Annotated in this window: 362 protein-coding genes and 1 pseudogene (2 of these 363 running past the window's edge); 220 read left to right on the top strand and 143 right to left on the bottom strand. The window is 67.8% G+C overall.

Features of this window, described 5'->3' with window-relative positions; genetic code table 11:
- From ABMY26_RS02970 to ABMY26_RS02925, 10 genes are all read left to right on the top strand, one after another.
- Nucleotides 1-57, top strand: the 3' end of a protein-coding gene (locus ABMY26_RS02970) for an oxaloacetate decarboxylase (RefSeq protein ID WP_045582923.1). The gene continues 846 nt to the left of window position 1, outside the view; only the last 57 of its 903 coding nucleotides appear in the window; its start codon lies beyond the left edge, outside the window; the stop codon is at nt 55-57.
- Nucleotides 54-1799 (top strand): hydantoinase B/oxoprolinase family protein, encoded by a 1746-nt coding sequence (locus ABMY26_RS02965; RefSeq protein WP_372394980.1) that lies wholly within the window; start codon nt 54-56, stop codon nt 1797-1799. Before ABMY26_RS02970 ends, ABMY26_RS02965 begins: the two co-directional genes overlap by 4 nt.
- A gap of 19 nt (nt 1800-1818) precedes the next feature.
- Nucleotides 1819-3915 carry a hydantoinase/oxoprolinase family protein gene (locus tag ABMY26_RS02960; RefSeq protein ID WP_372394979.1) on the top strand — a complete coding sequence of 699 codons (2097 nt, stop codon included), beginning with the start codon at nt 1819-1821 and terminating at the stop codon, nt 3913-3915.
- Nucleotides 3912-4541: a cysteine hydrolase family protein gene (locus ABMY26_RS02955; RefSeq protein WP_372394978.1), complete on the top strand. Its 630-nt coding sequence runs from the start codon at nt 3912-3914 to the stop codon at nt 4539-4541. The genes ABMY26_RS02960 and ABMY26_RS02955 overlap by 4 nt, the downstream gene beginning before the upstream one ends.
- Nucleotides 4538-5962 (top strand): FAD-dependent oxidoreductase, encoded by a 1425-nt coding sequence (locus tag ABMY26_RS02950; RefSeq protein ID WP_372394977.1) that lies wholly within the window; start codon nt 4538-4540, stop codon nt 5960-5962. Before ABMY26_RS02955 ends, ABMY26_RS02950 begins: the two co-directional genes overlap by 4 nt.
- The gene (gene leuC / locus ABMY26_RS02945) at nt 5959-7401 is read left to right on the top strand and encodes a 3-isopropylmalate dehydratase large subunit (protein WP_372394976.1); all 1443 of its coding nucleotides are present in this window, start codon (nt 5959-5961) and stop codon (nt 7399-7401) included. The genes ABMY26_RS02950 and leuC overlap by 4 nt, the downstream gene beginning before the upstream one ends.
- 1 nt (nt 7402) lies before the next feature.
- The gene (gene leuD, locus ABMY26_RS02940; RefSeq protein ID WP_372394975.1) at nt 7403-7999 is read left to right on the top strand and encodes a 3-isopropylmalate dehydratase small subunit; all 597 of its coding nucleotides are present in this window, start codon (nt 7403-7405) and stop codon (nt 7997-7999) included.
- Nucleotides 8000-8125: 126 nt separating this feature from the next.
- Complete coding sequence (locus ABMY26_RS02935; RefSeq protein WP_372394974.1) at nt 8126-8551, top strand: CopD family protein; 426 nt, start codon at nt 8126-8128, stop codon at nt 8549-8551.
- An 82-nt stretch (nt 8552-8633) separates the two neighbouring features.
- Nucleotides 8634-9113 carry a VOC family protein gene (locus ABMY26_RS02930; protein WP_372394973.1) on the top strand — a complete coding sequence of 160 codons (480 nt, stop codon included), beginning with the start codon at nt 8634-8636 and terminating at the stop codon, nt 9111-9113.
- A gap of 169 nt (nt 9114-9282) precedes the next feature.
- Nucleotides 9283-10536 (top strand): hypothetical protein, encoded by a 1254-nt coding sequence (locus tag ABMY26_RS02925; RefSeq protein WP_372394972.1) that lies wholly within the window; start codon nt 9283-9285, stop codon nt 10534-10536.
- A gap of 156 nt (nt 10537-10692) precedes the next feature.
- On the opposite strand, the gene ABMY26_RS02920 is transcribed toward ABMY26_RS02925, so the two are convergent.
- The 8 genes from ABMY26_RS02920 to ABMY26_RS02885 all read right to left on the bottom strand — a co-directional run bounded on the left by ABMY26_RS02920 (nt 10693) and on the right by ABMY26_RS02885 (nt 19473).
- Nucleotides 10693-11724, bottom strand: coding sequence for an ABC transporter ATP-binding protein (locus ABMY26_RS02920; protein WP_372394971.1), 1032 nt, complete (start codon nt 11722-11724; stop codon nt 10693-10695).
- The gene (locus tag ABMY26_RS02915) at nt 11721-12725 is read right to left on the bottom strand and encodes an ABC transporter ATP-binding protein (protein WP_372394970.1); all 1005 of its coding nucleotides are present in this window, start codon (nt 12723-12725) and stop codon (nt 11721-11723) included. The genes ABMY26_RS02920 and ABMY26_RS02915 overlap by 4 nt, the downstream gene beginning before the upstream one ends.
- A gap of 35 nt (nt 12726-12760) precedes the next feature.
- Nucleotides 12761-13819 (bottom strand): D-TA family PLP-dependent enzyme, encoded by a 1059-nt coding sequence (locus tag ABMY26_RS02910; protein ID WP_372394969.1) that lies wholly within the window; start codon nt 13817-13819, stop codon nt 12761-12763.
- Nucleotides 13820-13901: 82 nt separating this feature from the next.
- Nucleotides 13902-14288: a RidA family protein gene (locus ABMY26_RS02905; protein WP_045582934.1), complete on the bottom strand. Its 387-nt coding sequence runs from the start codon at nt 14286-14288 to the stop codon at nt 13902-13904.
- Between the two features lie 47 nt (nt 14289-14335).
- Nucleotides 14336-15943, bottom strand: coding sequence for an amidohydrolase family protein (locus tag ABMY26_RS02900; protein WP_372394968.1), 1608 nt, complete (start codon nt 15941-15943; stop codon nt 14336-14338).
- Nucleotide 15944: 1 nt separating this feature from the next.
- Nucleotides 15945-16865 (bottom strand): ABC transporter permease, encoded by a 921-nt coding sequence (locus tag ABMY26_RS02895; protein WP_372394967.1) that lies wholly within the window; start codon nt 16863-16865, stop codon nt 15945-15947.
- A gap of 15 nt (nt 16866-16880) precedes the next feature.
- Nucleotides 16881-17822, bottom strand: a complete 942-nt coding sequence (locus ABMY26_RS02890) for an ABC transporter permease (RefSeq protein ID WP_372394966.1) — start codon at nt 17820-17822, stop codon at nt 16881-16883.
- Nucleotides 17823-17898: 76 nt separating this feature from the next.
- Nucleotides 17899-19473, bottom strand: coding sequence for an ABC transporter substrate-binding protein (locus tag ABMY26_RS02885; protein WP_372394965.1), 1575 nt, complete (start codon nt 19471-19473; stop codon nt 17899-17901).
- Nucleotides 19474-19619: 146 nt separating this feature from the next.
- Between ABMY26_RS02885 and ABMY26_RS02880 the strand changes: the two genes are divergently transcribed.
- The 3 genes from ABMY26_RS02880 to ABMY26_RS02870 all read left to right on the top strand — a co-directional run bounded on the left by ABMY26_RS02880 (nt 19620) and on the right by ABMY26_RS02870 (nt 21512).
- Nucleotides 19620-20420 (top strand): IclR family transcriptional regulator, encoded by an 801-nt coding sequence (locus ABMY26_RS02880; protein WP_372394964.1) that lies wholly within the window; start codon nt 19620-19622, stop codon nt 20418-20420.
- A 302-nt stretch (nt 20421-20722) separates the two neighbouring features.
- Nucleotides 20723-20920, top strand: a complete 198-nt coding sequence (locus ABMY26_RS02875; RefSeq protein WP_372394963.1) for a hypothetical protein — start codon at nt 20723-20725, stop codon at nt 20918-20920.
- Nucleotides 20921-21125: 205 nt separating this feature from the next.
- Nucleotides 21126-21512 carry a nuclear transport factor 2 family protein gene (locus ABMY26_RS02870; RefSeq protein WP_372394962.1) on the top strand — a complete coding sequence of 129 codons (387 nt, stop codon included), beginning with the start codon at nt 21126-21128 and terminating at the stop codon, nt 21510-21512.
- 82 nt (nt 21513-21594) lie between these two features.
- Here the strand turns inward: ABMY26_RS02870 and ABMY26_RS02865 are convergent, their stop codons facing one another.
- Nucleotides 21595-22059, bottom strand: a complete 465-nt coding sequence (locus tag ABMY26_RS02865) for an Lrp/AsnC family transcriptional regulator (RefSeq protein ID WP_372394961.1) — start codon at nt 22057-22059, stop codon at nt 21595-21597.
- A gap of 156 nt (nt 22060-22215) precedes the next feature.
- On the opposite strand from ABMY26_RS02865, the gene ABMY26_RS02860 reads away from it, so the two are divergent.
- Nucleotides 22216-23232 (top strand): 1-aminocyclopropane-1-carboxylate deaminase, encoded by a 1017-nt coding sequence (locus ABMY26_RS02860; RefSeq protein ID WP_372394960.1) that lies wholly within the window; start codon nt 22216-22218, stop codon nt 23230-23232.
- A gap of 46 nt (nt 23233-23278) precedes the next feature.
- Here ABMY26_RS02860 and ABMY26_RS02855 read toward each other — a convergent pair whose 3' ends face one another.
- The 8 genes from ABMY26_RS02855 to ABMY26_RS02820 form a co-directional block, all read right to left on the bottom strand.
- The gene (locus tag ABMY26_RS02855; protein WP_372394959.1) at nt 23279-24436 is read right to left on the bottom strand and encodes a M20 family metallopeptidase; all 1158 of its coding nucleotides are present in this window, start codon (nt 24434-24436) and stop codon (nt 23279-23281) included.
- Entirely contained in the window at nt 24433-25854 is a 1422-nt protein-coding gene (locus ABMY26_RS02850; protein WP_372394958.1) for a M20 family metallopeptidase, read from the bottom strand. Before ABMY26_RS02850 ends, ABMY26_RS02855 begins: the two co-directional genes overlap by 4 nt.
- Before the next feature lie 50 nt (nt 25855-25904).
- On the bottom strand, nt 25905-26858 hold the full coding sequence (locus ABMY26_RS02845; protein WP_372394957.1) for an ABC transporter ATP-binding protein: 954 nt from the start codon (nt 26856-26858) through the stop codon (nt 25905-25907).
- Nucleotides 26855-27841, bottom strand: a complete 987-nt coding sequence (locus ABMY26_RS02840) for an ABC transporter ATP-binding protein (RefSeq protein ID WP_372394956.1) — start codon at nt 27839-27841, stop codon at nt 26855-26857. The genes ABMY26_RS02845 and ABMY26_RS02840 overlap by 4 nt, the downstream gene beginning before the upstream one ends.
- Nucleotides 27842-27845: 4 nt before the next feature.
- Nucleotides 27846-28757 (bottom strand): ABC transporter permease, encoded by a 912-nt coding sequence (locus tag ABMY26_RS02835; RefSeq protein ID WP_372394955.1) that lies wholly within the window; start codon nt 28755-28757, stop codon nt 27846-27848.
- Entirely contained in the window at nt 28754-29671 is a 918-nt protein-coding gene (locus ABMY26_RS02830; protein ID WP_372394954.1) for an ABC transporter permease, read from the bottom strand. The genes ABMY26_RS02835 and ABMY26_RS02830 overlap by 4 nt, the downstream gene beginning before the upstream one ends.
- A gap of 72 nt (nt 29672-29743) precedes the next feature.
- Nucleotides 29744-31273: an ABC transporter substrate-binding protein gene (locus tag ABMY26_RS02825; RefSeq protein ID WP_372394953.1), complete on the bottom strand. Its 1530-nt coding sequence runs from the start codon at nt 31271-31273 to the stop codon at nt 29744-29746.
- A 397-nt stretch (nt 31274-31670) separates the two neighbouring features.
- On the bottom strand, nt 31671-32447 hold the full coding sequence (locus ABMY26_RS02820) for a molybdate ABC transporter substrate-binding protein (RefSeq protein ID WP_372394952.1): 777 nt from the start codon (nt 32445-32447) through the stop codon (nt 31671-31673).
- Nucleotides 32448-32826: 379 nt separating this feature from the next.
- On the opposite strand from ABMY26_RS02820, the gene ABMY26_RS02815 reads away from it, so the two are divergent.
- The 12 genes from ABMY26_RS02815 (at nt 32827) to ABMY26_RS02760 (ending at nt 45068) form a co-directional block, all read left to right on the top strand.
- The gene (locus ABMY26_RS02815) at nt 32827-33438 is read left to right on the top strand and encodes a flavin reductase family protein (protein WP_372394951.1); all 612 of its coding nucleotides are present in this window, start codon (nt 32827-32829) and stop codon (nt 33436-33438) included.
- Nucleotides 33439-33486: 48 nt separating this feature from the next.
- On the top strand, nt 33487-34998 hold the full coding sequence (locus tag ABMY26_RS02810; protein ID WP_372394950.1) for an aldehyde dehydrogenase: 1512 nt from the start codon (nt 33487-33489) through the stop codon (nt 34996-34998).
- Nucleotides 34999-35044: 46 nt separating this feature from the next.
- A complete protein-coding gene (locus ABMY26_RS02805; RefSeq protein ID WP_372394949.1) occupies nt 35045-36160 on the top strand; it encodes an LLM class flavin-dependent oxidoreductase in 1116 nt (371 codons plus the stop codon).
- Between the two features lie 2 nt (nt 36161-36162).
- A complete protein-coding gene (locus tag ABMY26_RS02800) occupies nt 36163-36990 on the top strand; it encodes an alpha/beta fold hydrolase (RefSeq protein WP_372394948.1) in 828 nt (275 codons plus the stop codon).
- Nucleotides 36983-37381: a carboxymuconolactone decarboxylase family protein gene (locus ABMY26_RS02795; RefSeq protein WP_372394947.1), complete on the top strand. Its 399-nt coding sequence runs from the start codon at nt 36983-36985 to the stop codon at nt 37379-37381. The genes ABMY26_RS02800 and ABMY26_RS02795 overlap by 8 nt, the downstream gene beginning before the upstream one ends.
- Nucleotides 37378-37692 carry an NIPSNAP family protein gene (locus tag ABMY26_RS02790; RefSeq protein WP_372394946.1) on the top strand — a complete coding sequence of 105 codons (315 nt, stop codon included), beginning with the start codon at nt 37378-37380 and terminating at the stop codon, nt 37690-37692. Before ABMY26_RS02795 ends, ABMY26_RS02790 begins: the two co-directional genes overlap by 4 nt.
- 220 nt (nt 37693-37912) lie before the next feature.
- On the top strand, nt 37913-39040 hold the full coding sequence (locus ABMY26_RS02785; RefSeq protein WP_372395118.1) for a glycine betaine/L-proline ABC transporter ATP-binding protein: 1128 nt from the start codon (nt 37913-37915) through the stop codon (nt 39038-39040).
- Entirely contained in the window at nt 39033-39995 is a 963-nt protein-coding gene (locus ABMY26_RS02780) for an ABC transporter permease (RefSeq protein ID WP_372394945.1), read from the top strand. Before ABMY26_RS02785 ends, ABMY26_RS02780 begins: the two co-directional genes overlap by 8 nt.
- A gap of 59 nt (nt 39996-40054) precedes the next feature.
- A complete protein-coding gene (proX, locus tag ABMY26_RS02775) occupies nt 40055-41095 on the top strand; it encodes a glycine betaine/L-proline ABC transporter substrate-binding protein ProX (RefSeq protein ID WP_372394944.1) in 1041 nt (346 codons plus the stop codon).
- Nucleotides 41096-41190: 95 nt separating this feature from the next.
- Entirely contained in the window at nt 41191-41784 is a 594-nt protein-coding gene (locus tag ABMY26_RS02770; protein ID WP_372395117.1) for an amino acid synthesis family protein, read from the top strand.
- Nucleotides 41785-41930: 146 nt separating this feature from the next.
- Nucleotides 41931-43175, top strand: a complete 1245-nt coding sequence (locus tag ABMY26_RS02765) for an MFS transporter (protein ID WP_372394943.1) — start codon at nt 41931-41933, stop codon at nt 43173-43175.
- Nucleotides 43176-43274: 99 nt separating this feature from the next.
- Nucleotides 43275-45068 carry a helix-turn-helix domain-containing protein gene (locus tag ABMY26_RS02760; RefSeq protein WP_372394942.1) on the top strand — a complete coding sequence of 598 codons (1794 nt, stop codon included), beginning with the start codon at nt 43275-43277 and terminating at the stop codon, nt 45066-45068.
- 50 nt (nt 45069-45118) lie between these two features.
- On the opposite strand, the gene ehuB is transcribed toward ABMY26_RS02760, so the two are convergent.
- The 10 genes from ehuB to ABMY26_RS02710 all read right to left on the bottom strand — a co-directional run bounded on the left by ehuB (nt 45119) and on the right by ABMY26_RS02710 (nt 54848).
- Entirely contained in the window at nt 45119-45973 is an 855-nt protein-coding gene (gene ehuB, locus ABMY26_RS02755; RefSeq protein ID WP_372394941.1) for an ectoine/hydroxyectoine ABC transporter substrate-binding protein EhuB, read from the bottom strand.
- Nucleotides 45974-46125: 152 nt separating this feature from the next.
- Nucleotides 46126-47136: a N(2)-acetyl-L-2,4-diaminobutanoate deacetylase DoeB gene (gene doeB, locus ABMY26_RS02750; RefSeq protein WP_372394940.1), complete on the bottom strand. Its 1011-nt coding sequence runs from the start codon at nt 47134-47136 to the stop codon at nt 46126-46128.
- A 5-nt stretch (nt 47137-47141) separates the two neighbouring features.
- Nucleotides 47142-48341, bottom strand: coding sequence for an ectoine hydrolase DoeA (doeA, locus tag ABMY26_RS02745; protein ID WP_372394939.1), 1200 nt, complete (start codon nt 48339-48341; stop codon nt 47142-47144).
- A 32-nt stretch (nt 48342-48373) separates the two neighbouring features.
- Complete coding sequence (gene eutC, locus ABMY26_RS02740; protein ID WP_372394938.1) at nt 48374-49378, bottom strand: ectoine utilization protein EutC; 1005 nt, start codon at nt 49376-49378, stop codon at nt 48374-48376.
- Nucleotides 49366-50364, bottom strand: coding sequence for a hydroxyectoine utilization dehydratase EutB (gene eutB, locus ABMY26_RS02735; RefSeq protein ID WP_372394937.1), 999 nt, complete (start codon nt 50362-50364; stop codon nt 49366-49368). The genes eutC and eutB overlap by 13 nt, the downstream gene beginning before the upstream one ends.
- Nucleotides 50365-50366: 2 nt before the next feature.
- The gene (gene eutA, locus ABMY26_RS02730) at nt 50367-51146 is read right to left on the bottom strand and encodes an ectoine utilization protein EutA (protein WP_372394936.1); all 780 of its coding nucleotides are present in this window, start codon (nt 51144-51146) and stop codon (nt 50367-50369) included.
- A 19-nt stretch (nt 51147-51165) separates the two neighbouring features.
- Nucleotides 51166-51822 carry an ectoine/hydroxyectoine ABC transporter permease subunit EhuD gene (ehuD, locus tag ABMY26_RS02725; RefSeq protein WP_372394935.1) on the bottom strand — a complete coding sequence of 219 codons (657 nt, stop codon included), beginning with the start codon at nt 51820-51822 and terminating at the stop codon, nt 51166-51168.
- 41 nt (nt 51823-51863) lie between these two features.
- On the bottom strand, nt 51864-52523 hold the full coding sequence (ehuC, locus tag ABMY26_RS02720) for an ectoine/hydroxyectoine ABC transporter permease subunit EhuC (protein ID WP_372394934.1): 660 nt from the start codon (nt 52521-52523) through the stop codon (nt 51864-51866).
- Between the two features lie 36 nt (nt 52524-52559).
- Nucleotides 52560-53345, bottom strand: a complete 786-nt coding sequence (gene ehuA, locus ABMY26_RS02715) for an ectoine/hydroxyectoine ABC transporter ATP-binding protein EhuA (RefSeq protein WP_372394933.1) — start codon at nt 53343-53345, stop codon at nt 52560-52562.
- A 117-nt stretch (nt 53346-53462) separates the two neighbouring features.
- The gene (locus ABMY26_RS02710) at nt 53463-54848 is read right to left on the bottom strand and encodes a PLP-dependent aminotransferase family protein (protein ID WP_372394932.1); all 1386 of its coding nucleotides are present in this window, start codon (nt 54846-54848) and stop codon (nt 53463-53465) included.
- 98 nt (nt 54849-54946) lie between these two features.
- Here ABMY26_RS02710 and ABMY26_RS02705 point away from each other — a divergent pair, with 98 nt between their 5' ends.
- The 3 genes from ABMY26_RS02705 (at nt 54947) to ABMY26_RS02695 (ending at nt 58523) form a co-directional block, all read left to right on the top strand.
- Nucleotides 54947-55456, top strand: a complete 510-nt coding sequence (locus ABMY26_RS02705; protein WP_372394931.1) for an Lrp/AsnC family transcriptional regulator — start codon at nt 54947-54949, stop codon at nt 55454-55456.
- A 161-nt stretch (nt 55457-55617) separates the two neighbouring features.
- Nucleotides 55618-57111, top strand: coding sequence for an NAD-dependent succinate-semialdehyde dehydrogenase (locus ABMY26_RS02700; protein ID WP_372394930.1), 1494 nt, complete (start codon nt 55618-55620; stop codon nt 57109-57111).
- 32 nt (nt 57112-57143) lie between these two features.
- Entirely contained in the window at nt 57144-58523 is a 1380-nt protein-coding gene (locus ABMY26_RS02695) for an aspartate aminotransferase family protein (RefSeq protein ID WP_372394929.1), read from the top strand.
- A 13-nt stretch (nt 58524-58536) separates the two neighbouring features.
- Here ABMY26_RS02695 and ABMY26_RS02690 read toward each other — a convergent pair whose 3' ends face one another.
- On the bottom strand, nt 58537-59241 hold the full coding sequence (locus ABMY26_RS02690; RefSeq protein ID WP_372394928.1) for a hypothetical protein: 705 nt from the start codon (nt 59239-59241) through the stop codon (nt 58537-58539).
- Between the two features lie 410 nt (nt 59242-59651).
- Between ABMY26_RS02690 and ABMY26_RS02685 the strand changes: the two genes are divergently transcribed.
- From ABMY26_RS02685 to ABMY26_RS02675, 3 genes are all read left to right on the top strand, one after another.
- Nucleotides 59652-60569, top strand: coding sequence for a DUF6502 family protein (locus ABMY26_RS02685; protein WP_372394927.1), 918 nt, complete (start codon nt 59652-59654; stop codon nt 60567-60569).
- Nucleotides 60566-61969 carry a hypothetical protein gene (locus tag ABMY26_RS02680; protein ID WP_372394926.1) on the top strand — a complete coding sequence of 468 codons (1404 nt, stop codon included), beginning with the start codon at nt 60566-60568 and terminating at the stop codon, nt 61967-61969. The genes ABMY26_RS02685 and ABMY26_RS02680 overlap by 4 nt, the downstream gene beginning before the upstream one ends.
- A 510-nt stretch (nt 61970-62479) precedes the next feature.
- Nucleotides 62480-64582: a methyl-accepting chemotaxis protein gene (locus ABMY26_RS02675; protein ID WP_372394925.1), complete on the top strand. Its 2103-nt coding sequence runs from the start codon at nt 62480-62482 to the stop codon at nt 64580-64582.
- Here ABMY26_RS02675 and ABMY26_RS02670 read toward each other — a convergent pair.
- A complete protein-coding gene (locus tag ABMY26_RS02670; protein WP_372394924.1) occupies nt 64560-65777 on the bottom strand; it encodes an ROK family protein in 1218 nt (405 codons plus the stop codon). The genes ABMY26_RS02675 and ABMY26_RS02670 overlap by 23 nt on opposite strands.
- A 290-nt stretch (nt 65778-66067) precedes the next feature.
- On the opposite strand from ABMY26_RS02670, the gene ABMY26_RS02665 reads away from it, so the two are divergent.
- The 10 genes from ABMY26_RS02665 (at nt 66068) to ABMY26_RS02620 (ending at nt 76839) form a co-directional block, all read left to right on the top strand.
- On the top strand, nt 66068-67576 hold the full coding sequence (locus ABMY26_RS02665) for a sugar ABC transporter ATP-binding protein (protein ID WP_372394923.1): 1509 nt from the start codon (nt 66068-66070) through the stop codon (nt 67574-67576).
- On the top strand, nt 67548-68582 hold the full coding sequence (locus ABMY26_RS02660) for an ABC transporter permease (protein WP_372394922.1): 1035 nt from the start codon (nt 67548-67550) through the stop codon (nt 68580-68582). Before ABMY26_RS02665 ends, ABMY26_RS02660 begins: the two co-directional genes overlap by 29 nt.
- Nucleotides 68583-68621: 39 nt before the next feature.
- Nucleotides 68622-69617, top strand: coding sequence for a substrate-binding domain-containing protein (locus ABMY26_RS02655; protein WP_372394921.1), 996 nt, complete (start codon nt 68622-68624; stop codon nt 69615-69617).
- A gap of 161 nt (nt 69618-69778) precedes the next feature.
- Nucleotides 69779-70834 (top strand): sugar phosphate isomerase/epimerase family protein, encoded by a 1056-nt coding sequence (locus ABMY26_RS02650; RefSeq protein ID WP_372394920.1) that lies wholly within the window; start codon nt 69779-69781, stop codon nt 70832-70834.
- A gap of 14 nt (nt 70835-70848) precedes the next feature.
- A complete protein-coding gene (locus ABMY26_RS02645; RefSeq protein ID WP_372394919.1) occupies nt 70849-72033 on the top strand; it encodes a Gfo/Idh/MocA family protein in 1185 nt (394 codons plus the stop codon).
- A gap of 364 nt (nt 72034-72397) precedes the next feature.
- Nucleotides 72398-73234 (top strand): alpha/beta fold hydrolase, encoded by an 837-nt coding sequence (locus ABMY26_RS02640; RefSeq protein WP_372395116.1) that lies wholly within the window; start codon nt 72398-72400, stop codon nt 73232-73234.
- 153 nt (nt 73235-73387) lie between these two features.
- A complete protein-coding gene (locus ABMY26_RS02635) occupies nt 73388-74074 on the top strand; it encodes a hydrolase (RefSeq protein WP_372394918.1) in 687 nt (228 codons plus the stop codon).
- Between the two features lie 85 nt (nt 74075-74159).
- Nucleotides 74160-74432, top strand: coding sequence for a XapX domain-containing protein (locus ABMY26_RS02630; protein ID WP_372394917.1), 273 nt, complete (start codon nt 74160-74162; stop codon nt 74430-74432).
- Between the two features lie 68 nt (nt 74433-74500).
- Entirely contained in the window at nt 74501-76381 is a 1881-nt protein-coding gene (locus ABMY26_RS02625; protein WP_372394916.1) for an amidohydrolase, read from the top strand.
- A 20-nt stretch (nt 76382-76401) separates the two neighbouring features.
- Nucleotides 76402-76839: a DoxX family protein gene (locus ABMY26_RS02620; protein WP_372394915.1), complete on the top strand. Its 438-nt coding sequence runs from the start codon at nt 76402-76404 to the stop codon at nt 76837-76839.
- Nucleotides 76840-76971: 132 nt separating this feature from the next.
- On the opposite strand, the gene ptsP is transcribed toward ABMY26_RS02620, so the two are convergent.
- Nucleotides 76972-79536, bottom strand: a complete 2565-nt coding sequence (ptsP, locus tag ABMY26_RS02615; protein WP_372394914.1) for a phosphoenolpyruvate--protein phosphotransferase — start codon at nt 79534-79536, stop codon at nt 76972-76974.
- 346 nt (nt 79537-79882) lie between these two features.
- Between ptsP and ptsG the strand changes: the two genes are divergently transcribed.
- Nucleotides 79883-81691 (top strand): PTS glucose transporter subunit IIBC, encoded by a 1809-nt coding sequence (ptsG, locus tag ABMY26_RS02610; protein ID WP_372394913.1) that lies wholly within the window; start codon nt 79883-79885, stop codon nt 81689-81691.
- 118 nt (nt 81692-81809) lie between these two features.
- Nucleotides 81810-82979, top strand: a complete 1170-nt coding sequence (gene nagA / locus ABMY26_RS02605; RefSeq protein ID WP_372394912.1) for an N-acetylglucosamine-6-phosphate deacetylase — start codon at nt 81810-81812, stop codon at nt 82977-82979.
- 36 nt (nt 82980-83015) lie between these two features.
- Here the strand turns inward: nagA and ABMY26_RS02600 are convergent, their stop codons facing one another.
- Nucleotides 83016-83684, bottom strand: coding sequence for an HAD family hydrolase (locus tag ABMY26_RS02600; protein ID WP_372394911.1), 669 nt, complete (start codon nt 83682-83684; stop codon nt 83016-83018).
- A gap of 108 nt (nt 83685-83792) precedes the next feature.
- A complete protein-coding gene (locus ABMY26_RS02595) occupies nt 83793-84527 on the bottom strand; it encodes a GntR family transcriptional regulator (RefSeq protein ID WP_372394910.1) in 735 nt (244 codons plus the stop codon).
- Between the two features lie 287 nt (nt 84528-84814).
- On the opposite strand from ABMY26_RS02595, the gene ABMY26_RS02590 reads away from it, so the two are divergent.
- The 5 genes from ABMY26_RS02590 to ABMY26_RS02570 all read left to right on the top strand — a co-directional run bounded on the left by ABMY26_RS02590 (nt 84815) and on the right by ABMY26_RS02570 (nt 89921).
- Complete coding sequence (locus ABMY26_RS02590; RefSeq protein ID WP_372394909.1) at nt 84815-85879, top strand: ABC transporter ATP-binding protein; 1065 nt, start codon at nt 84815-84817, stop codon at nt 85877-85879.
- A gap of 69 nt (nt 85880-85948) precedes the next feature.
- Nucleotides 85949-87253, top strand: coding sequence for a PotD/PotF family extracellular solute-binding protein (locus ABMY26_RS02585; protein WP_372394908.1), 1305 nt, complete (start codon nt 85949-85951; stop codon nt 87251-87253).
- A gap of 188 nt (nt 87254-87441) precedes the next feature.
- Complete coding sequence (locus ABMY26_RS02580; RefSeq protein ID WP_372394907.1) at nt 87442-88362, top strand: ABC transporter permease; 921 nt, start codon at nt 87442-87444, stop codon at nt 88360-88362.
- Between the two features lie 3 nt (nt 88363-88365).
- Nucleotides 88366-89196, top strand: a complete 831-nt coding sequence (locus tag ABMY26_RS02575) for an ABC transporter permease (RefSeq protein ID WP_372394906.1) — start codon at nt 88366-88368, stop codon at nt 89194-89196.
- A gap of 26 nt (nt 89197-89222) precedes the next feature.
- Nucleotides 89223-89921 (top strand): aspartate/glutamate racemase family protein, encoded by a 699-nt coding sequence (locus ABMY26_RS02570; protein WP_372394905.1) that lies wholly within the window; start codon nt 89223-89225, stop codon nt 89919-89921.
- A 15-nt stretch (nt 89922-89936) separates the two neighbouring features.
- On the opposite strand, the gene ABMY26_RS02565 is transcribed toward ABMY26_RS02570, so the two are convergent.
- The gene (locus ABMY26_RS02565; RefSeq protein ID WP_372394904.1) at nt 89937-91481 is read right to left on the bottom strand and encodes an FAD/NAD(P)-binding protein; all 1545 of its coding nucleotides are present in this window, start codon (nt 91479-91481) and stop codon (nt 89937-89939) included.
- 255 nt (nt 91482-91736) lie between these two features.
- On the opposite strand from ABMY26_RS02565, the gene ABMY26_RS02560 reads away from it, so the two are divergent.
- On the top strand, nt 91737-92066 hold the full coding sequence (locus tag ABMY26_RS02560; protein WP_372394903.1) for a hypothetical protein: 330 nt from the start codon (nt 91737-91739) through the stop codon (nt 92064-92066).
- Between the two features lie 21 nt (nt 92067-92087).
- On the top strand, nt 92088-93401 hold the full coding sequence (locus ABMY26_RS02555) for an amidase (protein ID WP_372394902.1): 1314 nt from the start codon (nt 92088-92090) through the stop codon (nt 93399-93401).
- A 17-nt stretch (nt 93402-93418) separates the two neighbouring features.
- On the opposite strand, the gene ABMY26_RS02550 is transcribed toward ABMY26_RS02555, so the two are convergent.
- The 6 genes from ABMY26_RS02550 to ABMY26_RS02525 all read right to left on the bottom strand — a co-directional run bounded on the left by ABMY26_RS02550 (nt 93419) and on the right by ABMY26_RS02525 (nt 100627).
- On the bottom strand, nt 93419-94759 hold the full coding sequence (locus ABMY26_RS02550; protein ID WP_372394901.1) for a sigma-54-dependent transcriptional regulator: 1341 nt from the start codon (nt 94757-94759) through the stop codon (nt 93419-93421).
- Nucleotides 94732-96594 (bottom strand): ATP-binding protein, encoded by a 1863-nt coding sequence (locus tag ABMY26_RS02545; RefSeq protein ID WP_372394900.1) that lies wholly within the window; start codon nt 96592-96594, stop codon nt 94732-94734. Before ABMY26_RS02545 ends, ABMY26_RS02550 begins: the two co-directional genes overlap by 28 nt.
- Nucleotides 96595-96657: 63 nt before the next feature.
- A complete protein-coding gene (locus ABMY26_RS02540) occupies nt 96658-97935 on the bottom strand; it encodes a dicarboxylate/amino acid:cation symporter (protein ID WP_372394899.1) in 1278 nt (425 codons plus the stop codon).
- A gap of 117 nt (nt 97936-98052) precedes the next feature.
- Nucleotides 98053-99468 (bottom strand): aspartate ammonia-lyase, encoded by a 1416-nt coding sequence (gene aspA, locus ABMY26_RS02535; RefSeq protein ID WP_372394898.1) that lies wholly within the window; start codon nt 99466-99468, stop codon nt 98053-98055.
- Nucleotides 99469-99677: 209 nt separating this feature from the next.
- Complete coding sequence (locus ABMY26_RS02530; RefSeq protein ID WP_372394897.1) at nt 99678-100031, bottom strand: DUF1428 domain-containing protein; 354 nt, start codon at nt 100029-100031, stop codon at nt 99678-99680.
- A 26-nt stretch (nt 100032-100057) separates the two neighbouring features.
- Nucleotides 100058-100627 carry a dihydrofolate reductase family protein gene (locus tag ABMY26_RS02525; protein WP_372394896.1) on the bottom strand — a complete coding sequence of 190 codons (570 nt, stop codon included), beginning with the start codon at nt 100625-100627 and terminating at the stop codon, nt 100058-100060.
- A 116-nt stretch (nt 100628-100743) separates the two neighbouring features.
- On the opposite strand from ABMY26_RS02525, the gene ABMY26_RS02520 reads away from it, so the two are divergent.
- Entirely contained in the window at nt 100744-101247 is a 504-nt protein-coding gene (locus ABMY26_RS02520; RefSeq protein WP_372394895.1) for a winged helix-turn-helix transcriptional regulator, read from the top strand.
- A 72-nt stretch (nt 101248-101319) separates the two neighbouring features.
- Here the strand turns inward: ABMY26_RS02520 and ABMY26_RS02515 are convergent, their stop codons facing one another.
- From ABMY26_RS02515 to ABMY26_RS02505, 3 genes are all read right to left on the bottom strand, one after another.
- A complete protein-coding gene (locus ABMY26_RS02515; protein ID WP_372394894.1) occupies nt 101320-103656 on the bottom strand; it encodes an Orn/Lys/Arg decarboxylase N-terminal domain-containing protein in 2337 nt (778 codons plus the stop codon).
- 72 nt (nt 103657-103728) lie between these two features.
- The gene (locus ABMY26_RS02510) at nt 103729-104349 is read right to left on the bottom strand and encodes an N-acetyltransferase family protein (protein ID WP_372395115.1); all 621 of its coding nucleotides are present in this window, start codon (nt 104347-104349) and stop codon (nt 103729-103731) included.
- Nucleotides 104350-104456: 107 nt separating this feature from the next.
- Entirely contained in the window at nt 104457-105155 is a 699-nt protein-coding gene (locus tag ABMY26_RS02505; protein ID WP_372394893.1) for an MOSC domain-containing protein, read from the bottom strand.
- Between the two features lie 477 nt (nt 105156-105632).
- Between ABMY26_RS02505 and ABMY26_RS02500 the strand changes: the two genes are divergently transcribed.
- The 18 genes from ABMY26_RS02500 to cybH all read left to right on the top strand — a co-directional run bounded on the left by ABMY26_RS02500 (nt 105633) and on the right by cybH (nt 123493).
- Nucleotides 105633-106085, top strand: coding sequence for a MarR family winged helix-turn-helix transcriptional regulator (locus ABMY26_RS02500; protein ID WP_372394892.1), 453 nt, complete (start codon nt 105633-105635; stop codon nt 106083-106085).
- Nucleotides 106086-106209: 124 nt separating this feature from the next.
- Nucleotides 106210-107094 (top strand): efflux RND transporter periplasmic adaptor subunit, encoded by an 885-nt coding sequence (locus ABMY26_RS02495; protein WP_372395114.1) that lies wholly within the window; start codon nt 106210-106212, stop codon nt 107092-107094.
- A gap of 12 nt (nt 107095-107106) precedes the next feature.
- A complete protein-coding gene (locus ABMY26_RS02490; RefSeq protein WP_372394891.1) occupies nt 107107-109224 on the top strand; it encodes an FUSC family protein in 2118 nt (705 codons plus the stop codon).
- Nucleotides 109221-109427 (top strand): DUF1656 domain-containing protein, encoded by a 207-nt coding sequence (locus ABMY26_RS02485; protein ID WP_372394890.1) that lies wholly within the window; start codon nt 109221-109223, stop codon nt 109425-109427. The genes ABMY26_RS02490 and ABMY26_RS02485 overlap by 4 nt, the downstream gene beginning before the upstream one ends.
- A gap of 87 nt (nt 109428-109514) precedes the next feature.
- Nucleotides 109515-110870, top strand: a complete 1356-nt coding sequence (locus tag ABMY26_RS02480; protein WP_372394889.1) for an ATP-binding protein — start codon at nt 109515-109517, stop codon at nt 110868-110870.
- Nucleotides 110871-110899: 29 nt separating this feature from the next.
- Nucleotides 110900-111889, top strand: coding sequence for a HupU protein (locus tag ABMY26_RS02475; RefSeq protein ID WP_372395113.1), 990 nt, complete (start codon nt 110900-110902; stop codon nt 111887-111889).
- A gap of 4 nt (nt 111890-111893) precedes the next feature.
- Nucleotides 111894-113372, top strand: coding sequence for a nickel-dependent hydrogenase large subunit (locus ABMY26_RS02470; protein ID WP_372394888.1), 1479 nt, complete (start codon nt 111894-111896; stop codon nt 113370-113372).
- Between the two features lie 378 nt (nt 113373-113750).
- A complete protein-coding gene (locus ABMY26_RS02465) occupies nt 113751-114539 on the top strand; it encodes a HyaD/HybD family hydrogenase maturation endopeptidase (RefSeq protein ID WP_372394887.1) in 789 nt (262 codons plus the stop codon).
- Nucleotides 114540-114551: 12 nt separating this feature from the next.
- Nucleotides 114552-114863 (top strand): HypC/HybG/HupF family hydrogenase formation chaperone, encoded by a 312-nt coding sequence (locus ABMY26_RS02460; protein ID WP_372394886.1) that lies wholly within the window; start codon nt 114552-114554, stop codon nt 114861-114863.
- 4 nt (nt 114864-114867) lie between these two features.
- On the top strand, nt 114868-115296 hold the full coding sequence (locus ABMY26_RS02455; protein WP_372394885.1) for a hydrogenase: 429 nt from the start codon (nt 114868-114870) through the stop codon (nt 115294-115296).
- Complete coding sequence (locus tag ABMY26_RS02450) at nt 115293-116162, top strand: hydrogenase expression/formation protein (protein WP_372394884.1); 870 nt, start codon at nt 115293-115295, stop codon at nt 116160-116162. The genes ABMY26_RS02455 and ABMY26_RS02450 overlap by 4 nt, the downstream gene beginning before the upstream one ends.
- Nucleotides 116159-117031, top strand: coding sequence for a [NiFe]-hydrogenase assembly chaperone HybE (gene hybE / locus ABMY26_RS02445; protein ID WP_372394883.1), 873 nt, complete (start codon nt 116159-116161; stop codon nt 117029-117031). The genes ABMY26_RS02450 and hybE overlap by 4 nt, the downstream gene beginning before the upstream one ends.
- On the top strand, nt 117024-117365 hold the full coding sequence (gene hypA / locus ABMY26_RS02440) for a hydrogenase maturation nickel metallochaperone HypA (protein ID WP_372394882.1): 342 nt from the start codon (nt 117024-117026) through the stop codon (nt 117363-117365). The genes hybE and hypA overlap by 8 nt, the downstream gene beginning before the upstream one ends.
- A 16-nt stretch (nt 117366-117381) precedes the next feature.
- Nucleotides 117382-118869, top strand: a complete 1488-nt coding sequence (locus tag ABMY26_RS02435; protein ID WP_372394881.1) for a sigma-54-dependent transcriptional regulator — start codon at nt 117382-117384, stop codon at nt 118867-118869.
- Between the two features lie 180 nt (nt 118870-119049).
- On the top strand, nt 119050-119595 hold the full coding sequence (locus ABMY26_RS02430) for a HupE/UreJ family protein (RefSeq protein ID WP_372394880.1): 546 nt from the start codon (nt 119050-119052) through the stop codon (nt 119593-119595).
- A 188-nt stretch (nt 119596-119783) separates the two neighbouring features.
- Entirely contained in the window at nt 119784-120857 is a 1074-nt protein-coding gene (locus ABMY26_RS02425) for a hydrogenase small subunit (protein WP_144428274.1), read from the top strand.
- A gap of 2 nt (nt 120858-120859) precedes the next feature.
- Nucleotides 120860-122674, top strand: a complete 1815-nt coding sequence (locus ABMY26_RS02420) for a nickel-dependent hydrogenase large subunit (protein WP_372394879.1) — start codon at nt 120860-120862, stop codon at nt 122672-122674.
- Between the two features lie 24 nt (nt 122675-122698).
- Nucleotides 122699-123493: a Ni/Fe-hydrogenase, b-type cytochrome subunit gene (cybH, locus tag ABMY26_RS02415; RefSeq protein ID WP_372394878.1), complete on the top strand. Its 795-nt coding sequence runs from the start codon at nt 122699-122701 to the stop codon at nt 123491-123493.
- A gap of 154 nt (nt 123494-123647) precedes the next feature.
- On the opposite strand, the gene hypF is transcribed toward cybH, so the two are convergent.
- Entirely contained in the window at nt 123648-125900 is a 2253-nt protein-coding gene (hypF, locus tag ABMY26_RS02410) for a carbamoyltransferase HypF (RefSeq protein WP_372394877.1), read from the bottom strand.
- A 251-nt stretch (nt 125901-126151) separates the two neighbouring features.
- Between hypF and ABMY26_RS02405 the strand changes: the two genes are divergently transcribed.
- From ABMY26_RS02405 to ABMY26_RS02390, 4 genes are all read left to right on the top strand, one after another.
- Nucleotides 126152-127540 carry an SDR family oxidoreductase gene (locus ABMY26_RS02405; RefSeq protein WP_372394876.1) on the top strand — a complete coding sequence of 463 codons (1389 nt, stop codon included), beginning with the start codon at nt 126152-126154 and terminating at the stop codon, nt 127538-127540.
- Nucleotides 127541-127731: 191 nt separating this feature from the next.
- Nucleotides 127732-128715 carry a C4-dicarboxylate TRAP transporter substrate-binding protein gene (locus ABMY26_RS02400; RefSeq protein ID WP_372394875.1) on the top strand — a complete coding sequence of 328 codons (984 nt, stop codon included), beginning with the start codon at nt 127732-127734 and terminating at the stop codon, nt 128713-128715.
- A gap of 114 nt (nt 128716-128829) precedes the next feature.
- Nucleotides 128830-129336, top strand: a complete 507-nt coding sequence (locus ABMY26_RS02395) for a TRAP transporter small permease (protein WP_372394874.1) — start codon at nt 128830-128832, stop codon at nt 129334-129336.
- A complete protein-coding gene (locus tag ABMY26_RS02390; protein ID WP_372394873.1) occupies nt 129333-130610 on the top strand; it encodes a TRAP transporter large permease in 1278 nt (425 codons plus the stop codon). The genes ABMY26_RS02395 and ABMY26_RS02390 overlap by 4 nt, the downstream gene beginning before the upstream one ends.
- A 357-nt stretch (nt 130611-130967) precedes the next feature.
- Here the strand turns inward: ABMY26_RS02390 and mog are convergent, their stop codons facing one another.
- The 5 genes from mog to ABMY26_RS02365 all read right to left on the bottom strand — a co-directional run bounded on the left by mog (nt 130968) and on the right by ABMY26_RS02365 (nt 136177).
- On the bottom strand, nt 130968-131522 hold the full coding sequence (gene mog, locus ABMY26_RS02385) for a molybdopterin adenylyltransferase (RefSeq protein ID WP_372394872.1): 555 nt from the start codon (nt 131520-131522) through the stop codon (nt 130968-130970).
- A gap of 18 nt (nt 131523-131540) precedes the next feature.
- Nucleotides 131541-133457 carry a nitric oxide reductase activation protein NorD gene (locus tag ABMY26_RS02380; protein ID WP_372394871.1) on the bottom strand — a complete coding sequence of 639 codons (1917 nt, stop codon included), beginning with the start codon at nt 133455-133457 and terminating at the stop codon, nt 131541-131543.
- 22 nt (nt 133458-133479) lie between these two features.
- Nucleotides 133480-134286 (bottom strand): CbbQ/NirQ/NorQ/GpvN family protein, encoded by an 807-nt coding sequence (locus ABMY26_RS02375; RefSeq protein WP_372394870.1) that lies wholly within the window; start codon nt 134284-134286, stop codon nt 133480-133482.
- A 75-nt stretch (nt 134287-134361) separates the two neighbouring features.
- On the bottom strand, nt 134362-135711 hold the full coding sequence (locus tag ABMY26_RS02370; RefSeq protein ID WP_372394869.1) for a cbb3-type cytochrome c oxidase subunit I: 1350 nt from the start codon (nt 135709-135711) through the stop codon (nt 134362-134364).
- Between the two features lie 13 nt (nt 135712-135724).
- Entirely contained in the window at nt 135725-136177 is a 453-nt protein-coding gene (locus ABMY26_RS02365; protein WP_372394868.1) for a cytochrome c, read from the bottom strand.
- Nucleotides 136178-136320: 143 nt separating this feature from the next.
- On the opposite strand from ABMY26_RS02365, the gene ABMY26_RS02360 reads away from it, so the two are divergent.
- The 6 genes from ABMY26_RS02360 to ABMY26_RS02335 all read left to right on the top strand — a co-directional run bounded on the left by ABMY26_RS02360 (nt 136321) and on the right by ABMY26_RS02335 (nt 140225).
- Nucleotides 136321-136953 carry a cytochrome c oxidase subunit 3 family protein gene (locus ABMY26_RS02360; protein WP_372394867.1) on the top strand — a complete coding sequence of 211 codons (633 nt, stop codon included), beginning with the start codon at nt 136321-136323 and terminating at the stop codon, nt 136951-136953.
- An 11-nt stretch (nt 136954-136964) separates the two neighbouring features.
- A complete protein-coding gene (locus tag ABMY26_RS02355) occupies nt 136965-137279 on the top strand; it encodes a cytochrome C oxidase subunit IV family protein (RefSeq protein ID WP_372394866.1) in 315 nt (104 codons plus the stop codon).
- Between the two features lie 19 nt (nt 137280-137298).
- On the top strand, nt 137299-137454 hold the full coding sequence (locus ABMY26_RS02350; RefSeq protein ID WP_372394865.1) for a hypothetical protein: 156 nt from the start codon (nt 137299-137301) through the stop codon (nt 137452-137454).
- Between the two features lie 169 nt (nt 137455-137623).
- A complete protein-coding gene (locus tag ABMY26_RS02345) occupies nt 137624-138151 on the top strand; it encodes an AAA family ATPase (RefSeq protein WP_372394864.1) in 528 nt (175 codons plus the stop codon).
- 254 nt (nt 138152-138405) lie between these two features.
- Complete coding sequence (locus ABMY26_RS02340) at nt 138406-139578, top strand: amino acid aminotransferase (RefSeq protein WP_372394863.1); 1173 nt, start codon at nt 138406-138408, stop codon at nt 139576-139578.
- Between the two features lie 17 nt (nt 139579-139595).
- Nucleotides 139596-140225 (top strand): YitT family protein, encoded by a 630-nt coding sequence (locus tag ABMY26_RS02335; protein WP_372394862.1) that lies wholly within the window; start codon nt 139596-139598, stop codon nt 140223-140225.
- A 25-nt stretch (nt 140226-140250) separates the two neighbouring features.
- On the opposite strand, the gene ABMY26_RS02330 is transcribed toward ABMY26_RS02335, so the two are convergent.
- Nucleotides 140251-140724, bottom strand: a complete 474-nt coding sequence (locus ABMY26_RS02330; protein WP_372394861.1) for a YchJ family protein — start codon at nt 140722-140724, stop codon at nt 140251-140253.
- A 231-nt stretch (nt 140725-140955) separates the two neighbouring features.
- Between ABMY26_RS02330 and ABMY26_RS02325 the strand changes: the two genes are divergently transcribed.
- Nucleotides 140956-142347, top strand: coding sequence for an HD-GYP domain-containing protein (locus ABMY26_RS02325; protein ID WP_372394860.1), 1392 nt, complete (start codon nt 140956-140958; stop codon nt 142345-142347).
- Here the strand turns inward: ABMY26_RS02325 and ABMY26_RS02320 are convergent.
- A complete protein-coding gene (locus ABMY26_RS02320) occupies nt 142329-142991 on the bottom strand; it encodes a TetR/AcrR family transcriptional regulator (RefSeq protein WP_372394859.1) in 663 nt (220 codons plus the stop codon). The genes ABMY26_RS02325 and ABMY26_RS02320 overlap by 19 nt on opposite strands.
- 126 nt (nt 142992-143117) lie before the next feature.
- Between ABMY26_RS02320 and ABMY26_RS02315 the strand changes: the two genes are divergently transcribed.
- Both ABMY26_RS02315 and ABMY26_RS02310 read left to right on the top strand, forming a co-directional pair.
- Entirely contained in the window at nt 143118-144200 is a 1083-nt protein-coding gene (locus ABMY26_RS02315) for an efflux RND transporter periplasmic adaptor subunit (protein WP_372394858.1), read from the top strand.
- Nucleotides 144197-147319: an efflux RND transporter permease subunit gene (locus tag ABMY26_RS02310; RefSeq protein WP_372394857.1), complete on the top strand. Its 3123-nt coding sequence runs from the start codon at nt 144197-144199 to the stop codon at nt 147317-147319. Before ABMY26_RS02315 ends, ABMY26_RS02310 begins: the two co-directional genes overlap by 4 nt.
- 216 nt (nt 147320-147535) lie before the next feature.
- On the opposite strand, the gene ABMY26_RS02305 is transcribed toward ABMY26_RS02310, so the two are convergent.
- From ABMY26_RS02305 to ABMY26_RS02290, 4 genes are all read right to left on the bottom strand, one after another.
- Entirely contained in the window at nt 147536-149026 is a 1491-nt protein-coding gene (locus tag ABMY26_RS02305) for a sodium:proton antiporter (protein ID WP_372394856.1), read from the bottom strand.
- Nucleotides 149027-149138: 112 nt separating this feature from the next.
- On the bottom strand, nt 149139-149531 hold the full coding sequence (locus ABMY26_RS02300) for a DUF1850 domain-containing protein (protein WP_372394855.1): 393 nt from the start codon (nt 149529-149531) through the stop codon (nt 149139-149141).
- A gap of 2 nt (nt 149532-149533) precedes the next feature.
- The gene (locus ABMY26_RS02295) at nt 149534-151630 is read right to left on the bottom strand and encodes a TRAP transporter permease (RefSeq protein WP_372394854.1); all 2097 of its coding nucleotides are present in this window, start codon (nt 151628-151630) and stop codon (nt 149534-149536) included.
- Nucleotides 151631-151661: 31 nt separating this feature from the next.
- Nucleotides 151662-152624, bottom strand: a complete 963-nt coding sequence (locus ABMY26_RS02290) for a TAXI family TRAP transporter solute-binding subunit (RefSeq protein ID WP_372394853.1) — start codon at nt 152622-152624, stop codon at nt 151662-151664.
- A 346-nt stretch (nt 152625-152970) separates the two neighbouring features.
- On the opposite strand from ABMY26_RS02290, the gene ABMY26_RS02285 reads away from it, so the two are divergent.
- From ABMY26_RS02285 to ABMY26_RS02250, 8 genes are all read left to right on the top strand, one after another.
- Entirely contained in the window at nt 152971-153483 is a 513-nt protein-coding gene (locus tag ABMY26_RS02285; RefSeq protein ID WP_372394852.1) for a (2Fe-2S)-binding protein, read from the top strand.
- 69 nt (nt 153484-153552) lie between these two features.
- On the top strand, nt 153553-155949 hold the full coding sequence (locus ABMY26_RS02280) for a xanthine dehydrogenase family protein molybdopterin-binding subunit (RefSeq protein ID WP_372394851.1): 2397 nt from the start codon (nt 153553-153555) through the stop codon (nt 155947-155949).
- Between the two features lie 27 nt (nt 155950-155976).
- Nucleotides 155977-156765, top strand: coding sequence for a xanthine dehydrogenase family protein subunit M (locus tag ABMY26_RS02275; protein WP_372394850.1), 789 nt, complete (start codon nt 155977-155979; stop codon nt 156763-156765).
- A gap of 73 nt (nt 156766-156838) precedes the next feature.
- Nucleotides 156839-157762, top strand: coding sequence for an AAA family ATPase (locus ABMY26_RS02270; protein ID WP_372394849.1), 924 nt, complete (start codon nt 156839-156841; stop codon nt 157760-157762).
- A 7-nt stretch (nt 157763-157769) separates the two neighbouring features.
- Entirely contained in the window at nt 157770-158987 is a 1218-nt protein-coding gene (locus ABMY26_RS02265; RefSeq protein WP_372394848.1) for a VWA domain-containing protein, read from the top strand.
- Nucleotides 158984-159313, top strand: a complete 330-nt coding sequence (locus ABMY26_RS02260) for an XdhC family protein (RefSeq protein ID WP_162492059.1) — start codon at nt 158984-158986, stop codon at nt 159311-159313. The genes ABMY26_RS02265 and ABMY26_RS02260 overlap by 4 nt, the downstream gene beginning before the upstream one ends.
- A complete protein-coding gene (locus ABMY26_RS02255; RefSeq protein WP_372394847.1) occupies nt 159310-160026 on the top strand; it encodes an XdhC family protein in 717 nt (238 codons plus the stop codon). Before ABMY26_RS02260 ends, ABMY26_RS02255 begins: the two co-directional genes overlap by 4 nt.
- A gap of 115 nt (nt 160027-160141) precedes the next feature.
- Nucleotides 160142-161797 carry an NTP transferase domain-containing protein gene (locus tag ABMY26_RS02250; protein ID WP_372394846.1) on the top strand — a complete coding sequence of 552 codons (1656 nt, stop codon included), beginning with the start codon at nt 160142-160144 and terminating at the stop codon, nt 161795-161797.
- Here ABMY26_RS02250 and ABMY26_RS02245 read toward each other — a convergent pair.
- Nucleotides 161754-162467, bottom strand: coding sequence for a type 1 glutamine amidotransferase (locus ABMY26_RS02245; RefSeq protein WP_372394845.1), 714 nt, complete (start codon nt 162465-162467; stop codon nt 161754-161756). The genes ABMY26_RS02250 and ABMY26_RS02245 overlap by 44 nt on opposite strands.
- Nucleotides 162468-162649: 182 nt before the next feature.
- On the opposite strand from ABMY26_RS02245, the gene ABMY26_RS02240 reads away from it, so the two are divergent.
- From ABMY26_RS02240 to ABMY26_RS02225, 4 genes are all read left to right on the top strand, one after another.
- Nucleotides 162650-164164: a bifunctional UDP-sugar hydrolase/5'-nucleotidase gene (locus ABMY26_RS02240; protein ID WP_372394844.1), complete on the top strand. Its 1515-nt coding sequence runs from the start codon at nt 162650-162652 to the stop codon at nt 164162-164164.
- 108 nt (nt 164165-164272) lie between these two features.
- Nucleotides 164273-165316 (top strand): hypothetical protein, encoded by a 1044-nt coding sequence (locus tag ABMY26_RS02235; protein ID WP_372394843.1) that lies wholly within the window; start codon nt 164273-164275, stop codon nt 165314-165316.
- A 5-nt stretch (nt 165317-165321) separates the two neighbouring features.
- Nucleotides 165322-166356 (top strand): hypothetical protein, encoded by a 1035-nt coding sequence (locus tag ABMY26_RS02230; RefSeq protein WP_372394842.1) that lies wholly within the window; start codon nt 165322-165324, stop codon nt 166354-166356.
- 53 nt (nt 166357-166409) lie between these two features.
- Nucleotides 166410-167132, top strand: coding sequence for a protein tyrosine phosphatase (locus ABMY26_RS02225; RefSeq protein WP_372394841.1), 723 nt, complete (start codon nt 166410-166412; stop codon nt 167130-167132).
- A gap of 21 nt (nt 167133-167153) precedes the next feature.
- Here ABMY26_RS02225 and ABMY26_RS02220 read toward each other — a convergent pair whose 3' ends face one another.
- The 6 genes from ABMY26_RS02220 to ABMY26_RS02195 form a co-directional block, all read right to left on the bottom strand.
- Entirely contained in the window at nt 167154-167810 is a 657-nt protein-coding gene (locus ABMY26_RS02220) for a YitT family protein (protein WP_372394840.1), read from the bottom strand.
- Nucleotides 167811-167969: 159 nt separating this feature from the next.
- Nucleotides 167970-168947 (bottom strand): pyridoxal-phosphate dependent enzyme, encoded by a 978-nt coding sequence (locus ABMY26_RS02215; RefSeq protein WP_372394839.1) that lies wholly within the window; start codon nt 168945-168947, stop codon nt 167970-167972.
- Nucleotides 168948-169329: 382 nt separating this feature from the next.
- Nucleotides 169330-170706, bottom strand: a complete 1377-nt coding sequence (locus ABMY26_RS02210) for a diguanylate cyclase (RefSeq protein WP_372394838.1) — start codon at nt 170704-170706, stop codon at nt 169330-169332.
- An 80-nt stretch (nt 170707-170786) separates the two neighbouring features.
- Nucleotides 170787-172391, bottom strand: coding sequence for an ABC transporter substrate-binding protein (locus ABMY26_RS02205; protein ID WP_372394837.1), 1605 nt, complete (start codon nt 172389-172391; stop codon nt 170787-170789).
- A gap of 24 nt (nt 172392-172415) precedes the next feature.
- On the bottom strand, nt 172416-175016 hold the full coding sequence (locus ABMY26_RS02200; protein ID WP_372394836.1) for an ATP-binding protein: 2601 nt from the start codon (nt 175014-175016) through the stop codon (nt 172416-172418).
- A gap of 298 nt (nt 175017-175314) precedes the next feature.
- Nucleotides 175315-176295 (bottom strand): choline ABC transporter substrate-binding protein, encoded by a 981-nt coding sequence (locus ABMY26_RS02195; RefSeq protein ID WP_372395112.1) that lies wholly within the window; start codon nt 176293-176295, stop codon nt 175315-175317.
- A gap of 151 nt (nt 176296-176446) precedes the next feature.
- Between ABMY26_RS02195 and betI the strand changes: the two genes are divergently transcribed.
- The gene (gene betI / locus ABMY26_RS02190) at nt 176447-177022 is read left to right on the top strand and encodes a transcriptional regulator BetI (RefSeq protein WP_045583048.1); all 576 of its coding nucleotides are present in this window, start codon (nt 176447-176449) and stop codon (nt 177020-177022) included.
- Between the two features lie 2 nt (nt 177023-177024).
- Here the strand turns inward: betI and ABMY26_RS02185 are convergent, their stop codons facing one another.
- Together ABMY26_RS02185 and ABMY26_RS02180 are read right to left on the bottom strand one after the other, a co-directional pair.
- The gene (locus ABMY26_RS02185; protein ID WP_372394835.1) at nt 177025-177921 is read right to left on the bottom strand and encodes an ABC transporter permease; all 897 of its coding nucleotides are present in this window, start codon (nt 177919-177921) and stop codon (nt 177025-177027) included.
- Nucleotides 177914-179104 (bottom strand): glycine betaine/L-proline ABC transporter ATP-binding protein, encoded by a 1191-nt coding sequence (locus ABMY26_RS02180; RefSeq protein WP_372395111.1) that lies wholly within the window; start codon nt 179102-179104, stop codon nt 177914-177916. The genes ABMY26_RS02185 and ABMY26_RS02180 overlap by 8 nt, the downstream gene beginning before the upstream one ends.
- Nucleotides 179105-179804: 700 nt before the next feature.
- Between ABMY26_RS02180 and ABMY26_RS02175 the strand changes: the two genes are divergently transcribed.
- From ABMY26_RS02175 to ABMY26_RS02140, 8 genes are all read left to right on the top strand, one after another.
- The gene (locus tag ABMY26_RS02175; RefSeq protein ID WP_372394834.1) at nt 179805-181169 is read left to right on the top strand and encodes a methyl-accepting chemotaxis protein; all 1365 of its coding nucleotides are present in this window, start codon (nt 179805-179807) and stop codon (nt 181167-181169) included.
- A 133-nt stretch (nt 181170-181302) separates the two neighbouring features.
- A complete protein-coding gene (locus ABMY26_RS02170; RefSeq protein WP_372394833.1) occupies nt 181303-182373 on the top strand; it encodes an AbrB family transcriptional regulator in 1071 nt (356 codons plus the stop codon).
- A gap of 98 nt (nt 182374-182471) precedes the next feature.
- On the top strand, nt 182472-183632 hold the full coding sequence (locus ABMY26_RS02165; protein ID WP_372394832.1) for a PLP-dependent aspartate aminotransferase family protein: 1161 nt from the start codon (nt 182472-182474) through the stop codon (nt 183630-183632).
- A 157-nt stretch (nt 183633-183789) separates the two neighbouring features.
- Nucleotides 183790-185064 carry an imelysin family protein gene (locus ABMY26_RS02160; RefSeq protein WP_372394831.1) on the top strand — a complete coding sequence of 425 codons (1275 nt, stop codon included), beginning with the start codon at nt 183790-183792 and terminating at the stop codon, nt 185062-185064.
- 132 nt (nt 185065-185196) lie between these two features.
- Nucleotides 185197-186681, top strand: a complete 1485-nt coding sequence (locus tag ABMY26_RS02155; RefSeq protein ID WP_372394830.1) for a multicopper oxidase family protein — start codon at nt 185197-185199, stop codon at nt 186679-186681.
- Nucleotides 186674-187969, top strand: a complete 1296-nt coding sequence (locus ABMY26_RS02150) for a di-heme oxidoredictase family protein (protein ID WP_372394829.1) — start codon at nt 186674-186676, stop codon at nt 187967-187969. The genes ABMY26_RS02155 and ABMY26_RS02150 overlap by 8 nt, the downstream gene beginning before the upstream one ends.
- 51 nt (nt 187970-188020) lie before the next feature.
- Nucleotides 188021-189136, top strand: coding sequence for an imelysin family protein (locus ABMY26_RS02145; protein WP_372394828.1), 1116 nt, complete (start codon nt 188021-188023; stop codon nt 189134-189136).
- Nucleotides 189137-189139: 3 nt separating this feature from the next.
- Complete coding sequence (locus tag ABMY26_RS02140) at nt 189140-190303, top strand: DUF1513 domain-containing protein (RefSeq protein ID WP_372394827.1); 1164 nt, start codon at nt 189140-189142, stop codon at nt 190301-190303.
- A 24-nt stretch (nt 190304-190327) separates the two neighbouring features.
- On the opposite strand, the gene fghA is transcribed toward ABMY26_RS02140, so the two are convergent.
- A complete protein-coding gene (fghA, locus tag ABMY26_RS02135; protein WP_372394826.1) occupies nt 190328-191179 on the bottom strand; it encodes an S-formylglutathione hydrolase in 852 nt (283 codons plus the stop codon).
- A gap of 67 nt (nt 191180-191246) precedes the next feature.
- Nucleotides 191247-192365 carry an S-(hydroxymethyl)glutathione dehydrogenase/class III alcohol dehydrogenase gene (locus ABMY26_RS02130; protein WP_372394825.1) on the bottom strand — a complete coding sequence of 373 codons (1119 nt, stop codon included), beginning with the start codon at nt 192363-192365 and terminating at the stop codon, nt 191247-191249.
- Nucleotides 192366-192502: 137 nt separating this feature from the next.
- Between ABMY26_RS02130 and ABMY26_RS02125 the strand changes: the two genes are divergently transcribed.
- Both ABMY26_RS02125 and ABMY26_RS02120 read left to right on the top strand, forming a co-directional pair.
- Complete coding sequence (locus tag ABMY26_RS02125; RefSeq protein WP_045583059.1) at nt 192503-193399, top strand: LysR family transcriptional regulator; 897 nt, start codon at nt 192503-192505, stop codon at nt 193397-193399.
- 86 nt (nt 193400-193485) lie between these two features.
- The gene (locus tag ABMY26_RS02120; RefSeq protein ID WP_372394824.1) at nt 193486-194034 is read left to right on the top strand and encodes a hypothetical protein; all 549 of its coding nucleotides are present in this window, start codon (nt 193486-193488) and stop codon (nt 194032-194034) included.
- Between the two features lie 28 nt (nt 194035-194062).
- Here ABMY26_RS02120 and ABMY26_RS02115 read toward each other — a convergent pair whose 3' ends face one another.
- From ABMY26_RS02115 to ABMY26_RS02105, 3 genes are read right to left on the bottom strand one after another with little or no spacing between them, the layout of a single operon-like run.
- Entirely contained in the window at nt 194063-194668 is a 606-nt protein-coding gene (locus tag ABMY26_RS02115; RefSeq protein WP_372394823.1) for a membrane integrity-associated transporter subunit PqiC, read from the bottom strand.
- Nucleotides 194669-194694: 26 nt separating this feature from the next.
- Complete coding sequence (locus tag ABMY26_RS02110; protein WP_372394822.1) at nt 194695-196311, bottom strand: intermembrane transport protein PqiB; 1617 nt, start codon at nt 196309-196311, stop codon at nt 194695-194697.
- 58 nt (nt 196312-196369) lie between these two features.
- Nucleotides 196370-197611, bottom strand: a complete 1242-nt coding sequence (locus ABMY26_RS02105) for a paraquat-inducible protein A (RefSeq protein WP_372394821.1) — start codon at nt 197609-197611, stop codon at nt 196370-196372.
- Between the two features lie 182 nt (nt 197612-197793).
- Here ABMY26_RS02105 and ABMY26_RS02100 point away from each other — a divergent pair, with 182 nt between their 5' ends.
- From ABMY26_RS02100 to ABMY26_RS02045, 12 genes are all read left to right on the top strand, one after another.
- On the top strand, nt 197794-198696 hold the full coding sequence (locus ABMY26_RS02100; RefSeq protein WP_372394820.1) for a UTRA domain-containing protein: 903 nt from the start codon (nt 197794-197796) through the stop codon (nt 198694-198696).
- A gap of 65 nt (nt 198697-198761) precedes the next feature.
- Nucleotides 198762-199592, top strand: coding sequence for a transporter substrate-binding domain-containing protein (locus ABMY26_RS02095; RefSeq protein WP_045583384.1), 831 nt, complete (start codon nt 198762-198764; stop codon nt 199590-199592).
- Nucleotides 199593-199665: 73 nt separating this feature from the next.
- Nucleotides 199666-200313, top strand: coding sequence for an amino acid ABC transporter permease (locus ABMY26_RS02090; protein ID WP_045583063.1), 648 nt, complete (start codon nt 199666-199668; stop codon nt 200311-200313).
- A 4-nt stretch (nt 200314-200317) separates the two neighbouring features.
- Nucleotides 200318-201022 carry an amino acid ABC transporter permease gene (locus tag ABMY26_RS02085; RefSeq protein ID WP_372394819.1) on the top strand — a complete coding sequence of 235 codons (705 nt, stop codon included), beginning with the start codon at nt 200318-200320 and terminating at the stop codon, nt 201020-201022.
- Nucleotides 201022-201849 carry an amino acid ABC transporter ATP-binding protein gene (locus ABMY26_RS02080; RefSeq protein ID WP_372394818.1) on the top strand — a complete coding sequence of 276 codons (828 nt, stop codon included), beginning with the start codon at nt 201022-201024 and terminating at the stop codon, nt 201847-201849. Before ABMY26_RS02085 ends, ABMY26_RS02080 begins: the two co-directional genes overlap by 1 nt.
- Before the next feature lie 120 nt (nt 201850-201969).
- Complete coding sequence (locus tag ABMY26_RS02075) at nt 201970-202770, top strand: class I SAM-dependent methyltransferase (RefSeq protein ID WP_372394817.1); 801 nt, start codon at nt 201970-201972, stop codon at nt 202768-202770.
- A 183-nt stretch (nt 202771-202953) separates the two neighbouring features.
- Nucleotides 202954-203628: an energy-coupling factor ABC transporter ATP-binding protein gene (locus ABMY26_RS02070; RefSeq protein WP_372394816.1), complete on the top strand. Its 675-nt coding sequence runs from the start codon at nt 202954-202956 to the stop codon at nt 203626-203628.
- Nucleotides 203628-204269 (top strand): energy-coupling factor transporter transmembrane protein EcfT, encoded by a 642-nt coding sequence (locus ABMY26_RS02065; protein ID WP_372394815.1) that lies wholly within the window; start codon nt 203628-203630, stop codon nt 204267-204269. Before ABMY26_RS02070 ends, ABMY26_RS02065 begins: the two co-directional genes overlap by 1 nt.
- 27 nt (nt 204270-204296) lie before the next feature.
- Nucleotides 204297-204845 carry a biotin transporter BioY gene (locus ABMY26_RS02060; protein ID WP_372394814.1) on the top strand — a complete coding sequence of 183 codons (549 nt, stop codon included), beginning with the start codon at nt 204297-204299 and terminating at the stop codon, nt 204843-204845.
- A 7-nt stretch (nt 204846-204852) separates the two neighbouring features.
- Complete coding sequence (locus tag ABMY26_RS02055) at nt 204853-206319, top strand: class I adenylate-forming enzyme family protein (protein WP_372394813.1); 1467 nt, start codon at nt 204853-204855, stop codon at nt 206317-206319.
- Complete coding sequence (locus tag ABMY26_RS02050) at nt 206316-207488, top strand: acetyl-CoA C-acyltransferase (RefSeq protein ID WP_372394812.1); 1173 nt, start codon at nt 206316-206318, stop codon at nt 207486-207488. Before ABMY26_RS02055 ends, ABMY26_RS02050 begins: the two co-directional genes overlap by 4 nt.
- Nucleotides 207485-208720, top strand: coding sequence for an MFS transporter (locus ABMY26_RS02045; RefSeq protein ID WP_372394811.1), 1236 nt, complete (start codon nt 207485-207487; stop codon nt 208718-208720). Before ABMY26_RS02050 ends, ABMY26_RS02045 begins: the two co-directional genes overlap by 4 nt.
- Before the next feature lie 64 nt (nt 208721-208784).
- On the opposite strand, the gene purT is transcribed toward ABMY26_RS02045, so the two are convergent.
- Nucleotides 208785-209954 carry a formate-dependent phosphoribosylglycinamide formyltransferase gene (purT, locus tag ABMY26_RS02040; RefSeq protein ID WP_372394810.1) on the bottom strand — a complete coding sequence of 390 codons (1170 nt, stop codon included), beginning with the start codon at nt 209952-209954 and terminating at the stop codon, nt 208785-208787.
- Between the two features lie 291 nt (nt 209955-210245).
- Between purT and ABMY26_RS02035 the strand changes: the two genes are divergently transcribed.
- Nucleotides 210246-210590 carry a hypothetical protein gene (locus ABMY26_RS02035; RefSeq protein WP_372394809.1) on the top strand — a complete coding sequence of 115 codons (345 nt, stop codon included), beginning with the start codon at nt 210246-210248 and terminating at the stop codon, nt 210588-210590.
- A 7-nt stretch (nt 210591-210597) separates the two neighbouring features.
- On the opposite strand, the gene ABMY26_RS02030 is transcribed toward ABMY26_RS02035, so the two are convergent.
- The 5 genes from ABMY26_RS02030 to ABMY26_RS02010 form a co-directional block, all read right to left on the bottom strand.
- On the bottom strand, nt 210598-210873 hold the full coding sequence (locus tag ABMY26_RS02030) for a DUF5985 family protein (protein ID WP_372394808.1): 276 nt from the start codon (nt 210871-210873) through the stop codon (nt 210598-210600).
- The gene (locus ABMY26_RS02025; protein WP_372394807.1) at nt 210873-211142 is read right to left on the bottom strand and encodes a DUF5985 family protein; all 270 of its coding nucleotides are present in this window, start codon (nt 211140-211142) and stop codon (nt 210873-210875) included. The genes ABMY26_RS02030 and ABMY26_RS02025 overlap by 1 nt, the downstream gene beginning before the upstream one ends.
- 85 nt (nt 211143-211227) lie before the next feature.
- Nucleotides 211228-211602 carry a hypothetical protein gene (locus ABMY26_RS02020; protein ID WP_372394806.1) on the bottom strand — a complete coding sequence of 125 codons (375 nt, stop codon included), beginning with the start codon at nt 211600-211602 and terminating at the stop codon, nt 211228-211230.
- Nucleotides 211603-211668: 66 nt separating this feature from the next.
- Entirely contained in the window at nt 211669-213804 is a 2136-nt protein-coding gene (locus ABMY26_RS02015) for a response regulator (RefSeq protein WP_372394805.1), read from the bottom strand.
- Between the two features lie 227 nt (nt 213805-214031).
- Nucleotides 214032-219926, bottom strand: coding sequence for a HAMP domain-containing protein (locus ABMY26_RS02010; RefSeq protein WP_372394804.1), 5895 nt, complete (start codon nt 219924-219926; stop codon nt 214032-214034).
- 964 nt (nt 219927-220890) lie between these two features.
- Between ABMY26_RS02010 and msrP the strand changes: the two genes are divergently transcribed.
- Together msrP and ABMY26_RS02000 are read left to right on the top strand one after the other, a co-directional pair.
- A complete protein-coding gene (msrP, locus tag ABMY26_RS02005) occupies nt 220891-221838 on the top strand; it encodes a protein-methionine-sulfoxide reductase catalytic subunit MsrP (protein WP_372394803.1) in 948 nt (315 codons plus the stop codon).
- A 2-nt stretch (nt 221839-221840) separates the two neighbouring features.
- Nucleotides 221841-222575 carry a sulfite oxidase heme-binding subunit YedZ gene (locus tag ABMY26_RS02000; protein WP_372394802.1) on the top strand — a complete coding sequence of 245 codons (735 nt, stop codon included), beginning with the start codon at nt 221841-221843 and terminating at the stop codon, nt 222573-222575.
- Here the strand turns inward: ABMY26_RS02000 and ABMY26_RS01995 are convergent.
- The 4 genes from ABMY26_RS01995 to ABMY26_RS01980 form a co-directional block, all read right to left on the bottom strand.
- Complete coding sequence (locus ABMY26_RS01995) at nt 222487-223200, bottom strand: dienelactone hydrolase family protein (protein ID WP_372394800.1); 714 nt, start codon at nt 223198-223200, stop codon at nt 222487-222489. The genes ABMY26_RS02000 and ABMY26_RS01995 overlap by 89 nt on opposite strands.
- 128 nt (nt 223201-223328) lie before the next feature.
- Nucleotides 223329-224006, bottom strand: coding sequence for a GntR family transcriptional regulator (locus ABMY26_RS01990; RefSeq protein ID WP_372394798.1), 678 nt, complete (start codon nt 224004-224006; stop codon nt 223329-223331).
- 111 nt (nt 224007-224117) lie between these two features.
- Nucleotides 224118-224846, bottom strand: a complete 729-nt coding sequence (locus tag ABMY26_RS01985; RefSeq protein WP_045583079.1) for an amino acid ABC transporter ATP-binding protein — start codon at nt 224844-224846, stop codon at nt 224118-224120.
- 65 nt (nt 224847-224911) lie between these two features.
- Entirely contained in the window at nt 224912-227878 is a 2967-nt protein-coding gene (locus ABMY26_RS01980) for an FAD-dependent oxidoreductase (protein WP_372394797.1), read from the bottom strand.
- Between the two features lie 151 nt (nt 227879-228029).
- Here ABMY26_RS01980 and dapA point away from each other — a divergent pair, with 151 nt between their 5' ends.
- From dapA to ABMY26_RS01945, 7 genes and pseudogenes are all read left to right on the top strand, one after another.
- Entirely contained in the window at nt 228030-228950 is a 921-nt protein-coding gene (gene dapA, locus ABMY26_RS01975; protein ID WP_372394796.1) for a 4-hydroxy-tetrahydrodipicolinate synthase, read from the top strand.
- 47 nt (nt 228951-228997) lie between these two features.
- Nucleotides 228998-229840, top strand: a complete 843-nt coding sequence (locus ABMY26_RS01970; protein WP_372394795.1) for an ABC transporter substrate-binding protein — start codon at nt 228998-229000, stop codon at nt 229838-229840.
- Nucleotides 229841-229917: 77 nt separating this feature from the next.
- Nucleotides 229918-230613, top strand: coding sequence for an amino acid ABC transporter permease (locus ABMY26_RS01965; RefSeq protein WP_372394794.1), 696 nt, complete (start codon nt 229918-229920; stop codon nt 230611-230613).
- Between the two features lie 10 nt (nt 230614-230623).
- Nucleotides 230624-231307, top strand: coding sequence for a GntR family transcriptional regulator (locus ABMY26_RS01960; RefSeq protein WP_372394793.1), 684 nt, complete (start codon nt 230624-230626; stop codon nt 231305-231307).
- Nucleotides 231308-231352: 45 nt separating this feature from the next.
- Nucleotides 231353-232777, top strand: coding sequence for a dihydropyrimidinase (gene hydA, locus ABMY26_RS01955; RefSeq protein WP_372394791.1), 1425 nt, complete (start codon nt 231353-231355; stop codon nt 232775-232777).
- Nucleotides 232778-232883: 106 nt separating this feature from the next.
- Entirely contained in the window at nt 232884-233300 is a 417-nt protein-coding gene (locus ABMY26_RS01950) for a DUF3830 family protein (RefSeq protein ID WP_372394790.1), read from the top strand.
- Nucleotides 233301-233318: 18 nt separating this feature from the next.
- Nucleotides 233319-233525, top strand: a pseudogene (locus ABMY26_RS01945) (ATP-binding protein); the annotation flags it as partial.
- Nucleotides 233526-233693: 168 nt separating this feature from the next.
- Here ABMY26_RS01945 and ABMY26_RS01940 read toward each other — a convergent pair.
- From ABMY26_RS01940 to ABMY26_RS01915, 6 genes are all read right to left on the bottom strand, one after another.
- Complete coding sequence (locus tag ABMY26_RS01940; protein ID WP_372394789.1) at nt 233694-234737, bottom strand: histidine kinase dimerization/phosphoacceptor domain -containing protein; 1044 nt, start codon at nt 234735-234737, stop codon at nt 233694-233696.
- A gap of 177 nt (nt 234738-234914) precedes the next feature.
- Nucleotides 234915-236828, bottom strand: coding sequence for a 1-deoxy-D-xylulose-5-phosphate synthase (gene dxs / locus ABMY26_RS01935; RefSeq protein ID WP_372394788.1), 1914 nt, complete (start codon nt 236826-236828; stop codon nt 234915-234917).
- A 25-nt stretch (nt 236829-236853) separates the two neighbouring features.
- The gene (locus ABMY26_RS01930) at nt 236854-237756 is read right to left on the bottom strand and encodes a polyprenyl synthetase family protein (RefSeq protein WP_372394787.1); all 903 of its coding nucleotides are present in this window, start codon (nt 237754-237756) and stop codon (nt 236854-236856) included.
- Between the two features lies 1 nt (nt 237757).
- Nucleotides 237758-238057 carry an exodeoxyribonuclease VII small subunit gene (locus ABMY26_RS01925; RefSeq protein WP_372394786.1) on the bottom strand — a complete coding sequence of 100 codons (300 nt, stop codon included), beginning with the start codon at nt 238055-238057 and terminating at the stop codon, nt 237758-237760.
- A gap of 137 nt (nt 238058-238194) precedes the next feature.
- Complete coding sequence (locus ABMY26_RS01920; RefSeq protein ID WP_372394785.1) at nt 238195-239124, bottom strand: histone deacetylase family protein; 930 nt, start codon at nt 239122-239124, stop codon at nt 238195-238197.
- A gap of 354 nt (nt 239125-239478) precedes the next feature.
- On the bottom strand, nt 239479-239706 hold the full coding sequence (locus tag ABMY26_RS01915) for a sulfurtransferase TusA family protein (protein WP_372394784.1): 228 nt from the start codon (nt 239704-239706) through the stop codon (nt 239479-239481).
- A gap of 330 nt (nt 239707-240036) precedes the next feature.
- On the opposite strand from ABMY26_RS01915, the gene ABMY26_RS01910 reads away from it, so the two are divergent.
- On the top strand, nt 240037-240417 hold the full coding sequence (locus ABMY26_RS01910; protein WP_372394783.1) for an ArsR/SmtB family transcription factor: 381 nt from the start codon (nt 240037-240039) through the stop codon (nt 240415-240417).
- A gap of 31 nt (nt 240418-240448) precedes the next feature.
- On the opposite strand, the gene ABMY26_RS01905 is transcribed toward ABMY26_RS01910, so the two are convergent.
- Nucleotides 240449-240835 (bottom strand): DUF423 domain-containing protein, encoded by a 387-nt coding sequence (locus ABMY26_RS01905; protein WP_372394782.1) that lies wholly within the window; start codon nt 240833-240835, stop codon nt 240449-240451.
- Nucleotides 240836-240927: 92 nt separating this feature from the next.
- On the opposite strand from ABMY26_RS01905, the gene ABMY26_RS01900 reads away from it, so the two are divergent.
- Complete coding sequence (locus tag ABMY26_RS01900) at nt 240928-241701, top strand: glycosyltransferase family 2 protein (RefSeq protein WP_372394781.1); 774 nt, start codon at nt 240928-240930, stop codon at nt 241699-241701.
- On the opposite strand, the gene ABMY26_RS01895 is transcribed toward ABMY26_RS01900, so the two are convergent.
- The 11 genes from ABMY26_RS01895 to ABMY26_RS01845 all read right to left on the bottom strand — a co-directional run bounded on the left by ABMY26_RS01895 (nt 241692) and on the right by ABMY26_RS01845 (nt 253359).
- Nucleotides 241692-241916, bottom strand: coding sequence for a hypothetical protein (locus ABMY26_RS01895; protein ID WP_372394780.1), 225 nt, complete (start codon nt 241914-241916; stop codon nt 241692-241694). The genes ABMY26_RS01900 and ABMY26_RS01895 overlap by 10 nt on opposite strands.
- A 53-nt stretch (nt 241917-241969) precedes the next feature.
- Nucleotides 241970-243349, bottom strand: coding sequence for an amidase (locus ABMY26_RS01890; protein ID WP_372394779.1), 1380 nt, complete (start codon nt 243347-243349; stop codon nt 241970-241972).
- Nucleotides 243350-243433: 84 nt separating this feature from the next.
- Nucleotides 243434-244207, bottom strand: a complete 774-nt coding sequence (locus ABMY26_RS01885) for an HNH endonuclease (protein WP_372394778.1) — start codon at nt 244205-244207, stop codon at nt 243434-243436.
- A 120-nt stretch (nt 244208-244327) separates the two neighbouring features.
- A complete protein-coding gene (locus ABMY26_RS01880; RefSeq protein WP_372394777.1) occupies nt 244328-245272 on the bottom strand; it encodes an SDR family oxidoreductase in 945 nt (314 codons plus the stop codon).
- A 452-nt stretch (nt 245273-245724) separates the two neighbouring features.
- The gene (locus ABMY26_RS01875; protein WP_372394776.1) at nt 245725-246894 is read right to left on the bottom strand and encodes a phosphoserine transaminase; all 1170 of its coding nucleotides are present in this window, start codon (nt 246892-246894) and stop codon (nt 245725-245727) included.
- Between the two features lie 315 nt (nt 246895-247209).
- Entirely contained in the window at nt 247210-247584 is a 375-nt protein-coding gene (locus ABMY26_RS01870; RefSeq protein WP_372394775.1) for a hypothetical protein, read from the bottom strand.
- Nucleotides 247585-247804: 220 nt separating this feature from the next.
- Nucleotides 247805-248149 carry a hypothetical protein gene (locus ABMY26_RS01865; protein WP_372394774.1) on the bottom strand — a complete coding sequence of 115 codons (345 nt, stop codon included), beginning with the start codon at nt 248147-248149 and terminating at the stop codon, nt 247805-247807.
- Between the two features lie 121 nt (nt 248150-248270).
- Nucleotides 248271-249890: an EAL domain-containing protein gene (locus ABMY26_RS01860; protein ID WP_372394773.1), complete on the bottom strand. Its 1620-nt coding sequence runs from the start codon at nt 249888-249890 to the stop codon at nt 248271-248273.
- A 208-nt stretch (nt 249891-250098) separates the two neighbouring features.
- Nucleotides 250099-250521 carry a hypothetical protein gene (locus ABMY26_RS01855; protein ID WP_372394772.1) on the bottom strand — a complete coding sequence of 141 codons (423 nt, stop codon included), beginning with the start codon at nt 250519-250521 and terminating at the stop codon, nt 250099-250101.
- A gap of 133 nt (nt 250522-250654) precedes the next feature.
- Nucleotides 250655-252712: an EAL domain-containing protein gene (locus tag ABMY26_RS01850; protein WP_372394771.1), complete on the bottom strand. Its 2058-nt coding sequence runs from the start codon at nt 252710-252712 to the stop codon at nt 250655-250657.
- A 458-nt stretch (nt 252713-253170) separates the two neighbouring features.
- On the bottom strand, nt 253171-253359 hold the full coding sequence (locus ABMY26_RS01845) for a zinc-finger domain-containing protein (protein ID WP_045583102.1): 189 nt from the start codon (nt 253357-253359) through the stop codon (nt 253171-253173).
- Nucleotides 253360-253540: 181 nt separating this feature from the next.
- On the opposite strand from ABMY26_RS01845, the gene ABMY26_RS01840 reads away from it, so the two are divergent.
- The 3 genes from ABMY26_RS01840 to ABMY26_RS01830 all read left to right on the top strand — a co-directional run bounded on the left by ABMY26_RS01840 (nt 253541) and on the right by ABMY26_RS01830 (nt 256019).
- The gene (locus tag ABMY26_RS01840; RefSeq protein ID WP_372394770.1) at nt 253541-254539 is read left to right on the top strand and encodes an ABC transporter ATP-binding protein; all 999 of its coding nucleotides are present in this window, start codon (nt 253541-253543) and stop codon (nt 254537-254539) included.
- A gap of 64 nt (nt 254540-254603) precedes the next feature.
- Nucleotides 254604-255521, top strand: a complete 918-nt coding sequence (locus ABMY26_RS01835; protein WP_372394769.1) for a lysophospholipase — start codon at nt 254604-254606, stop codon at nt 255519-255521.
- Between the two features lie 276 nt (nt 255522-255797).
- Nucleotides 255798-256019 carry a hypothetical protein gene (locus tag ABMY26_RS01830; RefSeq protein ID WP_372394768.1) on the top strand — a complete coding sequence of 74 codons (222 nt, stop codon included), beginning with the start codon at nt 255798-255800 and terminating at the stop codon, nt 256017-256019.
- A gap of 80 nt (nt 256020-256099) precedes the next feature.
- On the opposite strand, the gene ABMY26_RS01825 is transcribed toward ABMY26_RS01830, so the two are convergent.
- Nucleotides 256100-259420: a maltotransferase domain-containing protein gene (locus tag ABMY26_RS01825; RefSeq protein ID WP_372394767.1), complete on the bottom strand. Its 3321-nt coding sequence runs from the start codon at nt 259418-259420 to the stop codon at nt 256100-256102.
- A 227-nt stretch (nt 259421-259647) separates the two neighbouring features.
- Between ABMY26_RS01825 and ABMY26_RS01820 the strand changes: the two genes are divergently transcribed.
- The 4 genes from ABMY26_RS01820 to ABMY26_RS01805 all read left to right on the top strand — a co-directional run bounded on the left by ABMY26_RS01820 (nt 259648) and on the right by ABMY26_RS01805 (nt 265944).
- A complete protein-coding gene (locus tag ABMY26_RS01820; protein WP_372394766.1) occupies nt 259648-260493 on the top strand; it encodes a polyphosphate kinase 2 family protein in 846 nt (281 codons plus the stop codon).
- Between the two features lie 132 nt (nt 260494-260625).
- Entirely contained in the window at nt 260626-261480 is an 855-nt protein-coding gene (locus tag ABMY26_RS01815) for an alpha/beta hydrolase (protein ID WP_372394765.1), read from the top strand.
- A 30-nt stretch (nt 261481-261510) separates the two neighbouring features.
- Complete coding sequence (locus ABMY26_RS01810) at nt 261511-262695, top strand: efflux RND transporter periplasmic adaptor subunit (protein WP_372394764.1); 1185 nt, start codon at nt 261511-261513, stop codon at nt 262693-262695.
- Between the two features lie 24 nt (nt 262696-262719).
- Complete coding sequence (locus tag ABMY26_RS01805) at nt 262720-265944, top strand: efflux RND transporter permease subunit (RefSeq protein ID WP_372394763.1); 3225 nt, start codon at nt 262720-262722, stop codon at nt 265942-265944.
- A 98-nt stretch (nt 265945-266042) separates the two neighbouring features.
- Here ABMY26_RS01805 and ABMY26_RS01800 read toward each other — a convergent pair whose 3' ends face one another.
- From ABMY26_RS01800 to ABMY26_RS01790, 3 genes are all read right to left on the bottom strand, one after another.
- Entirely contained in the window at nt 266043-266741 is a 699-nt protein-coding gene (locus tag ABMY26_RS01800; RefSeq protein WP_372394762.1) for a hypothetical protein, read from the bottom strand.
- A 164-nt stretch (nt 266742-266905) separates the two neighbouring features.
- Nucleotides 266906-267064, bottom strand: coding sequence for a hypothetical protein (locus ABMY26_RS01795; protein WP_372394761.1), 159 nt, complete (start codon nt 267062-267064; stop codon nt 266906-266908).
- A 184-nt stretch (nt 267065-267248) separates the two neighbouring features.
- On the bottom strand, nt 267249-267848 hold the full coding sequence (locus ABMY26_RS01790; protein WP_372394760.1) for a TetR/AcrR family transcriptional regulator: 600 nt from the start codon (nt 267846-267848) through the stop codon (nt 267249-267251).
- Nucleotides 267849-267934: 86 nt separating this feature from the next.
- On the opposite strand from ABMY26_RS01790, the gene ABMY26_RS01785 reads away from it, so the two are divergent.
- From ABMY26_RS01785 to ABMY26_RS01775, 3 genes are all read left to right on the top strand, one after another.
- Nucleotides 267935-268744 (top strand): crotonase/enoyl-CoA hydratase family protein, encoded by an 810-nt coding sequence (locus tag ABMY26_RS01785; protein WP_372394759.1) that lies wholly within the window; start codon nt 267935-267937, stop codon nt 268742-268744.
- A 416-nt stretch (nt 268745-269160) separates the two neighbouring features.
- Complete coding sequence (locus ABMY26_RS01780; RefSeq protein ID WP_372394758.1) at nt 269161-270183, top strand: hypothetical protein; 1023 nt, start codon at nt 269161-269163, stop codon at nt 270181-270183.
- Nucleotides 270184-270197: 14 nt separating this feature from the next.
- A complete protein-coding gene (locus ABMY26_RS01775) occupies nt 270198-271196 on the top strand; it encodes a serine protease (RefSeq protein WP_372394757.1) in 999 nt (332 codons plus the stop codon).
- A gap of 406 nt (nt 271197-271602) precedes the next feature.
- Here ABMY26_RS01775 and ABMY26_RS01770 read toward each other — a convergent pair whose 3' ends face one another.
- The 3 genes from ABMY26_RS01770 to rraA all read right to left on the bottom strand — a co-directional run bounded on the left by ABMY26_RS01770 (nt 271603) and on the right by rraA (nt 277143).
- The gene (locus ABMY26_RS01770) at nt 271603-273471 is read right to left on the bottom strand and encodes a right-handed parallel beta-helix repeat-containing protein (RefSeq protein ID WP_372394756.1); all 1869 of its coding nucleotides are present in this window, start codon (nt 273469-273471) and stop codon (nt 271603-271605) included.
- A 335-nt stretch (nt 273472-273806) separates the two neighbouring features.
- Complete coding sequence (acnB, locus tag ABMY26_RS01765; RefSeq protein ID WP_372394755.1) at nt 273807-276398, bottom strand: bifunctional aconitate hydratase 2/2-methylisocitrate dehydratase; 2592 nt, start codon at nt 276396-276398, stop codon at nt 273807-273809.
- A 202-nt stretch (nt 276399-276600) separates the two neighbouring features.
- Entirely contained in the window at nt 276601-277143 is a 543-nt protein-coding gene (gene rraA / locus ABMY26_RS01760) for a ribonuclease E activity regulator RraA (protein WP_372394754.1), read from the bottom strand.
- A gap of 204 nt (nt 277144-277347) precedes the next feature.
- Between rraA and ABMY26_RS01755 the strand changes: the two genes are divergently transcribed.
- Nucleotides 277348-277728, top strand: a complete 381-nt coding sequence (locus ABMY26_RS01755) for a hypothetical protein (RefSeq protein ID WP_372394753.1) — start codon at nt 277348-277350, stop codon at nt 277726-277728.
- 86 nt (nt 277729-277814) lie between these two features.
- Here the strand turns inward: ABMY26_RS01755 and ABMY26_RS01750 are convergent, their stop codons facing one another.
- Nucleotides 277815-278675 (bottom strand): MurR/RpiR family transcriptional regulator, encoded by an 861-nt coding sequence (locus ABMY26_RS01750; RefSeq protein WP_372394752.1) that lies wholly within the window; start codon nt 278673-278675, stop codon nt 277815-277817.
- Between the two features lie 398 nt (nt 278676-279073).
- Between ABMY26_RS01750 and pflB the strand changes: the two genes are divergently transcribed.
- The 3 genes from pflB to ABMY26_RS01735 all read left to right on the top strand — a co-directional run bounded on the left by pflB (nt 279074) and on the right by ABMY26_RS01735 (nt 285016).
- Nucleotides 279074-281344 carry a formate C-acetyltransferase gene (pflB, locus tag ABMY26_RS01745; protein ID WP_372395110.1) on the top strand — a complete coding sequence of 757 codons (2271 nt, stop codon included), beginning with the start codon at nt 279074-279076 and terminating at the stop codon, nt 281342-281344.
- A gap of 213 nt (nt 281345-281557) precedes the next feature.
- Complete coding sequence (gene pflA / locus ABMY26_RS01740) at nt 281558-282319, top strand: pyruvate formate-lyase-activating protein (protein ID WP_372394751.1); 762 nt, start codon at nt 281558-281560, stop codon at nt 282317-282319.
- Between the two features lie 165 nt (nt 282320-282484).
- Nucleotides 282485-285016 (top strand): esterase-like activity of phytase family protein, encoded by a 2532-nt coding sequence (locus tag ABMY26_RS01735; protein ID WP_372394750.1) that lies wholly within the window; start codon nt 282485-282487, stop codon nt 285014-285016.
- 51 nt (nt 285017-285067) lie between these two features.
- On the opposite strand, the gene ABMY26_RS01730 is transcribed toward ABMY26_RS01735, so the two are convergent.
- The 5 genes from ABMY26_RS01730 to nifJ all read right to left on the bottom strand — a co-directional run bounded on the left by ABMY26_RS01730 (nt 285068) and on the right by nifJ (nt 293569).
- Nucleotides 285068-286594, bottom strand: a complete 1527-nt coding sequence (locus ABMY26_RS01730; protein ID WP_372394749.1) for an FAD-binding oxidoreductase — start codon at nt 286592-286594, stop codon at nt 285068-285070.
- 147 nt (nt 286595-286741) lie between these two features.
- Nucleotides 286742-287806, bottom strand: coding sequence for a LacI family DNA-binding transcriptional regulator (locus tag ABMY26_RS01725; protein WP_372394748.1), 1065 nt, complete (start codon nt 287804-287806; stop codon nt 286742-286744).
- 60 nt (nt 287807-287866) lie between these two features.
- Nucleotides 287867-288163, bottom strand: a complete 297-nt coding sequence (locus ABMY26_RS01720) for a hypothetical protein (protein ID WP_372394747.1) — start codon at nt 288161-288163, stop codon at nt 287867-287869.
- Between the two features lie 74 nt (nt 288164-288237).
- Nucleotides 288238-289767 carry a tagaturonate reductase gene (locus ABMY26_RS01715; protein WP_372394746.1) on the bottom strand — a complete coding sequence of 510 codons (1530 nt, stop codon included), beginning with the start codon at nt 289765-289767 and terminating at the stop codon, nt 288238-288240.
- Between the two features lie 283 nt (nt 289768-290050).
- Entirely contained in the window at nt 290051-293569 is a 3519-nt protein-coding gene (gene nifJ, locus ABMY26_RS01710) for a pyruvate:ferredoxin (flavodoxin) oxidoreductase (RefSeq protein ID WP_372395109.1), read from the bottom strand.
- 909 nt (nt 293570-294478) lie between these two features.
- Between nifJ and ABMY26_RS01705 the strand changes: the two genes are divergently transcribed.
- On the top strand, nt 294479-295777 hold the full coding sequence (locus ABMY26_RS01705) for an MFS transporter (RefSeq protein WP_372394745.1): 1299 nt from the start codon (nt 294479-294481) through the stop codon (nt 295775-295777).
- 527 nt (nt 295778-296304) lie between these two features.
- Nucleotides 296305-296787, top strand: coding sequence for a MarR family transcriptional regulator (locus tag ABMY26_RS01700; protein ID WP_372394744.1), 483 nt, complete (start codon nt 296305-296307; stop codon nt 296785-296787).
- Between the two features lie 64 nt (nt 296788-296851).
- On the opposite strand, the gene ABMY26_RS01695 is transcribed toward ABMY26_RS01700, so the two are convergent.
- Nucleotides 296852-315223, bottom strand: coding sequence for a beta strand repeat-containing protein (locus ABMY26_RS01695; RefSeq protein WP_372394743.1), 18372 nt, complete (start codon nt 315221-315223; stop codon nt 296852-296854).
- A 339-nt stretch (nt 315224-315562) separates the two neighbouring features.
- Here ABMY26_RS01695 and ABMY26_RS01690 point away from each other — a divergent pair, with 339 nt between their 5' ends.
- Together ABMY26_RS01690 and ABMY26_RS01685 are read left to right on the top strand one after the other, a co-directional pair.
- Nucleotides 315563-319666: a peptidase domain-containing ABC transporter gene (locus ABMY26_RS01690; protein WP_372394742.1), complete on the top strand. Its 4104-nt coding sequence runs from the start codon at nt 315563-315565 to the stop codon at nt 319664-319666.
- A 49-nt stretch (nt 319667-319715) separates the two neighbouring features.
- Nucleotides 319716-321062, top strand: coding sequence for an HlyD family type I secretion periplasmic adaptor subunit (locus ABMY26_RS01685; RefSeq protein ID WP_372394741.1), 1347 nt, complete (start codon nt 319716-319718; stop codon nt 321060-321062).
- A 110-nt stretch (nt 321063-321172) separates the two neighbouring features.
- On the opposite strand, the gene ABMY26_RS01680 is transcribed toward ABMY26_RS01685, so the two are convergent.
- Nucleotides 321173-321421, bottom strand: coding sequence for a hypothetical protein (locus ABMY26_RS01680; RefSeq protein ID WP_372394740.1), 249 nt, complete (start codon nt 321419-321421; stop codon nt 321173-321175).
- A 364-nt stretch (nt 321422-321785) separates the two neighbouring features.
- Between ABMY26_RS01680 and ABMY26_RS01675 the strand changes: the two genes are divergently transcribed.
- Entirely contained in the window at nt 321786-323351 is a 1566-nt protein-coding gene (locus ABMY26_RS01675; protein WP_372395108.1) for a hypothetical protein, read from the top strand.
- A gap of 61 nt (nt 323352-323412) precedes the next feature.
- Here ABMY26_RS01675 and fba read toward each other — a convergent pair whose 3' ends face one another.
- From fba to ABMY26_RS01640, 7 genes are all read right to left on the bottom strand, one after another.
- Complete coding sequence (gene fba / locus ABMY26_RS01670; RefSeq protein ID WP_372394739.1) at nt 323413-324528, bottom strand: class II fructose-bisphosphate aldolase; 1116 nt, start codon at nt 324526-324528, stop codon at nt 323413-323415.
- Between the two features lie 41 nt (nt 324529-324569).
- Nucleotides 324570-326603, bottom strand: a complete 2034-nt coding sequence (tkt, locus tag ABMY26_RS01665) for a transketolase (protein ID WP_372394738.1) — start codon at nt 326601-326603, stop codon at nt 324570-324572.
- A 177-nt stretch (nt 326604-326780) separates the two neighbouring features.
- Nucleotides 326781-327656, bottom strand: a complete 876-nt coding sequence (locus tag ABMY26_RS01660; protein ID WP_372394737.1) for a phosphoribulokinase — start codon at nt 327654-327656, stop codon at nt 326781-326783.
- A 13-nt stretch (nt 327657-327669) separates the two neighbouring features.
- Nucleotides 327670-328782 (bottom strand): class 1 fructose-bisphosphatase, encoded by a 1113-nt coding sequence (locus ABMY26_RS01655; RefSeq protein WP_372394736.1) that lies wholly within the window; start codon nt 328780-328782, stop codon nt 327670-327672.
- A gap of 46 nt (nt 328783-328828) precedes the next feature.
- The gene (cbbX, locus tag ABMY26_RS01650; RefSeq protein ID WP_372394735.1) at nt 328829-329749 is read right to left on the bottom strand and encodes a CbbX protein; all 921 of its coding nucleotides are present in this window, start codon (nt 329747-329749) and stop codon (nt 328829-328831) included.
- Nucleotides 329739-330194, bottom strand: a complete 456-nt coding sequence (locus tag ABMY26_RS01645; RefSeq protein WP_245636895.1) for a ribulose bisphosphate carboxylase small subunit — start codon at nt 330192-330194, stop codon at nt 329739-329741. Before ABMY26_RS01645 ends, cbbX begins: the two co-directional genes overlap by 11 nt.
- 13 nt (nt 330195-330207) lie before the next feature.
- Nucleotides 330208-331689 carry a form I ribulose bisphosphate carboxylase large subunit gene (locus tag ABMY26_RS01640; protein WP_045583128.1) on the bottom strand — a complete coding sequence of 494 codons (1482 nt, stop codon included), beginning with the start codon at nt 331687-331689 and terminating at the stop codon, nt 330208-330210.
- Nucleotides 331690-331823: 134 nt separating this feature from the next.
- Here ABMY26_RS01640 and ABMY26_RS01635 point away from each other — a divergent pair, with 134 nt between their 5' ends.
- Nucleotides 331824-332789, top strand: coding sequence for a LysR family transcriptional regulator (locus ABMY26_RS01635; RefSeq protein ID WP_372394734.1), 966 nt, complete (start codon nt 331824-331826; stop codon nt 332787-332789).
- A gap of 61 nt (nt 332790-332850) precedes the next feature.
- Here the strand turns inward: ABMY26_RS01635 and kduD are convergent, their stop codons facing one another.
- The 4 genes from kduD to ABMY26_RS01615 all read right to left on the bottom strand — a co-directional run bounded on the left by kduD (nt 332851) and on the right by ABMY26_RS01615 (nt 336863).
- The gene (kduD, locus tag ABMY26_RS01630; RefSeq protein WP_372394733.1) at nt 332851-333609 is read right to left on the bottom strand and encodes a 2-dehydro-3-deoxy-D-gluconate 5-dehydrogenase KduD; all 759 of its coding nucleotides are present in this window, start codon (nt 333607-333609) and stop codon (nt 332851-332853) included.
- A gap of 16 nt (nt 333610-333625) precedes the next feature.
- Nucleotides 333626-334462 (bottom strand): 5-dehydro-4-deoxy-D-glucuronate isomerase, encoded by an 837-nt coding sequence (kduI, locus tag ABMY26_RS01625; RefSeq protein WP_372394732.1) that lies wholly within the window; start codon nt 334460-334462, stop codon nt 333626-333628.
- A 119-nt stretch (nt 334463-334581) separates the two neighbouring features.
- Complete coding sequence (kdgT, locus tag ABMY26_RS01620) at nt 334582-335604, bottom strand: 2-keto-3-deoxygluconate transporter (RefSeq protein ID WP_372394731.1); 1023 nt, start codon at nt 335602-335604, stop codon at nt 334582-334584.
- A gap of 239 nt (nt 335605-335843) precedes the next feature.
- The gene (locus ABMY26_RS01615; protein ID WP_372394730.1) at nt 335844-336863 is read right to left on the bottom strand and encodes an NAD(P)-dependent alcohol dehydrogenase; all 1020 of its coding nucleotides are present in this window, start codon (nt 336861-336863) and stop codon (nt 335844-335846) included.
- Between the two features lie 127 nt (nt 336864-336990).
- On the opposite strand from ABMY26_RS01615, the gene ABMY26_RS01610 reads away from it, so the two are divergent.
- Nucleotides 336991-337860: a LysR substrate-binding domain-containing protein gene (locus ABMY26_RS01610; protein ID WP_372394729.1), complete on the top strand. Its 870-nt coding sequence runs from the start codon at nt 336991-336993 to the stop codon at nt 337858-337860.
- A gap of 37 nt (nt 337861-337897) precedes the next feature.
- On the opposite strand, the gene ABMY26_RS01605 is transcribed toward ABMY26_RS01610, so the two are convergent.
- From ABMY26_RS01605 to ABMY26_RS01580, 6 genes are all read right to left on the bottom strand, one after another.
- Nucleotides 337898-338737, bottom strand: coding sequence for an oxaloacetate decarboxylase (locus ABMY26_RS01605; RefSeq protein WP_372394728.1), 840 nt, complete (start codon nt 338735-338737; stop codon nt 337898-337900).
- A gap of 140 nt (nt 338738-338877) precedes the next feature.
- Nucleotides 338878-339747, bottom strand: coding sequence for a tellurite resistance TerB family protein (locus ABMY26_RS01600; RefSeq protein WP_372394727.1), 870 nt, complete (start codon nt 339745-339747; stop codon nt 338878-338880).
- Between the two features lie 175 nt (nt 339748-339922).
- Complete coding sequence (locus ABMY26_RS01595) at nt 339923-341125, bottom strand: ABC transporter substrate-binding protein (protein WP_372394726.1); 1203 nt, start codon at nt 341123-341125, stop codon at nt 339923-339925.
- Between the two features lie 117 nt (nt 341126-341242).
- Nucleotides 341243-342037, bottom strand: coding sequence for a 3-hydroxybutyrate dehydrogenase (locus ABMY26_RS01590; protein WP_372394725.1), 795 nt, complete (start codon nt 342035-342037; stop codon nt 341243-341245).
- 32 nt (nt 342038-342069) lie between these two features.
- Nucleotides 342070-343008, bottom strand: coding sequence for a 3-keto-5-aminohexanoate cleavage protein (locus ABMY26_RS01585; RefSeq protein ID WP_045583136.1), 939 nt, complete (start codon nt 343006-343008; stop codon nt 342070-342072).
- A 74-nt stretch (nt 343009-343082) separates the two neighbouring features.
- Nucleotides 343083-343994: a 3-hydroxyacyl-CoA dehydrogenase family protein gene (locus ABMY26_RS01580; protein WP_372394724.1), complete on the bottom strand. Its 912-nt coding sequence runs from the start codon at nt 343992-343994 to the stop codon at nt 343083-343085.
- A gap of 328 nt (nt 343995-344322) precedes the next feature.
- Between ABMY26_RS01580 and ABMY26_RS01575 the strand changes: the two genes are divergently transcribed.
- The gene (locus tag ABMY26_RS01575; RefSeq protein ID WP_372394723.1) at nt 344323-345774 is read left to right on the top strand and encodes a sigma-54 interaction domain-containing protein; all 1452 of its coding nucleotides are present in this window, start codon (nt 344323-344325) and stop codon (nt 345772-345774) included.
- Between the two features lie 16 nt (nt 345775-345790).
- On the opposite strand, the gene ABMY26_RS01570 is transcribed toward ABMY26_RS01575, so the two are convergent.
- The 3 genes from ABMY26_RS01570 to ABMY26_RS01560 all read right to left on the bottom strand — a co-directional run bounded on the left by ABMY26_RS01570 (nt 345791) and on the right by ABMY26_RS01560 (nt 350041).
- A complete protein-coding gene (locus ABMY26_RS01570) occupies nt 345791-348205 on the bottom strand; it encodes a TonB-dependent siderophore receptor (RefSeq protein ID WP_372394722.1) in 2415 nt (804 codons plus the stop codon).
- Between the two features lie 181 nt (nt 348206-348386).
- Entirely contained in the window at nt 348387-349406 is a 1020-nt protein-coding gene (locus tag ABMY26_RS01565; RefSeq protein ID WP_372394721.1) for a FecR family protein, read from the bottom strand.
- 107 nt (nt 349407-349513) lie between these two features.
- Nucleotides 349514-350041: an RNA polymerase sigma factor gene (locus tag ABMY26_RS01560; protein WP_372394720.1), complete on the bottom strand. Its 528-nt coding sequence runs from the start codon at nt 350039-350041 to the stop codon at nt 349514-349516.
- A gap of 438 nt (nt 350042-350479) precedes the next feature.
- Here ABMY26_RS01560 and ABMY26_RS01555 point away from each other — a divergent pair, with 438 nt between their 5' ends.
- Genes ABMY26_RS01555 through ABMY26_RS01535 form a run of 5 tightly spaced genes read left to right on the top strand, consistent with a single transcriptional unit; the run spans nt 350480 to nt 355817 of the window.
- Nucleotides 350480-352771 (top strand): TonB-dependent receptor, encoded by a 2292-nt coding sequence (locus tag ABMY26_RS01555; protein WP_372394719.1) that lies wholly within the window; start codon nt 350480-350482, stop codon nt 352769-352771.
- A gap of 28 nt (nt 352772-352799) precedes the next feature.
- On the top strand, nt 352800-353546 hold the full coding sequence (locus ABMY26_RS01550) for a DUF4198 domain-containing protein (protein WP_372394718.1): 747 nt from the start codon (nt 352800-352802) through the stop codon (nt 353544-353546).
- A complete protein-coding gene (locus ABMY26_RS01545) occupies nt 353543-353833 on the top strand; it encodes a DUF3649 domain-containing protein (RefSeq protein ID WP_372394717.1) in 291 nt (96 codons plus the stop codon). Before ABMY26_RS01550 ends, ABMY26_RS01545 begins: the two co-directional genes overlap by 4 nt.
- A gap of 26 nt (nt 353834-353859) precedes the next feature.
- Complete coding sequence (locus tag ABMY26_RS01540) at nt 353860-355524, top strand: PepSY-associated TM helix domain-containing protein (RefSeq protein WP_372394716.1); 1665 nt, start codon at nt 353860-353862, stop codon at nt 355522-355524.
- Entirely contained in the window at nt 355521-355817 is a 297-nt protein-coding gene (locus ABMY26_RS01535) for a DUF3325 family protein (RefSeq protein ID WP_372394715.1), read from the top strand. The genes ABMY26_RS01540 and ABMY26_RS01535 overlap by 4 nt, the downstream gene beginning before the upstream one ends.
- Nucleotides 355818-355933: 116 nt before the next feature.
- Here the strand turns inward: ABMY26_RS01535 and ABMY26_RS01530 are convergent, their stop codons facing one another.
- Together ABMY26_RS01530 and ABMY26_RS01525 are read right to left on the bottom strand one after the other, a co-directional pair.
- Complete coding sequence (locus tag ABMY26_RS01530; protein WP_372394714.1) at nt 355934-357934, bottom strand: sensor histidine kinase; 2001 nt, start codon at nt 357932-357934, stop codon at nt 355934-355936.
- Nucleotides 357935-357939: 5 nt separating this feature from the next.
- On the bottom strand, nt 357940-358632 hold the full coding sequence (locus tag ABMY26_RS01525) for a response regulator transcription factor (protein WP_245636892.1): 693 nt from the start codon (nt 358630-358632) through the stop codon (nt 357940-357942).
- A 345-nt stretch (nt 358633-358977) separates the two neighbouring features.
- Between ABMY26_RS01525 and ABMY26_RS01520 the strand changes: the two genes are divergently transcribed.
- The 3 genes from ABMY26_RS01520 (at nt 358978) to ABMY26_RS01510 (ending at nt 362560) form a co-directional block, all read left to right on the top strand.
- The gene (locus ABMY26_RS01520; RefSeq protein ID WP_372394713.1) at nt 358978-359403 is read left to right on the top strand and encodes a DUF2946 family protein; all 426 of its coding nucleotides are present in this window, start codon (nt 358978-358980) and stop codon (nt 359401-359403) included.
- 140 nt (nt 359404-359543) lie between these two features.
- Nucleotides 359544-361733, top strand: coding sequence for a TonB-dependent receptor (locus tag ABMY26_RS01515; RefSeq protein WP_372394712.1), 2190 nt, complete (start codon nt 359544-359546; stop codon nt 361731-361733).
- A 77-nt stretch (nt 361734-361810) separates the two neighbouring features.
- A complete protein-coding gene (locus ABMY26_RS01510; RefSeq protein WP_372394711.1) occupies nt 361811-362560 on the top strand; it encodes a sulfite exporter TauE/SafE family protein in 750 nt (249 codons plus the stop codon).
- A 5-nt stretch (nt 362561-362565) separates the two neighbouring features.
- Here the strand turns inward: ABMY26_RS01510 and ABMY26_RS01505 are convergent, their stop codons facing one another.
- A complete protein-coding gene (locus ABMY26_RS01505; RefSeq protein ID WP_372394710.1) occupies nt 362566-363477 on the bottom strand; it encodes a LysR substrate-binding domain-containing protein in 912 nt (303 codons plus the stop codon).
- 177 nt (nt 363478-363654) lie between these two features.
- Between ABMY26_RS01505 and ABMY26_RS01500 the strand changes: the two genes are divergently transcribed.
- The 3 genes from ABMY26_RS01500 to ABMY26_RS01490 all read left to right on the top strand — a co-directional run bounded on the left by ABMY26_RS01500 (nt 363655) and on the right by ABMY26_RS01490 (nt 366540).
- Nucleotides 363655-364119 (top strand): DUF2946 family protein, encoded by a 465-nt coding sequence (locus ABMY26_RS01500; RefSeq protein ID WP_372394709.1) that lies wholly within the window; start codon nt 363655-363657, stop codon nt 364117-364119.
- 64 nt (nt 364120-364183) lie between these two features.
- Nucleotides 364184-364717 carry a YcnI family protein gene (locus ABMY26_RS01495; protein WP_372394708.1) on the top strand — a complete coding sequence of 178 codons (534 nt, stop codon included), beginning with the start codon at nt 364184-364186 and terminating at the stop codon, nt 364715-364717.
- Nucleotides 364718-364815: 98 nt separating this feature from the next.
- Nucleotides 364816-366540 carry a copper resistance CopC/CopD family protein gene (locus ABMY26_RS01490; RefSeq protein WP_372394707.1) on the top strand — a complete coding sequence of 575 codons (1725 nt, stop codon included), beginning with the start codon at nt 364816-364818 and terminating at the stop codon, nt 366538-366540.
- Nucleotides 366541-366566: 26 nt separating this feature from the next.
- Here the strand turns inward: ABMY26_RS01490 and ABMY26_RS01485 are convergent, their stop codons facing one another.
- The 4 genes from ABMY26_RS01485 to ABMY26_RS01470 all read right to left on the bottom strand — a co-directional run bounded on the left by ABMY26_RS01485 (nt 366567) and on the right by ABMY26_RS01470 (nt 372578).
- Nucleotides 366567-368690, bottom strand: coding sequence for a Hint domain-containing protein (locus tag ABMY26_RS01485; protein ID WP_372394706.1), 2124 nt, complete (start codon nt 368688-368690; stop codon nt 366567-366569).
- A 317-nt stretch (nt 368691-369007) separates the two neighbouring features.
- Nucleotides 369008-370972 (bottom strand): sensor histidine kinase, encoded by a 1965-nt coding sequence (locus ABMY26_RS01480; protein ID WP_372394705.1) that lies wholly within the window; start codon nt 370970-370972, stop codon nt 369008-369010.
- Nucleotides 370973-370992: 20 nt separating this feature from the next.
- Nucleotides 370993-371688, bottom strand: coding sequence for a response regulator (locus ABMY26_RS01475; protein ID WP_372394704.1), 696 nt, complete (start codon nt 371686-371688; stop codon nt 370993-370995).
- Between the two features lie 236 nt (nt 371689-371924).
- Nucleotides 371925-372578, bottom strand: a complete 654-nt coding sequence (locus ABMY26_RS01470) for a DedA family protein (protein WP_372394703.1) — start codon at nt 372576-372578, stop codon at nt 371925-371927.
- A gap of 396 nt (nt 372579-372974) precedes the next feature.
- On the opposite strand from ABMY26_RS01470, the gene ABMY26_RS01465 reads away from it, so the two are divergent.
- The 30 genes from ABMY26_RS01465 to ABMY26_RS01320 all read left to right on the top strand — a co-directional run bounded on the left by ABMY26_RS01465 (nt 372975) and on the right by ABMY26_RS01320 (nt 415013).
- Entirely contained in the window at nt 372975-373715 is a 741-nt protein-coding gene (locus ABMY26_RS01465) for a TlyA family RNA methyltransferase (protein WP_372394702.1), read from the top strand.
- A 353-nt stretch (nt 373716-374068) separates the two neighbouring features.
- Complete coding sequence (locus ABMY26_RS01460; RefSeq protein ID WP_372394701.1) at nt 374069-376297, top strand: TonB-dependent receptor plug domain-containing protein; 2229 nt, start codon at nt 374069-374071, stop codon at nt 376295-376297.
- A gap of 233 nt (nt 376298-376530) precedes the next feature.
- Nucleotides 376531-378216 carry a hypothetical protein gene (locus ABMY26_RS01455; protein ID WP_372394700.1) on the top strand — a complete coding sequence of 562 codons (1686 nt, stop codon included), beginning with the start codon at nt 376531-376533 and terminating at the stop codon, nt 378214-378216.
- A gap of 20 nt (nt 378217-378236) precedes the next feature.
- Complete coding sequence (locus ABMY26_RS01450) at nt 378237-379901, top strand: hypothetical protein (RefSeq protein WP_372394699.1); 1665 nt, start codon at nt 378237-378239, stop codon at nt 379899-379901.
- 56 nt (nt 379902-379957) lie between these two features.
- Nucleotides 379958-380917: a hypothetical protein gene (locus ABMY26_RS01445; RefSeq protein ID WP_144428261.1), complete on the top strand. Its 960-nt coding sequence runs from the start codon at nt 379958-379960 to the stop codon at nt 380915-380917.
- A 30-nt stretch (nt 380918-380947) separates the two neighbouring features.
- On the top strand, nt 380948-381283 hold the full coding sequence (locus ABMY26_RS01440) for a DMT family protein (RefSeq protein ID WP_372394698.1): 336 nt from the start codon (nt 380948-380950) through the stop codon (nt 381281-381283).
- 459 nt (nt 381284-381742) lie between these two features.
- Nucleotides 381743-382843 (top strand): efflux RND transporter periplasmic adaptor subunit, encoded by a 1101-nt coding sequence (locus ABMY26_RS01435; protein WP_372394697.1) that lies wholly within the window; start codon nt 381743-381745, stop codon nt 382841-382843.
- Between the two features lie 85 nt (nt 382844-382928).
- A complete protein-coding gene (locus ABMY26_RS01430; protein WP_372394696.1) occupies nt 382929-386102 on the top strand; it encodes an efflux RND transporter permease subunit in 3174 nt (1057 codons plus the stop codon).
- A gap of 163 nt (nt 386103-386265) precedes the next feature.
- Complete coding sequence (locus ABMY26_RS01425; protein ID WP_372394695.1) at nt 386266-387105, top strand: hypothetical protein; 840 nt, start codon at nt 386266-386268, stop codon at nt 387103-387105.
- A gap of 89 nt (nt 387106-387194) precedes the next feature.
- Nucleotides 387195-388217, top strand: coding sequence for a TAXI family TRAP transporter solute-binding subunit (locus ABMY26_RS01420; protein WP_372394694.1), 1023 nt, complete (start codon nt 387195-387197; stop codon nt 388215-388217).
- Between the two features lie 114 nt (nt 388218-388331).
- On the top strand, nt 388332-388745 hold the full coding sequence (locus ABMY26_RS01415) for a hypothetical protein (RefSeq protein WP_372394693.1): 414 nt from the start codon (nt 388332-388334) through the stop codon (nt 388743-388745).
- A gap of 97 nt (nt 388746-388842) precedes the next feature.
- On the top strand, nt 388843-389154 hold the full coding sequence (locus ABMY26_RS01410; protein WP_372394692.1) for a hypothetical protein: 312 nt from the start codon (nt 388843-388845) through the stop codon (nt 389152-389154).
- A gap of 1105 nt (nt 389155-390259) precedes the next feature.
- Nucleotides 390260-390853, top strand: coding sequence for a hypothetical protein (locus ABMY26_RS01405; protein ID WP_372394691.1), 594 nt, complete (start codon nt 390260-390262; stop codon nt 390851-390853).
- Nucleotides 390853-391458 (top strand): hypothetical protein, encoded by a 606-nt coding sequence (locus ABMY26_RS01400; RefSeq protein ID WP_372394690.1) that lies wholly within the window; start codon nt 390853-390855, stop codon nt 391456-391458. Before ABMY26_RS01405 ends, ABMY26_RS01400 begins: the two co-directional genes overlap by 1 nt.
- Before the next feature lie 117 nt (nt 391459-391575).
- Nucleotides 391576-392919: a type VI secretion system baseplate subunit TssK gene (gene tssK / locus ABMY26_RS01395; protein ID WP_372394689.1), complete on the top strand. Its 1344-nt coding sequence runs from the start codon at nt 391576-391578 to the stop codon at nt 392917-392919.
- A 30-nt stretch (nt 392920-392949) separates the two neighbouring features.
- Complete coding sequence (locus ABMY26_RS01390; protein WP_372394688.1) at nt 392950-393963, top strand: DotU family type IV/VI secretion system protein; 1014 nt, start codon at nt 392950-392952, stop codon at nt 393961-393963.
- Nucleotides 393951-398144 carry a type VI secretion system protein gene (locus ABMY26_RS01385; protein WP_372394687.1) on the top strand — a complete coding sequence of 1398 codons (4194 nt, stop codon included), beginning with the start codon at nt 393951-393953 and terminating at the stop codon, nt 398142-398144. The genes ABMY26_RS01390 and ABMY26_RS01385 overlap by 13 nt, the downstream gene beginning before the upstream one ends.
- Before the next feature lie 73 nt (nt 398145-398217).
- Nucleotides 398218-400875 (top strand): type VI secretion system ATPase TssH, encoded by a 2658-nt coding sequence (tssH, locus tag ABMY26_RS01380; protein ID WP_372394686.1) that lies wholly within the window; start codon nt 398218-398220, stop codon nt 400873-400875.
- Nucleotides 400876-401333: 458 nt separating this feature from the next.
- Entirely contained in the window at nt 401334-401873 is a 540-nt protein-coding gene (gene tssB / locus ABMY26_RS01375) for a type VI secretion system contractile sheath small subunit (protein ID WP_372394685.1), read from the top strand.
- Between the two features lie 47 nt (nt 401874-401920).
- Entirely contained in the window at nt 401921-403420 is a 1500-nt protein-coding gene (gene tssC / locus ABMY26_RS01370; protein ID WP_372394684.1) for a type VI secretion system contractile sheath large subunit, read from the top strand.
- 98 nt (nt 403421-403518) lie between these two features.
- Complete coding sequence (locus ABMY26_RS01365; RefSeq protein WP_372394683.1) at nt 403519-404013, top strand: Hcp family type VI secretion system effector; 495 nt, start codon at nt 403519-403521, stop codon at nt 404011-404013.
- Between the two features lie 6 nt (nt 404014-404019).
- Nucleotides 404020-404523: a type VI secretion system baseplate subunit TssE gene (gene tssE / locus ABMY26_RS01360; RefSeq protein ID WP_372394682.1), complete on the top strand. Its 504-nt coding sequence runs from the start codon at nt 404020-404022 to the stop codon at nt 404521-404523.
- Nucleotides 404513-406357: a type VI secretion system baseplate subunit TssF gene (gene tssF, locus ABMY26_RS01355; protein ID WP_372394681.1), complete on the top strand. Its 1845-nt coding sequence runs from the start codon at nt 404513-404515 to the stop codon at nt 406355-406357. The genes tssE and tssF overlap by 11 nt, the downstream gene beginning before the upstream one ends.
- Nucleotides 406354-407487, top strand: coding sequence for a type VI secretion system baseplate subunit TssG (gene tssG / locus ABMY26_RS01350; RefSeq protein WP_372394680.1), 1134 nt, complete (start codon nt 406354-406356; stop codon nt 407485-407487). Before tssF ends, tssG begins: the two co-directional genes overlap by 4 nt.
- A gap of 28 nt (nt 407488-407515) precedes the next feature.
- Complete coding sequence (locus tag ABMY26_RS01345; protein WP_372394679.1) at nt 407516-408619, top strand: type VI secretion system Vgr family protein; 1104 nt, start codon at nt 407516-407518, stop codon at nt 408617-408619.
- Between the two features lie 33 nt (nt 408620-408652).
- The gene (locus tag ABMY26_RS01340) at nt 408653-410113 is read left to right on the top strand and encodes a phage baseplate assembly protein V (RefSeq protein WP_372394678.1); all 1461 of its coding nucleotides are present in this window, start codon (nt 408653-408655) and stop codon (nt 410111-410113) included.
- Between the two features lie 17 nt (nt 410114-410130).
- Complete coding sequence (locus ABMY26_RS01335) at nt 410131-412845, top strand: DUF2169 domain-containing protein (protein WP_372394677.1); 2715 nt, start codon at nt 410131-410133, stop codon at nt 412843-412845.
- A gap of 5 nt (nt 412846-412850) precedes the next feature.
- Nucleotides 412851-413960 carry a pentapeptide repeat-containing protein gene (locus ABMY26_RS01330; RefSeq protein ID WP_372394676.1) on the top strand — a complete coding sequence of 370 codons (1110 nt, stop codon included), beginning with the start codon at nt 412851-412853 and terminating at the stop codon, nt 413958-413960.
- Between the two features lie 5 nt (nt 413961-413965).
- Complete coding sequence (locus tag ABMY26_RS01325; protein WP_372394675.1) at nt 413966-414604, top strand: DUF3540 domain-containing protein; 639 nt, start codon at nt 413966-413968, stop codon at nt 414602-414604.
- Nucleotides 414605-414617: 13 nt separating this feature from the next.
- Nucleotides 414618-415013, top strand: coding sequence for a DUF4150 domain-containing protein (locus ABMY26_RS01320; RefSeq protein WP_045583208.1), 396 nt, complete (start codon nt 414618-414620; stop codon nt 415011-415013).
- On the opposite strand, the gene ABMY26_RS01315 is transcribed toward ABMY26_RS01320, so the two are convergent.
- Complete coding sequence (locus ABMY26_RS01315) at nt 414949-417516, bottom strand: methyltransferase domain-containing protein (RefSeq protein ID WP_372394674.1); 2568 nt, start codon at nt 417514-417516, stop codon at nt 414949-414951. The two genes, ABMY26_RS01320 and ABMY26_RS01315, sit on opposite strands and share 65 nt — an antisense overlap.
- Between ABMY26_RS01315 and ABMY26_RS01310 the strand changes: the two genes are divergently transcribed.
- The 7 genes from ABMY26_RS01310 (at nt 417515) to ABMY26_RS01280 (ending at nt 426628) form a co-directional block, all read left to right on the top strand.
- Nucleotides 417515-418726, top strand: coding sequence for a nucleotide disphospho-sugar-binding domain-containing protein (locus ABMY26_RS01310; RefSeq protein ID WP_372394673.1), 1212 nt, complete (start codon nt 417515-417517; stop codon nt 418724-418726). The genes ABMY26_RS01315 and ABMY26_RS01310 overlap by 2 nt on opposite strands.
- Nucleotides 418723-420648, top strand: coding sequence for a tetratricopeptide repeat protein (locus ABMY26_RS01305; protein WP_372394672.1), 1926 nt, complete (start codon nt 418723-418725; stop codon nt 420646-420648). Before ABMY26_RS01310 ends, ABMY26_RS01305 begins: the two co-directional genes overlap by 4 nt.
- On the top strand, nt 420645-421598 hold the full coding sequence (locus ABMY26_RS01300) for a hypothetical protein (protein ID WP_372394671.1): 954 nt from the start codon (nt 420645-420647) through the stop codon (nt 421596-421598). The genes ABMY26_RS01305 and ABMY26_RS01300 overlap by 4 nt, the downstream gene beginning before the upstream one ends.
- A gap of 73 nt (nt 421599-421671) precedes the next feature.
- Nucleotides 421672-422829, top strand: a complete 1158-nt coding sequence (gene tssA, locus ABMY26_RS01295) for a type VI secretion system protein TssA (protein ID WP_372394670.1) — start codon at nt 421672-421674, stop codon at nt 422827-422829.
- On the top strand, nt 422826-424346 hold the full coding sequence (locus tag ABMY26_RS01290) for a transglycosylase SLT domain-containing protein (protein ID WP_372394669.1): 1521 nt from the start codon (nt 422826-422828) through the stop codon (nt 424344-424346). Before tssA ends, ABMY26_RS01290 begins: the two co-directional genes overlap by 4 nt.
- On the top strand, nt 424334-424795 hold the full coding sequence (locus ABMY26_RS01285; protein ID WP_372394668.1) for a hypothetical protein: 462 nt from the start codon (nt 424334-424336) through the stop codon (nt 424793-424795). Before ABMY26_RS01290 ends, ABMY26_RS01285 begins: the two co-directional genes overlap by 13 nt.
- Before the next feature lie 108 nt (nt 424796-424903).
- Nucleotides 424904-426628 (top strand): uracil-xanthine permease family protein, encoded by a 1725-nt coding sequence (locus ABMY26_RS01280; protein WP_372394667.1) that lies wholly within the window; start codon nt 424904-424906, stop codon nt 426626-426628.
- A gap of 73 nt (nt 426629-426701) precedes the next feature.
- Here the strand turns inward: ABMY26_RS01280 and ABMY26_RS01275 are convergent, their stop codons facing one another.
- Both ABMY26_RS01275 and ABMY26_RS01270 read right to left on the bottom strand, forming a co-directional pair.
- A complete protein-coding gene (locus tag ABMY26_RS01275; RefSeq protein WP_372394666.1) occupies nt 426702-427808 on the bottom strand; it encodes a M14 family metallopeptidase in 1107 nt (368 codons plus the stop codon).
- Nucleotides 427809-427831: 23 nt separating this feature from the next.
- Nucleotides 427832-428656 (bottom strand): GNAT family N-acetyltransferase, encoded by an 825-nt coding sequence (locus ABMY26_RS01270; protein ID WP_372394665.1) that lies wholly within the window; start codon nt 428654-428656, stop codon nt 427832-427834.
- A 291-nt stretch (nt 428657-428947) separates the two neighbouring features.
- Between ABMY26_RS01270 and ABMY26_RS01265 the strand changes: the two genes are divergently transcribed.
- From ABMY26_RS01265 to ABMY26_RS01175, 19 genes are all read left to right on the top strand, one after another.
- The gene (locus tag ABMY26_RS01265; protein WP_372394664.1) at nt 428948-434905 is read left to right on the top strand and encodes a hypothetical protein; all 5958 of its coding nucleotides are present in this window, start codon (nt 428948-428950) and stop codon (nt 434903-434905) included.
- A 198-nt stretch (nt 434906-435103) separates the two neighbouring features.
- Entirely contained in the window at nt 435104-436465 is a 1362-nt protein-coding gene (locus ABMY26_RS01260) for a TolC family protein (protein WP_372394663.1), read from the top strand.
- The gene (locus ABMY26_RS01255) at nt 436462-438144 is read left to right on the top strand and encodes an ATP-binding cassette domain-containing protein (protein ID WP_372394662.1); all 1683 of its coding nucleotides are present in this window, start codon (nt 436462-436464) and stop codon (nt 438142-438144) included. The genes ABMY26_RS01260 and ABMY26_RS01255 overlap by 4 nt, the downstream gene beginning before the upstream one ends.
- A complete protein-coding gene (locus ABMY26_RS01250; protein WP_372394661.1) occupies nt 438141-439535 on the top strand; it encodes an HlyD family type I secretion periplasmic adaptor subunit in 1395 nt (464 codons plus the stop codon). Before ABMY26_RS01255 ends, ABMY26_RS01250 begins: the two co-directional genes overlap by 4 nt.
- A 46-nt stretch (nt 439536-439581) precedes the next feature.
- Nucleotides 439582-442677, top strand: coding sequence for an ABC transporter substrate-binding protein (locus ABMY26_RS01245; RefSeq protein WP_372394660.1), 3096 nt, complete (start codon nt 439582-439584; stop codon nt 442675-442677).
- A 14-nt stretch (nt 442678-442691) separates the two neighbouring features.
- A complete protein-coding gene (locus tag ABMY26_RS01240; protein WP_372394659.1) occupies nt 442692-443099 on the top strand; it encodes a hypothetical protein in 408 nt (135 codons plus the stop codon).
- A 2-nt stretch (nt 443100-443101) separates the two neighbouring features.
- On the top strand, nt 443102-443569 hold the full coding sequence (locus tag ABMY26_RS01235; RefSeq protein ID WP_372394658.1) for a hypothetical protein: 468 nt from the start codon (nt 443102-443104) through the stop codon (nt 443567-443569).
- Complete coding sequence (locus tag ABMY26_RS01230; protein WP_372394657.1) at nt 443566-444318, top strand: DotU family type IV/VI secretion system protein; 753 nt, start codon at nt 443566-443568, stop codon at nt 444316-444318. Before ABMY26_RS01235 ends, ABMY26_RS01230 begins: the two co-directional genes overlap by 4 nt.
- On the top strand, nt 444306-447629 hold the full coding sequence (locus ABMY26_RS01225; RefSeq protein ID WP_372394656.1) for a type VI secretion protein IcmF/TssM N-terminal domain-containing protein: 3324 nt from the start codon (nt 444306-444308) through the stop codon (nt 447627-447629). The genes ABMY26_RS01230 and ABMY26_RS01225 overlap by 13 nt, the downstream gene beginning before the upstream one ends.
- 390 nt (nt 447630-448019) lie before the next feature.
- Nucleotides 448020-448523, top strand: coding sequence for a YcjF family protein (locus ABMY26_RS01220; RefSeq protein ID WP_372394655.1), 504 nt, complete (start codon nt 448020-448022; stop codon nt 448521-448523).
- Between the two features lie 42 nt (nt 448524-448565).
- Nucleotides 448566-448736 (top strand): hypothetical protein, encoded by a 171-nt coding sequence (locus ABMY26_RS01215; protein ID WP_372394654.1) that lies wholly within the window; start codon nt 448566-448568, stop codon nt 448734-448736.
- A complete protein-coding gene (locus ABMY26_RS01210) occupies nt 448733-449509 on the top strand; it encodes a substrate-binding periplasmic protein (RefSeq protein WP_372394653.1) in 777 nt (258 codons plus the stop codon). Before ABMY26_RS01215 ends, ABMY26_RS01210 begins: the two co-directional genes overlap by 4 nt.
- Before the next feature lie 7 nt (nt 449510-449516).
- On the top strand, nt 449517-451262 hold the full coding sequence (locus tag ABMY26_RS01205) for an ATP-binding cassette domain-containing protein (protein ID WP_372394652.1): 1746 nt from the start codon (nt 449517-449519) through the stop codon (nt 451260-451262).
- A 1-nt stretch (nt 451263) separates the two neighbouring features.
- Entirely contained in the window at nt 451264-452571 is a 1308-nt protein-coding gene (locus tag ABMY26_RS01200; RefSeq protein WP_372394651.1) for an SPFH domain-containing protein, read from the top strand.
- A gap of 7 nt (nt 452572-452578) precedes the next feature.
- Nucleotides 452579-454252 (top strand): ATP-binding cassette domain-containing protein, encoded by a 1674-nt coding sequence (locus ABMY26_RS01195; RefSeq protein WP_372394650.1) that lies wholly within the window; start codon nt 452579-452581, stop codon nt 454250-454252.
- A gap of 58 nt (nt 454253-454310) precedes the next feature.
- A complete protein-coding gene (locus ABMY26_RS01190; RefSeq protein WP_372394649.1) occupies nt 454311-455465 on the top strand; it encodes an SDR family oxidoreductase in 1155 nt (384 codons plus the stop codon).
- Nucleotides 455466-455489: 24 nt separating this feature from the next.
- Complete coding sequence (locus ABMY26_RS01185) at nt 455490-455903, top strand: SET domain-containing protein (protein WP_372394648.1); 414 nt, start codon at nt 455490-455492, stop codon at nt 455901-455903.
- On the top strand, nt 455900-456646 hold the full coding sequence (locus tag ABMY26_RS01180; protein WP_372394647.1) for a hypothetical protein: 747 nt from the start codon (nt 455900-455902) through the stop codon (nt 456644-456646). Before ABMY26_RS01185 ends, ABMY26_RS01180 begins: the two co-directional genes overlap by 4 nt.
- A gap of 74 nt (nt 456647-456720) precedes the next feature.
- Nucleotides 456721-457905: a porin gene (locus ABMY26_RS01175; protein WP_372394646.1), complete on the top strand. Its 1185-nt coding sequence runs from the start codon at nt 456721-456723 to the stop codon at nt 457903-457905.
- A 51-nt stretch (nt 457906-457956) separates the two neighbouring features.
- Here the strand turns inward: ABMY26_RS01175 and ABMY26_RS01170 are convergent, their stop codons facing one another.
- Nucleotides 457957-458736, bottom strand: coding sequence for an enoyl-CoA hydratase/isomerase family protein (locus ABMY26_RS01170; RefSeq protein ID WP_372394645.1), 780 nt, complete (start codon nt 458734-458736; stop codon nt 457957-457959).
- A 12-nt stretch (nt 458737-458748) separates the two neighbouring features.
- Nucleotides 458749-459978 carry an ABC transporter substrate-binding protein gene (locus ABMY26_RS01165; RefSeq protein ID WP_372394644.1) on the bottom strand — a complete coding sequence of 410 codons (1230 nt, stop codon included), beginning with the start codon at nt 459976-459978 and terminating at the stop codon, nt 458749-458751.
- A 591-nt stretch (nt 459979-460569) separates the two neighbouring features.
- Between ABMY26_RS01165 and ABMY26_RS01160 the strand changes: the two genes are divergently transcribed.
- On the top strand, nt 460570-461373 hold the 5' portion of the coding sequence (locus ABMY26_RS01160) for a class I adenylate-forming enzyme family protein (protein WP_372394643.1). Its footprint extends 750 nt past the window's final position; the window shows 804 of its 1554 coding nt (coding positions 1-804); it begins with the start codon at nt 460570-460572; the stop codon falls past the right edge of the window.

Below are 461373 nucleotides of genomic sequence, written 5' to 3'. Positions count from 1 at the left end.
GCGCTCGGCGAAACCTACAAGGACTTTGCACCCGCCAAGCGGGAGGACGCAGCATGACCACCAAGACCACCCCGATCGATCCCGTCACGCTCGCCGTCCTGAAGGGCCGGCTGGAGCAGATCGCCGACGAGATGGACGCGACGCTCTACCGCTCCGCCTTCAATCCGATCATCGCCGAGGCGCGCGACGCCTGCCACGGGCTGTATCATGCCGAGACCGGCGCCACGCTGGTCCAGGGGACCAACGGCCTGCCGATCTTCGTCGGCGCCATGGCCTTCGCGGTCAAGGCGGTGATCGACAAGGTGGCGCGCGAGGGCGACCTGCACGCCGACGACATCTTCCTGTTCAACGACCCCTATGACGGCGGCACCCACCTGAACGACTTCCGGCTGGTGCGGCCGATCTTCCGGCAGGGGACGCTGTTCTGCTGGATGGCGTCGGTCGGCCACTGGCTCGACATCGGCGGCAACGTGCCGGGCAACTTCAACGCGCGGGCCACCGACAGCTTCCAGGAGGGCGTGCGCATCCCGCCGGTGAAGCTGGTCCGGGCGGGCGTGATGAACACAGACCTGTTGGCGATCCTCGCCGCCAATTCCCGCGTGCCGGTATCGAACTACGGCGACCTGAACGGCCAGCTGAACGCGCTGGATCTCGGCGTGCGCCGGCTGACCGAGCTGCTGGACGAGCATGGCGAGGCGACCGTCTCCGCCGCCTTCGACGCCTTCACCGCGCGGGCCGACGCGCTGATGCGGGCCGCGGTGGCCAAGCTGCCGGACGGCACCTACAGCTTCGAGGATTATCTCGACAACGACGGCATCACCGCCGACCGGCTGCTCATCGCGCTCGACCTCACCATCGAGGGCGAGCGGATGGTCCTGGACTTCTCGCGCTCCTCGGCGCCCTGCGCCGGGCCGCTCAACATCGCCTATTCCACCGCGGTCGCCTGCTGCTATGTCGCGCTGAAGCATGTCTTCACCGACGTCCCGGCCAATGCCGGCTGCCTCAATCCGATCACCTTCGTCATTCCCGAGACGACGCTGCTGGCGGTGAAGCCGCCAAAGCCGGTCGGCGGCTATACCGAGACCATCCTGCGCGTCATCGGCGTGGTGTTCGGCGCGCTGGCGCTGGCCGACCCGGCGCGCGCCACCGCCGCCCCATTCGGGACCATCAACGCGCTGTCGCTGGCCGGCCACCGTGCCGACGGCTCGCGCTGGGTGATGTTCTCCTTCTTCGGCGGCGGGCTGGGCGGCAATCCGGAGAGCGACGGGCTGAACCACGCCAACAACCCGATCTCCACCGCCACCATTCCGCCGGTGGAGATCCTGGAGGCGGCCTATCCGGTGATGTTCACCCAATGGGCGCTGCGTCCCGATTCCGCCGGGGCCGGCCTGCACCGCGGCGGCGTCGGTGCCGTCTACGAGATCGAGGCGCTGACCGACGCCGACGTGTTCCTGCTGGGCGAGCGCGGCGTCTTCGCCCCCTTCGGCGTGGCCGGCGGCACGCCCGCCGCGCTGAACCGCTTCACCTGGCAGAGCGACGAGGGCGAGAAGTCGCCGCCGCTCGCCTCCAAGATCACCGACGTCAGGATCCGCGACGGCCAGCGTGTCCGGCTGGAGACGCCGGGCGGCGGCGGCTGGGGCGACCCGAGGCGGCGCGAGGCGGAGGCGGTGGCCCGCGACGTGCGGCTCGGCTATCTCGGCATCGGCGCGGCGCGCAGCGCCTATGGCGTGGCGCTGACCGACGACGGCGCGCTCGACCTCGCCGCCACCGCGCTTCTCCGCGAATCCCCCGCTGCCTGACGACTCCGGAACCAAGATCATGAGCATGGCCACACCCAAGGGCTTCGTCGGCGGCACCATCGTCGGCGTCGATGTCGGCGGCACCTTCACCGACCTGTTCCATTACGACGAGGCGCGCGGCAGCTTCCGCACCGCCAAGGTTCCCTCCAACCGCGGCGACGAGGCGGTCGGGTTCCTGGCCGGCCTGCAGAGCTTCGGCCCGGTTGCCGACCTCGGTTCCATCGTCCACGGCACCACCGTCGGCACCAATGCGCTGCTGGAGCGCAAGGGCGCCCGGGTCGGGTTGATCACCACGGCGGGATTCCGCGACGTGCTGGAGATGCGCCGCCGCGACCGCCGTCACACCTGGGGCCTGTGGGGCGATTTCGTCCCCGTGGTCGACCGCGACATGCGGCTGGAGGTGGCGGAGCGTACGCTGGCCGACGGCACGGTCCGCACCGCCGTCGACCTGGAGGCGGTGCGTGCCTGCGCCCGCCGGCTGGTCACGATGGGGGCGGAGGCGCTCGCCATCGTCTTCATCAACGCCTATGCCAACCCAGCCAACGAGCTGGCGGCGCTGGAGGCGGCGCGCGAGGTCTGGCCGAACGCCAACCTCGAATGCTCGTCCCGCATCCTGCCGGAAATCCGCGAGTTCGAGCGCACCTCGACCACCGCGCTGAACGCCTATCTCCAGCCGGTGGTCGGCAGCTACCTCGCCAAGCTCGACGACGCGCTGGCCGGGGAGGGGTTCGGCGGACGCTTCCACATCGTGCAGTCGAACGGCGGCGTCATGTCGACCGACACCGCAAGGCGGCTGCCGGTACGCACCGCCCTGTCTGGGCCGGCGGCCGGCGTCATCGCCGCGGCGGCGATCTCCAAGGCGGCGGGCTTCCCCAACGTCATCACCGGCGACCTCGGCGGCACCAGCTTCGACGTGTCGCTGGTGGTGGAGGGGCAGACCATGCTGGCCGCCCAGACCACCATCGATTTCGGCCTGGTCGTCCGCACGCCGATGATCGAGATCACCACCATCGGCGCCGGCGGCGGCTCCATCGCCGGGGTCGATCCCGGCGGCATGCTGCAGGTCGGGCCGGAAAGTGCCGGGTCGCGCCCCGGTCCGGTCTGCTACGCCCAGGGCAACACCCGCCCGACCCTGACCGACGCCAACGTCCTGCTCGGCCGCATCAACGCAGAGCGCCCGATCGGCGGCAAGCTCGCCCGGCTCGACGTCGATGCCGCCCGGCAGGCCATCGCCACCCATGTCGCCGAGCCGCTCGGCCTCGACGTCATGACGGCGGCGGAAGCCGTGGTGCGCATCGCCAACAGCAAGATGGCCGGCGCCATCCGCCTCGTCTCCATCGAGCGCGGGCACGATCCGGCCAAGTTCGCCGCCGTGCCGTTCGGCGGCGGCGGCGCCCTGCATGTCGGCGCGCTGATCAAGGATGTCGGGCTGAAGGCGGCGCTAGTGCCGCGCTTCCCCGGCGTCACCTCGGCGCTCGGCTGCGTCATCGCCGACATCCGCCACGATCAGGTGCAGACGGTCAACCTGCCGCTGGCCGGCATCGACGCTGCCGCGCTCGACCGCCGCATGGTGGAGGAGGCGACAGCCGCCCGCGCGGTGGTTGAGTCTGCCGGCCTCAGCGTCGAGCGCATCGACCTCGTCTTCGAGCTCGACATGCATTACATCGGCCAGACCCACACGGTTGCCGTCGCTCTGCCGGTCTCGGTGGAGAACGGCACCACCGGTCCAACCACCGGTATTGACGAGGCGACCATCCGCGCCGCCTTCGAGCGTGCCTATCAGGCATCCTTCAGCCGGCTGCTGCCGGGCGTCGGTGCCAAGATCGTCAATCTGCGCACCGCAGCCATCGGCCGCCGCCCGCATTTCGACCTCGCGACGCTGGCGCCGCGGGACGGGACGAGCGTGGAGGGCGCCTATGCCGGCTCGCGCCCGGTGTGGTTCGACGGCGCGTGGCACGAGACGGCGATCTACAACCGCCTCGACCTGCCGGTCGGCGCGGTGATCCAGGGGCCGGCGATCCTCGAACAGCCGGACGCCACCACCGTCATCGACCCCGACCTCAGCGCCCGGGTGGACGGCTTCGGCAATGTCGTCGTCGAAAGGACCGGCCGATGAACGCCGCCGCCATCCCGGCCGAGCGCACCGCGCTGCTGGTCTGCGACCTGCAGAACGACTTCCTGCATCCCGACGGCGCCTATGGCCGGGCCGGGCAGACGGCACCGGAGATCCTGGAACTGCCGGACCGGGTGAAGCCGCTGGCCGACCTGCTGCGGTCGCGCGGCGGCTGGGTGATCTCCACCAACTTCACGCTGGTTCCGGGCCGCGGCGGCGAGCCGATGATCTCGCCCCACCTGAAGACCCTGCGGCCCTTCCTGGCCAAGGGCGACTTCCTGCCCGGCGCCTGGGGGCATCGCACGGTGGACACCCTCCAGCCGGTCGATGTCGAGGTGGAGAAGATCGCCTATTCCGCCTTCTACATGTCGCGGCTGGAATGGGTGCTGGCGAAATGCGGGGTGGAACGGCTGCTGGTCTGCGGCATCGTCACCAATGGCGGCGTGGCGTCGACCGTGCGCGACGCCCATGTCCGCGACTTCGACACCATCCTGCTGGAGGACGGCTGCGCCGCCTTCACCCCGCAGGTGCATGAGGTCTCGGTCGCGGCCCTGCGCCCGGTCTGCCGCGTCACCACCATCGCCACAATGCTGGCGGAGGTTGCCGGGTCGAAGGAAGGCGCCTCATGAGCCGCATCCTGCCCGCCGACGGCGTCGAGTTCGAGTTCACCGTGCCGGTCATCGTCATCGGCGGCGGGGCAGCCGGGATGATCGCCGCCCTTGCCGCCCACGAGCAGGGCGCCGGAGTGCTGGTGCTGGAGCGCGACGCGCTGCCCCAGGGCTCGACCGCCCTGTCGGCCGGGTTGATTCCGGCGCCGGGCACCCGCTGGCAGCGCGCGACCGGCATCGAGGACAGCCCGGAGCTGTTCGCCGCCGACATCCTGGGCAAGGCCAAAGGCGAGCCCGACCCGGCCGCTGCAACCCGCGTCGCCCGCGCGGTCGGGCCGGCGCTGGAGTGGCTGGCCGACCGCTACGGGCTGCCCTTCTCGCTGGTGGACAATTTCACCTATCCCGGCCACGGCGCCCGGCGCATGCACGGGCTGCCCAGCCGGTCGGGCTCCGAACTGATCGACCGTCTGCGCGGCGCCGTCGAGGCCGCCGGCATCGACGTGCTGTGCGAGGCGCATGTCACGGCGCTCTACGCCGACGCCGCGTCCCGCGTGCATGGCGTGGAGATCGCCCGCCCCGACGGCAGCAGCGAGCGCGTCGGCTGTTCGGCGCTGGTCCTGGCCTGCAACGGCTATGGCGGCAACAGGGAATTGGTCGGGCGCCATGTGCCGGAACTGGCCGACGCGCTCTATTTCGGCCACCCCGGCAACCAGGGCGACGCGCTGCTGTGGGGCGAGGCGCTGGGCGCCGCCAGCCGGCACCTGTCGGGGCACCAGGGCCATGGCTCGGTCGCGCATCCGGCCGGCATCCTCGTCACCTGGGCGACGATCACCGAGGGCGGCGTGCAGGTGAACGCAGAGGGCCGGCGCTTTTCCAACGAGGCGCAGGGCTATTCGGAACAGGCGGCCATCGTGCTGCGCCAGCCGGACAGCATCGCCTGGACGGTCTTTGACGACCGCATCGCCGCCATCGCCCGCCAGTTCGAGGATTTCCGGCAGGCCGAGGCGATGGGCGCGGTGCTGACCGCCGACGATCCCGCCGGCCTCGCCCGTCTTATGAAGATCGACCCGGCGGCGCTGGCCGCGACGCTGGCCGGGGTCGACCGGTTGAAGCGGGAGGGCGCCACCGACGGTTTCGGCCGCGACTTCGCCGGAGCGCCGCCGCTGGCCGCGCCCTACCGCGCGGTGCGCGTCACCGGCGCGCTGTTCCACACCCAGGGCGGTCTGGTGGTGGACGACGATGCCCGCGTGCTCGACCGGCAGGGCAGGCCGCTGCCCAACCTCCATGCCGCCGGGGGTGCGGCCTGCGGCGTGTCGGGATCGAAGGCGTCCGGCTATCTGTCCGGCAACGGATTGCTGACCGCGGTGGCGCTCGGCCGCATCGCCGGGCAAGCGGCGGCAAGCGCGGCGGCAAGCGCCGTCAGGGAGGAGAACGACCGATGACCAGCCAGCCACGCAGCCTGTTCGAGAAGGTGTGGGACGCCCATCTGGTGGCGACCCGGCCCGACGGCCAGTCCCTGCTCGCCATCGACCGCCATTTCCTGCACGAAGGCTCCTTCCACGCCTTCGGCATGATCGACCATGCCGGCCGCAAGGTGCGCCGGCCGGAGCTGACCTTCGCCGTCGCCGACCATTACGTGCCCTCGCACAGCCGGTCCAGGCCGATTGCCGATCCGGAGATCGCCAACATGGTGACGATGCTGGAGGCGAATGCCGGACGCCACGGGCTGCGCCATTTCGGCCTGCACGACCCGGCCCAGGGCATCGTCCATGTGCTGGCGCCCGAACAGGGTCTGACCCTGCCGGGTCTGACCGTCGTCTGCGGCGACAGCCACACCTCGACCCACGGCGCCTTCGGCGCGCTGGCCTTCGGCATCGGCGCCACCGAGGTCTCGCATGTGCTGGCGACCCAGACCCTGTGGCAGCGCCGGCCCAAGACCATGCGCATCACCGTCGACGGGGTGCTGGGGCCGCATGTGACGGCCAAGGATCTGATCCTGGCGGTGATCGCCGCCATCGGAGCCGATGGGGCCGCCGGCCACGTCATCGAATATGCCGGCAGCGCCGTCCGCGCCCTGTCGATGGAAGGCCGGCTGACCATCGGCAACATGTCGATCGAGGCTGGTGCCCGTGCCGGCATGATCGCCCCCGACGACACCACCATCTCGTGGATCGAGGGCCGTCCCTTCGCCCCGAAAGGCGCGCTGTTCGACCGCGCGGTCGATCACTGGCGCAGCCTGCCGAGCGACCCCGACGCCGTCTTCGACCGCGAGGTGACGCTGGACGCCGCCGACATCGCCCCCGCCGTGACCTGGGGCACCAGCCCGGAGACCGCGGTTCCGGTCAGCGCCGCGGTTCCCGACCCCGGCACGGAGCCCGACCCGGTGCGCGCCGGCCAGATGCGCAAGATGCTGGACTATATGGGCCTCGCCCCCGGCATGAGGCTGGAGGAGGTCGCGATCGACCGCGTCTTCATCGGCTCCTGCACCAACGCCCGGCTGGAGGATCTTCGCGCCGCCGCCGCGGTGCTGCGCGGCCGGCGCGCGGTGGTGCCGGGGCTGGTGGTTCCCGGCTCGGTCCCCGTCCGCCGGCAGGCCGAGGCCGAGGGGCTCGACCGGGTCTTCATCGACGCCGGTCTGGAATGGGGCGAGCCCGGCTGCTCGATGTGCGTCGGCATCAACGGCGATCTGGTTCCGGCGGGGGAGCGCTGCGCCTCCACCACCAACCGCAACTTCCCCGGCCGCCAGGGGCCCGACGCCCGCACCCACCTGATGAGCCCGGCCATGGCCGCCGCCGCCGCCGCGACCGGCCGGATCACCGATGTCCGCAAGCTGGCCGATGTCCGCAAGCTCGCCGATGTCCGCAAGCCGGGAGCCGCCTGAGATGGAGCCCTTCGTCACCCTGACCGCCCCGGCGCTGCCGCTGGACATCGCCAACATCGACACCGACCAGCTGCTGCCGGCCCGTTTCCTGAAGAAGCCGCGCAGCGCCGGCTATGGCAATTTCCTGTTCCGGGACGAGCGCAAGCCGGGCTTCCCGCTGGACGATCCGGCCTATGCCGGCGCCCGGGTGATGGTAACGGACCGCAATTTCGGTTGCGGCTCCTCGCGCGAGGGGGCGGTCTATGCCCTGGTTGATGGCGGTTTCCGTTGCGTCGTCGCCCCCAGCTTCGGCGACATCTTCGCCGCCAACGCCGCCAAGAACGGCCTGCTGACCGTCGTCCTGCCGGAGGAGACGGTCGCCGCGCTCCGCCGCCGGCTGCAACGGACGCCGGGCGCCGCCGTCACCGTCGATCTGCCGGCGCAGACCCTGACCGACCCCGACGGCCTCGCCCTGACCTTCGCCATCGACCCGTTCAAGAAGGAATGCCTGATCGCCGGCCTGGACGACGTGGCGCTGACCCTGCGCCAGCAGGACGCCATCGACGCCTACGACCGGGCGGATGCCGAAGCGCGGCCCTGGGTGGTGCCGGCCGGCTGACGGAGCCGGTTGGAAGGGGGCGGCCGAAAGACGCTTGCATCCGCCGCCGCCTTCGGTGCCTCTCTCCCGACGCGCCCGTCCCATCGCCGGGGCGGGGCACCGGTCATGTCGGGGTGAGAGGCAATCGTGGATTACATCTGGCTCATCGGGCTTCATGTTGCGGCGGTGACGGTCTGGATCGGCGGGATGCTCGTCGCCGCCGTCCTGATCAGCGCCTTGGATGCCGAGACCGCGGCCGACGGGGCGCCGTCCCGCATCCTGCGCGCGGTGAGCCGCTGGGACCGCCGCGTCACCTCGCCCGCCATGGGGCTCGCCTGGATTCTCGGCCTGACGCTGGTGTTCCAGGGTGGCTGGGGGGCTGAGCCGTGGCTGGCGACCAAGATCGCCGTCGTCGTCGCCCTGTCCGCCCTCCACGGCAGGCTTGCCCGCGCCTTGCGGCAGCTTCCCGAACCGGGCCGCCCTCCGGTTTCCGGCCTGCTGCGCTTTTCCCCCCTCGCGGTCATCGCCGGAATGATCGCCATCGTCACGCTGGTGGTGGTAAAACCCTATTGAGCGGCACGCGGGCATAGGCCGGGCAACGGCCCGCAGGGGCCGGCCCCGGGCCGGATTGGGTTTCAGCGCGAAAGGACACGCCATGGCCGTCGCCAAGACCACGATCTGCCTCTGGTTCGACAAGGACGCCGAAGCCGCCGCCCGCTTCTACGCCGGGATCTTCCCTGACAGCGCGGTGACCGCCGTCCACCATGCCCCCAGCGACTACCCGTCCGGCAAGGCGGGCGACGTGCTGACGGTCGAGTTCACCGTCACCGGCATCCCCTGCCTCGGCCTGAACGGCGGCCCGGCCTTCACCCACAGCGAGGCCTTCTCGTTCCAGATCGCCACCGACGACCAGGAAGAGACCGACCGCTATTGGACCGCCATCGTCGGCAACGGCGGCCAGGAGAGCGCCTGCGGCTGGTGCAAGGACCGCTGGGGCATTTCCTGGCAGATCACGCCGCGCGTGCTGACGGATGCGCTTGCGGCGGGCGGGGAGGAGGCCAAGCGGGCGTTCGAGGCGATGATGGGGATGACGAAGATCGACGTGGCGGCGATTGAGGCGGCGCGGCGGGGGTGAGGGCCTTTATGGGGACGCGGTTGGACTGTGTTGGCTTATGGACCAGTGCAGACACTCAGGTAGGCAAATTGATTATAACCAGCTTGGTGATGGAAGCGATCAGTTCTTGATTTGCGCGAAGAGTGTAGGGTCGTTATAACATTAATCTATTAACAATGGTGAGGATCGCATGGTCGATCATCCGCATGAAATTGCAATTTTGCTGTTATCTTGTATGTACAGGAACAGGCATGCAAATCGTCGCCATTTGTCCTTCTTTTTTAATGAGCCGGGATTGCCAGTCTTTATCGGAGGCCGCGCCGTTGAGGTGAACTTTGAAGCCGCGCATCTGCTGCGGGCGGCGCTATATCTGCGGAAACACGGAGCGTCGCACCTTCGTTCGCTTTCGATAGATGCCATTGAAAACCGTCTGGTGAATTTCGTGAAGGAACAATATCATTTGTTGCTTGGCGAGAATATTCCAAACATATTTGACTGTTCCTACAGTGAGCATCTATCGCAGGATCAGATCAGAGCGTTTTCTGGCTCATTGTCTAATTCTGAATTTTTCATAGAGCCGCGGCTGACGGCCCTCTTCCCCCTCGTTACGGTAAAAGTTTTAAAGAAATTCGACGCAGCTTCCTTTTTTCTGGGCGCGCCGGAAGATCTCCTCTCTCAAGTTGGCGATGTCAACCTTACTCTGACCCCCAATAGCTTCCCGCCAGTGGAGGAATGGTCTGGCCGAAGAGAGGCGCCGACGGCATGGCTGGGTGTACGAGCCCCGACGCTCGATGCTGCCCGTCAAATCCGTGCCGCAGTTCTGGGAGCGGTAGCGCTCCTTCCGCATCATATGGAGCGGTACATGTTCAGCGGTCGGAAGATGTTCGGCGGCCATGTGATTTTTGAGCAGGCATATTCTCTATCCTTTGGAGAACCTCACACTCCACCGCTGATGACGGACCTTGTGATCAATGCCGACGATCAATCTTGGCTGGCCGAATTAGCCAGAAAAATTGCCTCGCCCGCAACAGTTGATCGCAAACATCTGCGTGCATTGGAATACTACTACCGTTCATGGAATCAAGATGCAATTGAACGCTTCCCAACTCTGTTCGCCGCCATTGATGCCATCTTCGGCGACCAAAATCTGGCCACACAGGCTGTGGTAGACGCTGTAGGCCCGCAAATGGGGCCGGAATATACCAAGGATCGCATCCGACTGATGCTGGGGCTGCGCGGGAGCGTAGTTCACGGCGGCGCGCCAAATGTTTACGAATCCAGCAAATATGAAAAATATTACGTCGAATACCATGTCGATGCTGTTCGTGATCTCGAGCTAATTGTCGCGCGCTGCCTTCAAAAATTAATATTTCCTGAGCTTTTGACAGAGCGGCGTCACACGCACGCTGATCTCATTCGACGCAGAACAGGGCGGGAGAGTTGAACGCACAACGCCCATTCCCCCGCGCGTGATCAATGATATTGATGAAAAACAGCGCCTATTCTTCCATTAATGCTGGAAAATCCTCATTTTTCTTCTAACATATTGTAACATTCTTATCATCAGTACAGGTATTCGCTTCTGCTGCAAAACTGGTACTCACCCCACCCCCACATCATCCCGAATGCACGCCACCGAATGCCCCGGCGCCACCTCCCGCAGCGCCCGCGCTTCCGGTTCAGCACAGGCCGGCAGGGCGAAGGGGCAGCGGGTGCGGAAGACGCAGCCGGACGGCGGGTTCATCGGGCTCGGTACGTCGCCGTCCAGCAGCATGCGGGACTTCGGCGCGTCGGGGTCCGGGTCGGGAGCCGCCGACAGCAGCGCCATGGTGTAGGGATGGCGCGGGCGCTCGTAGAGAGAGTCGCTCGGCGCGATCTCCATCAGCCGGCCGAGATACATCACCGCCACCCGGTCGCTGATGTAGCGCACCACCGCCAGATCATGGGCGATGAACAGCACCGCCAGCCCCAGCTCGCGCTGCAAATCGCCCAGCAAATTCACCACCTGGGCCTGCACCGAGACGTCGAGCGCCGACACCGGCTCGTCGGCGACGATGAAGTCGGGTTCCACCGCGAGCGCGCGGGCGATGCCGATGCGCTGGCGCTGGCCGCCGGAGAATTCGTGCGGGAATCGGTCCATCGCGTCGGCGCTCAACCCGACCTTCTCCAGCAAGGCCGCCACGCGGTCGCGGCGGTCGGCGCGGCTGCCGATGCCATGGATCACCAGCGCCTCGCCGATGACCTCGCGCACGCGCTGGCGCGGGTCGAGGCTTGCATAGGGATCCTGGAAGACGATCTGCATGCGGCGGCGCTGCGCCCGCATCTCCGCCGTCGCCAGCCCGGTGATCTCCTGCCCGTCGAAGCGGATGGAACCGCCGGTCGGCTCGATCAGCCGCAGGATGCTGCGCCCCGCCGTGGTCTTGCCCGACCCGGACTCGCCGACCAGCCCCAGCACCTCGCCGCGCTTCAGGTCGAAGGACAGGTCGTCCACCGCCTTGACCCAGCCGACCGGTCGTTGCAGCAGCCCGCCGCGCACCGGAAAGCGCTTTTCCAGGTTGCGGACGCTCAGCAGGGGCTGTTCGGCAGAAACATCTGCGGTCGACACAGCGGCGGTCGAAACTTCGGCGGTCATTGCACGTCTCTCCAGCGGCGGCAGCGGGCGGAATGGTCGGGGCCGACCGGCTCCAGCAGGGGTTCGGTTGCGGTGCAGGCCGGCTCGGCCAGCGGGCAGCGCGGGGCGAAGGTACAGCCGGCCGGGCGGTTCACCGGGCTCGGCACGCTGCCGGGGATGGCGTGCAGCCGGCCGCCGTCGCCCCGGCGCTGGCCCAGATGCGGCATGCAGGCCAAAAGCCCGCGGGTGTAGGGGTGCCTGGGCGATTTCAGCAGGGAGCGCACGTCGCCCTCCTCGACGATGCGGCCGGCATACATCACCACCACCCGGTGCGCCACCTCCGCCACCACGCCCAGATTGTGGGTGATGAACAGGATCGAGGTGCCGGTCTCCTCCTGGAGGCGCCGCATCAAATCGAGGATCTGCGCCTGGATGGTCACGTCCAGCGCCGTCGTCGGCTCGTCGGCGATCAGCAGGGTGGGGCGGCAGGCCAGCGCCATGGCGATCATCACGCGCTGGCGCATGCCGCCCGACATCTGGTGCGGGTATTCGTCCAGCCGCCGGTCCGCCGCCGGGATGCCGACCTTCTTCAGCATGGCGAGCGCCTCGGCCCGCGCCTCCTTGCGGTCGAGGCCCTGGTGGTAGCGCAGCGCCTCGCCGATCTGGTCGCCGACGGTGTAGACCGGGTTCAGCGAGGTCATCGGCTCCTGGAAGATCATGCCGATCTCGTTGCCGCGGACGCTGCGCATGGCGCGCTCGCTGAGGCGGGCGAGGTCGCGCACCTGGCCGTCGCGGCCGCGGAACAGGATCTCGCCCCCGGCGATGATGCCGGGCGGCGACGGGATCAGCCGCATCGCCGACAGGCTGGTCACCGACTTGCCGCTGCCGGATTCGCCGACGACGGCCAGCGTCTCGTTGCGGCGGACGGCGAAGGAAACGCCGTCCACCGCCTTCGACACGCCAGGATCGGCGGTGAAGTGGGTTTGCAGGTTGCGGATGTCGAGCGTGATGTCAGCGTCCATGGCGGAAATCCGGAACTTTGATCGGCGGGTTCGGGTCAGCGCGTGCAGCCGCGGGCCGGCACCGGCCAGTCGCCGACGACCTCGCCGTTGCGGGAGACCGCCATGCGGTCGTGCAGGTTGGTCACCACGCAGACATGGTTGGGCAGGATGCGCACGCGGTCGCCGATGGCGGGCCTTGCCTCGCACTTGCTCAGATCGACCACCGCATGCTCCTCGTTGACGCGGACGATCACCGCGTCGGGGTAATCGAGGATCAGGCCGTAGCCGTCGCCGACCGACGGGGCGACGCGGTCGCTCGACAGCGTCTTGCTGCCGCAGTCCAGGACGGCGCGGTCGGATGTCGGGCGGCTGACCACGGTGGCGAGGACATGCACGGCGCATTCGTCCAGCGTCGCCACGCCGGCGCCGACGGTGGCGCGGTCATGATAGATGTAGGTGCCGACGCGCAGCTCGGTCACGCCGGGAAGCTCGTGGGTGTCCCAGCAGCCGGGGGTGCCGCCGACCGACACCGTCTCCACCGCGATGCCGGCGCCGTCCAGCAGGGCGCGCGTCTCGGCGACGAAGGGCACGGTGCGGGGGCCGCGCGGATAGGTCATCAGGCCGCGGAAGCGGGTCAGCCCGTTGCCGGCGGCGCGGCGGGCCAGCGCCAGAACCTCGTCCGGGGCCTGCACGCCGCAACGGCCGTCGCCGCTGTCGAACTCGACCAGGATGCCGATTTCGACCCCGGCCTCGGCGGCGGCGGCCGCCACCGTGTCGAGCGCCACCGCGTTGTCGAGCGCGACGCTGAGCCTGGTCTTGCCGGCCAGCTCGGCCAGCGGCTTGACCTTGGCGGCGCCGACGATGGGGTAGGTCAGCAGGATGTCGGTGCAGCCGGCCTCGGCCATCACCAGCGCCTCGCCGATCTTCTGGCAGGTGATGCCGACGGCACCCAGCTCGATCTGGCGGAGCGCGAATTGGGGAAGCTTGTGGGTCTTGATGTGCGGGCGCAGCGCCAACCCGTGCCGGTCGCAATAGGCCTGCATCTTGGCAAGGTTATGCTCGACCCGGTCGAGGTCGATGACGGGAACGGGGGTGTCGAGGTCGTCGACGCGCATTGGACTGCTCCGGAACGCGGAATGAAGGGAATGGGCCGATCCCGGCCGTCAACGGGACGGGATCGGCCGGAGGCACGCGATCTTACCCGGCGGACGGCAGGACGGCGATGCAGTCGATCTCGACCTGGATGTTGTTCAGCTCGCAGCCGATGGTGGTGCGGGCCGGCGGCTCGGTCGGGAAGAACTCCGAATAGAGCGCGTTGTATTCCTGGAAGCGGCCGAGGTCGCTGAGGTAGCTGTTCACCTTCACCACATGGGCGAGGTCGGTGCCGGCGGCCTTCAGGATGATCTCCAGGTTGCGCAGGGTCTGGCGAACCTCGCCGGCGAAATCCTCGGGCAGCGCGCCGGTTTCCGGATGGTGCGGCCCCTGGCCCGACACATAGACGAAGCCGTTCGCGACGATGGCATGGCTGTACTGGCCGGCGGGCTTCGCACCCTTTTCGGCGAAGATCGGCTTGCGGTTGGTCATCGGGTCCTCATTGGTATGGAAAGTGAGTATGGAAATGGTTTGACCTGTCAGGCGCGGGCCAGCGCCTTGCCCGGCCGTGCGCCGGTGTGCCCGCCGTCGCGCAGAACGAACTGCCCGGCGACCAGCACGTCGGTGATGCCGTGCGGCGGCTGCGTCGGGTCCTGGAAGGTCGCGCGGTCCACCACGTCGGCGGTGAACAGGGCGAGGTCGGCCGCCATGCCCGGCCGGACCAGCCCGTGGTCGGACAGGCCGAAGCGCTGCGCCGGGACGGCGGTCATGTGGCGCACCGCATCCTCAAGCCCCAGCTGCCCCTCGCCTTTGATGGCGCGGGCGAGATAGCGCGGGAAGCTGCCGAAGGCGCGCGGATGCGGCTTGCCGGTCTCGCGCGGCAGCCCGTCGGAACCCAGCATGTGCAGCGGGTGCGACAGCGCGGTTTCCAGATCGGCCTCGGCCAGTTGGAACATGACGATGTTGGTCCGGCCGCGGTCGGCGCGGATCAGCCGGACCAGCGTGTCGAAGGGCGGCTCCGCCGCCACCTCGGCGATCTCGGCCAGCGACAGCCCTTCCAGCTTGCGCAGGTCCGGCTCGCCGACGCCGCCGATGCGGACATTCTCCCAGCCGATCAGGCGGATCTTGGATTCCCAGCCGGCGTCAAGTGGCGCCTCGCCCTCTTCGACCGCGCGGCGCAGCGCCGCCAGCCCGTCCGCATCGGCGATGCGGGCCAGCAGCGCGTCGACCCCGCCGTCCAGCGCCGAGGGCGGCAGCAGCTGCAGGATCGTGCTGGAGCCGGCCGGGTAGGGGTACATGTCGAAACTGACGTCGGTGCCGTCCTTGCGCGCGATCTCCAGCCGTTCCACCGCCCGCGGAAGGCTGCCCCAATAGGGCCGTCCGGCGGCCTGCAGGTGGGAGAGCAGGCCGCTCGCCCCGCCGGCCTTCAGCAGCTCCAGGAATTCGTCGACCGAGGCGATCAACCCGCCCTCGTAGGAGCGGACATGGGCGGTCAACAGCGCGCCATGCGCCGCCACCACTTCCGCCAGCCGCACCAGCTCGGCGCGGTCGGCCCAGGCGCTGGGTGGGTAGACGAGGCCGAGCGACAGGCCGTGCGCGCCCTGGCGCAGCTGGTCCGCCAGCAGGGCCGCCATCGCCTCGCGCTCTTCCGCCGTGGCGGCGCGGTTCTGCCAGCCCATGACGGCGAGGCGCAGCGCGGCATGGCCGACCAGCGAGACGAGGTTGATGGCGGTGCCGCGCCCGTCGAGCGCCGCGCGGTAGGCGGTGAAATCGGCGAAGGTTTCCTCCGAGGCGACGGTGCCCAGCAGGTTGCCGAAATGCTCGCGGAGCGGGCCGGCGCTGGCCGGGCTCTGCGGGTAGAGGCCGAAGGAGCAGTTGCCGACCACGACGGTGGTCACGCCCTGCGCCACCTTCTCCGGCCGGCCGGGCTGGCGCAGCTGGATCAGGTCGTCGTGGCAATGGGCGTCGATGAAGCCGGGGGCGAGGAAGCGGCCTCGCGCCTCCAGCAGGTCGGCGCCGGGCGCCTCCAGCCTCGGGCCGACGGCGGCGACGCGGCCATGCTCGACCAGCACGTCGGCGGGGAACCAGGGGGCGCCGGTGCCGTCGATGACGCGGGCACCCCGGATGAGGATGGCAGAGGCACTCATCTCACTTCGCCTTCTGGAGCCGGGGGTCGAGCGCGTCGCGCAGCCCGTCGCCGACGATCTGCAACGACAGCACGGTCAGGACGATGGCGCAGCCGGGGAACAGGATCAGCCAGTCGGCCTGCTGGAAATACTGCTGGGCGCCGGCAATCATGTTGCCCCAGGTCGGGGTGGTCGGCGGCACGCCGACGCCGAGGAAGGACAGGGCCGCCTCCGTCAGGATGGCGTAGGCGAAGATGAAGGTCGCCTGCACCAGGATCGGCGACATCAGGTTGGGCAGGATGTGCAGGAAGACGATGCGCGGGGTGGAGGCGCCGAGCGCCGTCGCCGCCTCGATGAAGGGCATCTCGCGCACCACCAGGCAGGCGGCGCGCACCACGCGGGCGACGCGCGGGGTGTAGACGATGCCGAGCGCCAGCACGACGTTGTAGAGCGACGGCCCGAGCGCCGCCATGAAGGCGATGGCGAGCAGGATGTCGGGAAAGGCCATCAGCGCGTCGGTCAGCCGCATCAGCACGCCGTCCAGCGGCCGGATGTAGCCGGCGGCCAGCCCCAGCAGCGTGCCGAGCAGCGTCGCCACCACCACCACCAGCAGCCCGACCAGCAGCGACAGCCGGGCGCCCAGCATCACGCGGGACAGCACGTCGCGGCCATATTCGTCGGTGCCGAACCAATGGGCGGCCGACGGCGGCTTCAGCCGGCCGAGGATGTCCATCTTCATCGGGCTGAAGGGGGTGATCCAGGGCGCCAGCAGCGCCACCGCCAGGATGGCGACCATGACCAGGAAGGACAGCACCACCAGCCGCCGCCGGAACAGCTGGCGCATCAGCAGGGCGAAGGGCGACCGGCTGCGCTGGGGCCCATTGGGGGATGGGGCGGAGGAGGGAAGGGGAACGGCGCCGGGATCGGCGGGAACGCTTGCCATGGAAACCCTCCCTCGTCAGTAACGGACCCGCGGATCGACCACGGCATAGAGCAGGTCGACCGTCAGGTTGATCAGCACATAGATGGCGGACACCACCAGCAGGGCGCCCTGGATGACCGGATAGTCGCGGCGCAGCACGGCCGAGACGATCAGGTTGCCGACGCCGGGCAGGCCGAACACGGTCTCCGTCACGATGGCGCCGGCGATCATCACCGCGGTGGTCAGGCCGATCACCGTCAGGATCGGGATCATCGCGTTGCGCAGCGCATGCTTCAGCACCACGACCAGCGGCGGCAGCCCCTTGGCCCGCGCGGTGCGGACATAGTCATGGCTCAGCACGTCGAGCATGCTGGTGCGGGTGAAGCGCAGGATCAGCGCCGAATTGGGAATGCCGAGCGCGATTGCCGGCAGCACCAGATGGCGCATCCGCTCCATCAGGTCGGCATCGGGCGGGCCATATCCTGCGACCGGGAACCAGGAATGGTCGACCGCCAGATACTTGATCAGCGTCAGCCCGATCCAGAAGCTGGGCACGCTGGCCGCCAGCATGGCAAGCCCGACGGCCGTCTGGTCGATCAGGCCGCCGCGCTTGGCTGCAGACAGGATGCCGACCGGCACGCCGATCAGCATGGCGATGCCGACCGACATCATCGTCAGCAGCGCCGTCAGCTCCGACCGTTCGGCCAGCGCCTGGGCAACGGGCCGGTTGAGGAAGATTGATTCCCCGAGGTCGAAGCGGACGATCTGCCCGAGATAGAGCAGGAATTGCGTCAGCAGCGGCTCGTCGAGCCCGAGCCGGCCGCGCAGGGCCGCGACATCCTCCGGCGTGGCGGAGGAGCCCAGCATGACGGCGGCGGGGTCGCCCGGCACCACGCGGGCGATCACGAAGACCACCATGGCGACGAGCAGCATGACGATCATCATGCCGGCGAACCGGCGGACGATGTAGACGAGCATGATTGCGGTCCTGGGATGGATCCCCTCTCCCCGGGGGGGAGAGGGGGTATTCAGGAGAGGAAGCTTTCAGCCGCCCTCAGCTCTTCAGGTCGGTGTTCCAGAAGAACGGCCACGGGGTCGGCGTGTAGCCGGTCAGCTTGTCGCTGCTGGCGGCGAGGTTGTAGAACTCGCCGACCTTGACGCTGGGCACCTCGCTGTAGAACAGCGTCTGCAGCGTCACCCATTTCGTCTTGCGGGCCGCCGGGTCCATCTCGCGGTTGAAGGCGGCCAGCGCCTCGCGCTTGGCCGGGCTGTCCCACCAGCCGGGATAGCTGGGGTTCAGCACCGTGATCAGCGACGGCTCGGGCACGAAGGTGTGGTAGGTGAAGAAGGCGTCCCAACCCTTGTCGTCGCCGCGGCGCTGCAGCAGCGTCGCCCAGTCCAGCACCTGGAGATCGACCTTGAAGCCGGCGAGTTCGAGCTGGGCCTGCGCGACCATGCTCATCTTGTACAGGAACTCGTACTGCACCGAGGTCATGATGCGGATCGGCTCGCCCTTGTAGCCGGCGGCCTTCAGCAGCTCCGCAGCCTTGCCGGCCGCATGGTCGCTGTAGGGCTTGGCGCTGGCCGCGTCGTAATAGGGCGTGCCCTGGGCGTAGATCGACCCCTCCGCCTGGACGAAGGCGGGATCGCCGAGGCCGGCCAGCAGCATGTCGTTCGGCTCCAGCGCCGCCAGGACCGCCTGACGCACCTTCGGGTTCGCCATGACGCCGGTCTTGGTGTTCATGATCATCAGCGGGAAGCCGAAGGGCTTGACGATCACCGGCTTGACGCCGGCGGCGTCCTTGATGCGCGGCAGGGTTTCCGCCGGCAGGCTGTCGGCGAACTGGTACTGGCCGGCCAGGACGCCCGAAACGCGGGTGGCGGCGTTCGGCACCGGAACGAAGCGCACCTCGCCGATGGTGGCCTTGCGGCTGCCGGCATAGCCGCTGGGCGTGCCGGCGGGCGAGGCGTAGCCGTCGTGGCGCACCAGCCGGATATACTGGTCGGGCTTGTGCTCCAGCAGCTTGTAGGGGCCGGTGCCGACCAGTGACTTCAGGGCGCCCGGCCCGTCGATCACCGATTTCGGCACGATGGCCGCAGCGCCGTTGTTCATCGCCAGGAGCGCGGTCAGCGGCGCGAAGGGTTCCTTCAGCGCGATGACGACGGCGTCGGCGCCCTTGGCCGCGATGCTCTCCACCAGCGGGGCGACGGTCTTGCCGCGCGGCGAGGCCTTGGTCCAATGGTCGAGCGAGGCGACGACGTCGTCGGCCGTGACGGTGCTGCCGTCATGGAAGGTGACGCCGCTGCGCAGCGGGATGGTGTAGGTCTTGCCGTCCGCCGACACCTGCGGCAGGGCCGATGCGACCAGCGGGGCCAGCTTCCAGTCGCCGTCGAAGGTGAACAGCGTCTCGAACATGTGCTGGGTGATGATGCTGACCAGATCGGACGTGGTGCCGACCGGGTCCAGCGTCGGCGGCTCGCCGATGGTGGCGACGGTGACGACCGACGCGCCGCCCTGCTGGGCCTGCGCAGGGGTGGTCCAGGTCCCCAGGACACCGGAGGAAAGTCCACCAACGGCAAGCGTCGTGCCGAGGGCGGTGTTGAACAGACGTCGCGTAATCCCTGTCATTTCCGTCTCCCGAACCGTTTGTCCGAAATATCGGACGTCGGTCTTGTATTCCAGACAAGCGAACGGTATATCGGACAATGAGCGCTGGCAAGCCGAAAAACCGCGTGCTAATCGGTGTTGCAGAGCAAAAGAGGGGCGCGGATCAGATGAAGGGCGGCGGAGTGGCGGAAAAGCAGGTGGCGGAAAAGCAGGTTGAGGAGAAGCCGACGGGCCGCGCCCGCGGCATCGACCGCGTCATCGCTTTGATGGAGCATCTGCACAGCCGCCGCGCGCCGACGCGGATCGCGGACATCGCGCGCGACACCGGAACCCCGCGCTCCACCATGTACGAACTGGTCAACACGCTGGTTGAGGCGCGCTGGCTGGAACTGCGTGACGGCGACGGCACGGTCTATTTCGGGCCGGCCATGCATTATTATGGCAGCGACTACCTCGACAGCGTCGACCTTATCCGCAAGGCGCGGATCGAGGTCGCCCACATCGCCGAGGCGGTGGGGGAGACGGCGCAGTTCTGCACGCTGGACGGCGACAAATATCTGGTCGTGCTGAACGAGCCGGGCCGGCGCATGTTCCGCATCAGCTCGGAGATCGGGATCAAGGTGCCGATCCCCTGGACGGCATCGGGCCGGTTGCTGGTCGACCATCTGAACCGGGACGAGATCCTGCGCTTCATTCCGCCCGAGGATTTCATCCTGCCCGACGGCCGCCGTATCGCCGAGGACGAGTTCATGCAGGACATCGGCCGGGCGCGCAGCCAGGGCTATGTCCGCACCACCGCCCTGGTCGACCGCTTCACCACCTGCCTTGCCGCCCCGGTCCGCGATCCGGCCGGGCGCTGCATCGCCACGATCTGCTTCGTCGTGCCGGCAGACACCACCGAAGAGGCGCAGGAGATGATGATCGACACGCTGAAGGCCAGCGCTGAACGGCTGTCGCCGGGGCGTTGACGGGTGCTGCCTCCGCCATTGCCGTTTGACGGGGGCGCACCCATATGTTTTATACTGTTGAAGCAGCAGCCAGTAATAGCGCTGCGAAGTCCCCAAAAATCCCCCTGTAGCGCTGCGAAATCTCCGAAGTCTAAAAGATACCGATGCTGACTTGTCTTTCGCAGCGCTATGCTGCAATGCGAAAGAACGCAGTCTGCAATGTGATGTCTGTGCTTTTTCCGGGCCGTGATTGTGACAAACTCTTCCCAACGGAGCGAGGCGATGGTCCTCGGAACTCCCAACCACTCCAAAGGAAGACAGTCATGACCGCGCAAGAAATCGAATCCCGCGTTTTCGCCGCCAAGTTCGCCGTCGTCCGCGTCATCGTCGCCGTTGCCTTGTTCGCCGCGATCGCCGCCACCTCCAACGCGAACGCCATCCTGGCCGCCGACGAAGTCCGTGCCGCCGTCGCCGTCGAGATGGTGCGCTCCCTTCCGGTCATGGTTGCCGACGCTCACTGAGGACGGGGAACGGAGCCCGCCGGGCAGGCGGACTCCGTTGCGACATGGCACGGCGTGACGGTCCGGGTTTCAACAGTCCGACTCCTGCGGCCAACCGGCGCACACCCCGATGCAGATCTGGCCCACAGATGAATACTAGTATATCAATCTGTGAGCCCGCCACCTTCCTGGCGGGCATGGACTGCAATTGACCGGGAGGGTCGCCATGCTCACGAACAATTCCGCCGAATCCGGCACCATCGCTTCGGCCGTCGCCGCCCTGCGCGACGCCATGCTGGCCGGCGACGGCGCGGCGCTGGACGCGATGACGATGGACGAGTTGACCTACGGTCACTCCAACAGCCGCCTGGAAGACAAGGCGGCCTTCGTCAGTGGCCTAGACGGCAAGAACGCCTTCAAGGCAATCGACCTGAGCGACCATTCGCTCCAACTGGTCGGCGACGTCGCCATCGCGCGCCACACCTTCGATTGCGTCAACAACCTGCCGGACGGCAAGACCAGCACCGCGCATATCCGCGTGCTTCAGGTGTGGAAGTCGGTGGACGGCGCCTGGAAGCTGCTCGCCCGCCAGGCTTCTCCGCTGCCGGTCTGACCGCTGTTCAACCGGTTCCATCCGCCCGGCTCCATCCACTGGGCCGGCGATGGGGCCGGTTTTCAATTCTGTGCGGCCGCCCTCAGAAATCCAGCAGGGCGTTGTCGATCACTTCCTTCATCACGAAGAAGGTGCGCGTCTGCCGCACGCCGGGCAGCGCGATCAACTGTTCGCCGTGCAGGCCGTTGAAGTCGGCGATGTCGCTGACGCGAATTTTCAAAAAGAAGTCGAAGTCGCCGGCGACCAGATGGCAGTCCAGCACGAAGGGCAGCTTGCGGATCGCCTTTTCAAACTCGCCGAAGCTCTCCGACGTCGAGCGGTCCAGCACGACCCCGACGATCACCAGTGTTCCGCGGTCCACCTTGGCCGGCGCGATCTCCGCCCGCACCGACCGGATGTAGCCCTCCTCGAACAGGCGTTGGGTGCGCCGGTGGCAGGTCGCCGGGCTGACATGGACCGCCTTGGCGACATCGGCATTGCTCATACGGCCATCCCTTTGAAGATATTGAAGAATCTTGCGGTCCACCGCATCCAGCTCATAGGCCATGAAAGAACCTTCCATATCTTGTCGAAAAATAGCCTATTCATCCCGCAAATCCGCATCAAGACGTCTTCGAGATGAAATTCGACGGCCAACTATGAGAGCACCTTTCAAATCTGGGATGATACGGTCGCATCATCCTACCAGTTGGAGCCCGACACGATGCGCCTCGACCGTTTCGAACGTTACCCGCTGACCTTCGGCCCGACCCCCATCGAGTATCTGCCGCGCCTGACCGCGGCGCTGGGCGGCAAGGTCGAGATCTACGCCAAGCGCGACGACTGCAACTCCGGCCTCGCCATGGGCGGCAACAAGCTGCGCAAGCTCGAATACATCGTGCCGGACGCCATTGCATCGGGGGCCGACACGTTGGTCTCCATCGGCGGCGTGCAGTCGAACCACACCCGCATGGTGGCGGCGACCGCGGCGAAGATCGGCATGAAGTGCGTCGTGGTCCAGGAAAGCTGGGTTCCGCACGAGGACGCCGTCTATGACCGCGTCGGCAACATCCTGCTGACCCGCCTGATGGGCGCCGACAGCCGCATCGTCCCCGACGGCTTCGACATCGGCATCCGCAAGAGCTGGGAAGAGGCGATTCAGTCGGTCGTGGACGCCGGCGGCAAACCCTACGGTATCCCGGCCGGTGCGTCGGTCCACAAGTACGGCGGCCTCGGCTACGTCAACTTCGCCGAGGAGGTGCGCAAGCAGGAATCCGACCTCGGCTTCAAATTCGACTATATCGTCGTCTGCGTGGTGACCGGCTCGACCCAGGCCGGCATGATCGTCGGCTTCGCCGCCGACGACCGCGCCGACCGCGTGATCGGCATCGACGCGTCCGGCACCGCGGAACAGACCCGCAGCCAGGTCCGCCAGATCGTCGACAACACCGCCGAACTGGTCGAGCTTGGCCGCAAGGTGCGCGACGACGAGATCGTCATCCTGGAAGACTACGCCTATCCCGCCTATGGCGTGCCGAGCGCCGAGACCAACGAGGCCATCCGGCTTGCGGCCCGCACCGAGGCGATGATCACCGACCCGGTCTATGAGGGCAAGTCGATGCAGGGCATGATCGATCTCGTGAAGAAGGGCTGGTTCCCCGAAGGCTCGAAGGTGCTCTACGCCCATCTCGGCGGCGCTCCGGCGATCAACGGCTACAGCTACACCTACCGCAACGGCTGAGCCTGTCCGGTTTCCTCCCCCGTCCGCTGGCGGGGGAGGGCGCCCTTCACAGACCGGCCACCGTCACCGCCAGTGCCTGCGCCCGCGGCACCAGCGTGTCGAGCCGGCACCATTCGCGCTCCGTATGCGCGGCTCCGCCGACCGGCCCCAGCCCGCACAGCGAGGGCACGCCAAGCGCTCCGGTGAAGCCGGAATCGGCGCAGCCGCCGGTGAATTCCCCGTCCACGGCGAACCCGACCGCCGCCGCCGCCGTCCGGTAGCGGGCGAACAGATCCTCAGCCATCCGCTCCTCCAGCGGCATGAACAGGTGGCCGCGCCGGTAACTGGCGCTGGTGCCCGGCACGTCCTCCTTCGCCAGGATCGCTGCGACCCGGTCGAGGATCCCGTCCAGCTGGTCCACCGACAGGAAGCGGATGTCGAGCGCCGCCTCGGCATGATCGGCCACGGTGTTGGAGGTGCGCCCGCCGCGGATAACGCCGACATTGGTGGTGATGCCGGCGGCATAGTCGGTCAGCGCGTGCAGTGCCGTGATCTTGGCGGCGAGCGCGCCGATGGCGCTGGCGCCGTCGGCATGGTTGACGCCGGAATGGGCGGCCCGGCCGGTCACGGCGATGTCCAGTGTCAGCCCGCCCTTGCGCGCGATGACGACATTGCCCGACGCGCGCCCCGGCTCGGCATTGAAGGCGGCACGCGCGCCCGTCGCCACCTCCTCGATCACCGTGCGGCCGGAGGGCGACCCGATCTCCTCGTCCGCCGTGAACAGCCCGATCAGCGGGAAATCGGTGCCGCCGGCCGCCTTCAGCGCCCGCAGGACGAAGACGTCGACGACCAGACCGCCCTTCATGTCGGCCACGCCCGGCCCGAAGCCGGTATCGCCGTCGCGGCTGAAGGGACGCCCCGCCACCGTGCCCTTGGGATAGACGGTGTCGCGGTGCCCCATCAGCAGCACCGGCGCCCCGCCGCTCCGCCCCGGAATCTCCGCCTTCAGCACGCCGCCGTAGGTCGCGTTCGGCAGGCGCGTCACCGCGATGCCGTCGGCCTCCAGCAGGGCCGCCATCGCCTCGCCGACCGCATCGATGCCGGCGGCGTCGCGGCTGCCGGAGTCGATGTCCACGATCTGCTGAAGGAAATCCTCCATCTCCGTCCGGCGGGTGGCGAGCCAGTCGCTGGCGCGCCGGGCAAGCGGGGTCATGGAAGCGGTCATCGCGCACGTGCCTCCCTGATCGACGGGCCGGTTTCGCCCAGATCCCAGAACAGCCCGGCCATGATGCGCAGCGCCTCCTCCGCCACACTGCCCAGCATGTGCTCGTTGGGGGCGTGCTGCGAGCAGGCTGGGTAGGAGTGCGGAACCCAGATCGTCGGCAGCTCCAGCGCGTCGGAGAACACGTCGTTGGGGATCGAGCCGCCCAGGTTCGGCAGCAGCGCCGGCTTCTTGCCGGTCGTCCGCGCCAGCGAGTCCAGCGTCCAGCCGACCCAGGGGTCGGTCGGGTCGAGGCGGGTCGCGGCGAAGGTCTCCATCCTGCCGGTCGACAGCTGCACCTGTCCAAAGCCGTTGGCGTCGAAATGGGCGCGGATCGCCGCCAGCGCCGCCTGCGGATCGGTGCCGACGACGAAGCGCAGTTGCAGCGTCGCCCTGGCCGATGGCGGCACCGCGTTCACCGGCGCCCGCGGGTTGCCGGTCTCGAAGGCCAGCACCTCCAGCGCGTTCCAACCGAAGACGCGCTCCTCCGGGGTCAGCCCCGGCTCGCCCCAGTCGCGGTCGATCTCCGGATCGTTCGGCCCGCCGCCGACCGTGAGGTCGGCGATGGCGGTCTTGACCGCGGGCGGGATCGGCGGCGGCTTCAGCGCGTCGAGTTTGATCCGGCCATGCTGGTCGATCAGCGAGGCGATGGCGTTCGCCAGGATGGTGCCGGGGTTGGCCAGCAGCCCGCCCCAGTTCCCCGAATGGTGCCCGCCCTCGCGCAGGGTGATGCTCAGGTCGAAGTTCAGCGCCCCGCGCGAGCCGAGGAACACGGTTGGCCGTCCGGCGATCACCCGCGGCCCGTCCGATGCGATCAGCACATCGGCGGCCAGCAGGTCGCGGTTGGCCTCCGCCATCGCGCGCAGCCCCGGCGACCCGGCCTCCTCGCCCATCTCGATCAGGATCTTGGCGTTGAAGCCCAGCCGGCCGCCGCGCTCGGCCATCACCTGGGCCAGCGCCGCGATGTTGACCGAATGCTGGCCCTTGTTGTCGGCGATGCCGCGGCCGTACCAGCGGTCGCCGTCCACCGTGACGGTCCACGGATCCATGCCGTCGCGCCATTTCCCCTCATGGCCCAGCACCACGTCGCCGTGGCCGTAGACCAGCACGGTCGGCAGGTCCGGATCCTCCCGCCGTTCGGCGACCAGGAACGGGCCGCGGCCGGAAACCGGGTTCTCGACGATGGTGGAGCCGAAGCCCAGCGCCTGAAGCGTCGGCAGCATCTCGTCGGTCAGGTAGGCGCGCAGTTCGGCGCCGCGGTCGGCGGACTGGCTTTCCGTCTTGATGGCGACCCGGCGCGACAGGTCGGCCAGGAAGGCGCCGGAGGCGTAATGGTCTGCCGCGCGGGCAATGGCGCCCGCACGCGATGGCTGGTTGGTCATGATCGGGCTCGGGAGAAGTGGGATCGGAGGCAGTGAAGTCAGAGGCGGGATCAGGAGGCGAAATGGCATGCGGCGAACCCGTCGGCGACCGGGACCGGTCCCGGCGGCGTGACGCGGCACCGGTCGGCGGCGCGTGGGCAGCGCGGGTGGAAGCTGCAGCCCGGCGGCGGGGCGATGGGGTTGGGGAAGGCGCCGGTGATGCCGGCGTCCGGCATGCCCAGCGACGGATCGGGGGTCAGCACGCAGTCGAGCAGCGCCCTGGAATAGGGATGGCTTGCCCCTTCGAACAGCGCCTCGCGGCTGCGTTCCTCGACGATGCGGCCGAGATACATCACCGCCACCCGGTCGGCCAGATGCTCGACCACCGCAAGGTTGTGGCTGATGAAGAAGTAGGTCAGGCGGAATTCGCGCCTCAACTCCATCAGCAGGTTCAGGATCTGCGCCTGCACCGATACGTCGAGCGCCGAGGTCGGCTCGTCGCAGATCAGCACGTCCGGCTTCATCACCAGCGCGCGGGCGATGGCGACGCGCTGGCGTTGGCCGCCCGACATCTGGCCGGGATAGGCATCGATCACCCGCCGCGGCAATCCCACGGCGTCCAGCATCTCGGCGACCCGCTTCTGCCGGTCCGCCGGGGTGCCAATCCTGTGGGCGACCAGCGGCAGGGCGATCAGGTCGGCCACCGACTTGCGCGGGTTCAGCGACGAATAGGGATCCTGGAACACCGGCTGGATGCGCCGGGCCACCTCGCGCCGGTCGGTATCGGCGATGGGCACGCCGTCGATCCGGATCTCGCCGGAGGTCGGCTTGGTCAGGCCCAGCAGCATTTTCGCCAGGGTCGATTTCCCAGACCCGCTTTCGCCGACCAGTGCATGCACTTCGCCACGGGCGACGGTCAGCGACACGCCGCCGACCGCGGTCAGCGTCGCCTTCGGCCGGAACATCCCCTGCGAGATCGCATAGGTCTTGGTGACGTCCTTGAGTTCGAGCACCGGGATGGTCATTGCGGCCTCCCGCCGGCAAGGGTCGGTTCGAGGATGCAGGCCATGCGGTGTCCCGGCAGGATCGTCCGGTCGGGAACCTCCTCGGCGCAGCGTCCCGCCGCATGGTCGCAGCGGTTGCGGAACATGCAGCCCGTCAGAGTGCCGACCAGGTTGGGAACCTGCCCCGGAATGGTGCCGAGCGGTTCGCCGGGCCTGGTGCGGCCGGGCACCGGGATGGAGCGCAGCAGCCCCTGGGTGTAGGGATGGCTCGGCGCGCCGAACACCGCCTCCACCGGGCCGGCCTCGACAAAACGGCCGGCATACATCACGGCGACCTTGGTGGCGACGCGGGCGACCACGCCTAGATCGTGGGTGACCAGGATCAGCGCCATGCCGAACTCCTGCTGAAGATCGCGCAGCAGCTTCAGGATCTGTGCCTGGATCGTCACGTCCAGCGCCGTCGTCGGCTCGTCGGCGACGATCAGGTCGGGCTCGCACATCAGCGCCATGGCGATCATCACGCGCTGGCGCAGCCCACCGGACAGCTGGTGCGGATATTGCCCCAACCGCGAAGCCGCAGCGGTGATGCCGACGCGCTCCAGCAGATGCACCGCCCGCTCGCGCGCCGTCCGGCGGTCGACCCTGCGGTGCCGGCGCAGCGCCTCGGCCAGTTGGTCGCCGATGGTGTAGGCCGGGTTCAGCGAGGTCATCGGTTCCTGGAAGATCATCGCCATGCGGTCGCCGCGCAGATTCTCCTTCTCGCGCTCGCCGGCCGCCATCAGGTCGATGCCATCGAAACGCATGGTGTCGGCGCGGCGCACCGCGCGGGAGGGGAGCAGATCCATCAGCGCCAGCGAGGTCAGCGACTTGCCGGATCCGCTCTCGCCGACGATGGCCAGCGTCTCGCCGCGCTCCAGCGTGAAGGAGATGCCGTTGACCGCATGCAGCAGGCCGGCCTCGGTAGGGATGTCGATGGTGAGGTTCTCGACGTCGAGCAGGGGCATCGCGTCAGCTCCGGTTTTCGGGGGCGGTGACGTCGCGCAGCCCGTCGCCGAGCAGGTTGATCGCCAGCACCAGCGCCACCAGCGCCACACCGGGGATGGTGATGACCCAGGGGCTGAAGAACATGTACTGCTTGCCCTCCGCGATCATCAGGCCCCAGGAGGGCAGGGGCGGCTGCACGCCGAGCCCGAGGAAGGACAGGGCCGCCTCCAGCAGGATGGCATGAGCCATCTCCAGCGTGGCGACGACGATCAGCGGGTTGAGGATGTTCGGCAGCACCTCCGACATCACGATCAGCCGGGTGGAGCAGCCGATGGAGCGCGCCGCCGCGACGAAGTCGGCCCCTGCGATCTGCTGGGTCGCCGACCGCGCCACCACGGCGAAGCGGTCCCACAGCAGGAGGCCCAGCACGATGATGACGGTGTTCAGCGAGGAACCGACCAGCGCCGCCGCGGCCAGCGCCACCAGCACCACCGGCAGGGCCAGCCGGACATTGATGATGTAGCCGATCACCAGATCGACCCGGCCGCCGAAGAAGCCGGCGGCGACGCCCAGCGCGGTGCCGATGGTGCCCGACACCAGGACGGTCGCCACGCCGATCAGCAGCGAGATGCGCCCGCCATAGAGCAGCCGGGCGAAATAGTCGCGCCCCAGCTTGTCGGTGCCGAGCCAGTGTTCCCAACTGCCCTTGGCGTGCCAGACCGGCGGCAGCAGGCGCCGGGAGATGTCCTGCGCATAGGGGTCGTGGGGGGTCAGCAGCGGCGCGGCCAGCGAGCAGACCAGGATGACGGCCAGCACGACGACGCCGGCCATGAATCCGGGGTGGCGCAGGCCCCGCCTCGTGAAGCGGGCCAGTGGCGAGCGGCGCACCGGAACGCTGTCGAGGGATGAGACGCCGGAGGCGGAGAGACTGGTCATGCGACGCGGATCCTCGGGTCGAGCCAGGCGTTGAGAAGGTCGGCGAGGAGGGTCAGGGCGATGTAGATCGCGGCCAGCAGCATCACGATGGCCTGGACCACCGGGAAATCCTTGCGCCCGATGGCCTCCCAGGCGAGATGGCCAAGCCCTTGCATCGAGAACACCGCCTCGACCACGATGGAGCCGCCGAGCATGAAGCCGAACTGCACCGCCGCCAGTGCCACCACCGGCACCACCGCGTTGCGCAGCGCATGCTTGAACAGAACGGTCGGCCAGCGCAGGCCCTTGGCGCGGGCGGTGCGGATGTAATCCGACGCCAGCACGTCCAGCATGCCGTTGCGGGTCAGCCGCATCACCGCCGGCACCGCGTACCAGCCGAGCGCCACCGACGGCAGCACGAAATGCGCCCAGGTCGCGCTGCCCGATACCGGCAGCCAGCGCAGGTTGACGGCGAACAGGATGATGAGCGACAGGCCGAGCCAGAAGGTCGGGATCGCCTGTCCCAGCGCGCAGAAGATCAGCGCGGTGCGGTCGATCCAGCTGCCGCGCTTCACCGCCGCCAGCACGCCCAGCGGGATGGCGATGGCGAGAGCCACGCCGAGCGCGATGGCGCCCAGCGTCAGCGTCACCGGCATGCGTTCGATCACCAGCGCGGCGACAGTCTCGCGGAAATAGAAGGAACGGCCGAAATCGAAATGCGCGGCATCGGCCAGCCAGTGCGCATATTGGACGACCAGCGGCTTGTCCAGGCCGAACTGGACGCGGACCTGGGCGACCTGTTCCGGCGAAGCCTCCGGTCCGGCGATGGCGAGCGCCAGGTCGCCGGACAGATGCAGGAGAAGGAAGGCCACGACCGACACGGTGAACACGACCGACAGCGCCACGGCCAATCGGCGAAGCAGGAAAACGAGCATGGCAGCCTCCTTGAAGGAGGTGTGGGGATGCGGCGGGCCGGGCCGGAACGGAGGAGCCGGCCCGCCGCGGCGTCATTTCCAGTGCGCGGCGTAGAAGCGGGGAAGCTCGTCCGACTGGGCCGCGAAAGCGAGGTCGGACGAGAAGGCGTAGTTGGTCGAATAGGAGAACATCGGCAGCAGATAGGCCTTCTCGGCGATGCGCGACAGCGCCTCGGCGTAGGTCTTCTTCCGCGCCTCCAGGTCGATGGTGGTGTCGGCCTTGTCCAGCAGCGCCTTGACCTCGGGGTCACGGCTCATGTCGTCCTCGTTGCCCTTGAACCACACGCCGGTGAAGGCCGACGCGTCGGCGACCGAGAAGGAGCCCCAGGTCTGGAAATAGATCGGCACCTTGCCGGCGCGGCTCAGCTCGCGCAGTGCCGCATACTTCATGAATTGCAGGTTGGCACGGATGCCGACCGCGCGCAGATAGCCGATCACCGCCTCGGCATAGTCGCGCTCGCGGTAGGCGTAGAGGTCGATGTCGAAGCCGTTGGGATAGCCGGCCTCCTTCAGCAGCGCCTTGGCCTTGGCCGGATCGTAGCCGTAGCGCGGCACGCCGTCGTCGGTGCAGCCGACCTGATCGATGAAGCAGGCGGAGTTCATCACGCGGGCGCCGCCGCGCACCAGATTGTCGACCATCGCCTTGCGGTCGATGGCGTAGGAGATCGCCTGCCGGACCTTCGGATTCTTCATCGGCGTGTCGGCGCTGGTGCGCCCGGCGGAATCGAACTGCAGGAAGCCGACGCGCATCGTTTCCGCCGCCAGCACGCTGACGTTCGGCACCGCTTCAAGCTGCGCGGCCTGGTCGTTGGGCACCCGCCAGATCCAGTCGACGCCGCCGGTCATCAGTTCCGCCATGCGGGTCTCGCCGTCGGGGATGACGCGGAACTCCAGCTTGCCGATGGGCGGATCACCGATCGGGCTGCCTTTCCAGTAGCCCTTGGCCTTCTCCATCTTCACCGACTTGCCGTTCTCCACCGAAACGATCCGGTAGGGACCGGTGCCGATTGGCGCCTTGGCGAATCCGTCGAGCCCGACCTTCTTGAAATAGGCCGCCGGATAGATCGGCGTCGGTCCCGACAGATATTCCAGTGCCGCCGGGAACGGCCCCTTCAGTTTGATGCGGACCTTGTAATCGTCGATCTTCTCGGTGCCGGCCATCCAGTCGACATTCTGCTTGGTCACCACCTTCGATTCCGGCGTCAGCACGTAATTGAAGGTGAAGACCACGTCGTCTGCGGTGAAGGGCGACCCGTCATGGAAGGTGACGCCCTTGCGCAGTTCCAGTTCCAGCGTGGTCGGATCGACCCAGGTCCAGGAGGTGGCGAGATAGGGTTCGTAGGCACCGCTCTTGGGATTGCGGTGGATCAGCGTCTCCCAGACGTGATGGGCGACGATGACACCTTCGCGCACATTGTTGTGATAGGGGCTGATGTTCTCCGGTTCGCTGTCGGAGGCATAGACGAGCGTGTCGTTCGCTTTGCCGGCGAAAGCCATGCCGGGGACTCCGACCGCCAGCGCCGCCGCGATCATCATCGATTTACCGTACGCAAATGGCGCCATGTCCGAAGCTCCGTCCAAGGGGTTCCGTTTGCACAAAAATCGGTCAGCAGGTGATACAGACACGATATTGTGCAGCATGGCATGCCGCAATTATAATAGTTGGAAGTTTGCGTTGCTATAAAGGCAATGATGGCCGGATATGCCGGATTCCGCCTGATTATTCGTTTTCAAGATTGCTTACTATACCATCAAAAATGAGGGCGGTCGTGTACCGAAAGCCCTCGCGGGCGAACCGGCACCTGTGGGGACAAGGTGCGTGGACGTCGAAAATGAAAGAGGGGGTGGCCGGACCCCAGGGTCGATCCCCGCATTCCTGCCACCCCCGGTTCACATCGCCCCGCTTATGGACCCTGGTGCCCAAGGTAGGCCCCGAAGGGCTGCCGGGCCGCGGCGAGGCTTATGGATTGGAGAAGCCGTAGCGTTTCAGCGCGGCTTGGCCGGCCGGCGAGAGGATGTAATCGGCGAATGCCTCGCCGCGCGCGGAGGCCGGGCCGTTGAGCACGGTCAGCCCATACTCCGCCTCGACGGCCAACGGCTCCGGCAGTGCCACGAGCCTCAGCGCCGGCACCTCGCGGATCGCCAACTGCGCGTTGGTGCGATAGGTCAGGAACAGATCGGCGTGCCGGCCTTCCATGAGCCATCCATATGGATTGCGGTCCTTCGGCGGTATCGGGATCGCAGGCGTTCCGCCGGCCAGCCGCAAGGCCTTGCCGTCGAGGATGCGGTGGCTGCCCGGCTGGAGACGCTCGGCCTTGCGGAACATCGCCCAGGCGTAATCTCCCGAAGGATCGGCCTTCGGCGTCGAGGTCCCGACCCGGATCGCCGGATCGAGCATGCGCTCGAGCAGGGTGTCCGGCGTCACCTCCAGGTCGGGCTGCACGAGGGCGCACAATCGGTTGCGCGCGAAGACCCGGACCGGGCCGGACCTGCCCCCGTTGTTGAGCATGGCCGGATGCTCCATGTTGGCCGAGGCGAACAGGCCGCCCGGCCCGTCGCGTTCGAGACGCTCGCGGAGCAGCCCCGACGGACCGAAGGAGCATTCGACCGGAACGCCGCTGGACAAGGCGTAATCCGTGGCCGCCTCGACGAACGGGGCCTTGAGGCTGCCGGCGGCGAACACCCTGACCGGCTCCTGCCCGCCATATCCGCCACCGACCAATCTTTCGAACGGCATGCCGGCGATTCCAGGGGAGGGGATGGTCCTGTGTGGTATCTGAGGGCTCCTTCGAATTGGCACGGGGGGAGGCCTGGCCATCCTCCCGGATTCGCCGAAGGCAATGGAGGAGCCGGATCGACACGCCATCGTGATCTTCTCTATATTCGGGCGAACATAAGGATGCAAGTTTCGCCAAGCTTCGGGCGAGGTCGACCGGACAGGCGCCGCGGCCGAACGACGGCGCCGTCGCGGTCCTCCAGCGGCACAGGTCAATGACCAGTGCCGCTGGTATTACGCCGTTTCGATGGGACAAAACGTCGCATCCTCCGCCGTGCCGGAGGAAGATGGCCGGGCCCGACCGGCGTAGCCTCGTCTTCGTAACGGAAGGGAGGTTGACGTGTCATTCTCTGTGAATGAACCATCGCCCATCAATCAAAGAGACCTTAGAAACGCCTTCGGCACGTTTCTGACCGGCGTCACAGTCGTCACCGTTCTTGACGAAGATGGAAATCCCCGCGGCATCACGGCGAATTCCTTCACATCCGTTTCACTCGATCCTCCCTTGCTCCTCGTCTGCATCGGTAGCCGGTCGTTCAGCTTTCCGGCTTTTTGCAGCGCTCCTGCCTTCGCTGTGAATCTGTTGCACGAGGGGCAGGCCGACATATCCGCCCTTTTCGCATCCCGCTCGCCCGACAAATTCCAGTCGACCGCAGTCGAGGCCAAACACACGGGTGCACCGGTGCTGTCCGATTGCCTCACATGGTTCGATTGCACGGTGCATGACCGGGTCATGGCCGGCGACCATCTGGTCCTCATCGGCCGGGTGCAGGCCTTCGCCACCAGCCCGGCGGTTCCGCTCGGCTTCTGCCGCGGCCGGTATGCGGCAGTGCGCGACCCGGCCGCCGCCGCCGGACCGGCGCCCTACGACCCCACCGGCGACGGGGAACGGCTGGCGATGATCGACGGCCGCGCATCCCCCAGACCCGGAGCCTTCGCCGAAAACGGCTGAGGCCTCCACGCGATCCTTCCACGCCCCCTTACAGAACGCGAGACCGCGATGCACACCACCTGCAGGTCGCTCGAAGGCAGCCGCCGCGCCCTCCATATCGGCGGACGGTTCGTGGAACCGAAAAGCGGCCGCTACATCCCAAGCTATGATCCCACCACCGCCGAGCCCTGGTACGAGCTGGCCGACGCCGGCCCCGAGGACGTCGACGACGCGGTCGCCGCGGCGCGGGCGGCCTTCGTCGATCCGGCGTGGCGGCGGATGACGCAGAGCGACCGCGGCAAGCTGGTCCGCCGTCTGGCCGAGCTGATCCTCGTCAACGCCGAGGAACTGGCGCTGATGGAAACCCGCGACAACGGCAAGCTGATCAAGGAGATGCGCGCCCAGATGCGCGCCATGCCCGACAGCTACACCTACTTCGCCGGGATGGCCGACAAGCTGCAGGGCGACACCATCCCGGTCAACAAGCTGGACATGCTGAACTTCAACCTGCGCGAGCCGCTGGGCGTTGTCGGCATGATCACGCCGTGGAACTCGCCGCTGATGCTGCTGACCGGCACGTTGGCGCCTTGCCTCGCCATCGGCAACACGGTGGTCATCAAGCCGTCGGAATACGCCACCGCCTCCACCCTGGCGCTGGCCGAACTGGTCGCCGAGGCTGGCTTCCCGGCCGGCGTCGTCAATGTGGTGAGCGGTGCCGGCGCCACCGCGGGGGAGGCGCTGACCCGCCATCCCGGCATCGCCAAGATCGTCTTCACCGGCAGCACCCAGACGGGCAGCCGGATCGCCGCCAACGCCGCCGGCAACCTCGTGCCCTGCCAGATGGAGTTGGGCGGCAAGTCGCCCCATGTCGTGTTCGGCGATGTCGACATCGAGCGGGCGGTGAACGGCGTGGTCGCCGGGGTCTTCGCCGCCGCCGGGCAGACCTGCGTCGCCGGGTCGCGCTGCTTCGTCGAAGCCTCCATCTACGACCGCTTCGTCGAGGCGCTGGTGGCGCGCACCGGGCGCATCGCCGTCGGCCATCCGATGGAGGAGGGCACCGACATCGGCCCGCTCGCCCTGTCGGCACAGCTTGCCAAGGTCGAGGAGTACGTCGCCTCCGGACAGCGAGACGGAGCCCGGCTGGCGGCCGGCGGCCGGCGGCCCCAGGCGGCCGGGCTCGACCGGGGCTGGTACTTCGAGCCCACCGTGCTGGCCGATGCCCGCAACGACATGGGCTTCATGCGCGACGAGATCTTCGGCCCGGTCGTCGGCGTGGTGCCCTTCGCCTCGGAAGACGAGATGATCGCCATGGCGAACGACACGCGCTATGGCCTCGCGTCGGGCATCTGGACCGGCGATATCGACCGCGCGATGCGCTTCGCCACCCGGATCGACGCCGGCACGGTCTGGATCAACACCTACCGTGCCGCCGCCTACATGTCGTCGAACGGCGGCTTCAAGCAGAGCGGCTACGGCCGGCGCGGCGGCTTCGACGTGATGCGCGAGTTCTCGCGGTCGAAGAACGTCGTCATCGATTATTCCGGCGCCATGCAGGACCCCTTCGTCATCCGGTTGCGCTGACCCGCCCCGACCGGGCTTCTCCTCCCCCGAGCCAAAGGACAAGGACATGAAGTTCGCCGTCGCGCTTTCCATGGAGCGCTTTTCACCGGACACGCCGATGAGCGACGTCACCGGCACCATGCTGGAGCTGGTGAAGATGGCCGACCAGGGCGGCTTCGAGACCCTGTGGACCGCCGAGCACCACACCATCGAGTGCACGATCTCCCCCAATCCCTTCACCATCCTGACCTGGCTCGCCCAGCACACCGAGCGCATCCGGCTCGGCACCGCCACCATCGTCGCCCCCTACTGGAGCCCGATCCGGCTGGCCGGGGAAGCGGCGCTGTGCGACCACCTGACCGGCGGCCGGCTGGAGTTCGGCATCGCCCGCGGCGCCTACCAGTACGAGTTCGACCGCATGGCCGGCGGCATGCCCCAGCAGGAGGGCGTCGCCTACATGAAGGAGCTGGTGCCGGCGGTGCAGAAGCTGTGGGCCGGCGACTATGCCCATGACGGCCATTACTGGAAGTTCCCGCTGGCGACCTCCGTTCCCAAGCCGCTGCAGGCGCCGCACCCGCGCATCTGGGTGGCCGCGCGCGATCCCGGCACCTTCGACTGGGCCGTCGGCATCGGCGCCAGCATCCTGTCGACGCCGCTGGCGGCGCCGGCCGCCGAGATCGCCGTGCTGGGCGAGAAGTTCCGCAAGGCGGTGGCCGACCATCCGGAAGTGCCGCGCCCGCGCTTCATGATGCAGCGCCGCACCTGCTGCTACGACCGGCCGGAGGAGGCCGAACTGGCGGTGCGGCACAGCATCGACTACGGCCGCAGTTTCGAGAACCTGTTCCAGAACATCGGGACGGTGACCAACGGCTTCCCGACCGCCGTGCCCTACGAAAGCGTCGCCGGCCGCGAGAACTACAAGCCGGAGAATGTCTTGAAGAACCTGATGTTCGGCACGCCGGACGAGGTGATCGGGAAGCTTCTGGATTACGAGGCGGCGGGCGTGGACCAGTTCTCGCTCGGCCTGTCCTTCAACCTGCCCGTCGAGTTGCAGCGCAAGACGCTCGACCTGTTCACCCGCGAGGTGCTGCCGGTCTTCGCCGCCCGCGAACGCGACCGCCAGCGCGAGGAGGAGCGTCGCGTCGCTGCCGCTCCGCTGCGCATGACCGCGGCGGGACGCTGACCATGGCGGACACTCGTCATTTCACGGTAGGGCCGGTGACGCTGAACTACCGGCTCGACGGCCGGGGGCCTGAACCGCTGGTCTGTGTCCACGGTGTCGGCTCCTACCTGGAGGCTTGGAGCGGCGTGGTGGAGCGGCTTGCCGACCGTTTCACCATCCTGACCTTCGACCTGCGCGGCCATGGCCGGTCCAGCCGGATCAAGGGTCGTTACGAGATCGACGACATGGTCGGCGAGACGCTGGCGCTGGCCGGCCATGTCGGCTTCGACCGCTTCAACCTCGCGGGATTCTCGCTTGGCGGCCTGATCGCCCAACGCCTGACCCTGGTCCATCCGGAACGCGTGAAGCGTCTCGTGCTGCTGTCCACCGTCGCCGGCCGCAACCCGGAGGAACGCCGGCGGGTGCTGGACCGGCTGGCGGCGCTGCAGGCCGGCGAACCGGGCTCGCACTATGACGCCTCGCTGTCGCGCTGGCTGACCGAGGGATTCCAGGAGTGCAACCCGGAGCTGATCCGGAACCTGCGGCAGCGCAACGCGGAGAACGATCCAGACTGCTACGCCGCGGCCTACCGCATCCTGGCGGAGACGGATTTCGGCGGATTCCTCGACCAGATCCGCTGTCCGACCCTGATCGCCACCGGGGAGGAGGACATCGGCTCCAACCCGCGGATGGCGCACACCATGCACGAGCGCATTCCCGGTTCGGAACTGTGCATCCTGCCCGGCCTGCGCCATTCGATCCTGATCGAGGCCCCGGACGCGGTGGCGGGCCTGATGGGCCGTTTCCTGACCGCCACCGACCAACCGAAGGAGATGCCGAGCCATGGATGATGCCCTGCAACGGGCCGGCGAGCGGGTGCGGCGCGACGTGCTCGGCGACGCCTATGTCGACCGCGCGATGGCTGCGGCGGACGAGTTCTCCCGCCCCTTCCAACGGATGGTCAACGAATATTGCTGGGGGCAATGCTGGGCCGACGACGCGCTCGACCGCCGCCAGCGCAGCCTGTTGAACCTCGGCATGATCGCGGCGCTGGGCCGCATGCACGAGTTCGAGCTGCACCTGCGCGGTGCCATCCGCAACGGCCTCAGCGATGCCGAATTGCAGGCGGCATTGATGCAGATCGCGGTCTATTGCGGGATTCCTGCGGGGGTCGAGTGCTTCCGCATTGCCCGCAAGGTCCGCCAGGAGATCGCCGAAGACGGCACGGGAGGCACGCCATGATCGTCGAGGAACGCATCTACCGCATCCGCTCCGGCAGGCTGCGCGACTATCTGGCGCTGGTGCAGAACGAGGGGCTGGCGATCCAGCAGCCGATCCTCGGCACCCTGATCGGCTATTTCGTCAGCGAGATCGGCCCGCTCAACCATGTCGTGCATATGTGGGGCTATGCCGATTTCGAGGACCGGACCGTTCGCCGCCAGCGGCTGTCGGAGGATCCGCGCTGGCAGGCCTTCATTCCCAAGCTGACGGCGCTGATCGAGACTGCGGAAAACCGCATCCTGTTGCCGACCGCCTTTTCGCCCCTGAAGTGAGACAGGCCTTGCTGCGTTCCGCAGGAGGTTGAAACTTGCAATTCCTCCGTTTCGGCGGAAGACAGGAAGACATCCGAGCCTTCCTAATGACAAGAAGTAAAAATCTTTAGAGACAGGGAAAGCCCACCGAACACAACGATGGGAGAGGGTTGTGACCGAACGACTGAGGGTAGAGAATCTCTATAAAGTCTTCTCGAAATCTCCCGAACCGGCCCTGCGGATGCTCAAGGCCGGCGTCAAGAAAACCGAAGTGCTGGCAAAAACCGGAATCGTTGTAGGGTTGAGTGACGTTTCACTGTCGGTTCCGACCGGCGGCATCTACATGGTGATGGGGTTGTCCGGGTCCGGGAAATCGACCCTGGCGCGCTGCATCAACCGTCTGAACGAGCCGAGCGCCGGCCGGATCCTGCTGGACGGCCGCGACATCGTCGCCGCCGGCGAGGCGGAACTCCGCGAGATTCGCCGCAAGCGAATCTCCATGGTGTTCCAGCATTTCGCCTTGCTGCCGAACCGTACCGTCGCCGAGAACACCGAATTCGGCCTGAAACTCCAGGGGGTATCCCCGCAGGTCCGGCGCCGCCGGGCGGAAGAGGTGCTGTCGATCGTCGGGCTGGCCCGCTGGGGCAACCATTATCCCCACGAGTTGAGCGGCGGCATGCGCCAGCGGGTCGGGCTTGCCCGCGCGCTTGCCACCGACGCCGACGTGCTGATCATGGACGAGGCCTTCAGCGCGCTCGACCCGCTGATCCGCACCGAGATGCAGGACGAGCTGCTGCGCCTTCAGCGCACGCTGAAGAAGACCATCCTGTTCATCACCCACGACTTCCAGGAAGCGCTGAAGCTTGGCACCCGGATCGCCATCATGGCCGACGGCGAACTGGTCCGCGAAGGCACGCCCCAGTCGATCGTTCTCGACCCCGGCAGCGACTATGTCGCCGCCTTCACCCGCGAGGTCGACCGTTCGCGCCTGTTCGACGCGCGGTCGGCGATGATCCCGGTGGCCCCGGTTCAGCTGGCAGGCGGCCTGTGCCTCGCCGAGACCGGCGACGGTGCCGGCCTGGTGCTGGACGATGGCGGCCATGTCGTCGGGGTAATGGAGGCCGACGCGCTGCGTGACCTGCGCGACGGGATTCCGTTCGCGGACTCCGGCTCCGGCGCCCTGCGCAAGGACTTCGTCACGGTGCGCGAGCGGGACAGCCTTCTCGACGCCGCCCGAGCCCACCGGGCCGGCCGGCCGATGGCGGTGGTCGACGACGAGGGCCGGCTGATCGGCACGCTCGCCGCCGACAGCATCCTGGCGGGCATTGCCGCCGCCCCTCCGCAAACCGCAGGAGGACTGCATGCTTGATGCCGACGACCTGAACGTCTTCCCGGTCGAAAGCTGGATCCAGGACGGCGTCGCGTGGGTCGCGCTGAACCTGCGCCCGCTGTTCCTCGCCATCAAATGGCCGATCGAGTATGTCCTGACCCTCAACATCTACCTCCTGCAGGAAATCCCCTTCCTCGCCTTCCTGGTGCTGGCGGTGCTGCTGGCCTGGCGGCTGGCCAGCCTGGGAGTGGCCTGTTTCACCGCCATCGCCCTGGTCGTTATCGCGGCGCTGGGGCTGTGGTCGGAAGCGATGACGACCCTGTCGCTGATCACCACCGCCATCGTCATCTGTGCGGCGGTTGGCATCCCGATCGGCATCGCCTGCGCCCGCAGCGACCGGATATGGGGCGTGGTCCGCCCAGTCCTCGACATCATGCAGACCACGCCGACCTTCGTGTATCTGGTGCCGGTGGTGATGCTGTTCGGCGTCGGAACCGTGCCGGGCGAGGTCGCCGTGGTGACGGCGGCGGCCCCGCCGTTGATCCGCTTCACCAACCTCGGCATCCGCATGGTCGAGACCGAGATGGTCGAGGCCGGCCTTGCCTTCGGCGCCACCAAGCGGCAGCTCCTGTGGGAGGTCCAGCTTCCGCTGGCGGTGCCGACCATCCTCGGCGGCCTGAACCAGACGGTGCTGACCGCGATGGTCATGTCGGTCGTCGTCGCCATGATCGGGGCGGAAGGGCTGGGGCTGGTGGTGCTCCAGGGCCTCGGGCGGCTCGACGTCGGCCGGGCCGCGGTGGGCGGCATCGCCATCGTCCTGCTGGCGATGATGCTCGACCGCATCACCCAGAAGCTGGCCCAGCCCGGCGGCCCCGGCGGGCGCCCGCTGCTCCGCAGCCTGCGCGCCCTCGTCGGCTTCGGCCGGCCGGCGGAGGACAAGCCCGTCGCAAATCCTGCCATTTCCGGTCGGGCCGTGGCCAACCCCGACCAGTGATCCCCGCCCGCGCGCCGATCCGCAAGAGTCCCGTCCCGACCCCGCTCGAGGAGACCGCCATGCCCCTTTTCACTGCCAAATCCGTCCTCAAGTCCCTGTCCGTCGCCGCCCTTCTCGCCGCGGCCTGCGTCCAGCCGTCGCTGGCGGCCGACCAGCCCGGCAAGGGCAAGACCATCCGCTACGCCCAATCCGATAGCCTGGGCGCCAACTACGTAACCGCGCAGATCGTCTCCGCCGCCTTCAAGGAGCTGGGCTATTCGGTCAAGCTCAGCACGCTCAGCACGACCCTGTTCTTCCAGGCGGCGGCGCAGGGCGACCTCGACATTGCCACCGACATCAACTTTCCCCAGCGCGAGCCCGCCTTCCGCAAGGTGGAGCAGCAGGCGATGATCGTCGGCGGCGGCCTGATCAAGGAGGGCGGCGTCAACGGCTACCTGATCGACAAGAAGACCGCCGACGCCCACCGCATCACCTCGCTGGAGCAGATGAAGGATCCGAAGATCGCGGCGCTGTTCGGCAAGGGCGGCAAGGCGGATCTGGTCAACTGCGATCCCGGCTGGAGCTGCGGCGACGTGGTGGACTACCAGCTCGACAAGTTCGGCCTGAAGGACACCGTGACCTCAGTCCGCGGCAAGTACGAGCCGCTGATGGTCGAGGCGGTCGCCCGCGTCCGCCGCGGCGACCCTGCCTTCTTCTATGCCTGGAGCCCGTCCTGGGTCACCAACACGCTGGTCCCCGGCAAGGACGTGGTGTGGCTGCCCACCCCGTTCGACGCCCTGCCGCCGTCGGTGCCCAACAAGGGCACGGCACTCGTCAAGGGCGTGTCGGGCTGCGCCGGCGATGCCGATCCCTGCCGGATGGCCATGGCCTCCTGGAACTGGAGCACCGTCGCCAACCGCGATTTCGTCGCCGCCAACCCTTCGGTGAAGGCGTTGATCGAGTCCATCGGCTTCCCGTTGCAAACCTGGGCCGGCTGGGAACGCGCCATCAGCGAGAAGGGCGCCAGCGAGAGCCACATCCGTACGCTCGCCCAGGACTGGCTCTCCGCCAACAAGCCGACCTTCGAGCAGTGGATCGCCAGCGCCAGGGCGGCAAGCTGAGGCGCCACCCCAGCCCACCCCCGAAGCCACCGGCCGGCCCCTCCAATGGTCCGGCCGGCGCCGGGACCGGAACCAAGAGAATCGGACAGGACATGATGGACATCGGACTGCGCAAGATCTCCACCTTCATCGAGGAAACCATTGTCGAGGGCGGCAAGCCGGCCGAACGGCCGATCACCTCGGTCGTGGTCGCCGCCGTGCTGCGCAACCCCTGGGCCGGCCGGGGCTTCGTCGAGAATCTGCGGCCGGAGATCCTGCGCGTGGCGCCGGTCCTGGGGGCCGAGATGACGCGGCGCCTCGTCGCCCTGATGCCGGCCGGGCGCATCCAGGCCTATGGCAAGGCCGCCTCCGCCGGCGTCAACGGCGAGATCGAACACGCCTCGGCCCTGATCCACACGCTGCGCTTCGGCAACATGTTCCGCGAGGCGGCGCAGGGGACCTCCTTCCTCAGCTTCACCAACACCCGCAACGCTCCGGGCGCGCTGCTCGCCCTGCCGATGATCCACAAGACGGAAACCGGCAAGCGGGCGCATTTCCTGACCGCCAACTTCCAGGTTCCCGACGCTCCGGGGCCCGACGAGTTGCTGGTCGCCATCGGCGCGTCGGACGGCAGCCGCGCCCACCCGCGCATCGGCGACCGTTTCCTTGACATGGAGGAGATGGAGGCCGAAAAGGCCGGCGCCCGCTGACGTTTCCGGCAGCCGGCGCCGCCATCCTCCGGACCGGGCCGCCCCCGGCATGAAACCAATGGCTCTTCCGATATGCCGCTGCAATGTTCGTCCCACAGGCCGGCCCGCGACGGGCTGCCGCCGGCCGGCCGGGGACACGGCTGTTGATGCCGCCGCTGCTGCCGGTCATGTCGGCCGCCGTCCTGATGCAGGCGGGCAACGGGCTGCTCCAGGCCCTTCTGCCGCTGCGCATGCAGGCCCAGGGTCTGTCGGCGGCCGACATCGGCATGGTCGCGTCCGGCTACGGCGTCGGCTTCGCCGCCGGCTGCCTGATCGCCCCCAGGGTGGTCCGCAAGCTCGGCTTCGTCCGCGCCTATGCCGGGCTGGCCGCCCTGATGGCGATCCTGGCCCTGGCCCTGCCGCTCGCCGACGGCCGGATCGGCTGGATCCTGCTGCGGGCGGCGACCGGCGTCGGCTTCGCCGGGCTGTTCACCGTCATCGAGGGTTGGATCGGCTCGGGATCGCAGGACGGCAACCGCGGCCGGATCCTGGCGGTCTACATGGTCACCACCAAGCTGGCGCTGATGGCCGGCCCCCTCCTGATCGACCCCGGCGGCGACCAGCCGTTCCGGCTGCTGATCCTGCTGATCCTGCTGTCGGTGCTGCCGGTCGCCGTCGCCCGGCCGGCTCTTCCGGCCCTGCCGACGGCCGTCACGCTCGATTTGCGGCAGCTGTTCCGGGTGGCGCCGTCCGCCCTGGTCGGCTGCTTTGCGGTCGGCGTCGTGACCGGCACGATGATGGCGTTCGCCCCGCTCTACGGCCTGCGCGCCGGCCTGTCGGAATCGGCCGCCGCGGCCCTGCTCGTCGCGCTCCAGGGCGGCAGCCTTCTCGCCCAATGGCCGCTCGGCCTGCTGTCGGACCGGCGGGACCGGCGCGTCGTGATCGCGGCGGTGGCGGCGGCCGGCGCCATCCTGTCGGCCGGATTGGCGCTTTTGCCGGCCGGAAGCCCGGCATGGGTCGTATGGGTGGGCTTCGCGCTGTGGGGCAGCCAGCTCCTGTGCCTCTACGCCCTGTGCGTCGCCCACGCCTGCGACGTGGTGCCGCCCGGCCGCATCGTGCCGACGGTCAGCGGCCTGCTGATCGTCTGGGCCGCCGGAGCGATGGTCGGCCCCGTCCCCGGCGCCCTGCTGATGGAGGCGTTCGGCCCGCCCGGCCTGTTCGTCTATGCCGCCGCCGGCTGTGTCGCACTGGCCGGCTTCGTCCTGATCCGCCGCATGCTGCGGGAGCGGGAGCACCGGCCGGGACGGCCGCCCTTCCGCCCGCTGCCGCCCGACAGCATGACCGGTGCGGCGATTTCCGATCCCGGTGCCGCCACCGACCTGCCGGGCACTGAGCCGCCGGAACGCCGCTGACGTTCCGGCTTTTTCCGAGCGCCGTTGTCGGGTTAGAGTCATGTGGGTTCAAGATCGGGCCTGAATTCGCTTTGGACCTGCCCCACCGGCGGAGGAATCTTGGTCGAGACGTCGCGTATCCAGTCGCTGCGGGTGGTGGCAAGCCTGATCAATTCAGGCGGGGATTTGGCGACGGTGCTCCAGCGCCTGGTCCTGGCCGCCTGCCGGCATGCCAACTGGTCGATGGGATCGATCATGGCGGTGGACGTCGAGCACGGCCATGCCCTGGTCGTCGTCCGCCACGATCCGACGCTGATCCAGCGCCCGCTGTCCGACCGCTGGGAACTGGCGACCAGCCCGTCGCTGGTCGCCCTGCGGCGGAACGAGCCGGTGTTCATCCGCGACGCCCGGGTGTCGGAGGAGTTCCCCGGCTATCGCCGGGAGGCGTTCGAGCGCGACTACCACAGCGTGCTGGTCGTGCCGATGAACTGCACCGACGACGACGGCCGGCCGCTGGTGCTCAGCGTCGTGTCCCGCGCCATCGTCGAGGTGAACGAGGAGGATCTGACCTTCATCGGCATGATCGTCCAGCTCGGCGAGATCGCGGTGGAACGCCAGCGCCGGCTGCGCGAGGAAACCCTGGCCGCCGAGCGGCTGCAACGGGCGCTGGAGGTCCATACCTCGCTGCTGCGCCAGGCGCTGGAGGATGGGGCGATGGCCACGCTCCTGCCGCGCATCCGCGACCTGCTGCCCTATTCCATCGTCATCGTCGACTTCACTGCCAACCTCGTCACCGCCGACCGCGCGCCCTGCGGCAGCGGCATCGCCGACGCCGACTGGCAGGCCGCGGTCGCGGCCAGCCTCGGCCCCGCCATCATGAAGGCGGCGCGCGATGCCGTCGACCACCCCGTAGCCACCGTGCCGACCCTGTTCTGGGAGGTCGGCGGCAAGCGCATCCGCACCGCGCCGCGCATCGACCCGCTGACCGCCGATGGCGAGACGGTCGGCGCGCTGATGATCTTTCCGGGCGCCCAGCCCTACGGCCAGGCCGACCAGCTCCTGCTCGACGGCATCAAGCACGCGCTCAGCATCCAGATGCTGCGCAACGTCATCCGCTTCCGCTACGAGAACCGGACGCTCACCGACCTGTTCCTGGAACTGGTGGAACGTCGCTGGCGGGATCATCGCGACATCGGCCAGCGCGCCCTGCGGCTCGGCCTCAACCTCGACCTGCCGTCCCAGATGATCGTCGTCGGTCTGCCCGACCGCAGCCCGAGGGCGGTCAGCGCGGCGGCAGACCTCCATCTTCCGGTCCAGCGGCTGCTGCCGCTGCACGGCGTCGCCGGCACGCTCGTCGCCGTTCCGGCCGGGCTCGTCTGCCTCATTCCCGTGGTCGAGGAGCGCAGCCAGGGGCCGGTCAAGCGGCTGATGGCGCAGATCGTGCGCGACATCGCCGGCATCCTGCAGGCCGAACCCTTCGTCCTCCTTACGGGCCGCTGCGCGTCGCCCCCGGACTATGCGGAGGCGTGGGAGCGCTCCTGGCGGATGATCCGCATCGCCGACCAGTTCGGCCGCTCCGGCGTGCTGGACGCTCATCAGTTCGGCCCGTTGCCCATGCTGCTGGCCGCGGCCAGCACCGACGAGGTGCGCGGCTATGTCGCCGACAGCATCGGCGGCCTGATCGAGTACGACCGCCGGCACGGGACGCCCTACATGGAGACGCTCGCCGCCTATCTGAAGGCCGGATGCCGGACCAAGGCCTGTTCCGACCTGCTCGGCGTGCATGTCACCACGCTGCGCTATCGGCTGACGCGCATCGCCGAGCTGTTCGGCATCGACGTGGAAAGCCCCGACCGGCGCTTTTCCGTCGAACTCGCCGTTCACCTCAGCGGGATCATCGACCGGAGCGCCTGATCGCCGCGGCGGCCCGGAGACGGGCCGGGCCGTCGCGGCGGTCGGGCCGCTCAGTTGGAAGCGGCGCAGAGCGTCTCGCGCGAGGTCTGCTTCGCCGCCTCCGCGGAAAAGCCGTAGGGCTCGATGATCTTCGCGAACTCGCCGGATGCCTTCATCTCCGCCAGAACCTTGTCGAAGGCGTCGCGCAGCGCGGTGTCCTGCTTGCGGAAGGCGGCGCCGTCGCAATAGACCGGGGCGCCCTTGACCGGGGCGACCACCTCGACGTTCGGATCCTTGGCCTTGGCCACCAGATCGTTGATCGACAGCACCGGCAGCGAATAGACGTCGATGCGGCCGTCCTGGAGCATCTTCAGGCCGCTCTGCGGATCGGGAACCACGATGACGCGGTCGCGCGGCACGCCGGCCTGCAGGGCCAGCTTCTCCTCGGTGCCGCCGCCGGGAGCGCCGATCCTGGCCTTCTGGTTCCTGGCGATGTCCTCGTAGGAGGTCAGGTTCAGCGGGTTGCCCTTCTTCAGGGCGAAGGCTTCGGCGTCGCAGAGGATCGGTTCCGAGTAGGCGACGGCCTTGCAGCGCTCCGGCTTCATGAACAGGCCGGCGGTGACGGCGTCGAAGCGGCGGGCCTGCAGGCCGGGAATCATCGCGCCATATTCGGAGATCGAGGCGACGACGTCATCGACCCCCAGCTTCTTCATCACCGCGCGGGCGACGTCGGGGGCGGCGCCCGACACGGTGCCGTCGGGCTTGACGGCGGTGTAGGGCGGCTCGTTGGCGATGCCGATGCGGGCGAAGCCCTGCTCGCGCAGCGTCTCCAGCGTGTCGGCGGCGAACGCCGGTGCGGCGAGGGTGATCAGTGCCGCGGCGGTGGCGGCGATGCAGGCCTTGCGGGCGATGGCGGAGTGTTTCATGTCGGCCGTCCCTTTTCGTGTTTCGGTGAATGCCCGGCCGGCGCTCCCGTCGGTACGCCGGCCCCTGTTCGGTCGGTGTCGATTCCGTTCTTCGGTATGCCCGCCCTCTGCCGGGGCGGGTTCCAGGCGGTGGTCGCGGTCGGCTCCCGATCTCAGTCCCCGACCGTTCCGACCACCGCGATGCAGTCGCCGGCCTTGACGAGGCCGGGGAAATGGCGGGCGGCCAGGATGCCGTCCAGCGCCGCCCGGTATTCGGCGGGCGCCAGCCCGGTGCGACCGATGGGGTGGATGCGGGCCAGCAGGTCGCCCGCCCGAACCGGCTGGCCCAAATCGACGCAGGCCTCGATCAGGCCGCTGTCCTCGGCGAAGCGGAAGCAGTCGGCCGACGGCATGTCGAGCCAGCGGCTCGGTGCCTCCGCCACCGCTTCGCCGTCCGCCAGGATGCCGGCATGGCGCAGGACGTTGCGGACGCCGCGCTTGGCGATGGCGATGGTTTCCGCCCGGCCGGTGCCGCCGCCACCCAGCTCGGTGGTGACGAAGATCTTGCCCTGCTCCTCCGCCGCGGTGTCGTACATGCCGACCGCGTCGATCTCCAGCATGCGCATGGAATAGGGCGCGGCGAAGGCCGCCACCGCGGCGAAGCAGCGGGCCTCCTGGTCCTTGTCGGGCAGGATGTGGGCGGCGGCGAAGGGCACGAAATCCAGCGTCCTGCCGCCGGAATGGATGTCCATCACCAGATCGGCCATCGGCAGAAGCACGCGGTTGAAGTAATCCGCGATCTTCTGCGTCACCGTGCCGTCCGGGCGCCCCGGAAAGCTGCGGTTCAGGTTGCCCCTGTCGATGGGCGAGGTGCGGGTGCCAGCCTGGAAGGCCGGATAATTCATCGCCGGGACGATGATGACCCGGCCGGCGACCCGGTCAGCGGTCAGCGACTGGGCGAGGTCGAACAGCGCGACCGCGCCCTCATACTCGTCGCCATGGTTGGCCCCGGTCAGCAGCGCGGTCGGGCCGGAGCCGTTGCGCACCACGGTGACAGGAGTCATCACCGAGCCCCAGGCGGAATCGTCCCGGCTGTAGGGCAGCCGCAGGAAGCCGTGCTGCACGCCGTCGCGCTCGAAATCGACGGTCGGCGCGACGGGGGAGGGGGCAAGCGTGGCCGGCATCGTCGTCAGCCCTTCACGAACAGCTTGCGCGGCACGTCGGCGAGGCATTCGACGCCGCTGTCGGTGATGGCGATGCTCTCGGTGATCTCCAGCCCCATGTCCTCCAGCCACAGGCCGGTCATGAAATGGAAGGTCATGCCGGGTTCCAGCACCGTGCGGTCGCCGGGGCGCAGGCTCATGGTGCGCTCGCCCCAGTCCGGCGGATAGCTGAGGCCGATCGGGTAGCCGGTGCGATTGTCCTTGGTGATGCCGTACTTCTTCAGGACGGCGAAGAAGGCGTTGGCGATGTCCTCGCACAGGTTGCCCGGCTTCGCGGCTGCCAGCCCGGCCTCCATCCCCTCCAGCGTCGCCTTCTCGGCGTCGAGGAAGGCCTGGGTCGGCTTGCCGAGGAAGACGGTGCGCGACAGCGGGCAGTGGTAGCGCTTGTAGCAGCCTGCGATCTCGAAGAAGGTCCCCTCGCCGAGCTTCATCGGCCGGTCGTCCCAGGTCAGGTGCGGGGCCGAGGCGTCGGCGCCCGACGGCAGCAGCGGGACGATGGCCGGGTAGTCGCCGCCGAATCCCTCCGCTCCGCCCGCGCCGGCCACGCCGCGGATGCCGGCGTCGTAGATCTCGGCGACGAGGTCGCATTTGCGCATTCCCGGCTCGACCCGGTCGACGATGCGGGCATGCATCGCCTCGACGATGCGCGCCGCCTTGCGCATGTAGTCGAGCTCCTGGGCACTCTTCACCGCGCGCTGCCAGTTGACCAGCGCCGTCGCGTTCCTGAAGCGGGCGTTGGGCAGATGGGTGGTCAGAGACTGGAAGGCGGCGGCGGTGAACCAGTAATTGTCCATCTCGACGCCGATGGCGAGCGCCCCCCAGCCGCGGTCCTCCAGGATCTTCGACAGCAGGTCCATCGGGTGGCGCTCGGTGGACTGCACGTAATGGTCGGGATAGCCGATGATGTCGTCATGGGCGAGATAGGCGGTGCGCTTGGCACCGTTGGCGTCCTGGCCGCGGCCGTACCAGAGCGGGTCGCCTTGCGGCGGCACGATCACGCATTGGTGGACGTAGAAGGACCAGCCGTCATAGCCGGTCAGCCAGGCCATGTTCGACGGGTCGGTGACGATCAGCAGCTCGATGCCGGCCTTGTCCATGGCCGCACGGGTCTTGTCCAGCCGAGCCGCGTATTCGGCCCGGCTGAAGTTCAGCGTCGGTTCCAGCATGTTCGGGTCTCTCGATTGAGAAGAGGCGTTGGTCAGGCGTCGAAGGTTGTGCCGGCGCCGGCCGCCAGGGCCCGGCTGCGCGCCAGCGTGGCGATTGCGGTGTCCTGGACGCCGGTTCCGGTGAGGTCGCAGACGGTTATGGCATCGGGTGCGGTGCGGCCCGCGGCCTGCCCGGCGATGACCGCGCCCAACTCGGGAAAGTCGCGGTCGGCGGCGACCGCCCCGGCTGAGATCGCGTGGTGCAGTTCGCCCAGCCGGCGGGTCTGCTTCAGGCTGTCGGCGACGTAGAGGATGGCCCGGTCGAAGACGGCAGGGTCGAGTTCGTTCTTGTGCTCGGCATCCGATCCCATGGCGGTGACGTGCTGGCCCGGCTCCAGCCAGTCCGCCATCAGGATCGGCCGTTCGGCCGGGGTGGTGGTGACGACGATATCGGCTCCGGCGACCGCCGCCCGCCCGTCCGCGACGGCACGCACCGGGATGCCGAGGCGGTCCGACAGCCGGGCGGCGGTGGCGGCGGCGCGCTCCGGCTGGCGCGCCCACAGGCGGGCTTCGCGGATCGGGCGGACCAGGGTCAGCGCCTCCAACTGCAGGGCCGCCTGGACGCCGGCGCCGAAGATGGCGGCGACGGCGCTGTCGGGGCGCGACAGATGCCTGGCGGCGACCGCCCCGGCGGCCGCGGTCCGCACATCGGTGAGATATCCGTTGTCGAGCAGCAGGCATTCCACCAGCCCGGTCCGGCTGCTCAGCAGCACCATCAGCCCGTTGACGCTGGGCAAACCGAGCGCCGGATTGCCGAAGAAGCCGGGGCTGATCTTGATGGCGAAGCCGTCCAGTCCCGGGACATAGGCAGTCTTGACGTCGACCTCTCCCCCGCTGCCGCCGGCATGCTCCGGGATGTCGAGCCGCAGGATCGCCGGCATCGCCACCGGACGGGTGGCCAGAGCCAGGAAGGCGTCCTCGACGCAAGTCGTCGCGTCGCGGTCGAGCGGCAGGATGCGCCGCAGTTCCGCTTCGGTCAGGATGGTCATGCGGGGCATGGGACGTCTCCGGCAATGATGCGGCGGTGCAGGTCCATGGCGATGTTGCGGCCGGACAGCAGGGCGACGGCCGGGCCGCGCGGGACGGTCTTGCCGGCGAGCAGCACGGCGATGCCGACGGCGCCCGCCCCCTCGACGATCTCCTGCTCGGCTGCATAGGCGTGGGCGATGCCGGCGGCGATCTCGGCCTCGGTCAGCAGCACCACCTCGTCGAGCAGTTCGGCGGCGAGGCGGTGGGTGTGGCGGTTGTCCAGCCCGATGCCGCCGCCGAGCGAATCCGCCAGCGTCTCCAGCTCCTCGACCAGGATCGGGTGCCCGGCCTTCAGGCTGGCATGCATGGCGGCTCCCCGCTCCATCGAGACGCCGACGACCCTCGCCATGGGCCGCAGCGCCTTGACAGCCAGCGCGACGCCACCGGCCAGCCCGCCGCCGGACAGCGGCACCAGCACCAGCTCGACATCCGGCACCGCCTCGACGATCTCCAGCCCCATCGTGCCCTGTCCGGCGATGACGTCGGCATGGTCGAAGGGGGGGACGGTGGCGAATCCCTCCTCGCGGACCAGCCGGTCGACTTCCTGCTGGGCATCGTCCTGGGACCGGCCGACGATGCGGATCTCGGCACCCAGCGCGCGGATCGCCTCGACCTTGTTGGCGGGCACCAGTGCCGACATGCAGACGACGCAGCGGATGCCGGCCTCGGCGGCGGCATGGGCGAGCGCCCGGCCATGGTTGCCGGTGGAGGCCGCCGCGACCCCCGTCGCCAGCGCCCCGCGCGGCAGGGCGAACAGCGCGTTGGTGGCGCCGCGCAGCTTGAAGCTGCCGGTGGTCTGGCGGGTCTCCAGCTTCAGGAAGACCGGGACGCCGCAGCGCGCAGTCAGGGCGGGCGAGGCGACGGTCGGCGTCGCCACGATCCGTCCGGCCAGCCGCGCACGGGCGCGGAAGACGTCCTCAAGTCCGATACTGGAGCTGGGGCCGGGACCGGTCATGCTCACGCCTCCCCCGGCAGCGGCAGGGTCATCAGCAGCCCGCCGTCCGGCCGGGGCCGGTCGTCGCCGCACAGGCGCAGCGCGGTCCAGGCGGTGGCCTGATTGCTGGTGACCACCGGACGGCCGATGATGGCCTCGATCTCCGCGGCGACGGCGGCCGAGCGCAGCGCGGTACAGGAGATGAACAGCGCGTCCGCGTCGGCTGGCATGGCCTCGACCGCGGCGCGCACCAGACTGGCTGGCACGATGCGCGCCATTTCCCGGTCGTCGTCCAGGCCGAAGCAGGTGAAGCGCGCGATGTCGAAGCCGTGCCCGGCGAAATAGGTTGCCATCGGCCGGCTGGTTTCCTCGGTGTAGGGGGTGAGCACGGCGATGCGCCGGGCACCGAGCGCCGTCAGGCCGCGCCGGGCGGCGGCGGGCGGGGTGATGACCGGAACCCCCGGCTTGACCGCCGCAATGGCGGCCTCAATCGCAGCATCGCCCATGACGACGCTGGCCGAGGTGCAGGAATAGCAGATGGCGTCCAACGGCTCGTCGGGCAGGATCAGCGCGGCACCCTCGGCAAGGCGGGGCTGCATGCGGCGCAGATTCTCCGGCGTCGTCGGGTTGGCGTAGGCAATGCGCGCGGTGTAGACGCCGATCCGCTCGCCGGAGACCATGCGGCGGAAGTCGGGTTCCGTGGTGTGGTCGGTCGCCAGCACGACCAGACCGATGCGCTTTTCGACCGGACGGGCATCGAAGGCCAGCGGCGCGGCGGAGCGCAGGATGGAAATGGGGGACATGGCTCGGGAAACTCCGGGATCAGCGGGCCGGCCGGAAACGGCGTTCCAGCATGTGGAGGGCAGGCACCGCGATCAGGCTGATGCAGAGGAACAGGACGCCGACCATCGTCATCGGCTCCAGATAGCGGTAGTTGGTGTTGGCGACGCTGCGGGCCTGGCTCATCAGCTCGATCACCGTGATGGCGGAGAGCAGCGGCGTCTCCTTGAACATCGCGACGAAGTAGTTCGCCAGCGCCGGGATCATCGGCGGGATCGCCTGCGGCAGGATGACATGCCGCCAGGTCTGGTAGGGCGTGAGGTTGCAGGCCTTCGCCGCCTCCCACTGGCCGCGTGGCGTGTTGTCGATGCCGGCGCGGAAGACCTCCGCCGTGTAGGTGGCGTAATGCAGGCCGAGCCCGATCACCCCGGCGGCCAGCGGCGACAGCAGAACGCCGAGCTCCGGCAGCACGTAGAACAGGAAATAGAGCTGCACCAGCAGGGGCGTGCCGCGGATGAACTCCACGACGAAGCCGGTGGTCCGCGCCACCGCCCGGCGTTTCGACCGGCGCAGCAGGGCGAAGCCCAGCCCGGCGGCCCCCGCCAGGATGGAGCCGAGCAGCGTGGCCAGCAACGTGATGCGCAGCCCGTCCAGTAACGTCGGCATGATCTCCCGGACGAACTCCCAGTCCCATTCCATGGCCGGTTTCCCCAGATGTGCCCGGATGTTCCGGGACAGGCTCAGATGCGAAGGCCGTCGAGGCCGCGGGACATGCGGCGCTCCAGCGCCTTCATGCCGAACGAGATCAGGCTGGCGAACACGAAATAGACGACCAGCACGGTCAGGAAGGGCAGGGCGGTGCTGCCGGTCTGCGACCGCACGACCTGCGCCTGGAAGGTGAGGTCGCTGAGCGAGATCAGCGAGACGACCGAGGTCGCCTTCAGCAGTTCGATGGCGTTGTTGCAGAAGGTCGGCACCATCACCACCATCGCCTGCGGCAGCAGGACGTGGCGCAGGCTCTGCCAGCGCGTCAGATTCAGCGCGACGCAGGCCTCGTGCTGTTCCCGCCCGATGGATTGCACCGCTGCCCGCACCACCTCCGCGCCATAGGCGCCGACATTCAGCCCGAGCGCCAGGACGCCGGCCTGCAGCGGCGTCAGCGTCACCCCGATCAGCGGCAGGACGAAATAGGCCCAGAACAGCTGGACGAAGATCGACGTGCCGCGGAAGAATTCGATGTAGGCGATGGAGACGGCGCGCACGCTGCCGAGGCGCGACAGCCGGCCCAGCCCGGCGGCGAATGCCACCGGCAGGGCCAGCGCGCAGCCCAGAACGGTCAATTCCGCCGTCACCAGCGCGCCGTTCAGCATTAAGCCCAGATAGCCGGCCCAATCAGCCATGGCGCCGAGATCTCCTGCGTTTGGAACAGTTGCGGATCAGATGCGCTGGCCGGCGGCGATGATCTTCTTCAGGAAGGCCTGGGTCCGCTCGTGGGCCGGGTTGGTGAACAGGATCTCGGGCGGTCCCTCCTCCACGATGCTGCCGCGGTCGAAGAACAGGACGCGGTCGGCGAAATCGCGGGCGAAGCTCATCTCGTGGGTCACCAGCAGCATGGTCATGTCGGTGGTGGAGCCCAGCATCCGCATGACGTTCAGCACCTCTTCCACCAGTTCGGGGTCGAGCGCCGAGGTCACCTCGTCGAACAGCATGATCCGGGGTTGCAGGGCCAGGGCGCGGGCGATGGCGACCCGCTGCTTCTGCCCGCCCGACAGCTGCGCCGGCATCGCGCGGGCCTTGTCGGCGAGCCCGACGAGGTCCAGCAGTTCCATCGCCCGGCGCTCGGCCTCGGCGGCCTTGACGCCCTTGGTCAGCATCGGCGCCAGCGTGACGTTGTCGAGCACGCATTTGTGCGGGAACAGGTTGAACAGCTGGAACACCATGCCGATCTTGGTCCGCATCCGGTGCAGGTGCGCCTCGTCGGCGGGGACCAGCCGGCCCTCGCGCTCCATATGGAACAGGTTCTCGCCGTCGATGCGGATATGGCCGCCCTCGATGGTCTCCAGCGTCATCAGCGTGCGCAGGATCGTCGTCTTGCCGGAGCCGGACGGCCCGATCAGCGCCAGCTTCTCGCCCGGCCGCACCGAAAAGCACAGATCCTTCAGCACGGTGTGCGAGCCGTAGCTCTTGGTGACGCGGTCGATGTCGATGATGGTTTCGGTCACACCGGTCTTCCCTTGTCATGGTTGGCGACCGCCGATGTGTCCAAACGATGCGGAACCTCTCAAATCATGTCAATCTGGAAAATAAAATCATGACAATATAGGCAATGTCGGAGCCGATCACATGGCGAGCAGCACCGGCTCCGGATCGCTGTTCAGCAGATTGACGATCACCCCCAGCCCGGCATGCAGTTCCGCCTCGGTGGTGGAGCCGATGGAGACGCGCAGCGCGTCGGGCCGCGTGCCGGGGCCGATGGCGAAGGCCGATCCCGGCGCCAGCGCCACGCCCTGGAGGCGGGCGTGCGACACGAAGGTCGCCTCCGGCCGCCCCTCGCCCAGCGGCAACCACAGATGCAGCCCCTCCGGATGGCTGCGGTGGGGGATCCCCTTCAGGATCAGGGCGGCCAACTCGTGCCGGCGGCGCAGGGCCTTGCGCTGCCATTCGACCATCTCCATCGCGAAGCCGCTCTCGACCCAGCGGGTGGCGATCTCGGCGACGATGGGCGTCGCGATCCAGTTGGTCACCAGATGCCGGTTGGCGACGGCGGCGAGCAGCCGGTCGGGCACCACCAGATAGCCGGTGCGCAGTCCCGGCATCACCGACTTGGTGAAGCTGGTGACGTAGAGCGTCCGTTCCGGTGCCAGCGCCGCCAGCGGCGGGCGCCGCTCGGTCAGCAGGGGGCCGAGCGGGTCGTTCTCCACGATCGACAAATTGTGGCGCCGGGCGACGCCGGCAATGTCGGCGCGTCGGGCGTCGCCCATGTATGTGGCGGTGGCGTTGATCGGATTGGGCATGACGAACAGGGCCTTGACTGTCCCATCCCGGCAGGCGGCGTCGAGCGAATCCGGCCGGATCCCCTCCTCGTCGATGGCGACGCCGCGCAGCTTGATGCCGAGATAGGAAGCCAGCGGGATCAGCGTGTGGTGCCCGACCTCCTCCGTCACCACGGTCGATCCCGGCGGGGCGGCGGCCATCAGGGCAATGGTCATGCCGGCGGTGGCGCCGTTGGTCAGGGTGACGTTGGCGGCCGTGGCCTCGACCCCGCACCGGCGCAGCCACGACACCGCCGTCGCCCGGTGGCGGGCGAACAGGGTGTTGGGGCGGAAGGACAGCACCACGGCCGGCGGCAGGCTGGCCGACAGCTCGGCCAGCGCCTGGCGCATCGCCTCGACATGCAGCGGTTCGCACACCGGCTTCAGGATCGACAGGTCGATCACCTCGTCGGTGCGCTGGGGGATGTAGGGCGGGTCGACCTCCGTCTGCGCGGCGCGGACAAAGGTGCCGCGACCGGTCTCGCCGCTGATCAGGCCGCGGCGGATCAGCTCCTCATAGGCGCGGCTGACGGTCTGGACGGAAATGCCCAATTGGTCGGCAAGCTGCCGGTGGGTCGGCAACTGCTCGCCGACCGCCAGACGGCCTTCCGTGATCGCGCGCTGCACCTGATCGGCCAGCGAGAGATAGACCGGCCTGCTCAAGGCGGATGCATCGGGGTGCCACTTTGTCATGCAACATTTCTGCTCAAAATCATCACATTTGACAATGGCGAAAAGCGCGGACATCGTCGGTCGCCACCGCAACGGACAACCAGCCCCATGGCCGCCCCATGCCCGACCTGAAGCTCGACCCCATCGACCTGCGAATCCTGGCGGAAATCCAGCGGGACGGCCGCATCACCAAGCTGGCGCTGGCAGAGCGGGTCGGGCTGTCGCCGACCCCCTGCTGGGTCCGCCTGCGCCGGCTGGAGACGGCCGGGATCGTCGTCGGCTACCATGCGCGGCTGGCGCTGCGGCAGGTGACGCCCTTCGCCATGGCGCTGGTCGAGGTGACGCTGGGCTCCCACCGCCAGGGCGATTTCGACCGGTTCGAGCGCGCGGTGCGGGCCGAGCCCGGAATCGTCTCCTGCTGGTCGGTCGGCGGCGGCGTCGATTACATCCTGCGCGTGGTGGCTCAGGACGTGGACGCCTACCAGCGCATCATCGACCGGCTGCTGGACGGGGATGCCGGGATCGACCGCTATTTCACCTACATCGTGACGCGGACGGTGAAGGACGACCCGGCCATGCCGCTGGAGGCGCTGCTGGGCGAGCAGGCCGGGCCGATCCCGCCGCGATAGAGACTTTCTCTCCGACCCCGCCCCGGCAAAGAGACACTCTCCAACAGGCGCCCCCGCTTCGGACACACTCTCCACCGCACCCCCGCTAGGATCCGGGACAGCGGCGCACCGGCGCCGATTTCCGCTTTCCGCAGCCCCCGCCTTTTGCAGGAGGTGCCCCCATGACCGCGCAGGTCTCCCGCCTGGACCGTCACGACGCCGTCGGCCGCCTGTCCGACCGCCGCCTGTTGCGCGAACTCGCCTATGTCGGCGGTCGTTGGACCGCGGCGCCGGATGGCGCCACCTTCACGGTGAGCGATCCGGCGAGTGGCCGAACCGTCGCCCGGGTCGCCGCGCTGGAGGCTGCCCAGGCGACCGCCGCGATCTCTGCCGCCGCCGCGGCCTTTCCGGCCTGGAGCGCCCGGCTGCCGCAGGATCGCGCCGCCCGCCTGCGCGACTGGTTCGACCGCATCGCCGCCGCCAGGGAGGATCTCGCCCTGCTGATGACGTTGGAGCAGGGCAAGCCGCTCGCCGAATCCCGGGGCGAGATCGACTATGCCGCCTCCTTCATCGAATGGTACGCGGAAGAGGCCAAGCGCGTGGGGGTCGAGAGCGTCGCCAGCCATCTGCCGGACGCCGAGATGCTGTTGCGGCGCGAGCCGCTGGGCGTCGTCGGGGTGGCAACGCCGTGGAACTTCCCGTCGGCGATGCTGACCCGCAAGGCGGCGGCGGCGCTGGCCGCCGGCTGTACGGTGGTGGCGCACGCCTCCTCCGCGACGCCGCTGTCGGCGCTGGCGCTGGCCGAACTGGCGGAACGGGCCGGCATCCCCGCCGGCGTCCTCAACATCCTGACCGGCGAGCCGGAGCCGCTGGTCGGCGCGCTGTGCGACGACGCCCGCGTCCGTGCCATGAGCTTCACCGGCTCGACCGAGATCGGCCGCCGCATCGCCGCCCGCTGCGCCCCGACCATGAAGCGGCTGGTGATGGAACTGGGCGGCCATGCGCCGCTGCTGGTCTTCGCCGACGCCGACCTGGACCGGGCGGTTGACATCGCCATCGATGCGAAATTCGCGACCTCCGGCCAGGATTGTCTCGCCGCCAACCGCATCTATGTGCAGCGCCCGCTGTACGAGGCCTTCTGCGCTGCCTTCACCGCCCGTACCGCGGCACTGCGCGTGGGGCCGGGGCTGGAGCCGGACGTGCAGGTCGGCCCGCTGATGCACGAAGCCGCCGTCGCCAAATGCGCAGGCCATGTCCGCGACGCGGTGGAGCGCGGCGCCCACTGCCTGGCCGGCGGCGCCGTCCATCCCGCCGGCCCGCTGTTCTACCGCCCCACCGTGCTGGCCGACGTCGCGCCGGACTCGCTGATCCTGCGCGAGGAAACCTTCGGCCCGGTCGCCGCCCTGCTGCCCTTCGACGATGAGGCGGAGGTGGTGGCCCGTGCCAACGACACCGACTACGGCCTCGTCGCCTATCTGGTGACGCGTGACGTTGGCCGCATCCTGCGCCTGTCGCGGGCGCTCCAATACGGGATGGTGGCGGTCAACCGGGTGAAGATCACCGGCGCACCGATTCCCTTCGGCGGGGTCAAGCAGTCCGGCCTGGGCCGCGAGGGCTCGCGCCACGGGCTGGAGGCCTTCACCGACCTGAAATACGTCTGCCTCGACGCCGCCTGAACCGATCGTTCCCTTTGCCGGAAAGACCCGCCATGACCGACCTGACCAACGAGCTGACCGCCTGGGACCGCGACCATTTCTTCCACCCGTCGACCCACATGGCGGCGCATGCCCGTGGCGACACGCCGACCCGCGTCATCACCGGCGGCGAGGGCGTCTACATCACCGACCGCGACGGCAAGCGCAGCCTGGACGCCTTCGCCGGCCTCTACTGCGTCAATGTCGGCTATGGGCGGCGCGAGATCGCCGACGCCATCGCCGAGCAGGCCGGCAAGCTCGCCTACTACCATGCCTATGTCGGGCACGGCAGCGAGCCGTCGATTACGCTCGCCAGGATGATCATCGACCGTGCCCCCGCCGGCATGTCGCGCGTCTATTTCGGCCTGTCGGGATCGGACGCCAACGAGACCAACATCAAGCTGGTCTGGTACTACAACAACATCCTTGGCCGGCCGGAGAAGAAGAAGATCATCTCGCGCTGGCGCGGCTACCATGGCTCCGGCGTGATGACCGGCAGCCTGACCGGGCTGGAGCTGTTCCACAAGGCCTTCGACCTGCCGCGCCCGCCGGTTTTGCACACCGAGGCGCCCTATTACTTCCGCCGGCCCGACCGCTCAATGACGGAGGAGCAATTCTCCCAGCACTGCGCCGACCGGCTGGAGGAGATGATCCTTGCGGAGGGTCCGGACACCGTCGCCGCCTTCATCGGCGAACCGGTCCTGGGCACCGGCGGCATCGTGCCCCCTCCCGCCGGCTATTGGGAGAAAATCCAGGCGGTGCTTGCCAAGTACGACATATTGCTGATCGCGGACGAGGTTGTGACCGGGTTCGGCCGGCTCGGCAGCCCATTCGGCTCCGACCATTACGGCATCAGGCCGGACCTGATCACCATCGCCAAGGGCCTGACCTCCGCCTATGCGCCGCTGTCGGGCGTGATCGTGGGCGAACGGGTGTGGAAGGTGCTGGAGGCGGGATCGGACCAACTCGGCCCCATCGGCCATGGCTGGACCTATTCGGCGCATCCGCTCTGTGCGGCGGCCGGCGTGGCGAACCTGGAACTGATCGACACGCTCGATCTGGTGACCAACGCGCGCGAAACCGGGGGCTATTTCCGGACCGCGCTGGCCGACGCGCTGGGGAGCCACCCGCTGGTCGGCGAGGTGCGCGGCGAGGGCATGCTGGCGGCGGTGGAGTTCGTCGCCGACCGGGACGATCGCCGCTTCTTCCCTGCCGACGCCAAGGTCGGGCCGCGCCTGTCCGCCGCGCTGCTGGAGCAGGGCGTCATCGCCCGCGCCATGCCGCAGGGCGACATCCTGGGTTTCGCCCCGCCGCTCTGCCTCACTCGGGAGGAGGCCGACATCGTGGTTTCCGCGACGGCCAAGGCGGTGACGGCGGTTGCCGCCACGCTTTGAACCTATCCAGGTCCTAAAAAAGGTCGGCGGCGGGCGTCAGGCCCGCCGTGACCTGCCGGCCGCGATGCCAGTTGGCGGCGGCCTGTGTGGCGGCACGCATCGCGGCGACGCCGATCAGCGACGCGGCGACGAACTGGGCGGGCTGAAGGGTGCCGCGCAACAGCAGCGCCGCGGCCAGCCCGACGACCAGAACCTGATAGACGGTTTCGCAGAAGCGCAGGCCGGCCAGGAAGGAGTCGGCGCAACCGAAGCTGCCGGCCCCGCCCTGCCGGCCGAAGGCGGAACCGTCGGCCGGGGAGGCGGGCGCTCCGGTGGCGCCGACCGCGATCATCGCCGCCGCCGCGGCGACGCCGGCCAGCGCCAAGGCTCCCGGAAGCGGGTGCACCATAACCAGCACCGCGATGTGGACCGGCGCCCACGCCGCGTCCGGCATCCATATCCGCTCGAACCAGGCCGATGCTCCGCCGGCCGGCACCAGCCGAGCCAGTTCCCGCGTCCGGGCGAAATCGAGCAGGGCATGCAGGGCGAACAGTCCCAGCGCGATGGCGACCAGAAGCAGCAGGCCGCCGTCGCCGGCATCGGTCCACAAGGCGTCCTGCAGCGGCAGGCCGTACAGCGCGCTTCCGGCCACCAGAAGATTCGCCAGAGCCCCGAACAGGCAGCTGCGGATCAGGGCGGAGCGGTTCGCAGCCGCGTGTCGGGCGGTGGACGACGCCATGGCGGACGCTCGCATTCGGAAGGGAAGGACCGAGGAGGTGAACCGCATTGCCGAATCCGGTGCCTCGTCGGGGGCGTCCCGGCCGAAGGGATTGTCGTTGGAGGTCAGGCTCATGCCGTAGTACGGCCGGATGGCCGCTCCTCAACCTGGGGTCCACAGGAGATCATGGATGTCCAGGGGCGGCTGCCCGCCCCGAAACCGTCCATGTCCGGCATGATGCGTGGGAAAAATTCCCACATCAAGTGAAAAGGTGATTCCCTTTCGGCCGACCCGCGCTATGGTGATGCCAGCCAAGGGGCCCGCTCCACAGCCATGGCGTCCCGTTCCCGCAGCCCCGGAGTGTCTGGCGCGTGCCGACCCGCAGCCCCGATCCTGACCATCCGAAAGGGACCGCTGCGTCCGGGGCCGGCATGGTCGGCCCCCCCGGGCAACCCGCCGTACCGCCGCCTGCGGTGCTGACGGCGGTACGGCGGGTGCTGGTTCCGCTGGTGCGGACGCTGATCGGATTCGGTATCTCCTGGCCGATGCTGGCGAACCTGCTGAAGTCGGTGTATGTCGAGGTGGCGGAGCGAGCCTTCGCGCTGCCTGGAAAGCAGATGACCGACAGCCGCATCACCCTGCTGACCGGCGTCCACCGCAAGGATGTCAGCCAGTTCCGCAACGCTCCCGCCAAGGCGGACGGGGCGGCGGCGGAAGAGGCGGCGGCCGCCGCGCCGTCGCTGGGTTCGCAGGTGTTGAGCCGCTGGATGGCGCATCCCGACTACCGCGACGCGGACGGGTGCCCCCGTGCTCTGCCCCGCAGCAGCGGGACCGGAGGGGAAGCCAGCTTCGAAACGCTGGTCACCGGCATCAGCAAGGACATCCGTCCCCGCGCCCTGCTGGATGAACTGCTGCATGCCGGGCTGGTGGCGGAGCGGGCGGACGGGCTGCTCCGCCTCGTCGAGGCGGCGCATGTGCCGCGCGGCGACCTTGACAAGCTCGCCTATTACTATGGCCGCAATCTCGCCGACCACCTTGCGGCATCCGGCCATAATCTGGCCGGCGGCCTGCCGCCCTTCCTGGAACGGGCGCTGGCCTATGACGGGTTGAGCCCCGAGTCCATCGCCGTGCTGCGCGGCGAGGCCGACCGGATGGGCATGGCCATGCTGGTCGAGCTCAATCGGATGGCGGCGGACCTCGCCGACGGAGATGCCGGCCGCGACGACGCGTGCCACCGCTTCACCGCCGGCCTGTACCTCTATGACGAGAGGGAGGCACTGGCCGTTCCCGCTGGTCCCGCGGATCCCGACCGCGGCCCCGCCACCGGAGGGGGGGCGGCCGCATCGTGACCCGCCATTCAGCCCGTTTCCTTCTGTTCACGCTGATGCTGGTCGCCACCGGCTGCGCTCCGACCTGGAATGCCGGGCCGGACGACAGGGCGGCCGACCGCGGAATCGGCGGTACCGGCATCGCCGTCACCGACCGGGGGATCGGCGGCACCGGCATCGTCGGCACCGTCACCGCCTTCGGCAGCGTCTGGGTGAACGGGCTGCGGGTCGATCTGCCGGCGACCACGCCGGTGCGGATCGAGGGCAGGCCGGCGGCGCCCGCCGACATCCGGATCGGGCATACCGTGGCCATGACCGCCGATGCCGGCGGACCGACTGGCTTGACGGCGCGGACCCTGGACGTGCGCTTCGCGGTGGCCGGCCCGGTGGAGCGGGTGGACGCCGGCACGTCCGCCGAGGATGCCCCTGCGGGCGGCGTGGTGATGGGCCAGCGCATCGACGCCGCCGATGCGGAGGGGCGCACGGCGTTCAGCCCCGGACGCTGGGTCGCCGTCTCCGGCCTGCGCCGTCCCGATGGCGCGATCGACGCCAGCCGTGTCGATGCCTGGGATCCCGCCGCGGGCTGGGTGCTGCGCGGACGGCTCGACGCCGTCACCCCCACGACCCTGACCGTGGCCGGGCTGACGCTGGCGCGTGGCCATACGCTGGGCGGCGTGCTGCCGGCGGTGGGCAGCCTGGTGCGGGTCGCCGGCTCCGCCGCATCGGGAGGATCGGCGCTGGTCCTGGCGCCGGATCCGTTCAACCCGTTCGGAACGACGGTCAACGCCCTGTCGGTGGAAATCTATGTCGACGAAACCGGGCAGACCGCCACGCCTGACGGACCGCGCATCGACCGATCGGCCGGCACGACGGCTCCGGCCCGGGTAGTGATCGACAGCGTGGTGACGTCCGGCGGCGACATCGGCCGAAGCCGGGCCTTCGGCGCTCCCCGGATGGGCAACCGGTCGGTTCCCGGAGCCGATGCCGCTGCGCGTGCCGCCGGTCTGGCGCGCGAGGGCATGCGCTCGGACGGCCCGCCGGGCATGGACGCACCTGGCATGGAAGCTCCGAACGAGGGCATGCGCGCCCCGCGCGGTTTCGGCATCCCCGGTCCGGGCGCCGGATGGGGGACTCCACCCGACGGCGACGGCCGCGACGGCACGGCCCCGGAAGGCGATGTCGCGGGCGGCAAGCTGTCCGGCCTTGCGCGCGCCGCCAATGCGCTGTCCGCAGCATCGCCGTCTGACCGGTCCGGCCCCGCGTTCGGAGGGCTGGCGAATGGACCGCGCACCGGGCCGGGCATTGGTGCAGGCGGCTTCGGCCGCGGCGGTGGTTTCCATGGCGGACATCCGGGGCGGGCTGGCAGAGGACCAAGTGGCGGACCGGGTGGCGGCCGCGGAAATTCCGGGCGGGGCGGCTGAGCGGGGCGGTGCGAAGCCATACCCCGTTACAGGACAGGATACTGAGTTGGCCCGGTATCCGCCTGTGCGTCCGGTCGCGGCTGGAAGCAAAGACTTCCGCAGATCATTACGGCGCAACCGCCAACTTTCCGCAGGATTTCTTTGTTCAGACAGTTCTGGCGAAGATCTTTTCGCCATGCCCTCGATCTGCTGCGGCATTTTGATCCATGCCTTCGAAACACTCTGCCTGGTCGGCAGGAATTAAGCTAGAATACTAATATATCAACAGTGAAAGAGAATGCCGGGGCAGGCAGGATTCATCCTGTCGCCAGGGCCTGCCGCCAGGGCCTGCCGATAGAACGCGTCAACAGGGGTATGCCGGAACGGCGTTTCGGCTTCGTGGAAAATCCCAGCCCAGGCAACGGGCCGGTCCTGGACCGGTCCGGACGAGCCCGGCCGCCCAAGTGAACGCTCCCCTGCGGCTCCCCTCAAGCTCCGGCCCCAACCTCTTCGCATACACGGGAATCGACCATGATCACGCTCCTTTCGCGGCTGTCGATCCGCGCCACCCTTGGACTGGTCGTCGCAGCGCTGGGGTTGCTGCTGATCGCAACCAGCACCCACACATTGATCGACGTGGTGGACCGTACGCGCAACGCCCAACGGGTGGCCGCGCTCAGCGAGACCAGCCGCGACCTGCTCCGCACATTGCTGGCGATCCGGCTGGAGCGGGGGTTGGTGGGGCCGGCGCTGGGGGCGGATGAGGCGGCCGGGGACGGCGACCTGCGCCAGATCGCCGCCAACCGCGAGGTGGCGGAAACCGGCTATGCCGCCATCGCCGCCAAGCTCGACGGGCTTACCCTGCCGGGCCTGCCGGCGGCGGCCGGGGCGTTGCGCGCCGCCCATGACCGGCTGTCCGCCCTCCGCCAGCAGGCGGACACCGCGATCCGCCAGCGCAAGGCGTTGCGCGACCCGGCGGCCGCCGTGGCCTGGGCGACGGTACCGGTCGCCTATCTGGACGCGCTGACCGCCGCCACCGACCTGCTCGACGGCTCGCTGAAGCTGGCGGATCCGATGGTCGATCACCTGCTGGCGATCAAGCGTGCCGCCTGGAACACCCGGCTGAATGCCGGCGGCATGTCCCTGCGCATCCAGACCGCGGTCGCCACCGGACAGGCCTGGACGCCGGCCGACTCGCTGGCGGTGTCCGAGGCGTCGGGCCGCATGGTGCAGGCCTGGGCGCTGGTGAGCGAATCCGTTGCCCTTCCCGACACGCCCGGCACCATCCGCGAGGCGGTGGAGAAGGCGAAGGTCAATTTCGAAGGTCCGCTGGTCGAGCAGCGCAAGGCGGTGCTGGCAGCGCTGGCCGAGGGGCGCCCCTCCCCGATGGAGATCGGAACATTGCGCCGGCAGGATACGACGAGCCAGGGCTACATCGTCGATGCCGCGCAGGCTGCGGTGGATCTGATGGTGGACCGGTCCGAGGCGCAGGCGGCGCGTGCGGCGCGCGATGCCGTCATCGCCGGGCTGCTGGTGGCCGCCGCCGTCGTACTGACCGTCGCCGGGCTGCTCGTCGCCAAATACCGGGTGAGCGGACCCATCCACGCCATGACCGAGGCGATGCGCCGTCTGGCGGAACGCGACATGGCGGTGGCGATTCCCGGCCTGGGCCGCGGCGACGAGATCGGCGGCATGGCCGCGGCGGTCACCGTCTTCCGCGACAGCATGATCACCGCCGACCGGCTCGCCGCCGAACAGGAACGGGAGCGGGCCGCCAAGGAGCGGCGCGCGGCACAGCTGGAAACGCTGATGCATGATTTCGACGCCAAGGCGATGAACATCGTCGAGACCGTCGCGTCCGCCGCCACGCAGATGCAGGGCACCGCCGACGCGATGTCCGGCACCGCCGCCCAGGCGGGCGCGCAGGCGACCGCCGTCGCCGCGGCCTCCGAACAGGCGTCGGCCAACGTGCAGACCGTCGCCTCGGCGACGGAGGAGCTGTCGGCCTCCATCCTGGAGATCGGCCGTCAGGTCGCGGCCTCCACCCGCATCTCGGGCGAGGCGGTGGCCCAGGCCGAGCGGACCGATGCCACCATGCGCATCCTGGTGGAGGCCGCCGACCAGATCGGTCAGGTGGTGGAGATGATCAACAGCATCGCCGGCCAGACCAACCTGCTGGCGCTGAACGCCACCATCGAGGCGGCGCGCGCCGGGGAGGCCGGCAAGGGCTTCGCCGTCGTCGCCGGCGAGGTGAAGGCGCTGGCCAGCCAGACCGCCCGCGCCACCGACGAGATCCAGGCGAAGGTGCGGGAGATCCAGCAGGCGACCGGCGGCGCCCAGGAGGCCATCCAGGGCATCGGCCAGACCATCGACCGGATCAGCGGCATCACCGGCGCCATCGCCGCCGCCATCGAGGAGCAGGGCGCCGCGACCCGCGACATCGCCAGCAACGTGACCGAGGCGGCCCGCGGCACCAGCGCGGTGTCCTCCACCATCGTCGGTGTCAACCATGCGGTGCAGGAGACCGGCTCCGCCGCGACCGAGGTGCTCGACGCAGCCAGCAGCCTGGCGCGCGAGGCGGAAACCCTGCGCGGCGAGGTGGCGTCCTTCATCACCGCGGTGCGGGCGGCCTGACGCCGGCGCCCGCCAGCATGGTTTCCTGCACCGCCATCACCGCCGCCCCGATCACGCCGGCACTTTCCATCTCCGGCACGAACTGGATGTCGAGATGGCGGGTGGAAAGCGCGAGCGACCGCTGGTAGACGCTCTGGCGGATCGAGGCCAGCAGCAGGGGGCCGATCAGGGCGACGCCGCCGCCGATGAAGATGTGCGACGGATTGAAGAAATTCACCACCGCCGCCAGCATCCGGCCGACCAGCCCGCCCGCCTGCTGGACGATGGCGTTGGCCGCGGCGTCGCCGGCCCGGCTGGCGGTGCCGAGATCGACCGGGGTTAGGCGGCCGTTGCGGTCGAGCAGCTCCTTCAGGCGCGGGCTCTCGCCGGCACGGGCGGCCTCCTCCGCCATGCGGGCGATGGCCGGGCCGGCCGCCATCGCCTCGACGCAGCCGGCATTGCCGCAATGGCAGATCGGGCCGACCGGATCGACGCAGATATGGCCGACGTCGCCCGCCGACCCGTCCCGCCCGCGATAGACCGAGCCGTGGCAGATGATGCCACAGCCGATGCCGGTGCCGATCCGGATCACCAGGAAATTCTGCAATTGGCCGCGCAGGCGCCAATGGGTGCCGAGCGCCATGATGTTCACGTCGTTGTCGACGAAGACGGGTGCCGGATAATCCTGCGCCAGGCAGTCGCGGATCGAGAAGCTCTCCCACCCCGGCAGCAACGGCGGATTGACCAGCATGCCGCTGTCGAAGGCGACCGGCCCCGGCACGCCGACGCCGATTCCCAGCAACCGGGCGGCATCGATGCCGCAGCGCTCCCGCGCGTCGCGCAGCAGAGCCCGCACGCGGGCGAACACCGCGGCCGGACCGTCGCGGACGTCGGCCGGTTCCGACCGGTGATCCAGCACGGTCATGTCGGGGGCGAGCAAGGCCACGTCGATGCTGGTGGCGCCGATGTCGATGCCGGCCAGCACCCCCATCCGGTGGCTGAGACGCAGCACCTCCGGCCGCCGCCCGCCGGACGAGGGTTGCACCCCGCCTTCCTCGATCAGCTCGCGCCCGATCAGGCTGGATATCGCGAGGTTCGCCTTGCTCTTGGAGAAATCGACCGAGGCCGCCAGCTCGCCGCGCGACAGGCCGCCCGACCAGAACAGCCGCTCCAGCAGGGCGCGTTCGCCGTCCGACAGGCGTTGCCAGTCAACCATTGTCCAATGCCATCGTCCAATGGCCTTTCGCTGATTCCGGGGGCGCCCCTTCCTATCACGGCCTGCCCACTTTTGCCAAATTATGTTCGAAGTCGACCATTGTCCGGTCAAAGGGGCAGGCATAAGATCAGCGTAACGGACGAAGCGGCGGTCGCGATTTCCAGACGGACACCCCGGACTGGGATCCCGGACGACACGCTCCGCAGTGGGAGAAACGTCATGGACGGTGTGTTTCACGCGTCCGCCGCGGGATTGCGGCCGGCGGGGCGGCCGCTCCGGGATGCGGCGCCATGAGCCTGCATATCGCCTTCGACGGCATCACCAAGGAATTCGGCGCCGTGCGCGTGCTGCACGGCGTCGGCTTCGAGCTGCATCCGGGCCGGGTGCATGGGCTGCTGGGCGAGAACGGCGCCGGCAAATCGACGCTGATGAAGATCCTCGGCGGCTATCACGCGCCGACCGCCGGCACGTTGCGCATCGACGGCGAGGCGGTGCGCTTCAAGAGCTCGCGCGAGGCGGAAGCGCGCGGGATCGTGCTGATCCACCAGGAACTGAGCCTCGCCGACGATCTGACCGTCACCCAGAACATGTTCCTGGGCCACGAGATCAGGCGCGGCTGGCTGCTGGACGAGCGCGCGATGCGCGAACGCGCCGCCCAGGCGCTGCGGCAGGTCGGTTTCGACGGCGATCCCGACGCCAAGGTCCGCGAACTGATCGTCGCCGAGAAGCAGTTGGTCGAGATCGCCAAGGCGCAGCTGCGCAACGCCCGCCTGCTGATCATGGACGAGCCGACCGCCAGCCTGACGCCGTCCGAATGCGACCGGCTGTTCGGCCTGATCGGACGGCTCAAGCAGGATGGCGTGACCATCGTCTACATCTCGCACAAGCTGGACGAGGTGGAACGCATCACCGACGAGGTGATCGTGATGCGCGACGGCCGCTTCGTCGCCCGCGCCCCCACGTCCGAGACGCCGCGCCAGCGCATGGCGACGCTGATGGTCGGCCGCGAGCTGACCGACATGTTCCCGGACAAGCGCATCGTGCCCACCACAGGCCAACCCAACACCGGCCGGCCGCTGATGGCGGTGCGCGGCCTGACCGTGCCCGGCTGGGCCGAGGATGTCGGCTTCGAGCTCCATCCCGGCGAGATCCTGGGCTTCGCCGGGCTGGTCGGCGCCGGCCGCACCGAACTGTTCGAGGGCATCCTCGGTCTGCGCCCGCGCAGTTCCGGCACCATCGAGATCGAGGGCAGGGCGGTGGAGCTGCGCAACCCGCGCGAGGCGATGCGCAGCGGCCTGACCTATCTCAGCGAGGACCGCAAGGGCAAGGGGCTGCATGTCGGCATGAGCCTGCGCGACAACCTGACCCTGATGACGCTGCGCCACCATGCCCATCCGCTGCTGTCGCCCGCCTCGGAGGACAAGGCGCTGGAGCATGCGGTTGCCTCCTTCGGCATCCGCGGCGACCCCGGGGGCATCGCGTCCTCGCTGTCCGGCGGCAACCAGCAGAAGCTGGCCATCGCCAAGTTCCTGGAGCCGAGCCCTCGCGTCTTCGTGCTGGACGAGCCGACCCGCGGCGTCGATGTCGGCGCCAAGCGGGACATCTATTTCCTGATCGCGCGGCTGGCCGCCGAAGGGCGCGGCGTGATCGTGATCTCGTCGGAGCTGATCGAACTGATCGGGCTCTGTCACCGGGTGATCGTGATGCGCGGACGCCGGGTGGCCGCGACCGTGCCCGCCGACCGGCTCAGCGAAGAGGAGTTGATTGCCCATGCCATCGGCACCCACACCCGTCACTGAGACACCGGCCAGCGAGGCCGCGCCGGATCGCGCGGCTCCGCGCAAGCCCGCACGGCGCTTCGACCCGCACCGTTTCGGGCCGGTCATCGGGCTCGTGCTGCTGTTGATCGTCGGCACGGCGCTGAATCCCGATTTCGCGACCTGGGACAACCTGATGAACGTGCTGACCCGCACGGCCTTCATCGGGATCATCTCCATCGGCATGTGCTTCGTCATCATCTCCGGCGGGATCGACCTGTCGGTCGGGTCGATGGCGGCGCTGATCGCCGGCGGCATGATCCTGCTGATGAATGCGCTGGCGGGAGCGGTCGGCTCGCCGCTCGCGGTGGTGGCGCTGGGCATGCTGTTTGCGGTGGCGCTGGGCGGCGGCTTCGGCATGGCGCATGGCTACCTGATCACCCGCGGGCGGATCGAACCGTTCATCGTCACGCTGGGCACGCTCGGCATCTTCCGCGCCGTGCTGACGTGGCTGGCCGACGGCGGCGCCATCACGCTGGACAACGACCTGTCGGAGGTCTACGGCCCGGTCTATTACGGCAGCCTGCTCGGCATTCCGGTCCCGGTCTGGGTGTTCCTGGCGGTTGCGGTCGCCGGGGCGGTGCTGCTGAACCGGACGGCCTTCGGCCGCTATGTCCAGGCCATCGGCTCCAACGAGCAGGTGGCGCGCTTCGCCGCCGTCGACGTCGACCGGGTGAAGCTGCTGACCTACGGGTTGCTGGGGGCCTGCGTCGGCATCGCCACGGTGCTGTACGTGCCACGGCTGGGCTCCGCCTCGCCCACCACCGGCCTGTTGTGGGAGCTGGAGGCGATTGCCGCGGTGATCGTCGGCGGCACCTCCTTCAAGGGCGGCGAGGGCCGGATCGCCGGCACGGTGATCGGTGCCGTGCTGCTGTCGGTCATCGCCAACATCCTGAACCTGACCAGCATCATCAGCGTGTACCTGAACGCGGCGGTGCAGGGCTGCGTCATCATCGCCGTCGCCTTCCTGCAGCGCCGGCGGCCTTGAGACCATAAGCGCCTTAAAAACAAACGGAGGAGAAACGTCATGTCCAAAGTTGCGCGTTACACCCGTCGTGTTGTGCTTCAGCGGGCCGCGCTCGGCGCCGGTCTGGCGATGGCGGCGGCCGCAGGCTTCGGCGGCGTCGCCCTGGCGGCGGAAACGGTGAAGCTGGGCGTCAGCATCCCGGCCGCCACCCATGGCTTCACCGGCGGAATCGTCTGGTGGGCCAACCAGGCGAAGGCGGAGCTGGAGAAGGCCCATCCCACCCTGAAGATCACGGTCAAGACCGCCGGCGGCGCGCCGGAACAGGCCAACCAGCTCCAGGATCTGGTGACGGTGACCAAGATCGACTCGCTGGTCATCTTCCCCTTCGAATCCGCGGCGCTGACCCAGCCGGTGCTGCAGGCCAAGAAGAAGGGCGTCTACGTCACCGTGGTCGACCGCGGCCTGACCGATCCCAGCGCCCAGGATGCCTACATCGCCGGCGACAACACCGCCTTCGGCCGCATCCCGGCCGAATACATCGCCAAGAAATACAACGGCAAGGCCAACATCGTCGCGCTGCGCGGCATCCCGACCACGCTCGACAACGAGCGCTGGGAGGCCTTCACAGGCGTCATGAAGCAGCATCCCGACATCAAGATCCTGGATGCCAAATACGCCAACTGGAACCGTGACGACGCCTTCAAGGTGACGCAGGACTTCCTGACCCGCTTCAAGGACATCGACGTCATCTGGGCGGCGGACGACGACATGGCCTTCGGCGTGCTGAAGGCGATCGAGCAGGCCAAGCGCACCGACATCAAGGAGGTGTTCGGCGGCGCCGGGTCGAAGACGATGGTGAAGACCATCCTCGACGGCTCCAACCCGCTGATCCGGGCCGACGTGTCCTATTCGCCCAAATTCATCTACGACGCGATCAAGATGACGGCGGAAGCGCGGTTGAAGGGCGACAAGCTGCCGGCGACCTACATCATCCCGTCGGCGCTGATCACCAAGGAGAACGCCAAGGAGTTCCACTTCCCGGATTCGCCGTACTGAGCCCTGGCGAAGTCAGACCCCCACCTATCCTCCCCCGCTGGGCGGGGGAGGGACTGCCGCCACTGTCCCGAACAAGCACCAGTTTCCTCCCCCGCCCAGCGGGGGAGGGTTAGGGTGGGGGACGGTGGCCGGCACGTCCCGACAACCGGGGAGCCAAACCCATGAAGACCATCAAAGGCCCCGCGATCTTCCTCGCCCAGTTCGCGGGCGACGCCGCCCCGTTCAATTCCCTCGACAGCATCGCCCGCTGGGCTGCCGGCCTGGGCTTCAAGGGCGTGCAGATCCCGAGCTGGGACCGCCGCCTCTTCGACCTGCAAAAGGCCGCGACCAGCCGGACCTATTGCGACGAGGTCAAGGGCACGCTTGCCGATGCGGGCGTCGAGCTGACCGAGCTGTCGACCCACCTGCAGGGCCAGCTGGTCGCCGCCCACCCGGCCTACGACGCCCTCTATGACGGCTTCGCCCCGGCGGCGGTCCATGGCCGCCCCGACGCGCGGCAGGCCTGGGCGGTCGAGCAGCTGCACCTTGCGGCCAAGGCGTCCGCCAACCTCGGCCTGACGGCGCACGCGACCTTCTCCGGCGCGCTGGCCTGGCCCTACCTCTATCCCTGGCCGCAGCGCCCGCCGGGCCTTATCGAGACCGCGTTCGACGAGCTCGCCCGGCGCTGGCGCCCGATCCTCGATGCCTTCGACGAGGCCGGCTGCGACCTCTGCTACGAGATCCATCCCGGCGAGGACCTGTTCGACGGCACCACCTTCCAGATGTTCCTCGACCGGGTCGGCGGGCACAAGCGCTGCAACATCCTGTACGACCCCAGCCACTTCGTGCTGCAGCAGCTGGACTATCTCGGCTACATCGACGTCTTCCACGACCGCATCCGCATGTTCCACGCCAAGGACGCGGAGTTCAACCCGAGCCCCTGGCAGGGCGTCTATTCCGGCTATGCGCCGTGGAAGGACCGGGCCGGGCGGTTCCGCTCGCTGGGGGATGGGCAGGTCGATTTCCGCGGCATCTTCTCCAGGCTGACCCAATACGGTTTCGACGGCTGGGCGGTGCTGGAGTGGGAGTGCTGTATCAAGCATCCGGAGCAGGGGGCCGCCGAAGGCGCCCGCTTCATCCAGGACCACATCATCCGCGTCACCGACCGCGCCTTCGACGATTTCGCCGATGCCGGGACCGACGAGGCGGCCAACCGCCGGATCCTCGGTTTGGCGTGACGGAAAGGGGCATCATGAGTCCGGATCAAACACCCGCGTCATCCAGACGCCTGCGGCTCGGCATGGTCGGCGGCGGGCAGGGGGCCTTCATCGGCGCCGTCCACCGCATCGCCGCGCGGATCGACGACCGTTACGAGCTGGTTGCCGGCGCCCTCTCCTCCGACCCGGAGCGAGCGCGGGCAAGCGGCGCGGAGCTGTTCCTGGCGCCGGACCGCTGCTACGACGACTTCCATGCCATGGCGTCTGCGGAGGCGGCGAGGCCGGACGGCATCGACGTGGTGTCCATCGTCACGCCGAACCACCTGCATTTCCCGGCGGCCAAGGCCTTTCTCGAGGCCGGGATCCACGTCATCTGCGACAAGCCGCTGGTCCACACGGTGGAGGAGGCGGAGGAACTGGCGGCGCTGGTGCAGCGGCGTGATCTCGTCTTCGTGCTGACCCACAATTACAGCGGCTACCCTATGGTCCGGCAGGCCCGCGCCATGGTGGCTTCGGGCGCGCTCGGCCGGGTGAGGGTGGTCCAGGTGGAATATGCGCAGGACTGGCTGGCGACCGATGTGGAATCCGGCGGCCAGAAGCAGGCGGCATGGCGCACCGACCCGGCCCGCAGCGGTGCCGCCGGCTGCGTCGGCGACATCGGCACCCATGCCTTCCATCTTGCCGAATTCGTGTCCGGGCTGCGCTGCACCGCGCTTGCCGCCGACCTGGCGGCCTTCGTGCCTGGCCGGCGGCTGGACGACAACGCCCACATCATGATGCGGTTCGAAGGCGGTGCGCGGGGCATGCTGTGGGCGAGCCAGGTCAGTCCCGGCACCACCAACGGCCTGCGCCTACGGGTCTTCGGCGAGGCGGGCGGGCTGGAGTGGCAGCAGGAACAGCCCAACGAGCTGCGCTTCACCCCGCTGGGGGAGCCGTCGCGCACCCTGCTGCGCGCCGGGGCGGGCAGCCTGCCGGCGGCGAGCGCCATTTCGCGTACCCCGGCCGGTCATCCGGAAGGCTATCTGGAAGGCTTCGCCCAGATCTACCGCGACGCTGCCGACCGCATCGCCGCCCGGCTGGAGGGCCGCCCGGCGGCCGACGATGTGCCGTTGCCGACGGTGGAGGACGGGGTGCGCGGCATGCGCTTCATCCATGCCGCGGTGAAGTCCAGCCGCGACGATGCCGCCTGGGTGACGTTGCCGGCCGCTGCGGCGCCGTAAGCAGCCCATCCCATTTGCCGAAGACCGGTTGCCGGCCCTCTTCCGAGGGGGCCGGCTTTTCGCGTTCCGGACGGCGGGATGCGCAGAACCGGCAAAAGCGGTTCCGAAGAGGCAATCCCCCCGTCGGTCTTTTTCTTACCCTGCGTTCATCGAAAGACATCCCGCGCCGGCCCCTCCGACCGGCGCGGCACCCGACGGACTTTGCATGACCATCCAGGATTTCCATCCGTCGCGCCGGACGGTCCTTTCCGGCAGCGCCGCCCTTGCAGTTGCCGGCGGTGGTCTGCTGGGCACGCTCGCCGGCTCCGCCGCCGCGGCAGGAACGAAGACCGACTCCAACGACCCGACCAAAGGAACCAGACCCATGCTCCAGGGCAGTTACGTCACCACAAAGGACGGTGTGCAGATCCACGTCAAGCAATGGGGTCCGCAGACGGGCCAGCCGGTCGTCTTCAGCCATGGCTGGCCGCTCACCGCCGATGCCTTCGAAGACCAGATGATGTTCCTGGCCCAGCATGGCTACCGCGCCATCGCCCATGACCGCCGCGGCCATGGCCGCTCGTCGCAGCCGGGCTTCGGCAACGACCTGGACCATTACGCCGACGATCTGGCCGCCGTCACCGAGGCTCTGGACCTGAAGAACGCCGTTCATGTCGGCCATTCCACCGGCGGCGGCGAGGTTGCGCGCTACATCGGCCGCCATGGCGTGTCGCGCGTCGCCAAGGCGGCGCTGATCGGCGCCATCACCCCGATCATGGTGAAGACCGACTGGAACCCGGACGGCGTGCCGCTGGAGGTGTTCGACGGCATCCGAGCCGGCGTCAAGGCTGACCGGTCCCAGTTCTTCAAGGATCTGACCATCCCCTTCTACGGCTACAACCGTCCGGGCGCCAAGGTGTCGCAAGGCGTGATCGACAGCTTCTGGCTGCAGGGGATGATGGGCGGCCTGCTGGCCGAGTACGAGTGCGTCAAGGCCTTCTCCGAGACCGATCAGCGCGAAGACCTGAAGAAGATGATCGTGCCGACGCTGGTCCTGCACGGCGACGACGATCAGATCGTCCCGCTCGCCACCACCGGCAAGGCCGCCGCCGCCCTGCTGCCGAAGGGCACGCTGAAGGTCGTCGCCGGCGCTCCGCACGGCCTGTGCACCACGCACAAGGACATCGTGAACGAGGAATTGCTGGCCTTCATCCGGGCCTGACCCGCTGGCAGTCAACTGTATTTATCTATGCAACAATCATGTTCTGATTAGCGGAATTGTCCCGTCTTGCAGTCGGTGCGACAGTCCTGTCAGACGGCGCCGACGACATGACGGCCGCTCCCTTCCTTCAGAACCCACGCACAGGAAACGACCATGACCTTCCATGCCAAGTCGCTCATCAATGCCGATGACACCGTCTTCCTCTTCATCGACCATCAGCCGCAGATGTCGTTCGGCGTGGTCAGCATCGACCGCCAGCAGCTGAAGAACAACACCATCGCGCTGGCCAAGGCCGCCAAGCTGTTCGGTGCCACCACCATCCTGACCGCGGTGGAGACCGAGAGCTTCTCCGGCTACATCTGGCCGGAACTGATGGACGTCCTGAAGCAGGATCCGATCGAGCGCACCTCGATGAACAGCTGGGATTCGGAAGAGCTGGTGGCCGCGATCAAGGCGACCGGCAAGAAGAAGCTGGTCATCGCCGCCCTGTGGACCGAGGCCTGCCTGCTGTTCCCGACGCTGTGCGCCATCGAGGAGGGCTTCGAGGTCTACATCGTCACCGATGCGTCGGGCGGCACCTCGCAGGAATCGCATGACGCCGCCGTCCGCCGCATGGAGCAGGCCGGCGCCCATTCCATGACCTCCGTCACCGTCCTGCTGGAACTGCAGCGCGATTGGGCCAAGCGCGGCACCTACAACGGCGTCATGGACATCGTGCGCGAGCATTTCGGCGCCTACGGCATGGGCGTCGACTATGCCTACACCATGGTCCACAAGGCGCCGCAGCGTGGCGAGTTCCCGCACAAGGTGATCGGCGTCGCCAGCCACGAGCACGCCTGACCGCGAACCCGGCGCCCGGTCCGTACCGGGCGCCGGATTCCCTGTCCAATCCATAAGCCCACTTGCCCAGGAGTCCGGAACCGTGATGCCCTATCTTCTCTCGGCCGGCGCCGGCATCCTGGTCGGCGTCATCTATGCCCTGATCGGCGTCCGCTCGCCGGCGCCGCCGACCATCGCCCTGATCGGGCTGCTCGGCATGCTGGTCGGCGAACAGGTCGTGCCGGTCGTCAAGCGGCTGATCGCCGGTGAGCCGGTCGTCGCCTTCATCCAGACCGATTGCGCCCGCCATGTGCTGGGGCCGCAGGCCGGCGCCGAAGCCCCGCCCGCCGACGCTGCGGCCAAGGGCGAGAAGGTATGATCCCGGCGGCTTCCCCGCCCGCAGCCCCGCTGCCGTCCACCCTCGCGTCACGAACCGGAAATGCCGCCATGCCCGATACCGCCAACGCAGCCGACGTGATCCTCGTCAATGCCAAGATCGCCACGCTGGACCGCGCCAACCCGCAGGCCGGCGCCGTCGCCATCCGCGACGGGCGCTTCCTCGCAGTGGGCACCGAAAGCGAGGTGCGGGCCGCCGCCGATCCGAACGCACAGGTCATCGACGCCAAGGGCCGCTGCGTCATTCCCGGCCTGATCGACAGCCACATGCACATCATCCGCGGTGGCTTGAACTACAACATGGAGCTGCGCTGGGACGGCGTGCCGAGCCTTGTCGACGCCATGGCGATGCTGAAGCGGCAGGCCGCCATCACGCCGCCGCCGCAATGGGTCCGTGTCGTCGGCGGCTTCACCGAGCACCAGTTCGCCGAAAAGCGCCTGCCGACCATCGAGGAGCTGAACGCCGCCGCCCCCGACACGCCGGTCTTCATCCTGCACCTCTACGACCGCGCCCTGCTGAACGCCGCCGCCCTGCGTGCCGTCGGCTATACCAAGGATACGCCGAACCCGCCGGGCGGCGAGATCGTGCGCGACGCGGCCGGCACCCCGACCGGCCTGCTGCTGGCCCAGCCCAACGCGACCATCCTCTATTCGACGCTGGCCAAGGGGCCGAAGCTGCCGCCCGAGTACCAGCTGAACTCGACCCGCCATTTCATGCGCGAGATGAACCGGCTGGGCGTGACCGGGGTGATCGATGCCGGCGGCGGCTTCCAGAACTATCCCGACGACTACGCCATCGTCGAGAAGCTGCACGCCGACGGCGAGCTGACCCTGCGCATCAGCTACAACCTCTTCACCCAGAAGCCGAAGGAGGAGCTGGCCGACTTCGCCGGCTGGGCCTCCAAGGTGAAGCCGGGCGACGGCGACGACAGCTACCGCCACAACGGCGCCGGCGAGATGCTGGTCTATTCGGCCGCCGACTTCGAGGATTTCCGCGTCGCCCGCCCCGACATGCCGCCCAACATGGAAGGCGACCTGGAGCCGGTGATCCGCCTGCTGGCCGAGAACCGCTGGCCCTGGCGGCTGCACGCCACCTACGACCAGACCATCGACCGCGCGCTCGACGTCTTCGAGAAGGTCAACCGTGACATTCCGTTCGACGGGCTGCACTGGTTCTTCGACCATGCCGAGACGATCAGCGACCGCAACATCGACCGCATCGCCGCGCTCGGCGGCGGCATCGCCGTCCAGCACCGCATGGCCTACCAGGGTGAGTATTTCGTCGAGCGCTATGGCGCCAAGGCGGCGGAGCGGACGCCGCCCATCGCGAAGATGATGGCGGCCGGACTGCCGGTCGGCGCCGGGACCGACGCGACCCGCGTCGCCAGCTACAACCCCTGGGTCTCGCTGTCCTGGCTGGTCACCGGCAAGACGGTGGGCGGGCTCGGCCTCTATCCCCGGGCCAACCTGATGGACCGCGAAACCGCGCTCAGGCTGTGGACGGAGGCCAACACCTGGTTCTCCAACGAGCAGGGCAAGAAGGGCCAGATCAAGGCCGGCCAGCTCGCCGACCTCGCCGTGCTGTCGGACGATTATTTCTCGGTTCCCGAGGACCGGATCGCCCATCTCGGCTCGGTGCTGACCATGCTGGGCGGCAAGGTGGTGCATGGCGAGGGCGATTACGGCCCGCTGGCTCCGGACCTGCCGAAGCCGATGCCCGACTGGTCGCCGGTGCGGAGTTTCGGCGGCTACTACAAGGCGGCGGAGAACAACGCGGGCGACCAGCGAAAGGCGCTGGCGTCGGCCTGCGGCTGCGCCTCCGGCTGCGGCGTCCATGGCCACGACCATGCCGCCGCCTATGCCGCCGACGTGCCGGCCGCCGACGTGCAGTCCTTCTGGGGCGCGCTCGGCTGCGGCTGCTGGGCGGTTTGAGAGCGGGGAGGGCCGGTAGCATGACCTTGCGCGATCTCGACCGGCCGGCGGACGGCCTGCTGGACCGCATCCTCGATTGGGACGGGACATGGCTGCTGGCCCGCCTGGCGCTGGTCGGCGCCTATCTGCTCGGCGGGCTGGTCAAGCTTGCCGACTGGCCGGGGGCGGTTGCGGAGCAGGCGCATTTCGGGATGCACCCGCCCGAGCTGTGGGCGGCGCTGACCATAGCGGTGGAACTGGTGGGGCCGCTGCTGATCCTGCTGGACCGCGCGCTGTGGCTGGGGGCCGGGGCGCTCGGCGTGTTCACCGTGCTGGCGGCGCTGGTCGCCAACGATTTCTGGACCATGGCCGGCCAGGAGCGCTTCATGGCGACCAATGCCTTCTTCGAGCATCTCGGGCTGGTCGGCGGCTTCGTGCTCGCCGCGATGCTGTCGCGGATGCGCCGCCGGGCGCGGTAGCTGGGCCTGCGTGGCTGACCCGTTTCTTGCCATCTCCGGAAGGCTCCGACCACAGGTCGGAGCCTTCCGGATTCAGGTGCCGGGCGGCCCCGGTGATATGCCGTTGCGCCTTGCTTGGCAAAAATCTTTGCTTCAGACCACTGGCCATGCCTCCGCCACCAGCCGCCGCACCTCGTCCGCGCTGTCGGTGGCGAGCGCCGCCTCGGCGACGCGGCGGCAGTCCTCCAGGCGCAGGCCGCGGATCTGGGCCTTCAGGTCGGCGATCACCGCCGGGGTTGCCGACAGCTCGGTCACGCCCAGCCCGATCAGCAGCGGCGCCGCCATCGGGTCGGAGGCAGCGCCGCCGCACACCGCCACCGTCCGGCCATGGACGGCGGCCCCGGTCACCGCCTGACGGATCAGCCGCAGCACGCCCGGATGCAGCGCGTCGAGTTGGGAGGCCACATACGGGTTGCCGCGGTCCATCGCCAGCACATACTGGGTCAGGTCGTTGGTGCCGATCGACAGGAAGTCGGCCACCGCGCCGATGCGGTCGGCGATCAGCGCCGCAGCCGGCACCTCGATCATCGCACCGAGTTCGATCGGCTCCGCCCGGCCGAGCGCCGCCCGCTCCTCGTCCACCATCGTCCGCACCGCCTGGAGTTCGGACGGCGAGGCGATCATCGGCACCATGATCCGGCAGATACCGGCCGGCTTTACCCGCAGGACGGCGCGGATCTGCGCACGCAGCAGCTCCGGCTCGCGCAGGCCCACCCGGACGCCGCGCAGGCCCAGCACCGGGTTCTCCTCCTTGGGCAGCGGCAGATAGGGCAGGGGCTTGTCGCCGCCGACGTCCAGCGTGCGGATGACCAGCGGCCGGCCTTCCAGCGCGTCGGCGATCTGCTGGTACTGGCGGTACTGTTCGTCCTCGCTGGGTGCGGACTGGCGCTCCAGGAACAGGAACTCGGTGCGCAGCAGGCCGCAGCCCTCCGCTCCCTCGATCACCGCGCCGGGGGCGTCGCTGACCCGGCCCAGATTGGCGAAGATCTCGATCCGGGTGCCATCGGCCATGCGGCACTCCTCGCCGGCCAGCCGGCGGTTCTCCTCGCGCCGGACGGCACGGGCGGCCACCGCCGTCCGGGTCGCCGCCAGCATGTCCTCGGGCGGGGAAACATGCAGTTCGCCGCGGTTGCCGTCGATCACCACGGCGGCGCCGTCGGGCACCCGCTCCGCCTGCCGGCCGAGCGCCACCACGGTCGGCACGCCCAGGGCCGCCGCCAGGATGACGGCATGCGAGGTCGGCCCGCCATGCGCCATGCCGATGCCGGCCAGCCGCCCGGCGGGGACGCCCGCCAGCTCCGACGGCAGGATCTCGTCGGCCAGCACGATGCTGCCGGCCGGCAGGTCGGCCAGCCCGACGCTCGGCGGCTTGCCCGACAGCGCGGCCAGAACCTGCCGTTCCAGGTCGCGCAGGTCGGCGGCGCGCTCGGCCATCCGCGGGTCGGCGAGCGCGGCCAGCGCGTCGGCCTGAAGCTGGGCCGTGCGTTGCCATGCCCAGTCCGCGCTCTTGCCCGTGGCGATGTCGGCCAGGGCGCCGTCCAGCAGTTCCGGATCGTCGAGAAGTTCGCGGTGGGCCTGGAAGATGGCGGCATGTTCCGGCATCCGGCGGGCCGACTCGGCCAGGCCGGCGGTCACGGTTTCGAGCGCCCGGCGCAGCCGCGGTTCCTCCACCGCCGGGCCTTCGCCCTCCTCCGCCACCCGCATCCTGCTGCTGAAGCGGCGGACGACGGTGCCGACCGCCTGTCCGGGAACGGCGATGGTGCCCTTCAACAGCACCTCCTCGCCCTCGGCGAAGGGCGGTCCGGCATCTTCCTCAGCGGCAGGCGGCACTGGTGCGGCGAGGGGAGCGGCCGCCGGTGCCGGCGTCTGCGCTCCCTCCACCAGCGGGTCGCCGAGACCGCTGTCGATCAGGCCGGCGATGGTGTCGACCACGCCCTCCGCACCGGCTCCGCCGGCCCGCACGGTCAGCCGGTCGCCCAGCGTGGTGCCGAGTCCCATCAGGGCCACGACGCTCTTGGCGTTGGCGCTGCGGTCGCGGCACAGGATGGTGACGGTCCCGGGATGGGCCTTGGCGGCGGCGACCAGTGCCGCCGCCGGGCGGGCATGCAGGCCGTGGGCGATCCGCAGGGTAGCCGTGCGTTCGGCGGCCCCACCGGGGGCTGCCGCCGCGGCGGGAGCAGCCGTGCCGGCAGCACTCTCCGGCCCGCCATGCACGGTCATTGCGGCCTCGCCCGCCGCGATCTCGCGGTTCACGGTACGGCCGTCGACGGTGAAGCCGTCATTGACCACCACCATCATGCTGACGAGGCTCTGCGCCCGGCTGCCGACCAGATCCATGTCGAAGCCGATCAGCAGGTCGCCGGTCTTCACCGGTTGCCCATCCCGGACATGGGCAGTGAAGCCCTCGCCGTTCAGCCCGACGGTGTCGATGCCCAGATGCAGCAGCACTTCCGCCCCGCCGGCGGCGCGCAGCGTGCAGGCGTGGCGCGCGCGATGGACCGACAGCACGACGCCGTCGCAGGGGCTGCGCAATTCGTTCACGGTCGGGTCGATTGCCATGCCGGCGCCGACCAGCCCCTGGGCGAAGGCTGGATCGGGCACCTCTTCCAGCGGCATGGCCCATCCGGCCAGCGGTGCGGCAAGCGTGATCGCGGTCATCAGTGTGGTCCTCTTTCGTGACGCTTCGACCCTGGCGGGCGCTTTCACAGCGGAACGGCAGCCATAGTGTCACAGCTCCCGCGTCATGGCGTATGTGCGCAGACGCCGCATGGCATCGGGCACAAGCCCGGATATAGATTGTCGCAAGCACCTGTCCGGAAAAGGCGGGAGCCTGCGGCCAATCGGCACCCCGGGCCTAAAATCCCCCGGCGCATCCGGGATAAGCCACAAGCCTTGCCGTTCCGGCTTTGCCGTCTAAGTCCTGAAACCTATCCTTGGTGTCGGTTGTGTTTGCGTCAACCGGGGGCTTTGGTTCCGCCGCCGGAAAAATCGCCGGAGATTCGCCATGGCATTGAACCCCTTTGCGTTTTTACAGAAGATCGGCAAGTCGCTGATGCTTCCGGTTGCGGTTCTTCCCGTCGCCGGCCTGTTGCTCGGCATCGGCGCGGCGAATTTCGAGTGGATGCCGCCGCTCCTGTCGATGCTGATGAAGAATTCCGGCGACGTCATCTTCGGAAACCTGCCGCTGATCTTCGCCATCGGCGTCGCGCTCGGCTATACCGAGAATGACGGCGTATCGGCAATCGCCGCCACCATCGGCTACATCGTGATGCTGGCGACGCTGGGCGTGATGGCCGGGGTCTGGGGCATGGAGCCCAAGACCGTCATGGGCATCAAGGCGATGGAGACCGGCGTCTTCGGCGGCATCCTGGCCGGCGGGCTGGCCGCGGCGATGTTCAACCGCTTCTACAAGATCGAACTTCCGGCCTATCTCGGCTTCTTCGCCGGAAAACGCTTCGTGCCCATCATCACCGCCCTGGCCGCCATCGTGCTGGGTGTCGTGCTGTCGGTGATCTGGCCGCCGATCCAGGGCGGCATCGACAGCTTCTCGCACTGGGCGGCGGTGAACGACCCGAGGCTGGCGGCGACCATCTACGGCTTCGTCGAGCGGCTGCTGATCCCCTTCGGCCTGCATCACATCTGGAACGTGCCCTTCTTCTTCGAGATCGGGTCCTTCCAAAACACCGCCGGCCAAGTGGTGCATGGCGACATCAACCGCTATTTCGCGGGCGACCCGACGGCCGGCATCCTGTCCGGCGCTTTCCTGTTCAAGATGTTCGGCCTGCCGGCCGCGGCGATCGCCATGTGGCACGCCGCCAAGCCGGAGAACCGGGTGCGGGTCGGCGGCATCATGATCTCGGCCGCGCTGACCTCCTTCCTGACCGGCATCACCGAGCCGATCGAGTTCTCCTTCCTGTTCCTTGCGCCGGTGCTTTACCTGATCCATGCGGTTCTGGCGGCGACCTCCCAGTTCATCATGAACTCGCTGGGCGCCCATATGGGCTTCACCTTCTCGCAGGGCGGCATCGACTTCGTGCTGTTCAACGTTCTCAGCCCCTATTCCCAGAAATGGTGGCTGGTGCTGATCCTGGGGCCGGCCTATGCGGCGATCTATTATGTCGTGTTCCGCTACACCATCCAGGCGCTGAACCTGAAGACCCCCGGGCGCGAGGATATGAGCGACGAGACCGCGGATACCGCCACCGGCGGTGCCGCCGGCAGCGGGCGGGCGCGCAATCTGGTGCTTGCCTTCGGCGGGCGGGGCAACATCGCCAACCTGGATGCCTGCATCACCCGTCTGCGCGTGGTGGTGCGCGACCCGGCCCGCGTCGACGAGGCCAAGCTGCGCGGCATGGGCGCGTCCGGCGTGCTTCGGGTGCGCGACAGCGTACAGGCGGTGTTCGGTACCCTGTCTGAGAATTTGAAGACCGAGATGCAGGAGTATCTGCGCTCCACCGGCGCCGATGCCGACGATGCCCCCGCTTCCGCCCAGCCCGCACCTCAGGCAGTTGCGGCACCGGCGGCAGCCAAGGCCGAGGCGGCTCCGCTCCCGGTCGAGCGCGCAACCCGCATCGCCGAGGCACTGGGCGGGGCCGGCAACATCAGGACCCTTGCCGCCTTCGCCACCACGCGCTTGCGGGTGGAACTGGCCGACTCCGGCAAGGCGAATGCCGAGGCGTTGAAGCGGGCCGGCGTCCGCGCGGTGATGGGGCTTGGGGCCGGCGGCCTCGACCTGATCGTCGGCAACGATGCCGAAGCCCTGGCCGGCGCGCTGACCGGCCTGCTGTCCGGCGGACGGCGCGCGGCGGAATAGGGCGGGCGCCATCCTGCGGCGTTGCGGGGGGCCTGCGGCAGGGTCTATGAACTGCCGCAGGCCCCCGGCCGGCTTCCGGCCGGCGGTCCACCCTTGCCCAAGCGACGAAGACCGCCCGATGCGACAACTCCTGACCGGCGCCCGGATCTTTACCGGGGAGACCATCCTCGACGGCCATGGACTGCTGGTCGGGGATGGCCGCATCCTCGACATCCTGGCGCCCGGCCGCGGTACTCCGGCGGTTGACCGCAGCGTGGCGCTGGAGCCCGGCGACCTGCTGGCGCCCGGTTTCCTCGACATCCAGGTGAATGGCGGCGGCGGTTTCCTGTTCAACGCGCAGTCCACCGCCGACGCCGCGCTCGCCATCGCCGCCGCCCACCGCCGGTTCGGCACCACCGGCCTGCTGCCGACCGTCATCACCGACACCCCCGACTGCCACCGCGCGGCCGCCGCGGCCGCGGTGGACGCCGTGGCCCGCCCGGGCGGCGGCGTGCTGGGCATCCATTTCGAAGGCCCCTTCATCAGCCCGCAGCGGGCCGGCGCCCATGACCCGCGCTTCGTCCGTGCTCCCGACGACGCGGATCTGGAGGTCCTCTGCGGTTTGCCGGCGCGGATGCCGGGCGGGCGGGTGCTGCTGACATTGGCGCCGGAATGCGTGGAGGATGCGGCGCTGTCGCGATTGATGGCGGCCGGCGTGATCCTGTCGGTCGGCCATACCATGGCCAACGCCGAGCGGGTGGTGCAGGCCTTCGATCTCGGGGTGCGCGGCGTCACCCACCTCTTCAACGCCATGCCCGGGATCGCCAACCGCCAGCCCGGCCCGGCCGGCGCGGCGCTTTCCGATGGGCGGCCCTGGTGCGGGCTGATCGTCGACGGGCACCATGTCCATCCGCTGACGATGCGTGCGGCGCTGGCCGCCCGGCCGCGCGGCCGGACGATGCTGGTGACCGACGCCATGCCGCCGACCGGCACCGACGCCGCGAGTTTCGAGCTGAACGGCCGGACCATCCACCGCCGCGACGGCCGGCTGGTGCTGGGCGACGGCACGCTTGCCGGCGCGGACCTCGACATGGCGACGGCGGTGCGCAACGCCGGCAGCCTGATCGGCCTGCCGCTGGAGGAGTGCCTGCGCATGGCCTCCCTCTACCCGGCGGAGTTCCTGGGCATGGCGGGAGAGCGCGGCAGGATCGCGCCGGGCTGGCGTGCCGATCTGGTGCTGCTGCGCCCGGACCTGACCGTCCGCGGGACCTGGGTGGACGGCGATTGGCGGGCGGCGGACGCCGGATGAGCGGGACGGCCCGCCGTATCGATCACCTCGTATCGATCACCTGCCCGTCGCCACGATCTCCAACCCGTCCTCATCCACCCGGACCCGCACAGCCGACAGATCGGGCAGGCACAGGTTCCCTGCAAGCTCGTCCGGCCGCAGCGTGGTGGTCAGCGCGATCACCCAGGCGCCGGCGGCGTGTCCCGCCTCCAGGCCCGGCGGCGCGTCCTCGAACACCAGCGTCTCGCCCGGGTCGAAGCCAAGCTTGACGGCGGCGCTGCGGTAGCCCTCGGGATCGGGCTTGCCCTGGCTGACGTCGTCGGCGCCGATCAGCAGGTCGGGCAGGGGCAGCCCGGCTTGCCGGATGCGCGTTTCCGCCATCCCGTGCGGGGCGGAGGTCACCACCGCCCAGCGGTTCCGCGGCAGAGCCGCCAGCAATTCCCGCGCGCCGGGAACGGCGACGACGCCATCGGCGTCGTTGATGTAGCGGTCCTCGACCATCCGCACCTGTTCCTCGATGTCGAGGCCGGCGGGGGCGAAGCGGCGTACGGTCTCGATGGTGCGGCGGCCATGGGCGACGGCGAGGATGGCGTCGGGATCGATGCCGTGATGGGCGGCCCAGGCACGCCACGCCCGTTCGACAGGGCCCTTGGTGTCGATGAGGGTGCCGTCCATGTCGAACAGGATGGCCCGGACGCGGAACGGGATATCGGAAGCGGGCTTCATCGGATGCCTTCGTCGGTGGATTCCAGCGAATTGCTGCGGCCACTTTAGAGGGCAGGGCTTTTGCCTGGAACCCCCGGCGGCGCATCCCTGTCCAGTGGCCTGCCCACCTCAGGACGGTTCGTCGGCGAAGATCGCCTTCAGGTCGATGCGCGTGTCGGGCTTCGCGTCCAAATCCAATTGGCGTTCGACCTCGTCGAGATGCTCGATCATCAGTGCCAGCGCCTCGCCGGGCGCGTTGCCGACCAGGGCCGCGATCAGCCGGCGGTGATCCTCGGCCGAGCAGGTGTGCGACGAGCGTCGTTCGAACGCCGCGATGGCGAGGCTGGAACGGTCGATCAGGTCGGTCAGGATGCCGGTCAGTGTCGTGTTGCCGGCGAATTCCGCCAACAGCAGGTGGAACTGGCCGGACAACCGGATCATCGCCTTGCGGTCGGCCGCCCGTTCCGCCGCATCCTCCAGCGCGCCATGGCCGCGCAGCCTTTCCAGCATCTCCGGCGGCAGCGGGCGGGGCATCCGCTCCAGCCGCTCCATGATCGCGCGCTCGATCACCCGTCGGGCCTCGAACACCTCGCGCGCTTCCCGCGGCGTCGGCTTGGCGACGAAGGCGCCGCGGTTGGGGATCAGCGTCACCACCCGGCGCTGCGCCAGCAGAAGCAGTACCTTGCGCACCCGCTCGCGGCTGACGCCGAAGGCTTCGGCCAGGCTCTCCTCGGTCAGCTTGGTGCCGGGCGGCAGACGGCGGTCGGCGATGGCCTCGCCGATGCTGCGGACGATGCGGGCTTCGGCGCTGCTGCGCCCGCTGGAGGGGCGGCGGACCGGCTTGGCGGGGGCGGCGAGGGTCATTGCTGCAATCGGTTCGGCTGGAAGGCGGCGGGATGCCGATCCGGAATTGTGCACAAAATGGGCCAGCAGCGGAACTGCAATCGACCGATGGCAGCTCCGCCGGCCACACCGGCCGCTTCGTCACTAGACTGCCTAAGAAGGCATCACTGCGCCGAAACTCTGATCATCTTGTGATCCGTTGCCCGGCAGAAGGGCGGAAAACCGCCGTGAATCCGCTGGCACGCGACATGCAGAAAACCAAGCGGTCACAAACGACCGGCCAGATTGTGCACAATATCGGAGGGACCATGACGGCGGGATCGACCATCGCGGACGCGGCCGGCACCGGATCGGCCGGCGGCGGAACGACGGGCGCCGGATCGCCGGTCGAACTGGTGAAGCTGCGCAAGGCCTACGGCACGACCGTTGCCGTGGACGGCATCGACCTGCGGATCGCCTCCGGCTCCTACTGCTGCCTGCTGGGACCGAGCGGCTGCGGCAAGACCTCGACCCTGCGCATGATCGCCGGGCACGAGGACATCACCGACGGCGACCTGCTGATCGGCGACAAGGTGGTCAACGACGACCCGCCGGCGAGGCGCGGCACCGCGATGATGTTCCAGAGCTACGCCCTGTTCCCGCATCTGGACTGCACCGACAATGTCGCCTTCAGCCTGAAGATGAAGGGCGTGGCGAAGGAGGAGCGCCGCCGCCGGGCGCGCGAGATGCTCGATCTCGTCGACATGGCCAAATATGCCGACCGGCTGCCGTCGCAGCTGTCGGGCGGCCAGCAGCAGCGCGTGGCGTTGGCCCGCGCGCTGATCACCCGGCCGGGCGTGCTGCTGCTGGATGAACCGCTGTCGGCGCTCGATCCCTTCCTGCGTGTGCGCATGCGCGAGGAGCTGAAGCGGCTGCACCGCGACATCGGCATCACCTTCATCCATGTCACCCATAGCCAGACCGAGGCGATGGCGCTGGCCGACCTCGCGGTAGTGATGAACCAGGGGCGGATCGAGCAGGCAGGGCCGCCGCGCGAGCTGTTCAACCGCCCGCGCACCGCCTTCGTCGCCCGCTTCATCGGCGGACACAACGTCATCGAGGCGGGAGCGGCGGGAGCGGCTGGCCGCTGCGCCGTCCGCACCGACCGCATCCTGTTGGGCGGCGCCGACCTGCCCGCCGAGATCCAGGTGGAGGGCACTGTGCGGATGTTGGAGTATCACGGCGCTTCCGTCCATCTCAGCCTCGACATTCCGGGCGCCGACGATTTCGCCGTCGTGCTGGACGAGGCCCGCTATTTCGACGCGCCCGTCTCCGTCGGCGACCGCGTGCGCGCCGGCTGGAGCAGCCGGGACATCCATCCGCTCGCGTCCTGACCCTTTTCAACCGCCTGTCACCAAACGTCTTTCAAAAAAACACCTGACGAACAGACTGGAGGCTCACCCATGACCGACACCCGTTCCGGTTCGAAAACCCTTCCCGGCGTCAGCCGCCGCACCCTGCTGAAGGGCACCGCCGCCGTGGCGGGCGCTGCCGTCGGCTCCGGCGCGATCACCGGCTTCCCGACCATCTGGGCGCAGAACATCAAGAATGTCACGCTGCGCCAGTTCGGCACCGGCGTGTCGAACCTGAACGCCGTCGCCGACAAGGTGAAGGAGGATTTGGGCTTCACGCTGCAGATGACCGCGCTCGATTCCGACGCGGTGACGCAGCGCGCGGTGACGCAGCCGAAATCCTACGACATCGCCGACATCGAATACTGGATTTGCAAGAAGGTCTTCCCGGCCGGCGTGATGCAGCCGATGGAGGTCAAGAAGATCAAGAATTTCGACAAGATCGTCCCGATCTTCGTCACCGGCAAGCTGACGCCGGACAGCACCATCGCCCAGGGCACCGCGCCCCACACCGTCGGATTCGTCGAAGGCAAGGACAGCACCAAGTTCGCCAGGTCGCCAAGCGACTGGATGACGCTGATCCCGACCATCTACAACGCCGACACGCTGGGCATCCGCCCCGATCTGGTCGGCCGTCCGATCTCCAGCTGGAAGGATCTGCTCGACCCGGCCTTCAAGGGCAAGGCGTCGCTGCTGAACATCCCGTCGATCGGCATCATGGACGCCGCAATGGTCTGCGAGGCGATGGGCGAGGTCAAGTACGGCGACAAGGGCAACATGACCAAGGAGGAGATCGACAAGACCCTCAAGATCATGACCGACGCCAAGAAGTCCGGCCAGTTCCGCGCCTTCTGGAAGACCTTCGACGAGAGCGTCAACCTGATGTCGTCGGGCGAGGTCATCATCCAGTCGATGTGGTCTCCCGCCGTCGCCGCGGTGCGCGCCAAGGGCATCCAGTGCGTCTACCAGCCGCTGAAGGAGGGCTATCGCGCCTGGGGCGGCGGACTCGGCATCGCCAAGCATCTGAGCGGGCTGGAGCTGGACGCCGCCTACGAATACATCAACTGGTACCTGTCGGGCTGGGTCGGCGCCTACCTGAACCGCCAGGGCTATTATTCGGCGGTGCTCGACACCGCCAAGCAGCACATGACGCCGGAGGAATGGGCGTTCTGGATGGAGGGCCAGCCGGCCAAGACCGACATCCTCAGCCCGGAGGGCAAGGTGATGGAGAAGGCCGGCGCCGTGCGCGACGGCGGCTCCTTCGCCGACCGCATGGGCCGCGTCGCCTGCTGGAACGCGGTGATGGACGAGGACCGCTACATGGTCCGCAAGTGGAACGAGTTCATCGCGGCCTAAGGTCGTCGCTCAATGCCCCCTCCCTGACCCTCCCCCGCTGGGCGGGGGAGGGAACTCCGCCGCAGCGTATTAACTCCCTCCCTTGCGAAGCGGGGGAGGGAAGGGGCCCGCGGCGCCAGCCGTGGGAAGGGTGGGGGCAAGCGCGGCGACCACCTCCCAACACCATTCCAACCCCCAGGATCCCGCCGATGACCGTGACCGCCGAAACGTCCCGACCGTCCGCCACGGCCACCGGCGTCACGGTCCGCCGCCGTTCCCGCTTGGCTCCGCGCCTCGCCCCCTATCTCCAGGCCGCTCCCCTGACCGTCGCGCTGCTGCTGTTCCTGCTGGTGCCGATCCTGACCATCGTCGCGGTCAGCTTCTGGGACTACGACAGCGTGCGCATCTACCCTGATTTCGTGCTGACCAACTACATCGAGTTGCTGACCTCGCCTGTCACCTGGAAGACCTACCTGAACACGCTGAAATACGCCGTTCTGACCTGGGCGATCACGCTCGGCATCGGCTTCACGGTCGCTTATTTCCTGGCCTTCCACATCCGCTCCACCACCTGGCAGATGGTGCTGTTCCTGGTCTGCACCATTCCGTTCTGGACCTCCAACATCATCCGCATGATCTCCTGGATCCCGTTCCTCGGGCGCAACGGGCTGCTGAATTCCGGCCTGATCTCCGCCGGGATCATCGATGAACCGCTGGAGTTCCTGCTGTTCTCCGATTTCTCGGTCGTGCTGGCCTTCGTGCATCTCTATGCGCTGTTCATGGTGGTGCCGATCTTCAATTCGATGATGCGCATCGACCGCGCGCTGGTCGAGGCGGCGCGCGACGGCGGCGCCAGCGCGGCGCAGACGCTGTGGAACGTCATCCTGCCGCTGACCAAGCCCGGCATCGCCATCGGCTCGATCTTCGTCGTCACGCTGGTGATGGGCGACTTCATCACAGTGCGGCTGATGAGCGGCGGGCAGAGCGCCTCCATCGGCCTGATGATCGCCAACGAGATCTCGCTTCTGCAATACCCGGCCGCCGCCGCCAATGCCGTGGTGCTGCTGGCCGTCGTCCTGATCATGGTGGTGGCGATGCTGCGCGTCGTCGACATCCGCAAGGAGCTGTGAGAGATGAACACCTCCCGCCGCGGCCTGTCCTTCTACCTGCTGGCCGCCTTCTTCGTGCTGTTCGTGCTGTTCCTCTACGGCCCGACGGCCACGATCCTGGTTCTGTCCTTCCAGGGGCCGGAGGGCGGCTTGACCTTCCCGATGAACGGCGTCTCGCTGCACTGGTTCCGCAACCTGTTCGAGCAGCAGGCGGTCGGCGATTTCGGCGGGTCCTTCCGCCGGTCGATCGCGCTGGGGCTGATGGTGATGGTGTTGACCGTGCTGTTCTCGGTGCTGGCCGGCTTCGCCTTCCGCCGCCGCTTCCGCGGCAGCGGCGCCCTGTTCTACTTGGCCATTGCCAGCCTGATCGTGCCGTCGATCCTGGTCAGCCTGGGAATCGGCCTGTTCTTCAACATCCTCGGGCTGGAACCCACCTGGTACGGCTCGGCGCTCGGTGCGCATCTGACCTGGACGCTGCCCTTCGGCCTGCTGATCGTCTTCGCCATCTTCAACCGCTTCAACCCGGCCTATGAGGAGGCGGCACGCGATCTGGGCGCGACACCGTGGCAGACGGTGCGCCATGTCGTGCTGCCGATCCTGCTGCCCAGCCTGATCGGCGTCGGGCTGTTCGGCTTTACCCTGTCCTACGACGAGTTCGCCCGCACGTTGATGACCGCCGGCAGCTTCAACACGCTGCCGCTGGAGATCTACGGCATGACCACCAACGTCACGACACCGGTGCTCTATGCGCTGGGCTCGCTGACGACGGTCTTCTCCTTCACGGTGATCGGTCTGTTCCTGCTCGGCCTGATCGCGCTGCGCCGCCGCCGCCTGCGCCGTGCGCGGAACGGCTGAAGCGGCCATAGAGGACTTTCATCATCATGCGCATCCTGGTCGTCAACCCCAACAGCACCGCCTCGATGACGGTGCGCATCGGCGCCGCCGCCCGCAGCGTCGCCGCCCCCGGCACCGAGATCCTGGCGGTCAACCCGCCATCCGGCCCTGCCAGCATCGAAGGCTATTACGACGAGGCGCTGGCCGTCCCCGGCCTGCTGGCGGAGATCGAACGGCATGAGGGCATGATCGCCGGCACCGTCATCGCCTGCTTCGACGACGTCGGGCTGGACGCCGCCCGCAGCCTCGCCACCGCCCCCGTCATCGGCATCTGCGAGGCGGCGATGCAGACCGCCAGCCTGCTGGGCGGCCGATTCAGCGTGGTGACGACGCTGGCCCGCTCGGTCCCGGCGCTGGAGCGGCTCGCCCAGCGCTACGGCATGGCCGGCCGCTGCACCATCCGGGCGGCGGGCGTCCCGGTGCTGGCGCTGGAGGATCCGGCATCCGGCGCCGTCGACCGCGTGCGCGCCGAGATCCGCCGCGCCATGGAGCAGGACGGGGCGGAGAGCATCGTGCTCGGCTGTGCCGGCATGGCCGACCTCGCCCGTTCGCTCGGCGAAGAGATGGGCCTGCCGGTGGTGGATGGCGTCACCGCCGCGGTGAAGCTGGCGGAGGGGCTGGCGGCGCTGGGCCTGCGGACCAGCAAGGCCGGCGGCTATGCGCCGCCGCTGCCCAAGGCGCGCTGACCTCCCGCCGCGTTCCTATGCGCGCGGCGGTTCCGGGAACTCTAGCGTCGGCACCGCCGGGTGGACGCCATGTGCGGGCAGCGTCCCTCCCGCCAGGTCGGACAGGATCCGCCGGGCCGCGTCGGCGCATCGGCTGCGGAGCTCAGGCACGGCGGTCATCTCCCAGAAGGGCGCCTTCGCGACCGGGCCGAAGGCCAGCAGATGCGGGGCCGGCGTACCGTCGGCGGCGATCACCGCCCCGCTCTCCGTCACGTCCAGCCCCAGGCGCAGCGGATCCGGCCGGGCCAGCCCGCGGTCGAGCAGCGACCTCACCAGCGGGTGGCGGATGCGGGTATAGTCGCAGTTGGTGCCGGTCGCGTTGATCAGCGCCCCGGCGGTCAGCACCCTCGTCGCCCCGCCGCCGCGTTCGGCGATGCGCAGCTCCAGCCCGCCGCCGGTCAGCGCCGCATCGGTCAGGCGCCCCGTCAGGATGTCCAGTTGGCCGCCGGATCGGGCGGCGGCGATCCGGTCGGCCACCTGCGGCGCCATCCGGTGGCGGTGTACCTCCCAGAAGGGTCGGGCATGGCGCAGGAAGCGCCGCCGTTCCTCCATCGGCAGATGGGCCCAGATGCGGTGATGGTGCGGCCGCAGCGCATCGAAGGCCGAGCGCCAGTCGTACCCTGCCGCCATCGCTCGTCGCGCATCCGCCTTCAACGCGATCATCACGTCCAGCACGGTGCGCGGCATCACGTCCGGGTGCAGGAAGGACGTATAGGGTCGCGTCTCCTCATGGCGCAGCGGCAGCAGCCCGCGGCGCGACACCGCGGTGATCGGACCGCGATGCCCCTGGTCGAGCAGCGACAGCACCGTATCCACCATGGTCAGGCCGGTGCCGAGGATCGCCACCGCGGCGTCACGGTCGATGCGGCCGATGGCGGCGGCATCCCAGGGATCGCCGATGAAGCGGTCGGACCCGAAGGCCTCGCCGGCGGTCGGCGAGGCAAGGCAGGGCGGGGAGGGCGGAAAATTGCCGATACACAGCGCCGCTGCGTCGGCGCTGACGATGCGCCCGTCGCCCAGCCGCACATGCACGACCCGTCGTCCGCCGGCGCCGCTGTCGGTGCGGACGTCCACCGCCTCGCCGCGGATCAGGTTGAGCCGGGCATGGGCCGGCGCCTCGGCCTGTGCTTGCGCCAGCACGTCCTGGATATAGGTGCCGTACAGCGCCCGCGACACGAAGGCATGGCCGCTCGGCGGCACCGGTTGTTTCGCCGTCGGTCCCTCGGCCCGGCTCCACAGCCAGCGCAGGAAATGGCGCGGGTCGTCGGGATAGGCGCTCATGTTGTAGGCGCGGACGTTCAGCACATGCGCGCCGTTGGGGGTGGAGTAGGCGACGCCGGTGCCCGGCCGGTGCCCGTATTCGATCAGGTGGACGACCAGCGGCGCCGGTGCATTGCGCAGCAGGTGGGCTGCCAGCAGGCTGCCGGTGAAGCCGGCGCCGACGATGGCGATCTGGCGTTCCGGTGCGAAGGAACTCGGCGGCGTCTCGCTGGGCGGCGGGAAGTGAGGCGTTGCAGGCATCGGTGTCCGTCCTTCCGTCTGTCATTCCGGAAAAGGCCGGCCGTTGGCGGTCGTTCCCCCGGCTCCGGGGGCCCCCGAAGGCTGCCTCGTCCTGGAGGGAGGTCCGGGAATTCGCGTCGGCCGTGTGTCTGCTCGGTCCGCTTCGTTATCTTCTGCATATCACAGGGCGCCAACACGCGCCATCGGCCGAACGGCAAATACCCTTACGAAAGTAGAGATCAGTTCAATTTCACATATAAATATGATTATTATTATATGAAGCACAAAGATAACATGAAATTCATCGCCGACTGCCTCTGTCCGGTGGCTGAGCTGGATTGGATTTTCAGCACGCGCTTACCGGCCAAGCTTCTCCGTGATAGGAAGGGAAGCCGTTTCCTTGACCGCAAAGCCCCCAGCATGGTGCACCAGCCAGCCGTTCCGACCTGTTCCACGACGAAGATGGACGCCTCTTTTCCGGATCGTCGGGCTGCGGCACGGCGAACTGAACAGTGGAACAGGTCGGGATTTATGTTTCATCCGGTTTCAAATGTTCCATTCGCCGTCAGAAATGCCGGCCTCGCCGAACCGCACCCCGCCGCTTGAACGATCCGTCAGGAGCCTGCCATGTCCGTTCCGTCCACCCCCCCGACCTCGTCCGCCCGGCTGGAAGCGGCGCTCGGCCGGATCGCCGATCCGGACCGCCAGGGCTCGCTGGTCTTCACCGAGATCTATGCGGAGGACGCGCGTGCCGCCGCCGCCGCCAGCGACCGCCGCGCCGCCGCCGGTCGCCCGCTGGGACCGCTCGACGGCCGGATCGTTTCGGTCAAGGCGCTGTTCGACGTCGCGGGCGACACCACCGCGGCCGGCTCCGCCATCCTGCGCGACCGGCCTGCCGCCCGGTATGATGCCCGCGCTGTCGCCCGGCTGCGCGCCGCCGGCGCCGTCATCGTCGGCCGCACCCACATGACGGAATTCGCGTTCTCCGCCGTCGGCCTCAATCCGCATCTCGGCAATCCCGGCAACCCGCGCGACCGCTCGCGGGTGCCCGGCGGCTCGTCGTCCGGCGCGGTGATCTCGGTGGTCGACGGCATGGCGGAGATCGCGGTCGGCAGCGACACCGGCGGCTCGCTGCGCATCCCGGCGGCGTTGTCCGGCGCGGTCGGCTTCAAGCCGTCGTCGGGCCGGCTGCCGGCCGAGGGCGCCTTCCCGCTGTCGCCGACCCTGGACGTCATCGGCCCGGTCGCCGCCACCGTTGCCGACGCCGCCCTGATCGATGCGGTGCTGGCCGACACGGTGCCGGGCGAAGGGAGCCTGACGCCGGCACCGCTGGCCGGGCAGAGCTTCCTGGTGCCGCGCGGCCGGCTGTTCGACGGTGTCGAGCCGGCGGTGTCCGACGCCTTCGAAGCCGCGCTGGACCGGCTGCGCGTTGCCGGCGCCCATGTCGCCGATGGCTCGATCGAGGCGGAACTGGACGCGCTGGCCGGCCTCGACCGCATCGGCGTCTTCACCGCCATCGAACTGGCGGGCACCCTGGCCGACCTCGGCATCGCGTCGCTCGATGGCATCGACCCCAAGACGCGCGCCCGCATCGAGGCTGGCGGCAAGACCCCCGCCGCCGACTATGTCCGCATGCAGCGCCGCCGCGCCGGGCTGATCGGTCTGATGGACGAGCGGTTGAGCCGCCAGCCGTTCCTGCTGCTGCCGACGGTGCCGCTGACCGCCCCCGCCATTGCCGACACGGCGGAGGATGCCGCCTTCCACCGGGTCAATATGGCCCTGCTGCGCAACACCCGTGTCGCCAACCTGTTCGACCTGCCGGCCATTTCGCTGCCGGTCCCGGCAGCCGGGCTGCCGGTCGGTCTGATGGCGATTGGCCGCCGCGGCAGCGACCGCAGCCTGCTCGGCATCGCCGCCGGGATGGAGGCTGCCTTGGCGTGATGGGCCGGCGGCTGCCCTCAGGACAGCCCGTGTTTCCGGATCTTGTCGTGCAGGGTCGTCTTGGCGATCTGCAGTTCTCCGGCGGCGCGGGCGAGGCTGTGGCCGGTGCGGCGCAGGGTATCGGCGATCAGCGCGCGCTCGAAGGCCTCGACCGCGTCGGCCAGCGGCCGGGCGGTGCCGGTCTGGGCGGTGCCGAAGGGCGGAAAGCCCTGTTCGATCCCCAGCACGCAGCGGTCGGCGACATTGTGCAGTTCCCGCACGTTGCCGGGCCAATCATGGGCCATCAGCCGGCGCATCCGTTCGGCATCGGGCGGCGGCACCGGGCGGCCATGGCGGGCGGCGGCCTGCAGGATGAACCGCTCGAACAGCAGGGGGATGTCCTCCCGCCGCTCGCGCAGGGGCGGCAGGGGCAGGTCGGCGACGTTCAGCCGGTAATAGAGATCGGCGCGGAACTGCCCGCGGTCGGCCAGGGCGCGCAGATCGACCTTGGTCGCGGCGATCACCCGGCAATCGACATGGACCGGCGTGTTGGAGCCCAACCGTTCCAGCGTCCGCTCCTGCAGCACGCGCAGGAACTTGATCTGCACCGGCATCGGCATGCTCTCGATCTCGTCGAGGAACAGGGTGCCGCCGTTGGCGTGCTCCACCTTGCCGATCCGCCGCTTGCCGGCCCCGGTGAAGGCGCCGGCCTCATGCCCGAAGATCTCGCTGTCGATCAGGCTGTCCGGCAGGCCGCCGCAGTTGATGGCGACGAAGTTGCCGGTTCGGCGCGGGCTGGCGTCATGCAGGCAGCGCGCGGCCAGCTCCTTGCCGGAGCCGGTCTCGCCATGGATCAGCACGTCGGCGGCGGAGTTGGCCAGCCCGGCGATCAGCCGGCGCACCCGCTCCATCTGCGGCGAGCCGCCGACCAGCTTTGCTTCGATGCTGTCGCGGTCCTGCAGCCGGGCGCGCAGGTCGCGCACCTCAAGCGTCAGCCGCCGCTTCTCCAGCGCGCGGCGCACCACCTCGACCAGATAGTCGGGGGAGAAGGGCTTCTCGATGAAGTCATGGGCGCCCAGCTTCATCGCTTGCACCGCCATCGACACGTCGCCATGGCCGGTCATCAGCACGACCGGCAAATCCGCATCGGCGGCGAGCAGGGCGGACAGCAGCTCCATCCCGTCCATGCCGGGCAGGCGGATATCGGTGACGACGATGCCGGGAAACCCGTCCGCCACCAGCCGCCGCGCCGCCTCGGCACTGTCCACCGCCTCCGTGGGGATGTCCTCCAGCTCCAGCGCCTGCTGGCAGCCGAGGCGCACGTTGGGATCGTCCTCGACGATCAGGACCTTCAGGGCGGTGGCGGCAGTGTCGGACATGCGAAGTCTCCGGCCTGGACGGCGGACGGGTCGGTTGGAAGGTTGGCGGCAGGAAGATCGATCGTGAAGACCGCTCCGCCATCCACACCGTTCGCCCCGGTCAGGGTGCCGCCGAAGTCACGCACGATCCCGGCGGAAATGGCAAGCCCCAAGCCGAGCCCGCCGTTTCCCTCCCTGGCCCCCTCCTTGGTGGTGAAGAAGGGCTCGAACAGGCGGGGCAGCACCTCCTCGGGCAGCCCGGGGCCGTTGTCGGCCACCTGGATGCGCACCCGGTCCTCCTCCCGCCGCGCCGTCACGGCCAGCCTGCCGCCCGCCTGCCCCTCCAGCGCATCCAGCCCATTGGCGGCCAGATTGACCAGCACCTGTTCCAGCCGGTTGGGATCGCACAGGACCGCGACATCCTCCGGCACATCGACCTGCACGGCCACGCCGGACCGCCGCAGCCGTTGGTCCAGCAGGAACAGCGCGGTGTCGACCGGCCGGCGCACCGCGACCGGGCGGGGCGCACCCGACGATTTGCGGGCGAACGACTTCAACTGGCCGGTCAGCGCCCCCATGCCGTCGACCAGTTGGGCGATGCGCTCCAGATTGCCTTGCGCCTCCTCCAGCTTGCCGCGCTGGAGGAACTTGACCGTGTTGCCGGACAGCGTTCGCAGGGCCGCCAGCGGCTGGTTCAGCTCATGCGCCAATCCGGCGGAGAGTTGGCCGATCACCGCCAGCTTGCCGGCATGGACCAACTCGTCCTGGGCGGCGCGCAGGGTGCGGGTGCGTTCCTCGACCTTGCGTTCCAGGTCGCGCAGATGACCGCGGCGCTGCACCCACAGCAGCAGCAGGATGCCGAGGAAGGCACTGCCCACCGCGGCGAGCGCCGCCTGGGTCCAGGCCATGCCGGCGATCTGGGCAGCCGGCGACAGCACCGTCATCGTCCACCCTGTGCCGTGCAGCGGTGCGGTCTGCGCCAGGAAACGGCCGGATACCGGAAAGACCGTCGTTTCCGTCTCCCCGTCCGCCGGGCGGGCAAGCCGGACCAGCTCCGCATCGGCGGCAATCCGGCCGAGCGGCCCCAGCCCCAGCGGCGGCAGCGGACGGGCGTTGTATTGCAGGGTCCGTTCGAAATGCCGGCGAGCCGGCTCGTCCATCGGTCGCAGCGTGGTGAATTTCCAGGAGGGGACCGAGGCGAGGATGACCACGCCGTTCTCGTCAGTGACCAGGACCGGCGCCTCCACCGTCGACCAGGATTGCTCCAACTGCTCCAGGCTGACCTTCACCACCGCGACGCCGACGATGGCGCCATCCTCCGCCAGCGGCGAGGACAGGTAATAGCCGGCCTCCCCGCGCGTGGTGCCGACGCCGAAGAAGCGCCCTTGCCGGCCTTCGGCCGCCTCGACGAAATAGGGACGGTAGGACAGATCCTCGCCGATGAAGCTGTCGGGGCGGTTCCAGTTGCTGGATGCCACCACCCGGCCTTGCCGCGTCAGCACATAGATCGTCAGGGTGCCTGCCCGTTCGTTCAGCCGCTCAAGATAGCGGTTCAGCCCCCAGGCCAGCGGCGCCCGCCCGGTCACGAGATCGAGCACGTCGCGCTCCAGCCCGAGCGTCGCCGGGAAATAGGCGTATTTATCGATCTCGCGTTCCAGACTCCCGGCATAGAGGTCGAGCCGGTGGCGCCCGGTGTCCTGCAAGGCGGTCAGCCCCATCTCCTCGCTGATCCGGAAGCCGGCCAGCCCGGCGAGCAGTGCCAGCCCGGCCAGGGCCGGTAGGAGGAGACCGATGGTGCGGAGGCGGCGGGCGATCGGCATGAGGAAGGCGGCCAGGGAGGAGGACCGCCGCATCATAGCAGGATCCCTGCTCCCATTGCCCGCCCGTCTTCGCGGCCGGTCCGCCAAGCCGCCTGTCCGCTACTCCGCCGCGGCGGGAGCGGGCAGGGCGGCGCCGGCCTCCTCCTCGTCTTCCTCCGACCCGATGGCGCCCTCCCATTTGGCGACGACGGTGGTGGCGATGGCATTGCCCAGCACGTTGGTCGCGGTGCGGCCCATGTCGAGGAAATGGTCGATGCCCATGATCAGCAGCACGCCGGCCTCCGGCAGGTGGAACATCGGCAGCACCGCGGCCACCACCACGAGCGACGACCGAGGCACGCCGGCGATGCCCTTGCTCGACACCATCAGCACCAGCAGCATGACGATCTGCTGTTCCAGCGTCAGCGGGATGCCGTAGGCCTGGGCGATGAACAGCGACGCGAAGGTCGTGTAGATCATCGAGCCGTCGAGGTTGAAGGAATAGCCGAGCGGGAGGACGAAGCCGATCACCCGCTCCTTCACGCCGAAGCCCTTCAGCTCCTCCATCACCCGCGGATAGGCGGATTCGCTGGACGCGGTGGAGAAGCCCAGCAACATCGGCTGGCGCACCGCCTTGACCAGACGGAAGACGTCACCCTTCAGCACCAGGAAGCCGGCGAAGATCAGCGTCGCCCACAACACCGCCAGCGTCAGGTAGAAGCTGCCCATGAACTTGCCGTAGACCAGCAGCACGCCCAGCCCCTGGGTGGTCACCACGTTGGCGACGGCCGCGAAGACGCCGATCGGGGCGAAGCGCATCACATAGTCTGTGACCTTCAGCATCACCGGCACGACCTCTTCGATCGAACGGGCGAGCAGGCCGGCCTTGGTGTCGCGCAACTGGCCGATGGCCAAACCGACGAAGATAGAGAAGATCAGGATCTGCAGGATCTCGTTGTTCGCCATCGCCTCGAAGAAGTTGCGCGGGAAGACGTGGGTCAGGAAATCCTTCAGGTTCAGGGCCGAGGTCTTCAGGCCCGCGCTTGCGCCGGCATCGGGCAGCGGCACGCCGACATTGGCGCCCGGCTGCAGCAGATTGGCGAAGATCAGCCCGATGACCAGCGACGCAAAGGAGGCCATCAGGAACCAGCCGACCGCCTTGCCGCCGATGCGGCCGACGGTGCGGGCGTCGCCCATGCCGGCCATGCCGGCGACCAGGGTCGAGAAGATCAAAGGCGCGATGATCATCTTGATCAGGCGCAGGAAGATGTCCGTCACCATCGCGAAATAGCCGGCGATGTCCTTGGCGGCGGCCGGATCGAACAGGCTGTTGCAGACATAGCCGGTGACGATGCCCAGCAGCATGGCGACGATGATCAGCGTCGTCTGTTTGTTCATGGTTCTACTACCTTCACCTGTCCCGCCCGCCTCATGCGCCGGCCGGGTTGCGGTCGATGGAGAACCGGCCCGGCTCGGGCCCTTGCGGGCCATGAGCGGGGCCGGGCTGCGGAACGGTCAGCCGGCGGGGGTCGGCAGCCGCGGGCGGGTCAGCACCTCCGGCCGCAGAATCTCGGCCAGGGCGGCGGCGGTCATCAGGCCGCGGGCCTCCACCAGTTCGGCCACGCCCTTTCCGGTGCGATGGGCCTCGGCGGCCACCTCGCTGGCGTTGGCATAGCCGATGAAGGGATTGAGTGCGGTGACGATGCCGATGGAGTTGCGCACGCCGGCCTCCAGATGCTCCCGGTTGGCGGTGATGCCGTCGACGCAGAGGTCGGCCAGCACGACGCAGCCCTGGCGCAGGTGGGTGATGCTCTTGAACAGGCTGTGCGCGATGACCGGTTCGAAGGCGTTCAGCTGGAGCTGGCCGGCCTCGGCGGCGAAGGTGACGGTCATGTCGTTGCCGATCACCTCGAAGGCGATCTGGTTGACCACCTCGGGGATGACCGGGTTGACCTTGCCCGGCATGATCGACGAGCCGGCCTGACGCGCCGGCAGGTTGATCTCGCCGAAGCCGGCGCGCGGGCCGCTGGACAGCAGGCGCAGATCGTTGCAGGTCTTGGACAGCTTCACCGCCACCCGCTTCAGCACGCCCGACAGTTGGACGAAGCTGCCGCAATCCTGTGTCGCCTCCACGAGGTTGGGGGCGGTGACGACCGGCACGCCGCTGATCTCGGCCAGACGACGGCAGACCAGCGAGGCATAGTCTGGATGGGCGTTGATGCCGGTGCCGATGGCGGTGGCGCCCAGGTTGATCTCGCGGATCAGCAGGGCGGCCTCCTTCAGCCGCTCCTCATCCTCGGCCAGCATGACGGCGTAGGTCGAGAATTCCTGCCCCAGCGTCATCGGCACGGCGTCCTGTAGCTGGGTGCGGCCCATCTTCAGGATGTCGCCGAACTCATCGGCCTTGCGCTGGAAGGCGGCGCGCAGATGGCCCATCGCCTCGACCAGCCGGAAGATGCCGGTGTAGGTCGCCAGCTTCAGCGCCGTCGGATAGACGTCGTTGGTCGACTGGCTCATGTTGACATGTTCGTTCGGGTGCAGGTGCGCGTAGGCGCCGCGCCCATGCCCCAGGATCTCGAGCGCCCGGTTGGCGATCACCTCGTTCGCGTTCATGTTGGTCGAGGTGCCGGCCCCGCCCTGGATCACGTCGACGACGAACTGGTCGTGCAGGCTGCCCGCGCGGATTTCGCGGCAGGCCGCCACGATGGCGTCGGCGTGCCCGGCGCCCAGCAGGCCGAGTTCATGGTTGGCGCGCGCGGCGGCCATCTTGATTTCAGCCAGCGCCCGGACCAGATCGGGGTAATGGGAGATCGGCGTGCCGGTGATCGGGAAATTCTCGACAGCGCGCAGGGTGTGGACCCCGTAATAGGCCGTGGCCGGAACCTCGCGGTCGCCCAGCAGGTCGTGTTCGGTGCGCGTTGCAGCAGGCATTGGACGTTTCGCTCCCCTTTTGAGTCCGCCCCGTCTGCGCGGGACGCGTCCAATGAAGAGCAACGGCCATGCCAGCTTCGGCCGGCATTGCGCCGACAATCAAACAGCTGATCCGATTACGCTTTATCGTTGGTCAGAGCCGCGGGCGTTCGGATTTCCGAACGCGTTCCCTGGGGGCGTTCGGAAATCCGGATGGCCTCCCGCGGGAATCAGAGCTCCAGGAATGGACGGAAGCCGCCATAGATCATGCGCTTGCCGTCGAACGGCATCTGCGTCATGTCCTTTGGCATGCGGGGATCGGCCATGACCTTCGCGTTGATCGCGTCGCGGTCTTCGCGCGACCTGTAGAGGATCCAGGAGAACACGACGATCTCATCCTCCGTGGCCTGCACCGCACGGGGGAAGGAGGTCAACTCCCCATAGGGCACATCGTCGCCGACACATTCGACGAAGGCGAGCGCGCCATGCTCCATCCAGATCTCTCCCGCCTCGCGTGCCATCTCCTTGTAGGCGTCGAGCTTCTGCTTCGGGACTGCCAGGATGAATCCATCGACATAGGACATGGTTGTTTCCTCTCCTTGCCAGGCGATCAGCGGCGGCGATAGCGCAGGATGACCGCACCGGTATCGAGCGGCCTCGTCTCGACCAACGTCAGTTCGAGCCGAGGAAGTCCGTCATCGAACAGCCGCTTGCCGGTACCGAGCAGTCCGGGCGTCACCATCAGCCGGTATTCGTCAACCAGATCGAGCGCGATCATGCTGTTGGCAATCCCGGCTCCGCCGAACAGATAGAGGTCGCCCGCGATTCTGTCCTTCAGTCCGGCGACGGCTCCCGCGATGTCATCCTTCACCAATGTCGCGTTCCAGCCGGGATCCCCGGAGAGAGTGCGTGAAAAGACGGTCTTTGGAAGCCGGTTCATCGTGCCGCTATAGGCGATGCCGGCCGCCACGCTGTCAGGATCGGTGTCGGCCGCGCTCCAGAACTCTTTGTTGAAGAGGAAATTCCTACGGCCGTAAAGCAGGTGCCCAGCATGTTGCATTGCGTAGCCTGACCAATGCTGTTCCAGATCGTCTGTCCAGACCGGCGGAATGAACTCTCCATCCGCACCCTCGATGTAGCCGTCAAGGCTGATGAACATGGACAGGACCAGTTTTGTCATTCCACACCTCCCCATTCTTCCGACCGACCGGAACGGCGGTCCGATTGCGCTTTGCAACCAGTTGCCATTGAGCCAGACCGATCCTATTTTGCAAGTGGTTTTTCGAGGGGGTCGCGATGGAGGAAAGGCACCGTTCGGGCTGTCCGATCAATCTGACGCTGGAAGTGCTGGGCGACCGCTGGAGCCTGATCGTCATCCGCGACATCATGTTCGGGAATCGGCGGCATTTCCGCGAGCTGCTGAGCCATTCGCATGAGCGGATCGCCTCGAACATCCTGGCCGACCGGCTGAAACGCCTGATGGAAGCCGGGTTGCTGACGAAGCGTGACGACCCGGCCCATCGGCAGAAGGCGATCTACAGCCTGACCGAGGCGGCGATCCAATTGGTGCCGCTGCTTGCCCATATGGGAGCCTGGGGCCGCCGGCATCGGCCGGTGACCCCGGAACTCGCCATCCGCGCCCAGCTGCTGGAAGAGGGCGGCCCGCCGATGTGGGGGGCCTTCATGGATGAACTGCGCAGCTTGCATCTGGGAGCGCCGGCCAACGGTCCCTCGGTGCTCACCGGGCTTCAGGCAGCGTACGAAAAAGTCGCTGCCGAACAGAATATCCAAATACCGTAACCACTCCACAATACATCCGGGGAAGTCGATCCCTTTCCCAAGACGTATTGCGGATATGGATCTGCTATTATCCTATTCCCGAACCACATAGGTGAAGTAACGGACCACCCCGTTGGCGTCGGTTTCACGGTAAAGCCCCTGGATTTCGTTGTCGAATCCGGGGAAGCGGTTGGCGCTGTCCTGGAACACTTTCAGATAGTCGATCATCGGCTTTGCCCGCGCGTCCAGCCTTTCGCCGGGGACGATGGTGGCGATGCCTGGCGGGTAGACCACCCAAAGCGTGGTGGCGATCCGGCCGGCAATCTCATCGATCGGCAGGTAATCGACGTCGTTCCGCACCAGATGGCGTGTCGCCTCGCGCGGCGGCATCGCCATGGTCGGCAGATGGTCCGGCCGGAAGATGGCGCGCTGCAAGGCGCTGGTGTTCTTCTCGCGGTAGAAGGCATGCATCTCCGCGCACAGATCGCGCAGGCGCCGGCCCAGGTAATGGCCGCGTCGCTTGGCGACGAATTCGGGAATGACCTCCTCCAGCGGGGCGTTGTCGTCGTGCAGCCGCTTGAAGGCGACCAGACCGCTCAGCAAGGTGCCGGCCTTGCTCGATTCCACGCCCGGTGTCAGCAGGAACAGCAGCGAATTCAGGTCGTTCTTTTCCGGGACGATCCGGTTTTCGCGCAGATACTGAGCCACCACCGGAGCCGGGATGCCATGGTTGCCATAGGCGCCGCTGTGACGGTCGAAGCCTGGGGTCAGCAGCGTCAGCTTGTTGGGATCGGTCATGGCATAGCCCGGCTCCACATGCTGGAAGCCGTGCCAGTCTGCGCCTGGGGCGAATTCCCAATGGCGGACATCGGTCGCCAACTCGTCGGTCGGCACTTCCTCCCACGCAGTCTCCGCACCGTTGCGGATGACGCGGTCGGGGACGAAGGGGTCGAAGAACCAGCGCTTGGCCGGGTCGGTCTCGCGTTCCTCGAACTCGCGGCGGATGGCCCGGATCTTCTTGCGCAGCTCGATGCCCAACCGGATGGTGTCATCCCACAGCACCTCGCCCGACCGGCCCTTCATCATCTGCGCGCCAACGTCCAGCGAGGCGAACAGCGGATAGAAGGGCGAGGTCGAGGCATGCAGCAGGAAGGTTTCGTTGAAGCGGCGATGCTCGACCCGGCGGCGCTGGCCCTTGATGTGGTTGTCCTTCACATGAATCTGCGAAGCCTGGGAGAAGCTGGCCAGCTGCTTGTGGGTCGACTGGGTGGCGATGATGCCGGGATGGCCGTCATGCAGCCCCTCCAGCCCCATGGCAAAATGGCCCTTGAACAGCGGATGGAACTTAAGGAATCCGGCCCAGGCCTCGTCGAACAGGATATAATCGCAGAGCTTGCCGATCCTCTCCAGCATCATCTGCGCGTTGTAGATGGTACCGTCATAACTGCATTGCTGGATCACCGCCGCGCGGAAGGGGCGTTCGCGCTTCCAGGCATCAGGATCCTTGACCAGCGGGTTGCGGCGGATGCGCTCGCGGATCACCTCCTCGTCCAGCGCCTGCGGGTCGATGGGGCCGATCAGCCCGTGGGCGTTGCGCTCCGTCTCCAGGAAGATCGGGATGCCGCCGCCAAGGAACAGGCTGCCATGGTGGGCCGCCTTGTGGTTGTTGCGGTCGAACAGGACGAGGTCGTCCTCGGCCACCAGCGCCGACAGCACGATCTTGTTGGAAGCGGACGTGCCGTTCAGCACGAAATAAGTACGCTCCGCCCCGAAGATGCGGGCAGCCTCCTTCTGCGCCTGCAGCGCCGGCCCTTCATGGACCAGCAGGTCGCCCATCTCCAGCACCGAATTGTCGATGTCGTCGCGGAACACGGCCTCGCCCAGATGCTCGACGAAGATGCGGCCGATCGGGCTGCGGCTGTAAAAGATGCCGCCATTGTGGCCGGGACAGGTCCAAAGCTGGTTGCCTTCCTCGGCATAATCGACCAGCGCGCCGAAGAAGGGAGTCTTCAGCGTATCGGCATATTGTTTCAGCCGGCTGACCAGGTTCTTGGCGATGAACTCAGGGGTTTCCTCTGCCAGGAAGATGTAGCCGTCCACCTGGTTGAGAACATCCACCGGGATGTTCTCCAGCCGCTGGCGGCGGACCAGCAGGATGATCGGCATCTCCAGCCCGCGCTGGCGGGCGAAGGCGATCAGCGAGGCCTGCTTGCCGTCGGCCCCGCGCTTGCCCCAGTCGACGATCATGCAGCCGATGGCGGCGTCGGTGCGGATCGCCAGTTCGGCATCCTCGACCCGGCGAGCACGCACGACTTCGAAGCCCATCCGCTCGACTTCCGAAAGGATCTGCTGAAGCCGCATACCCTCCAGTTCGTCCACCTCGAAGGCGGGGGCGCAGACCAGGAAGTTGAAGCGGCGGAAAAAATCCATGCGAAGGGTCTCCGGTAGAGGCGGAAGGAGGTTCAAAGGGAAAGACGGAAGCCCGGCGATGGGCAAGGATGACTATTCTGCCAGCGGCTGGGCGGCGCGGTGGTCGTGCGGAGGCTCGCGGTCGGCCGCCCCCAGGGCACGCTGGAGGAAGACGCTGTCGGTCCAACGGCCGAACTTGAACCCGACACTGCGCAGCACTCCGGCTTGCACGAAGCCGAAGGATTCATGCAGGCGAAGCGATGGTCCGTTGGCGCTGTCGACCACTGCGATCATTTGGCGGCAGCCGGCGGCGGTGCAGGCATCGATCAGCGCTGGCAGCAGAAGTCGGCCGATGCCGTGGCCGAGATGGTCCTTGTGGACGTAGATCGAATGTTCGGCGGTGTAGCGATATGCCGGCCTCTTGCGGAAGGGGGCGGCAAAGGCGTAGCCGACCACCTGCCCACCGAGATCGGCGACCAGATGCGGCAATCGCCGCTTCAGCATCGCCTTGCGGCGGCGCTTCAACTCTTCGGGATGGGGAGGCTCGATGTCGAACGGGCCGAGTCCCCGTTGGATATGGTGGCTGTAGATGTCCAGCATCGTCGGCACGTCCTCCTCCACAGAGGAGCGGATGCGCACCGACGAACTGCAGGGCGAGAAGGAGAGGGCCTCACCGGCCGGGGCCGAGAGCGGGTTGGCGTTCGATACGGACATGTCGTACACGGGAACTTCCCTTATTGCAGCGTCGGCACGACCCCGCGCCCGCGCGCAACGCTACAGCAGCTGCGTGACAGACGTATGACGTCCATTCGCGCCGTCGCCTACTCGCCCAGCCGGGCCGTCCAATCCTCCACCTTGCCGCTTTCGACACGCCGCCTGGCCAACTCCCGCCAGCCCATGGCCAGCGGTTCCAGCACCGATATCCCGATCAGCGTTCGGATATCGTGTGTATCCTGATAGAAGGCGCGCAGGATGCGGGCCAGAGTCCAGTCGGGCAGGGGACAGTCGAGAAGCGTGATGTTGTCGCCCATGGCCACCATGCCAGGTTCGAGCACCCGGTAATACCAGCCGGTGCGGCCGGTGGCCTGGACCCGCCGGGCCATGTCCTTCACGCCGAATCGGTGGTTCAGCTTCCAACAAGGCTGCCGGGCCTGGCTGACCTGAAGCGTGGCCGTCCCGATCCGGAAGATGTCGCCGACGCAGACCGACTCCTCGGTCAGTCCCAGCGTAGCCAGATTCTCACCGAAGGCTCCCGGTGCATCCAGCAGTTCGGTCGATGCGGTTGGGAAGGGCAGGTCGCTGCGCCATGCCGGGTAATGGTCGAAGGGATAGTGGTGAACCGCCTTGTCCGGCCCTCCGTGATGGCGCCGGTCGCCCTGCTCGTCACCCGTCAGCCCGGTCGGTCCGACCGATACCGGGCGTTCCACCGGCTGCTTGTCTATGGCGCTGACCGTGTCCGGAAGCCTGAAAGGCACAGCCTTGCCGACGAGTACCGCTTCAAGTGTCGTGGAATTGGTCATGACCGCATGCCCCTCGATTGGTGATGCATTGCCGGAGATCGAAATGGTAGGCATAGGTCAAATCCGGTCGTGATCATCGCAGGCGCTTCCGGTTGTCATTGCCGGAGGTGTCTTTATCATAACAGCTCAGCATGTGCTTGATTGTCAGGCTTCAGCAGTCTTCCGACGTGCTCCCGACCGACAGACATCCATCCGACATCCATCCAAAGGCCGGGTCCTTCGGGCACACTGCGCGTGTACGATGACCGCATTACTTATCGATCCATTGACCAATGTTTCCACCGGATAGACGTGTCAGTGGCTTGGTGCTGAGTTAGGACACGCACTATGCGGCAGATATAAAACGCATAACTATAATTATGGAAAAATATGACCCTGCCATATGACACTGATTCAATTCAGTTATGCAGATAGCCTGCGCCCCCTATGCGTCTTTGGCTTCTTGCCAAATTTCAATAGGAAACCTATTAAATAGGAATGCTACATGATAAGTTTCTGAACATTCCTCCCAACTTCGGCCTTCACTTGTTCCGCGCCTCCCATCTCTGGCGGCGAGCAGCGAACAAGGTATTGGCAGATAGTGGATTTTCCACATCGGCCATCGCGCCGCTGATGCTGTTGGCCGAACTCGGCGATGGGATGCGACAGCGGGAACTCGCCGACGAGATGGCGGTCGAGGGGCCCTCGCTCGTGCGGTTGCTCGATGGTTTGGAAGCAGCAGGCCTGCTGGAACGACGGGAGAACCCTGGCGACCGCCGGGCGAAAACCCTGCACATGACCGATGCCGGCCGTCACCTGTTGGCACAGGTGAACAAGGCGCTGAACGACATCCGGCGGCGGCTGATGGCCGATGTGACAGAGGCCGACGTGGAAGCCTGCCATCGCGTCCTCGCCATGATCGAGGCCAATGCCAAGCGTGAACAGACCTGACCGCGATGCAGTCCGGACAGCGCCGCGTGTGGATGTGCGGCGCCGCTGTTCGGACCGATGCGGTGACTGAGGAACCAAGACTGTGAAACTCCTGCCTTCCTTCCGGGCGGTCGCCCGGATCGCCATGACCTTGCTGGTGACCGCGGCGGCGGTCGGCGGCGGCCTGTGGTTGTGGGACTATTACATGAATGAGCCTTGGACCCGAGACGGCCGGGTGCGGGCCGACATCGTCCAGGTGTCGCCCGACGTTGCCGGACTGGTGACCGATGTCCGCATCGCCGACAACCAGTCGGTCCGAAAAGGTGACGTGCTGTTCGCCGTCGATCCCGGGCGCTACCGGCTGGCGGTGGAGCAGGCCGAGGCCAACCTGGACAGCGCCAAGGCCGAGTTGTCCTATCGCGGTGCCGAGGCGCATCGGTACGAGCAACTTGGCAACAACGTCGTTTCCATGGCCCAGCGGCAGGAGGTGATGTCGGCGCTGGCCAAGGCGGTGGCCGCCACCCGGCAGGCTGAAGCGGCTCTCGACCTCGCCCGTTTCAATTTGGAGCGGACCGAGGTGAAGGCGACCGTCGACGGCTATGTCACCAACCTGCAACTGAAGGCCGGCAACTATGTCGCCGCCGGTCAGGCGGTGGTGGCGCTGATCGACCGTCATTCCTTCTATGTCATGGGCTATTTCGAGGAGACGAAGCTGCCGCGCATCCAGGTCGGCGCTCCCGTCTCGGTGCGGATCATGGGCTCGGCTGCCGAACTGCGCGGCCATGTCGATAGCATCACCCGCGCCATCGTCGACCGCGACCGGGCGGAGGGAACCGGGCTGGTCGCCAACGTCAATCCCACCTTTAACTGGGTGCGCCTCGCCCAGCGCATTCCCGTCCGCATCGCGCTGGACGACGTGCCGGACCCGCTCCAACTCGTCGCCGGCCGCACGGCCACCGTCACTGTGGTGGGTGCACCCGACCGGTCGCCCAAGGTGGCCGCGCTGCCGGGCCGGCCGGACGCGCGGTGAGTGTGTTTTCAAATGCCGAAAGCTCCCACATTCGATGAACTGCTCTTCTCGCTGAAGTCCTTCGCAGCCTCCATGCTGGCGCTCTACATCGCGTTCGGCATGGGATTGCCGCGGCCTTTCTGGGCTATGCTGACGGCCTATGTCGTGTCGAGCCCGCTGTCGGGGACGGTGCGGTCGAAAGCGGTCTTCCGCGTCGTAGGCACGGTGATCGGCTGCATCGTCTCCCTTGTATTGACGGTCGAACTGATCAACGCGCCCGAACTTCTGACTTTGGCGGTGGCTCTTTGGGTTGGCGGTTGCCTGTTCATCTCGCTGCTGGACCGAACACCGCGCAGCTACACTTTCATGCTCGCCGGCTACACCGCCGGCCTGATCGTCTTCCCCGGTGTCGCAAATCCGGAGGCGATCTTCGACACTGGACTGGCGCGGGTGGAGGAAATCATCCTGGGCATCGTCTGTGCCACGGTGGTGCACAGCGTCGTGCTGCCGCGCGGGCTGGGGCCGGTGCTGCTCACCCGCTTGGATGCGGCGCTCCGCGATGCGGAACGCTGGACCCTGGACGCACTGGACGGGGCAGGCGCCGATGCCCGTTTGCGCGACCGCCACAAGATGGCGACGGACTTGACCGAACTGCGGGTGATGACCACCCACCTGCCCTATGACACCTCCGATCTGCGCTGGATGACGCGACCGATGCGAGCTTTGCAGGACCGCATGGCCTATCTCCTGCCAGTGCTGACGGCGGTGCAGGACCGGTTGAACGCGCTGGGCCGTCCCGACGGTACGATGTCGCCCCATTCCGGTTCCGATGGACGGCTTTCCGACGGCCTGGCGACGGTGTTGGAGGAGGTACGGAACTGGATCGTTGCCGGAGCCGCTGCCCAATCCACCGAGGCCGGGCGACTGATCGACCGGCTCGACCGGCTCGCGGCGGACGAGGGGCCGGACTTGGCCGACGGTTGGAGGGGCGCGACCCGCTTCAGCCTTATCCATCGCCTGCGCGCATTGGTCGAAATTCATCGCGACTGCCGGGAGCTTCGAGCGCACGTCGCATCGGGAAACCGTTCCCTGCCCGACCGTCTCGATCCGCTGGCGCGCAAGCGATCTCGTGGCGTGTTCCATGTCGATCGCGGCATGGCATTGTGGTCAGCGGCGGCGGCGGTGCTGGGGATCACGATTGTCGGCGGTTTCTGGATCCTGACCGGCTGGTCGTCCGGCTCGGCGGCGGCGATGATGGTGGCGGTCTTCACCTGCTTCTTTGCCTCCTTTGACGATCCAGTCCCGGGCATACGGCTGTTCCTGGTCTATACGTTGGCCTCCCTGCCGCTGTCGGCCTTCTATCTGCTGGTGGTGCTGCCCTCTTTCGACAGCTTTCCGATGCTGGTGCTGTGTTTGGCGCCGACACTGTTGACGCTGGGCGTGTTTGTGGCCCGTCCGGCGGTCATGGGCAAGGCGATGGCGCTGATCTTCGGCGTCGGTGGCTCGCTCAGCCTGCTCGACACCGGCAATGGCGATTTCGCGTCCTTCCTGAACAGCAGCACCGGGCAGATCGTCGGCATCGTCACCGCGATGCTGGTCACCCGGATGTGCCGGTCGGTCGGCGCGGCCTGGAGTGCCCGGCGCCTGCTGCATGCGGGGTGGCGCGAGATCGCCGATCTTGCGGCGGTGAGTGCAAAGGATCGCAGTGTGCCGTCGGCCGATGGCTTCGAAAGCCGGATGCTGGATCGTGTCGGCCTGCTGTCCGTCCGGTTGGCGCAGGCGACCGGGTCGGTGGATGTCGACGCCATCGACGCGGTGCGGGACCTGCGTGTCGGGCTGAACGTGGTGGAACTGCAACGGGTCCGCCCGACCCTTGGCCAGGAGGCCGGGCCGGCGCTGGAGCGGATACTGCGGGGCGTTGCCGGACATTTCCGCGCCTTGTCGGCCAAGCGGCCCGATCCTGCACCAGCGGAGCTTCTTGAGAGCATGGACGATCTGCTTTCGGCCATCGGCGCCGCCCTACCCTGCCCTGAGCGCGACCGCGCGGCGGTGGCGCTGGCATCGCTGCGGCGCAGCCTGTTCCCGGATGCCGTCCTCGGGAACCTGCGGCCTCCGAACGAAATGGTTCCACTTCAAAGAGTGCGTGCATGATGGTTGACATCGATATCTATGGGCTGTTCCTTCCGCCGCTATTGATCATGGCCATACTGGCCTGGGCGCTGTCGGCGCTATTGCGGCGGGGCTTGCGGGCAACAGGAGCCTATGGCTTGTTCTGGCACCCGCCGCTGTTCGACTTTGCGCTTTATTTCCTGGTGTTGAGCGGACTTGCCGCGCTCTGGTCGCAGATGAGCTGATCCAAAGGGGCATCGTGGCGGGCCGCTTGTGGCCACGGCCAGAAATCCTCCACGTAGACTGTGGCCCGGCATGCTAGGCTGCGCACCATGACCGCCCCCCTGTCGCAGCCCTTTTCCATCCCCGGCATGCTGACCGATGCCGACGCCGAGAGCGCTTGGATCGAGGTGATCCGGAAGATGGACGAGACCTACGCCAATCTCGTGGCGCAGCAGGTCGAGCTTGAGCGCAAGAACGCGGAGCTCGAGGAGGCGCAGGCCTTCATTGCCAGCGTGTTGGAGTCGATGACCGACGTGTTGATCGCCTGCGACCGCGATGGCAGGATCGAGCAGACCAACCCGGCGGCCGAACGCGCGCTGGCCTGCACGGGGCGGGATCTTACCGGCCGGCCGCTGCGTGATTTTCTCGATCAGGCCTCGCACGCCGCCTTCGCCCGGCTGTGCAGCGCTGCCCTTCGCCGGGAGGGAGGGAGCGATGTGGAGTTGTCGCTGCGCGGGCCGACCGGTCCCTTCCCCGTCGCGGTGAACAGCACGGTACGCTACGACCAGCGCGGCCATGCCATCGGGCTGGTGCTGGTCGGTCGGCCGATCGGCGAACTGCGGCGCGCCTACCGCGACCTCGCCGCCGCGCATGAGGGGCTGAAGCAGACCCAGCAGCAGCTCGTGCATTCGGAGAAGATGGCGTCGCTCGGCCGGCTGGTCGCCGGGGTGGCGCACGAGTTGAACAACCCGATTTCCTTCGTTTACGGCAACGCCCACGCCATGCGCCGGTATGTCGACCGGATGACCGCCTATCTCGACCGCGTCCATGATGGGGCCAGCGCTGCCGACCTGGCGGTTTCGCGCAAGGATCTGCGCATTGACCGTGCCCGGGCCGACGTGACGGCGACGCTGGACGGCATGCTGGAGGGAACCGAGCGGGTGCGTGATATCGTGGCGGAACTGCGCCGCTTTTCATCGGAACAAAAACACGCCTCGGAGCGCTTCGACATGACGGCGCTTCTGCGTTCCGCCGTGACCTGGGTCGCGAGGGCGCAGATGCCGGATCTGACCGTGGTCTTCGATCTGCCCGAGGCGCTGGAGATTGCCGGCCATCCCGGGCATCTGCATCAGGTCGCGATGAACCTCGTCCAGAATGCCATCGACGCAATGGCCGGTGCGCCAAGCAAAAGGCTGGAATTGCATGGCCGGGAGGAGGATGGACGGATCGTCGTCACCATCCGCGACAGCGGACACGGTATTCCCGATGCGATCCTGGGCCGGATCTTCGACCCGTTCTTCACGACCAAGCCGGTCGGCAAGGGGACCGGGCTCGGTCTTTCGATCAGCTATCAGCTGGTGCATGATCATGGTGGCGCCCTTACTGCGGTCAACCATCCCGGCGGCGGCGCCTTGTTCACGCTGATCCTGCCGGCCGCCGGCTGCAGAGAGGGAGCCGCGCAATGAATTTTGCGGGAAGAGAACGCCCATTGTCGGTGCTCTGGCTGCAATCGGGCGGCTGCGGCGGCTGCACCATGTCTCTGCTCTGCGCCGAATCTCCCGATCTGGCGACATTGTTCGAGACGACCGGCATCCGGCTGCTGTGGCATCCGAGCCTGTCGGAGGAAACCGGCGCGGAGGTGGTGGAGCTGTTCGAACGCGTCCTGTCGGGGGACGAGCCCCTCGACGTGCTGTGCGTCGAAGGATCGCTGCTGCGCGGCCCTGACGGCACCGGTCGCTTCCATCTGCTGGCCGGCACCGGACGCCCGACCATCGATTGGGTGCGCGACCTGGCCGCTGTCGCCCGCACAGTGGTGGCGGTCGGTACTTGCGCGGCCTATGGCGGCATCACGGCGGCGGGCGAGAACATTGCCGATGCCTGTGGCCTGCAATATGAGGGAACGCAGAGCGGTGGCGCCCTGGACGGCGATTTCCGCAGCCGTGGCGGCCTGCCGGTGGTCAACGTCGCCGGCTGTCCGACCCATCCGAACTGGGTGACCGAGACATTGATGCTGCTGGCCGAGGAAGCGCTGGCGGAGGATGGATTGGACGCCCTCCGGCGCCCGCGTTTCTATGCCGACCATCTGGTCCATCATGGCTGCCCGCGCAACGAGTATTATGAATACAAGGCGAGTGCGGAAAAGCCGTCGGACCTCGGCTGCCTGATGGAGCATATGGGCTGCCTCGGCACCCAGGCGCATGCAGACTGCAATACCCGCCTGTGGAACGGCGAGGGATCCTGCACCCGTGGCGGCTATGCCTGCATCAACTGCACTGCACCGGGCTTTGAGGAACCGGGGCATCCATTCCAGCAGACGCCGAAATTCGCAGGCATCCCCATCGGCCTGCCGACAGACATGCCCAAGGCATGGTTCGTCGCCCTGGCTTCGCTTGCCAAGGCGGCGACACCGGAGCGGGTGCGCCGCAATGCCGCCGCCGACCGGATCGTCGTGCCGCCCTCCGTCCGTCCCACCCGGAAAGGCTGAAGCAGTGAGCGGGGACAAGCAGGAAAGCCGAGGGCGGCGCCGCCTGATCGTCGGCCCCTTCAACCGGGTGGAAGGCGATCTCGAAATCCGGCTCGAGGTGAGCGGCGGAGCCGTTTCGGCAGCCTATGTCAACGCGCCGTTATTCCGCGGCTTCGAGCGGATTCTGGAGGGGCGTGACCCGCTCGATGCACTGGTGGTGGCGCCACGCATCTGCGGTATCTGTTCGGTTTCGCAGAGCCATGCGGCGGCATTGGCTCTGGCGGGTGTTATGGGGGTGGAATCCCCGCGCAACGGGGTGCTGGCGACCAATCTGATGACGGCGACCGAGAATGTCGCCGATCATCTGACCCACTTCCACCTGTTCTTCATGCCTGATTTCGCCCGCCCGGCCTATGCCGGCCGTCCCTGGTTCTGCAGGACGGAGGAGCGTTTCAAGGCAGTGCAGGGAGCTGCGGTGCGCGGTGCCGGGGCAGCGCGGGCCGAACTGTTCCATGTGCTGGGCATCCTTGGCGGCAAGTGGCCGCACACGCTGACCATCCAGCCTGGTGGCGTCACCCGTGCGGTGGATGCCCGTGACCGGGTGCGGCTGCTCGCCACCGTCGGCTCCTTCCGCCGCTTCCTGGAGAACAGCCTGTTCGGTGCGCCCCTGGAGCGCGTGCTGACACTTGCCGCACCGGAGGATCTGGAACGTTGGCGCCTATACGGCCCTGACGGCGATTTCCGCCTTTTCCTGGAGATTGCCGAGGACCTTGGCCTCGCCGATCTCGGCCGCGCCTATGGCCGCTTTCTCACCCACGGCGCCTATCCGGACGCAGAGGGCGGGCACCTCTACCGCCGCGGCACCATTGCCGGTGGAACCGCCGCTCCTTTCGATGCGGCGCAGGTGGCGGAGCATCACCGGTTCAGCCGCATGGCCGGGCAGGACCGTCCACACCCACCCTTCGCCGGTTCGACGGTGCCGGATGGAACGGACGAGGACGGCTACAGCTGGTGCAAGGCGCCGCGACTGGCTGGCCTGCCCTACGAGACCGGCGCCATTGCCCGGCAACTGGTGGACGGCCATCCGCTGGTCCGCGCGCTGGTGGCACAGGACGGCGGATCGGTGCGCAGCCGGGTCATCGCCCGCCTGCTGGAACTTGCCCGCACGACCTGTGCCATGGAAGGCTGGCTGCGTGCCATCGATATCGCCGGCCCCTGGTGCATGGTGGCCGAGATGCCCGACAGTGCCCAGGCCGCCGGCCTGACCGAAGCGGCGCGTGGCGCGCTCGGCCACTGGGTGCGGGTGGAGCATGGCCGCATCGCCGGCTATCAGATCATCGCCCCTACCACCTGGAACTTCTCACCCCGCGATCTGGCTGGGACTCCGGGTCCGCTGGAACAGGCACTGGTCGGCGCGCCGGTGCTGGACGATGAGCGCACACCGTTGTCGGTGCAACACATCGTGCGATCCTTCGATCCATGCATGGTCTGCACGGTGCATTGAAGCGGTTTGAAAGTTTCCTGCCTTCCGCGCACTCCTGAAGGCCCCGCCTGGATACTTCTTCTTGGATCCGTGGGCGGCTCCGATCAGACGGAGCAGGGGATTAGGAAACGATGAACGCCGCGCAGGACATGACGCCGACGAACATCAGGAGAGAAACCATCCGTGCCATTCGAACCTCCATCGGACGGGATCATCCGTCCTGATGAGAGAGATCTAAACCCGCGCCGGATTGGGATAAACGCATAGTTCCTGGTTTCACCGTTCGTCGACAGCGAACAATTGCGGGCTTCGTTCCGTTCGTGTCGGTGGATACGGAGCAGGGGCGGCAAGGAATGATCCAAACTGGCAACCTACTTGCCAGTTTGGATTGGCTTTGTAATGTTCATATCCACAATCGCTGCCACACCGAACAGCTGGAGTGACGCAGATGGCGGGATGACAGGGGTTTGCAATGGCAAGGGAACTGGCACGAAACTTGTAGTGCAAATGGACAGGCGGCGGCGTGCCGCATCGGTGTTACCTGCGGGGACAAAACAAGAAATGTCTGATGACAGCCGCATCCTGGTGTTGGGCATCGGCAATATCCTGTGGGCCGATGAGGGATTCGGTGTCCGTACGGTGGAGCGTCTGGCGGCCGATTGGCGGTTTCCCGACACTGTCACGCTGATGGATGGCGGTACCCAGGGCCTGTACCTGCTGCCGCATCTGGAGACGGCGGACGCGTTGATCGTGATCGATGCCATCGATTACGGGCTCGCTCCGGGCACCCGTCGGGTTTTCCGCGGAGACGATGTGCCGGCATTTCTCGGCGCAAAGAAGATGAGCCTGCACCAGACCGGCTTTCAGGAGGTGCTTGCCAGCGCCATGTTCCTCGGCCGTTGCCCGCAACGACTTATCCTGGTCGGCGTCCAACCGGAATGCCTGGAGGATTACGGCGGCGGACTGACGGATACGGTCGCGGCGCAGGTCGCTCCAACCATCGACATCATCCTCGGCCTGTTGCGCGACGAATTCGGAGTGGAGGGCACCGCCCGCGCCGGTACTGCCGACACCGCGGCCCCTGCCATCGCCCGCGATGCCTACGAGGCCGGTCGGCCAAGCGCCGAAGAAGCCTGCCGTATTGGTGATCCCCGCATATTGGCGGCGCTCTCCGCCGACCAGGCCTGAGGACGCCGCCCCATGTGCATAGGAGTTCCCTTGCGCCTGACCGCTGTCGACGGCTCCGTCGGACGGACAGAAGATGGATCGGCCATCGACCTGTCGCTGGTATCCGATGCCCGGCCCGGCGATTGGGTGCTGGGTTTCCTGGGCGCCGCCCGCCGGCTGCTGGAGCCGGAGGAGGCGGCACAGATCCGAGACGCCCTGGCGGCGATGGCGGCGGCGCTGGATGGAGAGCGTCTCGATACGGCCTTTGCCGACCTGACCGGCCGCGAACCCACCCTTCCCCCCCACCTGGAGGCGGCCCGCGCGGCCGGCCTGACGGAGGCCTGACGCCGTGACCGATCTTGCCATTTCCGAGGCGCAGCCCCGGGCCAAGCCGCGCCTGCCGCTGCCGCCGCTGGTCGATCTGCTGACAGAGGTGCATGGCTATGCAAGGCTTGATAGCGTCGACGACCAACCCTGGCGGCACGACGACTCCAACAGCTGGGTGGTCTTTCTGCCCGGCCACGGCAAGGGAAATGCGGAGACCGTCGATGTCGCCGTGATCCTGCCGGAGCTGGTCCGCGCCCTGCAGCCCCGCCTGTCTGCGGCTGTGGCCGGCGAGGCGGCGGAACGCGCGCTGCTGACCCGCACCGGGATGATGAGCCTGCCGGCCCTGGTTTTCCTGCGCGGCGATGCGCTGTTGGGCAGCATTCCGCGCGTGCGCGACTGGGACGATTATCTGCAGCGGATCGCCGCGATCCTGGATGGGGGTGAGGCATGAGTTCCTTGATCGGCATGACCCGCCCGCCGGTCGGCTTCGGTCCCGGCAGCCAGGCGGAAGAGGGCGACGACGAACTGGATTACCTGCCGATGCCCTCGGGCATGCGTGTCTACGAACCGCACCTGCCGGAGATCCCCGATCCCGACCGCGCCGCCGTCGCAGGCGGTGTGCTGAGCCAAATCCATCGGGCCTTGGTCCGTTGGCGGCCGGGCGAGGAACTCCGCATCGCCGTCGATGGGCTCGATGCCCGGACGCTTGCCCTGGTGGGAGAGGCGCTGGGCGAGGGCGAAGTGGCTGTGAAGGTGGATCGGGCCGGAGGCCGTCTGGAAATCCAGGAAGCGGCACTGGCCGGTGTCTGGCGCGTCCGCGCCTTCGGCGACGGTGAGCCCCGCGAAAGCTTGCTGGTCGGTGCCTTCCCCCGCGTAGCGTTGAACCGGGCCTTCATTCCCATGGGTCCGATCGAGGCCGGGGCACCGCCGGACGGGTTGATGAACGGCTTGCCGATCCTGACGGAACTGCTGGACCGCAGCGCCGGCTGGCGGCGTGGCGAAGCCCCGCATGCGGTGAATTTCAGCCTGCTGCCTCACACGCCGGAGGATCTGGTCTTCGTCGAAGGGCGGCTTGGCCAAGGTGCAACCACGATCCTGTCGCGCGGTTACGGCAATTGCCGCGTCACCGCCAGCGCGACGCCGAATGTCTGGTGGGTGCGTTACTATAACTCGGTCGACACGCTGATCCTCGACACCGTCGAGATCGTCGATGTGCCGGCGGTGGTCTGTGCCGCAGCGGAGGACATCGCCGACAGCGCCGAGCGGCTGGCGGAAATCCTGGATGCGCTGAAGATCGAACGGGAGGAAATCCAGTGAACGCCCTGCCCGCCCGCTTCGAAGGCTCCTATCTCGGCGACGCCAGGCGCATCGGCGCCACGACGCGGATGGAATGCAAGATCTGCTGGCATGTCTACGACCCGGCCGAGGGGTGCGAGCACTGGCAGGTACCGGCCGGCATGCCCTTTGCTGCGTTGCCGGATCATTGGCGTTGCCCCGTCTGCGACGGTGCCCGCGACCAGTTCATGGCGCTCGACGTCGCACCGTCTGCAATGGAATGGTTGGAAGGTGGTGACATGGTCCCGGCGCCGGCCCTCGCGCCGGCCCCCGCACCGCCGACCGAAGCCATCGCGCGGCTGGAAGCGGCTTTCCGAGAAATCCACACCGCCCAGATGCGCGGTATGCCGATTGTCAACGATGCGCTGGCGGTCAAGGCGGTCGGCTTCCGCCGCCATGGCGATCGCTGGCTGGGCGCCCTGGTGACGCCCTGGTTCCTGAACCTTGTTTTGTTGCCCGGCGAGGTCGACGAGTGGTCGGGGCTTGTTCCTGGAGACAAGGAACTGATCGAGTTCCCTTCCGGCCGCTACGAATATGTCCACGCCAACCGCAAGGGGGTTGGGGGGTACAAGGCATGCTCGCTCTTCTCGCCGATGTTCGAGTTCGCGTCCATGTTGCAGGCGACGGAAACGGCGGCGGCTGCGCTGGTTTCCCTCTTCGACCCGGCAATTCGCGAGGATGGTACCCAGACCGCCGAGATCCGCCGTCGTCGCGAGGCGGAACTGGCCCCACCGCCTGGGGCCGCACCCGAAGCGGAGCCGGTTGCGGCCGCCCGTCCCAGCCGCCGGATGGTGCTGGGTATGACGGAGCCGGGAATTGGGAATAGGGGCGGAGACGCCGGCGATGCATGAGATGGCACTGTGCGAAAGCCTGCTCCAGGCGATGGAGGAGGCCGGTCGCGCCAACGATTTCCGGCGCGTGCGCAGGGTGCGGCTCGAGATCGGCGGCTTCGCCGGTGTGGAGATCGAGGCACTCCGTTTCGGCTTCGATGTGGTCACGCGCGGCTCACTGGCCGATGGGGCCGAACTGGTGGTGCTGGAGGTGCCGGGCCGCGGCTGGTGCTTCGATTGCAACGACACGGTGGCGCTGGCCGACCGGCTCGCCCCCTGCCCGTCCTGCGGCGGCAACCGGCTGCATCCCAACGGCGGGACCGAGTTGACGATCAAGGATCTCGAAGTCGAATGAGGAAGGACGACGTGCGATGACCGACCCCGCCCGCCCCGGCATACTGGTGGTGGATGACGAGCCGCGCTCCGTCGAGGTCATCGCCCGCCTGCTGGACGAGGAGTTCGAGGTCTTTACCGCCCTATCGGCGGAAGACGGCCTGCGCCTGCTGGAAGCCGAATGGATCCAGGTCGTCTTCTCCGACCAGCGGATGCCGGAGGTCAGCGGGGTGACGTTTCTGACCCAGGTGCGCGAGCGCTGGCCGGAGGTGGTGCGAATCGTCATCACCGGCTACATCGATCCCGAGGACATCATCGGCGCCATCAACACCGCCGGTATCCACCAGTTCATTACCAAGCCCTGGCACCCCGATCATCTGCTGTTGACTGCCCGCAACGCGGTCAAGCTGTACCAATTGCAGCGCGAGCATGACCGGCTGTCCAACGAGCTGAAACTGCTGCCTCCGGTCGCCGAAAGCCGGGTGGCGACGAGGCGAGAGCGGGTGCGCCAGACCTACCGCTTCGATGGTCTGATCCGCGCCCCCGGCAGCCCGGTGGAGGAGATCTGCCGTCAGGCGGAGCGGGTGGCCGGCTTCAACGTGCCGGTGCTGGTGCTGGGCGAAACCGGTACCGGTAAGGAGCTGCTGGCACGCGCCATCCATTACGGCAGCCCGCGGGGCGACGAACCCTTCTATTGCGAGAATTGCGGCGCCATCCCCGACGAGCTGTTGGAAAGCGAACTGTTCGGCCACAAGAAGGGAGCCTTCACCGGCGCGCACAGCAACCGGCTCGGCCTGCTGGAGCAGGCGGACGGCGGCACCATCTTCCTGGATGAGATCGGTGACATCAGCCCGGCCTTCCAGGTGCGGCTGCTGCGCTTCCTCCAGGAAGGCGAGATCCGGCCGGTCGGCTCCAACGAGACGAGGCGGGTCGATGTGCGCGTCGTGGCCGCCACCCACCGCGACCTGACGGCCGAGGTGAAGGCCGGGCGCTTCCGTGAGGATCTCTATTACCGGCTCAGCACGATGACGCTGATCATGCCGCCGCTGCGCGACCGTCCGGCCGACATACCGGTGCTGGCCCGCCACATCCTGGAACGGCTGTCCGCCGCCCATGGCAAGAGGATGTCGGGCTTCGCCGCCGACACGTTGGCCTGCCTGGAGGCCTATGGCTGGCCCGGCAACGTGCGCGAATTGCAGAACGAGATCATGCGCATGCTGGTGCTGTCCGAAGGAGAGACGCTGGAAGCGGAGCTTCTGTCCGACCATGTCCTGCGTGGCGCGGCTCTGAACGCTCGTCCGGCCTCGCCTGACGACGGCCCGTTGCCACCGCTTGCCCTCATCGGCCAGGGCGGCCCGCTGAAGTCCCGTATCGAGCGGATCGAGGCTGGAATCCTGATGGAAACGCTGGTCCGCTGCCGCTGGAACAAGAGCAAGGCCGCCGACGAATTGGGTCTGTCCCGCATGGGGCTGCGCGCCAAGCTGGAACGATACGGAATAGAACGCGGCCCAGCCCAGCGGCATTGACGATTCCACCGCCCCCTTTCGTCCCAGGAGAGGGGGGACGCCGAAGGCGCACAAGCCCCGACGCATCGATCCTTGAGCCATACATCGCCCTCCCCATGCCAATCGCGGCCGCTCTTTCCCCGGGCGAAAGAGGGCTGTTCGCGCATCATGACCCACAAGAACCCAGAGGAGCCGTTCGTCATGTCGATATCCTATCGCCTCGCCGTCATCGCTGCGGCAGCCGCCGCATTTGCCGCCGCTCCGGCGCTCGCCCATCCCGGCCATCTCGCCGGGGCCGGTTTCCTCGATGGCGCCGCGCATCCGCTGGGCGGGCTCGACCACCTGATTGCCATGGTCACCGTCGGCGTCTATGGCGCGACCATCGGCGGACGGGCCGCTCTCGCCGTACCGGGTGCGTTCATGGCCGCCATGGCAGCCGGCGGGCTGTTCGCGATGCTGGGCGGCGAGTTGCCGCTCGTGGAGCCGACGATCTATGCCTCGATCGTCGTGCTGGCACTGCTCTGCATCATGCCGATGAGCCGCAATGGTTCGGTCGGTATGGCCTTCGCCGCCGGCTTCGGCCTGTTCCACGGCTTCGCCCATGGGGCGGAAATGCCGGCGGACGCAGCCGCGCTCGGCTATGCCGCCGGCTTCCTCGTCAGCACTGCCGCACTGCACGCGGCCGGCATCGCGCTGGGGCTGGCGATCCGTAAGCTGATCGGTCGGCCGGAAGAAGCGGTGCAGTAAGCGGCAACCGCCTTTCCACCCCGGCCGGCCGTTTTGGCCGGGGACTTGCCAGCGGCAAGAAGGCTGCCGGCTCTGTGACCGTTGGATTGCCGAATGTTCGTACTACGGCACGATTGTTGCCTATGACCGTCGGAGAAGCGCACCGGCCGCTCGCACGCCGGTGCTGCCCGACGGGAGAAAACAAACCGATGGCAACGCTGGAAACCTTTTACGAGGTGATGCGGCGGCAAGGGATTACGCGCCGTTCGTTCCTGAAATACTGTTCGCTCACCGCTGCGGCGCTCGGCTTGGGGCCGGAACTGGTGCCGCAGATCGTCCATGCGATGGAAACCAAGCCGCGCACGCCGGTTCTGTGGCTGCACGGGCTGGAATGCACCTGCTGTTCGGAGTCCTTCATCCGTTCGGCGCATCCGCTGGTCAAGGATGTGGTGCTGTCGATGATCTCGCTGGATTACGACGACACGCTGATGGCTTCGGCCGGCCACCACGCCGAGGCGATCCTCGACGAGGTGATGGAGAAGTACAAGGGCAACTACATCCTTGCGGTGGAAGGCAATCCCCCGCTGAACGACGACGGCATGGCCTGCATCGTCGGCGGCAAGCCCTTCGTCGACCAGCTCCGCAAGGTATCCCGCGACGCCAAGGCGATCATCTCCTGGGGCTCCTGCGCGTCCTTCGGCTGCGTCCAGGCGGCGCGCCCGAATCCGACCCGGGCAACCCCGGTGCATGAGGTCATCACCGACAAGCCGATCATCAAGGTTCCCGGCTGCCCGCCGATCGCCGAGGTGATGACCGGCGTCATCACCTACATGCTGACCTTCGACCGCATCCCCGAGCTGGATCGCCAGGGTCGGCCGAAGATGTTCTACAGCCAGCGCATCCACGACAAATGCTATCGCCGGCCGCATTTCGACGCCGGCCAGTTCGTCGAATCCTTCGACGACGAGGGCGCACGCAAGGGCTATTGCCTCTACAAGGTCGGCTGCAAGGGACCGACCACCTACAACGCCTGCTCCACCGTTCGCTGGAACGAGGGAACGAGCTTTCCCATCCAGTCCGGACACGGCTGCATCGGCTGTTCCGAGGACGGCTTCTGGGACAAGGGATCCTGGTATGCCCGCCAGTCCGACATCCTCCAGTTCGGGATCGAGGCCAACGCCGACGAGATCGGCACCACCGCCGCCATCGGTGTCGGCAGCATCATCGCCGCCCACGCGGCGGTCAGCGCCCTGAAGCGCGCACAGCACAAGGGAGACGTCTGACCATGGGCATCGTCCAGACCCCGAACGGTTTCTCGCTCGACAATGGCGGCAAGCGCATCGTCGTCGATCCGGTGACCCGCATCGAAGGGCACATGCGTTGTGAGGTGAATGTCGACGCCAACAACGTCATTCGCAACGCGGTGTCCACCGGCACCATGTGGCGGGGCCTCGAGGTCATCCTGAAGGGGCGCGACCCGCGCGATGCCTGGGCCTTCGTCGAGCGCATCTGCGGCGTGTGCACCGGCTGCCACGCGCTGACCTCGGTCCGCGCGGTGGAGGATGCGCTTCAGATCCGCATCCCCAAGAACGCCCATCTGATCCGTGAGATCATGGCGAAGACGCTGCAGGTCCATGATCACATCGTCCATTTCTACCATCTGCACGCTCTCGACTGGGTCAATCCGGTCAATGCGCTCAAGGCCGACCCGCAAGCGACCTCGGCGCTGCAACAGGCGGTGTCGCCGCGCCACGCCAAGTCCAGTCCCGGCTATTTCCGCGACGTCCAGACCCGCCTGAAGAAGTTCGTGGAGAGCGGCCAGCTCGGCATCTTCAAGAACGGCTATTGGGACAACCCGGCCTACAAGCTGTCGCCGGAAGCCGACCTGATGGCGGTGACCCATTACCTGGAGGCGCTGGACCTTCAGAAGGACATCGTCAAGATCCACACCATCCTGGGCGGCAAGAACCCGCACCCGAACTACATGGTCGGCGGCGTCCCCTGCGCCATCAACATGGACGGCACCGGATCGTCGGGCGCACCGCTGAACATGGAGCGGCTGAACTTCATCCGCGCCCGCATCCAGGAGGCCACGGCCTTCGTCGACAACGTCTATCTGCCCGACGTGCTCGCCATTGCCAGTTTCTACAAGGACTGGCTCCATGGCGGCGGGCTGGCGGCGACCAACGTCATGGACTACGGCGACTACGAGAAGGTGCCGTACGACCATTCGACCTGCCAGCTGCCGGGCGGCGTCATCCTGAACGGCAACTGGAACGAAGTCCACCCCATCGACCCGCGCGACCCGGCGCAGGTGCAGGAGTTCGTCGCCCACAGCTGGTACCATTACGACGATGAGAGCAAGGGCCTGCACCCGTGGGACGGCGTGACCCAGGCCAAGTTCGAGCTCGGCCCCAACGCCAAGGGCACCCGCACCGACATCAAGGAGCTGGACGAGGCCGCCAAATACTCCTGGATCAAGGCGCCTCGCTGGCGCGGTCATGCAGTGGAGGTCGGTCCCCTGCCCCGCTACATCCTGGCCTATGCCCAGGGCGTCGGTTACGTGAAGGACCAGATCACCGAATCGCTGGGCGCCTTCAACAGGCTGGCCGGCACCAGCCTCACGCCGCAGCAGGCGCTGCCGACCACGATCGGCCGCACGCTGGCCCGCGCGCTGGAATGCCAATATTGCTGCACGATGATGCTGGACGACTGGAACGCCCTGATCGCCAACATCAAGGCCGGCGACAGCGCCACCGCGAATGTCGAGAAGTGGGATCCGAAGACATGGCCGAAGGAGGCCAAGGGCGTCGGCACCGTCGCCGCCCCGCGCGGCGGCCTTGGCCATTGGATCAAGATCAAGGACGGCAAGATCGACAATTACCAGTGCGTCGTCCCGACCACCTGGAATGGCAGCCCGCGCGATCCCAAGGGGAACATCGGGGCGTTCGAGGCCTCGCTGCTGAATACCCCGATGGAACGCCCGGAGGAGCCGGTGGAGATCCTGCGCACCCTGCACAGCTTCGACCCGTGCCTTGCCTGCTCCACCCACGTCATGGCGCCGGACGGCGCCGAACTGGCCCGCGTCACCGTGCGCTGACCGGCAACCGAGGAGGATTACATCATGGCTCCTCTCGACACTGCGAAGCCGGTGGCGGCACCGGACGAGGAAGGGGCGGCTGCGCCGGCAGCCGGCCGCTTTCTGAAGGCAATCTATGTGTACGAGGTGCCGGTACGGGTCTGGCATTGGGTCAACGCGCTTGCCATCACCGTGCTGTCGGTCACCGGCTACCTGATCGCCAACCCGCTGCCCAGCATGCCCGGCGAGGCGAGCGCCAATTTCCTGATGGGCTATATCCGTTTCGTCCACTTCGCGGCGGCCTACATCTTCGCCATCGGCTTCATCGGCCGCTTCTACTGGGCCTTCGCCGGCAATCACCATGCCAAACAGCTGTTCCGCTTTCCCTTCTGGAACGGTCCTTGGTGGAAGGAACTGTTCACGGAGGCACGCTGGTACCTGTTCCTGGAACGCAAACCCAAGCTCTATGTCGGCCATAACCCGCTGGCTCAGTTCGCGATGTTCTGGGCCATCGCGGTCGGCAGCGTCTTCATGATCGTCACCGGCTTCGCACTCTACAGCGAAGGGGCGGGGCAAGGCAGTTGGCAGGATCGGCTGTTCGGCTGGGTCATCCCGCTGTTCGGCCAGAGCATGGACGTCCACACTTGGCACCATCTTGGCATGTGGGCGATCCTGCTGTTCGTGATCGTCCATGTCTATGCCGCGGTGCGCGAGGACATCATGTCGCGCCAGTCGATCATCTCCACCATGATCAGCGGCGTCCGTACCTTCAAGGACGCCGAGGCCCCGGCCGACGAGGAGCATGAAAAGCCAGCTAAGCGGGTAAAGGTGGCGGGCTAATCGGGTCGCGTAAAATCGGAATCGCTTTGAAGCGTGAATCCGATCGCCAAACAAAGGACTACAGCATCGTGCGTTTCGTACTACACGCACGATGCTGCAGCGCTTTTTTCCAGCCCCTCTTGCTGCTCGTACGAGCGATAAAACGAGCGTGCCGCTAAAGCAGCGTGAAGGAAGCCACCCAGGCTTGGCCGAGGCTGAGCCCGCCATCGTTGGCGGGTGCCAGCCTCGGCAGCAGTGCCTTTACCCCTGCTGCGCGGAAGCCGGCGACCAATTCCTCCGCCAACACTGCATTCATCAGGCAACCGCCGGACAGCACCACCTGCGAAAGGTCGCGTGCCTGCAATGCAGGCAGTGTCCAATCGACCAGCGCGGCGGCCAAGGTGCCATGGAACAACTCGGCCCCATCCACCGCATCGTTAACGGACAACAACCGTTCCAGCAGAGGCGTCAGGTTGAGCACTCTGCCTTCGATCCGCCACGCGCCTTCCGCCACCCGTGGCCGGCGGACGAGCGATTCCAACACCATCGGCGCTTCGCCCTCGAAACCGGCAACGGCGCGGACGCCTAGCAGTCCACAGGCGGCATCGAACCAGCGTCCGCAGGAACTGGTAAGCGGTGCGTTGATGCTGCGTTCGATCATGCGCCGGACCCCGTCGGCCGGGCCGTGGCCGGCAAAGCGCGGAACGATCTCATCGGCGCGGCCCATGCGGGCCAACGCCGCGGCGGCCATCCGCCAGGGCTGGCGCGCTGCGACATCGCCGCCGGGCTGGGCGAGATGGCCGAGATGACCGATGCGCTCCGCTGCAAATCCGTCGACCACCAGCATCTCCCCGCCCCAGGACTGGCCCTCCTCCCCCAATCCGAAGCCGTCGAGCGCAAGGCCGAGTACCGGCCCATCGAGCCGGTGTTCGGCCATCACCGCGGCGACATGGGCATGGTGGTGCTGGACCGCGATGGTCGGGAGGCCGCTCCGCTCTGCGAATCGGGTGGTCTGGAAATCGGGATGTTTGTCATGGGCGACGGCGACCGGCTCGACCCCCAATATGTACAGCAGATGGGCGACCGTCTCCTCCAGGAAACCCAGCGTCGCCGCATTGTCGAGGTCGCCTATGTGTTGCGATAGGAAGGCCTCGTCACCGCGGGTGATACAGACCGTCGCCTTCAGATGGCCGCCGAGTGCCAGGACAGACGGCACCGGCCGTGCGAGCCGGATCGGCTCCGGCACATGGCCACGCCCTCGGCGCAGGAAGGCCGGGGCGCCGGCCAGCTTGCGGACAACGCTGTCGTCGGCGCGGATGACGATGTCGCGGTCATGGTCGACGATCAGGTCGGCGATGCCGGCCAGCCGCTCATGAGCCTCTTCGTTGGCGATGGCCAGCGGCTCGCCGCCAGGATTGGCGGAGGTCATGACCAGGGTCAGGTCCTGCGACTTGCAAAGCCAGTCGGAGCCGTCCGGCCGCCCTGCCGCCTCGTGGAACAACAGGTAATGCAGGGGCGTATAGGGCAGCATGACGCCGAGCCAGGCGAGGCCAGGGGCGATGTCGGGGGCGATGCCGGCGGTTGGGCATGAAGACTCCTCCCGCCGCAGCAGGACGATTGGCCGCGCGACGGTTTCCAACAGCGCCTGCTCCTCGGCATCCATCCGGACATGCCTCCTCGCCGAGGCAGCATTGGCGACCATCAGGGCGAAGGGCTTGCCATTGCGCTGCTTGACCCTGCGCAGCCGTTCCACCGCATCGGCCCGCGTTGCGTCGCAGGCCAGATGGAAGCCGCCGAGCCCCTTGATGGCGACGATCCTGCCGCCCCGAAGTGCCGCCAATATGGCTTCCGGCTGATGAGACAAGCGCGGGCCACAGGTTGGGCAGGCTGTCGGCTGGGCATGGAAGCGACGGTCGGCTGGGTCACGGTATTCCTTCAGACAGTCCGGGCAAAGCGGGAATCCGGCCAGAGCCGTCTGCGGTCGGTCGTATGGCAACTGGCGCGTGATGGTGTAGCGCGGGCCGCAATGGGTACAGTTCAGGAAGGCATAGCGATAACGGCGGTCGGCCGGATCGAACAGTTCGGCGAGGCATGCCGGGCACACTGTAGCGTCCGGCCCGATGCCGGTGGCGATGGTCCCCGCGAATTCGCTGGGACGAATTACGAAATCGGTTTCGTCCAGGATCGGGCGAGCGGAAGCGCATTCGACGGAATCGATGTGAGCGAGCGGCGGTGCTTCCCCGGCCAGGGCAGCACGGAAGGCGTCGATTGCGACACCCTGCACTTCGATCAGCACGCCCTGCGGGTCGTTCAACACCCAGCCCGTCAGCCCGAAACGCTGGGCAAGAGCGTATATATGCGGACGGAATCCCACACCCTGCACTCGTCCGCGCACGCGGATTCGCAACCGAAGTTTTCTGTCAATCATTGGCCTGCCTGGGCGATCTTCGGCCGAGCCGAACCGTCTCCATCCTATCCTTATCCCGGATGGGGAGAAGGGGTTTCGCAGCGGATCCTGCACGGTGTCGGTTGAAGGAAAGGCATTCACGGAACCGGAACGGAGATGCCGTCATCAGCGCAAGAAAACACGGGAAGACCGACAAGCCGACCGATGCCGACGTAAAGAACAATCCTCAGATTGGGGGGCAAGGGAGGCTCTTGCCGCTGGAATGACGCCGGATGACCTGGATCTGGCCCAGGGCGAAAGGACCTTCGAGGTGCGATATCGAGAACCAAATCATCGACAAGGGGGAGTCGACAAGCCCTTCCGCGACGGACCGCCGTTGCGGCCTCATCAGGCCTGACCCAATAGCACCCCTCGATCATGGGCTTTTTCAAGATTGGGCGGCGCCCGACCGGGTGCCGCCCTTTTTCTGCCTGATCCACCAATTCGAACGCAGCGGAACCGCGGGTGACGGAAGTCGTTGGAGCAAAGGAGGTGTCTGCCGCTTCCTCGCCAGCCATATCGAACAGGATCCCGCCATGCCATCGTCCAGCGACTTTCCCTCACTTCCCGTCATCTGCATCACGGGTGCTTCGGCTGGGGTCGGCCGCGCTACGGCGTTGGCATTTGCCGCCGACCGTCACGCCTCCATCGGCCTGATCGCACGTTCCGCCGATGCACTGGATGAAGTGAAACGCGAGGTGGAGCGACTGGGCGGACGGGCGCTGGTCCTACCGCTCGACGTCGTCGATGCCGGGGCATTGGAAGACGCCGCCGACCGGGTAGAGGAGGTGTTCGGCCCCATCGACGTCTGGATCAATGCCGCGATGGTCACCGTCTTCGGCCCGGTGCGGTCGGTGACGCCGGAGGAACTGAAGCGCGTGACCGAAGTGACCTATCTGGGCTCCGCCTACGCCATCCAGACGGCTTTGCGCCGGATGCGGAAACGCGACCGTGGCACGATCCTGCAGGTCGGCTCGGCCTTGGCCTACCGGTCTATTCCACTGCAGTCTGCCTATTGCGGGGCGAAGCATGCGGTTCAAGGCTTCATCGACAGCCTGCGGTCGGAACTTCTCCATGAGGGCAGCCGCATCCGACTGACCGCAGTGCATCTTCCGGCGGTCAACACACCGCAGTTCGAATGGGCACGCAGTCACATGCGGTATCGTGCCCGGCCGATGGGCACGGTCTTCCAACCGGAGGACATCGCCCGCGCCATCCTCCATGCCGCCGAAAACCCGCGTCGCGAATATTGGCTGGGAGGGCCGGCGATGCTGGCGATCCTCGGCAACCTCCTGGCTCCGGGCTTCATCGACCGTCATCTCTCTGCCACAGCGATTGATGGACAGTTGACGGACGAGTGCGAGAAGCCCGGACGCCCCGACAACCTTTACCATCCCGTCGATGGGTTGCACCGCGCTCGCGGCCGCTTCGGCATGCCGCACAACAATCTGCACCTGAGCGCGTCGGGCGGGAGTGCGCGAGCTATCGCCATGGTTGCAGGAGTGCTTCTGGCCGGCGGGCTCGGCTACGCGATGAGAAACCTGGCCCTCCAGGCGCGCACTGGGGAACGGCGTGAGACGGCCTCTGCCGATCCCCGGAGACGGCAGGCAAACATTCCGTAAGAAACACTATTGCCAACAGAAATCATGCATACTACCATACCAGTGTTTGAACAATCTGGTTCTCGGCCATTCGCCTGCCTGCCGGCACTCCCCTATCCGGGGCTGTGCCGGTCTGGTGGCAGGCCGAACATGCACCAGTAAAAATGCCGGCTGGCGTTTGCCGGCAGTCCATATCGCTGGGAGGAAGAGGCATGTCTGTCATGGCGAACGCCGTGCGCGCGGCGCTGTTCGGTGCGTTGGTTTCCCTGGTTCCGGTCGGCGCGTCCGCAGCCGACTACACGTTGAGCGTCAATACGGCGCTGACACAGCAGGATCCGCTCTACAAGGGACTTGAGGAGTTCAAGGCCAATGTGGAGAAGCGGTCGGCTGGCAAGATGAGCGTCCGCTTGTTTCCCGCCTCGCAGTTGGGCAAGGACGAGGATCTGCTGGAACAGGCCCGCGCCGGGGCGCCCGTCGCGGTGGTGGTGGATGGTGGCCGGCTGGCCGTGTTCGTGAAAGAGTTCGGCGTGCTTGGCGCGCCTTACATCGCCCAGGGCTACCAGGGCATCCGCAAGGTCGTGACCTCGCCGATGTTCGAGGAATGGGCGCAGAAGCTGCGCAAGGCCTCGGGCCATCAGGTTCTGTCCTTCAACTGGTGGCAGGGTGAGCGGCACATGCTGACCAACAAGCCGGTGACGACGCCGGCCGACCTTGCCGGCGTGCGCGTCCGCACGCCCGGTGCACCGGTCTGGATGGAGACGATCCGCGCCATGGGCGCCACCCCCACTCCCCTGCCCTGGTCGGAGGTCTATACCGCCATGCAGCAGCAGGTGATCGACGGGGCGGAAGCGCAGGACCCTGCCATCTACGGGGCGCGCCTGTACGAGGTGGCGAAATATCTGACCAAGACCGGCCATATCAACCTGATCACCGGCATCGTCACCAGTGCCGCCTGGTTCGACGGCCTGCCAAAGGACATGCAGGCACTGCTGCGCGAAGAGGCTCTGAAGGCTGGAGACAAAGCGTCGAAGGGAACCGAGGATTCGCTCGCCGACTTCGAAAAGCAGATGAAGGACAAGGGTATGCAGGTCGTCGACATCGACGTGACTCCCTTCCGCACCGCGACGGCGCCGGTCTATGAGAAGCTGGGCTATGGCGAGTTGCAGAAGCAGGTCGAAACGCTTCTGAAGCAGTGACCGCCGGCCGCGCACCGTGACCGGGGCGGGCGCCCTACGATGGCGCCGGCCCCCTCCCGCAACCGACGCCCGCATCCATCGTCCCCAGCGGGCCGGACCGGAGCACCCCTTGCGATGAAATCCCTCTACGTCAAGGCGGAGGCGGTGTTGGCGACGACGTTGCTCGCCGTCATCGTCCTGCTGGTCTTCACCGCCGGCATCACCCGCTGGTTCGGCTACCCCCTGGTCTGGTCGGTGGACGTCGCCCAATTGCTGTTCGCCTGGGCCAGCTTCCTGGGCGCCGATCTGGCGCTGCGCAAGCACGCCCATATCGGCATCGACTATCTCGTCAAGCGGCTGCCGGCCCGTCCGCGCGCAGTCCTGGACATCGTGCTGGCCTTGGTGGTTCTGGCCTTCCTGCTGACGATGACGGTCAAGGGCTACCAACTGACCATGCTGAACCTGGAGCGCCAGTTCGGCGACAGCGGCATCAGCTATGCCTTCGTTACAGCGGCGGTGCCGGCCGGCTGTCTGCTGCTGTCCGTCACCCTGCTTGGCCAAACCCTGGCCGCCATCAGCCGGCTGCGCAGCACCCCGCGCCCGATCTTCACCGCCCCCGCCGCCGAAGAGGTGATGCCGTGATCCTGCTCGCCGCCACCTTTTTCGTCCTGATGGCGCTCGGCACCCCGATCGCATTCGCCATCGGCATCGCCGGCTTCACCTTCTTCCTGACCAACGGAATCATCCCGATGTCCATCGGGGTGCAGCAGGTCGCCACTGCATCCCAGAGCTTCCCACTGCTGGCCGTTCCCTTCTTCGTGCTTGCCGGGCACATGATGAACCGGACCGGCATCACCCAGCGGCTGATCGGCTGTTCCAATGTGTTGGTGTCGTGGATGTCCGGCGGACTGGCGCAGGTCTGCATCGTGCTCTCCACGCTGATGGGCGGCGTGTCCGGCTCCGCCGTCGCCGATGCGGCGATGGAGGCGCGCATCCTCGGGCCCGACCTGATCCGCAGCGGCTATTCCAAGGGCTTCACGTCGGCCGTCATCGCGGTCGGCTCGCTTATCACCGCGACCATCCCGCCCAGCCTCGGGCTGATTCTGTACGGCTTCGTCGGCAACGTGTCGATCGGGCGGTTGTTCCTTGCCGGCATCGTCCCCGGTTTCCTGATGATGGCCGTACTGATGGTCACCGTCTGGTGGATCGCGCGCCGCCGCGGCTATCGTGCCGGCTCCACCCAACGGCCGACGGCCAAGGCGGTATGGGTGGCGGTGGTCGACGCCAAGTGGGCGCTGCTGTTTCCGGTCGCCCTGCTGGTGGCCATCCGCGGCGGCCTGTTCACCCCATCGGAGGTCGGTGCCTTCGCCGTGATCTATGCCGGCGTGATCGGTTTCTTCGTTCACAAGGAACTGACCCTGCGCGACATGACCGAAGCGCTGGTAGAGGCCATCACCGACACCGGGCTGATCATGTTGATCATCCTGTTTTCCGGCATGGTGGGCTACGCCATCGTGTTCGAACAGGCGCCGCAAAGCATCGCCGCCGCCATGACCGACCTTACGCGTGAGCCGGTGCTGGTCGTAGGGCTGATCCTGATCTTCCTGTTCATCGCCGGCCTGTTCATCGAAAGCACCGTTCTGGTGCTGCTGCTGACGCCGATCTTCCTGCCGATCGTCACCCCGCTGGGTATTGATCCGGTGCATTTCGGCATCCTGATGATGACCATCGTCACGCTGGGGTCGATGACCCCGCCGGTCGGTGTAGCGATGTACACGGTGTGCAGCCTGCTCGACTGCCCGATCGAGGAATACATCGTCGAATCCCTGCCTTTCGTCCTGGCTGTGATCGGGCTGGTCTTGGTGCTGCTGTTCTGGCCGGGGCTGGTCCTGTTCATGCCCAACGCGCTGATGTGAGGCCGCGCCGGTAAATGTCACAACGGCATGGCTGGAGCCGCACCTTGTGGCACCGGCCATGCTGCCTATATTGAGCGTCATGCATCAACTACTGAAAGGAGGTGATCTCGTGTCTCATTGTCCGTCTCACTCGTCGTCGAGCGCCAAGGCCGGGGTTTCTTTCTTCGCGGAAGGGGTTTTGGTCCGCTGAGGACTGCGCCGTGGTGTCGACGACACACGGATAGGCAATGGAGGGGCTGCTGGAAACGGCAGCCCCTCTTTGTTAGTGTGGCGATGGATGTACCGGAGATGCGGGCCGGAGCATGCAAGACCGGAATCGATCAGAAGCGCCGGTCTGCTCGTTGAACGAAGGCTCGGTCAGGATTTCGGGCGAAAAGCGGCACATACCGCTGAATCGGTTTCAATCCGTCCGGCGCCGATCAGATCGAGGCAATAGGGGATCGCCGGGAAGACCGCCATCAGGCAATCATGGATGGCGGATGGCTTGCCCGGCAGATTGACGATGAGGCTGCAGCCGCGGATCCCGGCGGTCTGGCGCGACAGGATCGCCGTCGGCACGACGCGCAGGCTGACCGACCGCATCAGTTCGCCGAATCCCGGCATCATCTTGTCGCAGACCTGCTCCGTCGCTTCCGGCGTTACGTCACGGGGGGCCGGGCCGGTACCGCCGGTGGTAACCACCAGGGAGCAGCCGGCCACGTCGCATAGTTCGGTCAGGGTTGCGGCGATCAGCTCCAACTCGTCCGGGATCACCCGCGCTTCCGCCACCCAGGGCGAGGCGACGATGCGGGTCAACTCTTCGCGGATTGCCGGACCGCCCTTGTCCTCGTAGACGCCACGGCTGGCGCGGTCGGAGATGGTAACGATACCGATCTTCACCGGAGCGGCCGTTTCGGTGGCGGGTTGGATCATGGTAGAAGGTCCTTTCGGTCAGGCAGCGCAGGCGACCTGCCGGTACAATGCCGGCAAGGCCTTGGTCAGGTGGGACACCTGCGGGAATATGGCATAGGCGCCGCGTCCGAACAGATAGGGCACGTAATCGCGGGCCTCTCCATCGACGGTGATGGCGAAGACCGCCAGTCCACCGCGCCGCGCCTCGCGGATCGCCTGCCTCGTGTCCTCGATGCCGTAACGACCCTCGTAATGGTCGACGTCATTCGGCTTGCCGTCGGTCAGCAGCACCAGCAACCGATGGCGGTTCGGCCGGCCGGCGAGTTGAGCCGCCGCATGGCGGATCGCGGCTCCCATGCGGGTGTAATACCCAGGCTTCAGCGCGCCAATGCGGCGGGTGACCCTTTCACCTAGCGGCTCGTCGAACCCCTTCAGCGTCTGCACCCGCACCCAATCCCGGCGTCGCGAGGTGAAAGCATAGAGCGCGTGATCGTCTCCGCAGGCGGTCAACCCATGGCTCAGGGCCAACAAGGCCTCTTTTTCCACATCCAGCACGCGCCTGCCGTCGATCCATCCGTCTGTCGACAGCGACCCATCGACCAGAACCGCCACCGCCAGATCGCGGGCGGCGTTGCGCGACTGCTGGTGCACACGGTCGCTGCCAACGCCGCCCGCCTGGAAATCAGCCCGGCTGCGCACCAGCGCTGCCAGATCCAGCTCGTCACCATCGGCCTGACCGGTGAACAGTATGCGCCGCGGCCGCAGCGCCTCGAACTGGCGGCGGACCTGCCGGATGCGCCGCATGGCCGCGGCGTCCGGCTGCCAGACGTCGCCATCGGCCGGGGCCGTTTCGGCGACCACCCGGCAATGATGGGGAAGATGCGCCTGCCGGCGATGGTCCCACTCGGGATAGGTCAGGGCGGCCGTCAGCGGTGTCGCATCGACGGATGGCGGCGCCAGGTCGAGGTCGAGCTTCAGCGTGGTGGAGGCCCGGCGGCGGTGCGCGCCGACCGCGATCTCTTCCAGATCGTCGGCGGCCTTCCGGGCATTTTCCGCATCGTCGTCATCGACCGCGCGCGGGATGTTCAGTGCCTCGGCAAGGCTCAGCATCTTCTCGAAGCGGTTCAGGATCAGCGGATCGTTGCGCTGGATCTGGTCGGTCTGCCGCCGGGTCGCGGCACGTCGGCGGCGGTCGCCTTCGGCCGCCTGCCCGCCCTCGCCGGGGCTGTCGGCAGCGGCGGCGGACTCCCGGCCGGCCGACAGCGTCACCAGCCCCCACAGCGGCACCGGCAGCAGCCTTGCATAGCCATGGGGTGCCGTGAAGTCCGACAGCGGTACGGTCGGGGCCAGCATCCGCACCGCATCGCCGTGCGCGGCGCCCGATCCCAGCAGGGTCATGGCGGCACGCTCGACGGCGGCCTCGACCGGCGGCAGGCGGCGGGACGGGCGGAGGGCAGCGGCGGCCCGTGCCAGCTCCTCGTACGGACGGGCGAGGCCGGGCCAACCGGTCAGCACCCGCGCGGTGGTTGCGGCGGCGCTGCGAAGAGCGGAAACATCGGCCTGCAAGGGATCTGTGGGGAGCGGCACGACCATGGCATGCGCGAAATAGGCGGCCAGCCATTCGTACAAACATTCGTTCAGCGCCCGGTCGGGAAACAGGTCGATCGCCGCCGGCAACTGGAGCACGTCGCCATCCAGCGCCGCCCGCTCCACCCGCTCGGCGCCCAGCCCGATGCGGTCGAGCAACGGCAACCGGTGTCCGGACACCGCCGCGCTTCCCGCTGCCAGCCGGACCCCGCGGTCGCCGCCGAGCGCCCGGAAGAACACCGCCAGCCGCGGCCGCACCGCCTCCAGCGTCACCGCGGCGGCGGGATGTTGCGGGTAGCTCGACCGCCCGCCGATCAGGCGATGCCACAGGCGGCCGACGGTCTCTTCCGGCTCGAAGAACTCCAGCATGACGATGCCCTCGCGCCTTCCATTATCCCAGCGTGACCTCGGCCACACGCAGCAGGCCGGCACGGATGTCCGGGTCGTCGGTCAGCGGTTCGATCAGCGCGGCGCGGATGGCGCGTTCCGGCTTCATGCCGGAGCGGATCAGCGTGGCGCAGTAGATCAGCAGACGGGTCGATACGCCCTCCTCCAGATCCTGCCCCTTCAGCGCACGCAGCGCGTTGGCGAGGCGGACCAGCGGGGCGACTCGGTTCGCAGGCAGGCCGCTTTCGGTCGCGACGATGGGAATCTCGCGGTCGGGATCGGGGAAATCGAACTCGACGGCCAGGAAGCGCTGGCGGGTGCTGGGCTTCAGCGCCTTCACCACATTCTGGTAGCCGGGATTGTAGGACACGACCAGCATGAAGTCCGGCGGGGCCTCCAGCGTCTCGCCGGTGCGGTCGAGCGGCAGGATGCGGCGGTCGTCGGTCAACGGATGCAGCACCACGGTGACGTCCTTGCGCGCCTCCACCACCTCATCCAGATAGCAGATGGCGCCCTCGCGCACTGCGCGGGTCAGCGGCCCGTCGGCCCATACCGTGTCGCCCCCCTTCAACAGATAGCGGCCGGTCAGATCGGCAGCGGTCAGATCGTCATGGCAGGAGACGGTATAGAGCGGCCGGCCCAGCTTCACCGCCATGTGCGTGACGAAACGGGTCTTGCCGCAGCCGGTCGGCCCCTTCAGCAGCAACGGCAAGCGGTGCTGGAAGGCATGTTCGAACAATGCGCACTCGTCGGCGACCGGCTGGTAGAACGGCGGGGGCGGAGGAAGGATGGAAGCGGCGCTGTCGGGCATCGCGGCGAAACTCCGGAAAAGGACGGCCCCGGTGCCGATCGGACATCCGGTGGACAGCAGGGGCCGGAGGGGACGTCACTCGGCCGGCTGGTAGCTGGTCGGGATCGAGGCTGGCCGTTCCTCGCGTGCCGGGCCGAAGATGGCGTAGAGGTAGAGCAGCACGCCTGCCGCCACGGCGACGCCGGCGCCGAGCCGCATCCAGTAGAACAGCGCGATCTGCGCCTGGACCTCCATGTAGTCCATGCCCATGACCCGCTGCAGATGGGTCTGCACCACGCCGGCGACCGTCAGCGCGAAGGTCATGAAGGCCATGCCGCCGCTCATCAGCCAGAAGCTCCACATGTTGAGGATCTGGTTGTAGGGCTGCCGGCCGCGCAGGTAGGGCATGGCGTAGGTGATGATGGCGAGGTTGATCATGGCGTAGGCGCCGTAGAAGGCGAGATGCCCGTGCGCCGCCGTTACCTGGGTGCCGTGGGTGTAGTAGTTGATCGGGGCCAGCGTGTGCAGGAAGCCCCACAGACCGGCGCCGAAGAAGGCGAAGACCGCGCAGCCCAGCGACCACAGCATCGCCGCCTTGTTCGGGTGCCGCCGGCCGCTCTTCCACACCATCATGAAGGCGAAGACGACCATGGTGAAGAAGGGCGCGACCTCCAGCGTGGAGAACAGCGAGCCGATCCACTGCCAGTAGCCGGGAGTGCCGATCCAGTAATAATGATGGCCGGTGCCAAGGATGCCGCTGAACAGCGCCAGCCCGACGATGGCGTACAGCCATTTCTCCACGACCTCACGGTCGACGCCGGTCATCTTGATCATCAGGAAGGCAAGGATGGAGGCCAGCACCAGTTCCCACACGCCTTCGACCCACAGATGGACGACGTACCACCAGTACATCTTGTCCAGCGACAGGTTGGACGGGTTGTAGAAGGAGAACAGGAAGAAGACCGCGATGCCCCACATGCCCACCAGCAGGATGTTGGTGATGACCGTGCGACGGCCCTTCAGCACCGTCAGCGTGACGTTGTAGAGGAACATCAGCGCGACAACGACGATCGCGGCCTTGATCCACAGGGGCTGCTCCAGGAACTCCCTCCCCTCATGGATGCGGAAGAGGTAGCCGACGACGGCGGCCAGCGCGCCGAAGACGAACAGGCCGAGCTGGATCAGCGCCAGCTTCGGGCTGTGCAACTCGGTCTCCGCCTCCTCCGGAATCAGGTAATAGGCGGCGCCGAAGAAGCCGATCAGCAGCCAGACGATCAGCGCGTTAGTGTGGATCATCCGGAGGATGTTGAAGGGCAACAATTCCGACAGCGTGTTGGGCAGCACATAGACGACGCCGGCCAGAAGGCCCACCAGGATCTGCACCCCGAACAACCCCATGGCCGCGGCAAAGTAATAGATGGCGACTTTTTGCGATTCGTACTTCATGACGGAAATCTCCTCAACCCGACAGCTTGGGAGGCCAGTTCTGGGTATTGATCCGGCTGGTCCATTCCAGGAAGGCGGCGAGATCCTCGACCTCGCCGTCGGTCAGGTGGAACTGCGGCATCTGGCGCCGGCCCTCGATCCCGGACGGCTGCGCCGCCATCCAGGTCTTGAGCGCCAGCACCGCACCCTCCGGGTCCTTGTCGCCGCCGTAGCGCAGCCAGACATTGCCCAGCTCGGGGGCGAAATAGGCGCCCTCGCCCAGCAGCGTATGGCAGTTGATGCAGGCGTTCTTCTCCCACACATGCTTGCCGCGGGCGACGGCATCGGTCAGTGTCTTCTTGTCGGTGCTGTTGCCGACGATGTAATTGTGGCTGAGTGCTGTCAACGCGATGAAGGTCGCGAAGAAGAACAGCGACCCACCATAGAAGATGTTGCGCGCGGCCGCTTTGGTGAAGCGTTCGGTCATCGCTCGGGATCCCTGGAAGTCTCGATGTCTCGTCGAGTGGGGTCGGTTCGAAAGGCGTCGGTTGCGCGAAGCCGGAGGCCTGGCCTCGCAGCATCGTCCGCCACGGGTCGGACGAATAATTGACTGTGGCGGGAGGGCATTCCTTGACCGCGGTCAAGCCGCCCTGCCTGCGCTCGTCCTACCGTGGCGGTCGGCAACGAAGGGGAGCGGAGATGGCCGACACGGAGGCGAGCGGCCTTGCCGCACTGCCCGGCAATCTGATGATGTGGATCCTGATCTTCAGCGAACTGGCGGTGTTCGGGGTGGCCTTCCTCGGCTTCTCGGTCGCACGGGTGATGGACCCGGCCATATTCGCAGCCGGGCAGGCCCATCTGAGCGGTACGCTGGGAGCGCTGAACACCATGGTGCTCGTGACCAGCGGCTATCTGGCCGCCCGCGGCGTCGCCGCCGGACGGCGCGGCGCGGCGACGCAGGCACGCCGGGCAATGCTGATGGCCGCGGCGGTGGGATCGGTCTTCCTGGCGGTCAAGGCGGTCGAATATTCGGCGACGCTGGGTGCCGGACTGACCATCGACAGCGACGTCTTCTTCACCCTCTATTTCCTGCTGACCGGCTTCCACGCCCTGCATGTGGTTCTGGGGATCGTGATCCTGCTGCTGGTCGGTTGCTCGGGCCCCGACACGCTGGTGGAGAACCTGGAGGCCGGCGCCGCCTTCTGGCACATGGTCGATCTGGTCTGGGTGATCCTCTATCCGCTCGTCTATCTGATCCGATGAGGAGACCGGCCATGGAAATCGTCAGGCATATGACGGGGAGGATCGACAGGCTGACCCTGTCCTGGCTGATTTTGCTCGGCCTGACCGCCGTCACGCTGCTGTTCGCCCGCCATGGCGATTCCGACGGCGGGATCGGCGTTGCCGGTGCTGCCCTGCTGCTGGCGCTCGCGGTGGCGAAAGGGCGGGAAATCCTCCTGCATTACCTGGAATTGCAGCATGCCGGTCCGGGCTGGCCATCGGCGATGACGGGCTGGCTGATGCTGCTCAGCGGCTCACTCCTGCTCGTCACCGCCGCCGGCTCCCTGGGCTGGGTCGGCCCGCACTGAGACCTGGAGGACGACAGCCATGACCGATGCCAAACTGGGCCTGATCCTGACCAGCGTTGCCGTCATCACCGTCGCAGTGGCTCTGCACCGCCAGCATGCGTTGGGACGCAACGGTCTGGTCATGGCGATCGCCGCGACCGCCGCCGTTTTCGCCGCGATGTTCTTTACGCAATGACGACCGTCCAAGCGTCCCGGCATCGTCGTGGAGGCTCCCGGCCCCCGATACCCGCGGCGATGCGGGGGCCGGCTGCCGGGGGAGAGAGGCGCCGCCCGCTGGACCGGGTGACGGAAATGCGTAGTATCGGCTGGCTTAACGGAAAGGCAGCAAGCGGGCGGGGCGGGAAATGCAGCTTCAGGATCTCGGCCGGCGAATCTGCATCCTGGGGCCGTCCAACAGCGGCAAATCCACGCTTGCAGCGGCGATCGCGCGGAAACGCGGCCTGGAGGCCGTGCACCTGGATCAGATGTACCACCGGCCCGGCACCGACTGGGAGCCGCGCCCCGCGGATGAATTCGTCGGCTTGCACGACACCGCCATCGCCGGCGATTGTTGGGTCATGGACGGAAACTATTCGCGCTGCGTGCCGCAGCGTCTGGCGCGGGCAACGGGACTGATCCTGTTGGACATCTCCATGCCGGCCAGCCTCTTGCGGTATTTCCGCCGGACAGTGTTCGAGCGGGACAGGCTCGGTGCGCTGGAAGGAGGGCGCGACAGCATCAAGTGGAACATGATCCACCACATCGCCGTGGCCACTCCCAAGAGCCGGAAGCGTTATGCCGCTCTGTTCGACCGGGTCGACCTGCCGAAGATCCGTTTGCCGTCCATCCGCGCGATAAAGGACTGCTATCGCCTGTGGGATCTGGAAAGATGACCTGCTGTCGCTTCCGGCCACTCGCCGGCATGGCAAATCGTCTCCGGCTTGGACATCGGCCGTTCCGACGCCTGGGCAGGTGTCGCAGGCTATTCTGCCAAGCGCCGCACACGCTTTTGCCAAAGGCACGGCGCCCCTGAGAACTTCGCGATTGTCCGGAAAGCCGCGAAGGTGGAGGATCGCACGCGTCGGCATTCCCGGCCGATGCCTCCTTTCGAACGCCTTCCCCTACTCCAAGGACCGGACGACCCGACATGTTCAACGCGCTCTCCCGCCAGCCCGACGACGCTCTGCTCGCCCTTATCGGGCTTTTCAGGCAGGATCCGCGTCCGGGAAAGGTCGACCTCGGCGTCGGGGTCTATCGTGACGAGGAAGGGCGGACGCCGGTATTCCGTGCGGTCAAGGCGGCCGAACGCCGTCTGCTCGACGGCCAGGACAGCAAGGCCTATCTGGGGTTGGAAGGCGATTCCCTGTATCTGGAACGGCTGTGGTCGCTGGTCGGCGGCGGGGCCGGAACCCGGGTCCATGCCGCCGGCGTGCAGACCCCCGGTGGATCGGGTGCGCTGCGGCTGGCGGCAGATCTCGTGCTGCGCGGCGGAGCCCGGCGCGTGCTGGTCGGCCAGCCGACCTGGCCCAACCATGTCGGCATCTTTGCCGCCGCCGGGCTGGAGGTGGTCGGCCATCCCTTCTTCAACACCGCGAGCCAGACCGTGCTGTTCGACCGCATGGTCGAGGCGTTCGAGGCGGCCCGGCCCGGCGACGTCGCCCTGCTGCATGGCAGCTGCCACAACCCGACCGGCGCGCCGCTGTCGCCCGATCAATGGAAGACTCTGGCGGAGATCATCGGAAGGCGCGGCATTCTGCCGCTGGTCGACCTTGCCTACCAGGGATTCGGCCGCGGCCTGGATGAGGATGCGGAGGGGCTGCGCCACCTGATCGGCGCCGTCCCGGAGACGCTGGTCGCCGTGTCGTCGTCCAAATCCTTCGGCCTCTACCGCGAGCGCACCGGCGCCATCTTCGCAGTCGCCGCGGCGCCGGCCGCCGCCGACCTCGCGAAGTCGAACCTGATGGCGCTGGCCCGCACCAGCTATTCCATGCCGCCCGACCATGGTGCCGCCGTGGTCCGCACCATCCTGAGCGACCCCGACCTGACCGCAGACTGGACGGCGGAACTGGACGGCATGCGCGCCCGCATCACCGGACTCCGCCGCAAGCTCGCCGCCGGCCTGGCCGACGCCTTCCCGGCGCTGACCGCCGTGGCGGAACAGGAGGGCATGTTCTCCCTGCTGCCGCTGACCGAGGCGGAGGTGCTGCGCCTGCGTGCCGACCACGCCATCTACATGCCGACCTCCGGCCGCATCAACATCGCCGGCCTGAAGACGGCCGAAGTGGACGAGGTGGTGGCGAGATTCGCCGCCCTGCGCTGAGCCGGGAGTTCACGACGATGACCGCGACCATCCAGGCCCCGCCTGCTTCGGTGGAGCGCCACCAGCTGTATGAAGACGCGCTTGCCATGCTGATGGGCACGCTGTTCATCGCGCTGGGCATGCTGATCTATTCCAAGACGGTGCTGCTGACCGGCAGCACCGCCGGGCTGGCACTGCTGCTGAGCTATGTCACCAAGGTCCAGTTCGGCATCATCTTCTTCGTCATCAACCTGCCCTTCTACTGGCTGGCCTGGAAGCGGCTGGGATGGAAGTTCACCGCGCGCACCTTCATCGCCGTGGCGCTCGTGACGCTGTTCTCGCGCATGACAGACCAATGGGTGAGCTTCGCCCATCTCGACCCGGTCTATGCCACGGTGGTGGGTGGCGGCCTGTGCGGCACCGGGTTGCTGATGCTGTTCCGCCACCGCACCGGTCTGGGCGGTGTCAACATCCTGGCAATCTATCTACAGGAGCGCTACGGCATCCGCGCAGGCTATTTCCAACTCGGGGTCGATCTGGCGATCCTTGCCGGGGCATTCTTCGTGCTGACCCCGGACCGGCTGCTGCTTTCGGTGGTGGGAGCGATCATCGTCAACATGACGCTTGCTATCAACCACAGGCCAGGGCGCTATCTGGGCATGAGTTGACGGCAGGGCGGCCGCGGGCGTCGGATCAGCGCCCGCAGCAGGTCTTGTGCTTGCGCCCCGAACCGCAGGGACAGGGATCGTTGCGGCCGACCTTGACCACGCGGCGTGGCGGATCCTTTGGGTTCAGCACGCTGTCGACATACAGCCACCGCCCGTCGATCCGGCGGAAGCTGGACCGTTCATGCAATGGAAGTTCTTCCCCATCGCGCCTAAAGGTCAGGAAGAACTCGACTGTGGCACTGTCCTCCTCCTCCGCCGCCTTCATGATGGTCAAAGGTCCCCAATCGCACTCATCCGCCATCCGTTCGGCGTCGATGCGGCTGAAGGCGTCGCGGGTTTCCGGCGCGCAGGTCCGCTCGATATGGTCGATGTCACGGCGCACGAAAGCGGTGTAGCGGGAGCGCATCAGCGCTTCGGCGGTCGGTGCGGACAACCCCGCCAGGATGGGGCCGCAGCATTGGTCGAACGCGCGGTCGGAACCGCAGGGGCAGACGGACATCGTGAAACAAATCCTCTAACGATCATCGGAAGCGAACTGTTCGCACAGTGTCGCCGAAAGGCCCACCGTGATCTGAATGCCAATATTCAGATCAGGTACAGATAGCGTCTGCATTATACCAAAGTCCATTCCGGATGAGTCCCGGGTGTGGTTCGGGTGGCGGGCGGTATGATTGACGACAGGTGGGCGCAACGTCTAGATCCGCTTAGCAGAGCCGGGGATGTATCGCCGGTGAACGGGCAGATCGAGGACAAGATGTTGGGAGAGGGTCGGAGCCGCCGTTTCAGCCTGCTGTTGAGAAGGTTGGCGAGTCGCAATGCGGATGTGGCGATGATGCGGTTGCCCACTGCCCGCGCCATCCTGTTGCGTCTGGCCGCCGTCGCGCTGTTCATGGCGCTGGCAGTGGGTGGCGTCGCCTTCCTGGTCGAGGTGGAAATTGCCGACAGGCGGGTATCGGAACTCGCGAAGGAGGAATCCGCTGCCTTCCTTGCGGAAACCCGTGCGGCGCTTTCCGCCGGAGTCGACCATCCGGAGTTGGAGGCATCGTTGCGCCGATTCATGACCAGCCGCGGCGAATTGCGCCTGAACCATGGTGACGGCCGGTTCATCGTCGCCGAACTCTATTCGCCCGACCGGAAGAAGACTGCCGAATATGTCGCGCCCGGCGCGGAGTGGGCGGAAAGACGGTTGTCGGACACCCGGCATGGCTTTCCTGACGGCAATGAGTTCCTGTACGATCGGTTCACGCTGGATGGACATGTCTTCATCCAGACGATGGAAATCCTGTTCGATGCCGATGGGAAACTGCTCGGTTATTTCGAAAGCGTCTTCCAACTCTCTTCCCGTCGGTCGCGCGAGATCCTGCGGGATACGGTCACTGTCGTCGGCGTCTCCTCTCTCTCCGTACTCGGCACGGCGCTTGTCCTGCTACCCATCTTCGGTGCATTCAATCGGGGTGTCATAGGCTTGTCACGCGGATTGCTGGATGCCAATATCGGCATGCTGACGGCGCTTGGCAGTGCAATAGCTAAACGGGACAGCGATACCAACGCCCATAATTACCGTGTGACGGTGCTGGCAATCCGCCTGGCCGAGGCGCTGGGGTTGGACGATGCTGCGATCCGGCGCTTGGTGAAGGGCGCTTTCCTGCACGATGTCGGCAAAATCGCCATTCCCGACCGCATTCTGCTGAAGCCCGGCAAACTCGATGCCGAGGAATTCGCAGTTATGAAGACCCATGTCGTTCACGGACTCGATATCGTCGGTTCGTCCGAATGGCTGGTCGACGGAGCGGATGTGGTCGGCGGCCATCATGAGAAATTCGACGGATCGGGCTATCCGGCCGGGCTGAAGGGCGAGGCGATCCCGATCGCCGCCCGCATCTTCGCCGTGGCTGACGTGTTCGACGCACTGACCTCCCGCCGCCCTTACAAGGAGCCGATGTCCTTCGTAGCCGCAATGGACATCCTGCAAGCCGGGGCGGGCAATCATTTCGACCCTGCGGTCATGACCCGATTCACCATGATCGCCGCCGGATTGCATGACCGGCTGGTCGAACTCGGCGACGATGGGGTGCAGGACGAGCTTCGGCGGCTGGTCATCCGCTATTTCAAGCTCGCCTGACCGGTATCGGCGGCCGGCAGGATTCCATGCAGGAACAGGTCCACGGCCTTGTCGACGAAGATGTGGCGCTCCTCCTCCGTCGGTTCGGGGCAGAGTCCCAGCACCAGCGCGCAATAAGGGCCGCCCTGTAATGCGGCGAGGAATTGGCGGGCGGCAAAGACCGGATCGTCGGTGGAAATGACACCGCGGTCGGCCAACCGGGTGAACAGCGAGGCGAAATGGGCGATGCCCTGCTCCGGCCCTGCTCGGTAATAGAGCTGGGCCGCAACCGGCATCCGCATGGCTTCGCCCGCAACCGACTGGTGGACGCGGATCGCCGCTTCCGACCACAGCAGATCGACAAAACGGCGGCCGACCTGGATCAGGATATCGCGCAGCGGTAGCCCGTCGAACATCTCGGGTGTGAAGCGGATGCCCCGTCTCTCGCATTCAGCGGAGATCACCGCGGTGTAAAGCTCCTCCTTCGACGGGAAGCGGGTGTAGAGCGTGGTTTTGGATACCCGCGCCCGCTGCGCCACCAGATCCATCGAGGTGGCGGCATAGCCGAGTTCCAGAAACACCTCCCGCGCCGCGGCGATGATCTGCTCGGCTTTGGTATCCTGCGGAGCGGCCGGCTGTGGCGAATTCTGTTCGGATGACTGCACTGAACTGTACCGTTCACTCTTGACGTTGGACCGGAGCGATAGTAGGACAATATCAGTACGATACAGTTCAGTCCAGTGAGGAGACGTGGTATGGCCCGGTTCCGCGAAAGACGGTTTGCGCCCAGCATGACGGCGACGGTCGCCATGCTGGCGACAGCCGGCTTGCTCGTCGGCTGCAACGAGACGCAGTCGGCAGCCTCCGCACCGCAACAGGAAGTCCGGCCGGTTCGCGTTGCCACTGTGGCGCTTGAATCGCATTTGGACAGCGTGCGCTATCCGGCGGTGATCCGTCCGCGGGTGGAGGCCGATGTCGGCTTCCGTGTCGGCGGCAAGGTGACTTCAAGGCTGGTCGAGGTCGGCAGTCGCGTTGAACCCGGCATGCCGCTCGCCCGGCTCGATCCCACCGACCTTGACTTGCAGATCCGCGCCTCCCAGGCGCAATTGGCGTCCGCCCAGGCCGATGCGGCCAACGCGCGCAGCGATTTCCAGCGCTATGCCAGCCTGCGCCAGGGGGAATGGACCACAAGACAGGAATATGATCGCCGCAAGACCACGCTCGACAAGGCCGACTCCAAAGTGCACGAGGTGGAGGCACAATTGCGCGTCTTGAACAACTCCGCCCAATACGCCACGCTGCTGGCGGAAGAAGCCGGCGTCGTCACCGCGACGCTGATCGAACCGGGACAGGTGGTGGCGCAGGGCCAGACGGCATTGCGCATCGCCCGGCTTGGCACCATGGAGGCGGTGGCCAACATTCCCGAACAGCGGGTGGCCGCCCTGTCCGGCCAGACATTGTCGGTGGAGTTGTGGTCCGACCCCGGCCGCAGCATAGCCGGCACCTTGCGCGAGCTGTCGCCCAGCGCCGATGCCGACACCCGCACCTTCCAGGCCAAGATCGCGCTGTCCGATCCGCCGCCGACAGTCCAGTTGGGCATGACGGCGACCGTCACGGCGGCGGCCGGTCATGGGTCCTCCGTTGTCCGCCTGCCCTTGGGTGCATTGACCCAACATGAACAGGCTCCGGCTGTCTGGGTGCTGTCGGCCCCCGACAACCGACTGGAACTGCGCCCCGTAACGGTTGCCGCCTATGCGGGCGATCTGGCGCTGATCGGTGGTGGGCTGAAGGACGGTGAGCGCGTCGTCACCGCCGGAGTTCACAAGCTCGACGCCGGCCAGAAGGTCCGCGTCTGGACGGAGCCGGCGCGATGAACCATTCCCGCATGAACCTATCGGCCTGGGCGCTGGCGCACCGCACGCTCGTCCTGTTCATGATGCTCGCCAGCATCCTGGCCGGCGCGCTCGCGTACAAGACCTTGGGACGTGCGGAGGATCCATCCTTCACCTTCAAGGTGATGGTGGTTCGGACACAATGGCCCGGCGCCACCGCGCGCGAGGTCGAGCAGTTCGTCACCGACCGAATTGAGAAGAAGCTGGAGGAGGTGCCTTATTACGACGTCGCCCGCAGCTACTCCAAGCCGGGCGAGTCGGTGGTCTTCGTGCAGCTGAAGGACTACACCCCGCCGAAGATGGTGGCGGACCTGTGGTATCAGGTTCGCAAGAAAATCGGCGACATCCGTTATACTCTGCCAGACGGCGTGCTCGGTCCCTTTTTCAATGACGAGTTCGGTGACGTCTATTCCGCCATCTACGGTTTCATGGGCGAGGATTTCACTCCGGCGCAGCTGAAGAAGGTGGCGGAACAGGCGCGCGCGCGCCTGCTGAAACTACCGGGCGTCGAGAAGATCGACCTGATCGCCCCGCAGGAGGAGCGCGTCTATGTCGAGATCTCCAGCCAGCGGCTCGCCAGCTTCGGACTGCCGGTCGATTCGGTGATCCAGGCGCTGCAGCGCGAGAACGCCGTCGCTGCCGCCGGCGACATCGACACCGGGTCGCAGCGCGTCTATGTCCGCGTCGACCTCGGCCTCGACACCGCCGCCGCGGTGCGTGCGATCCCGGTGGAAAGCGGCGGCCGGCTGCTGACCATCGGCGACGTGGCCGAGGTCAAGCGGGGCTATGTCGAGCCGCGACGCTACACCCTGCGCTACAACGGCCGCGATGCCATCGGGCTTGGCATCGTGATGGCCAAGGGCGGCAACGTGCTGAAGCTCGGCGAGCAGCTCGGCGCCGCGATGGAGAAGGTCCGGGCGGAGTTGCCGGTTGGGCTGGAAGTGGCGCAGATCGCCGATCAGCCGACGGTCGTCGAACATTCGGTCGGCGAATTCATGGAATCTCTGGCCGAGGCGCTGGGCATCGTCATCCTGGTCAGCCTCGTCAGCCTGGGCTGGCGCACCGGCATCGTCGTGGCGCTGGCCGTGCCGCTGGTGCTGGCGATGACGCTGGTGGCGATGCAGATCCTGCACATCGACCTCCAGCGCATCTCGCTGGGCGCCCTGATCATCGCGCTCGGCCTGCTGGTGGACGACGCCATCATCGCGGTGGAGATGATGGTGGTGAAGATGGAACAGGGATGGGACCGGCTGAAGGCCGGCGCCTTCGCCTACACCTCCACTGCCTTCCCGATGCTGAGCGGTACCGTCGTCACCGCCGCCGGTTTCGTGCCGGTCGGTTTCGCCGCCTCGGCGGCCGGCGAATACACCAACTCGATCTTCTGGGTGGTGGCGCTGTCGCTGCTGCTGTCCTGGGTCGTCGCGGTGATCTTCACGCCCTATCTGGGCTGGCTGCTGTTGCCCAAGCCCAAGCATGTGGTGCCCGACGGGCACGAACTGGACATCTACGACACCAGGGCCTACCGCATCCTGCGCGGGATGATCGAGGCCTGCGTCCGGGCGCGCTGGGCCACCATCGGGGCCACGGCGGCGACCTTCGTCATCGCGCTGGTCGGCTTCGGCCATGTGCAGCAGCAATTCTTTCCGTCGGCCAGCCGGCCGGAACTGCTGATCGACATCCGGCTCGCCGAAGGATCTTCCTTCGAGGCGACGGCAGCCGAGGTGAAGCGGATGGAAGCGGCGCTGGCCAAGGATCCCGACGTGGATTACTGGGTCGCCTACACCGGCGGTGGCTCGCCGCGCTTCTACCTGCCGCTCGACCAGCAGCTTGAGACCGCCAACTTCGCCCAGTTCATGGTGATGACCAAGGGGTTGGAGGAGCGTGAGCATTTCATGCAGCGGCTGGAACCGACTCTGGAATCCGACTTCCCCGCCGCCCGCGTCCGCATCAGCCGGCTGGAGAACGGCCCGCCGGTCGGCTATCCGGTGCAGTTCCGTGTCACCGGCGAGGATCCGGCGACCATTCGCAAGATCGCCTATCAGGTGCGCGACACCATGCGTGCCCATTCCAACACCGCCAATGTTCATCTCGACTGGGACGAGATGTCCAAGCGGGTGCGGCTGGAGGTCGACACCGCCAAGGCCCGCGCGCTCGGCGTGTCGAAGCAGGACCTGTCCAATGCCCTGCAACTGCTGCTGAACGGTATGACGGTGACCCAGTATCGTGAAGGCACGGAGTTGATCGGCGTGCTGATGCGCACCACCCCCGACGAGCGGATGGACCTGTCGCGCCTGGGCGAGTTGAACATCCGCACCAGCCGCGGCACCACCGTCCCGTTGAGCCAGGTCGCCGGCGTCCGCTACGAGCTGGAGGAACCGGTGCTGTGGCGCCGGGCGCGCGAGACGACGATGACGGTCAAGGGCGACGTGACCGGCGGCCTGCAGGCCCCGGTGGTCAGCACCCAGCTGAACGGCCAGCTCGACACGCTCCGCGCCACCCTGCCCGTCGGCTACGCCATCACCATGGGCGGAGCCATCGAGGAAAGCGCCAAGGGCCAGGACTCCATCAACGCCATGATGCCGGTGATGCTGTTGATCATGGTCACCACGCTGATGCTGCAGTTGCAGAGCTTCTCGCGCGTGTTCATGGTGCTGCTGACCGCGCCGCTCGGGCTGATCGGCGTCACCGCCTCGCTGCTGCTGTTCAACCTGCCCTTCGGCTTCGTCGCCATGCTGGGCGTCATCGCGCTGGCCGGCATCATCATGCGCAACTCGGTGATCCTGGTGGATCAGATCGAGCAGGACATCCGCGGCGGCCGGTCCCGTTGGGACAGCATCGTTGAGGCGACGGTGCGCCGTGCCCGTCCCATCGCCCTGACAGCCGCCGCCGCCATCCTCGCCATGATCCCGCTGACGCAGAGCGTCTTCTGGGGGCCGATGGCGGTCGCCATCATGGGCGGTCTGGCCGGTGCGACGGTGCTGACGATCTTCTTCCTGCCTGCCCTCTACGCCGCCTGGTTCCGCGTCCCCCGTCCGGAAACGGAGGCGGTGGAGGAAGGCGGGATGGTGGAGGCCCTGCCGAAGCCGGCACTGGGAGATTGATGCCGGCCCTACTGCCGTCACCCTTGACCGTGGTCAAGGGTGACGGCGACGGCCCGTGCGAGTGTGCAGCCACAATCGATCTTCCGATTGCATCATCACCGCTGATGATATCTCCCGTACTGTACCCTTGCGCCCGGCGGATTTCGGTCCCCGGGCGCTATTTTTTTCGGAAAGGAGGGTAGAATCCCGTCCGGCCGGCGCTGCCGATGCACGTGGTCAGATGAAAAAGACCAGCGTTGTCAGCCCCAACAGTGGCACCAGGATGCCGCAGGACCACGCCATATAGCCGAAGAAGCTGGGCATGGCGACGCCGCGCTCTTCCGCGATGGCCTTGACCATGAAGTTGGGCGCATTGCCGATGTAGGTGTTGGCTCCCATGAACACCGCACCGGCAGAAATCGCAGTCAGCGTCAGCGCCATGTCGCTCATCAGGGTGTGCGCGTCGCCGCCGGCGGTGTTGAAGAAGATCAGATAGGTCGGGGCGTTGTCGAGGAAGCTGGACAGGATTCCGGTCGCCCAGAAATACGCAACCGGGTTGGGCGTTCCGTTGTCGTTCACTGCGGCGATGATGGCCCCAAGCGCACCGTCGGTGCCGGCCTTCAGGATGGCGATGGCCGGGATGATGGTCAGGAAGATCGCGGCGAACAGCTTCGCCACCTCCAGGATGGGACCCCAGCTGAAGCCGTTCATCCGCCGGCTCCTGGCGCTGGTCAGTGCCAGCGACAGGCCGGTGATGCCGAGCAGCAGCAGGTTCGAGACGATCGTCTCCAGCGGCACGGTGACATGGTACAGCGTGACACCGGTCCCCGGATGCCAGACGCCGCTCAGCAGCACCGCACCGACGATGGCGAGCAGCAGAAGAAGATTGACCGATCCTTCAATGCGGATCGGCTCGCGTTCGTGGACGCCTTCGATCAGCGGATGCTTGCCGGGATCGCGGGTGTGCAGGAACAGGTCCAGGCCGAAATAGATCACCAGCAGCAGGGCCGACAGGAAGGCCATCGGCGCCAGCAGATGAACCGTCGGCCAGAAGAAATCGACCCCTTTCAAAAACCCCAGGAACAGCGGTGGGTCGCCCAGCGGCGTCAGCGATCCACCGACATTCGAAACCAGGAAGATGAAGAACACGACGGTGTGGACCTTATGTCGGCGATGCTCGTTCGCGCGCAGCAGCGGGCGGATCAGCAGCATCGAGGCACCGGTTGTGCCCATCAGGCTGGCCAGCACCGTCCCCAGCGCCAGCCCCACCGTGTTCGCCAAAGGCGTCCCCACCAGCGACCCGACCAGCCGCACGCCCCCCGCCACCGTGAACAACGCCGTCAGCAGCACGATGAAGGGGATGTATTCCAGAAGCACCGTGTGCAGCAACTCATAGGTTGCCAGATCGGCGCCGTATGCCGCAGCGAAGGGAACCAGGAAAACCAGCGCCCAGAAGGCAGAGATCTTGCCGAAATGATGGTGCCAGACCATCGGCGCCACCAGTGGAAACAGGGCGATCGACAGCAGGATGCCGACGAAGGGCACCACCCAGAGGACACTCATCGACCGCCCGTCTAGATGCGGCGTGCCGCCATGTGCGATGTCGCCCGCCACTTCAGCAGCTAGGGCACCTTGCGAAGCCAGCATGACGACGCCGACGGCAAGCGCCGTGCCGATGACGGCAGGAAACAGGGGCATGGGGCGGCTGGGCATGGGGGAATTGATCATCGGTCCGGATGGTAGGCTGACGAAAGGAACGGGAGTATGCGGACTGACGCAGCGTAAGCCAAGCCGGAAGGGACGTTGACCAAACGAACTTTCGTAGGCGGGCGGCAAACTCTCACCGGCAGGCCCGCATCGCTACCGCTTGGTCCCGCACTCCCGTCCAGCCCGACAGCGGGCGGCATTCCGCGCCTGCGCACAGCCGGTGCTCACCGGTGAAGCCCGAGGCCGCCAGGGTGATGCCGTCCTCGGGAAGCGATCCGGACAGCGGAAGCGCAGGCGTCCAGACCAGCCAGCCGTCCGCCGACAGCTTCGCATCCGGTCCGGGTTCCATGCCTGCGCCGGTGCCGCGGATGCGAGCCTCCACCGGCCGCAGCCGACCGGCCTCGATGAACCAATGCTCGCGCCACTCGGTCTTCTCTATCGAGTGGGTCCATGACAAAATGAAATCCGTTCCCGGCAGCGACGCCAGCAGCGCGCCACCGAGAGCGAACAGGCAGAGGCCGCCCACCCTTACAGCGCCGCGGCGGCGGTGGTGAGGCTCCGGCGGCGGCGATGCTGCCAAAGCAGGAACAGGACGGTCAGGACGAAGCCCGCCTCGTCGGTGACCGGCAACGCCACGACGAACAGGAAGGCTGTCGCTGCGGCATAGATCCGGGCGAACAGCGGCAGCGGAGTCCAGAAGAAGCCGATGGTCGCCGCCCCCCACAGGGCGATGGCGATGCAGGCCTTGAAGACGATGTAGACGACAGCAGTCCAATCTTCGGTCTGCAACACCAGTGCCGGATCGTAAACCGCCATGAAGGGAACGACGTAGCCGGCCATGGCGATGCGCGTGGCGATGAAGCCGATCCTCATGTGGCCCACCCGCGCGATGGAAGAGGCGGCGAGCGCGGCAAGCGCCACCGGCGGCGTCAGGTCGGCCATGATGCCGAAATAGAAGACGAACATATGGCTGACGATCAGAGGCACGCCCATGGTCAGCAATGCCGGTGCCGCAATAGACGCGGTGATGATGTAGTTGGCGGTGGTCGGCAGACCGGTGCCCAATACGATGCAGGTCACCATCGTCAGCAGCAGCGCAGCCAGCAGGTTGCCGCCCGACAGGTTGACGATGGTGGTCGCGAAGCTGGAGGCGAGGCCCGTCAGCGTCATCATGCCGATCAGCACACCCACCAGGGCGCAGGCGACGCCCACTCCCACCGCATTCTTGGCACCGTCGGCGGTGCTGTTCACCACGAGGGCCAGCGTTTCCCGTCCACCCTTGAACAGCAGGCAGGGAACGATGAGCAACCCGACTATGGCGAAGGCCAAATGCTCGGTCCGCAGCCCCATGCGCCACAGTGCCGCAGCGATCAGGCCCAGCAGGATCCAGAAGCCGGCACGCAGCATCGTCGGGCCGATGGCGGTGACGACGGTGATTCCCAGGATCAGGGCGGCGGTTGCGGCGATGCCGATCACGCCTGCGAACAGCGGCGTGAAGCCGGAGAACAGCAGGTAGACCAGTGCCGCCAGCGGAAGGATCAGGTACCAGCCTTCTTTCAGGGCATGAAGGGCGCTGGGACATTCCTCCCGCGGCAGGCCGACGAGGTTGTGCCTGCCTGCCTCCAGATGGACCATCCAGAAGGCGCTGCCGAAATAGAGGATAGCGGGAATGGCAGCGGCCAGCGCCACCTCGCTATAGGGCACGCCGATGGTTTCCGCCATGATGAAGGCGGCGGCACCCATCACCGGAGGCATCAACTGGCCGCCCATGCTGGCCGTCGCCTCCACTGCACCGGCGAAGGCAGGCCGGTAGCCGAAGCGCATCATCAGCGGGATGGTGAATTGGCCGGTGGTCAGCACATTGGCGACGCCCGACCCGTTGATGGTCCCCATGAAGCCGGACGAGAAGACCGCGACTTTCGCCGGCCCGCCCTTGGAGTGGCCGACGAGGCCGAGTGAGACGTCGTTGAACAGGCGGATCATGCCGGCCCGTTCCAGGAAGGCACCGAAAAGGATGAACAGAAAGATGTAGGTTGCCGACACGAAGGTCGGCGTACCGTAGATGCCTTCGGTGGACAGGAACAGCGTGTCGATCACCTGATCGAAGCCGTAACCGCGATGGGCCAGCCCAAAGGGCAACTCGCGCCCGAACAGGGCATAGGGAACGAAGATGCCGCACAGGATCGGCAGTGCCAGCCCCATGATGCGGCGCGCTGCCTCGAACACCAGTGCCACGGCGACGCCGCCGACCATGATGTCGGTCATACTGGGATCGCCGGCCCGTTGGATAAGGTCGATCTCGAACACGTAATGGTACAGGCCGATGGCAAAGCCTGTCAGCCCGAGGATCCAGTCGTACCGGGGCACACACCGGCGTTCGGAGGCCTTCCTCGCGCCGAACAGGGTAAAGGTCATCAGCATCAGGAAGCCGACATGGACCGACCGGACCACGACGGTGGACAGCGGGTTGAAGGCAGCCGTCCAGATCTGGAAAATGGAAAAGGCCACGGCGATGGCAAACACCGCCCGCCCGTCGAAGCCTTCGAAGGCGGTGACATGGGCGGGATTCTCACGGTCGATGGCTTGACGGATTTGGGCATCCGCCTTGTCTTTATGTGGATTCACGTCTGCGTTCCCCGTGGCCTGCATCCGCCCGTTACATCAGCCCCTTTTCCTTGTAGTATTTAATGGCGCCGGGATGCAGCGGGACCGGCGACTGGGTGGCGCTTTTGTCGAGCTTGATCTGCTTGGCGGCGACATGGGCGGCGGCCAGCGCATCGAGATTCTCGAACAGGGTCTTGGTCATGGCGTAGGCGGCATCGTCGGACACGCCGGAATGGCTGACCAACAGGTTGCGCACCGCGGCGGTCGGCACCGCCTCCGTCTGGCCGGGATAGGTGTTGGCGGGAATCGTCTCGACGATGTAGGCGGCGTCGCCGACCTTCTGCACGAGGTCCGCGGGGATGCTGACGACGGTCACCTCCTGGGAAGCGGACAGGTCCTTGATCGCCGCCACGCCCAGCCCGGCGGAAATCAGCGTCGCGTCGAGCTGCCGGTTCTTGATCAAATCCACCGATTCGCCGAAGGGCAGATATTCGGTCTTGGCGAAATCCTTGTAGGCGAGGCCGGCGGCGCCGAAGATTGCCCGCGCGTTCAGCTCCGTTCCCGACTTGGGCGCGCCGACCGACACGCGCTTGCCCTTCAGGTCGGCCAGCGTCTTGATGCCCGAGTCCTTGCTGGCGACGACCTGGATGTAGTTGGGATAGATGGCGGCGATGGTGCGCAGCTTCTCCAGCTTCTGCTTGAAGCCGACCTCCTCGTTGCCCTTCCAGGCGTCGCTCAACGAATCGCCGAGCGTGAAGCCGATCTCGCCGCGGCCGGCCTGGAGCAGGTTCAGGTTCTCCACCGATGCCTTGGTCGCCTGCGCCGTCACCTTTGCTCCCGGCAGAGCCTTGCCGTACACGTTGGAAAGCGCCACGCCCAGCGGGTAGTAGACGCCGCTGGTCCCGCCCGTCAGCACGGTGATGAAGGTTTCCGCCTTGGCCGGAATGGTGGCGAGACCGAGGCCGATGGCCGTGTACAACACCAAGGCGTGGCGTTTCATCATCTGGCGATTCATAGCGGCCCTCCCCATCATCGTTTCCGCGCCCGGGCTTTTGCCCAACGGCATGTTTCGTGTACCCACGTCGCGTGGGCAGCCCCAACCAACTGTAACGCGTCACAAAATTGCGCGCCAGTACGTACAATCCGATATAGATACCATTGGTTTCCCCTTCTTTTGGCCGAGGAACGCAGGACCTTCTTGACCTTCGTGGGCGGACACCCCCTATCCTTGTGGCGCAAGACCGCCGACCGAAGCGGACACCACCCCGCCCCCGACCTTCGGCGCGTCAGGCGAATGAGGAAAGCCGGAACGGCAAGCCGATCGACTGCAAGCCAGACTTCAGCCAGCGGGAGGTAATTCGATGTCCTGTACCGTTTCGATGACCGTCAACGGCAAGACGGTCTCGCGCGAGGTGGAGGAGCGCACCTTGCTCGTCGCCTTCCTTCGCGAGCATCTGGGCCTGACGGGCACACATGTCGGCTGCGACACCAGCCAGTGCGGCGCCTGCGTCGTCCATGTCGACGGGCGTTCGGTGAAATCCTGCACCACGCTGGCCGTCCAGGCCAACGGCGCGACCGTCACCACCATTGAGGGGCTGGCGGCGGCGGACGGCACGCTGCATCCGATGCAGGCAGCCTTCCGCGAGCATCACGGGTTGCAATGCGGCTTCTGCACGCCGGGCATGGTGATGAGCGCGGTCGATCTGGTCCGCGAGACCCCCAACCCGACCGAAGCCGAGATCCGCGAAGGGCTGGAGGGTAACATCTGCCGTTGCACCGGCTATCACAACATCGTCAAGGCGGTGATGGCCGGGGCCGAAGCGATGGCCGGAACGATTGTTACGACGCAGCCGACTGCGGCAGCGGCTGAATAACGGCGCTCCTGCGCCAAGAAAAATTAGGCAATTCCGCATCTTACGCGTTCCTGTGGGAGGAAACACGAGATGGCGAACCCCAATGGCATCGGCGCCTCGGTGCGCCGGCGCGAAGACCAGCGCTTTCTGACCGGCCGTGGCAACTACACCGACGATTTCAAGCGCCTGAACATGACCCATGCGGTCCATGTTCGCTCCTCCTATGCCCACGCCCGCATCCTTGGCATCGACGTCACGGATGCGTTGGCGATGCCGGGGGTGGTTGCCGTGCTGACCGGGGCAGACATGGAGGCCGACAAGGTCGGCAGCCTACCCTGCGGCTGGCAGATCCATTCCAAGGACGGCTCGCCGATGAAGGAGCCGCCGCATTATCCGCTGGCGCGCGACCGGGTGCGCTATGTCGGCGACGCAGTTGCGGTGGTCATCGCCGAGACCCGCGAGCAGGCGCGCGACGCCGCCGAGATGGTGGTGGTCGATTACGAGGAACTGCCGGCCGCTGGCTCGTCCACCCGCGCCATCGACGGCGGGGCTCCGCTGGTGCATGACGATGCGCCGGGCAACGTCTGCTACGACTGGCATCTGGGCGACAAGGCGGCGGTCGATGCGGCCTTCGCCCAGGCGGCCCATGTCGCCAGGATCGACCTGATCAACCAGCGGCTGGTTCCCAACGCGATGGAGCCGCGGGCGGCGCTGGGCGAATACGACCAGTCGGACGGCGAATACACCCTGACCACCACCAGCCAGAACCCGCACGTCACCCGCCTGCTGATGGGCGCCTTCGTTCTGGGCATTCCCGAACACAAGCTGCGCGTGGTGGCCCCTGACGTCGGCGGCGGATTCGGGTCGAAGATCTTCCATTACGGCGAGGAGGCCGTCGTCACCTGGGCGGCGCGCAAGGTAGGCCGGCCGGTTAAATGGACAGCCGACCGCTCGGAAAGCTTCCTAACCGACGCCCATGGGCGCGACCATGTCAGCCATGCCGAACTGGCGATGGATGCGGACGGCAACTTCCTGGCGCTGCGCGTCTCCACCCTGGCCAATCTCGGCGCCTACCTGTCGACCTTCGCGCCGTCGATTCCGACCTACCTGTACGCCACCCTGCTGGCCGGCCAATACAAGACCCCGGCGATCTATGCCGAGGTGAAGGCGGTCTTCACCAACACCGCCCCCGTCGACGCCTATCGTGGTGCCGGCCGGCCAGAGGCCTGCTACCTGATCGAGCGGCTGGTGGACGTCGCCGCCGGCGTGGTCGGCATGGATCGGACCGAGATCCGCCGCCGCAATTTCGTGCCGAAGGAGGCGATGCCCTACCAGACCCCCGTCGCCCTGCAATACGACACCGGCGACTTCGCCAAGAATCTCGACATCGCCCTGCCACTGGTCGATTACCCCGGCTTCGAGCAGCGCCGCGCCGAATCCAAGGCGCGCGGCAAGCTGCGCGGCATCGGTTTCGCCACCTACATCGAGGCCTGCGGCATCGCGCCGAGCAACGTCGCGGGCGCGCTCGGAGCTCGCGCAGGACTTTATGAATGTGCAGAAGTCCGTTTCCATCCAACGGGTTCGGTGACGGTCTTCACCGGCTCCCATAGCCATGGCCAGGGCCATGAGACCACCTTCGCCCAGATCGTGGCCGAGCGATTCGGCATCCCGATCGAGAATGTTGAGATCGTCCACGGCGACACCAACAAGATTCCCTTCGGCATGGGCACCTACGGCTCGCGCTCACTGGCGGTCGGCGGCTCGGCGCTGGTAAAGGCGATGGACAAGGTGGAGCGCAAGGCGCGGAAGATTGCCGCCCACATGCTTGAGGCGGCGGAAACCGATATCGAGGTGAAGGACGGCCGATTCACGGTCGCCGGCACCGACAAGAGCCTGGGCATCGGCGATATCGCGCTGCAAGCCTATGTCCCGCACAATTTCCCGCTGGACGAGCTGGAGCCGGGCCTGGACGAGCAGGCCTTCTACGATCCCAAGAACTTCACCTATCCCAACGGCTGCCATGTCTGTGAGCTGGAGATCGATCCCGACACCGGTGTCACTACCATCGTCAGCTTCGCGGCGGTGGACGATTTCGGCAACGTCATCAACCCGCTGATCGTCGAGGGGCAGGTGCATGGCGGCCTCGTCCAGGGCATCGGACAGGCGCTGTACGAGAACTGCGTCTATGACGAGGAGTCGGGCCAGCTCGTCACCGGCTCCTACATGGACTATTGCATGCCGCGGGCGGACGATGTCCCATCCTTTACGGTGCGCTATCACGAGGATCAGCCCTGCACCCACAACCCCTTGGGCGTGAAGGGCTGCGGCGAGGCCGGGACCATCGGCGCAGCCGCGGCGGTGATGAACGCGGTGGTGGACGCGCTGGCGGATTATGGCATCGCCCACATGGACATGCCGGCGACGCCGGAAAAGGTCTGGCGGGTGATCCGGGATGCCACACCCGCCCCCGCCATGGCGGCGGAATAGACGGCCGAAGAAGAAGGAGGCTAGAGAATGTACGCGTTCACGTACCAACGGCCGACATCGCTGACCGACGCGGCGGCCGCGATCCAGGCGGAGGATGCCAAGCTGCTCGGCGGCGGCCAGACGCTGCTGCCGACGCTGAAACAGCGCCTCGCCCGACCGACCGAGCTGATCGACCTCGGCGCCATTGCGGAGCTGAAGGGCATCCGTGAAGTCGACGGCGGGCTCGAGATCGGCGCCTTCACCCGCCATGCCGAGGTTGCCCATTCCGACCTCGTCAAGCGGGCGATCCCGGCGCTGGCCAGCCTTGCCGAGGGCATCGGCGACCGGCAGGTCCGCAACATGGGCACGCTCGGCGGCTCCATCGCCAATGCCGACCCGTCGGCCGACTATCCGTCGGCGGTTGTGGCGCTGAAATCGGTGGTGACCACCGACCGTCGCAGCATTTCCGGCGACGATTTCTTCACCGGCATGTTCGAAACCGCGCTGGAGCCGGGCGAGATCGTCAAGTCCGTGCGCTTTTCCCGTCCCGACACGGCGGCCTACGCCAAGTTCCGCAACCCGGCCAGCCGCTACGCCATCGTCGGCGTCTTCGTCGCCCGGTTCGGGGCGGAGGTGCGGGTGGCGGTGACCGGGGCCGCCGGTTCGGTCTTCCGGGCGGATACGTTCGAGGCGGCGCTTGCCGCCGACTTCCGGGCGGAGGCGCTGAACGGCCTGTCGGTGGAGGCCGACGGTCTGAACGCCGACATCCACGCCAGCGCCGACTACCGCGCCCATCTCGTCACCGTGATGGCCAAGCGGGCGGTGCAGGCGGCATGATCAGGTTCCCACTTCCGCTCGCGTTCAGACGGGGGCGGAAGTGGGCATTCGTCGTCCACTTCCAGAGCGCTCGATGACCACAGCCCTTCCCGCCTCCGTCGATGAAACGCTGGCGCTCCTCACCCGCGGCAACTATGTCGCCGACCGCTCGCTGGCGACCGCGCTGTTCCTCGCGCTGAAGCTGAAGCGCCCGCTGTTCCTGGAGGGAGAGGCTGGAGTCGGCAAGACGGAGATCGCCAAGGTCCTGTCGGCGACGCTCGGCCGCAAGCTGCTGCGGCTGCAATGCTATGAAGGATTGGATGCGTCGTCCGCCGTCTATGAGTGGAACTATGCCCGCCAGATGATGGAAATCCGGTTGGCCGAGGCATCGGGCGGCCAGGATCGGGAGTCGTTGGCTTCCGACCTGTTTTCCGAACGCTTCCTGGTCAAGCGCCCGCTGCTGCAGGCGTTGGAGCCGGACCTTGCCGGCCCGCCGGTGCTGCTGATCGACGAGTTGGACCGCACCGACGAACCGTTCGAGGCTTATCTGCTCGAGATCCTGTCCGACTATCAGGTCTCGATCCCGGAATTCGGCACCGTCCATGCGCCGGAGCCGCCCATCGTCATCCTCACCTCCAACCGCACGCGCGAAATCCATGACGCGCTGAAACGCCGCTGCTTCTATCACTGGGTCGATTACCCCGGGGCCGCGCGGGAGCGGGAGATCGTGGCGGTGAAGGCGCCGCAGGCCGATGCGCGGCTGGCGGCGCAGGTGGTGGGGTTCGTTCAGACCCTGCGTGGCATGGACCTCTACAAGGCGCCGGGCGTGGCGGAAACGCTGGATTGGGCGCAGGCCCTGGTGGAGCTGAACCAGCTCGAACTGGAACCCTCCGTCATCAACGACACCCTGGGTACGCTGCTGAAATACCAGGACGACATCGGCCGCATCCAGGGCAGCGAGGCGGCGCGCATCCTGACCCAGGTCAAGACCGAGTTGGCCGCCACCACCGCGCGGTGACGCCGCCATGGAAGACGCCGCGCCGGATGGGCGCCTCACCCTCAACCTGATGCATTTCGCCCGCGCGCTGCGCGCCGCTGGCCTGCCGGTCGGGCCGGGCAAGGTGCTGCAGGCGGTCGAAGCGGTCGAGGCGGTGGGGCTGTCAAACCGCACCGACTTCTATTGGGCGCTTCACGCCATCTTCGTGAATCGCCACGACCAGAGCGAGCTGTTCGATCAGGCGTTCCATGTCTTCTGGCGCAATCCGGACATCCTGAAGCGGATGATGTCCCTGATGCTGCCGAAAGTGCGCACCGACGCCCCGCCCGACCGGCCGGAGATGGCCCAGCGCCTCTCCGAGGCTCTGCATGGCGTCGGCACGGAACACGAGGAGCCGGAAAGGACCGAGATCGAACTCGACGCCGCCTTCACCGTGTCGGCGGCAGAGCGCCTGCAGGACAAGGATTTCGAGAAGATGACGGGCGAGGAGATGGTGCAGGCAAAGCGCCTGCTCTCACGCCTCGCGCTGCCGTTGGCGGAGATCACCACGCGGCGCTACCGGCCTGACCCGATGGGACCGCGTGTCGATCCGCGCGCCACCCTGCGGCGGATGCTGCGCAGCGGCGGCGAGTTGTCCGACCTTGCACGCAAGCGCCGCCGGACCCGGCCGCCGCCGCTGGTGGTGCTGTGCGACATCTCCGGCTCGATGACCCGCTATTCGCGGATGCTGCTGCATTTCATGCATGCGGTGACCAACGACCGCGACCGGGTCCATAGCTTCGTCTTCGGTACCCGGCTGACCAACATCACCCGCCATCTGCGGCACAAGGACGTCGACATGGCGCTGGATGCGGTGTCGGGGGCGGTCGCCGACTGGTCGGGCGGCACGCGGATCGGCACTGCATTGCACGCCTTCAACCGGACCTGGGCGCGCCGGGTGCTGGGCCAAGGAGCCTTGGTCCTTCTCATTACCGACGGGCTTGACAGGGATGCAGGGGAAGGGCTTGCGGCAGAGGCCGAACGGCTGCACAAAAGCTGTAGGCGGCTCGTCTGGCTGAATCCATTGCTGCGCTGGGAAGGCTTCGCGCCGAAATCCTCGGGCATCCGGGCGTTGCTGCCGCATGTGGACGATTTTCTTGCGGCCCACAGCCTGAACAGCCTCGCGGATCTGGCCGGAGCCCTGTCGGCCGGCGGTCCGCGTCGTAGCCCGGGCTTGCGCCGTTGGCTGAAGGAGGCGGCGGAATGAGCGACACCCTGATGGCGGACAACATCGTGGAGCAGGCGGCGTCATGGCGCGCAGCCGGCCGCAGGGTTGCCCTGGCGACCGTCGTGTCGACCTGGGGGTCGTCACCGCGGCCGGTCGGCAGCCAGATGGCGGTCGACGACCGCGGCTCCATGGCCGGTTCGGTGTCCGGTGGCTGCATCGAGAGCGCCGTCGCGCATGAGGCGGGCAAGACGATGGAGGATGGCGAACCGCGCCTGCTGTCCTTCGGCATCACCAATGAAATGGCCTGGGAAGTCGGGCTGGCCTGCGGCGGGCAGGTACAGGTCTATGTCGAGGCCGTGGAATGAAACGCGAGATTCTTGACCGCCTGCTGGCGGCGAAGGCCGCCGCCCTGCCGGCCGCCCTGGTGACCGACTTGAACAGCGGTCTACAGACCATCGTTTGTGAAGATACGGTCCATGGCAGCTTCGGGCTCGAACCCGACCTGCTTGACGAGGTGCGGCGGCGCATCCGGCAGGATCGGTCCGGCCTGTTGACCGATCCGCAGGACGAGGATGGGTTCCGTCTGTTCGTGCATGTCCACAATCCGGCGATGCGTCTGCTGATCGTCGGCGCGGTGCACATCGCCCAGGCGCTGGCCCCGCTGGCGGCGCTGACCGGCTACGACGTGACGGTGGTCGACCCGCGCGGCGCCTTTGCGACCGAGGCTCGCTTCCCCGGCGTGAAGCTGAACGGGTTGTGGCCGGACGAGGCTTTGACCGAGTTGAAGCCCGACGTCCGAACCGCCGTGGTCACCCTGACCCACGACCCCAAACTGGACGATCCGGCGCTGATTGCAGCACTGCGTTCGCCGGCCTTCTATGTCGGCGCGCTGGGCAGCAAGCGCACCCACGCGCTGCGGCTCGATCGTCTGCGCGACGAAGGTCTGAGCGAAGCCGAGGTCAAGCGCATCCGCGGCCCCGTCGGACTGTCCATCGGTGCCGTTACCCCGGCTGAGATCGCCCTGTCGATCATGGGGCAGATCACCTGCGTGCGGCGGGGGGAGAATCATCCCTGCTGAGGGGCAGCAGGGGACATTCGAAACCGTCCCCTGTCCTTCTCAACCTTCTGCCCATTGCCCGGCTCCGGTCAGAGTGCCATATCCGTGGGCAACTCTTGTCTCCACCGGAGCCCATATGTTCTTCGGCCCGCTTTCCTTGCCAGACGCCGAGGGCGCCATATTGGCGCATTCGCTGCGTCTGGGCTCTGTGTCGTTCAAGAAGGGCCGGCGGCTGTCGGCGTCCGATGTGGCGGCTCTGCGGGAGGCCGGCATCGCCGAGGTAGTTGCCGCCAAGCTGAACGCCGCCGACATCGGCGAGGACGCCGCCGCCTCCCGGATCGCCACGGCGGTGGCAGGCGAAGCGGTGCAGGTCGCCGCCGCCTTCACCGGCAGGGTCAACCTGTTCGCCGGGGCGCGTGGGCTGTTGCGGCTGGACCCGGCGCGAATCGATGCGATCAATGCCATCGACGAGAGCGTCACCATCGCCACCTTGCCCGACTTCGCACCCGTCGAGCCCGGGCAGATGCTGGCGACGGTCAAGATCATCCCTTTCGCCGCCCCGGCCGCCGCGGTCGAGCGGGTCGAGGGGCTGGCCGCCAATGGTGGGCCGCCGCTTTCCGTCCTGCCCTACCAGCCGCTGTCGGTTGCACTGATCCAGACCCGGCTGCCGGGGGTGAAGGACAGCGTGCTCGACAAGACGGTGGTCATCACACGGGAGCGGGTGGAAGCGTTGGGCGGCAGGCTGGTCCATGAGTCGCGTTGCGACCATGATGAAAGTGCGCTTGCCGAGCGGATCGCCGCCATGCCGCCGACCGACCTGCTGCTGATCGCCGGCGCCTCGGCCATCACAGACCGGCGCGACGTGCTGCCCGCCGCCATCGGGCGGGCCGGCGGAACAGTGGAGCATTTCGGCATGCCGGTGGACCCAGGCAACCTGCTGCTGCTGGCCCAGCGGGGTGGCAAGCCGGTTCTTGGACTGCCTGGCTGTGCGCGCTCCCCCAAGCTGAACGGCTTCGACTGGGTGTTGCAGCGCATCGCCGCCGGCGTTGCGCCGGGCCGGGCGGAGGTGATGCGAATGGGGGTCGGCGGGCTGTTGGCGGAGATCCCGACCCGCCCGTCGCCCCGAGCCGGGGCGGCGGCCGAACCACACCCGCGGGCGCCGCGCGTTACAGCCTTGGTTCTCGCCGCAGGCCGGTCCAGCCGCATGGGCAGCACCAACAAGCTGCTGGCGGAGGTCAATGGTGCTCCGCTGGTCGCACGCGCGGTCGATGCCGCCCTTGCGTCCCAGGCGGCCAACGTCATCGTCGTGACCGGCCACCAGGGTGAAAACGTGGCGCGGGCGCTGGCTGACCGTCCGGTCACCTTCGTCCATAATCCAGCCTTCGGCGAAGGACTGAGCAGTTCACTGCGCGCCGGATTGGCAGCGGTGCCGAGCGAATCGGATGCGGTGGTGGTGTGCTTGGGCGACATGCCGCGGGTGGCATCCGCCGTGATCGACCGGCTGATCGCCGCCTACGCACCTCTGGAGGGCCGGGCAATCTGCGTGCCGACGACCCATGGCAAACAGGGAAACCCGGTGTTGTGGGACCGGGCCTACTTCGCCGAAATGGCTGCGCTTGCCGGGGACACCGGCGCCAAGCGGCTGATCGGCCAACATGCCGACCGGCTGTGCGACGTGCCGGTGGACGATGCCGGCATCCTCTACGACGTCGACACGCCCGATCTGCTGGCACGCTTCGCCGCAACCGTCAGCGAGCCAGATCCAGCCAACGCCGGGTCATGGCACGGGTGAACTCCTCCGCCACCGGCAGGTGGGTGGCGATGGACTCCTCCAGCCCTTTCAGCATTCCGCCATTGCTCTCCCGCGCCTCATCGCGGATTCGCGAGGCCCAGCCACGCAGGATGTCGCCCGTCGCTTCCGGGTGGAACTGGAAGGCATAGGTGGCCCGGCCCAGCCGGAAGGCCTGGCGCTCGCATGCCTCGCTGTAGGCCAGCGGCACGGCGCCGTCGGGGAACTCGAAGGTATCGTAATGCCATTGCGCCAGATTGAGAGCCGGTCCGAAGCCGCCGAAAAGCGGGTCGTCCTGTGCGCTGTCGGTCAGGCTGACTGGGTGGATACCCAATTCCGGCGTGGTGTGGCGGTAGACCTTGGCGCCATAGGCACGGGCGGCGAGCTGCGCGCCGAGGCAGATGCCCATCACCGGACGGTCGGCGTCGGTGAAGTCGCGGATCGTCTCCATCACCCGGCCGAAATGGGGTCCCTTCACGTCGTCCCAAGCGTCCTGCGGGCCGCCGAGTACCACCAGCCCGGCATAGCCGTCCTTTCCGGGGCCGTCCCTGTCGGGAATCGCCTCACCCTCGTTGGCGGCAATGGTGACGAGGGTGGCGCCGTTGTCGGTCAGCGCCTCGCCCACCAGACCGATCGGAGCGGTGCGACTGTTCTGAACGACCAGGATACGCATGGGTCTGCTCGGCTCGCGTCGTTGGCACATATGTCATCAAGTTGTGAGACCGTCACGGGCGGAGTTCAAGCCGCAGCGGCACCGGATCGCAGGCCCCGACACGCAAAGCCGCTATGCGCGGTGCCGACGAGCTGGTCTACAGTGCTGCCCATCGCCCCAGACCGCGCCGGAGGTCCGTCCGCATGCTGTCCCGCATCCATTCACTCACCGCCCTGCTTCTCGCCGTCCTCCTTGGCGCATCCCTGCCCGCCTGGGCGCAGAACGGGTCGCTGACCTTCCTGCATGTCAACGACGTGTATGAGATCGCGCCGGTGAAGGGACAGGGCGGCTTCGGGCCGCTGATGACCCTGCTGAGGCGGGAGCGTGCTGCGGCGCCCGACGCCGTCACCACGGTCGGCGGCGATTTCCTGTCGCCGTCGCTGCTGTCGGGAACGACGCGGGGCGAACAGATGATCGCGCTGTTCAACGCCATCGGCGTCGATGCCGTGACCTTCGGCAACCATGAGTTCGACTTCGGTCCCGAGCTGTTGAAACAGCGAATGGCCGAATCGAGGTTTCCATGGATCGGCAGCAACGTGCATGCGGCCGACGGCTCCGCTTTCGGCACCACGGTGCCAAGTTTGATCCGGACCATCGACGGTATCACCGTAGGCTTCATCGGACTGATAACCCCGGACACCGCCCGCCTGTCCAGCGCCGGGCCGGGCTTGAGCTTCCTCCCCGTGCTGGAAACCGCCGCATCGGCAGTTAAGGATCTGCGGGCCAAGGGGGCAGCGGTCGTCGTGGCGCTGACCCACCTGACCATCGGCGAGGACCGGGAACTGGCTGCCAAGGTGAAGGGCATCGACCTGATCCTGGGCGGCCATGACCACGATCCGATCAGCTTCTACGAGGGCTCCACCCTGATTTTGAAGGCCGGGCACGATGCGCAGTATCTCGGCGTCGTCAAGCTTCAGGTCGAAACCAAGGATGGCGGAAAAGGGCCGGCGACCATCACGGTACCGACCGAATGGCGCTTCGTCACCACCGCCGGCGTCGCCCCGGATGCGGAGGTGGAGGCGGTGGTCGACGGCTATACGAAGCGACTCGACAACGACCTTGCCGCCGTGATCGGCACGACGACGACCGAACTGGACAGCCGCAAGGACGTGGTGCGCAGCCGCGAGGCCAGCATGGGCAACCTTATCGCCGATGCGATGCGCGATGCACTGAAGGCCGATGTCGCCATCACCAACGGCGGCGGCATCCGTGCCGACGCGCTGCACCCCGCCGGCTCCATCCTGACCCGGCGCGACATATTTGCCGAACTTCCCTTCGGCAATGTCGGCGTGCTGGTGGAGATGTCGGGGCTGGACCTGATGTCCACCCTGGAGCATGGCGTCAGCAAGGTGGAGGAGAAGGCAGGCCGCTTCCCTCAGGTTTCCGGCCTCGTCATGACTTACGATCCCAAGGCGCCGGCCGGCCGCCGCGTCACCTCGGTGACGGTGGGCGGCAAGCCCATCGACCCGCAGGCGACCTATCGCGTCGCCACCAATGATTACATGCTGAAGGGTGGCGATGGCTATGCCGCCTTTCCGCGGGCCAAAGTCGTCGTCGACGCGTCAGGCGCGGTATTGCTGGCGACCATCGTGATGAATTATGTCGAATCCAAGAAGACGGTCGGGCCCACCGTCGAAGGACGCATCGTGGCAAAATAACGCAGGCATGGCGACATTATCGGGCCATGCGGCGACACTCCGTTGCGCTAAGCCGGCATTTGCCTTTAGGGTAGCCCGTCTGCCATATCTCCGCGCCGGATCCGCTGCATGTCCGACACCCAGTCCAACCGCTCCAACGACTTCGCCCAGACCTTCAACACCGCCCATGGCGAGGCAGGTCTGACGCGGGTGTCCATTGCCCATATCCTGCAACGCATCCAGGCCGACCCGAATTTCCTGTTCGCGGAGGAGTTCCGGCAGGGTGCCGGTCAGTGCCCCTTCCATATGGGCGCGGCCGAGGGCACGGCGGAGGCAGCGCTGCCCATCCCGCAGGACGATGCCGACAAGGTGGCAGTCAACAGCCTGCTGGCCCTGCTCTTCAACCGGTTGCGCGACCATATCGCCGAAAAATCGCCCTTCGACGACGAGGGCCGGCCGCTGCTGCCGATCCCGCCGCGCTCACCCCATGGATTGGACCCGGCCGACCGCGCCGCCATGGCGGCGGCCCCTGTGGACGCCTTCTGTTCGGTCCTGCGCGATGCCACCTGCCATCTGCTGGACGGGCTGATCACCGGATGGGCCATCGACCTCGTGCATGAGGAGGAGCATTTCCGTTCGCAGGGCGAGGGTGCCATCTCGCTGGATGCTGCAGCGACCTTTGTGCTGCGCACGGTGCTGGAACATTCGCCGCTCTATCAGCGCGCCGGCTACGACATGCTGTCGATCACCAAGACCGGCAGCCATACCGCCATTCATATCTGCTGGGCTCTGGTCGAAGCGGCCCCCATCCTGGTGCCGGGCCGCGACGCCGCGTTCTACGACGATCTGGTCCGCCGCAGCCTGAAGCAGATCGTGCCGCTGTCGATGTCCAGCCTCGGCATGCTGGTCCACTACATGGAGGAAAGCGGGATCGAGCCGGCCGACGGGCTGGCGGTCCACCGGCTGCCCAAGGACCAGACCGCCTTCATACTCGACGGCAACGGGCTGATCCGGCTGAACGCCGCTCCCATCGTCACCTTCGCCAAGCCGGGCGAGCGCTATTACACCGGCTGTCCGGCCTTCTACACCACGAACCTGATCAAGCTTTATCTGGATATCGTGGCCGGGCTGGCGCTGGAATACTCCGTCTACGACCGTTTGCAGGAGGGCTGATCGCCATGGCCCGGACCAATGACTTCGCCCTCGCCTATGCCTCGGCGCATGAGGAGGCGGGGATGACCCGGATCAACCTTGCGCCCATCCTGCACCGCATCGCCGAAGACCCGAACTACTTCTTCAGCGACGAGTTGCTTGGACTCGCCGGCCACTGTCCGGCCCATGCCGACACCCGCAAGGAGGATTTCGAGAAGGTCGCGATCAACACGTTGCTGGGCGTCCTCTATGTCGACCTTCGGGACCACATCATCGCCCGTATGCCGCTGGACGAGTCCGGCCAACTTCGGCTGTCTACCCCGCCGGAATCGCCGCACGGTCTGGACTTCGCCGACCCGGACGGCATGGCCGCCGCCGATCCCGACCGCATGGTCGGCTTCCTGCGCGATTCGGTCTGCCATCTGCTGGACGCCGTAATCAAGGATTGGGCAATCAAGGTGATGGTGGAAGAGGAGCGCTGCCGGGAGGAGGGGACCATCACCGAGCTTGCCGCCGCCGGCTATGTCCTCGGTCGCGAGTTGCAGAAGTCGGTTCTGCACGGTCCGTCGGGCTACGACATGCTGTCGATCACCAAGACCGGCAGCCATACCGCGCTCCATGTCTGCTGGAATCTGGTGGAAGCGGCGCCTCTCCTGCGCCCCGGCCTGGACGCCGCCGCCTATGACGACCTCGTCCGCCGCAGCCTGAAGCAGGTGCTGCCGCTGGCGATGGGCAGTCTCGGCATGCTGTGCCAGTTCATGGCCGCGGGCAGGATCGAGGCCGACGACCATCAGGCCATCCACCCCCTGCGCTCCGACCAGTCGGCCTTCCTCTACGATCCCGACAAGGATCTGATCGTCCTGAACACCGACCTGATCGAACCGACGGCGATGGCGGGCGAGCGGCATTACACAGGCTGTCCGGCCTTCTACGCCAATGGCCTGATCAACCTGTACATGGAAATCGTCCTGACCCTGGCGGCACAGCACGGCATGTATGTCCGGCTTCAAGGCCGGGTTCCGGGGCCGGCTTCGCGGCCCGGCGGCATGACAGGTTCTTGACGGAACGACGACCGTGCCTATGTTGGCGTTCCGTCAGAGTCGAAAGGTCTAAGTTGGCGAAGAAGAGCTATTTGCGGTCGGTCACCACCACGGCGCTGGCCGACGCCATCAAGCGCGGCCGCAACCGTATGGCGACGCCGTGGCAGCGTGCGCTGGGCCATCTGGAAAGCATGTTCATCGACCATGCCTGCTTCCGGTTGATCTATTCCAACACCTACCGTATCTCACCCAATATGTTCCGGGCGAGCCAGCCCTCGCCATCGCACATCGCCGCGGCGGGCCGCAACGGCGTTAAGACGGTCCTGAACCTGCGGGGATCGCGCGACTGCGCCTCCTACATCCTTGAGGCGGAGGCCTGCCGCGCCCACGGGCTGGAACTGGTCGACTTCCCCGTGAACTCCCGCGACATGCCGAAGAAGGAAACGCTTCTGAAAGCGCGTGAGATGTTCCGGACAATGACCTATCCGGCACTGATGCATTGCAAGTCAGGCGCGGATCGCGCCGGCTTCATGTCGACGCTGTACCTGTTCGCGCATGAAGGCCAACCGCTCGATCGGGCAATGCAACAGCTGTCCTGGAAATACGGTCACTTCAAGCAGGCGAAGACTGGCATTCTCGACTATTTCTTCGAGTTGTACGCCGCCTACAACCAGAAGCGCCCCATCCCGTTCTGGGACTGGGTCGAGCACATCTATGATCCGGTGGAGGCCAAGGCCAGCTTCCGGTCGCGCGAATGGGCCGACGCCGTGGTCGACCGGGTGCTGGGCCGCGAGTAGCGCGACCCAGCGACCCCGATATCACCGGGCGACGTACCAGTCCGTCCGGTGATTGAAGGCGACGAACGCATTGAGCACCACCGCACCCAGGATGGAGGCCAGCAGCGCCGGCCCCTCCAGCACGAAGGCCGCGGCCGAGAAAACCGCCAAGTCGAACAATGCCTGCAGCCATCCGGCGCGGAAACCGGTCTTCTCCTGCAGGTAAAAAGCGAGGATGCCGACCCCGCCACCACTCGCGCCGTGGCGGAACAGTCCGATCACGCCGATCCCGACACAGAATCCCGCCAGCACCGCTGCGACATAAGGGTTGATGGCGTTGAAGCTCATCATCGAAGGCAACAGGCTGGAGAGCAGGGAAATACCGGTAACGGCGATCAGCGACTTGATGGTAAAGCCGACGCCGATCCGAGCCAGCGCAAGAAAATAGAAAGGCAGGTTCACCAGAAAAAACAAGAGTCCGAAATTGAGGCCCGTTGCGTAAGAAATCACAAAGGCAAGCCCTGCCGCCTGACCGGTTACCAACCCTGCGGCATGCAGTATGGCAATACCGAACGACGTCATCACGATCCCAAACAATTGACCTTGCAGATTATCGAAGAAGCTATGCGCTGCACGCGGGCGATCGTAAGTTACCGGTACAGGGGATGACGAAATGGTCTGTGTTGAATTGTTCGTCATGCCAATCACCCTTCGGTGTCGCCAGAGTTTTTACATGCAGCCTCCAATATAGGTCATTTTTACTGACCTATCCATACTTCGATTGGGCAAAGGAACAGCTATGCGTTCAGCCCAGCCAGAGAGCTCTTCGATGGCTCTTTGGTGTCGGGGTCTGGATCGTTACGCGGCCAAAGTCCTTGCCAGGGTATCCCCGTCCACGTTGCGGCCGGACAGGACGGCTACCGTCCGGCCGGCGCGCCCAAGGCGGCCGCTCAGCACGGCGGCGACTCCAGCGGCACCGGCACCCTCCACCACCACGCCGAAAGAGCCGTGCAAGGCACGCATCGCCGCGGCGATTTCCGCCTCCTCCACCTCCACGATGCGGTCGACCAGGGTGTCGACGATGAGCTGGGGCAGTTTGCCGAGGGCATGGACATTGATGCCGTCGGCGAGCGTCGGGCCGCCGCGCCGGGCCAGCCGGACGCCGATCACGCGGACCAGTGGGCGCTGGGCCTTGACCGCCGCCGCGACACCGGCCAGCAGTCCGCCGCCGCCGACCGGAACCACCACCGTTTCCACATCCGGCCTGTCAGCCAACAGTTCCAGTCCGACGGTCCCCTGGCCGGCGATGACATCGGGATCGTCATAGGGGTGGAGAAAGGTCAGCCGCCGCTCCGCTGCCAGCTCCAGTGCCCTGCCCTTTGCCTCGCCCACCGTGGCGCCATGGAGCACCACTTCGGCTCCGAGTTCGGCGGTGCGCTCCACCTTGCAGCGGGGGGCCGTTTCCGGCATCACGATGGTCGCCCTCACCCCCAGTCGGGAGGCGTGCAAAGCCACGCCCTGCGCATGGTTCCCCGCGGACATCGCCACCACCCCGGCGGCCCGTTCCGGCGCCGTCAGGCGCAGAAGGCGGTTCAGTGCGCCACGCTCCTTGAATGCGCCGGTCGCCTGGAACACTTCGGCCTTCAACCACAGCTCACGACCCAACGTCGGCGCATGGAGCAGCGGGGTACGAACGATCTGGCCGGACAGCCTGCGGGCGGCGTCGGTCATTGCCGACAGTGGCAGCCACGCGGGCAGACGGTCCTCAAAATCGGGAGCGTGACCTTGTGTACAGACGGACAGGGTGCGCGCGGCATCGGCATGCGCGGTGAACATCGCGATGATCCTCGACGAACGAATTTTCGGGTAAAGCGGGCGTGTCCCGGACCGCCTCAGCGGACCGGGTGGATAATTCGCGCCGAGCCACACATTCGCTCGCCGAGACGGGCGCCATCGTTTGGCGCCAGAATGGCGGTCAGATGGTTGGACTTGTCATGAACCGGATTGAGGGCTCCGGGGGCCACAGGGTGCAGCGACACGCCACACACTCCACACGACCAATGAATACGAACACGGCAAGTTTCCGACGCTCTCAGAGCGCCGGGCCGGTAATTCGCATTCGCATGGTGGCGGTGGTGTTCATGGGATCTGCATACCCGTTGCAGCGGCGGCGGTCAAGCCGTCATCGTCCAAAATGTCGCAGAGCGTTGCTTTGCCATCAGTTCGGTTCCACCCGATTCCGTCCGCCGGCCTTGGCACGGTACAGTGCCTGGTCGGCTCGACCCAGAACGGTTTCTACCGTATCCTCCAGCGGCCGGATTTCGGTCAGGCCGAAGCTGGCGGTCAGCTGGAAATGTCGGCCGTCGCTCAGCGGTATTGCCAGAGCCGCCAATCCGCCGCGCAACCGCTCCGCAATTGCGATGCCTTCGTTGCGTGAGGTTTCCGGAAGAAGAACGGCGAACTCCTCCCCGCCGATCCGACCGATCTGGTCGGTTACGCGAAGATGGCCACGAATCTCATCCACCGTTTTGCGGATGGCGTCGTCACCGGCGGCATGCCCCAGCCCATCGTTGATCCGCTTGAAATGGTCGATGTCGAGCATGATCAGGCAGGCGGGGCCGGCACCCTGTCTGGAGTTCCGCACTTCCTGCCCGGTCAGCAACTGTTCCAGCAGATCGAGGATATGGCGGCGATTGTGAACGCCGCTCAGCGGGTCAGTGGTTGCCAGACGGTGCAGTTCGCGCTCCATCCGGCGGCGCTCGGTGATGTCGGCGGCAATACCGATCAACCCGGCCTCTCCACCATCGAAGGTCGTCAGAGGCTGTTTCACCACCAGCAACTCGCGAGTATCGCCTCCCGGCCCGACCACACTGGCTTCGAAGGAAAAGGCATCGGTTCCGGTCGCTTGTTCAACAGGCCCGGTTTCCACCCGCCGGGCCTTGCCGATTGCCCGCTCGGTCTGTTCCTCGTCGTCGGAGAACAGTTCGCGGAAGGCGCGGTTGCACAGGGCGTAGCGGCCGGAAGCGTCCTTGTACCAGACTGGGCTCGGCATCAATTCCACCAGATTCTCGATGAAACGGCGCTGTTCGTCTGCGAGCGCCGTCTGGCATTCGAGTTCGGCGGTACGTTCTGCGACCCGGCGCTCCAGAGACTGGTTCAGCGTCTCGATGGTGACAAGGTCGCGCCAGCCGCGCACCGCGCTGATCACGCTGGTGAACAGCTTCTGGGCGGTCAGTTCCGCCTTGCTCTTATAGTCGTTGATGTCATAGGTGACGATGATCTCGCGCTCCGGTGCCTGTCCAGGCTGACCGGTGCGAAGGATGATGCGGATATGGCGGTTGCCCAGGTCGCGGCGGATGTGATGGACCAACCGCAGTCCGGCATCATGGGTTTCCATCACCACATCCAGCAGTACCACCGGCAGGTCCGACCGTTCGGCCAGGATTGCCCTCGCCTCCACTGCGGAAAATGCACTGACGATGGCGAAGCGGCGCCCCTCGAACTCGAAATCGTTCAGCAACAGGCGGGTCATCGCGTGGACCTGCTCATCGTCATCGACCACCAGCACCGGCCAGGGTTCGACCTGCGGCGCCATGATGCGGTCATTGTCGGCGGCGGCGAACAGGCTTTCGTCCGCGAACAGTTCCTCGTCTCGGTTGGACATGGCGGCGACGCTCACTCGCTCTCGATGTCGACGCCCGTGAACACCTGGAGGAAGGGATCGATCCGGTAATTCCGGACTTCCTTGCGCAGGGCGACGGACACGATGGAATGGGCGATGGGGTACCAGGGTATTTCCTGATGAAAGATGCGTTGCGCCGCCTGGTAATGGGCAATGCGTTCTTCCTGAACGCTGGTGCGCTTGGCCTGCAGCACCTGGTCTTCGAAGGCGGAGTTGCACCACTTGGCGAAGTTGCCGCCGCCAGGGCGGGCGGCATCGCAGCCCAGCAACAAGAACATGAAATTGTCCGGATCGCCGTTATCGCCGGTCCAGCCATAGATCGCCATGTCATGTTCGCCCAGCGCCAGGCGGCGGCGGTATTCCCTCCACTCGTCGGTAACCAGATTAACCTTGATGCCGACGCGCTCCAGATTGGCCTGGATCAATTCCGCCGCGCGCTTGCCGTTGGGCATGTAGGCACGAGCGACCGGCGGATACCACAGATCGAGCGCGAAGCCATCCGCATGTCCCGCCTCGGCGAGCAGTCTGCGGGCTTCGTTCTGGTCGAAGGGATAATCCTCGATGCTGTCGTCGTAGGACCACATGATCGGCGGAATCGGGGTCTTGGCCGGCCGGCCACCGCCCTGATAGACCGCGTCGAGCAGCATCTGTTTGTCGACCGCCAGCGTAATGGCACGGCGCACCCGCACATCGTTCAGGGGAGCCTTGCGCGTGTTGAAAGCCATGTATGCGAGGTTCAGTCCCTCGCGCCGTTGAACAACCAGATTTGGGTCCCTGTCGATCTTCGCCAATTCGGCCGGGTTTGGAAAAACCATCAGGTGGCATTCGCCTGACCGCAATTTGTTCAACCGCACCGCGGCGTTGGGATGGATGGAGAAGATCAGGTTGTCTAGCGGCTGACGCCCGTTCCAATACCCTTCGAAAGCCTTGTAGCGGATCGCCACGTCTTTCTGGAAGGAAACCAGTTGGAACGGTCCGGTGCCGATCGGCTCCTCGTCGAACAGGTCCGGCGTGCCGGCTTTCATCAGGGCTGCGGCATATTCCGCCGACTGGATCGAGGAGAAGGGCATGGCGAGGTTGGCCAGGAACGGCGCCTCTGGCCGGTTCAGCGTAATGCGGACGGTATGGTCATCGATCCTGTCCACCGCCTTCAGCAGCGCAGCCATCGACATGTCCTTGAAATAGTCGTAAGTTCCCCTGCCAACCTTGTGAAACGGGTGGCCATCCTTCCATTGCCGTTCGATGGAGAACAGGACGTCGTCCGCATTGAACAGCCGGGTCGGCGTGAAACGGTCGTTGGCATGGAAGCCCACGTCGTGGCGCAGCCTGAACTCGTAGGTCAGGCCGTCTTCCGACACCGTGTAGGAGTCGGCCAGACCAGGCACCACACGAGTGGTGCCGCGCACGAATTCCATCAGATTGTTGTAGAGCGGCAATGCCGCATTCATGCTGGTGCCGGTGGTGGTGACCTGCGGATTGAAGCTCTCCGGATTCGCCTCTGAACAAAATACCAGGGACTTGTCCGCTATTGCCGGCCCGGCTGCCGTCAACCCCAAAAGAAGAGTGGAAACGGCCAAACCTCTTGTAAAGGGTTTCATCCGAAACATCCGGGACACCCGCATTCAATGCTCCAGCGAAGACTGTGCCTCAACCAATGATCTCATGTTATCAGTAGCAAAACGACGTGGGAAGCGAATGGTGAAACGGACACCGTAGCCAACGGCACTGTCGACCGACACCCGGCCACCCAACACATTCGCTATTAGATTGTAGACAATATGCAGACCGAGCCCAGTGTTCCCTGCCCCACGCCGGGTGGTGAAGAAAGGATCGAACACACGCCCCAGATGGATCGGCGCGATACCCTTGCCATCGTCGGCATAGACCAGTTCCACCATGTCGGGCATGATCGACGCCGCGGTGATGGACAGATGGCCCTGTTGACCCTGGTCATAGGCATGGGCGATGGAATTCATCACCAGATTGCTCAGGATCTGCGCCAGTACACCGGGATGGCCGTCGATCTCGACAGATTCGGGGCATTCCACCCGCAGGGTGTGACCGGCCCGCCGCCATGACGGGCTGAGGCTGGTCGCCAGATCCTCCAGATAGGGCTTCAGCATGAAGCATCGTGCCTCCCCGCTGGTCTGGTCGGCTGCGATCTGCTTGAAACTCTGCACCAATTCACCCGCTTGCCGCAGATTCAGCACCATCAGCCGGGTCAACTCCTCTGCCGTGCTGTGGAAATCAGTGAAATCGCCGCGGCGCAGGCTCCCGTCGTGGGCGAGCCGTACGATTGCTTCCAGCCTGTCCTGCAGATGGGTCGCGCCCATCAAAGCATTGCCGAGCGGGGTATTGATCTCATGCGCCACACCGGCGACGAGCGCTCCAAGCGAGGCCATCTTCTCGGACTGAATCAGGTCGGCCTGGGTGCGGCGCAGATCCTCCAGAGCATGATCGGCACGTTCCTTCGCTAGGCGCGCTGCCTGCTCGCGCAGGCCGATCTCACGGATGAAGAAGTCGGCAGCCCGGGCCATCGCCCCGAACTCATCCCGGCGGCGGGTGCCGTCGATGCGGCCGGCCAGCGGATCGTCTGCCAACCGGGTCATCTGTTCCTGCAGGCGCAGCACCGGCCGGCTGATCGAACGTGCGACGACCAGGGCCGCGCCACCGCCCAGCAGCAGACCGATGGTCGCGCCCACGATCAGGATGCGGGTCAACAATTCGCCAATGCCGGCGGCCTCGTCGCGGAAGGTCTCGTCCAACTGCCTTGCGGTCTCCACAAGGGCACCGGCGTCGCGATCCATGGCGACCAGCAACTGGTTCAATCGGCGCAGCCCCGCCGCAGTGCGCCCCAGGCTGTCACGCCAGTTGCGGATAGCCGACAGCACCTCATCCTGCAAAAGCGGCGACATGGGCAGGCTGCGGACGGTCGCCAGCAGGATGCCGGCATCGTCGACGATGCGATCCGCCTCATCCGCGTTGCGCACCGCGACCGCTTCGGCCGCCCGGCGGCCCAGCCGCAAGGCGACGACAGCGACGTTCTGGGTTTCCTGCTCCGCATCGTTGGCCTGGATGGCGTAGGCGATCAGCTGTACCACCTCGTCCTGCACCGCGGCGTAGCCGGTGGACTTCACCATCAGAATTCGGGCGGTCAATGCCTCGATGGCCGCCGCCGCCTCGGTACCGGCACGCTGGGCCTCCTCCAGCGCCCGTTGCGCCTCGGCGGATCGCTCCTGCGCCTCGCGCAGACGATCGAGCGGTGGACGCAACGACGGCAGGAGCGAGGATAGGTAGGTCAAGTCGGGCTGGCGGTCCAACGTGCCGGTCAGGACCAGCGCCCGCACCGCAGGCAGGGTCCGAATCACTTGCTCTGCGAGCATGCGCTCGGCCAGCGTACCGCCATCCGCGGCATTGGCCACGTCATCGACCGCAAGCTCGAAGCCCGCCAGCGCCGCGTCCCGCCCGGCCTGCGCTTCGCGCAGCGCGATGACCGAAGCTTGCAGCGCGGCGACTGCGAAGGCATAGCGGACGGCGGACTCCTGCGCCGGATAGCGGTCGGCAAGCGGATCGGTCCGGCGCAGGGCGTCCCGAAGCCGAGCGGTGGTGGCGAACAATTTGTCGGTTGCGATGCGGAAATCGGCAGGGGTCGACGGTTGAGCGGTGCCGAAGGCCAAGCCGGCGACATGTTGCGCTTCCATCCGCTGCAGGGACAGCATCGCCTCGCGCAGGTCATGGGCGCCGTCCACCACGTCGCGGCTGTCACGCAGGCGCCGGTCGGCCTCGGTCAGCGATCCCAACAGGTCGACATTTGCGGCATGCTGCCGTTCGCGGGCACGGTCGGTCAGGGCCATCAGCGAGGCAGCATAGCGTCCCATGTCGTCAACCGCCGCGTCGTTGGCTTCGGTCACCGCAATGAAGGCATGCATCTGGCCGACATAGCGCTCCAGAACCTTGGTGGCGCGCTCCACTTCCTGCCGGCGAGCGCTGGTGGACCCGACCTTGTCCAGTCGACGGAGTTCGGCGCCGGCTGCGTCAGACAGTGCCACGAACCGGGCGGCACGGTCGGAGCGCTCGGCGGGAGCGACCTGAAGATAATCGATGCGAGCAGCAGTCGCAGCCAGCACGTCGCGGTGGACCGAGCCGGCCAACACAGCCGCTTCATACACCCGCTCGCCGCGGCCCAAAAGCAGCCCGCCAGCGATGGCGATCACCGCCGCCACGGCGACCGGCACGCCCCCCACCACCGCAATGCGCGAGCGAATCCTCATGGCGCCGCCACTGCAAGCGCATGTGCGAACTCTTCCCGTGCAACGCGCCGGAATCGAAAAAAGGATGATGGGCGATCCGCCACGAGCGCTCCGAACTCAGCACCATCTGGTGCCATATCAGAGCAACGGGCTGGGGCAAAGGGATAAAGAACAGCACGCACAAGGGGCAGTGCCTTTGTGCGGCATCCGCGGTTGCCGCCTCCTTCCGCATCATCGAGCGACGGATGGCGGCAACCCATAGCCGGAGTTTTTACGACTTCGCCGGAACCCCGAGCTTCGACCGGACGGCGGCCAGACCGTCCTTCCCGTCCAAGGTGGTGACACCGGACAACCAACGTTCCAGAGCCTCGGGGTTCTTCTTCAGCCAGGCCTTGGCAGCGGCATCGGGCTTCTTGTTGCCGTTCATGATGTCATCCATGACGGCGTTTTCCATGTCCAGCGTGAAGCTCAGGTTGGAGAGCAGCTTGCCGACGTTCGGGCATTCCACGGCATAGCCCTTGCGGACGTTGGTGGCCACGGTGGCGCCCCCCAGATTGGGACCGAACCAGTCGTCGCCTCCTTCCAGATAGGTTAGCTCGAAGCTCTTGTTCATCGGATGCGGCTCCCAACCCAGGAAGACCATCCACCCCTTGGAGCGCGCCGCCCGCTTGACCTCGGCCAGCATGCCGGCTTCGCTGGATTCAACCAGTTTGAAATCCTTCAAACCGAAGGCATCCGCCTTCAGCATCTTGTCTATGATCAGGTTGCCATCGTTGCCAGCCTCGATTCCATAGATCTTGCCGCCCAGCTTGTCCTTGAACTTCACGATGTCGGCGAAGGTCTTCAACCCGGCGTCGGCTGCATATTTCGGCACCGCCAGCGTGTATTTCGCACCTTCCAGGTTGACGCGCGCCACCTCGACCGAGCCGTCTTCCAACACCGGCTTCAAAAAGGGCTCCATCGTCGGCATCCAGTTGCCGAGGAAGACATCCAGCGACTTGGTCTTTAGGCCCGTATAGACCAGCGGGACCGAGGACATGATGGTGGTCGGCTTGTAGCCCAGCGCGTCCAGCGTGACGGAGGCAAGGGCAGTCGTCGCCGCGATGTCGGTCCAGCCCACGTCGCCGAAACGTACGGACTTGCAGGAAGCCGGATCGGCGGCAGCCGCGCCGCTGATCGCCAGCGACAGGATTGCCGCAACCCCCGCCAGAACACCTGCTACCCTCTTGGCCGGAGCCTTCCATTCCGTCATATCGTCAACTCCACTTCTTCTGTTTTCGTTTCTTCTGTTCTGTCGTTTTCGCAATCGACGGAACGGGGAAAATGGCGCATCTGTTGCCACGCAAGCCAAGGCTCCGGTTCGGAACGGAGCCGGCGGAGAAGGACAGGAGACCGCACACCCCATGCCCAAAGTCGGAATGGAACCGATCCGCCGCCGCCAGCTGATCGATGCCACCATCACCTCGATGGGCGAGCATGGGTTGGCCGACACCACGGTCCAGACGATCAGCCGCGGCGCGGGCGTGTCGCCCGGCATCATCCATCATTATTTCGGCGGCAAGGACGAACTGCTGGCAGCAACCATGCGCAGCATGCTGCAACAGTTGCGCGACGATGCGACACAACGGCTTGCAACAGCCACCTCTCCTCGTGCCCGGCTGGAGGCAATCGTCGATTGCAACTTTGCCCCCGGTCAGTTCGAGCCTCGGGTGGTCGCCGCCTGGCTGGGCTTCTGGGCGCAGGCGCCGCACAATCCGGCGCTGGCGCGGTTGCAGCGGATCAATGCCCGGCGCCTGCATTCCAACCTGCTGCACGCGCTGCGCCCGCTGCTGCCGGCGGACCGTGCGGAGCGGGTGGCCGTCGGGCTGGCTGCGATGATCGACGGGCTGTGGCTGCGCTTCGCCCTGACCGGTGCCATAGATGGCAGCGCCGCGCGCGCCGTGGCGCTGGGCTACCTCGATTCCGAACTCGACGCCTAGGATCACCGCCACCACCTGCGCCGCTTCGCCCGGCCTGCGGGGGGGCGGCCGAAGCTCTGGGTGATGCGGTCGAGCATGACGGCGAGCAGAACGACGCTCAACCCGCTCTGCACGCCGAGACCGATGTCCAGCCGCTGGATGCCCTGGAGCACCACATTGCCGAGGCCGCCGGCACCGATCATCGAGGCGACGACGATCATGGACAGCGCCATCATCATGGTCTGGTTGACTCCGGCCATGATCGACGGCAGGGCGTTGGGCAACTGCACCTTGAACAGCAGCTGATGGTCTCGGCAGCCGAAGGCACGGCCGGCCTCCAACAGTTCCACCGGCACCTGCCGGATGCCCAGCGCGGTCAAACGCACCGCCGGGGGCATGGCAAAGACAACCGTGGCGATAATGCCCGGCACCCGGCCCAGCCCGAAGAACATCACGGCCGGGATCAGGTAGACGAAGGCCGGCATCGTCTGCATCAGGTCGAGCAGCGTCTTGCCCATCCCATTGGCCATATTGCTGCGCGCCATCCAGATGCCCAGCGGCACGCCGCCGGCCAGACTGAGCACGGTGGAGGCGAGTACGAGGCCGAGCGTCGAGACCGTCGGTTCCCACAATCCCATGACGAAGATCGCACCAAGCGCAAGCAGCGTGAACAGGGCGAAGCCACGGCCAACCCGCCAGAGCGCGATCCCCGCCAGGATCAGCGCCAGCAACCAGGGTGGTGCCCCCAGCAGCACCCCGTCCAGCGCGCCGCCCACTCCATCCACCACTCCGGCGATTGCGTCCAGTGCCGGCTGCCCATGGTCGAGGATCGCCGTTACCAGCCATTCGGAGCCACGGGCGATGCCGCCGCCGATGGTCTCGCTCACGCGCTCCACGTCGAGAAAAGCCGCCTCAGCCATGTCGAACCCCGAGGCCGACGCCATCGCGGCGGTCGAGCGCCGCCAGCAAAGTCGTGCGCGAGATCACGCCGACCAGGCGGCCATCCGCTTCTACCACCGGCAATGGACAGGGAGCCGCAGCAACCCGACCCAGTAGCGTGTTCAGCGGTGCGTCCGCAGCCACCGGCTCAAGTCCGAACAGTGCGGATGCGCCGCCGCCGGCCAGGACCCCGCGGAAATGACCGGCGGAGTCTGTGCGGTAGCGGAAACGCGCCGGTTCTCCTTCATCCCCCCGGCTTGCGTCGCCCGGTGGGCGGGCTATGTCGCGGGCACGCAGCAGGCGTGACGCATCGACGCCACGGAAGAAGGCACGGACATATTCGTCGGCCGGCGCACGCAGGATCTCGGCTGGAGTGCCGATCTGGGCGATCCGCCCCTCTTCCATCACTGCGATGCGGTCGGCAAGGCGCATCGCCTCCTCCGCATCGTGGGAGATGAAGACGATGGTACGCGCATCCTCGCGCTGCAGCCGTAAAAGCTCGTCCTGCATGTCGCAACGGATCAGCGGGTCCAGTGCAGAGAAGGCCTCGTCCATCAGCATGATGGTTGGATTCTTGGCGAGCGCGCGGGCCAGCCCGACGCGTTGCTGCATGCCGCCGGAAAGTTCGTTCGGGTAGCGGTCGGCATAGGCTCTCAGCCCCACCCGTTCCAGGGCCGCCAGTGCCGCTTTGCGCCGTTGCAATCGCGGCATTCCGGCGACCTCCAGCCCGAAGGCCGCGTTCTCCAGCGCGCTACGGTTGGGCAGCAGGGCGAAGGACTGGAAAACCATGCTCATGTCCCGCCGCAGGACCGAAACCAACTCGGCCTGCGTCAGTCTGGTCAGGTCGCGACCATCCAGCCTGATCTCCCCCTCCGACGGTTCGACCAGCCGGTTGAGCAACCGCAGGATGGTCGATTTTCCGGAGCCTGACAAACCCATGATGACGAAGATTTCACCGGCCCGGATCTCGAATCCGGCATCGACCACTCCGACGCTGACGTTCAGCCTTTGCAGCACCTCAGCCTTCGTGGCGCCACGGCGAAGCATTTCCAGTGCCGGACCAGGGTCATCGGCGAACACTTTGCGTAGGCCGCGAACAGCCAAACGCACCTCTCCCGTTCCCGTCGAAGACGAGGTGGTGGGCGGAGGCGGGATCACGGTCATGGCTAGATTTCCAGAAGGCAAAGGCTCGGAGAACGATAATAGGGCCGTAGATTGCCCCGGGGCGAGAGCGCGGTCGATAGCGGCGTTCATGAAATTTGCATTTTGATGACGCCGAGGCGCAATTGGCCGGGCAGGCAAAGGGCTTTATTTTATATTGATCGTTCAATGAAAAAAAATGACAGGTATGACGGCGAATCCGCGGGTTCATACTGCCGAACATCACTTGACAACTGGATCGATTCGAACGGTTGCCATATCTATGCCGTCCCCCATGGGAAACCACGACCCCATTCCCGCACAGGCTCTCTCAATCAGCGAGCTGCCCCGACAAGGCTTGCAGAGAACATTTGATTATACGCGAAGTGAGCAATCAGGATAATGTCAATAATATTTTTATGGTTTCTTGATTCTAATATTTCCATTTGGTTAAAGCCACCTCTGACGAAAGTCAGAGAGATAGGCCAAAGCCGTAACTAAAATATTCTTTTACGAACGTTCTGAACTTTCAGATCATCCGTAACAAAATATTTATCTAAAAGATTACACTGTATTCACACCGCTCTATCGTGTTTAATCATTTTAACGCATACTGTAGTATGTCAGCAACGTAGATCGCGGAAATGGTATCAAACGTCGGTTTAAAAAGCCGCCAGCTGTGACGGCTGCACGCAGGGATTTAGAAAATAAAGGATATCCGATTATGAGTGTCGATCTGTCCAATAGGCATGCGAATCGCCTGGCTGCCTTTTCGATCACCGACGATGATCTGCGCCTGCTGCAGAACAACCGGGACTTCGCGGAACGACGCCTTCCCGGGCTTTTGCAGCAATGGCACCGTCACTTCTCCGCTTGGCCGGAAATCCAGTCGGCTTTGACCTTGCCTGAAGTCCATGCCGCCCGTGTCGATCATTGGACGCGCGCCGCATCCGGCCGGATCGACTCTGCGTTCGGCGACTCGGCTCGCCGGCTGGCGTCGCTGTTCTACGAGAATGGCGTACCGGCCTATGCGGTTTCGATCTGCCATTACATCGTCAGTTCCAACATTGCCCGTGAACTGGGCCTGACCGGCGGCAGCGACGATGGCATGCTGGCCGGGCTGTTCGGTGCCGCCGACCGCCGCGCCCGGGCCGCACAATTGGAAGCGCTGACCAAGGTGGCGTGGTTCGACATGGAACTGCTGCTGGAAACCTACAAGGAAGCGGAGGAACGCAGCAAGCGCGCCACGCTGGACGAACTTGCCGGGAACTTCGAGCACAGCGTGCAGAGCATCGTCGAGGGCACGGTCGCCGCCTCCAACCAGATGCAGGCTCACGCCCAGCGCATGTCCGAGATTGCCGGCGCCACCAGCCGCCGCTCGTCCGATGTGGCGTCGGAGACGGAAGTCGCTTCGGCAAGCATGCAGACGGTCGCCAGCGCCACGGAGCAGCTTTCGGCCTCCATCGCCGACATCAGCCGCCACGTCAACGAATCCTCCCGCATCTCGACCTCGGCGGTTGAGGAGGCCGAACGGACCAAGGATACGGTCAGCGGCCTGGAAGCGGCGGCACAGCGCATCGGCGAGGTGGTAAGCCTCATCAACAACATCGCCAGCCAGACCAACCTGTTGGCCTTGAACGCCACCATCGAGGCGGCGCGCGCCGGCGAGGCAGGCAAGGGATTTGCCGTCGTCGCCAACGAAGTGAAGCATCTCGCCAACCAGACCGCCAAGGCGACGGAGGACATTTCCGTCCAGATCACCGGAATGCAGAATGCCGCAGGCAGTGCCGCCGAGGCGATCCACGGGGTCGGCCGTACCATCACCCATATCAACGAGATCGTCACCACCGTCGCCGCCACGGTGGAGGAGCAGGCCGCTGCCACCCAGGAAATCACCCGCAACGTTCAGGAGGTCGCGATCGGCGCCCGCCGGGTCACCACTTCGATCGGACAGGTGACGCAATCCTCGTCGGAAACCGGCGACATCGCACATGACGTGCTGTCGGCCGCCGGTCTGCTGCATCGGCAGGCTGACGAACTGCATCGCGGCGTCGGTGACTTCCTGGCCCGCATCCGCTCCGCCCGCTGAGCCCGCAAGGCCACCCTCCCGCATCGCGATGCATGGCTGCCTCCTCCGGCCGCGCCGGTTCCGCGGCTGGACTGCAGGGGCCCGCGGCGGGCAGCATGCCAAGGGTGCGAATCATTTGTGCAGGTATGAGTCCGTGGCGGATCTTTGGAAAGGAGCGGGGCGTTACCAGCTGAAATCCGCGATGCAGTGGGCGGGGCTGCTTATCCTGTCGGCGGCGGCAACGCTGGCGCTGAATGAGATCGGCCTTCCGGCCGCTTGGTTGATCGGCCCGATGATCGCAGCCATCGCGCTGGGGGTCGGCGGTGCCTCGGTCCGAGTGCCGGCGTCGGGCTTCACGGTGGCCCAGGCCATCATCGGTTGCCTCGTGGCGCATGCGGTCACCCCATCGATCCTGTTTTCCATAGCCCATAACTGGCCGTTGATGCTGGGTACGGTCGGGCTGACGGTGCTGGTCAGCGGCATCGTCGGCTGGCTGTTCGTCCGCTATGGCAGCCTGCCAGGCACCACCGCCGCTTGGGGCGTATCGCCGGGCGCCGCCTCGGCCATGGTGGCCATGGCCGGGGATTATGGTGCCGACGCCCGGCTGGTGGCGGTGATGCAATATCTGCGCGTTGTCCTGGTTGTGCTGAGCGCTTCGCTTATGACACATGTACTGACTTCCGGGTCACCGGGAGCCATCTTGCCGGCGGCACCGGTCGAGGCATTGGATCCCCGAGGGATAGCCGCCACTCTGCTGGTCGCAGCAGTAGGAGGCTGGATCGGACACCGCTTCCATATCCCGTCGGGCGCTTTGCTGGTACCGATGGTGTTGGGCGCCCTCGTCCAATCCGGAGCGGGAGTGGCACTGCAGCTTCCGCAGCCGCTGCTGACCATCACCTACACCGTGATAGGTTGGAGCATCGGCCTGCGCTTCACCCGCGAGGTACTCGGCCACGCCCTGCGCGCGGTGCCGCAGATGCTGCTGTCGACCGGGTTGATGATCGCCCTGTGCGGCCTTTCGGCCTGGATGCTGGTCACCCTGCTTCCGACCGACCCGCTGACCGCCTTCCTCGCCACCAGCCCGGGCGGACTCGATTCGGTTGTGGTGATCGCGCTCGGCACCGGCGTAGACCTTCCGCTGGTCCTGGCATTGCAGACCTTGCGACTGTTCGTGGTGGTGCTGTCCGGTCCACCGCTGGCCCGCCTGATTGCCCGATACGCCTGAGCCTCCCCAAAATGGACCGGCGACCAGGCCGCGCCGTTGCGCCGGCCCCGCCCACGGCTCTACTGTTCTCTCTCCTCTTCCCCCGGAGTGCCCCGGCAATGACCGACCAACCCCATCGCCCCGAAACCGTCGCCGCCGGAGCCCTGGGATTCGAGGATGCCGCCAGCGGCGCGGTCATTCCGCCGATCCATCCATCGACCACCTATGTCCGCGATCCCGACAATGGCTATAGCCGGGGGCGGGTCTACGCGCGCGCCGACAATCCGACCTTCGACATTCCGGCCCGCACCATCACAGAGCTGGAGAAGGGCGTCGACACGCTGCTGTTCGCATCCGGCATGGCGGCAGCAACGGCAGTGTTCCAGGCGCTGGACCCGGGTGACCATGTGGTGGTGCCGGACGTGATGTATTGGGCCTTTCGCAATTGGGTGCATGGGCCTGCCACACGCTGGGGCTTGCGGGTCGAAGGGGTTGACACAAGCAACACCGATGCAGTGCGCGCTGCGCTGCGGCCGGGCGAAACCCGGCTGGTGTGGGTGGAGACGCCCGCCAATCCGCTGTGGACCGTCACCGACATCGCAGCGGTAGCGGAACTGGCGCATGAGGCCGGCGCATATCTCGCGGTGGACAGCACGGTGGCGACACCGGTGCTCACCCGGCCGCTCGAACTTGGCGCCGACATCGTCATGCATTCGGCGACCAAGTACCTCAACGGCCATTCGGATGTCGTCGCCGGCACGCTGACCGCCGCCCGCATGGACGAATTCTGGCACAGAATCAAGGCGGTGCAGGCCCAGCAAGGTGGTATTCTCGGCAGTTTCGAGGCATGGTTGCTCCAACGCGGCCTGCGCACCCTGTTCGCGCGCGTCCGTTGGCAAAGCGCCGCCGCCATGTCGCTTGCGGAGCGTTTGTCCACCCATCCGCAGGTGGCCGAAGTGCTCTATCCCGGCCTGCCCGGCTTCCATGGCCACGGTATCGCCGCCCGGCAGATGACCGGCGGCTTCGGTGGCATGCTGTCGATCCGGGTGAAGGGAAATGGAAGTGCCCAAGCCACCCAGGCGGCCATCGACACCGCTGCCCGCGTCGGCATCTGGCGCCGCGCTACGTCTCTGGGCGGCGTGGAAAGCCTGATCGAGCATCGCTCCAGCATCGAAGGTCCATCTTCTCCGGTGCCGGGCGATCTGTTGCGCCTGTCGGTTGGATTGGAGTCTCCGGACGACCTGTTCGAGGATCTGGATCAGGCTCTGCGCCGGGGCTGACCTGCACCCCGGCCTCCTCCTTTTCGTCCACCGTTAGCGGAATCCGAGTATCCCCAGCGCGGATAGGGCTTGACAGTGAGAATGATTCGCGACGTTATTCGCTGAGAATCAGTCGCACATTTGTCAATACCGACCACCGACGTTCGAGGAGACCTCCATGTCGAAGCGCGCTGCCGGCCTCGCCGCCGTAGCCGTCGTTGCCCTTCTGCCCTTCGCCGCCAACGCGGCGGCGCCGGCTTACAAGGACGTGGCGAAGAACTACGCCGACATCGCCCATGCCGCCTATGAGGACGCCACCAACGGCGCAAAGGCGCTGAAGAAGGCGGTGGACGCCCTGGTCGCCAACCCGACCGAGGAAAACCTGGCGAAGGCGCGCGACGTCTGGAAGACCGCCCGCGTTCCCTACATGCAGACGGAAGCCTTCCGTTTCGGCAATCCGATCGTCGACGAGTGGGAAGGCAAGGTCAACGCATGGCCGCTGGACGAGGGCCTGATCGACTATGTCGACGAGGGCTACGCCGGCGGCGAAAGCAACCCCTATGCCAAGGCGAACGTCATCGCCAATCCGAAGATCACGGCCGGCGGCAAGACGATCAACGCCACCAAGATCAACAAGGCTCTGCTTGCCGGCAAGTTGCACGAGGCCGGCAAGGTGGAGGCGAACGTCGCCACCGGCTATCATGCGGTCGAATTCCTGCTGTGGGGCCAGGATCTGCACGGCACCGGTCCGGGCGCAGGCGAGCGCAAGGCGACCGACTATGCCAAGGGCAAGGACTGCACCAACGGCCACTGCGACCGCCGCGCCCAGTATCTGACCGTCGCCACCCAGATGCTGATCGACGATCTGGCCGAGATGACCGCAGACTGGGCGCCGAAGGGCAAGGCCCGGGCCTCCATCGCCAAGGCGCCTGAGAGCGAGGGCGTCGCCCGCATGCTGACCGGTTTGGGCTCCCTCAGCTACGGTGAACTGGCCGGCGAGCGCATGAAGCTCGGCCTGATGCTGCACGATCCGGAAGAGGAGCATGACTGCTTCTCCGACAACACGCACAACTCGCATTATTACGACGAAGTCGGCATGGTGAACGTCTACAACGGCAGCTACAAGCGTACCGACGGCAAGACCGTTTCTGGCGCTTCGCTGTCGCAGTTGGTTGCCGCCAAGTCCACCGACGCCGATGCCGCGGTCAAGGCCGCCATGGCCGACACCATGAAGGCGATGCAGGCGATCAAGGACACCGCCGACAGCGGCAAGATGGCCTACGATCAGATGATTGCCGCCGACAACGACGAAGGCAACAAGCTGGTCGCCACCGCCGTCGACCGTCTCGTCGACCAGAAGAAGGCGCTGGAAGGCGCCGTCAACGCTCTCGGCGTCTCCATCACCGTCGAGGGTTCCGACAGCCTTGACGACCCGTCGAAGGTCGGCAAGTAAACAGCGTCTTCCGGCTCCGGTCCCGCGCCCGCCCGCGCATGACCGCTCCCTTCCTTCCCTTCCGGACCGATCCGGCGTGGGGAATGCGGGGCCGGAGCCGTTCTTTTGCCTTTCGCTTTTTGGACCGCCGTAATGCCGCACCGCCTCGCCGACCCGCTGTCCCGCCGTGCCATCCTGCGCGCCGGGGGTGTCGCCTTCGCGGCTACGGCGCTCGGCGGCACCGGCCTCACGGCACCGGCCGCCGGTGCGCTGAAAGCTGGCCTTGCCGGTCCTGCCCCGGTCACCGCCAGCGGCGATCTGGTCGAGGTGGAACTGGTCGCCCGCCAGCGCATGCAACGGATCCTGCCGGAGCCGGCCGCACCGTCGCCGCTGATCACCTATGCCGACAGCTTCCCCGGTCCCATCGTCCGCATGCGCAAGGGCCAGCGGCTGCGCGCCACCCTGGTGAACGAGTTGGAGGAGCACACCTCCGTCCACTGGCACGGCATCCGCCTGCCGAACCTGGAAGACGGCGTGCCCTACCTGACCCAACCGCCGACCAGGCCCGGCGAACGCCATGTCTATGAATTCACCCCACCCGACGCCGGCTCCTTTTTCTTTCATCCCCACTGCAATACGGTGGAACTGCTGGGCCGCGGGCTGGCCGGCATCCTGATCGTCGAGGAACCGGATGCCCCGAAATTCGACGCCGACGTGGTCTGCCTGGTCAAGGACTGGCAGATCGACAAGAGCGGCAGCTTCGGTGCCTTCACCACCGACCGCGGTGCCTCGCGCGCCGGCACCTTCGGCAGCGTTTCCACCGTCAACGGCGCCATCGATCCGGTCATCGAAGTGCCAGCCAACGGCGACATCCGTGCCCGCCTCTACAACATCGACAGCACCCGCGTCGTCGATCTGCGGATCGAGGGGGCGGAGGCGTGGATCGTCGCGGTCGACGGCAACCCCCTGCCGCCGCGGCCGCTGGACGGCTGGCCGATGGGGCCGGCGATGCGTATCGACGTGCTGTTCCGCGCCCCGGCCAAGGCTGGACAGAGCCTGCGCCTGACCAACGTCTATTCGGCCGAACCCAAGCCGCTCGCCACCTTCCGCGCCGTCGGCCCGGCCCGGCCAAACAAGCGCTTCAAGCCGCGCGCCCTGCCGGCCGCCGGCATCCCGGAGCCCGATCTGAAGAACGCGCCGGTCATTCCGATGGCCTTCTCCGCCACCGCAGTGGCCCAGGGCTTCGACGCTGCGACGGCGGCCGGCCTGCCCTATGCCGACTCGCTGTGCCTGTCGGAAAAGACCTTCTGGGCGATCAACCAGCAGAGCTGGCCGGAGGGCGGACACGAGCGCCTGCCGCCGCCGCTGGTCACGCTGGAGAAGGGCCGCAGCTATGTCTTCGAATTGGCCAACCTGACGCCGCACCTGCACCCGATCCATATCCACGGATACACCTTCAAGGTGCTGTCGTCCGACGGACGCAAGGTGGTGCCGCACCATGCCGATACCGTGTTGCTGGAACCCAAGGAGCGCCTGCGCGTCGCAATCAAGGCCGACAATCCCGGTGACTGGATGTTCCACTGCCACATCATCGAACATCAGGACACTGGTATGATGGGATACATCCGCGTTGCTTGAGTACCGCCTTCCGAAGCTCCGCCGTGCCGCTCTTGCCGTCGGCCTGCTGCTGTCCCTCGCCCCAGCGGCCCCCGCAGCACATGCCGCCGAAAGCCTCGACAACCGCATCGGCGAGGCGCTGTTCCGCCGCATGTGGGTTGCCGCCCCCACCGCCACCCAGGCGGCCGACGGTCTCGGCCCACTCTACAACGCACGCTCCTGTGCAACCTGCCATCCGCGCGGCGGCGGTGGCCGGCCGCCCGACCCGGCGGTGGAGGGCGATCAGGGCGTCGGCTACGTCATCAAGCTGAACGACGACCCTGTCTATGGCCGTCAGATCCAGTCGAACGCCGTCCTGGGGCAGGTGATCGAAGGTCGTCCGCGTGTCACCTACCGCGAGGAGAAGATCCGCTTTCCCGACGGCGCCACCGTCCGGCTGCGCCGCCCGATGCCGGTGGTGACCGACCTGGGCTATGGTCCGCTGGCAGAAGCGACGGTGATGTCCGCCCGCGTGTCTCCTCGGGTCCATGGCATGGGGTTGCTCGACCGCATCCCGGCCGACGCGATCGAGGCCGAGGCGGCGCGGCAGGCGGCTGCCGGCGGCCCGGTGGTCGGGCGGGTGAACCGCGTGACGGTTGCCGGCAAGCCCGAAGTCGGCCGTTTCGGCTGGAAGGCCATGCATCCGACCTTGGACCATCAGGATGCGGAAGCCTTCAGCCTCGACATAGGCATGTCGACACCGGCCTTCCCTGATCCCTGGGGCGACTGCACCCCTGCACAAACTGCCTGCCGCACGGCGCCGCACGGCGATTCGAAGCAGTTCGAAGGGTTGGAGATTCCCAGCACGGTCATCGGCCTGATCGACGGCTATCTGCGCGACCTGCAGCCCGACGGCAGCCTGGAGGCTTCGAAGGACAAAGCCGGCACCGCGCTTTTCATCGACACCGGCTGTGCCGCCTGTCACCGCCCGTCCTGGCGGACGGCCGTGGATCCGGCCCATCCGAGCCTGTCCGACCGCGACATTTTTCCGCACAGCGACATGCTTCTGCACGACCTCGGGCCGGGGCTGGCCGACGCCCTGCCGATGGGCGAGGCCCGCGGCCAGGACTGGCGCACCACGCCGCTGTGGGGCCTGAACCGGCTGGCTGCGAAGGACGGTCAACTGTCCCTGCTGCATGATGGCCGCGCCCGCAGCGTGACCGAGGCGATCCTCTGGCATGGCGGCGAGGCCGAGGAGGCCAAGGGCCGCTTCATGAACCTGCCTGCCGAGGTGCGGAAACGGCTGGTGCGCTACGTACTGGGTTTGTAAAGGAAGAGCGGGATTTTCCTTTGCGGAAAACGACAGAAGGAATGTGATGGTATGCGACGCCGCATAGTGCTTGGACTGATGTCGGCCGCTGCCGCCGTGGCGGCGCTGCTGCCGCGGACGCCGGCCTTCGCCGCCCGCCAGTCAGACAGGGACAGCGCCTTTCTCGTCGGCATGGTCCGCAGCCACGCCCTGCCCCGCTTCGACGCGCTGGCGGATGCCGCCACCGCCTATGCCGATACGCTCGACCGCTTTGCCTCCGGTCCGACAACGGCGGGGTTGGATGAGGCGCGGGCCGCACATGTCAAGGTCACCGACGCCTGGGCCAGGGTCCAGCATCTCCGGCCGGGGCCGCTGACGCTGAACCTGCGCGCCGATCGCATGTCCTTCTGGCCGGAGCGGCCGGGTGTTGTCCAGCGGCAGATCGCGCAGATCCTGCGCGACCAGGACCAGCGGCTGCTGCAGCCTGGCGCGCTCGCCCGCCAGAGCGCTGCGGTCCAGGGTCTGACCGTGCTGGAGCGTCTGCTGTTCGATGAGAATGTCACCGCGGACAGCTTCACCGGCAGCGACGCCAAGCATTTCCGCGCCCAGCTCGCCGCCGCTGCCGCCCACAATATCGCCGCCATCGCCACCGACTCGCGCGATGGCTGGAAGGAGTTGGAGGCGCCGCTGGCCGCCGGCCAACCCACCATGCTCGGCCCGACCGCATCCGAAGCGGTCAACACGCTGTTCTCTTCCGCCATCACCGCGATGCAGGTCATCATCGACCAGAAGTTGATGGCCCCGCTCGGTACCGGCATCGAGGACGCCAAGCCGACGGTGGTGGAGTCGCTGCGCAGCGGTCGCGCGCTCCGCAACATTGCGCTGAACCTGGAGGGGCTACGCGCCCTGCTGATGGGCGAGCATGGCGGTCCGGGGTTCGTCACGCTGCTGCCGGCCAACGACGACGGCGCCACCGCCAAGCAGGCCATCGATGAGAGCTTCGCCGCCGCCATCAGCGCCATCGAGGCGGTGCCCGGCCCTCTGAACAAGGCAATTTCCGATCCCGCCGCCCGCAAAAAGACCGACGGAGCGCTGCGCCTGATCAAGGCAGCACGGGTGGAGATGCTGGGGACGCTCGCTCCTCTGCTCGACATCACGCTGGGCTTCAACGAACTGGATGGAGACTGAGCCATGACGGGGAACGGGGCGATGGGCCGTCGGAACCTCCTCGGCGTGCTGGCCGGCAAAGCGCTTGGGGCCCGCTTGCTGGCGGGCGGGCGCCTGCTGGGCGGCGGGCTGCTCGCCGTCCTGTCGGGCAAGGCCCATGCCGCCGGTGCCGGCACGATCTACCTGAACGCCTATGCCACGGCCGGTGCCGAGCCGAGCTTCGGCGTTGCAGCGCTGGATGGAACCGGCAAGCTGCTGTTTACCACCGCAACCCCCGGCCGCGCCCACGGCATCGTGCCGCGTCCCGGCATCGCCGAGGCGGCCGTCTTCGCCCGCCGGCCGGGACGCTGGTTTCAGACCCTGTCGCTGATCGATGGTACTCCGGGGCCGGTGGTGCGCGCGCCCGACGACCGCCGCTTCACCGGACATGGCGACTATTCCGCCGACGGCCTCATCCTCTATGTCGCCGAGGACGACGTCCCGCGCGAAGTGGGCGCCATCGGCATCTATGACGTCACCGACGGCTACCGCCGCATCGGCGCCATCCCGACCCACGGGCTCGGTCCGCATGAACTGATCCTGATGCACGATGGCACGACGCTGGCGGTCGCCAACGGCGGGGTCATCACCCATCCGGACACCGGCCGGGCCAAGTTGAATCTCGACAGCATGGATTCGTCGCTGACCTATGTGGAGGCGGCGACCGGCACGCTGCTCGACAAGGTCCGCCTGCCGGAGGAGCATGCCAATCTTGGCATCCGTCACATCGCCCAGCTGGAGGACGGTGGCATCGCCTTCGGCGTGCAGGACGAGCGGCCGATCGGCATGCTGCAGCCCCTGACCGGCGCGCATCGGCCCGGCAGCGGCGCCGTCCGCCTGTTCGACACCCCGGAGGATGTGCTGTCGCGCATGCAGGGCTATATCGGCAGCGTCGCGTCGGACGGTATGACGGTCGCCGCCAGTTCGCCGATGGGCGGGGTGATCGGGCTGTGGGACGCGGCGAGCGGCACTTGGCTCGGCTCCACCACGCTTGCCGACGGCTGCGGATTGGCGCCGAACGGCGACGGCTATCTGGCGACCAGCGGGCTGGGCGTGATCGAACCGGTGTCGAACAGCGCCGCCGCCGGACCGGAGCGCCGGGCGCCGGCCTTCCGTTGGGATAACCACCTTACGCGGCGGGTGGCCTGACCCGGTGTTGCCCGGCGTGGAGATTCAGGCCAGCAGCGCCGCCGCATGGTGGCGCAGATGGTCCTCGATGAAGGTGCTGATGAAGAAGTAGCTGTGGTCGTAGCCCGGCTGGATCCGCAGCGTCAGCGGATGACCCGCCAACTCGGCTGCAGCGGCCAGTGCCTGCGGCTTCAACTGGGTCTCCAGGAACCCGTCGCGATCCCCCTGGTCGATCAGGATCGGCAGCCGTTCGGCGGCCGTCGCGATCAGGGCGCAGGCATCCCATTCCAGCCAGCGCTCGCGGTCCGAGCCGAGATAGCGCCCGAACGCCTTCTCCCCCCACGGCACCGCGGCCGGGTTGACGATGGGCGAGAAGGCCGACACCGCCTTGAAGAAGCCCGGATGTTTCAGCGCGCAGACCAGCGCGCCATGCCCGCCCATCGAATGGCCGGCGATCGACCGGCTGCCGGTCACCGGAAAGCCGGCCTCGACCAGCGCCGGCAGTTCCCGCGTCACGTAATCGTGCATGCGGTAGTTGCGCGCCCAGGGCTCTTCGGTCGCATCGACGTAGAATCCGGCACCCTGGCCGAAGTCCCATGCCCCGTCGGGATCTCCCGGCACCCCGTCGCCGCGCGGGCTGGTGTCGGGGGCGACGATGGCCAACCCCAGTTCGGCGGCGACGCGGAAGGCGCCGGCCTTCTGGGTAAAGTTCTCGTCGGTGCAGGTCAGGCCGGACAGCCAGTAGAGGACGGGCACCGAAGCGCCGGCCTCCACCTGCGGCGGCAGGAAGATCGCGAAGGTCATCGCGCAGTCCACCGCCGCGGATTGATGCCGCACCCGCTTCAGCCAGCCGCCGAAGACGCGGGTTTCCGACAGGATGGTGAGGGAGTCGGTCATGGAGGCGCCTTTGTGAAAACGAATGCCGGGAAGAGGCCCTCTCCCAGGTCGGGAGAGGGTTGTTCCATCAATTGTTGTACAGAATGACCGAGCGGATGCTCTTGCCCTCATGCATCAGGTCGAAGGCGTGGTTGATGTCCTCCAGGCCCATGGTGTGGGTGATGAAGGTGTCCAGTTCGAACTCGCCGCGCAGATAACGCTCCACATACTCCGGCAGCTCCGAGCGGCCCTTGACGCCACCGAAGGCGGAGCCGCGCCAGACGCGCCCGGTGACCAGCTGGAACGGCCGGGTGGAGATCTCCTCGCCGGCGCCGGCGACGCCGATGATCACCGACTCGCCCCAGCCCTTGTGGCAGCATTCCAACGCGGCACGCATGATCTTCACGTTGCCGATGCACTCGAAGCTGTAATCGACGCCGCCATCGGTCATCTCGACCAGAACTTCCTGAATCGGACGGTCGTAGTCCATCGGATTGATGACATCGGTGGCGCCCAGCTGTTTGGCGATCTCGAACTTCGACGGATTGATGTCGATGCCGATGATGCGGCTGGCCTTGGCCATGGTGGCGCCGATGATGGCCGACAGGCCGATGCCGCCGAGGCCGAAGATCGCGACGGTCGAACCGGGCTCGACCTTCGCGGTGTTCATCACCGCGCCCATGCCGGTGGTGACGCCGCAGCCCAGCAGGCAGACCTTCTCCAGCGGGGCGGCCTTGTTGATCTTGGCAAGCGCGATCTCGGGCAGCACCGTGTATTCGGAGAAGGTCGAGGTCCCCATATAGTGGGCGATTTCCTTGCCCTTCAGCGAGAAGCGGCTGGTGCCGTCCGGCATCAGGCCCTTGCCCTGGGTGGCGCGGATCGCCTGACACAGATTGGTCTTGCCGGACAGGCAGAATTTGCACTTGCCGCATTCCGGCGTGTACAGCGGGATCACATGGTCGCCAACCGCCACCGAGGTGACGCCGGGACCGACCTCGACCACCACGCCGCCACCTTCATGGCCGAGGATGCAGGGAAACACGCCTTCCGAATCCTTGCCGGACAGGGTGTAGGCGTCGGTATGGCAGACGCCGGTGGCGGCGATGCGAACCATCACCTCGCCAGCCTTGGGCGCCGCGACCTCGACCTCTTCGATCTCGAGCGGACGGTTGGCTTCCCAAGCGACGGCGGCGCGTGACAGGACCATGTGGGCTATCCTTCCCAGAAAGCGAATTGGCATTTGGTTGCCGCAGTGTAGACCGCTGCCGGTCATTGCCAGAACGGCAAATTCGAGAATAGATTTTTGCTGTATGGGGATAATCGGCAAGGAAGGTTGGAGGTGCCATGAGCGGATGGGACGGCATCGACGAGTTCGTGGCGGTGGCGGAAGCCGGCAGCTTTTCTCGAGCGGCAGAGCGGCTGCGGGTTTCGTCCTCCCATGTCAGCCGCTGCGTCGCGCGGCTGGAGGATCGATTGCAGGCCCCGCTGTTCTACCGGACGACCCGAAAGGTCAGCCTGACGGAGAGCGGCCGTACCTTTCTCGCCCGTTGCCAGCGGCTGGCGGAGCAGCGTGACGATGCCTTCCTGGCCGTGGGCGCCCTTCAGGGCGGCGACAGCGAGGTGAAGGGCCTGCTGCGGATGACCTGCGCCACCGCCTATGGCGAGCAGTTCGTCATGCCGCTGATCAACAGCCTGATGGAGCGCAATCCGCAACTGAGCATCGAGGTGGAACTGACCAACCGCCGCCTCGATCTGGTGCAGGAGGGCTACGATCTGGCGATCCGGTTGGGCCGTCTCAGCGAGTCCAGTCTGGTCGCGACCCGCATCGCCCCGCGGGTGATGCATCTGTGCGCCGCCCCCACCTATCTGGAGCGGCATGGTGCACCGGGCAACCTTGCGGACCTGGGCACCCATCAATGCCTGATCGGGACCGCCGACCATTGGCTGTTCGACGACAGTGGCCAGGACTGGCTGTTCCGCCCACGTGGCCGCTGGCGCTGCAACAGCGGCTTTTCCGTTCTGGACGCGGCGCTGCGCGGCTTCGGGCTTTGCCAGTTGCCGGATTATTACGTGCGGGGACCGGTTGCCGAAGGTCGGCTGGTCTCCCTGCTCGACCGCCACCGCCCCCCCAACACCGCGGTATGGGCGGTCTATCCGCAGAAGCGGCATGCCCCGCCCAAGGTCCATGCGGCGATCCGGCATCTGAAGGACGGCCTGGCGCGGAGAACGGAATATCGCTGAGCCAGCGATGTTTGCAAATGCGAATTACTTGCAATTGGGGCGAGGCGGTCATAGGCTGCTTCAGTTCATCGCAAGTGGAGTTCGCCATGACGACCATGTCGTCCCATCGCCGGGCCACACCGTGCCGCGAGCGGTTCCAGGACCTGCGTACGGCGGAGGCGCTTGTCGTCTCCGTCCTGCGGCTGTGGGCGGAGCCCCTGCGGGAGCCCGACCGTCCGCATCCGCACTGGCAGGATGGAATGACCGCAGCCGGCCTGTCCAACGACGCAGCGGTTGCGTTCGATACGTTGATGCGGATCGTGCTGGCTGCCACCACCCGTCCACTCGACCTGCACCGGCCGCCCTGCCCCGCGCTGGGTACCGACGAATCCATGCTGCTCGACATGTTGCGGCTGGTCCAACAAGACCGTCATGGCGAGGCCGGGCTGTTGATGAACGACTGGCTGCCGCTGGCTGGAGTGCGGATGGCGATGGCGCCGCTCTGCGTCCTGGCGTCGGCATTGACCCGCGCCGGCCTGCAGATGCCCGACCCTTCCGACGTGCCTCTCACAAACAAAGCGATTGACGGGATCAATGCGAAGCGGATGGATCGTGTGCAGCCGGCGGCCGACCGCGGCGCCACCCTGCTGCATTGACGCCGGGCCGTCGCGATGCTGATTGCGGCTACCGCCGTACCCCCGCAGCGATGCGATCGGTAAAGGCGGCGACCGCCTGGCTCATCGCCCGGACCAGGCTATCGGGCTCGGCATTGACGCCTGGGATCTCCACGGTTTCGCGGGATGGGCCGATCCTGCGGCCAGCCGCCCCGCCGCCTGCCATGTCACTGCCCGTCGACAGGCTCCATTGCGCATCCAGCACCACGCGGCCGGCCCTGTCGGCGTCGAACCGCAGGACGGTGACGGCCAGTACCGCGGTCCCCTCCGCCAGGGCAGACCCTGCCACCGGCAGAACGGTCATTCCAGGCAGCCGCGCCGCCAGATCGGCGGCCAGGGTGGAGCGCAATCCGTCGGCCAACGGTTCGGCCCAGCGATCGAACTCCAGAGCCTCGACCCTGTTGCCGTCGATGCGGCGCACGATCTGCGGCCGGTCTATCAGCATCGGCAAATCCAGCGATCCGAGCGCCAGCATCTGCGGTGTCGTCCGGGTTGCCTGCACTGCTCCGGACGGTGGAACCATCGCCAATGTGTAGAGCCGGCTGTCCGGCGTCGATTGGCAAGCCGCCAGCAACAGAAGCGGCACCGCCAGTGCCGCCCCTCGCCATCCACGCATCCGCCCCATTGCGTTCCCTCTTGTCGTCACGGTGTCTTGCCCCGAAGCAGTGCTTCCGGGTGGCGTTCCAGATAATCTGCCAGCACACGGAAGGAGCGCGCGGCGTCATTCAGCTGCCGCAGTACGCCAGCCAAGTCGGCTTGTCCGCCACCACCGCCAAGCAGGCCATTGGCGCTGTTCAGCGTGCCTTGGGCAGCGGTGGCCACGCCGCGCAGGCTCTTGACCAGCTCCGGCAATTGACGTCCGGTATCGCGCATCAGCACATCGGCGCTGCCCAGCGCCTTGGCGAGCGCCGCCAGCGAACGCGCTAGGTCCGGCGAACCGGCAACGCCGGTTACGGACTGCAAAGTACCGCGCAGATCGGCGACCAGCCCGTCCAGCGGCAGCGCCGCCACCTTGTCCATCACGGCGCCGGCCGACCGGGTGATCGAATCGATATCGCTGGAGGCGACGGTCGGCAACTCCGACCGCTCGGTGCCCGGCGCTGTCGGCGGATGGCCCGGTTCGTAGTCGAAGGACACCAGCTTCTGCCCGGTCAGCAGGTTGCCCGACGCGAGCCGGCCCCGCATGCCCTTCTCCACCTGCACGGCGATCAGCGTGCGCACCGCCGGCTCGTCCATCGGCTTGCCGTCGATCACGGCATAGGTCCGGGCCACCAGATCGGGTTCGATGTCGATCTCCACCGGAATGTGCAATTCCTGCCGGGCCTCGTCATACTCCAGCCGCACCGCCGAGACATGGCCGACTGTCAGGCCGCGCATCAGCACCGGCGCTCCCGCCTGCAGCCCCTGGACCGATCCGGCGAATTCCAGCCGGTAGCGCACCCGCAGCCGGTCGCGGGCCGCCGCGGCGGTAGCCTGATCCTCGTAAAGCGTGAAGCTGGCCCAGTCCTTCGCCGGCGCCCCGGCTTGAGGGTCGGGCGGGGTTTCCAGCACCACGCCACCGAGCGCGAGAGTCTTCAGGGATTCCGTCTGGAACTTGAAGCCGTCCGCTCCGGCAGAGACCTGGATGCCCGACGAGCGCCAGAAACGGCTTCCCTCATGCACGAGCCCCTCGTAGGGCGCGCGGACGAAGATCGATACCGAGACCATCCGGTCCTGTGGCGACAGGCTGTAACCCATCACCTCGCCGACCTGGACGCCGCGGAAATAGACCGGCGAACCCTGGGCCAGCGAGCCAAGCTGGTCCGTCTTGAGATTGAAGCTGCGGCCGGGCACGTCGGCGCGGATCACCGGCGGCTCGTCGAGAGCGTCGAATTCCCGTCGGTCGCCGCCCCCGCCGGGCTCCATCTCGACATAGGTGCCCGACACCACCGTACTCAGCCCCGACACTCCGCCAAGTCCAAGACGCGGCGCGACCACCCAGAAGCGGGTCCCGTCCTTGAGGTGGGGGGAGGCGGTGCGGTCCATCCGCGCGGTCGCGACCACTTGCGACAGGTCGTCGGACAGCCTGACCGCTTCGATGACGCCCAGTTCGACGTTCTTGTGCTTGATCCGGGTCCGCCCCGCCTCCAAGCCGTCACCGGATTGGAAGGTGATCACGATCTGCGGCCCGCGTTCCTCCAGCCAGCGCCAGCCGAGCCAAGCGGCGATCAGCGCCGCGACCAGCGGCAGCAGCCATAGGAAGGACAGGCGCCGACGCATGGAAACATCCACTTCGGGCGGGTGAGGCGGCGGGGCCGGCGAAGGCTGTTGACCGGCGTCAGTCATGCCGCCGCTCCTCGGCCCGGTCCCACATCACACGGGGGTCGAAGACATGACTGGCCAGCATGGTCAGGATGACCACTGCGGCAAAGGCGATCGCGCCGGTATCGGCACGCACGGAGGCGACGGCGCCGAACTGCACCAGCGCCGTGAGGATGGCGATCATGAATACGTCCACGTTGGACCAACGCCCGATGGCATCGATGAAACGGTAGAGACGGGTCCGTCCCTGCAGCCTGACGGCCGATCCGCGCCATGCCGTGACGACGAACCATGCCAGTCCGCCCAGCTTCAACATCGGAACGGCGACGCTGGCGACAAAGACCAGTAGCGCCAGCGGCCACATGCCGGACGCGGCCAACTCCCCGACACCGCCCAGGATCGTGCTGGGATCGCCCTGGCCGAAATTGACGACGGTCATCACCGGCAACAGGTTGGCCGGCACATACAGGATGGCGCTCGTTGCCACGAGCGCGGTCGTTCGTCCCAGGCTGTCGGGCTCACGTGCATGCAGACGGCTGCTGCAGCGGGTACAACGGTGCGGATCGGCACCGCCATCACAGGAGTGGATGCGTCCGCATACCGAACAGGCGATCCAGCGATGGGGGGGAGGCGCCGGATCGGACGGCACATGGTCGATCGCCGACCACAATGCCCGGCGGTCGAGCCCCTGGTCCATCACCGTGATCGCCAGCACGTAGCCGCCCAGCGCCAACCCACCGGCCAGCACCTCGGCATTGGCAAACCCATACAGCTTGGAATAACCGACCAGTAGCCCGAGAAGGAAAACATCAAGCATTGCCCATGGGCGCAGGACCTCGGTCAGGGCGAACAGCCGGGCGGTCGCCCTCGACGAAGCGGCGGACCGCCCGGTGTGCAGGCGCAGCATCACGGCGATGACCCCCGAGACGCGTGCCACCGGCGCCCCCAGCACCAGCAGGCCGACCAAAAGCGCCAGCGGCCACATACCCTGAGCGGCCAGCGCCTCGATTCCGGTCGTCACCAGCCCTGCCCTGTCGTTGCCCTGGATATGCACAGCCATCAGCGGTTTAACGGCGATCAGCCCCAGCAGCAGCAGCGCCGTCAACGCCATCGGCAACGCATGCTGCGGACCGCCCGCCACATGCCGGTACAACAACGCGCCACATCGGGTACAGCCGGCACGACCGCCAGGCGGCAAGGAACGGACCTGATGCAGCCGTCCGCAATCCGGACAGGCAACCAGATCGTCACGGACCACTCCCTGCACTCCACTCAACCCAACCTTGCCCGACACTGTCGACATGCAAGCACTCGAACCGATTCCATCAGAAAAACCCGCACTCCAATTGGCTTTTTTGAGCTGCAACGCAAGCCCTGGCAAAGGGAATAGGCGAAAATCTGCTGCGATGCAGCAAGGAAAGGCATTGGCAGGGACCAAGCGTGGAATTCACGATTGACCGTCGGATTATGTACATACATTATCTTCGAAACGTCATATTGCAGCGCGGCGCGGAGAGCGGGGTGCAGGGGTTGGCACGGCAAGGCGTGACCGGACAGGACGGATTTGGCGGGCCGGCACGCAAGCCGGAGAGCCTTGCGCTCGACGGCCTCGCGCTCGATGGAAAGGGCCCGCTGTTCGACCAGATCAAGCGCGCCGTCGCCGGCCAGATCCTGCGCGGGCGCTGGCAAAGCGGTGAGCGCCTGCCCAACGAAGCGGAGTTGTCGGCGCTCTACGGCGTTTCCCGCCAGACCGTCAACAAGGCCATCGCGCTGCTGGCGCGCGAAGGCTTCCTGGTCCGCCGCCGCCGGGCCGGCACCTTCGTCGCCACCGGCCGCCGCGACCGCTTCGCCCTTCCCATCGAGGACATCGGCGACGTTGTCGCGCGCGAAGGGCGTGTGTATGAATTCCGCATCCGGGAACGCAAGAACCTTCGCAACGGCGAGGGTATCCGCTGGCCGGACCTGCCGGACGGTACGCCGATACTGGCACTGGAATGCCTGCATTTCAGTGATGGCACACCGATCCAGCACGAGCGCCGTCTGCTCAATCTCGATGCGGTGCCGGAGGTCGCTGAGGAGTCGTTCGAAAGTACGGCGCCCAGCCGTTGGCTGGTCGACAGGGTGCCCTGGTCATCGGCCGAGCATACAGTGCGCGCTGTAAACGCGACTGGAGACATGGCGGCACTGCTGGGTGTGGAGGCCGGTACGGCCTGCCTGTCCATCCGTCGGCAGACCGTGCATCTCAATCGGCCGATCACGCTGGTTCATTTCCTCTCGGTCGGCGACCGCTTCAGCCTGAGCGGCTCGTCGATCACCGACAGTGCGACCGAGTTGAATTTGTAAACACAAAAGGCCCGGCCTCATCCGCCGGCCGCAACAGGGGTATGTTCACGATGGAGAGCAAGGTCATGGTTCGCACGATGTTCAAGGCGGCACTGCTGGGCGCCACGCTGCTGGTCGCCGGTGCAACCGCCGGCACGGCGATGGCCGACACGTTGGCCGACGTCAAGAAGGCAGGCGTCATCACGGTCGCAACCGAAATGCAGTTCCCACCCTTCGATTTCCTTGAGAACAACGAATACAAAGGCGTCGACCGCGACCTGATCGACGAGGTGGCGAAGGAACTGGGCGTCAAGCCCAAGTATATCGACCTGCCCTGGACCAGCGTCCTGCCGGGCCTGGAGGCCAAGAAGTTCGATCTGGTCATCGCGCCCGTCACCATAACCAAGGAGCGTATGAAGCGCTACTCCTTCACCGTTCCGATTTCCGAGGCGACTGCCGCGATCATGAAGCGCGCCGACGACAAGAGCATCAACAAGCCGGAAGACATCGCCGGCAAGAAGGTCGGTGGCGGAAAGGGCACTTCCCAGCTGGCGCAGGTCAAGGAGTTCGGCCAGACCCTGCCGACCCCGCCGGATGTGCGCGAGTATGTCGACAGCAACCAGTCCTACGCCGACCTCGCCGCCGGCCGCGTCGATGCGTCGGTCAACTCGCTGCCGAATCTCGCTTTCGCCGCTGCGCAGCGCAAGGAGACATTCGCCGTCGTCCTGCCGCCCTTCGGCAAGCCCTCCTACTTCTCTTGGGTCGGCCGGCCGAGCGACGATGACAAGAGCCTGATCGAAGCGGTCAACGCCGCCCTGGTGAAGATCCAGAAGGACGGCCGGATGGCCAGCATTCAAAAGAAGTGGTTCGGCGTCTCGCAGGAGCTGCCGACCACGGTTCCGGAACCGCAGCTCTAAGAAAGTCGCATCCTTCCCTCTCTTCCATTGAGAGAGGGAAGGAGTCCCGGCCCTGCCGACAAAGGCCCATTCGATGAAGTTCAGCGTCATCATCGACGCCTTTCCCCATCTGCTGGGGGCGGCCGTCACGACCGTCTGGGTCTCGCTGCTCGGCGTTCTGCTGGGGCAGGTCATCGGCGTGCTCGTCTGCGTGGCGCGTCAATCCGGCGGACGGGCGGCGGACATGGCCGGCGGGGTCTATGTCAGTTTCTTCCGCGGTGTGCCGCTGCTGATCCAGCTTTTGCTGATCTACTACATGTTGCCGCTTGTCGGCATCGACGTGCCTCCGCTCGTGGCCTCCATCGCAGCGCTGGGCCTCGCCTCCGGCGCCTATGTGTCGGAGATCTACCGGGGGGCGCTCAATGCGGTGCCCCACGGCCAGTCGGAGGCGGCATTGGCACTCGGCTTCCCCGGCGCAGCGATCTGGATCCGAATCCTGCTGCCACAGGCCTTCCGGATTTCCGTGCCGGCCCTGGTCAACGAGTTGATCCTGCTGCTGAAGGCGTCCTCGCTGATCTCGGTCGTCGGGGTGGCGGAGTTGACGCGGACGAGCCAGACCATTTCGGCCAGCAATTTCCGCCCACTCGAAATCTATCTTGCGGCGGGCGTCATCTACCTGGCGATCAACGGCGCGCTGGCCCTGTTCGGCACGCTGGTCGAACGCCGGTTGCAACAGGGCTGATGCGATGCTCGATCTTTCCCTGCTGGTCCAGTACGGCCCGGCGCTGCTGCGCGGCTTCGGCGTCACCATCCTGTGCTGGGGGGCCGGCTGCGCCATCGGCATCGTGTTGGGCTTTGCCTTGATGCTGCTGCGACAACTGCCGTTCAAGCCGCTACGCTGGATCATCCGTGCCTATGTCGAGGTGATCCGCGGCACGCCATTCCTGATTCAGCTGTTCCTGCTCTACAGCGGCGGTCCGTCCATCGGCCTGCGTCTGGAGGCGACCGCTGCCGGCATCCTTGGGCTGGGCATCTACGGCAGTGCCTATTTCGCCGAGATCTTCCGCGCCGGCTATCAATCCGTGCCGAAGGGACAGGTGGAGGCCGCGCTCAGCCTCGGCATGTCCTATGGCGCAATCCTGCGCAGGGTGATCGTACCGGCGATGCTGGTTTCCACCGTGCCGGCCATCGTCAACATGATGGCGATCCTGACCAAGGAGACGGTGGTTCTGTCGATCATCACCGTGCCGGAATTGATGTACGAGATGCAGACCATGGCGGCGGAGACCTTCGCCACCTTCGAGACCATCCTGGGGATGGCGCTGTTCTACTGGCTGCTGGTGGAGGTGGTGTCGCGCCTGGGCCGCCGGTTGGAGGCCCGCGTCACCCGTTTCCTGACCCATGCGTCGCCGCAGGGGTCCCCGACCCAGACCGCAACCGCGAGGGCGTGATGATCGCCGTTTCCGAAACCACCACCCTGCCCCGCGCTTCCTCCGGCGCGGACACCGCGCCGATGGTCTCGATCCGCGGCGTCGGCAAGAGCTTCGGCACCAACGAGGTGTTGCGCGACATCGACCTGACTGTCAACAGGTCGGAGGTCGTCTGCCTGATCGGCCCCAGCGGATCGGGCAAGAGCACGCTGCTGCGCTGTATCAACTTTCTGGAAGTGTATGACCGCGGCGAGATTCGCATCGAAGGCAAGCTGGTCGGCTACAGTGAAGACACTCCGCGCCGCCGCCTGTCCAACCGCGACCTGCGGACTTTGCGCCGCAACGTCGGCATGGTGTTCCAGCAGTTCAACCTGTGGCCCCACATGACCGCGCTGGAGAATGTGGCCGAGGCGCTGGTGCAGGTCCGCGGCATGGACAAGGTCGCAGCCGCGGACCGTGCCCGCCAGATGCTCGACCGAGTCGGTTTGTCCGCCAAGGCCGACAGCTACCCCGCCCGCCTGTCCGGCGGCCAGCAGCAGCGGGTCGCCATCGCCCGCGTCATCGCGATGGAACCCCATCTGATGTTGTTCGACGAACCGACCTCCGCGCTCGACCCCGAATTGGTGGGCGAGGTGTTGCAGGTCATGCGCGATCTGGCGGCCGACGGCATGACCATGGTGGTGGTGACTCACGAAATGGGCTTCGCCGCCAATGTCGCCGACAAGGTGGCCTTCCTCGATCATGGCCGAATCGCCGCCTTCGGCACACCGCGCGACGTGTTCCACGAATGCGCAGAACCGCGGGTGCGGCAGTTCCTCCAAACCTACCATGAGAGGAACAGTTTCTGATTTCATACTCTGCCCGGAAATGCACAGGCCCCACCCCTGTCGAAAGATCGGTTTGGGAAACTGGCTGGACTGATGGCTTAATCAAGAAATCAGTATTTGCACCGGACGGACGCAGGCGGAATGGCACAACAATATTATGGAAAAGGCAGTTTTAGCGCCGCACTGTACGATTTTGTCGACGGAGCGCTATGCCCGGAAAGTGAGAAGACATTCTATCGGACACTTGCAATCGGTACTGGAACACCGATTTTGGATATCGGCGCCGGCACAGGGCGGCTGACATTTCCGCTGGCCGAAGCTGGGCACGATGTCGTTGGCATCGACATCTCGGAAGATATGCTGGCCGTTGCTCGCCATAAATTGGACAGTGCCAGTGAAAATGTGAAGAAACGCGTGTCTTTCATGCAGGCAGATATCCGGAAGCTTGATCTGGGCCGCCGTTTCGATCTTGCGATTGCGCCCTATCGGCTTTTTAATTTTCTTCTGGGCGATGATGATCGAAACCAATTCCTGGAGGGATTGCACGGGCATCTATCCGAATGTGGCCGAGCTGTCATCGATTCATGGGGAGCGCGGGACGATACCAGCAATATGCGCCAAACGAGTCCCAACCCCAAAATGGTCGTCAATCTGGAAGGGTCGCCTTTCAATGTGGCACGTACATTCAAAAGCATAACCATCGACCACCAAAAAAGAATTTCAATATTTAAAGTAACTTACGAGATTATGGATAAAGAAAATGAAGTTCTTAAGAGCAAAGATGAATTACTCGAATTGAGATGGTGTCTTCCGGACGAGATGAGAGCTCTGCTTCTACGACATGGTTTTCGTGTGATGGCGGAATTGGGCGGTTTCGACGCGAGTCCCGCCACTGCCCCAGGCGACCGGCTATGGGTCATCGGTCGTGCAGATCGCCGATGATCTGCTTCCTTTCCGCTGATGCCGTCGCGGCGCTGATCGGGTGGTTGTCGACCGGAACTCTCTGCACCAGTCTGTGCCTGAACCGGAAGCGAGCCCGCTTCCCCCTGGCACCCCGCCTGTAAACCGGTTAAGTACCTTTCGCATACGCAATAGAACTGCAACGCGAAAGCCAAGCGTCCGTCGATGATCGAACTCCGGTCCGTCTCCCACGCCTATGGCGACCGTCCCGTGCTGCACGACCTGTCCCTGCGGCTGACGGAGCGACGCATCGCCATCCTCGGCGGCAACGGCTCGGGGAAGAGCACGCTGGCGCGACTGTTGAACGGCCTGATCGTGCCGAACGCCGGCAGTGTCAGCGTGGACGGGCTGGATACCCGGACCGATGGACGCGCGGTACGCCAGCGGGTCGGCTTCGTCTTCCAGAATCCCGATACCCAGATCGTCTATCCGACGGTGGAGGAGGACCTTGCCTTCGGCCTGAAGGCTCGCAAGCTGCCCAAGGCCGAGATCGCCCGACGGGTGTCGGCGGCACTGGAGCGCTACGGCCTCGACCGTTACCGTCACCAGCCGGCGCACCAGATGAGCGGCGGCGAGAAGCAATTGCTGGCCATCGCCGGGGTGCTGGTGCTGGAACCGGCCTATGTGATCTTCGACGAACCCACGACCCTGCTCGACCTGCGCAACCGCCGCAAGGTGGTCGAACTGCTGCGGGGCTTGCCGCAAACCGTCATCGTCGTCACCCACGATCTCGACATGGTGACGGATTTCGACCGGGTGCTGGTGCTGGAGGACGGCCGCATCGTTGCCGACGGTCCGCCTGCCTTGGCCGTGCCGGCCTATGTCGAGCGTCTCGGCTGATGCTGGGGCTTTATCTTCACCGGGACTCGGTGATCCATCGGCTGCCCGCGGGGGCGAAACTGGGCGGTCTGCTGTTGGCGACGGCCCTGGTGCTGGCGCTTCCGGGCGTTTGGGGAGCAATGGCCGCCGCCCTGCTCGGTGCCGGGGTTCTGATCGCTGCGAGGCTGCCGGCGGGACGGGTGCTGCGCGAGTTGCGGGCGCCGATCGTTATGCTGACGCTGCTGTTCGGCTTCCAAGCCCTGCTCGCCGGTGGCGGCTGGGAGGACATGGTGGCTGCCGTCGCCCGCTTCGCCGCGCTGATCCTGCTGGCGACGCTGGTCACGCTGACCACCCGCGTGATGGACATGGTCGATCTCTTCGAATGGCTGTTCGGCCTGATGCGCCCGCTGGGCGTCAATCCGGCCAAGATGGCGCTGATGCTGGCGCTGACCATCCGCTTTATCCCGATGCTGGGCGAGCAGGTGCGCGAGGTGCGGATGGCCCAGCGCGCCCGTGGCGTCGAGCGCAACATAGCCGCCCTGTTCGTTCCGCTGCTGGTCAAGATTCTCACCATGGCCGATGATCTGACCGCCGCGCTTGAAGCGCGCGGCTATGACCCGGCCGATCAGGACTGCCAAAGCGCCAGGAATATTCAACGATAACGTCACCCTCCGAAGGAAGCGTCCATCATGCTGTCGACCCGCGACCTTGTTCTCTGTGCGCTGTTCGCCGCCCTGCTCGGCGGCCTTGGCATGGCGCCGCCGATACCCCTGGGCTTCCTCCCGGTGCCCATCACAGCGCAGACCTTGGGGGTGATGCTGGCGGGCACCATCCTTGGCGCCAAGCGCGGCGGTTTGGCCGCATTGCTGTTCGTGCTGCTGGTCGCGGCCGGGTTGCCGCTGCTGGCTGGCGGGCGTGGTGGCATCGGCGTGCTGATGGGACCGACCGGCGGCTTCGTGCTTGCCTTTCCGCTGGCCGCCCTCATCACCGGTTGGCTGGCGGAACGCTTCGCCACCAATGCCAATCCTGTCCGCCTGTTTGCGGTCAGCGTTCTCGGCGGGATCCTGGTCGTCTATGCCTGCGGCATCCCCTGGCTGTGGCTGATTGCCGGCCTGCCGATCGAGAAGGCAGTCTATGGTTCACTGGCCTTCGTACCGGGCGATCTGATCAAGGCTGGAATCGCAGCCGTCGCTGCCGCTGCCGTCCGCCGTGCCGGCATCCTGCCGATCCATGCCTGATCGACCCGTGACCGGAGAATTCATCGGGCTGGACAACCTTACGCGCGCCTTTGCAAAGGTGGCCGAAGACGATCCCGGACATCCGGCGCTGATCATCGACGGTGCGGCGCTGTCCTACGGCAGGTTGCTGGAGCAGATGCGACGGGTCGGCTCCGGAGTGTCCGCACTGCGGTCCGATGGGAAGCCCCCGCGCGTCGCCCTGAGCCTCGGCAATCGGCCGGAGTTGCCGGCCCTGTTCCTCGGCACCGTCGCGGCCGGGGGCGTGGTCGGGTTGTTCGACCCGAAATGGAGCGCCGGGCAGGCCGCCGCAGCGCTCGAAACGCTCCGTCCCGACCTGCATCTGACCGCCGAAACCGCCGCCACCTGGATTGCGGCGCAACCGTCGGGCTGGAGCATTCCCACGGTGGACCCGAAGACACCGTTCCTGGTCGGCTTCACCTCCGGCACCACCGGCCGACCAAAGGCTTTCATCCGCAACCAGGGCTCATGGCTGGCCACGCTGGAAGCAAGCCGTGTGGAGTTCGGCATCGGCGCCGGCGATACCGTGCTGGTGCCCGGGCCGCTGGTCCACGGCCTGGGTCTCTATGGTCTTGTGGAAGGGCTGTCGACCGGTGCCACGGTGTGGGTGCAGTCCAAATTCGATGCCGTCGGTGCCGCGTCCCGCCTGCAAGAGAGCGACATCACCACGCTGGTCCTGGTTCCGACCATGCTGGTCGGCATCCTGGATGCCGCGGAACGTGATGGTCGACGCTTCCCTCTCCTGCGCCGGGTGGTCTGTTCCGGCGCAAAGCTCGCACCCGCGGTGTATGAGCGGCTGACCGTACTCTGCCCGGAGGCCACGGTTCTGGAATATTACGGCGCATCGGAATTGAGCTTCGTAAGCCTGCGCTCGTCGCGCGAAGGCGCCCCTGCCGACAGCGTCGGTCGCCCTTTCCACGGCGTGGAACTCAGCCTGCGCGACGATGACGGCAATCCGGTCGAGCAGGGCCGGCCCGGCACCGTCTGGGTTCGCAGTGGTATGCTGAGCGATGGCTATCTCGGGACTGCCGACAGCGCTGGCTTCCGTGAGAGTGACGGATGGGGCACGGTCGGCGATTACGGCTGGATCGATGCGGAAGGTTGGCTGCGGCTGGTCGGCCGGGCCGGCGACATGGTTATCACCGGCGGCCTGAACGTCTATCCGGCAGAGGTCGAAGCATCGCTGCGGGCTCATCCGGCAGTGGCCGAGGCGGTGGTCTTCGCCCTACCCGACCCCTATTGGGGCGATACCGTGTCGGCTGTGGTGTGGTGGCGGGGGGCGCAACGTGCGTCGCTGGCGGATCTGCGCAGTTGGTGCCATCAGCGGCTGGAAGGTTACAAGGCACCGCGACGGGTCTTCGCAGCGGCGGACATGCCGCTGACCGGCAGCGGCAAGATCGCGCGGGCGGATGTGCGTGACCGAGCGATTGCGGGTAGGCTGGAGACACTGGAATGACCGGCCGCCCGATCATCGTCGCAGCACGCCGCACTGCGGTCGGCCGCATCGGCGGCTCCCTGCGCGACCTGCCCGTCCAGGACCTCACCGCGCCCGTCATCCAAGCCGTGCTCGCCGACGCCGGGATCGATCCGGGCGAGGTGGATGACGTCGTCCTCGGCAACGCGGTCGGCCCCGGCGGCAACGTCGCGCGACTGTCGGCGCTGGCGGCCGGGCTGCCGATGTCGGTGCCCGGCGTCACAGTGGACCGTCAGTGCGGGTCGGGCCTGGAGGCCATCAACCTCGCAGCCCGGTTGATCCAGGCCGGCGCCGGCAACGTATTCCTGGCCGGCGGAGTGGAGAGCACGAGCACCGCGCCATGGCGGGTCGCCAAGCCGGCGAACCTCTACCGCAGCCCGGTCTTCTACGACCGCGCCCGCTTTGCCCCGGACAGTATCGGTGACCCGTCGATGATCGAGGCAGCGGAGGCTGTCGCCACCGCATACGGCATCGACCGGGCCCGCCAGGACCGCTATGCCCTGGACAGCCACCGCAAGGCGGTCGCCTCCCGCCTCACTGGCCGTTTCGACCGGGAAATCGTTCCGCTCACCTTGCCGGACGGCCAGATCGTCGACCACGACGAATGCCCGCGCGCCGACACCAGCCTGGACCGTCTGGCGATGCTGCGCCCCATCGTCAGGTTGGACGGGACGGTTACTGCGGGCAACGCCTGCCCGTTCAACGACGGTGCCGCCGTGGTCGCGGTGGTATCGGAAAGGAAATTCCAAGCGCTGGGCCTGACCCGCGGCTTGATGGTGGTGGATTCGGCTGCGGCAGGGGTCGACCCCAACCTGCTCGGCACCGGCCCGATTCCAGCAGTACGCAAGCTGCTGGCCCGCAATTCCGGGCTGACGGTCGCTGGTATCGACCTCATCGAATTCAACGAGGCGTTCGCCGCCCAGGTGCTGGCCTGCCTCGACGCGCTGGAGATCGAAGAATCCCGGGTCTGTGTCGGCGGCGGCGCCCTTGCCCTCGGCCATCCCTATGGCGCGTCGGGAGGCATCCTGGCGACCCGGCTGTTTTCCGAACTTCTGTTCCCGGTCGCGGGCACCGCCCCCCGCAGGGGCCTAGCCACGCTCGGCATCGGTGGCGGGCTGGGCCTCGCCACACTTCTGGAGCCTCTTTCATGACCAGCGCCCCCGTGGCCGGGGACAGTTTCCGGTCTGCCTTCCGCCACCGTGCCTTCGCCCTGTTCTGGTGCGCGCGGGTCTGTTCGATGCTGGCGATCCAGATGCAGGTGGTCGCGGTCGGCTGGCAGGTCTATGCCATGACCGACAATCCGCTCGACCTCGGGCTGGTCGGGCTGTTCCAGTTCCTGCCGACCCTGGCGCTGGTGCTGGTGGCCGGGCATGTAGTCGACAACAATGACCGGAGGACCATACTTTTCGGCGCGCTGTCGATCGAGACGGTCGCAATCGCCGCCCTGTTCCTGTCCACCATGGCGGGGTGGCTGTCGCCGCAGGCGATCTTTGCCGTAGTGGCGCTGATCGGGCTGGCGAAGTCGTTCGAGGGACCCGCCAACCAAGCGATTTTGTCGGCAACGGTGCCGGTGGAGGATCTGCCGAACGCCGTCGCCTGGCAGTCGTCGGGAGTACAGGTCGCGCAGATCTCCGGCCCGGCGCTGGGTGGGCTGCTTTACATCGCCGGCCCAGCCGCGGTTTATGGCGTCAGCACGGCGATGCTTGTGCTGTCGGTCCTGCTGATAGCCGCCTGCCGCCCGCGACAAGTGACGATGACCAGACGCGCCATAAGCCTGTCGAGCATGCTCGCCGGGGCGGCCTTCATCCGCAGCCGGCCCGAGATCCTGGGTGCCATCTCGCTCGACCTGTTCGCCGTGCTGTTGGGGGGGGCGACTGCCCTGCTGCCCATCTACGCTCGCGACGTGCTGCATGTCGGCCCCTGGGGCCTCGGGCTGCTGCGCAGCGCCCCGGCGCTGGGAGCACTCGCCATGGCGATGGTCATCACCCGCTGGGGCGTCAGGCGCCATGCCGGCCGCTGGATGCTGGTCGCCGTCGCCGGTTTCGGCGTCGCCACCATCGCTTTCGGCCTCTCGGCCGATCCGCTGCTGTCCTTCATCGCCCTGCTGGCGGTCGGCGCAACCGATCAGGTCAGCATGTTCGTGCGCCAAACGCTGGTCCAACTGTCCACCCCCGACGACATGCGCGGCCGGGTGGGCGCCGTCACCTCGTTGTTCATCGGTGCATCCAACCAGTTGGGCGAGTTTGAATCGGGAAGCGTCGCGGCGTTGATCGGCGCCGTTCCGGCGGTCGTTCTAGGCGGTGTCGGTGCGGTCGGGCTGGCCGGGCTATGGGCGATGCTGTTCCCGGCGCTGCGGCGGGTGGATAAGTTGTTGGGGCGGTAATGCCCCTCCCCCGCATTGTCGGGAGAGGGACGGCCAAAAGGCGTCAATTGCAGATACAGAGGCTTTACAGGTAACGGATCGTCACCTTGTCCGCCGCCTGCCCAGCCCGCACACGGGCATCGTCGGTGTCGCTGCCGGTTGCAAGCGCGACGCCCATGCGGCGGTTCTTGCGGGTGGTCGGCTTACCGAACAGGCGCACATCGACCTCCTGCTCCGCACTGCCCAGGCTCAGGGCATCGGCGAGCCCCTCGACGCGGAAAGTCTCGGCCTCGCGGTCGGCCAGGATGACAGCGGAAGCCGATGGGGCGCGACAAGTGATGCCGGGGATTGGCAGCCCAAGAATGGCGCGGGCATGCAGTTCGAACTCCGACAGGTTCTGCGACAACAGGGTAACCATGCCGGTGTCGTGCGGGCGCGGCGACAGTTCGGAGAAGACGACCTCGTCGGCTGTCACGAAGAACTCGACGCCGAAGATGCCATAGCCGCCGAGGTTGTCGACGACGCGGGCCGCCATCGCCTTGGCGTCATCCAGCATCCGCTGGGGCATGGCGACCGGCTGCCAGGATTCCTGGTAGTCGCCGCGCTCCTGTCGATGGCCGATCGGTTCGCAATAGAGGATGCCGTCACGGGTGCGGACGGTCAGCAGGGTGATTTCGTATTCAAAGGGGACGAATTCCTCGACGATCACCTTGCGGCGATCTCCTCGCATGTTCGCCACCGCATAGTTCCAGGCCGTTTCCAGCCCGGTGGCGTCCTGCACCGTGCTCTGCCCCTTGCCGGAGGAGGACATCACAGGCTTGATGACGCAGGGAAATCCGGTGTGCTCCGCCCCGGTGCGGACCTCATCCAGGCTTTCGGCATAGCGGTAGCGCGAGGTGCGCAGGCCCAGCTCGGTCGCCGCGACCTCGCGGATGCGGTCGCGGTTCATCGTCATGGTGGCGGCGCGGGCTGACGGGACGACGGTGGTGCCGGCCTCTTCGAACTCGTGGAGCACTTCGGTGCGGATCGCCTCCACCTCCGGCACGATGTAATCCGGATGGTGCTTGGCTATTGCGGCGCGCAACGCGTCGGCATCCAGCATGGAGAACACCTCCGCCGCATCGGCGACCTGCATCGCCGGGGCGTTGGCGTAGCTGTCGCAGGCGATGACTTCGCAGCCGAGCCGCTTGGCCGCGATAACGAACTCCTTCCCCAGTTCCCCGGAGCCGAGCAGAAGGATCTTGGCGGTGAACATCAACGCACTCCCGTATTGGCGACAGCCGGCCGACCATAGGGCTTTGCGCCAGCCGGGCCAAGTCCCCCTTGCACGCGGACGTGCAGTCGCCATGGAAAAGGCCAAGCGGAACAAATATGTCTAAAAAGAAATTATAATGGATCTGGATGAAAACGACTGTCCGTGCGTTCATGCATGAAAGAACCCAGGGTTTGGGAGACGGCGATGGGCTCGGTAAGCGGCAAGGTAGAGCGGCGTGGGGTTTCCGGGCGGAGAACGGTCCTGGCAACCTTTCTTGCGACCTCGTTGGTCTTGTCGGGCTGTGCCGGCAACGGCAACGACGATATGGCCGGTGCGCTGCTGATCGGCGCTGCCGTGGTCGGGCTGGGCGTACTGGCGGCCACCGCCGGCGACGACGAGGACGACAGCCACCGTGACCGCCGGCACCGCCCCCAACACCGCGGCGGTTATGACGGCGGCTATCAGAGCGGCTATCAGGGAAGCGGCTACGAGGGCGGCCGGGGGCGTGGCGGCTACAGCCGCTATTCTGGAAACGGCCAGTGCGACGACGCCCGCTATCGCACCTCCAACGGTGGACGGGCGGAAGCCGGCAGCGACGAATGGGATTGCCGCCGCTTTGGCGATGGGCGGAAATAGCTCCGCCTCATCGCCGGCGTCCCTCCAGATTCTTGCGGACGACCGCGGCAATGATCAGCAGGAAGGCCAGCAGACGCAAAAGATAGATCCAGCTCTGCTCCTCCCGCTCGAAACCGCCCAACGCCAAGAGAATCTGGTTCAGCGCCAGCAAGGCGAAGGCCATCGCGAAGGACATGAACAAGGCATCGCGCGTTCGTTTCCAGAATCTGAGAAAGAACAATCCAGCAACGGCATACAATGCTGCAAGTGCGCCCGTGAAGAAGCTGGAAGTCGTGGGCAACATCAATCGGCATCCCAGATGAAGCCGTACAGCAGCCCCCCCACCCCGACCAGGGCGGAGAACTGGCGATAGGGCAGCAGGTCGACTTGTGTCGGCAGAATGACCACGTCGATGAACAGCAACAGGTTGTTGATCGCCAGCGCCACGAAGCAGAGTGTGCTCCACAACAGCAGGCGGCTGCGTGACCGCAGATAGCTGCGCAACAGCAGAACCATGCACAACAGGCTGGCGGCAAAGCACAGCAGATAGACCCCGGACTTGATGACGTCCATCTCAGCGCTTCCTCCCCTTATGAGGAGAGAAAGGCCGGAAAAAGCACCCGGCATCGCCCACAGAGTTCATTTCTTTCACTGCATCTCAATCATTGTGTCGGAAACGGAAAGAATCGGCGAAAATCTGGACCTTATTTCCAGGAGCCGCGAAGATCTCCCGGATGATCGCGGACGGGCGGATGGCATAGGCCTGTTCGATCTCCTCAACCCATTGGTCCAGCATGGGCGCAGCCGGCTGGTAACGGTGGCTGCCGTCGGGCTGCGCCACCAGCAGCCCGGCACCGCGAAAGCCGGCGAGCGCCTCCTGCACCACCACTTCGCTGCCACGCAGTTCGCGGACCAGATCGGCGTTGGACCAGTCGCGATCGGAATGGCGGCGCAACAACAGAAGAAGCTCCAGAGCCCAGACCGAGCGGATCGAGCCTCTAAGCAGGGTAAGCGCATCGTCTGACAAAGCCATGAACCAAAACCTGACCTGGTGTGCGTAACCGGCGGCATGGGACGATGCCGCCCTCGTTCCCCCATATCACCCCCGGACGACCTCCGCCGGAGCAATAGGAGCCTGCAAATCCAGCGCGCGGCGCAAAGCGCGGGCAAGAACGCCATCGCGATAGGGCTTGGCCAGCGTCTCCGCCCGGCCCAGCACCGCCCCCAGCACAGCGCCGGGATCGTCTTCCCGGGTATCGGGAACGGATCCCCCTTCCCATCCCGGCGCACTGGTACCGTTGGCATAGCCGGATGCGAACAGGATCCTCAATGCGGGGTGGCGGCGCAGGCCTTCCCGCGCCAACTCTCGTCCATTCAAACCGCCGGGCATCACGATGTCGGTGAACAACAGGTCTACCGGTTGCCGGTCCAGCACCGTCAGTGCAGCCTCGGCTCCGTCGGCCTCCAGTACGCGATAGCCCAGTGCCCCCACTGCCTGGACTGCGACCGCCCTCACATCGGCGTCATCATCGACAACCAGCACCGTCTCGCCACGACCGGCGAACGCCTCGTCGGCACCATCTTCGGCCGGTGCGGCGCCGTGCGACATTTCCATCGTGGCCCGCGGCAGGTAGAGGCGAAAGGTGGTGCCGGCATCCGGGATGCTGTCGATGCCGATCAGTCCGCCCGACTGTTTGACGAAGCCATGGATCATGGCAAGGCCGAGGCCCGTCCCCTTCCCAGCCTCCTTGGTGGTGAAGAATGGCTCGAAGGCGCGCTCCAGCACCTCCGGCGCCATGCCGCAGCCGCTGTCCGACACCGACAACAGGATGTAGTCGCCGGCCGGCACGGTCATCCCAAGTGCGGCCCGCGGTGCCTCGAAGCGGACGTTCTCGGTGCGGATGCGCAGGCTGCCGCCGCCTGGCATGGCATCTCGGGCGTTGATGACAAGGTTCAACAGGGCAGATTCCGCCTGCGACCGGTCGACAGAGGCGGTCCACAGTGGCGGCGTGTCGGCAGGCGGCGCTTCGATGGCGATGGCGACCCCTCCGCCAAGCGTCCGCTGCATCAGTTCGCCCATGCCGGCGACCAGGGCGCCGAGATCAACCGGTTCGGGGTGGAGTTGCTGCCGACGCGCGAAGGTCAGCAGCCGCCGCGTCATATCGGAACAGCGCAAAGCCGCCTGGAGCGCCATCTCCGCCCGGCGCGCCGCCTTGGTATCATCCGACAGGCCGGGGAGCAGGCGTTCCAGACTGCCGATCACCACCATCAGCATGTTGTTGAAATCGTGGGCGATGCCGCCGGTCAACTGCCCGACCATCTCCATCTTCTGGGCATGGGCGAGTTGGCGTTGAGCCTGCCTGGTCTCGGTGACGTCCAGGATGGTACCGAACAGTTCACCCGGTACGCCATCCTCGCCGAACACGACCACTGCTTGGTCCAGCAGATGGCGCTCGCCACCATCCGGACAACGCCAGCGATATTCCACCGTGGTCAGACCCGTATCATGGATCGATTCCAACTGCCGCAGCACCCGTGCGCGGTCGTCCGGATGCAGCCCCCTTTCCCAGAATCCGGAGTCGTCGACAAAGCGGCCCGCCGGATAGCCAAGGACTCGCTCCGCCGTTTCCGACAGGTAGCGGAACGGGATGCCCGGCGTCAGGTCCGCCGTGTAGAGCACGATGGGCAGTTGTTCCAGGATCAGTGCCTGCCGCTCCTCCGATCGGCGCAGCGCCTGCTCGGCCAGCCGCATCTCGCGCCGCACCCGCTCGTTCTCGTCGAGCAGGCGCTGCTTGGCATCGACCTCGCGCTTGACCTCTTCGGTCTTGCGGTAAAGGTCGACGAACACCGACACCTTGCATTTCAGGATCTGCGGATCGACCGGCTTGAACATGTAGTCGACGGCCCCGGTTGCATAGCCGCGGAAGATATGCGTTTCGTCCTTGTTGATGGCGGTCAGGAAGATGATGGGAATATGACGCGACTTCTCGCGCAGGCGGATCAGCTCCGCCGTCTCGTAGCCATCCATCCCCGGCATGTGCACGTCCAGCAGGATCAGTGCGAAGTCCTGGCGCAGCAGGTGCTTCAGCGCCTCCTCACCCGACCGGGCGAGGATGAGCTGTGCACCTAGATCCTCCAGCGTCTCGCGGACGGCGAACAAGTTCCTGGGGTCGTCGTCGACGATCAGGATCGCGACGTCCGCCCTGTCGGGCTGTGGATGCGGATCGGAGGTCATGGTCCCGCTGTTCCATCCCACAATCGCATCGCCGGAGGGTACCGGCGGGGCGGTGACTGGATTCGAAGGTGTCACTTCCGGGGGCAGAAGCGTCTGACGGATCGCCTCCTGATGGCTTGCTGTACCCAGCAGGCCCGACCGCTGCGCCGCCCGTACCGGGGAAAAGGCCAATGGCGGGGCGAGGAGGCCGCGACGCGACGCACGCGCCGGACGGAGCTTGCGCCGCGTCATGCCGGCATTCCTCCACGCGGCTGGGGCCGGCCGCCCCTGGCGGTCCAGATCCGCAGCAAAGACAGCAGATGGTCGATATCCACCGGTTTGGCGATGTAGTCGGTCGCCCCGGCCTCGATGCACTTGTCACGGTCGCCCTTCATCGCCTTGGCGGTGACGGCGATCATCGGCAGGGCACGGAATTCGTCGATGCTGCGGATCGTGCGCATGGTCTCGTAGCCGTCCATCTCCGGCATCATGATGTCGACCAGAACCACGTCGACCGCCGGACCGGCACGCAACCGCTCGATGCCCTCGCGCCCGCTTTCTGCATGCAGGACCTCGATTCTGTGCGCCTCCATCACGCTGGCGAGCGAGAAGATGTTGCGGATGTCGTCATCGATCACCAGCACCCGCTTGCCGGCAAGCGACGGATCGTGCTGGCGCAGATCCAGAATGCTGCGGCGCTTGTCCTCCGGCAAGCGGTCGACCGCACGGTGAAGGAACAGTGCGGTTTCGTCCAACAGGCCGGCAGGCGACCGGGCACTCTTCAACACCACCGTCTCGGCCAGCCGGCGCAGCCGTGCTTCGTCCTCGGGCGCCACGGCGGGGGAGACATAGACGACAACCGGCATCCAGGCGAGCGTGTCGCGGGTGCGCAGCCATTCCATCAGTTCCATATCGGCGGCGGTCGGACCGGACAGCATCGGACTCGACAGGTCGAGCACCATGCAGTCGAAGCGGTCGGCGGACAGCGCCGCCATCGCCGCCTCGATGGAGGTGACGGTGTGCGTCTCGACATCGCCGTTGCCGATCAGGCCGGCGACCAGCCCCGGCTGCGGACTGTCCTTCTCCACCACCAGAAGCCGGCGGTGGCTGCGCTCCTTGAAGCTCTTCACCCGGTTGAGCGCATCGAAGATGGCCTCACGCTCCACCGGCTTTTCCGAATAGTCGAAGGCGCCCATCGAAAGGCCGCGCCGCCGCTCGTCCTTGGCGGAAATGACATGGACCGGTATGTGACGGGTCTGCGGGTCGCGCTTCAGCAGGTCGAGGAGCGCCCAGCCGTCCATGTCCGGCAATCCGATGTCGAGCAGGACGGCATCAGGCCGGTATTTGCGCGCCAGCGGCACCGCTGCGGCACCGCCGCCCGACAGCACGGTGCGGAACCCCTTCTCCCGCGCCAGATCGAGCAGGATGGAGGCGAAGGTCGCGTCGTCCTCCACGATCAGCACCACGGGTTCGCCAGGATGGATGCGGTCGCGGTCGTCGCCGGCCGGATGCATCTCCAGCAGGGCCAGCCCGTCCTGCGAGCCGGCCGTCATCAGCGGACGGATCACTGCCTCCGTCCGCTTGGGCAACAGGGCGGTGGGCTGCCCACCGGCCGGCGCCAACGCTCCGCTCGCCGCGGCGACCAGCGGGTTGGCGGTTTCCTCAGCCGGATCGTAGCTGCGCGGGACGTACAGCGTGAAGGCGCTGCCCTTGCCGGGCGCGCTGATGACCCGGATCTCACCGCCCAGCAGGCGCGCGATCTCACGGCTGATCGACAGGCCGAGGCCGGTGCCGCCATATTTGCGGCTGGTTGTGCCGTCGGCCTGCTGGAAGGCCTCGAAGATGATGCGCTGCTTGTCCTCGGGAATGCCGATGCCGGTGTCGATGACGGTGAAGGCCAGCACGGACATAGCCGCGTTCAGCGTCGGATGGGCCGCGCTCCACCCTGCCGTCGCCGGTGCGATGCGGAAGGTGATGCCGCCGATGTCGGTGAACTTGAAGGCGTTGGACAGCAGGTTGTTCAGCACCTGCGCCAGCCGCTTCTCGTCGGTCTGGACGCTGGCGGGCAGTGCCTCGTCCATCTCGATGGCGAAGCTCAGCTTCTTTTCCTGCGCCAGCTGCGAGAAGGTACGCTCCACATGGTTGCGCAGGTCGCCCAGGACGACCTCGCCGATCTCCAGGGTGACGGTGCCGGATTCGATCTTCGACAAGTCCAGAATGTCGTTGATCAATCCCAGCAGGTCCGATCCGGCGGAATGGATGGTGCGGGCGAATTCCACCTGGCGGTCCGACAGGTTGGTGTCCGGGTTGTCAGCCAGCAGCTTGGACAGGATCAGCAGGCTGTTCAACGGCGTGCGCAGCTCGTGGCTCATGTTGGCCAGGAACTGCGACTTGTATTTGGAGGTCAGGGCAAGCTGCTCTGCCTTCTCCTCCAGCGCCGCCTTGGCGAACACGACCTCGCGGTTCTTGCGTTCGACCTCGATGTTCTGCTTCTCAAGCTGCTCGGCCTTTTCCTCCAGTGCCTCGTTGGTGGTCGTCAGCTTCTCCTGCTGGGCCTTCAGCAGCTCTTCCGACTTGCGCAGCGAGGCGGCCTGCTGCTCCAGCCGTTCGTTGGTGGTCTTCAACTCCTCCTGCTGGCTTTGCAGTTCGGTGGTCAGGCGTTGCGACTGTTTCAGCAGCCCTTCGGTCCGCATGTTGGCAGCGATCGTGTTCAGCACGATGCCGATGCTCTCGGTCAGCTGCTCCAGGAAGCTCTGGTGCGTCTCGCTGAAGCGGCCGAAGCTCGCCAGCTCGATCACCGCCTTCACATCGTCCTCGAACAAGACTGGAAGCACAATGATGTTGAGCGGCGGTGCCTCACCCAGTCCGGAACTGATGGAGACGTAGTCGCGAGGCACATTGGTCAGCAGGATCCGCTTCTTCTCATAGGCACATTGACCGACCAGACCTTCCTTCAGGTGGAAGCGGTTGGACAGGTTCTTGCGTTCCTTGAGTGCGTAGCTGGCGACCAGTTCCAGCAGGGCTTCATCCCGGTCGCGGGTGGCGACGTAGAAGACGCCATGCTGCGCATTCACCAGCGGCGCGATTTCCGACAGGATCATGTTGGAGACGGTGACGAGGTCGCGTTCGCCCTGCAACATGCGGGTGAACTTCGCCAGATTGGTCTTCAGCCAATCCTGCTCCGCATTCTTCAGCGTCGTATCGCGGAGATTGCGGATCATCTCGTTGATGTTGTCCTTCAGCGCCGCGACCTCGCCCATCGCCTCGACGGTGATGGAGCGGGTCAGGTCGCCCTTGGTCACCGCGGTGGCAACCTCGGCAATGGCGCGAACCTGGGTGGTCAGGTTGGCGGCCAGTTGGTTCACGTTCTCGGTCAGATCCTTCCAAAGGCCGGCGGCGCCCGGCACGCGGGCCTGACCGCCCAGCTTGCCTTCGATGCCGACCTCGCGCGCCACGTTGGTAACCTGATCGGCGAAGGTCGCAAGCGTGTCGATCATACCGTTGATGGTGTTGGCCAGCGCAGCGATCTCACCCTTTGCGTCCACCGCCAGCTTGCGTTTCAGATCGCCGTCGGCGACCGCGGTGACGACGCTGGCGATGCCGCGCACCTGCCCCGTCAGGTTGGCTGCCATCATGTTGACGTTGTCGGTCAGGTCCTTCCAGGTGCCGCCGACGCCTTCCACCTTTGCCTGCCCGCCCAGCTTGCCTTCGGAGCCCACCTCGCGCGCCACGCGCGTCACCTCCGACGCGAAGCTGTTCAACTGGTCGACCATGGTGTTGATGGTCGATTTCAGCTCGAAGATCTCGCCCTTCACGTCGACGGTGATCTTCTTCGACAGGTCGCCCTTCGCGACTGCCGTCGTCACCTCCGCAATGTTGCGCACCTGCCCCGTCAGGTTGGCCGCCATCATGTTCACGTTGTCGGTCAGGTCCTTCCAGGTGCCCGCGACACCCTTGACCTGGGCCTGACCGCCCAGCTTGCCCTCGATCCCCACCTCGCGCGCCACGCGGGCGACTTCCGAGGCGAAGCTGTTCAATTGGTCGACCATGGTGTTGATGGTCGATTTCAGCTCCAGGATCTCACCCTTCACGTCGACGGTGATCTTCTTCGACAGGTCGCCGTTGGCGACCGCAGTCGTCACTTCAGCGATGTTGCGCACCTGGCCCGTCAGGTTGGTAGCCATCGCGTTCACATTGTCGGTCAAATCCTTCCAGGTGCCGCCGACTCCCTTGACCTGGGCCTGACCGCCCAGCTTGCCTTCGGAGCCCACCTCGCGCGCCACACGCGTCACCTCGGACGCGAAGCTGTTCAGCTGGTCCACCATCGTGTTGATGGTCGATTTCAGCTCCAGGATCTCGCCCTTCACATCGACGGTGATCTTCTTCGACAGATCGCCGTTCGCCACCGCCGTCGTCACTTCGGCGATGTTACGCACCTGCCCCGTCAGATTGGTCGCCATCGCGTTCACGCTGTCGGTCAGATCCTTCCAGGTGCCGCCGACGCCCTTGACCTGGGCCTGACCACCCAGCTTGCCTTCGGAGCCCACCTCACGCGCCACGCGCGTCACCTCCGATGCGAAGCTGTTCAACTGGTCCACCATGGTGTTGATGGTGTTCTTCAGCTCCAGAATTTCACCCTTCACCGGCACTGTGATCTTCTTCGACAAATCGCCATTGGCAACCGCCGTGGTAACGTCGGCAATGTTGCGGACCTGCCCCGTAAGGTTGGCCGCCATCAAATTCACGCTGTCGGTCAGATCCTTCCAGGTGCCGCCGACGCCCTTGACCTGGGCCTGACCGCCCAGCTTGCCTTCGGAGCCCACCTCACGCGCCACGCGCGTCACCTCCGACGCGAAGCTGTTCAACTGGTCCACCATCGTGTTGATGGTCGACTTCAGCTCCAGGATCTCGCCCTTCACGTCGACGGTGATCTTCTTCGACAGGTCGCCCGTTGCGACGGCGGTGGTGACGTCGGCAATGTTGCGGACCTGCCCCGTCAGGTTGGCCGCCATCATGTTCACGCTGTCGGTCAAATCCTTCCAGGTGCCACCAACACCCTTGACCTGGGCCTGACCGCCCAGCTTGCCTTCGGAGCCCACCTCGCGCGCCACGCGCGTCACCTCCGACGCGAAGCTGTTCAACTGGTCCACCATCGTGTTGATGGTCGATTTCAGCTCCAGGATCTCGCCCTTCACATCGACGGTGATCTTCTTCGACAGGTCGCCCTTCGCGACCGCAGTCGTCACCTCCGCGATGTTGCGCACCTGCCCCGTGAGGTTCGCCGCCATCATGTTCACATTGTCGGTCAGATCCTTCCAGGTACCGCCGACGCCCTCCACCTTCGCCTGACCGCCCAGCTTGCCTTCGGAGCCCACCTCACGCGCCACGCGCGTCACCTCCGACGCAAAGCTGTTCAACTGGTCCACCATCGTGTTGATGGTCGATTTCAGCTCCAGGATCTCACCCTTCACGTCGACGGTGATCTTCTTCGACAGGTCGCCCTTCGCGACCGCTGTCGTCACCTCCGCGATGTTGCGAACCTGACCGGTCAGGTTGGCCGCCATCACGTTGACGTTCTCGGTCAAATCCTTCCAGCTGCCGGCGACGCCCTTGACCTGGGCCTGTCCGCCCAGCTTGCCCTCGATGCCAACCTCGCGCGCCACGCGGGTCAGCTCGGTCGTGACGGTGACGAGTTGGTCAACCATGGTGTTGACGTTGCGGGCCGTGCGCAGGAATTCGCCTTGCAACGGGCGGCCTTCGATTTCGAGCGCCATGGTCTTGGACAGGTCGCCCTTGGCGACGGCACCGATGACCCGTGCGATTTCCGTCGTCGGCTGGATCATGTCGCCGACCAGCATGTTGATGCTGTCGACACAGGTTTCCCAGCCGCCCGATGCGTTGTTCAGCTTGGCACGCTGACTGATGCGGCCTTCCTTGCCGATGGCGACGCTGAGCCGGCTGACTTCGGCGGTAAGATTCTGATTCAGCTCCACCACGTCGTTGAAGGCGGCGGCGATCTCACCGTCGATGCCGATCAGGTCGAGCGGCAGCCTTGCCGAGAATTCACCTTTGCGCAATTGCCGCAAGGCCATCAGCAGAACCTTAGGATCCAACGCTTCCGCGGTTTCCACCATCGCCGTCATGCCATTCCCCATCCGCGCGCCGACCCACCAAGGGCCGTGTTCCATCACACCCGCCGACCAATCCCAGGCTGCTCAAGAAAATGCAATCCGCCACAGTTTCGATTCGAATACCCGCATCGAGAATGTGTATACACAGCCATTGCTGGCGAGTGACCGTGCAGTCGGTACAGTCCCGCACGATGAAGTAAAGTGGATTCCGGTCAATTTAGCCTTTGGTATGCGTCTCTGTTTCCCGCGTAAGTTCTATGTATATATCTTAGGGATGATATCTTATTTTATAGATTTTGAAGAATTTTCATTACGCACTGCCTTGATCGCAGCCACAGACGTTTCAACGAATAGTCGGTTGTTCAAGCCGGTCGACACGGCAGCAGGAACGCAAAACGGAGTTTCGACGTAGAGGGTTTCTTGGCAGGCGAGAGTCCGGGGGTGACCGATCCGCCACGGCACCATCCACTCGATATGGCGGCCGCCTACGAATAGGCTTCGCCTGACGTATAAAGGTTGGAACGTTTCACCAGCCCGTATCGTTTATCGTTCCGAACGCGATGGAACAGTCAGGCATTGATCATCGCCCGCCTAGCAAGAATTTTTGCCTGCCAACACAGCCCAAGGCCCGTCATGACTCTGTGGACATTCACCATGCAGACTTCGATCTGCTGTATGCTCACTTGGATGCAGTCCTGCAACCATGGCATTGCCTTGGCTCTCTCTTTCGCCGAAATATCGTTGCCTCGAACTCCCCGCCCTTCAGCCGATGTTCTCCCCTTCCCGATCCGGCGGATGGTTCGTAGGGACGGCTTCAGTGGACCGGCCACAGTAATCCCACTTGGGCCTCGCTAACCTCTCCGGGGCAAACATCAGGTTCGATTCGCTCACGCAAACGTGTAGACGCCGTGATTTGCCGGCAACCCGCTTCAGACCTATGGTTAGTAACAGGAATGGTCCGTTCTGGAGAGGGTCGATGCTGTTCAAATTTCCCACTGCCTCGCAGTCACGCGAGGATGAGGTGACGCCGCGGGATCTGTTCCTGTCTCGCCGCAGCTTGATGGCCGGTGGTGCTGCTGCCTTCGCGCTGGGTAGCATACCGCTCGCAAGCAACGGCGCGCTGGCTGCAACCTTTACCGTACCGACCACGATCAAGCCTGCCGACCTGAAGCTCGACCCGACGACACCGATGAAGTCGGCAACGACCTACAACAACTTCTATGAATTCGGCACCGGCAAGGGCGATCCGGCCGACAGCGCCGGTACCCTGCGCACACGCCCATGGGAGATCGCCATCGGCGGCGAAGTGGCGAAGCCGATGACCATCGGTATCGAGGATCTGCTGAAGTTCCCGATGGAGGAACGCATCTACCGCCTGCGCTGCGTAGAAGGCTGGTCGATGGTGATCCCCTGGGTCGGCTTTCCGTTGGCCGAATTGCTGAAGCGTGTCGAGCCGACCGGAAACGCCCGATACGTCGCCTTCCAAACCTTGAACGATCCCAAACAGATGCCGGGACTGCGGTCCTGGGTGCTCGACTGGCCCTATACCGAAGGGTTGCGGCTGGACGAGGCGATGCATCCGTTGACCCTGCTGGCTGTCGGCATGTATGGCGAAGTTCTGCCCAATCAGAACGGCGCGCCGATCCGACTGGTGGTGCCCTGGAAATACGGATTCAAGTCCATCAAATCCATCGTCAGCATCAGCCTGGTGAAGGACCAGCCACCGACCGCCTGGAACAAGTCCCAGCCGCGCGAATATGGCTTCTATTCCAACGTGAACCCAGAGGTTGACCATCCGCGCTGGAGTCAGGCGACCGAACGCCGCGTCGGTGACTTCTCCCGCCGCAAGACCCTCCCCTTCAACGGCTATGGCGAGGAGGTCGCATCGCTCTATGCCGGGATGGACCTTCGGAAGAACTACTGACCATGGCCACAGAAATCCACACCCCCGATTTGCGTGCCGCCGCCAATTCCGCCCTGACGTCACGCTGGGCCAAGCCCGCCGTCTTCATGTTTGCCCTGGTTCCCCTGATCTGGACCGTCTGGCTCGCCTACACGGGTGAGCTCGGGGCGGAGCCAGTACTGGAGAGCGTCAAGGCCAGCGGATTGTGGGCCCTGCGCTTCCTGCTGATCGCGCTGGCCTTGACGCCATTGCGGATGTTGACCGGAGTGGCAGGGCTGGCGCGCTTCCGGCGGATGCTCGGATTGTTCGCCTTCTTCTATGCCGTTGTCCACCTGTCCACCTATATCGGGTTGGATCAGTTCTTCGACTGGACGGCGATTTGGCAGGATATCGTCAAACGTCCCTATATCACCGTCGGCATGGGCGCGTTCATGATTTTGACTGCGCTTGCCGCCACATCGACCGACGGCATGGTCAAACGGCTGGGCGGCAAGCGCTGGCGTCTGCTCCATAAGGGAGTCTTTGTCGCCGGGCTGGCCGCCTGCCTCCACTTCATCATGCTGGTGAAGGGATGGCAGACGGCGCCGTTGGTCTATGCGCTGGTCTGCATCGGGCTGCTGGCCTTCCGCCGCTGGCCGATCCGGCTCGCGCGGCGGAAGGAGCCGGCGGTCAGAATACGGCCCGCAGCAGCCCCACGGTCCGTCGAAGCGCCAGAACCGCACTTTCCGGATGGAAGCTCCCCCGCTCGTCGCAGTTGAAGCCGTGGCCAGCCGGATAGACATGAACCGGCAGCCATGGGTAGCGTGAGCGCACGCCGTCCGCCACCGATAGTGGGATGGCATGGTCCTGCTCGCCGAAGTGCAGGAGCGTCGGCACGCGCGGGACAGTATCGAGGGACTTGCCGATTTCGCCGCCATAATAGCCGACGGCCGCGCGCAACGGCAGAGCGGCAGCCGCAGCCCAGGCAATGCTCCCGCCCCAGCAATAGCCGACGATGGCCGCCGCGCCGGCACCGCCCAGATGGGCCAGCGCAGCGGCAACGTCCTGCAGCGCGTCGGCGGTAGGCACCGCCCCCTTCAATGCAATACCCTTCTGGATACCGGCATCGTCATAGGCCAGTTCGACCCCACGCTCGGCCCGGTCGAACAGGTCCGGTGCCAAAGCAGTGAAGCCCTGCTGGGCAAATCCATCGCACACGCTACGGATGTGATGGTTGATGCCGAAAATTTCCGGCGCCACGATCAGCCGACCGATCTCTTCACCCTTGGCCGGCACCTTGTAAGCGCGCAGCCGGTGGCCGTCCGCAGCCTGCAGTTCGATCCAGCTTGCCGTTACATCACTCATATCCCGAACCTCGTCTTTGAAGACCGTCGACGCGGCCATTGGGTTCAATCATAGACACGGAGAGCGTGACGGCAACCGGGCAAGGTCGGTTCTTTGCGCCGTCACCTGCCACAAATTCCGGATCCATATCAGTGCTGCATCTATGCGGCGTCGGTGAGCAGGCTTGCTCAGCTCTTGGCGATCTCGCCCAACACATCCTTGGCGAGGCTGCGGATGTGCCGCTCCATTGCGGCGCGGGCCTCCGCCGGGTCACCGGTTTCCAGCGCGGCGATGACGTCGAGGTGCTCGTCGCAATCGGGACGGATGCGCGACGGCAGGCCGGACAGCTCGAACAGGCGCGTCGTCACCCGCAGGTCGCGGATGATCTGCGCCAGCACCGCGTTGCCGGACGCCTCGGCGATCAGGGTATGCAGTTCCTCGTCGGCCGCCCAATGGTCCTCGAAACGGATCTTGGGCTCGTCGCGCAACCGCAGCATCTCAGCCTTCATCGCCTGTAGCCGGACAGGGTCGATCCGCGACGCGGCGGCTGTGATCGCCTCCCCCTCCAGGATCTCGCGCAGACGCATGCTCTGGAAATATTCGCGGTTGGAAACCTCGCGCACCCGGTAAGGACGGTTGAACTCCTTGCGGATCAACCCCTCGCTGGCCAGCCGCACCAGCGCCTCACGGATCGGCGTGCGCGAAATGCTGAGCGCGGTGGCCAGCCGGTCCTCGACGATCACCTCGCCGCTGGGAATCCGGCGGTCGAGGATCATCTCCAGGATGGTCCGGTAGGCCATGCTCGCCAGATTCACGCCGGCAGCGGCCGGGGTCGCTGCTTTCGGGCTGTCCATCTCCATGCTCATACCAGTCCTGCCCCCTGACGCTGATCTCTCCCTAACAAAGCAGACGGATCATTGTCCTGCAAAGGTTCTGAACGTTCCGGCGGGCCGGCGGGGCGTGGCTCGACGCTTCACTCAATGTTGCAGGATCTTGGCAAGGAACTGGGCGGCGCGCTCCGAACGCTGGGTCTCGAAGAACTCGGCCTTGGTGCAATCCTCGATGATGCTGCCATGGTCCATGAAGATCACCCGGTGGGCGACCTTGCGGGCGAAGCCCATCTCGTGGGTGACGCAGATCATCGTCATGCCCTCGTTGGCGAGTTCGACCATGACGTCGAGCACCTCGTTGATCATCTCCGGGTCGAGCGCGGAAGTCGGCTCGTCGAACAGGATGGCGATCGGGTCCATCGCCAAGGCGCGGGCGATGGCAACGCGCTGCTGCTGACCGCCGGAAAGCTGACCGGGGAACTTGTGCGCCTGGTTGGCCAGCCCGACCCGCGCCAGCAGCGCCTCTCCCTTGGCTTCGGCCTCGGCGGTCGGGCGGCCCAGCACCTTGCGCTGCGACAGCGTCAGGTTCTGCATGATGGTCAGGTGGGGGAACAGCTCGAAATTCTGGAACACCATGCCGACGCGGGCGCGCAGCGCCGACATGTTGGTTGCCCGCGCGCCGACGTCGATGCCGTCCACCTTGATCTGGCCGGACTGGAAGGGCTCAAGCCCGTTGACGCACTTGATCAGCGTCGACTTGCCCGATCCGGAGGGGCCGCAGACCACCACCACCTCCCCCTTGCGCACGGTGGTCGTGCAGTTCTTCAGGACCTGGAAGGTGCCGTAGGTCTTGCTGACATTCTCGATGGCGATCATGAGGGATTCTCTTGGCGATGGGCGCCGCCGCAGCGGCGCCGGAACGTTGGGGGAAGGGGGGCGTTTCAGCGGAACCGGTCGATCAGGAACGGCGTCGGGTCGATGTCGGTGCGGCCGTCCAGCAGCAGGTCGGCGGTCATGCGGGCGACGACCGGGGCCAGGGTGAAGCCGTTGGACGTTACCGTGTTGAAGAATCCCGGCAATCCCGGCACCGGGCCGAGGATCGGCGCTCCGTCGATGTTGATGTTCATCGCCGCCCAGGCGCGCACCACATGCAGCCCGGCGATCTGCGGCAGCACATGGCGGGCGACCCACAGGTTGCCCTCGATGCTGGAGCGCGACACCGTGTTGAAGCGGCGTGCCGGGTCGAAGACGGCGGTCCAGGCACCGCCGATGATCAGTCCGCCGGTGACGGCCTGCTTCAGGCTGAGATGGCGGTCGGCATGAGCGACGAGCTGGCTGACCAGCTTGGGCGCCGGTTCGGTGACGATCATCTGCAAAGGCGCGCTGTGCACCGGCACGTCGATGCCGACCAGCCGCCCGGTTTCGCGCGCCCAGGGGCCGCTGGCGTTGATGATCTGTTTGGCGCGGATGCGGCAGCGCGAAGTTTCGACCCGCCATCCGCCGCCCTCGACGGCGGGAAGGGCAGCGATACCCGTGACGTTGACCCCGCGCAGGAAGCGGGCGCCCTGGCGGCGGGCCTGCTCCAGCACGGCGTAGGTCGCGCGCAGCGGGTTGATCTTGCCCTCCTGCGGGGCGTATTCGGCGCCGACCAGCCCGTCCGACAGGGCCGGGGCGAGGCGGCGCAGCTCGGCTGCGTCGATGATCGCGTTCTCGACGCCGTATTGCCGTTCCAGCGCCGCCTTGGCACGCAGGAACTCCATGCCGGCCGGGCTGTCGGCGACCATAAGCCCGCCGGTGACGGCCAGCTCGAAATCGGCTCTACAGGCCTTCTCCAACTCGCGCCACAGCGCGACGGAGCGCGGGCCGAGCGTCAACGTCGCCGCAGCCGGGCCGCCGCCCGCCTCGGCCCGCGCTCCGAAGTCGAAGGACAGGAGCTGGACATGCAGGCTGCCGGCATTGGCGCCAGACGCCTGGAGGTTGGTGTCGCCGCGCTCGACCACCAGCACGTCGCGGCCGGCCTGCGTCAGGTAATAGGCGAGGCAGGAACCGACCACGCCGCCGCCGACAATCAGGATCTCTGCCTCCTGGTTGGGCAGCGGGCCGTCCTCCAGCGGGCGGGCGAGGTTTGGGGTGATGGCGCGCTGATGGCCGCCCCATTCCGGCTTCTCGAAGGCAAAGGCGCCGGCCGGCGTCGGCTTGGCTGGCAGGCGCGGCGCCAGATACTGCTCGGGCGCCCGCGGACGGCCGGTGGCCTGCTCCAGCAGCAGTGCGGCGGTCGCCGCGCAGTAGCGCCCCTGGCAGCGGCCCATGCCGAGCCGGGTGTTGCGCTTCAGTGCCGCGAGGCTGTCATGGCCGGCGGCGATCTCGGCGCGGACCTGGCCGAAGGTGACCTCCTCGCAGCGGCACAGCATGGCGTCGTCGGGTACGGCGCCGAGCCGCACCGGCAGCGCCCGGTAGATCGACCACAGCGCGGCCTGGAAGCCCTCGGCCCGCCGCAGGTCGGCCAGCGTCCGCCGGCTTTCCTCCGGGTACGTGTCTGTCAGGCCGAGCTGGGTGGCGGCGGAGATGCCGGCCAGCGCGCCCCGCGCCTGCGCCACCCGTGAGCCACCGAGATCGACGCCGTCGCCGACCGCGAAGACGCCCGGCAGACTGGTGGCGCCATCCACCGCCGTCTCGGTGGCGAGGTAGCCGAGATGGCTATCCACCAGCCGGTGGGCGCAGCCGAGCGCGCGGGCGATCTCAGTCGAGGGGATGAAGCCGTAACCCAGGCACAGCGCGTCGGCGGGAACTCTGACGGCATCTGCCAGCCGCGGCGTGCCGTCGGCACCGAGCGGGGCATAGCGCACATGATCCAGCCGGCCGTCGCCTTCCGCCGCGCCCTCTGCCGCGACGATGCCGTGCGACCACAGCACCGGTACCCCGGCGCGCCGCAGCGTCAGCATATAGCGGGCGCCGTCGCCAATCAGGCCGGGGGCCGCTCGCAGCGCCTTCAGTAACTCGCGCCACTGGGCGGGTGACGGGCGCGGCGCGCTTTCCAGAACGGCGACCACCTCGACACCACCCTGCACCAGCTCGCAGGCCAGTTGCAGGTTGAGCGGGCCGTTGCCGGCAACCACCACCCTACGGCCGGGCGCCACCCGGTAGGCGCGCGCCAATGTCTGGCCGGCTCCCGTCGTCATCACGCCGGGCAGGGTCCAGCCTGCGAAGGGCGCCGGCCGCTCGTAGGCGCCGCTGGCGATCACCAGCCGCCGCGGCCGATAGACGGTTTCGCGCCCAGCGACGACGGCGATCACTTCGTTGGGGGTGTGGGCGCCCCACACCGTCGCCTCCTGGACGATGGCGACGCCGGCCCGCTTCGCCGCGTCGAGCAGGGCGAGGCCGGCGCGGAACTGGCGGTCGGTCGGTTTGTCGGTGTTATGCGAGGGAGCGAGCGGCTTGAAATATTGACCGCCGCTCTGCGGCCGCTCGTCCAGCACCACCACGTCGGCACCGCGTCGCGCCGCAGCCTCCGCCGCGGCCAGACCGGCCGGGCCGGCTCCGATCACCAGCAGGTCCAGTGTCCGCTCTTCCGGCGCCGTGCCCTGCGGCGGCGGCACCAGCGGGGCCAGTGGATCTTCGGGCGTGCCGGCCGGCGGCTGCGAGCGGATGGTCTGGCCGTCCGCCACCTTAGTCAAGCAGGCGCGCTGGCTGGCTTTGCCGTCCACCGTCACCAGGCATTCGAAGCAGGCGCCCATGCCGCAATAGAGGCCGCGCCGCCCGCCATCGCGAGTGTGGCGATAGGCGGCGACACCATGCGCCGCCAGGGCTGCCGCCACCGTCTCCCCGGCCAGCGCGGGAATGCGCTCGTCGTCATAGGTGATCTCGATGGATGCGCCGTCGCGGCGGACGCTGGAATGTTCGAGGCGCATGGGCGGGACGGCTTTTCCGGATTGCGGTGGAAAACGGTTTGGCGAGGGGCTTTTCAAGGCTGCGTCAATTTGCGCTGGATTCCTGTATACAGATAGTATACGAGTAGTATTTAGGCAAGGTCAAAAATTAGGCAGGAGCTTGGGGGAACCCATGACGGCATTGCGCGGCACCTACACGGTTCTCATCACCCCCTTCACCGCCGACGGCGGCGCGGTGGACGTTCCGGCCCTGAAGAAGCTCGTGAACTGGCAGATCGAGCAGGGCATCCACGGGCTGATCCCGCTCGGCAGCACCGGCGAGTTCCTGTCGATGACCCCGGAGGAACGGGCGCAGGTCATCGAGGTCTGCGTGACCGAGGCGGCGGGCCGCGTGCCCGTGCTGATTGGCACCGGCGCCGAATGGACGCGCGACGCCGTCGCGCTGGCCAAGGAAGCCGAAAGCATGGGCGCCGACGGGGTGATGGTGATCCCGCCCTATTACAGCTCGCCCACGCCCGACGAGCTGTTCGAGCATTACCGCCGCATCGGCGAGGCGATCTCGCTGCCGGTGATGATCTACAACAACCCGGCGACCGCCAACGTCGACCTCACCCCGCCCATCGTCGCGCGGCTGAGCGAGATCGACAACGTGCTGTACATCAAGGAATCGACGCTGGAGGTGACGCGGGTTCGCGACATCATCGAGCTGTGCGGCGACCGCATGACGGTGTTCGCTGGCATCCTCGGCTACGAATCCTTCTGGCTCGGCGCCCAGGGCTGGGTCGCGGTCTGTTCCAACCTGATCCCGCGCGATTCGGCCCGGCTGTTCGAGCTGGTGGCCGACCACAGCGACAAGGAGCAGGCGCTGGCGCTCTACAAGAAGATGCTGCCGATCGTCCGCTGGGTCGGCGGCCACCGCTACGTCGCCGCGTCGAAGGCCGGGCTCGGCATAATGGGCCTGCCGGTGGGAGCGCCGCGCGCGCCGCGCCTGCCTCTGCCGACCGGCGACACCGAGGCCCTGCGCGCCGATCTGGCGGCGTACGGCCTGATCGATTCCCTGGGCGTCTCCCCCGCTGGTGGGACCGGGCGCTGACCGGGTGCGAGTGCTGGACCGTCCAAACACGAGAGAAGGGGATTAGAATGACCATTCGCAAGCTGTTGATCGCCGCCGGCCTGACCCTGTTCGCGCTCCCGGCAGCCGCCCAAACCGCACCCCAGTCGGCTGCGTGCAAGCCGGCGGTTGCCGATTCCGAGCTGGTCAAGCCGGGCACGCTGGTGATGTCAACCAACCCGACCCTGCCGCCGATGCAGTTCGTCGATTCGAGCGGCCAGTTGAAGGGCATGCGCGTCACGCTGGGCAACGAGATCGCCAAGCGTCTCTGCCTGACGCCGGAATATGTCCGCATCGAGTTCTCGGCGATGATCCCCGGCCTCCAGGCCGGCCGCTGGGACCTGATCAACACCGGCATCTTCTGGACCGAGGAGCGGGCCAAGATGATGCCGATGATCAATTATGAATCGCAGGCGATCAGCATCTCGGTGACCAAGGGCAACCCGCTGAAGATCGCCAAGCCGGAGGATCTGGCGGGTCGCCCGGTCGGCGTCGAGCTGGGCGGCTTCGAGGAGCGCAAGCTGCGCGAGCTCGACAAGATGGTGACGGCCAAGGGGCTGAAGCCGATCGAAATCAAGACCTTCGACAATTTCGCCACGGCCTACCAGGCGCTGCGCGCCGGCCAGACGGAGGCGTCGGTGGCGATCGATCCGACGGCGGCGGAATACAGCAAGCGCGGCGACTTCGACCGGGCCCTGCACGGCCTGTTCCCGACCCCGGTCGCCCTGGCGATGAAGAGCAAGCCGCTGAGCGAGGCGGTGGTGGCCGTCCTCAACGACATGCAGAAGGACGGTTCGTACAAGAAGCTGATGGACGAATACGGCCTGCTGCCCAACGACGGCGCCTTCAAGGTCAACGGACCCGGCATGTGAGGCACGGGGCGCGGGCGGCGGCGGGGGCATGACCCCATCGCCGCCCGCGCGCCGGACAAGAGCGAAAGGTTGATGGAATGACCAGCGGCTGGAACTGGGACGGGTTCTTCGACTACCTGTTCAACGGGTATCTGCTCAGCGGAGCGCTCACCACCCTGTGGCTGACGCTCGCGGGAATCGCCGGCGGCCTGGTGGTCGGCTGCCTGCTGGCGCTGCTGCGGCTGTCTCCCTATCGCTGGGTGGCGGTGGCGGCGCAAGCCTACATCTGGGTGTTCCGCGGCACGCCGCTGCTGGTCCAGCTCATCATCATCTACACCGGCCTGCCACAGATCGGCATCAAGCTGTCGGTGACGGAATCCGCGCTGATCGGCCTGATCCTGAACGAGGCCGCCTATCTGGCCGAGATCATCCGTGGCGGCATCCTCGGTGTCGCCGCCGGACAGAGCAACGCCGGCCGCGCGCTCGGGCTGAACTCGGCACAGGTGATGGTCTACATCGTCCTGCCGCAGGCAACCCGCATCATCATTCCCGCACTCGGCAACAGCGTGAACGGTCTTTTGAAGACCACGTCCGTCACCTCGGTCATCTCGATGGAGGAACTGCTGCGCAGCACCCAGCTCCTCATCCAGGAGCGTTTCATGGTGCTGGAGCTGTTCACGGTGGCGGCACTCTACTACCTGTTGATGACTTCGCTGTGGGACATCGTCCAGCGCCGCATCGAGCGCCATTTCGGCCGCGCCTACCGCAACGTTGCGATCGTCGACGGCCAGTGAGGCACCTGTCATGCCCCCTCCCCCGACCGACCCGCTATTCCCTCGCCCCACCAACCTCGGCGACCAAACCCATGGGCATCTGCGCGAGCTGATCCTCAGCCGCCAGATCCCCGGCGGTGCCGAGGTGCCGGAAGGCCGGCTGGCCGAGCGGTTGAACGTGTCGCGCACGCCGATGCGCGAGGCGCTGGTCCGGTTGGTCGGCGAGGGGCTGCTGGAGCGCACCAGCGAGCGCAGCTACCGGGTCCGCGTCGTCTCGGCCCGCGAGTTCTTCGAATGCATGCAGATGCGCGAGCTGCTGGAGTGCCACGCCATCGGGACGGCGGTTCCTCTGGTCGGCGACGCCGATCTGGCGGAGCTGCGGCGCGGGCTGGACTCGCTGGAGGACGGCAAGGACGACATGCAGCACTGGCTCTACGACAACCATTTCCACAGCTTCTTCGCCCGCGTCAGCGGCAACGAGACGCTGGCCGACACCATCACGCGGATGCGCGTGGTCGCCCGCCTGTTCCGCATCTCAAGCGCCTTCCATCGCAAACGTGAGATCGACGCCGAGCACCGGGCTGTGCTGGAGGCGGCCGAGCGGCGCGACGCCTCCGCCGCCAAGGCCGCCATGCTCGCGCATCTGCGTAACCTCCAGGACGACGCCCGCCGCGCCATCGCCGCCGAGGCCAACCCGGGCGGCTATTTCCTGTAAGATCCCCGCCGCAAGAACCGTTCTTCGAGGACCAGGGAGAGTTCCATGCCGCAATTCGACACCGTGATCCGCCATGGCACGCTGGCCACTGCATCCGACGTGTTCGCCGCCGATCTCGGCGTGATCGGCGGCCGCATCGCCGCCATCGGCACCGGGCTCGGGCCGGGTACGCGCGAGATCGACGCGACCGGCAAGCTGGTGCTGCCGGGCGGCGTCGACGGCCATTGCCACCTCGACCAGCCGACCAGCGACGGCTCGCAGTCGGCCGACGATTTCGAGACCGGAACGCGCTCGGCCGCCTGCGGCGGCACCACGACGGTCATCCCCTTCGCCTGCCAGTTCAAGGGCCAGTCGCTGCGCGACGCGGTGAGCGACTATCACCGGCGGGCCGACGGCAAAGCGGTGATCGACTACGCCTTCCACCTCATCGTCAGCGACCCGACCGACCAACTCCTCGGTCAGGATCTGCCGGCGCTGATCCAGGACGGCTACACGTCGTTCAAGATCTACATGACCTACGACGACATGAAGCTGAACGACCGGCAGGTGCTGGAGCTGCTCAGCGTCGCGCGGCGCGACGGCGCCATGGCGATGATCCACGCCGAAAACGCCGACTTCATCGGCTGGCTGACCGACAAGCTGCTCGCCGCCGGCCATACGGCGCCGCGATACCATGCGGACTCACGCCCGATGCTGGTGGAGCGCGAGGCAACCCATCGCGCCATCGCCATGGCGGAGTTGGCCGACGTGCCGATCCTGATCGTCCATGTGTCGGGCCGCGAGGCGATCGAACAAATCCACTGGGCGCAGGGCCGTGGCATGCGCATCTACGCCGAAACCTGCCCGCAATACATGGTGCTGACCGAGCACGACCTGCACGGCCACGGGATGGAGGGGGCGAAGTGCATTTGCAGCCCGCCGCCGCGCGACAAGGCCAACCAGGCGGTCATCTGGGACGCGCTGGCCGGCGGCACCTTCCATATAGTGTCGTCCGACCACGCGCCGTTCCGCTACCAGGACCCCAAGGGCAAGATGCTGCACGGCGCCGACACGCCCTTCAACTGGATCCCCAACGGCGTACCGGGCATCGAGACGCGGCTGCCAATCCTGTTTTCCGAAGGGGTGAAGAAGGGCCGAATCAGCCTCCAGCGCTTCGTCGAGCTGTCCGCCACCAACCCGGCCAAGATGTACGGCCTGCACCCGCGCAAGGGCAGCCTCGCCATCGGCGCCGATGCCGACATAGTGATCTACGACCCGGACCGCAAGGTCACGATCACCAACGGCATGCTGCACCACAACGTCGACTACACCCCCTACGAGGGGCTGGAAGTGACCGGCTGGCCGGAAACCGTCCTGTCGCGCGGCGAAGTCGTGGTGGAGGGAGGCGCCTGCGTGGCGCAGCCCGGCCGCGGCGCCTTTCTGCGCTGTGACACGCCGGATCTGGCGCGGCCGAAGGTGACGGCGGTCTGAGGGGCAAGTGACTCCACCAGATATGCCCCACCCCAACCCTCCCCTGCTCTCGCAGAGGTTTCGGGTGAGGGCAGGTACGAACCCGAGAAACGAGGATCATCACACCATGGACGCCCTGACCATCACCGCCGGCCCCTTCACCTTCGGCGCCCGTTTCGAGACCAGCGCCGCACCGAAGACCTGCGCCAAATTCCGCAACCTGCTGCCCTATGAGGGCCAGATCGTCCATGTCCGCTGGAGCGGGGAAGGCGTGTGGATTCCGCTGGGCGATACCGATTTCGGCCTCGGTTACGAGAACCACACCAGCCACCCGGCTCCGGGCCAGATCATCCTCTATCCGGGCGGCATCAGCGAGACCGAGATCCTGCTGGCTTATGGCGGTGTCCAGTTTTCCAGCAAGATGGGCCAGCTCGCCGGCAACCACTTCATCACCATCACCGAGGGGCTCGAGAATCTGGCGGAACTCGGCAAGCGTACCCTCTGGCAGGGTGCGCAGCCGATCCGCTTCGAATTGGCTCGCTGACACAGAAGAGGCGCCGGCTTGAACTTTGCCGAATGGTCGGCCGTCTTCGGCGGTGATGCCAAGATGACGCTGGCCTTGCTCGACCGACTGACGCATCACTGTGACATCCTCGAAGCCGGCAATGAAAACTGGCGTTCAAAAACCGTTCCTGAGCAGTCCAACTCATTCACCCACTCGTTGCCCAGGGGAAACCCATTGGCCACTTTCATCTGGGCAGTCGGGTAAAGGAGCTTGTTCGTATTTTGAGTTTCCGGCCATCCCTGCGAAGGTGGGGATGATAAATCGGCCGCAACAACAGGCCGGATACAGGAATGCATTCTTCTCGGCCAATCAGCCCGGATTTTTCTCTGGCACCGGAAGGGTTGGCCGCACACAGGTTTCGAGCGGGAAGTTTCAGGTTGCGGGGAAGTCCACCGTTACGCGGGTGCCGCCGGGACCGCTGTCGGCGCTCAGCTTGCCACGCAACTGGCCGACGAAGGCGCGCACCACCTTCAGGCCCAACGTCGCCGCCCTTGCGACATCCACACCGGCAGGCAGGCCGGTCCCACGGTCGGAAACCTCCAGGCGAAAACCGCCACCCTCATAGCGGCCCAGCCGGACGTCGATGGTGCCGGGCGCCCCGGCCGGAAAGGCATGGCGCGCAGCATTGCCAACCAACTCGCTGACGATCAGGCTGAAGGGGATGAGCACATCCACCGGCATCTCGGCAACCTCAGCTGCAACTTGAATCCGGTGAGCGCCGGGCAACGTCGCCTCCAATTCCAGGCATAACTCGCGAAGAAGAACGGCTACATTGACGCAACCGGAGCGCAAGGCACCATGTGAATGCTGATGAGCCTGGGTAACGATACCGACACGACCTCCGGCACTTTGCAGCGCCCGCCGCACCTCTGGATCCTTGGTTGACAACGTTTGGAGGGTTAGCAGGCTGGAGACCAGTTGCAACGTGTTCTTTAGCCGGTGGCTGACGTCACGCAGCCGGCGTTCATGTTCCGCTGCCGATTCCGATGTTTCTTCCACGGTGACGATCAGGGCACGGACGACGCTGTTGACCCCCATCATCGGGGTAATCCGCACATCCCAGAACCGCTCACCGTCCGGGGCGCCGTCGCCAACTGCACGACTGCGCTGGGGCCTGCCGGTCTGGCGCGCCTCAGTCAACAGGGTGGAAGGCAGCGCCGGGAAACGCTCTGTCAGATTCGTTCCGGCAACAACACCGAACGCGCGGAAGGCAGCATTGGCAAAGATACAACAGCCTTCCTCTCCATCCACCAGTGCCGTGGGCGTCGGTGTCTGGTCCAGCAGGCAGCGCAGCATTGCCGGGTCGTCGATACCGACGCCGGCTGTCACGACCCCACTTTCCGCCGGCCGCTCGGCCCCCGGTTCGGTACCGAACTCCGCGTTCCGGTAAGCCGTGACCGCCATAATGTGCGCCATCGCCCCCAACCTCGCCTGCCGCCCTCAGCTGCCGGTTCCCGCGGCCACTCCCAACGGGTACCATTCCAGCCTCGTCAGTGTAAGGCTTCGTTCGCGCTCGGCACCAGTCCAACAACCCGAACACCTGCTAGACAAATGGCATTACGCCCTTTGGAAGGTTTGGCCTGGGACAATCGGTCAAGCCCGGGCGGCGGCGCTCTCCATACCCAGCGCCTGCAAGGCGGTACGAACAATGTGCTGGGCGGTCAGGCCAGCGATTTCATACTGCTTGGCCGGCGCGTCATGGTCGAGATACAGGTCCGGCAAAACCATCGGCCTGATCTTCAGACCGCCGTCCAGCAGACCCGCCGTTGCCAAGAACTGCAGTACGAAGCTGCCGAAGCCGCCGATCGATCCCTCCTCGACGGTGATCAGCACCTCATGCTCAAGGGCAAGGCGCCGCACCAGTTCCTCGTCAAGCGGTTTGGCAAAACGGGCATCGGCCAGCGTGGTGGACAGGCCGCGGGCCGCCAGTTCCGATGCCGCACGCCTTGCCTCACCCAGGCGGGTGCCGTAACTGAGGATGGCTATCTTGCTGCCTTCCTGCAGGATCCGGCCTTTGCCCATCGGCAGGATTTCGCCGCGGTCGGGCAGTTCCAGCCCCACACCCTCGCCGCGCGGATAACGCAGGGCAGACGCACGGTCGTCGATGGCGGCCTGCGTCGCCACCATGTGCATCAGCTCCAGTTCGTCAGCAGCTGCCATCAACACGATGTCGGGCAAGCACCCAAGATACGCGGTGTCGAAAGCGCCCGCGTGGGTCGCTCCGTCCGCTCCCACCAGACCGGCGCGATCGAGTGCAAATCGAACCGGCAGATGCTGCAACACCACGTCATGAATGACTTGGTCGTAGGCGCGCTGGAGGAATGTGGAGTAAATGGCACAGAAGGGCTTGAATCCCTCCGTTGCCATGCCCGCGGCAAAGGTCACTGCATGCTGTTCGGCGATACCGACGTCAAAGCAACGGTCGGGAAAACGCTCTCCGAACAGGTCCAGTCCTGTGCCCGATGGCATGGCTGCGGTAATGCCGACAATGGTCGGGTCGGCAGCTGCCTCCGCGATCAGACTCTGAGCAAAGACGCGGGTAAAGGTCGGAGCATTCGATTTTGGCTTGGCCTGGGTGCCGGTCACCACATCGAACTTGGCCACCGCATGTAGCTTGTCGGCCGACGCTTCCGCCGGTCCATATCCTTTGCCCTTCTTGGTAACGACATGGATCAGAACCGGCTTGTCGTCGTCGGCTTCGCGGACATTCTGCAGAACCGGCAGCAAATGGTCCAGGTTGTGGCCGTCGATCGGCCCGATATAGTAGAAGCCCAACTCTTCGAACAAGGTGCCGCCAGTAACCATACCACGGGCATATTCCTCCGCCCGGCGGGCGGCGTTACGCAGCGGCCGCGGCAACTGGTCGGCGATCTCCTTCGCCAGATGGCGCAGGGACAGGTACGGCTTGGACGAGATCAACCGCGACAGATAGGCGCTCATCGCCCCAACCGGCGGAGCGATGGACATGTCGTTGTCATTGAGGACAACGATCAGCCGCGACTTGGTGGAGGCCGCGTTGTTCATCGCCTCGTACGCCATGCCGGCGCTCATTGCACCATCGCCGATCACGGCGATGACATTGCGCCGCTCACCCTTCATCTTGCTGGCAACCGCCATGCCCAACCCGGCCGAAATCGAGGTGGAGCTGTGACCGGCGCCGAACGGATCGTAGTCGCTTTCCGACCGCTTGGTGAAACCGCTGAGACCGCCCCCCATACGTAACGTGCGGATGCGGTCGCGCCGGCCGGTCAGGATTTTGTGCGGATAGCACTGGTGCCCGACGTCCCAGATCAGCCGGTCATAGGGCGTATCGAAGACGTAATGGAGAGCCACCGTCAGTTCCACAACCCCTAATCCGGCGCCGAGATGACCGCCGGTCACCGACACGGCGTCCACGGTCTCGGTACGCAGTTCGTCGGCAAACTGGCGGAGCTGTTCGGGCTTCAAGGCCCGCAGCTTGGCTGGCGTCGGACAAAGGTCGAGCAGCGGGGTCTTGGTGGCGGTCACGTCTTGCGGGTCCTCAAAGCGTTGGTCAGGCGCGGCGCGCGACGACGAAGTCGGCGACGGCCTTCAACATATCGGCACGCCCATCGAAAATGTCCAAGTGCTGCGACGCTTGACGGGATAGCATCTCCGCCTGAGCACGGGCGCGGTCACGGCCCAGGATCGATACGAAGGTCGCCTTGCCGGCCTGAGCGTCGCGGCCGACCGTCTTGCCGGTTTCTTCCGCCGTGCCCTCCACGTCCAGCAGGTCATCGACGATCTGGAAAGCCAGCCCCAAATCGTGGGCATAGGCGCGCAATGCCGTGCGTTGCGGCGGGTTGGCCTTGCCCAGGATACCGCCGGCCTCGCAGGAAAACGCGATCATCTCGCCGGTCTTCATGCGCTGAAGTCGGGTGGTGGTGCCGAGGTCGAAGGTCTCGTGCTCCGCGATCAGGTCGAGCATCTGGCCGCCGACCATGCCATGGCCGCCGGCCGCCTTGGCCAATGCCGACACCAATTGGCAACGGATGTTGGGGTCCTCGTGCGTCGCCGGGTCGGCCAGCACCTCGAACGCCAGGGTCAGCAGCCCGTCGCCGGCCAGGATTGCAGTTGCCTCGTCGAACTGGCGATGGCAGGTCGGACGTCCTCGCCGCAGTTCACCGTCGTCCATCGCCGGCAGGTCATCGTGAACCAGCGAATAGCTATGGACCATCTCCACCGCCGCGGCCGCACGGATTGCGCAGTCCGGATTGACGCCGAACAGCGCGGCGGACTGCATCACCAGGAAGGGGCGCAGACGCTTGCCGCCGTTCAGGCAGCCGTAGCGCATGGCGTCGAACACCCGCGCCTCCGCCAGGTCGGCGGTCGGCAGCAGGGTACCGATCTTCACCTCGACCGCCTGCGCGATTTCCGCCAGGGCGGACTTCAATTCGATCTGGGATATGGTCTGCACGTCAGTCGATCCGGGCGGATTCGGTGCCGAGAGTGCCGTCGGCGCTCACGGTGATGCGGTCAATCTTGGCCTGCGCGTCGCGCAGCTTCATCTCGCAATGGCGCTTCAGGGCGGTGCCCCGCTCATATGAGGAGATGGCATCGTCGAGCTTGCCGCGGCCCTCTTCGAGCTGACGGACAATTCGCTCCAGTTCGGCGAGCGCGTCCTCGAAGCTGAGGGCGGCAATGTCGGGCGGGATAGCGGCGGACGACGGCTCGGCGGACCGGTGGGCGACAGAAGGGGGCATGTCGGGCAGAACCATGGTGGAACCTTGAGCCCGCGAAGGTATGCCCCGCTCACGTCATGTGCAAGGGCTGAGGCAGGTCGGACCGCGGCCCTTGCGGCCTATGCGTTCGGATAGCCCCTCCCCCTTTCGAGCAGGAGGAGTTCTCCGGCGATTTAGCAGTACATCAATTCGCGTACATGGGCGGCACTTGCCGACGCCAGGGCACGCAGGTTGTAGCCTCCCTCCAGCACCGAAACGATTCTCGCCCCGCAGTGGGTGCGAGCCAGTTCGCCCAGCTTGCGCGTGGCCCATACGAAATCGTCGTCGATCAAGTGCAGGCCCGCCAGCGGATCACGCGAATGGGCGTCGAAACCGGCGGAGATAATCAGCAGGTCCGGCTTGAAATGGTCGATGGCCGGCAGAATGATGTGGGTCATCGCGTGCCGAAACTCCGGTGAGCCGGCCATCGCCGGCAGCGGCGCATTGACGCAGTTGCCGTATTCCCCCTTCTCACCCGCGTCGCCCGTGCCTGGGTAAAGCGGTGACTGATGGGTCGAGCAGTAGAGCATGTCAGGGTCGTGCTGGAAAATGTCCTGCGTGCCATTTCCATGGTGGACATCGAAATCCATTACCGCGACGCGCTGCAGGCCGTGTGCGGCACGGGCATGATAGGCGCCGACCGCTGCGTTGTTGAACAGGCAGAATCCCATCGCCTTCTCCCGCTCCGCATGGTGGCCGGGCGGGCGCACGGCGCAGAAGGCATTGCGCGATTGCCCGGTCGCCACCGCGTCGACAGCTGCGCAGACCGCCCCGGCCGCACGGAGCGCCGCCTCCCCCGATCCAGGCGAGACGACGGTGTCGGCATCGACGCCGGCATGCTCGACCTCAGGAATGAGGGACAGTACACGGTCGATGTGCGACTGTGGATGGGCTCGCAAAAGCTGTTCCACCGTGGCGCGTGGCGCCTCCTGCCGTTCCAGCATATGGAACTCTTCCGTTTCGAGCGCGGCGAGCACGGCGCGCAGGCGGTCAGAGCATTCCGGATGACCTAGACCCGTGTCGTGCTCCAGGCACGCAGGGTGGGAGAACAGGGTGGTGAACATCGATTTTTCGGTCGTTATCGTTGGTTTTAGAGGCGGCGTTCAGCGTTTCCAAAGACCATTCTTCCCGGATCGCTAATGAAAGTACAGGCTGAATCCAGGACGATTCGTCACAGCCCACTTTTGGGATCCGGGGCAATCCGTGACACGGCAGGACTGACGGGCGGAGTGCATGGGAAACTCTGTCGGCGACAACTCTCTTTCGCCTTCACCAGAAACTCAAGAGTCGCTGACCTTAGGAAACCATGTTTCCTGTAATCTGGACATCGTCCCGTCGATTTTGTCGACATGGCAGTCGAGAAAAGCTCCCTTCCCCAAATGCACGCGATTCAGGCCGCAGCTTTTGAACCTTCTTGTTCAGACCAACCGTTCGATAACGAAGCGCAATACCCCCGATACTTCTTCGACGGACAACAGACGATTTCCCGTCGCGTCGCAGAAAGCCGGGAAATCCTTGCGGGAGCCTGGATCGGTCGCCTCTACGGTCAAGGTGTCGCCAACGGCGATGGCCTTTATCGCCTTGCGCGCGCGCAAGACGGGTAGCGGGCACTGCAAGCCCTTGGTATCCAATGGATGATCACTCATGGCCGGAATGCTAGCCGACCGGTCTGTCCTTGTCACCGGTTGATATGACGAAGCAGTTTCGAGCCGCCATCTCTCCAACCGCAACCCAGGCGTGATGTCTTTCTACGATTTCCAATCGCCCAGCGTAGAAAAAGCGGCGGCGTAGGCAATGGTGACGCTCAAGCCCTCGACGGCACAAAAGCAGCGGCTGACTCCTATGACGGATTCCCACAGGTGGACAATGCCGCATGTGTAAGAATATACTAGCATGAGAGCATTTTTATTTTTCGTGCCATTCAAAGGCGGCACGGACGCAAAACGAATCGGAACGGACAGGGCGACGATAAAGCAATGAAGATCGAGGATTTGCAGGCCAACGCGCGCCGGGCGAGTATATTGCTGAAGGCGATGTGCAATGAACGGCGCCTCCTCATCCTGTGCCATCTAAGCCAGGGCGAACGATCGGTGGGTGAATTGGAGGACTTGGTCGGGCTCAGCCAGTCGGCCCTGTCGCAGCATCTTGCCCGCCTTCGCACGGATAATCTGGTCCGCACGCGCCGCAGCGCCCAGAATATTTACTATTCGCTGAACGGGCACGAAGCGCAGACCATCATGACAACGCTGCACGGCCTCTATTGTGCCTCCGGTGCGGAGATCGAAGATACCGCCAACGACCGTGACGGCATCTCCTCCGACAACACGCCTGCTTTACGATCTGCAGCCGTCGGTTGAAACATGCGGCATGGGCAGGCCAGCGCAAGCCTCAGTCGCGCGCCCGAAGCGCTGCGACCGCCAGCGCCACCCAGCCTAGCATAAAACTCCAGCCTCCGGCCGGCGCCGTCATTGGTACCGGCAGCGGGCCGACCGTTGCCAATGCATACAGCGTGCCGCAGAATAATAGAATCCCGACGACGAAGAGCCATCCGGCCAAGCGCATCGCAAGATGTCCACGCCGCACGATCCGGGCACCCAATGCCACCAGCAGGACCAGCGCCAGCGCATGGGCCATTTGATACTGTCCGGCGATGCGGAACCACTCCTGCGCCTGGGGTTGCGCTGCCAGCGCGTGGCTGGCATAGGCGCCGGTGCCAACCGCAACGGCACCGTTCAGCGCGGCAAAGACGATCCAGATCCGGTCGACCGATCCCACGAGCCTCGCTCCCTTCCTTCACGCCACCGCCTGCCTGCAGGCGATGCTATTCTGTCAACTGTGTACACAATGGCTGTCCGCACGAGCAAGAAATGACCATGAAAGCCGCTGTCGCCTCGCCGCCGGCCACCTCACCGCTGGTCAGCATCATCACGCCGACCTGGCAGCGGGAAGATTTCCTGCCCCTCCTTCACGCTCGCATCCAGGCACAGACATATGCCAACCTCGAGTGGCTGGTGTTCGACGACAGCCCTCGCCCGTCGGCCTATCTGAAGCCGCTGGCGAACCCGAAATTGAAATATATCTATTCGCCGAGCCGCTATGCCATCGGCGAGAAGCGCAACATCTTGGCAGAACATGCCCAAGGTTCGGTGATCGTCCATATGGACGATGACGATTTCTACGCCCCGACCTATGTGGAGCGGATGCTCGATTGGCTGGATCAGGGAAACGATGTGGTGAAGCTGTCGGGCTGGTTCCTCTACAACACGGTGCATCGGCGCTTCGGCTACTGGGACACAGCCGTCGGTGGCTCGCACCACCGCTGGGGCCGCCAGACCTGCACCTATGTCGAAGCACCGGATGCCCCACCCTCCGCCGATAACCTCGACGGCTACGGCTTTTCCTACGCGTACCGGCGCAAGGTTTGGGAGACGACGCACTTTCCGGCGGTGAACGCCTGTGAGGACGCTCCCTTCGTCAAGGCCGCACGCGAACGATTCAGCGTCGGCACCTTTCCCGATGTCGAGGGGCTGTGCCTACACATGATGCATGCGCGCAGCACCAGCCTGTGCCTGCCACAATATGAACTGCCGCTCACCTTGCTCGAACGCCTGTTCGGGGCGGATGTGACGGCCTACACCTGAACGTCAAGGAACATGCCACGGCGGTAGTTGCGCGGCAGCGTCAGCACCCCATTGACCACCAGGGCTGCCATCTCGCGAAGGCTCGGTATGCGCTGGCGCCCCTGTTGAACGACACCTTCGGTCCGTGCCCTCCCGCCGGCAACAGGAACCCGTCCGCCGGAGTCGGGGCGGATCGGCTCGTTCGAACGGTCGCCGGTGCGTCTGGTTTCTACCATGGGAAATTATTTACCATAAGTATCCGTTACGGGGAAGAGATCGAGATTACCGATCAGCGGTCTGCCCAATGGTGAACGAAGCCAGCCTCGCGTTCGAGCTTGCGTCCCAGACGGATCAGGCGCCGTTCCTCACCGGGACGGGCGATCAGCTGGATGCCGAAAGGCAGCGGACCGCCCCCCACAGGAAGCGTCAGCACGGGAAAGCCGATCAACGTGACGATGGCGGTGACGCCGAGATAATCAAGGATGGTCTCGACCGGCTCACCGTCTATTGTCGTCACCTCACCGTGTGCGTTCGGCCAGGGCAGCACGCCGCAGGCCGGAGCAGCGAGCACGTCGATCTCCTCGAACAGCGCCACAAAGCGGCGATAGAGTGCGGTACGGGCGGCCTGAGCCTGCAGATAGGCGTCTGCGCCGATGCCGGCCCCCGCCTCGATGTTCCAGCGGATGGTATCGGTCAGCGCCTCGCCATGCTTCGCCAGAATCGGGCCGAAGGCATGGCGCGTCTGGGCCGCACGCAGGGTGCGGAAGGTCGCCATGGCGTCGCGGCAATCGGGAGAGCAATGCGCCACCGGCCCGCCTGCCCGTTCCAGCCGGTCAACCGCCTCGGCGAAGCGATCCCGCACCGCCTGCGAGACCGTGGCCACGCCAAAGTCGGCGGTAGCGCCCAGACGGCTGTCCGACCCGTCGTCGCGGTCACCGAACAGGGAGGTCGGATCGCGCAGGTCACTCCCGGCCATCGCCGACAGCAGCAGGGCGCAATCGGCGGTGTCGCGGGCCAGAACCCCATGGGTCGCCAGCGTGTCCCAGCCGAGCGCGCGGCCCGGTGCCGGAATCAGCCCCGGCGTCGGCCGGATCGAGGCGATGCCGCAGAAGCTGGCCGGCACCCGCACCGACCCACCGAAATCGGTGCCATGCGCCAGCGGCGCCATGCCGACCGCGACCGCCACTGCCGATCCGCCGCTCGATCCGCCGGACGTGAGTTCCTGGTCGACCGGGTTGCAGGTCGGGCCGTACAGCCGGTTGCGGCAGATGGCGCCGAAGCCGAATTCCGGCGTGTTGGTCTTGCCGATGACGATGCCGCCCGCCGCCTCGATCCGCGCAACGGCGATGTCGCTGGACACCGGTACATGGTCGGCATAGAGCGCCGAGCCGTAGGTGGTGCGGATGCCGGCGGTGTCGGTCAGGTCCTTGACCGCGACGGGCAGGCCATGCAGCGGTCCGACCGGCGCCGCTTCCGCATCCAGCAGGTCGGCACGGGCGAGTGCCGCTTCGGCGGCAACAGTCAGGAAGGCGGAAAGTGCCGGTTCCATCTCCTCGATGCGTGACAGGTGTGCCTCCACCGCCTCGCGGGCCGACAAGTCCCGCCGCGCCAGCCGTTCCGCCAGGGCTGTCGCGCTTTCCTGCCAAATGGCGTCCGTCCGGATGCTCATCGATCCTCCCGTTTCTGGCTCGGACGGTAGCGCGAAATAGCTGGCGCGCCAATTCCGTCGGGAAAAATCCGGATGCGAAATGCCTCAACGCAGCTGCGCGGCGGAAGCGCGGCAGTCGGCCAGGATGTTGCCGACGGTGACGCGCTCACGTTCATCCATGCCGAGTTCCCAGCGTGCCTTCACCAGAATCCAGTCGGCAACGTAAAGACAGATGCCGTCGCGCTTGGGCGGCAACCACTCCTCCGGCCCCTTCGAGCCCTTGGCCCGGTTAGCCTCGCGGCTGGCGGCCAGCAGGGTCAGCGGGTCGCTGGTGTCGTTGGCATAGGCGGCACGGCGTTCTCGGCTCCACTCATGACCGCCGCTGGCGTAAGCCTCTTCAAGCGGCACACGGTGGTCGATGTCGACCATCTGCGGATCGGTGAAGCGCTCTCCGGTATAAGGATCGATCCACTCCCCGGATTTCACGGTGCAGCCCTTGGCGTCGAGCGTCGCCGGACGCCGGGAATCGCGGATCAACACCTTCTCGCGCGCGTTCAGACAACCGCCATCCAGCGCCAGCCAATGTGGCCATGCCTCGCGCTCGTAGCCTCGGCGCTTTTCCGGCTCGACGCGGATGCTGTCGAGCCGGCGCGCCACCTCTACATAGTCGATGCGGTCCGAAGAACGGGCAGCCACCGGCGGCGGCGGTTCGGCGCTCTGTGGCCTGCGGGGTTGGCGTGCCCGCTGGGCCTCCTGCCCCAACAGCCGGTCGAGCGTGCCCTGGGGGAGGATGTCGACGCGTTCGGCCACCGCGATGGCGGCGAGGATGGCAAGGACGATGAACAGACCCCGCAGGGTGAGGGAACGGCGGCGGGCCATGTCAGGCCGCATCCCCACGCCGCTTCCCGCCCAGCCATTTGAAAGCGCTCACCATCTTCACCCAATCCGCCGCATATCCGACGATGTCATACCGTCCGGCGGCGCCAATCTCAATCGAGCTCAGGGCATGCGGCCGGTCAGCGTTGCGCTGAGCCCCTGGAGCAGGCCGATCTGGCACATGGTGTCGAATGTGGAGCGCATCAGCGACGGGTCGCCGATCGACACGCGGATGTCGCCGGCCCGGGCTTCGGTGTGGTGGCGGCGGACCTGGCTGCCGCAAAGCTCCTGCAGGACTTCGAGCAACATCACCAGCGAGGTCGCGCGGCCGGTGCAGAGGTTGTAGACCTCCGCACCGCAGAAGCGCCGTTCCATCGCCAGCGACAGGATGCGCACCACGTCGCCGACGAAGACGAAATCGCGGACCTGCTGGCCGTCGCCGTGGATCTCCACATCCTCCCCGCGTGCCACCCGGTTGGCGAAGATGGAGATCACGCCGGAATAGGGCGACATCGGATCCTGGCGCGGACCATAGACGTTGAAGAAGCGGAAGCCGACCGTCGGCACCCCCTGGATCGACCAGGCGACGCGGGCGTGCATCTCGCATCCAAGCTTGTCGACACCGTAGGCCGACAGCGGGCGCGGCAGTTCGTCTTCCTTCAGCGGTGTGTTGGTGTTGTCGCCGTAGATCGCGGCGGAGGATGCGTAGACCACCGGCACCGGACCGCCGCGCCTGGCATCGCGCGCCGCCTCGAACACGGTGACGGTGCCGAGCAGGTTGGTGCGGTGGGTCTCCGCCCATAGCTCCCGCGATTTCTGGACCGAGGCCACGGCGGCGAGATGGAAGACGCCGTCGACCCCTTCCCCGCCGTCGCCGGCCATGGCTTCCCGCACCGCATCTGGATCTGCCACGTCGCCCACGACCAGCTTGGCGGCGGCCGGCTTGTTGTCCAGCCGGCCGCTCGACAGATTATCGAGAATCGTCACTCGATGACCGTCGGCCAACAGCCGGTCGGCCAGATGCGAACCGATAAAACCGCAGCCGCCGGTGATGAGGTAATGCGCCATGTCCGTCCCAACCCCTTCCTTGCAGTAAGCCGGCTTTACCGCGATGCGGTGGCATGCCGGAAAGTCCATTCATAGGGTCGGGACACAGCCGTCGGATCGCCAGACCATCTTCGGGATAGGACAGCGCCTCAACCGGAGAGTCCAGCGCCCCATCCGGCGAGACACGGGCCGAATCGATCTGCATTTCCCCATGACGGTTTCGAGACAGGCGGCACCGCTGGTTCAACAGGCTTATCCACCGCCTTGTCCACGGTTCTGTGGATAACCCTGGTCAAGCGCGCGGGGAGCCGCAGCGCGTCGGACCGGTTACACTGGTGCAGAAATGCTGCTGCATACCAACGATCATGGCGACGCTCCTTTGCTGCATGGCACAAGGCATCAAAGGCAAAAGGCCCCGCCGTTGCATGCTTGCCACGGCGGGGCCTTCTGTCCAATAGCGGTCGTAGTCCGGTCTAGGCTTTCCCGCTGCCGATCATTTCGGCCTTGACCGTGGCGAAGGCCCAGTCGAGCCAGGGCAACACCGCTTCCATATCCTCGCTCTCGACCGTGGCACCGCCCCACAGGCGCAAGCCGGGAGGCGCGTCGCGATAGGAGCCGGCGTCGAAGGCGGCCTCCTCCTTCTCCAGCAGGGCCGACAGCTTCTTGGCGAAGGCTACCTGCGCCTCTTCCGTCAGGGCGGTCACCTCGGGATCGGTGAAGCGCAGGCAGATCGAGGTGCAGGATCGGGTCGCGGGGTTCTTGGCGAGGAAACCCGCCCAGGAGCTTGCCTCGACCCAGTCCGCGACGATCCGCAGATTCTGCTCCGACCTGCGGATCAACTGGGTCAGGCCGCCCAGCGACAGCGACCAGCGCAGTCCATCGATGGCATCCTCGACGCAGAGCATCGACGGCGTGTTGATGGTGTCGCCTTCGAAGATGCCTTCGATCAGCTTGCCGTCCTTGGTCAGCCGGAAGATCTTGGGCAGCGGACGGTCGGGCTGGAAGCTCTCCAACCGTGCGACCGCGCGGGGACCGAGCACCAGCATGCCATGTGCCGCCTCACCGCCCAGCACCTTCTGCCAGGACCAGGTGGCGACGTCGATCCGGTTCCACGGCATTTCCATCGCGAAGGCGGATGACGTGGCGTCGCAGATGGTCAGGCCCTCGCGGTCTGCCGGAATCCAGTCGCCGTCCGGCACACGGACGCCGGCAGTGGTGCCGTTCCAGGGAAAGACGATATCGCGGCTGAAATCGACCGCCGACAGGTCCGGCAACTCGCCATAGGGGGCGATGAAGGTGCGGACGTCCGGCAGCCTCAACTGCCTGGTCACGTCGGTCACCCACTCCTTGCCGAAGCTTTCCCAGGCCAGCATGTCGACGCCACGCGCGCCCAGCAGCGACCATAGCGCCATCTCGACCGCGCCGGTATCCGACGCCGGAACGATTCCGATGCGGTGGCCGCCCGGGATGCCCAGCACCGCACGGGTGAGGTCGATGACCTCCTTCAGCTTGGCCTTGCCCGGCTTCGAGCGGTGGGAACGGCCGAGCAGCGCACCGTCCAGCGCGTCGAGCGACCAGCCCGGACGCTTGGCGCAGGGTCCGGAGGAAAAGAGCGGATTGGACGGGCGGCGGCTGGGCTTCATGGCGGACTTCCTATCCCGGAACGGGAGTGTGCGGAGGTCCGGACCTTAAAAGCTGAGCCCGCGTCCGTCAATCGAGGGGCTGCCGGTAGAGACGAATGGAACGTTTGAAACCGGGTGAAACAGATCCGGGCCGCCGTTCCATTGTTCCATTCGCCGCAGCAGGATTGGGGAAGCGGCGGCGAATCGCCAAGGAAACGCATAGACCACGGCATCCGCAAACCTTCGCAACAGGAAAGGACCGACCTTTCCTTCCTATCACGACTGCTCGGCTGGAATAAGGGCGGGCTGCAAATCCACGTGCCTCCCATCGCCCCCTCACCGCGAACGGGCAATGCGTCCCTTGCTGTAGGTCCAGGCGGCGTCACTGCCACCGGCAGGCACCGGCATCGAGACGGTGAGGGTATCGCCGTCGATGGTAACCTGGGCGGCGTCGCTGCAGGAGCCGAAGGGATAGGAAACCAGGGGCTTCGCCCCGCCGACCTCGACGATGCGAAAGCGGGTCGGGCAATCCTTGGCACCGGTATCGGACTGGAAGAGCGCGACCCAGCGATCCTTCATCGAATAGGCGCCGACGAAGGACAGCATGTCGCTCTCCTTGTCGTCGAACACCGGGGTATCGTCCACCAACACCTGGGTATGCTTCGGACCGATGTCGGTCACCGTCAGCACCGTGTTGCCCAGCGCCGCCATCAGACGCGGCTCGGCAGCTTGGACGGATCCCGTGACAATCACAAGGCTGCCCGCCACCGCGGCGCACACACTAAGAACCCGCAAAGGCCATCTCCCTGGCTGCTTCGCCCCGGCGGGGCGGCTTTCCGAATGGGGCGCACCATAATGCGGAGCGCGCGCCACCGAAAGCCGTCCTTTGCGCCGGCCCTTTGCTACAACCGAAAACGACCGCCGGAGTGGCTCAACGGATGTTGACGCTGAGGCCAAATCCCGGAACCACCGGCTGCGGGGCGTACACGACCGGCGGCGGCGCGTAGATCACGCGCGGCGGCGGCGCATAAATGACAGGCGGCGGGGCGTAATACACATCGCGCTCGCGCCAATGGCGGTGGTGAGGACGCGGACGATCCCAGCCGCGCCATTCCGGACCACCACGGCCCGGACCATGCCAGTCGCGGCCATGGTTGCCACGCCCGCGCCAGTCGTCATGCGCAACGGCGGTGCCGGCGGTGGCACCCAGCATCGATCCGGCGACCAGAGCGCCCAGAACCACGGCTTTCAATCCAAATCCAAAGCGGCCAGTCATTCCGGCGTCCTCCTGGTGTCGGGAAGCGTTCGTTTCCCCTATGACCGGATGAACGCGGCCGTTCGCACTTTCATTCCACCCATTCGCAAAAGATTCCGTCCTACGACTTCGGTAGAGGGGGTCATGTTCGCCCTCTCGACCCCATTCCCGGCACCGGGGCGAACAGACTCGGCGGACGGTAGGCAGGGCGGTCGGCCGGGCGGCCGAAATGGTAGCCCTGCGCCAGTTCGAATCCCCACGCGTTGAGTTGAGAGGCCTGGTCGGGCGTCTCCACCATCTCGGCGATGACCTGGACGCGGATTTCCCGGCACAGACCGACCATGGCGCGCAGGATAGCATCGTCGCGCGGGCTTCCGCCCAACCGCCTGACATAACTGCCGTCGATCTTTACGAAATCGACCGGCAGCGCCTGGATATAAGGAAAGGAGGCGGCACCGGCACCGAAATCGTCCAGGCAGATGCGGTGGCCGGCACGTCGTAGCTCCTCCAGGATGCGGGCCGCGCGCGGCAGGTCGGTGAGGCCGGTCGATTCCGTCACCTCAACCAGCAGGCGGGACCGCAAGGCCGGATTGCGGCCGACCAGCCGCTGGAAGGCGACGACGAAGATGTCGCTGCCCAGAGAGGCCGCGGACATGTTCACGGCAATATGCAAGGCGGGGTCGGCGGCAAGAACCTCCAGCGTCTTCTCGCAGACCAGCAGGTCGACGTCATGGACCATGCCGATCTCCTCCGCGAAGGCGATCGTCGGTCCCGGGGCGCCGTTGGGGAAGCGGGCCAGCGCCTCGTAATGGTGGAGGCCCCGGGTCGCAAGCGAGACGATGGGCTGGAATTGCAGCTTCAGCCGGTCATCGGTCAGAGTAGAGCGCAGACTGGTCACCCGCGTCACGGTCTGGTCGACCAGCAGTTTCACCGCATCATGCATGGTCGAGATGTCGAACCCGGAGGGCTGCTCGGCGAAGTTCTTCACCGTGAACATCAGCACCCGGCCGGCATCTTCCCGGCTGAGCCCGGGAGCGGCCATGTCGAGCGTCAGGTTCTCCGTATCCAGCGGCTGGCCATCCCGCGACAGGCCGGCTCCGGTCATCGAGATCTCGGAAGCCAGCGCAGTGGGGGAGACGTCGCTGCCATGGACCAGCCCGAAGCGGTCCTCGCCCAGCCGGGTGGCCAGCGTGTCGTCGGCGGCATGGATGCGCAACAGCGCCCCGACCTCACCCAGCAGGCGCAGGGTCAGTTCCGGCCCCAGTCGCGACTTAACCTCGCCGAAGTTGGGAATCTTGATCAGCGTCAGCTTCGGCGGCGCGTTGCCGACATCGACGCCGAACCGCTCGCCCAGTTGCGCCTGGAAGGCGTCGGCATCGAGCAGCCCGGTTTCCGCGTCGCGCGCCGGTTGCCCCCCGCCACCGGCGTGGCTGTCAAGCCGGGTCAGCGTCAGTTGCACATTGGGCGAGCGGCCGAGCCGATAGCCTGACAAAGTGGCCTGTACGCCGCCGCTCAATGCGATGACCCTCGGTTCCAGCCGCCGGTTGGAGCCTGCTGTCCGCAACAGGCGCCGTGTCAGCCCGCGGTCGCAGGCGGCGATGATCCGGTCGACCGGCTGCCCGATCAATTCCACGTCGCTGATGCCCAGAAGATTTTGCAAGGCCCCGGCGGCAAAGCCGATGATACCCCGCCCGTCGACCTCGACCAGCACGTCGGCGTTGGCAAACGCGAAACCGAGGAAGCGCGCGACGTCCGATGTCATGGAGCCTCGACATGAATCGCTGATGGACGGAGGAGAACCGACGCACCATCCCACTCGTGGCGCAACAATACGTCTACTAAAGATTCGCAGCCTAAACGTAAAGGAATTGCTACCGCTAACGAAATTTCGTGGCTGGCTGCATTCGCAACGCGACGAGGTTGAGGAGAGGCGCCGGAACAGGTGCCACACCGTGTCGCCCAGCGCCACTTCAAAACCAGTTGTCGTTCAGGGCGCCGCCGATTAGCAAGGCTACCATCCGCATTTCCGGCAGCAGTAAAACGTTGAGCAAGTCCGCCGGAACCAGATCGCGGAAATATACCAGCGATACCCCACCCACCGGCCTGCCGCGGATCCACACGGAGATCGAGGCCATGCACAGGTCGGCTGCCAGGGCCGGGTAGTCCCAAACGGCGTAACCGCAGTTATGCGCCGCCGCGACCAGGGGGAGCGTCGCCTCCACCGTGTGCTGTACGGAGCCGTCGGGAACCGAGTCGCGGACGACACGGGTGGCCTCGGGCGAGGCCGACACGTAGGCGAGGCCAGTGGCGGAGGCAACCATCTGGACGCGTCGGTTTTCGAACAGGTTCAGCTCGGTCGGGGCGGAGGAGCGGCTCGACACCTCGACGACCACGGACCGGCCCACAGCAAGTCGGCAGCCGGGACCGACTCACCGATCCGGCCACCGCCAGGCGCTGTATCTCCTTGGCGACCGGCAGTCATGGGCAACGGTCACGATCATGCCTCGCAACGCCGGGCCGGCGCTGTCAGGCTACCACCACGCTGTTGCGCAGGAACGCTTCGAATTGGTCGACCGGCAGCGGCCGGCTGATCAGGAAGCCCTGGATGCGGGTGCAGCGCTGCTGACGCAGCATGTCCGCCTGCTCCTGCGTCTCCACTCCCTCGGCGATGGTATCGAAACCCAAGCTTTCCGCGAGGTTGACGATTGTGCCGACGATCGCCGGATCGGTGGTGGACTTCACGATGTCGCGGACGAAACTGCGGTCGATCTTCAGCGTGTCGATGGGGAACCGCTTCAGATAGGCGAGCGAGGAATAGCCGGTGCCGAAATCGTCGATGGACAGCCGGACGCCGATGTCCTTCAGCCCGTTCAGGATGGTTACCGCCTTCTCGATGTCGCCGATCATGGCGCCTTCGGTCAGTTCCAGTTCGAGCCGGCCGGCCGGGATCCCTGCGGATTCAACCACGCTACGGACAAAGCCGACGAGGCGGGCATCCTGGAACTGGCGCGGCGACAGGTTGACCGATACCGATGGGATCGGCAGGTCGCGCTGGATCCAGTCCGCCAGACGACGGCACGACTCCACGAGGGTCCAGGCGCCGATTTCCCAGATCAGGCCGGTTTCCTCGGCCAGTGGGATGAATTCGGCCGGGCTGACCATGCCGCGGACCGGATGACGCCAGCGGATCAGCGCCTCGGCCCCAATGGTGCGGTTGCCGGCAAGGTCGATCTTCGGCTGGAAATGCAACTCGAACTCGCCGCCACCGCTGGCGCGTCGCAGGTCGCTTTCCAGTCCCAGGGTGAAGCCCGACCGTTCGCGCATCCCGCCGTCATAGAAGACGTACTTATGTTCCGGGTTGCGTTTGGCATGGTACATTGCGAGGTCGGCGTTGCGCAGGAGCTGGTCCGCCGTGTCGCCATCGTCGGGGTAGAAGGCGATGCCGATCGACGCCCCGCAGAAAAGCTCCTGGTTATGGACGCCGAAGGGCTCGTCCATCGAATAGAGCACCTTTTCGACCAGCCGGGCACCGGCGGAGCGGTCGGCGGCATCGGGAGCGACGATCAGGAACTCGTCCCCGCCCAACCGGCCCACGGTGTCGGTCATGCGGGTGCAGTTGCGCAGCCGGCGCGCCACCAGCTTCAGCAGCTCGTCTCCGGCATGATGGCCCAGCGTGTCGTTGACCTGCTTGAACCGGTTGAGGTCGAGGAAGGCGACGGCAACCTTGCTGTGGTTGCGCTGCGCCCGGGCGATGGCCTCCTCCAGCCGCTCGCAGACCAACCAGCGGTTGGGCAGGTCGGTCAGCCGGTCGAAGCTGGCCTGGTAGCGGATCTGGTGTTCCTGCGACTTGCGTTGGCTGATGTCGGCGATGGTGAGGACGTAATGTTCCAGCACGCCATTCGGCGCGCGGACGGACGTGACCGAAAGGGCGGCGGCGAAGGCATCGCCGGAATGGCGGAAGCTGGTGACCTCGCCCTGCCAGCGGCCAGACTGCCGCGCAGTGGTCCAAATCGCGTCGATGAAGTCACGCTCGTGCGAGCCCGGGGCGAACAGAACCAGCGGATGCCTCAGCAACTCTTCGCGCTGGAAGCCGGTCATGATCTCGTAGGCGGGATTGATCGCCTGGACGGTCAGTTCGGGATCGACGATCAGGATGCCGTCGGCGACGCTGTCGAACACGGTGGCCAACAGCCGGATCTTCTCCTCGTGCTGCTTGCGTTCGGTGATGTCCTGGACAGTGCCTTCGTAGTAGCGGATTCGGCCCGACGAATCGCGCACACAGCGCGCGCTTTCCGAAATCCAGATGATGGAGCCGTCGCGGCGGAAGACCCGCGCCTCGAAACTATGGACGCGGTCCTGGCGGGCCATCAGGTCGGCAAAGGCCTCGCGCTTGCCTGGATCGACATACAGCTGGCAGGCGATGTCAGTGAGATTGGCGATCAGGTCGGCAGGAGAGGCGTAGCCGTAAATGTCTGCCAAGGCGGGATTGACCCGCAAGTAACGTCCATCGACGGTGGTCTGGTAAATGCCCTCGACGGCATTTTCGAAGATGCTGCGATACTGCTCTTCGGTCTCATGACTCATAATGCGCGCCTCATCCGACGCCAATTCCGAACCGTCTGGAAACAACATAAGCGTTCGACTCAAACAACGATTGTGGAACTTCCACCCTTCCGCAATGCGGCAAAGTAGACGCCGGTTCGATGAGGCCCGTCAAGCGACATCGCCGATACTGTGACATAGGACGAATCGAAAATATAACAAAAAGGTAACCCATTCTGTCCCATGAGAAACAGATTCGGTGCAACGACTGGGCAAGTCTCTGATTGATAAGGAGACTTCCATCCCGCATTGTTGAAAAATTGTAAGACTTCACCCGAAGTGCGGGGCCGAAGACAGGAAACGGGCGCGGCGTTTCCCGGCATTTATTCCTGCATGGATGATTGATTTTTACTCAGAGGCGCATAGTCGTTGGGCAGATCCTGCCCCGACCGGCCTGCCGGGCATAAAAGCCGGCCGGCCGGCAGGGCCAGCGATACCCGTCAGTGGCCGTGGGAGACCTTGGCGCCTTCCTTCAGCTGGTAGACGCGCGAACAATAGGGACATTCGACCTTCCCGCCGCGCTCCAGCGTCAGGTAGACCAGCGGATGGCCCAGCGCACCGCCGCCGCCGTCGCACCCGACGGTCGATGTTTCTACTAGGATCGTCTCGGTCGGCTGCATGGCAGTCATCCTCTGTTTTGACAGGCGCGCCGGTTCACGCCATCGTGGACGCGCCCGCATGTCCGGATCCCCCGTTGGGGGTGCCGCGCGCGCGGGCCGGATGATACCGATCGCGCGCCGCGGATCAACGGGGGAAACCACCGGATCCCGGGGCTTTTTCACCAACCGCAATCAAAATGGTTCAGGATCAATGGCCGCGCCCACCGATACCCCCACGCCCGTCTCGCTCCCTGCCAACGCGGTCGAACTGCGCGGCCTGACCAAGATCTACCAGCCGACCGGCAAGGCCGGGCCGAAGCAGGCGCTGAAGGGCATCGACCTCGCCATCCCGCGCGGCTCGCTGTTCGGCCTGCTCGGCCCCAATGGCGCCGGCAAGTCGACGATGATCAACATCCTCGCCGGGCTGGTGAACAAGACCGGCGGCACCGCCAGCATCTGGGGCCACGAGGTGTCGGAGCATCCGCGCCGCGCCCGCGCCTCGATCGGCGTGGTGCCGCAAGAGCTGAACATGGATCCCTTCTTCACCCCACGCGAAATGCTTGAGCTCCAAGCCGGCCTCTACGGCGTGCCGAAGAGGGAGCGGCGGACGGACGAGTTGCTGGACGCTGTCGGCCTCGCCGACAAGGCCGATGCCCACGCACGGTCGCTGTCGGGCGGCATGAAGCGCCGGCTGATGGTGGCGAAGGCGATGGTCCACACCCCCCCGGTCCTGATCCTGGACGAGCCGACCGCCGGCGTCGATGTGGAACTGCGCCGCCAGCTCTGGGATTATGTGCGCACGCTGAACAAGTCGGGCACCACCGTGCTGCTGACCACCCACTATCTCCAGGAAGCGGAGGAGTTGTGCGACACCATCGCCATCATCAACCACGGCGAGGTGGTGGCGTGCGAGCCGAAGACGACCCTGCTGCGCCGGGTGGACAACAAGGCGCTGTGCCTGACGCTGGAGCGCGACCTGCTCGCGGTCCCCGCGTCGCTCGACGGCTATACGGTGGAACTGCCGGAACCGCGGAAGCTGGTCGTCCGCTACCAGCCCAGCCGCCAGCGCGCCGGAACCATCCTGTCGGCGCTGGCCGCGTCAGGAATCGGGATCATCGATGTCACGACCGAAGAGTCGGATCTTGAGGATATCTTCCTTCAACTGACGGGTGGTGCGCACGGCAACACAGGGGTAATCCATGCGGCATAGCGGATTGGCGGCTGTTCTGGGGTTGGGGCTTCTGCTTGGCGGCTGTGCCGCTGATTTCCAACCGATGGGAACGGCCGTCGTCCAGCCGGAGTTGAACGACCGCGTGCTGATCGCCGCCGATGGCTTCGAACTGCCGATGCGCTCTTGGCTGCCGGCGGACGGCAAGGTGCGGGCAGCGGTGGTTGCCCTGCACGGCTTCAACGACTATTCCAACGCCTTCGACGGTGCCGGCCGCGATTTCGCGACACAGGGCATCGCCACCTACGCCTATGACCAGCGGGGCTTCGGCGCCACCCGCGAGCGCGGCGTCTGGGCCGGCACGCCGACGCTGGTCAGCGATGCCCGTACGGCAGTGGATATGGTGCGCCGCCGCCATCCCGGCGTGCCGGTCTATCTCATGGGCGAAAGCATGGGCGGGGCCGTGGTGTTGACCGCCATGACCTCCCCCAACCCGCCGGAGGTCGCCGGCACCATTCTGGTCGCGCCGGCCGTCTGGGGCCGGCAGGCGATGGGCTTCTTCCCGCGCGCCGCGCTGTGGCTGACCTACAATCTTGTGCCGGGCATGGTGGTGCATCCGCCGCGCGATCTGGACATCCATCCATCGGACAACATCGAGATGCTGCGTGCGCTGGGCCGCGATCCCATGGTCATCAAGGGTTCGCGCGTCGATGCGCTCGAGGGGCTGACCGACCTGATGGGCGCAGCGCTCGACGCCTGCCAGCATCTGCAAACGCCGTCGCTGGTCCTCTATGGCGCGCATGAAGAGGTTTTGCCGCCGCGGCCGGTCGAACGTGCCCTGAAGGATTTCGAAGCCGGCGGGAGGCATGTCGTCGCGGTTTATCCCGACGGCTACCACATGCTGCTGCGCGACCTGAAGGGGCGGCTGGTCGTCAACGACATCGTCGCCTGGATCGACAACCCGAAAATCCCGCTGGCCAGCGGCGCCGACCGCGCCCCGCGTGCGCTACTCGCCGCCAAGTGAGTGGCGGGGACAGGCTGCGGCACGGTGTCGCCCCTTCGATCATGGATGCCCGTCCGTCCGGCCTGTCCTTCTTGTCCTTGCCGACTCCTGACACACGCAAGGCCTTGGCGGAACGAAGATTATCGGTTGCGCCTACCTGAAAGGCACAGCGAGCGGATCGGTCTTTGCAGCCAAAGGTATAATACCCCTTAGGACCAAAGCCACTCTGCCACTCCCGGCGGTTGAGGGCTAAGGTACCGCATAAGCGGACACCGAACGTCCCCGATGGGAGGAACCATGCACAGCGTAGAACCCCAGGGTACCCCGTCCAGCCCAGTCCATATCTCCGGCAGCCAATCCGCCGACGTACAGCTGATCGCCGACCGCTATGGCTGGTCGACACCGATGGCCCGCTGGTGGATGGCCTTCGCCGCATCCTCCGTCGGTCCGAAGCAGGACACCATGATCGCCTTCCTCGACAAGACCGTCGGCGGCGTGACGATGATCCGCCGGCGCTGAACGCCTGCGCGAAGAACATGGAGAAACGGCCCTGCGGGGCCGTTTCGTATTTGTGGGAGGTTTGTGCCGGCCCGAAGCACTCACACTCCGGGCGGAACGATGCGCCAGATTGCGGCCGGGTTGCGGTTGGGATCCAGCCAGACATGCTGGAACTTGCCGATCCAGGTGAAGCGGTGGCCGCTGAACAGATCCTCGACCTGGACATGAGCACCGTCGGACAAGCCCAGTTCCCACAGCGGCACCTCGATGGTCCCGCCATGGCCGTTGTGGGGATCGAGGTTCACCGCAATCAGGATCACATTGTCCTTCGCCGCCGTCATCTTGCCGTAGAGCAGGATGTTGTCGTCATAGGCATTGTAGAAACGCAGGTTGGTGAACTGGTGCAGCGCCGGATTCTCGCGGCGGATACGGTTGATGGCGGCGACGTAGTCGCGGATGTTGCCGGGCTTGTCCCAATCCCAGTGCCGGACCTCGTATTTTTCCGAGTGGTTGTATTCCTCCTTGCCAGGATAGGCTTCCGCCTCGCACAGCAGGTAGGGGCCGTAGAGGCCGTAGACGCCGGCTAGCGTCGCCGCCAGCACCGCCCGCATCATGTGCGCCGGCCTGCCACCATGGGTGAGGATCGGCGGCAGGATGTCGGGCGTGTTGGCGAAGAAGTTGGGACGCATGTACTCCCGCGATTCACCTTGCGTCAGCTCGGTCAGATACTCGGTCAGTTCGGGCTTGGTGGTGCGCCAGGTGAAGTAGCTGTAGGACTGGGTGAAGCCGACCTTGGCCAGCCGCTTCATCAGCTTCGGCCGGGTGAAGGCTTCGGCAAGGAACAGCGCGTCGGGATAGCGGTCCTGCACCTCGCGGATCATCCATTCCCAGAAGGGAAAGGGCTTGGTGTGCGGGTTGTCGACGCGGAAGATGCGGACACCCTCCCTGCACCACATCAGCACGACGTCGCGCAGCGCGTACCACAGCTCCGGATAGGACTGGCGGTAGAAGCTGACATTGACGATGTCCTGGTATTTCTTCGGCGGATTCTCTGCGTAGCGGATGGTGCCGTCGGGACGCCAGTAGAACCAGTGCGGATGCTCCTTGACCCAGGGATGGTCGGGCGAGCACTGGACGGCGAAGTCCAGCGCGATCTCGATCCCATGACGCCTGGCCTCGCGCACCAGCCGGCGGAAGCTGTCGAAATCGCCGATCATCGGGTCAATGGCGTCGTGCCCGCCCTCCTCGGCGCCGATGGCGTAGGGCACGCCTGGATCGTCGGGGCCGGGGTTCAGGGTGTTGTTCCTGCCCTTGCGGAAGGCGCGCCCGATGGGATGGATCGGCGGGAAATAGAGGACGTCGAAGCCCATGTCGCGGACCATGGGCAGCAGCGACACCACGTCGTCGAAGGTGCCGGGACGCGACGGGTCGGGCGAGGCCGAGCGCGGGAAGATCTCGAACCATGCCGAATAGGCGCCGGCGGTGCGGTCGACATAGACCTCGAGCTCGCGGACATAGCGGGACTTGTATTGCCTCTCGCCGTAGCGGGCCATGACGCGGCGCGGCTCGTCCGACAAGGCGTAGTCGATGGCCTCGCGGCCGGTGAGCGATTGCATCCGCTCGATCACCGCCTCCAGCGCGGCGCGGCCGTCACCATGGTTCAGGTCCAGCGCCTGCTCGACGAAGCGGCGGCCTTCCACCAGTTCCAGGTCGACGATCAGTCCGGCGTCGACCTTCTTCTTGAAGTCGGCGCGCCAGCTTTCCCACACGTCGCGCCACGCCTCGATGCTGTAGGTGTAGCGGGCATTGCGGGTCAGCGGCACGCGGCCGACCCAGCGGTCGTTCTCGAACAGGCGCATCGGCGCCTCGCTCCACTCCTCGTCGCCGTCCGCCTTGTACATGACCGAAGCGGCAAGCACGAAGGTACCGTCGGTGTAGATGTCGGCCCACACCTCCATCACGTCACCGACTGCGCGCTTGATGGCGAAGCGGCCGCCGTCCAGTTCGGGATAGACGGCCTCGATGGTCATGCGGCCGGCGGCAACGGAGTCCATCCAGTCCCGCTCCTCCACGTCATGCAGCTCGACCGGGTGGCTGCGGGCAGCGCGGGCGCGGAAGACGCGCAGTTCCATCGGGCGCAGCGTCATCGGCGTGCCGGGTTCCATCGGCAGCGGCTCGGCCTCCGGCGTCACGTCCTCGAACGCCTCGTAGGTGCCGCCGGTGGCGGCCAGCACCGGGCCGACGTCGAGCGTGTGCGGCCGGTTCTCGTCCGGATTCAGCAGCAGGATGGCGCAGCCGTCGGGCTGGTCGAGCGCGGCACCGTCCACCTGCCGGATCAATCCGAGCACCGGACCGTGGGGAGAGGTCACGCGACGTTGCGGTCCCTCGACGTTCAAGGCGGGGGTGGCGGCCTTCATGGCGTTGACCGCACCGATGAAGCCGGTGAGGTCGAGCTTCGGCTGCTCCCAGTCGGCCGGGCTGGTGTTGACCACGTCCAGCTTACGGGTGAAGCCGTATTCGAAGCCGACCGGCATCATCACGCCGGTCGAAAAACTGGCGGCGAACAGGTAATGCATCTTCAGCTGGGCCGCGAGACGGACGGCATCCTGGCTGCCGACCTCCGCCGCCAGACGGTCGGTGTCGTGGCTTTCGGGGAAGGCGACGGACGGCGCGATCCAGCGGAAATCCTCATACTGGTCGAGCAGCCAATCGGCCTTGAAGTCCCACCATTTGGCGCTGTTGAACAGGAAATCGAAGCCGGCGCCGCACAGCTCGCGCACCTGCTCCACGGTGCAGCCAAGAGTTTCGGCGAAGAACTTCACCTCCGGGTTCACGGCATGGGCGGCGTTGATCAGGCTCTTCCACACCTCGGCCGGCACCTGATAGGCGGCGTCGCAGCGGAACCCCTTCACGCCCAGAGCGATGTAATGGCGCAGATAGTCGCTCCAGTAACCGATCAGGCCGGCACGCGACTCCGTGCGGTCATAATCCAGCGACGCAAGGTCGCCCCAGACCGTGACCTTGTTGGTGTCGTTGGGATCGACGGCACCGGGGCGGTGCAGGTCACCGTCGGGACCGCGCCTGTACCAGTCGGGGCGGCGGTCGACCAGCAGCGCGTCGCGGGAGGTGTGGTTGATGACCAGATCCATCATCACCGACTGGCCGTGCGCTCCCGCCTCGACGATGAAGCGGCGGAGCAGGTCGTCGTCGCCCTCCTGCGCGCCGGCGCGCAGGGCGTCGTGCAGGCGGTAGGGGTCCTTCACCGCATAGAGGCTGCCGGAAAATCCGGGCTGGTGGATCGGGTTCAGAAAAATCCAGTCGAATCCCATCCCCTGGATCCGTGGCAGGTGCCCGGCCCAATCGCGGACGGGTCCGACCAGTGTCGGAAACAGGTTGTAGATGCGCGGTCCGACGATGCTCATGGAACCCCCTTCCTTGGCCCTGCTTCCTCGTTGACAGCCCGCCTGTCCCCGTTGTCGGATCGACGAAGCGGGATCGGCACCTTTTCCCCGGGTGCCCGTCCTGGGAACGCGCCACGACCGGTACGGCCGGCACCACGCCCCCGCGGGTCAACCCGGCGGGGAGGCGAAGGTTCCGCCCGCCTCGCGTGACGGGCGGCAACCGACACCCTCAGAACAGGATGCACCGCATGGCCGAGAAGTCCGGGAAAATCTCCAAAATCCGCCTGGGAAGGCTGGACCAGAGCAAGCTGCGGATCGACACGGCGGAGGAGTACGATCGCCGGCTCGGCAAGCTGCAGAAGGACCTGCTGCACATCCAGCAGACCTATTGGCACGAGAAGCGCCGGGCCATCGTGGTGTTCGAGGGCTGGGACGCCGCCGGCAAGGGCGGGGCCATCCGGCGCATGACCGAGCCGCTCGATCCGCGCGGCTTCCATGTCTGGCCGATCTCGGCACCGTCGCCGGAGGAGCAGAGCAAACATTACCTCTACCGCTTCTGGACGAGGCTGCCGGCCGGCGGCACCTTCGCCATCTTCGACCGCTCCTGGTATGGCCGGGTCCTGGTGGAGCGGGTGGAGAAATTCGCATCCAAGGACCAGTGGAAGCGCGCCTACGACGAGATCAACGAGTTCGAGCGGCTGCTGACCGACGACGGCGTGCGCATCGTGAAGCTGTTCCTGCACATCACCCCGGAAGAGCAGCTCGAACGCTTCCGCGAGCGCATGAAGAACCCCTACAAGCGCTGGAAGCTGACCGAGGAGGATCTGCGCAACCGCGCCAAATGGGACGACTACGTCAAGGCGACGGAGGCGATGTTCGACCGCACCTCCACCCCCCAGGCGCCGTGGCATGTGGTGGAGGCGAACTCCAAATGGCATGCCCGGCTCAAGGTGCTGGAGATCGTGACCGACACCCTCAAGAAGGGGGTGAACATCGCGCCGCCGCCGGTCAACGGCAATGTCGCCAGGATCGCCGCGGAGATCCTTGGCGTCCATCCCGGCGTTTCGGAGGAGGAGCGGACGGTCGAGGGCTGACCGGCTTTTCCCTCCCAATTGTTCGTGCCAGCCGAATTGTGTTGCCGTTGACCCGGTATTTATTCGGGTGCCGCCAAGCGCGACACTCCACCGCATTGCAATGCGGGAGGGGTGCCTCGGCACCGGAGCGGAATGGGTCGGTCTTCGAAGACACAGCGGAGCGGCGGGGAGCGGGTGGCGACGCCCTGCCCCTTCGCCGTCGATGACCGGACCATCGCCGGCCATGCCCAGGACATCCGGCTGAGGCTGTACCGGCCGCTGATCGGGCTGGCGGTTCCGGCCCTGCTCTATCTGCATGGCGGCGGCTTCACCTCCGGCTCGCTGGAAGAGGCGGAGGAGGCCGCTTCGGCCATCGCCGCCGCCGTGCCGGCGCTGGTGGTCTCCGTCGGCTATTCGCTGGCCCCCGCCCATCCCTTCCCAACCGCCGCCCAGGACGCCTACCGGGCGGCGCTGTGGACCGCCGATGCCGGGCGAGACCTCGGCGTCGCCCGCGGCGGGCTGGGGGTCGTCGGCCATGACGCCGGCGGCCATGTCGCCACGTCCCTGACCTTCCTGGCCCGCGATCTCGGCGGCGTCACCATCGCCGCGCAGGCCCTGCTCGGCCCGATGCTGGATCCCAGCCTGACGCGGGCCAGCCGCGGCAGCGTCGGCGACGCGCGCAGCAAGCTGTTCGACCCGACGATGGCCGACTGCGCCCGCTGCTACCGCGCCTATCTGCCCGAGGCTGCACAGCGGCTGCATCCCTATGCCGCGCCGCTGGAGTCCTGCCGGCTGGGCGGGCTGCCGCCGGCCCTGATCGTCACCGCCCAGGACGACCTGCTGCGCATCGAGGCCGAACAGTATGCCGCCGGCCTGATCGCCGCCGGGGTGCCGACCGAGGTCACCCGCTTTCCCGCCATTTCGCACGACGCCCTGCCCGGTCACCAGCCGGCCCTGCAGGCGGTCGCCGACTTCCTCCGCCGCCGGTTGCCCGGCGCACGTGCCTGACATTTTCCTCCCATGCCGGAGATGCACACCATGACCAGTTCCCGTTCGAAGCTCGCCATCCTTCTCGTCGCCGGGGTCGCCATCGCCGGCGCCGGCGGCATCGCCGTCAGCCAGGGCCATGCCGATGCGCCGCAGGCCGCGGCGGCCGCCCCGCCGCCACCGGAGGTCGACGTCGCCCCGGTGGTGGTCCGCAAGATCACCGACTGGCAGTCCTATTCCGGCCGGCTGGAGGCGGTCGACCGGGTGGAGGTGCGGCCCCAGGTGGCCGGCGCCATCACCGCCGTCCATTTCCGCAATGGCGCGCTGGTTCGCCAGGGCGACGTCCTGTTCACCATCGACCAGCGCCCCTTCGCGGCGGAGGTCGCCCGGCAGGAGGCGCAGGTCGCCGCCGCCCAGGCCCGCGTCCGCTTCACCGCGTCGGACCTGGAGCGCGCCCAGCGGCTGGTCCGCGACGACACCATTTCCCGCCAGTCGCTGGAGAGCAAGGAGAACGAGGCCCGCTCCGCCGCCGCCAACCTGAAGGCGGCGCAGGCGGCGCTGGAGATCGCCCGCCTCGACCTGGAGCACAGCCAGCTGCGCGCCCCGGTCTCCGGCCGCGTCTCGCGCGCCGAGGCGACGGTCGGCAACGTGGTTGCGGCCGGCGCCGCGGCGGCCCCGCTGACCACGCTGGTCTCGGTCTCGCCGATCTATGCCTCCTTCGACGTCGACGAGCAGACCTACCTGACCTACATCGCCGGGATGAAGGACGAGTCCGCCGTGCCGGTGCAGCTCGGGCTTGCCAACGAGGCCGGCTATTCCCGCGACGGCGCGGTGGAGCATGTCGACAACCGCATGGATGCCGCGTCCGGCACCATCCGGGTGCGCGCCCGCTTCGACAATGCCGACGGGCTGCTGGTCCCCGGCCTCTATGCCCGCATCAAGGTCGGCGGCAGCCAGCCGCATGACGCGCTGATGATCGACGACCGCGCCATCGGCACCGACCAGGACAAGAAGTTCGTCCTGGTGGTGGCGGAGGACGGCACCGTCTCCTACCGGGCCATCGTGCCCGGCACCGCCCAGGGCGGCCTGCGCGTGGTGAAGAGCGGGCTGGAGCCCGGGGAGCGCATCGTCGTCAACGGCCTGCAGCATGCCCGCCCCGGCAGCCGGGTCAACCCGCGCACCGTGGCGATGGACGGCACGCCGCAGGCCATCCGCACCGCGTCCACGGCGCAGTGACCGAGGCCCGCCGGGAGAGCCGTCATGAACATCTCTAAATTCTTCATCGACCGCCCGATCTTCGCGGGTGTTCTTTCCGTGGCTCTGTTCCTGGCGGGTGCGATCTCGCTGTTCCAGTTGCCGATCTCCGAATATCCGGAGGTGGTTCCCCCCTCCGTCGTCGTCCGGGTGCAATATCCGGGCGCCAACCCGAAGGTCATCGCCGAGACCGTCGCCGCGCCGCTGGAAGAGCAGATCAACGGCGTCGAGAACATGCTGTACATGCAGTCGCAGGCCAACAGCGACGGCAACATGGCGCTGACCGTCACCTTCCGGCTCGGCACCGATCCGGACAAGGCGCAGCAGCTGGTGCAGAACCGGGTGTCGCAGGCCCTGCCCCGCCTGCCCGAAGACGTGCAGCGGCTGGGCGTGACCACGGTCAAGAGTTCGCCCACCCTGACCATGGTCGTGCATCTGCTGTCGCCCAACGACCGCTACGACATGACCTATCTGCGCAACTACGCCATCCTCAACGTCAAGGACCGGCTGAGCCGGATCTCGGGCGTCGGCGAGGTGCAGGTGTGGGGCGCCGGCGACTATTCGATGCGGGTCTGGCTCGACCCCAACAAGGTGGCGGAACGCGGGCTGACGGCGTCGGACGTGGTGGCTGCGATCCGCGAGCAGAATGTCCAGGTCGCGGCCGGCGTCATCGGCGCGTCCCCCAGCCTGCCGACCACGCCGCTGCAGTTGTCGATCAACGCGCAAGGGCGCCTGAAGACGGTGGACGAGTTCGCCGGCATCGTGCTGAAGGTCGGCCGGGACGGCGGCGTCACCTATCTGCGCGACGTGGCGCGGGTGGAGCTGGCGGCGGCGCAGTACGGGCTGCGCTCGCTGCTCGACAACAAGCCGGCGGTGGCGCTGGGCATCAACCAGTCGCCGGGCGCCAACGCGCTGGCGATCTCCGACGCCATCCGCGCGACGATGGCCGACCTCAAGGCCGACATGCCGGACGGCGTCGACTTCTCCATCGTCTACGACCCGACCCAGTTCGTGCGGTCGAGCATCGACGCGGTGATCCACACGCTGCTTGAGGCCATCGCCCTGGTGGTGCTGGTGGTCATCGTCTTCCTGCAGACCTGGCGGGCGTCGATCATCCCGCTGCTGGCGGTGCCGGTGTCGATCGTCGGCACCTTCTCCCTGATGCTGCTGCTGGGCTATTCGATCAACGCGCTGTCGCTGTTCGGCATGGTGCTGGCCATCGGCATCGTGGTCGACGACGCCATCGTCGTGGTCGAGAATGTCGAGCGCAACATCGAGTCCGGCCTGTCGGCCAAGGAAGCCACCTACAAGGCGATGCAGGAGGTCAGCGGGCCGATCATCGCCATCGCCCTGACGCTGGTCGCCGTCTTCGTGCCGCTGGCGGCGATGCCCGGCCTGTCGGGCGAGTTCTACAAGCAGTTCGCGATGACCATCGCGATCTCCACCGTCATCTCCGCCTTCAACTCGCTGACCCTGTCGCCGGCCCTGTCGGCGGTGCTGCTGCGCGGCCACGACCAGCCGCAGGACTGGCTGACCCGCGGCATGAACCGGGTGTTCGGCGGCTTCTTCCGCCTGTTCAACCGGGTCTTCAACCGGGCGTCGACCGGCTACGGCCGCGGCGTCGGCGGGGTGGTGCGGCACAAGGGCCTGATGATGCTGGTCTATGTGCTGCTGCTCGGCGGCACCGTGCTGCTGGGCCGGGCGGTGCCGATGGGCTTCGTCCCGGCGCAGGACAAGGAGTACCTGATCAGCTTCGCCCAGCTGCCCAACGGCGCCTCGCTCGACCGGACCGAAGCGGTGATCCGCGAGATGACCGACATCGCCCTCAAGCAGCCGGGCGTCCAGAGCGCCGTCGCCTTCCCCGGCCTGTCGGTCAACGGCTTCACCAACAGCTCCAGCGCCGGCATCGTCTTCGTCACCCTGAAGCCCTTCTCCGAGCGCGGCGACGCCAGCCTGTCGGCCAACGCCATCGCCGGCACCCTGCAGATGCGCTATGCCGGGCTGAAGGAGGCCTTCGTCGCCATCTTCCCGCCGCCGCCGGTGATGGGGCTGGGCACGCTGGGCGGCTTCAAGCTGCAGGTCGAGGACCGCGGAGCACTGGGCTACGAGGCGCTCAACGCGGCGGTCGGCGCCTTCGTCGCCAAGGCGATGCAGACGCCGGAACTGGGGCCGACCTTCTCCAGCTACCAGATCAACGTCCCCCAGCTCGACGTCGATCTCGACCGGGTGAAGGCCAAGCAGCAGGGCGTGTCGGTCGGCGAGGTGTTCGACACCATGCAGATCTATCTGGGCTCGCTCTACGTCAACGACTTCAACAGCTTCGGCCGCGTCTACCAGGTGCGGGTCCAGGCCGACGCGCCGTTCCGGGCGGAAGCCGCCGACATCGGCCTCCTGAAGACCCGCAACGACCGCGGCGACATGGTGCCGCTGTCCTCGCTGGTCCGGGTGGCGCCCAGCTACGGCCCGGAGATGGTGGTGCGCTACAACGGCTACACCGCCGCCGACATCAACGGCGGGCCGGCGCCCGGCTTCTCGTCGGGCCAGGCCCAGGCGGCGGCCGAGCGCATCGCGGCGGAGACCCTGCCGCGCGGCGTGCGGTTCGAGTGGACCGACCTGACCTACCAGCAGATCCTGGCCGGCAACTCGGCGCTGTGGGTGTTCCCGATCAGCATCCTGCTGGTGTTCCTGGTGCTGGCGGCCCAGTACGAGAGCCTGACCCTGCCGCTGGCCATCCTGATGATCGTGCCGATGAGCCTGATGTCGGCGCTGGCCGGCGTGTGGCTCACCGGCGGCGACAACAACATCTTCACCCAGATCGGCTTCATGGTGCTGGTCGGGCTGTCGGCCAAGAACGCCATCCTGATCGTCGAGTTCGCCCGCGAGCTGGAGGAACAGGGCCGCAGCACGGTCCAGGCCGCCATCGAGGCCAGCCGCCTGCGGCTGCGCCCGATCCTGATGACCTCGATCGCCTTCATCATGGGCGTGGTGCCGCTGGTCACCTCGACCGGCGCCGGGTCGGAGATGCGGCACGCCATGGGCGTGGCGGTGTTCGCCGGCATGATCGGCGTGACCCTGTTCGGCCTGATCCTGACCCCGGTCTTCTACGTGCTGCTGCGCCGTCTGGCCGGAGCCCGGATCGAGAAGGGGACCGAGGAAGACGTCGGGCGGGGGACGGAAACCGGCGCCGCGCCGGCCGGGGTTGCCTCACATGGCTGGCCCGGGATGGGCTGATCCCGGCGGAGTGGAACGTTTGAAACCGGGTGAAACAGGGCTTCGGCCCTGTTTCGCCGTTTCAGGGGCCGGCGTTGCGGCGGCAGGCTTGGCGGCGGTCATGCCCCGCGCCCACCCTTGCGTTCGGCCGCCGAGCCGAGGTTGGGATAGCGGTCGTCGGGGTTGAGGGTCCAGGGATAGACACCCTTCGGCCCCTCGGCCTCCGGCCGGGCGAGGATGGCGGCGACCATCCGCGGGTCCGGCGGCGTCCGTTCGCGCAGGGCGCCCGGAACGAGGTCGTCCGGATCCATCGCCGCATCGATGGCCGCATCGATGGCCGCGTCCATCGCCGTCTCCCTGTCGATGTCCGCGGCGCAAACGGCAGGCCCGGCTGCTCCGGCAGCGGGCTTCGCGGCCGGCGGCCGGTCGTCGCCGGAGAACAGCCCGAGCCGGTCGGCCAGCCAGCGCAGGGTCGCCGGATCGCCGGCCGAGACCAGCCGCTCGATCTGTTCCGTCACCATGCCGCGCAGCGAGTGCAGGCGCAGTTCGGCCTCGCGGTTCAGCGACTGCCGCTCCCACCAGACGCGATGACGGAAGGGCTGCGAGCCGTAATAGGCCCGCCACAGCGTGGTGCGGCCGCACCCCATGGAGCGGGCGACCTGCTGGAAGGACGCCCCGCGCGCCAGCATCCCGGCGGCCATGATCCATTGCTCGTCATGGAAGCGGGAGTTGGGAACCAGCGCACCGTCCGGCGGCACCGGCGGCTCGGCCGCCCAATGGGGGACGGGATCGGACGAAATCAGGCAGTCGGGCGGCATGAGGAACCCTCCATGTCAAGGAATTAGCTATAAATTCCTATATCAGGGCAGGTTTCTTCGCAATGATAGGTTCAAAATCCGCACCGATGCCGGATGCCCGACCGACGATCCTCCCATTCAACCGATCGGGACAAGCGCCGCCCGACCGGGACCCGGATGGGGCGTCAATGGACCGTCGCCCCCTCGCGGTCCATCATTGCCAGCAACCGACGCTCGACACGGATCAGATACTCGCGCGCGACGATATCGTGACAGCCTTTGCTGTGGCTACGGACGGTCTGCACGGCACGGATGGTGGACAGGTTGGTCGGCGGCGGCGTCATATTCACCTCCATCGAAAGGACTAATGTGAATTATGCATAACCGCATAGATTTGGCGAGTCGGAATAGGCGGTATCGCAAATTTTTGTGATAAAGGATGATTTCATTCGCAACTTTATGGCGGCCGACGGCTCCGGGAGGCGTACCGGACAGGCGCCCCACCGCATTGGATCCTCCCGGCAGCGCTCAGCCGCCGGCGGGGCGGCCGTCGGGCTTGCGGGGATGGGCGGTCACCAGGGCGTGGGCGGCATGCCCGGCCTCCTCGAACCAGCCCGCATCGCGATGGACCAGCGAGGCGGAGAAGGCGCCGTCGAGCAGCAGCAGGATCCGGCGTGCGAGGGCATCGGGGGATTCGAAGCCGGCAAGCCCGATCTCGCCGGCAAGCCAGGAGGCGAAGGCGCTCTTGTGGCGGGCGCCGATCTTCACCGCCGGATGGCCCGGCAGGGCGGCAAGCTCCGCCGTGGTCCGCAGGAAGCCGCAACCCTTCCATTTCGGATGGCGCGCGGTCCGGGCGAGCCCAGCGAAGATAGCAGCGACCTTCTCCGCCACCCCGCCTTCGGCGGCGGCGAACCAGCCCGCCATCTGCGTCAGGTTGGGCTGGTCGCGCGCGTCGAGATATGCCGCGACGAGCTCGTCCTTGCTTTCGAAATGATAGTAGAGCGTGCGCTTGGTGATGCCGGCCTTTTCGGCGATGGCATCGACGCTGACGCGGCCGATCCCCTCGGCATAGAAGAGCCTGGAAGCGGCCTGGATGATCCGTCCGCGCGTATCGGCATGTCTTGGCATGGCCGTGAAAGTATACCGTACAGTGAGTATACTCAAGCGGCCACGCCCGGCATCCTGCACCCCTCACCAACGAGGAGGAACCGGCCATGTCCGATCATGTGCTGCAGGAAATCGACGGAGCGGTCGCGACGCTGACGCTGAACCGCCCGGACAAGCTCAACGCCCTGGATTACGCGACCGTCGACGCCCTGCTGGCCGCTCTCGACCGGATCGAGGACGACGGCCGGGTGCGCGGGATCATCCTGACCGGAACCGGCCGCGCCTTTTCGGCCGGGGGCGACATCCCCGAATTCTCGCGCTCGGTGGCGGCCGGGCCGGATGCCGCGCTGCGCGACTTCGTGGCGCGCGGCCAGCGGCTGACCGCCCGCATCGAGGCGTTCCGCAAGCCGATCCTGGTGGCGGTCAACGGCCTCGCCTACGGCGGCGGCTGCGAGGTGACGGAAGCCGCGCCGCTCGCCATCGCCAGCGAGCTTGCGGTCTTCGCCAAGCCCGAAATCCGCCTCGGCATGCCGCCCACCTTCGGCGGCACCCAGCGGCTGCCGCGGCTCGCCGGGCGCAAGCGCGCCATGCAGCTTCTGCTGACCGGCGAGAGTTTCACGCCAGCCCGGGCGCTGGAACTGGGGCTGGTCAATGCGGTGGTTCCCCATGAGGAGCTGCTGCCGGCGGCGCGGGCGCTGCTGGAGCGCATCCTGGTCCATTCGCCGCTCACCGTCGCGACCATCCTGACGGCGGTGACGCGGGGCATCAACCTGCCCATTGCCGAGGGACTGCTGGTGGAGGCGGAGCAGTTCGCCCGGATGGCGCCGACCGCCGACCTGCGCGAGGGTCTCGATGCCTGGATGGCCCGGCGCACCCCGGATTATCCAGGCCTGTGGTCGGTTGGCGCCAACGGGTGAAGCGGGGTCCGCGCGGTCCGGCGGACCGGTCCCGATTGCCGGCTCGCCGGTTGCGTTCCTCGTCCGATCCAAGACTTCAGGACGGAGACATGGTTGCTATAACCACACTCATTATCGGAATATCTTCCAAAAGTACCACCAAAGGGAAGAAAAACAGTTGGATGCAATATCATCAAGGGCGTAAATTGTAACGAATCATCAATCTTGAGATTTTTTTAAGGTCCCGATGGCGTCCTGTTCGGCCAGATGGGACGAACGATCACCAACGACAGACCCAGCGCGGCAACATTCATCGCAATCCCTACGCAGTATGCATATACGGAGGCGAGAGGATGATGATAGGGACAAGAAGAAAAATTCCCGCAATTATACTGACCACGGGAATTCTTCCATCCGCTCTCTCCGGATGTACGGCTGTGTTGCGCAGCGATCCGCAGGGAACCGGCCCGGCTCCTCCAGGTGAAATGGTCCTGGATTATCAGCTTGCCCGTATTCTTCTGCCGGTCAAGTTGAAGCAGCTGGTAGTCGAGGGCTCTGCCGATGCCGCATATGCGATAGAAATCTCTCCTCCCCGGGTATCCGGCGATCCGTCCGCCATGTACACGTTTCACTACGACGCTTCGGTTTTCTCGGATGACATCGTTACGGTCAAGACGAACGCCAACACCCGCCTGCTTCAAAGCATCGATCTTCAGACCGACAGCAAGGCTGACGAGATCATCGTCAAGGTGGCGCAAAGCATCTCCCTTCTGGAAAGTGGAGCCGCCGGGACGGCCGCAATCGACCGCATCGATGTCGAGATCGATCCGGTCGATCACGACGCCGTCGGGCATTTGAAGGAGAGCCTGATCACGGCATCGGGAGGTGCTGTGACAGAGTTCGACATCACGCCCGTCGGAGCGCCGCCACCAAAGAGCACCGCTCCGGATTGTTCAGTCGGGTTCTGCTATCGCGTGCCGGTTCCGTACAAGGTCAGCTACCGCTTCAAGGACGGCGGCCAGTATGTCCACGAGATCAGCATCCCGAATCGTGGGCCGATCGTTGCCGTCCCGCTAAGCCGCGCGGCTTTCGTCAAGAAGATCAGCAAGGTGACGTTCGTCGACGGAACTCCCTCGGAGATCAGCGTCACCAAGCCGAGCGAGGCGCTCGAAGTGATATCCTTACCGATCACTATAGCCAAAGGCATCATAAGCATTTTGACAGAAGTATTTCAGCTAAAAATTGACCAATCCAAAAAAGCAACCGAACTTGCCGAGCAACTGGTAAAAGAAAAGGAAGCAAAAGAAAAAACAAAGAATGAGGGCGGAGATCCGCCGGCATCGCGGGTTTTCATGTTCGGTTCGACCGCAAATTGGGTCAGGGCCGGCATCCCCAGAACGCAGACACCCGTCCCTGACAGCGGAAATCCACCCCTGGATGGATTTGAAAGTGAACATTGATTGGAGGCGCAACGATGAACAAGCGTCCAAAGGAACCGAGGAAAACCCGCGAAGAGAACAATTCCGATCTCATATTCTCCCCGATCGAGGATCGCAGGATACTGGCCGATACCGCGGCACCGCCGCCAACGACCTTCGCCGCACCAGGGCTGGAGGGCTTCGGCGACCGTCTCGTGCCCGGCTTCCTGAGCGAGACCTATGGCGGCGGCGAATTGGAATCCGTGCCGGGTTTCAACGCAAAGCGGGCATTGACGGAGGGACTGAACGGCATGGAAGGGTTGCCGCAGGATGACGGTGCTCCCGGTGAGCAGCAATCCAGGCGCGAAACAGTCTATTTCGATCCCGATGACAACCGGGCCCGGATCTCCGATACCGCTCGCATACCCTGGCGATGCATCTGTCAACTCTACGTCACCCGGCAGACGGGCAAGGTGACGATCGGCACCGGATGGTTTGCCGCTCCGGATCTCGTGGTTACCGCAGGGCATAATTATCTAGATCCCGAGAATGGCGGCCTCGCCACGTCGATCGTCGTAACTGCCGGGAATGACGGGACATCCCGCCCGCCATTCCCGCCGGTTGCTCCAGCCAGCGTCTATATCAACCATCGCTGGGAGAGCGATTCCGATCCATCCTATGATTATGCCTTTCTCCGCCTGACGGACGGGCATGTCGTCGGTCGCACCGGCTATTTTCCCTTCGGCGAAGCCAAGGACGATTTCCTGAACGGAGTTCTGGTCAACACCGCCGGCTATCCGGTCGACAAGCCTCTCGGAACCATGTGGTTCAGCGCCGGCCGTGTCTTCCGCCAATCTCCAACGCAATTGTCACACCGGATCGATACCGAGGGCGGGTTCAGCGGTGCGCCCCTGATCTACAAGAACGGCGACCGCCATATCGTGCTCGGCATGCATACCCAAGGCGATCCCACCGTCAATCGCTCCCGCTTCAACAGCGGCCTGCGCGTGAGCGGTGCGTTCTTTGACGAACTGAGACAGGCAACGGGGCGGTAGATTTTCCGACGCCCGATACATGGATGGGTTCGATAGGAGTGAAGAAATTCCTTCTCAATCATTATAATGATAATCAGGAAATTTGCAGTATGACCATCTCATTTTCCTGCTGGAATCGGATATTTCGACAACATGGCGACTGTCACAATGATTAGAACGAATACCTTATGAAAAACAACCCCGTCGGTTCGCTCCGACGGGGTTTCACTACTCAGAATTATATCTGGCCAATAGTCCGGGACGGGGACTTTGTCCGTGGGCAACGATATCCATTCATTCGCCACTGCGCTGGTGACCAAGCTCCCAACGGGTAATTCTCTTCCGAGTGGTGCGATACCGTCCCCATGTCCTCCGCCCCTTCTTCACTTGGGATACGAACGGGCCGCCCTTCGCCAAGTACCGCCGGTCAGGCCAGCAGGCCGATGTCGTGAACGGCGATGTGGTCGAAGCCGAGAGCGTAGACCGACGAGTCCGACGACAGGCTGTAATCCTGCGCTCCCGAATTGACGAAGCCCGGATCCAGCGTCACCGACCCCTTGTCGTACCCCGCCGCCTGCCAGGCCGCCAGATCGCCCTCGGCACCGGTCGCCATCACCTGCGGCCAGGCGTCGAACAGCGTCTCGGACGTGTTCAGGCTGCTGTAGAAATTGTCGTGCAGGTTGCCGACACCGGCCGGGCCGTAGATGTGGACCGCCGTGCCGTCCCGGACATCGACGATGTTGCCCGAGATGTCGTTGCCGCTCATCTCCTTGCCCTGCCAGCCGCTCCAGGCGACGTCCTGCTGGAGGCCGATCTGGGCGCCGCTGTTGCCGGCGATCACGTTCTCGGTGACGCTGTTGTCCCAGCCGCCATGCAGGAACACGCCGCCGATGTTGCCATGGACGATGTTGCCCTTCACCGTGGCGCCGCTGGTCCAGTCGTCCAGGTAGATGCCCCAGCTCGACACGTCGCCGGTGGGGTTGGTCGCGGTGGTGCCGGTCACCTCGTTGTTGACGACGGTGTGGCCGGTCAGATCCTGCTGGCGGTTGATCAGGTAGATGCCGCCGCCGTCGTTCGATTCCAGGTTGGCGTCGATAACCTTGTTGTAGGCGACGGTCACCCGGTGGGTCGCGTCGCTGCCGTCCGTCTGGACCGAGCCGACGGCGATGGCCTTTTCCGGCGAATCCTCGATCTGGTTGTGCGTGACCTTGACGTCGGAGCTGCCGTTGATCCAGATGCCGGCGTCGCCGCGGTCGGCCGCGTTCGGGTGGCGGATCAGGTTGTCGGAGACGATTGTGAAGTCGGAGCCGGCCTTCACGAAGATGGCTTCGGCACCGGTGCTGTCGAACTGGTTGCCGACGACCTGTGACTCGGCACTGTTCTGCACCGTGATGCCATAGCCGCCGCCCTTCACCACATTGTTCGCGAAGGTCAGCCCGGCTGCATCGTCGGCGAAGACATAATGGCCGCCGACGACGCCGTCGGCGAAGGTCAGCCCTTCGATGGTCACGTTCCTGGCGCCGCCGAGGCCGAACGACACCGATGCCTGCGACCCGCCATGGATCACCGCCGTCTCGTTGCCGTAGCCGGTGAAGGTCACGCCGGAATCCTGGCCGTCCAGCCACAGCCCGTTCTGGTGGTAGTCGCCGCCGCGGATGTAGGTCGTGTCGATGTCGCTCGACCGCATGGCGGTCTGGGCCTTCTGCAGCGAGGCGAAGGGGCCGTCGGTGCCGTCGGCGTTGGGAGCGGCCAGCGTGCCCGACCAGCTGTCGTTGCCGTTCTCGGCGACGTAGAAGCCGGGGCCGGTCGGCTTTGGCACGCTGGGCGTGGAGCCGTCCACAGGCGTCCCGGCGGGCGTCTCGGCCGGCGCTTCGGGGGTCGTCGGCACGGTGGGGGTCGCAACGACGTCATGGGGGAAGAAGCTCTTGTCGGCGTCGACCACCAGCGTGCCGTTCCACCACAGGCCGGCCCGCCCGGCGACGACGTCATGGCCGTCGAGCGCGCCCTTGTCGTAGGTGACGTTGCTGTCGGTCGGAAGCACCGATTTGCCGTTGATCGAGATCGCGTCGACCAACAGGTTGCGGTCGGTTCCGTTCACGATGCCGTCATTGTCGTACTGGACCTGCACCTTGTGGCCCTGGCCCTCCACGATGTCCGTCTTGAAGACGAAGTCCTTGGCCGTGTCATCCGTGGTGCCCTCGCCGATCTTCCTGCCGTCGACCAGCAGGTCGAAATGCGCGTTGGCGGCACCCTTGGCGGTCACGATGATGGTCGAGTTCCCAGAGGTCGTGGCCATTGATCCGTATCCTTTGCGGTTGCTGTGCGGCGCCACGATGTCCGGATGGCTGGGGCATTTGTGAGCCATCTTCCCGGGATTCCACGATTAGGCGGTAAGTTCCGTTATATTCCTGCGACCAATGCCGAAGTCATTCCAGAAAAAATGAAGACAACTCGAAAGCACCTGTGCAAAGGACTGTAGCCATGACCCTTAGCACACTGCCCGAATTGATTATAACCAGGGTCTGTATTTGCGATCGTCGAGGGTTTCTTCTGCCAATTTTATTTTAGAAAAGAAAACCCCCGCCGGATCGCTCCGGCGGGGGTTTGGTCACTGGGCGCTGCGTCCGGCGGTCAGGCCGGGACGGCGACCTTGTCCGCGACATCCTGGAAGGCCGGGATCCGGTCGAAGTTCATGTAGCGGTAGACGTCGGCAGCCGCCTTGTTCACCACGCCGACCTGCGCCAGATATTCCTCGGTCGTCGGGATCTTGCCCAGCAGCGCCGCGACGGCGGCCAGCTCGGCCGACGACAGGTAGACGCGGGTGTCGATGCCCAGACGGTTCGGGAAGTTGCGGGTCGAGGTCGAGATGGCGGTCGAGCCCTTGCGGATCTGCGCCTGGTTGCCCATGCACAAGCTGCAGCCCGGCATCTCCATGCGGGCGCCGGCCTTGCCGAGGGTGGCGTAGTAGCCCTCCTCGGTCAGCATCATCGCGTCCATCTTGGTCGGCGGGGCGATCCACAGGCGGGTCGGGATGTCCGACTTGCCGTTCAGGATCTTACCCGCAGCGCGGAAATGGCCGATGTTGGTCATGCAGGAGCCGATGAACACCTCGTCGATCTTGTCGCCGGCAACCTCGGACAGCGTCTTCACGTCGTCCGGATCGTTCGGGCAGGCCAGGATCGGCTCCTTGATGTCCGCCAGATCGATCTCGATCACCGCCGCATACTCGGCGTCGGCATCCGGACGCAGCAGCTGCGGATCGGCGATCCAGGCCTCCATCGCCTTGATGCGGCGCTCCAGGGTGCGCGCGTCGGCGTACCCGTTGGCGATCATCCACTTCATCAGCGTGACGTTGGAGGTCATGTACTCGATGATCGGCTCCTTGTTCAGGAGCACGGTGCAGCCGGCCGCCGACCGCTCGGCCGAGGCGTCGGTCAGCTCGAACGCCTGCTCGACCTTCAGGTCGGGCAGACCCTCGATCTCCAGGACGCGGCCGGAGAAGATGTTCTTCTTGCCCTTCTTCTCGACCGTCAGCAGGCCGGCCTTGATCGCGTAGAGCGGGATGGCGTTGACGAGGTCGCGCAGGGTGACGCCCGGCTGCATCTCGCCCTTGAAGCGGACCAGCACCGATTCCGGCATGTCCAGCGGCATGACGCCGGTGGCGGCGGCGAAGGCGACCAGGCCGGAGCCGGCCGGGAAGCTGATGCCGATCGGGAAGCGGGTGTGGCTGTCGCCGCCGGTGCCCACCGTGTCCGGCAGCAGCAGGCGGTTCAGCCAGGAATGGATGACGCCGTCGCCGGGACGCAGCGCGACGCCGCCGCGGGTGGAGATGAAGTCCGGCAGCTCGTGGTGGGTCTTGACGTCGACCAGCTTCGGGTAAGCGGCGGTGTGGCAGAAGGACTGCATCACGAGGTCGGCCGAGAAGCCGAGGCAGGCCAGATCCTTCAGCTCGTCGCGGGTCATCGGGCCGGTGGTGTCCTGCGACCCGACCGTGGTCATCTTCGGCTCGCAATAGGTGCCCGGACGGACACCCTTGCCTTCCGGCAGGCCGCAGGCACGGCCGACCATCTTCTGGGCGAGGCTGTAGCCCTTGCCGCTGTCGGCCGGGGCCGCCGGCTGGCGGAACAGCTCCGACGCCGGCAGGCCGAGCGCCTCGCGGGCCCGCGTGGTCAGGCCGCGGCCGATGATCAGCGGGATGCGGCCGCCGGCACGCACCTCGTCGAAGATCACCTCGGACCGCACGGCGAATTCGGCGATGACCTCGCCGTTCTTCAGCGCCTTGCCCTCATAGGGGCGCAGCTCGATGACGTCGCCCATCTCCATCTTGTTGACGTCCAACTCGATGGGCAGCGCGCCGGCATCCTCCATGGTGTTGAAGAAGATCGGGGCGATCTTGGTGCCGAGGCAGACGCCGCCGAAGCGCTTGTTCGGGACGAAGGGGATGTCCTCGCCGGTGAACCACAGCACCGAGTTGGTGGCGGACTTGCGCGAGGAACCGGTGCCGACCACGTCGCCGACATAGGCGATCAGGTTGCCCTTCTTCTGCAGTTCGGCCAGCTGCTTCGTCGGGCCGCGCTGGCCCGCCTCGTCGGCCTCGATGCCGGGGCGCGGGTTCTTCAGCATGGCGAGCGCGTGCAGCGGGATGTCCGGGCGGCTCCAGGCATCCGGGGCCGGCGACAGATCGTCGGTGTTGGTCTCGCCCGACACCTTGAAGACCGTCAGCGTCATCGAGGCCGGAACCTCCGGACGCGAGGTGAACCACTCGGCATCGGCCCAGGACTGCAGGACGCCCTTGGCGTTGGCGTTGCCCTTGTCGGCCAGTTCCTTGACGTCGTGGAAGAAGTCGAAGACCAGCAGCGTCTTCTTCAGCCCTTCCGCGGCGGCGGTGCCGCACTCGGCGTCGCCCAGCAGGTCGATCAGCGGCTGCACGTTGAAGCCGCCCAGCATGGTGCCCAGCAGCTCGGTCGCCTTGACCTTGGAGATCAGCGGCGAGCTGTCGGTGCCCTTGGCGACGGCGGCCAGGAAGCCGGCCTTGACGCGGGCGGCATCGTCGACGCCGGCCGGAACGCGGTGGGTGATCAGGTCGAGGAGGAACGCCTCCTCCCCCGCCGGCGGCGCCTTCAGCAGGTCGATCAGCTCGGACGTCTGCTTGGCGGTCAGCGGCAGGGCCGGGATTCCGAGGGCGGCGCGTTCGGCCGCGTGCTGGCGGTAGGCTTCGAGCACGGCAGGGTTCCTCATAAATGAAAGGCCGGCCCGTGGATGGGAACCGTGAGACGGCCCGCTTGAACTCAGGTCCGGTTTATATGCCCGCTCAAATGAAAGTGCAAGGGGGCGCCCCGCTTTCGCGCTGGCGGCAGGTCGAGGCAGCCCCTGTTTTTGCACTGGTATTACCGGGCCTTGGTATGACCACTTCGGGCCCGGTGCTTTATTTCAGCCCGGCCGCCTGCTCCGCCGTGAGGAGGACGATGCCGTCCTCGTCGGCGAACAGGATGTCGCCCGGCCGGACGGCGGCGCCCGGCAGTTCCACCGGCACGTCGACCAGCCCCTGGTCGCGGCGGGTCGAGGCACGCGGGATCGCCGCCAGCGCCTTGATGCCGAGCGGCAGGACGGCCAGCTCCGCCACGTCGCGGACACAGCCCCAGATCACCACGCCGGCCCAGCCCTGCTTCACCGCCGACGCCGCGATCATGTCGCCCATCAGGGCGCAGCGCAGGCTGCCGGCGCCGTCCACCACCAGCACCCGGCCGGCGCCGGGGGTGGCCAGCAGCTCCTTGACGCGGGAATTGTCCTCGACGCACTTGACGGTCACCGCCTCGCCGGAAAAGCGGGTGACGGCGCCGAAATCGCGGAAGCCCGGCAGGACATAGCGGGCGTCGTCCTTGAAGCGGTCGAACAGGTCGCAGGTCGGGATGAAGGCCGGGGCAGTGGCCGGGGCAGTGGCCGGGGACGGGGTCTGGTTTTCGGTCATGGGATGCGGCTCCGCAGCGAGAACGATGCAGGGACTGGTTCCGTCACCTCTTGCGCCAAAGCCGGGCGGGAGGCAAGCGCGGCAACCGGCGGACGCACCCGGCTGGCAATCATGCCGCAGCAGGCCTGCCGAACGGGCAGTCGACGGCGGGCCGCAGCCGGCCCATATGATTGCCGGGAGTCGAGACAACGGATGCGAGCCGCGATGAAAACGCCGAAGACACCGGCCGCCGCCCTTGGGGCCGCGGCGCTGACCCTGCTGGTTTCCGCCTGCGCCTCGTCCATCGCCCCGCCGCCGGTGGCCCCGCCCGACCCGGTCCTGCTGGGCACGCTGGAACGCTACACCGTCAACGACTGCAACCCGCAGACCGCCGCGGTCCTGACCGCCCTGCGTCTCCCGGCCAGCGATGTCCGCGGCTTCAACTATGGAATCTACCGCGACGAATTCCGCGACATCATCGTCCGCTGGGATGCCTGGGTCTATCTGAACAGCCAGCCGGGCGCGCTGGTGGTTACGCTCGACGAGGATTGCCGGCCGATCCAGGTCTATGCCCGCGAAGGGGCGAGGCTGCCGGGCGGGCGGTGATGGGGGGAGAGGGGATCCGGTTCCTGCCTCCGGTTCTTGCCATGCACGCCCCCCGAATCTCTGACCTGTCTTAACTATCCCCTGCCCTACCGTTCCGTGTCATGGGCGTCGACGGCGCGGTCGTGGCGTTTCAGCCGCTCCTGCAAGGTGTCGCCCATGCGCAGGGCCACCGCGATCGACAGGATGTCGCCCAGCACCAGATGGGCGATGCGGACGGTCATCGGCGAGTGGATGTCGAAATCGGCGGCAACGTCGGCCACCAGGCTGACGGTCGCCATGTCGGCGAGCGGCGAGCCCGAGCGGGTCAGCGCCACCACGTCGGCCCCCGCCTTGCGGGCGTTCTGCACCGCGTCGAGGATGTCGCGGGTGCGGCCGGTGCTGGACACCGCAACCACCGCATCCCCCTTCGCCAGCGTGAGGGCGGAGGCGAAATAGACGTGGCTGTCGCAATAGGCCACCGTCGGCATGCCCAGCCGGAAGAACTTGCGCTGGATGTCCTGCGCCACCGTGCCGGAATTGCCCGACCCGTAGAACTCGATCCGGCGCGATGCCGCCAGCAGGTCGGCGGCGCGGTCCACCGCCTCGGCCGGCAGGTTGTTGCGCACCTGCATCAGCGTGGCGATGGTGCGGTCGAACAGCTTGCCGGCCAGAACCGCCCCCGGCACCCCGCCCTCGCCGTCGGTCTCGCCGGACGATGACAGATCCTGGTGCAGGAAGGGCATGCCGCCGGCAATGTCCTGCGCCAGCTTGATCTTGAATTCCCGGAAGCCGCGGCAGCCGAGCGCCGAGCAGAAGCGCGCCACCGTCGGCTCGCTCACCCCCGTCCGCTCCGCCAGCTCGGCCATGGACAGGTTGATGACGTCGCCCGGATGGGCCATCGCATAGTCGGCCAGCTTGCGCTCGGAGGGGCGGATCTGGTCGCGGACGGCGGCGATTCTCGCCAGCATCTTGGGGGCTCTCCCTTCTGATTGTGCGCCAGCCTAGCACATGTAGCAAAGCTACATATACAGCGCTGCGAACGACCGATTCCGTCGCTGGCCGGACACCCTCTTTCCAAGGATTTCCAACCCGCCCAGCGCCCCCCTGCGACAAAATGTCGGGCGGCTTCGCCTTGTCCGGAAGGCCGTCGAGGAGTATGTAGTAAAACTACAGAGCGGGCGCAAACCCCGGCATCGGCCGCGCCGCACCCGGCCTGAAAATATGACGTGTGTCAACGAAAACGGCGCCCGTCGCGCCTAGAATTCCAACCGCTCCGCTCGCACGCGGGGCACCACTCAGCGCCGACACGGCCTTCGACCCGCGCCGACGTCTTTATCTCTGAGGAGACATCATGGACACCCTGCTGATGGACGGACTTGCCCTGGCCCCGGAGCAGCAGTCCGCCGCCGACCCCTGGCGCGGTTTCGCCCCGGGCGTCTGGCGCCGCTCGGTCGACGTCCGCGATTTCATCCAGCGCAACCTGTGTCCTTATGAAGGGGACGCGGGCTTCGTCGCCGGCCCCACCGCCCGCACCATCGCGCTGTTCGCCAAGGTCACCGACCTTCTGAAGCAGGAACGCGCCGCCAAGGGCGGGGTTCTCGACGCCGACACCGAAATCTTCGCCTCCATCACCTCGCACGGCGCCGGCTACATCGACCGCGAGCTGGAGGTCATCGTCGGCCTGCAGACCGACAAGCCGCTGAAGCGCGCGATCATGCCGTTCGGCGGCTGGCGCATGGTCAAGACCGGCCTGGAAGCCTACGGCTACACCCCGTCGCCGAAGCTGGAGGAGGTGTTCCCGGGCCTGCGCAAGACGCACAATGACGGCGTGTTCGATGTCTACACGCCCGAGATGCTGCGCTGCCGCAAGTCCGGCGTCATCACCGGCCTGCCCGACGCCTACGGCCGCGGCCGCATCATCGGCGACTATCGCCGGCTGGCGCTGTACGGCGCCGATTTCCTGATCAAGGACAAGAAGGCGCAGCTGGCCTCGCTGGAAGTCAGCCGCATCGACGAGGACGTGCTGCGCCTGCGCGAGGAGATCTCCGAGCAGATCAGGGCGCTGCAGGAGCTGGTCGCGATGGCCGCGACCTACGGCTTCGACGTCAAGCGCCCGGCGGCGACGGCGCGCGAAGCGGTGCAGTGGACCTATCTGGCCTATCTGGCGGCGGTGAAGGAAGCCAACGGCGCGGCGATGTCGCTGGGCCGCGTCTCCACCTTCCTCGACGTCTACATCGACCGCGACCTGCGCGACGGCGTCATCACCGAGGCCGAGGCCCAGGAGATGATCGACCATTTCGTCATGAAGCTGCGCCTCGTCCGCTTCCTGCGCACGCCGGAATACGACCAGCTGTTCTCGGGCGACCCGACCTGGGTGACGGAATGCCTGGGCGGCATGGGGCTGGACGGCCGGACGCTGGTCAGCAAGACCAACTTCCGCATGCTGCAGACCCTGCACAACCTGGGCCCGGCGCCGGAACCGAACCTGACGGTCCTGTGGTCGGAGAAGCTGCCGGAAGGCTTCAAGCGCTTCTGCGCCGACACCTCGATCAAGACCTGCTCGGTCCAGTACGAGAGCGACGACCTGATGCGCGGCTATTGGGGCGACGACTACGGCATCGCCTGCTGCGTGTCGGCGATGCGCATCGGCAAGCAGATGCAGTTCTTCGGCGCCCGCGCCAACCTTGCCAAGACGCTGCTCTACGCAATCAACGGCGGCAAGGACGAGGTTTCGGGCGAGCAGGTCGGCCCGGCCTATGCGCCGATCACCGGCGACGTGCTGGACTATGACGAGGTCATGGCCCGCTTCGAGCCGATGATGGAGTGGCTGGCCAAGGTCTACATGAACGCGCTGAACGCCATCCACTACATGCACGACAAGTACATGTACGAGCGGCTGGAGATGGCGCTGCACGACCGCGACATCCTGCGCACCATGGCCTGCGGCATCGCCGGCCTGAGCGTGGTCGCCGACAGCCTGTCGGCCATCAAGTTCGCCAAGGTGAAGGTCGTCCGCGACGAGAGCGGCCTCGCCACCGACTTCGAGATCGAGGGCGACTATCCGGCCTTCGGCAACAACGACGCGCGGGTCGACGACATCGCCATCTGGGCGGTCGAGCGTTTCATGACGGCGCTGCGCAAGCAGAAGCCCTACCGCAACGCGATGGCGACCCAGTCGGTGCTGACGATCACCTCGAACGTGGTCTACGGCAAGAAGACCGGCAACACACCGGACGGCCGCAAGGCCGGCCAGCCCTTCGCACCGGGCGCCAACCCGATGCACGGGCGCGACAAGAAGGGCGCCATCGCGTCGATGGCCAGCGTGGCCAAGCTGCCCTACGCCCATGCGCAGGACGGCATCAGCTACACCTTCACCATCGTCCCCGGCGCGCTCGGCCGGACCGAAGGCGAGCGGGTGGACAATCTGGTCGGCATGCTCGACGGCTATGCCAGCCAGGGCGGGCACCACATCAACGTCAACGTCTTCGACCGTGAGACGCTGCTGCACGCCATGGACCATCCGGAGCTGTATCCGCAGCTGACCATCCGGGTGTCGGGCTACGCGGTGAACTTCATCAAGCTGACGCGCGAACAGCAGCTGGACGTCATCAGCCGCACGTTCCACGACAAGCACTGAAGACCTTGGGGAAGGCGGCCCGCCGGGTCTGTTTTCCCGGCGGCGGCTGCCGGTTCGGGTCCTCGGCCCCCTCCCTAACCCTCCCCCGCTAACGCGGGAGAGGGGACTGCCGTCGCTTTGGCGGAAGGCACCCTCTCCCTCGAAGAGGGGGAGGGTCGGGGTGGGGGCCGAGGACCTCCGGCAAAGCCGCTTTTCAACAAGAGCAAGCATTCCATGACACAGCCTCCCCCCGTCCCCCGCACCGGCTCCGTCTCCGGCTGGATCCATTCGGTCGAGACCGGCGGCACCGTCGACGGGCCGGGGATCCGCTATGTGCTGTTCATGTCGGGCTGCCCGCTGCGCTGCCTCTACTGCCACAATCCCGACACCCAGCACATGCATGACGGGACGCGGACGACCTCGACCGAAATCCTGGAAGACATCGCGCTCTATGCCGAATTCCTCAAGCGGGCCCATGGCGGCCTGACGCTCAGCGGCGGCGAGCCACTGGTGCAGCCGGAATTCACCGCCGCCATCCTGCGCGGGGCGAAGGCGCTGGGCATGCACACCGCGCTCGACACCTCGGGCTTCCTCGGCAACCACGCCGACGACCATCTGCTGGAGGACGTCGACCTCGTCCTGCTCGACATCAAGGCCTTTTCCGAGAAGACCTACCGCCATCTGACCGGCGTGCCGCTGCGCCCCACCCTGGAGTTCGCCGAACGGCTGGCCGGGCTGAACAAGCGCATCTGGCTGCGCTATGTGCTGGTCCCCGGCCTGACCGACGACACCGCCGAGATCGACGGGCTGGCCGACTTCGTCGCCGGGCTGGGCGTGGTCGACCGGGTCGACGTGCTGCCCTTCCACAAGATGGGCGAGCACAAATGGAAGGCGCTGGGCCGCCGCTACATGCTGTCGGCCACCGAACCGCCCTCGCACGAGCTGGTCGAGCGGGTGCGCGGCCAGTTCCAGGCGCGGGGACTGCGGGCGGACTGATCGCGGTCCCGCCGCAGCCCCGGTTCGGGCCGTTCATACGTCCGTATGAAAACGTCCCTAAAGAAACGTCATCGACACGTCACGAAGGCGACACGACGCGGTCATGCACCCGCGCCTAATACCCCTTTTGAATTCGCTTGGGATTCGCTTGGGGGGTTCTTTTCAATGCATAAGACACACCGCGCCGGACGGCTGCGGACGGCGTTGCTGTCCGCGACCGGCCTCGCCTCTCTCGTCCTGTCCACCTGCGGGGCCGCGATGGGGGTCGCCTCCGCCCAGACCGTGGACAGCGTGACGGTCGGCGGCTCCAGCTTCGCCAACCAGGGTCTGGTCGGCGTCGGCCGGATCGCCTCCTCCACCCGCGACAAGTATGGCGAGACGCTCGGCTCGATGTCGGGGCTGACCTTCGACGCCAGCTCCTGGCGGCGCAACGGCGACAGCTACAGCGGCATCATGTACGCCCTGCCCGACCGCGGCTACAACGTGGCCGGCACCACCGACTACCGGCCGCGGCTGAACACGCTGGCCCTGTCGCTGACGCCCTATTACGGCAGCGCCGCGCTGGCCGCCGGAAGCGGGCAGCAGTCGCAGATCGGGCTGAGCGTGCTCGACACCACCCTGCTGACGGAGGCGAACGGCGCCGTCACCACCGGTCTCGATCCGCAGCCGCGCACCGGCGTCCGCGCCGCCGCGAACGGACTGCCGGCGCTGCCCCAGGCCTACAACGGCAAGATCAGCCTCGACACCGAGGGCATCGCCCGGCTGGCCGACGGCAGCTTCTACATCAGCGACGAATACGGCCCCTACATCTACCATTTCTCGGCAAGCGGCCGGATGATCTCGGCGGTGCAGCCGCCGGCGGCCCTGCTGCCGATGCGCAACGGCGGGCTCGACTTCGCGTCGAACAACCCGGCCACCGGCCAGCCCGCCCCGTCCCCGGCCGACCCGACCCGCGGCCGGCAGAACAACCAGGGGCTGGAAGGGCTGTCGCTGACCCCGGACAAGACCAAGCTGGCGGCGCTGCTGCAGAGCGCCACCCGCCAGGACGGCGGCACCGGCGGCAACAGCGCCACCCGGCGCAACACCCGCCTGGTGATCTACGACGTCTCCAGCAACCCGGACAGCCCGGCGCTGGTCGGCCACTATGTCGTGCCGCTGCCCACCTTCCGCTCGGGAAGCAGCACGCTGGTGGCGGCGCAGAGCGAGATGCTGGCCCTGAACGACAAGCAGTTCCTCGTCCTGTCGCGCGACAGCAACAACGGCCAGGGGCTGAGCGGCACCAACTCGCTCTACCGCAGCATCGACATCGTCGACGTGTCGAACGCCACCAACCTGGTCGGCACCGCCTATGACGGCACCACCCCGGTCGCCCCCGGCGGCAATCTGGTGGCGGCGGTGACGCCGGTGTCCTACACCCAGTTCCTCAGCATCAACAACAACGGCCAGCTGGCGAAGTTCGGGCTGCACAATGGCGGCGCCCAGGACGCCAACCTGCTGTCGGAGAAGTGGGAGGCGATGGGGCTGCTGCCGGTGCTCGACGCCGCCAAGCCCGACGATTTCTTCCTGTTCGTCGGCAACGACAACGACTTCCTGACCCGCAACGGCTATCAGGTCGGCGCCGCCTATGACGCCGGGTCGAACGTCGACACGATGCTGCTGGTCTACCGGCTGACCCTGCCGACCTACGTCGATCCGCTGGCCATCGAATCGCTGCGCCAGACCGCGCTTCCGCTGGCGCGCGGCCTCGGCAACGCCTCGGTGGCGATGGCCGATTCGGCGTCGCGCTCGGTCCGCAACCACCTGAACGGCCTGCGCTTCCTCGGCGGCTCCGGCGAGGGCGGCGGCGGCCCGGCGGCTGGCGGCCCGGTCATCAGCGGCTGGGTCGGCGGGCGGCTCGGCTTCGACCGTGCCGACGACACCGGACTGGCCGCCGGTGCCGACACCGACTCGCGCAACGGGCAGGTCGGCGCCGACATCCGGATCACCGATACGCTGGTCGCCGGCTTCGCGGTGGGCGGTGCCCACAACAGCCTGTCCTTCGGCGAAACCGGCAGCGCCAAGGTGCGCTCCGCCGCGATCAGCCCCTATGTGGCGGGGAGCTACGGCAAGCTCTTCGGCAGCCTGTCGGGCACCTACTCGTTCGACACCTACGACAAGATCGCCCGCAACACCGGCGCCTACGGCCTGACCGCCCGCGGCGAAACCAAGGGGCGCAGCTGGTCGGTCGGCGTCGACGGCGGCTATGAGCTGGGCGAAGGGGCGTGGTCGTTCGGCCCGGTCGCGGCGGCGCGCTACACCCGCGCCACCATCGACGGCTACACCGAAACCGACGCGATCCACCTGAACGGCACCCTGCCGAGCCAGACCCAGCGCGGCTGGAGCTGGGAATTCGGCGGGCAGGCGGCCCACCGTTTCGAGATGGACAGCACGTCGGTCATCCCGCAGGCCCGCCTGAGCTATGAGTGGAACCGCGTGCGCGGGGGCGAGACGCTGGCCGCCACGCTCGCCAACCGCAGCACCAGCAGCCTGGGCACGGTGACGCGGACCTTCGGCACGCCCGAGCGGGACGGGCTGCGCGCCGGGGCCGGCGTGACGGTGTTGAGCGGCGCCGTGGCGTGGCAGGTCGGCTATGACGGCAAGTTCGGCCGTGACAACCGCGACCACAGCGTCTTCACCTCGGTCGGTTACCGGTTCTGACGAAAGGGCACGGGCGGGCGGGAGCAATCCTGCCCGCCCTTTCCCCTGCCATCAGGCCGGGCGGATCGCCTGGGCGAAGGTGAAGAGCATCGCCGGGTCGACCGCCGCCTTGACCCGGGCCAGCCGGGCGAGATTCTCGCCGTAATAGGCGCGCTGCCAGTCGGCCAGCGACGGGTCGGGGAAGTTCTGGAAGGCGCCGGCCGCCCCGGTGCGGCGGTTGACGTCGTCGTAGAAGCGCTGCTGCCACTCCAGCGCCCGTTCGATCAGCAGCACGGAATCGGTGGGGCGCCACCAGTTGGCCTCGATGGTGAACAGCCAGTCGTAGCCGCGATGGACATAGGCGGTCGCGGTGGGCTCCACGCGGTCGATGGCGCCGCCGACCTGGAAGAACTTGAAGGACACCGGCATCGATGTGGCGGGCATCCGCGCCGCCCAGTCGAACATCGCGGCAATCGCCTCGTCGGAGATCCGCGCCGCCGTCATGTAGCTGGACTTCTCCTGGTAGTAATAGGGGAAGGTCGTCTCGGTCAGGAAGTCCTGGCCCTGCCAATAGGGCACGTTCTCCTTCACCACTTTCCGCTCCGCCAGCTCCCAGGTGGATGCGAAGATGTCCTTCAGCGTCGCCTTCGACGTGTGGAGCTGGCCCAGCACGGACAGCGAGAGCGGAACCTTGTCGCAGCGCTCCTGCCAGCTCGGGATGGTCACGCTGATCTTGCTGCCGAACTCGTCGGGCGCCTCCGCCAGTTCGGTCAGCAGCAGCTTCAGCACGCGGGGCAGATCCGTGGTCCAGGTCAGGTTGAAGACGGTCACCGGCTCCGCCGGGCGGGTCTCCAGCGTGAAGGAGGTGTTGATGCCGAAATTGCCGCCGCCGCCGCCGCGGCAGGCCCAGTAGAGCGCGCTGTCCCGGTCGGCGTCAGCGGTGAGGCGGCTGCCGTCGGCGGTCACCAGTTCGGTCGCGCGCAGCAGGTCGGAGGCCATGCCGAACTTGCGCATGTTGAAGCCGATGCCGCCGCCGAGCAGGAAGCCCGCCGCCCCCACCGTGTCGCAACGCCCGTGGGTGATGGTGCGGCCAAGCCGTTCCATCTGCTTGTAGACCAGCGAGTTGATCGTGCCGCCCAGCACGCGGACCAGCCCGTCCCTGCCGGCGACCGGCTCGGCCCCCGCCATCTTCGACATGTCGATCAGCAGGCCGGGCGTGGTGGAGAAGCCGGCGTAATTGTGGCCGCCCGACCGCACCGCGAAGGGCATCGCCTGATCCTTCACCCAGCGGATGCAGCTCTGCACGTCGCTTGCGGTGACGCAGCGGGCGATGCCGGCCGGCAGGGTGGCGCCGTAACGCAGGTTGTTGGGCCGGCAGACATCGGCGAAGAAGGGATCCTCCGGCCGCAGCACGCCGCCGCTCACCCCCCTGGCCAGATCGGACCAGGCTGACGGCGGCGGACAGAGCGCGCCGCCTGTTTCGGCGGCCTCGGCAGCGATTGCGGAGCCCGGCAGCAGCCGGACCACCTCCGCCGCCGCGGCGAACCGGCCCATCCCGACGAGAAAATTGCGGCGGGACGATTGCAATCCGAACGCCATGAGCCGGCCCACCCTGTCAACGGTTGTGTTTATCGGAACTTATTATCCTAATGATAATAAATGCCGTCAACCGCGCCGGGATGGGTCAGGGTGATCGGATGCGGCTCCCTCTCCCGGGACGGGAGAGGGAGCTTTCCGGATGGCCGGCTATTTCGCCGCCGCCCGCCGGGTGCTGGCGCGGACCACCAGTTCGCAATCGAGATTGTGGTGCTGCGGCGCGGTGCGGGCGCCGTCCAGGGTCGCCAGGATCCGGCTGGCGCTGAGGCGGCCGATCTCGCGCTGGGGCGGGCGGACGGTGGTCAGCGGCGGCGGGCAGGAACTGCTGAAGGGCAGATCGCCGAAGCCCACCACCGCCAGATCCTCCGGCACCCGCAGGTCGCGGCGCGTCACCTCGAACAGCACGCCCAGCGCCAGCGCGTCGTTGGAACAGACCACCCCGTCGATGTCGGGGTGACGGGTCAGGATCTCGTCGATCAGCCAGCGGCCGACCTCGGTGGTGGCGGCGTCGGGAACGGTGAAGTCGATGGGATCGTGCAGGCCGCGCCGCATCACCTCCGCCTCGTAGCCGTCGGTGCGGCTGCGCACCCGCAGATCCTGGTGGGCGGCGGCGCCGATATAGGCGACCTTGCGGCTGCCCTGGTCGTAGAGGTGGCTGGTCTGCATGCGGCCGACCTCGAAATGCGAGAAGCCGACGCTGATGCCGACCGCCTCGCCGGGGTGCCCCGGCATGTCCCACATCTCCACCACCGGCACGCCGCAGGAGGCCAGCATGGCGCGGGTCCGGTCGGTGTGGTGGAAGCCGGTCACCACCATCGCCGCCGGCGACCAGGCGAGGAAGGCGCGGATCAGGCTCTCCTCCTCCTCCGGGCTGAATTCGCTGACGCCCAGCAGGGTCTGGTAATGGGCGGCCTGGAACATGCCCTGGAGCGTGTTGTAGGTCTCGGCGAAGAAGGAATTGAGGATCGAGGGCAGGATGACGCCGACGGTGCGGCTGCGCGCCGCGGCGAGGCTGCCGGCCACCAGATTGGGCACATAGCCCATCTCGTCGATGACGCGGGCGATGCGTTCGGCGAGATGGTGCGACACGGATTCCGGACGGCGCAGATAGAGCGACACGGTGCTGGGCGACACGTCGGCGGCGGTTGCGACGTCGGTCATCGTCACCCGCTGGGTGCCGCGGCGTGTCCGCTTCCTCTGATCGATCGTCTGCATCGCGTCGCTTCTCCTTCTGCGGCGTTGGGCGGGAAGGGCTACATCCCGGCCCCCTCCCCGTCAATGGCGGGTCGGCGGGCCGGCGAGTGTCAGGGCGGACAGGGAATGGATCGCCTCGTGCACCAGCTGATAGGCGGCCTCGATCCGGCCCAGCGCCCAGTCGCATTCGGCGTCGTCGCTGCCGGTTTCCTGCCTGACGGCGCGGAACAGGTCGAGCGCCTCGCGGCCGATCGCCTTGTGGCTTTTCCAGAGTCCGCAATCCTCCTGCAAGGCCAGCGGGATATGGAGAAGGCGGTGGCGCAGCACCGCGGCGTCGAGTTCCAGCTCGGCGATGCGCCTGGACAGGATGGGGGTCATTTCTGCCATGCCTTGCGGGGCGTGTCCATGCGGGCACGTCCCGCCTCGGGGATCATGATAAACGCAAAGCCGGATCAGCCGGCCACCGGATCGGCCACCAGATCGGCCACCAGATCGGCCATGGCGGCTTTCATGCCCTTGGCCTCGATGGCAGCGAGGCTGCCGGCGACGCGGGCGGCGAGGCCGGGGATGGCGGTGAGATCCTCCTTCCACAGGCGGGTGTCGGACAGCAGTGCCGCGACAAGCGCATTGGCATCGCCGGCATGCGCCGCCCAGGCGGCGCTCATCGCGGCGATCACCTCGGCATTGTCGCTGATCGGGTAGGAACCGGCCTCGCGCCTGCCGGCATAGGCGCCGTCGGCAAGAGTGCCGCGGTAGAAGCGCAGCAGCGCCGCCAGCGAGAAGGACAGGCCGGCCGGGGCCCGGCCGTTGCGGGCGACGGCATCCTTCAGGCTGGGCAGGACACGGACCTGCCACTTCGACACCGAGTTGAGGGCGATCGAGATCAGCTCGTGCCGGATATAGGGGTTGCCGAAGCGCTCCATGATGGTGCGGGCATAATCCTGGCGCTCCGCCTCGGGCAGCGGCACGTAGGGGACGATCTCCTCGAACATCACCTTGTTCAGGTAGGCCGAGACGGTGGGGTCGTCCATCATCGACTTGACGGTGTCGAGCCCGGCGCAATAGGCGGCCAGCGCGCTGGCGGTGTGGGCGCCGTTCAGGATGCGCACCTTGCGGGTGCGGTAGGGCTGGAGGTCGTCGGTCCACACCACGTCGAGGCCGGCCTTGTGCAGCGGCAGCTCGTCGGCCAGGTGGGCCGGGCCCTCGATCACCCAGACATGGAACGGCTCGGCGGCGACCGCCAGCTTGTCGTCATAGCCCCACTTGGCGGCAAGCGCCGCGGCCTCGTCGCGGGGATAGCCGGGGACGATGCGGTCGACCAGCGTGTTCAGGAAATGATTGTGCGTCTCGATCCAGTCGGCGAAGCCGGCCTCCAGGCCCCAGCGTTTGGCGTGCGCCAGCACGATGCGCTTGAGGTTGCTGCCGTTGGCCTCGATCAGCTCGCAGGGCAGGAAGACGAGGCCGCTGTCGGCGGTGCCGCCCAGCGCCGTGTAGCGGGCGTGCAGCAGCGCCGCGACCTTGGCCGGGAAGCTGTCCTGGCAGGTGCCGGGGGTGTAGGGCTCCTCGCGGTCGGCGATGCCGGCCTCGGTGGTGTTGGAGACGAAGAAGCGCAGCGCCGGGGACGAGGTCAGCTCGACCATCCGCGCCCAGTCGGCATAAGGGTTGAGCGCGTCGGCGACGCAGGAGACGACGCGGCGCGATTCGACCTCCCGCCCGTTCCCGATGCCGCGCAGCAGCACGGTGTAGAGGTTGTCCTGCGCCTTCAGCAGACCGGAGATGCCCTGGTCGAGCGGCTGGGCGATGGCGACGCCGGCATTGGTCAGACCCTGGCCGTTGGCGACATCGACCATCCAGTCGACGAAGCCGCGCAGGAAGTTGCCGTCGCCCACCTGGAGGATGGTCACGGGCGGGATCGGCGCACCGCCGGTGTGCGCGACATCGAACGCGCCGCCGGCAAGCTGGTCACGGGTCAGGGAACGCATGACTGGGCATCCTTAACGGGAACTGGAAATCCGGGGGCCGGCGCCGCCGGACGGGGGCGCGGGCGATGGCTTCAATATACTAATATATTAATGTAGGGTGCAAGGGGAAACGGGTGCGGCAATTCGGGCTTGGGGGATGGGGGGATGGGGAGGCGTCGCGGTGCTGCCCCCTCCCCGACCCTCCCCCGCTCTCGCGGGAGAGGGAGCAAGTGCTTGAGCGGGAAAGCGGCGGCAGTCCCTCCCCCGCCCAGCGGGGGAGGTTAGGTGGGGGTCTGACCCTCCCCTACTCCTTGAAGCCGGCCATATGCTCGAACAGGTGGCGCTTGCGGCGGATCTCCGCTTCCGCCTCGCCGAGCAGGGCCTGGTAGCGGCCGGGGTTGCCGCGCTCCACCGCGCTGAAACGCGCCTCGCCGGCCATGAAGGCGGCCAGACCGGCGGACGGGGCGCCGCTGTCCAGCTGCAGCGCGGTCCCGCCATCGGCAAGGCGGCGCGGGTCGCGGCGGTAGAGCGACCAGTGGCCGCTCTCCACCGCCATCTTCTGATGCTCCAAACCATGCGACAGCTCGTAGCCGTGGGCGACGCAGTGGCTGTAGCCGAGCACCAGCGACGGGCCGCGGTAGCTCTCCGCCTCCATCAGCGCGTTCAGCGTGTGGCTGTCGCGGGCGCCGAAGGCGGTGCGGGCGACATAGACATGGTCGTAGGCCATCGCCATCAGCCCGAGGTCCTTCTTGGCCGCCGAGCGGCCGGCGGTGGCGAACTTGGCCGAGGCGCCGATCGGCGTCGCCTTGGACTGCTGGCCGCCGGTGTTGGAATAGACCTCGGTGTCCATCACCAGGATGTTGACGTCGCGACCCGACGCCAGCGCATGGTCGAGGCCGCCATAGCCGATGTCGTAGGCCCAGCCGTCGCCGCCGACGATCCAGACGCTCTTGCGGACCAGATAGTCGGACAGCTGCTCCAGCCGGCGGGCCAGGGGATCCGGCAGCGCGGCGAGCTGCCCGATCAGAGTGGCGACGCGGCCGCGCTGGGCGACGATGCCGGCGGAACCGGACTGGTCGGCCTGGAGAAGCTCCGTCACCAGACCGGGTTCGAGCCGGCCCGACAGCTGGGCCAGGAGGTCGCGCGCCTGCTCCGACATCTGGTCGATGGCGACGCGCAGGCCGAGGCCGAATTCGGCATTGTCCTCGAACAGGGAATTCGCCCAGGCCGGGCCGTGGCCGGTGGCGTCGGTGGTGTAGGGCGTGGTCGGCAGGTTGCCGCCGAAGATCGACGAGCAGCCGGTCGCGTTCGCCATCACCATGCGGTCGCCGAACAGCTGGGTCAGCATCTTGATGTAGGGAGTCTCGCCGCAGCCGGCGCAGGCGCCGGAGAACTCGAACAGCGGCTCCAGCAGCTGGGTGTGCTTGACGGTGGCCGGAACCGCCTCGCGCGGGATGGCCGGCAGGGTGCGGAAGAAGTCGAACGCTTCCTGCTGGCCGGCCAGCGCATCGATGGGCCGCATCTCCAGCGCCCGGCGGCCGGAACCGCCCTTGTCATGGGCCGGACAGGCGGCGACGCACAGGGTGCAGCCGGTGCAGTCGGCCGGCGAGGCCTGCAGGCGGTAGCGGCCGCCGGGGAACTCGCGGCCCTTGTAGGGGATGGTCTCGAAACCGGCCGGGGCGCCGGCCAGCGCCGATTCGGGCACCACGGTGGCGCGGATGGCGGCATGCGGGCAGACCAGCACGCACTTGTTGCACTCGATGCAGAGGTCGGCGTTCCAGCCCGGCGCCTCCGCCGCGATGCTGCGGCGCTCATATTTGGAGGTGCCGGTCGGCCAGGTGCCGTCGACCGGAAAGGCCGAGACCGGCAGCAGGTCGCCATGGCCGGCGATCATCATGCCGGTGACGCGCTTGACGAAATCGGGCGCGGTCTCCGGCACCGGCGCGGCGCGCATGTGGTCGGCGGTGACGCGGTCGGGCACCGGAACGCGGTGCAGATGGGCCAGCGCCTGATCGACGGCGGCGATGTTGCGGCCGATCACCTGCTCGCCGCGGCGGGCGTAGGTCTTGGCGATGGCCGACTTGATGTCGGCGATGGCGTCGGCCACCGGCATCACGTCGGACAGGGCGAAGAAGCAGGTCTGCATGATGGTGTTGACGCGGCGGCCGAGCCCGACCTCGCGCGCGACCGCGCCGGCATCGATGGCGTGCAGCGAAAGCCTGCGTTCGATGCAGATGCGCTGCACCTCGGCCGGCAGGGAATCCCACACCTGCTGCGGCGTGCCGGGGGCGTTCAGCAGCACGGTGGCGCCGGGGGCGGCCATTTCCACCACCTCCACCCGCTCCATCAGCGGCAGATGGTGGCAGGCGACGAACTGGGCCTGCCCGATCAGGTAGGGCGCGCGGATCGGATCCGTGGCGAAGCGCAGGTGGGAGACGGTGGTCGAGCCTGACTTGCGGCTGTCATAGACGAAATAGGCCTGGGCGTGGCCGCCGGTGCGGCCCTGGATGATCTTGATCGAGTTCTTGTTGGCCCCGACCGTGCCGTCGGCCCCCAGCCCGAAGAAGACGGCGCGCGAGACGCCCGGCTCCTCGACGCCCCACGCCGCATCCCAGGGGATCGAGCGGTGGGTGACGTCGTCGGTGATGCCGACCGTGAAGCGGCGCTTCGGGCGCTCGCGCTTCAGCTCGTCGAACACCGCCTTGGCCATGGCCGGGGTGAATTCCTTCGACGACAGGCCGTAGCGGCCGCCGATGACCATGGGATCGATGGCCGCCGGGTCGGCGGCGCGGGCCTCCGCCAGGGCGGCCACGACGTCGAGATAGAGCGGGTCGGCGACGGCCCCCGGCTCCTTGGTGCGGTCGAGCACGGCGATGCGCCGGACGCCGGCCGGCAGGGCGGAAACGAAATCGGCGATGGCGAAGGGGCGGAACAGCCGCACCGTCAGGCAGCCGACCCGCTCGCCATCGGCCACCAGCCGCTCGACGGCGCCGGCGCAGGTCTCGGCGCCCGAGCCCATCACCACCACCACCCGCTCGGCCTGGGGATGGCCGGTGTAGTCGAACAGGCGGTAGGCCCGGCCGGTGCGGGCGGCGAGCGCGTCCATCATGTCCTGCACGATGGCCGGGCAGGCGTCGTAATAGGGGTTGGCGGCCTCGCGGGCCTGGAAGAAGACGTCGGGATTTTGCGCCGTGCCGCGGATCACCGGATGGTCGGGCGACAGGCCGCGCCGCCGGTGGGCGTCGACGCACGCATCGTCGATCAGGGCGCGCACATCCCCGTCGGCCAGGGTGTGGACGCAGTTGAACTCGTGCGAGGTGCGGAAGCCGTCGAAGAAATGCAGGAAGGGCACCCGCGCCTTCAGGGTCGCGGCATGGGCGACCAGCGCCAGGTCGTGCGCCTCCTGGACATTGGCCGAGGCCAGCATGGCGAAGCCGGTCTGGCGGCAGGCCATCACGTCGGAATGGTCGCCGAAGATCGACAGCGCGTGGGTCGCCAGGGTGCGCGCCGCCACATGCATGCAGAAGGGCGTCAGCTCTCCGGCGATCTTGTACATGTTGGGGATCATCAGCAGCAGGCCCTGCGACGCGGTGAAGGTCGTCGCCAGCGCGCCGGCCTGCAACGCGCCATGGACGGCGCCGGCCGCCCCGCCCTCCGACTGCATCTCCACCACGTCGGGGACGCTGCCCCACAGGTTGGGTCGGCGTGCCGCCGCCCATTCGTCGGCGAACTCGCCCATCGGCGAGGACGGCGTGATGGGATAGATCGCGATGACGTCGCTGGCGCGGTAGGCCACCGACGCCGCTGCCTCGTTGCCGTCCATGATGCGGGCCGCGTTGCGGGTGGCGGCGGTTGCGGGGACGGCGGTGGTGGCGGTCGGTTCAGGGCTGTTGGTCATGCCGGAAATGTCCTCGATGGTGGCGACAGTCGTCTCCGTGGAGCGTCTTCGACGGAAGGGCCGGAAAGGCCGGGTGGGCGGCGGCAAGGCGGCGCGGGAAGGAATCGGGAAAAAAGCAACGGAAAACGGCGGCCGACCTCTTGGATGGTCGTTCGGCAGGGGGCCGGCAGCAATGACGCGCGTCAGTCCGAAGCCGATTTTCCAGCGGTCGCCGTCCTGCACTGCACCACGGTCTGATATATCAATTTTGCAAGGAAGCCCCCATTTTGTCGCACCGCAGCATAGGCGCGGGCCTTATCGCCGCAGCGTCATGTCCCCCGGCACGGCAGGCGGCGGCAGCGATCCGCCGGGCGGACTGGTCGGCCGGGCAACGGAAGGCCCGAGCAGGCCATTGATCCAGATCATTTATCCGGAATTGCCGCTATGGCCTCCTGCATACGGATGCGGTGGCCCGAACGGCACGCCCATCCGGCAGGTCGCAACAGAACAACCCCTCACCCCGAATTTCACCCGGAGTTTTGCTGCATTGCAGCAGCACTGACGCCGCCGATACCGGCGCCACCCATGCTGCATTTGCGAAGACATTGGGCGCCGCAACAACGGACTGCGACATTTTCGCTGGCCCGGAAAGCGGCACCGGAAAGCCACTTGATCACCGCACTGATATATTAATATAACTCTGCCAGCGATGCTCCCGCCCTCTTGAAACGGCGCGGAAGCGCTCCCCGTCGCCCGGCACCGAACCCCCGCCGCGAAGCGTCCCGTTTCACGGACCGCCGCCTTGGGCCCCTACGTGCGCATCGGCGCCTGCCGCAGCAGGCATGTGAGGAAAACATGAAGAAGATCCGTGGTTTGCGGTGGCAAATCCTTGCCCTGATGATGCTCGGCACCGTGGTCAACTACATCGACCGCAACACGCTGGGCATCCTGGCGCCGACGCTCAAGGAGCAGCTCCATTTCACGACCGAGCAGTATTCCTTCATCGTCAGCGCCTTCCAGCTCTGCTACAGCCTGATGCAGCCGGTCGCCGGCTACATCACCGACCTGATCGGGCTGAAGTTCGGCTACGCCATGTTCGCCTTCGTCTGGGGCACCGCCGCCGCCCTGCACGCGCTGGCCGGCGGCTGGCAGTCGATGGCCTTCTTCCGCGGCCTGCTGGGCATCAGCGAGGCGGCCGCCATGCCGTCGGGCGTGAAGACCTCCACCCTGTGGTTCCCGGCCAAGGAACGCTCGATCGCCACCGGCTGGTTCAACACCGGCAGCTCGATCGGCGCCATGGTCGCCCCGCCCTTCGTCATCTGGCTGTCGCTGACCTATGGCTGGCAGGAGGCCTTCCTGGTCACCGGCGCGCTCGGCATCGGCATGTCGGTCCTGTGGTTCATGCTGTACCGCAACCCGGAGAACCATCCGCGCCTGACCAGGGAGGAGCACGCCTACATCCTGGACGGCCAGGAGCATGCCGAGCTGCCGAAGCCGTCGATGAAGCGGGTGCTGGTCAAGGGCAAGTTCTGGGGCATCGCCGCCGCCCGTTTCCTGACCGAGCCGGCGTGGCAGACCTTCAGCTTCTGGATCCCGCTGTACATGGTCTCGACCCGCGGCATGGACATCAAGCAGTTCGCCCTGTTCGCCTGGCTGCCCTTCCTGGCCGGTGACATCGGCTGCGTCCTCAGCGGCTACCTGTCGCCCTTCTTCGTCAAGCGCTTCAACATGTCGCTGGTCAACTCCCGCATCGCCGGCGTCGGCATCGGCGCGGTGTGCATGGTCGGCCCGGCCCTGATCAGCTTCACCGTCAGCCCGATCGCCGCCATCTTCCTGTTCTCGCTGGGAGCCTTCGCCCACCAGATGCTGTCGAGCCTGCTCTACGCCCTGGTCACCGACACCTTCGAGAAGCAGGACGTCGCCACGGCGACCGGCTTCGGCGGCATGGCCGGCTACATGGGCGGCATGATCTTCTCGCTGATCATCGGCCAGCTCGCCACCACCATCGGATATGAGCCGCTGTTCGCCTGCCTGACCGTGTTCGACCTGGCCGCCTTCGCGATCATCGCCCTGGTGCTGGGCCAGCGCGGCGGCAAGGCCGCCAACCCGGCCGGCAACCCGGCCGCCAACCCTGCCGCCGGCACCGCGGACTGACGGCACCGCCGACAGTTCCCCGCGATCCAGGCGCCCCCCGGCTTCACCGCCGGGGGGCGTTCTTGCATCCGCGCCGGGCGGACTGGACAAAAAAACCGGCCGGATGCCGGAAGCCGCTTGCCGAGGGCTTGAGATATTAGTATATTAGCCGCTGTACCGCTGGATGCGCCGTGGTCGATCACGGCACAACTTGTTGGACGTTCCTCTCGGACTTCAGAGCCGCCGGTGCTTCCGGCGGCTCTTTCTTTGTCTCGCGGAAGCGGGGACGGGCGCAGCGGGAGCGTTTCGCCAAGGATTTGCGACTTGGGTTCTGCGGCGGCCCTGCGGCAGCCCTGCGGCGACCTCGCGGCGGCGCCGGACCGGGTTTTCCCCAAGGGTTTCCCTCAGCGATAATCCACGGGAAGTCCGCGGCGGTTCGACCACGCATGCGCGAACACACCCGCTTCCGCTGACGTGTCGACTTCGATACAGTCCGCGGCTCGGGGTATTTGTCGGGCCGGCCGGCAGGGTTCGGGGGAGAGATGCGCGTGTTGCAGACGCCGGAGGCGGGCGATGGGTGGATGGCGAACGACGATCCGGTCACCCTGCTGGATCAGGTCAGCCGGCTCGTCTACGGGATCGGCTTCGCCGAGGGGCTGTTCCCGGCGCAATGGGTGGCCCTGCGCTATTTCCACGATGCGCCGGAACCGGCACGCACCCTGACCGCGCTCGCCCGGTTCCAGAGGATCCATCTGGCCCCCGTCTCGCGCACCGTCTCCACCCTGGTGGACAAGGGCCTGCTCACCCGCCGGCAGCATCCGGGCTTCAAGCGCGGCTGGCTGTTCGACCTGACGGACGACGCGCGGGCGCTGCTGGGCCGCGATCCGCTGCGCCAGTCGCTGGGGCCGCCCGTCGCGGCCATGGCCGAGGACGAGCGGGCGGTTCTGTGCCACCTGATGAAGCGCATCATCGCCCACATGCAGGCCGGCGGCCCGGCGGCGGACGGCACGGACGGCCCGCCGGCCATCTGAGGACCGCCCTGCTCCCTGCTCCCTGCCCCTCTGCCTCTCTGCCCCCTGCCCGGCTTCCTTTCCATCAGAAGGTCAGCCGCTCGACATTCTGCAGCACCAGCTCGTGGCCGTTCTGGTCGTGCAGCGTCACCGACGTCTCGGTGTGGAAGGTCAGGCCGTGGCCCGACTGGTCGAGCGTGTAGCTGCTGTGGTCGAGCTGGTCAATCCAGTTGCCGACGCCCCCGGCGAAGCTGCCCATCTGCACCACGTCGGTCCAGCCGGCGCCGCCGTCGATGGTCAGGTTGCCGTCGCGCGGCGCGAAGATGAACAGGTCGTCCCCCGCCCCGCCCGCCATGCTGGTGGTGCCGCTGCCGGCGTAGAGGGTGTCGGCCCCTGCCGTGCCGGTCAGCGTCGCATTGCCCGACACCTCCACCTGCACCGCCAGCGGGTCGCTGGCCGTCCCCTGCTGGTCGGTGACCGTCACCTCCAGCGTGCGGGCGCCGGTGCCGGCCGGGGTCAGGGCCAGATGCCGCAGGATGTCGGTGTAGGTCGCGGTGGACGCCTCGCCGGACAGCGACAGCCGGTGCGAGCTGTCGTCCCAACTGACCTCGATGCCGGTCCCGGCCACCGTCCTGACGCCGGTGCCGGGGTCGGTGGCGATGGTCAGGCCGTCGAGGTTCAGCGTGTCGCCCGCCTGCGACCCGGTGGCGATGCGGACCGACATGCCGGACATGACGCTGCTGTCGATGTCGGCGATCGTCGCGTCGGCGGCCACCGCCGGATGGCCGGCGGCGTCGGCGGCGATGATGGTGGTGCCATCGGCGGCGTCCAGCACCGGCTTGTCGTTCACCGGATCGACCGTCACCGTCAGGGATTGGGTCGTGGTGGCGCTGTCGGCCCCGTCCTTTGCCGTCACCGCGACCGACAGGGTGACGGTGCCGTTGGCGTCGGCCGGCGGGGTGTAGGTCAGGCCGGCCAGCTGGTCGGCGGTGAGGCTCCAGCTGCCGTCGGCATTGTGGGTGCCGTGGTTCAGGCTGGCGCCGCCGGGCACGCCGGTGATCAGCACCGACAGCGTCTCCAACCCGTCGGTGTCGGTGGAAGCGGCGGCGATCGACAGGGCGATGGCCGCGTCCTCCGACCCGTGGGCGGCGGCGACGGTCAGGCTCGGCGTGTCGGCGACCGGGGTCACCGACACCGCCAGCGTCGCGGTCGTGGTGGCCGCCGCCGCGGTGCCGTCCCTGGAGCTGGCGGTGACGGTCAGGGTGAAGTCGGCGTCGCTGTCGTGCGGCGGGGCGATCTTCAGCCCGGCCAGCTGGCCGGGGGTCAGGGTGACGGAGCCGCTGGCGACGGTCAGGGTGTCGCCGGCCGTGTTGGTCAGGCTGGCCCCGGCCGGGATGCCGGACAGGGTGACGGTCAGCACCTCCGACGTGTCGGTCAGCGTCGCGCCGATGGTCAGCGGGATCGCGCTGTCCTCGTTGCCGGAGGCCGGGGCGACGGTCAGGGTCGGGGCGTCCGACACCGGGTTGACCGTGACCGCCAGCGTCGCGGTCGTGGTGGCCGCCGCCGCAGTGCCGTCCTTGGAGCTGGCGGTGACGGTCAGGGTGAAGTCGGCGTCGCTGTCGGCCGGCGGGGTGATCTTCAGCCCGGCCAACTGGCCGGGGGTCAGGGTGACGGAGCCGCTGGCGACGGTCAGGGTGTCGCCGGCCGTGTTGGTCAGGCTGGCCCCGGCCGGGATGCCGGACAGGGTGACGGTCAGCACCTCCGACGTGTCGGTCAGCGTCGCGCCGATGGTCAGCGGGATCGCGCTGTCCTCGTTGCCGGAGGCCGGGGCGACGGTCAGGGTCGGGGCGTCCGACACCGGGTTGACCGTGACCGCCAGCGTCGCGGTCGTGGTGGCCGCCGCCGCAGTGCCATCCTTGGAGCTGGCGGTGACGGTCAGGGTGAAGTCGGCGTCGCTGTCGGCCGGCGGGGTGATCTTCAACCCGGCCAGCTGGCCGGGGGTCAGGGTGATGGAGCCGCTGGCGACGGTCAGGGTGTCGCCGGCCGTGTTGGTCAGGCTGGCCCCGGCGGGAATTCCGGACAGGGTGACGGTCAGCACCTCCGACGTGTCGGTCAGCGCGGCGCCGATGGTCAGCGGGATCGCGCTGTCCTCGTTGCCGGAGGCCGGGGCGACGGTCAGGGTCGGGGCGTCCGACACCGGGTTGACCGTGACCGCCAGCGTCGCGGTCGTGGTGGCCGCCGCCGCAGTGCCATCCTTGGAGCTGGCGGTGACGGTCAGGGTGAAGTCGGCGTCGCTGTCGGCCGGCGGGGTGATCTTCAACCCGGCCAGCTGGCCGGGGGTCAGGGTGATGGAGCCGCTGGCGACGGTCAGGGTGTCGCCGGCCGTGTTGGTCAGGCTGGCCCCGGTGGGAATGCCGGACAGGGTGACGGTCAGCACCTCCGACGTGTCGGTCAGCGCGGCGCCGATGGTCAGCGGGATCGCGCTGTCCTCGTTGCCGGAGGCCGGGGCGACGGTCAGGGTCGGGGCGTCCGACACCGGGTCGACCGTGACCGCCAGCGTGCCGACAACCGAGACGGGGCTGGCGCTGCCGTCCTTGGCGGTCGCGGTGACGGTCAGGGTGAAGTCGGCATCGCTGTTGGCCGGCGGGGTGATCGCGAGGCCGGCGAGCTGGCCGGGGGCCAGGGCGATGGAGCCGTTGCCGACGGTCAGCACGTCGCCCGCCGCGTTGGTCAGGGTGGAGCCTGCCGGGATGCCGGCGATGGTGACGGTCAGCGTCTCCGACCCGTCGGTGTCGCCCAGCAGCGGGGTGATGGTCAGGGCGATGGGGGTGTCCTCGTCGCCGGTGGCGGGCTGGACGGTCAGGGTCGGGGTGTCGGTCACCGGAGCGACGGTCACCGACAGGGTGGCGCTGGTGGTGGCCGCCGCTGCGGTGCCGTCCTTGGCGATGGCGGTGACGGTCAGGGTGAAGTCGGCGTCGCTGTCGGCCGGCGGGGTGACGGTCAGGCCGGTCAGCTGGGCCGGGGTCAGGGTCCAGACGGTGCTGCCGTCGGCTTGCGTGACGGAAGTGCCGGCGTTGAGGCTGGCACCGGCGGGAACCCCGGCAATGGTGACGGTCAGCGTCTCCGACCCGTCGAGGTCGGTCAGCGCCGGGCTGATGGTCAGCGGGATCGCGCTGTCCTCGTTGCCGGTCGCGGCCTGGACCGACAGGGTGGGTGTGTCCGACACCGCGGTCATGGCGATGGGCAGCGTCACCACCGTCGTCGCGGTGGCGCCGTTGGACTCGATGCTGACGGCGGTGATCGTCAGGGTGATGGCGGCGTCGCTGTCGGCCGGCGGGGTCAGGGTCAGGCCGGCGACCTGGTCGGGGGTCAGGGTCCAGCTGCCGTCGGCATTGCGGGTGCCGGCGGACAGCAGCGCGCCGGTGGGCACGCCGGCGATGGTCAGCAGGCCGAGCCGTTCCGAGCCGTCGGTGTCGGCCAGGGCGACCGACAGGTTGAGCGGGATGACGGTGTCCTCGGTGCCGGTCAGCGGAGTCCCATTCACCGGCCCCCAGGTGACGATGGGCCGGTCGGCGACCGGATCGACGCTGACGCGGAACAGCTGGCTGGTGGTGGCGGTGGCGCCGGTCGACTGCTCGGTCGTCGTCGCCGTCAGGGTCAGCGAGAAGTCGGTGCCGCTGTTGGCCGGCGGCAGCAGCTTCAGCCCGGCGAGCTGGGCGGCGGTCAGCGCGACCGAGCCGGCGGCCGGCGTGAGGATGGTGCCCGACGCATCGACCAGCACGGCGCCGGCCGGCAGGCCGGACAGGACGATGCCCATCGTCTCCGACCCGTCGGTGTCGACCAGCGAGGCCGACAGGTTGAGCGCGATCAGCGAATCCTCGCTGCCCGAGGCGTTGGCGACGATGACGGTCGGGGCGTCGGTCACCGCGGTGACGTCGACATGGATGGTGGCGGTGGTGCTGGCGGTGTCCTTGTTCGAACTTTCCAGGCTGGTGGCGGTCAGCGTCAGGTCCATGCCGCCGGAATAGTTGCGCGGCGGCGTGACGGTCAGCCCGGCCAGCTCCGACGGCTTCAGCGTCCAGGAGCCGTCGCCGTTGTTGGAACCGTGGTTCAGCACCGCGCCGGCCGGCAGGCCGGACAGGATGACCGCCATCGTCTCCGACCCGTCGGTGTCGGCGAGCGCGGCCGAGACGTTGAGCGCGATGGCGGTGTCCTCCGCCCCGGTCGCCGCGGCGACGGTCACGATGGGGGCGTCGGCCGCCGCGGTGTAGGTGACGGTGAAGCTCCTGGACGACCAGGCCGGTGTTGCCGTGCCGTCCTGGGCCGCCGCGTCGACGGTGAGGGTGACGGTGCCGGCATAGTCGGCCGGCGGCGTCAGGGTCAGCGCCGCCTTCTCCGCCGGGGTCAGGGTCGTCAGGTCGTAGACGCCGCTGCCGAGCGCGGTGCCGGCCGACAGGGTGAAGCCGGCCGGCACGGTGACGCGCAGGGCGGTGATCGCCTCGGCGGTGCCGACCAGATCGGTGACGGTCGCGGCGATGGACAGGCTGGCCGCGTGGTCCTCCTGCACCGTGGCGCCGCTGGCGGCGATGGCCGGGGCGTCGCTGACCGGCGCGACCGTCACCGTCAGCGTCTCCGTCGTCGTCGCGCGGTCGGCGTTGCTGCTCTCGCGCGCCACCGCGGTGACGCTGAGCTGGAAGGTGCCGCTGGCGTCGGCCGGCGGGGTGAATTTCAGCCCGGCGAGCTGGGCCGGTGTCAGCACCCAACGGCCGGGGTGGGTGGAGTCCTCGAACCCGGCGGACAGCGAGGCGCCGGCCGGCACCCCGTCGATGACGATGCTGGCCAGCGTCTCGGAGCCGTCGGTGTCGGTCAGCGCGGCCGAGATGCTCAGCGCGATGGACGTGTCCTCGTCGCCCGAGGCCGCCTGGACCGCCAGCGCCGGAGCGTCGGCGACCGCGGTGACCGTCACCGACTGGGACAGCGTGGTCTGGGCTCCCGACACGCCGGAGGTCACGACGACGCCGAGCGTGAAGTCGGCGTCGCTGTTGTGCGGCGGCGCGATCGCCAGGCCGGCGAGCTGGGCCGGCGTCAGGGTGATGGACCCGCCGCTGACGGTCAGCGTGTCGCCGGCCGCGTTGGTCAGGCTGGCGCCGGACGGGATGCCGGACAGGGTGACGGCGGTCACGCTCTGCCAGTCGGCCAGGCCGGTGTCGAGATGCAGGGCGACCGCGTTGTCCTCGGCGGTGGTGACCGCCGCCGGCCGGGCGCTGCCGACGCTGGGGTCGACCGGAGGGGGCGGTGGCGGCGGAGGCGGCGGAGGGGGAGGAGGCGGGGGCGGAGGGGGCGGCGGGCTGGTCGGGTCGCCGCCGCCCGGGTCGCCGGTGCCGCCGCCCGGGTTGCCGCCGGTGCCGCCACCGTTCGACCCTTGGGCGACGGTCCAGCTCAGCACGAAGCTGTCGGAGACGCTGGTGTTGCGGTCGCCCTCGCTCTCGATGCTGAAGGGCCGGACGGTCAGGGTCATGCTGCCCTGGTCGTAGGTCTGGCCGTTGCTGGTCACGCTGGTATGGCTGATGCCGGAGGCGTTGGCGTCCAGCACGGTCAGCTTGAGGCCGCCTTCGGCCAGCGCCGCCGCATAGTCGGCCGGGGTCAGCGTCCAGGTGCCGTCGCCATTGTCGAGGCCGCGCGACAGCACCGTGCCCTTCGGCACGCCGTCGATGATGACCGCCAGCGATTCCGAGCCGTCGGTGTCCTGGAGGACCGCGTTCAGGTTCAGCACCATGCCGGTGGGCACGCCGGCCGTCGACTGGTCGTCGACATGGTAGGCCTCCAGCGTGCCGTCGGCGGCCCTGGACATCGGCGCGTCGGCGACGGCGGCGATCGCCACGGTCGGGGTGTAGGTCCGGGTCAGGCTGTCGCCGCCGTCGGTCGCCGTCACCTTGACGGTGATCTGGAAATCGTCGGCGTTGTTGGCGGGGACATGCAGGCGCAGGCCGCCGAGCCTGGCCGGATCGACCGTCCAGCTGCCGTCGCCGTTGTCGGTCAGGGCGCCGGCGATGGTGCTGGTCAGCGTCACCCCGGCCGGCAGGCCGGAGATGACGATGGAGGAGATGTGCTCCGACCCGTCGCTGTCGCCGGTCACCGCGGAGATGGTCAGCGGGATGCCGCCGGGATTGTCCTCCGGCGCGCTGGCGCCGATCGAGACCGACGGCTCGTCCGCCACCGGGTCGATGGTGACGGTCAGGTCGCGGGTCTGCTTCAGCGTCCCGCCCGAGGTCACGCCGTTCGCCGTGACGATCGGCGCGCCGTTGCTGTCGGTGGTGATGACGTCCACCTTCAGCGTGAGCGTGCCGGCGAAGTCCTTCTTCGTCGTCAGCGTCAGCTCGTTGCGGTACTCGACATCCACCGACCAGCGGCCGTTGCCGAGATAGACCAGCCCGCTCTCGTGCCCGGCGGCCAGCGACAGGCTGGAGCCGTCCGGCAGGTTGCTGATGACCAGCGACAGCCGCTCCGACCCGTCGGTGTCGGTCAGCTGCAGGTTGCCGAGCTGGAGGTTGACCGCGGTGTCCTCGCGGCCGCTGGCGCTGAGGGCTCCGGTCGGCGTCGCCACGTCGGCCACGCCCTGCACCTCGACATGGACGGTCACCGCCGCGGCGTCGGCGGTGGAGCCGTTGGAGGATTCCGTCGCCCGCGCGGTGAAGGTCAGGTCGAAGCCGCTGTTGGAGTTGGCCGGCGGGGTGATGGTCAGGCCGGTCAGGTCGGCGACCGTCAGCACCCATTTGCCGAGGCCGGCGTCAAAGGTGCCGTGGTTCAGCGTGGCGCCGGCCGGCACGCCGCCGACCAGGATGCTGAGGCTTTCCGAACCGTCGCGGTCGGTCAGGGCGGCGACCACCGACAGCGGGATGGCGGTGTCCTCGCGCCCGACCGCCGGGCTGGCCGACAGCACCGGCGTGTCGGCCACGGCGTTGACCGTCACCGCGAAGGACTGCGGGGCCGAGGTGGCGGTGGTGCGGCCCTCGACCGAGGTGGCGGTCACGGTCAGCGTCACCGTGCCGGCATAGTTGGCCGGCGGGGTGAAGGTGAGGCCCGCGAGCTGCGCCGGGGTCAGGGTCCAGCTGCCGTCGGCATTGTGGATGCCGGCCGACAGGCTGGCCCCTTCCGGCACGCCGGTGATGGTGATGTGGTCCAGCGTCTCGCCGGTGGTGTCGGACAGCCGGGCGTCGATCGACAGCGCGATGGCGGTGTCCTCGTTGCCGGCGGCCGGCGGCAGGGTGACGAGGGGGGCGTCGGCCACGCCGGTCACGGTGACCGACAGGGTCGCCGGGCTGGAGGTCGCGGTCGAGCCGTTCTCCCGCTCCGCCGAGGTCGTGGTGACGGAGAGCGTGATGGTGCCGGAGAAATCGTGCGGCGGGGTCAGCGTCAACCCGGCGAGCTGGGCCGGGGTCAGCGTCCAGACGGTGGTCCCGTCCGGCTGGGTGACGGAGGTGCCGGCGCTGAGGCTGGCACCGGCCGGGACGCCGCTGATGGTGATGGTGGCAATGCTCTCAGACCCGTCGGTGTCGGTCAGGGCCGGGGTGATCGACAGCGCGACCGCGGTGTCCTCGGCGGTCGTCGCGGCGGCGGCGGTCACGGTCGGCGTGTCGGCCACCGCATCGACGGCGATGGTGCCGGTCGCCGTCTGCACCCGGTGCGAGGCACCGGAGCCGCTGCCGTCGATTGTCCCGACCGTCAGGGTGTAGACGAGGTCGGCGTCGGAATTGTGCAGGGTGGTGACGGTCAGGCCCTGCACCGTCCAGGCGCCGGCCGTGCCGCCGACCGCGGCCAGGGCCGAGGTCGGGATCGTCCAGCTGTAGTTGCCCGAGGCGTCGGGGCCGCTGCGGGTCAGCTCGACGCCGTTCAGGTAGAGCTTGGCGCCGCCCGCATCCTGCTGGGAGGCGGGGATCGACAGCGTGACGCTCTCCACCGCCTCGGGGCTGGCGGCGTCGGTGTCGCTGAGGGTGATGGTCGGGGCGAGCGCGATGCCGCCCGCCGCGTCCTCGTTGCCACGGCCGTTCAGCGTGGTGATCTGGAAGGCGTCGGCGACCGGGGCGACGGTGATGGTCTGCACGGCGGTCGAGCTGCCGCCATAGGCGTCGGTCACCGTGAAGGTGAAGGTCTCGGTGCCGCTGAAATCGGCGTCGGGGGTGTAGGTGAAGCTGCCGTCTGCGTTCACCACCAGCGTGCCATGGCCGAGCCGGACCGGCTGGCCGTTGTCGCCCGGTCCCTTGAAGGTCAGGCTGTCGTCGGTGCGCCCGTTGAGCGTGTCCTGGTCGGTGGCGACGAGGCGGCTGGTGACCGCGTTGTCCTCGCTGGTGGCGGTGGTGGCCGCGGTCGCGGTGGCGGTCGGGGTGTAGTTCAGCGTCTCGCGCACATCGACCGGCCGGCCGTCGACATAGAGCTCCAGCTTCTCGAAATCGACGATCTTCAGGCCGAGCGCCGCCAGGGTGGTGGCGCCGGAGGTCGAGGTGTCGGCGGTCGCGGCGTTCGGCTTGGCAGCCGCCGCCTCGATCAGGTCGCGCAGGGTGCGCAGGTCGGCCAGGATGGCCGGGTTGGACAGCTGGGCCGAGGTCAGCATGACGCGGAAGGTGTCGATGCCGGTGTCGCCGTCCTGCAGCTCGGGGCTGGAGGAGGTGCCGCCGTCGGTGCCGACGGTGAAGATCGACAGGTCGTCGCCCGCCCCGCCGGAGATTGTGTCGCGGCCGGCGCCGCCGGTGATGGTGTCGTTGCCGGTGCCGCCGATCAGGACGTTGGCGCCGCTGTTGCCGGTGATGACGTCGTCGAAGGCAGAGCCGGTGACGTTCTCCAGGTTGCGCAGGGTGTCGGTGCCCTCGCCGGTGCCGATGCCGGTCGCGAGGTTGGCGTTCACCGCGGTGGCTGAGTCGGCGTAGGTCACCGTGTCGGTGCCGTCGCCGCCGTCGATGGTGTCGTCGCCGAGGCCGCCGGCCAGCAGGTCGGTGCCGGTGCCGCCGTCCAGGCTGTCGTCGCCGGCACCGCCGCGCAGGGTGTCGTTGCCGGCGCCGCCATAGATGGTGTCGTTGCCGTCGCCGCCCGACAGGCTGTCGTTGCCCTGCGGCGTGTTGGTGAAGGTGACGGTCAGGGTCTTGGGCGTGCCGGTGGCGGTGCTGGCGTTCTCCTGCTCGACCGTCGTCGCGGTGACGGAGAGATTGATGGTGCTGTTGGTGGCGCCTTCCCTGGCGGTCAGCGTCAGGCCGGCCAGCTGGGCGGTGGTGAGGGTCCAGCTGGTGGTGCCGTCGGGCTGGGTGACCGAGGTGCCGGCGCTGAGCGTCGCACCGGCGGGCACGCCGGAGATCGTCACCTTGGAGATCGTCTCCGACCCGTCGATGTCGGACAGGGCGGCGGCGATGGTCAGCGCCCGGGTGAAGGTGCCGGTACCGTCGCCATAGATCACGTCGTCGCCGGCACCGCCGGTGATGGTGTCGTTGCCGGCGCCGCCCGACAGCGTGTCGTTGCCGGACGTGCCGGTCAGCGTGTCGTTCTGCCCGACCTTCAGGTCGTAGGTGATCGGCGTGACGGTGACGGTCGGCGCATCGGCCACCGCGACGACGGTGACGGCCAGCGCCTGCTGGACGGAAACCGCGCTGGCGACGCCGTCCTTGGCGGTGGCGGTGACGGTCAGGGTGAAATCGACGTCGCTGTCATGCTTCGGCGTGACGGTCAGGCCGGTCAGCTGGGCCTTGGTCAGCGTCCAGGTGGTGGTGCCGTCGGGCTGGGTGACCGAGGTGCCGGCGCTGAGGGTGGCACCGGCGGGAACCCCGGCGATGGTGACGGTCAGCGTCTCCGAGCCGTCGGTATCGGTCAGGGCCGAGGAGATGGTCAACGGGATCGCGCTGTCCTCGTTGCCGGTGGCGGCCGAGACGGACAGGGTGGGCGTGTCGGTGACGGGGTTGACCGTCACCAGAAGCGGCGCGCTGGTGGTCGCCTCCACCGCGGTTCCGTCCTTGGCGACGGCGGTGACGGTCAGGGTGAAATCGACGTCGCTGTTGGCTGGCGGCGTGATCGTCAGGCCGGTCAGCTGAGCCGGCGTCAGCGTCCAGGTCGTGCTGCCGTCGGGCTGGGTAACCGGGGTGCCGGCGCTGAGGCTGGCCCCGGCCGGAACGCCGGAGATGCGGATGGTCAGCGTCTCGGAACCGTCGGTGTCGGTCAGCGCCGGGGCAATCGTCAGCGGGATCGCCGTGTCCTCGTTGCCGGTGGCGGCGGAGACGGACAGCGTCGGCGCGTCGGAGACCGGGTTGACGGTGACGGCCAGCGTCTGGCTGACCGACACCGGGGCGGCGACGCCGTCCTTGGCGGTCGCGGTGACGGTCAGGGTGAAATCGACGTCGCTGTTGGGCGGCGGCGTGATCGTCAGGCCGGCAAGCTGGGCCGGGGTCAGCGTCCAGGTCGTGCTGCCGTCGGGTTGCGTGACGGACGTGCCGGCGCTGAGGCTGGCACCGGCCGGAACGCCTGCGATGGTGATGCTCAGCGTCTCCGAGCCGTCGAGGTCGGTCAGCGCCGGACTGATGGTCAGCGGGATCGCCGCGTCCTCGTTGCCGGTCGCGGCGGAAACCGACAGGGTCGGCGTGTCGGTCACCGGGTTGACCGTGACCGCCAGCGTCTGGCTGACCGACACCGGGGAAGCGACGCCGTCCTTGGCGGTCGCGGTGACGGTCAGTGTGAAGTCGACATCGCTGTTGGCCGGCGGCGTGACGGTCAGGCCGGCAAGCTGCGCCGGGGTCAAGGTCCAGGTCGTGCTGCCATCGGCTTGCGTGACGGACGTGCCGGCGCTGAGCCTGGCACCGGCCGGAACCCCGGCGATGGTGACGGTCAGCGTCTCCGAGCCGTCGAGGTCGGTCAGCGCCGGGCTGATCGTCAGCGGGATCGCGCTGTCCTCGTTGCCGGTCGCCGCCTGGACGCTGAGGGTCGGCGTGTCCGTCACCGGGTTGACCGTCACCAGCAGCGGCGCACTGGCGGTCGCCGTCGTGGCGGCTCCATCCTTGGCGATGGCGGTCACGGTCAGGGTGAAATCGACGTCGCTGTTGGCCGGCGGCGTGACGGTCAGGCCGGTCAGCTGGGCCTTGGTCAGCGTCCAGGTGGTGGTGCCGTCGGCTTGCGTGACCGAAGTGCCGGCGCTGAGGCTGGCACCGGCCGGAACCCCGGCAATGGTGATGCTCAGCGTCTCGGAACCGTCGGTGTCGGTCAGCGCCGGGCTGATGGTCAGCGGGATGGCGCTGTCCTCGTTGCCGGTGGCGGCGGAGACGGACAGGGTCGGCGTGTCGGTCACCGGGTTGACGGTGACGGCCAGCGTCTGGCTGACCGACACGGGCGAGGCCACGCCATCCTTGGCGATGGCAGTGACCGTGAGGGTGAAATCCACGTCGCTGTTGGGCGGCGGCGTGACGGTCAGGCCGGCAAGCTGGGCCGGGGTCAGGGTCCAGGTCGTGCTGCCGTCAGGCTGGGTGACGGACGTGCCGGCGCTGAGGCTGGCCCCGGCCGGAACGCCGGCAATGGTGATGCTCAGCGTCTCGGAGCCGTCGAGGTCGGTCAGCGCCGGGCTGATGGTCAGCGGGATCGCCGTGTCCTCGTTGCCGGTCGCGGCCGAGACGGACAGGGTCGGCGTGTCCGACACCGGGTTGACCGTCACCAGCAGCGGCGCGCTGGTGGTCGCCGCCGTGGCGGCTCCATCCTTGGCGATGGCGGTCACGGTCAGGGTGAAGTCGACGTCGCTGTTGGCCGGCGGCGTGACGGTCAGGCCGGCAAGCTGGGCCGGGGTCAGGGTCCAGGTCGTGCTGCCGTCGGCTTGCGTGACGGAGGTGCCGGCGCTGAGAACCGCCCCGGCGGGAACCCCGGCGATGGTGACGCTCAGCGTCTCCGACCCGTCGAGGTCGGTCAGCGCCGGGTCGATGGACAGCGGAATCGCCGTGTCCTCGCTGCCGGTCGCGGCCGAGACGGCCAGGGTGGGGGTGTCCGACACCGGATTGACCGCCACCGCCAGCGTCTCGCTCACCGACACCGGGGCGGCCTGACCGTCGCGGGCGGTGGCGGTGACGGTCAGGGTGAAGTCGACATCGCTGTTGGCCGGCGGCGTGACGGTCAGGCCGGCAAGCTGCGCCGGGGTCAAGGTCCAGGTCGTGCTGCCATCGGGTTGCGTGACGGACGTGCCGGCGCTGAGGCTGGCACCGGCCGGAACCCCGGCGATGGTGACGGTCAGCGTCTCCGAGCCGTCGAGGTCGGTCAGCGCCGGGCTGATCGTCAGCGGGATGGCACTGTCCTCGTTGCCGGTGGCGGCGGAGACGGACAGGGTGGGCGTGTCCGTCACCGGGTTGACCGTGACCGCCAGCGTCTGGCTGACCGACACCGGGGAAGCAACGCCGTCCTTGGCGGTCGCGGTGACGGTCAGTGTGAAATCGACGTCGCTGTTGGCCGGCGGCGTGACGGTCAGGCCGGCAAGCTGCGCCGGGGTCAAGGTCCAGGTCGTGCTGCCGTCGGCTTGCGTGACGGAGGTGCCGGCGCTGAGGCTGGCCCCGGCCGGAACGCCTGCGATGGTGACGGTCAGCGTCTCCGAGCCGTCGAGGTCGGTCAGCGCCGGGCTGATCGTCAGCGGGATCGCGCTGTCCTCGTTGCCGGTCGCCGCCTGGACGCTGAGGGTGGGCGTATCGGTGACCGGGTTGACCGTCACCAGCAGCGGCGCGCTGGCGGTCGCCGCCGTGGCGCTGCCGTCCTTGGCGATGGCGGTGACGGTCAGGGTGAAGTCGACATCGCTGTTGGCCGGCGGCGTGACGGTCAGGCCGGCAAGCTGGGCCGGGGTCAGGGTCCAGGTCGTGCTGCCATCGGCTTGCGTGACGGACGTGCCGGCGCTGAGGCTGGCCCCGGCCGGAACCCCGGCGATGGTGACGGTCAGCGTCTCCGAGCCGTCGAGGTCGGTCAGCGCCGGGCCGATCGTCAGCGGGATCGCGCTGTCCTCGTTGCCGGTGGCGGCGGAGACGGACAGGGTGGGCGTGTCCGTCACCGGGTTGACCGTGACCGCCAGCGTCTGGCTGACCAACACCGGGGAAGCAACGCCGTCCTTGGCGGTCGCGGTGACGGTCAGTGTGAAATCGACGTCGCTGTTGGCCGGCGGCGTGACGGTCAGGCCGGCAAGCTGCGCCGGGGTCAAGGTCCAGGTCGTGCTGCCATCGGCTTGCGTGACGGACGTGCCGGCGCTGAGGCTGGCCCCGGCGGGAACTCCGGCAATGGTGACGGTCAGCGTCTCCGAGCCGTCGAGGTCGGTCAGCGCCGGGCTGATCGTCAGCGGAATCGCGCTGTCCTCGTTGCCGGTGGCGGCGGAGACGGACAGCGTCGGCGTGTCGGTCACCGGGTTGACGGTGACGGCCAGCGTCTGGCTGACCGACACGGACGAGGCCACGCCGTCCTTGGCGATGGCAGTGACCGTGAGGGTGAAATCCACGTCGCTGTTGGCCGGCGGGGTGACGGTCAGGCCGGCAAGCTGGGCAGGCGTCAGAGTCCAGGTCGTGCTGCCGTCAGGTTGCGTAACCGAGGTGCCGGCGCTGAGGCTGGCACCGGCGGGAACTCCGGCAATGGTGATGCTCAGCGTCTCCGACCCGTCGAGGTCGGTCAGCGCCGGGCTGATCGTCAGCGGGATCGCGCTGTCCTCGTTGCCGGTGGCGGCGGAGACGGACAGGGTCGGCGTGTCGGTCACCGGGTTGACGGTGACGGCCAGCGTCTGGCTGACCGACACGGGCGAGGCCACGCCGTCCTTGGCGATGGCAGTGACCGTGAGGGTGAAATCCACGTCGCTGTTCGACGGCGGCGTGACGGTCAGGCCGGCAAGCTGCGCCGGGGTCAAGGTCCAGGTCGTGCTGCCGTCGGGCTGGGTGACGGACGTGCCGGCGCTGAGGCTGGCCCCGGCCGGAACCCCGGCGATGGTGATGCTCAGCGTCTCCGAGCCGTCGAGATCGGTCAGCGCCGGGCCGATCGTCAGCGGGATCGCGCTGTCCTCGTTGCCGGTCGCCGCCTGGACGCTGAGGGTCGGCGTATCGGTCACCGGGTTGACGGTGACGGCCAGCGTCTGGCTGACCGACACCGGGGCGGCGACGCCGTCCTTGGCGGTCGCGGTCACGGTCAGGGTGAAATCGACGTCGCTGTTGGCCGGCGGCGTGACGGTCAGGCCGGCAAGCTGCGCCGGCGTCAGCGTCCAGGTGGTGCTGCCGTCGGCTTGCGTGACGGACGTGCCGGCGCTGAGGCTGGCACCGGCCGGAACCCCGGCGATGGTAATGCTCAGCGTCTCGGAGCCGTCGAGGTCGGTCAGCGCTGGGCTGATCGTCAGGGGGATGGCGCTGTCCTCGTTGCCGGTCGCCGCCTGAACGCTGAGAGTCGGCGTGTCCGTCACCGGGTTGACCGTCACCAGCAGCGGCGCACTGGCGGTCGCCGTCGTGGCGGCTCCATCCTTGGCGATGGCGGTGACGGTCAGGGTGAAATCGACGTCGCTGTTGGCGGGCGGCGTGACGGTCAGGCCGGCAAGCTGCGCCGGGGTCAAGGTCCAGGTCGTGCTGCCGTCGGGTTGCGTGACGGACGTGCCGGCGCTGAGGCTGGCACCGGCCGGAACCCCGGCGATGGTGACGGTCAGCGTCTCGGAGCCGTCGAGGTCGGTCAGCGCCGGGCTAATCGTCAGCGGAATCGCGCTGTCCTCGTTGCCGGTCGCGGCGGAGACGGACAAGGTGGGCGTGTCGGTCACCGGGTTGACCGTGACCGCCAGCGTCTGGCTGACCGACACCGGGGAAGCGACGCCGTCCTTGGCCGTTGCCGTCACCGTCAGAGTGAAATCGACATCGCTGTTGGCCGGCGGCGTGACGGTCAGGCCGGCGAGCTGGGCCGGGGTCAGCGTCCAGGTCGTGCTGCCATCGGCTTGCGTGACGGACGTGCCGGCGCTGAGGCTGGCCCCGGCGGGAACTCCGGCAATGGTGACGGTCAGCGTCTCCGAGCCGTCGAGGTCGGTCAGCGCCGGGCTGATCGTCAGCGGGATCGCGCTGTCCTCGTTGCCGGTCGCCGCCTGGACGCTGAGGGTGGGCGTATCGGTGACGGGGTTGACCGTCACCAGCAGCGGCGCGCTGGCGGTCGCCGCGGTGGCGCTGCCGTCCTTGGCGATGGCGGTGACGGTCAGGGTGAAATCGACGTCGCTGTTGGCCGGCGGCGTGACGGTCAGGCCGGCAAGCTGGGCCGGGGTCAGGGTCCAGGTCGTGCTGCCGTCAGGTTGCGTGACCGAAGTGCCGGCGCTGAGGCTGGCACCGGCCGGAACCCCGGCAATGGTGATGCTCAGCGTCTCGGAGCCGTCGAGGTCGGTCAGCGCCGGGCTGATGGTCAGCGGGATCGCCGTGTCCTCGTTGCCGGTCGCGGCCGAGACGGACAGGGTCGGCGTGTCCGACACCGGGTTCACCGTCACCAGCAGCGGCGCGCTGGTGGTCGCCGCCGTGGCGGCTCCATCCTTGGCGATGGCGGTGACGGTCAGGGTGAAATCGACGTCGCTGTTGGCCGGCGGCGTGACGGTCAGGCCGGCAAGCTGGGCCGGGGTCAAGGTCCAGGTCGTGCTGCCGTCGGCTTGCGTGACGGAGGTGCCGGCGCTGAGAACCGCCCCGGCGGGAACCCCGGCGATGGTGACGGTCAGCGTCTCCGACCCGTCGAGGTCGGTCAGCGCCGGGCCGATCGTCAGCGGGATCGCGCTGTCCTCGTTGCCGGTCGCGGCCGAGACGGCCAGGGTGGGGGTGTCCGACACCGGATTGACCGTCACCGCCAGCGTCTGGCTGACCGACACCGGCGCGGCCTGACCGTCGCGGGCGGTGGCGGTGACGGTCAGGGTGAAGTCGGCGTCGCTGTTGGCCGGCGGGGTGATCGCCAGCCCGGCGAGCTGCTCCGGCGTCAGGGTGACGGTGCCGCCGGCAATCGTCAGCGTATCGCCGGCCGTATTGCTCAGGGTGGCTCCTGCCGGAATGCCGCTGAGGGTGACGGTCAGCGTCTCCGAGCCGTCGAGGTCGGTCAGCGCCGGGTCGATGGTCAGCGGGATCGCCGTATCCTCGCTGCCGGTGGCGGCGGCGACGGTCAGGGTGGGCGTGTCGGTGACGGGAGTGACGGTGACCAGCAGCGGGGCGGCGGTTTCGGCGACCGCGGCGACGCCGTCCTTGGAGGTCGCGGTGACGGTCAGGGTGAAATCGTCGTCGCTGTTCCAGGGCGGGGTGATGGTCAGGCCCGCCAGCTGGCCCGGCGTCAGGGTGATGGCGCCGTCGACGATGGTCAGCGTGTCGCCGGCCGCGTTGCCCAGGCTGGCGCCGGCGGGAATGCCGGCGATGGTGACGGTCAGCGTCTCCGACCCGTCGATGTCGGTCAGGGCGGGGTCGATGGACAGCGGGATCGCCGCGTTCTGCGCGCCGGTCGCATCCTGCACGCCGAGCGTCGGCGCGTCCGACACCGGGTTGACGGTGACGAGCAGCGGCGCGCTGGTGCTGACGGGGTCGGCACTGCCGTCGCGCGCGGTCGCCGTGACGGTGAGGGTGAAGTCGGCGTCGCTGTCGTGCGGCGGGGTGATCGCCAGCCCGGCGAGCTGCCCGGGCGCCAGCGTGATCGAGCCGTTGCTGACGGTCAGCGTCTCGCCCGCGCCGTTGCGCAGGGTGGCGCCTGCCGGAATCCCGCTGATGGTGACGGTGAGGGATTCCGAGCCGTCGAGGTCGGTCAATGCCGGATCGATGGTCAGCGGAATCGCCGTGTCTTCGTCGCCGCCGGCTGCCGAGACCGACAGCGTCGGGGTGTCGGTGACCGGGTTGACGGTGACGAGAAGCGGCGCGCTCGTGCTGGCGGGAGCGGCGCTGCCGTCGGTGCTGGTCGCGGTCACCGTCAGGGTGAAGTCGGCGTCGCTGTTGGCCGGCGGGGTGATGGTCAGCCCGGCGAGCTGGTCCGGCGTCAGGGTCGCGCTGCCGTCGACCACGGCAAGCACGCCGCCGGCAGTGCGCAGAACCGCACCGGTCGGGATGCCGGACAGGGTGATGGTGAGGGATTCCGACCCGTCGGTGTCGGTCAGGGCCGGGGCGATGGTCAGCGGGATCGCCGTGTCCTCGCTGCCGGTCGCGGCCTGGACGGCCAGCACCGGCATGTCGGAAACCGGGTTGACCGTCACCAGCAGGGGCGCGCCGGTGCTGGCGGGAGCGGCGCTGCCGTCGGTGCTGGTCGCGGTGACGGTGAGGGTGAAGTCGACGTCGCTGTTCAGCGGCGGGGTGATCGCCAGCCCGGCGAGCTGCCCCGGCGTCAGGGTGACGGAGCCGCCGACGATGGTCAGCGCGTCGCCGGCCGCGTTGGTCAGGACCGCGCCGGCCGGGATGCCGGCGATGGTGACGCTCAGCGTCTCCGACCCGTCGGTGTCGGTCAGCGCCGGGGCGATGGTCAGCGGGATCGCCGTGTCCTCGCTGCCGGTCGCGGCCGAGACGGACAGGGTGGGCGTGTCCGACACCGGGTTGACGGTGACCGGCAGGGTGGCGGTGACGCTGGCCGGGGCGGCGCTGCCGTCGGTGCTGGTCGCCGTCACCGTCAGGGCGAAGCTGTCGCCGCTGTCGGGCGGCGGGGTCAGAGTCAGGCCGGCGATCTGCGAGGCGGTCAGCACGATGCTGCCGTCCACCACGGACAGCACCGCGCCGGTGCCGTCGCGCAGCACCGCGCCCTCCGGGATGCCGGACAGGGTGACGGTCAGCAGCTCGGAACTGTCGGTCAGTGCGGCGGCGATGTTCAGGGCGATGGCGCTGTCTTCGTCGCCGGACACGCCGCTCACCGCGAGGCTCGGCGTGCTGGACACCGGCGCCGCGGTGGCGGGGGTTGTGGCGGCGGTCGTGGCGGCGGCGGGAACCCCATCCGAGAGAATGGTCGCGGCGTCGATGGCCGGGACCGTGCCGCTGCCGTTCGCCCGCTCGGGCGTCTCCGGAGACACGATGGCGGAGGCAGCGGCGGCCAGCGGCGTGAAGACCGAGGTCGTGCGCGGGTTGGACAGCAGCGCCGCCCCCTCGGCGGAGGCGGTGCCGGTCTCGCCGCCCTCCCCTTCCGACAGGCCGGAGCCGTCGGAACCGGCCGGCCCGGAGCCCCGCGTCCCCTGGGTGCGCAGCACGTCGCCGGTCAGCAGCTGCGCGGTCGCCGCCTGGTCGGCCGCCACCGCGACGGCCTCGCCGACGACGCTGCCGATCTGCACGGCACCGCCGACCATCAGATCCTCGGCGCCGCGATAATCGGTCTGCACATAGCCCAGCGTGTCGTCGGGCCGTTGCAGCTCGACATTGCTGGCCTCGTGGATCACGCCGCCCAGGCGGGTGCCGTCCACCTCTTGCAGGAGGGTCAGATCGTCCAGGATTTGACGGTCGTCCACAGCCGCGCTGGTGCCCTGAACCGCTTCCTCAGCCATCGGACCGCTCCCCCCTGGTCTGGCGCGGCTGTACGCCACGCCACTTGTCACGGCCCTATCTTCTAGCGCTCCTAATTGCTTGTGATAAGAGACATCCTGTGATGATTTTCAACAGGTTGGGTGGAGGAACAATTCACGGGCTAAGGTTCGACATTGCCGGCCAAGCGGCAGAAAAGCATTGATAACGCTTATTTTATTACCAAAAACGCGCCAATCGGAAGGGGTGACATCCCCCTTCGCGATTCGGTCGCCAATTGTTGCTATTCGTCGGTTTACCTATCACTAGCAATTGTGATCTTGATTAAGAGCCCGGTTAACCCTGTGCACAGGTTGGTCGTTTTGCAGTCCGTTCCCCAGTCCGCCTCCCGTACCGTACCGCCTGCCGGCGCTGCCGCCCAGGCCGCGTCCGACCGCGACCGGGCCGCCGAAACCGCTGCACGCCGGCTGCTGTCCGGCATGCTGGGGCCGCGCCGCGACCGCTCGATGCTGATCCTGGCATCCTTCGCGCTGAATGTCTTCGGGCTGGCGCTGCCGGTGACGCTGCTGCATGTCTATGACCGCATCCTGCCCAACGAGTCCTATGGCACCATGCTGCTGCTGGGCATCGGCTGCGGCGCGGCGGCGGTGATGGAGGCGGTGCTGCGGGTCGCGCGCTCGGCGCTGACCACCTGGATGGGGGCGCGGATCGAGCACCAGTCGAGCGCGGCGCTGATCGACCGGCTGATGCACATGCCGCTGAACGCCTTTTCCCAGCAGGGAATCGGCACGCATTTCGAGGTCTACCGCGCCATCAAGACGGTGCGCGAGTTCTATGCCGGCCAGGCGCTGCAATCGGCCATCGACATCCCCTTCGCGGTGCTCTACCTCGGGCTGATCGCGCTGCTGGCCGGCTGGCTGGCGGCGATCCCGCTGGCGGTGCTGGGGCTGTTCCTGGTGGTCGGCACCGTGCTGGGCCGGAAGATGCGCCGGGCGCTGGAGAGCCGCCACACGCTGGAGGAGCGACGGCTGAACTTCATCAGCGAGGTGCTGGGCGGTGTCCACACGGTGAAGGGGCTGGGGGCGGAGGCCGGGCTGCTGCGCCGCCACGAGCGGCTGCAGCAGGGCTGCAGCGAGGAGGATTTCGCCGTCGCCCGGCTGAGCGGCTCCGCCTCGGTCGTCGCCACCACGCTGGCGCAGGCGACCATGATGCTGGTGGTCATCCTCGGCAGCGTGTCGGTGATCGACGGGGCGATGACGACCGGCGTGCTGACCGCCTGCTCGATGCTGGCCGGACGCTGCGTCCAGCCGGTGCAGGCGCTGTTCGACCGCTGGGTGCGCTACCAGTCGGTGTCGCTGGCCCTGCGCCGAATCGGCCATGTCCTGCTGGAGGTCGGGCCGGACGGTGCCGGCGCGACCGCCGGCACCATGGCCGCCGCCTCCGGCGAGGTCGCGGCGCCGCTGGCCGGCGGCTCCATCGAGATGGACAAGGTCGCCTTCGCCTATGGCCGCGGGCCGGAGATCCTGAACGACCTGTCGCTCAGCGTCGGCCCCGGCGAGTTCCTGGGCGTGGTCGCCACCAACTCGACCGGCAAGACCACGCTGCTGCGGCTGATCCTGGGCGTGCTGCGCCCGACCGCGGGCGAGGTGCGGGTGGGCGTGCGCGCCAACGCGGGCGGCGACGCCATGGCCGGCATCGGCGGCGTCGTCTATGTCGGCGAGCATCCCGAGCTGTTCAAAGGCACCATCCTGCAGAACCTGACCCTGTTCGACCCGAGCCGGGCCGATCTGGCGATGGAGGTGTGCCGCCGCTTCGGGCTGGACCGCCGCATCGCCAGCCTGCCGCAGGGCTATGAGACCATCGTCGGCGACGCCTCGCAGGAGGCGCTGCCGCGCGGCGCCCGGCAGATGATCTGTCTCGCCCGCGCGCTGGTCCGCGAGCCGGCGGTGCTGCTGCTGGACGAGCCGAACTCCTCGCTCGACACCGAATCCGACAAGGTGTTCCGCCGCGCGCTGGAGGAGATGCGCGGCAGCGTCACCATCCTGCTGGTGACCAGCCGCCCGTCGCTGCTGACGCTGGCCGACCGGGTGGTGCAGATCGTCGACGGGCGCGCGGTCAGCCGGCCGCTGCAGGGCGCCGACGGCGCCGCAGGGGCCGGGGGGGCGCCGGTGCTGGTCGCGGGCGGCGGCGCGGCGGATCCCGCTCCCAAGCCCGGCGCCAAGGCCGGCGCCGAGCCGATCCGGGCGGCGCATGACGACGGCGACGCCCTGCGCCGCCGGCTGTCGCAGGCCTCGGCGGTCGGCGCCTGCATGATCCCGCTGCTCGACGCGCTGGGCTGGCGCGGCGCCCCGCAGACCCTGGCGGAGGCCCTGCCCCACTTCTCCGAGGTGCAGACGGTCGAGGAGCTGTGCGACGTCCTCCAGCGCCTGCATTTCGACGGGCGCAGCGTCCGCGTCGACCTCGCCCGCCTCGACGCCTCGCTGCTGCCCTGCCTGTTCCGCGGGCGCGACGGCACGGTCCTGACGCTGCTGTCCGTCGAGGACGGCGGCGTCATCGCCTTCGACGGCCGGTCGCACAGCATGGTCACGCTCTATTCCGGCAAGGGCACCGCCTATGTCTTCACCCCGCTGGAGACGGCGGCCGGCGCCGGGACGCAGAACTGGGTCGGCACGGTCGTCCAGGGCTTCCTGCCGCTGCTGTGGGCGGTGCTGGGCCTGAGCGCCGTCATCAACCTGCTGTCGATCGCCGCCCCGCTGTTCACCATGGCGATCTACGACAAGGTGATCGCCACCGGGTCGTTCGACACGCTGGCGACCATCGCGGTCGGGGCGGCGCTGGTGGTGGCGGGCGATTTCGCCCTGCGCCAGATCCGCGGCCGGGCGCTGGCCCATGCCGGCTCGCGCATCGCCCGGACGATCAGCAACGCCACCATCGACCGCATCCTGATGCTGCCGGTCGGCATGAGCGAGCGCGCCGCCATCGGCACCCAGATCGCCCGCGTGAAGGATCTGGAATCGATCCGCGACTTCATCAGCCAGGGGCAGGTCGCGGCGCTGTTCGACGTGCCCTTCGCCCTGTTCTACCTCGGGGTGATGGCGCTGCTGGGCGGGCCGCTGGCGCTGGTGCCGCTGGCCGCCGTGCTGCTGACCGCCGGCATCGGCGCCGCCGTCCACCCGCTGGTGCGCGCCCGCACCGGCTCGACCGCGCGGGCCGACACCGAGCGCCAGGAATTCTTCGTCGAGATGGTCGCCAAGATGCCGGCGCTGCGCGCCATCGGCGGGCTGGCCCATTGGCGCGACCGCTACGACCGGCTGTCGGCCCGCACCGCGCGGTCGGGCCATGCCGCGGCCAACCTGTCGGCGACCCATGCCTCGCTGGCCGGGCTGGTGGTGCCGGTCGCGGGGCTCGCCACCGTCGGCGTCGGCGCGCTCCAGGTCTTCGCCGGGACGATGACACCGGGCGCCCTGATGGCGTCGATGATGCTGCTGTGGCGGGTGATGGTGCCGTTGCAGACCGCGGTGTCGATGCTGCCGCGCATCGAGCAGCTGCGCGCCAACGCCCGCCAGATCAACAGCCTGATGGGCATCCGGCCGGAGCGCGAGCCGCGCTGCGCCACCCTGCAGCCGCGCAAGGTGAAGGGCGAGGTCAGCCTCTCCCGCGTGTCGCTGCGCTACCGCAACGACGCCGACCCGGCGCTGGTCGGCGTGTCCTTCTCGGTCAGGCCGGGGCAGATCGTCGCCATCGTCGGGCCGGACGGCGCCGGCAAGTCGTCGCTGCTGAAGGTGATGCTGGGGCTCTATGCCCCGCAGGCCGGCAATGTGCGGATCGACGGCGTCGACATCCGCCAGATGGACCCGATCGACCTGCGCAAGTCGATCGGCTACGTCCCGCAGGCCAGCACGCTGTTCTACGGCACCGTGGCGCAGAACCTGCGCTTCGCCGACCAGACCGCCGACGATGCCGAGCTGCGCTGGGCGCTGTCGCTGGCCGGCGCGCTGGACGAGGTGGAGGCGCTGCCGCGCGGGCTCGACACCCGCATCGGCGACAACCAGTCGCTGCGCCTGTCGCCCAGCCTGACGCAGAAGATCTGCCTCGCCCGCGCCTATATCCGCCGGCCGCGCATCCTGCTGCTCGACGAGCCGGCCAGCCGGCTGGATTTCGAGGGCGACAAGGCGCTGCAGGCGGCGCTGGCCGCGCTGCGCGGCCACAGCACCATCTTCCTGGTCACCCACCGGCCGAGCCACCTGACGCTGGCCGACACGGTGCTGACCATGGATGCCGGGATGATCGCCCCCGCCGCCCCGGCCGGCGGCCTGCCCGGCCCGCGTCCCGGCGGTCCGGGGGGCGGCCCCGGGGTCGGTCCGGGAGGCGGCGGGAACAGCGTCGCCAACGGCATCGCCGGGGCGCTGCTGGGCGGCGCGGCGCTCCAGCGCCCGTCCGGCATCGCCGCCACTCCCCACCGCTGATGCTTGTCCGCAGCCCCCTCCCCCGTATTTTCCCCGTGTGAACCGCATCATGGCCGCTTCCGACCTCGCCCGCCCCACCGGCAAATCGCTCAGCGCCGACGATGCGACGCTGTCGCTGGTCCGCGCCACCATCATCGTGCTGGTCCTGCTGCTGGTAGCTCTGCTGGCCTGGGCCACGCTGATGCCGGTCAAGGAGGCGGTCGTCACCGCCGGGCAGGTGGTGCCGTCCGGCAACGCACAGGTCGTCCAGCATCTGGAGGGCGGCATCGTCGCGCAGATCCTGGTCAAGGACAGCGACCTGGTGGAGGCCGGCCAGCCGCTGGTCGTCTTCGACCCCAAGCAGGTCCAGGCCGAGCGCGACCAGATGAGCGCAAGGCTGCTGACTCTCGACCTGCGGGCGGAGCGGCTGCGCGCCTTCGCCGCCGGGCGCGAGCCGGACTTCGCCCATGCCGCCTCGGCCGACGCCATCCAGATGGCGGCCCCCATGGCGATGCAGGCCGAGGCGCAGGTCGCCGACCAGCAGCTGATCTACGATACCCAGCGCCAGGCGCGCGACACCGCCATCGCCGTGCTGCGCTCCCAGGTGTCGCAGCGCGAGGCGGAGCTGGCGCTGTACGAAGGCCAGCTCGCCAGCATCAAGGACCAGATCACGCTGATCACCGGCTCGGTCGACATCCGCAACAAGCTGGAATCGATGGGCCTGTCGTCCAAGCTGCAGTCGCTGGAAACCCAGCGCGAGCAGTCGCGCCTGATGGGCGAGCAGCGGCGGATCGAGGGCCAGATCATCGCCACCCAGCAGGCGATCACCGAGGCCGGAAACCGCATCCTCGACCAGTCGGCCAAGCTGTCGCAGGACGCCGTGACCGAGATGGGCACCGTAACCGCCGAGATCGCGCAGCTGCGCGAGGCCCGCGCCAAGCTGGACGACCGCGCCCAGCGGCTGACCGTGCTGTCGCCGGTGCGCGGGCTGGTGCAGGACCTGCGCGTCAACACCGTCGGCGCGGTGGTGCCGGAAGGCGGCGTGCTGATGCAGGTCGTGCCGGTCGACCACGAGATGACGGTGGAGGCCCATGTCACCCCGCGCGACGTCGGCCAGCTCCATGTCGGGCTGGAGGCGACGGTGAAGGTGCTGACCTACGATTTCGCCCGCTACGGCGCCATCCCGGGCACGCTGCTGCGCATCTCCGCCTCGACCTTCCTCGACGAGCAGCACCGCCCCTACTACAAGGCGATCATCGGGCTGAGCCGCAACCATGTCGGCCGCGACGACGTCCGCCAGCCGGTGCTGCCCGGCATGACCACCCAGGTCGAGATGACCACCGGCGAGCGGTCGCTGCTGGAATATCTGCTGAAGCCGATCTACTTCGCGCTGTCCGACAGCTTCAACGAACGGTGACGGGAGCCTTCTTCACGGGGGAGGTGGAGGCCTGCACCGGAACGCAAAAGGCCGCCGGTCCGGGAAGGGACGGGCGGCCAGCGGAAAAGCCGGACGGGAACCTCGTGCGTTCAGAAGGCGCCGAGCGACCGGGCCAGGCCGGAGAACTCCTCGGCCAGCCAGCCTTCGCGGTGGATCAGGTGATCCATCAGCCGCTTGAGCGCCGCTTCGTAGGCCTGGGCGCGTTCGTCATCCGGCAGGCCGGCTGCAGCCAGACGGGCGACGAACTCATCCATGGCCCGTTCGGCCTTGCACGATCCGGATTCGGTCATGGCGGGAAACAACCTGGGTGCGGTGGCGGCGAGTTGCTGGGAGATCATCGGGGCGCCTGTGATGGTGGACGCGTTGCCTGTCCAGATAATGGGCCGGCAGCTTGCAGCTGTGAAGGTACGATTTAGCGTTTAAATGAGTTAAATTTAGTCAGCATTCGACATACATGTGAAGCCCATATTCATGGGGTGGGGCGGAGCCGCGATCAAAGTTACGCTTCGCGGCATGAGCCTGATCGAATCTTGCGCATGACACGGCGTACGGCCGGGCATCCCACCAAGCATCCGGCCGTGGTTTGATTCAGCTCGACAGAATCTGTTACGACATATCAGTAGCAATAATGAATGCCAGTCCGTAAAATTGCGCCTGATTAAGCAGCGCACCCGATCGCCCCATGAACGCCCCGTGAACGCCATGGCCGGCCGCCCCAACCGCAGCACCACCATACAGGGCGCCTCCTTGCAGATCAGCGCGCCCGATCCGGCCGCCGACAGCCTCGACAAGGTCAAGGCGATCCTGGCTCCGCTGGACCGGGCGCAGAAATCCAAGCTGTTCGAGCTGGTGCAGGCCGGCCATCTGGAAGACGACCAGATGACCATCGAGGTCGGGCGGCTGATCGTCGCCATGCTGAACGGCCCGCGCACCGAACATGCCCGCCGCATATGGACCGGCTGGTTCGACCCGGTGATGCTGCGCACCGACGCGCTGATGCTGGCCGAGGCGCGGCCACCCGGCTGCATGCATGTGGTCGATGCCGGCGCCTGGTGGTTCGCCCTGCTGCCGCACCTGCGCGAGCTGGCCGGGCGCGTCCAGGCCGACATCGCCGCGCGGGCAAGCGAACATCCGCTGGACGCCGTGCTCGCCTCCCCCGCCGCGGCGGACTGGGCGGAGGAGCTGCGCGCCGGCTCGCTGGCGGTCCTGCGCCGGCGCGGCGCGGCCGGCCCGCTGCTGGCGACCGCCAACGCCGAGCGGGCGACGCTGCTGCGCAAGCGCGGGCTGGGCAACGGGAGGATGGGCGGGGTGGCGCCGCTGTCGATGGGCGACCTGGCGATGCTGGACGCGATGCTGGAGCATGCCGCCCTGTGGAAGGGCACGGTGCGCCCGCGCGACACCATCGGCATCCTGCACAGCGTCTCCGGGATGATCGGCAGCGGCGGCGAAGCGGACGGCGCCCAGCTCTACGCCCTGTCGCTGGTCAACGCGTCGCGCGATCCCGACCAGGCGCTGGCGCTCTACGGGCTGTTCCCCAACTCGTCGCTGGCCGAGGCGGCGGTCGGCCATGCGCAGTTCGCCTGGCAGGGCCTGCGCCAGAAGCTGGAGGATCTGCATCTCGGCCGCCCCGCCCCGCCGCAGCTGACCGCCGGCGAGACGGCCGAGCGGCTGGCGGAGCGCGCCTTCCGCTGGTACGACGCGCTGCAGGGATTCGGCATCGAACGCGGCGGCCGCAACTGGGCGGCGGTGTCCACCGCGGTCGGGCGCACCACCGGGCTGGTGGAGGGCGAGGTGGTGCCGGTGCTGAGCCACCGGCTGCTGACGCTGAACGCCACCGCCTCGGCGCAGCCGCTGATCGAGCCGGTGCGCTTCATCAACAGCTTCAACCACCGCCTGCGCCGCCGCGGCATCGCAGCGTCCTCCAACCCGTGGCTGCCGGCCATCGGCGAGCATCTGGCCGCGCTGTTCCGGCAGATCGGCGTCTATGGCCGGGACGATGCGCTGCCGGCGATGGCGCGGCTGTGCGAGCTGGCGGAGGAGACCGGCTATCCCATCGAGGTGACGGCCATCGACAAGACCCTGCTCGCCATCGTCGAGAGCGCGCTGCGCGACGGGCGCGAACTGAACGGCGGGGAAAACCGGCTGATCGAGCGCGTGGTCACCGTCGCGACCGAGGAACGGCGCAAATGCCGCTGGTGGGTGTCGGGCGAGCTGGTCAGCCTGCTCGACGCCGCCCAGCAGCGCGGCATCGGCCCGACACCGGCCTGAGGGCGCCGGCCTTAGGGCGCCGGCCTGGGGGCGCCGGCCTGCGCGCCTTGTTGGCGGGCGGTCAGTGGCCCGGCGGCGCGGCCCCGGCCGGGGAGCGCCGCTCCAGCGCGGCGAAGGCGATGACGGCCGACGCGGTGGGGGCGGAGGCGCGGGCGGCCATGCGCTCCAGCGGCAGCGGCGCGATCCGGTCCGCCTGCCCGGCCGAGCCGAACGCCTCGAAGCGCTCGCGGCAGAGGGCGCGGGCCGCCGCGGTCGCCTCGGCCAGGAACTTGCGCGGGTCGAACTCCTCGGGGCGCGTCATCGTCGCGCGGCGCAGGCTGCCGCTCATGGCGAGGCGGATGTCGGTGTCGATGTTGACCTTGCGCACGCCGTTGCGGATGCCCTCGCGGATCTCCTCGACCGGGACGCCATAGGTTTCGCGGATGCTGCCGCCATGGGCGCGGATGATCTCCAGCCACTCCTGCGGCACGGAGGACGAGCCGTGCATCACCAGATGGGTGTCGGGGATGCGGGCATGGATGGCGCGGATGCGGTCGATGGCCAGCACCTCGCCGGTCGGGCGGCGGCTGAACTTGTAGGCGCCGTGGCTGGTGCCGATGGCGATGGCGAGCGCGTCGACGCCGGTCCGCCCGACGAAATCGGCCGCCTGCTCCGGGTCGGTCAGCAGCTGTTCGCGCGACAACGTGCCGGCGGCGCCGGAGCCGTCCTCCTCCCCCGCCCGCCCGGTCTCCAGCGAGCCGAGGCAGCCGAGCTCCCCCTCAACCGACACGCCGACGGCGTGGGCCTGCTCGACCACCTGGCGGGTGATGCGGACATTGTAGTCGTAGCCGGCCGGCGTCTTCATGTCCTCCAGCAGCGAGCCGTCCATCATCACGCTGGTGAAGCCGGAGCGGATCGCCTGCTGGCAGACCGCCGGGCTGGCGCCATGGTCCTGGTGCAGGCAGACGGGGATGTGCGGCCACATCTCCACCGCCGCCTGGACCATGTGGCGCAGGAAGGGCTCGCCGGCATATTTCCGCGCCCCGGCGGAGGCCTGGAGGATCACCGGGCTGGCGCAGTCGTCCGCCGCCTGCATGATCGCCTGGATCTGTTCCATGTTGTTGATGTTGAAGGCCGGCACGCCGTAGCCATGCCCGGCGGCATGGTCGAGGAGCTGTCGCAGGGAGATGAGCGCCATCGCGGGGGACTCCGGGTTCGGGGGCGAGGGGTCGGGAGGGGTCAGGTAGGGGAGCGGAGCCGTTGCGCGCGCTCCGCCACCGCCTCGGCGGTGATGCCGAAATGGCGGTAGAGATCGCCGGCCGGGGCGGACTCGCCGAAGCGGTCGAGGCCGACAACGTCGCCCTCCAGCCCGACATGGGCACGCCACAGGCCGGTGGCCCCGGCCTCCACCGCCAGCCGGGGAACGCCGTCGGGCAGCACGGCGCGGCGCCAGTCCGTATCCTGGCGCGCGAAGACCTCGCAGCAGGGCATGGAGACGACGCGGGCGGCGATGCCGCGGCCGGCGAGCAGGCGCCGGGCCTCGATGGCGATCTGCACCTCCGACCCGGTGGCGATCAGCACAAGACGGGGATCGCCGTCATCGGCCAGCACATAACCGCCGCGGGCCGCATCGCGGGCGCGGGTCGCACCGGACTGCGCCGGCAGGCCCTGGCGCGACAGCAGCAGGGCGGAGGGGCCGCCGGTCCGCTCCACCGCGGCACGCCACGCGACGGCGGTCTCCAGTGCGTCGCAGGGGCGCCAGACGTCGAGGTTGGGGATCAGCCGCAGGCTGGCCGCCTGTTCGACCGGCTGGTGGGTCGGGCCGTCCTCGCCCAGCCCGATGCCGTCATGGGTGAAGACGTGGATCACCCGCAGCCCCATCAGCGCCGACAGCCGCAGGCCGTTGCGGGCATAGTCGGAGAAGACCAGGAACGTGCCGCCGAAGGGAATGAGGCCGCCATGCAGCGCCATGCCGTTCATGAGCGCCGCCATGGCGAACTCCCGCACCCCGTAATGGAGATGGCGCCCGCCGCTTCCCGGCCAGTCGGTGAGGGTGGAGCCGGTCAGGTCGGCCGAGCCGCCGAGCAGTTCGGGCAGCAGGCCGGCCAGCGCCGCTATCGCCTGCTGCGACGCCTTGCGCGTCGCCATCGGCTCCGCCCGGTCGGCGACGGCCGCGATCCAGGCATCGGCCGCGGCGGCGAAGCCGTCCGGCAGGTCGCCGCGCAGGCGGCGCAGGAACTCGGCCGCAAGCTGCGGATGGGCGGCGGCATAGGCATCGAAGCCGGCCTGCCACTCGGCCTCGGCGGCGGCGCCGCGCCCGCGGGCGTCCCAGGCGGCGCGCACCTCCGGCGGCATGTCGAAGGGCGGCGCCGTCCAGCCGAGCGCGGCCCTGGTCGCCGCCACCTCGGCGGCGCCGAGCGGGGCGCCGTGCGCCTCGGGCGTCCCGGCCATGGCGGGGGAGCCGTGGCCGATCTCCGTCCGGCAGCAGACCAGGGTCGGCCGGCCGCAGGGCTCCAGCGCCCCGGCGATGGCGCCGTCCAGCGCGTGGATGTCGTGGCCGTCGACGCCGCGGATCACCCGCCAGCCATAGGCCTCGAACCGCCGCGGCGTGTCATCGGCGAACCAGCCGGAGACGGCGCCGTCGATGGAGATGCCGTTGTCGTCGTAGAACAGCACCAGCTTTTCCAGCCCGAGCGTGCCGGCCAGCGAACAGGCCTCGTGGCTGATCCCCTCCATCAGGCAACCGTCGCCGACGAAGCAGAAGGTCCGGTGATCGACGATCCGGTGCCCCGGCCGGTTGAACTCCGCCGCCAGCTGCCGTTCGGCCAGCGCCATGCCGACGGCGTTGGCGATCCCCTGCCCCAGCGGCCCGGTGGTCGTCTCCACCCCCGGCGTCAGCCCATGTTCGGGATGGCCGGGCGTGCGCGAGCCGAGTTGGCGGAAGCGGCGCAGCTCGTCCATCGGCAGGTCGTAGCCGGTGAGGTGCAGCAGGCCGTAGAGCAGCATGGAGCCGTGGCCGTTCGACAGCACGAAGCGGTCGCGGTCCGGCCAGGACGGGTTGGCCGGGTTGTGGCGCAGATGGCGCCGCCACAGCGCCTCGGCGATGTCGGCCATGCCCATCGGCATGCCGGGATGGCCGGACTTCGCCGCCTCCACCGCGTCGACGGCGAGCATGCGCAGCGCGTCGGCCAGCAGGCGGCGTCCGATGGGGCGGTTGGAGTCGGGGGTGGGGAGAGTGGCCGGCGGCGCGGCCGTGGTGACGGAGGCATCCATGGTCGGTGTCCTTCCCGGTGGGTTTTTTCCGGCGGTACAGGCGGGCTGAGGTGCGGCCGGTTTTCTTTTGAAGAGGAGGGGCGATGGGGCGGTGCTGCCCGATGCACGCGATTTCGGAACGCAGGCTTTCCCTCTCCCGGGGCGGGAGAGGGAGTGGTGGGAGGTCCTGCGCCCGGTTCAGAACGCCTTCTTCTTGCGGTCGGCGAGTTGCCAGATCATCGGGGTGAAGATCAGCTGCATCGCCAGCGCCATCTTGTCGCCGGGACAGACGATGGTGTTGGGCCGGGTCATGAAGCTTTCCTTCAGCATCGACAGCAGATAGGGGAAGTCGATGCCCTTGGGCCGGGCGAAGCGGATGACCAGCATGCTCTCGTCCGAGGTCGGGATGTCGCGGGCGATGAAGGGATTGCTGGTGTCCACCGTCGGCACCCGCTGGAAATTGACGTCGGTGCTGCTGAACTGCGGGCAGATGTATTTCACGTAATCGGGCATGCGCCGCAGAATGGTGTCGACGATCGCCTCCTCCGAATAGCCGCGCATGTTGCGGTCGCGGTGGATCTTCTGGATCCATTCCAGGTTGACGATGGGGACGACGCCGATCTTCAGGTCGGCATGGCGGGACAGGTCGACGCGCTCGGTCCGCACGCAGCCGTGCAGCCCCTCGTAGAACAGCAGGTCGGTGCCGGGCTCGATCTCCTCCCAGGGGGTGAAGGTGCCGGGCTCCTGGCCGTAGGGCTCGGCCTCCTTGGCGTCGTGCAGGTATTTGCGGGTCCGGCCGCCGCCGGTCTCGCCATAGCTGCGGAACAAATCGTCCAACTCCTCGAACAAATTGGCGTCGGGACCGAAATGGCTGAAGCTGGACTGGGGATCCGCCTGGGCCTCGGCGACCCTGGCGCGCATCTCCCGGCGGTCGTAGCGGTGGAAGCTGTCGCCCTCGACGATGGCGGCGGCGACGCCCTCGCGCCGGAAGATCTGCTGGAAGGTGCGGGTGACGGTGGTCGTCCCTGCCCCGGAGGAGCCGGTGACGACGATGATCGGATGACGGGCCGACATGGGGGCGGTCTCCTCAGCCGAGCGGGGCGGTTTCGGGCGCCAGGAACAGCGACCGGGTGCCGAACAGCGGCGATTTGAAGCTCAGATCCTCGCCGCGGTCGTAGGCGGCATGGTAGGCGACCAGCCGTTCCACCTCCGCCTTGGATCCGAGGATCACCGGCACCCGCTGGTGCAGGGCCAGCGGCTGGATGTCGAGGATGCGCTGCCGGCCGGTGCTGGCCGCGCCGCCCGCCTGCTCCACCAGCATGGCGATGGGGTTGGCCTCGTAGAGCAGGCGCAGGCGGCCCGGCTTGTGGGTCGGGCGGGCGTCGCGCGGATAGAGGAAGACGCCGCCGCGGATCAGGATGCGGTAGACCTCCGCCACCAGCGAGGCGATCCAGCGCATGTTGAAGTCGGCCTCGCGCGGGCCGGAACTGCCCTTGACGCACTCCTCGACATAGAAGCGCACCGGCGGCTCCCAGAAGCGGGCGTTGGAGCTGTTGATGGCGAACTCGCAGACATGGTCGGGGATGCGCATGTCGGGATTGGTCAGGGTGTAGGCGCCGATCTCGCGGTCGAGCGTGAAGCCGTGGACGCCGTCGCCGAGCGTGACGACGATCATGTCGGCCGGGCCGTAGAGGGCGAATCCGGCCGCCACCTGCTGGGTGCCGGGCTGGAGGAAATGTTCCACCTCCGGCTCCTCGATGCCGTCGGGAGCCCGCAGGATCGAGAAGATGGTGCCGACCGTCAGGTTGACGTCGACGTTGGACGAGCCGTCCAGCGGGTCGAAGGCCAGCAGGTAGCGGCCGCGCGGGTATTCGCGCGGGATGCGGTAGGGCTCGTCCATCTCCTCCGACGCCATGCCGCAGAGCTTGCCGCCATATTCGCAGGTGCGCAGCATGATCTCGTTGGCGATCAGGTCGAGCGGCTTCTGCGTCTCGCCATGGACGTTGACCCCCGGCTCGGGGACCGGGATGGCGGGCTGGCCGGCCGGCGGCTTCAGCGAGCCGCGCGCGGCGGCGCTGGCGATGAACTTGCAGGCGGTCTGCACGTCGTTGAGCAGGGCGGTCAGGTCGGTGTCCGGGCCGCCGCGGCGGCGCTGGTCCTCGATGATGAATTTGCTGAAGGTCGTTCGGCGGTGCGGCATCGGTTCCCCCTCTCTCGTCGTTTTGTGCGGCCGGATTCGTGCCGGCCTATTGCGTGAAGACGCGGCTTTTGCGGATGTCCTCCTCGGCGATGGTCTGAAGATCGGCGGCGGCGATGGCGGCCCCGCGCGCCTCGAACAGGCGGTTGGCCTGGCGCAGCCGGGCGCGGTCCAGCGCATTGCGGATCGAGCGGGCGTTGGCGAAGCGCGGCTGGGCCATGCGGCGGGCGATGTAGTCGGACATCGCCCGTTCGGCCTCCGGCGCCATGCGGTACTGCATGCCGGCCGCCATCAGCCGGGCGATCTCCAGCAGTTCCGCCGCCTCGTAATCCGGAAAGTCGACATGGTGGGCGATGCGCGACGCCATGCCGGGATTGGAGCGGAAGAACACCTCCATGCGGTCGCGGTAGCCGGCGAGGATCACCACGAGGTCGTCGCGGTTGTCCTCCATCACCTGGAGCAGGATTTCGATGGCCTCCTGGCCATAGTCGCGCTCGTTTTCCGGCCGGTAGAGGTAATAGGCCTCGTCGATGAACAGCACGCCGCCCATGGCGCGCTTCAGCACCTCCTTGGTCTTGGGCGCGGTGTGGCCGATATACTGGCCGACCAGATCGTCGCGGGTGACGCCGACCACATGGTCGCGGCGGATATAGCCGAGCCCGTGCAGCAGCCCGGCCATCCGGCGGGCGACGCTGGTCTTGCCGGTGCCGGGATTGCCGGTGAAGCACATGTGCAGCGACGGCGGCTCCGCCCTGAGGCCGATGCTGCGGCGGGCGCGCTCGACCAGCAGCAGGGCGGCGATCTCGCGGATGCGGGTCTTCACCGGGACCAGCCCGACCAGCTCGCGGTCCATCCCGGCCAGCAGGTCACCGATGCCGGACTGGCGGTAGAGCGCGTCGAGGTCGATGGAGGGTTCGGCGGTGTCAGGGGTGCGTTCGAGGAGGGCGGCGGTTCCGGGCTCAGCCGCCATGACCGGTCCCCGTACCATAGCGCTCCCCCGCCGGGCGGCCGGTGGCGTAGCTGCGCACCGTGTAGCCGATGCGCCGGCCCGGCCCCTCGGCGCGCAGCAGCTCGAAACCGGGCTCGACCGCCGGGCGGTTGACCAGGAAGGACATGCGCACCGTCTCGAACCCCTCCGAGCCGTCGAAGGCCAGCACCTTGACGTAGTGGTCGGGATGGGCGGTGCGGCAGGCGTCGATCTCCATCGTCACGCCCTTGGCGTCGCGCAGGTCGAACATCGGGTTGCCCCACATCGTCCAATAGCTGTTGCGCGGGTGCGGGTCGTCGGTGAACTCCACCGCCACCGCCCAACCCTGGTCGAGGGCATATTGGACCTGCGCGGTGATCTCGCCCACCGTCAGGTCGGGCAGGAAGGAGAACTGGCCCTGGGTAAGCCGCATGGGTGTCGATCGCATCGGGCTTGCTCCTTCACATCGCCGCGGTTGGGGTGGGGACGTAATCGACGCTGTCGGTCGAGGCATAGTCGAAGGTGACGTCCTTCCAGGTGTCGAGTGCGGCGCGCAGCGGGGCACACCAGCGGGCGGCGTCGCGCAGGATCTCCGGCCCCTCGTTCCAGATGTCGCGGCCCTCGTTGCGGGCCTTGACCATCACCTCCAGCGCGACGCGGTTGGCGACCGCCCCGGCCTGGATGCCGTCGGGATGGCCGATGGTGCCGCCGCCGAACTGGAGGACGACATCCTCGCCCAGATAGGTCAGCAGCTGGTGCATCTGCCCGGCATGGATGCCGCCGGACGCCACCGGCATCATCCGCTTCAGCCCGGCCCAGGGCTGGTCGAAGAAGATTCCGTGCTGGAGATTCTGCGGGACATGGGTCTCGCGGCAGGTGTCGTAGATGCCGCGGATGACGTTGGGGTCGCCCTCCAGCTTGCCGACGACGGTGCCGGCATGGATGTGGTCGACGCCGGCCATGCGCATCCATTTGGCGATGACGCGGAAGGAGACGCCATGGCTCTTCTGCCGGGTGTAGGTGGAATGGCCGGCACGGTGCAAATGCAGGATCATGTCGTTGCGCCGCGCCCATTTCGCCATCGACTGGATGGCGGTGTAGCCGATCACCAGATCGATCATGATGATGACGCTGCCGAGATCGCGAGCGAACTCGGCACGCTCGTACATGTCCTCCATGGTGGCGGCGGTGACGTTCAGGTAGGTGCCCTTGATCTCGCCGGTCTCGGCAATCGCGCGGTTCACCCCCTCCATGCAGTAGAGGAAGCGGTCGCGCCAATGCATGAAGGGCTGGGAATTGATGTTCTCGTCGTCCTTGGTGAAGTCGAGCCCGCCCTTCAGCGCCTCGTACACCACCCGGCCGTAGTTGCGGCCGGACAGCCCCAGCTTGGGCTTCATGGTGGCGCCGAGCAGCGGCCGGCCGAAGCTGTTCAGCCGCTCGCGCTCGACCACGATGCCGGTGGCCGGTCCCTGGAAGGTCTTCAGATAGGCGACCGGGATGCGCATGTCCTCCAGCCGCAGCCCCTTCAGCGGCTTGAAGCCGAAGACGTTGCCGATGATCGACGCGGTAAGGTTGGCGATCGAGCCCTCCTCGAACAGGTCGAGCTCGTAGGCGATGGAGGCGAAATACTGGCCGGGGGCGCCGGGCACCGGATCGACGCGGTAGGCCTTGGCGCGGTAGCGCTCGCAGTCGGTCAGCCGGTCGGTCCAGACCACGGTCCAGGTGGCGGTCGAGCTTTCGCCGGCCACCGCCGCCGCCGCCTCCTCCGGATCGACGCCGTCCTGCGGCGTGATGCGGAACAGGGCCAGGATGTCGGTGTCCTTCGGTTCGTAGTCGGGCTGCCAATAGCCCATCTGGCGGTATTTCAGCACGCCGGGCCGGTAGCGGGCCTTGGGATCGCTGACGACCGCCTCGCTGGGGGGAACCGTCGATACGTAGTTCATCGTCTTCACCTCGCCGGAGCCGTTCGGTTCGTTCCGGCAAATGCTAGACGCACGTACTATTGAGGAAAATTCAAATATACAGCAGATTATGGACAGGGATTCCTCGCCAATCGGGGCTGCGACGGAGGCTGCAGATGACCATCCACCACGCCACGCTGCGCCAGCTCCAGATCTTCACCGCCGCCGCCCGGAGCCTGTCCTTCGCCCGCGTCGCCGAGCGGTTCGGCCTGACTCCGGGCGCGGTCTCGTTCCAGATCAAGCAGGTGGAGGGGCATTGCGGCTTCCCGCTGTTCGAGCGGGTCGGCCGGGGCGTCGTGCTGACCGAGGCCGGGCGCGACCTGCTGGAACATGCGACGCTGATCCTCCAGGCGCTGGACAATGCCGACCGGCGGATGCTGGCGCTGAAGGGCGTCACCGGCGGCAACGTCACCATCGGGCTGGTCAGCACGGCCAAATACATCGCGCCGCACATGATCTCGCGCTTCCGCGAGGAACGGCCGGGTGTATCGATCCATCTGCGCGACGGCAACCGGCGCGAGGTGAACGCGATGGTCGCGAAGGGTGAGGTCGACCTCGCCATCATGGGCCGGCCGCTGGACGAGGATGAACTGCTGGGCGAGCCCTTCGCGCGGCATCCCAGCGTCATCATCTGCGCGCCCGGACATCCACTGGCCGGTGCTGCGGGGCTGCGGCTGTCCGACCTTGCGGACTGCGGCTTCATCGCGCGGGAGGAAGGGGCCGGGACGCGGGCGCTGACCGACGCCTATTTCCAGGGCCGCGGCTTCACCCCGCGCATCGTCATGACGTCGAGCAGCAACGAGACGATCAAGCAGGCGGTGATGGCCGGGATCGGCATCGCCCTGCTGTCGCGCCACACCGTGGACCTGGAGCTGGCGCTGGGGATGCTGTGCGAACTGACGGTGGAGGGGCTGCCGCTGATGCGGTCCTGGTACGTCGCCCACCGCCGCAGCCTGCCGCTGCTGCCGGTGCATGCGCAACTGCGCGCCTATCTGCTGGAGCGCGGGCAGGCGATCATCGACGGGCTGCACGCCAGCCATATGGCGCTGGCGGTGGCGGGAGGATCTAAAGCAATGCGATAGCAGCCGGCGACGAACACCCTCTCCCGCCCCGGGAGAGGGTGTTCGTCGCCGCTTCAAATGCTCAGCGGGCCAGCCAGCCGCCGTCGACCGGCAGGATGGTGCCGTGGATGTAGTCGGCGGCGTCGGAGGACAGGAACACCGCCGGGCCGCCGATGTCCGACGGCAGGCTCCAGCGCCCGGCCGGGATGCGGCCGAGGATCTCGGCGCTGCGGTTCTCGTCGGCGCGCAGTGCCGCGGTGTTGTTGGTGGCGACGTAGCCCGGCGCGATGGCGTTGACGTTGATGCCCTTCGACGCCCATTCGCAGGCCAGCAGCCTGGTGATGCCGGCGACGCCGCTCTTGGACGCGGTGTATGACGGCACGCGGATGCCGCCCTGGAAGGACAGCATCGAGGCGATGTTGACGATCTTGCCCTTGCGGCCCTGGCCGATGGCATAGCGGCCGAAGGCCTGGCAGAGGAAGAACACCGTCTTGATGTTGAGGTTCATCACCAGATCCCAGTCGGCTTCGCTGAAGTCGACGGCGTCGGCACGGCGGATGGTCCCGGCATTGTTGACCAGGATGTCGAGCTGGCCGAGCGTGCCCACCGTCTCCTCGACGAGGCCCGCCACCGGGGCGATGCTGGTCAGGTCGGCGTGGATGGCGTGGAACCGGCGGCCGGTCGCCTCGACGAGGGACTTGGTCTCGTCGAGCGACACGACGTCGACGGCGGCGATGTCGGCGCCGGCAGTGGCCAGCGCCACGGCGATGCCCTGGCCGATGCCGGTGTTGGCGCCGGTGACCAGCGCCACCTTGCCGGTCAGGTCGAATGAAATGCTCATGATCCGCGTCTCCGGTTCAGCGCATGTCGGCCAGGGCGACCTGGTCCATGTCGTCGAAGGTCTGGTTGTCGCCGCCCATCGCCCAGATGAACGAATAGTTGTGGGTGCCGACGCCGCAATGGATCGACCAGGAGGGCGAGATCACCGCCTGCTCGTTGGCGACCATGATGTGGCGGGTCTCGGTCGGCTCGCCCATGACGTGGAACAGCCGCGCGCTCTCCGGCAGGTCGAAGTAGAAATAGACCTCGCAGCGCCGCTCGTGGGTGTGGCAGGGCATGCTGTTCCACATGTTGCCGTTTTCCAGCATGGTCAGCCCCATGACCAGCTGCGCGGTGCGCACCACGTCGGGGTGGATCATCTGGTAGAGGGTCCGCTTGTTGCCGGTCGCCGTCTCGCCGAGATTGCGGGTCTTGGCCTGGGCAGCCGAGATCTTCATCGTCTCGAACCGGGCATGGGCGGGGGTGCTGACCAGATAGAATTTGGCCGGGTTGGCAGGGTCCAGGCTCTCGAAGCGGACGTCGACGCTGCCCATGGCGACATAGAGCGCGTCGCGGGTGTCGAGGTCGTAGACCGTGCCGTCGACGGTGACGCGACCGGCGCCGCCGACGTTGAACAGGCCGAGCTCGCGCCGCTCCAGGAACGTGTCGCTGCCGATCTCCTTGGCCGACACCAGGGCGAGCGGGGCGGACACCGGCATGGCGCCGCCGGCGACGACGCGGTCGACATGGCTGTAGGTCAGGACGATGTCGTCGGGCTGGAAGATCGATTCGATCAGGAAGCGGTCGCGCAGCGTCTGGGTGTCGTAGCCGCGCGCGTCGGCCGGATGGGTGTCGTAGCGGGTGGAGATTTTCATGGCGGCGGTCCTCGTGGGACAGGCGGCGCGGCTGGCGCGGGCGCCCGGTTGAAATCGGGCCGGCCCCGGCCTCCCTCGCGTGGGAGGGTGCCGGGGCCGGGATGCTTGTCACTCGGCCTTCATTCGGCGGCGACGGCCTGGGTGGGAACCGGGTTGCCGGCCTTGGCGGCCTCGGCGGCCAGGTAGCGGGGCGACAGCACGCCGAAGCGGCGGGCCCACCAGGCGGTCAGCGGCGGGGTCAGCAAGGCGGTGACGACGACGCTGGTGGCGACAAGGGCGGTGGCGGCCGGGGCACTCGGGGCGAAGGACGGCTCGATCGAGGCGATGATCGGCGGGACGGTGACGGCGGCCCCGGCGGTGGAGGCGGCGCCGATGCCGGCGGTGCCGTTGCCCTTGGCGAGGAAGATGTCGGCCAGGACCAGCGTGGTGCCGGTGACGATGATGACGCCGACGCCGAGCACGATGCCGAGCAGGCCGGTGTTCAGGATCGTGGTGAAGTTCAGGTTGTTGCCGAGTGCGAAGGCGAAGAAGGGAACCATGACCCCGACGCCCTGGGTGAAGAAGGCACGCAGATCCTTGTCGAGGTTGCCGAGCGCGAAGCCGATGACGAAGGGCAGCAGCGCACCGACCATGGTCTGCCACGGGAAGACGGCCAGACCGGCGATGCCCAGCGTGACCATGGTCATGAAGGGGCCGGATTCCAGGCACATCAGGCAGAAGGCGCCGGCCTCCTCCTTGGTGCCGTACTGCTGCATCAGCGCCATGTACATGCCGCCGTTGGTGTCGTTCATCGCGGCGATGATCGCCAGCACCGACAGGCCGGTGAGGAAGCCCGAGGTGATGCCCTCGGTCGGGATGAACCAGGAGGCGACGACGCCCGCCAGCGCGGCGGTGATGATCTTGACCGAGACCAGGACGCCGCTCTTGCGCAGCACCAGCGGGGTGGCCTTCAGGCTGATGCTGGCGCCGATGCAGAAGAACCAGACCGACAGGATCGGCAGCGTGCCGGTGATCAGCCCGTTGGTGAAGGACCCGAAGAACTTGCCGGTGGTGGGTGCGAAGGTGTTGAGGCACGCCCCGAGGAACAGGGGAACGATCATCATCCCGCCGGGGATGCGGTCGATGCGCTTCTTGATGTTCATGGCGCTGGGCTCCTGAATTGCCCGCTCTGGGCTGGTCCGCCTTGGACCGATCCGCCGGGAGCGTGCGGCCGGTTCGCCGCTGGTGGCTTGGTGTGTACTAGTATACTAGTACACAGCGCTGCGACCGCCTTTGACCTGGATCAATCGGGATGCGGATTCCGGAGGCGGGGCTTGCGGGATGAGATCCGGCGGGGCAGCAGGCGCCGGACCTCATCCCGCAAGCCGGGCCGCGGCGCAGTCTATGGCATGACGTCGATGACGATCTTGCCGAACGGTCCCCGGTCCAGACGGTCGAACGCGGCAGGAAGGTCGGCGAGCGGATAGCGGGAGTCGACGACCGGCTTGATGCCCGTTCGATCGACCGCACGGACCAGCCGCTCCAGAGCCCTTCTGCTGCCGGTTCCGATCCCATGGATCGTGATGTCCTTGAGCATCAGGGGCATTGCGGGTGCCTGGATGTCCCAGCCGTCGAGCGCACCGATCTGACAGACACGGCCACCCACCGCCGTGACCTGCACGGACCGGCCGAGATGCTTGCCGCCGATGACCTCCAGCACGATATCCGCGCCGCGCTCCGAGGTGAGCGTGTAGACGGCTTCCGCCCAGTCGCTGCCGGCGTCGATGAAATGATCCGCGCCGAGCGCCTTCGCGCGTGCCTCGTATTCAGGCTGGCCGCAGACGATCACCCTGGCACCGTTGGCCTTGGCGATCTGCAGTCCGAAAAGCGCGACCCCGCCCGTGCTGGGGATCAGCACCGTGTCGCCCGCCTGTACCCCGGCCCGCTCGACAAGCGCAAACCAGGCCGTGAGGCCGGCGACCGGAAGCGTGCAGGCCTGCCAGGGCTCGAGCGTTTCCGGCGACGGGGCGAACCACTCCTCCGGCATGGCGACATACTCGGCAAGCACACCCGGATAAAAGCCGCCCAGGGTTTGATAGGCAGGCGTGCGGGCGGTACCGGCACGCAACCCGTCGATCCAGTCCGGGGTCGGCGTGGAGATGACCTTCATGCCCAATCCGAAGCGGCTTGCGCCTTCGCCGAGCGCCACCACTTCGCCGGCAAGGTCGGAGCCGGGCGTGAAAGGGAATGTCAGCGGCAGCCCGCGGCCGGTCTCGACGACCATCTTGTCGCGATAGTTCAGAGCCACCGCATTGACCCTTACCAGAACCTCCCGCAGGCCGGGCCGGGGGATCCCGACATCGTTCAGCCTGAGGCTCTGCTTGCCTATCGCATCGATTTCCCAGCGTTTCATCGTCGTCATTTGCAGCTCCATCCCCTGCGTGTCATCGGGAGGACTATGCAGCTCGCGATTATGCCTGTATATGGTACCTATCCGGCATGAAGTATTGCATTGGACCGCCATAATGAATGGAACGGAATTCACGCAGTTGAAGGCATTCGTCACCGTCTGCGAGGAGCGGGCGTTCGGGCGCGCTGCCAGGCGGCTCGCGATGTCCCCGTCCGCGCTGAGCCGCACAGTCCGATCCCTTGAAAGCCGCCTCGGCGTGCGCCTTCTCAACCGGACAACCCGGAGTGTCGGACTGACGGAAGCGGGGCGTGTTCTCTACGATCGCATCACGCCGATGATGACGGGCATGGACGAGGCCGTTCTGGCGGTCGGAGCCTATCAGGAAACGCCAAAAGGCGTGGTGCGGGTCAACCTGCCGAGCATCGCGGCACGGATCGCCATCCTGCCCAGACTGGCGCGGTTCCGATCCACCTACCCGGAGATCCGCCTGGATCTGGCGATCGACAACGACATTACGGATGTGGTTGCGCAGGGCTTCGATGCCGGTGTCCGCATCGGCGGTCAAATCAGTCGCGATATGGTCGCGGTTCGCATCACGCCCGATCTTCGGATGGCCGTTGTCGGCTCCCCGTCCTATTTCGCCGGCCGGCGGCGGCCCGAAATCCTGGCCGATCTGAAAGACCACATGTGCCTTACCTACAAATGGAAAGATACCGGAGTTCTGTACCCATGGCGGTTCGCCGACGTCGATGGTGCGATCGATATCGATGTCGAGAATGTGCTGACTGCCAATGATACGGATCTTCTTTTGGCGGCAGCGTGCGAAGGGCTTGGGCTGGCCTACCTGATTGAAGATTTCGTAATGCCGTTCCTTGAAAATGGAAAACTTGTCCGGGTATTGGAACCCTTGTGCAGAGTTTTCCCGGGTTTTCATCTCTACTACTCGGAACGGACGCACATGCCTGCATCCGTAAGGGCTTTTATCGACTTCATGAGGGTTTCAGCCTGAAGGCCGCTTCCGCGGACCGGAGCGATGTCCGCCCCGCTCAACCGGGACTCCGGCCGTGCGTCCGGAAGAACCCGTTGAGGGCGTCGAACGGCTCGGCCTCGGCAAGGGCGTCGAAACGTCCGTGGTCGGCCAGCATCCGCGCCGCCCGCAGGAAACCGCCCCACGCCGCGCGGCTGAGTGCGCTGCCAAGGCTGATCCGCCGCACGCCCAATCCGGCGATCTGCTCCACCGTCAGGCCGATCGGCGCGGAGACCAGCAGGTTGAGCGGCTTGGGCCCCACCGCAGCGACCGCCGCCTCGATGATGTCCGGCGTGCGCAGGCCCGGCGCGTAGAGGACGTCGGCGCCCGCCGCCGCATAGGCCGGCAGCCGGCGCATCACCTCCTCGACGGCCGCCGGGTGATCGACCAGCAGGGCTTCGCAGCGGGCGGTCAGCAGGACGCCGGTGCCGCGCAGCGCCTCCGCCGCCGCGGCGATGCGCTCGACGGCGTGAGTGAAATCATACAGCGGCTTCGATGGATCGCCGGTGGCATCCTCCACCGACAGGCCGGCGACGCCGGTGTCGGCGCAGAGCCGCACATTGCGGGCCAGCCCGTCGAGGTCATGGGCATAGCCGGATTCGAAATCGGCGTTCACCGGCAGAGCGGTCGCCCGGACGATGTCGGCGATGTGGGACAGCATGTCCGCGCACGGCACCGCCCAATCGGCATCGGGAAGCCCGCGCGAGAAGGCGAACCCCGCCGAGGTGGTGGCCAGGGCGCGGAAGCCGAGATTTTCCAGCATCAGCGCGCTGCCGGCATCCCACGGGTTGGGGATGACGAAGCAGCCGTCCCGGTGGAGGTCGGAGAACACGGCGCGGGCTTGGCAGCGGTCGGCCATCACGGTCTCTTTTGCTGGAAGGGCGGCGCGGTCGCGGCCGGCCGATCCTCCCACGCTACGGCAGTGCGCCCGCGCAGTCCATCGGCCGACGGCGCGGGCACCGGGCGGGGCCGGTCAGACCATCGACCGGGCCGGGCCGGTCAGACCATCGAATCGATCTCGCGGCGGCGGTCCTCGGACAGGCCGAGCCGGGAGGCGAGATAGGCAAGATACTGTCGGTCGACCTCGCTGCCGCCGCGCACCGCAAGTTCGGAGGCCAGATAGACCTGTTCGGCCGTCTCGGGGTCGTGGACGTCGCGGACGATCTCGTCAAGCGGCCGCGGCGCCCGCAGTTCGGCCTCGACGATGCGGCGGTCCTCCGGCTCGGCCTGGGCAGCGTCGAGGCTGTCGAGAATCCGCCGCTGCTCGTCGGGCGAGATGCGGCCGTCGGCATTGGCCGCCGCGATCATGGCGCGGATCAGCAGCAGCGCCTTGGCATCGCCGAGATCCGGTTCCGGCGGGCCGCCGCGCAGCACGCCTGCCAGACGGTCGCCGAGGCCGCCGCCGCCGGCCTTCCCTGCCGCTCCGCCCAATATGCCGCCCAGCGCGCCGCCCACCGTGCCGCCCATTTTGCCTCCCCCTGCACCGCCGCCCAGCGCACCCCCCAGCGCACCGCCGAGACCCAGCCGGTCGAGGATGCCCCCCAGCGGCCCGCCCGCCGACGGAGCCGGAGCCGGTCCCGATGGCTGCCCCAATGGGCGATGGCCCGGAGCGGCCGGCGTCCGGCTGTCCTGGTAGGCCCGGTAGGCGAGATAGGCGAGCGAGGCGAGGCCCGCCTTCTGCAGCAGCCCCGAGCCGCCGGCCGCGGCATGGGGCATGCCATAGCCGTGGCCATACTGGCCCTTCATCTTCTTCCTGCCCTTCTTGCCGAGGAGCAGGGGCATCGCGGCGGCGAAGGCCGGCCCCCGGCCGGTGTGGCCGCCGAGCCCATTGGCCATGATGACGCCGAGGACTTTGCTGAGGTTGCTCATCGTTCCCTTCCCTGCCGGCTGCGGATGACACATCCCGGCCGCGGCGGTGTGGCGCGGACGGGAGCCGTAGAGATGGGGACGGCCGCGGCCATTGAAACCGGTGCCCCCCCGCAAGAGCAGAGGCAGGAAAGCCGGGGCCGCCGTTGGGGCGGCACCGGGTGTCACGTCCAGAGCGTCACTTGACCAGCGGGCAGCCGCTGGCCTTCGGGTCGATGTAGGCCTGCGCGGCGGGAACCGTCTTGACGATCTTGAAATAGTCCCAGGCATACTTGGATTCGGCCGGCGTCTTCACCTGGGCCAGATACATGTCGTTGAAGATCCGGCCGTTGGCGGCGATCTTCGCATCCTTCATCATCATGTCGGTGATCGGCATGGACCGCATCTTGGCCGCCACCTTGTCGGTATCGTCGGTGCCGGCCTCCTTGACCGCCTGCAGGTAATGCCGGACCGCCGAATAGACGCCGGCCTGGTTCATCGACGGCTTGCGCCCGGTGCGCTCCTCGAACTTCTTCGACCAGGCGCGGGTTTCGTCGTTCATGTCCCAGTAGAAGGAGTTGGCGAACATCAGGCTCTGCGCGGTCTCCAGCCCGAGCGCATGGATGTCGTTGACGTTCAGCAGCAGGCCGGCAAGCGTCTGGCCGCCCTGGGGAATGCCGAACTCGGCCGCCTGCTTGACGCCATTGATGGTGTCGCCGCCGGCATTGGCGAAGGCCACCACCTCGGCGCCCGACGCCTGCGCCTGCAGCAGGTAGGAGGAGAAGTCGGACGCGCCCAGCGGATGGCGCACGCTGCCCTTGACGGTGCCGCCGAGCTGCTTGACCGTGTTGACCGCCTCGGCTTCCAGCGAATGGCCGAAGGCATAGTCGGCGGTGATGAAGAACCAGCTCTTGCGGCCCTGCTCGACCAGCGCGCGGGCGGTGGCGGACGCCACGGAATGGTTGTCCCAGGTCCACTGGAAGCCGTAGGGGCTGCATTCCTTGCCGGTCAGGTCGGTCGAGCCGGGGCCGGACATCAGGAAGAGGCGCTTCTTGTCCCGCGTGATCGCCTGCACCGCCAGCGCGGCGGCCGAGTTCGGCACGTCGCCGACGACGTCGACCTTCTCGGTGTCGATCCACTGGCGGGCCAGGTTGGCGGCGATGTCCGCCTTGTTCTGGTGGTCGCCGACGATGATCTCGACCTTGGTGCCGTTGACGGCATTGCCGAATTCCTCGGCCGCCATGCGGGCGGCGATCGCCGACCCCTCGCCGTTGATGTCGGCATAGATGCCGGAGCGGTCGGACAGCATGCCGATCTTGATGACGTTGTCGGACATCTGGGCCTGGGCGGTGCCGGAGGCCAGGGCGGCCAGGGCGGCGCCGGCGAGAAGCAGTGTGCGCATGGTTCGCTCCCTAAGTGGACGGTTCTTGGTGTTTGGGACGCCCGCCCCCCGGCCCGGAGGATCGGGGGGCGGATGCCAGTGGGTGGATGCCAGTGGATGGATGCCAGTGGCCCGGTATCAGTGCGTGGTATAGCCGCCATCGACCGGAAGGACCGTTCCGGTGATCGAGCCTGCGGCGTCGGAGCACAGGAAGGCGATGGCGGAGGCGACCTCCTCCGGGGCGATCAGCCGGCCGGTCGGCATCTTCTCCAGGAACACCGCCTGCAGCACCCGGTCCTCCGGCAATCCGGTGACCTGCGCCTGCTGGGCGATCTGCCGCTCGATGATCGGGGTCAGCACCGTGCCGGGGCAGACCGCGTTGCAGGTGATGCCGTGGGGCGCGACCTCGATCGACACCGACTTGGTCAGGCCGATGATGCCGTGCTTGGCGGCGACATAGGCCGGCTTGTGCGGCGCCCCGACCATGCCCAGCACCGACGAGGTGTTGACGATGCGCCCCCAGCGCCGCTCCCGCATCGACGGCAGCGCCGCCTTGATGGTGTGGAAGGCGGCGCTGAGGTTGACCGCCAGCAGCAGATCCCACTTGTCGTCGGGGAATTCGTCCAGCGCGGCGACATGCTGGATGCCGGCATTGTTCACCAGGATGTCGACCGGCCCCAGCAGGCGGGCGGCCTCGGCCATCATGGCGCGGGCCTCCTCCGGCCGGCTGAGGTCGGCGGCGGAATAGACGATCCGGCTGCCGCTGCGCTCGGCGATCTCGGCGCAGTTGCGGTCGATCTCCGCGCGGTCGCCGAAGCCGTTGACCATCACGTCGCAGCCCCGGCCGGCAAGCTCGCGCACCGTCGCCAGACCGATGCCGCTGGTGGAGCCGGTGACGACAGCGATTCTGACGGCGGCAATTCTGTTCTGCATGTCTGTTCGTTCCTCGGTCGGATGGTATCGCGTCAGAACGCCACCTGGTCGGCGCCCTTGAGATCGAGCATGGCGCGCGCCTCCTCGGGCGTGGCGACCTCCAGCGACAGCTCCTCCAGGATGCGGCGGATCTTCGCCACCTGCTCGGCGCTGTTGCGGGCGAGCCGGCCCTTGGCGAGATAGAGGCTGTCTTCCAGCCCGACGCGGACGTTGCCGCCCATCACCGCCGCCATGGTGGTGAAGGGGATCTGGTGGCGGCCGGCGGCCAGCACCGACCATTCGTAATCCTTGCCGAACAGCCGGTCGGCGGTCTCGCGCATGAAGACGAGGTTGCGTTCCTCCGCGCCGATGCCGCCGAGGATGCCGAAGATGGTCTGGATGAACAGCGGCGTCTTCACCAGCCCGCGGTCGAGGAAATGCGCGAGGTTGTAGAGGTGCCCGACGTCGTAGCACTCGAACTCGAACCGCGTGCCGCAGCCCTCGCCGAGATGCTCCAGGATGTAGGCGATGTCGCGGAAGGTGTTGCGGAAGATGAAGTCGTCGGTGCTGCGCAGATAGGGCTCCTCCCAGTCGTGCTTCCAGTCCTTGTAGCGGTCGGCCAGCGGGAAGATGCCGAAATTCATCGACCCCATGTTGAGCGAGCACATCTCCGGCTTGGCCAGCAGCGGGGCGGCGAGCCGCTCCTGCACCGTCATGTTCAGCGAGCCGCCGGTGGTGATGTTCAGCACCGCGTCGGTGGACTGCTTCAGCCGCGGCAGGAACTGCATGAACACCGACGGATCGGGAGTCGGCTGCCCGGTGCGGGGATCGCGGGCGTGCAGGTGCAGGATCGCCGCGCCGGCCTCCGCCGCGCCGACGCCCTGTTCGACGATCTCGTCCGGCGTGACCGGCAGGGCATCCGACATGGTGGGGGTGTGGATCGATCCGGTCAGCGCGCAGCTGATGATGACCTTCTTCTTCGATGCGGCCATGGAAGGCCCTCCTGTGCGGGTCCGGCCGGGAAGGCTGCGGACGGTGAGAGTGCGGGGTCTGGGGTGGCGGGCGGCTATCCCCGCTCGAACTGATCCAGGCGTTGGAGATGGGTGGCGAGACGGGCCGCGGTTTCCTCCCGCTCGGCGTCGGTCCAACTGCGGAAGCCCGCGCCGGACTTCATGCCGAGCCGCCCGGAGGCGACCAGATCGCGCAGGAAGGGCTGCGGGCCCGGCGTGCGGTCGAGGTCGGGCAGGACATGGCCATGCACCGCCAGCGTGAGGTCGGTGCCGACGAGATCGGCGTTCTCCAGCGGCCCCAGCACGGCGAGCCGCCGGCCGAAGCTGGCCTTCACCACGGTATCGACGGTCTCGGCGTCGCAGACGCCGTCCTGCACAAGCGCGATGGCCTCGCGCCACAGCGCATGCTGCAACCGGTTGCCGATGAAGCCGGGAACGTCCTTGCGCACCTCGACCGGCATCTTGCCGATGGAACTCAGCAGGGCGGTCGTCGCGGCGACCGCCGCATCGGCGGTGTCGCGCGTCCGCACCACCTCGACCAGCGGGATCAGATGGGCCGGGTTCCACCAGTGGGTGCCGAGCGCGCGGGTCCGGTCGCGCAGCGGCTCCATGATCCGGGTGATCGGGATGACCGACGTGTTGCTGGCGAGAAGCGCATGGGCGGGCGCCGCCGCCTCCGCCGCCGCGAGGATGCGCTGCTTGAGGGCGAGATCCTCGGGCACCGCCTCGATGACGATGTCGGCGGCGGCGACGGCCTCCTCCAGCGTCTCGCGCGGGTGGATGCGGTCGGCGGCCGTCGCCTCCTGGCCCGCTTCCCCGAGGGTGCGGCGGATGCGGTCGAGGATGCCGGCCCGGCGGCCGGCGTCGGGCTCCTGGATGTCGACATGGTGTCCGGCGGCGGCGAAGGCCTGCGCGATCCCCTGCCCCATCATCCCGGCGCCGATGATGGCGATGCGCTGGTGTGTCATGGTCTGTGCATTCCCCCTTCGCATGGCCTGGTGGCCCCGAACCGCCGTCTTTGCCGGACCGGCGCCGTTTCAGGGCGCTGCGCTGATTGTTCGCTGTTGCCGCGTTTGTGGGTTTTGTAAGCAAATGGCGTGCCATATTTACAAGTATCTGTTATAGAATGATTTTTTCAGATCGTTGCAGCAGGCTGGAGGCTGGGTGTTGGTAATTGCGCACACGCCGTTGTGGCAGGAGCCTTGGCCTCCTTGAAAATTGGCGCTTTCGCCGTGTTCACTTTTCTGACAGATACTGTTATTAATAATGACAGTCCGCCATGGGGAAGATTTGGATATGCCAACGGACCAGGCCGAGCAATTCGCAGCGGCGCGCACGCTGATGGTGATGATCGACGAGATGATCGACGGCGCCCTGCTGGTCGACAAGGATGTCCGGATCGTCTGGTCGAACGACAAGCATGTCTGGTTCAACGAGAAGCTGATGGCGCAGCTTGGATTCCAATCGCCCGCCGACGCGATCGGCCAGCCGGTGGAGCGCGTCATCCCGCACAGCCGGATGCGCGAGGTGGTGGAAACCGGCCGCTCGATGCCGCTCGACATCATGCGCTATGGCGAGCACACGCTGCTGGTCAGCCGCCTGCCGCTGCGCGACGAGCAGGGGGAGGTCATCGGCGCCCTCGCCTTCGCCCTGAAGAACAGCCTGACCTATCTGCGGCCGATCGCCGAGCGCTTCAACAAGCTGCAATCGCGGCTGACCCGGGTGGAACAGGAGCTGGCGGCCAGCCGGGCGTCGAAATACACGGTGGAGAACCTGATCGGCTTCAGCCCGGCGATGCTGGAGGTGAAGCGGCTGGTGCGCCGGGCCGGCCAGATCCGCTCGGCGGTCCTGCTGCTGGGCGAGACAGGGACCGGCAAGGAACTGGTGGCGCAGTCGATCCATGCCGGCTCCGACCGCGCGCACCGCCCCTTCGTCGGCGTCAACACCGCCGCCATTCCCGAAAACCTGCTGGAAGCGGAGTTCTTCGGCGTCGCGCCGGGGGCCTACACCGGCGCCGGCCGCCAGCCGCGCCCCGGCAAGTTCCAGCTGGCCGACGGCGGCACCCTGTTCCTCGACGAGATCGGCGACATGCCGCTGCCGCTGCAGGCCAAGCTGCTGCGCGTCCTGCAGGAGCGCGAGGTCGAGCCGCTGGGGTCCGACAAGGTGGTCAAGGTCGATGTCCGCATCGTCGCGGCGACCAGCCGGCCGCTGGCCGAGATGGTGCGCAGCGGCGCCTTCCGGCCCGATCTCTATTACCGGCTGAACGTCTTCCCGATCCAGCTGCCGGCGCTGCGCGACCGCCGGGACGATCTGGAGATCCTCGCCTCGCTGTTCTCGGAGAGGGTCGCGCTCAGCCTCGACCAGCCGATGCGCGACCTCACGCCGCCGGCGCTCGACCGGCTGCGGCGCCATGACTGGCCCGGCAATGTCCGCGAACTGGCCAACATCATCGAACAGGTCTATGTGCGCACCGAAGGCGAGCGCATCACGGCCGAGGACTTCGCCGACATCCTGCCGGGCGCCGCGCCGGACGCCCACCTCGGCCGCTCCAATCCGTCCATCGCCGTGGCGGACGGGAAACGCCCGCTGGCCGTGGCGATGGACGATCTGGAACGCTCGCTCATCCTCGAGGCGCTCGCGGGCTGCCGGGGCAACAAGCTGGAGGCCGCCCGCAGCCTCGGCCTGTCGCGCACCAACCTCTATGCCAAGCTGCGCAAGCACGGCATCCCGGTGCAGCCGGACGAGTGATGCGGCTGCGGGCGCCTCAGAACTTCCGCGAGACGCGGGCGGTGACGGTCAGCGGTTCGTTGAGGTAGCACATCGACTGGGTCGCGCTTTTGGTGCAGGTGTACTCAACCTCGCGGTCCAGCAGGTTCCGCACGTTGACCGACAGCCGCCACGCCTCGGTGGCGTAGCGCACCATCATCTCGTCCATCACATAGGCGGCGGTGGTGACGTTGCTGGAATTGTTGGTCGTCTTGCCGACGAAGCGCAGGCCGCCGCCCAGCCCGAAGCCTTCCAGCGGCCCGTCCTGTACGCCGTAATCCAGCCACAGCGACGCGGTGTGGATCGGCTGGTCGGACTGCTGGCGGCCGATCTCGCTGGCGGTGTTGCTCTTCGTCACCTCGATCGGGTTGTAGGTGTAGGCGGCCACGCCCTTCAGCCCCTGGGCCAGTTCCATGGTCAGGCCCAGCTCGACGCCCTGCGACTTCACCTCGCCGGTCTGCACGCTGCAGCGGCTGCCGCTGCACAGGTGGGTCGGGTCGGGGTCGGTGGTCAGCACATTCTGCTTGCGCAGGTCGAACAGGGCGACCGTCGCCAGCAGGTTGGTGCCCTGCGGCTCGTACTTCACGCCGATCTCGTACTGGCGGCCGGTGGTGGGCGTGAAGCGGGTGCCGCCCCAGCCGGTGCCCGATTGCGGCTCGAAGGATTCGGCGTAGCTGGCATAGGGGACCAGTCCGAAGCCGGTCTTGTAGGCGACGCCGAAGCGGCCGGTGTAGGCGTTCCGGTAGGCGACGCCGCTGGAGACGCCGGGGAAGTCGCGGCGGCCGCCCAGCAGGAAGACCCAGTTCTCGCCGACCGAGATCTGGTCCTGGAGATAGACGCCGAGCATGCGGCTGTCGACGTCGCTGACGGACAGGGCCGGTTCCGATCCGTAACGCCCGTAGACCGGATTGAACAGGTCGAGCGAGGTCTCGACCGCCCGTGATCCGAAGCCGTCCTTCATGTTCAGATAGGAATAATCCACCCCGCCCAACAGCGTGTGGTCGGTGGAGAGGACGGAGAATTTCCCTTCGGCGCGGGCGTCGAACGCATAGTTCTCGGCATCCTGGCCGTAGACATACTGGGCGCGGTTCATGGTCCGGCCGTCGGCCTGGAAGCTGCCGGGCCAGACCTGCCGGTAATCCAGGTCGTATTTGGCGTAGCGGCCGCCGAAGGAGAATTTCAGGCGGTCGCTGACCGCATGCTCGGCCAGCAGGGTCAGCTGGGTCTGTTCCTGTTGAAAGCGGTCGTAGTCCGGCTCACCCATGTAGGTCTTGGAATTGGTCGTGCCGTAGGCCGTGGTGTAGCGGCGGCGCGGCGTCCAGCCCCGGCTCTCGTCCACCTGATGGACGGCGGCAAGCGTGACGCTGGTCCCCTGCTGCGGCCTCCAGGTCAGCGACGGGGCGATCATCTTGCGGTCGGCCCGGTCATGCTCGATGCCGTTCAGGCCGTTGCTGTCCTGGACGGCGGCGGTGATGCGGTAGAGCAGCTCCTTGTCCTGGTCCAGCGGGCCGGTGATGTCGCCTTCGATGCGCTTCCAGTCGTTGGAGCCGTATTCCACCGCGACCTCGGCCGACTGGACGTCCTGCGGACGCTTGCTGACCATGTTGATCAGGCCGCCGGGAACGCTCTGGCCATACATGACGGAGGCCGGGCCGCGCAGGATCTCGACCCGCTCCATCAGGAAGGAATCCATCCGCTGCCAGCTCTGGCCGGCGACCTTCAGCCCGTCGCGGTAATAGGTGGTGGTGACCGGAAAGCCGCGCATCTTGTACCAGGAGCTGCGCGAATCGCCGACCGAGCCGTAGGACAGCACGACGCCCGGCGTGTATTTGACCGCATCCTCCAGGGTCTGGACATTGCGCGCCTCCAGCTCCTCCGCGCCGACGACGCTGATGCTCTGGGGCGTCTCGACCAGCGGGGTGTCGGTCTTGGTGGCGCCGGCGGAGCGGGTCGCCACATAGCCGGCAACCGGACCGTAGGCGCCCGCGCGCCCGGTCCCGCCGCCCTGCACCGTCACCGGATCGAGCAGGACGGCACCGGCGGCGGCGACCTTCTCCAGCGTGACGGTCTTCGGGCCGGTGAAGCGCCAGGTGAAGCCGCTGCCGGCCAGCAGCTGGTTGAGCGCGTCGACCGGGGTGGCGGTGACGTTCAGGCCCTGGCTGGTCAGCCCCTGCACAGCCGGGGCCGAGAACAGCAGGCGGAACCCGGCCTGATCGGCGAAGGCGGTCAGCGCGCTGTCGAGCGACTGGGCCGGAACGCTGAAACGCATCGCCGGCTCCGCGCCGGCCTGGGCGACGGTGGTGGTGGCGGCAGCGAGAGGCGCCGGCAGGACGGCCAGTGCCGCGCAAGCGGTGGACAGCAGAAGAAACCGGCGAAACCCTCGCCCGACGATGCGAACCGCCCGAACGGCCATTGCAATCCCCCTGGTGGCAGTCGTTCATGAAGCGGGACGCCCCCGATCAGCGAATGCAAATCATTCGCGTCCCACCAAAGGACGGATGACGAATGGCCGAGCGACAGCGACCGGGAAAAGATTTTCGGGAATTCCGCAAAAAACTTCGGGGCGGCTCCTGCCGCCGCCCCTCTCCCCGCCCCTACCGCAGAACGGTCAGCAGCGGCAGGTTCAGCACCCTGACCGGCAGAGCCTGTTCGATGGCGCGCAGCATGGCATCCTGGTCGTCCAGTTCGAAGACGCCGGTCACCGGCAGACGCTCCAGATCCGGATTGGCGACGACGACACGGCCGGGGCGGTAGCGGCTCATCTCCGCCGCCACCTCGACCAGCGGACGCTGGTTGAAGATCAGCTTGCCGCGCCGCCACGCCGTCGCCGCCGCCTCGTTCACCTGCTGCGGCAGCGGCTGGCTGCCGGCCCCGCCATAGCCAGCCCCCTGCCCGGCAATCAAGCGCACCGGCAGGCCGGCGGCGGCGGTCACCTCCACGATGCCCTCGCTGACGGTGACCCGCACCTCGTCGCCGTCGGTGCGGACGGCGAAGGCGGTGCCGACGGCCCGCGTCTCGCCGCCGCGCGCCGCCACCACGAAGGGACGGTCGGGATCCTTCGCCACCGCGAAGAAGGCCTCGCCGGCCGTCAGGACGATGCGCCGCTCCGCCGCGGTGAAGCGGACCGAAAGGGCGGTGGCGGTGTTGAGCATCGCCATGGAGCCGTCGGGCAGGGCCACCTCGCGGCGCTCCCCCGGCCGGGTGGCGTGGTCGGCGGCGAGCCCGGCCAGCGGGCCGAACACCCCGGAGGAGGCGACCAGCGCGGCGGCCGACGCCGCCATGGCGCCGGTCATGACGGCCCGGCGGCCCAGGTGCCCCGGACGCCGGTCGATGCCGCGGCGCATCGCCCCGGCCGGCAGATGCGGCAGCCGGCCGCGCGCCGCTTCGCGCCGGGAGAACTCGTGCCGGGAGAACTCGTGCCGGGAGAACTCGGCCGCCGTCGCGGTATGGCCGATGTCGCGCCACAGCGCCTCCGCCGCGCGGGCGGCCCGCTCATGGGCCGGGCTGCGGGCGCGCCATGCCGCGAACTCGTCCGGGCCGGCGGTGCCGAAGCTCACGCGGACCAGCCAATCAAGCGCTTCCTCGTCGAGGATGGAGGCATTCGGATCGGACATCGGCGGATCGGACATCGGCGGGCAGCCTGCGGCGGAAGGACGGGTCGTCTCTACCATAGGACGTTTTCCGGCGGCGACGGCGACAGGAGCGGCATCACGATTTTTCCCTAAGATCTTTCGCTGTCCAGCCGCTGGCGCCAGGTCCGGCAATGCTGCATGGCCTGGGCCACGTATTTCGTGACCATGCTTTCCGAAACACCGAGGCGGACGGCGATCTCGGCCTGGGACAGGCCGCCGAGCCGGTGCAGCAGCAGCGCCTCGCGCGGTTTGGCCGGCAAGGCCTGCAAGGCCTCGTCGAGCAGGCGCAACCGTTCCTTGGACAGCAGCGCCTCGTCCGGCGAAACGGCGTCGTCAGCCACCGCCGCGACCTCGGCCGCGACCGTCTCGGCCGGGACCAGCCATTTGTCGCGGCGCAGCCGGTCGATCGACAGGTTGCGGGCGACCCTCAGGATGTAGGCGCGCAGATTGCCGATCGGCTTTCCGGACTCCTGGATCGCCGCGAGCCGGAAATAGGTGTCCTGCGCCACGTCGGCGGCATGGTCGGCGTCGCCGGTCCGCCAGATCAGGAAGCGCAGCAAATCCCCGTAATGCTCCTGGAAGCCCGCCACCAGACCGGGCTTTTCCCTGTCCCCCATCCCCTGCCTTCCCGGTTCCCCACCCAGCGGCGGGCAGCCTAGCCTGATTGATAATGATTCTCAAACGCGAATCGGCATCGCACCCGGCGGCGGGGAGCCGCCCGCTCCGGTCCCCCTCCTTTGCATCGGCCCGGCCCGATGCCCCCGATGCTGCCCATGCGTGTTCGGGCAAGGATTGGAAAGCCGGTCCGCAGATGCCGCCGACTCAAAAGACAACCGGAGATGCATGCTTTCAAAGCCCGAAACATGCGAATTCTCGCCGGATCGTTGCAGCGAACCGCAGCCAGATAGGTCTTGAAAGTTGCAACATGTCATTTCTATAATGATAATCATTCGCATTTTCTAATCCGCACCGTTGTTCGACTCGATTGGAGTAGCACCGTGCCGGGCGTTGAAGCTGCGTTACCGAAGATGCCGTCTGGCAGGGGAATCGCCACCATGAATTGTACCCACGGCAAGGCCGCTGCGCGCCAAGCCGCCCGTTACCGCGACGGCATGTCCGTTGCGCCTCATGCCCTGATGTCCGGCCTGCGCCCGGTCGCAACGGCAGCAGGCCTTGCCGGCGCCGTGCTGGCGGGCTGCCTCGCGCTGCCGTCCGCGGCCCTTGCCCAGACGGCAACCGCGGCCCCGGCGGCTTCGGCCAAGGCGGCCGCAACCCCGGCTGCTTCAAGCAAGGCCGACGATGCGACGACGCTGCCGGTCCTGGAGATCACCGCCAGCTCGCCGGCGCAAGGCGCGCTGCAACAGCCCTATGCCGGCGGCCAGGTGGCCCGCGGCGGCTCGGTCGGTCTGCTCGGCGCGCGGAACGTGATGGACACGCCGTTCAGCACGGTCAATTTCACCTCGCAGCTGATCGAGGACCAGCAGGCGCGCACGGCGGCCGATACGCTGATCAACGACGCCTCGGTGCGCCTGACCACGGGCAGCAACGGGTTCGACGACACCTTCCAGATCCGCGGCTTCGCCGTTCCGGCCGGCGACGTCGGCTTCAACGGCATGTATGGGCTGGTGTCGTCCAACCGCGTGCCGTCGCAGCTGATCGAGCGCATCGAGCTGCTCAAGGGTCCGGGCGCGCTGGCCAACGGCATCGCCCCCGGCGGCAGCATCGGCGGCGGCATCAACATCATTGCCAAGCGCGCCGGCGAGGAGCCGCTGACCCGCGTCACCACCACCTATCTGAGCGACGCCAATTTCGGCCTCAATCTCGACGCCAGCCGCCGCTTCGGCGCCAACAAGGAGTGGGGCGTCCGCTTCAACGGCCTGCTGCGCGGCGGGGAAGCCTCGATCGACGACGGCGACGTGCGCTCCGGCTTCGGCTCGCTGGCGGTGGATTACCGCGGAGAGCGGGTGCGCTGGTCGCTCGACGCCATCCGGCAGCATGACAGCACGGACAATTTCCGGCCGCAGATCAGCCTGCTGTCCACCATCCCGTCCATTCCGTCGCCGCCCGACGCCCGCAGCAACTGGTATCCGGGAACGACGCTGGTCCAGAAGGACACCACCGTCGCCTCGAACATCGAGTTCGACGTGACCGAGGCGCTGACCGCCTATGCCGGCATCGGCTACCGCAAGGGAACCAACGACCAGGTCTTCCCGGTTTCCGGCCCGGCGGCGAACGCGCTCGGCACCTTCACGGTGCGCAACTCCTATTACGATTCCTACAACGAGACGGTGAGCGGCACCGCCGGCCTGCGCTGGCGCTTCGAGACCGGACCGGTCCGCCACGCGCTGAATGTCGGCTACAGCGGCTTCCGGCGCGACGAGGGCAACGCCTACATCCAGTCGGCCGGCACGGTCGTCTCGAACATCTACCGCCCGTCGGCGCTGCCCGTCATCACCGCCGCCCGCACCGACCCGCGCAAGTCGGCCGAGACGACGCTCACCAGCTTCGCGGTGGCCGACACGCTGTCGATCCTCGACGAGCGGGTGCTGCTGACGCTCGGCGTGCGCGACCAGACGGTGAAGGTCGACAGCTTCAACACGACCACCGGCGCCCTGACCAGCAAGTACAAGGCCAGCGCGACGACGCCGCTCGCCGGCTTCGTCGTCAAGCCGCTGGAGCATGTCTCGGTCTATGCGAACTATGCCGAGGGGCTGTCGCGCGGCACCATCGTCGGCGCCGGCTACGCCAACACCGGCGCGGTGCTGGCCCCCTACAAGTCGAAGCAGTACGAGGCCGGGGTCAAGGTCGATTGGGGCAGCATCACCACCACCGCGGCGGTGTTCCAGCTGTCCCGGCCGAACTCGATCCGCAACGCGGCCAACGAGCTGGCCTATGACGGCGAACAGCGCAACCGCGGCCTGGAGCTGTCGGCCTATGGCGAGATCCTGCCCGGCCTGCGCGCCATGGCCAGCGCCTCCTTCCTGCGGCCGGAGTTGACCAAGACCGCCGTCGCGGCGGAACAGGGCAACGACGCGGCCGGCGTGCCGGACAAGACCTTCTCCGCCAGTCTCGACTGGGATACGCCGTGGGTGCAGGGCCTCTCCCTCAACGGGCGGGCGATCCACACCTCGGGTTCCTACCTGACCAACGCCAACACGCTGCGCTTCGACGGCTGGACCCGCTTCGACGTCGGCGCCCGCTATTCCGCCACTGTGGCGGGCAAGCCGGTCGTGCTGCGCGCCAATGTCGAGAACCTGTTCGACAAGGATTACTGGCTGACCACCGGCACCTACGTGACCGTCGGCGCGCCGCGCACCGTGGTGCTGTCCGCCACCGTCGATTTCTGATCCACGTCCCTTTGCCGCCGGAATTCCCATGAACAGATTTTCCGCAATCGTCGCCGCCATCGCTGCCTCTGCCGCCGCGCTGGGCTTCGCCCTGCCGGCGCAGGCCCATCAGATCTGGATCGAACAGCCCGACGGGCAGAACGCCACCATCCGCTTCGGCGAGTTCGGCGAGAACCTGCGCGAGGCGTCGCCCGGCCTGCTCGACAAGTTCGTCAAGCCGGCCGGCACGCTGGTCTCCGCCAAGGGCGAGCGGGCGTCCGATGCCGCCAAGAGCACGGACGGCTTCACCCTGCCCTTCAAGGCCGCGGACGGCGAGAGCATCGTGGCCGAGGACGCGCAGTACCCGCTCTACAGCTGGAAGCAGGGCGACAAGGACACCACCAACTGGTTCCATCCCGCCGCGCGGCTGATCACCGGCTTCGCCGAACAGCAGCCGAAACTGGCGCTCGACCTGGTGCCGGCCGGCAAGCCGGGCCAGTTCAAGCTGTTCTACAAGGGCCAGCCCAAGGCCAAGGCCAAGGTGACGCTGGTGACGCAATCCGGCTGGGCGAAGGAGGGCCATACCGACGAGCAGGGGCTGGTGAGCTTCGACATGCCGTGGAAGGGCACCTACGTCGCCGAGGTCGCCGTCAACGAGCGCAGCCCCGGCGAGCGTCCGGGCGCCAACGGCGCCGAGAAGTATGACGGCGTGAGCTATGTCACCACGCTGACCTACGTCCATGCCGACGGCCTGGCGCCGATCCCCGCGGGACCGGCCGCAGCCCCCGGCAAATGACCGCCGTGGCCGGCTGGATCCGTCGGATCGGCGAACTCGGCCCGCTCGTCTCGCGCATAGCCGCCGCCCTGTTCGGCGGCTATGCGCTGGCGGCGCTGGCCAGCGTGGCGGTGCTCGCGCTTCCCATGGCAAAGCCGCAGGCGGTGCTGACCGGGATGCTGGCGAGCTTCGCCATCTATGCCGGCGCCGTCATCTGGGTCTTCGCGGTGCGCAGCGCGCTGCGGGCCTGGGCGGGCCTTCTTGTCGTGGCCGCGCCGCTGCTGGCGGCGGCGTGGTCCGTCTGGTGACGGGGACTGTCCGTGGGGAAAGCCCGATGAAAACGGCCCAAGCGCCGCGCCCTGCCGGCCAGGGCATCCGCCAGAGCATGTCCGGCCTGCACAGCTGGACCGGGCTGCTGCTCGGCTGGATTCTCTACGCCATGTTCCTCACCGGGACCGTGGCCTATTTCAAGGACGAGCTGTCGCAATGGATGCGGCCGGAGCTGGCGCACCAGACCGAGGTGCCCGATCCGGCATCGGTGGCCCAGCGCATCGCCGACGAGCTGGCGGGCGTCGCGCCGGGCAGCCCGCAATGGAGCATGCGCCTGCCCGACGCGCGCAACAACAGCGTCTACGCCTTCTGGCGCACGGCGCCGCGCACGCCGGGCCAGCGCGGCTTCGGAGAGGGATATTTCGATCCCGCCACCGGGCGGACGGTGAGCGCACGCGACACGATGGGCGGCGACTTCTTCTACCGCTTCCATTTCCAGTTCCACTACATGCCGGTGCTGTGGGGACGGTGGATCGCCGGCGCGGCGGCGATGTTCATGCTGGTCGCCATCGTCAGCGGCGTCATCACCCACAAGAAGATCTTCGTCGATTTCTTCACCTTCCGCTGGGGGAAGGGACAGCGCTCGTGGCTCGACGCCCACAATGCGCTGTCGGTGTTCGGGCTGCCCTTCCACTTCATGATCACCTACACCGGGCTGGTCACGCTGATGGCGCTCTACATGCCGTGGGGCGAACAGGCGGCCTTCAAGAGCCAGGCCGAGCGCCGGCAGCTGAACGCCGAGCTCAGCGCCTTCATCCAGCCGGGCCAGCCCAGCGGGCAGGCCGTGCCGCTCGCCCCGGTCGCCGACATGGTGCGGCAGGCCGAGGAGCGTTGGGGCCGCGACGCGGTCGGGCGCGTCACCGCCACCAATCCCGGCGACGCGGCGGCGCGGGTCGCGGTGGCGCGCGGCGATGCCGGGCGCGTCTCCATGAGTCCGCAATACATGGAGTTCGAGGGCACCACCGGCCGGCTGGTCGCGGTCCATGAGGGCGTCGGCCCGGCGGCGGAGACGCGCGGCGTGCTCTATGCGCTGCATCTGGGGCGCTTCAGCGACAGCGTGACGCGCTGGCTGTATTTCCTGGTCAGCCTCGCCGGCACGGCGATGGTGGGCACCGGGCTGGTGATGTGGATCGTCAAGCGGCGGCAGAAGCTGCCCGATCCGGACCGGCCGCATGTCGGCTTCCGTCTGGTCGAGCGGCTGAACATCGCGAGCATCGCCGGCCTGTCGGTCGCCATGACGGCGTTCCTGTGGGGCAACCGCCTGCTGCCGCCGGGGATGGCCGAGCGGTCCGCCTGGGAAATCCATGTCTTCTTCATCGTCTGGGCGCTGGCCCTGGTCCATGCCGTGCTGCGTCCGGCCCGCAAGGCATGGATCGAGCAGTTGTGGACGGCTGCGGCGCTGCTGGCACTGCTGCCGCTGCTGAACGCGCTGAGCACGGAACGGCCGCTGTGGCACAGCCTGGCCGACGGCGATTGGGTGTTCGCCGGCATGGACCTGATGTGCTGGGCGCTGGCCGCGCTCCATGCCGCCCTGGCGATCAGGACGGCGCGGCACCGGCCGAAAGTCCGGTCCGGAGTTCAAAGGACACGATCCGGGGGCGCATCGGATCGCGAAGCGACCGACCGTGAACGGATGGCCAGCGCCCTGCCGCGCAAGGGGGAAGCATGACCCATCTGTTGCCCTTCGCGCTGTCCCTGGCCGGGTTCGCCGCGCTGGCCCTGGCGATGGACCGCCAGCAGCACGACCTGTTCGGGCGGCCGCTGCCGAAACCCACCGCGCGCGCGCTGCGCACCGCCGGCAGCGCCGCCCTGCTGCTGGCTCTGGGGGTGCTCGTCGGCCGGCAGGGCTGGGGCCTCGGCCTCGTCATGTTCAGCGGCCACACCAGCCTGACCGCCGGCATCGTGCATTGCACGCTGATCGGCTACATGAGACGGGCCGCCGGTGCGCCTGGGCGCCGGTAGGGCGTCCGCGGCGAGGCCCATGCCGACGGCTCCTGATCCTGACCTGCCAGGATCAGGAGCCGTGGTTTTGCAAAGTCGGGCACGGGCAGGATCGAGAGACTGTCTATCCGATCCCGTCAGAAGCCGGGAAGGCGGAACGGCAGGTCGATGACGATCCGGGTGCCGTCCGGGCCGCTGAGCATGGCGAGATCCGCCCCCAGCGTCGCGGCGCGCTGGCGCATGTTGTTCAGCCCCTTGCCGGGCCGCGCGGCGCCGCTCCCTTCGAGGATGCCGCCGGGGATGCCGCAGCCTTCGTCCCGCACGACGATCCGGACCGCGAAGCGCGGCGCGGCATCAGGCCCGCCGTCCGGAGCCGGAGCCGGCGCCATGACGATGGCGACCCGGCGGCAGCCGGAATGGCGCACCGCGTTGGTGACGGCCTCCTGGAGGATGCGGAACAGGGTCAGCGCATGTTCCGACCTCAACCCCTCGACATCGGGCAGCGGCGCCATCTGCCAGTCGAGCTCGAACCCCTGGGCCTGGAGCTGCGGGCCGATGCGGTCGTGGAACTGGGCCAGCATCATGCCCAGATCGTTGCCGACATCGTCCAGCGACGCCACCACCAGCCGCAGATCGTCCAGCGCCTGCCGCGCCGCCGCGCCGATGCGGCGGTAATCGCGCTGCGGCAGCTCGCATTGGGCGACGATCGACACCAGCTGCCCGGCCAGCCCGTCATGCAGGTCGCGGGTCAGGCGCAGCCGTTCGCTTTCCAGCGCGGTGGCATGGGTCTGCGCCTGCTCGCGGGCGAAACTGGCCCTCAGTTCCGCCTCGGCCCCCGCCACCTCCTGCTGCAGCACGTCGTTGAAGCGGCTGACCTCGCCCAGCGCCTGGGCGAAGCGCCACATCAGCGTGGCGCTGATCACCGTCATCAGCAGGGGCGCCATGTAGCGGGTCAGCGACGGAACGCGCAGGTCCAGCACGCCGACCACCGACAGGATGTCATGGGCGGCCAACATGGAGATGACGATCAGGCCGCCCAGCACGAGCTGGGCGGGGGCGTGGTTCCGGCGGACCGCCGCAGACAGCGCGATCCAGATCGACCAGCCCAGCATGCCCGTTGCCCAGGGGAGGACGACGACCAGCCACAGCGGGGCGAACCATGGCTGCAGCTGGGCCGGATCGAGGGATGCGATCAGGAACGCGACGGTGACCACCGACGGCACCAGCAGCAGCAGCCAGATGGGAACCGTCAATCTGCGCCCGACCAGACGGGTCATCACGATGGGCAGCAGCGCGCCCTGCCATTGGCCGGTGAAATTGACGACGCGCAGCGGCCATTCCAGCCCGTTCAGTTCGGTGACGAACAGCGGCAGGCCCTGGAGCACGCCGAGCCCGAGGATCAGGCTCATCACCAGATGGATCGATTCGTCCCGGCATCCGATCCACACGATCAGCAGCGACAGGCACAAGGCCGCCTGCCACGCCACCAGCAGGCGCGGCAGCGTGCCCATCACCCAGTCGCGTTCGTTGAAGGACGGCCGAAGCAGCCGGTCGGCCCCGACCAGCACGGTGTCGAGAAAGCCGCCGGCCTGGCTCCAGGCCTCCATGCGGATGTCGATCCGGTTCTCGCCGCCGTTCAGGAACGGTCTGGGAATCGGCTGGATCAGCGGGATCAACTGGGTGACGACCACGTCGGACTGCAGGTTCCGGCTGTCGGTCAACAGCACCCCGTTGACCCACAGGGTTACGCGTCCGGACAGGCGCGGCACATAGACCGACCAGGGCTCTTCCGTGCCCGGGTCGTAGCGGAAGGTCAGACGGAACAGGCCGGAACAGCCGATGGGATCGGGCACCCCCTTGCAGCGGTGGGGCAGCGAGACGGCCGCAGCTTCCGCCGGCATCTCCTCCGGGGGGGGGCGGCCGACCTCCCGGTCCGCGAACACCGGGGAGAACTGCGCCTCGTCGACGGTCAGGACGCCCTGGGGCATCGTCGGGGTCGCCGTCAACGCTGCAATTCCGAAGGCCGCGGCCAACGCATAATACAGAAGAAGCAGCGGCCCGCGCCCCCTCAGCCATGCCCGCAGCCGCGTCGGCGAGGGCTGGCCGGGCACCGGCAGACCGGCGATGTGTTGGCTCACGGGGATCAGTCCGACAGCTTGATGATTTTGCGTTCCACCGCAGTGTAGACCGCTTCGCTGCGGGAATTGACCTCGAGCTTCCGGTAGATGTTCTTGATGTGGCTCGGCACCGTCTGCCGGCTGATGCCGAGCCGGGCCGCGATGTCGTTGTAGGTGAAGCCCTTGGCGATGCCCCACAGGATGTCCATCTCGCGCGGGGTCAGGGCGGGCGGCGGCGCCTCCTCCGCCGCCGCGGCCGGCGGGGCGGCCTGGGACTGGCGGATGATGTGGCGGGCGATGGAGGCGGAGATGGGAGAGCGGCCGTTGGTCAGGTCATGCACCGCCACGATCAGGTCGATCGGCCGCGCGTCCTTCAGGATGTAGCCCGAGGCACCGGCACGCACCGCCTGCATCACCGACAGCTCGTCCCCCAGGACCGAGATCACCATGATCTCGGTCTCCGGCATGCGCTGCCGCACCTCGCGGATCAGCTCGCTGCCATGGCCGTCGGGAAGCTTCAGGTCGGTCACCAGAACGCGCGGACGGTGGTTTTCCAGCGCCGCGCGCGCCTCCGCCAGCGATCCGGCCGAGGCCAGCAGCACGATGCCCGCGCCCGCGGCCAGCGACGCGGCCAGGAAATCCCGGGTCGGGGCGTCGTCCTCCACCAGGATCACCGAGATGACACCGTTGCCTCCGTCGGCCGATCCTGCCTGATCCACTATAGCGACCCCATACGGACTGTTGCCGGATCGGAAATCCGACGCAACCGGCATCATACCGGGCAGCGGCGGGAAATGACCATACCATGAAAACGGGATGCCTTCGGCACGCGGCGGCGCGCATGCCGAAACGATCCAGATGCCGGTGCGCCGGAGGAACTGGCCCGGCATCCGGAGGGGCGACATCGTGCCTCGCTTTACAGCCCATGGCCATCGTGCAATACCCCTCGCCATGAGGAATCTGGAGCGCCCAGCGCCGGCCGTCAGGCCGGAGGATGTCCATGGACGGATCGGCGAGGCCGCCGGGTCCGGGGGCGTCCGTCTGCGCTGTGCGGGCTGCTGCCGGTGAACGCGGCCGGCCACGGATTGCGCCGCGGGCTGCGCCGCGTGGGCCTGACGGCCGGCATGGCGGCATTGCTGGTCCAGCTGTTCGCCTGGGCGCTGCTCATGCCGGCGATGTCCGCTCCGGCCGGCGGGATCGGCGGCGGGATCGCCGTCTGCACCGCCGAGGGAATGGTTCTTCTCGACGTCGACCGCCCGCCGGCCAACGCGGAATTGCCGTCCGGACAAGCGCCGGACCATCCGGACGGCCATGCGGGCGGCGGAGGCTGCCCGCTGTGCCCGCTGATCGCCGGGCTGCATCTGCCGCCGCCGCTTTTCCTGGTGACGCAGGACAGCGTGATCCGGCACGGCGCAACGGCCCTGCCCGGCGCACTGATCCTGGCCGGCTGGTTCCTGTCCACACTCCAGGCACGCGCACCGCCGGTCTGAGGCCGCAACCGCGGGATCGTCGCGCGCTTCCGGTCGCGCCATTGCCCGCGCCTGCCGTCCCCCTGCTGCTACGGCCCCATGCTTCGACCGCGCCTCCGCTGCGCGACGAGCATCCGGCTGTTCTCGGATCGAGGTTGTTCATGACGTCGCGTTTCACCGCGGCCGGCGCCCTGCGCGCGGCCCTGCTGTCGGGTGCCGCCCTGGCCGGGCTGTCGCCCGCCGGCACCCTGGCACAGACCACCCCTTCGCCCGCCCAGTCGCTTCCCGCCATCTCCGTGATCGCCAGCCCCGACGATGCCATGCCGGCCGGCAGCGGCCTTGGCGGAAGCGGGTTGGCCGCCCGCCTGACCTCGACCAGCGACGTCGCCGCGCTGCTGCGCGGGCTGCCCGGCGTCAGCCTCTACGGCAACGGCGGCGTGTCGAGCCTGCCGGCGCTGAACGGGCTGGGCGCCGACCGCGTCAACGTGCTGGTCGACGGCGCCCCCATCGCCCCCGCCTGCCCCAACCAGATGAACCCGGCGCTCTCCGCCATCGCGCCGACGCGGGTGTCGAAGGTCGAGGTGCTGGCCGGCATCACCCCGGTCAGCGCCGGCGGCGACAGCATCGCCGGCACCATCTCGGTCGAAAGCGCGCCTCCGGTCTTCGCCGCGCCGGGCGAGGCGGTGCACACCGAGGGCAAGCTGTCGGCCTTCTACCGCTCCAACGGCCACGGCGTGTCCGGGGCCGCCGAGGCGACGGTCGCCAACGACACCGTCAGCCTGCGCTATGACGGATCCTGGAGCCGTGCCGGCAATTACGAGGCGGGCAACGGCCAGACCGTCCGCTCGACGCTCTACAATGTGCAGGACAATGCGGTCACGCTCGGCGCGCAGCGCGACGGGCACCGGCTGACCCTGCAGGGCGGCATCCAGACCATGCCCTACCAGGGCTTTCCCACCCAGCGCATGGACCTGACCGACAACCGCAGCCTGTTCGTCAATGGCCGCTATGAAGGAAGCTTCGATTGGGGAGCGCTGGACGTCCGGGCCAACTGGCGGCGGACCGGGCACAGCATGAACTTCCTGGAGGACAAGGGCGGCACCGCCGGCGGCGGCATGCCGATGGACACGCGGACCACCGACGCCGGCTATTCGGTCAAGGCGACGCTGCCGCTGTCGGCGCGCGATACCCTGCGCGTCGGCAACGAGTTCCGCCACACCCATTTGGACGATTGGTGGGATCCTGTCGCGGGCAGCATGATGATGAGCCCGCTGACCTACTGGAACGTCAACGGCGGCACCCGCAACCGCGTCGGCACCTTCGCCGAATGGGAATCGCGCTGGTCGCCGGCCTGGACCACCCTGCTCGGCGTGCGCAACGACGTGGTGTGGATGGACACCGGGGCGGTGCAGCCCTATTCCTGGCAGAACAGCCTGGGCATGGGGATGATGGCGATGGCCAACCCGGACGCCGCCGACGCCCGGGCCTTCAACGCCCGCGGCCGCGGCCGCACCGACGTCAATTTCGACGTGACGGCGCTGGCCCGCTACACCCCGTCCGACAGCAGCGCGATCGAGGCCGGCTACGCCCGCAAGACCCGCTCGCCCAACCTGTACGAGCGCTATGCCTGGGGCACCGGCGGCATGTCGAGCAGCATGAACGGCTGGTTCGGCGACGCCAACGGCTATGTCGGCAACCCCGACCTCAAGCCCGAGGTCGCCAACACCGTCAGCACCACCCTGTCGCTGCACGATGCCGCCCGCAAATCGTGGGAGGTCAAGCTGACACCCTATTACACCTATGTGCAGAACTACATCGACGTCGAGCGGATCGGCACGCTCGGCAACGGCTTCGTCACGCTGCGTTTCGCCAACCACGATGCGATCCTGTTCGGCGCGAACCTGTCGGCGGCGGCGACCGTCCATGAGGACGAGGCGCTCGGCACAGTCCGGCTGTCCGGCGCGGTCGGCTGGGTGCAGGGCCGCAACCTCGACACCGGCGACGCGCTCTACCACATGATGCCGCTCAACGCGCTGGTGACGCTGGAGCACCGGCTGGGCGGCTGGAACAGCGCGGTCGAGCTGCAGGCGACCGCCCGCAAGGAGCGGGTGGAGGCGGTGCGCAACGAGCCGGAAACGCCCAGCTACGCGCTGGTCAACCTGCGGACCGGGTACGAGTGGGGCAATGTCCGGGTCGATGCCGGCATCGAGAACCTGTTCGACCAGGCCTATTATCCGCCGCTGGGCGGCGTCGATTACGCCGACTACCGCGCCGGGGGAAGCCGCGGCACGGCAGGACCGCTGCCGGGAGCCGGGCGCTCCTTCGTCGCCGGCCTTGCCGTGAAGTTCTGAACCGCACCGAACCCCGAAAAAGGAATGGCCGACCGCCGACCGCCCGGCTAATTGTCCCGAGAACCGGGAGGCGCGCGTTGGAAGAGACGGTCGAATTGTCGGGGGCGATCCTGGTCGTCGCGGCGCTGTATGCCGCCGTCGGCCAGGCCGGGGCGTCCGGCTACCTTGCCGTCATGGGCATGGCCGGCCTCGACCCGGCGGTGATGAAGCCGGTCGCCCTGACCCTGAACCTGTTGGTCGCGGCGATCGGCACGACCCGCTTCGCGCGGGCGGGGCTGCTGCGCTGGCGCAGCTTCTACCCGTTCGGCGTCCTGGGCATGCCATTTTCCTTCGCCGGCGGCCTGGTGCATCTTCCGGCGGCGGTCTATTACCCGGTCGCCGGCGGCTGCCTGCTGCTGGCCGGGCTGGAACTGACCCGCTCCACCTGGGTCGCCGGCCGACGGCGGGCGGTACCGGATGCACCGGAACACCCGCCCTTCTGGGCGGCCCTGGCGGCGGGTGCCGGCATCGGCTTCCTGTCCGGCATGACCGGAACGGGAGGCGGCATCTTCCTCGCCCCGCTGATCCTGCTGATGGGCTGGGTCGAAACCCGGCGGACGGCCGCGGTGTCGGCCGCCTTCAACCTTCTGAACTCGGCATCGGCCCTGCTGGGCACCTGGGCGACGGTGCCGGCACTGCCCCCGGCGCTGCCGGTATGGCTGATGGCCGCCGGCGCCGGCGGGCTGTTCGGCGCGTGGCTGGGCAGCCGGCATCTCCCGGTCGCGGCGTTGCGCTATCTGCTTTCGGCGATCCTGGTGGCGTCCGGGGTGAAGATGCTGATGGCCTGAACCGATCAATGATCGGGGCCGCCGGCATCCGCCGCGCCGACGCTGGAGAAGGCCATCAGCTCCGCGATGCAGTCGGCGACGATGCGCGACGGCCGGCGGTTCGGCGGCAGCAGCAGCAGGGTGCGCGAGCGGATCACCGGCTCGAAGGCGCAGGCGACCAGCCCCCGGCCGAGATAGGGCTCGGTGGTCAGCGGGCTGACCAGCCCGCAGCCGATGCCGGCCTGGACCATGGCGCAGACCGTGGTCGAATAGGGCGTCTCAAGCACGATCTTCGGCATCACGCCATGGGCCGCCAGCACGCCGTCCAGCCGGCGGCGGGCGGTGTCCTCCGGCGCCAGCGCGATGAAGGGCAGCCCGTGCAGGTCGGCCGGGTGCAGCACCGGGCGCGACGCCAGCGGATGATCCGCGGGAACGGCGATCACCAGCCGCTGCTGCATGAACAGCGTCGCATCGACCCCGGTCACGTCGATCTCGTCCGCCGCCAGCCCGACATCGAACTGGCCGGACGCGATCAGGTCCTTGACCACCGACGACATGCGCGCCTGGACGGTGATCGACACGTCGGGATGACGCAGCTGGAAGGCGCGCAGCGCCTTGGGCAGGACCGTGGTGCTGATCGCCGACTGGCAGGCCACCCGGATTTCGCCCGATCCGAAATCGCGGATGCGGGCGGCGGCGGCGCGCAGATGGATCAGGCCGGCGAAGGAATCGGACACCTCCTGGAAGAACAGCCGCCCCTCCTCCGTCGCGATCAGGCGGCCCTTGGCGCGGTGGAACAGCGCAAAGCCGATCTCGCGCTCCAGCTCCTGGATCGCCTTGCTGACGGCGGGCTGGGAAATGCGCAGCACCTCGGCGGCGCGCGACGCGGTGCCGTTGGTCATGACCGCGTGGAACGCCTCGACCTGACGCAGATTCACGATGGACTCACCTTATAACCTCAGGGAATAGCGTATCCGGAAACCGATGGCGGATGAAATGGGGCTGTCGGCGGCGGGTCGGACGAATCGTCCGCCCTCCCGCGGAATGGCTTGACCGCCCGGTGCCGCCCGTGGTCGATGGCATCGGTCCTTCCGTATCAGGTGGCTTCGCCCCTCATGACCCGGCGCCGGACATCCAGAGACAGGCGCGATCCGCCTCCGGGCGGCATCCCAGGCGCCGGCGGCCGGCTGCGCCATGCGCTGGCGGGCTGGCTTGCGGTGCTGGCGCTGCTGGTCCAGGTGGCGGTTCCCGATCTCGCCATGGCGGCGCGGGCGCAGGCGGGCCTGCCGGCCGGCTTCCTGACCGCGGCGACCGCGGCCGGGCATTGCGGCCCCGACCAGGAGCAACACGGCGGGCAACACGGCGGGCATCCCGGGGAGCATCCCGGCGGCCAGGGCATGGACCATGGCAGTCTCTGCGCCTTCTGCCTCGCGCTCGCCACCCATGGGCTGGTGCCCATCGCCGCCGCCCCGCCGCCGCGGGCGGTCTTCGCCAGCGAGGCTTCCCCGCCGGCCAGCCCCGGCATGCGGCCGGCCGACCATTTCCTGACCTGCGTCAAACCCCGCGCTCCACCGGTGTGATCCCGGCACCACCCGCCGTTTTCCGGATTTCATCCGGTCCGCAGATCCATTCAGGAGCGTTCCAATGACCCGCATCCTCTCCCTGGCGCTCGGCGCCGGGACCCTTTGCCTTGCGCTCGCCGCCGGCACCGCCGCCGCCCATGTCGTCCTGGAGACCCGCGAGGCGCCGGCCGGCAGCTATTACAAGGCCGTGCTGAAGGTCGGCCACGGCTGCGACGGCTCGCCGACCACCGCGATCCGCGTCCGCCTGCCCGACGGGGCGGTGCTGGCCAAGCCGATGCCGAAGCCGGGCTGGAGCCTGTCGACCAAGGAAGGCCCCTATTCCCAGCCCTACGACTCGCACGGGCGCAGCATCACCCAGGGCGTCACCGAAATCGCCTGGACCGGCGGCAGCCTGCCGGATGCCTGGTATGGCGAGTTCGTCTTCCAGGTCGTGCTGCCCAAGCGGCCCGCCGGCACCACGATCCATTTCCCGGTGGTGCAGGAGTGCGAGAAGGGCGTCCATCGCTGGATCGAGATCCCGGAGGCCGGCAGGTCGCCGGGCGATTATCGCGAACCGGCGCCGGTCCTCACGCTGACCGAACCCGCGCCGCACTGACGGCCTCCCGCCGGACGGGCGGGCGGCATGCCGGCGGCCCCGAGGGCTTCCGGCTTGCCGACCCGCGCCCATGGCTGCCGCCAACGCGAGGCATCCCAATGCAATCCGACCTTCATCGTCCGCCCGCCCTGTCACTCGTCCGGGTGCGATTCCGGCCGCTCTTCCGGGTGATCCTGCTGCTTGCCCTGGCGGGCATGGCGGCGATCCCGCGGACCGGCTGGGCCCATGCCGTCCTGATGGAGTCGGCCCCCGCCGACGGCGCCACCCTCGACGCCCCGCCGGCCGAGCTGCGGCTGAGCTTCAACGAGCCCGTCTCCCCGATCCGCTTCCAGCTGCTCGACCGGCAGGGACGCGACGTGGCCGATCCCGCGGGCGCCGTGGCGGAGAACGGAACCGTCCGGCTCGCCCTGCCGCCGGGGCTGCCGCAGGGCCTCTATGTCGCCAGCTACCGCATGACGTCGGCCGACGGCCATCCGGTCGCCGGCTCCTTCACCTTCGGAATCGGCGTGACGCCGCAGCCGGCGGCCGGAACGCCGGAGCCCGACGACCCGGCCCGCACCGCCGCGCTGGCCGGGGTGCTGCTGCGCGCCCTGCATTACGCCGCCCTGCTGGCCGGGACCGGCGGCGGCCTGTTCCTGCTTCTGGTCAGCGGGCGGTCGAGCGCGCTCGGCGACCGGCTGAAGCCCGCCCTGGGGTCGATGCTGCTGGCTGCCGGGCTGTCGGGGCTGCTGCTGGTCGGGGTGACCGGCGCGGTCCTGACCGGCCAGCCCCTCGCCGCCCTGGCGACGGCGTCGGCCTGGAACACCGGCGCCGGAAGCAGCGTCGGCCTCAGCATCGGCATCGCCGCGCTGGCCCTGCTCTGCACGGCTGGCGGTCTGGCGGGCTGGGGCCGGTCGAAAGCCGGTTGGCTGCTCCTGGCAGCGGGGGCGCTGCTGGGCGCCCTGTCGCTGGCGGCCACCGGCCATGCCGCCACCGCCCCGCCGCGCTGGCTGGCCGCCCCCCTGGTCGCGCTGCATGGGCTGATGGCCGCCTTCTGGGTCGGGGCGCTGTGGCCGCTGGCCGTCGCCCTGCGCCTGGAACCTGCGGCCGAGGCGGCACGGCTGACCCGCCGCTTCTCCCGCCTCGCCGTCGGCGCGGTGGCGGTGCTGGCCGGGGCCGGCGCCATCCTGTCCGTGCTCCAGCTCCGCCCGGCCGGTGCAGTTTCAGGCAGCGCGATCCTGGAGGCGATCCTGTCGGCCGGCTATGGCTGGCTGTGGTCGGGCAAGATGCTGGCGGTCCTGCTGCTGCTCGGGCTGGCGGCATGGAACCGGCAGTCGCTGACCCCGGCGCTCGACCGCGGCGGCACCGGCGCGGTCCGGGCGCTGCGGCGGAGCATCGCCCTTGAGATGGCGGTGGCCGGCACGATCCTGCTGCTGACCGCCTCGTTCGCCCTGACCCCGCCGCCGCGCGCACGGAGCGGCGGGGTGGAAAGGCCGCCGCCGGGATTTTCCATCGTCACGGTCCGGAACGGCCATATGGCCATCATCGACGTCGATCCGGCGAGGCCGGGGCGGAACCGCATCCGGCTCCATCTCCAGGACGAGGACGGCAAGCAGCTGGCCGCCCGCGAGGCGACGGCGGAATGGGAGCTGCCCGCCGCCGGCATCGCCCCGCTGCGGCGGCCCCTGTCGAGCCTCGGCCCCGGCTTCTTCGGCAGCGACGACATGGAGCTGCCGCTGGCCGGCCGCTGGGAGCTGCGCCTGGACGTGCTGATCGACGATTTCGACAAGCAGGTGTTCCGGACCGGGCTGCAACTCGGCGAGCCGGCCGCCGGCACGAAGTGACGGAGGCTCCCCGGCAAAAACGGCGATCAGCGAACGGCGACCGGGGCACCGCCGGCACGGTCGGCCGGCAGGCCCTGACGGTCGCCGCTTTTCCCGTCGGCGCCGCGCATCATCTCCTGGAACGCCGTCCAGCCGATATCGACCGTCGCGGCGCCGGCCGGGGTGCAGGCCATCGGCAAGGTCGGGCCGGGCGTCGGCGTGAAGGCGGCCGCTCCGGCGGCGGGACGGGCCTGCTTGCGCATGGCGGGCCCCTTGCGCTTCGCCGGGGCCGGGTTCCCGGCCTTCGCCCTGCGGTGGAGGAGGATCGCAGCCGTCCTCAAATCATCCACGGTGCAATCGGGAACCGGAGACGTCAGCGTACGATCATGGGCCGCGCCGTCGGGATAGCGGGCGAAATAATCGTCGCAATTGTCGAAACGGAACCGCGGGCTGACGCGCGGCCACAGGCTCAACACCGGCAGGTGGTTGACGAAGATCACATCCACGGTTTCGAGTTCGACATTGTAGTAGACCAGATCGCGAACCCTGTCGTCCTGCACGATGCTGAGCCCGTTGATCAACGCACCGACCGGCATCGAGACGCCGTTCGCGACGATGGCGTGCCATGGTGCGATGTAGAGATCGCGCGAAGGCGCGTTCTTCTGCACCGCATCCCTGCGCACGATCACCGGCAGGCAGGCCTGTTCCGCTTCCGGCGTGTTGATCAGGCGGGCGGGAATGGTGGTCCTGCCGATCCAGCGGATCGGACGGTAGGCACCGCTGGCCGTCAGAACACGGTCGCCGATGCGCAGCCGTTCCACCGGCACATCGCCACGATCGGTGTAGACCAGGCTGCCCGCCAGATAGCAGCTCGGATCGATGTAGGTGTAGACCTGTGCCTTGATGTCGACTTGGGCAGGGGTGCTGCTCGATATATCCACCCAGGCGACGACGACACCCCCGTCGCTCGTCGCTGCGACGACGGGGGCTTCCTGATAGCCCGAGGCCGTGGGGTTGGCGACAAACTCGCTGCCGAACCTGGTACCGTCGGCGGTGAAGAGCTGGCCTCTGATCTCGTATTGAATATTCGGGTCGCCGTATCCGCTTGTGTCATTCCAGGTGACGATGAATCCCCCGTCGCCCAATGCGGCGACGCTGGGTTCGTATTGATCAAGATTGCTTGTGGTGTTGACGACGAAATTGCTCCCCACCGCGTTTCCGCTGTCGTCGTAGATCTGCGCCATCACGGCGGAGCCGCTGCCGTCGGCCCCCGCATCTTCGGTTATCCAGACGATGACGAACCCGCCACCGCTCAAGGCTGCGATCTGCGGGTCTTTTTGAGGGCCCCAGGTACCCGTGTTGACCGGAAAATCGCCGGTCACCTCGTTGCCGGAACCATCGTAAATCTTCGCCCGTATGCCGGTGTCCAATGTGTCGTCGCCGCTGCCCGTCACCGAGCCTCGCGAATCCTGCCATACGACGACGAAGCCGCCATTCTTCAGGGCCGTGACCGCCGGTGCGGACTGATCGTCGCCGCCGGGATTCGCGCTGTTCAAGACATCGTCGCCGGCGGAGCTGTTGACGAGGAACTCGCCGCCGATCGCAACTCCGTAGGCGTTGAAGAGCCGCGCCTTGACCGCGGTGCCCGCGCCATCGCCCGAGGCCTCGTCCGTGGTGACCCAGACGACCACGAAGCCACCGTCATCCGTGCCGTTCGGATCGGGGTACAATCCCGCAACGCTTGGAGCGCTCTGATCACCGGCAGTCGATGAGTTGATAATGAAGTTATCATCAAAGTACTCGCCATCGGGCCCCCGGCGCGCGCCGACGATTGCGGTACCCTGGGTATCGCCTTGCTCACCGCTGGAGTCCACCCACACGATCATCACGTTATTGGGGTCTCCCCCCACGGCTTTCAAGGTGTCGACGCTCGGTGTGGCCTGGTCCGAAGTCGTGGTGGCGTTGACAAAGAAGTCCGCACCCGTCGTGCCGTCGAGCCCGACGAATTGTCCACGGATTCCCGAGCCGCTGGTGTCGCGAGACTCACCGCTGTTGTCCGTCCAGGCGAGGAAATATCCATAGCCGTCCACCGCCGTGACGGTGACCTCACGCTGACTGTTGGTGGTGGTCGTGTTTACGGCAATCTCTGAGCCATTCGCAACCAAAGGCATAATGCAGAAACTCCAATCCAAGAAATGAAATTCAGGTGGATGCTGTGCACAACCCCATGCGGAATTGCGGCGGATGCCGGCTGGTCTTGGAAAAGGGGTCGGGCTTCATCGCAGGCCCCCAACCGATGGCCGGCGCGAAGACCGGCAGGGGCAGACCGCCAGGGGCCGGAGCGGTGCCGGGTTCGATGGCCGAGCGAAACGAATGCGATGGTCGAAAGACATGTCGTTACTCTCGTTGGGATATTTCACCCAACGATAGTGGTGCCGTTCGTGGTCGAACATCCCAAGAGTGTGTGATCCCCCCTCGTCCGGCGGGGTCAGCGCACCCCGGCCAGGAACGCGGTCGGGGACGGCGCCGCCGGGGGGAGCCGGTCGGGAAGATCGAGCGTGACCGTAGTCCCGGAGGCATCGGACAGGATGGTCAGGGTGGCGCCGAGCCCGTCCGCCCGCCGCCGCATGTTCCCCATGCCGTAGCTGCCGGGGCGGTCGGCGGCGCCGCCGCGCCCGCGGTCGCCGAGGCGCAGGCGGACACCCCGGCCGGCCACGGGCGAGGGAGCGGCCTCGAAGCGCAATTCCGCCGACCCGCTGTGGCGCAGGGCGTTGGTGGCCGCTTCCTGAAGGATGCGGAAGATGGCGAGGGCCGCGCCCGGATGCAGACCCTTCAAATCCGGCAGATCGCCGACCCGCCAGACCAGCTCCACCCCGTGGGCCGCAACCTGCTGCTCGATCCGCTCGCGGAACAGGGCGAGCATGACGCCCAGATCCTCGCCGTAATCGTCGAGCGAGGCGACGATCAGCCGGAGATCGGCCAGCGCGGCACCGACCGTCCCGGCCACCTCCGCCTGCCCGACCTCGCGCAGCTCGCACCGCGCCAGGATGGAGACCAGCTGTCCGGCGATGCCGTCGTGCAGGTCGCTCATCAGGCGCACGCGCTCGGCCTCCAGGGTGGCGGCCCGGGCCTGGATCCGCTCGCGCTCGAAGCTGCGCAGCAGCGCCTCCTCGGTGGCGGCGACCTCCCGTTTCAGCCGGCTGTTGAAGCGGTCCAGCATGTTCATGGTGACGGCGAAGCGCCACATGAACACGGCGCTGAAGGTGGTCAGCAGCAGGGGCGCGGCGAACCGGCTGAGCGGGATGCCGACGTCGTTGACACCGCTCAGCAGGTTCATCAGATCGTGGGTGGCCAGGATCAGGGTCAGGAGAAAGGCGCCGAGCAGCGGCAACGCCTCGCCGTTGCGATCCTTGAACGCCGCCCAGGACAGGACAAGGGCGGCGGCCAGCACGTTCAGAACGCCGATCGGCGTGAAGATCCGGTACAGCAGCCACTGGTGGTTCTCCAGCGGCAGCGTCGTCAGGCTTGCCGCGACGGCCGCCGGCAACAGCAGGAACACCCAGATGGGGACGGGCGGCCGGCGGCCGACGAACAGGCAGGCCAGCGGCAGGATCAGGCTGGTGCTGACGAACCGGGCATGGTTGGCGAGCAGCAGGATCCTCTCGCCGAGCACGTCGCCGAGGATCGCCGGCAGGGAGGTGAGCGCCTGCGACAGCAGCATCGCGCCGACCAGCAGGAAGATCCTCTCCCGCGGGCGGGCGATCCACATGATCAGCATCCCCACCCCCATGGCGATCTCCCATCCGTCGATCAGCCGGGGCAGCGTGGAGAACAGGAAGGTTCGGCGGTCGTAATCGGCACGAAGCAGGACATCCGGCCCGACTGCGACACGGCCGAGAAAGCCGAACTTCGCGCCGCTCGAGGTCAGCAGGATCCGCAAGTCGTTCGTACCCGGCTGGAGAAGCGGATCGGGCAGCGGGATCAGCAGCGGGGAGGTCGACCAGCTGTCGGTTTCCGACTGCTCCCAATCGCTGGTCGCCAGGAAGACGCCGTTCAGGAACACGGTGACACGGCCCTGGTAGGCCGGGATGTAGAGCGAAACCAGCCGGCCGTCGTCCTGCTGCCGGTGAAGGGAAAGCTGGAAGGCGGCCCTGCACTGCTCCATGCCCCGAACCGGCGGACAGCGGTAGGGCAGAGTCGCCCTGTCCGCTGCCGTGTCCGCTGCCGGTCCCTGCACATCTCGCCTGGAACCGCCGCCACCGTCGAGGCGGACGTCCTGGATGTACAGGGGACCGACATCGGCCGGCGGGGTGACGTTCCGGAAGACGAACCAGCCGAAGGCCAGGGGCAGCAGAAGACAGAGAAGGAGGAGGCCGTACCATGATCCGGTGGGCCGGCCCGGCCGGGATGCCGTGCCTGCGCCTGCGTCTGCGTCCTGCGGAAGATCGGTCACGGCCCTGGCTCCGCCCCGCCTCAAGGGCCGAGATCGATGATTTTCTGGTTGATCGCGGTGAACACCGCCTCGCCGCGGGAGTTGACCTCCAGCTTGCGGTAGATGTTCTTGATGTGGGTCAGGACGGTGTTGCGCGAGATGCCCAGCCTGTCCGCGATGTCGGCATAGGTGAGCCCCTTGGCGATGCCCCAGAGGATATCGGTTTCGCGTTCGGTCAGGGAAGGAGCGGTCGCGGCGGGATCGCTGGCGGCAGGCTTTCCCTGAATCCGCCGGACGATGGTCCGGGCGATGGATGTGGAGATCGGCGAGAGGCCGGCGACCAGATCCAGCACCGAGCCGACCAGATCCACCGAGCGGGAATCCTTCAGGATGTAGCCCGCCGCTCCGGCCTCTATCGCGGCCAGCACGTTGCGCTCGTCGCCGAGGGCCGAGACGACCATGATGTCCATGGCAGGATAGAGCCGGCGGTTTTCGCGGATGAGGTCGAGGCCGCTGCCGTCGGGCAGCTTCAGGTCGGTGACCAGCACCGCCGGCACCCGCTCGGCGCACAGGGTGCGGGCCTGCTGCAGGGTTTCGGCGACGCCGACCAGTTCCAGGCTGTCGGCGGCGCCCAGGATGGCCGCCATCCGCTCCCGGATGGGGGCGTCGTCTTCGACCAGCATGACCCGGACGCGGCGTGCCACCGGCATCGCTCCGTCCTCTCCGCCTTCCGACATGCCGGATGCTCCCTCTTCCCGACGGTCAACCTGAACTGATCCGTTCCCGTGTTTTCTCTACGCGCCGGGGCGCCTCCTGCCAATCGCCATTCGATCCGGCGGCCGACGCCGTCCGGTGGGCGATGGGGCATGCACGGCGTCAGGGGAGCAAGGTTTTGCGGCGGAAGGCATCGCACTCCATGCAGGGGGGGCCGAACTCCCCGCCTGCTTGGGGCGGACCCGGCCACCCTGCCGCTTCAGCAGCCCGCATTTCCCGGCATGCCGTCGACGGGCGGAGCGGGCACGCAGGCCTTCGCCGCGCCTTGCCCCGTACCGCCGTCGGCGGCGGCCGGAGCGGCACGGCCGCCCAGTCCGCTGACGTCGTAGCCGGTCCAGGCGAGATGCCCCGGCGACATCAGCAACGGGGCCCAGATCACGGCCGACAGGACATTGAATGTCTGGAATTTCCGGTGGGGCATCGCCATCATGCCGGCCGTCGTCGGCACCACGGCGCGCAGCGGGCCGATGAAGCGTGCCAGGAACACGCTCTTGCTGCCATGCCTGATGAAGAACGCTTCGCCACGGCGGCGCAGCTCGGGCTGCCTGCTGAGCGGCCACAACCGGAAAATGCGCTCGCCATAACGGCGGCCCAGCCAATAGGACGCGGCATCCCCCAGAACGGCGCCGCCCACGATCGCCAGATAGACGGACCAGAAATCGAGAACGCCGGCGGCTACCAGCGCGCCGGTCGCGGTCAGCATGACGACACCCGGAACAAGAAGCCCGACGAGCGTCAATCCCTCGGCGAACGCCATCAGGAAGATGATGGCCTCCGCCCAGTCCGCATGCGCTTCGATGTAGGCGGCGAGAGCGGCACCCAGGGCGGCGAAATCGGGGAATGCGGTCAGCACGGTTTCTGCGCCCGCGTCGTCCCGATCCTCGAAGGGCGCTGTCGGCCGGGGAACCGTCGATACAGGTCGATCATGGGGAGCGCTCAATCCTTTTCGGGTCGCCAACCGGGCCCGGGCATGAATTCCCAACAGCTGGGCCCGCCTCCCCGGCCTTACAAGTCGGCCCGTTCGGTTTTGGCCGGCCGGGCGAGAGCGACGGTGAAGCAGGCGCCAGGCACGGAACCGACGTTCATAGTATTGGCGCCCTCATAGTCGGGGTAGACGCGGGCTCCCCCCCGAGCGTGACGGGCCCGTCCCGACCGGTGCCGCGCGTGGCTCCGATCCGGTGCCGGAGCTTGCCCTTCCTGCCGTTCCGGGGCAGGAATGTCCGCGCAGGCAGGAAAGGCGGCGGACGGCATGGCAAAAGTGAGGGCGGATGTCGCTCTGGTGGAGCGCGGGCTGGTGGAAAGCCGCGCCAAGGCGCAGGCGTTGATCCTGGCCGGACTGGTCTATTCCGAGACCCGGCGCATCGACAAGGCGGGTGACCTGATCGCTGCCGAGGCGCCGCTGGCGGTCAAGGGGCAGGACCATCCCTGGGTATCGCGCGGCGGGCTGAAACTGGTGAAGGGGCTGGACAGTTTCGCCATCGACCCTGCCGGCCTGACCGCGGTCGATGTCGGCGCCTCCACCGGCGGCTTCACCGACGTGCTGCTGACCCGCGGCGCGGCAAAGGTCTTCGCCGTGGATGTCGGTCATGGCCAGCTGGCCTGGAAGCTGCGGAACGATCCGCGCGTGGCGGTGCTGGAGAAAACCAACGCCCGCCATTTGACCGTCGCGGAAATTCCCGATCCCATCGACCTCGTGGTCTGCGACGCCAGCTTCATCGGGCTGGAGGTGGTGCTGCCGGCAGCGCTGGAACTCGTGGTGCCCGGCGGTCGCCTGGTCGCACTGATCAAGCCGCAGTTCGAGGTCGGCAAGGGCCGGGTCGGCAAGGGTGGCGTGGTGCGCGAGCCGGAGTTGCATCGGGAGGTCTGCGACCGCATCCGGGCCTGGCTGGAGGGTTTGCCGGGCTGGCACGTCCTCGACATTGCCGAAAGCCCGATCACCGGACCGGAGGGAAACAAGGAGTTCCTCATCGGGGCGGTGAAGAACGTCTGACACCCCGTTCGTGACCGGCCCGTCACGAACAGAGGCCCGATGGCTCGCGTCCCGTCCCGCAAGACGTGCGCGACGATCTGCCGGGCCGGCTGAAGATCGGCTCCTCCGATTTCAGCCGGGGGATCGAATAGCAACCGAACGGAAACTCCGGACCGGACCTGCCACGGTCGCCCGGCCCCGATCGTATTGGCAGCACGATGCGAAGCCGGGCCAAGCCCATCTCGGCGGCAGCCCGCCCAGGGACCAGGGGCCGCTCCGATACGCATCGTGCACGTAAGATATTGCGAATGACTCGCATTAGCGCTAATCAGAAGGCGCCAGGTGTCGACCCCCTTTTTGAAACAGGTGTTCCCATGCCGCACGCAAGCAGGCTGTGGGCGCACCGGGTCCATGCCCGGCGCCGCTTCACGACGATTCGTCACTGGCCGAAAGCCATCGCTCTCACGGCCTTCGGCCTTTTCATCGGCACTCCTTCCGCCCAAGCCCAGGATACGTCCTCCACACGCCTGCCGTCGATCACCGTCACCGGCTCGGCGCCGGCCGGCGAGGCCATCCGCCTGGAGTCGGTGGCGCCCAGCGTGACCGTGACGCGGGAGGAGTTCGACACGCTGCCCAACGACCGCGTCAGCGACATCGTCGGGCGCCTGCCGGGCGTCGTGGTGTCCGGCCCGCCGGGCGAAAAGAAGACCTTCTCCCTGCGCGGCCTGCCGACCGACTACACCCGCGTCAGCGTCGACGGCATCCAGATGCCGGCGCCCAGCCGCAGCTTCGAGCTGATGAACATGTCGTCCTTCCTGGCCGGGGAGGTCACGCTGCTGCGCAACCCGTCCGCCGAGCACGACGCCGAGGGCATCGCCGGGCGGATCGCCGTCACCACGCGCGCCATCCCCGACGAACCCACCGGCGAACTGCGCGTCGGTTACGGCGGGCTGGACGGGCTGAACGGAACCGCCAGGGCGGGCGGCGGCGCCTACGGGCGGCGGATCGACCGCTTCGGCCTGCTCGGGTCCGTCTCCTATGAGGAACGCCGGCTCACCAAGACCAAGCACAACAGCGAGTTCACCTATTCCGGCGGCCCCGGCGGCCAGGGATTCCGCCGCAACGAGGAGGAACCCAAGGACGTCGCCAATCTCGACGCCGCGCTCGACCTCGCCGGTTTCTACGACGGCGGCGAAATCCACTTCAAGCCGATGCTGCTGCGCGAAACCTCCGACATCGACAAATGGCGCGACCAGTACCGCCGCGTCACCGGCCAGTTCCAGGACCGCGTGCTGACCACCGGGCGCGAGGAGGCGACCAACGTCGGCGCCACGCTCGACCACACCCACCGCTTCGCCGGCGGGGTGTCGGTGCGGACCTTCGCCAACCTGTCCACGGCCGCTTACGACACACGCAACCGCGAGGTGACGCTGACCCCGGCGCTCGCCTTCGGCTCGGCCACCGAAAGCGAGTCCGACTATGACGAGCGGACCGCCCAGGGCGGCAGCACGCTGACGGTGCCGCTGACCCTGGGCGTGCCGCAGGTGCTCAAGGCCGGCGTGGTGGTCCGCGCGGCCAAGCGCACCAGCGACGGCGAGAGCTACACGCTGAACGCCGCCGGGACGCGCTCGCAGACCGCGGCCAACCGCCTGACCTCGCGGCAGTCCGACTACGAGATCGAGGAGCGCTATTACGCCGCCTTCGTCCAGGACGAGGTGACGCTGGGCGCCCTGACCCTCACGCCCGGCCTGCGGGTGGAGCGGGTGACCGACCGGATGACCGGCTACAACGGCCGCTTCGACACCGATGCCACCGACCTGTTCCCTTCGCTCCCCATCCGCTACCGGCTGAACGATGCGATCGTGCTGCGGGGCGCGCTGTCGCGGCAGATCAACCGGCCGAATTTCCAGGACATGGCGCCGGGCATCACCGTGCGCGGGTCGCGCACCATCTACGGCAACCCCGACGTGACGCCGACCCGGTCCTGGAGCGTCGATGCCGGGGCCGAATACCACGGCGACGGCTTCTTCCTGGCGGCGAACCTGTTCCATCGCCGGGTGCGGGACGTCATCGAGGCCGACGAGGTGAACAGCACCACCCTCCGGATCCGCAACGTCGGCGACGGCTACGCCCGCGGCCTGGAGCTGGAACAGCGCTTCAACCTGGCCCTGCTCGGCATCGAGGCGCTGCGGCCGCTGACCGTCTTCGCCAACCAGACCTTCCTGAAGACCGAGGTGAACGATCCCAACACCGGCAAGCGGCCCTTCGCCGAGACGCCGGACATCACCGCGAACATCGGCCTGACCTGGAACGATCCCGACACCGGCACCATCCTGTCGGCGACCGTCAACGCCAGCACCGAACGGCTGGTCGTCAGCAACGAAGGGGCCGGGCAGATTCGCCGCAAGACCCGCCGGGCCGAGGCCTTCGTCGATCTCTACGCCGAACAGCGGATCGTCGAGGGGTTCAGCCTGTTCGCCAGCGCCGAGAACCTGACCGACAAGGCGCGCCACGAGTATGAGGTGACCAACGGCGTGCTGTCGCGCGAGGCGATGATCGCCACCGGCCGCACGCTGCTGGTCGGCGGCCGCATGCGGTTCTGAGCGGCCCATAGCCGTTCGTATATCGGAGCATGAATTGCGATTGACAGTCAGTCGCAGTTCATGCTTTTTTCCCGGTGGGGACGTGACCTGACGACCCTGGGCAAGATGATGAGGATGGACCGGCGCGCACCGCGGCCGTGACCGTTGGAGACACCTGGCAATCCGTCACTCGGACGCTGCGGTGCAAGCCCGTCTTTGCACAATCGATGACATCACTGGATATGTTTGCACGGGTGGAAGTCAAATCCACCCTGGAGCTCGGCGGCTGGCTGTGGATCGGCACCGCCGCAGGGCTTCTGCGCTGGAACCCGGATTCCGCCGCCGCCGCCGCCGCCGAGCCGGTTCCCGGCTGGAGGGGCGTAGAGGTGCAGGCCCTGGCTGCCGACGGCGACCGGCTGGTCGCCGCCGTCTACGGGCCGGACGGCGCCGCCATCACCCGTTGCGACGCCGACGGCGTTCCGGGCGAGCGGATCGCCCCGCCGCCGGACGAGAAGGTCAAGACGCTGGCGGCCTGCGGCGGCACGCTGTGGATCGGCACCAAGCGCGGCGTCTTCCGCCACGACGGGCAGGGCTGGAGCCATGTCTTCGGTGCCGGGGTCTTCGGCGCGGAATTCTCCGCTGCCGGGGGCAAGGCCGAGATCCTGCGGCTGTGGCACCGGGGCGGCCGGACCCTGGTCGGTTCGGTCAAGAAGCTGGCTCCCGACGACCGCCCCGCCCTGATCGAAAGCGCGGATGACGGCGACAGCTGGACGGTGCTGCCGCAGCCCGACTATCAGGATCTCGTGCTCGCCGCCGCCGCCGGGTCGATCGTCACCCGCTGGCGCGGGGCGCGGCCGATCGACAAGCGCGCCGGCTACAAGAAACACCCGATCACCGCCGGGCTGATCGCCGAAGACGGCACCACCGCCGTGGTCGACGGCGACAAGCTGGAGATCGCGCGGCCCGGCGCCGCCAAGCTCTCCGCCTATCACCCGGCCATCGCCGAGGCGGAGCACCTCCACCTCGTGCCCGGCGGCGCGGTGGTCGCGGGCGCCCAGGGGGCCTGGCGGTTCGAGCCGGCCAGCGGCACCCTGACCGACCTGCTGCCCGCCCACGGCCTGGACCGCCGGCCCGGCAAGCTGAAACGCCTGTTCCTGCTGGACGGCGCGCTGCTGGCGACGACCACCTTCGGGACCTTCCGGTCCTTCGACGACGGCGTGTCGTGGGAGCGCGCCGATTCCGAATGGTGGGTGCTCGACGCCGAGCACGCGGCGCGCGGCGCCGCCGGACGCTGGTGGATCGCCTGCCAGCGCGGGCTGTTCCGCACCGACGACCGGGGCGGCCGCATCGACTACCACAAGATCAAGGTGGACGGCCCGCATTACGCGGAGCTGCGCGCCCTGGCGGTGACCGGCGACCGGGTGGCGATCGGCACCAAGCAGGGGCTGTTCGTCAACCGCCCGTCCGAGGATCCCGAGCGCTTCGTCCGCGTCGAGGCCTTCGGAACCGGCGCTGTCGAGGCGCTGGCCTGCGATCGCTCCGACGGCACCCTGGTCGTCGGCACGGCGGCCGGGACGCTGTGGCGCTGGGATTGGACGACGGCTCCGCAAGCCCTGGCCGAGATGCCCATCGGCGAATCGGCGATGCTGGCCGGGAACGGGATCGCCTGGCTCGCCTGCGGCGACCGGCTGACCGAAATCCGCGGTCGCGCCCCGACCGACGCGACCCCGCCCGACGCCAGGGGCGGACTCCATCTGACCGAGGCCGGCGACCGGCTGTTCGTCTGGGATGGGCAGGGGGCGTGGATGCGCCACCGGGAGGGACGGGACTGGACCGCCGTGGCCGGCTGGCCGGCCGGCGTCCGCCATGTCGCCATCGACGCCGCGCGCGGCGTCGCCCTGGCGACCGACCGTGCCCGCCTTTTCCGCATCGCGCTGTGAGCCGCAAGGAATCCCCTGTGATGGACGATTTCACTCCCTACCGGCGCCCCGAGGTCAAGGGCGCCATCCTCCACCGCGACGCGCTGTGGCTGGCGACGCTGGGCGGCCTGTTCCGCTGGCGCGACGACCGGCTGGAGCCGGTTCCCGGTTTCGCCGGACGGCCGGTGCGGGCGCTGGCCGCCGCCCCGGACGGCGTGCTGCTGGCGACCGGCGACCGCGGCGCCCCGCTGCTGGTCTGCGACGAGAGCGGCGCCATCCTGCGCCGGCTCCCCGATCTGCCGGTGCCCGAAGCCAAATCGCTGCTGGTCCAGGACGGCGTCGTCTTCGCCGGCGGCAAGACCGGCCTCTGGCGGCTGGACGGCGAGCATTGGACGGCGGTGCGCTCCGGCCGCCCCTATGAGGTGATCGGACTCGCCGGCGAACCGGGCCGCATCCTGGCCTTCGTCAAGAAGCAGGGACCGGGCAGCGAACCGGCGTTGGCCGTGTCGACGGATGGCGGCGACCGCTGGCGCCACGTCTACGAGGGCTCCTACGCCGACCTCGCCCGCGCCGTGGCCGGCGACCTGATCGTCACCCAATGGGGCGGTCCGCACCGGCTGGGCGACGCGGTGGTCCCGCGCAAGGAACCCGTGACCGCAGCCGCCACCGGTGCCGGCACGGTGGCCCTGATCGGCGGCAGCAAGCTGGAGCTGCTGCATGGCGGCCGCTGCCACATGGAGATGAAGCATCCCGCCTTCGCCGAGGCGGAAATCCTGCTGCTGCTGGGCGACCGCGCCCTGGTGGCGGGGGTCCAGGGCGCGCTGCTGGTCGATCTGTCCACCGGCCTGTTCCGCGACCTGTTCGACGGAGCGGCGGCGGACCCGTCCTCCGCCAAGATCAAGAAGCTGTTCGCGCTCGACGGCGGCCGGCTGCTGGCGACCGCCAGCTTCGGAACCTTCCTGTCGGAGGACAGCGGCCCGGGCGTCTGGCATCCGGTCCATGCCGATTGGAACGTGCTCGACGCGGTGGGGGTCGCCCGCGCGCCGGACGGGGTGTGGTGGCTGGCCGCGCAGCGCGGCCTGTTCCAAAGCCCCGACAACGGCGCGAGCTGGAAGCACGTCAAGGTGACGGGCCGGCCGCACGGCTTCGCCGAGCTGACCGGCATCGCCTTCGCGGGCGGACGGCTGGCGCTCGCCACCAAGGCGGGACTGTTCCTGTCCGGCTCCGGCGGGCCGAAGGATCTGCGGGCGCTGCCCGCCTTCGGGCGGCAGCTGATCGACGGTCTGGCGGTCGATGGCGAGGGCCGGCTGATCGTCGCCAGCGAGCGGGTGCTGCACCGCATCGATCCGCTGGACGGCACGGCCGAGCGGCTGGCCGATCTGCCGCCCGGCACCGAGCCGGTGGCGACGGCGGACGGGCGGATCTGGCTGGCCGGCAAGGCGGGGCTGTTCCGTCTCGACGGCGGCATGCCGGTCCTGGTCGAGACGGTGGCCGGGCCGGGCGAACTGCACGCCTCGGCCGGCGACGGCGGGCTTCTGGCGTGGCGCGGCGACCGCGCGTGGCTCGCCGCACCGGGTGCCGCGCCGGGTGCAGGGGACTGGCGCGACGTGCCGGATTGGCCGCCCGGCGTGAAGAGCGCCGTTCCGGCCGCCGGATCGGTGATCGCCACCGACCGTCAGGCCATCCACCGGCGTCCGGTCGCCTGACCGCAAGGACTCCGCCGGCCCGTCCGGCGGAGTCGTTTCCAGCCAAGCGGGTTCCCATGCCCCCTTCCGCCTGTTCCGACGCCGCGGCTCCGCCGCCCGTCACCCCGCCCTCCCGGCCTCCCGCCATCCCCCGCCTGCTGACCGAGATGCTCGGCACCCTGCTCGGCATCCGCTGGCTGATCGGTGCGCTGCTGCTGGCGCTGACCTTCAAGGCGGCGGTCGCCCCCAGCTTCTCGTGGATCGCCAAGGAGGGCATCGGCGCGGTGCAGATGGCCGGGGCGACCGTCGCCACGGTGATCGCCGCCGTCGGCGTGCCCTTCCTGCTGGTCGCGCTGGCCGGTGGGCTCGCCGAATTCGCCGAGCGGATCGGCTCCAAGGCGGTCGAGCAACGGCTGATCATCCTGCTTCAGCGCACCTATCTCGACCGCCGCCGGGGCGAAAGCCAGGCCCGCGACGTCACCCAGATTCTCTACGGCAGCGAACTGGCGAAGAAGGGCTTCGAGGTCATCTACAAGGACGCCTGGCGGCTGACCGCCGAAATCGGCGCGATCATCCTCTGGCAATTGTCCATCGGCCCGGATTGGCTGCCGGCCCTGCTGCTGTCCATCCTGCCGGCGTTGCTGATCGTCTGGCTGGTCGGCCCGGCCATCCAGCGCCTGAGCCGCCTGGTCCTGACCACCCACCGCGTGCTCGCCGCCCGCACCAGGCGTCTGCACAAGGAGCGGTTCGAGCGGTCGCAGGAACGGCTCTTCCGCTCGGTGATGCATCTGGAGGTGCTGCGCTGGCTGGCCGACCGGGGCATGGGGGCGGTGCTGTGGGCCAGCTTCGGGCTGTTCGTCGGCGTCTCGCTGGCGCTCGACCTCGGCCTCATTCCCAGCAGCGGCGACGTCGCCACCGCGTCGAGCTTCGCCGTCAACCTCGCCCTGCTCGCCAAGCCGCTGGGCGACATCGGCAAGGTCTACACCAAATGGCGCGAGGCGATGCCCGCCGTGATCCCGGTCTACGGCCGCGCCTGATCCACCCTGCCCGCTTTCCCGGAAATCGCGATGACGACCATCCTGCTGCTGTGCTGTTCCAACCTGTTCATGACCGCCGCCTGGTACGGGCATCTCAAGCATCCCGGCGCACCGCTGTGGAAGGTGGTCCTCGTCAGTTGGGCCATCGCCTTCGTAGAATACTGCTTCGCCGTGCCGGCCAACCGGCTCGGCTACGCCTCGGGCTTCAGCGCCGGACAGTTGAAGGTGATCCAGGAGGTGGTGACGCTGGTGACCTTCGCCGGCTTCGCCGCCCTTTATCTGGGAGAGGCGCTGAAATGGAACCACCTCGCCGCCTTCGTCTGCCTGATCGCCGCCGTCGGCTTCATGTTCTCCGACCGCTTCTGACAAGGCCATCGGCCAGGGGATGAGGTGCACGCCGTCGACCGCGCCCGCGACGTCGGGCCGCCCGGCATCCCGCACCCATCAATTGCGAATAATAATTACTTGCAGTATCTATCGTAAATAGGCACAAGATCGCCCCTGTCACCCTAATCGGAATTGGTCGCACCGGGGAAGCATGGCGATTGTGCCCGCACTCGTTCACGGACCGGCACTGGCGACGACGACGGCCGGGCGAAAGCCGCAATCCGGTCCGGCCGGTGGAGCAGGAGCCGCTGTCCCGGCCGTTCGGCATCATGACCGATCGCACTGCGGCGGCTCCGGCACGGGACGGTGTCGCGATGGGCGCCATGCGGGCGCCGTGCGGGCGCCGTGCGGTGCAGGCGGGGAAACGCCGGACGATGCGCCGCGCACCGCTTGCCGATCCCCTGTTTGCCGCCCTCTGCTGGCCGAAGGAGCCGGACCTTGAGACACGCCCTCCCTGCCCTCGCCGCCCTCATCGTCGCGGCGCTGGCTCTGCCGGTGCTGTCGCCCACCGCAGCCCGCGCGCAGATGCGGGTGAAGGTGACCGCGGTGGTCGCGGCCCCCGTCCGCCAGACGCTGCAACTGCCCGGCACGCTGGTATCCCCGCGCAGCAGCGCCCTGTCCGCGCAGGTGGATGGCCAGGTGGACGCCATGCTGGTCGAGGCCGGCGACCCGGTGGCGGCCGGCCAGCCCCTGCTGCGGCTGGACGACACGCTCGCCCGGCTGGAGCTGCAGCGGCTGGAGAGCTCCCTGGCCGAGGCCGGGCATGTGCAGCGCGACGCCCAGCGCCTTGCCCGCGAGGCCGGGGCGCTGGTCGGCGTGCAGGGCGTGTCGCGCTCGCGCTACGGCACCCTGCTCGCCCAGGCGGCCATCGAGGAGGCCAAGGTCCGGCAGTTGCGCGCCGCCGTCGCCATGCAGCGCGAAAGGCTGGACCGCCACACGGTCGCCGCCCCCTTCGCCGGCGTGGTCACCGAACGGCGGACCGAGCGGGGGCAATGGGTCGGGAGCGGGGCGTCGGTGCTGCAGCTGACCGCCACCGACCCGCTGCGCGTCGAGATCGACGTGCCGGAACGCCAGCATGGCCGCATCGCCGCCGGCACGCCGGCCAGCGTCCAGGTGGCCGATGCGCCGGCAGCCGACGCCATCGCCGCGCGGGTCGACCGGGTGGTCCCGGCAGCCGATCCGGTCAGCCGCAGCTTCCGCGTCCATGTGACGCTCGCCAATCCTGCCGGGCGGCTGATGGCGGGCATGTCGGCGCGCGTCACCTTCGCGCTGGATGGGGCCGGCGACGGGCCGGAGGTCGCCCTGCAGGTTCCGGCCGATGCGGTCGAACGGCAGCCCGACGGCAGCGCCCGCGTCTGGGTGGTCCTGCGCAGCGGCGACGGCGCGGTGGCCCGTCCGGTGACGGTCCGCACCGGCCGCCATGTCGGCGGACAGGTGGAGATCGCCAGCCCGGACCTGAGTGCCGACGATCTGGTGGTGGTCCAGGGCAACGAGGGGCTGCGCCCCGGCCAGCCGGTCGTGCCGGACATGGTCGGCTGAATTCGACCAGCCGATTTCGGCCAGCTGATTTCGGCCAGCCGATTTCGGCCGGCTCACCTTGGCCGGCTGACGGGAGACGAGACGAATGACACGCCTGATCCTCCGCAACCCGCTGGTGGCGGTGGTCTCCATCCTGATCCTGTGCCTGCTGGGCGCGGTCTCGGTCTTCCGCATCCCGGTGCAGATGATCCCCGACATCAGCCCGCGCTGGATCAGCGTCGAAACCGACTGGCCCGGCGCCACCCCGCAGGACATCGAACAGGAAATCCTGATCGAGCAGGAGAAATACCTGCGGCTGGTGCCCGGCCTCGTCCGCCTCTATTCCCGCGCCGAATTCGGCTACGGGCTGGTGGAGATGGAGTTTCCGGCCGGCGTACCGGTCGACGAGGCGCTGGTCCACATCGACAACGCCCTGTCCCAGGTCACCGGCTATCCGGAAACGGTGGACCGGCCGCGCATCGTCGCCGAATCCTCCTCCGCCAACCCGTTCCTGTTCTACGGCATCGAGCGGCTGGACGGCGCCTCCGATGCCGCGTCGCTCCAGCGCGAGACCAACTGGATCGAGAACACGCTGCGCCCCCGGCTGGAACGGGTGAGCGGCGTGGCGAAGGCCGAGGTGAGCGGCGGCGCCGCGCAGGAAATCCACATCGACCTCGACCCGCTGAAGCTGGCAGCCCGCGGGCTGGGGGTGGGAACCGTGCGCGACGCCATCCGGGCGCGCAACCGCGACATGTCGGCCGGGGACCGCGACTTCGGCAAGCGGCGCTACTTCCTGCGCACCATCGGCCGTTTCGAGGATCTGGAGGATCTGGCCGACCTGATCGTCGCGCGGGAGAACGGAACGGCCATCCGCCTGCGCGACGTCGGCACCGTGCGGATGGCGACGCGGGAGGCGCACAGCTTCGCCTTCGCCGATGGGCGGCCGACGATGACGATCAGCATCGGCAAGCGGGCCGGTGCCAACGTCATCGCCATCAAGCAGGCGATGGATGCGGCGGTGGAGGAGTTGAACCGGCATGCGCTGAAGGAACGCGGCCTGGCGATGCGCCTCCTGTCGGAGGACGTCCGCTACATGGTGCGGTCGATCGACACCGTGCTGGACAACCTGATCGCCGGCAGCCTGCTGGCCGGGGTGGTGCTGCTGGCCTTCCTGCGCTCGGTCCCCGCCACCGCCGTCGCGGCGGCCGGCATGCCTGTCTGCACGCTCGCCACCCTGCTGGTGCTGGCGGCCAGCGGGCGCAGCATCAACGTCATCTCGCTGTCCGGGATCGCCTTCGCCATCGGCATGACGCTGGACAACAGCGTGGTGGCACTGGACAGCATCGCCCGCCATCTGCGCCTGGGAAAATCGCGCGCCGCCGCCACGATCGACGGCATCGCCGAGGTGTGGCCGGCGATCCTGTCCTCGACGCTCACCACCGTCCTGGTGTTCCTGCCGGTGATGTTCCTGCGCATGGAGGCCGGACAGCTCTATTCGGACATCGCCATCGCCATCACCGGCGCCGTCACCGCCTCGATGCTGGTGGCGCTGACCCTGGTGCCGGTCGTCGCCGGGCGCTGGTCCGTCGCGACACCGGAAAAAAGCCGGCCCGAGCGGCATCCGCCGGAACGGGGGCGGCCGGAGACCAACGGCCTGCTGGATGGCGCGGTCCGCTGGATGCTGCGCGGCGTCCGGCGGGAGCTGGCGATCCTCGCCGCGACCGCCGCCGCCATGACCGGCGCGCTGCTCCATATGGTTCCGCCCGCCGAGTATCTGCCGGAAGGGGAGGAGGCGACCGTCTTCAGCACCATGTCCGCCCCGCCCGGCTACAACATGGACACCATGCTGGAGCTCTGGCGCCGGATCGATCCGCTGCTGAGCCGACAGGTCGGGGCCGAGCGGACGGTGGACGGCATCCCGCCGCTGCGGGTCAATCTCAGCTTCGTCCGGCCGGGCTTCATCCGCTTCGTGTCGGAGCCGCTGGATCCGGCCGACACCGATGCGCTGATCGCCGCCGTCACCCAGCGGATGCGGGCCATTCCCGGCATCCGGGCCTTTGCGGCGCGCGGCTCGATCTTTTCCGGCAACGGCGGCGGTGCCCGCGCCATCCGCCTGGAATTGAGCGGCGGCGAGCTGAAGCCGCTCTATGCGACGGCGCTGACCGTGCTGGACCGGGCCGGCGACCTGTTCCCCGGCGGGCAGGTCAACAGCGACCCCACCCCGCCGACGCTCGCCATGTCGCAGCCCTTCCTGGAGCTGCGCCCCGACTGGGACCGGGCCGGCGAGATGGGAATCGGGCTGGCGGAGCTGGGATACACCCTGCGCGCCTATTCCGACGGCGCCTTCGCCGACGAGTATCTGCTGAACGACGAGAAGCTGGACGTCTATCTGCGGGTGGCCGACGGCATCGGCCGCGACCGCCAGGGCTTCGCCGATCTGGTGCTGCACACCGGGCGCGGCGCCCCGGTGCCGCTGTCGAGTCTGGCCGACCTGCGGGAGACGGTGGGATCCTCCATGATCTCGCGCATCGACGGGCTGCGCACGGTCACACTGACCATCGTTCCGCCGCGGGACGTGGCGCTGGAAACCGGGATCGCGGCGGTGGAGCGCGATCTGGTCGGGCGCCTGCGTGCGGAAGGCGTCATTCCCGACGCGATGTCCACCCGGATCACCGGGGCCGCCGGTGCGCTGGAGGAGCTGCGCGAGGCCATGACCGGCGGATTCCTGCTGGCCCTGGCCATCACCTATCTGGTGCTGGTCGCCGTCTTCGCCCATTGGGGCCTGCCGCTGATCATCATGGCGGTGGTGCCGACCGGCATCGGCGGCGGGCTGGTGGGGCTGTGGCTCTACAATCTGGCCGCCGGAAGCTGGGGCTGGATGGGAGCGCCGCAGCCGTTCGACGTGCTGACCATGATGGGGTTCCTGGTGCTGGTCGGGACGGTGGTGAACAACCCGATCCTGATCGTCGAGCGCGCGGCGGAGAACCGCAGGCTCCATGGCATGGGCGGCGCCGACGCCATCGCCGAGGCCCTGCACAGCCGCCTGCGCCCGATCCTGATCACCACGGTGACGACCATCGCCGGTCTGGTGCCGATGGTCGGCGTGCCCAGCGCCGGAACCGAGCTGTATCGCGGCTTGGGGCTGGTCGTGCTGTGCGGCCTGCTGATCTCCAGCATCGTGACCGTGACCGTGCTGCCGGTGGTGCTGTCGCTGGTCTTCCGCGCCGGCGACCGCATCGCCGCGCCGGCGGCGGAACGGCGCATGCGGGCCGAGGGCTGAGGGCTGAGGGCTGAGGGCCGCACCGGTTTCGGTTCATTCACCCAGGCGCAGCTCCGATTCCACCCGCATCCCGGAGTCCGCGCCAACCTCGCCCATAGACGCTTGCTCCCCGAAAGCTTATGATCGCCGCCGTCCAGATTGGAACGAACATACCCATCCCTACATGACCATTTTCCCGACCGCATTCTCCGGCAACTGGCCCGGCGCTTCGCGTACGGCATCCGCCGACCATGTCGCCGGACCGTCCGCCGCCGCCATGGCCGAACCGGCCCCTACCGAATCCGAGGATGGCGAGGGCGATCCCGGTCAGGAGCCGGCTTCCCGGCGGCGAACGGCCAAACCGCTGGCGAATCACCAGGTGCTCTGCCCGTCCTGGTTCCGCGACCGGGTGGACGGGCTGGCGCAACGCAATGGCGTCACCCCGGGCGATCTGGTCGAGTCCGCCATGCTGCTGGCGACACCCGCAAGGCTCGATGCCATCGCCGATCCGGGCGAGCCGGCAGCGGACGACATCGCGGTGACGGTGGTCGCCCTCGCAAACGGGCAAACGCGCACCTTCCGCCGCAAGCCCTGCCTGAAGGTCCGGGGCGTGCTCGGCCTCGACGCGCCGCTGATCCGCCGCCTGCTCTCCTTCGCCCTGGCGCTGGACGACGACCAGTCGTGGCGCCTGGTTCCCGCCGACGAGGTGACGCGCCCCCACCAGCAGATCGCAAAGCTGGAGACCCGCATCCAGTCGCTGATCGACATCGTCCGGCAGCAGCACCCGAACGTGACCGAGATACCGCCCCGCAACCTGCGCGAGGCGACGGCGCTGCTTGGATTCCCCAACGAATGGTGCGTGGACGAAACCAACCTGAACAAGCGGTTCCGGGAAATGGCGCGGGTCTTCCATCCGGACACCGGGCTGGCCGGCTGCGACCGCCGCATGCACTCGATCATCGAAGCCCGGCGGCTGCTGCAGCGGTTCATCGGCAGTTCCAGAAGCACATCCAACCAAACCTGACCGGCTTGGAGGGGGAGAGGCGGCCAGCCGCCCCCGCAAGGCATGAGCGTCCACCGGCACGCCGCCGTCCACATCGACCAGAGGCCCAAATGAACGTTCTCAACCTGGCGGTCCGGTCGCTCCTCGTTCTCGGCCTGCTGACAGCGCCGGGCATTGCCCGAACCGCCTTCGCCCAGACGGAAGACAGCGCGGCCATCCCGTCGGTCGACAGGACGCAGGTCGCGGTCGGCACCGGCAGCATCACCGGGGTCTATTATCCGGCGGGAGGCGCCATCTGCGCCGCGGTCAACACCGACCGGCCGACCCACCGGATCCGCTGCAAAGTCAGGCCATCGCAGGGATCGGTCGCGAACATCGAGGATCTGCGCCAGGGCCGCAGCCAATTCGCCATCGTCCAGTCCGACACCCAATATGCCGCGGTCAACGGCACCGGCCCCTTCAAGGAGCAGGGACCGTTCCGGAACCTCCGCTCCGTCCTGTCGCTCTATTCGGAATCCCTGACGGTGCTGGCCAACAGCGCCAGCCGCATCGAGCACTTCGAGGACCTGCGCGGCAAGCGCGTCAACATCGGCCCGACCGGATCGGGCGCCCGCGCCACGCTGGACGGGCTGATGGCGCAATATGGCTGGAGCTATGGCGATTTCGCCGAGGCCACCGACCTGCCGCCCGCCACGCTGGCCCAGGCCCTCTGCTCCGACCGGATCGATGCCATGGTCATCCTCGCCGGGCATCCGAACAGCGCCGTGCAGGACGTGACCAACAACTGCGCCGCGGTCATCGTCCCCATCGACGGGCCGAAACGGGATGCCCTGTTGAGGGCGAACCGGTATTATGGCGGGGCGGTCGTCCCGGGCGGACTCTATCGCAACAGCAACCGCGACATTCCCACCTTCGGCGTGCTGGCAACGCTGGTCACCACGACGGCGGTGTCGGACGAGGTCGTCTACACCGTGACCCGCGAACTGCTCGACCAGTTGCCCCGCATCCAGTCGATGCATCCGGCGCTGAGCCGCCTCAACAGAAGCACCATGGCGTATGCCGGGTTGACCGCGCCTCTGGCCGACGGGGCCGTCCGGTACTACCGTGAAACGGGGCTTCTGCCGACCAACTGACCTTCCGGGGTGGACCGTCCTCGCCGACGCCCCCGCCGATCGGTACCATTGCCGTGCCCCGGCCGCGACCTCATCCTTATAAAGGAAGAATGGCGGCATCGAAGGAGGCGGATCATGGAAATGAACCGTGGGGAAAGCGTGGCGCTGCTGGTCGCCGACCTGCTGCACGGCATGGAAGCCGATGGGCCATCCGCCAGCCCGGTCATGCAGTCCCTGTGGGACGATCTGCTGGGCCTTCTGGCGGCCGCATACGACCTGCGCGGTCGGGTGCCCGATCAGCGCACCGTCCTCCGCGTCCGCAACCGCCTGCTGTGCGCCGGAGCCGCCGCCATTCCCGACATGCGGGAGGAGGATTACGGTTTCGCCATCGGCCTGCTGGTCTGGCTGATCCGCGACCGTGGGCTACCCTACGATCCCACGCTGTCGGTCCGTAAGCCGACCATGGCGCATTTCGACGCCCATCGGGTTGCGGTGCAGTTCGAGCATCTCCAGCGCCGGGGCGGCCCCTCCCTCGAAATCCGGGATTGAGCCGAATCCGCCAGCGGACGGGAACCGCCCCCGACTGGCGGCTGGACGCGGGCTGCGTATTTGGGCAGGCTGGGCGTGATCACCGCAAAGGCCTCCGATGACCCAGCCGCGCCCGACATCACGATCCCGATACCGGCTGGCCGCCCTGTTGGCCGCCCTGTCGGCCGGTTGCCTGCTGCCGGCGGCTTGCGCATCGTCGAGCGGATTCGACGTCGAATCGAGCAGCAGCGACTATGTCCGGTTCGACTACGAAGTCGCCAAGACCGATCGGAATGCCATGCTGCGCGCCGCCGAATCGCATTGCCAGCGCTCGTTCCGCCATGCCCGCCAGATCGACCTCGCCTATCTGCGGGGAACCGACGGCGGCGAGTTGTGGCGTACCGTGACCTACGCCTGCACCGATCGATAGCCCGACCGATCCGGCCCCTAGCGCAATGCGCGGCATTGCGACGGACCGGCGACCGGTCCGGATTCGCCATCGGCAAAAACAACCCGGATCGCGATAAAGCGCACGGCTCCCATGATTATGGGATTAACGATTCAGAGTTGAAGCAAATACAAAAGGATTACGACTGCAACGCGCCGCCCGGCGATACGGCACGGGTCCGCCCGGACCATCGGCCCGCTCGAACCGGACGGCATGTCGCATGACACGCCGTTTGCGACCCTGGCCCGTATCGCAGCCGGCGGCGATCCGCATGTGCCAGCCCAAAGGCTGTGCCAATCCTGGAAGAGATCGTCATCATGACGGAAACGAACGGAAGGCGCGGCAGCCGGCAAACCCGGAGATGGTCAAGGGGTGAAGGGTTGGCCGGGCGCTTGCCGGTCATCGCGCTGGCGATGGCCCTGTCTGCCTGCGCCGCGACGGCGGGCGACGGCCGGAACGCCGCGGCTCCGCCGACCGGAACGGGCGCCCTCCCGGCGGACGTCTCCACGGCACAGATTTCCAGCAGCTTCCAACCGCGGATGAACAGCCGGGTCACCGTCCCGTGCGCGGCGAGCGACGCAAGCTGGTTCCGCTACACCTCCCAAGGTTTCGTGTGCATCGGCGGCCCGGCTCCGGAACCGGTTGCGGAAGGAACCCGACGGGAACTCCACGACTGCCCCGACGGTCGCTGGATCCAACAGGACGGTGGCGATTTCATTTGCACCCCCACCTCGCGTCCAGACGCCCCAACCTGATGCCGCCGAGGAGGCAATTCAAGCAATGGAGGTGGCGGAATGGCATCCCCGACAATCAAATATGCAGACCATGACAGAATCAGATCGATCGTTGCGAAAGCTCGATCGGAAGATCGCGATTGGGCGCAAAAGTTGCAATATTCCCTTCAGGCATAATTATTTCCCATATGCCCATTGGAAACATGAGGAAATATTTCAATGTAAGAATATTGCAATGTTACCCCGTTAACTGTCCTTAAACGATTAGGTTTCATACCATTTATCCCAAAGGCCAACAGATAGAGTCCAGGATTTCCGGTCCACTCCAATCGAACACGAAGGCCACGGCGAGAATGTCCGATCAGGTTCTACTCGCAGCGCTGCTCTCCTACGTTGCGGGTGCTGTCACGATTGCTGCAGTTGCTCTGATCCTGCTGTTGCGGCGGTCGGTGCGGCTGCGCCATGGACTGGACCGGCTGACGGACGAACTCCGGGAGATGGCGCACGAGCTTCGGGAAGAGATCGCACGGCGCAACGGGCCGGAGGTTCAGGAGGATCGCCTCGTCCTGAAGGAGATGTCGGACCATGTGAAGGCGCTTCGCCAGACGGTCGCCTTCTCCGATCAGAAACTGCAGGACGTGCGGCTCCAGCTTCGCGACCTCCACGCCGACCTGAAGGACCGGCTGGCCCAATCCAGCTACACCCTTCGCAGGACATTGATGGACCATGAACGCCTTATCGTCGAGCTGCTGGCCAAGGCCCAACCGGATCACAGGCCGTCCGACCACCGTCCGTCCGATGGCCGGCCGACCGCGGCCCTGGACCGGGGAATGACGGCCGTGCCGGCGGTGCCGCCGCAGGACGGGGTGGAACCGGCCGCCGAAGAGCCGGCTGCGATACCGGAACCGTTCCGCCGATCGGACCCGCGGCGGGCGGAGCCGGCCTGATGACTGCGGATGACGGCTGGAGCGACAGCGTGACGGGAGGCGGCGTGACGGGAGGCGGCATGCGCATGGAAACGGCGACCGGACCGAAGGGCGGACAGGATGTGCGCAGGCGCGCGCCCGGGTCGACCGGCAGGCGCCGGGTCGCCATGGCGCTGACCGCGCTGCTGGCCGGGACGGTGCTCCAGGGATGCTCGATGGTCGACTGGACTCTCGGCCGCCCGCCGAAAGTCGAGGTCGACCGGATCCAGATCGTCGCCGACTCCGACGCCAACGACCGCCGGCCGATCCCGGTCGACCTCGTCCGCGTCGGCTCCGTCACCCTGGCCGAGAAGCTGGCGGCGGTCCCCGCAGCCGACTGGTTCAACAACCGCCGGCAAATTCAGCAGGACAATCCGGGAGCCATCGGCGTCGTCTCGTGGGAAGTGGTGCCGGGCCAGCGCATCAATCTGCGCGACCTGCCGCCCTACGACGGGCGCACGGTCGCGATCATCGTCTATGCCCGCTACGGGACGCCCGCCGACCACCGCTATCGCGTGGCGTCGGAAGACGCGATCGTCATCCACCTGCTGAAGGATCTGTTCACCGTCACCACACTGGCGCCCTAGGAGGTTCCGGCAAATCCAGCACCGGGCACCGGCCTTGCGCCGCGCCCCTTCGACACCGGCCCATCGAGCACCGGGCTCTCAAATACCGGCCCCCCAAACTCCGGCAGGAACCGAATCGTGAGCGCTCCCCGTCTGGAAGACGCCATCGTCTGGCATGAAGGCATGATGCTGTCGCCACAGCATTTCCAGCAGCAGGACCGGCGCCTGGAAGCCCTGCTGTTCCATCGGCTGGAAACCGCGGCCCCGCAATCGTGGGGAATCGTCGACCTTCAGTTCGACAGCGCCCTGCTGGTCAACGGCCTGTTCCGGGTCACCCGGCTGAAGGCGGTGATGCCGGACGGGCTGGTCGTCACCTACGGCAGCGAACCGCGCGACGGCTATGCCGAACGGGCGCTCGACATCGACCTGAACGAGCATGCCGAGCAGATCAAGGCCAAGCCGCAGCGCATCCACCTGACCGTGCCGGTCCCGGCGGCCAACGGAACGCTGACGGTCGGCGACAGCGCCCGCTTCCAGAGCGTGGAGGGGCCGGAAACCGTCGACGAGCATCTGGCCGACAGCCGGATGCGCATCCCGCGCCTGATGCCCACCCTGCGGCTCCAGGTGACCAACCAGCCGTCGGCGCGGGTCGTCTCCCTGCCGCTGGCCGAGGTCGAGTTCTGCAACGAGTCCTTCTCCCTCACCGGGTTCGTTCCCCCGGCGCCCAGCGTGGAACCGGCGTCGCGCATCGGGACGCTGTGCATCGGCGTGGCGGAGCGGATGCGCCAGAAGGCGGTGATGCTGTCGGAACGGCTGCAGGCCAGCCTGCGCGAAGGCGGGGCGGTGTCCCAGCAGGACCATGCGATGATCCAGGCGCTGGTCGCATCGCTGCCGCGGTTCGAGGTGATGGCCCGGTCGGGCTTCGTCCACCCCTTCGCCCTCTATGCCGAACTGGCCGGGCTGGCGGGACAGGTGGCGACCATGACCGAGAACATGATGCCGCCGATCCTGCCCGCCTATGTCCACGCCGATCCCTGGCCGTCCTTCGACACGGCGGCCCGCTACATCCATTCGGTGCTGGAGCGGATCAGCGAAACCTATCTGGCGGTGACCTTCAACCGCACCCCCACCGCCTTCAGCCTGTTCCTGCGCGAGGCCTGGGTGCGGCCGGCGCTGACCGTCGGCCTGCGTCACGGCAGCGGCATGACCCAGGCGGAAGCCGTGAGCTGGCTGGACTCCTGCCTGATCGGATCGGTGTCGACGATGCCGGACATGGAATCCCGCCGGATTCTCGGCGCCCGCCGGCGCCTGATCGAGCGGGACGAGGAACTGAAGGTCATGCCGGGCCGCGGCATGCTGCTGTTCTCCATCGACGCCACGCCGGATCTGGTTCGCCCCGGCGAACCGCTGGTGATCTCGCAGCAGGATACCCGACGGACCGTGCAGCCGTCGGAACTCCTGCTGTTCGTCCCGCCCGGTTGATCGTCGGCGGATCGGAAGGAAGCCTGAGGCATGGACAGCATCCAGTACGGCAATACCTCCGTCATGACGGCGTTCCGGCGTTTCTACGCCGAACTGCTGGCATGCCGCGCCCGCGCGCTGGCCGCCGGCACGATGCCGGCCACATCCTTCTTCCGTCAGCCGGACATGGGGCCGATGGCCGGTTCGCCGACCGGGCCGATGGCAGGGCCGGCGGCAGGGTCAGGGGGAGGGCCAGGGGGAGGACCAGGGGGGGCGAGCGCCATGCCGGCCATGGTCGCGGCCGCGATGAGCGGATCGCCGGCAGGACTGGCGGGGCCGGCGGATCAGGCGTCCGCGCCCGCCGGCGGCATCCAGGCCTATCACGGCCACGCCCCGGTCACCTCGGCGGTCGGCGGCCCGGCGCAGCTCGCCGCCGACCTGTCCGACCATCTGCTGATGATGCTGGAGCAGCTGGGGCTGGAGATCGCGCGCATGGGCGGGGCCTTCACCGCCGCGCTCTACGGCGAGGCCAAATATGCGATGGCGGCGCTGGCCGACGACGTGTTCCTCAGCCTCGACTGGCCGGGCCGCTCCGCCTGGAAATCCGTGCTGCTGGAGCAGCGCCTGTTCAACTCCTACGTCGCCGGCGAGGCGCTGTTCCAGCGGATCGACCGTCTGTTCCACCAGCCCGACGGCGGAAACGCCGACCTCGCCGCGGTGTATCTCGCCACGCTGGGCCTGGGATTCGAGGGCAAGTTCCGCTCGACCGACGGCAATGCGGCCGTCGCCATCGCCGACTACCAGCTTCGCCTGCACCGCCTGCTGACCAAGGGGCGGACGCCGCCGGCCAAGCCCAGCGGACGGGCCTATGAGCGGCTGATCAGCGACGCGACGCCCAAGCTGCTGCCGACGGCGCGCTCCTGGTATCTGGCGATCGTCGGCGTCGTCGCGCTCTTCCTGCTCGTAACCCATGCCATCTGGCTCGTCAGCGTCGGGTCCATCTCCGACGAATTGGCCGGTGCCCGTGCCGCCATCGAGAATCTGGGGATCACATGGCCGAATTGATGACGAGCGTCTGGCGGCTGTTCCAGCCGGCCATGACGGTGATCAACCCGGTTTGGCCCTATGTGGCCGCCATCCTGCTGCTGCTGCTGGTCCTGGCCTCCCTCTATCTGCTGGTGACGATGGTCGCGGCGCTGATCCGCCGGCGCGTGCTGTCGCGGCAGTTCCGGGCACAGCGGCCGGCGGCCGGAGCCACGGCGGCCGTGGTGCCGGCGGCCGCCGAGATCGAGCGGTTCGCGGTGCTGCCCGACGGCGTGTCCACCGCGTCGCTGGAGCGTTCCTTCGCCGACGTGCTGGAGCTGTTGAAGCGCCACGTTCCGAACCGGCAGTTCCGCTACCAGATCCCCTGGTTCGTCTCCATCGGCGATACCGGGGCCGGCAAGACCACGCTGTTCGCCTCCGCCCCGATCCACCGTCCCTTCGCCGATCCCGGCACGCTGCCGCAGGCGGGCGCCAGCTGTTCCTGGTGGTTCTACGACAATGCCATCGTTCTCGACGTCGCCGGCCGGACGGTGCTGTCGACCGGCGGACGGGCACCGCAGGGCACCGGCTGGCGCCGCTTCATCAAGCTGCTCCAGGCCAGCCGGCCGCAGCGGCCGCTGGACGGGCTGATCCTGTCGGTGTCGGCGCGCGACCTGCTGGACCAGGGCGCCGAAGGCAGCAACGCGCTGCTGCAGAAGGCCGAGACTCTGCACAACCAGCTCTGGGAACTCCAGAAGCTGCTCGAAATCAACTTCCCGATCTATGTGGTCGTCACCCAGTGCGACGCTCTCGACGGCTTCCCGGAATTCTGCGCGGCGCTGCCGGCCGATTTTTCGCTGGGCATGCTTGGCTGGTCCAGCCCCTACGGCGTCGAGGCGGCCTACAACCCGCGCTGGATCAACGAGATCTTCGACGAGACGCTGGGCGACATCGGCGCGTTGGAGACCGACCTGTACCTCAACCCGTCGGTCAAGGACCGCTGGGGCCGGATGGCCCTGCTGCCGGAGAGCTTCCGCGCGCTGCGCCGCCCGATGGAACAGTTCCTGACCCGCATCTTCATGCCGACCGCCTATCATGAGGTCTTCGTCCTGCGCGGCGTCTATTTCACCGGCGCCATGGCCGAGACGGCCGACCGCTATCCGGCGCTGTCCGCCCCCGCCCGCTCGCCCTGGGCGGAGGATCGCGCCGCGCTGGCCGGCCAGCAGGGCGGCGTGCCGTCCATCGCCTTCGTCCGCGACCTGCTGGACCGCAAGATCTTCCAGGAAACCGGACTGGCGAAGCCGATCTCCCGCGCGCTCTACGTCTCGACCCGGCGCACCCGGCTGGCCCAGGCGACGCTGGCCGGCACCGCCGCCGCGCTGACCGCCGTCACCGTCTATGAAAGCGCGGCCCTGGCCGACCGTGTGCGGATCGTCGACACCACGGTGGAGGAAACCCGCCGCGACATCATCCGCTTCGAGGAGCGGGCGAAGCTGGGCAGCCTGGGTGCCGAACCCGCCGCCGACCCGCTGACGATCGGCCGCCTGCTGGCCTCCATCGTGCTGGTGGAGCGCGACGACCTGTCGACGCCGCTGTTCCCCACCTCGCTGTTCAGCGGCGTCGACGGCAACATGGAACGTCTCGTCGGCATCGCCGCCGACCGCATGATGCTGAAGCCGCTGCGCAGCGGCCTGCTGCAGCAGCTGAGCGGCGCCGTCAGCGGGACCGGCCCCGGCGGAGCCGTCGCGACGGGCGGCGGCGATGCCGGCCGGTCGGTCAACATGGATTCCCGCGCCGCCCCGCGCTCGATCGAGCAGCTGCCGGGCTATCAGCGCCTGTCGGGCTACATCAACCATCTGTCTGCCCTGCGCGAGAATCTCGACCGCTACGACCGCCTGCGCCGCTCGGGCTCCTTCGCCGACCTGGCCAGCCTGACCCAATATGTCTTCGGCGTGTCGCCGCCGTCGATCCTGAAGGACAACGAGCGGTTCCGGTCCGCCGCCATCCGCGAGGCCAACCTGCAGGAGATCAACGTCGATCCGCTGCAGGCCGCCGCCGGGGTCGGCGCCCGCCAGTTCGCCGAGGATCTCTACGACGACCTGTTCGCGCGCAACGGGCTGGCCTTCTGGGCCAAGCGGCTGGAGGGACAGGTCCGCGACCTGCGTGCCAACGCGGTGACGAACCACATCTCGGCCAAGGACATCCAGGAGCTGCAATATTCCTATCGCCAGCTGCGCTCCGCCTCCGAGGCGTCGGTGAATGGCTGGCTGCTGGCACCCGAGCCGACGGTCCCGAAGGAGATCGAGACGCTGCTCGGCCGCATCGCCGTGTCGGTCCTGCTGTCGAACGACACGTTCGAGGACATCTCCCGCACCATCGCCACCCGGTCGCAGGCCCTGCGCGGGGAAATGCTCGGGCTGGAGATGCCCCTGGTCGGCCGCGTGTTCATGCAGGGGCAGGCCGGCGCACCCTTCCAGCTGAGCAACCGCTTCCTCGAGCTGTTCGACCCGATCGACGTGCTGCTGTCCCAGGGCTTCATGACCGACATGGGACAGGCGCCCTTCCCGACCCCCGGCGACGGCAGCCAGTTCGTCTGGGACACCAGCCTGCTGAACCAGGCCAAGCAGCTGCGGGAGGATTATTCGGCCTATGTGGCGCAGCGGCTGTCGGACTTCCCCAAGCCGCTGCACGCGGCGGTGCGTCTGGCCGCCGGGCGCCGCATGGTGTCCAACGTCCTGACCCTGTCGGCCCGCGCCGTTTCGGTGTCGGAGGGAGAGGATAAGGGGCCGGCGGTCGTCAGCGACCGGGCGCTGGCGGATCAGGTGGCGTCCTTCCTGACCGTGGCGCCGGCCGTGCAGGAGCTGACGGACGGCATCCGGCCGCATGCCGAGCCGGGAGCGACCAGGAATCTCGAGGATCTGCTGAGCGCCCAGAGCGTCCAGATCCTGAAGCGGGTCAGCGGCATCATCGCATCGGAGGATCCCTACCGCCCGCTGACCGAGAACGTCGCCCGCTGGGACGGCGAGCCCGGCGCCTTCACCCGCGCCTACAGCGCCGCCAACGGCGGCGAGCTGGCCGCCCTGCTGGGTGCGGCCCGCCAGCGCATCCGCGTGCTGGCGCGCTCCTACGCCAAGCCGGCGCTCGACTACATCAAGGATCCCTACCGGCTGGGCGCTCTCGGCATCGACCGCACGGCGCAGGACTGGCGGGACATTCTCGGCGCGCTCGACCGCTACGACCAGCAAATCCCCAACAACTCGCTGTCGGAACTGGAGAAGTTCGTCCTGTTCGTCGGCAACGCCGTGGGGCGGGACAATTGCCGCGAGGTGCTGGCCGAACGGCTGGGAACCGTCGGCGGCGGGGATTACTTCGCCCGCGTCCATATCCGGGCGATGGGACAGCTGAACGACCGCTGCTCCATGTTCCAGAACCAGCAGGTGCAGATGGCGATGGGGCAGCTGGGCAACAGCTTCAACCAGCTGCTGGCCGGACATTTCCCCTTCGTCACGCCGCAGCAGGCATCGACCGCGCCCGACGCCGACCCGGCCGACATCCGCCGCTTCTACGCGCTGTACGACGAGCTGAAGCCGCGCATCGACAAGGAGCTGGCCGCCGCCAAGGGCCGCATATCGCCGCTGAAGGGCTTCGTCGATCAGATCGAATCCGCCCGCGCCTTCTTCGCCGACATCGTCGATCCGGCCGGGTCGGGCACGATGCGGCTGACCGCCGACATCACCTTCGGCGTCAACCGCGCCAACGAGATCGGCGGCGACCAGATCATCGAATGGGCGATGAAGGCCGGCGCGTCGACCGCCAGCAGCGCCGGCGGGCGGACCCTGCAATGGTCCTACTCGGAGCCGGTGGAACTGCGCCTGCGCTGGGCGTCCGGGTCCAACCAACGGCCCTATCGCGAGGCGAACCGGCCGGGTGCGCCGATGGTCGACGGCGACAGCGCCATCATCGTCGAGAAGGGACCATGGTCGCTGCTCCGCCTGCTGGTCGGCCGCGGCATCGCGAGCCCGGAGCTGGCCGACCCGACGCTGCGCGGCCAGCAGGTGGTGCGCGTCGCGGTGCCGACCCGCAGCCTGACCGGCGTCACCCCGCAGGACGCCGTGGTCTTCATCGCCGCAAGGGTGAAGGCCGGCGCCGAGGGCAAGCCGCCGGTCCGCGGCATCCCGGCCTTCCCGACCCGTTTCCCCGATATCCGCGTCGCCGGTTTCTGACCCCGATCGCACCCCGATCATACGACCGTCCGGCCATGACCGCCAACCGACCGCCACGCAAAGGGCCGACAGCATGGAAATGAAGTTTCTGGTCAACAAGCTGAACGCCACCTGCCGCCGCGCCCTGGAAGAGGCGGCGGCGCTGGCGGTCGCCCGCAGCAACTTCCATGTCGAGATCGAGCATTTCCTGGTGAAGCTGCTGGACGCGCGCCAGTCCGACGTCGGCGCCATCCTCCACCAGTACGATGCGACGGCCGGCGCGATCCAGAGCGAGCTGTCGCTGGTCATCGACGAGTTCAAGCGCGGCTCCACCCGCACGCCGACCTTCTCGCAGGATCTGCCGAAGGTGCTGGAATCGGCGTGGATGATCTCGTCGCTGACGCTGGGCGAACAGCAGATCCGCTCCGGTGCGATCCTGCTGGCGATCCTGGAGAACCAGTCGGCGATGGGGCCGCTGTCCAGCCGCGCGCCGGCGCTGGCCCGGCTGCCGCTCGACCGGCTGAAGGCCGACCTGAAGCCGCTCTGCGCCGCCGGCACCGGCGAAGGCACGGCAACCGGACGGGCTGCGCCTTCCGCCGAAGCCGCCGCGGCGGACGCGGGCGGGAGCGCGCCGTCGGCATCGGATTCAGCGCTCGACACCTACACCCATGACCTGACCGCCGCGGCGCGGAGCGGGCGGATCGATCCGATCATCGGCCGCGACGGCGAAATCCGCCAGCTGGTCGACATCCTGCTGCGCCGCCGCCAGAACAACCCGATCCTGACCGGCGAGCCCGGCGTCGGCAAGACCGCCATCGTCGAGGGCTTCGCCCAGAAGGTGGTGGCGGGCGACGTGCCCGAACCGCTGCGCCGCATCGCCGTCCGCACGCTGGATCTGGGCCTGCTGCAGGCCGGCGCCGGGGTGCGCGGCGAGTTCGAGGACCGGCTGCGCCGCCTGATCGACGAGGTGCGCAAGTCGCCGGTGCCGATCATCCTGTTCATCGACGAGGCGCACACCATGATCGGCGCCGGCGGACAGGCCGGACAGGGCGATGCGGCCAATCTGCTGAAACCGGCGCTGGCCAGGGGCGAGCTGCGCACCATCGCCGCCACCACCTGGGCCGAATACAAGAAGTATTTCGAGAAGGATCCGGCGCTGGCCCGCCGTTTCCAGGTGGTCAAGGTGCCCGAACCGTCCGACGCCGACACGGTGCGGATGATGCGGGCCCTGTTGCCGCGGCTGGAGGCCCATCACAACGTGACGATCACCGACCAGGCGGTGACGGACGCCGTGCATCTGTCGTCGCGCTACCTGTCGGGCCGCCAGCAGCCGGACAAGTCGCTGAGCGTGCTGGACACCGCCTGCGCCCGCGTGGCCGTCGGGCAGAGCAGCACGCCGCCCGCCATCGAGGCGATCGGCCATGAGCTGATGACCATCGAGTCCGAGCTGTCGCTGCTGCGCCGCGAGCGCAATGTCGGCATCGGCGATCCCGACCGCATCGAGGCGCTGATCGCCCGCCGCACGGCGTTGCAGGCCGAACAGGCCGCCCTGCAGCAGGCCTTCGATGCCCAGTCGCGGCTGGTCGGCCGCATCCGCCAGCTGCGCCGGGGCATCTTCGAGAAGTCGGAACTCGCCGAACGGGACGAGATCGCCCGCGCCGAGATCGACGGGCTGCGCCTTGGCGTGACCGGCCTGACCGGCGAACTGGAAACACTGCAGGGCGAGAGCCCGCTGGTGCCGCTGTGCGTCGACAGCGCCGCCGTCGCCTCGGTGATTTCCGGCTGGACCGGCATCCCGGCGGGCCGGATGGTGCGCGACGACATCAAGGGCGTGCTCGACCTGCGCGCCAGGATGGCCGAGTGGATCATCGGCCAGAACGACGCGCTGGACGTCATCTGCAAGCGCATCCGCACCGCGTCCGCCGGCTTGTCCGAGCCCGACCGTCCGACCGGCGTCTTCATGCTGGTGGGACCGAGCGGGGTCGGCAAGACCGAGACCGCCGCGACCATCGCCGAGCTGATGTATGGCGGCACCCGCGAAATGGTCGTCATCAACATGTCCGAATACCAGGAGGCACACACCGTCTCCAACCTGAAGGGGGCGCCACCGGGCTATGTCGGCTATGGCGAGGGCGGCGTGCTGACCGAGGCGGTGCGGCGGCGTCCCTACAGCGTCGTGCTGCTCGACGAAATCGAGAAGGCCCACACCGACGTAACGGAGCTGTTCTACCAGGTGTTCGACAAGGGCACGCTGGAGGACGGCGAAGGCGAGGTCGTCGATTTCAAGAGCACCGTCATCTTCATGACCTCCAACCTGGGGTCGGACGCGGTGATGGACCATTGCCTGCGCGCCACCGCCAAGCCCGATCCCGCCGATCTGGCCGACATCGTCCGCCCCTATCTGACACGCCACTTCAAGGCGGCCTTCATGGGCCGGGTGACGGTCGTTCCCTTCTTCCCGCTGACCCCGCGGGAGATCGGCGAGATCGCACGGCTGAAGCTGGCCAGGATCCAGAGACGGATGCGCGAGAATCACCGGGCCGAACTGACCGTCAGCCCGGCGGCGATCGACGCCATCGTCGCCCGCGCCAACGAGGTGGACAGCGGAGCCCGCTCCATCGATGCGGTGCTGACCGAAACCCTGCTGGCCGAACTGTCCGACGGGATCCTGCGCCGGATGGTCGACGACCTGCCCTTCACGGCCATCGATGTCGACGTCAACGACATCGGCTTCACCTACAACTTCTCATAGATGTCCAGCAAAGTTCGTCAGTTGAAGAGCGAGCGAATCGGAACGGGCATCGAGGAGAGTCCTGCGGATTTTTACAACCTCTTCCATGATGTTGCAGAGACATAACAAGGCAAAACGAATGGAACGGACAAGCGAAACATCATGAACGGATTACATCAGCAAAATGCCATCATCCCATATTCATGGGATACCCTTTCTCGATTTCATATCGTCGTATAGGATAAGGGAATCCGCACTCTTTACGCAGATAGCTCCAGTCTGTTCCAATGGATTATGAATAAAAAATTAACCTTCTTCTTTACCTTGATTTGAATTGATATCTCAGGCAGCTTTTGTTTTATTTGGAATCGATTTTCATCGAATTGTAGCCAGCAGGCACCACAACCACTGACGGTGAGTTTATCGACGTTGCCGTTGTCGCGGTTGACACCAACTCTTGAAGCGGGAGTGACCTTAGAATGAGCGACAGCCTTCAGCACAAGTTGGACCGCGTCCGTCCGCCTCGCGTCCAGATCACCTACGACGTCGAGATCGGCGATGCCATCCAGAACAAGGAACTGCCCCTGATCGTCGGCATCCTGGCCGATGCCGCCGGCAAGCCGGAAAAGCCGCTGCCGAAGCTGAAGGACCGCAGCTTCGTCGAGATCGACAACGACAATTTCGACGACGTGCTGGCTTCGCTGGCTCCCCGCCTGCCGCTGCAGGTGGAAAACCGCCTGGCGGGCGACGGCTCCCGCATGAATGTCGAACTGCGCTTCAGCAAGCTCGAAGACTTCGACCCGGTCTCCATCATCAAGCAGGTCGAGCCGCTGCGCCGCCTCTATGACGCCCGCGAGCGGCTGAACGACCTGCTCGCCAAGCTCGAAGGCAACGACGAGCTGAACGCCCTGCTGGTGTCGGTCATGGAAAGCAGCGACCAGCAGTCCGCCCTGCGCGGCGCGCTGGAAGGCCCGCAGGCCGCCGCCGCTCCGGCCGCGACGCCGGCGGACGACGAATAACGCGCTCCAGACACTCGAACCTGCACGACCGGGACCCGGAGAATAGAATGGCGAACGAGACCCTTGATGCCCAGGGCATGCTGGTGAAGACCGAGATGGAGAGCGGGTCGATCCTCGACCGCATCCTGACCGAAGGCAAGATGGCCCGCGACGTGTCGCAGACGGCCCATGCGAAGGATCTGATCGGGCAGTTCATCGCCCAGGTCATCGACAGCGGCGTCAGCGTCAGCAAGGATTCAACCGCCGTCATCAAGGCGCGCATCGCCGAGATCGACGAGCTGATCAGCGGCCAGCTGAATGAGATCCTGCACGAGCCGGACCTCCAGAAGCTGGAAGCCACCTGGCGCGGCATGCACTACATGGTCAGCCGCGCCGAGACCGGCCCGACCCTGAAGCTGCGCTTCCTGAACGCCTCGAAGAAGGAACTGCTGGCCGATTTCGAGAAGGCTTCGGAATTCGACCAGAGCTCGCTGTTCAAGGCGATCTACGAGGCCGAATACGGCACCTTCGGCGGCCAGCCCTATGGCATGCTGATCGGCGACTACGAGTTCGGCCGCAACGCGCAGGACATGGAACTGCTGAAGTCCATGTCGCAGGTCGCCGCCGCCGCGCATGCGCCCTTCATCTCCGCCGCGTCGCCGCGCCTGTTCGACATGGACAGCTTCGCCGAGCTGGGCAACCCGCGCGACCTGTCGAAGATCTTCGAGAGCTCGGAACTGGCCAAGTGGAAGTCGCTGCGTGAGAGCGAGGATTCCCGCTACGTCACGCTGGCGCTGCCGCACATCCTGATGCGCCTGCCCTATGGTCCCGACACCAAGCCGGTCGAAGGCGTGAACTTCACCGAGGACGTGGACGGCGCCGATCATTCCAAGTTCGTCTGGGGCAACGCCGCCTGGGCGCTGGGCGCCCGCATCACCGACGCCTTCTCCAAGTACGGCTGGTGCGCGGCCATCCGCGGCGTCGAGGGCGGCGGCCTGGTGGAAGGCCTGCCGGCCTACAGCTTCAAGACCGACAACGGCGATATCGCGCTGAAGTGCCCGACCGAGGTCGCGATCACCGACCGCCGCGAGAAGGAGCTGAACGACCTCGGCTTCATCTCGCTGATCCACTGCAAGGGCACCGACTACGCCGCCTTCTTCGGCGGCCAGACGGTCAACAAGCCGAAAATCTACAACACCGACTCGGCCAACGCCAATGCCCGGCTGTCGGCGGTCCTGCCCTATGTGATGGCCGCGTCACGCTTCGCCCATTACCTGAAGGCGATCATGCGCGACAAGGTCGGCTCCTTCCAGTCGCGTGCCGACATCCAGAAGTTCCTGAACACCTGGATCGCCCAGTACGTGAACCTGGACGACCAGGCGTCGCACCCGACCAAGGCCCGCCTGCCGCTGCGCGAGGCCCGCGTGGACGTGTTCGAGGTGCCCGGCAAGCCGGGTGCCTACCGCGCCACCGTGTTCCTGCGCCCGCACTTCCAGTTGGAAGAACTGACCACCTCGATCCGTCTGGTCGCCGAGCTGCCGGCCGCGGCCTCGGGCGCGGCGTACTGACCACTCTCCGGCACGCGTCCCTCCGTCCGGCCCGGGCGGACGGGGCGCGCCCCCTCCCCTTCATCGAACGAACAGACAATCCCTAGGAGGTCAGAGATATGGACGCCATCATCATGAAGATCGGCGACAAGTTCGCCATCGAAGGCGAGTCGACCCTGGACGGTCACGCCAAGGAAATCGACCTGATCGCGGTCGAGCACGAGATCACCCTGCCGGTCACCTTCGACAAGTCGGGCAACTCGCGCACCCGCGGCCGTTCGCAGCATGGCGACATCATCATCAACAAGTATCTGGACAAGGCCTCGGCCAAGCTGCTGGAAGCCTGCTCCAAGGGCGTCGATCTCGGCAAGGTCCAGCTCTATTACGCCCGCACCCTGGAAGGCAAGTTCGAGCTGTTCTGGGAAGTGGAGATCACCGACGTCTATGTGTCGTCGGTCAAGAACATTTCGCGCCGCGGCCAGGATCTCCCGCAGGAGACCGTGACCCTGAACTACACCTCCATCAAGTGGACCTACAGCCTGTACAACAACCAGGGCACCAAGGACGGTTCGGTGTCGGCCGGCTGGGATCTGGCGCAGAACAAGGCGGCCTAATCCACCGTGTCGCCGTCCAGGCCACATCTGCCTTATCCCGGACGCGCGCCCAAGGGGCGGGCTCTGCTGTTCGAGCGGCTCGTCGACGACGAGCCGGAACGGACGGCGGAGCCTGCGCCGTTCCGTGTCGTCGACGAGCGCGGCATGCTCGACTCCATCTCGCGCGAGCTGTCGTGGCTTCTCAACACCCGCGCCCCGCTGTCGGTCAGGTCGGATTACGCCGCCCCCTTCCGCAGCACCGTCGATTACGGCGGGCCGGATGTCGGGCGGTCGGGCGAGCGCAACCGCGAGGAACTGCTGGCGGTGGCGCAGGAGATCGCGGCGACCGTCACGGCGTTCGAACCGCGGCTGACCTCGGTCACGGTCGCGGTCGACTGGGGGACGCTGAAGAACCGCAGGGTCGCCATGGAATTGTCGGCGCTGATGCGTTTCGCGCGTATCATGCTGCCGGTTTCCTTCGCCATCTATCTCGACGGCGACGGTCAAGCGGAGGTCGGGCATGGCCGGTGAGGAACAGGATCCCCTTCTACCGCACTATCTGCGCGAGATCGCCTACCTGCGCCGCGAAGGGCGCTGGTTCGCGGCGAAATACCCCAAGGTCGCCAACCGGTTGGAGTTCGGGGCCGACGAGTCGGCCGATCCCCATGTCGAGCGGATGATCGAATCCTTCGCCTATCTGGTCGCCCGCCTTCAGCACAACCTCGATTCCGAATTCCTGGAAATTCCCGCCAGCCTGCTGAGCGTGCTGTTCCCGCAGCTGATGGCACCGGTCCCGTCGATGGCGATCGCCAAATTCGTCGTCGGCAACGACGGCGGGCCGTCCACCGGCACGGTGGTGCCGAAGGACCTGCCGCTCTATGCCGAGACCGGCGAAGGCGTGCCGTGCCGCTTCCGCACCGCCTGGCCGCTCGAACTCCAGCCGGTGCGGGTCGTCGATGCCCACCCCGGCAACATGCTGGATTACGAGCTGCCGGACGGCGAGGGCCGCTATGCCGGCGCGATCGAGATCATCGTCACCGGGGCGGGCGCCTCGCTGAACAGCCTGCCGCTCGACCGGCTGCGCTTCTTCATGGGCGGCGACCGCGTGCAGGCCAGCCAGATCTTCGAGATGCTGGCGACCCGGCTGGCCGGGGTGGCGCTGATCGGCGGGGGCACTGGCCGCACGGTGGTCCTGCCGCCGGACTGCCTGCGCTTCGTCGGGCTGGAGGATGACGAGACGGTTCTGCCCGGCAGCGACATGGTGGGCACGCCGCACCGGCTGCTGCAGGAATATTTCACCTTTCCCGACAAGTTCTATTTCTTCGACCTGACCGGGCTGGACCGGCGTCCGGCGGGCGAAACGCTGCGGATCGCGCTGCTGTTCTCGCACATGCCCAAGCGCAACGTCGCCATCGACGCCAACAGCTTCCACCTGGGCTGCGTCCCGGTCATCAACCTGTTCAAGCGCACCAGCGATCCGATCCGCATCACCCACCGCCAGCCGGATTACCGGGTGATCGCCGATTTGCGGCGCGAGGCGACGACCGAGATCCACAGCATCGACGCCGTCCACCTGATCAGCCCCGGCCGTCCCCGGCCACAGCCGGTGAAGCCTTATTTCGCGCTGGATCACCAGGAGGGAGGGCCGGGCTCCCGGCAATCGGGCGATCCCGACGCGCAGGCCGACCGCGACGTCTATTGGCTGGCGCGGCGGCTGTCGGCATCCGCCCCCGGACAGTCCGGCACCGACATGCTGCTGAGCCTGGTCGATCTCGATTTCCACCCCTCGCAGGTGGCCGACAAGATCGCCTATGCCGACGTCACCTGCACCAACCGCGGGCTTGCCGAGCGCATGACGGCGCTGAGCGTGCTGCAGACCGACGAGACGGTGCCGGCGTCGCGCATCCTGCTGCTGACCAAGCCGTCGCGCCAGCTGTCGCCGCCGGCCCATGGGCAGACGCTGTGGCGGCTGGTGTCGACGCTGGCGGTCAACCGCCTGTCCTTCGGCAACGCGCCGCAGCGGCTCGACGCGCTGAAGGAGATCCTGCGGGTCTTCAACCTCGCCCATGCCGCGGTGGTGGAGCAGCAGATCGACGGCATCCGCGCCATGGCGGTCAATCCGGTGGTGCGGCGGCTGGGGGCGGATGCCTGGCGCGGCTTCTGCCGGGGGTCGGAGATCGTCCTGACCTTCGACGAGCGCAACTATGTGGGATCCAGCATCTTCCCCTTCGCCGGCGTGCTGGACCGCTTCTTCGCGGTGCATGCCTCGATGAACTCCTTCACCCAGCTCGCGATCCGCAGCGTCCAGCGCGAAGGGATCCTGCGCGAATGGCCGATCCGTGAAGGCGCGGGCGGGCTGGTATGAGCGATCCCCGCACCGACTCCCCGGCGAACTCCCCGGCCGGACCTCCGGCCGGACCGCCGGCCAGGCCCGCCATGCCGACCGTCCAGCAGCAGCTGGCCGCGGAAGCCTACCGCTTCGACTTCTACCAGGTCGTCAACCTGATCGAGACGATGCGGCCCGACGCCGCCCCGGTCGGCGTCGGCGCGATGCCGGCGCAGGAGCCGCTGCGCTTCGTCCATGTGCCGTCGCAGGCCTTCCCGGCGTCCGACGTGCTGTCGGTCAGCCCGCCGGAGGAGGAGGGCGGGCAGTATCAGGTCTCCACCAGCTTCCTCGGCCTGTCCGGCGCCCATGGGCCGCTGCCGCCGCCCTACAGCCAGTTGCTGCTGGAGCGGAACAGCCGGCGCGACCGCGGGATGAAGGATTTCCTCGGCATCTTCGAGCATCGGCTGGTCGCCCTGCTCTACCAGATCCGCCGCAGGCACCGCACCGGCTTCGAGCGGACCCCGCCCCACCGGACGGCGACCGCGCGCTACCTGTTCAGCCTGATCGGGCTGGGCACGCCGGGCTTGCGCGACCGCATGGCCGTGGCCGACCACTCTCTGCTCCAGCATGCCGGGATGCTGACCCACCGGCCGCGCTCGCTGGCCGCCCTGTGCAGCCTGGTCTCCGCCATCTTCGGCGTGCCGGTGACCGGGCGCAAGCTGATCGGCGCCTGGCAGACGGTCGATGCCCGCGACCGCACCACCCTCGGCCGGAACGGCCGGAACAACCGGCTCGGCCGCGACGTCATGGCCGGCACACGGGTGTGGCAGCAGGATTCGCGTGTCCGGCTGGTGCTGGGCCCGCTGACCGGCGATCAGGTCGCGCGGTTCCTGCCGGACGGCGACGGCTTCGCCGCCCTGTGCGAACTCGGCCATTTCTGCATCGGCGACCGCGCGCTCGACCTGGAGATCGAACTGCAGCCGACGCAGGACGCGCTGCCGCCGCCCATGCTGAGCAGCCGGACCGGTGCCCGGCTGGGCTGGACGTCGCAGCTGCGGACCCGGAGCGGGAGCGAGGGCGGAAGCGGGGGCGGAAGCGGGGACGCCGAAGGGCGGAATGGACGCGGCATCCTGTTCGGGCCGTCCTGGACCGGGACGGGCGCCCTGTGAACGGCCATATGAGCACGGGTGGACAGCAATGAACCAGCTCGACATGACCCTGACGCTCGACGGGATCGGCAGCGATTTCGGCATCGTCGGCTTGGACGGCGAGGAGGCGCTGTTCGGCGACTATGCCTTCGACGTCATCATCGCATCGCCCGACCACACGCTGGACCTCCGGCCGCTGCTGACCATGCCGGCGACGCTGACCCTGCGGGCGGAAACCATGCCGGAGCGCCATTTCAGCGGCGTCGTGCTGTCGGCGACCTTCCTGGGCGACAACCCGCGCAACGCCTTCTACAACATCCGCATCGTCCCGGCCTTCAGCCTGCTGCGGATGACGCGCTGCAGCTGGGTGTTCACCAACAAGACCGTGATCGACATCGTCGAGGAGGTGCTGGACCGCCACGGCATCGCCGACCGCAGCTTCCTGGTGGCGGGCAGCTTTCCGAAGTTCCGGCACTACACGCAGAACAACTGCTCCTCCTTCCAGTTCGTCCGCCGGATCATGGCGGACGAAGGGGTCTATTACTTCTACCGGCACGGGCAGCGGCAGCACACGATGATCGTCCAGGATTACGGCATGCCGTTCGAGAGCTGCGGCGTCACCCTGAACCACGCCTACACCGGCACCCGCCGCTTCCGCCCCGACGAGATCGAATGCTGCAGCCTGGAGCGCCGCGTGGTGCCGAGCCGGCTGGTCACCATCCCGGTCAACACCAACGCCATCCTGCGCCGCCCGGCCGTCACCGACGGCCGCGATCCCTACGACCTGCGCTATGAATGGGCGCATGGCAACGCCACCAGCGCCGACCATCTGGAGGCGTTGAGCGACCGCCGGCAGGCCTCCTTCGAGGCGTCGGCCCATGTGATGCGCGCCCGCAGCCATTGCCCGCTGCTGTGCCCCGGCTACAGCGTCCGCACGACGGGGGCGACCAGGGGCGACCTGAACGGCGATTTCGTGGTGAAGCGCATCCGCCACCGGATCGACCGCGACGGCTATTCCAACGAATTCGTCGCCTTCCCCATCGATTGCCGCTACGTCCCCTTGATGCCGACCGACGAACTGGATATCGACGACAACCACATCGCCCCCTTCGGCGAGCTTCTGGCCCGCAAGAACAACGCCCGCGACCTGTAACCGACGGACCGGGACCGCAAGGAAGGAAGCGCCATGTCACAGGTCGAACTCGCCACCGTCGTCAGCGTGGAGCCGGAAGAGGGCGGGCGGCTCTATGTCCGGCCCACCATGCTGCCGGAGAACAGCGGCCCGATCCTGGCCGACGTCGCGCAATTCTGGGTCGGCGACAATTTCGGCGCCCGCTTCACCCCGCGGCAGGGCGACACCGTCGTCCTGATCTACCCGACCGACGTCACCCACCGGCCCATCGTGATCGCCAGCGTCGCCTCCGACACCAACGACGCCCGCCACACCGTCTACAACCCGACCGGCACCGAGACCGTCCAGGCCAAGCTGGCGAACGTGAAGGACGGGCTGGAGGCGCTGGCCCCCTACCCCGACGACGGGTGGAAGGACAACATCGCCAACGACGCCGACGGCGGTCCCTTCTTCACCCACGACATCAAGGGATACAACGGCCTGAACATGGGGCCGTTTCCATCGGGCAAGTATTTCTCGATCCCGACCTACGACGAGTTCAAGGACAGCCCCGACGACGAGTCGTGCAAGGACGGCAGGCAGGCGGTGCATCCCGATCCGTCCACCAACCGCTGGCGTTCGGTCATCCGGTCGAAGGTGCGGCCGGGAGGCGGCGACGGCGCGGGTGGGGGTGGAGGCGGCGACTATGCGGAGAAGTTCCAGGAGATCGTCCTGGACGACAATCCCGACGCGCCGATGATGGCCTTCACCGCCCGCGGCAAGCGGCTGGACTACACCGACGGCGACCTGCACGAGGTGGTCGACAAGGACCGCCAGGTCCGGGTCGCCGGCAACGATTACCGCTATGTCGCCGGCAGCGAGTTCCTGTTCATCGAGGGAAACCAGAACGTCTACGTGAACGGCGACTACAACAACACCTTCGTCGGCAACAGCAATTCGACCAATTGGGGCGCCGACAACTCGCTGTTCTACGGGTCCACCGAGGATGTCTTCTACGGCGAGGCCCGCGAGGCGATGTACGGCTATTCCTATGGCTACACCAGCGGCAACGCGAAATCGGAAACCTACGGGGACACCGACGATTACCAGAAGGGCTATGCCAAGTCGGTCCATGACGGCGACAGCTGGGACGAGACCTATGGCCTGTCGACCTCGACCTATCACGGCCAGACCCGCGACTATTTCATGGGCGGCAGCATGGAATTGCGGCTGGGCGCCTCGCTGGCGATCTCGCTGTCGGCGGATACCGAGATCTCCGCCGGCCTGAAGGTGGAGCTGACGGTGGCCGGCGTCTTCGCGCTGTTCCTGGGAGGTGCCATCGACATCTATTTCGGCTACAAGATCGAACAGGACGACGGCGCCTTCGTCACCATGAGGAACGGAGCCGCCGTGGAGGCCAACAACGCCGTCGCCGCCGGCAACACGGCCGGCGTCAACGCGAACAATGCCGGCGGCGCCACCGTCAACAACTCGACGGTCACCGCCAACACCACCCCGGTCCAGCTGCTCACCTGACGGGGACCGGACAGATCATGCGCATCATCAAGCCGGCCTGCCTCAGCCTGCTGACCCGGGTCTTCCCGGTGCCGCCCAAGACGCTGTTCGCCGTCACCGGCATCGCCCCCTTCTCCTTCGCCGATCCCGGCCAATTGACGTCGGAAGTGGATTTCTGGAAGACGGCGATGCCCGCCATCGGTGAAACCGTGCTCGACGCCGGCATGCCGAAGCCCTTCGGCGAGGTGCTGGTGGCCGGATCCGCCTTCTCCGATCCGGCGCAAGGCAACCGGGTCGCCGAGGTGAACCTCGCCCTGGGGACGGTGGACAAGCGGCTGCTGGTGTTCGGCGACCGCATGTGGATGCCGGGGGCCGGCGGCTTTTCGATCAGCGAGCCGCTGCCCTTCGACAGCATCCCGCTCGACTACCCGCACGCCTTCGGCGGACCGTCCGACCCGCGCAACCCGGTGGGCATCGGCCTGACCGGCCTCGCCGAGCTGCATGGAAGCACGGTGCCGGTGCGGCTGCCGAATGTAGAGGACGCGCGCCAGCCGATCCTGCGCCCCGGCGACCGGCCGCCTCCGGCAGGGCTCGGCCCGCTGGACCTCGCATGGAGCGAGCGGATGGCCCGCGCCGGCACCTATGACCGCCACTGGCTCGACACCCGTTTCCCCGCGCTGGCCGCCGACGTCGACTGGACCCTGTTCAACGCCGCCCCGCGCGACCAGTGGCTCGGCGGCTACCTGTCGGGCGGGGAGGCATTCTCGATCACCGGCATGCATCCGCGCGACCGCGTGCAGCGCGGCCGGCTGCCGGCGATCCGCTGCCGCTGCCTGCTGGAGGTGGTGCGCGACGGCATCGCCCGGCGGCTCGACGTACCGCTGACCATCGACACCGCCTGGCTGTTCCCCAACGCGTCGCTCGGCGCGCTGCTGTTCCGCGGCGCCATCGAGGTGACGGACATGGACGGCCGGGACGTCAGGACGCTGATGCTGGCCTGGGAACGCGCCGCCGATCCCCCGCGCCCGACCGCCTATTACGAGGAGATCCTGGCGCTGCGGCTGGATCCCAAGCAGGGATACCTGCATGCGCTGGCCGACCACCAGCTCTCCCCGCCGCCGTCGGCCGAGGCCGAGGCGGCCAAGCGTGCCCGCCACGAGTCCGCCATCGACCGCGAGGTGGCGCGGATGCAGGAATCGGCCAGCCGCCGCGTCGCCGACATCCAGGCAAAGCTGGATGCGGACGGCGCGGTCGACCGCGACGGCCGGCCGGTGGTGGTGCCGCAGCCGGTGATCGGGCGCAAGGACATGGGCTTTCCCACCGCGCCGGAGATCGCGGACGAGGTCGATCTGGTCGCCCTGATGGCCTGGGCCGACGAAAAGGGGAAGGAGGCGCGCGTTTTCGCCGACGCCAAGCGGGCGGAGGCCGAAGCCCAGCTGGCGGAACAGCGCCACGCCGCCGGCCTTCCCCGGCCCGGCGAGGAGGAAAGCGCCGAACAGCGTGCCGCCCGCGCCGAGCGGGAATGGCCCGACGCTCTGACCCGCGCCAGCTGGCTGCCGCCGGACCGCCGCCGCGCCGGAGCCCCAGCGGAGGCGCCGCTGGACTTCCTGGCCGGGCTCGACCTCGACCCCGATCTCCTGGGCCCGGGCCCGGTGGCGACGATCGAAGACGGGGCGGAGAAGGCCCGCATCGCCATGGCGACCGCAAGGCTGCATGCGCCCGTCGCCACCATGCCGATGCAGCCGATGCTGCCGGAGACCGCGGCGCGGCTGGGGGCGCAGGCGCTGGCCTGGAAGGCGGCGGGGGAGCCGCTGGCCGGGCGCGACCTGGCGGGTGCGGACCTCGCCGGGGCCGACCTGTCGGGGCTGGACCTGACCGGCATCCTGCTGGAGCGCGCCGACCTGCGCGGCGCCCGGCTCGACGGCTGCATCCTCGACCGCGCGGTGCTGGTGGAGACGCTGCTGGACGGCGCGTCGCTGGCGGGATGCTCCCTGACAGGTGCCAACCTCGCCAGGGTCCGGGCGACGGGAACGGTCTTCGCCGGATCGGCGATGGCCGGGGCGAATGCGATGGAAGCCTGCCTGGACGGGGCAGACCTGTCGCGCTGCGCATTGGGCAAGCTGTTCGCGCTCGACGCCAGCCTGCGCGGCGCCCGGCTGGCCGGGGCCGACCTTGCCGGCGCCACCCTGCTGCAGGCCGACCTTACCGGCGCCGACCTGACCGGCTCGGTGATGGACGGGGCGGTGCTGATCGACGCCCGTGCCGAGCAGGCAGATTTCTCACGCGCCCGCATGGCGCGCACCCAGCTGTTGAATGTGCGGATGGCGGGTGCCCGCTTCCGGCAGGCCGATATCGCCACCCTGATCGTCGGCGGCACCACCATGCTGGCCGGCGCCGACGCCAGCGACGCCGACGGCACGAAATCGGCGTGGCACGGCATCGACCTGCGCGGGGCCGATTTCACCGGCGCGCGGCTGAACGAGGCGGATTTCGGCGATGCCGACCTGAGCGGCGCGCGGATGAGCGGCGCGTCGCTGGTCCGCGCCAACCTGGGCGGCGCCAACCTGACCGGGGCCGATCTCTATGGAGCCAACCTGATGGAGGCGATCCTGCGCCGCGCCTTGCTGACCGGCGCCGACCTGACCGGGGCCAACCTCTATTCGGCGATGCTGGACAATGCCGACCTGACCGATGCGGTGCTGGAGGGCGCACGGATCGGCCGCACCATCTTCACCCGGCAGAAGCCATGGTGACGGGCATGATGGGAATGGGCCTGCACCGGGGCGGCGATCCCCGAGCGGCGATGCGCGACGCGGTGGACGTCCACCGCTGCCTGAACGGCGGAGACCTGTCCGGCGCCGACCTCGCCGGCGAAGCCTACGACGTCGCCATGCTGAATTCGGTGCGGCTCACCGGCGCCCGCATGGCCGGCGGCCGCTGGAACAAGATGACGCTGGTGCAGTGCGATTGCGGGGAGGCCGACCTGTCGCAGGCCGCGCTGTCGCTGTCGGTCTTCACCCTCAGCCGGTTCGAGCGCGCGGATTTCCGCGGCGCCCGGCTGGACGGCGTGATGTTCGTCGAATGCGCGCTGGCGGGGGCCGATTTCACCGGCGCCACCCTGTCGCGCTGCAATTTCGCCAATTGCGACCTCGGCGGGGTCAGCTTCCGCGGCGCGGCGATGGACAATTGCACCATGCTGACCTGCCGGCTGGACGGCATGGACGTCAGCGGGGCGGCGCTGTCCTTCATGACGCTGACGGAGCCGGACTTCACCCGGCTGCGCTTCGCCGGCACCCGCTTCCACGCCATCGCCGCGCTGAAGGCCAACCTGCGCGGGCTGTCGCTGGCCGGGCTGAGCCTGCGGCAATGCACGGTGATGGAAAGCGACATGGAGGGGGTCGACCTGACCGGCGCCGACATCACCCAGTCGCTGTTCTCCAAATCCAACCTGCGCGGCACCCGGCTGCGCGGCGTCCAGGCGATGCGCTGCCTGTTCGACGAGGCCGACCTGACCGGCGCCGACCTCTCCGGCAGCATGCTTGCCCAATCCAACTTCTCCGGCGCGCTGCTGACCGGCGCCGACCTGTCGCGCTGCAACCTGGAACAGGCGCAGTTCACCGGCGCACGCGCCGGTGGCGCGGTGTTCGCCGGGTCGAAGCTCGATGCCGCATCGCTGGCCAATGCCGATGTCAGCGGCGCCGACCTCAGCGGCTGCACGGTCGCGCTGGCGGACCTGCACGGGCTGACCGATACGGGCGCCCTGTGGGCCGGCACCAACCGCCGAAAAGCACTCGACACCGACGCCGAAAAGCTGGATGCGCAGAGTTTCATTCCCCGGCGGCGGCCGGGAACCGCTGGCAGGGGGTAGGAACCATGGGACACATGCAGGGCGAATTCGCGGAGCCGCTGAACGCGGCAGCGGTGAAGGCGGCATCGATGATGGGGCCCCGCCTGGAAGACGGCATCCTGACCGGCGGGCGCGAGGGGGAATGGCTGGTCGAGTGCCGGGGCCGGATGACGGTCGCCCGCCGCGCCGCCTCCTGCCTGCTGGTGCCCGGTGCGGGCGACCGGGTGCTGACCGCCGACCTCGGGGGGGAGAGCTATATCCTGGCGGTGCTGGACCGCGGCGCGGCCTCCGCACCCGCGGAGATCGCGGTGGCGGACGCCGGCAGCCTGCTGATCCAGGCGCCGCGCCTGACCCTGCGGGCGGAGGACGCGCAGCTGGACGCCACCACGCTGAAGGCCGCCGGCCGGCGGCTGACCCTGCTGTATGACGAAGCGGCGGCGACGGTCGGCCGGCTGACGGCGGTGGCGACGCTGGTCCATTCGGTGATCGACCGGCTGCTCCAGCAGGCGCGCAGCGTCACCCGGACGGTGGACGGGGTGGAGACGGTCAAGGCGGCGCACATGGTGCTGGAAGCCACCGAGACGGTGGTGGTCAAGGGGCGCCAGAGCTTCGTCGGCGCCGAGGAAGACGCCGTGATCCGCGGCAAACGCGTCAATCTGGGCTGAGGAAAGACACGCCATGTTCGCCAATTGCCAGCTCGGCGGCCTCAATCTGGGCTTTCCCGACGTCTGCCTGACCCCGATCCTCGTGCCGGTCCCGATCCCCTACCCCAACATCTCGATGGGGCCGATGGCGATCCCGACCGCACCGAACATCCTGATGTCCTGCGCGCCCGGCCACAACCTGATGACCATCACCCCCATGAGCATGGGCGACACCCCCGGCGTCAACATGGGGGTCGCCTCCGGCATGGTGATGGGACCGACCCGGCACCTGCTCGGCAGCTTCGGCATCTTCCTCAACGGCCCGCCCGCCGCCAAGATGCTTGGGCTGACCGGCCAGAACGGCCTCAGCCCGAACGCGCCGGGCCTCTCGCTGGTTCCGGCGCAGGTGTCCGTCCTGCTGATGATCTGAGGCGGCAGAAGAACTGGTACATGCCGAGGAAGCTCGCCGGATGATCCCGCTCGAACCGATCCCAGCACCGCAGGTCGTCCATCGTCAGATCGGGCGCCGCGTCCTGCGGCGTGGCCTGGGGCGCGTGTCGGCGGTAGGACGCGGCCAGCGCCGGGTCGAGGGAATCGAAGCCCAGGAACTCCAGCCCCAGCGCGTCCAGCGTCTCGCCGATCTGCGGCAGGGTGAAACGGTGCTCGCACGCATGCATCAGGAGATCGCGGAAGCCGCCGGCGGTGGCGCAATCGCGCCAGCCGGCAAGCGCCTTGTGGTCGGGATGGCGGGCCAGCGCGGCGCGCGCGGCGCGGATGCCGGCCGGCGTCGGCCGGTAGCCCTCCGCCGCCAGCCATGCCGATGCGCGCGTGACCTGCCGCCGCGCGATGTCGCTGTAGAGGCCGATCTTCAGAAGCCCGTCCGGGGCCAGATGGCGCAGCAGCGCCTGCCAGCCCTCCAGCGGCCGTTCCAGATGGTGCAGCACGCCGACGCATTCGATCAGGTCGAACCGCGCACCGTCTCCCGGCCAGTGGCGGAGGTCGGCATGGTGGAAGGCGATGTTGCCCACCCCCAGCCGTTCGGCCATGCGCATGGCGCGGCCGAGGCTGGGCAGGCTGATGTCGAGCGCCACCACCCGCGCCCGCGGATACCGCATCGCGATGCCGACCGGATGCATGCCGCTGCCGCAGCCGGCGACCAGAATCCGCAGATCGTCCGGCGGTGCCGGCAGGTCGCTGCGGCAGGGCAGCGCCCAGCGCAGGAACAGACCGGGCGAATGGGGCGGCGGCCGGAAGACGTCGGTCCAGGCCGGATAGGGATGCTCGGCATATTGTCCGGCGACGCGCCGGGTGACCTCGTCGCCCGGCTCACTGCGGGCGAGCCGCTGCGCCAGCATGCGTTCGCGGGCCGGCTCGCGGATGTGGCGGTCGACCAGCCGGCCGAGCTCCTCGTCGCCGTCGGCCAGCCGGGCGGCGGCCTCCGGCAGGAGGCGGCATTGCGCCAGCGCCGCCAGCGTCAGGCGGCCCGCATCGTCCAAAGGTCCGGCGGCGCGGTCGGCCAGCCGGGCGGCCAACCGCTCGGCCCGTTCTGCAAGCTCCGGGGTCTCCTCCCAGGCGAAGCCGGTGTTGAAGGCCTGCATCGCCAGCGTCACCGCCGGGCCGAAGGCCGCGGCCGGCAAGCCCATCCCCTCGTCCAGCAGGGCGACCAGGGCATCGCGCAACGCCGTCAACAGCCGCTCCAGCCGGATGTCCGGAACGGGAATCCGCCGCAACAGCGGGCGGGCCAATTCTCCCTCCAGCGCCGCCAGCCGGGCGGGACGGAGCCAGCAGGCGCGCAGCGCATCTCCGGCGGCGGCTCCCCCGTCCTCATCCCGGTCCAGGTCTCCGGCCAACGCCAGCAAATCCTCCAGACCGTCCTCCGCCAGCGCCAGACGGAGGGCGCAGGGGGCGATCCGTTCCGGTTCGATGCCGGGGCGGGTCAGGCAGTCGAGGACCAGCGCGCGGTCCGCCGCGTAACCGGCACCGGGCAGCCGCATGGTCAGGTCGGCGAACAGCATCAGCAATGTCGGGTCGCCGGGCGCCGCGGCGCAACCGGCCCGCAGGGCGTCGAGCGCCTCGCCCAGCCGCCCGGCGGCCACCAGCGCGCGCACCCGCCCGGCATGGCCGCCCGGCGCACGCGGCGCGCGTACCACCGCTTTGCCGAACCAGTCCAGCGCCTCGTCCAGCCGCCATTGCCGCAGGGCAAGGAAGCCGAGAACGAGCGCGCTGGGGGCGGAGCCGGCAGCAGCAGCCTCCACCTGCCGCAGCCGCTCCGCCGCCTCTCCCATCCGGCCGGCATCGTAGGCATGCAGCCCGGCGTCGTGCAGCAGCTCCAGAAAGCGCCGGTCGGCGCTCCGGCCTGCGGATCGCCCGACGGCGTCGAGCCGGCCCCGGCGGACCAGGAAATTGCAGGCTGCCGCAGCCCCTGCCGCGCGGGCGATGCCGCGCGCCTGCCGGCACAGCGCCGCGCCATGGCCCGGAACGACGACCAGCGCGCGGGCGACTGCCCGATCCGCCGCCGCACAATCCTCCAGGCCGGACGCGAGCGCGGCCCAGCCGTCGGCCATCGCCGGGGCGAGCGCCAGCGCCATGCGGGCCGCATGATGCGCCTCATTGGCCGCACCATCGGCCCCCCCATTGGCAGACGCCACCAGCGCGCGGGCCAAACCGTCGAGCCGGTCGCCGGATCGGGCATCTTCCAAGGAGCCTCGGCAGGCCAGACGGAACCAGCGGACCGCCTCGCCCGCCCGGCCCTGGGCCAGCACGGCTTCGCCGCGCAGGAGCAGCCACTCCCCGTCCGCGGCGGCATCGCGCGCCGGGAGGCGCAGGGCCGCCGCCGCCATCCCCTCGGCCTGTTCGGCAAGCCCCTGCCGCAGGACACGCCACGCCGCATCCGCATCTGCGGGGTGCGGCTGGTGCATGATTGGAGCTGACATGGCACGCATTCTCCTCGCCTGGGAACTCGGCACCGGATACGGCCACGCCGCCCGGCTGAAGATCGTCGGCGATGCGCTGGCCGCCGCCGGTCACGACCTGATCTTCGCGGTCCGCCACATCGATCAGGCAGCCGAGATCCTGGGCTACACTTCGCTTGTCCAGGCGCCGTCGGTCAATCCCGAACGCGGACGGCGGGCATCGCCGGTCCCGGTGCGCTCCTACAACGACATCCTGCACGCGGTGGGATTCACCGATCCCGCCTGTGCCCTGCCGATCCTGGCGGCGTGGGAAACCCAGCTGTCGCTGATCCGCCCCGATCTGGTGATCGCCGACAGCAGCCCGTTCCTGGCGCTGGCGCTGTATGGCCGCTGCCCGCTGGTGACGGTGGGCGACGGCTATACCCAGCCGCCGCTGCATCTGGACGACATGCCGCTGCTCGACCTCGGATCCCCGCCGCACGGCACGGCACTTGACCCGACGCCCGGCGTGCAGACGGAGCGCATCCTGGAGGCGATGGAGCATCTCCAGACGCTGCGCGGCCAGCCGGTGCCGCCCGGCCTGCCGGCCCTGCTGGGCGGCCGGCGGCAGTTCGTCTGCACCCTGCCGGAGCTGGATCCCTATGCGGATCTGCGGCTGGAGCCGGCGCTCGGGCCGCTGACGCCGCTGCCCGCCCCGATGCTGCCGGCCACCCAGACGGCCACGCCAACAGAGGCCGGCGCCTTCGTCTATCTCGGTGCGGACTATCCGCCGACCGACCGGGTGATGGACGCCATCCTGGCGGCCGGCGTGCCGGTCGCCGTCCATCTGCGCCGCGCACCGGCCGCCCTGCGCGAGCGGCTGCGCGCCCGCGGCGCGGTGGTGCACGACACGCCGCCGCCGCTCGATGCCATGCTGGCCGCCCATGCGATCGCGGTCCACCATGGCGGTTCGGCCACCGCCGCGACCGCGCTGGCCGCCGGCCGGCCGCAGCTGATCGTCGGCCAGCATCTGGAACACCGGCTGAACGCCGGTGCGCTGGGCCGGCAGGGGGTGAGCCGCGACATCGCCGGCGCTGCGGAGGCGGAGGCCGCCGGCGCCGTGCTGGCCGACATGCTGCAGGATGCGGCGCTGTTCGACCGCGCCGCCGCCGCCGCAAGGCGGATCGCCGAACGCCGCGCACCCTCCCCGGTCGGAGCGGTGGTCCGCGCCTGCGAAGAGTTGGTGGCATGACGGCGGAACGGTTCGACACGCCGGCCCATGCGCTCGACCGGGCGCTCGAGGAACAGCGGGCCGGCCGTCCCGGTCAGGCCGTGGGCATCCTGGCACAGCTGGTCAGGGCGTTTCCCGGCTACACGCCCGCCTATGTCATGCTCGGCGGCCTGCAGGTCACGCTGGGGCGCCTGGACGACGCGGTCCGGACGCTGGGCGTGGCATTGCTGCAGGACGAGCGGTCGGCCGCCGCCTACAGCAACCTCGGCAACGCGCACCGCCTCGCCGGCCGGCTGGACGAGGCGATCCTGTGCCTGCGCCGCGCCCTCCAGCTGGAACGGGAGGGGCCGCACCCGCAATCGCCAGCGATCCGCTGCAACCATGCCTCCGCCCTGGACGCGGCCGGCCGGCGGGAGGAGGCGGCCGCCCTCTACAAGGAAGCCATCCGGCTGTTTCCGGACAGCGACCAGCCGCTGCTGGGCCTGGCGGAGATGCTGGGACGGGCGGGCAACCTCGCCGCCGCCATCTCCCTCACCCGGCAGGCGGTGCGGGTGGCGGACGAGAAGCTGGCGCCGCTCCTGGGGTTGTCGCAGCTCTACCGGCGGGCCGGCTGGTTCGCGGCGGCCCTCGACGCCACGGAGCGGGCGTTGTCGCTCGACAGCTCCAACCCGCGCGCCCTGTTCGACCACGGCCTGAACTGTCTGGCGCTGGGCCGCGCCGACGAGGCGCTGCGCCGGCTGGACGAGGCGAAGACGCTGATGCCCCGGCTCCCCGGTATCGAGCTGTGGCGGGGCCGCGCGCTGCTGGCGGCCGGCCGGGCGCGCGACGCCGCCCGCATCTTCATCGCCCTGATCCGGGAGACGCCGGGGGACGCCGGACCCTATCTGGGGTTGGGGCAGGCCCTGCGCACGGAGGGCAAGCTGGACGATGCGCTGAAATGCTTCGCCCAGGCGCTCGACCGCGACCCCGCCCTGTTGCCGGCGGAAAAGCACCGGGTGGAAACGCTGCTGGTCAAGGGCGATTATGCCGGGGCATGGCCGGCCTATGCCCGGCTGATGGATGCGGGCGGTCCCGGTGACTCAGGCGGCTCCGGCGGCGGCTCCGGCGGCGATGCGGAGGAGCCGTTCCGCGCCCTGCCCCCCTGGTGCGGCGAACCGCTGGAGGGTGCGACCCTGGTGGTCGACGCCCGGTTGCCGCTGATCGACGCCATCCTGTTCGCCCGCTTCCTGCCGGCATTGGCCGAGGGGGCGGCCGAGGGGGCGGCCGAGGGGGCGGGACGGCTGGAGGTGCGGACGACGCCGGCCCTGGCCCCGCTGTTCGCCCGCCTGCCGGGGGTCGCGGCGGTGCGCGTGCGTGCCGGCGCCTTCGACGCCGGCACGCTGCGCTACAGCCTGGCCGCCCTGCCCGGCGATTTCCGGATCCGGCCGGACGGGCTGCCGCCCTGGCAACCCTATCTCGGCCTTCCGCCTGCCGGCGATCCGACTTCCGACGATCCCCCGGGCGCCGGCCGGCTTCGCGTCGCGGTCCAGGGATGGCGGCTGCGGGACCGCGCAGAGGGCTGGTTCGCCGATGCCGATGCATTGGAGCGTGGACCGGAAACGGATTGGACGCTGGATGGAGACGGCTGCGTCGTCGGGTCGCCGGCGGAGTTGCTGGCCCTCCTCGACGGCTTCGACGCGCTGATCTCGCCCGATCATCCCCTGGCCCATCTGGCAGCCGCCGCCGGCAAGCCGGTGCTGGTGGTGCCGGCGGACGACGGCAGCCGGCCGGTTCATTGGGTTTGGCCGCGCGACCGCGCCGACAGCGCCTGGTATCCGACCGCGCGGATCCGGCGGTCCGCTCCCTCCCTGCCGAACGCCCACGGCAACACCGACGCCGATGCCGACTTCGACGCCGACGTCCGCGGCTGGCTGGCGGCACTGCGGAAGGATGGGCGCCGATGATGCCGTCGATCCGCCTCGGCAGCCTGCGCCACGGGCCGGGTGCCGCCCCGTCCCAGGTGGCGCGCGGCTTCCTGAGCTGGGGCTTCGCGATCATGGAGGGGGTTCTGCCCGCCCACGATCTCGGCCGTCTCGATGGGGAGGCGACGGCCCTGATGGCGGAACGGCGCCGCACGATGGAGGCCGATCCCGCCCTGCGGGACCGGTTGGCGGCGCAGGCGCCGGACGCGCATCGCGCCCGCGCCATGGCGGTGGCGGCCGGCCGGCTGGAAATCCGCGACATGCCGCCGCCCTGGAACGATCCGGCGACGGCGATGGGCTGGTTCGCCCGCCCGCCGCTGAACCGCCTGCTGGCAGAGATCTTCGGAGCCGAGCCGCTGGCCCTGCTCGCCGGCTTTTCCGGGCTGCGCCATCACGCCGCCGGTCCGGACCCGATGGATCTGGGCTTCCATCAGGACGGCGCGGCATTCGGGGAGGATGTGCCGATGCTGATCGCCTGGATGCCGCTGACCCCGGCCGGCCTGGAGAGCACGACGATCCAGCTCGTCGCCGCCGCGGTCGACCGGCTGATGTGGGCGGACGGGCCGGAGGGCGGCAATCCCTGGGACTTCGAGCTGCCGTGGCGGCAGGTGGCCCGCGCCTATCCCGACGTCGCGCTGTGGCAGCCGGTCATCGCGCCCGGCAGCGTCCTGCTCATGAACCAGCGCGCCATCCACCGCACCTGCCGGGAGCCGTGCATGGACCGCGGCTTCTTCTCGCTGATCCTGCGCGTGATCCGGGCGCGGGACGCGGAAAGGCTGCTGGCGCGCTTCCCCCACCCGACGCCCCTGGCGATCTTCGCACCGGCGGAGGGGAGCGGAGATGGCGGCGGAGATGGTGGCCCGCGCTATCGCCTTCAGCGGATCGGGGAGGCGGGGGGAACGACCGTTCGACCCGCCGACAATACGATTTAAATATTCCTTATGGACAATGGCATCCCGGGCTGGCGGAATCGGCTCCGGGCAATGGTGGAAAGGGCTTTGACCAATGGACATGAAACCGGCCGCTTCCGAGCCGCGCATCCACCGGCCCCGCGTGGAGAAGCTTCCCTATGCGGCGCTGCTGGAACCGATCCCCGGCGGCAATCCCTGCGGCGAGAGCCTGCGCTACGACGACGCCTATGACAGGCTGCGCGAATACCAGCGCGAAGAGGATGCCACCCTGCCGCAGGATGTCTGGCAGCGGGAGCTGAAGCGCGCGCAATGGCCAGACGTCTACCGGCTGTCGGTGGAGGTGCTGCAGTCCCGGACCAAGGATCTGCAGATCGCCGCCTGGCTGACGGAGGCGCTGTTCCACCTGCACGGCATTCCCGGACTGATCGACGGCATCAACCTGCTCAACGACCTGTGCGCCCGCTACTGGACCGGCATCCATCCGCAGGACGAGGACGGCGATCCGGAATGGCGGGCCGCCCCCTTCGCCGCGCTGGACCGCCGTCTTGTCGTGCTGCTGCGGCAGGTGCCGATCACCGACCCGTCGACCGCCGATGCCTCCACCTGTTCCTACGAGCAGTATGAGGAGGCCATCCAGATGGACGGCCTGGCGCGGCGCGACAGCAAGCAGTACGACCGGCTGGCCGCCGAAGGGAAGATGACGCGCCAGCGGCTGCTGGCCAGCGCGTCGATGACCAGCCCGGCCTTCTTCGCCGACACCGCCCGCGATCTGGTCGTGCTGATGAACGACGCCGTGACGCTGGAACTGCAGCTCGATTCGCTGATGGGCCGCGACGCGCCGTCGATGGGCGGGCTGCGCGGGCTGCTTGAACAGATCATTCGGGTGATCAGGGAGATCGGCGGGATGGAAAACGGAACGACCGAAGATGCGGAAACCGGTACGGCGGGAGCCGGCGACGGCCAGTTCCAGGGCGCGGCGGCGGCCCTGCCCGGAGGCAGCATCTCCGAATTTCCCAACCGCCCGCCCGGCCCCATCGTCAGCCGCGACGACGCCTATCGCCGCTTGAACGAAGCGGCGGAATATCTGCTGCGCACCGAACCGCACAGCCCGGTCGGCTATCTGGTCAAGCGCGCCATCTCCTGGGGCCGGATGGACCTGTCCGAGCTGCTCCAGGAATTCATCGGCAGCGACCAGGATCTGTTCAAGACCTACGGGCTGCTCGGCATCCGCGAGTGGACCGGCCGGAAGTGACGGACGCGACGGGCATGGGCCGCGGGCGGAAGCTTGCGCTTTTCGGCATCGCGCTGGCGGCGGGCATCGCCGCCGGCGGGGCTTGCGCACAGACGGCGGACAGGGCGCCGGCCGCCGGCAAGCCGGCGGCAACCCATCCCGTGACACGGCCCGCAGTGGCACGCCCGGCGGTGACGCGCCCTGCAGCGAAACGGCCGGCAGCGACACGGCCGGCGGTCGCAAAGCACGCACCCGCCCAAAAGGCCGGGCCGGCCAAAACCGCCAAGCCGGCAGCCGCGGCGAAGCCTCGCAAGCCCGCCCCTCCCACCAGCCCGGTATGGCTTTGCCGGGCGGCGAGCAACGGGAATACCCTGGCGGCCTTCCAGCTGGGGCGGCTGTATCTGACGGGGGCCGGCGTGCCGCTGTCTCCGGAACTGGGGGCGGCCTGGCTGCGGGTGGCACGGGAGCGCGGCAATGCCGATGCCGCCCAGCTGCTCGACAGCATCGGTCCGACGACACCGGTGCGGCCGGCCTGCGGCAAGGATGCCGTCGCCATCCCGCTTCCCGTTCCGCCTGCCCCGGCAGCGCCGTCCCCCCCGCAGCCGGCAGCGTCGTCCGCCGGGCAGCCGCCCGCCCCTTCGGCCATATCGCCGGCCGCGCCGCCGGCTCCGGCGCCGAAGGAGGCACCGCCACCGGCCGATCCGGGGCTGATGGGTGCCGGGGCGCACTGGTCCGCCCTGGGCACTTTTCCCGGCATGACGGGGAACGGCCTTCCACGCGGCATGGCCCTTGGCATGCCGGCGGCGATGCCGGCCCGGTTCGGCAGCCCCATGGTCCGGCAGCGCCCCCCCGGCGCCGCGGGCATGGGGCGCCCCGGGTTGGGCACGGATGCGCCGGCAGCCGTGCGCGAGATCGTGAACCGCCATGCGGTCGAGCTGAGCCTCGATCCCGACCTCGTCCTGGCGATGATCTCGGTCGAATCGCGCTTCCGCCCCGACGCCGTATCGCCGAAGAACGCAGCCGGACTGATGCAGCTGATCCCGGCCACCGCCCAACGCTTCGGCGTCGTCGATGTGTTCGATCCCGAGGACAACATCCGGGGCGGCATGCGCTATCTGCGCTGGCTGCTCGACAATTTCCAGGGTGACGTCACCAAGGCGGTCGCCGCCTACAATGCCGGCGAAGGTGCGGTGGAACAGCATGGCGGCGTGCCGCCCTACCAGGAGACGCGGGACTATGTCCGGCGGATCCGCGCCGCCTATCCGCAGGATTGGCTGCCCTTCAACACCCCCTACGACAGCAGCCCGCCCGCGGGCAGCCGTCCGGCGGCGAGCCGCGCACCTCAGGCCTGGGCTCCTCAGGCCGCGCCCACTCAGGCTTGGCCCACTCAGGCTTGGACGTCGCCGGCATGGACGGCGCAGTGGGCCATGCAGGGTCGCGCGGCGGGAGGCCTTGCGAGCGGATCCGCATATGGCGGGACCGGGTTCGCGACAGCCGCGCGCCCGGTGTCGGATACGCTGTCCCCGTGGCTGCCATGACCGCCGAACCGCACATGCTGTCGCGGCCGCTGCACGGCCTGTCGCGGCTGGCCGGGGCGATGTCCGGGATGGCCGCCGGGCCGCTCGCCCTGCCGCTCGCCCGCTTTTCCCGACGCTGCTCGATCATGGCCGATGCGATGACCTCCTCCGACCCGCCCCGCGGCTCCCGTCCCCAGGAAGCCGAACACCCATCGATCCGGGACACCCTCCATGCGGCGGGGACCGGAGCGGTCTGGATCTGGCGCGTGACGACGGCGCCGATCCGGCTGGTGGTGTGGCTGGCCGAGGCCATCGTCACGCTGTCGATGGCCGCCATCCTGATCGGCATCGCCGCCTGGATGGCCGGACTGGTCCCGGACGAACTTCTGCTGCGGCTGGCCCATCCGCTGACGGAGAAGCTGGCCGGCCTGCTGTCCCATGCCCTGTCGGAACCCCCTCGATCCCCCTGATCCCCTCGCCCCTTTTTGCCCCCTTTGCCCCCTTGCCCGCCGATCCCCTGCCCCGCATGCCGCCCCGACCCGGCGTCGCCCGATGATACCCTCCGATTGCGAGCCCACATGACGAAGCGCCCGTCCGAACTGACCTATTGGGTGAGCGAGAACCCGCCGCCCATTCCCCTGCTGCTGCTGTCCCTTCAGCATTTCGCTCTGGTCGCGATCTTCCTGGTGGTGTCGGTGACGGTGGCGAAGCTCGCCAACCTGGATGCCGAGACCGGCAGCGAGCTGATCTGCCTGACGATGATCGCCGGCGGCATCTCCACCATCCTGCAATGCCTGGGACGCGGCGGCATCGGGTCGGGATTCATGGTGCCGGCGACGACCACGACGATCATGCTGCCGCCGGCCGCCCTGGCGCTGGCAAAGGGCGGGCTGCCGCTTCTGTTCGGCATGAGCCTGATGAGCGGGGTTCTGGTGGTGGTGCTGTCGCGCTTCATCCATCGGCTGCGCCCGCTGTTTCCGACGGAGATCGCCGGTTTCGTCGTCTTCATGGTCGGCATGACGGTGATGATCCTGGCGCTGCGCCAGCTGCTGGGCATGGGCGGAGCGGATGGCGCCTATGCCCACTACGCCGCGCTCGGCCTTCCGATCCTGGCGCTGATCGTCGGGTTGAACATCTGGGGCACCAAGAAGCTCCAGCTCTATTGCTCGCTGATCGGCGTGACCGCGGGCTATGTGCTGGGCATCGTCGACGGCTGGCTGACGCCGGAGAACATGCACCAGATGTCGGCGGCACCGATGTTCGCCCTGCCGCAGCCGGGGCGCTTCGGGCTCGCTTTCGACTTCGACCTGATCCTGCCCTTCGTCATCACCTCGCTCGCCATCACGCTGAGTTCGGTGGGTGCCGTGACCGCCGCCCAGAAGGCCAACGACGCCGAATGGAAGCGCCCGGACATGGCGAACATCGGTCGCGGCATCCTGGCCGACGGGCTGTCCAACATCGCCGCCGCCCTGATCGGCGGCGTCGGGCAGGCGGCGACGTCCAGCGCGGTCGGCCTGTCGGTCGCGACCGGCGCCACCAGCAGGGCCATCGGCTTCGGCATCGGCGGGCTGCTGATCGTGCTCGCCTTCTCGCCGAAGGTCGCAACCGCCCTGCTGATCATGCCGCCGCCGGTCATCGGCGCGGCCCTGCTGTCCAGCGGCTGCTTCCTGGTGATGAACGGCATCCAGGTCATCAGTTCCCGCCTGCTCGATTCGCGCAAGATCTTCGGACTGGGCATCGCCATGTCCTTCGGCCTTGCCCGGTTGGTCGATCCGCATTTCTTCGAGACGCTGCCCGGCTGGCTCCAGCCTTGGGTCGGGTCGGCGCTGACGGTCGCGGTGGCGCTGGTGCTGATCCTGAACGCGGTCCTGCGCATCGGCACCGGCGCGCGCAGCCATCTGAAACTGGACCTCGCCACCCTGTCGGCGGAGAAGCTTGCCGACATCGTCGAGGAGCAGGGCAAGCTGTGGGCCGTGGAATTGCAGACCGCCCACCGCGTCCGCTTCGCCTTGCAGGAGAGTTTCGACCTTCTGGTCGGCAACGGGATGGTGATGGAGGAGGCCGGGGGCGCCTGTCCGGTGGAGTTGCGGACACGCTTCGACGAGTTCACCTTCTCGGTGACGATCGTCTATCGCGGGCTGCCGCTGACCGTCGAAACCAAGCGCCCGACGCCGGAGGAAATCCTGGACTCGGACGACGGCGCCCAGCGCCTGGCATCCTTTCTGATCGGGCGCGTTGCCAACGCCGTCCGCTGCACTGTCCGCGACGGCCGGTGCGAAGCGCAGCTCATCTTCAACGTGTGATATCCGGGTCAGACGGCAGAACTTCCCGGCCCTGGCATCGGCGCCTCCGACGAACCCGGCCCAATTCAGGATCTCAATTGGACCGGGTGAGTCCTGCCAGGGCTCGCCGAATGACAGGCGTCGATTGACCGAGGACCATGCCCTTCCAAACAGCGGAATGGTCGTAGAAGGCGGCCAGCAGTTTGCTGCGGATCCGTTGTCCCTGTGTCGAGGCGGGCGCTCCGTGCCGGTGCAGCCACGCATCCGCGCGCAAGGCGTCGAACGTGTCTTCAAGGGCGCGGACACCAAACTCGAGCGTGATCGCCGTCACCTCCGCGTGAGGCAGCAGGCGAGGGATGCCGATCATGCCGTCACCCGACAGGTCGGCCGAAACGGAGCCGCCGTCCACGCTGGATGTGACGCCTGTGCCGAACCAGCGGGCCGCCCGTGCGAAGGCGGCGGTGTCGCGGCGTTCGCTGACGATCTCCTCGGCGATACCCCACGCCCCCAGCCCGGTGTGGTAGTCGATGACCGCCACCCGGCGGGCAGTGGACAGGCGGCCGGTCAGAATGCCGGAGAGCGTCCGTCGGGCCCAGGTAGGCTTCCGGCCGCCATAGAACAATCCCCTGGGATCGGTGTATTGCCCGCTGGAAACGACGGCCTGGAACCTGGAAAGCCCGTGTGCGCCAATGTACGCGCCGAACATCCCGGCGCTGGCCGCCCGCGATTTCGCGGTCCATTCCCTGGGCGTCAGCGCTTCGCGCAGCATCTCGTAGTCCGGGTTCTCCGGAAGACGAGCATCGAAATCCACCCAGTTGCGGTTGAGGTCGACGTTCTCTTCGGTCACGCGGCGGGTCCAGGCAAAGCCATAGGGGTTGGCCGCATGGATGAGCAGTGCTGCCGTGCCCTCCGGCATCCTCGCGGCTTCGCCGCTTTGCAGCCAGTCGATTTGTGCGCCGGAGCCGCAATACCCCTCCACGCCGTGGACTCCGGAAATCAGGGTCAGCACGCGCTCGGCGTCACGCGGTCCGATCCAGGCGACATCGACAGACAAGGCCTCGCCGTCCGGCCCCGACACCGGACTGACGAAGCTCTCGACATCGGCTTCGACCGCTTCCGCAGCCGCTCGGAACTTGGCTCGCGCTTCCGAATAGGTGGTGCTGAAACTACGGACATTGTCGATGTTTCGCCTTCCGCGCATCGGCCCACCCTTGGACGGGGGCATCAGTGGGCGCGGTTCAGGAAATGCCTGGCGTACTTGCCCGACAATTCATCCATCGGGACGATGAGGCAGACATCGGTGGTGTTGAACGCCTGGTCGATGACGGCACCATCGCCGATATAGCCACCAACCCGCAAATATCCTTTGAGCAGTGGCGGAAGCCCCGCCGCGGCCGTGCGGGCGCCCAGCTGCATCACCACCGTCTCTCCCGACGCGGCGGACGTCGGCAAGCGGTCCAGCGCAACGCGGCGGCCTGGCAGGGCCCTGGCCCGGAGAGCCGGCGGCGCAAGGTGATGGCGGTGCAGATAGGCCAGCGTGGGAGCAAGCGCGTCGATGTCCGTGCCGGGCAGGCTGGCGCACCCGAACATCAGCGAGATGTCGTGCCGCAGGATGTAGGTGGCGATGCCCTGCCACAGCAACTGCATGGTCGCCCCGCTGCGGTAAGCCGGATCGACGCAGGACCGCCCAAGTTCCAGCAGTTCGCCGGGATGATCGAGCAGGGGAGCGAGGTCGAACTCGGTGGCGGAATAGAAGCCGCCATGTCGTTCCGCCACCGAGCGGCGCAGAAGACGGTAGGTGCCGACGACCGCGCCCCCCGTCCCATGGTCGATGATGATGAGATGGTCGCAGACCGCGTCGAAGGCGTCCACATCACGACCAGGAGTACCGCCCGCAAGCGTTGCTCCGAGTTCATCGTGGAAAACGCGGTGGCGCAGGGCCTGCGCGGCATCGACTTCGCGAGCGCCCGCGGCCAGCCGCACCTCGAAGCGCGCCACGGCAGGGAAAGCCGTCGGGGCTGGAGCGGCGTTCAGAGTCCGCAAGGCCATGTGCCATCCTCCCGTTAGTTCTCCCTTGGTGATGCCCGAACTGCGCGACTCTATGATGAAGCGGCGGCGACGGTCGTGTTACACGCAACCGTGAAGACACCGTCCGGAGTGGGAAACGCGATTTGAATATCGCGTTTTGCCGACCGGAAAGACCTATTCCAAGTATGGATTTATCGTGGAGGCGCCAAGGCACCATACCCACATATTCAGCGGCGTTCAGATTTTCTTCAGAGAATCGCGGTGCTATCACCTGTTTGCACTGGCAGCTTCTGCACCCACGAAAGGGCCGTGATGACAGAGCCTCTGAAGGCCGACACCATGTCCGCACCGCTCCTGACCATCCCTGAGGCGCTCGCCTCGGAAGCGGCGGGGACGCTGCTGGGCGGGAATGCGGGAGCGCTTCTGTCGGTGCAGGAGAAGATTGCGGCAGCCTTGAGCAGCCAAGGCTTGCCTGGAAACGCCGCCGGTACGCTGGCGGAAGGCTGGATGCACGATTTCGCCAATGGGCTCGGCGCGCATGCCACGCCCGATGCTGCCATCCTCCAAGCGAACCGGATCGCCGCGGGTGCCGCAGCGCGCATGGCCCAGGCCACGCAGGACGCGGCATCCCTGACCGGCGAGCAGCGGGTGGCGGCAGCATTGGCGCAAGGCCAGGGAATGAACGCGCAGTCACTGTCCGCCCCGGGCGCGGCAGCCGACCTGTCCGCCGCCCTGTTCAACGGCGTGATGGACCCGCTGGCCCGACCGGCGGGGGCGGCGGACCCGATTGCCGCCCTGTCGCAGGCCCTGAACGCGCCGACGGCCCAGACGCCTCCTCCAGCCGCCCCCCTCTCTCCGGTCGACCAACTGACCACCGCACTCGCCTCCGGCACCGGGGTCCAGGACGCCGTCAAGGCATTGGGGAGCAATCAGAACAGCCACTTCGCCGATACGCTCGAACGGGCGCTGTCCAGCGGCGCGGAGGCCAACGCAGCGGTGACCGCAGCCCGGGAACTGAGCGCCAGCAGCGAGGCCCTCGCCCACTCCGCCTCGGTTGCGCAATCCGAAGGCGACCATATGCTCGCCACGCTGGCGACCGGCGGCGCGGAGGCCCGCAATTCGATGGGCGGCCCTGCCTTCGCGAGCGTCCTGAACGATGCGCTGGCCCGCGGCGGAGCGCCCGATGCAGCGCTCGGCGCGTCGGTCAGGGCGCAATCGGACATGACGGCCAGCCAGAATGCCGCCGTCGTGCCGCCGAAACCGACCGACGCGCTGGTGGCGTCGCTTGCATCCGGCCGCGACGTGGCCGAGACCGTCAAATCCTTCGCCATGGCCGCCGGCATCGACGCGAACGCATCCGGCGGTTTCGGACAGGCGTTGGGAAGCGCACTATCGGCTGGCCATGAGCCGGCCGGGGCATTGGGCGCGGCAAGGCAGGATGTCGCCACGGTGTCCGCCCTGTCGGCCGAGACGATGAAAGGCGTGAAGGCCGATCCGCTCGTCACGGCGCTCGCCAGCGGGCAGAATGTCCAGCAAGCCGTCCAGGCCCTCGGTGGAAGCGGCGCCACGTTCAGCGCGGCACTGGGACAGGCTTTGGCGGAGGGACGGCCGGCCGGGCAGGCCTTGGCTGCGGCCCGTCTGGCCACCGAAACCGTCCAGCAGAACGCCGGTGCCAGCGAAGTCCCGGTGTCTCCGCAGGACAAGGCGATGGCCGACCTCGCCAACCCGGACAAGGCCGCCGCCAAGGAACCCGGCGATGGCAAGAAGGCCGCCGGGGACTCCCCGCAGCAGAGCGAAAGCACGGACGGCAAGGCCGCCGAACAGGTGGCGGACGCCCAGGCGAAGGACGGCAAGGAAGACGGGGGACCGGAAAAGGACGCAAAGGAGGACGGCAAGGCCGACGACAAAAGCGAAGCCAAGGGCGATGCCAAGGAGAGCGCAGGCGACAAGCAAGCGGCCGAAGCGTCCGCCGACGGGACGTCCCCGGCTCCGGACCCCTCCTCTCCTCCGGCGGCAAAGCAGGCGGCGATGAGCGAGGCTGCGCTCAAGGCCATCAGCTTCGAGCAGGCCGGCACGGCGGCCAAGGAAACCGCGGGCGACACGTCCGCCCACGCCATCACATCCTCGGACGCACGGCCGGCGGTTTCCACACCGTTGGCGACCAAGGCGCTGAACACCACCGACGCCTTCGCCGTTGCCGCGCAAAGCCAGCAGCGGACGGTCCAGGCGGCGGTTCGTGCCCTCGAAAACGCGGCATCCGACACCGGAAGCACCGGTTCGCCAAGCAACACGCCGACGCTTCCCTCCACCCCCGGCCTTCCGGCCGAACATCATGCCGTGGCGCCGACCCTGTCGTCGTCCTTCGACGCGGCGGCCCTGGCGAAGGCGCTGGCAGTTGCCGAGGGAACGACCGCTCCCGCCGGATTCACCGTCTTCCACCTGATCGAATCGATGTTCCGCCCAGGCGAGACGGGCGGCAGCGTGGTCGGCGTCGCCGTCGTGGCCAACAATGGCTCTGCGCTCGGCATCTGGCAGTACAGCGTCGACGGCAACAGCTGGCTGGCCGTGGGACCGGTGGCCGAAACGGCGGCGCTCGTGCTGCCGGGCAATGCCCTCCTCCGCTTCCTGCCCGCGGCAGGCGCCTCCGGGCAGGCTCCCGCCCTGGACCTTCGGGCGGTGGGAGATGAATGGGCCGGCGGCTTCAGCAGCGCCGGGCACCGCTTGTTTGCGATTGCCGGCACGGGAGGAACGACTCCCCTATCGTCGGAGCTCGCGCAGCTTTCCGTGGAGATCACCCCCGTCAACGGCGCCCCGGTGGCGACGGGCGTACATGCGGTCCTGGATGCCGTGGCGGAGGACAACGCCAACCCGGCCGGCGCCAGCATTCTCTCGCTGTTCGGCAAGCTGTTTTCCGATCCAAGCGACGCGGTCTTCGGCCACGCCGGCGACGGCTTCGCCGGCGTGGCCGTGGTCGCCAATCCCGGCAACGCCGCCCAGGGAGAGTGGCAATACTGGAATGGCGACGGCTGGGTCGCGGTCGGCGCGGCGTCGGACGGCAACGCACTGCTGCTTTCCGCCGACACCATGCTGCGCTTCCTTCCCGTCGCCAACTGGAACGGACAGCCCCCCGGCCTGATGGTGCGACTGGCCGACGATTCCCAAGGTGCCATCGTCAGCGGCGGCCGTGTCGACCTGAAGAGCCTCGGCGTCGGCGGAACGACGCCCTACAGCGTGTCCGCCGTCCTGCTCGACAGCAATGTGACCGCCGTCAACGACGCTCCGGTCGCCACCGGTACGACGGCAACCCTGCCGAACCTGTCGGAAGACACCGCCGATCCCACCGGGGCGACCATCTCCACCCTGTTCGGCGGCCTGTTCTCCGACCCGACGGACGCGGTGGCCGGCGGATCGGCGGCGAACGCCTTCGCCGGAGTGCTGGTGATCGGCAACGCCGCCACGGCGGCCCAGGGATCGTGGCAGTACTGGACCGGAACCGCCTGGACCCACGTCGGCGCGGCGAGCGACGGCAACGGGCTGCTGCTGGCGGCCGGCACCGCTTTGCGCTTCCTGCCCGCCGCCGACTGGAACGGCACGACGCCGGCCCTGACCGTCAGGCTGGTGGACGATTCGCTGGGTGCCTTCGCCAGCGGCGAGCGTGTCGCCGTGACCGCCGGCGGTGGGACCAGCCGCTTCAGTGCCGGCACCATCGCGCTGGCCGGCACCGTCGAGGCCGTCAACGACGCGCCGGTCGCCACAGCCACGACCGCAACCCTGCCGGACGTCGCGGAAGACGCCACGGATCCGGCCGGAGCGACCGTCACCAGCCTGTTCGCCGGCCTCTTCTCCGATGCGGCCGACGCCGTGGCGGGAGGATCGGCAGCCAACGGGTTCGCCGGCATCGCCATCGTCGGCAATGCGGCGACCGCCGCGCAGGGCGTCTGGCAGTATTGGACCGGCACCGGCTGGACGGCCGTCGGAGCCGTGTCGGACGGATCGGCCCTCTTGCTGGCCGCAGCCGCCAAGCTGCGCTTCGTGCCGGCGGCCGACTGGAACGGCACCGCCCCGGCGCTGACCGTCCGGCTGGCGGAAGAGGGCGGCACCCCCGTCGTCACCGGCGGCAGGGTCGACCTGACGGACGGTGTGGGCGGCAACGGCGTCTACAGCGCGGAAACCGTCGAACTGACCGGAAGCGTCACGCCGGTCAACGATGCGCCGCAGGTCGTCGCCGGCACGTCATCGCTGACGACGGTGAAGGGCGTGGCCGTTGCGGTCACCGGCCTGTCGGTTTCCGACATAGACGCCGGCTCGACACCGATGGTGGTCACGCTGTCCGCCGGACATGGGACGCTCACATTGGCCGATGGCGGAACGGACGCCGTCATCACCGGCAACGGGACGGACACCGTCATCATCCGGGCGACGCTCGCCACCATCAACAGCCTGCTCGGCGCCACCAACGGGCTCCTCTACACCGCGGCCTCCTACACGGGCGCCGACACCATCCATGTCCTGGTCGACGACCAGGGCGGCGGCGGAGCGGGCGGACCGCTGACGGCCGGCACCTCGGTCGCCGTCACCGTGGCGCCGCCGAACGCTTCGCCGGTCCTGGCCGACACAGATCTTTCGATCTCCATCGCCGCGGAAGCCCTTGCGGCTCCCGGCGCCGGAACCGCCGGCATCGCCGTGGCGGCGCTGGTCGGCCTGAACGGGACCGGTCCGGCGAACGTCACCGACAGCGATGCCGACGCGCTGACCGGCATTGCGCTGGTCGGCGCCAACGAGACCTACGGCCACTGGTGGTTCTCGACCGACGGCGGCACGACCTGGAGCCTGGTCGGCACGGTCGACGACAGCGACTCCGCCCTGCTGCTGCGCTCGACAGACCGGTTGTATTTCCAGCCCAATGCAGCGGTGCCCGGCACCGTCCACAACGCCCTGACCATCCATGCCTGGGACCAGACCAGCGGAACCGCGGGCAGCAAGGTCTCGTTGGAAACCGGCGCCGGCAGCGCCTTCTCCGCTGCGGCCGACAGCGTCACGCTGCATCCAGGCGTGCTGATCCCCAACGGCTCCTTCGACAATGGCCTCAGCGGCTGGACCTACACCGGCGGGACGACCGTCGGGACGACCGGCGACGGACATGAAGGCACGATCACATCCGCGGCCGGCCAGACGCCGGTCCAGCTCGAGGACTTCCTCGGCCTGACCCACGGTGCCATCGCCACGGCGACCGGCACGGTGCCGTCTCTCGGCCATGCGATGAAGCTCGCCAGCACCGTGACGGTGACGCAGGACACGACGCTGACCTTCGACTGGTCCTTCAGCTTCACCGACAATGCCACCTACCACGACTTCGCCTTCGTCAGCGTCAATGGCACGGTGACGCTGCTGGCGAAGGATGCGAGCGCCAGCGGCAGCTTCAGCGTGGTGGTTGCGGCCAACAGCACCCTGTCGCTCGGCTTCGGCACATCCGATACCGGCGACAACAGCGTCAACCCGATCCTGCGGGTCGACAACATCAGGCTGACCAGCGTCGCCAGCGATCCCATCGTGCTGGATATGGCCGGCGACGGACTGGCCCTGCGCGCCCTGTCCGACGGCGTGCGTTTCGACGTGACCGGTGACGGGGTGGCCGACCAAACCGGCTGGATCGGGCCGGGCAACGCGTTGCTCGTTCACGACGGGAACCGGAACGGCCAGATCGACGGCGCGCGGGAGCTTGTGTCGGAACAGTTCGGCAGCGGCTTCAACAGCAGCCTGGAGGCGCTCGCCTCCCTCGACCGCAATCATGACGGGCGCCTGGATGCGACCGACGAAACCTTCGCCACGCTGAAGGTCTGGCAGGATTACAACGGGGACGGGGTGAGCCAGCTCGACGAACTGCGGGGGCTTTCCGAAGCAGGCATCCAGTCCATCGCCACCGGTTCGGCGCCGAGCGATTCCACCCTGGCCGGCAACCGGATCCTGGGCACCGCCAGCATGACGATGACCGACGGCAGCACCCACATGGCGGCCGGTGTCGCGTTCGACGTGAAGGCCGCCTCCGCCGCACAGGTTCTCGTCCAACCGCAGACGGCACCGGACGCTTCGGGAGGGACGAGCTTCACCGCACTTCTCGCCTCCGGTCTCGGCCTGCCCGTCGACAGCGGGGTTGTGCAAGAGCCTGCTTTCTCTTCATTGCTGAGCTGGAGCCCCGAGGCGCACACGTCTGATCAGCATCACCCGCAAAACAGCGATGCGCAAAACGGGCATCACATCACCGCATCCTAATGAATCTGACATATTTAGAGTATTTATTAGGAATTTGAACACTGTTTTGTCCTAATTCCCGATAAGGGTTGTCGGCTATGTTCGCCATCGTCGCAAGCCATTAAGCTTCCGCGGACGGCGATCCCCAGGACCTCCATGCACAAGTTTTTCCTCTTTGCTGCGGCTCTGCTTCCGCTTCTTGCCTGGGATGCGCAACCTGTGCTTGCGTCGTCACGCGAGGACGTGGTTTCCCTGATCGGCAAGGCGACGGACTCGCATGACAGGTTGAAGGCGGCGGAAGCGGTGGCCGAGTCCGCCCGCAACGCGTTGCGCATCAGCCATGGCGGCTGGTATCCGACACTCAGCCTGTCGGCGAACGGCGGACGGGAATCGACCAGAAAGCCGGCGGGCTTGCCCAACACCGACCTGAACGCCAGCCAGCTGACCGTGCGCGCGACGCAGTTGATCTGGGATTTCGACGCCACCAATGCCGATATCCGGCGGTCGCAGGTTTCCGTCGTCCGCGCCGACATCGCGGTGGAACGCACCCGCCAGGAGCTGCTGGTGGAAGGGCTCGGCGCCTATGCCAGCCTCGTGCGCGCCCATCGGCTGCTCGCCTTCGCCCGCCAGTCGGAAGACAACATCCGCCGCCAGACGGGCCTTGAGGAAGTGCGCCTTCAGGAAGGCTACGGCTTCTCCACCGATGTCCTGCAGGCCAAGAGCCAGCTTGCCGGCGCGCAGGCCCGCCGGGTCGCGGCGGAAGAGGCGATGCAGACAACGCTGAACCGTTTCCAGGCCTATTTCGGCCATGTGCCCTTCCGGCTGGACGGCGCGGAGGTGCTGGCGATGACCAAGGCCGCCCTGCCCCCGTCGATGGATGCGGCGGTGGAGGAGGCGCGCCGCCACAACCCGCGCCTGCAGGAACTGGCGCTGACGACCGCGGCGGCGCAGGAGGCGGTGGCCTCGGTGCGCGGCCGCAGCCTCTATCCCCGGGTGGAGGGCTATGTCGAGCGCAACATGAAACGGGACGTCGCCGGCCAGCCCGGACGGCAGGACGAGCTGCTGTTCAAGCTGCAGGTCACCTTTTCCCTCAACACCGGCCTGACCGCGATCAACAGCGTCCGCCTCGCCGAGACCGACCTGCGCGCCGCCGACGCCACCTGGGCCGATCAGGAGCGCACGGTGCTGGAGACGGTCCGCAACAGCTGGAACCGGCTGGAAAGCGCCCGGTCGCAGGTGAGGCTGCTGAACGATCAGGCGAGCCTGGCCGCCGGCTTCCTCGACGTGGCGCGGGCGGAGCGCGAGCTGGGGTCCCGCTCCCTCATCGACATCCTGACCGGCGAGACGACGCTGATCAACGCCCGCAGCGACGCCGCCGCCGCCGAGACCGAACTGGTGCTTGCCGGATACCGGCTGCTGGCGGCCATGGGCAGGCTGAGCGCCGCCGACATCCAGACCAAGCCGATGCCGAAGCTGTCGGCGATGGGGCGCGGCATGTTCGACGGGCCGGGCAAGCAGGAACCCGCCCCCCCGAACCCGCGCGACGGCAAGCGCAGGCGCGGAACGGGAGACCAGCAATGACCGGCGGCGCCATCGGACTGCTGCTCCTGCGGCTGCGCTCCAACCTGCGGCTGACGGCCCGCGTCTTCGCGGCGTCGCTGGCGGCGAACCTGCTGGGCCTCGCCTCGTCCTTCTACACCATGCTGGTGCTGAACCGGTATGTGACGCACGGCGTCGATTCCACGCTCGCGGCGCTGACCGTCGGCGTCGTGCTGTCCATCGCCTTCGAGCATCTGTTCCGCCATGTCCGGCTGGGCATCGCCGGCCGAATCGGCCGTGCCGAGCACGAGCGGCTGTCCACCGGCGCCTTCGGCATCCTGATGACCGCGCGCAGCGGTGCCGGCTCTGCGGAAGGCGACGCCGCCCGGCGCGAGGCGGTGCGCGCGCCCGAGCAGATCGACGCCGCGCTGGGCTCCGCCAATCTGGCGACGCTGTTCGACCTGCCCTTCGCCCTGGGGTTCATCCTGGTGGTGGCGCTGGTGTCCTGGCCGCTGGCGGCGATCTGCATGGCGTTCACCTTGCTGTCGATCGCCGCCGGCCTGCTGGCCCAGGCCGACATGCGCTCGGTCGGCCGCGATCTGGCCCAGGCCGGCGCGGACGCCCAGGGCCTGGTCACGTCGGCCATGGTCGGCCGCGACGCGGTGGCGCTGTTCGGCGGTGCGAAGCCTCTGCTGGGCGACTGGCAGCGCGCGGCGAAGACGCTCCGGAGCTTGCGCGAACGCATGTCGATGCGCCAGGGCCGCGCCCAGTCGGCGGCGCAGAGCCTCCAGGCGCTGCAGGGCGTCGCCGTCATCGCCGTCGGGGCGGTGCTGGTGGTGCGCGGCGAGCTGGATGTCGGCTCGCTGATCGGCGTCAACCTGCTGGTCGGACGGGCGCTGGCGCCCTTCACCCGGCTGGCGCAGATCGGGGAATCGCTGGCGATGGCGCGGCAGGCGCAGACCCGGCTGGAACAGTTCGCCCGCACGGCGGTGGAGCCGCAGACCGGCACCAGCCTGCCCCGCTATGGCGGGACGCTGGAACTGCGCGACCTGACCTACACGCCGGCCGGCGCCGTCACGCCGCTGCTGCGCCGTCTGAGCCTGTCGGCTCCCGCCGGCAACATCCTGGTGCTGAAGGGACGGAACGGGTCCGGCAAGTCGACGCTGATCCGCCTGATCGCCGGGCTGGCCGACCCGCAGGAGGGGGCGGTGCTGGCCGACGGCGTCGACATCCGCAAATTCGCCCCGGCCTGGTGGCGCCAGCAGATCGGCTTCCTGCCGCAGGAGCCCATCTTCCTCAATCGGACCATCCGCGAGAACCTGCTGCTCGCCAATCCGCGCCTGTCGGAAACGGAACTGCATGCCGTGCTGCACCGGGCCGGCGCCGACCGCGCGGTGGCAGACTGCGCCCAGGGGCTCGACACGCCGCTGCGCAACTTCGGCCAGGAACTGCCGGTCGGACACCGCCGCCGGCTGGCGCTCGCCCGCGCGCTCGCGGTGGGTGGACGCCTGGTCCTGCTGGACGAGCCGACCGACGGTCTGGACGCCGAAGGCACCGCCGTCGTCTACCGCACGCTGATCGAACTGGCGCGCACGGGCCACACCGTGGTCATCGCCTCGCACGATCCGCGCATCCTCCAGGGCGCCTCGCTGGTGCTCGACCTCGATCAACCGCAGGGCACGGCGGTGAGCCGTGACGCGGGCGGGCTGGTGGCGTCATGAAGCCCTTCCCCATGCTGACCCGCAGGCCGTCCGCCGGCCCGACCCTTCCCCTGCCGCTGGGCGTTGCGGCGACCCCGGCGCCGGCGGCTCCCGTGCCCCCACCCCTGCCGCCGCAGCCCGGACAGGAGGCCGACAGCCGGTTCGGCGACGGTCTGTTCGCTGTCGGCATAGCCGCCTTCCTCGCGGCGCTGGGCTGGGCGTCCGTCGCGGAGCTGAACATCTCCAGCAGCGCGCCCGGCGACGTGGTTCCGCTCGCCTACAACCAATCCGTCCAGCATTTCGAAGGCGGCATCGTCCGCGACATCCTGGTGCAGGAGGGCGAGTCCGTGAAGGCCGGACAGGCGCTGGTCGAGCTGGACCAGACCAAGACCCGCGCCGACCTGGAGGAACTGCGGCTGCGCCTCGGCTCGCTGTCCGCCGACATCGCCCGGCTCGACGCGGAGGTGGCCCGCCGCGAGACCATCGACTTCCCCGACCGCCTGACCCGCGAACGGCCCGACCTGGTGGCGCAGACCCGCGACCTGTTCCGCGCCCGGCGCGACCGGCTGGCCTCCGACCTCGACATCCAGCGCCAGGACAACATCCAGCGCGAGCAGCAGATGGCCGCCGTCCGCGCCCGCATCGCCGGCTCGCAGGTGGCGCAGGGCCTGATCCGCGAACAGCTTTCGATCAGCGAAAGCCTGCTGAAGCGCGAGATCACCAACCGCATGAAGCATCTGGAGCTTCTGCGCGACGATGCCCGGATCACCAGCGCCATCGCCGAGGACCGCGCCACCCTGGCCCAGGCCGAGGCGGCGCTGGCGGAATCCCGCAGCAAGCTGGTGTGGATCGGCCGCAAGTACGAGGAGGAAAGCCGCAATGCGCTGGACGAGGCGCGGCGCAACCACGATGAGCTTTCCCAACGGCTGACCCGCTACCAGGACAGCCTGGACCGCTCCAGCCTGCGGGCTCCGATGGACGGGATCGTCAAGACGCTGGCCGTCTCCACCAAGGGCGCCGTCGTCAAGGCCGGCGAAACCGTGGTGGAACTGGTGCCGCGCGACGGCAATCTGGTGGTGGACGCCCGCCTGCCGGTGCAGGACATCGGCTATGTCCGCGCCGACCAGCCGGTGGTGGTGACGCTGGCCGGCAGCGACGCCTCGCGCTTCGGCCATATCGAGGGGCGGGTGCGGACGATCAGCCCCGACACGCTGCTCGATGCCAACAAGCAGTCCTACTACAAGGTCCGCGTCGAGCTGCCCGTGACCCGTTTCGATTACGGCGGCAAGACCTACGAGCTGTTCCCCGGCGTGCGGGTGACCTGCAGCATCCTGACCGGGCGGCGCACGATCCTCGACTACGTCTTCTCGCCGGTCCTCAACGGCCTCCAGCATGCGATGCAGGAGCGGTGAGAATGGTGGCGACGACAGGACTTCTCCCTCTCCCGAGGTTCACCCGATGCTGAGTTCGCTCCAGCCCCGTTCCCGGCCGCCGCTGCGCTGGTCGCACATGACCAAGAAGGCGCGCTTCGCCCTGATCCTGGCGGCGGCGATGCTGGTCACCGTGCTGGTGTCCCTGTTGGTGCGCGCCGGCTTCCTCGGCGAGCGCGCCGGCGAGCCGCTGACGCTTGCCGTGGTGGGCCCGCTCAGCGGCCCGGACTCGGCGCTGGGACTGGCGCTGCGCAAGGGTGCCGCGCTCCGGGCCGACACCATCAACGCGGCCGGCGGCATCGGCGGACGGCCGGTGGAGGTCAAGCCGTTCGACGATGAGGGCGACAAGGGCAAGTCACTGGAGATCGCCCGGCGCGTCGCCAACGATCCCTCGGTCATCGCGGTGATCGGCCACACTCCGGATGCCACGGACAGCGCGGCAGCCATTTATGCCCAGAAGAAGATCCCGCTGGTCGCCCCGCGCCCGCTGGTCCGTGCGGCGGACGCCGCACCCAGCCCGTGGCTGTTCAGCATCACGCTCGACCGCACGCACGAGATCCGCTTCCTCGCCAACTATGTGCGAAACGTGGTGGGCGAGCCGACGGTCGCCGTCATCCGCGAGGACAGCGAGCAGGCAGCCTCCCTGGCCGGGCAGTTCGACGGCATCCTCCAGCGCTTCGGCACCAGGCTGGTCAGCCAATGGACCTACGCGCCCGGACGCGGCGGGGCCGGCGCATTGCCGGCGCTTGCCCAGGCGGTGAAGGAGAAGATGCCGACCGGCGCCATCGTCGTCATCGGATCGGCGGTGGACAGCGCGCGGGTGGTGGTGGCTTTGCGCGACGCCGGAGTGCGCAACCTGATCGCCGGCAGCTCGGAAATGGCGACCGCCGCCTTCCGCACCGAGATCGTCACCCAGACGCAGGCCAATCCCAAGGCCCTGACGCCCGAGGCCTACGGCCATGGCCTGCTGGTCTCCTCGCCCGTCCTGTTCGATACGGCGAACGAGCGGGCGCAGCGTTTCTACGGCCAATATGTCAAGCGCTTCAACGCCGTGCCCGACTGGGCGGCGGCGCTGGGCGCCGACGGCGTCGATCTGGTCGCCGACGCCATCGCCGGTGCCGCACCCGCCAGCGGCAAGCCGGACGGGGACGGGCTCCGCCTCGCCATCGCCGGGCATGACCGCGCGGAGACGGCGTTCCAGGGAACCGTCGGCACCTGGACCTTCGACGGCCGCGGACAGGCGACCCTGCCGGTGATGATGGCGACCTACAACGGCCTCAACCCGGTGGCGGCGCTGACCCAGCTGCAGCCGATCCGCGAGGCCGGCGTCTCCAATTTCCTGGAGGAGGTGCAGCGCGGCCGCGCGCTCTACGTCAACGACCGTTTCATGTACAAGACGGACGTCATCTACACCGGCGTCCAGCTGCACGAGATCCGCGACCTCAATCCGGATGCCAACGAGGCGACGCTGAACCTGACCATCTGGTTCCGCTACCGCGGCGCCTTCAACCCGGCCGACGTCGTCTTCACCAACGCGGTCAAGCCGGTGGAGCTCGGCAAGCCCTACCGCGAGGAGCGCGGCGAGGTCACCACCTATGTCGCCTACCGCATCGAAGGGCGCTTCTCGCTGAACTTCTCCGACCAGCGGCCGCCCTACGGCAGCCACAGCGTCGGGGTCAGCTTCCGCCACCGGACGCAGAACCGGAACACGGTGATGTTCGTCACCGACGTGCTGGGCATGTCGCTGGTGAACACCAACGACTTCGTGGAGAAGCTGAAGACGATGGCGGCGGCGGAGAGCGCGTCGGCCGCCGACCTCAGCCTCGCCGACCGCTTCCGCCAGGCGCTGGAGGGCGAAAGCGAAGGCTCCACCCTGCTCGACCAGTTGCGCGCCAGGCGGGTGCTGGCCCCGTCGCCCGGCTGGCGGCTGTCGCGCGCCTGGATTTCCCAGGACGTCGCCACGGTGAGCAGCGAGGGCGATCCCAATTACGTCGGCTTCGGCCGGCCGCAGCCGGACTTCTCCCGCGTCGATTTCGGCGTGGTGGCGACGCCCGACGCGCCTGCGGCGCGCGACTTCATCCATCGCGACTTCTTCGTCTACATCGCCATCTTCAGCGCCGTGCTGGCGGTCTTCGCCGCCGCCATGGATCGGCGCGACCGCGGACAGTTCTGGAAAATCCAGACCCTGTTCATGCGGATCCTGTCCTGGCCGCTTCTGCTGATGTCGGCCGGCAACATCGCGCTCGACCAGGCGGTGGCGACGCTGCCGCCCAGCGGCATCGCCATGATGGTGAACGGCATCGCCGTGCTGTGGTGGATCGTGCCGGCCATCCTGCTGGACCGCACGCTGGAACGGTTCGTCTGGACGCCGCTGGAGATCCGCACCCAGCGCCGGATCCCCGCCATCGTCCGCCGCTTCTCAACCCTGATCGTCTTCGGCTTCGCCGGCTGCGGCATCATCGCCTTCGTGCTGAAGCAGCCGATCACCAGCCTGCTGGCTGCGTCGGGCCTCGTCGGCATGGTCATAGGCCTCGCCATCCAGGCGAACATCGCCAACGTCTTCTCCGGCATCGTCCTCAACATCGAACGGCCGTTCCAGATCGGCGACACCATCCAGATCACCGACATCGTCCGCGGGGTCGTGGTCGACATGACATGGCGGACGGTGCGGGTGCGCAACGTCGCCGGCTTCATCGTCGCCATGCCCAATGCCAAGGTGTCGGAGGCCACCGTGGTCAATTTCAGCGCGGTCGAGCGCGTGTCGATGAAGCTGGAGTATTTCGCCGACGCCAGCCACGACCCCGGCCGGATGGGCGGGCTGCTGACCACGGCCTTGCGCACCGCCGACAAGGTGATGCCGAGCGCCACCGGCGGGCTGCCCTTCGTCCGCTACGACGGCTTCCGCGCCGTCAACGGCCAGTGGCTGTGCAAGTACAACCTGTTCTTCTGGGTCAAGGACCACGACGCCACCTTCGCCGTGCCGGAACTGGTCTGGCGGTCCGTCTATCGGACGCTGGCGGACGCCGGCATCGACCCGACACCGCCCGACCTGATGGAGGCGGGTGCCGCCGTGACAGCCGTGACCGCCACCGTCTCCGGCCCGCAAGCGGCCATCCCGGCATGAGCAGGAGCAATCCAATGACACGCCCCTTCCGTCCCTGCCTTGTCGCGACGGTGCTGCTGCCGGCCCTGCTGGCCGGATCGGGCTGCGCACCCTTCGGGTCCGAGAAGCCCGCCGCGATCCTGGAACGGGTGGCCGACGGCGAGTACGACGTCGGCATCCGCTATCCGTCCAAGCGCACCCGCTACGTGATGATCGTGGAGGATGACGAGGAGTCCTTCGCCCTCACCAACCGGCCGGCATCCGCCGGGGAAGCGGACGGTGCAGCGCCAGCCGCTGTACCGGCCGCAATGCCAGCAACGGAGGCGGAGCCGGCCGTGCCGCAACGGAACGAGCGTGTCCTGGCGCCCTGTGTCGAAGCGGCGGGCAAATGGTACCGTCACACGCCGGCTGGATATGTCTGCTCCGGTGGGACGGGCGGCTGACCATGAAGCATCTGGTTCCAGCGATTGCCCTGCTGCTTGCCGGCTGTGCCGCGGGCGGACCCGACCGGCCAACGGTCGATGCCTCCATCCCCATGCTTCGCATCGTGGCCGATGCCGATGCCAACCGCCGCCGCCCGGTCGCCGTCGACGTGGTCCGGGTGGCCGACGCGGCGACGGCGCGCCGGATCGGCATGCTGGACGCCGCGACATGGTTCCGCGAGCGGGCGGCCCTGCATGGCGAAGCCGCCGGACGGATCGCCATCGCGTCATGGGAGATCGTGGCCGGCCAGAGCGTGGCCGTGCGCAGCCTTCCCCCCGTCGACGCCCCCCCGTCCGCGACCGTCATCTTCGCACGCTACGGCACGCCGGGCGCCCACCGGCACCTGCTGGACGGCACCGCCGCCCTGGACGTACGGCTGGAACGCGACGGCTTCACCGTAACGCCACTGCCGAAGGAGATCGCGCCGTGACCGTCCGGCCCGCCCCTTCGCCCGGTCCGGCTCCCGCCGCTCCCATCCTTTCCTCCGTGACGCACAGCGCCGCTCCCGGTGCGCTGGCCCTGTTCCGCGCCTTCCATGCCGATCTGCTGGCCGGCTGCGCGCAGGAGCAGGCGCCCGCCGGGTCGGTGGCCGAGCGGCTGGTCTCCACGCTCCATGGCATGAGCGCCGCCGCATCGGCCCGAGGACCCGCGGCGCATGGCACGGTGGTGAAGGCGGTCTTCGCGATGGCGATGCTGGCCGACCGGGCGCTGGCCCAGACGAAGCCCGCGGATGCAGTCGTCGCCGGCCGGCTGTTCGGTGCGAACGCCACGCTGCAGACTCTTTTCGTCCAGGCCGACGACCTGATCCGCCAGGGTGCCAAGGCCGACCGCGAGCTTGCCGCCGTCTATCTCTCCGCACTGGCGCTGGGCTTCCCCGACGACTCGCAGGCGGCGGCCAGACGGCCGCAGCTTCATCGGATCGTTGCCGGCAGGGATGGCGGAACCGAACGTCCGCAAGCCGGCCTCGCCAGCCCCCGCGCCTATGATCCGCCCGCGGGTGCCATAGCCGGCAGCTTCCGTCCGTCCAGCCGGCGCTGGTGGTGGGCGGTCGGCGGCACGGCCGCCCTGTTCCTGCTGGTCTCCCATCTGCTGTGGTCCGCCGCGGTGAACGATCTCCAACGCGATCTGCGCGGCGCCCGTGCCGCGGTCGAGGATATGGGGCTGTCATGGTCCTACTGATCCTCGCGCTGGAATTCCTGCTCTCGACCATCGGCTCGGCCATCGGCTGGATCCTGTCCTTCGTCTTCGCCTTCCTGCCCTACGCGCTGGCGGCTCTGCCGCTCTACATCCTCTACCGCGCGGCACGGGCGGTCTGGCCAAAGCTGCGCGCCCGGCTGCGCCGTCGACGCAAACCCGTCCCCAAGGCCGCGGTCCGCGCCAAGGCAACGGCGCGACGGGCCATGCCGTCCTCGCCCCTGCATGTGAGGGCGGAGGCTCCGCCGCCGTCAAATGCCGACGCCGGCAAGCCGCCGCTGGCGCGCACCTACGGCGAAGGAATGGACATCCTCGCCCGGCAGATGCGCGGCCCCCTGCGGCGCGGCGACATTCCCTGGTTCCTCGCCTTCGGTGTCGGCGCCCCGGCGCTGCTCGCCACCGACCCGACCCATGTCAGCTGGCCCGAGGACGGCAGCACCGAGAACGGCTGCTGGTGGTTCTGCGAAGGGGCGGCGATCCTGCATGCCGGCGCCGATTCCGCCGACGGTTCCAAGCTCGACGGCTCCTGGCCGTCCCTGGTGGCGGCCATCCGCAAACGGCCGATGCGCCGACCGCTGGACGGCATCCTCCTGATGGTCGGCGCCGACGAGCTGCGTGCCGCGGCAGAGCGTGAGGCTCCACGCAAGGCGCTGGCAAAGCGGGCGGAGTCCCTGCGCGCGCGGCTGCGGACGATCCGCGACGATCTCGGCATGGTCTGCCCCGTGCACGTCGTCGTGGTGCGGGCGGAGTCCCTGGAGGGCTTCGGCGACCTCTGCGCCGCGGTTCCCGCGACCATGCTGGACAGCGTGCTGGGATGGACCAGCCCGCATGACTGGCTGCTGCCCTTCGAACCCGGCCGGGTGGACGAAGCGTTCGACGCCATCCAATCGGACCTGGCATCGCTGGAAACCGACGCCCTCGCCGCCGGAACCGCAGGCGTGCGGCTGCCGCTGCTTGCCCCGTCGCTGGAAACGCTGCGGCACCCGCTTGCGCTCTTCCTCAACGGCGCGCTGGGCGGGACCGGGTCGGCAGACCCCTTCCCGCTGCGCGGCATCGCCCTGACCGGGGCCTGCGCGACAACCACCGGCGGGCGCCGCCCGGCCTTCGCCCGCGACCTGCTTCCCGGCCGCATTTTCTCCGAGCCGGGCTATGGCCGCCCGTCCGAAACCGCGTTCCTGCAGGGCCGCCGCCGCCTCCGGATGGCGCAGGCCACGCTGGCGGCGTCCGCGACTGCCCTGTCGGTCGCGGCGTGGCAGGGCTTCGCCACCGTATCGGCCGGCACCCCCGCGGTGGCGGCCTCGGTCGCCGACCTGCGGCGGGCGCTGCTATCGCGCGACGCCGTCGCCGACGGACCCATGGCAGGCCGTGTGATCGCCGCGACGGCCGCCATGGAGCACGACCGGCTGGCCACTCCGCTGCTGCCGACCTCGCTCTTCAGCGGGCTCGACGAGGACAAGCGGCGTCTCGCCTCGGTCACCCTGCGCCGGGCGGTGCTGCGGCCGATCCGTGACGCTCTGCTGCCCAGCGCCGCCCTGACCGACCTGCCGCCGGTCACCAATCCCCGGCGCGTCGAGGACCTGCCGGCCTTCCGCCGGCTGGCCGCACAGCTGGACCGCATCGGCGGCCGGCGCGGCGCGCTGGAGCGCTACGACCGCTTCCGCCACAACAGCGGGTTCGACGAGCTGCTGGCGCTGGCGGAGAGCGTCCATGGCGCCGTTCCCCGTCCGCCGGCGACGGCGACGGACGGCTTCATCACCCGCATCGCCGCCGGTGCCGACCTTCCCAACCTGGATGCCAGGACGATCGCCGCGGCGGTGCGGGCGGAGTCCGTGCAGCTCGCCGCCCCGCTGGCCGAGGAGCTCTACGTCCGCAATCCCCTGCGCCTGCGGGCGCAGGCCTTGACCGACAGGTTGCGTGAGCTGCCGCAATCTCCGACCGGGGACGATGTCGCGGATATCCGCCGGCTCGTCGACGCGGTCACCGAGGCCGCTGGCTGGCCGATCGCCGCCGCACTGCAGGATCCGTCGCGCGGGCTGCCGGATGCCGTCAAGCTGGCACTCCAGAAGGCGGCAATCGCCGACCTGCCCGGACGCGACACCACCGACCGCATCGCCGAGGCGCTGTCGGCCGCCGCCACCTCGGCCCGTGCCGCCGTCCTGGCGCTCGAGGCGCCGCAGGTGGGACGCCTGCTCGCAAGCGGCGACGGAGGAGCGCCGACCTTGAACCCGACGGTGGCCGCACTCCCGGGGAAGATGGCCGATGCTCTCCCCGCTCCGGCCCCAGAGGGCCTACCCCCGGCCGCCGTGGCAAAACCCGGCAACGACACGGCGAAGGCGCCGCCACCCCCGATTCAGGCGGCAACGGCCAAACCCGCTGCTCCCGAAGCGAAGCCGGTGGAGGGCAGCGGGACAGCGCCGGTTGCCGAACCGCGTCCCGCCCCGCCTCCCGAACCTGCGGCCGTCGCCGCGCCCAGGCGGATGGCCGCGGCCGGCCCGGCGCCGGTGCCGGATGAACCTCTTCCGCCGGTCCGGCTTTCGGCGGCGCCGGTGCCGGCCGCCGTGCCGTCGATGGGGGAAACGGAACCGGCGGTGACGAAGCTGGCCGCGATCTTTTCGCAGTCGCTGGCCGGCCGCTTTCCCTTCGTCCGCCCCAATCTTGCGCGCGGTGCGCCCGATGCCGACCCGCAGGACGTCCGCCGCTTCTTCGCACAGCTGGACGAGAACCGGGCCGCGGTCACGAAGACGGCAACGCCCGAACTCGCCGCCTTCCTGGAAAGGATGGAAGCCGCAAGGCCGTTGCTGGACGCCGTCGTCCGCTCGACGCCGGTAAGCGTCCGCTTCACCTACGGCACCAACCGCGCACAGGAGCAGGGAGCGGAACACATCATCGACTGGTCGATCCGCTCCGGCACCGGTGCGGTCGGCGCCTCCTCCAACCCGGCAGCGCTGGTCTGGAAGACGGGCCAGCCCCTGCTGCTCAGCTTCCGCTGGGCCGCCGGCTCGCCCTATCGCCCGAAAAACGCCGCGGCAAGCGAGGCCGAAGCCGCCGCCGGCGATACGTTGACCCTGGTGGAACGCGGCCCCTGGGCCCTGCTGCGCCTGATGAGTAGCCGGTCGGCGCCGGCCGCTTCCGCCGGGGGCGGCACGCTCTTGCGCATCGCGCTGCCCACGCAGACCATCGGCGGCGAGCCGGTGCGCGATACGGTCCTGTTCATGACGGCATCGGTGGGCGCCGGCTCACGGCCCTTCTTTCCGGCACAGGCGTTCGATCTGCCTTTTCGTTTCCCTCAAAACTAGAGAAAGCATCGCGCAGGGAGAAATGCAGATGACGAAATTCGTCACACATCGCAACAAAACAATCCAACTACCTACAAAAATCATGATTACCCTGATAGGCGCTTAATTCGTTTTTAATCAAAAATGCCGTAACTAAGGATTATTGCACGTGTGTAGGCAGGTGGTTATTCCTTACTCGGCATCTGGTTAAATCAAAAATCTCTGATCCAAACAGCTGCGGCTGGCAGCAATCGCCATTCGTTTGTCAATCGCTGAAATGCAATTGACAATCAACCTTCGCTTTCCTCCAGAAAGCTTGGTCTGACACTGCGGGACACACGGGAACGTGTGCTCAACACCAAAACTTCCATCACCACACAACTCTTCCCGACCCGAGAAAGGCTTCGGATCATGGTAGACCGTAAGAAGCGCGCCCACGACCTGATCAAGTACCACAGCTACGCCTCGGGCGCCTTCGGGCTGATTCCCGTTCCGGGTGTCGACGTCGCCGCGGTCAGCGCGGCGCAGCTCAATCTGGTCCACAAGCTCGCCAAGCTGTACGAGGTCGAGTTCGCACAGGAGCGGACCCGCGCCATCGTCGGCGCCCTGTTGGGCGGCGTCATGCCGGGGGCTCTCAGCTCCAGCGTGCTGGGCTCCGCCGTCAAGGCCGTTCCCTTCATCGGCACCGCCCTCGGCGTGGCGGTGATGCCGGCGCTGTCGCTGGCCGCCACCCGGGCGCTCGGCCGCGTGTTCGCCCAGCATTTCGAGACCGGCGGCACGCTGCTGGACTTCGACGTCGAGGCGATGCGCGAATATTTCCGCAAGGAGTTCGAGACAGCCAAGAACGAGGCCGCTGCCGATGCTCCCGCCGCGGCACCGCAGATGGACGAGCAGCCGGTCCAGAAGGCCGGCTGACGCCTGATTGACGGGACGCCGGGCAAAGAAGGAAGCTTCGCCGTGTTCGAGCTGATCTATATCGGTCTCTGCCTGCTGGTCGGGTTTCTGGGGATCGGCCGCCGCGGCGGATTCCTGCTTTACGCCTTCCTGGCGGTGGTCCTGACACCGCCCGGCGCCCTTCTCGTCATGATCCTGCTGACCACCCGCAGCAAGAAGACCGCCAAGGCGTGACCGCAGTCATGACCATGACCTTTCCCTCCGCGACCGTCCGCCGGTTCGCGTGGCCGTTGCTGCTGGCCGTGTCGGCGCTGCTGGCCGTCTCCCTTCCGGCGCGAGCCGAATATTGGACCATCGCTTCGGAAGACCATTTCCCGCCCTACAACTACTCCTTCAACGGCAACCGCACCGGCATCGATACCGAAATCGTCAACGCGCTGCTGAAGGAACTGAACGTCACCCCGGTCCATCGGCCGCTCTCCTGGTCGGAGGTGGTCCAGTCGATGGACGAGAACACGGTCGATGTCGGATTCCAGTTCATCGCCTCGCCGACGCGCTTCGCGCAGTACAACATGATTGGGCCGTTCCGCACCGGCACGACGGTGTTCATGGTGCGCAAGGACTCCTCCATCGCCTTCGACCGGCTGGAGGATCTGACCTCCTACCGCATCGGTGTGGTCGACGGCTTCTCCTACGCGCCCGATTTCGATGCCGCCACCTATCTGGAGAAGGTCTCCTCCAGCAGCAACGTCGTCAATTTCCGCCGCCTGATCCTGGGCCGGGTCGATGTGATCATCGGCGACCTGCATGTGCTGAACTACATGGCCAAGCAGGACGGCCGGCTGAAGGACGTGCGCGTATTGCCCAAGCCGGTCGGCCTCATCCCCCGCTACGTCGCCCTGCCCAAGGCACGCAAGGAGAAGGCCGAGCGCCTGCAGGCCGCCTTCGCCAGGCTGCGCGACGACGGGACCATCACCCGCATCCTCGACGGCTGGCTGGCGGAGTGAGCGGACGATGAGCAAGCGCATTCCCCCCAGCCAGCCGCCGTCTTCGCTGCTGCCGCTGATCGGCCTCGCCGACCGCAGCATCCTGACGCGGCTGGTCGTCACCGGCTGCGTCGCCGCCACCGCCAACCTGATCAGCCTGATGAGCCTCAGCGCGGAGCTGAGCGGCTGGATGCGCGGCGAGGTGCTGGACACCCCCTTCCTGGTCTTCTGCCTGTCGCTGCTGGTCGCCTATGCCTTCAGCAAGCGCTTCGTTTCCCTGGCCCTGACCACCGCCTTCAGCGCGCTGGCGGAGGTGCGGCGGCGCTTCCTGCGCCACGTGACGCTGGGCAGCCACGCCGACATCCTGGATATGCAGGCCAAGCGGTCCTTCGATCTCGGCAACTACCATCTGGAGCGCATCGCCGCACTTCTGCCCAACCTGTCCATCGCCGCCAACATGATGCTGGTGGCCGCGGTCGCCTATCTCTACCTGTGGACGCTGTCGACGGTGGGCGCCACGCTGCTGCTGGTCGCCGCACTGCTGGTCGGCGGCTGGTACGTGCGCGAGGCGCAGCGGACCCGCGCCCTGCTGGGCGAGGCCAAGGAGTCCGAAGTCCGGATGCTCCAGGGCTTCTCCGAGATGGTCGGCGGCAATGCCGAGGTCAAGCTGGGCAAGGCGCGGCGCGACGAGCTGACCCAGGCGGTGGAAGCCGACATCGCCCGCTGGGAGGAGCTGAAGCGCCGCCACGGCCGCAATCTGGGAGAGCTGTTCTCCTGGATCGCGACGATCGTCATCGGCTTCTCGGCGGTCTTCGTCTTCATCTTCCCCCGCATGGGCGCGATGTCGGTGTCCGAGCTGCCGCTGGTCACGTCGGTCATCCTGTTCCTGGCCCGTCCGCTGTCGAAGTTCCTCAACGCCGTGCCCGACTATGTGGCGGCGGAGGATGCGGCGGCACAGCTGTCCACGCTGCTCCGCAGCATGCCGGCGATGGAATACGAGCCGTCGCGGCTGGCCCGCGCCCCGCGCCGCTTCTCCACCATCGAGCTGCGCGGCGTCAGCTTCGCCTACCGCGCCGGGCTGCGTCCGGAGCCTTTCGTGATCGGCCCGATCGACATGACCGTCCCGGCCGGCAGCGTCGTCGGGATCGTCGGTTCCAACGGATCCGGCAAATCCACCCTGCTGCGCGTCATCCCCCTGCTGTTCCGGCCCGACGAGGGGCAGGTGCTGTTGGATGGGCAGCCGGTGGAGACCGACCGGCTGGAGTCCTACCGCGACCTGTTCTGCGCCGTGTTCCAGGACCACCACCTGTTCACCCGCCTGCCGCAGGGTCCCGGCTTCGACGCCGAACTGTTCCGCGAGATGCTGGCCTACCTGAAGATCGACCATCTGGTTCCGGACACCGGCGACGGCCTGGTGAACCGCGACCTGTCCAAGGGGCAGCGCCGGCGCGTCGCACTGGCGGTCGCGGTGGCCGAGGGCCGGCCGGTCGTCATCCTCGACGAATGGACCTCCGACCAGGACGCCGAATTCCGCACCCGCTTCACCAACGAGATCATCGGCAAGCTGCGCTCGCTCGGCCGCACCGTGATCTTCGTGTCGCACGATGGCGACGTGTCGTCGGTCTGCGACATCACCATTCGAATGACCAACGGGCGAATGGACATGTCGGCCGCGACGGCCGCGCCCCGCCCCGCCATGCACCCCGAGGCCATGGCCCCCGAGATGGACTCCGCCACGGAACCCGCCATGGCTTGCTTGCAGGAGACCGCGTGACATGGCTGAGCAGGCCTTCACCATCGACGACGCCGATGCGCTGCCGAAGCCGAAGTCGCGCCTGCGCGCGCTGCTGGCCCACTGGTACGACGAACACCGCCGGAGCCTGCTGTGCACGCTGCTGGTCGGGATCCTGATCTTCCTCTATTTCGCCCCGTCCATCGTCGTCTTCATCCCCGCCGGCCACGGCGGCGTGCTGTGGAAGCGCTTCCACCAAGGCACCCAGATGGCGCCGGCCCTGCCGGAAGGCGTGCATGTCATCTTCCCCTGGGACAAGATCGAGGTCTACGACCTGCGCCTGCAGGAGGACACCCGCTCCTATTCGGCCATCGCCAACGACGGCCTGAACGTCAGCATCGAGATCACGGTGCGCTACCGCCCCTATGCGGAGATGCTGGCCGCCCTGCACAAGAATGTCGGTCCGCGCTATCTGGAGGTGCTGCTGGTACCGGAGGTCGGCTCCGTCTCGCGCGAGATCGTATCGCGCTTCAAGGCCGACGAACTCTATGCCCATCGCCGCCTGCGGGTGCAGACCGAAACCTACGAACAGGTCGCCGACCGCGTGATGTACGCCCAGCTGATCGGCGCCGAGAACGTGCCGAAGCCGGATGGGCGGACCAAGACCGGCTACGTGCTGATCCAGGACATCCTGATCCGCAACGTCTCCCTGCCCGAAGCGATCATGGCGTCGATCGAACGCAAGATCCAGCAGGACCAGGCGGCACAGGAATACCAGTTCCGCCTGCAGCGCGAGCTGTTCGAAAGCCAGCGCAAGCAGCTGGAAGGCCAGGGCATCCGCGCCTTCCAGGAAACCGTGCAGGCCAACCTGACCGAGAATTACCTGCGCTGGCGCGGCATCGAGGCGACGCTGGAACTGGCCCATTCGCCCAATGCCAAGATCGTCGTGATCGGCAACGCCGCCAGCGGCGGGCTTCCGCTGATCCTCGACGCCGCCTCCGGCCAGAACGCCCTGCCGGCACCGGGCGCCACCGCCGCCACGCCGGGCGCGCTGCCCGCATCGCCGAACGCCAAGCTGACTTCGGTGCCCACCAGCGCGGCGGTACCGCCCGCTGCCCAGTTGCCGTCCCTCAGCGGCGAAGGAACACCTGGACAGACGCCCATCGGCCAAATGCCGAGCCTGAACACCGGCGGCACCGAACCGGCTTCCGCCGCCGCGCCGCACCCGACGGCCCCCGGCCCCGGCGCCAAGCCCGATCTGGCGAAGGACGGCTCCAGGACCGCGGCCTCGGCACCCATCCTGTCGAAGGTGTCGCCGTCCCGGCTGCTCGACATGATCCAGTCGAAGTGAGGCGGCGATGGATCTCTGGCGTATCCTGAGACGTGAGGCGCTGCGCAACATCCAGCCGCTGATGCTGCTGGCGGTGCTGGCGGCCGCGCTCAACCTCGCCCTGCTGACCTCGCTGAACGACGCGCTGCTGGCGCTCGACGATCCCGAGGGACTGCAGCGGCTGCTGATCGTCTTCCTGCTGTCGGCCTTCCTGTGGCGGATCGCCCAGGGCTGGATGATGAACGCGGCGTCCAAGCGCATGCAGGCTGCCCTTGCCGTCCTGCGCGTCGACCTGCTGCGCCGGGCGGTGGCCGCCGATCTGCCGGACGCGATGGCGGTCGGCTCCACCCGGCTCGCCCAGGTGGCGGGGCCGGAACTGCAGCTGCTGGCCCAGGCGGTGCCGACCCTGGTCATCAGCTTCCAGTCGGTCGCGGCGATCGTGCTGTGCCTGCTGTACCTCGCCACCCTGTCGGGCGCGGCGGTCCTGATCGTGCTCTGCTTCCTGGTGGTCGGCGGCGTCCTGATCGGCCGGTCCGTCATCCGGCTGGAATCGATGTCCGAGACGATCCACGAGGCCGAAGGCGCCCTGTCGGAACGATCGGACCACATCCTGCAGACGCTGCGCGAATGCAAGCTGAACCGCCGCCGCGCCGCCAACGCGCTGGCCGACGCGACGGCCTGCGCCGAAGCCCTGCGCAAGGAACGCCACCGCTTCGGGGCGGAATACAGCCATTACTTCACCGTCAGCGAGCTGACCTATTATGCGGCACTCGCCGGGATCATCTTCCTGCTGCCGGCGGTCACCGACACCGACATCGCGACGGTCATCCTCGCCGGCCATGCAGCGGCCTTCATCGCCTATCCGGTCATCACCATCGTCGCCTCCTACCCGTCCTACATCAGCGCCGAGACCGCCGCCCGCTCCTACCTCGCGGTGGAGGCCGAGCTGAAGGCGGCGCCGCAGGCGGTGACTCCGGGCCGCAGCGCCGGCATGGACGATTCCTTCGCCACCATCGCGCTGGACGGCGCCACCTTCCGGCATGCCGGCCGCGACGGTTCGGGATCCTTCACCGTCGGGCCCATCGACCTGACGGTCGAGCGCGGCAGCGTCGTCTTCATCACCGGCCACAACGGCGCCGGCAAGAGCACGCTGATCCACATGCTGCTTGGCCTCTACCCGATCCAGCGCGGCAGCCTGTCGGTCGATGGCGTGACGGTCGGGCCGGACGGCCTTGCCGCCCACCGCGACCGCTTCGCGGTGGTCTTCTCCGACAACCACGTGACCCGCCAGCTCTACGGTGCGGCGACGCTCGACGACGGCTTTGCCGAGGAGCTTCTCGACCTGCTGGAGATGTCCGACAAGGTCGCGGTCGATGGCCGCGCCTTCACCACGGTGGATCTGTCGCAGGGCCAGAAGAAGCGGCTCGCCCTGATCGCCGCGCTGCTGGAGCGCAAGCCGGTGCTGGTGCTGGACGAATGGGCGGCCGACCAGTCCCCCTATTTCCGGCGCAAGTTCTACCGCGAGATCATCCCCTGGCTGAAGGCGCGCGGCATCACGGTGATCGCGGTGACCCACGACGACGCCTATTTCGACGCGGCCGATGTCCAGCTTCAGGTCGACCGCGGCGGCATCCGCCGGCTGTCCACCACCGTTCCCCCGGGCGGCATCCCTGCCCCCGATCTCCTCCCCGCCTCTCCCTGAGGCCGGTCCACTCTCTTCCCCTGCCCCCCATCATCCAGACGCGAGACAGAGGCACACCATGATCCTTCTCACCGGCGGCACAGGCTTCCTCGGCGGCTCCTTCTACCTCGACGCCGTCAGGAACGGGACCGCGGCCGATTGCCTGCTGCTGATCCGCGGCGCCGACGAGGCAGCCTGCCGTGCCCGCCTCTCCACCAACCTCGCCCGTTGCGTCGACCGCGCCACCGCCGAGGCCTATGCCGGCCTGTGCCAGATCCTGCCGGGCGATCTGCAATCGCTGGCGACCAGCACCGACCCGCGGCTGGACGCGGTGACCCACATCGTCCATGTCGCCGCCGACACCTCCTTCGACAGCCGCCATTCGGTCTGGCAGATCAATGTCGACGGCACGCTGGCGCTGGCCGCCCGCGCCCGTCGGATGAAGCATCTCCAGCGCTTCCTGCACATCGGCACCGCCTTCTGCTGCGGCGAGACGCCGTGGCTGGAGATGGTGCACGAGGCACCGGCCCCCGGCCACGACACCCCGCACATCGTCGAATACACCCGCAGCAAGGCGGCGGCCGAGCGCGCTCTCGCCGCCGGTTTCCCCGACCTGCCCATCGTCGTCTGCCGCCCGTCGATCGTCGTCGGCCACACCCAGCTGGGCGTGCGTCCCAGTGCCAGCATCTTCTGGTTCTTCCGCCTGGTCGACCGCACCGGCATCCTGCCCTGCTCGCCCGACGGCTTCATCGACATCGTGCCGGTGGACTGGGCGTCGGCCCGTCTCCACGACCTGCTGCGCAAGCCGGACCTCAAGCACAACCTCTACCACATCTCCGCCGGCCTCGGCAGCCGGACCACCTGGGTCGATTTCGAGGAAGCCTTCGCAAGCCACGGACATGAGGGCACCCGCCCCTACAGCTTCTTCGATCCGAAGGGTCCGGAGGGGTGGAAGCCGTTCGACCGTGCCTATCGCCTCGCCTTCCCTCAGCGCGACATCCTGCACCGGACGATGGCCGCCGGCGGGCGCAAGTATCATCGCTTCACCGCCCAGGACATCGCCTTCGACAACAGCCGCCTGCTGTCGGAAGGCTTCGCGCCGCCGCCGCGCTTTGCCGACTACATCGGCGTCTGCCTGCAGCAGCCGCGCACGACCGTCGAGGAGCAGTTCGTCGACGACGCCGCCAGCTTCGAGTTCGACGAGTCGCTGGCTCCCGCCAACGCCGCCGCCTGACGCACCGACGGGTCCGCGAACGCCATGCCGCTCCTCATCCCCACCCGCCTCGCATCCAGCCCGATCCACGGGCTGGGCCTCTTCGCCGAGATGCCGGTCGCGGCCGGCACGCCTGTGTGGCGGTTCGACCCCCGCGTCGACCGCCTCTTCGCGCCCGGCGACGCGCTGCTGGACGAGTTCCCCCAGCTTTCCCGGCTGGTGGATTTCCACGGCTGCGTGATCGATGGGATCGGCATCCTTCTGCCGGGGGACGACGCCCGTTTCCTCAACCATGCGGACGAACCGGCGATCGGGCGGGCCGACGCCGGCGACTGGCGCGTGTTCGCCGCCCGCCGCGCCATCGCCGCCGGTGAGGAGATCACCTGCAACTACGAGGACATTTGCGCCGATGTCCGCGATGCGGGCGCGGCGCTCTACCTGTCCGGAGGGATGGCATGACGCCGCGCGCGTCCCATCGTCCCCTGCGGACCAGCATCGTCGAACCCGCCGCCCTGACACCCGAACGGCGGGCGGCGATGTTCGCCCTGCTCAGCGTCTGGTTCGAGGGCTACGGCGAGGAGTACTTCAACGGGGAACTGGGCGGCCTCGACCATTGCGTCCTGCAGGAGGATCCCGATACCGGCGAACTGGTTGGCTTCGCCACCGTCTACCGCCAGGAGACGGACATCGGCGGCACACCGGTCGGGGCCTTCCACACCGCCCATTGCATCCTCGAACGCCGCTTCTGGGGATCCAACGGGCTGGTGCGCGCGATGCTCGCCGAAATGATCGCGCGCGCCCGCGCCGAACGGTCGGGACGGCTCTGGTACTGGAGCTACAGCGCGGTCGGATACCGGTCCTACCGCTACATGCCGATGCTGTTCATCCGCCACACGCCCAATGCGGATTTCGCACCCGACGAGATGGAGCGGGCGTTGCGCGACCATATCGGGCGTGAATGCTTCGCCCAGTATTACGACGCCTCGACCGGCACCGTGGACTGGAAGTGGCAGGGCTACGGCCTGACGGATGAGGCCCGCGCCATCAGCGACGCCAAGCTCGACAGCCCCGCCGTGGCCCAGTTCCGGCGACTGAACCCGCGCTGGGCCGACAGCGTGGAGATCCTCTGCCTCGCCCGCCTCACCGACGAAAACCTCACCGCCTTCGGCCGGCGCTGGTTCCCGGCCACGCAAGCCGCCTGACACCGTTGCCCGACCGTTCCCACGCCCCGCCGCACACCGCTCTCCCGCTGTCCAATTCCGGAATGACCACCCCCATGCGCCTGACGCCCCTGTTCCCCCTGCTTCGCACCTCGGCCCTGACCGGCACCGCCTTCATCGCGCTACACGCAGCGCCGGCCCTTGCCGAGCCTGGGTTCGACCTGACCATCGGCGGGGACGCCTATTTCCAGGGCGCTTATGTCAGCCAGAAGCAAGACAGCGGCCTGCGGTCGACCGAGTTCTCCAACCGCCTGCGCCTGACCGTTACCCCGTCCGCCACCGCCGACAACGGACTGACCTACGGCGCCCGGCTGCGTCTCGTCGCCGGAAACGGCGATCCGTCCGTATCGAGCCGGACAGTCGAGAACGACCGCGCCTTTATCTATGCCAACGGCTCCTTCGGCACGGTGCAGGCCGGCGTCATCAACGGGCTGTCGGACGAATATGGGATCATCGGCCCCAACACCGAGGGCATCGCCGGCAGCCCGGACAGCAACGGCCTGTTGTTCCTCTATGGCTCCTCCACCTTCGCGGCCCTGCCGCTGGCGGCGACCAGCCTGCGGACGCTGGTGTCCTACGACACCGGAAGCAAGCTCATCTACATCAGCCCGAGCTTCGGCGGGCTGCAGGTGGCGGTGTCCTACACGCCCCGCCTCGGCGACTCCAACAGCTCGGTCGACCGCCGCAAGGTCGATACACTGGGCGATGCCCTGGCCTTCCGCGACATCGTCGAGGCGGGCGCCGCATTCCAGACCGCGGCCGGCGACATCACGGTGGAGGCCAGCGCCTTCTATCAGACCGGCAAGGCGGTGCGGCAGAGCGACGGCATCCTCGCCCAGTCCTTCGAAGATTTGAGTTCCATCCATGTCGGCGCCAATGTCGGCTATGGGCCGGCGAAGGTCGGCGTCAGCTATGCCTTCAGCGGCGACAGCGGCTATGCCAAGGGCATCGCCCGGTCGCGCGACCAGCAGAACCTGATCGTCGGCGCCCAGTATGTCAGCGGACCGCTGCTGTTCGCCGCCAACTACATGCGGGCACTCGGCAATGACGCAGCGACCATGACCACGCCGGCCAAAGCCGACATCTGGCAGGGCGGCGTCACCTGGACCCTGGCCCCTGGACTGACCGCCGGACTGGAGTATGACTATGTGCGTTCGACCCTGTCCGGCGGTGCATCCGGCGGGGCCGATCCGACCGACAGGGCGCATATCCTGATGCTGGATACACGCCTGGCATTTTAGAGCCTCGATCGTCAGGCACCGTCAGCTTGCCGCCCCGGCTCGACTGTCCGCTCAGGCGAAGCGCGGTGGACGCTGCTCGATGAAGGCGTTCAGCCCCTCAGCGAAATCGGCGGTTTCCGCACAGCGGAGGAAGAACGCCCTTTCAGCGTCCAACTGGCTGTCGAGCGTCTGCAGCGGGGCCTGCGCCAACAGCGTCTTGACGGCGCTGGCCGCCGCCGCCGCGCCTCCGGCCAGACGGGCGGCGATCCGGCCGGTCTGGCCGGCGAGGTCCTCGTTCGCGACCACCCAGTTGACAAGGCCAAGCCGCTCCGCCGTCGCGGCGTCGATGGCGTCGCCACACAGGAGCAACTCGGCCGCCTTCTTCTGGCCCAGCGCCCGCGACAGGACGTGCGTGCAACCGCCGTCGGGCGACGTGCCGAGCCGCCCGTAGGCGGTGACGAAACGGCTGTTCGCGGCGGCCACCACAAGATCGCAAGCCAGGGCCAGCGAGAGACCGCCTCCCGCCACCGCGCCATGGACGGAGGCCAGCACCGGCTTCGGCATGCGATGGAGGGTGCGCACGCAGGCGTGGAAGTTGGCGATCAGCGTTTCGATGACCGCGCGGGGATCATCCATGGCGGCGGCAATCGCCTTCAGATCGCCGCCGCCCATGAAGGCGCGCCCCTCGCCACGGAGGACCACCGCCTTGACCGATGCGTCGCCGGCCAGCGCCTCCGTCACGTCCCGCAGGCAGAGCGCCATGTCGATGTTGATCGCATTGAGGGATTCGGGCCGGTTCAGCACGATGGTGGCGACCGGGCCGTCGCGGTCGAGCCGTACGCTCGTGGTCATGGGAAACGTTCCTTATTTCTTGAGGAGCGGGCATTCGCTCTCGGCCGCAGGGAAGGCCTCCGCGCCGGGCAAGGTGCCAAGCAATGTGTAATAGTCCCACGGTCCCTTGGAATCCTGCGGCCGCTTCACCTGGAAGAGATGGAAGTCACGCACCGCGCGGCCGTCTGCCCGCAATTGGACGTTCCTGGAATAGAAATCGTTGATGGGCATCGCCTTCATCGCCGCCGCGACGGTGCGGGCGTCGTCCGTGCCGGCCTTCTCGACCGCCTTCAGATAATGCAGCACGGAGCTGTAGACGGCGGCCTGGAGCATGTTGGCCGGCGCACCGTGCGCAGCGACGAAGCGCTTGTTCCAGGCACGGGTCTCGTCGTTCAGGTTCCAGTAGAAGGACTCGGCCACCACCACGCCCTGCGCGGTGTCGAGGCCAAGGGCATGGATGTCGTTGATCATCGACAGCATGCCGGCCACGGTCATGCCGCTGTTCGAACCGGTCAAGCCGAACTCCTGCGCCTGTTTGATCGCGTTGACCGTATCGTTTCCGGCGTTCGCCAGAGCGATCACCTTCGGCTTGGCGGACTGCGCCTGAAGGAGGAAGGACGAAAAATCCGCGTTGTTCAGCGGGTGCTTGATCGAGCCTAGGATCGTGCCGCCGGACGCCGTGACGATGCGGGTGGCGTCGCGCTCCAGGTCGCGGCCGGCAACGGCGTCGAGGGTGATGAAGAACACCGAATCGCCGCCCATCTTGAGCAGCGACTTCATGCTGGTGCCGACCATCGCGCGGGTGTCCCAAGCCCAGCTCGATACCGTCTCGCCGCACAGCTTTCCCGTGACGTCGGGGGAAACCACACCCGAGAACGCGATGATGCGCTCCTTGGCGCGCGCGATCTCCAGCACGGCCAAGGCGACCGAGGAGCCGGCGGCGTCGAAGATCGCGTCGATCCGCCACGAATCGTACCATTCGCGCGCCAGGTTGGCGCCGATGTCGGCCTTGCCCTGGTGGTCGCCGACCACCAGTTCGATCGGCTTGCCGAGGGCGTTCCCGCCGAAATCCTCGATGGCCATGCGCGCGGCGACGGCCGAGCCTTTGCCGGTGATGGCCGAATAGGCGGCCGTCAGGTCGGTCAGGACGCCGATCTTGACCACGCCATCGCTCTCGGCGGCGCGGGCCGGCAGTCCCGCCGTCAGGATCGGCGGCATGGCCAGCAGCGACACGACGGCGCCGAGCAGAATTCTTGCACGCATCCTCGTCTTCCTCCCTTTGTCGGAGCCGGCACCATGGCATCGCGGGGGGCGGGGGTGCTCGCGCCGCAGCGACGCCCGGCGTCGCCGGCTCCTGAATTTGCGGTTGTTTCGCGAGGAGCGCGTCCGGCACCCGGACCGTTTTCCAGCCCATGGCCCGACGGGATCCTCCCGGCAGCAGAAGCCTTACCGAAATTGACTTCATAGTCAATGTTTATGGATGCAGCGTCATGCCTGGGCTCCGATGCGGCTCGAATGGGGGCGATGGTGGGAAAGATCGGCATCTCGCAGCGAGCGGATATGGCGGAAGCCATGGGCCGGCGCCGGGAAACGGCTTGCTGGCGAGCTTACTGGCGATCAAGGGAACAGAGTCGGATGCTGACCGAAAATAAAATGATATTGACCCAATAGTCAGAGCGTGTGATCGTGTTGGCCGCTTGGTGGCGCGGTGTCCGCGGCGCCGGGTCAAGAGGGAGGAGCGCCACCGGACGATCCGGCCGGCGCGCGAAGAACGAACCCAAGACCGGCCGATTCCGGGCGTCCGGCGCGTTGCCGCCGTCGAGCCCGATGCGCCGCAGGCCAGGAGGGCGACAGATGCTTGCGATCGAACATTTTGAACGGGCTGTCCAGCGTTTCGGCGACCGCGCCGTGGCGGTGGATGAGAACGGCGCGATGACGTACCGGGACATGGCTGCCCTGGTGGACCGCATCGCGGGTGCTTTGGTGAACAGTGGGGTGGAAGCGGGGGACCGCGTCAGCATCCTGTCGCCGAACCACCCGCACGTGCTGGCCTGCCAGTACGCGATCATGAAGGCCGGTTGCGTCTGGGTGCCGTCGAACCACCGCAACCTGCCGGCCGACACGGTGCGCCAGCTTCAGACGCTGGAGGTCGGCTGGCTCTTCCACCACAGTGCGCTGGAGGAGCATGTCGCCAGAGTCCGCCGGGAGGTGGCGGGCGTGCGGGGCTTCATCGCCATCGACCGCGCGACGCCGGATTCACCGGCTCTCGTGGAATGGGCGGACCGCCACCCTCCGGTCGCGTCGTTCCCGACGCGCAGCATGGAGGATCCCGTCGCCATCATGACCAGCGGCGGCACCACCGGGTTGCCGAAGGGCGCCATCCACACCAACCGGAGCTGGGAAACGAACACCGCCAACTTCTTCGCGAGCCTGACCTTCCGCAAGCCGCCGGTCCATCTCGTGGTGGCGCCGCTCACCCACGCCACCGGCGTTTTCCACTGGACGATGGTCGGTCGCGGCGCCACCCACGTGATCGCCCCCTCGGCCGACCCGGCGGTCATCCTCGGCCTGATCGAGACGCACAAGGTCAACATCCTGTTCCTGCCGCCGACGATCATCTACATGATCCTGTCGCATCCGGACCTGCACAAATACGAC

The organism is Azospirillum sp. HJ39 (genome assembly GCF_041507355.1).
GTDB classification, from domain to species: Bacteria; Pseudomonadota; Alphaproteobacteria; order Azospirillales; family Azospirillaceae; genus Azospirillum; species Azospirillum thiophilum.
The sequence above is the reverse complement of the archived record's forward strand: the minus strand, read 5'-3'. Positions and strand labels throughout refer to the sequence as shown.

What these genes read in the sequence shown, in the direction of transcription:
- ABMY26_RS02670 (WP_372394924.1), bottom strand. Translation starts at nt 65,777, where the DNA reads ATGGTTGACTGGCAACGCCTGTCGGACGGCGAACGCGCCCTGCTGGAG.
- ABMY26_RS01265 (WP_372394664.1), top strand. Translation starts at nt 428,948, where the DNA reads ATGACAGAGCCTCTGAAGGCCGACACCATGTCCGCACCGCTCCTGACC.
- ABMY26_RS02795 (WP_372394947.1), top strand. Translation starts at nt 36,983, where the DNA reads ATGGATGATGCCCTGCAACGGGCCGGCGAGCGGGTGCGGCGCGACGTG.
- ABMY26_RS01415 (WP_372394693.1), top strand. Translation starts at nt 388,332, where the DNA reads ATGGAAATGAACCGTGGGGAAAGCGTGGCGCTGCTGGTCGCCGACCTG.
- ABMY26_RS02345 (WP_372394864.1), top strand. Translation starts at nt 137,624, where the DNA reads ATGCAGCTTCAGGATCTCGGCCGGCGAATCTGCATCCTGGGGCCGTCC.
- ABMY26_RS02365 (WP_372394868.1), bottom strand. Translation starts at nt 136,177, where the DNA reads ATGACCGAACGCTTCACCAAAGCGGCCGCGCGCAACATCTTCTATGGT.
- ABMY26_RS01990 (WP_372394798.1), bottom strand. Translation starts at nt 224,006, where the DNA reads ATGAGCATGGAGATGGACAGCCCGAAAGCAGCGACCCCGGCCGCTGCC.
- ABMY26_RS02905 (WP_045582934.1), bottom strand. Translation starts at nt 14,288, where the DNA reads ATGACCAACCGCAAGCCGATCTTCGCCGAAAAGGGTGCGAAGCCCGCC.
- tssH (WP_372394686.1), top strand. Translation starts at nt 398,218, where the DNA reads ATGGAAATGAAGTTTCTGGTCAACAAGCTGAACGCCACCTGCCGCCGC.
- ptsP (WP_372394914.1), bottom strand. Translation starts at nt 79,536, where the DNA reads ATGACCGCGATCACGCTTGCCGCACCGCTGGCCGGATGGGCCATGCCG.
- ABMY26_RS01640 (WP_045583128.1), bottom strand. Translation starts at nt 331,689, where the DNA reads ATGAACTACGTATCGACGGTTCCCCCCAGCGAGGCGGTCGTCAGCGAT.
- tssB (WP_372394685.1), top strand. Translation starts at nt 401,334, where the DNA reads ATGAGCGACAGCCTTCAGCACAAGTTGGACCGCGTCCGTCCGCCTCGC.
- ABMY26_RS02095 (WP_045583384.1), top strand. Translation starts at nt 198,762, where the DNA reads ATGGTTCGCACGATGTTCAAGGCGGCACTGCTGGGCGCCACGCTGCTG.
- ABMY26_RS02230 (WP_372394842.1), top strand. Translation starts at nt 165,322, where the DNA reads ATGGCCCGGACCAATGACTTCGCCCTCGCCTATGCCTCGGCGCATGAG.
- ABMY26_RS02695 (WP_372394929.1), top strand. Translation starts at nt 57,144, where the DNA reads ATGACCGACCTGACCAACGAGCTGACCGCCTGGGACCGCGACCATTTC.
- pflA (WP_372394751.1), top strand. Translation starts at nt 281,558, where the DNA reads ATGACACAGCCTCCCCCCGTCCCCCGCACCGGCTCCGTCTCCGGCTGG.
- ABMY26_RS02790 (WP_372394946.1), top strand. Translation starts at nt 37,378, where the DNA reads ATGATCGTCGAGGAACGCATCTACCGCATCCGCTCCGGCAGGCTGCGC.
- ABMY26_RS02205 (WP_372394837.1), bottom strand. Translation starts at nt 172,391, where the DNA reads ATGAAACCCTTTACAAGAGGTTTGGCCGTTTCCACTCTTCTTTTGGGG.
- ABMY26_RS01205 (WP_372394652.1), top strand. Translation starts at nt 449,517, where the DNA reads ATGAGCAAGCGCATTCCCCCCAGCCAGCCGCCGTCTTCGCTGCTGCCG.
- ABMY26_RS02930 (WP_372394973.1), top strand. Translation starts at nt 8,634, where the DNA reads ATGGCCGTCGCCAAGACCACGATCTGCCTCTGGTTCGACAAGGACGCC.
- ABMY26_RS02965 (WP_372394980.1), top strand. Translation starts at nt 54, where the DNA reads ATGACCACCAAGACCACCCCGATCGATCCCGTCACGCTCGCCGTCCTG.
- ABMY26_RS01750 (WP_372394752.1), bottom strand. Translation starts at nt 278,675, where the DNA reads ATGCTGGCGAGAATCGCCGCCGTCCGCGACCAGATCCGCCCCTCCGAG.
- ABMY26_RS02375 (WP_372394870.1), bottom strand. Translation starts at nt 134,286, where the DNA reads ATGCCCGACAGCGCCGCTTCCATCCTTCCTCCGCCCCCGCCGTTCTAC.
- kduI (WP_372394732.1), bottom strand. Translation starts at nt 334,462, where the DNA reads ATGAAAATCTCCACCCGCTACGACACCCATCCGGCCGACGCGCGCGGC.
- ABMY26_RS01950 (WP_372394790.1), top strand. Translation starts at nt 232,884, where the DNA reads ATGGACGCCCTGACCATCACCGCCGGCCCCTTCACCTTCGGCGCCCGT.
- ABMY26_RS02355 (WP_372394866.1), top strand. Translation starts at nt 136,965, where the DNA reads ATGGAAATCGTCAGGCATATGACGGGGAGGATCGACAGGCTGACCCTG.
- ABMY26_RS01365 (WP_372394683.1), top strand. Translation starts at nt 403,519, where the DNA reads ATGGACGCCATCATCATGAAGATCGGCGACAAGTTCGCCATCGAAGGC.
- dapA (WP_372394796.1), top strand. Translation starts at nt 228,030, where the DNA reads ATGACGGCATTGCGCGGCACCTACACGGTTCTCATCACCCCCTTCACC.
- ehuD (WP_372394935.1), bottom strand. Translation starts at nt 51,822, where the DNA reads ATGGAATGGGACTGGGAGTTCGTCCGGGAGATCATGCCGACGTTACTG.
- ABMY26_RS02260 (WP_162492059.1), top strand. Translation starts at nt 158,984, where the DNA reads ATGAGCGACACCCTGATGGCGGACAACATCGTGGAGCAGGCGGCGTCA.
- ABMY26_RS02810 (WP_372394950.1), top strand. Translation starts at nt 33,487, where the DNA reads ATGCACACCACCTGCAGGTCGCTCGAAGGCAGCCGCCGCGCCCTCCAT.
- tssA (WP_372394670.1), top strand. Translation starts at nt 421,672, where the DNA reads ATGGACATGAAACCGGCCGCTTCCGAGCCGCGCATCCACCGGCCCCGC.
- ABMY26_RS02400 (WP_372394875.1), top strand. Translation starts at nt 127,732, where the DNA reads ATGTCTGTCATGGCGAACGCCGTGCGCGCGGCGCTGTTCGGTGCGTTG.
- ABMY26_RS01225 (WP_372394656.1), top strand. Translation starts at nt 444,306, where the DNA reads ATGGTCCTACTGATCCTCGCGCTGGAATTCCTGCTCTCGACCATCGGC.
- ABMY26_RS02530 (WP_372394897.1), bottom strand. Translation starts at nt 100,031, where the DNA reads ATGTCCTATGTCGATGGATTCATCCTGGCAGTCCCGAAGCAGAAGCTC.
- cbbX (WP_372394735.1), bottom strand. Translation starts at nt 329,749, where the DNA reads ATGGCGGCTGAGCCCGGAACCGCCGCCCTCCTCGAACGCACCCCTGAC.
- ABMY26_RS02540 (WP_372394899.1), bottom strand. Translation starts at nt 97,935, where the DNA reads ATGAACAAACAGACGACGCTGATCATCGTCGCCATGCTGCTGGGCATC.
- tssF (WP_372394681.1), top strand. Translation starts at nt 404,513, where the DNA reads ATGGCCGGTGAGGAACAGGATCCCCTTCTACCGCACTATCTGCGCGAG.
- ABMY26_RS02700 (WP_372394930.1), top strand. Translation starts at nt 55,618, where the DNA reads ATGACCGCGCAGGTCTCCCGCCTGGACCGTCACGACGCCGTCGGCCGC.
- ABMY26_RS02425 (WP_144428274.1), top strand. Translation starts at nt 119,784, where the DNA reads ATGGCAACGCTGGAAACCTTTTACGAGGTGATGCGGCGGCAAGGGATT.
- ABMY26_RS02245 (WP_372394845.1), bottom strand. Translation starts at nt 162,467, where the DNA reads ATGCGTATCCTGGTCGTTCAGAACAGTCGCACCGCTCCGATCGGTCTG.
- ABMY26_RS01865 (WP_372394774.1), bottom strand. Translation starts at nt 248,149, where the DNA reads ATGACTGGCCGCTTTGGATTTGGATTGAAAGCCGTGGTTCTGGGCGCT.
- ABMY26_RS02880 (WP_372394964.1), top strand. Translation starts at nt 19,620, where the DNA reads ATGAAGGGCGGCGGAGTGGCGGAAAAGCAGGTGGCGGAAAAGCAGGTT.
- ABMY26_RS02080 (WP_372394818.1), top strand. Translation starts at nt 201,022, where the DNA reads ATGATCGCCGTTTCCGAAACCACCACCCTGCCCCGCGCTTCCTCCGGC.
- ABMY26_RS02255 (WP_372394847.1), top strand. Translation starts at nt 159,310, where the DNA reads ATGAAACGCGAGATTCTTGACCGCCTGCTGGCGGCGAAGGCCGCCGCC.
- ABMY26_RS02875 (WP_372394963.1), top strand. Translation starts at nt 20,723, where the DNA reads ATGACCGCGCAAGAAATCGAATCCCGCGTTTTCGCCGCCAAGTTCGCC.
- ABMY26_RS02570 (WP_372394905.1), top strand. Translation starts at nt 89,223, where the DNA reads ATGCGCATCCTGGTCGTCAACCCCAACAGCACCGCCTCGATGACGGTG.
- ABMY26_RS02015 (WP_372394805.1), bottom strand. Translation starts at nt 213,804, where the DNA reads ATGACCTCCGATCCGCATCCACAGCCCGACAGGGCGGACGTCGCGATC.
- ABMY26_RS01870 (WP_372394775.1), bottom strand. Translation starts at nt 247,584, where the DNA reads ATGGCGGCGCTGGGCAACACGGTGCTGACGGTGACCGACATCGGTCCG.
- ABMY26_RS01965 (WP_372394794.1), top strand. Translation starts at nt 229,918, where the DNA reads ATGACCAGCGGCTGGAACTGGGACGGGTTCTTCGACTACCTGTTCAAC.
- ABMY26_RS01915 (WP_372394784.1), bottom strand. Translation starts at nt 239,706, where the DNA reads ATGAGTGATCATCCATTGGATACCAAGGGCTTGCAGTGCCCGCTACCC.
- ABMY26_RS01805 (WP_372394763.1), top strand. Translation starts at nt 262,720, where the DNA reads ATGAACATCTCTAAATTCTTCATCGACCGCCCGATCTTCGCGGGTGTT.
- ABMY26_RS01175 (WP_372394646.1), top strand. Translation starts at nt 456,721, where the DNA reads ATGCGCCTGACGCCCCTGTTCCCCCTGCTTCGCACCTCGGCCCTGACC.
- ABMY26_RS02405 (WP_372394876.1), top strand. Translation starts at nt 126,152, where the DNA reads ATGACCTGGATCTGGCCCAGGGCGAAAGGACCTTCGAGGTGCGATATC.
- ABMY26_RS02840 (WP_372394956.1), bottom strand. Translation starts at nt 27,841, where the DNA reads ATGCCCCTGCTCGACGTCGAGAACCTCACCATCGACATCCCTACCGAG.
- ABMY26_RS02025 (WP_372394807.1), bottom strand. Translation starts at nt 211,142, where the DNA reads ATGGACGTCATCAAGTCCGGGGTCTATCTGCTGTGCTTTGCCGCCAGC.
- ABMY26_RS02335 (WP_372394862.1), top strand. Translation starts at nt 139,596, where the DNA reads ATGACCGCGACCATCCAGGCCCCGCCTGCTTCGGTGGAGCGCCACCAG.
- ABMY26_RS02890 (WP_372394966.1), bottom strand. Translation starts at nt 17,822, where the DNA reads ATGCTCGTCTACATCGTCCGCCGGTTCGCCGGCATGATGATCGTCATG.
- ABMY26_RS02785 (WP_372395118.1), top strand. Translation starts at nt 37,913, where the DNA reads ATGCTCAAGGCCGGCGTCAAGAAAACCGAAGTGCTGGCAAAAACCGGA.
- ABMY26_RS01420 (WP_372394694.1), top strand. Translation starts at nt 387,195, where the DNA reads ATGAACGTTCTCAACCTGGCGGTCCGGTCGCTCCTCGTTCTCGGCCTG.
- ABMY26_RS01240 (WP_372394659.1), top strand. Translation starts at nt 442,692, where the DNA reads ATGACACGCCCCTTCCGTCCCTGCCTTGTCGCGACGGTGCTGCTGCCG.
- ABMY26_RS01410 (WP_372394692.1), top strand. Translation starts at nt 388,843, where the DNA reads ATGACCCAGCCGCGCCCGACATCACGATCCCGATACCGGCTGGCCGCC.
- ABMY26_RS02595 (WP_372394910.1), bottom strand. Translation starts at nt 84,527, where the DNA reads ATGACCCTCGCCGCCCCCGCCAAGCCGGTCCGCCGCCCCTCCAGCGGG.
- ABMY26_RS01875 (WP_372394776.1), bottom strand. Translation starts at nt 246,894, where the DNA reads ATGAAGCCCAGCCGCCGCCCGTCCAATCCGCTCTTTTCCTCCGGACCC.
- ABMY26_RS01430 (WP_372394696.1), top strand. Translation starts at nt 382,929, where the DNA reads ATGACACGCCTGATCCTCCGCAACCCGCTGGTGGCGGTGGTCTCCATC.
- ABMY26_RS01535 (WP_372394715.1), top strand. Translation starts at nt 355,521, where the DNA reads ATGACCCATCTGTTGCCCTTCGCGCTGTCCCTGGCCGGGTTCGCCGCG.
- ABMY26_RS02195 (WP_372395112.1), bottom strand. Translation starts at nt 176,295, where the DNA reads ATGACGGAATGGAAGGCTCCGGCCAAGAGGGTAGCAGGTGTTCTGGCG.
- ABMY26_RS02275 (WP_372394850.1), top strand. Translation starts at nt 155,977, where the DNA reads ATGTACGCGTTCACGTACCAACGGCCGACATCGCTGACCGACGCGGCG.
- ABMY26_RS02585 (WP_372394908.1), top strand. Translation starts at nt 85,949, where the DNA reads ATGACCGACACCCGTTCCGGTTCGAAAACCCTTCCCGGCGTCAGCCGC.
- ABMY26_RS02185 (WP_372394835.1), bottom strand. Translation starts at nt 177,921, where the DNA reads ATGGCTGAGGCGGCTTTTCTCGACGTGGAGCGCGTGAGCGAGACCATC.
- ABMY26_RS02480 (WP_372394889.1), top strand. Translation starts at nt 109,515, where the DNA reads ATGACCGCCCCCCTGTCGCAGCCCTTTTCCATCCCCGGCATGCTGACC.
- ABMY26_RS02495 (WP_372395114.1), top strand. Translation starts at nt 106,210, where the DNA reads ATGACCTTGCTGGTGACCGCGGCGGCGGTCGGCGGCGGCCTGTGGTTG.
- ABMY26_RS01775 (WP_372394757.1), top strand. Translation starts at nt 270,198, where the DNA reads ATGAACAAGCGTCCAAAGGAACCGAGGAAAACCCGCGAAGAGAACAAT.
- ABMY26_RS02125 (WP_045583059.1), top strand. Translation starts at nt 192,503, where the DNA reads ATGAGCGGATGGGACGGCATCGACGAGTTCGTGGCGGTGGCGGAAGCC.
- ABMY26_RS01770 (WP_372394756.1), bottom strand. Translation starts at nt 273,471, where the DNA reads ATGGCCACGACCTCTGGGAACTCGACCATCATCGTGACCGCCAAGGGT.
- ABMY26_RS01445 (WP_144428261.1), top strand. Translation starts at nt 379,958, where the DNA reads ATGCCCCCTTCCGCCTGTTCCGACGCCGCGGCTCCGCCGCCCGTCACC.
- ABMY26_RS01895 (WP_372394780.1), bottom strand. Translation starts at nt 241,916, where the DNA reads ATGGTAGAAACCAGACGCACCGGCGACCGTTCGAACGAGCCGATCCGC.
- ABMY26_RS02560 (WP_372394903.1), top strand. Translation starts at nt 91,737, where the DNA reads ATGAAGCACAAAGATAACATGAAATTCATCGCCGACTGCCTCTGTCCG.
- ABMY26_RS02290 (WP_372394853.1), bottom strand. Translation starts at nt 152,624, where the DNA reads ATGAATCGCCAGATGATGAAACGCCACGCCTTGGTGTTGTACACGGCC.
- ptsG (WP_372394913.1), top strand. Translation starts at nt 79,883, where the DNA reads ATGGCATTGAACCCCTTTGCGTTTTTACAGAAGATCGGCAAGTCGCTG.
- ABMY26_RS02835 (WP_372394955.1), bottom strand. Translation starts at nt 28,757, where the DNA reads ATGACCAGTCTCTCCGCCTCCGGCGTCTCATCCCTCGACAGCGTTCCG.
- ABMY26_RS02850 (WP_372394958.1), bottom strand. Translation starts at nt 25,854, where the DNA reads ATGACCAACCAGCCATCGCGTGCGGGCGCCATTGCCCGCGCGGCAGAC.
- doeB (WP_372394940.1), bottom strand. Translation starts at nt 47,136, where the DNA reads ATGCCGGCCACGCTTGCCCCCTCCCCCGTCGCGCCGACCGTCGATTTC.
- ABMY26_RS02180 (WP_372395111.1), bottom strand. Translation starts at nt 179,104, where the DNA reads ATGACCGTGATCCCGCCTCCGCCCACCACCTCGTCTTCGACGGGAACG.
- ABMY26_RS01540 (WP_372394716.1), top strand. Translation starts at nt 353,860, where the DNA reads ATGAAAACGGCCCAAGCGCCGCGCCCTGCCGGCCAGGGCATCCGCCAG.
- ABMY26_RS01810 (WP_372394764.1), top strand. Translation starts at nt 261,511, where the DNA reads ATGACCAGTTCCCGTTCGAAGCTCGCCATCCTTCTCGTCGCCGGGGTC.
- ABMY26_RS02910 (WP_372394969.1), bottom strand. Translation starts at nt 13,819, where the DNA reads ATGCGCGTCGACGACCTCGACACCCCCGTTCCCGTCATCGACCTCGAC.
- nifJ (WP_372395109.1), bottom strand. Translation starts at nt 293,569, where the DNA reads ATGGACGGCAACGAGGCAGCGGCGTCGGTGGCCTACCGCGCCAGCGAC.
- betI (WP_045583048.1), top strand. Translation starts at nt 176,447, where the DNA reads ATGCCCAAAGTCGGAATGGAACCGATCCGCCGCCGCCAGCTGATCGAT.
- ABMY26_RS02110 (WP_372394822.1), bottom strand. Translation starts at nt 196,311, where the DNA reads ATGCGTCGGCGCCTGTCCTTCCTATGGCTGCTGCCGCTGGTCGCGGCG.
- ABMY26_RS02435 (WP_372394881.1), top strand. Translation starts at nt 117,382, where the DNA reads ATGACCGACCCCGCCCGCCCCGGCATACTGGTGGTGGATGACGAGCCG.
- ABMY26_RS02555 (WP_372394902.1), top strand. Translation starts at nt 92,088, where the DNA reads ATGTCCGTTCCGTCCACCCCCCCGACCTCGTCCGCCCGGCTGGAAGCG.
- ABMY26_RS01680 (WP_372394740.1), bottom strand. Translation starts at nt 321,421, where the DNA reads ATGATCTCCCAGCAACTCGCCGCCACCGCACCCAGGTTGTTTCCCGCC.
- ABMY26_RS02765 (WP_372394943.1), top strand. Translation starts at nt 41,931, where the DNA reads ATGCCGCCGCTGCTGCCGGTCATGTCGGCCGCCGTCCTGATGCAGGCG.
- hydA (WP_372394791.1), top strand. Translation starts at nt 231,353, where the DNA reads ATGCCGCAATTCGACACCGTGATCCGCCATGGCACGCTGGCCACTGCA.
- ABMY26_RS01460 (WP_372394701.1), top strand. Translation starts at nt 374,069, where the DNA reads ATGCCGCACGCAAGCAGGCTGTGGGCGCACCGGGTCCATGCCCGGCGC.
- ABMY26_RS02165 (WP_372394832.1), top strand. Translation starts at nt 182,472, where the DNA reads ATGACCGACCAACCCCATCGCCCCGAAACCGTCGCCGCCGGAGCCCTG.
- tssC (WP_372394684.1), top strand. Translation starts at nt 401,921, where the DNA reads ATGGCGAACGAGACCCTTGATGCCCAGGGCATGCTGGTGAAGACCGAG.
- ABMY26_RS01735 (WP_372394750.1), top strand. Translation starts at nt 282,485, where the DNA reads ATGCATAAGACACACCGCGCCGGACGGCTGCGGACGGCGTTGCTGTCC.
- ABMY26_RS02705 (WP_372394931.1), top strand. Translation starts at nt 54,947, where the DNA reads ATGCCCGACCTGAAGCTCGACCCCATCGACCTGCGAATCCTGGCGGAA.
- ABMY26_RS01725 (WP_372394748.1), bottom strand. Translation starts at nt 287,806, where the DNA reads ATGCAGACGATCGATCAGAGGAAGCGGACACGCCGCGGCACCCAGCGG.
- ABMY26_RS01605 (WP_372394728.1), bottom strand. Translation starts at nt 338,737, where the DNA reads ATGGCCGACCGCTGCCAAGCCCGCGCCGTGTTCTCCGACCTCCACCGG.
- ABMY26_RS02085 (WP_372394819.1), top strand. Translation starts at nt 200,318, where the DNA reads ATGCTCGATCTTTCCCTGCTGGTCCAGTACGGCCCGGCGCTGCTGCGC.
- ABMY26_RS02645 (WP_372394919.1), top strand. Translation starts at nt 70,849, where the DNA reads ATGAGTCCGGATCAAACACCCGCGTCATCCAGACGCCTGCGGCTCGGC.
- ABMY26_RS02450 (WP_372394884.1), top strand. Translation starts at nt 115,293, where the DNA reads ATGAGTTCCTTGATCGGCATGACCCGCCCGCCGGTCGGCTTCGGTCCC.
- ABMY26_RS02465 (WP_372394887.1), top strand. Translation starts at nt 113,751, where the DNA reads ATGTTCATATCCACAATCGCTGCCACACCGAACAGCTGGAGTGACGCA.
- ABMY26_RS02825 (WP_372394953.1), bottom strand. Translation starts at nt 31,273, where the DNA reads ATGGCGCCATTTGCGTACGGTAAATCGATGATGATCGCGGCGGCGCTG.
- ABMY26_RS01465 (WP_372394702.1), top strand. Translation starts at nt 372,975, where the DNA reads ATGGCAAAAGTGAGGGCGGATGTCGCTCTGGTGGAGCGCGGGCTGGTG.
- kduD (WP_372394733.1), bottom strand. Translation starts at nt 333,609, where the DNA reads ATGAGCATTTCATTCGACCTGACCGGCAAGGTGGCGCTGGTCACCGGC.
- ABMY26_RS01560 (WP_372394720.1), bottom strand. Translation starts at nt 350,041, where the DNA reads ATGGGGGACAGGGAAAAGCCCGGTCTGGTGGCGGGCTTCCAGGAGCAT.
- ABMY26_RS01305 (WP_372394672.1), top strand. Translation starts at nt 418,723, where the DNA reads ATGACGGCGGAACGGTTCGACACGCCGGCCCATGCGCTCGACCGGGCG.
- ABMY26_RS02820 (WP_372394952.1), bottom strand. Translation starts at nt 32,447, where the DNA reads ATGCCGTTCGAAAGATTGGTCGGTGGCGGATATGGCGGGCAGGAGCCG.
- ABMY26_RS02900 (WP_372394968.1), bottom strand. Translation starts at nt 15,943, where the DNA reads ATGAGTGCCTCTGCCATCCTCATCCGGGGTGCCCGCGTCATCGACGGC.
- ABMY26_RS02315 (WP_372394858.1), top strand. Translation starts at nt 143,118, where the DNA reads ATGACGGCGACGGTCGCCATGCTGGCGACAGCCGGCTTGCTCGTCGGC.
- ABMY26_RS02060 (WP_372394814.1), top strand. Translation starts at nt 204,297, where the DNA reads ATGCTGTCGACCCGCGACCTTGTTCTCTGTGCGCTGTTCGCCGCCCTG.
- ABMY26_RS02330 (WP_372394861.1), bottom strand. Translation starts at nt 140,724, where the DNA reads ATGTCCGTCTGCCCCTGCGGTTCCGACCGCGCGTTCGACCAATGCTGC.
- ABMY26_RS01830 (WP_372394768.1), top strand. Translation starts at nt 255,798, where the DNA reads ATGCACAGCGTAGAACCCCAGGGTACCCCGTCCAGCCCAGTCCATATC.
- ABMY26_RS01385 (WP_372394687.1), top strand. Translation starts at nt 393,951, where the DNA reads ATGGCCGAATTGATGACGAGCGTCTGGCGGCTGTTCCAGCCGGCCATG.
- ABMY26_RS02690 (WP_372394928.1), bottom strand. Translation starts at nt 59,241, where the DNA reads ATGGCGTCGTCCACCGCCCGACACGCGGCTGCGAACCGCTCCGCCCTG.
- ABMY26_RS02515 (WP_372394894.1), bottom strand. Translation starts at nt 103,656, where the DNA reads ATGGATTTTTTCCGCCGCTTCAACTTCCTGGTCTGCGCCCCCGCCTTC.
- ABMY26_RS02600 (WP_372394911.1), bottom strand. Translation starts at nt 83,684, where the DNA reads ATGAAGCCCGCTTCCGATATCCCGTTCCGCGTCCGGGCCATCCTGTTC.
- ABMY26_RS01325 (WP_372394675.1), top strand. Translation starts at nt 413,966, where the DNA reads ATGGGACACATGCAGGGCGAATTCGCGGAGCCGCTGAACGCGGCAGCG.
- nagA (WP_372394912.1), top strand. Translation starts at nt 81,810, where the DNA reads ATGCGACAACTCCTGACCGGCGCCCGGATCTTTACCGGGGAGACCATC.
- leuC (WP_372394976.1), top strand. Translation starts at nt 5,959, where the DNA reads ATGACCAGCCAGCCACGCAGCCTGTTCGAGAAGGTGTGGGACGCCCAT.
- ABMY26_RS01885 (WP_372394778.1), bottom strand. Translation starts at nt 244,207, where the DNA reads ATGGCCCGCCGCCGTTCCCTCACCCTGCGGGGTCTGTTCATCGTCCTT.
- leuD (WP_372394975.1), top strand. Translation starts at nt 7,403, where the DNA reads ATGGAGCCCTTCGTCACCCTGACCGCCCCGGCGCTGCCGCTGGACATC.
- ABMY26_RS02575 (WP_372394906.1), top strand. Translation starts at nt 88,366, where the DNA reads ATGAACACCTCCCGCCGCGGCCTGTCCTTCTACCTGCTGGCCGCCTTC.
- ABMY26_RS01550 (WP_372394718.1), top strand. Translation starts at nt 352,800, where the DNA reads ATGAACAGATTTTCCGCAATCGTCGCCGCCATCGCTGCCTCTGCCGCC.
- ABMY26_RS02915 (WP_372394970.1), bottom strand. Translation starts at nt 12,725, where the DNA reads ATGGACGCTGACATCACGCTCGACATCCGCAACCTGCAAACCCACTTC.
- ABMY26_RS01600 (WP_372394727.1), bottom strand. Translation starts at nt 339,747, where the DNA reads ATGAGCAACCTCAGCAAAGTCCTCGGCGTCATCATGGCCAATGGGCTC.
- ABMY26_RS01755 (WP_372394753.1), top strand. Translation starts at nt 277,348, where the DNA reads ATGAAAACGCCGAAGACACCGGCCGCCGCCCTTGGGGCCGCGGCGCTG.
- ABMY26_RS02030 (WP_372394808.1), bottom strand. Translation starts at nt 210,873, where the DNA reads ATGTTGCCCACGACTTCCAGCTTCTTCACGGGCGCACTTGCAGCATTG.
- ABMY26_RS01995 (WP_372394800.1), bottom strand. Translation starts at nt 223,200, where the DNA reads ATGGCCGCGTCGACGGTCTTCAAAGACGAGGTTCGGGATATGAGTGAT.
- kdgT (WP_372394731.1), bottom strand. Translation starts at nt 335,604, where the DNA reads ATGAACATCAAGAAGCGCATCGACCGCATCCCCGGCGGGATGATGATC.
- ABMY26_RS02090 (WP_045583063.1), top strand. Translation starts at nt 199,666, where the DNA reads ATGAAGTTCAGCGTCATCATCGACGCCTTTCCCCATCTGCTGGGGGCG.
- ABMY26_RS01330 (WP_372394676.1), top strand. Translation starts at nt 412,851, where the DNA reads ATGATGGGAATGGGCCTGCACCGGGGCGGCGATCCCCGAGCGGCGATG.
- ABMY26_RS01705 (WP_372394745.1), top strand. Translation starts at nt 294,479, where the DNA reads ATGAAGAAGATCCGTGGTTTGCGGTGGCAAATCCTTGCCCTGATGATG.
- ABMY26_RS01920 (WP_372394785.1), bottom strand. Translation starts at nt 239,124, where the DNA reads ATGTTCACCACCCTGTTCTCCCACCCTGCGTGCCTGGAGCACGACACG.
- ABMY26_RS01485 (WP_372394706.1), bottom strand. Translation starts at nt 368,690, where the DNA reads ATGCCTTTGGTTGCGAATGGCTCAGAGATTGCCGTAAACACGACCACC.
- ABMY26_RS01695 (WP_372394743.1), bottom strand. Translation starts at nt 315,223, where the DNA reads ATGGCTGAGGAAGCGGTTCAGGGCACCAGCGCGGCTGTGGACGACCGT.
- ABMY26_RS02620 (WP_372394915.1), top strand. Translation starts at nt 76,402, where the DNA reads ATGACCTTGCGCGATCTCGACCGGCCGGCGGACGGCCTGCTGGACCGC.
- ABMY26_RS01860 (WP_372394773.1), bottom strand. Translation starts at nt 249,890, where the DNA reads ATGACATCGGACGTCGCGCGCTTCCTCGGTTTCGCGTTTGCCAACGCC.
- ABMY26_RS02895 (WP_372394967.1), bottom strand. Translation starts at nt 16,865, where the DNA reads ATGGCAAGCGTTCCCGCCGATCCCGGCGCCGTTCCCCTTCCCTCCTCC.
- ABMY26_RS01405 (WP_372394691.1), top strand. Translation starts at nt 390,260, where the DNA reads ATGTCCGATCAGGTTCTACTCGCAGCGCTGCTCTCCTACGTTGCGGGT.
- ABMY26_RS02925 (WP_372394972.1), top strand. Translation starts at nt 9,283, where the DNA reads ATGGTCGATCATCCGCATGAAATTGCAATTTTGCTGTTATCTTGTATG.
- ABMY26_RS01825 (WP_372394767.1), bottom strand. Translation starts at nt 259,420, where the DNA reads ATGAGCATCGTCGGACCGCGCATCTACAACCTGTTTCCGACACTGGTC.
- ABMY26_RS01575 (WP_372394723.1), top strand. Translation starts at nt 344,323, where the DNA reads ATGCCAACGGACCAGGCCGAGCAATTCGCAGCGGCGCGCACGCTGATG.
- ABMY26_RS01185 (WP_372394648.1), top strand. Translation starts at nt 455,490, where the DNA reads ATGCCGCTCCTCATCCCCACCCGCCTCGCATCCAGCCCGATCCACGGG.
- ABMY26_RS01190 (WP_372394649.1), top strand. Translation starts at nt 454,311, where the DNA reads ATGATCCTTCTCACCGGCGGCACAGGCTTCCTCGGCGGCTCCTTCTAC.
- ABMY26_RS02885 (WP_372394965.1), bottom strand. Translation starts at nt 19,473, where the DNA reads ATGACAGGGATTACGCGACGTCTGTTCAACACCGCCCTCGGCACGACG.
- ABMY26_RS02270 (WP_372394849.1), top strand. Translation starts at nt 156,839, where the DNA reads ATGACCACAGCCCTTCCCGCCTCCGTCGATGAAACGCTGGCGCTCCTC.
- ABMY26_RS02070 (WP_372394816.1), top strand. Translation starts at nt 202,954, where the DNA reads ATGATCGAACTCCGGTCCGTCTCCCACGCCTATGGCGACCGTCCCGTG.
- pflB (WP_372395110.1), top strand. Translation starts at nt 279,074, where the DNA reads ATGGACGGACTTGCCCTGGCCCCGGAGCAGCAGTCCGCCGCCGACCCC.
- ABMY26_RS01400 (WP_372394690.1), top strand. Translation starts at nt 390,853, where the DNA reads ATGACTGCGGATGACGGCTGGAGCGACAGCGTGACGGGAGGCGGCGTG.
- ABMY26_RS02855 (WP_372394959.1), bottom strand. Translation starts at nt 24,436, where the DNA reads ATGACCGCTTCCATGACCCCGCTTGCCCGGCGCGCCAGCGACTGGCTC.
- ABMY26_RS01495 (WP_372394708.1), top strand. Translation starts at nt 364,184, where the DNA reads ATGACCCGCATCCTCTCCCTGGCGCTCGGCGCCGGGACCCTTTGCCTT.
- ABMY26_RS02265 (WP_372394848.1), top strand. Translation starts at nt 157,770, where the DNA reads ATGGAAGACGCCGCGCCGGATGGGCGCCTCACCCTCAACCTGATGCAT.
- ABMY26_RS01785 (WP_372394759.1), top strand. Translation starts at nt 267,935, where the DNA reads ATGTCCGATCATGTGCTGCAGGAAATCGACGGAGCGGTCGCGACGCTG.
- rraA (WP_372394754.1), bottom strand. Translation starts at nt 277,143, where the DNA reads ATGACCGAAAACCAGACCCCGTCCCCGGCCACTGCCCCGGCCACTGCC.
- ABMY26_RS01390 (WP_372394688.1), top strand. Translation starts at nt 392,950, where the DNA reads ATGGACAGCATCCAGTACGGCAATACCTCCGTCATGACGGCGTTCCGG.
- ABMY26_RS02210 (WP_372394838.1), bottom strand. Translation starts at nt 170,706, where the DNA reads ATGGCGCCGCAGGTCGAACCCTGGCCGGTGCTGGTGGTCGATGACGAT.
- ABMY26_RS02545 (WP_372394900.1), bottom strand. Translation starts at nt 96,594, where the DNA reads ATGATGCGGCGGTCCTCCTCCCTGGCCGCCTTCCTCATGCCGATCGCC.
- ABMY26_RS02955 (WP_372394978.1), top strand. Translation starts at nt 3,912, where the DNA reads ATGAACGCCGCCGCCATCCCGGCCGAGCGCACCGCGCTGCTGGTCTGC.
- ABMY26_RS02800 (WP_372394948.1), top strand. Translation starts at nt 36,163, where the DNA reads ATGGCGGACACTCGTCATTTCACGGTAGGGCCGGTGACGCTGAACTAC.
- ABMY26_RS01440 (WP_372394698.1), top strand. Translation starts at nt 380,948, where the DNA reads ATGACGACCATCCTGCTGCTGTGCTGTTCCAACCTGTTCATGACCGCC.
- ABMY26_RS01500 (WP_372394709.1), top strand. Translation starts at nt 363,655, where the DNA reads ATGACCCGGCGCCGGACATCCAGAGACAGGCGCGATCCGCCTCCGGGC.
- ABMY26_RS01635 (WP_372394734.1), top strand. Translation starts at nt 331,824, where the DNA reads ATGACCATCCACCACGCCACGCTGCGCCAGCTCCAGATCTTCACCGCC.
- ABMY26_RS02635 (WP_372394918.1), top strand. Translation starts at nt 73,388, where the DNA reads ATGACCTTCCATGCCAAGTCGCTCATCAATGCCGATGACACCGTCTTC.
- ABMY26_RS01255 (WP_372394662.1), top strand. Translation starts at nt 436,462, where the DNA reads ATGACCGGCGGCGCCATCGGACTGCTGCTCCTGCGGCTGCGCTCCAAC.
- ABMY26_RS01720 (WP_372394747.1), bottom strand. Translation starts at nt 288,163, where the DNA reads ATGACCCCCATCCTGTCCAGGCGCATCGCCGAGCTGGAACTCGACGCC.
- ABMY26_RS01340 (WP_372394678.1), top strand. Translation starts at nt 408,653, where the DNA reads ATGTCACAGGTCGAACTCGCCACCGTCGTCAGCGTGGAGCCGGAAGAG.
- ABMY26_RS02485 (WP_372394890.1), top strand. Translation starts at nt 109,221, where the DNA reads ATGATGGTTGACATCGATATCTATGGGCTGTTCCTTCCGCCGCTATTG.
- ABMY26_RS02805 (WP_372394949.1), top strand. Translation starts at nt 35,045, where the DNA reads ATGAAGTTCGCCGTCGCGCTTTCCATGGAGCGCTTTTCACCGGACACG.
- ABMY26_RS01425 (WP_372394695.1), top strand. Translation starts at nt 386,266, where the DNA reads ATGACCATTTTCCCGACCGCATTCTCCGGCAACTGGCCCGGCGCTTCG.
- ABMY26_RS01925 (WP_372394786.1), bottom strand. Translation starts at nt 238,057, where the DNA reads ATGGTTCTGCCCGACATGCCCCCTTCTGTCGCCCACCGGTCCGCCGAG.
- ABMY26_RS02950 (WP_372394977.1), top strand. Translation starts at nt 4,538, where the DNA reads ATGAGCCGCATCCTGCCCGCCGACGGCGTCGAGTTCGAGTTCACCGTG.
- ABMY26_RS01270 (WP_372394665.1), bottom strand. Translation starts at nt 428,656, where the DNA reads ATGGCCTTGCGGACTCTGAACGCCGCTCCAGCCCCGACGGCTTTCCCT.
- ABMY26_RS01675 (WP_372395108.1), top strand. Translation starts at nt 321,786, where the DNA reads ATGGCCGGCCGCCCCAACCGCAGCACCACCATACAGGGCGCCTCCTTG.
- ABMY26_RS01590 (WP_372394725.1), bottom strand. Translation starts at nt 342,037, where the DNA reads ATGCAGAACAGAATTGCCGCCGTCAGAATCGCTGTCGTCACCGGCTCC.
- ABMY26_RS02050 (WP_372394812.1), top strand. Translation starts at nt 206,316, where the DNA reads ATGACCGGCCGCCCGATCATCGTCGCAGCACGCCGCACTGCGGTCGGC.
- ehuB (WP_372394941.1), bottom strand. Translation starts at nt 45,973, where the DNA reads ATGAAACACTCCGCCATCGCCCGCAAGGCCTGCATCGCCGCCACCGCC.
- ABMY26_RS02505 (WP_372394893.1), bottom strand. Translation starts at nt 105,155, where the DNA reads ATGACCAATTCCACGACACTTGAAGCGGTACTCGTCGGCAAGGCTGTG.
- ABMY26_RS02590 (WP_372394909.1), top strand. Translation starts at nt 84,815, where the DNA reads ATGACGGCGGGATCGACCATCGCGGACGCGGCCGGCACCGGATCGGCC.
- ABMY26_RS01790 (WP_372394760.1), bottom strand. Translation starts at nt 267,848, where the DNA reads ATGCCAAGACATGCCGATACGCGCGGACGGATCATCCAGGCCGCTTCC.
- ABMY26_RS02525 (WP_372394896.1), bottom strand. Translation starts at nt 100,627, where the DNA reads ATGACAAAACTGGTCCTGTCCATGTTCATCAGCCTTGACGGCTACATC.
- ABMY26_RS01985 (WP_045583079.1), bottom strand. Translation starts at nt 224,846, where the DNA reads ATGATCGCCATCGAGAATGTCAGCAAGACCTACGGCACCTTCCAGGTC.
- ABMY26_RS01180 (WP_372394647.1), top strand. Translation starts at nt 455,900, where the DNA reads ATGACGCCGCGCGCGTCCCATCGTCCCCTGCGGACCAGCATCGTCGAA.
- ABMY26_RS02655 (WP_372394921.1), top strand. Translation starts at nt 68,622, where the DNA reads ATGTCCAAAGTTGCGCGTTACACCCGTCGTGTTGTGCTTCAGCGGGCC.
- ABMY26_RS02130 (WP_372394825.1), bottom strand. Translation starts at nt 192,365, where the DNA reads ATGGTCCTGTCACGCGCCGCCGTCGCTTGGGAAGCCAACCGTCCGCTC.
- ABMY26_RS01715 (WP_372394746.1), bottom strand. Translation starts at nt 289,767, where the DNA reads ATGCGTTCCCTGACCCGTGACCAGCTTGCCGGCGGCGCGTTCGATGTC.
- ABMY26_RS02430 (WP_372394880.1), top strand. Translation starts at nt 119,050, where the DNA reads ATGTCGATATCCTATCGCCTCGCCGTCATCGCTGCGGCAGCCGCCGCA.
- ABMY26_RS01840 (WP_372394770.1), top strand. Translation starts at nt 253,541, where the DNA reads ATGGCCGCGCCCACCGATACCCCCACGCCCGTCTCGCTCCCTGCCAAC.
- ABMY26_RS01235 (WP_372394658.1), top strand. Translation starts at nt 443,102, where the DNA reads ATGAAGCATCTGGTTCCAGCGATTGCCCTGCTGCTTGCCGGCTGTGCC.
- ABMY26_RS02160 (WP_372394831.1), top strand. Translation starts at nt 183,790, where the DNA reads ATGTCGAAGCGCGCTGCCGGCCTCGCCGCCGTAGCCGTCGTTGCCCTT.
- ABMY26_RS01940 (WP_372394789.1), bottom strand. Translation starts at nt 234,737, where the DNA reads ATGGCGCACATTATGGCGGTCACGGCTTACCGGAACGCGGAGTTCGGT.
- ABMY26_RS01315 (WP_372394674.1), bottom strand. Translation starts at nt 417,516, where the DNA reads ATGTCAGCTCCAATCATGCACCAGCCGCACCCCGCAGATGCGGATGCG.
- ABMY26_RS02065 (WP_372394815.1), top strand. Translation starts at nt 203,628, where the DNA reads ATGCTGGGGCTTTATCTTCACCGGGACTCGGTGATCCATCGGCTGCCC.
- ABMY26_RS02650 (WP_372394920.1), top strand. Translation starts at nt 69,779, where the DNA reads ATGAAGACCATCAAAGGCCCCGCGATCTTCCTCGCCCAGTTCGCGGGC.
- ABMY26_RS01545 (WP_372394717.1), top strand. Translation starts at nt 353,543, where the DNA reads ATGACCGCCGTGGCCGGCTGGATCCGTCGGATCGGCGAACTCGGCCCG.
- ABMY26_RS01300 (WP_372394671.1), top strand. Translation starts at nt 420,645, where the DNA reads ATGATGCCGTCGATCCGCCTCGGCAGCCTGCGCCACGGGCCGGGTGCC.
- ABMY26_RS01585 (WP_045583136.1), bottom strand. Translation starts at nt 343,008, where the DNA reads ATGGCCGCATCGAAGAAGAAGGTCATCATCAGCTGCGCGCTGACCGGA.
- hypF (WP_372394877.1), bottom strand. Translation starts at nt 125,900, where the DNA reads ATGATTGACAGAAAACTTCGGTTGCGAATCCGCGTGCGCGGACGAGTG.
- eutB (WP_372394937.1), bottom strand. Translation starts at nt 50,364, where the DNA reads ATGACCGGTCCCGGCCCCAGCTCCAGTATCGGACTTGAGGACGTCTTC.
- ABMY26_RS02520 (WP_372394895.1), top strand. Translation starts at nt 100,744, where the DNA reads ATGGAGGAAAGGCACCGTTCGGGCTGTCCGATCAATCTGACGCTGGAA.
- ABMY26_RS02280 (WP_372394851.1), top strand. Translation starts at nt 153,553, where the DNA reads ATGGCGAACCCCAATGGCATCGGCGCCTCGGTGCGCCGGCGCGAAGAC.
- ABMY26_RS01795 (WP_372394761.1), bottom strand. Translation starts at nt 267,064, where the DNA reads ATGACGCCGCCGCCGACCAACCTGTCCACCATCCGTGCCGTGCAGACC.
- ABMY26_RS01850 (WP_372394771.1), bottom strand. Translation starts at nt 252,712, where the DNA reads ATGAGTCATGAGACCGAAGAGCAGTATCGCAGCATCTTCGAAAATGCC.
- ABMY26_RS02395 (WP_372394874.1), top strand. Translation starts at nt 128,830, where the DNA reads ATGAAATCCCTCTACGTCAAGGCGGAGGCGGTGTTGGCGACGACGTTG.
- ABMY26_RS01845 (WP_045583102.1), bottom strand. Translation starts at nt 253,359, where the DNA reads ATGACTGCCATGCAGCCGACCGAGACGATCCTAGTAGAAACATCGACC.
- ABMY26_RS02675 (WP_372394925.1), top strand. Translation starts at nt 62,480, where the DNA reads ATGATCACGCTCCTTTCGCGGCTGTCGATCCGCGCCACCCTTGGACTG.
- tssG (WP_372394680.1), top strand. Translation starts at nt 406,354, where the DNA reads ATGAGCGATCCCCGCACCGACTCCCCGGCGAACTCCCCGGCCGGACCT.
- ABMY26_RS02580 (WP_372394907.1), top strand. Translation starts at nt 87,442, where the DNA reads ATGACCGTGACCGCCGAAACGTCCCGACCGTCCGCCACGGCCACCGGC.
- msrP (WP_372394803.1), top strand. Translation starts at nt 220,891, where the DNA reads ATGCTGTTCAAATTTCCCACTGCCTCGCAGTCACGCGAGGATGAGGTG.
- ABMY26_RS02420 (WP_372394879.1), top strand. Translation starts at nt 120,860, where the DNA reads ATGGGCATCGTCCAGACCCCGAACGGTTTCTCGCTCGACAATGGCGGC.
- ABMY26_RS02240 (WP_372394844.1), top strand. Translation starts at nt 162,650, where the DNA reads ATGCTGTCCCGCATCCATTCACTCACCGCCCTGCTTCTCGCCGTCCTC.
- ABMY26_RS02770 (WP_372395117.1), top strand. Translation starts at nt 41,191, where the DNA reads ATGGACATCGGACTGCGCAAGATCTCCACCTTCATCGAGGAAACCATT.
- ABMY26_RS02045 (WP_372394811.1), top strand. Translation starts at nt 207,485, where the DNA reads ATGACCAGCGCCCCCGTGGCCGGGGACAGTTTCCGGTCTGCCTTCCGC.
- ABMY26_RS02220 (WP_372394840.1), bottom strand. Translation starts at nt 167,810, where the DNA reads ATGACGAACAATTCAACACAGACCATTTCGTCATCCCCTGTACCGGTA.
- ABMY26_RS01900 (WP_372394781.1), top strand. Translation starts at nt 240,928, where the DNA reads ATGACCATGAAAGCCGCTGTCGCCTCGCCGCCGGCCACCTCACCGCTG.
- ABMY26_RS02350 (WP_372394865.1), top strand. Translation starts at nt 137,299, where the DNA reads ATGACCGATGCCAAACTGGGCCTGATCCTGACCAGCGTTGCCGTCATC.
- ABMY26_RS02215 (WP_372394839.1), bottom strand. Translation starts at nt 168,947, where the DNA reads ATGTTCACCGCGCATGCCGATGCCGCGCGCACCCTGTCCGTCTGTACA.
- ABMY26_RS02380 (WP_372394871.1), bottom strand. Translation starts at nt 133,457, where the DNA reads ATGCTGGAGTTCTTCGAGCCGGAAGAGACCGTCGGCCGCCTGTGGCAT.
- ABMY26_RS02640 (WP_372395116.1), top strand. Translation starts at nt 72,398, where the DNA reads ATGCTCCAGGGCAGTTACGTCACCACAAAGGACGGTGTGCAGATCCAC.
- ABMY26_RS02075 (WP_372394817.1), top strand. Translation starts at nt 201,970, where the DNA reads ATGGCACAACAATATTATGGAAAAGGCAGTTTTAGCGCCGCACTGTAC.
- hypA (WP_372394882.1), top strand. Translation starts at nt 117,024, where the DNA reads ATGCATGAGATGGCACTGTGCGAAAGCCTGCTCCAGGCGATGGAGGAG.
- ABMY26_RS02120 (WP_372394824.1), top strand. Translation starts at nt 193,486, where the DNA reads ATGACGACCATGTCGTCCCATCGCCGGGCCACACCGTGCCGCGAGCGG.
- ABMY26_RS02845 (WP_372394957.1), bottom strand. Translation starts at nt 26,858, where the DNA reads ATGACCATCCCGGTGCTCGAACTCAAGGACGTCACCAAGACCTATGCG.
- ABMY26_RS02920 (WP_372394971.1), bottom strand. Translation starts at nt 11,724, where the DNA reads ATGACCGCCGAAGTTTCGACCGCCGCTGTGTCGACCGCAGATGTTTCT.
- ABMY26_RS01275 (WP_372394666.1), bottom strand. Translation starts at nt 427,808, where the DNA reads ATGCGCGGAAGGCGAAACATCGACAATGTCCGTAGTTTCAGCACCACC.
- ABMY26_RS01685 (WP_372394741.1), top strand. Translation starts at nt 319,716, where the DNA reads ATGGCCGCTTCCGACCTCGCCCGCCCCACCGGCAAATCGCTCAGCGCC.
- ABMY26_RS01835 (WP_372394769.1), top strand. Translation starts at nt 254,604, where the DNA reads ATGGGAACGGCCGTCGTCCAGCCGGAGTTGAACGACCGCGTGCTGATC.
- ABMY26_RS01960 (WP_372394793.1), top strand. Translation starts at nt 230,624, where the DNA reads ATGCCCCCTCCCCCGACCGACCCGCTATTCCCTCGCCCCACCAACCTC.
- ABMY26_RS02020 (WP_372394806.1), bottom strand. Translation starts at nt 211,602, where the DNA reads ATGGCTTTGTCAGACGATGCGCTTACCCTGCTTAGAGGCTCGATCCGC.
- ehuC (WP_372394934.1), bottom strand. Translation starts at nt 52,523, where the DNA reads ATGGCTGATTGGGCCGGCTATCTGGGCTTAATGCTGAACGGCGCGCTG.
- ABMY26_RS01615 (WP_372394730.1), bottom strand. Translation starts at nt 336,863, where the DNA reads ATGACGACGATGAAACGCTGGGAAATCGATGCGATAGGCAAGCAGAGC.
- ABMY26_RS01655 (WP_372394736.1), bottom strand. Translation starts at nt 328,782, where the DNA reads ATGCCGCACCGCCGAACGACCTTCAGCAAATTCATCATCGAGGACCAG.
- fba (WP_372394739.1), bottom strand. Translation starts at nt 324,528, where the DNA reads ATGGCGCTCATCTCCCTGCGACAGCTCCTCGACCATGCCGCCGGGCAT.
- ABMY26_RS02865 (WP_372394961.1), bottom strand. Translation starts at nt 22,059, where the DNA reads ATGGCCTATGAGCTGGATGCGGTGGACCGCAAGATTCTTCAATATCTT.
- ABMY26_RS02175 (WP_372394834.1), top strand. Translation starts at nt 179,805, where the DNA reads ATGAGTGTCGATCTGTCCAATAGGCATGCGAATCGCCTGGCTGCCTTT.
- ABMY26_RS02830 (WP_372394954.1), bottom strand. Translation starts at nt 29,671, where the DNA reads ATGCTCGTTTTCCTGCTTCGCCGATTGGCCGTGGCGCTGTCGGTCGTG.
- ABMY26_RS02460 (WP_372394886.1), top strand. Translation starts at nt 114,552, where the DNA reads ATGTGCATAGGAGTTCCCTTGCGCCTGACCGCTGTCGACGGCTCCGTC.
- ABMY26_RS01475 (WP_372394704.1), bottom strand. Translation starts at nt 371,688, where the DNA reads ATGTCGGAAGGCGGAGAGGACGGAGCGATGCCGGTGGCACGCCGCGTC.
- ABMY26_RS01220 (WP_372394655.1), top strand. Translation starts at nt 448,020, where the DNA reads ATGGTAGACCGTAAGAAGCGCGCCCACGACCTGATCAAGTACCACAGC.
- ABMY26_RS01565 (WP_372394721.1), bottom strand. Translation starts at nt 349,406, where the DNA reads ATGTCCGATCCGAATGCCTCCATCCTCGACGAGGAAGCGCTTGATTGG.
- ABMY26_RS01165 (WP_372394644.1), bottom strand. Translation starts at nt 459,978, where the DNA reads ATGCGTGCAAGAATTCTGCTCGGCGCCGTCGTGTCGCTGCTGGCCATG.
- ABMY26_RS01660 (WP_372394737.1), bottom strand. Translation starts at nt 327,656, where the DNA reads ATGTCGGCCCGTCATCCGATCATCGTCGTCACCGGCTCCTCCGGGGCA.
- ABMY26_RS02340 (WP_372394863.1), top strand. Translation starts at nt 138,406, where the DNA reads ATGTTCAACGCGCTCTCCCGCCAGCCCGACGACGCTCTGCTCGCCCTT.
- ABMY26_RS01890 (WP_372394779.1), bottom strand. Translation starts at nt 243,349, where the DNA reads ATGAGCATCCGGACGGACGCCATTTGGCAGGAAAGCGCGACAGCCCTG.
- ABMY26_RS01345 (WP_372394679.1), top strand. Translation starts at nt 407,516, where the DNA reads ATGAACCAGCTCGACATGACCCTGACGCTCGACGGGATCGGCAGCGAT.
- mog (WP_372394872.1), bottom strand. Translation starts at nt 131,522, where the DNA reads ATGATCCAACCCGCCACCGAAACGGCCGCTCCGGTGAAGATCGGTATC.
- ABMY26_RS02010 (WP_372394804.1), bottom strand. Translation starts at nt 219,926, where the DNA reads ATGACGGCGATGGTGGAAACCGCGGAAGCGTTGGATCCTAAGGTTCTG.
- ABMY26_RS02510 (WP_372395115.1), bottom strand. Translation starts at nt 104,349, where the DNA reads ATGTCCGTATCGAACGCCAACCCGCTCTCGGCCCCGGCCGGTGAGGCC.
- eutA (WP_372394936.1), bottom strand. Translation starts at nt 51,146, where the DNA reads ATGTCCCCCATTTCCATCCTGCGCTCCGCCGCGCCGCTGGCCTTCGAT.
- aspA (WP_372394898.1), bottom strand. Translation starts at nt 99,468, where the DNA reads ATGCCTGCTGCAACGCGCACCGAACACGACCTGCTGGGCGACCGCGAG.
- ABMY26_RS02860 (WP_372394960.1), top strand. Translation starts at nt 22,216, where the DNA reads ATGCGCCTCGACCGTTTCGAACGTTACCCGCTGACCTTCGGCCCGACC.
- ABMY26_RS01730 (WP_372394749.1), bottom strand. Translation starts at nt 286,594, where the DNA reads ATGGCGTTCGGATTGCAATCGTCCCGCCGCAATTTTCTCGTCGGGATG.
- tkt (WP_372394738.1), bottom strand. Translation starts at nt 326,603, where the DNA reads ATGGATGCCTCCGTCACCACGGCCGCGCCGCCGGCCACTCTCCCCACC.
- doeA (WP_372394939.1), bottom strand. Translation starts at nt 48,341, where the DNA reads ATGCTGGAACCGACGCTGAACTTCAGCCGGGCCGAATACGCGGCTCGG.
- ABMY26_RS02145 (WP_372394828.1), top strand. Translation starts at nt 188,021, where the DNA reads ATGCGACGCCGCATAGTGCTTGGACTGATGTCGGCCGCTGCCGCCGTG.
- ABMY26_RS02780 (WP_372394945.1), top strand. Translation starts at nt 39,033, where the DNA reads ATGCTTGATGCCGACGACCTGAACGTCTTCCCGGTCGAAAGCTGGATC.
- ABMY26_RS02140 (WP_372394827.1), top strand. Translation starts at nt 189,140, where the DNA reads ATGACGGGGAACGGGGCGATGGGCCGTCGGAACCTCCTCGGCGTGCTG.
- purT (WP_372394810.1), bottom strand. Translation starts at nt 209,954, where the DNA reads ATGTTCACCGCCAAGATCCTTCTGCTCGGCTCCGGGGAACTGGGGAAG.
- ABMY26_RS02235 (WP_372394843.1), top strand. Translation starts at nt 164,273, where the DNA reads ATGTCCGACACCCAGTCCAACCGCTCCAACGACTTCGCCCAGACCTTC.
- ABMY26_RS01170 (WP_372394645.1), bottom strand. Translation starts at nt 458,736, where the DNA reads ATGACCACGAGCGTACGGCTCGACCGCGACGGCCCGGTCGCCACCATC.
- ABMY26_RS01280 (WP_372394667.1), top strand. Translation starts at nt 424,904, where the DNA reads ATGACGAAGCGCCCGTCCGAACTGACCTATTGGGTGAGCGAGAACCCG.
- ABMY26_RS02250 (WP_372394846.1), top strand. Translation starts at nt 160,142, where the DNA reads ATGTTCTTCGGCCCGCTTTCCTTGCCAGACGCCGAGGGCGCCATATTG.
- ABMY26_RS02710 (WP_372394932.1), bottom strand. Translation starts at nt 54,848, where the DNA reads ATGACAAAGTGGCACCCCGATGCATCCGCCTTGAGCAGGCCGGTCTAT.
- eutC (WP_372394938.1), bottom strand. Translation starts at nt 49,378, where the DNA reads ATGCCCCGCATGACCATCCTGACCGAAGCGGAACTGCGGCGCATCCTG.
- fghA (WP_372394826.1), bottom strand. Translation starts at nt 191,179, where the DNA reads ATGACCGACTCCCTCACCATCCTGTCGGAAACCCGCGTCTTCGGCGGC.
- ABMY26_RS02565 (WP_372394904.1), bottom strand. Translation starts at nt 91,481, where the DNA reads ATGCCTGCAACGCCTCACTTCCCGCCGCCCAGCGAGACGCCGCCGAGT.
- ABMY26_RS01250 (WP_372394661.1), top strand. Translation starts at nt 438,141, where the DNA reads ATGAAGCCCTTCCCCATGCTGACCCGCAGGCCGTCCGCCGGCCCGACC.
- ABMY26_RS01580 (WP_372394724.1), bottom strand. Translation starts at nt 343,994, where the DNA reads ATGACACACCAGCGCATCGCCATCATCGGCGCCGGGATGATGGGGCAG.
- ABMY26_RS01800 (WP_372394762.1), bottom strand. Translation starts at nt 266,741, where the DNA reads ATGCCGCCCGACTGCCTGATTTCGTCCGATCCCGTCCCCCATTGGGCG.
- ABMY26_RS01245 (WP_372394660.1), top strand. Translation starts at nt 439,582, where the DNA reads ATGCTGAGTTCGCTCCAGCCCCGTTCCCGGCCGCCGCTGCGCTGGTCG.
- ABMY26_RS01310 (WP_372394673.1), top strand. Translation starts at nt 417,515, where the DNA reads ATGGCACGCATTCTCCTCGCCTGGGAACTCGGCACCGGATACGGCCAC.
- ABMY26_RS01645 (WP_245636895.1), bottom strand. Translation starts at nt 330,194, where the DNA reads ATGCGATCGACACCCATGCGGCTTACCCAGGGCCAGTTCTCCTTCCTG.
- ABMY26_RS02960 (WP_372394979.1), top strand. Translation starts at nt 1,819, where the DNA reads ATGAGCATGGCCACACCCAAGGGCTTCGTCGGCGGCACCATCGTCGGC.
- ABMY26_RS02660 (WP_372394922.1), top strand. Translation starts at nt 67,548, where the DNA reads ATGCCATCGGCACCCACACCCGTCACTGAGACACCGGCCAGCGAGGCC.
- ABMY26_RS01595 (WP_372394726.1), bottom strand. Translation starts at nt 341,125, where the DNA reads ATGCGCACACTGCTTCTCGCCGGCGCCGCCCTGGCCGCCCTGGCCTCC.
- ABMY26_RS02625 (WP_372394916.1), top strand. Translation starts at nt 74,501, where the DNA reads ATGCCCGATACCGCCAACGCAGCCGACGTGATCCTCGTCAATGCCAAG.
- ABMY26_RS01335 (WP_372394677.1), top strand. Translation starts at nt 410,131, where the DNA reads ATGCGCATCATCAAGCCGGCCTGCCTCAGCCTGCTGACCCGGGTCTTC.
- ABMY26_RS01980 (WP_372394797.1), bottom strand. Translation starts at nt 227,878, where the DNA reads ATGCGCCTCGAACATTCCAGCGTCCGCCGCGACGGCGCATCCATCGAG.
- ABMY26_RS02550 (WP_372394901.1), bottom strand. Translation starts at nt 94,759, where the DNA reads ATGTCCGACACTGCCGCCACCGCCCTGAAGGTCCTGATCGTCGAGGAC.
- ABMY26_RS01555 (WP_372394719.1), top strand. Translation starts at nt 350,480, where the DNA reads ATGAATTGTACCCACGGCAAGGCCGCTGCGCGCCAAGCCGCCCGTTAC.
- ABMY26_RS02370 (WP_372394869.1), bottom strand. Translation starts at nt 135,711, where the DNA reads ATGAAGTACGAATCGCAAAAAGTCGCCATCTATTACTTTGCCGCGGCC.
- ABMY26_RS02285 (WP_372394852.1), top strand. Translation starts at nt 152,971, where the DNA reads ATGTCCTGTACCGTTTCGATGACCGTCAACGGCAAGACGGTCTCGCGC.
- ABMY26_RS01450 (WP_372394699.1), top strand. Translation starts at nt 378,237, where the DNA reads ATGGACGATTTCACTCCCTACCGGCGCCCCGAGGTCAAGGGCGCCATC.
- ABMY26_RS02490 (WP_372394891.1), top strand. Translation starts at nt 107,107, where the DNA reads ATGCCGAAAGCTCCCACATTCGATGAACTGCTCTTCTCGCTGAAGTCC.
- ABMY26_RS02630 (WP_372394917.1), top strand. Translation starts at nt 74,160, where the DNA reads ATGCCCTATCTTCTCTCGGCCGGCGCCGGCATCCTGGTCGGCGTCATC.
- ABMY26_RS02500 (WP_372394892.1), top strand. Translation starts at nt 105,633, where the DNA reads ATGCTACATGATAAGTTTCTGAACATTCCTCCCAACTTCGGCCTTCAC.
- ABMY26_RS01880 (WP_372394777.1), bottom strand. Translation starts at nt 245,272, where the DNA reads ATGGCGCATTACCTCATCACCGGCGGCTGCGGTTTTATCGGTTCGCAT.
- ABMY26_RS02870 (WP_372394962.1), top strand. Translation starts at nt 21,126, where the DNA reads ATGCTCACGAACAATTCCGCCGAATCCGGCACCATCGCTTCGGCCGTC.
- ABMY26_RS02305 (WP_372394856.1), bottom strand. Translation starts at nt 149,026, where the DNA reads ATGATCAATTCCCCCATGCCCAGCCGCCCCATGCCCCTGTTTCCTGCC.
- ABMY26_RS01910 (WP_372394783.1), top strand. Translation starts at nt 240,037, where the DNA reads ATGAAGATCGAGGATTTGCAGGCCAACGCGCGCCGGGCGAGTATATTG.
- ABMY26_RS01970 (WP_372394795.1), top strand. Translation starts at nt 228,998, where the DNA reads ATGACCATTCGCAAGCTGTTGATCGCCGCCGGCCTGACCCTGTTCGCG.
- ABMY26_RS01200 (WP_372394651.1), top strand. Translation starts at nt 451,264, where the DNA reads ATGGCTGAGCAGGCCTTCACCATCGACGACGCCGATGCGCTGCCGAAG.
- ABMY26_RS02000 (WP_372394802.1), top strand. Translation starts at nt 221,841, where the DNA reads ATGGCCACAGAAATCCACACCCCCGATTTGCGTGCCGCCGCCAATTCC.
- ABMY26_RS02665 (WP_372394923.1), top strand. Translation starts at nt 66,068, where the DNA reads ATGAGCCTGCATATCGCCTTCGACGGCATCACCAAGGAATTCGGCGCC.
- ABMY26_RS01515 (WP_372394712.1), top strand. Translation starts at nt 359,544, where the DNA reads ATGACGTCGCGTTTCACCGCGGCCGGCGCCCTGCGCGCGGCCCTGCTG.
- ABMY26_RS01490 (WP_372394707.1), top strand. Translation starts at nt 364,816, where the DNA reads ATGCAATCCGACCTTCATCGTCCGCCCGCCCTGTCACTCGTCCGGGTG.
- ABMY26_RS01320 (WP_045583208.1), top strand. Translation starts at nt 414,618, where the DNA reads ATGTTCGCCAATTGCCAGCTCGGCGGCCTCAATCTGGGCTTTCCCGAC.
- ABMY26_RS02155 (WP_372394830.1), top strand. Translation starts at nt 185,197, where the DNA reads ATGCCGCACCGCCTCGCCGACCCGCTGTCCCGCCGTGCCATCCTGCGC.
- ABMY26_RS02310 (WP_372394857.1), top strand. Translation starts at nt 144,197, where the DNA reads ATGAACCATTCCCGCATGAACCTATCGGCCTGGGCGCTGGCGCACCGC.
- proX (WP_372394944.1), top strand. Translation starts at nt 40,055, where the DNA reads ATGCCCCTTTTCACTGCCAAATCCGTCCTCAAGTCCCTGTCCGTCGCC.
- ABMY26_RS01570 (WP_372394722.1), bottom strand. Translation starts at nt 348,205, where the DNA reads ATGGCCGTTCGGGCGGTTCGCATCGTCGGGCGAGGGTTTCGCCGGTTT.
- ABMY26_RS01195 (WP_372394650.1), top strand. Translation starts at nt 452,579, where the DNA reads ATGGATCTCTGGCGTATCCTGAGACGTGAGGCGCTGCGCAACATCCAG.
- ABMY26_RS02685 (WP_372394927.1), top strand. Translation starts at nt 59,652, where the DNA reads ATGGTCGGCCCCCCCGGGCAACCCGCCGTACCGCCGCCTGCGGTGCTG.
- ABMY26_RS01820 (WP_372394766.1), top strand. Translation starts at nt 259,648, where the DNA reads ATGGCCGAGAAGTCCGGGAAAATCTCCAAAATCCGCCTGGGAAGGCTG.
- cybH (WP_372394878.1), top strand. Translation starts at nt 122,699, where the DNA reads ATGGCTCCTCTCGACACTGCGAAGCCGGTGGCGGCACCGGACGAGGAA.
- ABMY26_RS01815 (WP_372394765.1), top strand. Translation starts at nt 260,626, where the DNA reads ATGGGTCGGTCTTCGAAGACACAGCGGAGCGGCGGGGAGCGGGTGGCG.
- ABMY26_RS02115 (WP_372394823.1), bottom strand. Translation starts at nt 194,668, where the DNA reads ATGCGTGGATGGCGAGGGGCGGCACTGGCGGTGCCGCTTCTGTTGCTG.